Raw genomic sequence first — 446,900 nt, 5'->3', positions numbered from 1 at the left:
ATGAGCGCCGAGACGCTCGAGGTGTACCGCATCTGCGCAAGGCTCGATTCGGAAGATCCGTTGCCGATCATCCGCGATCGCGGTGTCGGCAAGGACTGGCTCAAGCGCATGGGTTTCGAATAGGTCTTTCTAACCTATCGTTTTCTCCAGCATGCTCAGCCAGTTGCGATAGGCGATCTTTTCGATCAGCGCGCGACCGAAACCGCGCGCCGCCAATGCATCGATCAGCTTCGGCAAGCCGGCGACATCGCCGATCACGGCCGGGATCATGGCGCCGTCGAAATCCGAGCCGAGGCCGACACCGTCCTCGCCCAGCGCCTGCAGCAGCGATTCGACGTGGCGAACCATGATGTCGAGACTGGTATCCGCATTCATGCGGCCGTCCTCGCGCAGGAATCCGGTGGCGAAGTTCAGCCCGACCATGCCGCCGGATTCGCGGATCGCACCGAGCTGCCATTCGGTGAGGTTGCGCGAATGGCCGCAGATCGCGTGGACGTTGGAATGAGTGGCGACCAGCGGTGCGTCGCTGAGCGCTGCGACATCGCGAAAGCCCTTCTCGTTGAGATGCGACAGGTCGATCATGATCTTCAGCTGGTTGCAGGCCTTGACCAGCGCCTTGCCGGCATCGGTCAGCCCGGGGCCGGTGTCGGGCGAGGACGGAAAGCGGAACGGCACGCCGTGGCCGAAGGCGTTCGGCCGGCTCCAGACGATGCCGAGCGAGCGCAGGCCGGCAGCATGCAACACGTCCAGCATGGTCAGCTCGGGATCGATCGCCTCGACCCCTTCGATGTGGAACACCGCCGCGATCGAGCCTTGCGCCATGGCGTTGCGGACATCGCCGGCACTGCGGCAGACGGTGAGCCCCCCGGCTCGTTCCAGCCTGAACAGGATCGAGGCCATCGCGATCGTCGAGGTCAACGCATCGGCGCGCGGAACCTCTGGGGGCAGCGGCTCGGCATCGCTCGGCGCCAGCGGCACGGCGCTGCGCCTGGATTTCTCGACGGGCGGCGGAAAGATGGCGAACATGCCGCCGGCAAAGCCACCGGCTTTCGCGCGCGGCACGTCGACATGGCCGCCCGATTTCCCCTCGATGAACAGCTTTTCGACGTCCGTGTCTTTTGACTGGTAGAGTCTGAGCAACGTGTCGTTGTGGCCGTCGAAGACGGGAACGAGGTCGGTTTCGGTCATTGGGGGATCATTCGGTTCGTTTGTCGGCGCGGTGGCTGCGATAGATCATATCCACTTAGGCAAGATGCGCTACCCGTGCAAATGCCAAAGCCATCGAAGCGGGACGACAGCCTGATGTCGCGCCCGTTCCGATCGACGAAATGCCGGCCGATCCTACTGCTTCAGCACGTCTGCCCATTCGTGGTGGCGGCGGAACTGGGCGTTCGCGAACGGGCAAAGCGGGATGATCTTCTTGCCCGCCGCGCGCGCATCTTCGACGGCGCGGGTGACGAGCCGAAGCCCTGCACCCTGGCCGCGGAAGACGTCCGGCACTTCCGTATGGTCGATGATGATCTGGTGCTCGCCGATCTTGGTGAAGGTCATCTCCGCCTCGGCGCCGTCTGGCCCGCGCAGGACGTAGCGACCCTTGGAACCGCGATCTTCCAGTTCGATTTCAGGCAGTTGGTCCGGCATCGCTATACTCCCTGGGTGGCGCCGGCAAAGAGCCGCCGTGCCGCCTCGATTTCGTTTGGCCGCACCTCGTGCCCGCCTTCATGCCACTCCACTTTGACATCGGCGCCGTCGGCACGCAAATAGGCTTCGAGCCGCGTTGTCAGGTTCGGCGGACAGATCGGATCGCGCCTGCCGGAGGTCACGAGGATATGACGGCCGGCGAGACTGCCGTTGATCTCAGGTTCGAACGGGATCAGCGGATGCATCAGCGCCGTGGCATCGAACATCGCCGGCGCGGCGAACACCACCGAGGCCAGGATGTTGGCGCCGTTGGAATAGCCGAGGCCGAACACGGATGACGGCTTCGCCGCCTCGATATGGGCCCTGATGAAGCCGGCCATCTTGTCCGTTGCCCGCGCCAAATCGCCCATATCGTAGACGCCCTCGCCGGTGCGGCGGAAGAAGCGCGCCGCACCATGCTCCGCCACATCGCCGCGCGGCGAGATGATGGTTGCCTGGGGCGAGAGATCGCGCCCCAGCGATAGAAGCTGGTTTTCATCGCCCCCCGTGCCGTGGAAGACGAAGACCAGCGGACCGCCCGGCGAACCGGGCAGCACCTTGTAAGTGTAAGCGTCCTTGCTCATGGTCTCAGCCTTCCAGCTTCTGCAGATGCTGTTCGAGATAAGGCCGCAGGTGCTGGTGCTGCGTTGGCAGCTTCAGCGCCTCACCGAGATGAGCGGTATCCTCATCGCGATCGAAACCCGGTTCGTTGGTGGCGACTTCGAACAGCACGCCACCCGGCGTGCGGAAATAGATGGCCCAGAAATAATCGCGGTCGATCACTGGCGTCACCTGATAGCCGGTGTCCATCAGCGCTTTGCGCACTTCGAGCTGCTTGGCGCGGTTCTCGACGGCGAAGGCGACGTGATGAACAGAGCCGGCGCCAAGATCGGCGAAGGCGGCACCCGGCAGCGATTCGATGTCGATGACGTCGGCGCCATTGCCGTTCTTCACCGCCAGCCGCCGGACATTTCCCGACTTGTCGATCTCCTCGTAGCCCATGAACTTCAGCAGCTCCTCGGTGGCGCCGCCATCCTTCAGCCTGAGCGACACGGAGTGAAAGCCGCGGATCGCCTCATCGGTGGGGATGCCGCCTTTCGCCCATGGCTTTCTGGCGTCGGCCTTGTCCTCGACCAGGGCGAAACCATCGCCGTCCGGTCCGGCAAAGGCCAGGCGCTTCTCGCCGAATGTCTCGTCGCGCGACAGGCCCGAGACGCCTTCATCGGCAAAACGCTTTTCCCAATAAGCGAGCGTGCCTTCCGGCACGGAGTAGACCGTGGTGCCGACTTCACCGACGCCATGACGGCCCTTGCCGATGTTGGGAAACGGAAAATAGGTCATCACCGAACCCGGCGTACCGGCCTCGTCGCCATAGTAGAGATGGTAAACGTCAGGCGCATCGAAATTAACGGTCTTCTTGACCCGGCGCTGGCCGAGTTTCCTGGTGAAGAAATCGTTGTTCTGCCGGGCATCCCTGGCCATCGAGGTGACGTGGTGGAGGCCCTTGATCTGATCGAGCATGGTCTTGCTCCTTCCCTTGGTGCTTGTGCGGCCCTAGCCGCTGTCCACGCCTATATGAGGACACCACCGCCTGCGGCAAAGGCGGCAAACACAGAATGGACTGTGCTTTAATAGTGAACAACCAAAATGCCTTTGTTCACCAATTGACGAACATGTCAGGCTTGCGCCGTGGCCGGAATTCGGTTCCATGGGCGGCGTTCGACCATAGAGGATAAGGGTATCGCGAGTGACCGGAAAAGCCAGGCGCCCGAATGTTCTTCTGATCACATGCGACCAGTGGCGCGGTGATTGCCTGTCGGCTGCCGGCCATCCGGTTGTCAAGACGCCGAATGCCGACGCGCTGGCCGCCGAGGGTGTGCTGTTCAAACGGCACTATGGTGGTGCGGCACCTTGCTCGCCGGCCCGCGCCTGCCTCTACACCGGCCTCTACCAGATGAACAACCGCGTCTGCCGCAACGGCACGCCGCTCGACGCCCGTCACGGCAACATCGCGCTGCATGCCCGGAGGCTCGGCTATGATCCGACGCTGTTTGGCTACACCGACATATCGCTCGACCCGCGCCTGCTGGCGCCGGGCGACCCACGGCTGCAAAGCTATGAAGGCGTGCTGCCTGGATTCACGGTGCGCCAGTTGCTGCCCGAGCATCAGAAGCAGTGGCTGTCCTGGCTCAAGCAGCGGGGCATCGATACCGGCGCCGGATCGCCGGATATCCATCGCCCGGTGAACGAAGGCGGCAAGGCCGAGGCCGGCGTCAGCAACGCACCGCCCGTTTATTCGAAGGACGAAACCCCATCCTCCTTTCTGACCGGCGAATTCACGCGCTGGCTCAGCGAGCAGGAGAACGATGTGCCATGGTTTGCCCATCTTTCCTTCATCAGCCCGCACCCGCCCTTCATCGCGCCGGAGCCATACAACAATTTGTATGATCCGGCTGCCGGTCCTGCCTTCCACCGTGCAGCGAACTGGCAGGCAGAAGCGGAGAGCCATCCCTATCTCGGCTATGATCTCGGCCGGCAGAAGCAGGCCAAGTTCCGCCCCGACGCCAGTGGCAAGGTGCATGATTGGAGCGGCGACGACTTTCGCCGCATCCGCGCGATCTACTACGGCATGATCTCGGAGGTCGACGCGCAGCTCGGCCGTATCTGGCAAGCGGTCAAGGCCGCGGGAACGTGGGACGACACCATCATCGTGCTGACCTCGGACCACGCCGAGATGATGGGCGACCATTTCATGCTGGGCAAGGGCGGCTATTTCGACGGCAGCTACCACATTCCGCTGATCATCCGCGACCCGCGTCACGGCAAGGCTGCCGGCGGCAGTGTCGATCGGTTCACCGAAGCGGTGGACATTTTGCCGACGCTTCTCGACCTGCTCGGCGAAGCCCCACAACCGCATCTCGACGGATGTTCGCTGAAGCCGTTCCTAAGCGGCGGGAGCCCTGCAGCCTGGCGCAATGCCGCGCATTGGGAGTTCGATTTCCGCTCGATTGCCGAGGGCGAAGCCGAACGGCATTTCGGCATCGCCTCACGCCAATGCAATCTCGCCGTCATCCGCACGGAAAAATTCAAATATGTGCATTTCGGCGGTAACTTGCCGCCGCTGCTGTTCGACCTGGAAAGCGATCCGGGCGAATTGAACAACCTCGCCGCCGATCCGGCCCACCTGGCCGTGCGGCTAGAGTTCGCCGAAAGGCTGCTTGCCTGGCGGGCTGAACATCTCGACCAGTCGTTGGCTTTGGCCGAACTGACCGAGCATGGCGTTGCCGGCCATGTTAGCAGGGGATCAAGGCAGTAGGGCGGTAGGCCTGGATGCGCCGCACCCTACTGCCCTACTGCCCTACTGCCCTACTGCCCTACTGCCCTACTGCTGCCCTACTATCCTACTGTACGATCATGCGCTGCTGGTCACGCTTCTCCGTATAGCTGCCCTTGTCGTAAGCAGTTTGAGCCTCGAGCTGTTCCTTGGTGAAGGTCGTGTACAGGTACTTCCTGCCATCCTTGTCGGTCATGAATTTGAGATTATCCATGCCGACCGCGACTTCCTTCTCGCCAATGCCGAGGAAGCCGCCGACGTCGACGATCACAGCGTCAGTCTTGTTGTCGGGCGCCAGCACGACGTCACCGATTTCGCCGACCTTGGCATCATTGGCGCCGTAGACGGTCGTGCCCTTCAGGTCGTCGGCGCGAATCTCACCGACAGGCATCTCGGTCAAGGTCGACTTGTCGATTGCCGCCGTCTGGGTCTGGTCGGGTGCCGAGGCATCGGGTGTCGAAGCGGCAGGAGCCTCAGCCGTCTTGTCAGCCGGTGCGACGGCAGGAGCCGTGGCATCGGACGGTGCAGCAGCCGGTGCGGTTGCAGCCGGCTCATTGGAAGCCGTCGTTGCCGGTGCCGGATCATAGGCCTTGCGGTTGAAATCCGGCTGCGCCTGAAGTTCCTCCTTGGTGGTCTGGGCCACCAGCCAGCGGTCGCCGTTTTTCTCCGCCCACTGGGCCTTGCCGAAGTCATAGGTGACATTCTTGGCGCCAAGGCCGAGGAACCCGCCGACGCCGATGACAAGCGACTCGGCCTTGCCTTCCTTCGTCAGCACGATGTCGTTGACGCTGCCGATGTTCTGCGCGTCATCGCCGGTGCCGTTGTAGACGGTTTCGCCAATGATGTTGGTGGCGAGATTGCCGTCGGCGCGCTTCACCGGTTCGGCCGGCGCAGCATTCATGTCGACGGGTGTCTGCGCGGTGTCAGCCGGCGCGGATGTAGCCGGAGCGTTTGCATCCGTCGATGCGACCGGCGCCGGAGCAGGCGCATAAGGCTTGCTGTCGAACTCCGGCTGCGCCGTCAGTTCGTCCTTGGTCGTCTGGGCAACCAGCCAGCGGTCGCCGTTCCTTTCGGCCCATTGCAGCTTGTCGTATTCGAAAGCGACATTCTTCGCTCCGACACCCAGAAAACCGCCAACGCCGATGACTACGGACTTGGCCTGGCCATCCTTGTCAAAGACGACATCGCTGACCTTGCCGATATTCTCGGCATCGTCGCCGGTGCCGTTGTAGACGGTTTCACCGATGATGTTGGTGACGATGCTGCCTTCGGTGCGCACCGGAGCGGCGGCTGGCTCCTGAACTGCGGGGGTCTGGGCGGGCGCCGGGGATGTCGCATTCTGCGCATAGGCCCCGGTCGCGACCAGCGCTGCGAGTGCGGTCGTGGCTAAGAGGTTGCGGGTCATGATGATCTCTCCTCGTGGGTGATTTCGTACGCGCCGCGCCCGGTTGAACCGTCGCTGAGGAGGTTCGGACGCGGCATCTTCTTCACAACGTCGTGACCATGCTGTTGTTCCGACAAAACACTTCCCGTCGTGGCGAAGCCAAGAAGCGGGGAAGCGCCGGCGATTTCTCAAAACGGAACCTTTCCCGCTTGGTCGCGTTTCAGCCCGTGGCTGGGTCTATCCCGGCCGTATCGTGATGGAATGGCGGAGCGGGGCATGAAATTTGCTGCGGTGCTGAACCGGGACGGCGGCACCTTGCGCACAACGGACCTTGCCGCCTTTTCCGACAGGATGCGCCAGACCCTGGAGACGGCAGGCCACTCCCTCAGCATTGATGTTGTTGCCGGCAAGGACGTGGTGGAGACGCTCGATGGCGCTGCATCGCGACGCGCTGTCGATGTCGTGCTGGCCGGCGGCGGTGATGGAACCATTTCCGCCGCGGCCGCTCGGCTGATGGGCACCAGGAAGGCGCTTGCCATATTGCCGGCCGGCACGATGAATCTGTTCGCACGCGGACTGGGTATTCCGCAATCCCTCGATGCCGCGCTGAAATCCTTCGCCGATGGCGAAATCATCGCAGTCGACGTGGCCACGGCAAACGGCCGGCCCTTCGTTCATCAGTTCTCGATCGGCATGCATGCAAAGATGGTGCAACTGCGCCAGAAAATGGAATTCGGTTCACGTCTGGGAAAGATCGGCGCCTCGGCCAAGGCGGCCTGGGCGACGATCAACAATCCACCGGCGATGAACGTGACGCTCAGCATCGGCAACGCCGAGATGGCGGCCCGCATCACCGGCATCGGCATCACCAACAATCTGTTCGGCGAAGGCCACCTGCCCTACGCCGACAACCCGGCGGGCGGCGTGCTTGGCGTCTATGTCACGGTGGCGCAGCAGCGTGCGGAACTGGTCAAATTCTTCTTCAACATGGCGCGCGGAAAATGGCGCGACAACGAACACGTGGAAATCCATCAAGCTGACCGAACGGTCCTGAAAATCCATTCGGGCAGCAGCAAGTTCCGCGCCGTCATCGACGGTGAACTGGTCAGGCTTGACCGTGAGACGACGATCGAAATCCGGCCTGGCGCACTGAATGTCCTGGTGCCGGCCCGCATCGCAGAGGCGAAGGCTGCCTGATGCGATCTCGAACGATGAAGGCCGAAAATCTAGCCGCCTGGCGCGCTTCCTTGTTCTGTCGCCGGCGTCCTGGCCATTTCACCATAGATTTCGGCGATGCCCCAGGCAGCGAAGGCCAGAAGCAGCGCGGCAATCAGGATACGCAAGCCGTGCCAACCCCAACCTCCCTGTCGCGCTTTGTTTTCGGGGATGATCTTGGTCATGATCGGTCCTTGTCTGGCATTACTCCAACTGCCACGGTCGGCAAAACACGGTCGGGTAACGGTTCCTCGCTAGGATGGTTCCGGGGACGCCGGGTGGTCATGAGCCGGCAGGTACGAGATGCAGCGAAGGCCGGGACGGGCCATTGGGGACTTGGGTGAACAGCAAGGCGGAAACAGTGCCGAATCTGCCGGCCGAAGTAGCGCGCGCGGTCGAGGACGAGGACCGGCTGGCCGTGCTGCACGGTCTGGAGGCGTTGGATACGGCGGCCGATCCGGATTTCGACCGCATCAGCGGCCTTGCCGCGGCGGCGATGCAGGCTCCGATCGCCTTGGTGACGCTCGTCGACCACAGGCGCCAGTGGTTCAAATCCTGTGTCGGTCTGGACGAGACCGAAACCGCGACCGACATCTCCTTCTGCGCCCATGCGATTGCCGCCGGCGACGAGCCTATGGTGGTGGCGGACGCCACGACGGACCCACGCTTCAAGGCCAACCCGCTGGTCACGGGCAAGCATCATCTCCGCTTCTACGCCGGCGCGCCGATGATCGTGGCTGGCGCCCGCATCGGCACGCTGTGCGTGCTCGATCGCAAGCCGCATGCCTTTCCGTCTAGCGCCATGCTCGAGCAGTTGAAGGCGCTCGCCGGCCTCGCCGGCAGCCTGTTCACCTTGAAGGATGCGACCCGCAGCGGCGCTATCGCCGAAGCAGCACTGGTGCGTGAGGAAAAGCGGCGCGCCATTGCGCTCGACGCAGCTTCGCTCGCCAGCTGGGCATGGGACATCCGCACCGACATCATCGAATGCGATACCTTGCTGTCGGAGCTGTTCAACCTGCCGCGCTCGAACCGGCTGCGGGCGCGCGACATCCTCACCGCCATCGATCCTCGCGACGTCTACCAGACCGAAACCCGCTTTCGCGATGCCTTGACCGGCAGCGACGACTATTTCGGCGAATACCGGGTGAAGGGCTTTCATCCGCCGCGCTGGCTCGCCACGCGCGGCCGCGTCATCGAGCGCGACGGCGACGGCAAGCCTACCCTGATCTTCGGCGTCAACTACGACATCTCCGAGCGCAAGCTTGGCGACGAGCGGCAACGGCTGCTGCTGCGCGAGCTCAACCACCGCGTCAAGAACACGCTGGCGACCGTCCAGGCACTGGCGACGCAGACCGTGCGCCATGCCCGCCAGCCGAGCGAGTTCCTGGAAGCCTTTGGTGCCCGGCTTCAGGCCCTGGGCATCGCCCACAATCTGTTGTCCGACCGCGAGTGGCGCGGCATCGGCATCCGTGAACTCGTCCAGATCGAGGTCAGGCCTTTCGACACCGCCGACCAGCCGCGCATGACGATCTCCGGCGACGAGTTGTTGCTGTCGCCAGACCAGGCTGTCGGGCTTGGCCTGATCCTGCATGAACTGGCAAGCAATGCGCTGCAATATGGCTCGCTGTCGGTGGCGTCAGGCAAGGTTGATCTCGGCTGGAGGACGAAAGGCAGAAAGGGGACCCGACGCCTCGTGCTGACCTGGCGCGAAAGCGGCGGCCCGCAAGTCGCCCCGCCGGAGCGACACGGCTTCGGCTCGATCCTAATCCGCCGCAGCCTTGCCAAGGTCATCTCAAGCGAAGTGACCCATGAGTTCCGGCCGGAAGGCGTGTTTGCCGAAATATCGATGCCGCTGGAAGATCTGCCGAGTGAAAAGCCATGATGCCGAACCAAAAGGCCGCGACGCAAAGTTGAAGCCGGTTTTCGGAAGAGATCATGGTCAAAGAGAGAACCGACCTTACTTCCGCTCGTCTTCTTCCGGATCGTCTGGTTTCACGTTTTCGCGGTAGATGGCGTAGGCAGCCAGCGCCACGGCAGGACCCAGAATGACGCCGAGACCGCCCTTGCCCTTGAGCAGCGCCGGCAGCACGGCAAGCGCCGCGGTGATGCCGATCGCTTTCATGTCGGCATTGCGCTGTTGTGCCCGGCGCCGGGCACGTGAGCCTGCGGATATCTGGAAAATCAGCAGGATTAGCCCGGCAAGCAGCAGGAAGCCGACGCCAAAGCCCAGCGCGGCGGCAAGCGATCCGTAGCGACTTGCCGTCCAGATATAGGCTGCCCCGACCAGAAAGCCGAGGCCGCAGAGCGCCACTGATATGGCGAGCCCATAAACGATTGCCGCCGTGCGCGCCCGGCGCAGGGCGGCGGCGGTTTCGCCCGATGCCAGACCTGCAATCAGGGATGCGAGCATTCCCATCTGGAATGCGACTAACGACGCGCGAGGAGCGCGAAGAGGAAGCCGACGCCGGCGGCGATCGCCAGTGACGTCACCGGCTTTTCGCGTACGCTCGCCATTATCTGCTCTTCGATATCCTTGGCATTGCCGCGCAGGCTGTCAAAGGCTGCTTCGCCCTGCGCACGCAATTGCTCGACCCCTTCCGTAGCCGCACGCCGCGCGGTGCCGTAGCCATGCTCGCCGGTCTTGGCCAACTGCTTGGTAAGCTTGTCGATATCGGCCTTCAACTGCCTGATATCGGCTTCGAGATCTGAATTCGACGGGCCTTCGGTTGCGGTCTTTCCTGCGGCAGTTGCCATTGCTTAACTCCTTGTGATTGCTTGATTTCAAACGCGCCGCATGTCTCAAGGTTCCGGCATCAGGGACAAAGTAGCCGAAAACGCGTGCGTGTGCACCCGATCCGCTGGCGCTGAAAAAGGCGTTTCGTCAGATCAGTGGCCGTCGCGCCTCGCCCAGCCCTTCCCAGCCGGCCAGTTGCTTGAGCCCTTCATTATCGGTGACCTCGCAACCGCCGTCGCGCCAGACAATCAGCTTTCGGTCCATCAGCTTGCGGATCGTCTTGTTGGTATGGACCAGCGACAGGCCGAGCGTGTCGGCGATGTGCTGTTGGGTGATCGGTATCTGAACCGATTGCTTGCCATTCAGCCCAACGACCTTTGCCCGGCTGCCGATGAAGGCGATAAGATAGGCGGCGCGCTCGATGGCGCTGCGCCGCCCGAGGCTGAGCAGATTCTCGTCCAGCATGCGCTCTTCGCGCGATGCGATCCAGGTGATGTCGTAGGCCAGGCCGGGATGATTGCGGTAGAGTTCGTGGAGAGACTCGCGTTCGAAAACGCACAGCAGCATCGGCGACAGCGCCTCGACGGAATGCTGCATTTCGCCCATCACGCTGCCCTGCAGGCCGATCAGATCGCCGGGCATGAGGTAGTTGAGGATCTGGCGGCGGCCGTCCTGCAACAACTTGTAGCGGAACGCCCAGCCGGAGAGCACGGTGTAGAGATGGGCACTGTGGCTTCCCTCCACCAGGACCGTGGCGCCCTTGTCGACGGCGAGCTCCCCCTTCTTGAATTTACTGATGAAGGCCAGTTCCTGTTTTTCGAAGTCGCGGAAGACCGGTAACGGCCGCAACGGGCAGTTCTCGCAAGGATACTGCCGACTGGAGACGGCACGACCGTTCTGGCCTGACATTTCGACCCCTCTTCGAAAGCCCGCACAAGGCTGCGTCACAACGCGTTAGCGCGGATCGAGGTTCCGCGCGGGCACATGTCTTTTTTAAATGACAGCTTGCCAAATAGCGATCATGACTCCATCCGTTACAAGGAGCCCTTGCCTGTGTCCCCTTTGCTTGATGGATTGCGGATTCTGGTCCTGGAGGATGAGTTTCTCATCGCCATGGATGTCGAGCAGCTTTGCCGCGATCATGGTGCGGGCGAGGTGGTGATCGCCCGCGATCTGGCCGAGATCGACGATCGACAAATCGCCACGCACTTCGACGCCGCCATTGTCGACCTTATGCTGGGTGGCGCCTCGACACTCGATTTCGCGTCGGGCCTACGCGCGGCAGGCGTGCCGTTCGTGTTTGCCTCGGGTTATTCGGATCCCGATGAAATCAAGACATCGTTTCCGGGCGTCAGGCTGGTCGGCAAGCCCTATTCGGGTGAGGACCTCATGCAAGCGGTGGCGGCGGCCTGCGGGCGGGGTTCTCCCGGCTGAGACACGATCCTGCGGATCGCACCTTGCGATCGCAGCTCAGTTGGCCGGCGAGCCCGTGACCTGGGTCGAAATCGCATCCGGGCCATACTCGTCTTCGCCGGAGATCTTCAGGATCTCCTGCAATCGCGTGCGGGCCCGGCTGACCCGGCTCTTGATCGTCCCGACCGCGCAACCGCAGATTTCGGCTGCCTCCTCGTAGGAGAAGCCCGACGCGCCGATGAGGATGATGGCTTCGCGCTGGTCTTCCGGCAATTGCTCGAGGGCGCCGCGAAAATCCTTCAGGTCGAGCTGGCCATGCTGGGCCGGATGAACGGCGAGCCTGGCCGTCATGATACCGTCGCTGTCTTGCACCTCGCGCCCGCGCTTGCGCATCTGCGAATAGAATTCATTGCGCAGGATGGTGAACAGCCACGCCTTGAGATTGGTGCCGGGCTGGAAGCTCTCATGCTTGTCCCAGGCCTTGACCAGTGTTTCCTGGACGAGATCGTCCGCCTTGTCGGCATTTTGCGTCAGCGACACGGCAAAGGCGCGCAAGCTCGGGATTGCCCCAAGCAGATCGGTCTTGAAGCCTTGGGAGACCGCTGCCATGCTTCAGTCCTTCTTCTGTGCGGGTTCGGCCTGTTCCAGTTGACTGAGCAACTGTGCAAAGCGATCCGGCACATCGTCAGAGACCAGCTCGTCGTAATATTGTTTGAGTTTGCGTCCGATTTCGGAATTCGGCCCGAGTGCGTCACTGGACCCGTTCCGGCGCCTGCCCGCGACGCCAGCCAGAATATCTTTCGTCATATCCTTCATTTTGCCCTTGTATTCCCAGCGCCCAAGCCGCTCATAACACTACTCAACACAACGCAAGCGGCCCCTCGTCTGGTTGCCCGTCCGAACATCAAACGCCGTCCCGGCGCGTTAGTTCCATCAAGGTCGGAACTTTTTCTCAAGACCGGCGTTGTTTGGCCGGGGCTTGCAATCAGCTTGACCTGCACTCTATGCAACCACGTCATTCTGAGGGAGACGTCTTACCATGAGCTTATCAGCCACCATCGCACCACATCTGCCGTTCCTGCGCCGCTTCTCGCGGGCCGTTTCCGGATCGCAGGAAAGTGGCGACGCGCTGGTCGCCGCGATGCTGGAAGCCATCATCGCCGATATCGATATCTTTCCCGAGGCCTCGAGCGACCGCATCGCGCTTTACAAGGTGTTCGCCAAGCTGTTCACGTCGGTCGCTATCCGCGTCCCGCAGGAGCAGGCGCAGTCGCCATGGGAACAGCGCGCCGCCGCCAATCTGAACGCGATAGCGCCGCGTCCCCGTCAGGCCTTCCTGCTGGTAGCCGTCGAAGGTTTCAGTGAAGACGAGGCGGCCGAGATCCTCGATGCCGGCGACCAGGAGTTTTCAGAGTTGCTTGCCCAGGCAAGCAACGAAATATCCCGCCAGGTGGCAACGGACGTGCTGATCATCGAGGATGAACCGCTGATCGCCATGGACATAGAAGAAATGGTCGAGAGCCTCGGTCACCGCGTCGTCGGAACGGCGCGCACGCATGCCGAGGCGGTGACGATGTTCGGCAAGACGCGGCCCAAGATGGTGCTTGCCGACATCCAGCTTGCCGATGGCAGCTCGGGCATCGAGGCCGTGAACGAGATCCTGTCGTCGACGTCGGTGCCGGTCATCTTCATCACCGCCTTCCCCGAGCGTCTTTTGACCGGCGAACGCCCCGAGCCGGCATTCCTGGTCACCAAGCCGTTCAACCCCGACATGGTCAAGGCTCTGATCAGCCAGGCGCTGTTCTTCGATCGCCAGGCGAAAGCCGCCGCGTAGGGGCAGCGGCAGGCACGAAGCGATATCAAATGGCCGTCTGATGCGATTGCGTCAGGCGGCCTTTGACATGCCGGGACCCCGTCATCAGCGAATTCCCGGCGCCACCCTGTCTGGAACGATTGGCAAGCACCGTCTTTTTCGGCAAATGGTGGAACAAACCGCATCTACCCACGTTTTCATCACACCATTCGAAGGAGATGGATCATGCTTTACTGGGCGCTCGTATTTCTCGTCGTGGCAATCATAGCCGGCGCGCTTGGTTTCGGCGGCATCGCCGGCACGTCTGCCGGCATAGCGCAGATATTGTTTTTCATCTTTCTCGCTTTCCTGGTCATTTCGCTTCTGTGTCCTTCACAGGACACCGCCCGGCGGACCGCTTTTGGAGGCGGGTTTTCGGGAAGCCCTCTGGAACCCATTCCGCGGTGAGCCGTTCAGCCTGAGTTGGGTGGACAGATTGGCGATGCGTTCCAGGGCCGGAGATAGGAAAGACGACGTGCCAAGCGATGAGGTCATCGCCCTGCATCCCGCCGAAAGTGGCATGCAACTTGGCCGGGCTCTTCTCCACGCGCTGCACAATGCCGGCATTTCCGTTCTCTATCAGGATCGCGAACTGAAAACGGTTTGGGCGCGCAATATGCGTGCGCCGTGGGTTTCCGACACCGCGGACGGCAACGGCATCCTGCCCGCGGCGCAGATCGACCGCATCGGCGCGGCAAAGCGCGACGTCATCGCATCCGGCGATCCGCAACGCCTTGAAATCAGCGTCCCCGCCGAGGACGGCTTTCGCTGGTTTCAGGTCTGGGTCGACGCCGACCATGGCGATGGTGGAACGGTGCAAGGTGTCGTCACCACGATGGTCGAAACGACCAATCAGAAGCGCCGTGAGCAGACCCTGACGACGCTGTTGCGCGAAGTCAGCCATCGCTCGAAGAACCTCCTGGCGATCATTCAAAGCATAGCCACCCAGACCGGGCGCTATTCCGATGGCATCGCTGATTTCCTGACGCGCTTTCGCGGCCGGCTGCAGTCGCTGGCCTCGTCCCAGGATCTGGTGACCTCCTCAAATTGGCGCGGCGCCGCACTTCGCGAGCTGGTGTCGGGCCAGGTCGGTCGCAACGGGGTGAATCCGTCGCACGGCCTGCGCTTCCGCGGCGCAAATCCCTATCTCAATCCCAACGCCGCGCTGCACATCGGCCTTGCCATGCATGAACTCGCCGTCAATTCGGTCAGCTATGGCGCCCTTTCACGTGCGGACGGCTTCGTTGACGTTACGGCCGATCTCAATGCTGCTGCCGGCGGCCTGTCGCTGTCGCTGACATGGTCCGAAGCGATACCGGCGAGCGACGTCGAGCACAGCGTGAAGCGCTTCGGCAGTGTCGCGCTCGAGCGGGTCGTGCCCGCCTCCCTGAACGGAACGGCGACGCTGGAGCTGATGCCCGGTCGCCTTGAATACCGCCTTGTCGTTCCGCACGGCAGTTTCGAGACCGAGTAAGCGGCGGCGCCTCTCGTCTGATCATCCATCCTTAACCGGCTATTCACCATAAAAGCGGATTCTGTTTTTCCCAGGTACCGCTGGAACCTGCCGGACCGTCGAACATTGCCGCGTTGAAGTTGGTCTCCGGACGTCAGCCGACTGCGTCTGCTGTCGCGGTCGGCGCCGGAATTGCCCCTTTGCGCCGCGTTATTTCGCTGGTCGCCCTGCGGCCGAGGAACTTTGGCGGCTATGGACCGTTACTGTGGCGAGAGGACATGTCGCCATGGAACACATTGCTGCATTGTTGCTGGTCATCGGTTGCTCGAACACGATGGCCGACTGCCATGAATTGCAGGTACCGGTAAGCGTTTTCGAAACCGCCGACCAATGCGTCGCCGAACGGCCATTCGCGCTGGGCGACGTGCAGGGACAGGCTCAGCACATCGTCGGCAAGTGCCTTGCCGTCGATCCGGCGCTGGAAGACGACTATGACCAGATCGTCTGGAACGTGCGCGCTGACGGCACGCTCGACGCTTCCCTGGCTATCTCCAACGTCGTGATCGCATCGAACGCGGCGCGCCCAGAAAAAGACTATCTTCGCCAACAATAGATTGCAGCAGCAAAGGCCGCCATTTAATGCTAAATGGCTGTCAGAGCTTACCAAAGTGTGGACACAAAGTGAGGAGTGACTCTATGCGGAAGATGATTATTGCCATGATTGCGGTGGCTGCCCTCAGCGGCTGCACCAGCACCGAGAAGGATGTGGTTGGCGGCGGCTTGATTGGCGCCGGTGTCGGCGGCTTGGTCGGCGGCGGCAAGGGCGCGCTGATCGGTGCGGCAGTCGGTGCCGGTTCCGGCCTGTTGGTTCGCAACCTGCGCAACGGCTATTGCCAGTATCGCGATCATCACGGCCGGATCTACACGGCTCGCTGCAACTAGTTCGGCGATAATCGAAACGTCGATCCGGAGACCGGCCCGCCGGCCTCCGGATTTTTGACGTCTGGAGGCGGCATTAGCCTGTCAGCGGAATCCTGATCTCCACATTCAACCCGTCATCGCGATAATCGCGGTTGATCGTGCCGCGCAATTCGCGCGTGACGTTGAGGTCGATCAGCTTGGTGCCGAATCCGGTCTTGGCCGGTGCTTCGAGTTTCTTCTGCCCGGTTTCGCGCCAGTTGAGAACCAGCACCCTGTCGCGCCCGCGCCCTTCGAGCGACCAGTCGACCTTGAGCGCCCAATCTCCCTTGAGCGAATTGGCTGAATTGCCGGTTTCGCCATATTTCAATGCATTCGTCGCCAGTTCGTGGAACGTCAGGCCGAGCGCCTGCGTCGTGGTTTCGTCGAGCAGCACCTCCGGCCCCGTCAGAAGCTCTTCGGGCAGCTCCTTGCCGAACACCTGACCGAGCTCGATGCGCAGGAGATCGCCAAGGTCTGCCTTCTGCCAGCGCGAGCGCGTCAGCATGTCCTGAGAGGCCGCCATCGCCTGCAGCCTGGCCGAGAAGGACGAGGAAAATTCGTTGACGTCAGTGGCCCGCGAAGCGGTCTGGCGCGCGATCGCCAGCACTCGGGTGATCGAATTCTTGATGCGGTGCTTCATCTCCTGCAGCATCAGGTCTTTTTCAAGCAGGCTCTTTTCCGTCGTATCATGCAGGCGCGACGCCGCCTCATAGGCCCGCTCCTGATAGCGCGCCACCAGAGCGATGGCGCCCGCCAGGAGCAAGCCGAACAGCCCCAGCATCACCGGAATGGCGCGCGACGACGGCTGCGAGAAGGCGCTTGTCGGCCGAAACAGGACCGTCCACGGCTGGCCGGCTACCATGATCTTGCGGGTGACCAGCAGCCTGTCCCCTAAGGATGACACTGGCGGCGTCTCCGACCGGAACAAGAGATTGTCGCCACTCACAGCGCCGTCATAGATTTCCGTGTTGACCGGCAGCAGCGGCGACCGGCTGAGCGCTATCTGGAAGAGGTCCCGTGCCCGAAAAGCCGCGTAGAGAAAGCCGGCCGTGGAGGACCTGGACGCATTGATGACATCGGGAGCCGTTTCGACATTGAGCCGCACGAAGACCAGGAAGCCGGGGAACGTCTGCGCGGCACCCGTGCTCTGGCCGAGCTGCACCAGCGCGCTGGCGTGCTGCTCATCGTCGGACATTGCCTTTTCGATGGCCACGCGCCGCACCGGTTCGCTGAACATGTCGTAGCCGATGGCGGCCTGGTTGGATGGATCCAGTGGCTCGAACATCACGATGGGCGTGCGCCAGGGTTGCGTGGTGTCCGGATAGATCGGATGGCTGACACCAAGGTCGTGCAGCATGTCGCGTTCGACCGCCGCCTCGTCCCCCGTCTTCACCAGCCTGAGAAAGCCGATACCGCGCAAGCCGGCGAAATTGTTGTCGACATCGAGCGCGTTGAAGAACGCCTTGAACTCGTTCTGCGAGATATCGCCGTTGCGGGCATCGAACAGGGCCTGCGTCGACCGCAGCAGCGACAGATGCAGGTCGATGCGGCTCTCGATCCGGTTGAGCGCGTCGTCGGCCGTCGCTTCGAATTTGATACGGGCAGCTTCCTGCGTGGCGAAATAGGCAAACCCCGCCATCGTCATGCTGATCAGCGCAACGGCGATGAACGCGACGATTGGAAAAAGCTTCTTCAACGGATGATGCGGTCCATGGGCAATGTCGGACCTTTATGGGCAAGTCGATGTGCCAACACAATGGCAAGGCCAAGCCATCATGACAGCTGGCACATCACATGACCGGCAACCAGCGGCCGGGCACGGCTCGTCCGGCCAAGTGGTACTGTAGACGCTAGTCCAGCCGCACCCAATCTGTGGCTTCGAGCACATAGGGAGCGAACAAGAAATCGCGGATCTCGATGATCCGGCTTTCCGACCAGTCGATCAGGACAAAATGCGCAGGTCTTTCCATCCGGCCGGTGCTGTCGAAGACCAGCATAGCCGGCTTTCCTTCGACAGCGCCGAGGGCGAACCGCCATTTCGTCTCTTGCGCATAGCGCGTGAAATAGATGCCGATTTTGTCGCGCCCCTCCAGTTGGATCCGGTTCACCAGATCGAGCTTCACGTCGTCGGCAAGCATGACGCGGATTGCGTCGAAATCGCCGCTCCGGAACAGATGGACATAAGCGGCGATCTTGCGCCGGTCCGAATCAGACATCAGCGGCAGCCTTGTGTCTTCGGACGCCTGTGCGAAAAGCCGCAGCGCAGCGCGCCCGCGCTGAAGCGCCGATTTTGCGGCTGTCGGAGAGCACCCTGCGATGCTTGCGATCTCGTCGACCGAATGACCCAGAACATCCTTGAGGATCACCGCGCAGCGCTGAAGTTCGGGCAGCCGCAGAAACGTCTGAAAGCTGACCGCAACGATGTCCGCCTCGGGTATGGGTGCCGCTTCGACGTCTTCGGTAAGCGGGACGACCGTGTTCCGGGATTTGGCGCGCAGGAAATCGAGGCTCGCATTGTGGGCGATGCGGAACAGCCAGCCCTCGAGGTTATTCACTCCGGCGCCCTGGGCTCGCGCGTGAAGGGCCTTGACGAGGGTGTCCTGCAATACATCCTCGCCATTGACCGCCGATCCCGTCATGCGCGCGCAGTAGCGGTGAAGGCGTGGCCGCAGCGCTTTCAGACGATCCTCGAATTCGTTCGCGTTCATGTATCTAGACCTACCGCGCCTGCGCGCTCTTTCGTCGTCATTTTACCCGAGACGAACAAAGGAGGAGGGTTCAAACTTCCCTGCTGTCGAAAAGGAACATTTGAACACCCGAGTCATCAGGCGCAAAAAGGCGGCGATCCGCCCCAGCCGCTTGTCCCTCCGCGCTTGCAAACGCCTTTTCGATCGCCGCAAGGTCGTCGAAATACAGCGTTCCGATCCGATGAACGTTGGAGGGTCCTACCGGCGTTGCGATAGGGCCATTGCTGACTTCGTATTTCCTGAGGCCCGGAAGCTTCTTGGCGAGAGGCACGTGGATTTCGAAGTAATGCCGGTCAAACGCCTCGACGTTCTCCGGTGTCCGGTAAATCACAACCATCCGAGACATTGCGGTTCTCCTTTGTTGCTTGTGTGACCCAACCTTACTTGTGTGTTTCGCTCAACACCTCCGAGCCCATGATCGAGTCCAGGCTCGCCAGCTCCAGGATCTTCGGGAAATAGGCTTTCATGCGCGGATCGCTGCGCATCGCCTCGACGGCTGCCGGGGTCTCCCACTCGGAGTAGATGACGACGCCGGCGCCGTCCTTTGCAGCGATCAGCCGGGTCGTCTTCCAGCCGCGGAGCGTGCGGATCACCGTGTCGGTGTTCTGCTTCAAGAGCGCGATCAGCGCATCCTGCTTCCCGGGTTCGACCTTAAGCAGATTGATCAAGATGACGGACTCGTCGGACATGGCATGTCTCCTTCTGTTTGGACACACCAAGGACGATCCGACGGGAAGAAACGGATCGAGACGTGGAAAGATTTTTTGGAAGATAGTTCTAGGCGGCGATCTTCAGGGCGCCTGGCCCGGGAATGGCGCCGGGCGGACATTTGCCCAGAATGATCATGCCGAGCACTTCGTCCTGGGTCACATCGGTGGTGCGCGCGGTGCCTACAACCTGGCCGTTCTTCATGACGCAGACCCGGTCGGCAAGCTCGAACACGTCGTGGATGTCGTGGCTGATCAGGAAGATGCCGATGCCGTCGGACTTGAGCTGCTTGACCAGTTCGCCGACCTGCGCCGTTTCCTGCGGACCAAGTGCCGCCGTCGGCTCGTCCATGATCAGGATGCGCGCATTGAACAGGATCGCGCGCGCGATCGCCACCGACTGCCGCTGACCGCCAGACAGCTTGATCACCGGCTCCTTGAAGCGCTGGAAGCGGGGATTGAGCCGGCCCATCACCTTGCGCGCCTCGGCCTCCATCGCAACGTCGTCGAGCGTACCCCAGGCGGTCATCAGCTCACGGCCGAGAAACAAATTGGCGGCGGCATCGACATTGTCGGCCAACGCCAGCGTCTGGTAGATCGTCTCGATGCCGTATTTCTTGGCGTCGCGCGGGTTGGAGATCGATGCCTCCTCGCCGTTGACGAAGATATGGCCCGCGTCGCGCTTGTAGGCGCCGGACAGGATCTTGATCAGCGTCGACTTGCCGGCGCCGTTGTGTCCGAGCAGCGCCACGACCTCGCCGGGGAAAAGGTCGATCGAGGCGTCGTCGACGGCGCGGATGCCGCCAAAGGCTATCGAGATGTTGCGCATATCGATCAGCGCAGTGCTGGTAGGAGCGGTCTTGTCTGCCATGATTCTTGTCCTCCCCTAGACGCGCTTGCGATAGACGGTATCGAGCCAGACCGCGACGACCAGCACGGCGCCGACGACGATGCTCTGCAGCGGCGAGTCGATGCCGAGCAGCACCATGCCGGACTGCAGCGACTGCATCAGCAACGCGCCGAGCATGGCGCCGAGCACCGTTCCGGAGCCGCCGGCAAGCGAGGTGCCGCCGATGACGGCGGCGGCGATCACCAGCAGCTCGTCCAACGTGCCCAGCGCATTGGTCGACGCGTTGAGGCGGGCCGACGAGATCGCCGCGCTGATCGCGGCCAGCACACCCATGATCATGAACACCTTCATGGTTACCCAGCGCGTGTTGATGCCGGCGAGATTGGCGGCCTCCGGATTGCCACCGATGGCAAAGACATAGCGGCCGAAACGGGTGCGCTTGGTGATGAAGGTCATGACGATGCCGACCGCGACCGCCATCAGCACCGGTATGGCGATGCCATGGGCGATGAACAGCCCGCCTTCGGGAATGGTGATGCCGTTCTGCTGTGCATACTGGCGCACGATGCCGATTGGCCATGGATAGGAATTGGCGATCCAGACGGCCCCAAGGATGGCAGCGCAACTGACCACACCGAGAAAGGTTTCCGCCCACACGGGGCGCAGTGGAAAGTTGAACCGTTTGCGCTGCGACCGGCCGTTGAGCAACGCGAAAGCGACAGCCACGCAAGCAACGATGCCGATGATCCAGCTGGCGGTGGCGCCGATCGAGCCTCGCGGTCCGCCGCCCATCAGCTGGAATGTAGCGTCGAGTGGCGCGACCGTGCGCCCGTTGGTGATCAGCCATGCCATGCCGCGCCAGACCAACAAACCGCCCAGCGTCACGATGAAGGCAGGAACTTCGAGATAGGCGATGATGAAGCCCTGGAAGGCGCCGATCACAAGACCGAGCACCACGCCGACGACCAGTGCGATGATCCAGAGCCAGGGATTTCCAAGCTGGAAGCCGATGACGCGAATGAGGAATTCGGCTTGCGCCACACCCATGATCATACCGATCACGCCTTCGACGGAACCAACCGAAAGGTCGATGTTGCGCATGACGATGACCAGCACCATGCCGGTCGCCATGATCGCGACCGAGGAAGTCTGCACCGACAGGTTCCAGAGATTGCGCGGCGTCAGGAAAAGTCCGCCCGACAGGATATGGATGCCGACCCAGATGACCAGTAACGCACCGACCATGCCAAGCATGCGCGTATCGAGTTCGGTTGCCTTGAGGAAGCGTCCGACGGCGCTCAATTCGGACGCACGCGCCCGGTCTGCGGGCGCATTCGCGGCAGGCGTGTTAGAGGCCGTGTCGGTCATGAAGTCCTCCCACCGGTTTGCCGTCTGGCGCGGATGCCGGAAACACGATGCTATTTGCTTTCCGCGATCATTTGAAGCGGAATGCCCCTTGAGAAACGCCGCCGCCCCCGGGCCCGCGGCGCTGAGATCGAACCGGGATCCCGTTCGGTTTTAGTTGCAGGCCGCGACGGTGCCGGCGGCGACGCCTGCACAGACTTCGTCCTTCTTGATCCAGCCGGCGTCGATGACGACGTTGAGATTGTCCTTGGTGATCGCGATCGGGGTCAGGAACAGCGAGTTGGTCTCGTTGCCGCCGGGCGTGGTGAACTTCACGGCGTTCGGGATCTTGTCCAGGGCAGTGCCAGCGGCCAGCTGCGAGGCGATCTCGGCAGCGTTCTTGCCGAGTTCGCGTGCGTCCTTCCACACCGACACGGTCTGTGTGCCGAGTGCAACGCGGTTCAGTGCGGCATGGTCGCCGTCCTGGCCGGACACCGGAACCGATCCTGCCAGCCCTTGCGCCGTCAGCGCGGCGACGACGCCGCCGGCGGTGCCGTCATTGGCTGCCACCACGGCATCGACCTTGTTGTCGTTGGCGGTGAGGAACTGTTCCATGTTCTTCTGGGCATTGGCGGGCAGCCAGCCATCCGTATAGGCTTCGCCGACATTCTTGATCTTGCCGCTATCGATGGCTGCCTTGAGCACTTCCATGGAGCCGGCGAACAGGAAATCGGCATTCGGATCGGCGCCCGAGCCCTTGATGAAGACGTAGTTGCCTTCCGGCTTGACCTTGAACACTTCGCGGGCCTGCATGCGGCCGACTTCCTTGTTGTCGAAGGTCAGGTAGAACACGTTCTTGTTCTCGATCAGCCGGTCATAGCCGACGACCGGAATGCCTTCGTCCAGCGCCTTCTGGACCGCCGGGCCGATGGCCGAGGCATCCTGCGCCAGGACGATCAGCGCGTTGGCGCCTTGCGAAATCAGGCTCTCGACGTCGGTGAGCTGCTTGCCCGGATTGGACTGCGCATCAGCGGAAATGTATTTGTCACCAGCCGCCTCGATGGCCTTCTTCATCGCCGCTTCGTCGGTCTTCCAGCGCTCTTCCTGGAAGTTGGACCACGAAACGCCGATGACCTTGTCCTTCGCCTGCGCGACCGACACCAGCGTCAGCGACATGGCGACACCCGCCAGGATGGCGGCTGTGAATTTTTTCATAATATCCTCCCTGCGCCGCGTATGGCGCGACCAAACTGACCCGTAGGCCGGCACAGAGGCTCTATTTTTTCGAGCCTCGAAAAAATAGTGATCCAACGCCCGAACGCTGTCAACATCGATTCTGATGGATTTTGACGTCTCTCCGAGTTTTTTTCGAGCTCCGGAATAAATAATGACATGATGGTGGGGTTCTGCCAGAATTTGGCTTCGCGCATGTCGCCCCAAAAGTCCGCAGCGGTTTCGGGGCAACGACACGCGCAGAAGCAAGTGCCTGAAGCGTCGCGCATTCAGGCTTCGCTGATGGCCTTCGGGAGGCACGAAAGGCTGCGGCGACCGGGAGGATGTGAAAAAACATGTCGGTCGGAATCCGCCACGACGATCTGCGCCGCCGCAACCGGGCGATGGTGATTGCGGCCGTGCGCCGCGCCGGACAGCCGTCCCGCACCGAGATCGCCGCGACCACGGGCCTCAGCCATTCGACCATATCGGCGATCTCCTCCGACCTCATCGGCGAAGGCATCCTGACTGAGAGCAAGCCGAGCGAGGCCGGCTCGCTCAAACGCGGCCGGCCGCAGGTCGGCCTCGGCCTCAATCCGGAAGCGGCGGCGGTGATGACCGTGGTGCTGTCACTGAACTTCCTCTCGGTCGCCGTCATCGACTATGCCGGCCAGGTGATCGCCGAGGAACAGCGCCGGCTGGACACGCTGACCATGTCGCGCGACGCGCTGGTCGGTGAATGCGTTGCCATCGTACGGCGTCGTCTTGAAGACCCCGACCTCGACGTCCGCAGTGTCGCCCGCATCGCGCTGGCGATCCAGGGCATCACCGACACGCGTGCCCGCGCCATGCTGTGGTCACCGATCACGCCGCACACCGACATCGCCTTCGCCGACATACTCGAGGACGAGTTCGGCATCCCCGCCACCATGGAGAACGACTGCAACATGATGGCGATCGCGTTGCGCTGGCGCGACCCCGATCGCTACCGCGACGACTTCATCGCCATCCTGCTGTCGCACGGCATCGGCATGGGCCTGGTGTTGAAGGGCGAGTTGTTCACTGGCACCCATTCCTCGGGCGGCGAGTTCGGCCATATGATCCATCGGCCGCACGGCGCGCTGTGCCGCTGTGGGCGGCGGGGCTGCGTCGAGGCCTATGCCGGCAACTATGCCATCTGGCGGAACGCAAGGCAGATGAGCGAGGACGCGGAACCGGTGGCCGATGTCAGTGACGCCGACATGCGCGCGCTGGCGACCGCGGCCCGCGAGAGGGATGGACCCGAGCGCGAGGCCTATCGCAAGGCCGGCGAGGCACTCGGCTACGGTCTCGGCAGCCTGTTCGCGCTGATCGATCCGGCGCCCGTCGCCATGGTCGGTGTCAGCGCCGCCGCCTTCGACCTGATCGAGCCGGCATTGCGCGAGGCGATTGCGCAGACCGCCGGCGGCCAGCATTCGCAATCGATTTCCTTCGACACCGAACCGAACGAACTGCCACTGATCCGCGAAGGCTGCGCCACGCGGGCGCTGACCTTCGTAGACCAGGAGATTTTCGCGCCGGGCACGCAGGCGAGATCCGGCCTCGGCGGCAAGAACGTTGCGTGAATAACGCGCCTGGATGTGTTGAGATTCAGGTTAGGCCGAGTCGAGAATGGCGGGTTCCGAGAACCGGAACGGAGCGGACATTTGATCCGTGAGTACCGGAAGCGCAGGAAACTGCCGTTCACAGGCCGGCATCACCTGAATATCAGCATATCCCTAATCTTCCCGGATTGCGTAGCCCGCCCCACGAATGGTGCGGATGACATCGGGCATGCGGCCATTGTTGACCGCCTTGCGCAGCCGACCGACATGCACGTCGACCGTGCGTTCGTCGATGTAGATCGTCTCGCCCCAGACATTGTCGAGCAGCTGGCTGCGCGAGAACACACGGCCGGGATGGCGCATCATGAATTCGAGCAGGCGGAATTCGGTCGGTCCGAGCCGAATCTCGCTCTTCTTGCGATAAACCCTGTGCGATTCACGATCGAGCACGATGTCGCCGACCTTGAGCACGCTGGACAGCACTTCCGGCTTGGCGCGGCGCAGCAGCGCCTTGACCCTGGCCATGAACTCCGGCGTCGAGAACGGCTTGACCAGATAATCGTCGGCGCCTGTCGAGAGGCCGCGCACACGATCGCTTTCCTCGCCACGCGCGGTCAGCATGATGATCGGCAGCCGCTCGGTCTCGGGACGCATCCTTAGCCGGCGGCAGAGTTCGATTCCGGAAACCGCCGGCACCATCCAGTCCAGCACCAGAAGGTCGGGGACGTTCTCCTGCAGCCGGATCTCGGCCTCGTCGCCGCGCGTCACCACCTCGACCTGGTAGCCCTCGGACTCCAGATTGTAGCGGAGCAGCACACCCAGCGGCTCCTCATCCTCCACCACCATGATGCGTGGCGCGATCATCGACTGGTCACCCCTGCCGTCATGCCGCCGGCGCGGACATTGCCGTCTCGTCCTGCTTCGGACGATTGGCGGGCAGCTGCGTACCGGTCAAAACATAATATGCATTTTCCGCGATGTTGGTGACGTGATCGCCGATGCGTTCGAGGTTCTTGGCGCAGAACAACAGATGCGTGCAGGCGGTGATGTTGCGCGGGTCTTCCATCATGTAGGTCAGCAGTTCGCGGAACACGGAGGTGTATTTGACGTCGATGCGCTCGTCGTCGGCGCGCAGCTTCGCCAGCGCCGCCGCGTCGCGCGCCGTATATTCCTCGATGACGCCCTGCACCTGGATCAGCACCAGCTGCGCCATTGCGTCGATGGAGTGCGACAGGTCGCGCGGGGTGACACTGAGGCCGACGGTGCCGACGCGCTTGGCGATGTTCTTGGCAAGGTCGCCAATACGCTCGAGGTCGCCGGCCATGCGGATCGAACCGACGACGTGGCGCAGATCGTCGGCCATCGGCTGACGCTTGGCGATCAGTGTGATGGCGCGGTCGTCGAGTTCACGCTGGCGCGCGTCCATGATCGCATCGTCGGAGACGACGCGCTGCGCCAGGGCGTTGTCGGAATTCAACAGCGCCTTGGTGGCGCCGCCGACCATCGAGCCGGCGAGGTCGCCCATGTCGCGGATCAGCCTGCTGATCTGTCCGAGATCCTCGTCGAAAGAAGCGACTGTGTGTTCGCCCATGATCTTAGTCCTCGTATGCCTGAGCTCAGCCGAAGCGGCCGGTGATGTAGTCCTGCGTGCGCTTCTCGCGGGGCGACGTGAAGATCTTCTCGGTGCGGTCGAACTCGACCAGTTCGCCCAGATACATGAAGGCCGTCTGCTTCGACACGCGCGCCGCCTGCTGCATGTTGTGGGTGACGATGACGATCGTGTAGTCGGCTTGCAACTCGTCGATCAGCTCTTCGATCTTGGCGGTCGACAGCGGGTCAAGCGCCGAAGCCGGCTCGTCGAGCAGGATGACTTCCGGCTTCACCGCCACGGTGCGGGCGATGCAGAGTCGCTGCTGCTGGCCGCCGGAGAGGCTGAGGCCGCTTGCGTTGAGCTTGTCCTTGACTTCGGTCCACAGTGCGGCGCGCTTCAGCGCCTGCTCGACACGGCCGTCCATCTCTGACTTGCTGATCTTCTCATAGAGCCTGACGCCGAAAGCGATGTTTTCATAGATCGACATCGGGAACGGAGTCGGCTTCTGGAACACCATGCCGATCTTGGTCCGCAGCAGGTTGAGGTCCTGCGAGCGATCGAGAACGTTCTGGCCGTCGAGCAGCACCTGGCCCTCGGCGGTCTGCTTGGGATAGAGCTCGTAGATGCGGTTGAAGACGCGCAGCAGCGTCGACTTCCCGCAGCCCGAAGGTCCGATGAAGGCGGTGACGCTGCGCTCGGGCAGCGACAGCGTGATGTCCTTCAGTGCCTTGCTCTGGCCGTAGTAGAAGTTGAGGTTCTTGACCTCGATCTTGGCCTTGCCGGCAATTGCCTCGGCGGCGATCGTCATGTCTGGAGACAACATCTGGCTCATTTGTCCTCTCTGCGTCCGGTCAGGCTGCGAGCAAAGATGCTGAGCGCGAGAACCGTCAATGTGATGATGAGTGCACCGGTCCAGGCCAGTTGCTGCCATTCCTCGTAAGGGCTGAGAGCGAACTGGAAGATGGTCACTGGCAGGCTGGCCATCGGCGCGTTGAGATTGCTCGACCAGAACTGGTTGTTGAGCGCTGTAAAGAGCAGCGGCGCCGTCTCGCCGGAGATACGGGCGATCGACAACAATATGCCGGTGACGATGCCTGAAAGGGCGGCGCGGTAAGCGACCGACTTGATCACCACCCAGCGCGGCGCGCCGATCGCGGTGCCGGCCTCGCGCAACGCGTTCGGCACCAGGTTGAGCATGTCCTCGGTGGTGCGAACGACGACCGGGATGACCAGGATGGCAAGCGCGACAGCGCCGGCGATCGCCGAGAAATGCCCCATCGGCCGGACCATCAGTTCGTAGACGAACAGGCCGATGATGATCGACGGCGCCGACAAAAGGATGTCGTTGATGAAGCGCACCACGGTGGTGAGCTTCGAAAAGCGTCCGTATTCGGCCATGTAGGTGCCTGCCAGCACGCCGATCGGTGTACCGACGACGACGCCGATGACGGTCATCACGATGCTGCCGTAGATGGCGTTGAGCAGGCCGCCGGCATCGCCGGGCGGCGGCGTCATTTCGGTGAACACCGCAAGATTGACGCCGGACAGGCCCTTGTAGAGCAGCGCGCCGAGGATGAGCGCCAGCCAGGCAAGTCCGATGCCCGCGGCGGCGACGCACAGCGTCATCATCACGGAATTCTTCCTCTTGCGGCTCTGATGAAGCGATGTGGCTGTCGACATCGGTCAGGCTCCCGTGCGGGCGTCAATGCGCATCAGCATGTAGCGTGCGATGGCGAGGATCAGGAAGGTGATGACGAACAGGATCAGGCCGAGCGCTACCAGCGAAGAGGTGTAGAGATCGCCGACGGCTTCGGTGAATTCGTTGGCGATGGTCGCGGAGATCGTCGTTGCCGGCGCGAACAGCGAGGTGCTGATGCGGTGCGCATTGCCGATGACGAAGGTCACCGCCATGGTTTCGCCGAGCGCACGGCCGAGGCCGAGCATGACGCCGCCCATGATGCCGATCCTTGTGTAGGGAATGACCACGCGGCGGGTCACTTCCCAGGTCGTGCAACCGATGCCGTAGGCGGACTCTTTCAGCACCGGCGGCACCGTGTCGAAGACGTCCTTGGTGATCGAGGTGATGAAAGGCAGCACCATGATGGCAAGGATCAGCGACGACGTCAAAAGGCCGATGCCGTAGGGCGGACCGGCAAACAGGCTGTTGAGGCCGGGAATGCCATGGAACGCGCTGATGATGAAGGGCTGCACGGTCGTCTGCAGGAAGGGCGCCAGCACGAACAGGCCCCAGATGCCGTAGATGATCGAAGGGATGCCGGCGAGCAGCTCAACCGCCATGCCGATCGGGCGCCGCAGCGGGCGCGGGCAAAGCTCGGTGAGGAAGATGGCGATGCCGATGCCGAGCGGCACGGCAATCAGGATGGCGATGGCGGACGTGATGATGGTGCCGTAGATCGGCGCCAGCGCGCCGAATTTCTCCGTCACCGGGTTCCAGCTTTCGCTGGTCAGGAAGGAGAAGCCAAAGGTCGACAGGGCTTGCCAGGAGCCGGCAAACAGCGAGATCGCAACACCGCCGAGCAAGACCAGCACCAGCATGGCTGCGGCACGGGTCATTCCGTGGAAGATCGCGTCGGTCAGCGCGAAACGTCTGACAGTGGCGTCGCGCGAACCTCGAATGGCTGGCAAGGCTTCTTGGACAGCACTCATGTGAAGCTCGGCTCTTTGAGTTGAGGGAAAAGGAGCGCCGCGGCGCGGCGCTCCTTCAAAGGGATGTTACTCGCCGACGTAGACGGGCTTGCCGTCAGCCTGGATGTCGGCCTTCCACGAAGCCTTGATCAGGTCGACGACGCTGTCGGGGATCGAGACGTAGTCGAGACCCTTGGCGGTTTCCTTGCCGTCCTTGTAGGCCCAGGCAAAGAACTTCAGCGCTTCGCCGGTCGCGGCGGCGTCATCGGGGGTCTTGTGGATCAGCACCCAGGTCGAAGCAGCGATCGGCCAGGTGGCATCGCCGGGTTCGTTGGTGATGATGACGTTGAAGTTCTTCGCGCCCTTGAAGTCGGCATTCGAAGCAGCCGAGCCGAAGGATTCGAGCGACGGCTCGACGACCTTGCCGGCGGCATTCAACATCTTGGAGTACGACAGGTTGTTCTGCTTGGCATAGGCATACTCGACGTAGCCGATGCCGCCGTCGGTCTGCTTGACGGTGTTGGCAACGCCCTCGCTGCCCTTGGCGCCGACGCCGGTCGGCCATTCGACCGCGGTGTCCGAACCAACCTTGTCCTTCCAGTCGGGCGACAGCTTGACCAGATAGTTGGTGAAGTTGAAGGTCGTGCCCGAGCCGTCCGAACGGTGGACGACGGCGATCGCCGTCGACGGCAGGGTCAGGGTCGGGTTCAGCGCCTTGATCGCGGCGTCGTCCCAGGTGGTGATGGCGCCGAGGTAGATCTGCGCGATCGTCTTGCCGTCAAGGATGAGTTCGCCCGGCTTGATGCCCGTCAGGTTGACGATCGGCACGATGCCGCCCATCACCATCGGGAACTGCACGAGGCCGTTCTTTTCCAGATCGGCATCGGACATCGGCTTGTCGGTGGCGCCGAAGGTCACGGTCTTGGCGATGACCTGCTTGATGCCGCCGCCCGAACCGATCGACTGGTAGTTGAGGCCGACGCCGGTGTCTTTCTTGTAGGTGTCGGCCCACTTGGCGAACACCGGATAGATGAAGGTCGAGCCGGCGCCGGAAAGGTCCGCGGCCATGGCTGCAGAAAGGGTGACGGTAGACGCTGTGGCCATTGCAATCGCAACGACCGCTGAGCGGATGAAATGTCTCATGTGGCCTGCTCCTGTTCGGAAGATGGTCTCTCGGCGCCATCCTCTCGGCGCCCGCTGAGGCCAATAGCCTTCGATTATAACAGTCGCATGACAGTTTCATGTCACCCCGGTAACGCGTCATCGGGGCGGGGAAAATGCCGGCCGGCCGGCGCTTGCGGCGGAACCCGGCTTTGTGCCCGGAATCAGGCACTTGCGCCTTTTCATGCCGAGAGTGACCTGCGGTTTCGCGATCAACGCCTCGGCAAAGAAAATCCGGACGGGAACGCGTTGCTCTCGGCCAGATGTCGTGGCCGGGCCATCGCCGAAAACAGGTCCGTTGGGGTAGGTTGACGCTGTCTCATGCCGGCGGTCGCTGCTCCCGCCCGTAACTGGAAGAGCGGAATTCGAATGTGGCCATTGTCTCGGCTGGGCGTCGCCTTGGATATGGTGCGATCGCGCCATAGTCTTGCCTCAGCGAGGGGTCGCGAATCTCCGCCGGGCTCCCCGGGCAAGCCGGGTGCGACGCCGGCCTTTTACCCGGCGTTGCGCTGAGCCTGGCGACTGGCGCCGACCCAGCGCTCGACTTTCTCGAGCAGGGCCCTTGGGCTGATCGGCTTGGGCAGGTAATCGTCCATGCCGGCCTCCAGGCAGCGTTCGCGATCGCCCTTCAGCGCATGCGCGGTGACGCCCACGATCGGCACATGCGTGCCGGTTTCTTCCTCGAGCCGGCGAATGGCGGCGGTGGCCTCGAGCCCGTTCATCTCCGGCATCGAGACATCCATCAGGATCATGCATGGATTGAGCCGGCCGAAGGCGTCGAGCGCCTTGCGGCCATTGCCGACGATCTCGAAACCATAGCCGGTCTCGCCGAGAATCTGGGTGAACACCATCTGGTTCACCTCATTGTCCTCGGCCACCAGGATATCCAGCCTGTCGCCGCCGGCCGTCGCGGGCGGCCGGGGCCGAACCAAAGGCGGCTGCAGCAGCGCCCGTTGTTCCGACGCCGGCGGCGGTGGCCGCACAACCTTGCCCGGAGGGATGTCGGCTGCCTGCGGCTGGGTGTCGGCCGTGTTGTGGCGATGCCGCTGGATCGTGGCAACCAGCGTTTCCAGCAGCACCGATGACCGCGCCGGCTTGATCAGCTGGGCATCGATGCCGAGATCGCGATAGCTGGTGTTGGCGAGCGACTGGTCGACCGAGGTCAGCATGATGATCGGCGTGCCTGCGAGGCCGGCGGTGTTGCGCACGATCCGCGCCATTTCGGCGCCGCTCATGCCCGGCATCTGGTAGTCGAGCACGACGCAGTCGACCGGCACGCCATAGGCGGCGGCCGCGATCAGCACCTTGAGACCCTCGGCGCCGCTTTCGGCCGCGCAGGAATCGAATGTCCACGATGTCATCTGTTCGGTCAGAATGGCCCGGTTGACGGCATTGTCGTCGACGATCAGCACGCGCGCGCCGGTCACGTCGACGGGCGTGATGCGTTGCCCATTCTGCTGTCCCGCCCTCGGCAGCGTGACGGTGAACCAGAAGGTCGAGCCCTTGCCCTCGGCGCTCTCGACACCGATGTCGCCGCCCATCAGCTCGACGAGCCGCGAGGTGATGGCAAGACCAAGGCCGGTTCCCTCGTGCCGCCTCGTCGACGAGGTGTCGACCTGGCTGAATTTCTCGAATACGAGTTTCAGCTTTTCCTCCGGGATACCTATGCCGGTATCGGTGACCGAGATCGTCAGTTTCGTCCCGGTCGGAACCCTTTCGCCGGTGACGTCGACCAGCACATGGCCTTCATCGGTGAACTTCACCGCGTTGCCGAGCAGGTTGGTCACGATCTGCCTGATCCGGCCGACATCGCCCACGAACAGGCTCTCGAGACGAGGCTCGATGCGCACGATGAGCTCGAGATCCTTCTCCTTGGCGCGTGTCGACACCAGCGTCGCCACATCCTCGATCGCCTCGGCAAGATTGAAGGGCGCCGAATCCAGCACCAGCTGGCCGGCGTCAATCTTGGAGAAATCCAGAATGTCGTTGATGATGGTGAGCAGCGCATTGCCCGATTTGACGATGATGTCGGTGAACGTCTTCTGTTTCGAGTTGAGGTCCGATTTGGCCAGCAGTTCGGCCATGCCGAGCACGCCGTTCATCGGCGTCCGGATCTCGTGGCTCATATTGGCGAGGAATTCCGACTTGGCGCGGTCGGCGAGCACGGCCCGCTGCCGTGCCTCGCGCAGTTCGGCCTCGCGCGTCTTCAATTCGGTGATGTCGGTGGTCGATCCGATCAGGTAGAGCGAACCGTCGGAGGCGATCATCGCGCCCTTGCGGGCGAATTGATGCCTGACGCTGCCGTCGGCCAACGTCACCGTCTCTTCGACCTCCTGGGTTTCACCGGTGCGCAGCACCGCAAGGTCGCTGCCGACAAAGGCTTCGCCGTCGGGCCCGAAGATCTCGATGTCTGTCTTGCCGATCGCCTCTTCCTTGGCGAAGCCGGTCAGGTCGCACCAGCCCTTGTTGACATAGAACTGCCTGAGATCGGAGCGCTTGGCGTAGATCGACACCGGTACGTTGTCGATCAGGCTGCGGAACACCTCGTTCTCGCGCATGCTTTCTTCCAGCGCGCGCTCGCGCGCCTTGACCTCGGTGATGTCGGTACTCGAACCGACCAGATGCACCGACCCGTCCAGCGCCACCAGGCGGCTCTTGCGGGTCATCAATTGCCGGACCGTCCCGTCGCGATGGGTGACGGGTTCCTCGATCTCCTTGACGGCGCCGGTCACGGCGACCTCGGTGTCGTCGTGGCTGTAGCTATCGCCATCCTGCCCACCGAACAGCTGACGGTCGGTGCGGCCGATGACCTCTTCCTTGGCGAGACCTGTTATCGCGCACCAGGCCTTGTTGACGAACTCGATGCTCAGGTCCTGCGCCTTGATGAAGGCAGCCACCGGCAGCTCGTCCAGCACGTGCCGGAACAGATCGATCTGGCGCATCGAGTCGCGCAGCGCCTTCTCGCGGCTCTTGATCTCGGAGATGTCGACGCGAACGCCGATGAACGTGCCATCGTCGGTCCGCATGTCGTAGACCTGATACCAGCGGCCATCGGGGTTGTGACGTTCGAACGAGGAACTGGGCAAGCGGTAGCGGGCAAGGATCGCGTCCAGCCATGGATCGGGGTCGCCGTCATAGAGCGTGTCGACTTGCGGGTCGCCGCTGTTGCGGAAATAGCCGTTCGAACGGCCGAGAGCCAGCGCCTCGCGGAGTGTGCAGCCGGGCTGCCATACCGGCCTCAAGGCCGGCAGCGTGTCCTGGATCTTGCGGTTGGCGAAAACGAACTTGTCGTCGCGATCGTAGATGATCACGGCCGCCGGCAAGGATTCCAGCACGCTGGCGAGATGCTTGCGCGCATCCTCGGCCTCGGTCTCGCGGCGCTTCATGTCGGAAATGTCGAACAGGAAGCCGGCGACGTAGTTGCGGCCGCTTGGCATGCCGACGCGGCTCTTCCTGACGATGCGCGACCGGCTGGCGCCATCGGCCTCGAAATTTTCTTCCACTTCGTAGGCGCGCCCGCTGGCAAGCACGTCCCGTTCGCTCTGTTCGAATAGCGCGACATGGCTGCCTGAGACAAAATCGCCGCCGGGCTTGCCAAGAATGGCTTGCGGCGTCTGGCCAAACAAGGCGGCGAACGCTTCGTTGACGAACACAAACCGCAACTGGTCGTCCTTGACGAAGATCGGATCTTTGACAGCGTTGATCACCGCTTCCGCCAGCCGCGCTTTCTCCAGCGCGTCGGCAAGTTCGGCCTCGCGATCCTTCATATCGGTGACGTCGACATAGGAGATGAGCCGCTTGCCGCCGGCCAGCGGCGCCATCGACGAGATCAGCGTGCGCCCGTCATTGCGCGGGAACTGCCGGGATCCGGTCGTGCCGGCCCTGATTTCCGCCTCGCGATCGGCGATGTGCCGCTGCCATGTCGCCTCATCGGAACCATACGGGTCGACGTCGCGGCTGGCGTCCATCAGCTCGCGGAAGCTGCAGCCGATCTCGGCGCGGCGGGCGTCGATCTGCCAGAAATCGTAGAAGGCACGGTTGATGACTTCGGCGTGCAAATCGGCATCGAGGACGAGGACACCGATCGGCATCTGGTCGACCATGGCGCGAAGGTTGGCGAAGGTCTCCGCCGTCCTGGCATTGGCGTTCTCGACTTCGGCGTCGCGAAGCTTCAGATCGGTGATGTCGTAGTAGGTCAGCAGGCGCTTGCCGCCGGACAGGGCGGTGACCGAGAACATCATGGTCCTGCCGTCGGCATGGGGGAACTCGCGTGGCGCAACGGAGCCGGTGCGGATCTCCTCGAGCCGGGTGGCAAGGTAGCGCTGCCATTGCAGTTCGTCGATATCGCCATAGATGCCGTTGCGACGGTTGAGTTCCATCAACAGGCTGAACGGGGCGCCGACGGTCACGGCACCGTCCGGGATCCTGGAGAGGTCGCGATAGGCCTTGTTGACGATCAGCGTATCGAGCCTCGCGTCCAGAAGCACGACGCCCATGTGCATGGCGTCCATCGTCCGCTCGAGATCGGCAAGATGCTGGACGGGTTCGCTATCCGCCGCAGGCTTCTGCTCCACAGCCCCGAAGGCGCCGGCCAGCGCCGTGACGTTGCGGCCAATGCCGCGATAGCCGGCAAATCCTCCCTCGCCATCGAACCTTGGAAAGCCCGACGTCAAGATCCAGCGGCAATCGGCGCGGCCGCCTTTCAGTTCATGCACGAAGTCGCGAAACGGCCGATGCGCCTGCAGATCCGCCAGATGCGCGGCACCGCTGCGGTCGCCGTTCAGGACCTGGTCGAGGAAGTCGAAGCGGAACCGGCCAACCACATCAGCCGGATCGATGCCGGTGGCTGCCTGGTAGTTCTGTGAAAGCCAGGAGAAGCGCAGTTCGGCGTCGGTCTCCCAGACCCAGTCCGAACCGGCTTCGACCAGCTGGCGAAGCGTGTCGGTCGAATCCCTGCCCGCAGGGGGCGGTAATGCAGCGTCGCCATGCGCCGCCGATTTGCGAGGCTCGCGCTTGCCGCGCGCGCCGATTGTGTCGTCCGCTTCCGCCATGCCGTCCCACCCGAAAACCAAGGCCGAACCCTCCCCCGCGGTTCGTCGCCGGAATGTGCCCGACAAGCATTAACGATCCGCTAACCTTAATGGGCGGTTAGATATTTCGGTCGACACGGCCTGCGTTGTTCCGCCGGCTTGTCGGCAGGATTGAAGCCGCTATATAAGCTTCAAGGGATATTGCGGATGGTTGGACGGATCTCGCCTTGCTTCATGGGGCTGATGCTGCTTTTCGGCAGCGGCTGCTCGCGCACCTATGATGGCACCGTGGTCATCCCGAGGCCGCTTGATGTCAGGCGTTTCTGGGATCGGCCACCACCGCGTGTCGAATACGAGCAGGTTGAAGACGGCGCCTTTCCGGTGGCGCCGCAGCCGCCGCAGCGATTTTCCGAGCGCAGAGTGGTGACCCATGCCCCGCCAAGACGGCACCGGACGAGGGTCTCGACACAGCCTTCCTCACCTGAACCGGCGAAGCTGCTGACGTGCAGAAACGTCAGTGAGCCCGGCAAGAGAGCTCGCATGGTCTGCGAATAGCGATCGATTGGCAAATGCCTGTCAGCAAGCTCTGCGTTCAGAGCGAGGCGGCGCCCTTTTTGGGTTCTTTCGCACCGAGCTTGTCGAGTGCAAGACGCACCTGACGCAAATCGTCCTGCCAGCCGTCATCGTCGCCCATCGGGCTCTCCGACGCAGCCCGCTGCAGCCCACGAGCCTCGGATTCGATCTCGCGCAGTTCAGCGATTTTCTGTTCGGTGGTCAGGGAGCCGTCTTCGACGATCTCCAGCACCCTCATTTCCCTGAACGTTGCCATGGCGTTTCTCCTGGCTGATGTCGATCACAACGCCGTGAGTGCCCCTCTGTTCCAACTGTCCCTGTGATCCAGACCATCCTTTATTTGTGTTTGAGCTTGAAACCTTTGCCTGGCCTTCAGCGTTGAATGGGCCAGGAGAGAGGAGAACGCAGATGTCGATCCACTTCACGGTTTCGGACCTGACAAGGAACCTGTTTCACTCGCTGGGGCTGGATCACGAGCGTGCACCAAGGCCCCTCAATGCCGAGCAAAGCCTGTTGCTGGAATGCTATCTGGCCGGCCAGGTTCCGGAATCGGCGTGGAACGACTACGTTTTCGAGACGCCTGATCTTGCCCGGCATGCCGAGGCGAGGCGCAGTCACCACTGAACCAGCATACGCCAAGAGCTGAGCGCACCGCCGTGGCAAGGCGGTTCCGGCTCGCTTGTCGGCTACTTGGGAGACGTGAACTGCAACGTGAACACGTTGCCCGCGACCCCTTGCGCCAGCTTCGACGAGAAGGTCAGGGGCAGGCAATTCTGCAAGGCCGTAGTCGCGGCATCAACAAATGACTTTTTCGCATTGGCGTCGCCATCCACCTTGATGGCTGTCGGCCTTGGGGGGCCGATCAGCGTGCCGTCCCGCTTGAAGCTGAAGCTCAAGGTAACGCTGGCAGTCCCGGCATCCGCCGGCGGCGTCCAGCATGCCTGGATCGCAGCCCCGACATCGCTCATGGTGTTGAGTTCAGCGGCATTTGAAGGATGAACGGCGCCTGCCAGCATCATCCCCGCAACCGCAGCCTGCCTCGCAACGCTTTTCATCGCCAGCCCTCGTCTCACTCCTGACCGGCAGTCCATGCCGACTGCCGAAATGGATGGTAGAGCCAACACCGGCAATGACAATATCTCTGGGCAAAAAGTTGACGCCGAAAATGCGACACCGCAAGCAATTCAGGAAAAGCGTAAAACGGGTTTTCCGTCTGGAATTGCGTCAAGATAGGACGTCACGCTGACAGCGTGCGAAAGCAAAAAGGCCGGCATTGCGCCGACCTTTCCTTCCACCTCGGCGCCAGTACATCCGTGGTCGCGGGGTGAATTATCGGCAGTAGACAGGGCTTTGGTTAACGAATCCTTAACCTCGGGCTCCCTTTAACCACAGGCCCCCTTTAACCTCAGGCCTTGGCTTGCGATCTCACATAGGCGATGTAGCCGCGCACGTCGCCGGCAGGCTCGGCGTACGCCTTGCCGAGCTTCTTCTCGATCGCCGCCATATACTCCTTGGCCCATTTGGGCAGAGGATAATCGACGACCGCCAGGAACTCGAGCGTCGCCGCCAGGCGGATGTCGGCGATCGACGGGTTCTTGCCGCCGATGAACGGCTTGCCGTCCCTGAAGAAACTGTGGAAGACCTCCAGCGGCTCGGCAATCGCGGCCATCGCGGCCTTCTGGGCTTCGGACTTCTTGTCGGGGTGGGCGTCGCTGTGGCCGACCTCGCCGGCATATTGCGGGAAGCCAAGGAACGGATAGGTGGCGCGCGCCACATACGGGTAGAGCGTACCGACCAGGTAGAACATGGCACTGTCGATCATCGCCCGCTTGGCCGGCGCCTTGGGATAGAACTTCTCCAGCCCGTGCTTGTTCGCCAGGTATTGCATGATGGCGCAGCTTTCCCACAACACGCCTCTGGGAAGGCCCTTGTCCTCGATCATCGGCGTCAAATGCGAGGGGTTTCGCGCCGTGAATTCCGGCGAGCGGGTATGGCCCCAGGCATCGGTCTCGTCGGCGCCCAGCCCGGCCGCGCGCGCGAACACCCGAACGGTCATGTTGTTGACGCTGGGCTTCAGCATGCTCAGCTTCACGGCAGGTTTCTTAGCCGGCTTCGCCTTGGCCTTCACTGCGGGCTTGGCAGCAGCCTTCACCGCCGGCTTTGCCGCCGCCTTCGCCGCCGGTTTTGCGGCTGCTTTGGCCGCGGGTTTCTTCGCACTCTTCGTCGCTGTCTTGGCCATTTGTTCCTCCCTCTGGTTTGTTCAGTATGGGTTCTTCGGCGCCCGGTCGTCCGACAAGGTTGCGCGCGAACGCTCGACGAGCGCCTGGATCGCATCGGCGAGATGCACTTCCGCAATGTTGTAGTCGCCGCGCGCGACACGCAGCCTGTGCGCTTCCATCAACACATCGGCATGGGTGAACCCCGCCGGCGGTTCGAAGCGGTAGGAGGCTAGCTCGATCAGCAGGCCAAGCGGATCCTCGAAATAGATCGAATCCATGAAGCCGCGATCCTTGACGCCGCTGTGCTTGATGCCGCGCTCGCCGAGCCGGCCAACCGCCTGCAGGAAGGTGACGCGCGACACCGAAAAAGCAATGTGGTGGACGCAACCCGGATCGGTCGGCGTGCGCCGCTTCTCCGGCGTGCGGCTCTCGTCGGTGAAGATGGTGATCAGCCGGCCGTCGCCCGGATCGAAATAGAGGTGGCTCTCTTTTGGCTTGTCGAGGTTGGGCTGCTCGAAGATGAATGGCATGCCGAGCACGCCTTCCCAGAAGTCGATCGAGGTCTGGCGCCCGGCGCCGACCAGCGTGATGTGATGCACGCCCTGCGATTGCAGTTTCTGCATTGGCCTTCCTCCCCGCGCGGCATCAACTGCCGGTCTGGATCCCCGGCATTCTGCGCGCCGCTCGAGCCGTGCCTCAGGATCCAAGCCGCAATGCTAATGCAATCGGCCCCGCTGCGCCAGAAGCGACGAGAGCAGGGAGATCGGATGATTGGTGGAGAGAGTGGTACGCCCAAGGGGAATCGAACCCCTGTTCCCGCCGTGAGAGGGCGGTGTCCTGACCGCTAGACGATGGGCGCGTTCAAGAACCGGCGATATAGGCTGACGGCTGGGAAAAAGCAACTGGGCTTCGCGGGCTTTGTCATATCGAGGAAAAGCCGGCCGCAAGCCTACCGTTTCGGCTCGATCAGGTCCCAGAGATTGCCATAGAGATCGGCGAAAACCGCCACCGTGCCATAGGGCTCGAAGCGCGGCGCTTCGCGAAATTCGACGCCCTTCTCCAGCATCGCCGCATGGTCGCGGGCAAAGTCGTCGGTTTCGAGAAACAGGAAGACACGGCCGCCGGTCTGGTTGCCGATGCTTTTCTCTTGTGCCTCGTCGGAAGCCTCGGCCAGCAGCAGCCTGGCGCCCTGCCCGTTGGCCGGCGCCACCGTGACCCAGCGCTTGCCGCCGCCGAGATCGACGTCCTCGACCAGCAGGAAACCCAGCCGCTCGACATACCAGGCAATCGCCTCGTCATAACTGGCGACGACCAGTGCCACGGTCGCGACGCGACGATGTTGGGCGAACCCGGTCATCCCTTAAGCCTTGCTCATTGTTGCCGACCGCTCTTTTGTTGCGGCCCGCTCATTTGTTGCGAATTGCAAAACGGCCGATCACCCGGCGCTCTGTCATGTCGTAGACGAAGATCGTGCGGCTGCCGTCGGCAAGCTCGGCGTCGATGGACACGCGGCTGCCGGACAGCGACTGGCTGACCACCTTGGCCCCGACCGGCAGTACGATGTCGCCGCTGACCGGCTCGCCGGCTGGCGCCTGGATGTCACCGGCCAGCGGCGGGTTCGCCGGCGGCGCGTTGCGCGCTTTGTAGACAAGGGCGCCGATCACCACCATAAGGGCAAGGAACAGCAGGCCGAGATTGATCCCGACGAAGCGGACGAGTTTCCTGCGCACCTTTTCGACCTCGGGGTCGAGCGGTTCCTCCTGATCTTCCTCGGCAATTGGGCTGGCCATGGCAAATAGTCCGGAACGGTTTTTCAATGAGCGCTCATAGCGAAGAGGCCCCTGAATTGATAGAGGACCAATTCATGGCGGCAGCCCCCACCGTGCTGGTGGCGGGCGCGGATGCGGCCGGTCAGCGCCTTGACCAGTGGCTGGCGGCCAGCCTTGGCCCGGACATGTCGCGCAGCCGCGTGCAGATGCTGATCAGGCAGGGCGCGGTCTCGATCGACGGCAAGCCCATCAGTGAGACCAACCGCAAGATGACGCCGGGCGAAAGCGTTTCGGTCGCCATGCCGGAGCCGGAACCGGCGGAGCCACAGGGCGAGAACATCGCGCTCGATGTGCTCTATGAGGATGACGAACTGATCGTCATCAACAAGCCGGCCGGCCTTGTCGTGCATCCCGGTGCCGGCAACTGGACCGGCACGCTGGTCAACGCGCTGATCCATCATTGCGGCGACAGCCTTTCCGGCATCGGCGGCGTGCGTCGTCCGGGCATCGTCCACCGCCTCGACAAGGAGACCAGCGGCGTCATGGTGGTCGCCAAGACCGACCGCGCCCACAAGTCGCTGTCGGAGGCCTTCGCCGATCACGGCCTGACCGGCGATCTCGAACGCGCCTATCTCGCGCTGGTCTGGGGCCTACCGCAGAGGCCGACGGGCACGGTCGACGCGCCGCTCGGCCGCGCCGCCGACCGCGTGCGCCGCGCCGTGGTGCCGGAAGGACGCGACGACGCCCGCCATGCCGTCACTCACTTTACCGTGCGGGAGCGCTTCGGCGTCGATCAGCAGGAGTTCGCCACGGCCAGCCTGGTCGAATGCCGGCTCGAGACCGGCCGCACCCACCAGATCCGCGTCCACATGGCGCATATCGGCCATCCGGTGATTGGCGACCCCGACTATGGCCAGGCCTTCCGCACCAAGGCCAACAGGCTGCCTGAACCGCTGAAAAGCCAGGTCAAGGCATTTTCCAGGCAAGCTTTGCATGCCTGGCTCCTTGCATTTCGCCACCCGACTACCCATCTACCGATGAGGTTCGAGGCGCCGATACCGAGGGACATGGAGGAACTCGCCGGCGGCTTCCGCAAGCTCTGAACCGGTCACCAACAAGCTTCAAGCTAACCATCAAAAAACCTGACTGGCATTGTTCACTTCAGCGTGACACACTGTTTCGTGTTGAACAAACGCCTGTCTTTTCTGGTTTTGTTCCTGTATATATCTGGTGTCGCGGGCGAGCCTTTTGGTGCTCGCGTCACATGCCCGCCGCGTTTCGGGGGCATCACTCCAATAGAGAGGGGGCGCTATCATGGCCCAGTCACTACCCAGTATCGTTTCCGGCGAAGGCGGCCTCAGCCGCTACCTGGAAGAAATCCGCCGCTTTCCCATGCTGCAGCCGCAGGAAGAGTACATGCTCGCCAAGCGTTATGCCGAGCATGAAGACACCTCCGCTGCGCACAAGCTCGTCACCAGCCACCTTCGGCTCGTCGCCAAGATCGCCATGGGCTATCGCGGCTACGGCCTGCCGATCGGCGAGGTGATCTCGGAAGGCAATGTCGGCCTGATGCAGGCCGTCAAGAAATTCGAACCGGAGCGCGGCTTCCGCCTCGCGACCTACGCCATGTGGTGGATCAAGGCCTCGATCCAGGAGTACATCCTGCGCTCGTGGAGCCTGGTCAAGATGGGCACGACCGCCAACCAGAAGCGCCTGTTCTTCAACCTGCGTAAGGTGAAGGGCAAGATCCAGGCGCTGGATGACGGCGATCTCAAGCCCGACCAGATCGCCGAGATCGCCACAAGGCTGAACGTTTCCGAAGCCGAAGTGGTGTCGATGAACCGCCGCCTGTCGGGCGACGCCTCGCTCAACGCCCCGATCCGGGCGAGCGAAGGTGAATCCGGCGAATGGCAGGATTGGCTCGTCGACGACCATGAAAGCCAGGAAGAGATGCTGATCGAGCAGGACGAGCTGGAAAACCGGCGCGGCATGCTGTCGGGCGCTCTTGCCGTGCTCAACGAGCGCGAGCGGCGCATCTTCGAGGCTCGTCGCCTCGCGGAGGAGCCGCTGACCCTGGAAGAGTTGTCGGCCGAGTTCGACATCAGCCGCGAGCGCGTGCGCCAGATCGAGGTGCGCGCCTTCGAGAAGGTGCAGGACGCGGTCAAGGCCGCCGCCAAGCGCCAGACGCAGGCGCTGCGCACCATCGAGGCACAGCCGGCGGCTTAAGGCCGGCAACAAAAATACAAAGGCGGCGTCAGGAAACTGACGCCGCCTTTTTTTGTAGCGCTGTCTAGAGCAATTCCAGGAAAAGTGTGAAACGGTTTTCCGTCCGGAATTGCGTCAAAACAAAGAGATAGAGCGGTTCGGCGTTTCCGTGAAACGGTGAACCGCTCTAGCGCCGTCAGGTCAAAGCGAGTCCAGCGGAAATTTCAGATACCGCCGGCCATTGGCTTCCGGGTCCGGCAGCCGTCCGCCATTCATGTTCACCTGCAGCGCATGCAGGATCAGCCTCGGCATCGGCAGCGTCCTGTCGCGGGTTTCACGCAGGGCGACGAAATCAGCCTCGGTGCGCGCGGCAACGAGGTGGATATTGCTGGCCTTCTGCATCGCGACCGTGCTTTCCCACAACGGCTCTCGTCCGCCGGGCTGATAGTCATGGCCGACGAAAACGCGCGTCTCGTCCGGCAACGCCAGGATGTCCTGGATCGAATGCCACAGCCGCGCTGCACTGCCGCCGGGAAAGTCCGCCCTTGCGGTGCCGCTGTCGGGCACGAACAGCGTATCGTGGACGAAGGCGGCATCGCCGATCACATAGGTAATCGAGGCCAGCGTGTGCCCGGGGGAGAACAGCACCGTGACCGGAAGGGTGCCGATCCGGAAGGTCTCGCCTTCCCCGAACAGTCTGTCCCACTGCGAACCGTCGGCGGGAAAATCCGGCCAGTTGTAGATCGCCTTCCACAGTTTCTGGACGTCGACGATCCTCTCGCCGATCGCCGTGGGCGCGCCGGTCTTCTGCTTCAGATAGTGCGCCGACGAGAAATGGTCGGCATGCGGATGGGTATCGAGGATCCACTCGACGCCCAGCCCCTGCTCGCTGACGAAGTCGAGCAGGGCATCGGCGCTCTTCGTCGCCGTGACGCCGGACCTCTCGTCGAAGTCGAGGATCGGATCGATGATGGCGCATCGTTTCGTCGCCGGGTCGGCGACGACATATTGGATTGCCCCGGTCGGCTTGTCATAGAAGCCGCTGACCTGCGGCCTGGCCAAAGCTAGGTCCAATTTCAGCTCCCCCAACCCTTGATGCATGTCGCCCAAAAGTGGCCCCGGCTTTGGGAGAACGACATGCATAACAACTCAGACCTCGGCGCGCCGTCTGAATCCATTCGGAACGACGCGCTTTGGTCGGCAGGAATGATTTTCTCTACCGGCACCCAAGGGGAGCATGGTTGCCCCCTCGCGTGACCCAGTCAAGTATCATTTCGCTCGCTGCGGCGAGAAAGCCAAAAACGGTTCCGAAGTGGTCAGACGGATGGCTGCTTGGTCTTCCTGAGATAGGGCAGGATGGTCTCGTAGGCGCCGAAACGCTTGATTGCATCCTCGTTGGAGACGGCGGCGGTGATGATGACATCCTCCCCCTGCTTCCAGTTCGCCGGCGTCGCCACCTGGTGTTTGGCGGTCAGCTGCATGGAATCGACCGCGCGCAGGATCTCGTCGAAGTTGCGGCCCGTGGTCATTGGGTAGGTGAGCGTCAGCTTGATCTTCTTGTCCGGCCCGATGACATAGACCGAGCGCACCGTGGCGTTGTCGGCGGGCGTGCGGCCCTCCGACGTCTCGCCGGCGCCGCCCGGCAGCATGTCATAGAGCTTGGCGACCTTGAGGTCCCTGTCGCCGATCAGCGGATACTTCACTGAATGGCCGGTCGCCGTCTTGATGTCGTCCTGCCATTTGCCGTGGCTTTCGACCGGATCGACCGAAATGCCGATGATCTTGACATTGCGCTTCTTGAACTCGCCTTCCAGCCCGGCCATCGTGCCAAGCTCGGTCGTGCAGACCGGGGTGAAATTCTTCGGGTGGCTGAAAAGGATCGCCCAGCCGTCACCGATCCATTCATGGAACTTGATCGTCCCTTGCGTGGTCTCGGCGGTGAAGTCCGGCGCGATGTCGTTGATACGAAGGCTCATGGCACATCTCCCCTGAAACAAATCCTGCCAGCAGAGAGGGCTACGGGCGGCAAACCATGCCGCCACCAAGGCGTCCCCACGCTCCGGCATTGCCGCATCTTAGCGCAAAAATCGTGGCCGCGAGATAATATGAAACTCTTGTCGGCGGCAGAACGAGCATTTTTGTGCTGCCGACGATAACGCCAGCGCATGCGAGCCTGGCGTGGGTAGGAACGCTCCGTGCCCTCAGGCCTTGTTGACCGCCAGCGTCTCCGTCAGATCTTCCATGCGCTGCGCCAATGCACCAAGCGCGTTGGTCAGCACGCTGTCGTTCTTGTCGGCTTTGGTCAGCGCATCGTCACGCGTCTTGCGCAAGGTCAGCACTTCGCTTTCCATGCCCTTGACGCGCTTCTGCAACTCCGAGAGCTCGTCCATCACCATGATGCCGGCCATGACGGTCAGCCGCTGGTCGCCGATCTCGCCAAATGAGTCCTTCAGATGCAAGACATAGCGGTCGAAGCGTTCCGCAAGATCGATCAGATGCTCTTCCTGGCCTTCGTCGCAGGCCATCCGATACTGCTTGCCGTCGATGGAAACCGTGACCTGTGCCATGAGCCTACCTGTCCAGCCCTATCTGTCCAACACAGCGCGGATGGTTTCCATGGCGGTCACCAGCCGTCGCGACACTTCCTTGTTGGCGTCTTCCAGCCTTTCGGCGCGCGCTTCGGAATTGTCGAGTTCTTGCGCCAGCCGAGATCGGTCGGCGTTCATCCGCTGCACCTCGGCCTCGGCTTCCGAGTAATCGCGTTCATGCTCGAGCTTGGCCGCGACGGCATTTTCCAGCCCCTCGATGGCCTTACCCAGCCTGGAGATGACTTCCTTGAGCGTGGTTTCGCCGGTCATGGCCTTCGTCCTGTGCCCTGCCCATCACCGAATCGTTCGCGTTCAGAACGCGTTATCCGCGAAACATTAGGCACCGGGTGAAGGCAACGTCAACAAAGCTCTCGCGACTGTCCCCTGCTAACGCTAATGTAGGCCCGCCGCCGGCATCACAACGCCGGCAAATACGCACCGATTTGTTGACTAAAAGCCCGCGCCTGCTATGTGTCGCGCACCCTTTTCCAGGGCTCTCCCCAGCCCCCAAACCCCCATTTCTGGAGGAACCATGACGTCGCGTGAACAACATGACCGGATGGCCAATGCGATCCGTTTTCTCTCCATGGACGCCGTCGAGAAGGCTCAGTCCGGCCATCCCGGCCTGCCGATGGGCTGCGCCGACATCGCCACGGTGCTGTTCACGCGCTTCCTGAAATATGATCCCAAGGCCCCGCACTGGCCCGACCGCGACCGCTTCATCCTGTCGGCCGGTCACGGCTCGATGCTGCTCTATTCGCTGCTGCATCTGACCGGCTATGAAGACATGACCATCGACCAGATAAAGCATTTCCGCCAGCTAGGCTCGAAGACCGCCGGCCACCCTGAATACGGTCACGCCACCGGCATCGAGACGACGACCGGCCCGCTTGGCCAGGGCCTCGCCAATTCGGTTGGCTTCGCGCTCGGCGAGCGCATCATGAACGCCGCCTTCGGCAACGACCTCGTCAATCACTACACCTACGTGCTGGCCGGCGACGGCTGCCTGATGGAAGGCGTCAGCCAGGAGGCCATCGCGCTTGCCGGGCACCTCAAGCTCAACAAGCTGATCGTCTTCTGGGACAACAACAACATCTCGATCGATGGCCCGGTGTCGCTCGCCGACAACACCGACCAGGTTGCCCGCTTCCAGGCGTCCGGCTGGAACGCCAGCCACATCGACGGCACGGATCCGGAAGCGATCGCCTATGCCATCGAAGCCGCCCGCCATTCCGACAAGCCGACGATGATCGCCTGCAAGACGACCATCGGCTTCGGCGCGCCGACCAAGGCCGGCACCAACAAGGCGCACGGCTCGCCGCTCGGCGCCGACGAGATTGCCGGGGCGCGGAAGTTCTTCAACTGGGATTCGCCGCCCTTCGAGATTCCGGCCGATATCCTCGACGCCTGGCGCACCGCCGGCCAGGCCGGCGTCAAGGCACGCACCGACTGGGAAGGCCGCCTTGCCAAGGCCGAAGCCAAGCTGAAGGCTGAGTTCGAGCGCCGCATCGCCGGCAAGCTGCCGTCCAACTTCGACGCCGTCATTGCCGACTACAAGCAGAAGCTCTCGGCCGACAAGCCGAAGGTCGCCACCCGCAAATCGTCCGAGATGGCGCTGGAGGTCATCAACGGCGCCGTACCCGAGACCATCGGCGGCTCCGCCGACCTGACCGGTTCCAACAACACCAAGACCAGCCAGACCAAGAACATCACGCCGGACGACTATGGCCAGCGCTATGTCCATTACGGCATCCGCGAGCATGGTATGGCTGCCGCACTCAACGGCTTGACGCTGCATGGCGGCCTGATCGCCTATGGCGGCACCTTCATGTGTTTCTCCGACTATGCCCGTCCGTCGATGCGGCTGGCCTCGCTGATGGGCATCCGTTCGATCTTCGTGATGACCCATGATTCCATCGGTCTGGGCGAAGACGGCCCGACCCACCAGCCGGTCGAGCATCTGGCGGCACTGCGCGCCATTCCCAACCACAATGTCTTCCGTCCGGCCGATGCGGTGGAAACCGCCGAATGCTGGCAGATCGCTCTCGAGTCGGAAAAGACGCCTTCGACCTTGGCACTGACCCGCCAGAACCTGCCGACGGTACGCACCGAATTCTCGGCCAAGAACCTGAGCAGCCAGGGCGGCTACGAACTGGCCGCATCCAGCGGCGAGGCCGCGGTGACGATCTTCGCCAGCGGCTCCGAGGTCGAGATCGCGCTTGCCGCCCGCGAGTTGCTGGAAAAGCATGGTCATCCGACCCGCGTCGTGTCGATGCCTTGCTTCGAATTGTTCGACAAGCAGAGCGACGACTACCGCAAGAAGACGATCGGCAACGCGCCGATCAAGATGGCGATCGAGGCCGGCATCCGCCAGGGCTGGGACCATCTCATCGGCTCCGACGGCATCTTCATCGGCATGACCGGCTTCGGCGCCAGCGGCACCATCGAACAGCTTTATCCGCATTTCGGCATCACCGCCGATGCAGCCGCCAAGGCAGCGGAAGCCCGCTTGCACGGCAAGTAAGGTCTTGCATGTCGCCCAAAAGCGCATCGTGGTTTTGGGACAACGACATGTCGAAGCAACAATGCCCCGGCGAAACCGCACGAAGCGATTTCACCGGACTGGCCCAACCTAATCGATTTAAATCCATGTCGCTGCGGCTGGATTCTTTCCGCATCCGCCGCTATGAAGCTGCGGACCCATCGTCTGCCCTCCAGCTCCCCGGGAGAGAAAAATGACCGTCAGAGTTGCCATCAACGGATTCGGCCGCATCGGCCGCAACATCCTGCGCGCCATCCATGAATCAGGCCGCAAGGACATCGACGTCGTCGCGGTCAACGACCTCGGCCCGGTCGAGACCAATGCCCATCTCCTTCGCTTCGACAGCGTGCATGGCCGCTTCCCGCACGAAGTCTCGGTCTCCGGCGACCAGATCACCGTCGGCAAGGAAAAGTTCAAGGTCACCGCGATCAAGGATCCGACCCAGCTGCCGTGGAAGGAACTGGGCGTCGACATCGCGCTCGAATGCACCGGCATCTTCACCGCCCGCGACAAGGCCGCCGCGCACCTGACCGCCGGCGCCAAGCGCGTGCTGGTCTCCGCGCCCGCCGAAGGCGCCGACCTCACCGTCGTCTACGGCATCAACCACGACAAGCTGACCAAGGACCACATCGTCATCTCGAACGCATCGTGCACCACCAACTGCCTGGCGCCGCTGGCTGCCGTGCTGCACGAGACGGTCGGCATCGAAAAGGGCATGATGACGACGATCCATTCCTACACCGGCGACCAGCCGACGCTGGACACCATGCACAAGGATCTCTACCGCGCCCGCGCCGCCGCTTTGTCGCAGATCCCGACCTCGACCGGTGCCGCCAAGGCGATCGGTCTCGTCCTGCCTGACCTCAAGGGCAAGCTCGACGGCATCTCGATCCGCGTGCCGACCCCGAACGTCTCGGTCGTCGATTTCAAGTTCATCGCCAAGCGGCCGACCACCGTCCAGGAGATCAACGATGCGGTCATCGCTGCGTCCAACGGCAAGCTGAAGGGCATTCTCGGCGTCACCCATCACCCGAACGTCTCGATCGACTTCAACCACGATCCGCGCTCCTCGATCATGGCGCTCGACCAGACCAAGGTCATGGACGGCAACTTCGTGTCGGTGCTGTCCTGGTACGACAATGAATGGGGCTTCTCCAACCGCATGGCCGACACGGCGGTCGCCTTCAGCAAGACCATCGCCTGATCGCAACGCTTTCTCTTCGAGACCTGGAACGCCCGGCTTTGTCCGGGCGTTTTTCATGCGAGCGCCGTGCGCCTTCTCAAATTGTGCCCTGAGCGCCAAAGCGTTCGAAAATCAGCGGCATAGGGCAAAAAACCACCCCGCCGCCTTGCACTGGTCACGTCTTCGCCCCACTCTGCCGTAAACCAGGAGACAGACGAATTTGAGGGGCTGATTTCAGGATGGAGCATGCGATCTATCTCGTCACGCTGGTCGGCACAGCACTCGTCGTCGCCGCCGCGTTTTCGAGCCTGATCGCCTTTCGCTTCGGCGCCCCGCTGCTGCTGCTGTTTCTCTGCATTGGATTGGCCAGCGGAACAGACGGCCTCGGCATCCAGTTCGATAACGCCCGCATCGCCTATTTTGCCGGCTCACTGGCGCTGGCCGTCATCCTGTTCGATTCCGGTTTTGGAACGCCGCTCAACGCCTTGCGGCAGGCGGCGGGTCCGGCGCTGTCGCTGGCGACCTTCGGCGTCCTCCTCACCACCGGCCTGTTTGGCGCCGCCGCCCACTACCTGCTCGACCTCACCTGGCTCGAATCCTTCCTGCTCGGCGCCGCCGTCGCCTCCACCGATGCCGCGGCGGTGTTCTTCCTGCTGCGCGCCGGCGAGATCAATCTGCGTGAGCGCGTGCGCGCCACGCTCGAGGTGGAATCCGGCACCAACGACCCGATCGCCATCTTCCTGACCATCACGCTGGTCGAGATCATCGCCGCCCACGCCAACCCCGAAGCCAATGCCCTGCTCACCAGTCTGGCCCTCGGCTTCCTGCTCAACATGGGCCTCGGCGCCGTCGTCGGCGCGCTCGGTGGCCTCGCCATCGTGCGCCTCGTCGACCGGCTCAATCTCGACCACGGCCTGCTGCCGATCTTCGTGCTGACCCTGTCGCTGATGATCTTTGCCGCCGCCGGCGCCATCGGCGGCTCGGGCTTCCTGGCGGTCTATATTGCCGGCCTGATCGCCGGTAATTCCGACATCCGCGCCGTCACCATTCTGAAACGCTTCCAGGACGGCATGTCGTGGCTGGCGCAGATCATCATGTTCCTGATCCTCGGCCTGTTCGCGACGCCGTCGCAATTTCCGGCGATCATGGTGCCAGCGGCAGCGCTCGGCCTGTTCCTGATGTTTGTCGCCCGCCCGATCGCGGTCTGGCTCTGCCTGATCCCGTTCCGCTTGCCGCGCCCCGAAGTCGCCTTCGTCTCCTGGGTCGGCCTGCGTGGCGCGGTGTCGATCCTGCTCGCCATCACCCCGCTGCTCGGCGGGTTGGAAAACGGCCGTATCATCTTCAACACCGCCTTCATCATTGTGCTGGTCTCGCTGGTCATCCAGGGCTGGACGGTCGGGCCGCTGGCGCGCCGCCTCGGCCTGATCGTGCCGGCGCGCCTCGGCCCGCTGGACAAGGTCGAGTTGGAACTGCCGGGCTCGGCCCATCACGAGCTTCTTGCCTATCGCGTGGCACACGGCAGTCCGGTGGCGCGCGGCGAACGCATTCCGCGCTGGGCACGACCCTCGCTGGTGCTGCGCGACGGGCGCTCGATGCGCTTCCAGGACATGGGCAGGCTCGCCGCCGGCGACCAAGTCTATATCTTCGTACCGGATCGCTATCCGCGCCTGCTCGACAAGCTGTTCGCCAGCCGCGCCGTGGTCGATCCCGAGGATGCGGATTTCTTCGGCGCCTTCGCCGTGGACCCGGCGCGCTCCGCTGCCGAACTGGAAGCCGCCTATGCGCCCGGCCTGACCGAAGCGGAGCAAAAGCTCACCGTAGGCGCGCTGGTCACGGCGCGGCTCGGCGGCCATGCCGAATATGCCGACCGCGTGCTGCTCGGTCCGATCGAGCTGATCGTCCGCGACGTCGACGACAAGGGCAAGATCATGGGCCTGGGCCTCTCCTTCGAGCCGACCGCGCCGGTGGCGCGGGTGCCGGTTTTCCTGAGCGCCGGCGAAATCGGCGACCGTCTCTCTGCCTTTATCCGCAACTGGCGCAAACCGACCGAAACGCAATTGGCCGAGGCTCGGGCGGACGAGAAACCGGCGCCGGAACCGGCGGCGGAAAAGGCAGCGACCGAGAGCTGACACGACGATCGCCGTGCTGCCCCTGATCCCCCTGAAGGTACAGCCCTGGTACCGACTTCAAAATTTCGTATCGAAGCAAGCCTAAGCCTTGCATCATCGTTGGCGCGGGGTATGGTCCCCCGATTTTTCGCGAAAGGAACCTGCATGGCCGCCCTCAAGACCCTCGACGACATCGGCAACATCAGCGGCAAGCGCGTGCTGGTGCGCGTCGACCTCAACGTGCCTGTCGCCGACGGCAAGGTAACAGACGCCACCCGCATCGAACGCATTGCGCCGACCATCGCCGAGCTCTCCGGCAAGGGCGCCAAGGTGATCCTGCTCGCGCATTTCGGCCGCCCCAAGGATGGCCCCTCGCCGGAATTTTCGCTGGAGCCAATCGCCAGGGCGACCGCCGATGTGCTTGGCCGTCCCGTCGGCTTCGCCAGCGATTGCGTCGGCGACACGGCGGGAAGCGCCATAGCCGCCATGGACAAGGGCGACGTGCTGCTGCTCGAAAACACCCGCTTCTACAAGGCCGAGGAAGAGAACGATCCGGCCTTCACCGAAAGGCTCGCCGCCTGTGGCGACATCTTCGTCAACGACGCCTTTTCCGCGGCGCACCGCGCCCACGCCTCGACCGAGGGGCTGGCGCGTCTGTTGCCGGCCTTCGCCGGCCGCACCATGCAGGCTGAGCTCGAGGCGCTGGAGAGGGGTCTCGGAAATCCGGTCCGTCCGGTGGTTGCCATTGTCGGCGGTGCCAAGGTCTCGACCAAGATCGACCTGTTGATGAATCTGGTGAAGAAGGTCGACGCGCTGGTCATCGGCGGCGGCATGGCCAACACGTTCCTTGCCGCGCGCGGCACCGATGTCGGCAAATCGCTGTGCGAGCATGATCTCGCCAGCACTGCCAAGCAGATCATGATCGAAGCGGCCGAGGCCGGCTGCGCCATCATCCTGCCGGTCGACGGTGTCGTCGCGAAGGAATTCAAGGCCGGTGCGGCCTGCGAGACCGTCGCCATCTCGGATGTGCCGGCCGACGGCATGATCCTCGATGTCGGCGCCAAAACCGTGACGACCATTGGCGAATGGATCGACCGCGCCGCAACGCTGGTCTGGAATGGCCCGCTCGGCGCTTTCGAGATCGCGCCCTTCGACCATGCGACGGTGGCGGCGGCGAAGCACGCGGCGGCGCGCACCAAGGCCGGCAAGCTGGTCTCGGTCGCCGGCGGCGGCGACACGGTGGCGGCGCTCAACCATGCCGGCGTCGCCGACGACTTCACCTATGTCTCGACCGCCGGCGGCGCTTTCCTGGAATGGATGGAAGGCAAGCCGCTGCCCGGCGTCGACGTGCTGAAGCACTAATTTATTCTTCAGCCAGCCGGAAACGCCTGGCGCCGCGGAAATGCGGCTAAACCGAACGCCTCGATCAACACAAAGAGAGCGGGCAAGGGCTCTCAAGACTTTCAATCGATTCGAGCTTTCCGATGCCATTCCTTTGGCGGTAGACTTCCGTTAAGCGCGGAAGACAACCGTTTCAGGAGAAGCAGAATGAGCGAACGTCTCGAAGACATTGCCGCCGCGATCGTGGCCGATGGCAAGGGCCTGCTGGCCGCCGACGAAAGTTCCGGCACCATCAAGAAGCGCTTCGACGTCATCGGCGTCGAATCGACCGCCGACAGCCGCCGCGACTACCGCGAGATGATGTTCCGCGCCAGGGAGGCGATGACCCGGTATATTTCCGGCGTCATCCTCTACGACGAGACGATCCGCCAGAAGGCCGCCGACGGCACGCCGCTGGTCGATATCATCAAGGCGGCCGGCGCCATCCCCGGCATCAAGGTCGATGCCGGCGCCAAGCCTCTGGCCGGTTTCCCCGGCGACACCGTCACCGAGGGCCTCGATGGCCTGCGTGAGCGCCTTGCCGACTACTACAAGCTCGGCGCCCGCTTCGCCAAATGGCGCGCGGTGATCGACATCGACACCGGCAAGGGCGTGCCTTCGGCCAATTCGATTAGCTCGAACGCCCATGCGCTCGCCCGCTATGCAGCACTTTGCCAGGAAGCCGGCATCGTGCCGATCGTGGAGCCGGAAGTGCTGATGGACGGCGCCCACGACATCGAGACCTGCTATGCGATTTCGAAGGCGACGCTGATCAAGCTCTATGACGAGCTCCATGCGGCACGCGTCGTGTTGGAGGGCACCATCCTGAAGCCCAATATGGTGCTGGCCGGCAGGAAATCGGGCAAGGTGAGCAGCCCGGAAGAAGTCGCGGAAAAGACCATAAAACTGTTCCGCGAGACTGTGCCGGCGGCGGTGCCTGGCATCGCCTTCCTCTCCGGCGGCCAGGAGGACGAGGAAGCGACCGCCAACCTCAACGCCATCAACGCCATCGGGCCGCACCCGTGGAAGCTGACCTTCTCCTATGGCCGCGCGCTGCAGGCCGCGCCACAGAAAGCCTGGAGCGGCAAGGCCTCGAACGTCGCGGCCGGCCAGGCCGCTTTCACCCACCGTGCCCACATGAACCATCTGGCCGCACTTGGGAAATGGAAGGCGAGCCTGGAGCAGGCCGCCTGATCGGGGCTTTTTCTGTCTTCCTTCGAACCCGGGCCGCTGCGCCCGGGTTTTTTGTTTGTGGCTTGCCTGGGCTTGGGACGGCGCGCCTGCATCCCTACTTCCTCTCCGGCGCTGGAGCGTGATCCCGAAACTGGAATCCGGTTTCGCAAGATCATGCTCAAAAACATCCAACCGGCGATGTCGGTTTTCGCCCGTCCCGAACGTCCTTGGGATGACAGACAGGGAGAGGTTCATGCATCGCAACAAGGTCGTTTCGCGCGAAGACTGGTTCCAGGCGCACAAGGCGCATCTGGCGCGCGAGAAACAACTCACGAAGCTTCGCGAGCGCGTCGCCGCCGAACGGCGTGAACTGCCCTGGCTGAAGATCCGCAAGGATTATGTCTTCGAGACCGGGCAAGGGCCGAAGAAACTGGCGGACTTGTTTGCCGGCAACAGCCAGTTGATCGTCTACCACTTCATGTTCGGGCCGGGGTGCAACCATCATTGCGAGGGCTGCTCGTTCCTTGCCGACCATATCGACGGCGCCAACCAGCACCTCAGGCATCACGACGTGTCGCTGGTCGTGATCTCGCGGGCGCCGCTGGCCGAATTGCTGCCCTACAAGCAGCGCATGGGCTGGAGGTTCGACTGGGTGTCGTCCTATGCCTCGGATTTCAACTTCGACATGCAGGTCTCCTTCACCGACAAGCAGATCGCGGCTGGCGACACCACTTACAATTTCGAGACCGTTCCCCCGGACGTCGAAGGAGCTTCCCGGCACCAGCGTTTTCTACCGAGACGAGAACGGCGACATCTTTCTCACCTTCGTGTCGCGCGCCCGCGGCGGCGAGGCGCTGATCGGCACATATGATTATCTCGACATGACGCCGAAGGGCCGCAACGAAACTGGTCCCTATCATGGTCTGATGGATTGGGTGCGGCTGCATGATGAATACGGTGACCGGTCGGGTGCGCAGGAGACCTGTTGCGATTAGCGCGACAGGCAACCGATCGTTCACCTCAGGCGCAACATGCGCTAAAGGATCCCCATGCAGCGCCCTCTCGCCCTCCTCACCTGGCTCGCCTACCCGGTCTATGTCTGGCAAGGCCTCGGGGTGCGCCGCCGCACCACACGCATGCTGCCGGCGCAGGGTCCGGTCATGCACGATCTCCCGGGCAAGGCGCCGGCGATCTCGCTACTGGTGTTGGGGGATTCCTCGGCCGCTTCGGTTGGCATCGGCAATTCGGAAAACGGACTTGCCGCGCAACTCGCCATGCTGATTGCGCAGAACACCGGCCGTGCCGTGCGCTGGCGGGCCGCCGGCTTCAATTCGGCAACGTCGGGCCACATCCGCGACCATGTCCTGCCCAATCTGTCGGCGGATCCGTGGACGCATATCGTGCTCGCCATCGGCACCAACGACACCAAGAATTTTCATTCGGTGCCGCGCTTCAAGAAGGAGTTCGGCGGCCTGCTCTATGCGCTGCGCGCCAAATGGCCGGAGGCGCGCGTGGTTTGGTCGCCGGTGCTCGAGTTCACGCGGGCGCCGGCCATGCCGTCGCTGCTTGGCAAGATTCTCGAGATCCGCGCCACAGCGATGAACCGGATGGGCGAACGCCTTTGCCTGGAGCGCGGCGCGGTGCCAGCGCCGCGCCTGCCGATAACAAATCCTGAGGAGGGTTTTGCCTCCGACGGATTTCATGCCTCGGAAGCCGGCTACCGGGCCTGGGCCGAGCATCTCGTCGGCCCGGTGCTTGCCAGCTGAACTGGAGCCGGTTTGCTTGGCGCAGGCCTAGGTCCAGTGTCCGAGCACGGCTGTTATGGAAATCGCCGCCATCGCCAGCAGCGCCAGCTTCCAGAAGTCGCTGCGCCGTTTCAGCCCCGGCCAGCCGAGCGGCTTGATCAGCTGGATGACCATGATGCCAACAATGACGAGCGCGAGGAGTTTCGACATGCCGCCTTTGACCAGCAACGCGGCCGGCTGTCAAAGCACGTCATCGTTGCCTGAGAAGAATGGGCGCCGCGATCCCAAACCAGAACGCAGCGCCCGCCTTTGGCCGAGAAACGATCTACTTCAGCGGCTTGAGGCCGGCCTCGATCGAGGCGCGCTTCGGTTCGAGGAATGGCGGCAGGGCCAGCTTTTCACCCAGCGTCTCCAGCGGCTCGTCGGCGGTGAACCCTGGTCCATCGGTGGCGATCTCGAACAGGATGCCGTTCGGCTCGCGGAAATAGAGTGAGCGGAAGTAATAACGCTCGACCTCGCCGCTCGACGGCAGCCGGAATTCGGCCAGCCGTGCCGTCCATTGATGCAGCGTCTCCTGGTCCGGCGCCCTGAAGGCGACGTGATGGACCGCACCGGCACCTTGCCTTGCCGGCGCCAGTCCAGGCTGCACCAGGACGTGAAGCTCCGCCGTCGGCCCGCCCTCGCCCATTTCGAAGACGTGAACCTGGCCCTCCGGCGAGGCATAGTCGCGAGCCTTGCGCATGTTCATCACTTGCGTCACCACCGCCTCGGTGTTGGTGATGTCGGGAACGCTGATGACAATTGGCCCGAGCCCGCGGATCTGGTGCTCAACCGGCACAGGGCTTTGCGCCCAGGGATGGCTGTCGCCCTTGCCGCCATCGCTGACGAGACGCAGACGCTGGCCCTCGGGATCCTCGAAATCCAGGCCGGGGTAGCCGCCGATGTCGGCGATCTCACTCGTCAGGATGTTTTCGTCGTTCAGCCGCTGCTTCCACCAGGCAAGGCTTTCCTGGCTGCCGACCCTGAGGCCGGTCCGCACGATGCTGTGGGTGCCGCGCCGCTCATGGCCAACCGGCCAATCGAAGAAGGTAAGATCGGTGCCCGGTGTCGCTTCGCCGTCGGCATAGAAGAGGTGGTAGGCCGAAGTGTCGTCCTGGTTCACCGTCTTCTTGACCAGCCGCAAGCCCAGCACCCTTGTGTAGAAATGAAGATTTCCAGGCGCATTGGCTGTGATGGCGGTCAGATGGTGGATTCCTGTCAGTTGCAGGCTCATGGTCGTCTCCCTGTTTTTGGGGGAATAGTTTTCTCCCTCCATATCAGAACTGCGGCCGCGTCGCTGAAGACCGCGTATCCTGACAGTCCGTCGCTCAGGACTGAACAATCAAGCCTCGACCGGTATTCCCACGGTGAACAATCCCAGTCGTGCAAGCCTCTTGCGGGCTACGTTTGGATGCCGTGAAAACAATGCTTCCCTCGCAACAAGCACCGATCGCAACTATCGTCCGCGCCCTGCCACCCTCCTGACAGACTGCTGTCAGGAGGGGTATGCGATACTGCCTCCAGTTAAAGAGAGGAGACTAGCTATGAACGGTTCCACCATTCTGCGCGGCATGCAGCACTATGTTGGCAAGATACGGACGATGCGCAACGAGATCCGCACCCAGCGGTTCATGAACTCGCTGCCGGCGGACATTCGCAAGGATATCGGCTGGCCGGACATGTATGCCGAGCGTCGCTACCGCGGCAATTGAGACGAATTTTTCGACACTGCGGTTGGATGTGGGCGCCACAACGCCCAGATAACAAGTCCGGCGCGCAAGGGAGGAGCGAGCTCATGCCCGAACAGAAGCAGATCGGCTTTCTTTTCATCGACGGCTTTGCCGACTGGGAATATGGGCTGCTGGCGGCCTCGGCGGTCGAATGGTTCGGTGCGCGCACCGTATCGCTGACGCCTGGTGGCAAGCCAGTGACCGGGATCAGCGGTTTTCGGCTGACGCCAGATCGCTCGGCTGAAGCTGGGGAGAATGCCGATCTCGACGCCATCGTCGTCATCGGCTCCGACCAGTGGGCAGGCAAGGCGCCGCCGGATGCGGCAGAACTGCTCACCGCTGTTGCGTCGCGCGGGGGCGTCGTTGGCGGTATCTGCGCCGGCACCCTGGCACTGGCCCGGGCCGGCCTGTTCGAGCAGGCCAGGCACACCAGCAATGGCCGCGATTGGATCAACAGTCATGAAGCCGGCTATGCCGGCGAAAGCAACTATCAGGACGTGCCGCACGCCGTTGCCGACGGCGCGATCGTTTCCGCGCCGGGCTCGGCGCCGGGCACCTTCGCGCTCGCCTTTCTGAAGACGCTCTATCCGGAAAGAGGCAGCGATCTCGCGCAGATGCGGACGCTGTTCGCCAAGGAGTATGCTGAAGCCTCCTGACAGTATGGTGTCAGGAGCGTCGTGTCATAGATGCGCAAATCCATGAGCGATCGAAAGGACGATCGATGAAAAGCTGGAACGACAGGCTGAACTCGCCCGGTATCAACGGCGTGAAGCCGACGCCGCGCACGATGGCCGATGTGATCGAGGGCCAGCCGATGCTGGTGCCGACAGCTCGTCAGGTCGATGAGTTCATCCGCTCGATTCCAGAAGGCGTCGAGATGGATGTCCGCGCGCTGCGCACGGCGCTTGCCATCGAACACGGCGCAGAAGTGACATGCCCAGTCACCATCGGCTATCATCTGCGCACTGTTGCCGAGGCCGCCAACGAGGATCTCGAGCGCGGCATGACACTGAGCGATATTGCGCCGTTCTGGCGGGTGCTCGACTTGAAGACGCCGACCACGAGAAAACTGTCCTTCGGCGCGGCATTCGTCGCCGCGCAGCGCAAGCGCGAAGGGCTGAAACCATGATGCATGCCGCCCCAAAACTGTTCTGCGGTTTTGGGCGACATGCATAGAAACAACGCCGAGGGACCAAACGATGCGCCGCGCCGACAGGCTCTTCCAGATCGTGCAGCATCTGCGCGGTGGCCGTCTGGTCACCGCCCAGAAGCTCGGCACATGGCTCGAGGTTTCCGAGCGAACCATCTACCGCGATATCGCCGACCTGCAGTCGACCGGAGTGCCGATCGACGGCGAGGCAGGGGTTGGCTACATGATGAGGGAGGGTTTCGACCTTCCGCCGCTGATGTTCACGCGTGACGAGATCGTCGCGCTGGTTGCCGGCGCCCGCATGGTGCGCGCCTTTGGCGGCGCCGCCATGGCGCGCGCCGCCGACGAGGCGCTGATCAAGATCGGTGCGGTGCTGCCGGATGCCGAGAAGGACCGCATCGCCCGCACCGAGATCCACACGCCGATGTGGGTGGTCAGCGACGCCGCCCGAGAGGCGATCGACCTGATCGAGCGCGCGGTCGAAAAGCGCCAGGTTCTGACCATCGACTATAGCGACGAGGCCGGCCGCGGCACCGCACGCGATATTCGTCCGCTCGGCCTGTGGTTCTGGGGCAAGGTGTGGACGCTGGTCGCCTGGTGCGAGATGCGCGACGACTTTCGCGCCTTCCGTATTGATCGCATCGCTTCGGTGGTCATCGCCGGCCGCATCTTCAAGCCGGAACGAGGCAAGCAGCTTGCCGACTTCTACCGCGCGGTGGAGCGCAGCGAGGATTACGGCATGGCGCCGGATCGCGCGGCGCGGACCTAGAGCGCGCCAGGAAGAGTGTGGAAGGTTTTCCTTCCGGTATTGTGTCAAAACAAAAAGAGATTGCCGGATCGCACAAAAAAGCCCGCTCGAAGAGGGCTTTTTTGTTGGGTGTCGGAGTTATCACTCGTCGTCGTTGTCGGTGTTCTTCGACTTCAGGGCCGAGAGCTTGGCGAAAACGGCGTTGGCGTCGAGCTCGGCGTCCTCGTCCTTTGGCTTCTCCGGAGCCGGCACCAGCCGCTCGGTCAAGGCCGCCGGCAAAAGCGTGTCGCCGACAGGCTGCGCCTGTTCGCGGCCACGCGAAGCGCGGTTGACTTCCATGTCGAGGTCGATCTGCGAGGCGAGGCCCAGCGTCACCGGGTCCATCGGCTGCAGATTGGCCGAGTTCCAGTGCTTGCGCTCGCGGATCTGTTCGATCGTCGACTTGGTGGTGCCGACGAGGCGCGAGATCTGCGCATCCTTCAGTTCGGGATGGTTGCGCACCAGCCACAGGATGGCATTCGGCCGGTCCTGGCGCTTCGACAGCGGCGTGTAGCGTGGACCCTTGCGCTTGGATTCCGGCACCCGCACCTTGGGGTCCGAAAGCTTCAGGCGCTGGTTCGGGTCCTTTTCGGCGCGCGCGATCTCGTCGCGGGTCAGCTGGCCGGTCATGATCGGATCCATGCCCTTGATGCCTTGCGCCGATTCGCCGTCGGCGATCGCCTTGACCTCGAGCGGATGCAGCCCGCAGAACTGCGCGATCTGCTCGAAAGAAAGCGCGGTGTTGTCGACCAGCCAGACGGCAGTCGCCTTGGGCATCAGCAGCGTATTGGCCATTTTTAAAAATCCTTCTCGTTCGCCCGCGTTCCCGCGCGGGCGGTGGTTTAGAGCCACCAAAATGGGAAATTCGCGGCCTGTATAGCCGCTCCGTCGCCGCTTCGCAATGATTTTGGATGTCATCGGCCAGAAACCGTGGCCCGCGACCACTGGAACGGCTTCGCGCTCTTGAGCAGCGACAAACTGGCTTTGCCGACGGAGGCCGCGGTCGACGGCCCTGGTCGTCCGACCCCCAGAACGACAAAACCCGCCGGACTGGGTCCAGCGGGCTCGGAACCGCGACGGGATCCGTCTGATGCGGCTCTGGCTTCTACGGCACCGTCCGCCTGCGCGGACCGTGCTCGGCTTTAGATGGCCTTGCGGGCGATCTTTTCGATGTCGGCGCGGTTGATGCCGAGATCGTTGAGCTGACGTGCGTTGAGGCTGTTCAGTTCGCGCACAGTCTCGGTGTACCTACGCCAGTTACGGAAAGCGCGGATCGGGTTCATGGTAGTCCTCCAAATGGGTTGTTCGTTTCGGTGATGCTCAAATAGTCATCATCGATCTGGACTTGAACGGCCGTTTTTGCATAGCAATGATGCAAATGCTGCATTGCACCATTAAGCCTCTGTTCATCTTGTAGGCAGGGAGGCGCACGACCAGGACGTGTCGAGATAGAGGTCAGGCCGGCATCATCTGATTCTCGATCCGCCCTAGCCGACGTCGAGCACGATCTTGCCGATGTGCTCGCCCTCCTCCATCCGCTCATGCGCCCGCCAGGCCTCGCTGAGCGGGAAGATCATGTCCATCACGGGCGCGACCTTGCGCGTGCCGAGCAACGGCCACACCTGCGCCTCCAGCGCTGCCGCGATTGCCGCCTTGAATTCGACGGTGCGCGGCCTCAGCGTCGACCCCGTATGGGTCAGCCGCTTGACCATGATCTTCGAGAAGTCGGCGCTCGCCACGGCGCCGGCCTGCACGGCAATCTGCACAATGCGACCCTCAATCGCCGCGGCCTCGTAGTTGCGCGCCACATAGTCGCCGCCGACCATGTCGAGGATGACATTGGCGCCTTTGCCAGCGGTCGCCTCCTTGACCGCGGCGACGAAATCCTCCTCGCGATAGTTGATCGCCCTGTCGGCGCCGAGCTTCAGGCAGGCGTCGCACTTCTCGTTGCTGCCGGCGGTGGTGATGACATTGGCGCCGAAAGCCGAGGCAAGCTGGATCGCCGTGGTGCCGATGCCGGACGAACCGCCATGGACGAGCAGCGTCTCGCCGCTCTTCAGGCCGCCGCGCTCGAACAAATTGTGCCAGACGGTGAAGTAGTTTTCCGGCACCGCCGCGGCTTCGGTGTGGGTAAAGCCGGCCGGCAGCGGCAGCACACTGCCGGCGTGAACCTTGACATATTCGGCATAGCCGCCGCCGGGCGTGAGCGCGCAGACGCGGTCGCCGATGCGCCAGCGCGATATGTCATCGCCAAGGGCGGCCACTTCGCCCGACACCTCGAGGCCGGGCAAGTCGGACGCGCCGGCCGGCGGCGGGTAGGCGCCCTTGCGCTGCTGGATGTCCGGCCGGTTGACGCCGGCGGCATGCACCTTGATCAGGATCTCGCCGGGGCCCGGCTGCGGCACGTCGCGCGTTTCGGGTTTCAGCACCCGGGGGCCGCCCGGCACCGAGATCGCGATGGCCGTCATTCTTGCCGGAATTTTCTGTCCGCTCGCCATGAGATTTCCCGTCTTTCCTCGCCGTTATCCGACCGGCTGTTTGCATCGACGCCCCTGCCCTATGTATGCTGATTGCCAAATCAGGCAAATGGCCAATGTGGGAGGAGCGACGATGGCGATCTTCGACGACGAACCCAAGAAGAGGGCGCGCCCGCACGAGATCGGGCAGGACCTGTCGCTGCTTTCGGTCGGTGAATTGACCGAGCGGATTGGCATACTGCGCGATGAGATCACCCGCCTGGAAAACGAGCTCAGGGCCAAGGACAGCACCAAATCGGCCGCCGAAGCACTGTTCCGCCGCGGATAGAGGCGGGCGCGGGGCTCGCCGCGGAAAAGCCCGAATGCGACTGTCTTCAGACTCAAGCGTCCCCGCCAACCCGAGCCGGATCCAACAATGTTCGCAACCTACCGACCGATCCTCTCGCTGCTTCGCGGCACCGCCTTCCTGCTCGCGGCGTCTGGATTGCACGGGCTGCTGTTGCCGCTGCGCGGTCAGTTGGAAGGCTTCTCGACCGCATCGCTCGGCCTGATGGGCACGGCCTGGGCCGGTGGCTTCGTCACCGGCTGTTTCTTCGCACCGCGCATCGTGCGCCGCGCCGGGCATGTGCGCGCCTTCGGCGCCTTTGCCGCGTCCGGCGCCATCGTGGCGCTGCTCACCGGATTGATCATCGACGAGTATGTCTGGATCCTGCTGCGCGCCTTCACCGGCTTCACCATGGCCGGCGCCTTCATGGTCATCGAAAGCTGGCTGAACGAAAAGGCCACCAACGAGAACCGAGGCACCATCTTCGGCCTCTATATGATGGTCACCTATGCCTCGATTATGGGCGGGCAGATGATCGTCGCTGGCGGCGACGTGAAGTCCGCCTCGCTGTTCATGATCACGGGCATTCTATTTTGCCTGTCACTGCTCCCGACCGCGGTTTCGACCGCTTCCCACCCCAAGCCGCTGCAGGATGTCTCGCTCGACGTCAAAGGCCTTTATGTCAATTCGCCGGTGTCCGCTGTCGCTTGCGTCCTGATCGGCATCGCCAACGGCGCCTGGGGCACGCTTGGCGCCGTCTATGGCGCCCGCATCCGCATTCCCACGGCCGAGATCGCCCTGATGATGAGCCTGGTTGTCGTTGCCGGTGCCGCCATGCAGCTTCCGGCCGGGCGCCTCTCGGACAAGACCGACCGGCGTTTCGTGCTGGCCGGTGCTGCCTTCGGCGCGGCCTTGGTTGCGCTTGCCATCTTTCTGTTCGAGCCACGCTCCAGCGTCTTCGTCATCGTCTTCACGGCCGCCTATGGCGGCTTCGCCTATACGCTCTATTCGATCGCGGTGGCGCATGCCAACGACCACGCCCGCGCCGAGGATTTCGTCAAGGTGTCGGGCGGCCTGCTTCTGCTCTACGGCTTCGGCACGATGATCGGACCTCTGCTGGCAGCCGCCTTGATGGGCTGGATGCGCCCGGAAGGCCTGTTCCTGGCGACCGCTTTCGCGCATGTCTGCCTGGCGGGCTATACGTTGCTGCGCATCAGCCGCCGAGCTCCGGTGCCGATCGAAGATCGTGACGCCTTCAAGACGCAACCGGCCGACCGGTCGGTGACGCCGGAAGCATTGCGGCTTGATCCCAGAAGAAAAGCAGAAGCAGACAGTTGAGATTCGAAAGGCTTTGCCTCACTAATAAAGGCATGATGTTTTCCGACGCCTTCATGGCGATTGCCGATCCCAACCGGCGCCATCTTCTGGAAGAACTTCGCCGCGGCCCGAAAACCGTCAACGAGTTGGCTGCGGGTTTGCCTGTATCGCGCCCGGCCGTTTCGCAACATTTGAAAGTGCTGCTCGATGCCGGGCTGGTCAACGCCAAGGCCGAAGGCACCAGACGCGTCTATACGGTGAGCAATCCCGGCTTCCTCAAACTCAACATCTGGCTCGATCAGTTCTGGGAAGCCTGACGGCCCCGCCGTATCGGCAACGCAGTTCAAGCTTCCTCGCGCAAGAAAGCGCTGAGCGCATCGAGCAGCTCACCTGTGCCATGCTCGCGTGTGGCCGACGTATCGTGGCCGTCGAGGAAGGCACCCTGTTCCGTCATCACAAGCCGCGTCCCGTCGCCCTCGGCAAGCAGCTCGATCGTGGCCAGTGACACCGAGACACGGGTTTCGCCGAACAACAACTCATAGCTGTAGACGATGCGCTGGTCCGGCACGATGTCTTGATAGACAGCATTGAAAAAATGCATCTGGCCATCGCTCGGACAGCCGGCATTGACCTCCCTGCCGCCGATGCGGAAATCCATTTCATGCCTGCTGGGCATCGGATCGTGCGGATCGGCGAACCAGCGTCGCTTGGCCTCTGGATTGCTCAGCGCAAAGTAGACTTTTGCGGGCGACGCTGGGTAGCTGCGCTCGATGACGAAGGTGGAATGGACAACGGAACGTTCGGTCATGGGATTCTCCTCGATGGATGGATTGAATTCAGAGCATGATCCTCATCGATGGATCGTCAGGCACCGGCGGTCTCAGGCACGAATTCGGCAGCCAGGTTGTCCAACGCCGCGTTGAATCCGGCCTTGCTGCCGGCGATCATGTCCTTGCCGCCGAAGGCAGCGATCTGGTCGGTCAGCACCAGCCGCGTGGACGCACCGACCGGCTGAAACTCGATTGTGATCAAGGAGGCGGACAGCCGGTTCCAACCCTCGCAGACGAGCTCGGTCGACACGATGCGCTGCTCAGGCACGATATCGACGTAGCGGTTTTCGACCCGGTAGATCAGACTGCCACGCGGACCGCAGCGGCTGACATCCAGCCCGCCGACGCGGAAATCGGCCTTGTCGTAGACCAGTTCGGCAGTCTTTGAAGGCGCGCCCCAGCGCATGCGGGCCTCCGGGTCGGCAAAGGCCTGGAACACGCGCGCCGGCACAGCGTCGTAGGTGCGCTCCAGCACGATGGTCGAATGAATCACGGAACGTTCCGTCATGATTGCCTCCTTCAGCTTTTGTCCTTGGTCTCAGCCAGAAAATCGCCGAGCCGGTCCAGCCGGCGCTCCCAGACGAGACGCCGTTCATTGATCCAGTGTTCGGCTGCTCTCAGTGCCTTGGGTTCGATCTGGCAGGTGCGCACCCGACCGACCTTCTGCGTGCGCACGAGGCCGCTTGCCTCCAAAAGGTTCAGATGCTGGACGACGGCCGACAGCGACATCGCCAGCGGCTCGGCCAGTTGGCTTACCGAAGCCGGGCCGCGCGACAGCCGGTCGACCATCTGCCGCCGCGCCGGATCGGCGAGCGCCTGGAACATCAGATCGAGCTGGGCAGGATCGTGCAGCATTGCGATCAGCCGTTGTTGTAGGGAAAGAACTTGAAGTAGGGCTGCGCCTCCTCGATCACGCGGGCGAAAGCGGAGCGCTGCACCAGGCGGTCATGGTATCGCTTCACGGCCGGGTATTTGTCGCCGAACGGCTCGACCTTGTTGGCGTAGAAGAGTGCGGGAGACGCCGAGCAATCAGCCATGCTGAAGGCGTCGCCCACCGCCCAGGTCTTCGTCTGCATGTCCTCTTCGACAATGGCGTAGGAATTGCGCAACTGGGCGCGGGCCTGCTCGACGCCGAACAGATCGGTCTTGTCCTGCGGCCGCAACCGGTCGCCGACGATCTTCTGCATCGGTTCCTGCACATAGAAATCATAGAAACGATCGGACTGCCGGACCGCCAGCGCCAGGTCGATGTCGGCCGGGACGAGGTCTACCGGCCCCGGATAGTGAGCGGCCAGGTATTCGACGACGATGGTCGATTCCAGCACCGTGCGGTCGCGCGCATCGTCGCGCAGGGCCGGCATCTTGCCGGTCGGCGAAATCTTCAGGAAGGCCGCGCGCGACTCGCTGTCGCCGAGATCGACGATGACCGGCGTGAGCGGTATGCCGTTCTCATACAGCGCGATCAGCGGCTTCCAGCAGAACGAGGCCAGCGGATGGAAATGAAGCGTCAGGGACATTTTTTGCTCGTCTGTTTGGGAATGCGCCGGTGGTCGGTGTCGTGCTGCTCGCCAGGATTAAACACTGAAGCATTTACTTAACTATTGCGGCAGGCCTTGCTCGTCAAGGCCCGCGCAGGGTGGCTCAATTGTCCTGAGTGTGATCGACGATGGCGGCGACCATCACCGTCCAGTCGTCCGGGTGCAGCTCGTGGCCGCCGCCTTCGATCCGAAGAATTTTCGCACCGGCGACGGCCTCGGCCAGTGCCTCGCCGTGCTCGACCGGAAAGATCGGATCGGTGGTGCCATGGATGACCAGCAGCGGCGCCGTCATCTCGCGCAGCCGGCCCTTCCATGCGTCGCCGCCCTTGACCATGAAGTGGTTGGTCGCGTTCAGCAAACCGCCGGATCGATCGTAATCCTGTTCGATGAAGGCCCGCATCCCGGTCTCATCGAACGGGTGCGCGGTGCTTGTGATCGCCCGCGTATCCTTGACCATGAAATCGACCACCTGGCCACGATCCGACCAATCGACTTTCGCGCCGTCGGCCGAATGCTTGACATAGGCATCGCTCGTTTGTGGCAGATGCGATGTGTCGATCCCCAAGGGCGAGCTGCTGATCACGGTCAGCGAAGCGACACGGGACGGGTGCCAGAGGGCCACAAGCTGGGCGATCATGCCGCCCATCGACATGCCGACGACATGCGCCTTGCCGACGCCGTGGTCGTCGAGAACACGCATAGCGTCGTCGGCCATGTCGTCGAATGTGTAGGGCGGCTCGCCCGGCGGATATTTGGTCGAACGGCCGGTATCGCGATTGTCATAGCGGATCACGAACAGGCCGCCATCGGCCAGTTTCCGGCACAACGCGTCCGGCCACCAGAGCATCGAGGCCATCGATCCCATGATCAGCAACAGCGGCGGGTTTGCCGGATCGCCAAAGGCCTCGGATACGATCTTGGGGCGCTCGATGGTTGTCATGGCTCAGTCTCCTCCTCAGCAATACTGATTGCGTTTTGCAATCGGTTGCACGATAGTAAAACTGATATGATAATGCAACCGGTTTTGCGGAGAAAAGTCTCATGAGCATGGATCGCCGGTCCGGATGCCCGATCAACCTGTCGCTCGAAGTGTTCGGCGACCGCTGGAGCCTGATCATCCTTCGCGACATGATCTTCGGCGGCAGGCGCCACTTTCGCGAGCTGCTCAACGGATCGATGGAAGGCATTGCCTCCAACATCCTCGCCGACAGGCTGAAGCGGCTGATGCAGTTGGGCATGCTGACCAAGGCCGACGACCCCAGCCACAAGCAGAAGGCGATCTACAGCCTGACCGAGATGGCCATCACCCTGGTGCCGATCCTGGCCCATCTCGGCGCATGGGGCCGCGTCTGGTTGCCGGTCAGTGCGGAACTCTCGATCCGCGCCGAGCTTCTGGAGAATGGCGGGCCGCAGATGTGGGATAAGTTCATGGAAGAGTTGCGCCACGAGCATCTCGGTATGCCGCTCGATACATCGGCTGGCCCTTCTGTGCGTGCGACCTTGCAGGCCGCCTATGAGGCCGTGGTCGCCAGCAAGGCCCCCGGCGCCAGCCCGGCCGCTTGACCAACATATTTTCCCGTTTGGGGCCCGGCTCTGCTAGAAGGGGCGGAAAATCACAATTCACGGGATTGGATAAGGTCTTGGTTGAGAACTCTCGGGATGCTGCCCGCGCGCGTGCTGACCTGCGTTTCAAAAAGCAGGAAGAGGCGGCAACCGTCCGCCAGAAGGCGATGGCCGAATACGTCGCCGAGAGCGACGCCCGCCAGGTCAAGACCAACAAGCTGCGGGCGCTGCGTCTCGCCAAGGAAGCGGAAGACCTTGCCAACGCACCGGCGGCACCCGCCAAGAAGCCGGTCCGCGCCAAGAAGAAATAGCGCTGCCGGCCGGCACCATCGACTGCCGGTCTGGAAGCTGCAAAATGGCAACGCCATATCCGGATCGTTCCATTCCACCTCTTCATGCGATGCAATTTCAACCGAAACCGGGATTTTGCCGTGCCCGTCGACGGTTGATGATCGGCGCGTTTTAATCAGGAGACTGCCATGACCGCACTGCCGCTCGAAAAAGCCAGGCAAATCATCGATGCCGCCTTTGCCCGGGGCGCGGACCTCAAGCTCAAGCCGCTCGGCGTCTCGGTGCTTGACGCCGGCGGACATCTGGTCGCCTTCCAGCGCCAGGACGGCGCCTCGTTCCTGCGCCCGCAAATGTCGGCCGGCAAGGCCTATGGCGCGCTCGCCATCGGCATGGGCTCGCGCCGCGTCGAGGCTTTCGCCAAGGAGCGCCCGCATCTCGTCGCCGGCATCTCGGACGTGTCTGGCGGCCGCGTGCTGCCGGTCGTCGGCGGTGTGCTGATCCGCGACAAGGCGGGTGCCATCATCGGCGCCGTCGGCATTTCCGGCGATACGTCGGACAATGACGAAGCGGCCGCCATCGCCGGCATCGAAGCGGCCGGCTTCACTGCCGATCCGGGCTGAGCTTTAGCAAACCGCGGAGCGTACTTTTGAGCACCGGAAGCACAGGAGGCCGCCATTTGCAGCCTTAATTCAGATTGATGTCTCTGCTCGCCGACCGCATCGACACCGCAAACCCCGCCAGCACATCGAACAGCGCGATGACCATCAGTGTGAAGAAGATGGAATGTGCCGCGCCCTTCACCAGCAGGAACTCGACCAGGAACGCGACGAAGACCAGCGTCGACAACAGATGGTCCATGATCGAGGCGCTGGTCGTGCGCGCCGACTTCACCATTTCGGCGAAAAGGGAGATCAGCCCGATCAGCACTATCAGGTCGCCGAGCGTCATCGAGAACACCCCGCCCGACATCATGCGGAAGGAGAAGATTTCGCTCGCCCACGGATCGTCGCCGCCGCCGAATATTCCGAGCAGGCCGAGATTGTAGAGCACGAAAGGCACGATCAAAAGCGGGACGGCACCGAACATCTGGCGTCTCCATATGGGGGCAATCTCTGTAGAATGCGCCACAGGCACGCCGTCAAGAATTTTCGTAAAATGCCACGAACACGGTCGAAGACCGGATGCAACAACCATGTCAGCCCCCGGCGCGACGATCCAGATGAATATCGCCCACGCCCGGCATTTGGCGTTTGGCTGAGCGGCCAAGCGCCAACGCAAGCCGCCCGGTTATCGGCCCACCCAACGCAAAAGACCGGCCACTGGCCGGTCTTTCGAAAGCTCAAAACGTCGAAAAGCTGGTCTCAGCTTTCCTTGGGCGTCAACACCTGGCGGCCGCGATACATGCCGGTCTTCAGGTCGATGTGGTGCGGACGGCGCATTTCGCCGGAATTCTTGTCCTCGACATAGGTCGGGGCCTTGAGGGCGTCGGCCGAGCGGCGCATGCCGCGCTTGGACGGAGAGGTTTTTCGTTTCGGAACGGCCATGGATATGCTCCATTACATGGTCAAAAAGCCCCGCCCGCCCTCGTGAAAGGGCCGTGTCGGGGCCGGAATCTGAGAAAGTCGGGTGCCTATACACGCCCTACGCCGTTTTGGCCAGCACTGCCGCGAATTTTTTTGAGCTGGCTACTGCAGACACCCGACATAGGCGCCGGATCGGCCGGCCCGCCGCTCGATCAGGTTGGCAAGCCGTCTCAGGCCAGGCCCGGGCTTTGCCGGATTGCGGGCGATCGGATTAGGCAAGGAGACGGCGAGCAGGGCGGCCTGCCGTCGCGACAATTGTTTTGCCGAAACGCCGAAATGGTGCTGTGCGGCGGCTTCGATGCCATAGATACCCGGCCCCCACTCGGCGATGTTGAGATAGATCTCCATGATGCGCCGTTTCGACATCACCGCGTCGAAATAGACGGCCAGCGGCAATTCGACCACCTTGCGCACCGAGCCTAGCGGCCGTGACCAGAGAAAGAGGTTCTTGACCGTCTGCATGGTGACGGTCGAGGCGCCGCGCGTTGCTTCGCCGGCCAGCGCATCGTCGACGACGCCCCTCAGTTCGCCGAGATCGACGCCGCGATGAAAGCAGAACTGCCCGTCCTCCGACATGATGACCGAATTGGCCAGCACCGGAGCGACATCATCGATCGACACCCAGCGGCGGTCATAGCCGGAGAATGTCGCCAGGTCCTTCAGCATCAGCGTCGAGACCGGGTGCACGAAGGACGGCAGATAGAGGAACGTCAGCACGGTTGGTATAAGTGCCAGCACCGCGGCCACGACGATGCCGCGCCGGACCCAGCGCTTGAGACCGCGGCGGTTCACGCTCCGCGATCTGGTCGCCATGTCCAGCTTTTCGGTTTCATGATCGACGATCGGTTCCGCCAAGCCGCCCAACCCGTGCTTCTCCCTTGCTCCGGCATAATGGCGCTTGGCTTCTTGCGCAACGTCTGAGTGTCGGCTACCGGTCCCGACCATGACGAATGAGGAAGAAATGGCGTTCGAAATGGCGCTCATCAGACGGGCGGCCGCCGTCGAAGTGCTGCTGCGGCAGTTGCTCGACGACCGCGCGCTTTCGGGCGAGATCGCGCGGCCCGACCGCCTGATGGCGGCGATGCGCCACGGCGTGCTGAACGGCGGCAAGCGCCTGCGCCCTTTCCTGGTCATGGAGAGTGCCGCCCTTTTTTCAGCCGACGGCGAGGCAGCACTGCGCGTCGCGGCCGCCCTTGAATGCGTGCATTGCTATTCGCTGATCCACGATGATCTGCCCGCCATGGACGACGATGATCTGCGTCGCGGCCAGCCGACGGTGCACAAGGCCTTCGACGAGGCAACCGCCATCCTGGCCGGCGACGCCTTGCTGACGCTGGCCTTCGACATCATTGCCGACGAGGCGACCATGCTGCCGGCTGAGCGGCGCGCAGCCCTGGTGCTGGCGCTGGCCCGCGCGGCCGGTGCCGGCGGCATGGTCGGCGGCCAGAAGCTCGACCTCGAAGCCGAACAGGCACCGCCGGACGAGGCCGGCATCATCCGGTTGCAGGCGATGAAGACGGGCGCGCTGATCCGCTTCGCCTGCGAGGCGGGCGCGCTGGTCGCCGGCGCCCCGGCCGAGGACCGCGAGCGGCTGGCCGAATTCGGCTCGGCGATCGGCCTTGCCTTCCAGCTTGCCGACGACCTGCTCGATTTGACCGCCGATGCCAGCCAGATGGGCAAGGCGACCGGCAAGGATGCCGCCGCCGGCAAGGCGACGCTGGTGGCGCTGCACGGCGCGAACTGGGCGCGCAGCCAGTTACAAGGGCTCATCGACCAGGCGCATGAATTGCTCGCGCCTTACGGGGAGCAGGCGGCGCTGCTGAAAGAAGCGGCGACATTCGTGGCGACCCGTAACAACTGACGCGGGGCCAACCAAGACGTCGGCCCGAACGGATTGCAAAATCCGTCGCAGCCGTCTCCAGACAATGGGGATCCGGGACGCACAAGGAGGCGGCCCCGCCGCCACTGCTTTCAACTTTGCAAATAGACCGCTCAGTTGCCGATTGCGCGGGCCCGCCCGGCGGCGATCCCTTAAATGTGATCCAACCGATCCTACCTGCGGAGCTCCGGCCCCCTACAATTTGAAGACGCGCTTATGCGACGGCTTCATGGTCAGGCAGGGATGGACATATGGTTACCCTTACGGTCAACGGACAATCGCGCACGGTCGATGTACCGGAAGACATGCCGCTTCTGTGGGTGCTACGCGACCATCTCAATCTGGTCGGCACCAAATATGGTTGCGGCATCGCCCAATGCGGCGTTTGCACGGTGCATGTGGCCGGCAAGCCTGTGCGTTCCTGCCAACTGACCATTGGCGATGTCGGCACCCGCGCCGTCGTCACCATTGAAGGGATTGGCGCCACGCCCAATGGCGCCAAGGTCCAGCAGGCCTGGATGGAAGCCGAAGTGCCGCAATGCGGCTATTGCCAGGCCGGCCAGATCATGTCGGCCACGGCGCTGCTGGACAGCAACCCGCAACCCGACGATTCCGACATTGACGCGGCCATGGCGGGCAATCTCTGCCGCTGCGGGACCTATATCCGCATCCGGCGAGCGATCAAGAACGCCGCCGCCAAACCGGCCTGACCATGAAGAAAATCACCGGCATTGTCTTTGCTGTCGTTGTCATCGCGGCGCTTGGTTTCGTCGGCTGGCTGTTTCTCGGCCGCGATCCGATGTCCTTTGCCGGCGGCTCGACCGTTGCGCTGGCGGATTACCGTGGCGCCGATATCACCGGTGTTCCGGCCCAGCTCGCCAGTGCCGATCTGGTCAAGCGCGGCGAATACCTCGCTCATGCCGCGGACTGCCAGGCCTGCCATACCGCGCCGGGCGGCGCGCCCTTCTCGGGAGGTTTCGCCTTCAACATGCCGTTCGGCACGATCTATTCCACCAACATCACACCGGACAAGCAAACCGGCATCGGCAACTACACTGATGCGCAGTTCCTGGCCGCTTTGCACAAGGGCATTCGCGCCGACGGCGAAAAGCTCTATCCCGCCATGCCCTACAGCTCCTACACCTACATGGCGGACGCCGACGCGCTGGCCATCAAGGCGTACCTCTTCTCGCTGGCGCCGGTGCACGCCCCAACAAGGCAAGACCAGCTTTCCTGGCCCTTCAGCCAGCGCAGCCTGCTGGTGCTCTGGGATGTCATGTTCAATCCCGACAATCGTTTCCGCCCCAACGCCGGCCAGAGCCCGCAATGGAACAGAGGCGCCTATCTTGCCGAGGCATTGGGCCATTGCGGCGAATGCCATACACCGCACAACCTGGCATATGGGCTGGACAATCACGGCAAATTCGCCGGCGCGCTCACCGCGGGCTGGCGCGCCTACAACGTCACCGGCGAAAAGGCTTCAGGCATCGGCGACTGGAGCGACCAGGATCTCTATTCGTATCTTTCCACCGGTCATGCCAACGGTCATGGCGGCGCTGCTGGGCCGATGGGTGAGGCCACCGATGACAGCCTGAGCTATCTGTTGCCCGACGACACCCATGCCTTGATGGCGTACCTGCGCAGCATACCCGCCCATGCGAGTGACCTGCCCCGCACGGTCACGACCGCAGCGCCGGCGTCGTACAAGGAGGGTGTAGCGGCGGATGTCAATTCGCGTGGTGAAAAGCTCTTCGCCGGCGCCTGCGCCAGCTGCCACGACTGGACCGGCGTGAGTCCCGTCTCCGGCTATGCCACTCTGACCGGCGTGCGCGCGGTGAACGACCCCAGTGCCACCAATGTAGCGCAGACGATCATCAATGGCGTCAACCGCAAGACCACCGAAGGCTCGATCTTCATGCCGGCCTTTGGTGAGGGCTATTCGGACGACGACATCGCGGCCGTGGCCAACTATGTCACTGCCCGGTTTGGTGCCGAAGGCGCGCATTTGGCAGGCAAGGATGTGGCCGGTCTGCGAAAGCAGGCGGCCCAGCAATTTAAGGAAGTACCCAATGGCTGACATTCAGTCCAACTTTGCCCAGTCCGATGCCTATCTCTCGGCGCTGATACGCGAGGTCCGTTCGGTCCCGCCGACCAGTGAGTCGGTTACAATGGGACGACGCACCTTCTTCAAGTTGGCCGGCGCGGGCGTAGCGGGGCTGGTGCTGGGCTTTCACCTTGGAGACGCAGCGTTCGCGGCCGATGGTGCGAACGTCGATACGGCAAGCACCAAGGACCAGGCGATGAACGCTTTCATCCGTATCGCCCCGGACAACACGATCACAATTTATTCCAAATGCCCGGAGATCGGCCAGGGCATCAAGACCTCCTTCGGCGTCATCATTGCCGATGAACTCGACGCCGATTGGAGCCACGTCGTGATGGAGCAGGCGGACATCAATCCCAAGGTCTATGGCAGTCAAGGCGCGGGCGGTTCGACATCCATCCCGCATGCCTGGGACCAGCTGCGTCAGGCCGGTGCCGGCGCCAAGGCGATGCCCATCGCCGCAGCGGCCGGGCAATGGAAGGTGGACCCATCGCAGATCACCGCCAGGGACTCGATCTTGACCCATGCCGCCAGCGGTCGGTCCGCAACCTATGGGTCACTTGCCGCCGCGGCGTCGAAAATGCCGGTGCCCGATCCCAAGAGCTTGAAGCTGAAGGTTCGCGCCGAGTATCGCTGATAGGCAAGCGCTATCGCGGTGTTGACGATCCCAAGGTCGTCAGTGGCCAGCCGCTGTTCGGCATCGATGTTCAACTCCCCGGCATGGTCTATGCGACCTACACCAAATGTCCGGAGGCGGGCGGCAAGGTCAAATCCTTCAACATCGACGAGATCAAGGCACAACGCGGCGTGCTCGACGCCTTCGCCGTGGACGGCACGGGCATGGCGGTCGAAGTGATGCCGGGCGTGGCTATCGTCGCCAGGGACACCTGGAGCGCTTTCCAGGCCAAGAACAAGCTTCAGGTGGATTGGGACCTGAGCATGGCCTCGAGAGACTCCACGTCGCAATTCTCGGCCCAGGCCAGGAAGCTGGCGACAAATTTCCCGGAAAAGCCCGACGACAATGTCGGCGACGTGGACAGGGCCTTCGGCAATGCCGCCAAAACCGTGGAGGCCTATTACGAGTATCCTTTCGCCGCCCATGTGCCGCTTGAGCCGATGAACACCACGGCGCACTACCATGACGGGGTGATGGAGATGTGGGTGCCTACCCAACAGCCCGATCGCGGCTTGCCGCTGATTGCAAAGGCTGCAGACATTCCGCCGGAGAAAGTCGTGATGCACCAGACCCGCGTCGGCGGCGGCTTCGGACGGCGGCTGGTCAATGACTATGCCTGCGAGGCAGCGGCTATCGCCAAGAAGGTCAGTGCCCCGGTTAAGCTGCAATGGACCCGCGAAGACGATTTCGCCCACGATTTCTACCGGCCCGCCGGCTGCCATCAGTTCAAGGGCGCGATCGACAGAGGCGGCAGGCTCGACGCCTGGCAGGAACATTTCATCACCTTCACCGCCGACGGCAAGAAGGAAGCCACGGGCGCCAACCTCACCGACAATCTGAGATATTCGATCAAGGCGCCCAATCTGCGCCGCGCCAAGACAATGTTCCCCTTGAAGATTCCCACCGGGGCGTGGCGCGCGCCGGGCGACAATGCCCAGGTCTTCGCTGCCCAGAGCTTCATGCACGAACTGTCGCTCGCTTCCGGCCGCGATCATGTCGATTTCCTCATCGACGCCGTGAACCGCGACGTGCCTGATCTGGCGCCCAAGGACAAAAGCGTCAACTTCAGCCCCAAGCGGGCCACCGACGTGATCAGGATGTGCTCCGAAAAGGCCGGGTGGGGCAAGAAGTTGGCGAATGGGAGCGGTTTGGGCCTGGCCTGGTGCTATTCCCACGCCGGCCATGTAGCACAGTCGATTGAGATCAGTGTGGACGCCGACAAGCGGATCAAGATCGCGCGCATCGTGGTGGTGCTCGATGTCGGCCCTATCATTGACATGGCAGGGTCCGAAGCCCAGGCGCAGGGAGCGTCGACCGACGCACTCTCAACGGCCATAGGTCTCAAGATCAACATCGAAAACGGCCGCGTGCAGGAGCAGAATTACAATGCTTATCCGATCCTGCGCATGCCTTTCGCACCAATGACGATCGATGCTTATTTCATCCAGTCGGACAATCCACCGACCGGCATGGGCGAACCTGCTTTCCCGGCGCTGGCGCCCGCGCTGGGCAACGCCATCTTCGCCGCCACCGGAGAGCGCGTGCGCCGACTGCCGTTGCGTGATCTGGGCTACTCGCTGGCGGTCTGAGATATCAGTCGATGTTCAAGCGCTTCAAGCCACCTTGATCTTCATCTCCTCTTCGTCGCGCACCATTTTGGTCACAGCGGCGAAGTCGAGTTTGCCGGAACCGAGGACCGGCACTTTCGCAACGGCGCGCACTTCGGCCGGCACCATCAGGTCCATGGCGCCGTTCGCCTTGGCGAAGGTCAGGAATTCGGCGCGCGTGGCGTCGGCGGCCTCGGTGATCAGGATCAGCTTTTCGCCCTTGCGCGCATCCGGCACGGTGGCGACCGCCGAAAGCGAGCCTTTCCACAATTCGCCGGCCAGCGCCTCGATAGCAGCCAGCGAGATCATCTCGCCGCCGATCTTGGCAAAGCGCTTGGCCCGGCCGCGAATGGTGATGAAGCCGACGTCGTCGACGGCGACGACGTCGCCGGTGTCATGCCAGCCGTCTTCGAGTGGTTCGAGCACACCCGGCTTCTCGGCCCTGAGATAGCCGGCCATGACATTGGGCCCACGCACGAAAAGCCGTCCGCCATCGTCGACACCGGGCACCGGATCGAGGCGATATTCCATGCCGGGCATGATTTTGCCGACGGTTCCGGAGCGGTTGTACATCGGCGTGTTGATCGAGATCACAGGTGCTGTTTCGGTGACGCCGTAACCCTCGAGGATGCGCACGCCGAACTTCTCCATATAGGTCATGCGCGTTGCTGCCTTGACCGGCTCCGCGCCGGCAAAGCAATAGCGTATCGAGCGGAAGTCATAGGGGTGCGCGGTGCGCGCATAGCCGGCGAGGAACGTATCGGTGCCGAAGATGATCGTCGCGTTCGAGGCGTAGATCAGTTCCGGCACGATGCGGTAGTGCAGCGGCGAGGGGTAGAAATAGACCGGCACGCCGGAGATCAGCGGCAGCACCGTGCCCGCCGTCATGCCGAACGAATGGAAGATCGGCAGCACGTTGAACACCTTGTCGCCCGAATGGAAGTCGATGCGCGAGGCGGCCTGGGCGGCATTGGCCAGGATGTTGCGGTGAGTAAGCACGACGCCCTTCGGCGTGCCTTCCGAACCCGAGGTGAACAGGATCACTGCGGCATCGTCGGGCTTGCGCCGCGCGCGTGGCGTGCTCTTGCGCAGCAAGCCGAGCAGCTTGTCCTTGAGGCCGACGGTCCCGCGCAAATCGTCGAGCCAGACGATGTCGACCGAGCGGCCGATCTCTTCGATGACACCGCCCAGCTTGGCTTGTTCGATGAAGGCACGCGAGGTGAGCACGGTGCGCACTTCGGCGGCCTTGCAGGCGGACAGGATGTTGGCCGCACCTGCGGTGAAGTTCATCATCGCCGGAACCTTGCCGGCTGACATGACGCCGAGCAGCGTCGCGCATGAGCCGTTGGCGTTCGGCAGCATGATGCCGAGCGTCTGCTGACCGGCATAGAGGTTCTGGAATTTCTCGCCGAGCACTGCGGCGGCCGTGAGCAGCTTGCCGTAGCTCAGCGAACCGGTGACAGGATCCTGCACGGCGAGCTCTCTCATGCCGCGTTCGTTCGCCGTCTGGATGATCTTTTCCAGCACCGTCTTGTCGATGTCCTGGGTACGGAAGACGAGGTCCGACATGACCTGATAGAGGGCGGCGCCCGCCGCGGCGCGACGCTTGCGGCCCTTCAACTCCTGCTGCACTTCCAGCTTGACCGGCTCAAGGATGGTCACCTTGACCTTCGGGAACAGCCGGCGGCGCACATGCTGCGAGGTCAGCCGCGAAAAATAGCTCTTCTCCAGCCCGTCGATGCGCACCGGCACCACCATCGAGCCGGTCTTGTCGGCGACCATGGCGGCGCCGTCATAGACCTTCATCAGGCCGCCGGTGACGGTGATGCGGCCTTCCGGGAAGATGACCAGCGGATCGCCGCCCTGAACGATCTTGATCAGCGTGCGGGTCGACATCGGTTTGGACGGGTTGAGCGGCAGCGCGCGGGCCAGTTTCATGAACGGCTTCATCCACCAGGCCTGGGCGATGGTGTGGTCGATGGCGAAGACCGGCTCCTCATCGGTCAGGGTCAAGGCCAGCGGGCCATCGAGGAAGCTGACATGGTTGAGCGCCAGGATCGGCGCCTTGCCCGCCGCCTTGAGGTTTTCCATGCCCTCGACTTCCAGCCGATGGAAAGCTCGGAACAGGATGGAGACGAAATCGCGGAAAGCATTCGTCGGCAGGAATTTCAGCATAAGCCAGGCGGCGACGGCGTTGGCCGCGGCGAGGCCGAACAGGATGGCTCCGGTGGAGACGCCGGCGGCCTGGATCGCGGCAACGAGTATGCCACCGACCGTCATGAAGCCGGCGTTGACGATGCTGACGGCGGCGACGACGCGAGCGCGGCGCTCTTCAGGCGACCAGGCTTGGACGGCGGCAAAGGTCGGCACCACGAGGAATGCGCTGGCAATCGCCATGCCGGCGAGGTCGATCGCGACACGGATCGTGTTTGGCCCGGCGAAGAAAAGGGTAAGGGTCTCAGTCCTGGGCGAAGGCTGCATGCTCCAGATGGTCCAGGCCAGGTCCAGCCCGAACAGCGCCAGGAGCGCCGTGCCGACCGGCGCGGGCAGAAGCACGATGCGTCCCTGCGACATCCACGCGGCAATGGCCGAGCCGATGGCGATCGAAACGGCGAACACCGCGAGATAGGCAGTCACTGCGATCTCGTTGCCGCCGAGCGAATCCTTGATCAAGGTCGGCAGGATCGAAAGAACAATGGCGCCGATCAGCCAGAACCACGACGTCATCAGTCCGGCGCGCCAGATCCGCTTGTCGCCACGCAATCCGTTGACCTGCCGCCAGGTCGAGCGGAAGACGTTTTTGTCGATGACGAGGTCCGGAGCCGCAGAACCGGTTGAAGGGATGTAGCGGCTGACAAACCAGCAACCGACCGCAAGGATCATCATGATCGGCCCGAAGACCGAGACGCCTATGCCATCGGCCGACACGACGCCGCCGGCGATGGTGCCACCGAGTATGGCGGCGAAGGTAGCCGATTCGATCCATGCGTTGGCGCCGGGCAATTCCTTGCGCTCGAGATGATCCGGCAGGATCCCGTACTTGATCGGTCCGAACAGCGCCGAGATGATGCCGAACATCAGCAACGCCACCATCAACACCGGGATCGACGACAGCGAGATGCCGACGACCGCGACGCCAGCAGCCGCGATCTCGGTGAATTTCAGCCGACGCGCGATGAGGGCTTTGTCGAAGCGATCGGCGATCTCGCCGCCAAGGGCGGACAAGAGCAGGAAGGGTGCCATGAAGACGGCGCCGGCCAGGGTGACCAGTGACGCCGCCTTGTCCGCCGCCAGCGTGAACAGAATAAGGAACACCAGCGTGTTCTTGAGGAAATTGTCGTTGAAGGCAGATAGGAACTGCGTCCAGAAGAGAGGCGCAAAGCGCCGTGTCATCATCAGATGGCTGTTCGTATGATTGTTCGGAGCGATGTCCATGGCGGCGACTTCCATTGGGCAAGGCCGTTGCAATCCTGATCGGATCGATCGGCGATCTTGCGTGATTTGAGCCTTGTTGTAGCGGGAACCCGGTTACACTTCGTTACTCCGGCTGACGCCATCAGTAGTCTCGTCTTGGTGTCTTACAGCCGGTTGCTGAAGCGGCTTGCGTCTTCCGCATCTGGCGATCGAGGTCTCCATGAGCATGATCGCCTCCATCGCAGGGAACCCTGGCGGCAAATCATGCCTCCAATAAGGTGGATGCCGCTCGCCATCTTCGAGGCCACGATGGCGAAACTGGCCGTGGCGAAGGCTTTCTGGGTGCTTGAGTCCTTGGGCGCTTAGTTGTTGGTGACCATCGATATGATCCTTTCGTTTCGGCCTTAAGCCGGATCGCTGTCGGTCTGTTTCAGGCCGGATACAATCAAGCCGACTTGCCGACAGCGTTTCTGCCACCCGTTCGAGCACCTGCGTCAGCGCATGGTTCGCGTCCACACGAAATTTTAATGTAAATGAAGCGTAATCCCGGTCATTAAAATGATGCGTATGTGTTGGGGTTGCGCATGCCGGAATATTCGTCCTTCATCCGGTCAGTCCGGGTCCGCTATATTTCAGGGTTGCTGATCTTTGCGCTGGCTTCCGCCGCCATCGTGATTGCGCTGGATCGGGTCAATTCCTTTCGCCACGACATCGATGCGCTGAGCAGCAACCTCGTCGTCTTCACCCGCGACCTGCGCAACGCGACCAGCTTTGCCGAGACGACCGGCACCGCCTGGCGGGCGGAGACGCGCGATGCGCTCACCTCATCGGCGCGCGGCCATTCGGAGCGCCTGACCGGCGAGATCGAAACGCTGACCGCCCAGCTTGCCGCGATCAAGCCGCGCCTTTCCGTGAAGACCATCAACGAGCTTGAAACCGCTTCCGTCAACGGCGACCTGTTCTGGTCGCCGCGCGACATGGTGCGCAACTTCAACCTGATGTCGATGGCGCAGAAGGTCGATGAATGGAGCTATCGCGAAATCCGCAACCAGAATGACCTGTTCGCCCAGCCCATGCTGGTCCGCGTCCGCACCGCCATGGACGACGAGCGCCATCTCGCCGATGTCTCCAGCGACAGGCTGCTGCTGTGGGCGAGCGGCATCTTGTTCGCCGCCCTTGCCATCGTCGCCTTCTGGATCTTCCGCCCTATGGAAGTGGCCATCCGACGCGCCTTTGCCGAATCCGCCGAATCCCTGTTCAAGGCCGAGGCCGCCGACCGCGCCAAGTCGGAATTCCTGGCCAATATGAGCCACGAAATCCGCACGCCGATGAACGGCGTGCTCGGCATGGCCGAGCTGCTGGCCAAGACCGACCTGACCGCACGCCAAAAAACCTTCACCGACGTCATCGTCAAATCCGGCAACGCGTTGCTCACAATCATCAACGACATCCTCGATTTCTCCAAGATCAACGCTGGCCAGCTCACCCTCGATCCGGCTCCCTTCCGTCTCTCCGAGGCGGTCGAGGACGTGGCGACGCTGGTATCGGCGCGCGTCGCCGAGAAGAACCTCGAACTGATCGTGCGCGTCGACCCGCGGCTGCCGGCCTACGTCGTCGGCGACGCCGGACGGTTCCGGCAGATCGTCACCAACCTGCTCGGCAATGCGGTGAAGTTCACCGAAAAGGGTCATGTGCTGATCGATGTCGGCGGCGAGATCGTCAACGACGTGGTCCAGCTCAAGGTCCGCGTCGAGGACACCGGCATCGGCATACCGGCCGAGAAACTGCAGAACGTGTTCGAGAAATTCGCCCAGGTCGACGGTTCGTCGACCCGTCGTCACGAGGGCACCGGCCTCGGCCTCGCCATTGCCGCACGCCTCGTCGATCTGATGACTGGCAAGATCGGCGTCGAAAGCGAGATCGGCCGCGGCTCCGTGTTCTGGTTCGCGGTGCCGCTGCCGGCGCACCACGCCGCGGCGCGCGACGAAATCGTGCCGGTCGACGTCACCGGCGCGCGCGTGCTGGTCATCGACGACAATCCGGTCAACCGTGAAATCCTGCTCGAGCAGCTGAGAAGCTGGAGCTTCGACTGTGCCGCCGCCGAAAGCGGCGCGGTGGGCCTGGCCTTTCTCGATCGCGCTTTCCAGCTGGGCGCTGCCGTCGACTGCATCATCCTCGACTACCAGATGCCGGGCATGAACGGCGCCGATGTTGCCAGGGCCATTGCGTCCGACAGCCGGCTGGCTTCCATTCCGGTGGTGCTGCTGACCTCGGTCGACCAGGTCGATTTCGGCAAGATGATCATCGACTTCGGCATCGCCGCGCATTTGACCAAGCCGGCGCGCTCCGCGGTCCTGCTCGGCACCGTCATCTCGGTCATCCAGAGGGCCCGCTCGCAGGTCGGCAAGGCGCAGTTCGTCCGCGAACCGATCGTGCCGGTTCCCCCGGCAGCGCCACCCGCTTTCACCGTCATCCGCGGCCCTGCGATGCCGGTCGCCGCAGCACCGGAATCGACGGCCACTCTTAACGGTCCGATCGATATCCTCATTGCCGAGGACAACGACGTGAACCAGTTGGTTTTCGGCCAGATCCTCAACGGCCTTGGCCTCAGCTATCGCATCGCCGGCAACGGCCGCACGGCAGTCGAGATGTACCGGGCGCTGCGCCCCAGGCTGATCCTGATGGACGTCTCGATGCCTGAGATGAACGGCTACGAAGCGACCCGCGCCATCCGGGCGATGGAGACCTCGTCGGGCACCCACATCCCGATCATCGGCGTCACCGCGCACGCGCTGAAGGGCGATCGCGACAAGTGCATCGAGGCCGGCATGGACGACTATCTGCCCAAGCCGGTCTCACCCGACCGCCTCGGCACCAAAATCGGCACCTGGCTCAGCGAGACGGTGGTGGCGAAGACGGCATAAGGCGAACCTGGCTGCCGATCTGACGGATCAGCGCAGCCGGCCAATCGGGATGATTTCGGGAGAAGTGGCGACATAAGGCTCGCCACCCCAGTCGCCGAGCCATTGCTCCACCAGCAGGCCGGCCTCATCCAGCATCCTGGCAAGATCTTCCTTCTCCGGGAAAGCGATTTTCGATTCGGCGCCCACAACCGGTCTGCCGCCTGGAATTTCATAGAAGGTTGAATAGGTGACGACGCCAGTGGCGGCATCGCGTTCAACGTCGTTCCAGGCCTTGACCGTGCCGAGACCGGGATGCGCCAGCATCCGTTCGGAGCGCTGCGGCGTCCATTCACCCCATTCTTCAACAGCGGGATTTCGGGTGTCGAAAATGAAGCGCCCACCCGGTGCGAGATGCACGGCGATGGTGCGCAGCACCGCCGCCTGATCCTTGGCCGTCAAGAAGACCTGGAAGGCATGTCCGGTAAGCAGCACCAGATCGAAGTGCTGCCCGAGCCGAACGGTTCGCGCATCTCCCTCGACCCAGTCGACCTTGTTTCCGTCGGGTCTGCCGCGCCCGACATCGAGCATCGGCGATGCAGGATCGACGCCGGTGACGTTGCGTCCTTTGCTGAGCGCTGCGGCCAGTTGCCCGGTGCCGCAGCCGAGATCAAGAACCGAGCGGGCATTGCCGGCGAATTCAACGCAATAGTTGAAATCGTCGCCGCCTGTATTCTCGATATCGTAAAACTGGACGAGGTCCGGATCGCTGTAGAGTCTGTCGGTCATGGCGGTCGCCTATAGCTGAAATCTCTGCTGGATGCGACGGGCACATTCCAGCGGCGTAAGCAGGCTGGTGTCGACTTCGAGATCGTAGTCTATGTCCTTGTGCACGCGCTCATATTGCCAGCGCGCCAGACCCGACATGCGATCGGCACGCTGGGCTTCGCGCGCCTCCAGCACCTCCAGCGGCGCCAGGACAGCAACCACATGGAGGTCGAAGGCCGACAGCAGTTCGAGATATTCGGACATTTCACCGTTGCAGAGCACCTCGTCGACGATGAGGTTGTTGCCTTGCCCGGCCATCGCGGCGATGGCGTGGCGCATGCCGCGCAGGGTTCGCGCCCCCACCGGTCCGGCTCTGATCACGACCGCAGGCTTGCCGTCCTGCCGGATGGTCTCATAGGAAAAGCCGTCCGCATGGTCCTGCAAGGCGTTGGGCAGCATCTCGATGAAAGTGTCCATCTGGACATGCAGGAAGGGCGCGGCGGTGATCTGTTGCAACGCCCTGGCGATGGAGCTCTTGCCGGCACTGCCGACGCCATTGAGCAGAATGATGCTGGCTTTCACTTCAGCGCCCCCTTTTCGGTCAGAACATCCTGCCCGCCACGGTCAGACTACCGGTTGCGCACCACCACGCACGCTCCGCCGACGCTTTGCAATTTCTGGCAGATGACATTGGCGGCGGCGCGGTCGTCGACACCGATCCTGACCGCGTAGATGCCGCGCCGGCCGATCGGCGTGCGCACCCGGCTGACCACCGGATCATGCCCGCTGAGCAGGGCCGGAAACCGGCTCCTGACCCGCAGCCACTGGCTGATCGCGGCGCTGCGGCGGAAGTTGCCGGCCACCTGGATGCCCCATGGTTTTATGTTGATCGAGGCCATCGCCACGGTCTGCGACATGATCACCGGCAGCCTGCGGCAAGCGACGGCAAAATCTGCCTTCTGATCGAGCGGCTCGACCTTTCCGGCATAGGCCGCATCGGTGAACTTATCGACCGGCTCGCCCATGATGTCGAATACGTAGCTCTCGGTCTCCATCGGCAGGAAGCCGCCGGAACCGAGCCAGCGCGACACCCGGCTTTCGCCGGCATTGTAGGCGGCCGCCGCCAGGCCGAGGTTGCCGTAGGCGCCCTTCATCTCGGCGAGATATTTCGCCGAGGCCGGGATCGCCTGGTTGATGTCGAAGGAGTTGGCAAGGCCGCGCATCTTGGCGGTGCCCGGCATGAACTGGGCGATGCCTTCGGCGCCGACCGGACTGACGGCGTTGGGATCGAAGCGACTTTCCTTCCAGATCAGCCGGGCGAAGAAATCCCTGGGCAGGCCGTTCTGGTCGGCATGGGCCTGGATCAGGTTGCAGACCTTGTCGATGAGCCGCTGCTTGGCGGATTGCGGTGGGTCTGCCTGAACCAGCGTCGACCAGCCCACTCCGCATAGCAAGATCAGCGCCACCCAGAGGAAACGCTGCATCACGCCTACTCGGCCGCGGCCTTGCCGCGACCAAACCGTTGCTCGATATAGTCTGCGACCATTTTTTCGAAATCCGCCGCGATCGACGGCCCGCGCAGCGTCGCTGCCTTCTTGCCGTCGACGAAGACAGGCGCCGTTGGCGTTTCGCCGGTGCCGGGCAGCGAAATGCCGATATCGGCATGCTTGGACTCACCCGGGCCGTTGACGATGCAACCCATCACCGCGACCTTGAGGTTTTCGACGCCGGGATATTTTTCGCGCCACACCGGCATGTTCTTCCTGAGATCCGCCTGGATGTTCTGGGCAAGTTCCTGGAACACGGTGGAGGTCGTTCGGCCGCAGCCCGGACAGGCCGCGACGATCGGCACGAACTGCCTGAACCCCATCGTCTGCAGCAGTTCCTGCGACACCTGCACCTCACGTGTACGGTCGCCGTTCGGCTCCGGCGTCAGCGAGATGCGGATGGTGTCGCCGATGCCTTGCTGGAGCAGGATGCCCATGGCGGCGGACGAGGCCACGATGCCTTTCGAACCCATGCCGGCCTCGGTCAGGCCAAGATGCAGCGCGTGGTTGGAGCGGGTGGCAAGCTCGGTATAGACGGCGATCAGGTCCTGCACGCCGCTGACCTTGGCCGACAGGATTATTTTTTCACGACCAAGGCCGATCTCTTCCGCCATTTCGGCCGACAGGATCGCCGACTGCACGATCGCCTCGCGCGTCACTTCCTGCGCCGTCAGCGGAAAGCCCTTGGCCTGGTTGTCGTCCATCAGCCGGGTCAAAAGCTCCTGGTCAAGCGAACCCCAGTTGACGCCGATGCGCACCGGCTTGTCATATTTGATCGCCATCTCGACGATCGCCGCGAACTGCCGATCCTTCTTGTCCTTGAAGCCGACATTACCCGGATTGATGCGGTATTTGGCCAGCGCCTCGGCGCAGGCCGGATGGTCGGCCAAAAGCTTGTGGCCGATATAGTGGAAATCGCCGACCAGCGGAACGTCGACGCCAAGCCGCGCCAGCCTTTCGTGGATGCGCGGCACGGCCGCAGCGCTCTCGTCGCGATCGACGGTGATGCGCACGATCTCGGAGCCGGCGCGGTGCAGCGCCGCAACTTGCGCAACCGTCTGGTCGACATCGGCCGTATCGGTATTGGTCATCGACTGCACGACAACCGGCGCGCCGCCGCCGACGACCACGCCGCCGACATCGACGCCGACCGAGGTGCGGCGGGGGAAGGGAGAGGAAAAATATCCGGTCATGCCCGGCAGCCTTTTGTCTCTGGAGCGTCATGCGTCCGCTAGGACGCACACAAACGCCCCGGGCCGATGCGCTAAAGTCCGGGCATGAGGTGGAGGAGCAAAGATGGCTTGTCAATGGCGACAGGTCGCCACTGGCCGCATTTGGCCCGCCGCCGGGATCAAAAACAATCCGTGATCCGGCGACGGCCGAAGCGAAAATTGACCTGAACGGATGTCCAGCCTGGGCGATCGCCGCGCTGGAAATCAAAACCCACCACACCGGCGACAATTGCCGCCGGCAAAGGCCGTGGATCGTGATCGTCTATATCAGGAGGGCATCAATGCGTTGTCGGTTGTGCTCTCAGTTTTTCAATCTCGTCCTTGAGTGCCAGCTTGCGTCGCTTGAGATTCACGATTTCAAGGTCGTCCACCGACGGGTGGTTCATCGCGTCATCGATCTCGCGCTCGATGTCGCCGTGTTTCCGCTGCAACTCATCAAGATGGGAAGCAAGAGACATGATTGGTTCTCCCTTTCATGGTTTTCCTCGATTGCAACCGTCACGGCGCGTCCACCGCAGGTTCGCTTCTGTGACGGCACAATGACACTGTGCCACCATCCGACGGCGATGTCGAATGCTGCGTGGTAGCATTCCACGACAATGTGAAATGTGATATGGGCTGCGCGCCAGCGACAGAAGTTGCCGGTCCCGCCCAATCAGGCCCAGTTTTTGGGCGCCGCAGACGTGCAGACGGTTAAAGAATGTCCGATCAGGAACAGGCCGATATTCGCCTCGAATTTTCCCGGCTGAAGCAGGAACACGCCGATTTCGATGCGGCGATCAACGCGATGATCGCCACGAACTGCGACCCGCTGCAGATCCAGCGCATGAAAAAGAAGAAGCTGTTCCTCAAGGACCGGCTGATGGCGCTGGAAGACAAGATCATCCCCGACATCATTGCGTGAGAAGGCGGAGCCGGGGTCGATCCTGATCGCTTTGCGGCTATCCGGCGATCGAAAGCCTGGCGGCGCGGTCGCGCAGCAGACCGATGAGACTGCCGGTCCGCTCCTCGGACGTGTCGATGGGAACCACCAGGCACATCGTCGCCTCGACCTTGCCAGGTCCTGAAAAGACGGGCGCGGCGAGGCATTTCGTGTACGCATCGACAAGGCCCGAGGTGACGCAATAGCCTGTGGCTTCGGCCTTCGCTATGTCGGCGATGAAGTCGTTGAGAAGCAATCTGCGGCCGTCCGGCAGGACGAGATCGTCTTCGGACACCATGTCTTCGATCTGGGCCAGTTGGAAGCCCGCCAGCAGCAGCCGTCCCGAAGCGGTCCAGGGCAGCGGTATCTGCAGGCCGGTGGCGGAGCTAATGCGGAACGGCCTGGTGCCCGGGCTTGAATGGACGATCGTATAGCGGCCGCTCTGCAGCATACACAGTTCCGAGGTCTCGCCCGTTTCGCGCGATAGATTGTCGACCTCCTGACGCCCGCGCCTCAAGAGGTCGTTGCCCCGCACATAATCCATTCCGTAGAGATAGAGCTTCTTGCCGAAATAGACGCGATTGCCGTCGCCGGCCATTTCCAGCAGGCCGGCATCCACCAGCGACCGCACAAGCGTGTAGGTCGTCGAGCGGGGTGCGTTCACCCCCTTGGCAAGATCGCCAATGCCGATCGCGCGCTGCGTCGTGTGCAGAAATTCCAGGATCTCGAGGACCCGGTTGAGGCCTTTTTCGCGGGAGCCCGAAATCTTCTCGTCGGCTGAAACTGCTGGGGCATTGCCGTCTTGCATTGTCGATCCCTGGTGCTAGTATCCGTCTTGTACAGGATACATACGTCTCTTGTAAGAGACAATCGCTCTGAAAATCGACGATGCGTGAATTTCCTGTGCATAGGGGAACACAACACGAAAGGAGGTCGCCGTGAACGACACATCCGGAAGACGTGATTTTCTGAAATTTGGAATGGCGGGACTGGCCACGGCTGGCGTGCTTGCAACCGTCGATGCCCAGAAGGCTGCCGCTCAGGCAGCATCCGACAGCCTGCTGCGCACCGTGCTCGACCGCGGCAAGCTGATTGTCGGCACTGGCAGCACCAATGCGCCCTGGCACTTCGAAAACGATGCCGGCGAACTGGTCGGCATGGACATCACCATGGGACGTATCCTGGCCAAGGGCCTTTTCGACGATCCGACCAAGGTCGAGTTCGTCATGCAGGATCCGGCGCAGCGCATTCCGAACGTCACCACCAACAAGGTTGACATCACCATCCAGTTCATGACGATGAGCGCCCAGCGCTCGCAGCTCATCAACTTTTCCCGGCCTTACTATGTCGAAGGCGTCGCGCTGCTGACCCTTCCCACCGCCGAGAACAAGACCTTCGACAAATTGCTTGCCGCTGGTTCGGCGACACGCGTCTCGATCCTGCAGAACGTCGATGCCGAAGCATCGGTGCACATAGCTCTGCCGCAGTCGCAGGTGATGCAGATCGACACCCAGGCCAACGTGTTGCAGGCACTGGAAGCCAAGCGTGTCGACGCTGCCGCGGTGGATCTTTCGACCGTGCGTTGGCTTGCCTCGCGCAATCCGGACAAATACTTCGACGCCGGCAAGAGCTGGTTCTCGATGCTGTACGGTGCAGCACTCCGGCAAGGCGATCTCGACTGGCTGACCTTCGTCAATCAGACCTTCACCATCGCCATGTTCGGTCACGAAACGGCGCTCTACGACGCGGCGTTCAAGGATTACTTCGGACAGGAGCCGCCAGCTCGCCATCCTGGTTTTCCAGTCATCTGATCCAGTTGGCGGAAGGGCGGCATTCAGCGCCCTTCCGCCAGCTTCTCCTCGACGGCCCTTCGCACTGAGGCTGACGCATGGGCTATGCCCTCAATTTCAACCTGATCTGGCGGCATTTCGACAAGCTGTGGGGCGGACTGCTGCTCAGTCTCGAACTGGCCGTCATCTCGATCGTTATCGGCATCGTCATCGGCTTGGTTCTGGCGGTCTGGTACGTCTCGGCCGGGCGCGTGGTGCGCACAATCATCGCTGCCTACGTCGAATTCATCCGCAATGTGCCGCTGATCTTGCTCGTCTATCTGGTGTTCTACGGCCTGCCGACGGTGGTCGATCTCGCCTACAGCGCCCCGACCTCGTTCATCTTGACGCTATCGGTCTATAGCGGCGCCTATCTGGTCGAGGTGTTCCGCTCCGGGCTCGAAGCCGTCCCACGTGGGCAGCTTGACGCCGGCAAGGCGATTGGCCTGACGCCGTGGCAGCGGCTGGTCCATGTGCGCCTGCCGACCATGCTGCGCATCACCTTGCCGGCGCTGTCCAACACCTTCATCTCGCTGTTCAAGGACACTTCGATCGCCTCGGTCATTTCGGTACCGGAGCTGACCTACGGCGCCCAGTGGATCAATTTCAACACCTTCCGCATCGTCGAGGTCTACCTGGTGACGACGGCGATGTACCTGTTGACCGGCTACGCGCTGCTTTTCGGGCTGCGGCTCGTCGAGCGCCGATTCAGGGCGGCGCGCTGACATGCTCACCCAGATCGCCTATGCCTTGCCGTTTCTCGCCCAGGGCTTCGCCTTGACCTTGTGGGTGTCGCTTCTGGTCGTGGTCCTGTCGCTCATCGCCGGTGTCCTGCTAGGCGTCGGCCTGGTTTATGGTCCCGCGCCGCTGCGCTGGGCGGTACGCATCTTCAGCGACACGATCCGCGGCATTCCGATCCTGGTGCTAATGTTCTTCGTCTATTACGGCCTGCCCGCGATCGGGCTTCATCTGCCGTCGTTCTGGGCCGCCGTGCTTGCTCTCACTTTGTTCAAGACGGCGCAGGTCATCGAGTATCTCAGGGGTGCAGTCGGCTCGATCCCGAAAGGGCAGTCGGAAGCAGCGATGGCGATCGGGCTGACCTTTCGCCAGCGCCTGGCCTACGTCATCTTCCCGCAGGCGTTCAGGCGCTTCCTGCCTCCCTGGATCAACGGCGTCACCGATGCGGTCAAGGGCAGCGCACTGGTGTCGCTGCTCGGCATCACCGACCTGATGCAGGCCATCAACCAGGTCATCGGCCGCACCTACGAGGCCATGCCACTCTATATTCTCGGTGCGCTCATCTACTTCGCGGTCAACTATGCCCTTTCGCTCGCCAGCCGGCAGCTCGAGCGGCGTTTCTCCTTCATCCGGGAATAGCGATGTCCACAAGTTCGAACGACACCCCGGCCCTTCTCGACGTCAGCGACGTTTCCAAATCCTTTGGCACCGTCCAGGTCCTGCGTTCGGTCAGCTTGCAGGTGGCGCGCGGCGAGGTGGTGACGGTCATCGGCCCCTCGGGCAGCGGCAAGACCACCCTGCTGCGTTGCGTCAACTTCCTGGAGAGCTACGACAGCGGCTCGATCCGCATCGACGGCAAGGAGGTGGGCTTTCGCGACCCGGGAACCCGTCAGCGCCGCAGCGAACGCGATCTCGCCGCGATGCGCGCAGAAACCGGGATGGTGTTCCAGAGCTTCAACCTGTTTCCGCACCTGACGGCGGCCGGTAACATCATGCTCGGGCTGCGCAAGGTGCGTGGAAAAAGCGAATCCGAGGCGCGCTCGATCGCCGAGCACTGGCTCGGCCGCGTCGGCCTCGCCCACAAGGCCGACAGCCTCCCCGCCGAACTGTCAGGCGGCCAGCAGCAGCGCGTCGGTATTGCGCGGGCCGTGGCTATGGAGCCGAAGATCCTGTTGCTTGACGAGATAACCTCGGCGCTCGATCCCGAGCTCGTCGGCGAAGTGCTGGCCGTCGTGCGCAGCCTCGCCGAGGACGGCATGACCATGCTGATGGTGACGCATGAGATGGCCTTCGCCCGCGATGCTTCGAGCCGCATTGTCTTCATGGCCGATGGTGGCGTCAGCGCCGTCGGCCCACCGAAGGAGATTCTCGCGGCAGAGACCACCAACGAGCGCCTCCGCACTTTCCTGGCGCGCTTTCGCGCCTCGCATTTCTGACACTGGACAGCGAAAGCTGTTCGCAAGGAGCATTTGATGACGCCCTACATCCGGCTCGCCGAACTCGGCTTGACGCTGCCCGAGCCGCCGACCCCGATCGCCAACTTCGTCACCCATGCCGAAAGCGGGCGGTTGATTTTCCTGTCCGGTCAAGGACCGCTGCGGGCCGACGGCACGCTGTTCACCGGCAAGGTGGGAGACGATGTCACCGTCGAGGAGGCCTATCAGCATGCCCGCCTCACTGGCCTCAATCTCCTCGCCGTCATGCACGCGGCCGCCGGCGACCTCGGTCGCATCGTGCGCATCGTCAAGCTGCTCGGCTTCGTCAACGCGACACCGACCTTCAGCGATCACCCAAAGGTGGTCAACGGTTGTTCCGACCTGTTCGCCGATGTCTTCGACAATATCGGCGGTCATGCCCGCTCGGCGATCGGGGTCGGCTCCTTGCCCGGAAATATCACCGTCGAAATCGAGGCGGTCGTCGAGATCGCCGCCTGACCTTTAGAAATGGAATCCGAGAGATGAACACCTATTCCGCCGACGGCTCCAACACCACCATCCGCGAACGGCTCGGCCTTCGCCCGATCATCAATGTTTCCGGCACGATGACTGCGCTTGGCGCATCGATCATCGTCCCGGAAGCGATCAGCGCCATGGCTGAAATGGCTTCGCAATGGGTGGAGATGGACGATCTGCAGCGCGCCGCAAGCACGGTCGTTGCCCGCCTCACCGGTGGCGAGGCCGGTTTCATCACCGCTTGCTGCGCCAGCGGCATCACCATGGCGATCGCCGGCGCGATGACGGGAACCAATCTGCTCGCCATCGAGCGCCTGCCGGACGACACCGAGGGTCTCAAGTCTGAAGTCATCGTCCAGCTCGGCCACATCGTCAATTACGGCGCGCCGATCGACCAGTCGATCCGGCTGGCCGGAGCAAGGACCATTGCCGCCGGCACGGTCAGCGTGACCCAGGACTATCATGTGCGTGACGCGATCCGCGACCGCACGGCGGCGGGCCTCTATGTCGTCGCGCACCACACAGTGCAGTACGGCATGCTGTCGCTGGAGGAATTCTGCGAAATCTGCCACGCCAAGGGCGTCCCGGTGATTGTCGACGCCGCTTCCGAGTATGATCTGCGCGGCTTCCTGGAGCGCGGCGCCGACATCGTCATCTACAGCGGACACAAATTCCTCAGCGGACCGACCAGCGGCATCGTCACCGGGCGCAAGGATCTGGTGCGCGCCGCCTATCTGCAGAACCGCGGCGTCGCACGCGCCATGAAGGTCGGCAAGGAGAGCATCGCCGGCGCCATGGCGGCACTGGAAGCCTGGGAAAAGCGTGACCATGCCGGCATCCGCCGGCGCGAGGAAGCAGCCCTCAACATATGGAAGGACACGTTGCAGGGACTGCCGGGCATCGTTACGCAGATCATCCCTGATCCGACCGCCAATCCGCTCGACCGGCTGCAGATCTTCGTGTCGCCCGAGAGCCGGTTCACCGCCGCCGGCCTCGCCTCGGCCCTGGCGGCAGGCCCGCCGCCCATCATCGTGCGCAACCACGAGGTGGAGCGCGGCCATTTCTTCCTCGACCCGTGCAATCTGCACCCTGGCGAAGCGGAGATCGTCGCCGAAAGGCTGCGAACCGTATTGACCGCGGCCGACCGGCCCGTCGACGCCATGAAGCCTGCCCGCAAGGATTCATCCGGCTCATTGCGCTGGCCGGATTGAGCGCCAAACCGACATACATCCAAAAATGCACCGGCTACGACCGGCTGATCACGCGACTGTGAACGGCCGCATTTGCATGCGGTGGGAATAAACCATCACTGGAACAAGTCTCCTCGACATACGCCATTGCAGGCGTTGAGGAGCCTGACATGCCCCATCATTGCGAGGATGACAGCGACCATGGCACCAGCTGTCGTCTCGCGCCGGAGTGCATGATCGTCGTCAGTCCCTCCCCCAAGGCGCTTGACACCGGTGACACATATGAATTCACCTTCACCAAAGCAGGCGACTTTGCCTATTTCTGCGGGCTCCACCCGCACATGCAGGGCAAGATCACCGTCGCGCCTTGAGGGCGCATGGCAGAACCTTCCCGGAGTGCCGGATCATGCTGCGGTGTTGAGCGAGAAGGCCCTGGCCGAGCGCTTCGGTGAGGTGGTGCTGCCCCATCTCGGCGATGCGCTTGCGCTCGCCCGCTGGTTGACCGGCAATGCCGCCGATGCCGAGGATGTTGTGCAGGAGGCCTGCGTGAAGGCACATGCCGGCATTGCCGGTTACGCCGGCGGCAATGCCCGCGCCTGGCTGCTGACCATCGTGCGCAACACCGCCTACACCTGGATGTCGCGCAACCGGCCGCGCGCCATGCTCGCCGTCGGCGACCTCGGCGATCTCGACGAGATGGCAGCGGCGCACGGTACCAGGCTGCCGGACGAAGACGGTCCGGAGGCGAGCCTGATCGCCAGGGCCGACACGGCGGCACTGGAGGCGGCGATCGCGGCACTGCCGCAGCCGTTTCGCGAGACGCTGGTGCTGCGCGATATCAACGGCCTCAGCTATCGCGAGATAGCGGCGATGCTCGGCGTGCCGATGGGCACCGTGATGTCGCGGCTGGCCCGTGCCCGCGGCCTGCTTGTGTCTGAACTGGGGAGAGCGCCATGACCAACCATGACGACGGACTGCCCAACGATCCCGAAGGTATCAGGCTGATGATCCATGCCCTCGTTGATGGTGAGCTTGACGCGGCTGCAGTGCTGGCGGTGGAGCGGCGCATCGCCGCCGACCCGCAGCTTGCCCACGAGCACGCTCGCATCGTCGCCTTGCATGCGGCAGTCAGCCGCTTGCCGCGCCCCGATGTCAGCGATGCCTTTCAGGCCCGCATCGCGGTGATCGGTATGTCAGCCACGACACAGCAGACGCAAAACGAGCCGGCGGAGCCGCAGCAGGGCGCGCCGCCGGCACAACCAGGGTTGATTGCCTCCATCGGTGGAGGCCAGAGGCGAGACGCAGGAACACGTCCGTCGCAGGCACGGGTCCTGCCAAGGGCGCGCCGCTTCGGCTCGTTCGACTGGCGTGCCATGGCAGCGTCGATCATGATCAGCGCCGTGCTGGCAAGCGGCGCGACGCAATGGGTGATGGTCAACAGCGTGTCCGACAGCTTTGCCGCGGCGGTCGCCAGCGGCCATCGCCGCAGCCTGCTTGCGGCGAGCCCGATCGACATCGTCTCGTCCGACCGCCACACGGTGAAGCCGTGGCTCGATGCCCGGATCGGCGTGTCGCCGCCGGCGCCGGACCTCGCCCAGGATGGCTACGCATTGATCGGCGGCCGGGTCGAGGTGATCGCCGACCGGCCGGTACCGGCGCTGGTCTACCGCCACCGTGAGCATCTGATCACGCTGGTCGCCGAACCGCAGCAGGGCGGCGGCATCACAGCACCTGTCGACCTTTCGTCAGGCGGCTTCTCGCTGGTGCACTGGAGCGACGGCGCGTTCTCCTACTGGGCGATCTCCGACATGGAGCGCCCCGAACTCGACGACTTCGTCGCCCGCTTCCGCAAGGCGGCGGTGTGAGGACAGCTCCCGCCCACTGAAACCACGCCTGACACGCTCTCCACCCTATGGTGCCTGCGCATTGCGCGGCGAACCGGATTGCCAATTCTCACGAGCCCCTCCAAACAATAACTTTACAAATATTTGTTCTTGTGTGAAGTTATGAACGTTGAAGGGTCGATCATGACAGCCAATCGTTTCGCCACGCGCCTGAATTCCTTTGCCTCACGGCCACAGGCCGAATGGCCTCACCTCACCGGCAAACCGTCGCTGATGCAGATGGCCGCGCGCGCCGCGAAAGTTGCCGGGTTGACCGACCTCGATTTGAATTTCCCCGACCATGTCAGCGAAAGGCCGGCTGAAATCGCGCGGAACCTTGGCAACCTTGGCCTTTCCATCAATGGTTTCGCCATGCGCTATTACTCCAACCCGGCCTTCAAGCTCGGCGCGTTCACCAATCCGGATCCGGCGGTACGCCGTGAAGCCATCGACCTGACCAAGGCCGGCATCGACGCCGCACGCGAGGCCGGCGCCAATCTAATGACGCTGTGGCTCGGACAGGACGGATTCGATTACGCCTTCCAGGCCGATTATGCGACTCTCTGGCAGCACGAAATCGACGGAATTCGTGAAGTTGCGACCCATGACCCCGGCTGCCAGATCAGCCTGGAGTACAAGCCCAACGAGCCGCGCTCCTATAGCCTGATGCCGGACGCGGCGACGACCTTGCTGGCAATCCGCGAAGTCGGCCTGCCCAATCTCGGCGTCACGCTCGATTTCGCCCATGTGCTCTATGCCGACGAGCAGCCGGCCTTCGCCGCCGCCCTGGTGGCACGCCACAGCAAACTGCTCGGCGTACATCTCAATGATGGCTACGCCAAACGCGACGACGGCCTGATGGTCGGCGCCGTGCATACGCTGCAGACCATCGAACTGCTCCGGCAGATCCGCAGGGACGGCTACGCCGGCGCCATCTATTTCGATACCTTCCCCGACATGACCGGTCTCGATCCGGTGCATGAGTGCGAGGTCAATATTGCCACCGTCACGCGCATGCTGCGGGTCGTCGACCGGATCGACCAGGACAACCGGCTGTCGGCCGCCATCGGGCGCCAGGACGCCGTGACGTCGCAGGCCATCATCCAGGAAATCATGCTCGGGCCTGACTTATGACGAGGGGGCTTGGATGACCTTGAGCGGGCTGGACCTGAAGGCGGTGGGACCGCGCATCCGCATGATGATGCCGCATCTCACACCGCTGGAGGCGAAGGTGGTGGAAACGGTCTTTGGCCGGCGCGGCTTCGACGAGAGCGTTCCGCTGAAGCAGATCGCCGAGGAATCCGGCGTGTCGGAAGCGATGGTCGTCAAGATCGCCAAGAAGCTCGGCTTCTCCGGCTATCGCGACTTCCGTACCGCCGTCTATGAATACAGCCGGCTGCCTACCGCCGAGATGCACCAGGAACTGTCGTCGGACGACAGTTCGGCCGAGATCGTGCAGAAGGTGTTCCGCACCTCCATCCAGGCGTTGGAGGAGACGCTGGCCATCCTCAATATCGAGGATTTCGACCGCGCCGCCGACCTTCTGTACCGCGCCGGGACTCGTGACTTCTACGGCGTCGGCGGTTCGGCGCAGATCGCGCGCGACGTCTCGCACAAATTCCTGCGCATCGGCATCCGCACGAATGTCTTTGACGACTCGCACATGATGCTGATGTCGGCCTCGCTGCTTGGCCCAGACGACATCGCCGTCGGCTTCTCGCATTCCGGCAATACGTCGGCCGTTATCGACGCCATCCAGCTTGCCCGCAAGAACGGTGCCCGCACCCTGGCCATCACCAACTACGACACCTCGCCGCTGGCCGCGGTCGCCGACGTCGTGCTGTGCTCAACTGCGCAGGGTTCGCCGCTGATGGGGGAGAACGCGGCGGCGCGCATCGCCCAGCTCAACATTCTCGACGCGTTGTTCGTCGCGGTGGCGCAGCGCGACTACCAGGCCGCCGAGCGCAATCTCGGTTGCACCATGTCGGCGGTGGCATCGAAACGAAAAGACCGGGGCTCATGACGCTGTCGACAACGCCGCTGGTCACCGTGTTCGGCAGTCTGCACTACGACATCATGGTCGACGCCCCCGACCGCCCGCGCAAGGGCGAAACGGTGACCGGCCATGCCTGGCACCCGAAATGCGGCGGCAAGGGCGGCAACCAGGCGGTCTCAGTGGCAAGGGCAGGTATGCGCGTGGCGATGATCGGCGCCGTCGGCGATGACGATTTCGGCACGGCGCTACTGGCCAATCTCGATCGTGCAGGCGTCGACCGTCGCTTCGTTCGGGTGACGCCGGGCGCCGGCTCCGGCATGAGCGTGGCCATCTTCGACGAAAGCGGTGACTACGGCGCGGTGATCGTTTCGGGCAGCAATCTCACGCTGGGCGACAGGGACATCGCGGCCGCCTTCGAGGTCGTGACACAAACGTCCGTGCTGCTTTTGCAGAACGAGGTACCGGAAGCCGCTAACATTGCCGCCGCACGCGAGGTGAAGAGACATGGCGGCCGCGTCCTGCTCAATGCCGCCCCCGCGCGCAAACTCTCCAGCGAACTGAGCGCGCTCGTCGACATCCTGGTGGTCAACGCCATCGAGGCAGAATTCCTGACCGGCCTGGCGGTGGTCGAAACACTGGAAGGTGCCGCGCAAGCGGCGCGACTTCTGGTCGATCTCTGCCCAACCGCAATCGTCACGGTGGGCGGCGAGGGCGTCGCTTGTTGCGACCGGAGCGGTGCGGCCTTCGCGTTGCCAGCCATCCCGGTCAAGGTCGGCAGCACGCATGGCGCGGGCGATGAATTCGTTGGTGCGCTGGCCGCGGCACTTGCCCGTGGCGAGGCCGTGCGGGCCGCCGTCACCGCCGCCAACGCCGCTTCGGCCTTGCTGGTCTCGACACCAGAGGCCGAGCGCGGCGGCATCTGATATCTCGGCTCCAGAGGAGCACTTTTCGTCTTGCCGAACGACAGCGTCCGCCACGTATCCTTGCGGCTTCGCCCGAATTCCGCTAAGGCGCGCCTTTGTCGCCGGGGAGCAAGGACTTGGACGATCAACGCGCCGATGTCGCCATCATCATGGGCAGCCAGTCCGACTGGGCGACCATGCGCCATGCGGCTGAAACGCTGGAGGCGCTCGGCATCCCGCACAAGCGGCTGATCGTCTCCGCGCATCGCACACCCGACCGTCTCTATGAATTCGCCAAGGGCGCCAAGGCTGCCGGTTACAAGGTGATCATCGCCGGTGCCGGCGGCGCGGCGCACCTGCCCGGCATGACCGCTGCGATGACGCCGCTGCCGGTGTTCGGCGTGCCGGTGGAATCGAAGGCGCTCTCGGGGCAGGATTCGCTGCTCTCCATCGTCCAGATGCCGGCCGGCATTCCCGTCGGAACGCTGGCCATCGGCAGGGCCGGTGCGACCAACGCTGCACTTCTGGCTGCCGCCGTGCTCGCGCTTTACGACGACAAGCTTGCGACGCGGCTGGATGCCTGGCGCGCCTCGCAGACCGCCAAGGTCGCGGTCGAACCGACGGATGCACCGTGAGCCTGCCCGCTGGATCGACCATCGGCATCATTGGCGGCGGCCAACTCGGCCGCATGCTGGCGATGGCGGCCGCTCGCCTTGGCTACCGCACGGTGGTGCTGGAGCCGCAAGCGGATTGCCCCGCAGCACAGGTCGCCAACCGGCAGATAACGGCTGCCTATGACGACTCGGCCGCACTTGCCGAGCTGGCTGCGGCAAGCTCCGTCATCACCTACGAGTTCGAGAACGTGCCGGTTGCGGCTGCCAGCGCACTGACCACCAAGGTTCCGGTCTATCCGCCGGCTCGCGCGCTTGAAGTCGCGCAGGACCGGGTGAGCGAGAAGACATTCCTCAATGGCATCGGCATTGCCACGGCGGATTTCCGCCCCGTCGACAATGACGGCGAGCTGACGGCGGCGCTGAAAGCATTTGGCGGCAGCGGCATCCTGAAGACGCGGCGCATGGGCTACGACGGCAAGGGCCAGCGCGTCTTCCGCAACATGGAGGCTGGCGGTTTCGCCGGTACTTGCGAGGCGATGGGCAATGTACCGCTGATCCTGGAGAGCTTCGTGCCGTTCGAGCGCGAGATTTCGGTGATCGCGGCGCGAGGGCTGGACGGCGCCGTCGCCGCCTACGATCCGGCCGAAAATGTCCACCGCAAAGGCATACTCCACACATCGACCTTGCCGGCCGCCATTAGGCCCGAGACAGCCGCTGCGGCACAGGCGGCAGCATCGAAGATATTGTCGGCGCTCGACTATGTCGGCGTCATCGGCGTCGAGTTCTTCGTGCTGCCCGACGGTTCGCTGCTGGCCAACGAGATCGCTCCGCGGGTGCACAATTCCGGCCATTGGACGGAAGCCGCCTGCATCGTCTCGCAGTTTGAGCAGCACATACGCGCCGTCGCCGGCTTGCCGCTGGGAGACCCGAAGCGCCATTTTGACTGCGTGATGGAAAACCTGATCGGTGACGATGTGCTGCGTGTCGCCGAATTGCTCGCCGAGCCCGATCTGATGCTGCATCTGTATGGCAAGGCCGAGCCCCGGCCCGGCCGCAAGATGGGCCATTTCACCCGGGTCAGCCTTCGCGCCTGACTTCACAAACCCGCGTTATTGTACGTCACCGCTCTCGTCCTCGTCAGGACTGGCGCAACTCGCGTCACCCTCCTCGCAATTGGCCGCGGCAGCGAGCTGCTTGGTGCGGTCATTGGTCATTCTGGTCAGGCATTGCGAAACTTCCATCGAATGGATCGAGCCGCCCGCGCTGGCCGCGGTCGAGTGAGCGCATTCGGCGTCGCGGAAGGCGATCCAGGCGCGTTGCGCCGCCTGCAGCAACTTCTTGCTGTCGGCATCATCCGAGCTGATGAGGTCCTGGTAGGCCTTGTTCAGCCTGGCGTCGGCTGCCTGGTAGTCCACCCCGGCACAGATGTTCATCATCTGCTGGCTGTCGTCGCTGCGGTCGCATTCCTGCGCCCGGGCAGCCGAAGCTCCCGCCAGCAAGACAAGGCAGGCGGACAGGAAAATTCGGCGCATATTCATCCCCAAATCACTTCATGGCCGCCGCATCATCCCAGCCGGCTGGAGGCCGCGCAATGCCGCCAGGCCGACATGGCGGATATTTGATGATATGGCGGGTTCGCCCTGTTATAGAGCACGCTTGCGGTTGACACGGACAAGGCTCCTCGTTTATGAGCCACCCACAGTTCAAAGGCGCGTCTTCTGGCGCGCCTTAAAATTTCGACCCGGACCGGGTCCACACCGACAGGCAAGACCATGAAGATCAAGAATTCGCTCAAGGCGCTGAAGGCGCGTCATCGCGACAACCAGCTGGTTCGCCGCAAGGGCCGCGTCTACATCATCAACAAGACCGCCCCGCGCTACAAGGCACGCCAAGGCTGAGCTTTCGGCCGGAGGCTTCGTGCCTCCGCCGGTTGATGCTTGTCGTCGGTCCGCCGACCTTCTCACGCTAAAATCACTTTGATGTTCCGCCGCCCGGGATTAGAGTCGGGCGATGCGGATTCTTTTTGCATTTCTGGCGATCTTCCTCGTTTCCGGTGCCGTCGCCTTACCGGCTCGGGCGGATGATCAGGCGGCTGCGCCGGCGGCCCCGGATGCCCCACCGCCGGTGATGACGAAACAGGCCCATCTCGACCAGCTGTTCAGCGACCTGAAGCACGAGCGCAACGAAAAGGCTGCCGAGCGCATTGCTGGCAACATCTGGAACGAGTGGTTCCAATCCGGCAGCGCCTCGATCGACCTGATGATGATGTGGTCGCAAAAGGCCATCGAAGGCCAGAAGTTCGATGTCGCGCTCGATTTCCTCGATCAGGTGGTGACCCTGCAGCCGACCTATGCCGAAGGCTGGAACCGGCGCGCCACCGTGCATTTCATGATGAAGAACTATGGTAAGTCGATGTCCGACATCGACCATACGCTGCAGCTCGAGCCGCGCCATTTCGGAGCGCTGTCCGGCCTGGCGCAGATCATGGCCCTGACCGGCCACAAGCAATCGGCGCTCGAGGCCTGGCAAAAGGTGCTGGCCATCTATCCGATGATGCGCAGCGCCCAGGACCAGGTCGCCTCACTGTCGGAAGAGCTTGCCGGCGAAGGCATTTGATGCCTCTGATCTCCCAGCCGGGGTATGCTGAGATTCAGGTCAGGCCCGGCCGTATGCAGGCCAGCCCCACCTGAACATCAGCATGCCCCAGAACTAATTCCGCTCCAGCCCGTATTTTCCCCGCATGAACCTGATCTACGCTGCCCTCGCCTTCCTGATGGCGCTTGTCTTCGGCCTTGTTGGTGTCACCCGCGTCGGCTCATGGCTGATCGAGCGGCGCAATCCGCCGATCGGCGACTTCGCCGACATCAATGACGCCCGCATCCACTTTGTGCATGTTCCGGCGCCTGCGAACGCCACCCTGCCGCCTATCGTCTTCATACATGGCGCCAGCGCCAATCTCAGGGATCAGATGCCGCCGCTGCGGCCGTTGCTCGAAGGCCGCGCCGAAATGCTGTTCTTCGACCGGCCGGGGTTCGGCTGGTCGGGGCGTGGCCCGGGCAACAACGAAAGCCCGTCGGCCCAGGCCAACACCATCGCCGCGCTGATGGATCGTCTCGGCATGAAGAAAGCTGTCGTTGTCGGCCATTCCTTCGGCGCCGCCGCGACCACCGCGTTTGGCCGCGAGCATGCCGACAAGACGCTTGGGCTGGTCTTTCTTGCGCCGGCGACCCATCCCTGGCCCGGCGGCGCAACCTCCTGGTACTATGATCTGACGACCATTCCGGTGATCGGCTGGCTGTTCTCCGAGACGTTGAGCTATCCCGCGGGAACGCTGCAGATGGCTGATGCCACGACCTGCGTCTTCTCGCCCAACAAGGTGCCGGACAATTATCTCGCCACGGCCTCGATCCCGCTGGTGTTGCGGCCACCGGCCTTTCGCGCCAACGCCACCGACGTCGCCGGGCTCTATCGCTATGCCCTCGGTGCCGCCCCCCACTACGCCGAGATCAAGGCGCCGACCGTGGTCATTTCGGGCGACCGCGACAAGGTCGTCTATGCGGATTCACTCGGTCGGCCTCGTCCGCGACATTGCCGGCGCCGAGCTGGTCTGGGTGCACAATCTCGGCCATAAGCCGGACTGGATTGCCCCCGACCTGGTCGTCGGCGCGATCGAGAAGGCCGCCGGCAAGGATATCGACCTGCAGGCGATGGCCAGGGCCGTGGAGGCGCGCATTGCCGGCGACGCTTACGGCGCCGGCAAATGCGCCGACATCAAGGTGCCTCAGACCGAACTCGCGCCGACCTGATCACGCTTGCTCGTTCAGGCGAAGCGAACCTATCTACCGGCTACTCTGCACGTCGGACCCGACATAGGCGATGCGCAGCATGTTGGTCGAACCCGGGGTCCTCAGCGGCACGCCGGCGGTGATGATGACGCGATCGCCCGGCTTGCCGAAACCTTCGTCGAAGGCGATGCGGCAGGCGCGGTTGACCATGTCGTCGAGGTCGCTGGCATCGGGCGAGACAACGCAATGCGTGCCCCACAGCAGCGACAGCCGCCGCGCCGTGTTGACGATCGGCGACAGCGCGATGATCGGCACTTGCGGCCGCTCGCGGGCGGCGCGCAGGCCGGTTGTGCCGGACGCCGTATAGGTGATGATCGCCGATAGTTTCAGCGTCTCGGCGATTTCGCGGGCGGCCAGCGAAATGGCGTCGGCGCCGGTTGCTTCCGGCTCGGAGCGCTGCGCGTTGATGATCCCGGCATAGGTCGGATCGGTTTCGACCTTGGTGGCGATGCGGTCCATCATCGCCACCGCTTCGACCGGATAGGCGCCGGCGGCCGACTCCGCCGACAGCATGATGGCGTCGGCGCCTTCGAAGACGGCGATCGAAACATCCGACACCTCGGCGCGGGTCGGCACGGGAGCGGTGATCATCGATTCCAGCATCTGCGTTGCAACCACAACCGGCTTGCCGGCGCGGCGTGCAGCGCGCGTGATCTGCTTCTGGATGCCGGGCACCGCCTCGAGCGGCATTTCGACACCGAGATCGCCACGGGCGACCATCAGCGCGTCGGACAGTTCGATGATCTCGGCCAGCCGCGCAACGGCCTGCGGCTTTTCGATCTTGGCCATGATCAGTGCCCGGCCGCGCGCGATCTTGCGCGCTTCGGCCAGATCCTCCGGCCGCTGCACGAACGACAGCGCGACCCAGTCGACGCCTGTCGACAGCACTGCATCGAGGTCCTTGCGGTCCTTCTCGGTCAGCGCACCGACCGGCAGGTCGGTATCAGGCAGGCTGACGCCCTTTTTGTCGGAAATCGTGGTGCCGGCAATGACCGTGCAGACGATCGACTTGCCGTCACTTCTCACCGCCTTCAATTCGAGCTTGCCGTCGTCGATCAGCAAGCGATGACCGGCTTCGACCGAGCTCAGGATTTCCGGATGAGGCAGGTAGACCCTGGTTGATGTGCCCGGCTCGGGATTGTTGTCGAGCGTGAAGGTCTGGCCGACAGTCAGCACTTCCTTGCCATTGGCGAACTTGCCGACGCGCAGCTTCGGGCCTTGCAGGTCGGCCAGAATACCGATCGGCCGGCCGACCGCTTCCTCGACGGTACGGATGCGACCGACCAGCGTGCGCATCAGCTCGTGATCGGTATGGCTCATATTGATGCGGAACACATCGGCGCCCGCTTCGAACAATTTCTTCAGCATCTCCTCCGACGAGGAGGCCGGACCGATGGTGGCTAGGATCTTGACCTTGCGGCTACGTCTCATTGACTGTTTGTTCCCGGGGTGGCTGGAGCGCCTCCCGTTGCGGGCTCATCGGTCAGCTGGACCATCCAGCTTGCCTGTTCGCCCGTGTCATATTCCTGGAATCCGGCGCGCTGAAAGCCCCGGGCGACGCAATCGGTTACGCCGGCGATCTTGAACTCTTTTTCAGCCACGCACATGTTGATCGGGCCGTCCCAGCGCCCACCGCGTTCGGCGTCTTCTGCATAAAGATAGTAAAACCTTGATGACAGCGGCCCTTCGATCAGCGTCTTGCAGCTCGATCCTTCGATGTGCCACCAGCCCTCAGTGATCCAGCCGGCCTTGGCGCGATAGCCGATGCCGACGCCGACCAGGTTCTGCGTAGCGTTGCAGACACGGAAATCGGCACGGGCCGGCGAGGCCATGACCGTCGCCGACAGGCCCACGGCAAGGATCAGCAGCGGAATGGCAAAGGCAGAGCGCCTGCGCTGCCTGCCGGCGGAACCCATCCGAAAACCCCTCAAGAACCACATCTGCATCTCTCTGCGCCCCTTTTCGGAAAAGTCCGGGCGCATGTCAACGCGCCGTTTTGTCCAATTCCAATCGATTTAGAAAGGCTCCGGCGCACAATTCGCTGACTTCTGCCAGATTTCCCGGGAAACCTTGGCCAAACAACGGCATTGCGCAAGCGTCGTCTTCGTGGAATGACGATAGCACCCTCCCCGGAAGCCAGCGAACAGACCATTTCCCGCCAATGACCCGATCCACAGTTTTCGCGCCTTTCGACATCGTCGAAGGCGACCGCAAGCGAGGCATCGTGCTTCTGGGCGACCATGCCCGCCGCGATCTGCCGGAGGACTATGGCAGCCTCGGCCTGCCGGCGGCTGAGTTCGACCGTCACATCGCCTATGATATCGGCGTCGAGGCGGTGACGCGCGAACTGGCTGCCTTGCTCGGCGTGCCTGCGGTGCTCGCCAATTTCTCGCGGCTGCTGATCGATCCCAATCGCGGAGAAGACGATCCGACGCTCATTCGCCAGCTCTATGACGGCACGGTCGTGCCCGGGAACTACCCGATTGCTGCCGAGGAGCGCGAAAGGCGGCTCGACGCCTTTTACCGGCCCTATCACGACGCCGTCGGCGCCATGATTGCCTCGGTGGCGCAGGCCTCTGCCGAGACCCCCTTCATCTTCTCGGTGCATTCCTTCACGCCGGTCCTGCAAGGGATCCAACGTCCCTGGCATGTCGGTATCCTGTGGGATCGGGATGACCGGGTGGCGCGGCCGCTGATCGACATGCTGGCCGCTGACAAGAGCCTCGTGGTCGGCGACAACGAACCCTATGACGGTGCGCTGCGCGGCGATACCATGTACAAGCACGCCATCGTCAACGGCTTCGCTCATGCGCTGATCGAGATCCGCCAGGATCTGATATCGGACCAGGAGGGCGCGATCGCCTGGGCGCAGCGCCTGGCGCCGATCGTTGACGCGATCGACCGCCGTCCCGATATACATGTGGTCAAGCAATTCGGCTCCCGAACCGGACCGTTGTAGAGCCGCAAGGAGGTTTCGATGACCGAACTCAGTGACGAGCAGAAGCGCGATTTCGAGGCTGCGGCCTTTCGCCGGCTGGTCGAACACCTGCGCGAGCGCAACGACGTGCAGAACATCGACCTGATGAATCTCGCCGGCTTCTGCCGCAACTGCCTGTCGAACTGGTATCGCGAAGCAGCCGAGGCCGAAGGCGTCGGCCTGTCCAAGGACCAGTCGCGCGAGATCGTCTACGGCATGCCCTATGCCGAATGGCAGGCGCTCAACCAGACTGAGGCATCCGATGCCAAGAAGGCTGAATTCGAGGCACGGCGCCCTCGGGACCATTAGGTTACTGCCGACACCCTCGATCACTTCCACGACCAAGTTTGGCACAAACGCTTTCTCCGAGAGACTGCTTGACTGGAGATTGAATCGATCTAATTTGCCGCGCGAAGCCATTTTCTGACCGGATTCGCCTTATGAACGCGTCAAATGCCATGCTGACTGCCATTCGCGGACGATGGGCCGTGGCAGCCATTTTCCTCGCCAACGGCTTCCTCACCGGCAGCTGGGCGCCGCAGATTCCGGTGTTCCTGACCCGGCTGGAGATCACCAAGTTCACACTTGGCCTGCTGATCCTCCTGTTCGGCGCCGGCGCGGTCACCGCCATGACCTGGTGCGGCCACCTGATCTCGAAACATGGTTCGCGCACCGTGCTGCGCTGGTTCGGCCTTTGCGGCAGCCTCGGCCTGCTGGTGGTGGCGCTGGCCCCCAACGTGCCGCTGGCGGCCATCGCCATGTTCATCTTTGGCGGCTCGATCGGCGGCATGGACGTCGCCATGAATGCCAATGCGGTGGTGGTCGAAAGGCGGCTCTCGCGCGCCATCATGTCGTCCTCGCACGGCTTCTGGAGCCTTGGCGGTTTCGCCGGCGGCGGCCTCGGCGGCTTTGCCATCCAGCACTACGGCCACCTCGCCCACGCGGCGGTGGTGACGGCGCTCGCCTTCGCGGTGATCGCGGTGGCGGTTCGCCATCTGGTCGCCGAGGACAGGCCGCAGGCGACCGAGCATCATAAATTCGCGCTGCCGGCAAATCCGCTGGTCTACCTCGTCGGCCTGATGGCGCTGCTAACGATGATTTCCGAAGGCGCGGTGCTCGACTGGGCGGCACTGTATCTCAGGCAGGAACTCGGTGCAGACCTTGCCGTTGCCGGTCTTGCCTATGCCGCCTTCTCCGGTGTCATGGCGATCATGCGCTTCTTCGGCGACGGCGTTCGCAACCGCCTCGGCGCGGTGATGACGTTGCGCGCGTCGGCGCTCGTCGCTGCAGCCGGCATGCTGATCGCCGGACTGTCGCCCTCGCCCTGGCTTGCCATCGCGGCCTTCGCCTTGTGCGGCTTCGGCATCGCCAACATGGTGCCGATCATCTTTTCGGCCGGCGGCAACCAGGAAGGCATGTCGTCGGGCACCGGCATGAGCGTGGTCACCACCATGGGCTATTCCGGCATATTGGTGGCGCCGTCGGCGATCGGATTCGTTGCCGAGCATTTCAGCTTCGGCCCGATCTTCATTGCCATGTCGGCGCTGCTGGTCGTCGTGCTGCTGATGGCCGGGCTTGCTCACCGCGCCGAATTCGCTCCCGACGCCACGCCGGCCGAATAGCGTTTGAGTTCCTCGTAGAGGAAATCCGCCATGCGGCGGATGCGCACGCTGGTGCGCACGTCGCGATGCATGGCCAGCCACACCGGTAGCACCGGCAGCGGCAGGCCAGGCAGCACCTTTTCGATCAATGGATCGCGGTCGGCCAGCGGCTCCTGGGCGAGACCAATGCCGTTTCCCGCCCGCACAGCTTCCCACAAGACGATCTGGTTGTCGGCCCTGAAGCGGAAGCTGTTGCGGGTGACAGGGATGCCATACTGGGTGAAGCCCCTGATCATCTCGTCGCTGCGGTCGAAGCCGATAAGGGCGTGCTCGACAAGGTCGGCAGGCTGCAGCGGGCGGCCGCGCCTGTCGAGATAGGATCTGGCCGCGCAGGCGCAGAGCCTGATATCGCAGACCTTGCGCGCCAGCAACTCGTTCTGCCCGGGCTTGACCATGCGAATGGCGATGTCGGCATCGCGGCGCAACAGGTTCTCGACCTGGTTCGAGGCAACGATCTCGACCTCGATGCCGGGTTCCTCGATGCCGAGCCGCCCCGTTATCTCCGGCAGCACATAAGCCGCCACCACCTCGCTGGCGGCAATACGCACCGTGCCTTCGATAGCCTCGACCGACCCCAGCGCCAGCAGGGAAAAGGCGCTTGCCTGCTCGCTGACCGCCTTGCCGCGCTCGAACAGCGTGCTGCCGGCTTCGGTCAGTTCATAGCCGCGCCGCCCACGCCGAAACAGCGTGATATCAAGCGTCTGCTCGAGCTCGGCAATATGGCGGCCAAGCGTCGGCTGACTGGCCGAGAGCTTCCTAGCGGCGGCCGACAGGCTGCCGGTCTCCGCCACGGTGACAAAGCTCTTGATCAGGTTCCAGTCGATTTCTCTCATTCATTCATGAATATCAAATCCCCACGCGTGGTCAATTTCCATTCGTGTGCGAGGGGACCATCTTCGAGCTGCAAACATCGACACGGAGACGAAAAATGACCAAGATCGCAATTCTCGGTGCCAATGGCCGGCTCGGCCGTGTGGTCGCCAGGGCCTTCATCGATGCCGGCTATGATGTCCGTGCAATTACCCGCAGCGCCAAGGTGCCGGCCGAACTCAAGGGCGCCACGGCCGTTGCCGGCGACGCACTCGACCGCGAAGCCCTCATCCGCGCCACGCAAGGCGTCGATATCATCTTCAACGGCCTCAACCCGATCTACACCGACTGGGGCAAGTGCCTTCCGATGGCCGAGAACGTCATGGCCGCCTGCCATGCGAACGGCACGCTGCACCTCTTCCCCGGCACCGTCTACAATTACGGCTCGCCGATGCCGGCGGTGATCACCGAGGGCACGCCCTTCCACCCGACGACGGAAAAGGGGCGCATCCGCTGTGCCATGGAAGACCTCTTCCGCCGCGAGGCGGACGCGGACCGCGTCCGCACTATTCTCTTGCGGGCCGGCGACTTCTTCGGCGGCACCGGCAGCGGGTCATGGTTCGATCTGGTCGTCGCCGCCAAGATGAACAAGGGCATCCATACCGCGCCCGGCCCGGTCGATCTGGTGCATGAATGGGCCTATCTGCCGGACTTCGCCAAGGCCTTCGTCGGCCTGGCGGGAAAACTCGACAAGCTCGGCCCTTATGAAGCGCTCAATTTTCCCGGCCATGCCGTCACCGACCTTGAGATCAAGGCCGCAGCCGAAAAGGCGCTCGGCCGCTCGCTCAAGATGACCTCGATGCCGTGGTGGGTGCTGCGCGCCGGCAGCCCGTTCGTGGCGATGTGGCGCGAGATCGTGTCGATGTCCTATCTCCGCTTCGAACCGCATCGGCTGGCCTCGGCAAGGCTGGAAGGCATCATCGGAGCGATCCCGCACACGCCCCTGGATCGGGCGGTCGCCGAGGCTCTCGAGGACATCGGCATCACCACGGTGAATGGCGTTACGAAAGCGGCCTGACATGCACATCGGCGGGCGCTTGCGTGGCCCTGGACACAAGGCTTCGCATTGCTCTGGGAAAACAATGCAAAAGGCCGCCCGGTTGTTCCGGGCGGCCTTTGCGTCAGAGGTTCGCAGGCAGGTCTATTCGGCTGCCTTCGGAAAGGCGACAGCCGGCTCGTCGCTCACATCCGTATCCGGCGTGTCGGTCGACGAAACCTTTCCCTTGTCGCGCCGGAATAGGCGACGGAAAAACGCGTAGAAGCGGCTGTTCTTGCTGCGCGTGAAGATCATCAGCATCGACGGCGTCACCACCAGCGTCAGCAAGGTCGCAAAGGACAGGCCGAAGACGATCGCCGACGACAGCGATATCCACCATTGCGTCGACGGCGCATTGATGGTCGTCTCGTGATGGAAGATTTCGAGACCGAGGCCAAAGGCGATCGGCAGCACGCCGAGGATCGCCGACACCGCCGTCAGCACAACCGGGCGGGCCCGTTCGCGGCAGGTCTGCAGTACCGCCTCCATCTTGTCCCAGCCTTCTTCGCGCAGCCGGTCATAGGTATCGATCAGCACGATGTTGTTGTTCACCACCACGCCTGCCAGCGCGATGACACCGATACCCGACATGACGATGCCGAAGGCCTCTCCCGTCAACAGCAGTCCCAGGAACACGCCGATCGTCGCCATGACCACGCAGGACAGCACCATCAGCACGCTGGTGAATTTGTTGAACTGCATCAAAAGCACGAGGAAGATCAGGAAGATCGCCGCGCCAAAGGCCTTGCCGAGGAAGGCGCTGGCCTCCGCGCTGTCCTCGTTGGAACCGGCCAGCTTCCAGCGTATGCCGCTGCCGAGATCCATATCGGCGACAGCGTTGGTGACCTCCTGCTGCACGGCCGCGACCTGGGTGCCGGCGGCGACGTTTGCCTGGACGACCACCGTACGGGCGCCGTCGATCCGGTTGAGGATACCGACGGTCGGCTCGGGTTTGCGCACGACGAAATTCGAGATCGGCACCGAGCCTTGCGAGGTTTGCACCCTGAGTTCGTCGAGCGTCGACAGCGTGCGCCGGTCTTCGGGCAGGCGCAGCCTGATGTCGACGGCATCGTCGGCACCTGCCGGCCGGTATTCCGAGAGCTTCAGCCCGTTGGTCACCAGTTGCACCACCGTTCCGACCGAAGTCGGGCTGATGCCGTACTGCGCCGCCTTGGCGCGGTCGACCTCGAGCGCCCAGTCGACGCCGGGCGGCGGCAGGCCGTCGGAAATGTCAATGACGCCGGGAACCTTGGCAATGCGGGCCGCGACGGCGCGCGCCTTGTCGTCGAGCCCCTTGGGATCGATCGCCGAAAGCCTGATCTGGATCGGCTTGCCGGTTGGCGGGCCGGCTTCGGGCACGCGAACCTCGACATCGACGCCGGGAATACCGGCCATGACGCCACGCAAATCGTTCAGGATCTGGTTCGCCGACTTGCGCTCGCGCCAGTCGATGAATTCATACTGGATAACGCCGACCACGTCTTCCGGGACGTCCTGCCCGCCGCCCTGGGTCTTGCCGACGCGGGTGTAGACCGACTTGATGCCGGGCCAGCCGAGTAGCCTGTTTTCGGCAGTCTTGGTCGCGGTATCCATTTCGGCCAGCGAAAGGTTGCCGCGAGCGTGCACGTAGAGCAGGCCGTAGTCTGGCTCGACACTGGGGAAGAACTCGACGCCGGCGCCATATTTCGAATAGGCAAAGCCGACGCCGCACAGCAGCGCCACCGTCAGCACCAGCACGGTGATGGGGAAGCGCACCGCCTGCTTGACGATGGCCATGTACCAGCCGTCGCGATTGTCGTCCGCATGGTGCTCGGGCGCCTTGGCGAAGATCGCCCCCAGCGTCGGCGCGAACACCAGCGCGTAGAGCATCGAGGCCGACAGCGTGACGATCAGCGTGATCGGCATGTATTTCATGAAGTCGCCGATGATGCCCGGCCAGAACAGCAGCGGAGAGAAGGCGGCGATGCGCGTCATCGTCGCGGCGATGACCGGACCGGCCATGCGCTTGGCGGCAAGCGCGAAAGCTTCCGCCTTCGGCATGCCCTCGCCCATCCGCCGCTCGGCGAATTCGGTGACGATGATGGCATCGTCGACAAGCATGCCGACTGCCAGGATCAGGCTGAACAGCACGATCATGTTGATCGTGTAGCCCATCATCGCAAGCAACAGGATGCCGATCAGGAACGATGATGGAATGGCCAGGCCGATCAACAGTGAGGCACGGCCGGACAGCGCGTAGAGGATGACGATGAACACCAGGATGACGGCGATCATCACATGGTTCTGCAGATCGCCGAGCAGCTGGTTGACGAAGACCGACTTGTCCTGCGTGTAAGTAACATTCATGCCTTGCGGCATGGTCTTGACGAAAGCGTCGGAGACCTCCCTCACCTTGGCGAGCGTGTCGATCAGATTGGCGCCGATGCGCTTTTTCACTTCGATGGCGATGGCCGGCTTGCCGTTGAGGCGGGTCACCGTCTCAGCATCCTTGAAAGTGGAGCGGATCGTCGCGATGTCCTTGGCCTGAACCACGGCATTGGGACCGGCGACCACCGGCAGCGCCGCCACATCCTCGGGCGTCTCGATCAGCGACGGCACCTTGACGGCGTATTTGCCCTCGGAGCCCTCGATATTGCCGGCGGCAACCAGGCTGTTGGAGTTGCCGACCGCACCGATCAGCTGATCGAGCTGCAGCCCGTAGGACGACAGCTTCATCGGGTCGATGACAACCTCGACGAGGTCGTCACGCGCGCCCTGCAGCGAGCCTTCGAGAACGCCGGGCACTTCTTCGATGCGGTCGCGCAGTTCGCGCGCGGCAGCGGTCAGCACACGCTCGGGCAATTCGCCTGACAGCGTGACGACGAGGACGGGGAATTCGGAGATATTGACCTCGGTAACAACAGGTTCTTCAGCCGCCTGCGGCAGGTCGGCCTTGCCGTCCTGCACCTTGCTGCGCGTGTCCTGCAGTGCCGTCGCCAGGTTGGTCTGCGGCTGGAACTCGACCAGCACATAGCCGCCGCCCTGGAAGGCGGCCGAGCGCATTTCCTTGAGGCCCTTCAGGCTCTTCAGCTTGCTTTCCATCGGCCGCAGCAGAAGGCGCTCCGAATCCTCGGGCGAAATGCCTTGATAGATCAGGCTGACATACATCATCGGAATCGGAACGTCGGGTTCCGCTTCCTTTGGCGTTGACTGATAAGCGACCCAGCCTGCGAGCAGAAGGAAGACCAGCACCGAGATGGTCAGGCGGGCATTGTTGATTGCGAGTCTGACGATATCCATGGCTAACGCCTGTTTTCGAATTTCAGGAGCTGCGTCGCAGCCGATTGTCCCCGCCCAGGGTGGTCCGTCGCGACCCCTGCTACTGCGTCCCGGCGGTCGCCTCGCCCAGCAGCTTCCGCAGGGTCGCCTGGTCGGCCTCGACCGGATTGACCTGATCGCCTTCCTTCACCAGTTCCTGGCCGGCGACGATGATGCGCGCGTCAGCCGGGATGCCGCCGAGCACGAGGCCGGTCGGCGTGTCGTCGACGAGGTCGATCGGGAAGAACGCCACCTTGTTGTCCTTGCCGACGGCGCGAATGCCGAGGTCGCCCTTGTCGCCGAGCGTCACCACCGAGCGCGGCAGCACGACCGCGTCGGTCGGTTGCGCGTTGAGCGCGATTTCCGCCGTCATGCCGGCCGGCACGGAGCCGTCGCCATTGGGGATCGCCACCTCGACGCGGAAAGTGCGGGTCGCCGACGACGCGTCGCGGCTGATGTAGCGCACGGTGCCTTCGACCGTCTGGCCGCTGACCAGCCGAACATTGGCCTTGTCGCCGAGCTTGAGGTAGCCGAGGTCGCGCTCGCTGATCTCGCCGCGGGCAATCACCGGATCGAGCTTGAGGATGGTTGCCACCTCGCCGCCCTCCATGATGGAACTGCCGAGTTCCACCGGCACCCGGTCGATGACGCCGTCGAAAGGTGCCCTCACCTCATTGCGCTCGAGTAAGGCCTGTGCCGTTTCCAGCAGCGACTGCGCCGATGTCAGGTTCGAGCGCGCCGTATCGAGCTGCAGCTTCGGCAAATTGCCTGACTTCATCAGTCGCAGAGCTGCGTCCAACTCGGCCTGGCGCTGCACAACCAATTGCTTGGCGTTGTCGACCATCGAGATCTTTTCCTCGGCGGCAAGCATCAGCACCAGATCGCCGGTCTTGACGTGCTGGCCCTGCTTGACCGGCAACTTGTCGATGACACCGGCAACGCGCGTCCCCAGCACCGCCCGTTTATCGGCTTCGGTCAACCCGGAAATGCGGATGGCGCGCGCATAGGTCTTGCGCGGCGGCGTCACCACAGCGACGGTGCGCAACGGTGCCTTCAGCTCGGCTTCGGCAGCCTTGGGCTTGTTCGCGTCCGGCGCCTTGCCCTTCTCGACTTCGGCAGCCTTGGCCTTGTTGGCGGCGACGCTGCCGACCGACGAAAACTCGCCTGTCGTCATCCAGGCCGCGAAACCAATGAGCACAACAACGGCTGCAAGCTTGTGAAACCTGATTCTCATCGTCGTTTTTTCCACTGCGGATTCGGCCAGCGTCCTCATAACGCGGGCGCGTCGCCGATATGGGTGCGCGCCAGGCCGTGTTCAATTTGCCGTGATCGGCGAAGCGCGTTTCTACATCAAAGTTGCACTGCAATATAGCCTTAAAGTTGCAAGACCATTACGGCACCGGGCAAGGTGAACCCACCGCCATCCAGTTTTCGATCGCTTGAAAGGTTGCTTCGGCCGAGCCCGGAGCCGGCTCACGGTTCGACCCCGGCGCCCAGCCCCAGCCGACCAACCTGTCGTCGCGAACATGCAGCGCGATATCGTCCAAACTGCGACCGCCATTGCGCGCCGGGTCCTTGATCTGGGCACAGATGTCGGCAGAGGATTTCCCGAACCAGGCCATCTCGGCCGGCGCCAGACGCCAGTTCTCGGCTCCGGGCGGTCCGTGTAACTCATTGGAATTGCTTGAGAAATGGCAAGGCGTGCAGCGCAGACCAGGATTGCCGAAGCCCGATCCGTCCTCACCGCGCCGGACATTGAAGGCGTGCACGCGCGTGCTGCCATAGTGCGCACCAGACCAGCGCGGCCGGTCGTCGGCGACATGACAATCGGCGCAGCGCGGATGTGAGAACACCGCATAAATCTTGTGCCATTCGGACAGGCCCTTGGTCGTGTCGACCGTCTGGCTCGGTGGTGTTTGGCTCTCCTGTGCGGTTGCGAACGGCGCCGCGAGAACGAGCATGGCAGCAGGCGTCAGCATGATGAGGAGCTTCTTCATGCGAAGGCCACCGTTTTCGACAAAGGCAGCGTGCGGATGCGCTTGCCGGTGAGCGCAAAGATGGCATTGGCCAGCGCCGGTGCCGCCGGCGGAGTGCCAACCTCGCCGACGCCGCCCATCTTGTGGAAATTTTCCAGGATGGCGACTTCGAAGACCGGGCACTGGAAGATCCGCATGGCGTCGAAATCGTGGAAGTTCGACTGTTCGACCATACCGTCGGCGAAGGTGATCTCCTGTCCCATGGCCGCTGAAAGACCGTAGATGGCGGCGGAAATCAGCTGTGCCTCGATGATGCCCGGATCGAGCGCGGTACCGACATCGGCGGCGATCCATACCTTCTCGATGCGGATGCCGGCGGGCGTATCCGCTACTTGGACGATCTCGCCGACCCAACTGCCGAAGGACAGCGTGAAGGCCATGCCCTTGGCCTTGCCGGCGGGCAGCGCCTCGCCCCATTTCGCCATCGCCGAGACTTTTTCCACCACCTTCACCGCCGCGGGATAGGCGGCCATCAGCTTCTTGCGCATCGCGACCGGATCGATTTTGGCCGCTGTGGCGATCTCGTCCATGAAGCCCTCATGGAAGAAGCCGTTGATCGAACTGCCGACCGATCGCCAGGAGCCGACAGGAATCGAGACAGGGGCGGCGACACCGCTCACCCGATAATTCGGGATGGTGTAGGGCTGGTCATAGGCCCCGTCGACGATGCTCTTGTCGGGTCCAAGCGGCGAGATCGAGGGGAACAGCCGGCGCAAGGTGCTGGCTATCATGGATGGCGACGCGATCTTCATGTCGACGGCGACCGGCATGCCATCGTCGCCAAGCCGCGCTTGGAACTTGCCGACCGCGGTCGGCCGGTAGGCGTCATGGCGCATGTCCTCTTCGCGCGTCCAGGTCACCTTGATCGGGCGCCCGCCTGTCTCCTTCGCCATCAGCGCGGCGCACAGCGCGTAATCCATCTCGACGCGGCGGCCGAAACCGCCGCCCATGAAGGTGGTGTGGACGGTGACCTTGTCCTGCTCGATTCCGACCACATTGGCGCAAAGCTGCCGCACCAGGGTCGGCGCCTGGTTGCCGCACCAGATGTCGACGGCACCATCCTTGAACCGCGCCGTGGCGTTCATCGGCTCCATGGTCGCATGCGCCAGATAGGGCACCGCATAGTCTGCCTCGACCATCCTTTCGCGCGGCGCGTCGGCGAAGGCGGTATCGACATCGCCATTGTCGCGCATCGCCGAGCCCTTGGTGCCGAGCGCCTGTCTCAGCACATCGGAAATGGCAGCGCTGCTGAGCGGATATTCGGGATCCGCCCATTGGGCATCGATGGCGTCGGCCGCCTTGAAGGCAGCCCAGGTATTTTGCGCGATGATGCCGAAGCCGTGACCGTAATTCGTCTCGAGCGGCACGATCTTGATCACGCCGGGCATTTTCTCGGCTTTGGCGAGATCCGCCTTGACCGGCTTGGCCCAGAAGCGCGGGCTCATCTTGACCGTGCCGTAGAGCATGTCCGGCAGCCTGACATCGATGCCGAAGATCGGTGCTCCGGTGACCTTGGCCAGCATGTCGATGCGCTTCTGCGGTTTTCCCAGCAGTTTCCAGTCGGCTCGGTCCTTGAGCCTGACTTCGGCCGGCGGCGCCATGGCGGCGGCAGCCGCGGCAACCGCGCCATAGGTCAGCGACTTGCCAGACGCCTTATGCAGGATCGACCCATCGGCCGTTTCCAGATCTGCGGCGGCAACGCCGAGTTTCTGCGCTGCCGCCGCGACCAGCAATTGCCGGGTTGCGGCGCCGGCCTGGCGCATCTTGTCGAAACCGTCGCGCACCGAAGCCGAGCCGCCGGTAGCCTGGATAGCAAGGAGCTTCCCGACCACGCCGAGACCTGAGCGTACCACCTGCGCGGTCATGCTCTCGTCGAAGAAGGCGAACGGGCCGCCCTCTTCGAGGATCGCGGCGTTGTAATAGGCATAGGAGGCCGGGCCGTGTTCGACCTTGACCCGATCGAGACCGACATCGAGTTCTTCGGCGACCATGACGGCCAGCGTCGTCGAGATGCCTTGCCCCATCTCGGCGCGCGGCGCGACGACGGTGATGATGTTGTCGGCGCCGATCTTCACATAGGGGTTGAACGTCACTTCACTCTTGCCGAGATCGACCTCAAGCGGGTTCGCAAACGGCTTGCGATAATAGTAGTAGCCGACGGCCACGCCGCCAGCGACGGCAGCGGCGCCGATCAGGAACGTGCGGCGGGCGATCTTTGCGACACTGGCCACGGTCAGAGGCCCGCAGTCTTCAGCGCAGCGGCCTTCTTGATGGCCGAGCGTATCTTCGGATAGGTGCCGCAGCGGCAGAGATTGCCGCCCATCGCGTCGTCGATGTCGGCGTCGCTCGGATCGGCAACCTCGTCGAGCAGCGCCACCGCGCTCATGATCTGGCCGGCCTGGCAGTAGCCACATTGCGCGACCTGTTCCTCCATCCATGCCTGCTGCACGGGATGGAGCTTGTCCGCCGTGCCGATGCATTCGATGGTGGTGACGGCGCCGCTGACCTCGCCGACCGGGAGCGAGCAGGAGCGCACCGGCTGACCGTCGACATGTACGGTGCAGGCGCCGCAGGCGGCGATGCCGCAGCCGTACTTCGGTCCGGTCTTGCCAATGAGATCGCGCAACGCCCACAGCAGCGGCATGTCGGGATCGGCGTTGATGTCGAATGACTGCCCATCGACGGTGAGGCGCATGGGGATACCCTTTGTTGTCGTCCACAGCTCGAGGCGAAATGGCCAACCGGTCATTTCGTCCTCAAACAGATTGACAAATTCCGTCATTTTGTCAATTGAGATTTTTACAGGATAATGCCGTCTCATGAATCAGATCGAAGACATCGCCACCGCTGACCCCAAACGCGTCCGTATCCTGGATGGCGCAATGAAGGTGTTTTTGGCTTATGGCTTCTCCCGCACCACCATGGACGACATCGCCCGCGCCGCCGACATGTCGCGGCCGGCGCTCTATCTCCTGTTCAAGAACAAGACCGACATTTTCCGTGCCATCGCCATGATGGTGCTGTCGCGCTCGGTCGAGTCGGCGAAAATGGCTCTGGCCGGCGATGGCGCTTTCACTGAGCGCATGACGCGAGCCATCGACGAGGCGTTCATCTCGATGATGAGCGCGGTCGTTGCCTCGCCGCATGGCGCCGAATTGCTGGACATGAAATCGAGCCTTGGCGATCTGGTCGGCTGCTGGCGCGGCGGTCTTGTCGAACATATCGCCGCCGCGATCGAGGGCGAGGCTGCCAGGAACGGCGCCGATCTCACCGCCAAGGGCCTGTCGGCGCAACTGCTTGCCGACATGCTGCTCGACGGGCTGGAAGGCATGAAGGCCCGCATCAGCGATCCCGGCGGGCAGCGGCAGGCCGCCGCCGCCCTGATCAGGGTGATCGACCTGACCCTAAAAGCTGGATGAAGCCAAGAAGCCAGGCTGTGCCGGTTTTCGTGTCAGGCGCGACGGCGCTCTGCCTCCGGGTTCTTGCGCACAGCGAGGAATTCCTTGACCCGCCGGCCAGGTGCGGGACCACGCACCGGCTTGAAGCCGTCATCGAGCTCGCCTGACAGATCGAGCGTCGGGCGCTTGCCGACCGCATCGTAATTCTCCTCCAGCCAGTCGCTGGCGGCGGTGCGGCCGAGATCGCGCATATAGCTCAGGAACGCCCATTCAGCATTGACCTTCGACGACGCCGACAGGTCCTTGAACGCCTCGTCGGCATCGATGCGGTGCATGCGGATGTCGCGGTATTCGCCATGCGGCAGGCGGCCGGCGGCGATCAGCTCCTTGACAAAGGCGATCGAGCGGAATTCGCGCAACAGCCCGGCGTTGAAGGTGATCTCGTCGATGCGGTTCTGGATCTCGTTGGCGCTCCTTGGCGTTCCTTCCCGCACCACCGGATTGATCTGCACCAGAAGCACGTCCTCGGTCGCCGCCGTCTTGAAGAACGGATAAAGCGCCGGATTGCCGCCATAGCCGCCATCCCAATAGGGCACGCCCTTGATCTCGACGGCGCGGAACAGTTGCGGCAGGCAAGCCGAGGCCATCACCGTGTCGAGGTCGATCTCGCCGTCGGAAAAGACGCGCAACTGCCCGGTTTCGACATTGGTCGCCGAAATGAACAGTTCCATCGACTTGCAAGCGCGAACATTGGCGAAATTAATCTCCTTCTGCACGACGTCACGCAGCGGGTTGAGGCCGAGCGGGTTGGCGACATAGGGCGAAAATACCCGCGACATGGTGTCGAAGAAGACATAGCCCGGCGTGTTCTCGATCGACCAATTGCCCCAGGCGACATCCCACGGCATCCGCTGCACCGGGCTGAACCGGCCCTTTGCCGCCACTGCGCGCCAGAAATCATCGAGCTTTTGCCGTGCTCCCTCGACGCCGCCACGCACGAAGCCGTCGGCCAGCGCCACCGCGTTCATGGCGCCGGCGCTGGTCCCGGACACCGCTGCGATCTCCAGCCTGCCATCCTCCAGCAGCCGGTCGAGCACACCCCAGGAAAAGGCCCCGTGCGAGCCGCCGCCCTGAAGCGCGATGTTGATCTTCTTGGTTTCCTCCGCCTTGCCGTTTTTCGTCATGGCGTTCCTGTCGTTTTGGATGCTGCAGGCCTCATCACGCCCGAGGATCGGGACGGTCGGTTACAGCGGACCTATGTTGCAGTGCAGCATATAAGTCCTGACCAAGGCAAGAACACGAACACGGTCGCGTGATCACATGAAATTTCGGTCATGAAGAACCGCCTCGCCGCTTCGGAGCGGAGAGGCGGCATCCATCGAAACAGGCAGACAGCCTCAGGCAACAAGGTCCGGCACCGGCCCGACATAGCGCGACTGCGGCCGGATCAACCGTCCGGTCGCCTGCTGTTCACGGGCGTGCGCAATCCAGCCGGCGACACGCCCGGCGGCGAAGACGTTGCTGAATGCCTCCTTGGGGAAACCCGCCGCCTCCAGCAGCAGCGCGGTGTAGAACTCGACATTGGTCTGCAATGAGCGCGACGGCTTGGCGATCCGCAGCACGTCGAGCGCGGCTTGCTCCACTGTCTCCGCCAAGGCCAGCCGGCGACCGGTTTCGCCCTCGCCGCCGAGTTGCCGCACGACCGCCTTCAGCACGTCGGCACGCGGATCGCGCACGCGGTAGATGCGATGGCCGAAGCCCATTATGCGCTCGCCATGCGCGACCTCGTCGCGCAGCCAGCGGGCGGCATCGCCATGCGCCTCGATCACATCCAGCATCTCGATCACCGGACCGGGCGCGCCGCCATGCAGCGGGCCCTTGAGCGCGCCGAGCCCGGCCATCACGGACGATGTCAGGCCGGCCTGCGTCGACGCGACCACGCGGGTGGCGAAGGTCGAGGCATTGAGGCCATGATCGCAGACGGTCACCAGATAGGTGTCGAGCGCCTTCGCCAGCGCCGGCGAGGCGGTACGACCGCTGAGCATCCTCAACATGTCGGCGGCATGATCGGACAGGCTGTCCGGCGCGATGGGCGCCTCACCGCGCCGTAGGCGAAGCAGGGCCGCCGTCAGCACCGCGGGCGCCGCAACCAGCCGTAGCGCGTCCGGCAAAGTCTCGCCGTCCGGCAGCAGCGCCATGCCGGCGCGCATGGCGCTGTAGACATCGAGCGATGCCAGCAAGGGCAGCGAGGGCAAAAGCCGCTCGAACACTTCTGCGCGCGCCTGGCCCAACGCTTGCGCCAGTTCGGCGTCGCCGGGAAGGTCTTCGAAGAAGCCATCGAGCAGCAGGCTGACCACCTGCGCGTAGCTCCAGCGTCCAGCCAGGTCCCGCAGCGAATGGCCGCGGATGGTCAGATTGCCACCAAGACCATCCACGTCGGAGAGGACGGTTTCAGCCGCCACAACGTCGTCGAGCCCATTCGCCATAGCCTGCCTCCTTGATCCATTTCCCCGCTAGGGATAATGCTAGACAATCTGCCGATCAATCTTGATCAATATAATCAATATCGGAGTTCGATATGTCCGAGTGGTTGTCGCGGGAAGAGGCGCTGGAAAGGCTCAAGGTGCGGCCCCAGACACTCTACGCCTATGTCAGCCGCGGCCGCATCGGCATGCAGCCGGACCGCGCCGATCCGCGCCGCAGCCAGTATCGTGCCGACGACATTGCGGCACTGGCAACGCGAAGGGCGCGAGGACGCAGCCCGTCGGCCATCGCCGAAAGCGCCATTGCCTGGGGCGAACCGTCGATCGTCACCTCGATCTCGACCGTCTTGCACGGTCATCTTGTCTATCGTGGCCAGGACGCCGTTGCGCTTTCAGCGAGTGCCACGCTGGAAGAAACAGCGGCAGTGCTCTGGGCGCTGCCTGAACCGGTGGCCTTCCGAGCGCCGGTGCCGGATGCGGCCCACCAACCCGGCCGGGCCTCGGCCTTTGCGCAACTTGCCGTGCTTGCCGGCCAGGGGCGACCTTCACTCGGGCGCAGCGCCACCTCGCTGCATGCCGATGCCGCGCACGCGGTCGGCGTGTTGGCCAGCGCCTTGGGCGCATCAGCGGGACCGGACCCAGTTCATCGGCGATTGGCGCGGGACTGGTCGGTGGATGCAGCGGGAGCCGATGCGATCCGCCGCGCGCTCGTCCTGCTCGCCGACCACGAACTCAACGCATCGACCTTCGCCGCCCGTGTCGCGGCCTCCACCGGAGCGCCGATGGCCGCTTGCCTGCTCGCTGGGTTGGCGACATTGTCAGGCCCTCGCCATGGCGGCGCCGGCGAAGCGGTGATGCAACTGGCCGAGGATGCGGGGCGGCACGGTGCCGAGGCGGCGATCCGGCGCTGGCTCAGCCATGACCGGCCTCTGCCGAGCTTCGGCCATCCGCTCTATCCCGACGGCGATCCCCGCGCGGCGGCATTGTTGAGCGTGATCGACATCGATGATCTCTCTCAATCGCTGCGTGATGCGGCCCTTGCCGCGACCGGCACGCGCCCGAACATCGACTTCGCTTTGGCCGTGCTGACCCGCGGCCTTGGCTTGCCGCGCGATGCACCGTTCCGCCTGTTCGCACTCGCACGCAGCGTCGGCTGGGCCGCGCACACGATCGAACAGGTGACAAGTGGAACTGTCATCAGGCCACGCGGCCGCTATGAGGGATTGCTGCCGCGATAGCACTATGCGCCGGCTAGCGGATCTTTCGATCCGAACCGCTCACGACATCGTGTCGAGCTTGCGTTGCATGGCGGCGATCTGATCCTTCAGATCCTGAAGGTCGTCGGGCTTTTCCGGTGTTTCCTTCCTGGCCGGCTCGGCCGGGGCCGCGGCTGGCGCGGAACCCGCCGGCGGGAAGGGCGTGAACAGCCGCATCGCATTCTGGAACATTTCCATGTTGCGGCGCGTCTGCTCCTCCAGCGCCTTGATCGGCGTGGTGATCTTCATCATGTCCAGCGGCGACTTGCCGAGCGCACCCTTCATCTGCTCGCGAAAGCGTTCCTGCTCCTTGGAGAAGGCAAGCATGGACTGTTCGAGGAAGCTCGGCACGATCATCTGCATCTGGTCGCCATAATAGGCGATCAGCTGGCGCAGGAACGGGATCGGCAGCATGTTCTGCCCATCCTTGTTCTCCAGCTCGAAGATGATCTGGGTCAGCACCGGATGGGTGATATCGTCACCGGTCTTGGCATCCTGGACGGTGAACTCCTCGCCCTTCTTGACCATCTCGGCGAGGTCCTCGAGCGTCACATAGGTGCTGGTGCCTGTGTTGTAGAGGCGGCGATTGGCGTATTTCTTGATGATGATCGGATCGTCTTTCGCGGCCATCTGCATCCTCCCCGGGACACCGGCGCCCCCGAGTAAGCCGCCGGTAACGATTGTGCCTTTTTTGAGGATATGCGCAAAAGCCTCACAATTCCAAGCAGTTTGTGCACTGCGGCATCATTAAATGCTGCATAGCAGGCAAAATATGCTGCGCAGCAACGGACTGAGTAGCGCCATCGCAAGGCGCCATCTGCTTGCAGCGCATGGGCGCCATGCCCATTTCCGGTTTGACTTGGGTTCTGGAAAGGGCAAGAAAAGTCCTCAACGACAGAACAACACCCTTGAAGTCTGGAGAAGAAAATGTCCGCTTCCATCGTCATTGCCAGTGCGGCGCGCACGCCGGTCGGCTCCTTCAACGGCGCTTTCGCCACCACCCCGGCGCATGAGCTCGGTGCTATCGTCATCAAGGAACTGCTGTCGCGTGCCGGTGTCGAACCAGGCGAGGTCGACGAGGTCATCCTCGGCCAGGTGCTGACCGCCGCTCAGGGTCAGAACCCGGCCCGCCAGGCATCGATCAATGCCGGCCTGCCCAAGGAAACCACGGCCTGGGGTCTCAACCAGGTTTGCGGCTCGGGCCTGCGCGCCATTGCGCTCGGCATGCAGCAGATCGCCACCGGCGATGCCAAGGTTGTCATCGCCGGCGGACAGGAATCGATGTCGCTTTCGGCGCATGCCCAGCACCTGCGCGCCGGCGTCAAGATGGGCGACTTCAAGCTGATCGACACCATGATCAAGGACGGACTGTGGGATGCCTTCAACGGCTACCACATGGGCAACACCGCCGAAAACGTCGCTCGTCAGTTCCAGATCACCCGCGACGATCAGGACCAGTTCGCGCTCGCCTCGCAGAACAAGGCCGAGGCGGCGCAGAAGGCCGGCAAGTTCAAGGACGAGATCGTCGCCGTCACCATCAAGGGCAGGAAGGGCGACACCATTGTCGACCAGGACGAGTACATCCGCCACGGTGCCACGCTCGACGCCATGACCAAGCTGAAGCCGGCTTTCGACAAGGACGGTACGGTGACCGCCGCCAACGCCTCCGGCATCAATGACGGCGCCGCCGGTGCGGTGCTGATGAGCGAAGCGGAAGCGGTGAGGCGCGGCATCACCCCGCTGGCGCGCATCGTGTCCTGGGCAACCGCTGGCGTCGACCCGCAGATCATGGGCACCGGTCCGATACCGGCTTCGCGCAAGGCATTGGAGAAGGCCGGCTGGTCGGTCGGCGATCTCGACCTGATCGAGGCCAACGAGGCCTTTGCCGCCCAGGCTTGCGCCGTCAACAAGGACATGGGCTGGGATCCCTCGATCGTCAACGTCAATGGCGGCGCCATTGCCATCGGCCATCCGATCGGTGCTTCGGGTGCCCGCATCTTCAACACGCTGGTCTTCGAGATGCGCCGGCGCGGCGCCAAGAAAGGCCTCGCCACCCTATGCATCGGCGGCGGCATGGGCGTCGCCATGTGCGTGGAAGCGCTCTAAGGATATCACCTGAACGGGCGGCGCGAGCCGCCCGGTCGGTATGCAGTGCCTGCCAAGCCCGACAACAGGGCGATATCAAAATAGGGGAAACGCATGACCAAGGTAGCAATCGTCACAGGCGGATCGCGCGGCATCGGCGCGGCGATCTCGATAGCATTGAAGAACGCCGGCTATTCGGTTGCCGCCAACTACGCCGGCAATGACGACGCGGCGGCGAAATTCAAGGCCGAGACCGGTATCCCGGTCTACAAATGGTCGGTCGCCGACTACGATTCCTGCACCGCCGGCATCAAGCAGGTCGAGGCTGATCTCGGTCCGGTCTCGGTGCTGGTCAACAATGCCGGCATCACCCGCGACGCCATGTTCCACAAGATCACGCGCGAACAGTGGAAAGAAGTCATCGACACCAATTTGTCGGGCGTCTTCAACATGACGCATCCGCTGTGGAGCGGCATGCGCGACCGCAAGTTCGGCCGCGTCATCACCATCTCCTCGATCAACGGCCAGAAGGGCCAGGCCGGACAGGTGAATTATTCCGCCGCCAAGGCTGGCGATATCGGCTTTTCGAAGGCGCTCGCCCAGGAAGGGGCCCGCGCCGGCATCACCGTCAATGTCATCTGCCCCGGCTATATCGCCACTGAAATGGTCAAGGCGATCGACGAGAAGGTGCTCAACGAGCGCATCATCCCGCAGATCCCCGTCGGCCGCCTCGGCGAACCGGAAGAGATCGCGCGCTGCGTTGTCTTCCTCGCATCCGAAGATGCCGGCTTCATCACCGGCTCGACCATCTCAGCCAATGGCGGCCAATACTTCGCCTGAAGCATTTCACTTCGTCTGAAGCATTCCAGGAAAAGTGCGAAGCGGTTTTTTGTCCAGACGGTAGAAGCGCCGGTGTGGGTGGAGAGATCGACGGACCGGCAAACCGGTCCGTCATTCGCCGGCGACTTCATGCCTTCGACCTGCCCCACGCCGGCTGGTGCCCCATTACGGCACGCAGAGGTTAACAACCACCGGCTGCCCAGTGCAAAAGTGGCTTTGCAACCTGTGGATTCTCGGTGGATAAGCTGTTCGCAACACAAGATATTGGGGTGAACAAAACGGGAAGATTCTGGCATCGCCGATTCGTAGCCGATTCGTTCCGGCTTTGAGCGGAGTGTTAACGACAACGGCTGGAATCGCCCGTCAAATCCTTAACGCCGCTTAGGAAAGATCAACAATTTCATAATCTTGGATGAGGCGAGCCAAGGCATTCCAGTCGTTCGCCGGCAAAGGTTAACGACAGAGCTCGCCCTGCATGAAACGGGCCAGTTCGTTGATTCAGCATATGGTGAGACTCGTGGTCACAAAATCCATATGTAGCCGTGAACAAAAGCTGAATCTGGTCGAGTCACTGATTCGTCTCCGATTCGTTCCAGACTCGTTCCAACTGTTAATCCGCAACCATTCTGGAGCTTGACAGGAGATGACTTCGAGCCACCGGTGGAACATTCCGCTTTCGCTTCGCGCTCGAAATCCTTATGTGTCGCCTGTCATACGCGCCACTTGAGGCACGCTCCCGACAACGAGAGACCAGAAAGCCTTATTTCCAGGTCGATGAACATCCAGTCGAAACATACCGAGCCGCTGATCCTATCGGGCCGTGACGTGACCGCCGTGCTTGGGCCGACCAACACCGGCAAGACCCATCTCGCCATCGAGCGCATGGTGGCGCACGAGAGCGGCATCATCGGCCTGCCGCTCAGGCTGCTTGCGCGTGAGGTCTATGGCCGCGTCTGCGACAAGGTCGGCGCCCACAAGGTCGCGCTGATCACCGGCGAGGAGAAGATCCAGCCGCCCGGCGCCAAATATTCGGTCTGCACCGTCGAGGCCATGCCGCGCGAAACCGACGCCGCCTTCGTCGCCATCGACGAGGTGCAGTTGGCCGGCGATCTCGAGCGCGGCCACATCTTCACCGACCGCATCCTGCACCTGCGCGGCCGCCAAGAAACGCTGCTGCTGGGTGCGGCCACGATGCACGGCATCCTCCAGCGCCTCTTGAAGGGTGTCTCGGTGGTGACGCGGCCGAGGCTGTCGCATCTTGCCTATGCCGGTTCGAAGAAGCTGACGCGGCTGCCGCGGCGCACGGCGATCGTCGCCTTCTCCGCCGACGAGGTCTATGCCATCGCCGAATTGATCCGCCGCCAGCAGGGTGGCGCCGCCGTCGTGCTCGGCGCCCTGTCGCCTCGCACCCGCAACGCCCAGGTGGCGCTGTTCCAGTCGGGCGACGTCGACTATCTCATCGCCACCGACGCCATCGGCATGGGTCTCAACCTTGATCTCGATCATGTCGCCTTCGCCCAGAACCGCAAGTTCGACGGCTATCAGTATCGCAACCTGACGGCGGCCGAGCTTGGCCAGATCGCCGGCCGCGCCGGCCGGCATCTTCGCGACGGCACGTTTGGCGTCACCGGCCAGGTCGATCCGCTGGACGAGGATCTGGTCAAGAAGATCGAAGGCCACGACTTCGACCCGGTGAAGGTGCTGCAGTGGCGCACCGCGCATTTCGACTTCGCCAGCCTCGACGCGCTGAAACGCTCGATCGAGACCAACGCCCCGGTCGAGGGGCTGACGCGGGCACTGCCTGCCGTCGATGCGCAGGCGCTCGAGCACCTGTCGCGCGACGAGGATATCCGCGCACTCGCCACCAATGCCAAACGCGTAGCGCTGCTGTGGGAAGCCTGCGCCCTGCCCGATTACCGCAAGATCGCGCCGGCCCAGCATGCCGACCTCATTGCTTCGATCTATACCGACCTCGCCCGGCATGGCCATGTCGACGAAAATTACATGGCCGAACAGGTGCGCCGCGCCGACACCACCGAAGGCGATATCGACACGCTGTCGCATCGCATTGCCCAGATCCGCACCTGGACATTCGTGTCGAACCGGCCCGGCTGGCTGGCCGATCAGGCACACTGGCAGGAAAAGACGCGCGAAATCGAAGACAGATTGTCGGATGCGCTGCATGAGCGGTTGACGAAACGCTTCGTAGACCGCAGGACTTCCGTCCTCATGCGGCGCCTTAGAGAAAATACCATGCCCGAAGCCGAAATTAGTCCTACCGGAACCGTCCTTGTCGAAGGCCACCATGTCGGCGAGTTGCAAGGGTTCCGCTTCACCGCCGACCAGACCGCCGGCGGCGAAGACGCCAAGGCGGTGCGCACTGCCGCTCAGAAGGCGCTTGCAGCCGAATTCGAGGCGCGCGCCGAACGCTTCGGCGCTAGCGCCAATGGCGATATCGCGCTTGGCTCGGACGGCACCCTGCGCTGGATCGGAGCGCCGATCGGCACGCTGGTTGCAGGCGAAGACACGCTGAAGCCGCGCCTCGTGCTGCTGGCCGACGAACAGTTGACCGGCCCGGCGCGCGACAAGGTCGCGGCGCGTGCCGAGCGTTTCGTCAATTTCCAGATCGAGTTGCTGCTGAAGCCGCTGGTCGACCTGAAGAACGCCGACCAGATTGCCGGCATCGGCCGCGGCATCGCCTTCCAGCTGGTCGAGAATTTCGGCCTCATCAACCGCCGCGACATTGCCGAGGAGATGAAGTCGCTCGACCAGGAGGGCCGTGCCGCCCTTCGACGGCTCGGCGTGCGCTTCGGCGCCTACCATGTCTTCGTGCCGGCGCTGATCAAGCCGGCGCCAGCCGGACTGGTGACCTTGCTGTGGGCGCTGAAGAACGACGGCAAGGACAAGCCGGGCTTTGGCGACGTGGTCCATGCCCTCGCCTCCGGCCGCACCTCGGTGGTCATCGATCCGGCTTTCGACAAGACCTTCTACAGGCTTGCCGGCTACCGCAATCTCGGCCGCCGCGCCGTGCGCATCGACATTCTGGAGCGGCTGGCGGATCTGATCCGCCCGGCGACCAACTGGAAGCCTGGTCTCGGCCAAAGGCCGGACGGCGCCTATGACGGCCAGTCCTTCATGGTGACGCCGCCGATGATGTCGATCCTCGGCGCCACCGCCGACGACATGGAAGAGATCCTGAAAGGTCTCGGCTATCGTTCCGAACCGAAGCCGGCCGTCGAGATCAAGGCGCGGCTCGAAGCGCAGGACAATGCCGCGCGCGAAGCAGCGGCGGCGAAGGCCGCGGCTGAAGAGGCTGCACGAGCCGAGCAGGCCAAGGCGGCGGAAGCCGTGGCGGTCGATGCAGTCGCGGAGGTTTCGGTCGAAGGCTCGGAGCTCGCTGCGCCTGTTGAGGCCGTCGCCGAAACTCCCGCCGAAGTCGTCGCCGAAGCGGCCGAGCCGGTCGCGGAAGAACAACCCGAGGCGCCAGCCGAAGCCACGCAAGAAGCCGCAACGGGGGCCGTCGCCGAAGTGGCCGCCGAACCCGTGCTGGCTGCCGAGCCAGAGGCGGAAGCCGAACCTGTCGCGGCCGCATCGGCAGAGGCAGTTTCCGAAGCTGCGCCAGCAGCGGAAGCGGCGGCGGACGAGCCTGTCTTGGTGGCCGATTCAGCCTCCAGCGAGCCCGTTCCGGAAGCCGAGGCGCCAAAGCCGATTCTGTTGTGGCGCCAGGGCCGTTTCGAACAGCGCCCCCGCCATCCCGGTCGCAACAATCGCTCGCGCAACGGACAGGCGCGCGGCCGGAACGACGCGCCTGCGGATGCCGCCGGCACGCCAGCGGCAGCGACGCCCGGAGAACGTCCGGCCCATGAGGGACGGCGCGACGGCACAGGCAAGCCGCGCTTCGACCGCTCGAAGTTCAAGCCCAAGCCGCAGGGCGAGGGTGAGCAACGGCGTGAAGGCCGCCCACAGGGCGAGCGTCCCGACCGCCGCGAAGGCCGGCCCGACTGGAAGAGCGGCAGACCGGATGGCAAGGGTGGCGGCCCAGATCGGGCCAAGGGGGGCGGAAAGCCAGCCTTCCAGCCAAAGCCGCGCGAGGAGCGCCCGGTGCGCTTCGATCCGGACTCGCCCTTCGCCAAGCTCGCCGCTTTGCGCGACCAGCTGAAGAAGTAGGCTCGGGCTCGCGTCGATGGTTGCCCCAACGGCTGCCCGAGACCGCCAGCGCATCGACAAATGGCTGTTCTTTTCGCGCGCCGTGAAATCGCGGTCGCTGGCGGCGAAACTAGTGGTCGCCGGCCGGGTTCGCATCAATCGCGACAAAGCAGCGCAGGCCTCCGATCTGGTCAAGCCTGGAGACGTGCTGACCATCACACTTGATCGTCGCATCTTCGTCTGGAAGGTGCTGAACGCCGGCGTGCGGCGTGGCCCTGCCGAGGAGGCCCGCACGCTGTACGAGGATATCTCGCCGCCGCCCGCGCCGAAGGGCGAAGCCCCTCCCGATGCAATTCCGGCGCTGCGCGAGGCCGGCAGCGGCCGCCCGACGAAGAAGGAACGCCGCCAGACCGACCGCTTGCTTGGCGATGACTGATGTGTCGGCCAGAAAAGTGCGTAACGATTTTGGCGCAACGACACGCACAAAACGAACCCTGAACGCGGCAAAAACGACACTTCGCAGGACATGACCGATCCCTGCCAGGCCTGCCGTCTGGAATTCCATTTCGGAAACGCCGACGCCGCCAGGCATGGCTGCCCTTGCAAGCGGCGGATAAAGGCGTTACCTCACGGAAAAAGCCCAACAAAATGGGACGTTCCGGAGCCGACCGATGACCTATGTCGTGACCGACAATTGCATCAAATGCAAATACATGGACTGCATCGAGGTCTGTCCGGTCGATTGTTTCTACGAAGGCGAGAACATGCTCGTCATCCATCCCGACGAGTGCATCGACTGCGGTGTCTGCGAGCCGGAATGCCCGGCCGACGCGATCAAGCCAGACACCGAGTCGGGGCTCGACAAATGGCTGCAGATCAACACAGAATACGCCGAGAAATGGCCCAATATCACCGCCAAGAAGGAACCTCCGGCCGACGCCAAATCCTTCGACGGCGAGGCCGGTAAGTTCGAGAAATACTTCTCGGCCGAGCCCGGCGAAGGCGATTGACAACAGGTCCACAAAGGCCCGTATTACGTTGGGTAAGAGGCAGGTCACATTAAGCGCCTTGACAGGCGGCGCTTAACTGTGGCCTTCGCCGATGCAGCAAAACCTTGATTCTTCCGACTTTTTGTGTTACATCAGTCAAACATGCCGGTGACACAACGTCGATTTATGGCGCAGACGCCCCAAATCACTGAAAGGTGAAAATCTCATTCCGGACCAGAGCGATCTGGGCCAGGCGGTCGCACTATTGCGGTTTGCCGGTCCCGGCTTTTCCGGATGGGTTCATCTGTTGTGCGGCTAACGATCGGTTTCCCCGATCGCGCGAGTTCGGGCCGGCAGGACGCCGGTACCACAACAAGGAGTTCAGGGCGCAATGGCAACGATAACCCCGCAGAAGAAGTCCTCCGCTGCGCGTCACGGTTTCAAGACCGGTGAGTATATTGTCTATCCGGCGCATGGCGTCGGCCAGATCGTCTCGATCGACGAGCAGGAAGTCGCTGGGCATAAGCTGGAACTGTTCGTCATCGACTTCCAGAAGGACAAGATGCGCCTGAAGGTGCCGGTCGCCAAGGCGACCTCCATCGGCATGCGTAAGCTGTCGGAAGAGGATTATGTCGAGCGCGCGCTGAAAGTCGTGCAGGGGCGCGCCCGCGTGAAGCGCACCATGTGGTCGCGCCGCGCCCAGGAATATGATGCGAAGATCAATTCCGGCGACCTGATCTCGATCTCGGAAGTTGTGCGCGACCTCTACCGCGCCGACAATCAGCCCGAGCAGTCCTATTCCGAACGCCAGCTCTACGAGGCGGCACTCGACCGCATGGCCCGCGAGATCGCGGCCGTCAACCGCATGTCGGAAACCGAAGCCGTGCGCCTGATCGAGGTCAACCTCAACAAGGGCCCTAAGCGGGGTGCCAAGGCTGACAATGAGGAAGCCGAGCAGGAAGAAGCTGCCTGAGGCTTTTCACCTTCGAATGCATGAAAAACCCGGCCTCGTGCCGGGTTTTTTGTTTCTGGGAAGATCGGCTGAAACGGGGGCGGCGCCTACGCCTCGCCGCCACCCTCCTTCTCCGCCTCTTGCTTCAGCGTCGCAATGAAACGCTTGGTCCGCTGGCGTTCCGGATTGCCAAACAGCAAGGCCGCCGGGCCTTTCTCGACGATGACGCCGGCATCGAGGAAGACCACCTCCTGCGCGATCTTGGAGGCGAGGCGCAGATCATGCGTCGCCATCACCATGGTCGTCCCTTCGCTGGCGAGCTTGCCGAGCACGTCGACCACCTCTTGCGCCAGTTCCGGGTCGAGCGCCGAGGTCGGCTCGTCGCACAGCAGCACTTTCGGCGACGGGGCGAGCGCGCGAGCGATCGCCACGCGCTGTTGTTGACCGCCCGACAGGGTTGCCGGCCAGGCGTCAGCCTTGTGTGCCATGCCGACCTTTTCCAGCAAAGCGAGCGCCCGCTCGCGCGCCCGCTCCGTCGGCCATTTCAGCACCGTCACCAGTCCTTCCATGACATTCTCGATCGCGGTGCGATGCGGAAACAGCTGGAAGTTCTGGAACACCATGCCGGTCTGCAGGCGCAGGCGCTGGATGTCCCTGGCCGGGACCTTGCCGTCAGGACGGAATTCGAGCGTCTCGTCACCGATCCGCACTGTACCCGATGTCGGGATCTCCAGCAGGTTGATGCAGCGCAGCAGCGTGCTCTTGCCGCCGCCCGAAGGGCCGACCAGCGCCGTCACGCTGCCCTCGGCGATGGTGACCGTCACGCTCTTCAGCACGAGATTGTCGCCGAAGCGCTTTTCGATGTTGGTGAGGCCGATCATGAGCGCGCCTCCAGGAAGCCGCCGTAGCGGTTGAGCCGTTCTTCCAGCCGCGTCTGCAAGGCCGACAGCACTGAGCTCATCGCCAGATAGAGGATCGCCGCCTCGACATAGAGGATCAGCGGCTCATAGGTGGTGGCGACGATGCGCTGCGCCGCCTGGAACATTTCCGGCACGGTGATGGCGGCGGCCAGCGACGTATCCTTGACCAGCGAGATGAAGGTGTTGGAGAGCGGCGGCACCGCGACCCGTCCGGCTTGCGGCAGGATTGTGCGCCGCATCGCCTGGCTCCAGGTCATGCCAATCGAATAGGCGGCTTCCCACTGGCCTTTCGGCACCGAGCCTATTGCCGCGCGGATGATTTCCGACGTGTAGGCGCCGATATTGAGCGTGAAGCCGATCAACGCGGCGGTGAAGGCGTCGAGCAGGATGCCGACCGACGGCAGGCCGTAAAAGATCAGGAACAGCTGCACCAGCAGCGGCGTGCCGCGAAAGATCCAGACATAGAAGCGCACAAGCGCGACCAGCGGTTTTGGACCGAACAGCCGGGAAATGGCTGCGCCGAGGCCGACCGTCAGGCCGAGAGCGAAGGACAGCAGTGTCAATGGCACGGTGAAGATCAGGGCCGCCCACAACAGCGAAGGCAGCGACTCCAGCATCAGTTGCAGCCAGTGCGGCACGTAAGACCCTCCAGATGGTCGAGGCGGCTTCATCGGGCGCGAATGCGATCGACATATCACGACAAAAGCGGCGGACCGTCAAAGACGGCTCGCCGCTTGATATCTCATCGGCCGGTGACCGGCCTCGCCACTTAGATTACTTCGAAACGTCCTGGCCGAAATAAGTGTCGGCGATCTTCTTGTAGGTGCCATCGGCCTTGATGTCGGCCAGCGCCTTGTTGATCGCCGCAACCAGTTCCGGATCGCCCTTGCGCACGATGACGCCGGAATAGTCGGCGTTTTCCTCTTGCGCGGCGATCTTCACATTGGCGTCGGGCTTGTGCTTCTTGAAGTCGAGGAACGACAGGCTGTCATTGATGGTGGCGTCGGCACGGCCGGTCAGAAGCAGCTGGATCGACTGGTCGAAGCCGTCGGTGCCGACGAGTTCGGCGCCGTTGGTCTCTGCGAGCTTGCCGAAATTCGAGGTCAGCGACTGCGCCGACTTCTTGCCCTTGAGATCGGCGAAGGTCTTGATGTCGGTGTTGTCGCCGCGCACGATCAGCACCGCCTTGGAGGCGATGTAGGGGTCGGAGAAGTCGTATTTGGCCTTGCGCGCGTCGGTGATGCCGACTTCGTTGATCACAGTATCGTAGCGATTGGCGTCGAGACCGGCGATCAGCCCGTCCCACTTGCCTTCGAGGAACTCGGCCTTGACGCCGAGCTTGTCGGCGATCGCCTTGGCGATCTCGACGTCGAAGCCGACCAGCGCGCCGGAAGTGTCATGATAGGTGAACGGCGCATAGGTGCCTTCCGTACCGACCTTGATGACGCCCGCCTGCTTGATCTGGTCGAGATTGGCGCCGGCATGGCCTGACGTGACGGCCAGAGCCTGCAGCGTTCCGGCGACGATAAGCGACTTGAGCCATTTCATTTTTCTGTGATCCCGTCTTTGGCCGGCTGTCCGGCATGTTGTGAGGGTTGGAAACTGACAGATACAAGTCAGAAAAATAAGGAACAGGATTTCAAAAACAACCAACTTCTGAAATCAGATTCTCGAAATAGTGCTTTTTGGTCGCAATCGGCAGGGTCGCCGATCATCGCCGAGATCCCTCAGGCAACAAATCCAGCCGCCAACGGCTACGGAACCATTTTCCCGCATGGCACGTTCTGGATTTCTAGGGCACGACGCTGCGATTTCAACCCAGGCGCCCTGCCAAGTTTGCAAAGTCATCCGCATCGCCTGAGCCAGGGAGCGCCTCATGATGGAAGACACTGCAGGACGGATCATGGTCCGCGCGGCAATGAGGGCTCCCTACCTCGAACGTGAGGAAGAGCACCGGCTCGCCTTGCGCTGGAAAGAAGACAACGACCAGAACGCGCTGCACAGCATCACGGTTGCACATATGCGGCTGGTCATTTCCATGGCTTCCAAATTCCGCCACTACGGTCTGCCGCTCGGCGATCTGATCCAGGAAGGGCATGTCGGCCTGCTTGAGGCGGCCGCCCGCTTCGAGCCCGAGCGCGAGGTGCGGTTTTCGACCTACGCGACGTGGTGGATCCGCGCCTCGATGCAGGACTACATCCTGCGCAACTGGTCGATCGTGCGCGGCGGCACCAGCTCGGCGCAGAAGGCTCTTTTCTTCAACCTGCGCCGCTTGCGCGCGCGGCTGGCCAACGGCACCGAACCGCTGTCCAACGCGACGCTCTATCGCGAGGTATCGGAAGCGCTCGGCGTCTCCGAGGCCGACGTGGCGATGATGGATTCGCGGCTGTCGGCGCCCGACTCCTCGCTCAACATGCCGGTTGCCGATGACGCGGGTTCGAACGAGCGCATGGATTTCCTCGTCTCGGACGATCCCCTGCCCGACGAGGTCGTTGGTGACACGATCGATGTCGAGCGCCGCTCCGTGTGGTTGAAAGCGGCGCTCGCCGCCCTCAACGCCCGCGAGCTCCGGATCATCGAGGAGCGCCGGCTGAGCGACGAAGGCGCAACGCTGGAAGCGCTTGGCGAGACGCTTGGCATCTCCAAGGAGCGCGTCCGCCAGATCGAGGCGCGCGCCATGGAAAAGCTCAAGGTGGCGCTGGTGAAGCAGAATCCGGAATTTCTGGCGACTGCCGCCTGACCCATGGCAGGCGCCTTACTTGTCGGTGACGATCTTGACCTTGTCGCCGGCCGAGACCGCGGCACCCGGCGACAGCGCGTTCAATACGCGGAACAGGTCGAGCTTGCGGTCGACACCGACCATCTGGGCGGAAAGCGAACCCATCGTCTGGCCGGGTTGAACGGTGACGACGCGGATATGCAGCGGCTTCAGCGCCGCCTTTTCCGCGGCACTGAGGATACGGAACGATCCGCTCACCGAACGCGCCACCGCATCCAGCGACGTGCTGGCCGACGGCGCCGCCGTCAGCAGCCGGTAGACCTGGCCGCCGGCGCGGATCACGGCGATATCGAACTGCCAGCCTTCGGCACCGGCATGCGCGGTCGCCGCCTCGTTGCCGTTGATCATTTCCTGCTTGACGGTGCTGTCGTCTAGCCCAGCCACCCAGCCGCTGCGGATATAGTCGGTGAGCGCCCGGTTCTTGTCGATCGAAACACCGTCGAAACGGATCGCCATGTCACCAGGCCCGGTTGCCGTCACCGCCGCCGCCGAATTGTCGATGATGAAGCCCTGGGGCACCGAGAAGGACACGCCGAGGCCCGGATGCAGGAAGGTTTCGCCGCGCACATAGCCTTCTTCCGGCGTGTCGCCATAGAGCAGGCCGTCTATGCCGGCGAGGAAGGAATCGCGGTCTCGGGTGCCGAAGCCGGGCGCGCCGAACTGGCGGGCATGGCGCTGCGCCAGATCGATGCGCTGCGGCGTGTTGGGGTGAGTGGCCAGGAAGTCGAGGCTGGCGTCGGTGGCGCCGCTGATCGAGCGGAAGTCGGTATAGGCCGACATCGACTGCAGGAAGCGGCCGGCGGCGAAAGGATCGTAGCCGGCTTCGCCGATCGACTTGATGCCGATGGCGTCCGCCTCCAGCTCCTGGTTGCGCGAGAATTGCGCCAGCCTCAGCTTGCCGCGGATCAACGCCGCCTTGGCGGTCGGGCTGTCGCCGAGCACATCGGAGACCACCTTGGTCGCCAGGCCTTCCTCGGCTTCCAGTTGCTGGCGCTGCAAGCCGTGGTTGGCGGTGACGTGGCCCATCTCATGCGCGATGACCGCGGCAAGCTCGGCCGAATCATTGGCCAGCGCCAGCAGACCGCGCGTAATGTAGAGATAGCCGCCCGGCAGCGCGAAGGCGTTGACGTTGGGCGAATTCAGAATGGTGATGCGATAGGTCTGCGTCGGATTGGCCGACACGACAGTCAGATTGCCGACCACCTTGGCGACCATGCGCTCGAGCTTGGGATCGGAATATTCGCCGCCATAGGTCGCCAGGATGCGCGGATGCTGCGCCTTGGCCAGTTCGGCGAGCTTGCTGTTGGCGGCGACATTGTCGACGGTGATCGGCCTGTCGGAAGGCTGGAAGCCGGATTCCTGAACTTCGGGAGGCGTGAACATCTGGCAGCTCGCCAGCGCCACGGCAAAGCCGGCCAGCGCGAGAAAGCGCGCCAGCGGATTCATTCGTAGTTTGTCAACGCCGATCGCCAGAACGGCTTCCTTTCGGGTCCCGGCGCATGACCACGAAAATCGGGGGCGATCTTCGGAAAATGTCATGCGCTATCTCAAACTGCTGCAGCATCCGTCGCGCGTCCCCTTGAGGGGCGAGCGGCGGATGCTGCAGGCAAATCACGGCCTATGCCGGACCAGTAGGGCGGACCTAGCCACACTCCTCCAGTCATGGCAAGCAAGCGCCGCATCGCCTGGAGCCGGTTTGACCGTAAATTATGTCCGCTTCCGGGCAACATCTCGTGATACGGCATCGCCGTCACCCGCGCCGATATAGCGCCGGAACACTTCCGGACCAGCCCCGGTGAAGAAATCGTCCGCCTTTCCGGTTGCCGCGACAACGCCATTGTCCAGAAACACCACGTGCTCGCTGATTCGGCGGGCATCCTCCGGCTGGTGGGTGACGAACAGCACCGTCATGCCTCGTTCTGCGTGCAGCGTGGCGACCAGATCCAGCATGTCGTCGCGCAGCGCCGGTCCGAGCGAGGCGAAGGGTTCGTCGAGCAGGAGCACCGGCCGGTCGCGGACCAGGACCCGGGCCAGGGCGACGCGCTGGCGCTCACCGCCGGAGAGTTCGCGCGGCAGGCGCTTTTTCTTGCCGGCAAGGCCGGTGCGTTCGAGCGCCTCGGCGATCGCGGCGCGGTCCCTGTCGGTCAGCCGCAAGGATGGCGAGCGGCCGAGCCCGACATTCTGTTCGACTGAGAGATGGGCGAAGAGATTGTTTTCCTGGAACACCATCGACACCGGCCGCGCTGACGGTGGCTCGGCGCTGACATCGGCCCCGCCGATCAGCACGCGGCCCGACTGCGGCGTCTCGAAGCCCGCCACAAGGTTGAGCAGCGTCGACTTGCCAGAACCGCTCGGCCCCATGATGGCGGTGATTTTCGCCGCGGCGAAATCGACATCAAAAGCGAGCGGCGCCTCGCCATAGCTGAACGACACCTGGTCCAGCCGCACCGGGGCGCCCTTTTCAGGCCTGCTAGCCACCCCGTCAGGCATCCCGGCTCTTCTCCGTTCCCAGCCAGTGCGCCGCCATGATCAACGCGAGGCAGACCAGGCCGAGCAGCAGCGCCAGGCCGGCGGCGTCCTGCGTGCGGTAGCTGCCCATGCGTGCCAACAATAGGTAGGGCAAGGTCTGCACCGAATCACTGCCGAACAGCGCGATGACGCCGAGATCGCCGAGCGACAGCGCCATGGCGAAAGCAAAGGCGGTGGCGAGCGGCCGCCGCAGCGACGGCCAGTCGACCAGCAGCAAGCGGTTCCAGCCCGTGATGCCGAGCTGCTCACAGAGCCGTTCGTGACGCTCGCTCGCCGCATCATAGGCGGGACGGACAGCGCGCAGCGCGAACGGCATCGCCATCACCGCGTTGACGGTCACGACCATGACCGGGGCGATGGCAAAGACATCGCCGACATGGCGCAGCAACAGGAACCAGCCGGCGCCGACGACGATCGGCGGCACGACGAGGACAAAACCGGCGCCGGTATCGGCGGCGTGTTCGAGCATCGTCTTCGCGCCGGAGCGGCGATTCAGCGCCAGCGCCCGGCGTGCCATGGTCAGCGCCAGCGACAGCGCCACGGAAAGCAGTGCCGACAGGAAGGCGAGCACCGCGCTAGTCAGCGTCGCCTGCCGCACGACGACCTCGCCGGCAAGCCGGCCGAGATTGGCGCTAAGCCCGGCCATCACCGTGGCCGCCATCGGTCCGACGACGAACAGCAGCGCCAGCACGATGAGCACGACGTTCAGCAAGGTCTCGGTCCCATTGACGGAGAGGTAGCGGCGCGGCGCCACCGGCAGGTTGGTGTCGCCGGCCACATTGGCGCCAAGCCGCGTCAGCGCCAGCACGACGACAAACGTCAAGGCAATCTGCAGCAAGGTCAGCGTGACCGCCCGCGCGGGATCGAAATCGAACCGCAGCGCCTGGTAGATGCCGACCTCCAGCGTCGTCGCGGCCGGCCCGCCGCCGAGCGTCAGCACGATCGTGAACGAGGTGATGCAGAGCATGAAGACAAGCCCGGCGACGCCAGGCAGGGCCGCGCGCAGCGTCGGCCATTCGATCAGCCGGAACGCCGGCCGTGCGCCCATGCCGAGCTGGCTGGCCAACCGCCACTGATCGGCGGGAATGGTCTGCAATGCCTCGAGGAACAGCCGCACGCTGAGCGGCAGGTTGAAGAAGACATGCGCGACGAGAATGCCGGACAGGCCATAGATGCCCGGCCAGTTCCCGCCGCCGATCATCGCGAACACGCCGGCAAAATAGCCGGCGCGGCCATAGAGAGCCAGAATGCCGAGTGCCGCGACGATGGCAGGCAGCGCCAATGGTACGGCAAACAGCTGCAGGATGAAGGCGCGGCCAGGGAAGCGTGGATGCCGCGACAGCGCGCGCGCCACCAACAGCGCCGGCCCGACCGAAAGCAGCGTCGAGAGCGCCGCTTGCCACAGGGTGAAGCGAACGACGCGCAGCAGATAAGGATCGAAGGCTGCCCAGGCGCCGGAGAAGTCGTGAGCGCCTTCGAAAAGCAGCCCGGCAAACGCGCCGCAAATTAGCAGCGCGATCGGGCCGAGCGCGATGATGCCGGCGGTGATGCGGGGGTCAGTTGGATGGCGCGTGGGCATGTCGCGCTACCCAACGCTGTCATGGGTGTCAATTGATTGAAATGCTTGGCTAAGGTCTAGTTCCCGCCCACCCCCCTCTGTCCTACCGGACATCTTCCCCGAAAGGGGGGAGATTGCTCGTTTCGCCACCCAGGCCAATTTCCAAAATGGCAGGAATGAGCGAGGTGACAGAGCTGCCGATCTCCCTCCTTGCGGGGGAGATGGCCGGCAGGCCAGAGGGGGGTGACTTGGCACAAACATATGGCGAAGCTTGAATCCTACTTGCTCATCGCAGCCAGCCATTCATCGACCCAGGCCTTGCGGTTGGCGGCGACCTCTTCGGGGCTGAACAGCAAGGTCTTGGTCGGCTTGACCAGTTTGTCGAAGGCCGGGTTGAGCGGCTTGTCGGTCTTGCCGGCCGGGAACATCCAGTTGGTCTCGGGGATGGCATCCTGGAATTTCGGTCCGGTCATGAAGGCCATGAACTTTTCCGCCAGCGGGTTTTTCGCCCCGGTCGTGGTGATGCCGGCGACCTCGATCTGCAGATATTCGCCCTCCTCGAACGACGCTGCCTGGTAGCGCTCGGTGTTCTCGGCGACCATGTGATAGGCCGGCGAGGTGGTGTAGGACAGCACCATCGGCGCCTCGCCCTTGGTGAACAGGCCATAGGCCTCGCTCCAGCCCGGCGTCACGGTCAACACTTTCGACTTGAGCTTGGCCCAGGCTTCCGGCGCCTTGTCGCCATAGACCGACTTGACCCACAACAGCAGGCCGAGACCCGGGGTCGAGGTGCGCGGGTCCTGGATGACGATCTTGTCGTCGGCGCTGCCTTCGACCAGGTCCTTCAGGCTCTTCGGCGGGCTCTTCAGCTTTTCGGTGTCGTAGACGACAGCGAAATAGCCATAGTCGAAAGGTACGAAAGTACCGTCGCTCCAGCCGCCCGGCACATTGACGTCGGACACAGCGCCATGCGGCGCAAACAGGCCGGTAGCCTTGGCATCGGCGGTGAGATTGGTGTCGAGCCCCAGCACGATGTCGGCCTTGGTCGATGCCCCTTCCAGCCTGACGCGGTTGAGCAGCGCGACGCCATCGGCGACGGAGACGAACTCGACATCGCAGCCGCACTCGGCTTCGAATTCCTTCTTCACCACGGGACCCGGACCCCAGTCGGCGGTGAAACTCTCATAGGTGTAGACGGTGAGCTTGTCCTTGGCCAAGGCAGGTCCGGACAGGGCCACAACCATGGCTGAGGCAAGGGAGTAGAAAAGCGTGCGCATCGGCGCCTCCTTCGTTCGAATTGAAAGGAATTGAGGCGCCGGACTGTCCGAAACGTCTAATCCCTCCGCCGGTACAAACCGGATCAGGTTCAGCGGGTTGGCGAGATTGCCTCTCAGCCGGTCCGCGAAGATCGCGTCCGGCACCCCGTTAGAGCGTTTCGAGACATAGGCCGGGCCGATCCCTCACGCAAGTGGCAGTTTGCCGGCCTTCCGTTTCCCGTGCCGGGCTGGTAAGGGCCACACGATATGAGCACATTCACCATCCTGCTTGGCGGCGATCTCATCCGCACGCCACGGCTCGACCATCAGGTCGAAGGCTCCCGCGTCATCGCCGCCGACGCCGGCATCGGCCATGCGCGGCTGCTGGGCCTTGTCCCGGAACTGTGGGTGGGTGATTTCGATTCCGTGCCGGCCAACCTGCCGGACGACCTAGCCGCCGTGCCCCGTCGGACCTTTCCAGCGGAGAAGGACCAGACCGATGGCGAACTGGCGGTCGCCGCCGCACTGGAGCGCGGCGCGACCAGCCTGGTGCTCGCCGGCGCTTTCGGCGGCAAGCGCGCCGACCACGCCTTCCTGCATCTGGCGCTTGCCGTGCGGCTGGCCGAAGCCGGAACAGAGATAGTTTTGACCAGTGGCGCGCAGGAAGGCGTTCCACTGCTGCACGGGAAAGCCGGCTTCGACTATGCCGACGGCACGTTGTTTTCGGTGCTTGGCTTTTCCGATCTTTCCGGCCTGACCGTCACCGGCGCCAAATGGCCGCTCGACCGCGTCAGGGTCGCGTTCGGCTCCTCATTGACAATCTCCAACGAGGTCAAGGGCCGCCTCGAAATCACACTCGGCCAGGGCCGCGCGCTGTTGCTCGCCCACCCTTATCCACTACCTGAAAGCTGAAATGGCCCCGCCCCTTCTCAATCTCGACGGGATAAAACTGACCTTCGGTGGCACGCCGCTGCTCGACGGCGCCGCCTTGACCGCTTCTGCCGGCGACAAGATCGCGCTGGTCGGACGCAACGGGTCGGGCAAGTCGACGCTGCTGAAGATCGCCGCCGGCCTGATCGAGCCGCAGGATGGCGAAGTGTTCCGCCAGCCCTCGGCAACCGTCCGCTATTTACCGCAAATGCCCGACATGGAGGGTTTTGCGACCGTACGCGCCTATGTCGAGGCAGGACTCGGACCTGCCGACGATCCATACCGCGCCAGCTATTTGATGGAGCATCTCGGCCTGTCGGGCGAGGAGCGGCCGAACGATCTGTCCGGCGGCGAGGCGCGACGCGCCGCCCTTGCCCGCGTCATGGCGCCGGAGCCCGATATACTGCTGCTTGATGAGCCGACCAACCATCTCGATCTCTCGGTGATCGAATGGCTGGAAGAGGAGCTCGTGCGCACCTCCTCGGCGCTCGTCGTCATCTCGCACGACCGCCGTTTCCTTGAGCGCGTATCGCGCGCCACCGTCTGGCTCGATCGCGGCCAGACCCGCAGGCTGGACAAAGGCTTTGGTCATTTCGAGGAATGGCGCGACCTTGTGCTGGAAGAGGAAGAGCGCGAGCAGCACAAGCTCGGCCGCCAGATCGTGCGCGAGGAGCACTGGCTGCGCTATGGCGTGACGGCACGGCGCAAGCGCAACATGCGCCGGCTTGGCGAACTGCAGACCATGCGCCAGCGCTTCCGCGGCCATCGCGGCGCCGAGGGTTCGGCAACCATGGTGGCCAGCGACGCCGCCGAATCCGGCAAGCTGGTGATCGAGGCGAAAAACATCGAGAAGAGCTTCGGCGACCTCACCGTGGTCAAGGGCTTCTCGACCCGCATCCAGCGCGGCGATCGCGTCGGCCTCGTTGGGCCGAACGGTGCCGGCAAGACGACGCTGCTGAAGATGCTGACCGGTGAGATGAAGCCCGACGCCGGTTCGGTGCGCCTCGGCACCAATCTGGAGATCGCCACGCTCGACCAGAAGCGCGAAGCGGTCGATCCGCAAGAGACGCTGGCGCAATATCTCACCGACGGACGCGGCGAGAACCTCGTCATCAATGGCCAGCAGCGCCATGTCGTCTCCTACATGAAGGATTTCCTGTTCAAGGCCGAGCAGGCACGCACGCCGGTGCGCGAGCTCTCCGGCGGCGAACGGGCGCGGCTCTTGCTGGCGCGCGTGCTGGCGCGGCCGGCAAACCTTCTGGTGCTCGATGAGCCGACCAACGATCTCGACATGGAAACGCTGGAACTGCTGCAGGAACTGGTTGCCGGCTTTGCCGGCACCGTCATCCTGGTCAGCCACGACCGCGATTTCCTCGACCGCACGGTGACCAGCATCATTGCGCCGGACGGCGGCGGGCGCTGGATCGAATATGCCGGCGGCTATTCGGACATGCTGGCGCAGCGCGGCGGCACCAGGCTAGACGATCGCAAGGCGCGGACGAAAACCGAAGCCGGCGAAGCCCCGGTCGCGACCAAGAATGAAGCCGCCGCGCCAAAGGGGCCGGCGAAGAAACTGTCGTTCAAGCAGAAATTCGCGCTGGAATCCCTGCCCAAGAAAATCGAGGCTGTGATGGCGTCGATCTCGAGGCTTGAGAACAATATCGCCGATCCGGCCTATTACGAGCGCGATCCGGCCTCGTTCCAGAAGACCATCGCCGCCCTCGACAAGGAGCGCGCGACGCTGGCCGCATTGGAGGAAGAGTGGCTGGAACTGGAGATGCTGCGCGAGGAGATGGAAGGGTGAGGAGCGTTCGGCCGCAGGCCGATCAATCGACAACGATTTGTCGATTGAAGTGACGAACGCCCGGAGCCATAGCGAAGGGCCGGATTGCCCCAAGGCGGAAATGCGCATACATTATGCGCATACTGTGGAGGCTACTATGCGCAAGATTGCCTTGAATGCGATCCGTCAGCCAGCAAATTTGTCGATCGATTCGAACCTCATGAGGGAAGCCAAGGGCCTTGACGTGAATGTCTCGCGCGCCGCGGAGGCTGGCATCGCGGAAGCGGTGGCGGCCGAAAAAACACGGCTGTGGAAACTTGAGAATCGCGCCACCATGGATGCGTGGAACGACTATGTCGAAAAATACGGCATCCCGCTGGAAGACTCGCGGCAGTTCTGATGGCACGTTTCGATGTCTTCGCGGGGCGCATCGAAGGCAGCTATTTGCTCGACGTTCAGTCCGACTTGCTCGACAATTTCAAAACACGGGTGGTGGTTCCGCTTCTACCGGTCGCAACGGCGCCGCCGCCGATGCGAAAGCTCCATCCCACCTTCGAAATCAACGGGCGAAAACTGGTCATGGCCACCCATCTGATCGCAACCGTGGCTGCCAGCGAATTGGGTGATAGTCGACTGAACCTGGCGAAGCAGCACGACGTCATCGTCGCCGCGCTCGACATGCTGTTCCAGGGCTTTTGAGACAGCAGGCGCCACGCCCGACGCCCTGCTCAGCCCGCCGTCTTCGCCTGCCAGGCCTTGATCGCCTCGTCGAACACCTTCTCGCCGGGAATGCCCTTTTCCATGGTCAGCAGCGCCCGCCGTCCGGTCTTGTAGACGACCGGCACGTCGATCCAGTCCTGCCCGCGAAGCAAGGTCATGTTGGCGTCCTCGTCGGCCTTGGTGTCGTTGAGCGCGACAAGGAAGAAACCGTCGGCGATCTTGGCCGGAATGCCGATCAGCGGGCTGCCGGCATCCTGTTCCGAACTCTTCATCGCGACGCGCAGTATGTTGTCGACACCGCCGCCTTCGAAGCCGTCGGGCGTCAGGAAGATCATCTCGATGATATGGCTGGCCGGCAGTGTCTGGTCGGTGTTGCGACGGATGGTCATGCGCAACTGGATGTCCTTGCCGGGAATGGTTGCCTCAGCACGGATCGCCGGTTCAGGCGGCAGGTCGCCACCGGGCGATTCCTGCACCAGTGACCAGACGATGCTCCCGGGCTCCGCCGAACCCTGGGCGGTGCTGGTGCGCTCCTCATAGAAGATTGCCTTCTGGCCGACCGGCAGCGCGGTTTCCGCAGGCGCGGCCGCCGGCGCGGCTGCCGGCGCCGCCGGCGCGGCGCCTGCCGGGGCTGGCGGCGTTGCGGCTGCCGGTGCTGGCGGCGGAGTAGCGGCTGCAGCCGGCGCCGCAGGTGCAGCCCCGGCGGCAGATGGCGTCGCCGGTACCGCACCGGGTGGCGGCGTTGCGGCGGGCGCGGCTGCGGGCGGTGTGCCGGCAGCCGGCGCGGAAACCGCCGGCGCGTTGGTCGCCGAGGGAGGCGTGGTCAGCGCGGCGATCGATTCGCCTTCGCCGATGCCGCTCTGTCCGCCGGCCGGGCCAGGGTCGACTTCGCTGCCTTGCGGCGTCAGCCGCTGGGTGAATTTCGGGGCTTCGCTTTCGGTGCCGCCGGCTGCGGGTGCCGGCGGCGTTGCCGCGGCATCTGTTGCCGGCTTGGCCGGTGCCGGCTTCACCGGTTCCGTCTTCACGACCTTGGTGCTGCCGTCGAACCCGAGCATCTTGCCGAAGGCGTCCTTGTTCAGCCAGATGCCATAGCCACCACCGGCGACGACCAGCAAGGCGACGACGGCAGCGATCAAGCCGCCATAGCTGCGCCTGCGTTCGGCGGGCCGCAGACGCTGGAAAGTGTCCGACACCGGCTCTTCGTTGCTGGAAAAGACATCGACCCCGTCGTCAGCTTCCTCACCCTCCATCCCCGGAAGGGCCGTATCGGCGTGAGCAGAAGGCGCCGGCGTCGGGTTTGGCCAGCTTGGCTCGACCTTGGCGACAGGTGGTGGCGCCGGTCGATAAGGTTCCGGCTTGGCGGCGAGAGGCGGCGGCGGCCAGGTCGGCTCTGCCTTCGCCGGTTGCCGTGTATGGCTGGGCTGGTTCTTGTTGCGGTCGATCGAGGAAAAGATGTGCTCCAGCTCCGCAAGCGGGTCGGTCTCCGGCACGCTCGTGGCATAGTCCCGCTCGACACTTACGACAGCGTCTTCCAGGGAGCGCTTCTGCTTGGCTATGACCTCGGCGGACAGAGGCGGCGAAAACTCCGCAAGCTTCTTTTCGAGCGCGGAACGAGCGCCGTCATAGATCCGCTTGCGCGTATCGAGTCCCGGCTCGCCGTGCTTGTCGAGCTGCCTTTTCAGAACAGAAACGAAATCTGCCATGCTTCGGTCGACCTGTATTTTGCTCCCGGGCCGGCCCCCGCAAATCAGCCGCGATGCCCGGAAAGGCTGAGAAACTAGTCTTGAAACGGATCGGTCACAAGTATCGTGTCATCGCGTTCCGGGCTGGTGGACAGGAGCGCGACCGGGGCGCCGATCAGCTCCTCGATGTAGCGGACATATTTGACGGCCTGGGCCGGCAGATCGTTCCAGCTCCGTGCGCCGGCCGTGGTGCCGTTCCAGCCCTCGAGCGTCTCGTAGACCGGTTCGACGCGTGCCTGTGCGCCCTGGCTGGCCGGCAGATAGTCGATCATCTCGCCGTCGAGACGGTAGCCGGTGCAGATCTTGATCTCGTCCAGCCCATCGAGCACGTCGAGCTTGGTCAGCGCGATGCCCTTGATGCCATTGACGGCGACGGCCTGGCGCACCAGCACCGCGTCGAACCAGCCGCAACGGCGCTTGCGGCCGGTGACGACGCCGAATTCATGGCCGCGCGTGCCGAGGAACTCGCCGATCTCGTTCTTCTGCTCGGTCGGGAACGGGCCTTCGCCGACGCGCGTCGTATAGGCCTTGGTGATGCCGAGCACATAGCCGATGGCGCCCGGGCCGACGCCCGAGCCGGCGGCCGCCTGCCCGGCGACCGTGTTCGACGAGGTGACGAACGGATAGGTGCCGTGGTCGATATCGAGCAACGTGCCCTGCGCCCCCTCGAACAGGATGCGCTCGCCGGCGCGGCGCTTGTCGTCGAGGATTTTCCACACCCGGTCCATATAGGGCAGGATCTCGGCCGCGACCGAGGTTAGCTCATGCATGATCGCATCATGCGTGACTTCGGCATGGCCAAGCCCGCGACGCAGCGCATTGTGGTGCGTCAGCAGCCTGTCGACCTTCAAGGGCAGCGTTTCCAAATCCGCCAAATCCATCACCCTGACCGCGCGCCGGCCGACCTTGTCTTCATAGGCCGGGCCGATGCCACGACGGGTCGTGCCAATCTTCGTTCCGGAATTGGAGGCGGCGTCCTCGCGGAATCCATCCAGCTCCCGATGCAGCGACAGGATAAGCGCTGTGTTTTCGGCTATTTTCAGGCGATCCGGCGCCACTTCGACGCCTTGCGCCTTGAGCTTCGCCACTTCGGCGACGAAAGCATGCGGGTCGAAAACGACGCCATTGCCGATGATGGACAGCTTTCCCTGGCGCACGACCCCCGACGGAAGCAACGACAATTTGTAGACCTTGCCGTCGACGACCAGCGTGTGGCCGGCATTGTGGCCACCCTGGAAACGCACCACGACATCGGCGCGCTCCGACAGCCAGTCGACGATCTTGCCCTTGCCTTCGTCTCCCCACTGCGAGCCGACGACCACCACATTGGCCATGTTTCTTTTCCCTTGAGACGCCGCTTAGCGGCTTGAATATGGTTCGAAACGACAGGCCTCTATAACGTCAAGACCTCGTGAGTGCGACCTTTCTTTGCCGCCAAAATTGCGCTGAGGCACAACAATTTTCGGCTTTGACATCATTTACTTGGGCAGACGGGGGCAATAGGCCGGCAAACACCGCAGCTCACCTCTGGCGGCCGGAATCCCGCCATGCATCGACGCGCCTACATATTCCTGCTGCTCACCACCTTGCTGTGGGGCGGCAACTCGGTGGCCGGCAAGCTGGCGGTCGATCACGTCTCGCCGATGACGCTTGTCTTCCTGCGCTGGGTGCTGGCCGTGGCGATCTTGCTGCCGATCGGCCTTCAGACGATACGCAAGGACTGGCCGGTGGTGCGCAAGCACTGGCTCGTGCTGGCGGCCCTTGGCGCCAGCGGCTTCACCTTGTTCAACACGATCTTCTACACGGCGCTCAACTACACGACGGCCATCAACGTCTCGATCGAACAGGCGGCGATGCCGATGCTGATCATCGTCGCCAATTTCGTCTTCTTCCGCTTGCGCGTGAACTGGGCGCAGATTGTCGGCGTCGTGCTGACCATCGGCGGCGTGGTCCTGACCGCCTGCCACGGCGACCCGCGCCGGCTGTTGACGCTGGAGCTCAATTTCGGCGACGCCATCATGCTGGTCGCGGTGTTTCTCTACAGCGGCTATTCGGTCGGGCTGCGGCTGAAGCCGGTGATGCACTGGCAGAGCCTGATGCTGGCCCTGTCGGTTGCCGCGCTTGTCACCTCGCTGCCCTTCTTCCTGTGGGAGATCGCCGCCGGCAAGGTCATCGTGCCCGATGCGCGCGGCTGGGCAGTCATCGTCTATACCGCGGTCGGCGCGTCGGCCATCTCGCAGATCTTCTACATCAGGGGCAACGAACTGATCGGCGCCAACCGCGCCGGCCTGTTCATCAACCTGGTACCGATCTTCGGCACGCTGCTTTCGGTGCTGATTGTCGGCGAGACATTCCAGCTCTACCAGGCGCTGGCTCTGGTGCTTGTGGTGGGCGGCATCGGGCTTGCCGAATACAGCGGGCGCAAGGCAGCGCTGCGGTCGGCCAGGACACGCTGAACAAACGAAAGGCGCGGACCAGGCCGCGCCTTTCGATCTTTCGCAGCAGGTCGCGGCGTCACATCGCGTTGACGTCGAAGTGCAGCCGCTTGGCCGAGTCGATCGACTTGTGCGCCTTGACCTGCTCCAGCACGTTTTCCGGGAACGGCGCATCGAGATAGAGCAGCGCGATGGCATCGCCGCCCGGCCGGTTGCGGCCAAGCTGGAAGTTGGCGATGTTGACGCCGTTCTCGCCGCACACCGTGCCAAGCAGGCCGATGATGCCCGGCGCGTCGGCATTGGTCGTATAGAGCATGTGCTGGCCGACCTCGGCGTCGAGATTGATGCCCTTGATCTGGATGAAACGCGGCTTGCCGTCCGAGAAGCAGGTGCCGGCGATCGAGCGTGTCTTGTGCTCGGTCTTGACCGTCAGCTTGATGTAGCCGTCGAACACGCCGGACTTGTCGCGCTTGACCTCGGCAACGATGATGCCGCGCTCCTTCACCATGATCGGCGCCGACACCATGTTGACGTCGGAGACCTGCGGCCGGATCAGCCCGGCAAGGGTGGCGCTGATCAGCGCGCGCGTGTTCATCGTCGCGGTCGAACCGTCGAACAGGATCTCGACTTCCGTGATCGGGTCTTCGGTGACCTGGCCGACAAAAGCGCCGAGAACTTCGGCGAGCTTGACGAAGGGCTTCAGCCGCGGCGCTTCCTCGGCGGTGATCGACGGCATGTTGATGGCGTTGGAGACGGCTCCCTTGATCAGGTAATCGGCCATCTGCTCGGCGACCTGCAGCGCGACATTCTCCTGCGCTTCCGCCGTCGAGGCGCCGAGATGCGGCGTTGCCACCACATTCTCCATGCCGAACAACGCGTTCTGCTCGGCCGGCTCGACCTCGAAAACGTCGATGCCGACACCAGCCACCTTGCCGCTCTTCAGTGCCGCGATCAGGTCGGCTTCGACGACCAGCCCGCCACGCGCGCAGTTGATGATGCGCACGCCGTTCTTCATCTTGGCGATCGCAGCGGCGTCGATGATGTTGCGCGTCTTGTCGGTCAGCGGCGTGTGCAGCGTGATGAAGTCGGCGCGGGCGAAAAGCTCATCCAGCTCGACCTTGTCGACGCCAAGCTCCTCGGCCCGCTTGTCCGACAGGAACGGGTCGAAGGCAATGACATGCATCTTGAGGCCGACGCCGCGCGTGGCGACGATCGAGCCGATGTTGCCGCAGCCGATGATGCCCAGCGTCTTGCCGGTGATCTCGACGCCCATGAAGCGGTTCTTTTCCCATTTGCCGGCATGGGTCGAGGCGTTGGCTTCCGGGATCTGGCGCGCCAGCGCGAAGATCATCGCCACCGCATGTTCGGCGGTGGTGATCGAATTGCCGAAGGGCGTGTTCATCACGATGATGCCCTTGCGGCTCGCCGCCGGGATATCGACATTGTCGACGCCGATGCCGGCGCGGCCGATGACCTTGAGATTGGTGGCGGCATTGATCAGCTTTTCGGTGACCTTGGTCGCCGAGCGGATGGCGAGGCCGTCATACTGGCCGATCACTTCGGCGAGCTTTTCCTTGTCCTTGCCGAGGTCGGGCAGATAGTCGACCTCGACGCCGCGATCCTTGAAGATCTGCACGGCGGTGGGAGAAAGTTTGTCTGAGACGAGAACGCGAGGCATGGATTTGATCCTTTGCGATTGGCGTCCCTCCACCTTGAGGGGAGGGTCGGCGCGAAAGCGCCGGGATGGGGTCCTTGTGGCCGGATGGCCTGATCTTCTGGATGTTGGATCGTTGAGCCGGGTGGAGGCGACCCCACCCAGCCCTTCGGAGTCAGGCCGCGGCCTTGAGCGACGCCTTTTGCGCGGCAAAAGCCCAGTCGAGCCAGGACAGCAGCGCTTCGAGATCGGCCGTCTCGACCGTCGCGCCGCACCAGATGCGCAGGCCGGGCGGTGCGTCGCGATAGGCGCCGATGTCATAGGCGACACCTTCCTTGTCGAGCACTGAGACCAGCCCCTTGGCGAAAGCCGCCTGCCCGTCGGCATCGAGCGCGGACACGTCCGGGTCGGTGAAGGACAGGCAGACCGAGGTGTTCGACCGCGTCGCCGGTTCGACGGCGAGATGACCGAGCCATGATGACTTGCCGACAAAGCGATCGATGACGGCGGCATTGGCATCGGCCCTGGCGATCAGAGCCTCTAGGCCGCCGACCGACTTCGCCCAGTGCAGCGCGTCGAGGTAATCCTCGACGCACAGCATCGACGGCGTGTTGATGGTCTCGCCCTTGAAGATGCCTTCGATAAGCTTGCCGCCCGAGGTCAGGCGGAAGATCTTCGGCAGCGGCCAGGCCGGCTTGTAGGTCTCCAGCCGCTCGACGGCGCGAGGCGACAGGATCAACATGCCATGCGCACCCTCGCCGCCCAGCACTTTCTGCCAGGAGAAGGTGACGACATCCAGCTTGTGGTAGTCGAGCCTTTGCGCAAAGGCGGCCGAAGTCGCGTCGCAGATGGTCAGGCCCTTGCGATCCGCGGGAATGAAATCGCCGTTCGGCACCCGCACGCCCGACGTGGTGCCGTTCCATGTGAAGACCACATCGCGATCGAAGTCGATCTTCGCCAGGTCGGGCAATTGGCCGTAGCCGGCCTCGATCTTGCGCACGTCGGCAAGTTTCAATTGCTTGACCACATCGGTGACCCAACCGGAGCCGAAGCTCTCCCAAGCGACCATATCGACGCCGCGCTCGCCGAGCAGCGACCACAGCGCCATCTCGACCGCGCCGGTGTCCGACGCCGGCACGATGCCGATGCGGTAGTCAGCCGGAACCTGGAGAATTTCCCGCGTCAGCTCGATCGCGTGTTCGAGCTTGGCCTTGCCGATCTTGGCGCGGTGGGAACGGCCGAGCGCGGCAGCTTTCAGCGCCTCGACCGACCAGCCGGGGCGTTTTGCGCAGGGACCTGAGGAGAAATTGGGATTTGCCGGACGGAGTCCGGGCTTCGTATGTGTCGTCATCGTGGTCTATCCTTCCAGATAGTGGCCCCTCGTTGGGGAGGGGTGGCCCACGGACGGCGATATGCGTTCAGGCTTCGGGCGTCAAGAGGAAAGTTTTTGTCGTTGGCAGGATACCGGCGATCCGCGATCAGGATGTCGTGACCTCAAACGCAAACGGCGGATCCGAAGATCCGCCGTCAGTGTTTTCATGCGTACCGAGCCTGCTACCAGAGATCGTAGCGCAGCCCGAGCTTGAGCTGATGGTTGCTGATCCCCTTGTGGACCGGGAAGGAGGTCAGGCTTTCGGCAGTCACATATTCGGCGTCGGGGGCGGAAAAATACTGATAGCCCAGATCGACGGAAACATTCTTCGACACCTGATAGGCAAGGCCCGCATTCAACGTGTAGGCCAGCGAGTACTTGGTCTTGTCGTCCTGCTGGATCAACTGGCTGGTCGGGTCATTGTTGTCGATGAAGTTCGCCGAAAGCTTGCGCGTGCTGCGGACGACGCCGATGCCGGCGCCGAGGTACGGCGTGATCCCGACATAGGTACCAAGGTCGACATAGCCGTTGAGCATGCCCGAGAAGGCGTAGTTCTTCAGCGATGCCGATGCCACGGTCGACTCTACCGGCGGCGTCACGATCGCTGAATTGTCATAGCCGACGCTGATCTTGTTGCCGGGCAGGTAGCCAAGATTGAGATCGGCACGCAGATAGTCGTTGAAATGGTAGCCAAAGCCGATGCTGGCAAAGATGGGGTCTTCCTTGTCGTCGTAGCTCGCCGGCGTGAAGGTGAAATCCTCGTTCTCGAAGCTCTTCTGCACCAGATAGGAGACATCGCCGCGCAGATACCAGCCCGAGCCGACCTCGACGGGCACATAGTCGGGCGCCTGGTCGACGTAGATCGGCGGATCATAGTCGGCGGCGAGCGTGGGCGTCAGCGGCATGAGGGCAAGTGCGCCGAGCGCCAGCGCTATACGCGAAATAACTGTCATGGACCCGACTCCCGAATTTGGCGCCGCCGGCAATTGCAACGGCAGCCATCGTTTCAGGAAGCATTGTTAACCATAGTGGTTAAGTGCCGGTTAAGGCTAACAGAGCGTTAGCAAATTCATTTCCGGCGGAAACTTTCATTGCAGGCGACCCACGAGCAATTCCAGGAAAGCGTCAAACGAATTGCATCAAAACAAAGAGATAGAGCGGTTCTGCGTTTCCATGAAACGCAGAACCGCTCAAACGAAAACCGCCCGGTCGATGCCGGGCGGTTCGCGAACTTGCTGGGAATGCAAGCGTTACTTGGTGTAGACCGGCTCGGGTTCGGGCTGATAGGCCACCACCGGCGCGGCGCAACCGTTGTTGCCGCCGAACTGATAGCGCAGGCCACCGCGCACCTCGTGTGTGCTGATGCCACCGTCAAAGCCCGGCCCGGCGCTGCTCGCGTCCCATTCGAACATGCGGCCGCCCTGGATGTGGCTGTAGCGATAACCCGCATCGAGGATGATCTTGTCAGTCAGGCAGTAGGAAGCACCGGCCATCAGAGCGTAGGCGAAGCGCCAGTTGGACGAGCCGTCATTGCGCTCGGTAGCACCCGGTGTCGGGTCATAGACAGTATCCCATTTGACATGCGCGCCGCCGATGCCGGCGCCGACGTAAGGCGTGATGCCATGATAGGTGCCAAGATCAGCATAGGCATTGGCCAGGAGCAGGAGGGCGCTCATTTTCGACGACTCGGCCGACGTGACGACGACCGGCGAACCGCCTGCCGTGCCCGTCGTCTGACCGTCGAAGTTCGACTTGAACCAGTAGTCGGCCGTCAGGTCGGTGCGGAAGTAGTCATTGACCTTGTAGCCGACGCCGCCTCCAAGCGAGAAGCCGCCCTTGAGATTGCTGAAATCGAAGCTCTTGTTGCCGGGTGTGATCAGGCAATTACAGGGATCGATGGAGTAAGTCATGTAGTCGACGCCGCGAACATCCGACTTGTGATAGTCGATGTCGCCACGAATATACCAGCCGCCGATATCGGCCGGCTGCTCGTAGACCGGCGGCGGAGCCTCTTCGACCACCGGGAGGTCGGCTGCGAAAACCGGCCCGGTCAGCCCCGCGAACAGCGCAGCGAGCAGGGCCTTTCTTGCTGTATTGAACATGCTTGTCACCCCTAGGAAGTTCGGAACGGCGATCGTGTCCGAAATGCGATTGCTTTCAGTCGTGGATAATGAATTGCAAAGGTTAAAAGGCGTTTAACCCTGTTGCTTAACCACGAATCTCTACACTTCGAGGAATTGGGGCGCGATTTTCGAGACCCGGGATCGGCCGCTAGCCAACAAAAAGCCCGCCGGAAGGGCGGGCTTTGAGCGAGTAGGGATGCTGCGGCGCGACGCCCTTCGGGCGCGCTAGGCGCGAGGCCCTTAGACCGCGCTTGGGCGCAACGCCTTTGGGCGCGCTGGAGATCAGGCCGCGCTGCGCGTTTCCGAGATGACTTCGACGATGTCGTTGACGACGGCCTCAACCAGTTGCGGGTCGTCGCCCTCGGCCATGACGCGGATCAGCGGCTCGGTGCCGGATGGCCGGATGACCAGCCGCCCAGTCTTGCCCAGGCGGTGACGGGCGTCTTCGATGGCTGCCTTTACTGGCGCTTCCTCGAGCGGCTTGCCGCCGGAAATATGGACGTTCTTCAAAAGCTGCGGCACCGGTTCGAATTTCTTCGACAGTTCGCTGACGGGCCGTCCCTGCCGCTTGATGCAGGCCAGCACCTGCAGCGCCGATACGAGGCCGTCGCCGGTGGTCGAGAAATCCGATAGCACGATATGGCCCGACTGTTCGCCGCCGACATTGAGCCCATGCGCGCGCATATGCTCCACGACATAGCGGTCGCCGACCTTGGTGCGGTGCAATTGCAGCTTCATGTCGCCGAGGAAGCGCTCGAGGCCGAGATTGGACATCACCGTCGAAACGACGCCGCCGCCGGCAAGCCGCCCGCTCTGGTGCCAAGACTCGGCAATCAGCGCCATGATCTGATCGCCATCGACGATCGCCCCGTTCTCATCAACGATGACGACACGGTCGGCATCGCCGTCGAGCGCGATGCCGATGTCGGCGCGCACTTCATGCACCTTCTTCTGCAGACCCGCGGGATGGGTCGAGCCGCATTCCTTGTTGATGTTGAAGCCGTTGGGTTCGACATTGATGGCGACGACTTCGGCACCAAGTTCCCACAGCGCCTCGGGCGCCACTTTGTAGGCGGCGCCATTGGCGCAATCGACGACGATCCTGAGGCCCGAAAGCGACATCGAGCGCGGCAAGGTGCGCTTGGCGAATTCGATGTAGCGGTCATGAACTCCGTCGACGCGCTTGGCGCGGCCAAGCCCGTCGGAATCGGCGAGCGTCAGTTCGATATCCTTGTCGAGCATGCCCTCGATGCGCTCTTCGATCTCGTCGGAGAGCTTGTAGCCGTCGGGGCCGAACAGCTTGATGCCGTTGTCGTAATAGGGATTGTGCGAGGCCGAGATCATGACGCCGATATCGGCGCGCAGCGAACGCACCAGCATGGCGACCGCTGGCGTCGGGATCGGGCCGAGCAGGAACACGTCCATGCCGGCGGCGCACAGGCCGGACACCATCGCATTCTCGATCATGTAGCCTGAAAGCCTGGTATCCTTGCCGAGCACGACGCGATGACGATGACTGCCGCGCTGGAACGAGAGGCCGGCGGCCATGCCGACCCGCATCGCGATTTCAGCGGTCATCGGAAATTTGTTGGCGCGCCCGCGAATTCCGTCCGTGCCGAAATAATTCCCTGCCATGCTAACCAGATTCCTCGACAGTTCTTTGCCGGCACGTCATGCCACAATTGGCCAGGGCGCCATGATCACATTGTGTGATTGTATGTTACCAATCCTTAGAAAATCATTGTTGTGCGCTGCACACAACATGACTGCAACCCACATGCTGAGACTGCCACGCTGCAATATACCAGTCATGCGAGCATTTCAGCGCGCATGCACCTGGGAAAATCTTGCTCGCAATCCAGCAACAGGCAACAATTTCATCACCTTGTCGGGAGGAGCCAGCTTTCGGCGGTATATACGCCACTTAGCATCTGGCGCAACCGACCGTTGAGCGTTATTGATTTGCAGGGACGTATCATGGGCTGCTGCAACGGAGAAACGCTATGCTCATCCACCGACTTGCCACTTTGACCGGCCTCGCCGTCGCGACCTTATTCCTGGCTTCGCCAGCCAGCGCGCTGACGATGGCCGAGTGCAGCACGAAGTATAACGCCGCCAAGGACGCGGGGACACTCGCCGGGGCGACCTGGAACCAGTTCCGCAAGGCGCAGTGCGGCACCGATGCCGCCGCCACCACCGACACCAAGCCAGCAGACACCAAGAAGGCGGCTGAAACGAAGCCGGCCAAGGCAGCCAAGGCGACCACCGCCGCGGCAACCGACAGCTCCGCCAAGGGTCTGACGGCCAAGGAATGCAGCGCCAAGTACCAGGCGGCGAAGGCTGCCGGCACACTGAACGGCATGAAATGGAACGACTTCCGCAAGGCCGAATGCGCCGCCGGCGCGTCTGCCGCTGCCGACACCAAGCCGGCAACCACCAAGGCTGCCGCGGCTCCCGCCGACAGCAAGGGTCTGACCATGGCCGAATGCAGCACCAAGTATCAGGCTGCCAAGACGGCCAACACGCTGAAGGGCATGAAGTGGAACGACTTCCGCAAGACCGAATGCGGTGCCGCCGCGTCGGATGACGACACGGTGCCGGCTCCGAGTGAGGCAAACTACACCAAAGAGCCGGCAAAGCCGACGACGGCTGCGCCGAAGGGCGTCACTTTCCCGTCGGCGATCTCGCCGAAATACGCCAGCGAGACCCCCGGAAAGGGCCGCATGCATACCTGTCTCGACCAGTACTATGCCCTCAAGGACGCCAACGCGCTTGGCGGCCTCAAGTGGATCCAGAAGGGCGGCGGCTTCTACAGCCTCTGCAACGCCAAGCTGAAGACCTGAGCGCCGCATAGCTCGACCAACAAAAGGCCCGCGAGGCGTCAGCTTCGCGGCCTTTTGTCACGTTCAAACAGTCTCAATCGACCTGTTCTGTGACCGCAGAAGCTCGACCAGGCTGGTGAGATCGGCGCTAGCCTTGCCGGCCGCCACGCCGCGCTTCATCAGGCCTTGCATCGGCAGCATGAGTTCGGTGCTGATGCCCGCGGCCTTGCTGGCATCGATCAGATTGACATAGGCTTCGGCCTGCATGCCGAGATTGGAGGCGACATTGCTGGTGTGATCGCCGGCGTCGATCTGCTCGGCCCATTTCGACAGCCCACCTTGCATCGCCTGCAGCCATGACATCAGCAGAGGCATGAATACGCCGGCTGGAATTCCCGCGGATGCTGTCAGCGCCAGCGCTTGGATCACCCCCCGAACAGGCCATACATGCCTGCCAGCAGCGCGATATCGTAGAGTGATGCCAGCCCAGCATCTTCGCCCAGATACTTGCTGGTGCCGAGCGCATCGAGTTGTTTCGAGTGCGTGTCGAACCCCTGCCTTGAGCCGCTGTAGAGGATCAGGGCGTGCTGCCCACCGATCATCGGCGGCACCGCCATGATGCCGCCATCGACATAGTTGGCGCCTTGCGTGACGGCCCACTGCGACATCGCCCGCGCCTGCTCGGGCGTGCCGTTGGTGAGATTGACCAGTGTGCGGCCAGACAGCGCTTCTCGCGCGGGAGCAAGGGCCTCGTGGACCGTGTCGTAGACCAGAAGACACACCACGATCACCGGGCTCGATCTGACGGCGTCCTCGACGCTGGGAGCCACGATAGCGCCCTTGGCCGCCAAAGCCTGCGCCTTTGCCGCAGAACGGTTCCACACCGTCACCACATGGCCTTTGTCGAGGAACGACTCGGTGAGAGCCGTGCCCATGGCGCCAAGGCCGATTACAGTTATGTCGCTCATCTTGTGTCTCTCTCCGTGGTTCGGGTTTGGAAGGTCAGGCCGGCAAGGGGCTGAGGTCCTGCCCAAGGCCGCCATCGACGGTCAGCCGCGCGCCTGTGGTGAAGGTTGCATCGAAGGCCAGGAACAGCACCGCACGCGCCACCTCATCGATGGTGCCGTGACGCTTCATCGGCGTGACTGCGTCGCCGATCGCCATAAAGGCCGCCCGCTCCTCGGCGGAAGCGCCCGCCACGCCCATTGTCGGCGTATCGATGAAGCCGGGGCTGACCACATTGACGCGGATCCGGCGCGGCAGAAGTTCGGCGGCGAGGACCTTGGCGAAAGCGCGAAGTGCTGCCTTCGATCCGGAATAGACGCTCATTCCGCCGTTGCCGGATTCATCGGCGATCGACGAGGTGAAGACGATGGCACCGCCATCCTTGATAAGCGGCAGCAGGCGCTGTGCGGTGAAGAAGGCGCCTTTCGTGTTGATGTTGAAGATGTGGTCGTAGCTGTCCTCGGTGACCCGCTCCACCGGCTCGAGATTGGCAACCCCGGCATTGATGTGGAGGAAGTCGATCTGGCCGAGCTTCTGTCCCACTTCGGCCCCGAGCGTGACGATATTGGCCATGTCGCCGATGTCCGACTGCACGACATGGGCCCGCGAAAACAACTTCGCGCGGGCGGATTCGATGTTGCGGTGATCGCGCCCGGTGACCAGCACGTCGGCGCCGCCTTCGACCAGGGCCTCCGCCACGGCAAGCCCCATGCCGTGCGTTCCGCCGATCACCACGGCCTTCTTGTTTGCGTATCGTGTCATGATCCATCCCTTTCGCCAAAATTCGACCGCCGACGGCCTTTGCAGGCCGAAGCAAGGTACCGATATGTTGTTGTGCTGTTCGCCGGTGCCGGCGATCTGGTTTGAAGTTATGGACCGGCTTGGTTTTTCTCAAGTACCGACAAAAATGTAAGCCACCAACCGATTGCTCAGAATTGGATGAAATATGGGAAAGAAACAGCCAGATAGTTGCGGATTGGGGCCGGCGCTGGAGGTGATCGGCGGCAAATGGAAGGCATTGCTGCTCTGGCAGATCCACAAGGCGCCGGCGCGCTTCGGTGAACTGAAGCGGCTGGTGCCTGACATCAGTGAAAAGATGCTGATCCAGCAGCTGCGCGAAATGGAGGCCGACGGCATCGTCCACCGCGAGGTCTTCCCCGAAGTTCCACCCCGGGTCGAATACTCGATCACCGAATTCGGTATCGAACTGGACAATGCCCTGATCCCGCTCGCCAGATGGGGCAAGCAGCATGCCGGCCGGTCCGACGGGCAACGCCCCGGTAAGGCAAGCGCGCTCGCGCCGCACGGCCTGTGACCAACGCCGAACAGCAAAACGCCGCGGGTTGAAGCCGCGGCGTTTGTCTTGAAGTCAGTGGTCTGAAATCAGTGATCTCTGTCAGCTTGACGGCTGCGGTTCCATGCCGCCTTCGGGCTCGGGCCCCTTCTTGCGCCGGCCGCCGGACTTCGGCACCGCCGAGCCACGGCTGGGCGGCGTGTCGTCGCCGAGGTCGCGCGAAGGCTTCTGCCCGGCGATCAACTGCTTGATCTCTTCGCCCGACAGCGTCTCGTATTCGAGCAGCCCTTCCGCCAGCGCGATCCATTCCTTCTTCTTCTTGGTCAGGATGGATTTTGCCGTCGAATAGGCCTCGTCGATCAGGCGGCGCACTTCGGCGTCGATGATCTGCGCGGTCTCTTCCGAGACGTTCTGCGTGCGCGCCACCGAATGGCCGAGGAACACTTCCTCCTGGTTGTCGCCATAGGCGACGTGGCCGAGCTTGTCGGAAAAGCCCCAGCGCGTGACCATGGCGCGCGCCAGCTTGGTCGCCTGCTCGATGTCCGAGGAGGCGCCCGAGGTGATGTTTTCCTTGCCGAACTTGAACTCCTCGGCGACACGGCCGCCCATCATGATGGCGAGGCGCGAGATCATGTATTTGTAGCTCATTGAGTAGCGGTCGCCTTCCGGCAACTGCATGACCATACCGAGCGCCCGGCCACGCGGGATGATGGTGGCCTTGTGCAGCGGATCGGCCGACGGCACGTTGAGCGCCAGGATGGCGTGGCCGGCCTCGTGATAGGCGGTCAGCGCCTTTTCGGCCTGGGTCATCGCCGACGAACGCCGCTCGGCGCCCATCATGATCTTGTCCTTGGCGTCCTCGAACTCGGCCATGGTCACCAGGCGCTTGTTGCGTCGCGCGGCCATCAGCGCCGATTCATTGACGAGGTTCATCAGGTCGGCGCCGGAGAAGCCCGGCGTGCCGCGAGCGACGACCTTGAGGTCGACATTGGGTGCCAGCGGCACGTTGCGAACGTGAACCTTCAGGATCTTCTCGCGGCCGACGATGTCGGGGTTCGGCACCACCACCTGGCGGTCGAAGCGGCCCGGCCGCAGCAGCGCCGGGTCGAGCACGTCGGGCCGGTTGGTGGCGGCGATCAGGATAATGCTCTCGTTGGACTCGAAGCCGTCCATCTCGACCAGCAGCTGGTTCAGCGTCTGCTCGCGCTCGTCGTTGCCGCCGCCGAGACCGGCGCCGCGATGGCGGCCGACGGCATCGATTTCGTCGATGAAGATGATGCAGGGAGCGTTCTTCTTGGCCTGGTCGAACATGTCGCGGACGCGGCTGGCGCCGACGCCGACGAACATCTCGACGAAGTCCGAACCGGAGATGGTGAAGAACGGCACGTTGGCTTCGCCGGCAACCGAGCGGGCGAGCAGCGTCTTGCCGGTTCCCGGAGGGCCGACAAGCAGCACGCCGCGCGGAATCTTGCCGCCGAGCCGCTGGAACTTCTGCGGATCGCGCAGGAACTCGACAATCTCTTCCAGATCTTCCTTGGCTTCATCGACGCCGGCAACGTCCTGGAAGGTGACGCGGCCATGCGCCTCGGTCAAAAGCTTGGCCTTCGACTTGCCGAAGCCCATGGCTCGTCCGGAGCCGGACTGCATCTGGCGCATGAAGAATATCCAGACGCCGAGGATGAGGATCATCGGCAGCCACGAGATCAGATAGCCGAACAGCGAGTTGGAACCGTCGGTCTCAGGCCGCGCATTGATGGTGACGTTCTTGTCCTGTAGCCGCGAGACCAGCGACGGATCGCCGGGCGAATAGGTCTGGAAGCCGCTGGCATTGTCGGTGTAGGTGCCGGTGATGCGAGCGCCCGCAATGGTCACCGTCTTGACCCGGCCGGCCGCGACGTCCTGCAGGAACTGCGAATAAGGCACGTCGCTGGAAGCCCCTCGCGTTTGCGGCGTCTGGAACAGATTGAACAGGGCGATGAGCAAGACCGCTATGATCGCCCAGAGCGCGAGGTTGCGATAGTTCGGATTCATCAATTGTCCCGTTGGCGTCCGCGCGTCGGACACACGTCATGAGAGGAAACTTGCGCCTAACATAGGGAGAGCGCCTCCCCTTGCCAAGCAGAACAGCAGGTCTGGGTTAAGCTTTCGCCCAACATCAACCGGCACTGTGGCCACTGAAAGGCAGGGCGGGAAGCGGGGCCGCGCCAATCAGCCCTGCGACGGCCCGTGCCGGCGCCAGGTCGAAGGACGGCAGGAAGCGGGCAAAGGGGGCAACGGCCGGCCGGGCCTCGACCACAGCGGGCGCCCGGACGCTCCCCGGCAAACCAAGGCATTCACCGGCTTGCCATAGCGCCGGCTCGGCGGCGAGCGCGGCGCGCATCAGGCTTGGTGGGGTTTGCCCCTCGCCGATCGGCGGCCGCTTGGCTGCTGCGCCGAACGGGGCGATCAACAATGCGCCGCTGCTGTCGTTCAATGTGATGCGCCGGCGGCCATCCCAGAGGGTGCCCTCGGTGACTGCGGCGGCGGGCGGCAGGCCGCGCGCCTCGCGGCGCAGGAAGATGCCGACGCGCCGGGAATCGACCACCGTCCGCGACAATGTGGCGCAAAGAAATCCGCCTTTCAGCCGGCCAAACAGCGCCTCGCTGCGGGCCTGGTCCGGCAGAAAGGCAATCCCGCCGGTCGTGGCCAGCAGAAGGCGCAGTGCATAGACGGCCGCCTGCTCCTCGCCTGCGTTCAGCAAGCCGGGATCGAGACGAATGAGCCCGGCCGCCGGCTGGGTCGCGAAACGGCGGATCAGGTCCGCGGCAGCCAGGCCAAGCTGCCGGCGCGCGTTGCCCTCATGCGCGGCCAGCGCCAGCGCATCGTCGATGCGCTGCGCGCCGTCGCCGTCGGCGAGCGTCGCGCGCAGGCGCGGCCGCTCGAAAGCCTCGTCGACATTGGTCGGGTCGTCGGCCCAGTCGACATGCTGACGCCGCAGGACGTCGCGCAACGCCGCGCGCCGCGTGCCGAGAAGCGGCCGCACGATCCAGCTGCGCCAGTCATACAAGGTGGCCGGCGCCATACCGGCAAGCCCGCGGCCTGCCGTGTCGGCATGGCCCCCGCCCTCCTCACGTAGCTGCCGCATCAATACCGTTTCCGCTTGGTCGTCGGCGGTATGGCCGGTCAGGATCAGGCCGATGCCTTGCGCTAGTGCTGCTTCGGCCAGCAACCGGTAACGCGCTTCCCGGGCCGCGGCGGGCAGACCGGTCGACGGCTTGGGGCCGGACCATGTCAGGATGCGATGCGCGATGGCGTGCGTGGCGCACAGCCTCGCCATCCCCTGCGCTTCCGTCGCCGAACCCGGCCGCAAACCGTGGTCGATCGTCACCGCCAGCAGCTTCGTTGTCGGCGCAGTGCGGTCGAGATGGTGTTTGAGAAGAAGGAGCAGGGCGGTCGAGTCGCTGCCGCCGGACACGGCCGCAACGGCGCCGCTGGTAAAATCGATATGCGAAAAAAGGCTCTTCGAAAGGTCAGGCTCGATATCGAGCATCAATGCATGTCGCCCAGAGATGGTCCCGGTTTCGGGGCAACGACATGCACGGAAAGGATCAGCACGCCGCCAGCGCCTTTTCCTGCTTGACGCGTTCCTTGAGCGCACCGGAGATGTCGGGGTAGCGCTTGCCGATCTCGCTGAAGGTGGCGCAGGCCACGTCATGCTGCTTGAGGCCGACCAGCGACACGCCGAGCTTCAGCAACATGTCGGGAGCTTTCTTGGCCTTGGGATAGTCCTTGCTGGCGGAAAGGAAAGTCTCGGCCGCGTCGCGATATTTCTGCTGGCCGAGCAAAGACTCGCCAAGCCAGTAATGCGCATCCGCCGCCTTCGCATCCTTGGGGAAGCGGGAGATATGATCGCGAAAACCCTGCTCGGCGGTGCTGTAGTCGCCCGAGAGGATGAACTGATAGGAGTTGCGGTAGAGTTCCTCGGGGTCGTTGGTGGCGGGCAATGCCGCCACCACCGTGCCGTTGGACTTGCCGGCCTTGGCCGGAGCGCCGCTGGCTGGCGCGGTGTCCTGAACCGGCGCGGTCGCCTGGGTGCTGCCGCCGGCATCGATGACATTGCCGTTCTTGTCGACGGTGATGGTGCCAAAAGTCTTTTCCGGCGCTCCCGTTCCGGGAATCACCTTGCCGGGGTCGCCATTGGGCGATTCGACGATGATCTCCTGGCCGGCGGCGGGCGCGGTGCCCGCATCGGCCGGCGCCTGCGTTGCCGGAGCCGCTGCCACATCGGGGTTGCTATCCGTAGTGGTGGTGGCGTCCGATTTCTTCTGTGCCGGCGGCTGCCCGCCTTGCGTGCCGCCTTCAAGTTGCTGGAAGCGGAACTCGTTGTCTTCCTGCTGCTTGCGGATCTGCTCCTGCATCTGCAGGACCTGGAAATTGAGTTCCTCGATCTTGCCGTTCATCTGCCGCAGTTGCTCTTCCAGCCCGGTCACGGCGGCACCGTCGGACTGCACCATCTGAACCTGATCCGTTTTCTTCTTTTGGCCGAAAATGCCGGGCAATTCGATGCTGGGCAGATGGAAGGAAAAGCCGCTGTCGGTTGATTGCCCTGTGCCCGCCAGAGCCGTGACGCCTGATAGGAGCAACAGCGCAAGGGTGCCGCTTAGAACCGATCTCAAATGCATGTGCCTCTCGCCGTGATTTCGTTAGCTTGTTCGCGCCTTCCAATCAGAGTGGGACCAGCCAAGCGCCCTCGGCTCATAGCAGGAGCCGAGACTTCGGCCAAATTTTGTTTCGGGCATCCGGATATGAAAAAGGCGGCCCTGGGGCCGCCTTTCGCAAGGGTGTGTGGCATTTTTGCCGCTAGACCGTCGCGCCTCCTTGGCGCTCCGGTCGGCTGCACGGTGCTCAGGAACCGGCGCCGCTGAGCGTGGTGACCGCGCGGCGGTTCTGCGACCAGCAGGAGATGTCGTCGCACACCGCGACCGGACGCTCCTTGCCGTAGGAAATCGTCTTCAGGCGGCTGGCAGAAACGCCCTTGGCGACCAGGAAGTCGCGGGTGGCGGCGGCGCGGCGGGCGCCGAGCGCCAGATTGTACTCGCGTGTGCCGCGTTCATCGGCATGGCCTTCGATGACGATGGCATACTGCTTGTACTGGTTCAGCCACTGCGCCTGGCGCGAAAGCGTCGTCTGCGCGTCGGCACGGATCGAGGTCGAGTCCGTATCGAAGAAGATGCGGTCGCCGATGTTGACGGTAAAGTCCTTCGCCGAGCCGGGCGTTGCCGCGCCGGCACCGTTGAGGCCAAGGTCGGCGGCATTGTTAGGCGTCTTCTTTGAGGCGCAACCGGCGATGGCGAGCATCGCCACCAGCGCGATCATGACCGGGTTTCTGGTAAGTGCTGCGATACGGCCCATGCCGCCTCTCCTTCGCATTTCGAGTGATTTCGTTGATCACCCAGTAACCACGTTTGGGTTAACCGGCATTCAAGAAACATGGTTAAAAATTGGTTTAGGCTGCCCGTCCGCAGCTGTTTGGCTGAAGCCACATTTGGCGCGGACCCTAGGCGTAAATGCGGCCAAAACGCGACCAAGACGTGGAAAAGGGGCCACAAAGACCCCTTTCTGGCGCCTGTGACAATTGAGCCAAACTACTCCAGCAAGGGCGACCATGCCGGGTCGGAGGCGAAGTTCGTCGTCGGGATCGACTGTTCGTTGCGGCCGGTGAGGTCGACCGATACCAGTTTCGGTCCGCCGGCGGAATCCCGGAAGAACATCAGCACGCGGCCGTTCGGCGCCCAGGTCGGCCCTTCCTGCTGGAAACCGGACGACAGGATCCGCTCGCCCGAGCCATCGGTCTTCATGACGCCGATCTGGAATTCGCCGCCTGTCTGTTTGGTGAACGCGATGAGGTCGCCGCGCGGCGACCACACCGGCGTCGAATAGACGCCGTCGCCGAAGGAGATGCGGTTCTGGCCCGAGCCATCGGCGCCCATCACATAGATCTGGGCGCGCCCGCCACGATCGGAGGTGAACACCACCTGGCTGCCGTCGGGCGAATAGGACGGCGACGTGTCGATGGCGGTCGAATTGGTCAGCCGCGTCGTCGAACGGCTCCGCAAGTCCATGGCGAAGATGTTGGAATTGCCGTCGTCGCGCAGCAGGCTCATGATCACCTTCTGGCCGTCGGGGGAAAAGCGCGGCGCAAAGGTCATGCCGGGAAAATTGCCGACCAGTTCGCGCTGGCCGGTCTCGATCTGCAGCAGGTAGACCCGCGGCTGACCGCTTTCATAGGACATGTAGGTGATTTCCTGCCGGTTCGGCGAGAAGCGCGGCGTCAGCACGATCGACTTGCCGTCGGAGAGATAGCGGACGTTGGCACCGTCCTGATCCATGATGGCAAGGCGCTTCTTGCGCGCGTTCTTGGCGCCGGATTCGTCGATGAAGACGACGCGGGTGTCGAAGTAACCCTTCTCGCCGGTCAGCCTCTCGTAGATCGCATCGGCGATGATGTGGGCGACGCGCCTCGTATTGGCGTCGTTGGCAAAGAACTGCTCGCCGGACATCTGCTGGCCCGCAAAGGTGTCCCACAGCCGGTACTGGGCGCGAATGCGGCCGTCAGCCTCCTTGCCGACGCTGCCGGTGACCAGCGCCTGCGCGTTGATCACCTTCCAGTCGTCGAAGCGCGGTGCTGCATCCGGATTGGATATCTTCTCGATGAAGGCACTCTTGTCGATCGGCGCGAACAGGCCCGAGCGCTTCAGATCGGCGGTGACGATCTCGGATATCTGGGCGCCAAGCGCGTCGCCGCCCTGGAAATCGGTGATGGCGATCGGCAGCGGTTCGACATTGCCCTTGTTGACGTTGAGCTCGACGAGCGCCAGGGCCGGCAACGTGCCGGCCGCAGTCATGCCCATCGCCATTGCTGCGATCATCAGGAGCGGCTTGAGGATTGATTTCATGTCTTCTCGCTTCTCGTACTGATTTTCGGATACTCGAGCCTACAGGCCCAGCATCTCCCTTGGATCGAAGGTGACGCGGACGTCGGCCCAGATGTCCTGCTTGCCTGCGGGAACCTGCAGGCCGGTGACATCGCATTTTTGCACGGCGCGAACGGCACTTTCGTCGAACTGGCGGTTTCCGCTCGACTTTTCAACATTCGGGCGGCCATCCAGCTTGCCGGAGGCGTCCAGGTTGAAGCGGACGACGACGACGAAGTTTTCCGAACCTTCAAGGCCAACCGGAAGGGTCCAGCAGCCGCCGAGCTGGCTTTCCAGGGCGCCCATTTCCGATTTCGACAGCTTCTGGCCTTGATCCTTGTCGCCACCGAGCGAGGCCTGTTGGGTCGAGCGTTTGGCGCCGCCGCCGGACGGCTTCTGCTTGTCGAGGAGAGCCGAGATTTCGTCGGCATTGAACTGCTTGTCTTCGGACTTCGGCTTCGACGAGGCTTCCTTGACCGGCTTGTCGGCATCCTTGCGTTCCGGCGCCTTGGCGCTTTCGGCCTGCGCCGGCTGCGGCTTCGGCCGCGCTTCCGGCGCGGGGGCCGAGTTCGGCAGCTGTGTCTCTTCGGTGGGTGGATCCTTGGCTATGGCCTCAGCGACAGCGTCAGGCTTGACCTCGGGCGTCGGATCGATGGCCGCGGTCTTGTCCTGCGGCGGCGGGGTCGGCGCCGGCTTGGCCGGTGTCGGCTTGGGGTCCGTCTGCTTGACCGGCTCGGGCTTCACCTCTTCCTTGGGCGTCGGCGCCGGCSCCACTTCCGTCGCCGGAATGGGCTTGGGCTTTTCCTGCGGCTTCGGCACGTCCTCGGGCTTCGGCTTTTCGATCGGGGTCGGCGCGGGCGGCGGAGCCGACGTCATGTCGACCGGCTTCGGCTTGGCCTCCGGCGTTACCGGCTTGTCGGTGTCGACGCTGTTCTCGCCGACCTTCTGCGCTACCGGCACGATGTCCGGGCGCTGGGTCGGCACGGGGGCCGGCTTTTCATGCATCACGGCCTTCTTGTCGCCCTGCAATGTCTGCGCGATGGCCTCCATCGGCACGATGTCGACCGCGACCGACTCGACATCGGCGGACGGGAGTGCGGCCGGCGCCGACAGCGTGAACAGGCCGAAGGCCAGCACCGCCGTATGCAAGATCACCGATGTGGTGAGGCCGGTCTTCATCTCGCGTCTATTGATCCTGTTCCTGCAGTGAAACCAGGCCGATGTTCTTGTAGCCAGCGGACGAGATACGAGCCATCACCTTCATCGCCGTGCCATAGTCGGTGGACTTGTCGCCGCGGATGAAGATGCGCTCTTCATAGCCGGTCTTCGAGATCGCCTGCAGCTTGGCCACCAGCTCCTCGATCGGAATCTCGGTTTCCTGGAGATAGATCTGGCCGGCAGCGTTGATCGAGACGGTGATCGGCTGCGTGTCGGCATTCATCGCCTTGGCCTGCGTATCCGGCAGATCGATCGGCACGCCGACCGTCAGCATCGGCGCCGCGACCATGAAGATGATCAGCAGCACCAGCATCACGTCAACCATCGGCGTGACGTTGATTTCCGACATCAGTGCATGGTGACGGCCGCGCCGCCTGTGGCCGCGCCCACCGCGTCCTCCCATGCCAACGGACATACCCATCAGTTACTCCTCAGGCCTTGGGGGCCACTTTTTCATCGATTTGGCGCGAGAGTATGGCGGAGAACTCGTCGGAGAACCCTTCCATGCGCACCGCTATCTTGCTCGCGTCGGACGACAGTTTGTTGTAGGCGATGACGGCGGGGATGGCGGCGAGCAGGCCGATGGCCGTTGCCAGCAGCGCTTCGGCAATGCCTGGCGCGACCACCGCGAGACTGGTGTTCTTGGAGCCGGCGATCGCCTGGAACGAGGTCATGATGCCGATGACGGTGCCGAACAGGCCGATGAAGGGTGCCGCCGAGCCGGTGGTGGCGAGGAAGCCGAGGCGCCCCTCCAGCTTTTCCATCTCGCGGGTCAGCGCCAGGTCCATCGCCTTGTCGATGCGGGTCTGCAGGCCGAGCGGCGACTTGGCGCCCTTCTCGAAGCTTTTCTTCCACTCGCGCATCGCCGCCACGAAAATGGCGCCCATGCCGGTGGTCTTGCGGTCGGCGAGCGTACGGTAAAGCTCCTCGAGCGACTGCCCGGACCAGAACACCTGCTCGAACCGGTTGAGTGACAGCCGCATGCGGGCATAGGCAACCAGCTTGTCGACGATGATCGCCCAGGTCCAGACGGAAGCGCAGAGCAAACCAATCATGACCAGCTTGACCACCCAGCTGGCCTGCATGAACAGCGCCCAAATCGACAATTGCGCGCCCGGTTCGGCGAGTGCGATATTTTCCATCGTTACGTCCTTAAGATTTTCCGGGCGAAGCTGGCGGCTGGCCCCTGGCATCCCTTGTGGTCGGTTCGCACGCAGCTACCGTAACAACCCCAAACCGTGCCGTTGGTGGCCTTTTCAGGGCAAATATTGGTGAAAGGAAGGCGCTCGATAGCGCCAATCTTCACCAATCTCTTCATGAACCGTTATGGTTAAGGATGGGTTAGTACATAAGGCGCGGCGCATTGCCGCGCCCAGCGGCATGGCTCATGCAATCGCCATCGGTCGCAGTCCGTCTAGTCGGTCGCGGGAAAACCCTTGGGCATGAATGCCGCCACCCATTCCCTTGGAAAGCGCCTTGGCCGGCCATTCTCGCCGATGATCGCCGCCTCGACCTTGGCCTCGACAAGCACCTCGTCGCCACGTTTGAGCTGCTGCGCCATGAAGATGCGCGCGCCTGAAATGTCCTCGGTGCGGGTGTCGATCGTCAGGATGTCGTCGATGCGGGCGGGGCCGCGAAAATTGATCTCCATGCGACGCACCACCCAGACGATCTTCTCGCCATGCTTGCCGTCGGCGAGCTCGGTGTGATGCACGCCGGTCAGCCTGAGATAGTCGGAGCGCCCGCGTTCGAAGAATTCGAGATAGCGCGCGTGATAGACGACACCGGAGAAATCGGTGTCGGCGTAGTAGACCCGCGCCATCAGCCGGTGGCCGAATTCCGTCAGCGCGCCGGAAAGCCCTGCCAGCAACGCCGCCGATTCACCATGATCGTCCATTGCGCTTCCTTTTTCAGTCCCGACGGGGCACCTGTTTTCCGCGCGACATAGCATCGGATGGCACTGTTGACAGCGATGATCAAGACCTTGATGGCGGCGCTGTTCGTGCTGGTGGCTCTGTCGCTGCCCGGCAAGGCGGCCACCTTCTCGATGAAGCGCGGCCTCAATCTCGACCAGTGGACGACGTGGCCGGGCGAGGACCAGTGGGGCGATGCCAAGGCGATCCTGCCCTATCCGGAATGGCGCAAATTCCTTAGGGACGACGACCTCAAGGCGCTGAAGGATGCGGGCTTCGATTTCCTGCGCATGCCGGTCGACCCGTCGCCTTTCCTGTCCGGCCAGACCGTGGCCTTGCGCGACGATCTTTATGCCAGCGTGCTGGACTCGGTCCGCATGGTCAACCGCGCCGGGCTGAAGGTGATCGTCGACATGCACCTGATCCCGGCCGGCGGCAGCCGCAAGATCGGCATGGCCGAAGTGATGGACGACCCGCGGACCTTCGACGCCTATGTCGACATGGTGCGCAAGATGGCCCGCATGCTGGCCGGCGAAGATCCCGAGAAGGTCGCCTTCGAGCCGATGAACGAGCCGATCGTCGACTGCGACAGCGACGGCACCAGCCTCTGGCCGGACCGTCAGCAGAAGCTGTTCGCGGCAGCGCGCTCCTCTGCAACGAAACTGACCCTGGTGCTGACCGGCGCCTGTTATTCGGCCGCGACCTCACTGGAGAAGATCGATCCGAAGACGATCCCTGACGACAATGTCATCTGGACCTTCCACTCCTACGATCCGTTCCTGCTCACCCATCAGGGCGCGACCTGGGCCGGCGACTTCATCCCCTATGTGACCGGCCTGCCCTATCCGCTGACCGCAGTGCCGCAGGCACAACTCGAGGTGACGCTCGACACCATCCGCGCCAGGATCAAGGCCGAGGCGCCATGGACACGGCAGAGCGGCCTGCTTGCCTATCTCGACGAACAGGTCGCCAGCATGGACAGCCCCGACAAGCTACTCGGCCTGATGGATGCGCCATTCAAAAAGGTCGAGGCGTGGGGGAACGCCAACGGCATCAAGCCGGAGAACATCACGCTGGGGGAATTCGGCATGATCCGCCAGGAATATGGCAACGCCTATGTGATGCCGGCCGCGTACCGGGCCGCCTATGTCAGGGACATGATCGCGCGCGCAGAAGCGCACGGCTTCTCATGGTCGGTGTGGAGCTACGGCGGCGCCTTCGGCATCGTCGACGCCTTCAACGGCGAGAAGGCCGAGCCTGACATGATGGACGTGATCCGCGCGCTGCATTGACCGTTCAGCCGAGATCGATCGACAGGATTTCTGGGCGCATCCCGAAACGCACCGGCACAATGCTGAAGCCAAGCCCGCCCGAGACGATCAGATTACGGTCGTTCTCGACGACATGGCCATAGGCGTAGCGATTGCCGAACCGCGACGGCACGACAGGCGAATAGCCGAACAGCCGAATTTGTCCGCCATGGGTGTGGCCCGACAGGGTCAGCGACACCCGCGACGGCACGGTGGGAAAAATATCGGGCTCATGCGCGAGCAGGATGACAGGCGCGGCATCGCTGACCTTGGCCAGCGTGCCGTCGAGATCGTCCAGCCCCGTGAAGCGGCTGCGGTTCCTGGTCGGTAGCAGGGCCAGTTGGTCGGCAAGCCCGGCGATCCAGACGCCACGCCGGTCCTTCTCCAGGCGCACGACATCGTTCTCGAGGACCGGGATGCCTACCTTCTCCAGGGCCTTGCGCGCTATGGTCGGACCGGCGCCGGCGCGCTGCGCGAAGCCATCGCCCCACCAGTCGTGGTTGCCAAGGATCGACAGCACGCCGAGCGGCGCCTTGAGGCCCGACAGCGCCGATGCCCATTGTGACGGCGTCACCGGCCCGGTCACCAGGGGCATGCCTGCGATGTAGTCGCCAAGCAGGACGATCACGTCCGCTTGCAGCGAATTGGCGTCTTCGACAAGCGAAGCGATCCGCTCCGGTGTCATCCACGGTCGGCAGGCATGGATGTCGGCGAGCGCGACGATGCGCAGTTTCAATCCCGCCGGCCAATGCGGCGGCGTCAGCGCGTAGCGCTTCACATGCGTCAGCAGCATCGGTTCGATGCCGACCGCATAGGCGCTGAGCGCGGCGACTGACAGAAACGACCCGCCGACGAAGCGCAGGAACCCGCGTCTGGTTATCATGCTCGGCTCCGGGACAAAATCGCGGCGACAGTCGCCAAGGCAGCGTTAAATTCCACGATTGCGCCGGCAAATCGGCGAAGCTGAGGAGATTTTGCGCAAGGACAGTCACGGATCCTTGATCGCAGGCCCCTGTCCAATCGCCCGAGCCGCTACTCTTCCTGGAACAGGTTGATCTGTTGCTGCGCCAGATCCTTCGGCGCATCCAGCCCGAGATGCCGCCAGGCATTGGCCGTCAGCATCCGGCCGCGCGGCGTGCGCTGGATGAAACCCTGCTGGATCAGATAGGGCTCGATGATGTCCTCGATAGCGTCGCGCGGCTCGGACAGGCCGGCTGCGATCGTCTCGATGCCGACCGGGCCACCGCCGAAATTGCGGGCGATCATCGACAGATACCGGCGGTCGAGGGCGTCGAGGCCGAGCGCGTCGACCTCCAGCCGGGTGAGCGCCTCATCGGCAATCTGGCGATCGACGTGGCCATCGCCGGCGACCGAGGCGAAATCCCGCACCCGGCGCAACAGCCGGCCGGCAATGCGGGGCGTGCCGCGCGCGCGCCGCGCGATTTCCAGCGCGCCATCGTCGCCGAGCGGCATCTGCAGGATGCGGGCGCCACGCCGGACGATCTGTTCCAGTTCATCGACCGTATAGAAATTGAGCCTCACCGGAATGCCGAAACGGTCGCGCAGCGGGTTGGTCAGCAGGCCAAGCCGCGTGGTGGCGGCGACCAGCGTAAAGCGGGCGAGATCGATCTTGACCGAGCGCGCCGCCGGTCCCTCGCCGATGATCAGGTCGAGCTGGAAATCCTCCATTGCCGGATAGAGGATTTCCTCCACCGCCGGGCTCAGCCGGTGGATCTCGTCGATGAACAGCACGTCGCCTTCTTCGAGATTGGTGAGCAGGGCGGCGAGATCGCCGGCCTTGGCGATGACCGGGCCGGAGGTCGAGCGGAAATTGACGCCAAGCTCGCGCGCCATGATCTGCGCCAGCGTCGTCTTGCCGAGACCCGGCGGTCCGACGAACAGCACATGGTCGAGTGCTTCGTTGCGGCCCTTGGCGGCCTCGATGAACACTTTGAGATTGGCCCGCACCGCCGCCTGGCCGACGAAATCGTCAAGCGTCTGCGGCCGCAGGGTCTGCTCGGCATCCTCGCCGCGTTTTTCGGGCGTAATGAGACGGGGTGACAGGCTCATGACACCTTCCTTGCACGCGGCAAGGACCTGAACAAGCGACGCCTCACCGCGCCAGTTCCTTCAGTCCGAAACGGATCAGCTTCGGCGCATCGGCATCCTCGCCCGCAGTCTTCAGCGCCGCCGCCACCGCATTGGCTGCGGTGTCGCGCGAATAGCCGAGATTGACCAACGCCGAGACGGCGTCGGTGATCGGCGCCGGGGCGACGCCTTCGCCGAGTTCCTGCTTCAGGCCGATGGTGCCCGAGGCGGTGCCAGCATAGGCCGGCGCCTTGTTCTTCAACTCGGTGACGATGCGCTCGGCCACCTTCTTGCCGACGCCAGGCGCACGAGAAACCATGGCGATGTCGCGCAGCGCAATGGCGTTAGCGAGATCGGCCGGCGCCAGTGTCGACAGGATGGCCAGCGCCACCTTGGCGCCGACGCCTGGCACATTGTTCATCAGCAGCCGGAACCATTCGCGCTCCAGCTGCGACTGGAAGCCGTAGAGCCGCAGCATGTCCTCGCGCACATAGGTCTCGATGAACAGCACCACCGCTTCGCCCGACGCCGGCAGCGCGGCCAGCGTGCGTGCTGAGCAATAGGCGACATAGCCGACACCATGGATATCGACGAGGCAATGATCCTCGTCGATCTCGTCGAGCGTGCCCTTGAGTTTGCCGATCACGCCAGATCTTTCATGGAAGATGGGCCCTCATGGGTAAGTTTCAGGAGAGATGATGTCGAGATCCGGGAAATAACTGCGGTAGCGAGCAGCGTCGCGGGTCAGCAGACGATGTCCGGCAACGGTCGCATGGGCTCCGATGAAAAAGTCTGGCAACGTCCGCTCGCGAACTCCACCCGCACGGCGATAGCGGGAATGCGTGACGCCCGCAAGGAATGCCGCATCCCAGGGCAGGAACTCGCGATCCATCTCGAGCATGTCCACTGCTTTTCGAAGCGCTGTCTCTGTCGCTATGAGCGGCGCGAGCTCAGACCAGATAATCGTATTGATCACCAAGGCCCCATCACGGCGGCATGACGCAATCGCCGATGCCGACCATTTTGTCAGCGGTCCGGCCGGTCCCCAGACATCGATCAGGACATTTGTGTCAATCAACGTCGATATCTTCACGCGGCCCCCTCAGCCACTCCATGTACTCGTCGGTCGTCATGCCTCCCAGATCCAGGGTCCCCTCCATTCGGTCAAGGACATCACTGAACCTGCGGGATGCCTCTTCCTCGGACAGGTTTTCGTTGACGGCGACAAGACGAGCGCCCTCATCGGTGGCCACGAACTCCACCTCGGAGCCCGGGCCGATTCCCAGATGGTCTCTTATCTGTTTGGGGATTGTGACTTGCCCCTTGGTGGTCACGCGCATGGTAATACCTCAGAAGTATTACTTATCGCAGGCACGGGAACAAGTCAAGAACATTGCTATCCGGCGAGCGCCATTCGATAGGCGACGCTTTGCCGGTGATGCGCATGGCAGATGGCGATGGCAAGAGCGTCGGCGGCGTGTTCGGTATCGAAGGTGGCCTTTGGCAGAAGCACCTTCACCATCATGTGGATCTGTTTCTTGTCGCCATGACCAACGCCGATCACCGCCTTCTTGACGGCGTTGGGCGCATATTCGGCCACGACGAGACCAGCGCGCGCCGGCACCAGCATGGCAATGCCGCGCGCCTGGCCGAGCTTCAGCGTCGCCACGGCGTCCTTGTTGACGAAGGTCTGTTCGACCGCGGCCTCGTGCGGCATGGCGGTGTGCAGGATTTCGGCGAGCCCGTCATGCAATTGGCAGAGCCGCGTCGCCAGTGCCGCCTTGTCGTCGGAACGCACAGTGCCTGAGGCAACGAAGCGCAATGAATTGCCAAGGCTCTCGACGATGCCCCAACCGGTGCGCCTGAGCCCCGGATCGATACCGATGATGCGAATCGCTTCCCCCATCCCGCCAGTCTACCTCCGACGGACAGCGATGCCAGCGAAATGTGAACAAACCGGAAACGAATGGCCGCCGAGCTTTAGCCGCGAGCGAAAGCCGTGTTCAGCAGGCTGATCTGGTCGGAAACCGGATTGGGGCGGCGGACCGCCGGTTGCATGTCGACCACGGCGTCGGAGCCGTAGATCTCCTCGTCCATGCGACGCACCAGCGCCTGCAGGCGCAGCGAGCGGGTGACGAGGTCGAGGAAATCCTCGGGCAGTTCGGCCCAGCCCGCGGCTTCGTCATGGGCGGAAGCGGTGTCAAGGCGCACCTTGGACTTCTCAGACGCAACCTGGTCGCGGGTCATCTCACCGGAATTCGCGGCGCGCTGCAAAAGCAGCCACGAGGCAACCTGCATCAGCCTTGTGGTCAGCCGCATCGATTCGGCCGCATAGAGCGTGGCCCCCAGCCTGGACAATTTCTTTGCCTCGGCCCGGCCCTTGCCGTCGAGATACTCCGCCGCCTGTTCGACCAGGCCCATACCTTCCTGGTAAAGCGGCTTGAAGGATTGCGTGAAAACCCGGCGCTCCGCCAGCTTGACGGTTTTCGCACTGCCCGTCGAAGGCTCGTTCATTGCTACGCCCCTGCACCTACAGCCGGCTGATTCGGCTCACTGCCGATACACCCGGCAGCCTATATGACTGAAGCTTCAAAATGCGCTTCGTCACCCGCGATGGCAAGCACATGTTTAACAGAAGGTTAACGGCGAGCCGACATCGGACGCCCCCGGAATCCAGACAAAAAAAGAGCCGCGGATAAGGCGGCTCTCAGGAGTTTAACAGGGAGGCGTCAAACAAAGTGGCTCCAACCACTCGGTAAGAATCCAGATCACTGGATGGACATAGTAAACACCTGTAAAGCTTAATGAAGCCTTAACGGCGCGCGTGTTTTTTGATCCAAAGCCGCCGTCCTGTGCCGGAACAGCACAGCCCCGAACCTCGCTTCAGAGTCTGTTTCGAAATTCGCTCTGGCGAGTCACATGGTGGTTTCGAGAACCGGAGCGGAGCGGACATTTGGTCCGCGAGCACCGGAAGCGCAGAAAACCCCATCAGATGGCCGCCAGAGCAAAGTTCCAGACAGGCTCTCGGCTCAGGCTTTCTTCCAGACGGCCGGTAAGGCGATGAAGGCAAACAGCAGCATGGCCGCGTAGAATCCCATCGACGAAATCCCGACAAGCGGTTCGATCGCGGCATTGCCGGCAAGCAGGAAATAGAGACCGATTAACAGGCCGATGCCGCTGATTGCCGTCAGCCAGAAATGGATGGTGGCGAGCATCTTTTGTCCGACTGCCGGAAACAGATGGTAGAAGAAGGCGAAGACCGCCGACATCAGCCATCCGGCCACCATCGTGTGGGCGTGGGTTGGCATCTGGCTATGGTCTTGGCTGATCGCCATGTGCAGGCCGAGCGCCATCCCGCACAGCGAATAGATGATGGCCAGCGTGAAGAAATTCCGTGCTACCCCTTGCATAATGTCCCCTCGAATGCCTCTTCCCGTGTGCGGGAATGGGTTGATTGTCAGGCGAATCTTGTCGCCACCGGGCTCCCGGCATTGGCGCACTAGCATCGGCACTGTTTCCAGACGATGTCGCGCCAACCCCTCCGACACTTCTCCCAATAGCAGAAACCCAGGCAGCGCATTCGCCATCTCAGTGGCTTCGTGTGCTGGCGGCAGGCGGAAACAGAACCGGCTTTTTCGCGACATCGTTCCGAAACGGGCGCGGCGCTAAACGCTCGCTCCTCTGACGGCCGGCGCAAATCGCGTCCTGCCACACCCCCTCCAGAACATCCAAGGAGCAACCATGGATTGGTACTCGATCGTAAAATTCCTCCATGTCGTCACGGCCATCTTATGGGTCGGAGGCGGCTTCGTGTTGTTCCTCCTCGGCGTACTTGCCGAGCGCGCCGGCAACATCGAGGACAAGATGCAGGCGATGCGCGCCAGCGGACAGTTGGGTGGCCGTTTCTTCGCGCCGATGTCGATGCTGACCCTGATCTTCGGTCTCATCATGTGCAGTTTCTGGGTTGGCTTCTCGGATCTATGGATCATCATCGGTCTGGTCGGCTACGCCACGACCTTTTCGATCGGCATGTTCATCTTCAAGCCAACGGGCGAGCGCATGGGAGCGATGATCGCCAAGGATGGTATCACGCCTGCGGCTCTGGCCATTGGCCAGCGCATGATGAGCGCCGCACGCTTCGACTACTCAGTGATGCTGGTGGTCATCGCCGACATGGTGCTCAAGCCGAGTGTGCATGACATCGGCATTCTTGCTGGCATGGTGCTGGTCGTCGTGGTCGGCGCCACCCTCGCCCTTGGCGTCGACCGTCGCCTCGTGCCGAGCCCCGCCTGACACAGCCGTGATGATGAGGGCGGCTGCACGACCGCCCCCCTCTACATAAGGCCGGCGATGCCGTCCCACAGCAGCTTCAGCGCCACCACCGCCACGGTTGCGTAGGTGAAGGGATAGAAGGTTTCCGGGCGCATCCGCCGCACCAGCCAGGCGCCGGCGACGGTCGAGAGCGGCGCCAGCGGCATCAGCACCGCCGACGCCGTCAGATTGGCGGTGTCGAACTGGCCGAGCGCGAAATAGGGAATGAGCTTCAGCGCATTGGTTGCGGCAAAAAAGATCGCCGCGGTGCCCGACAGAATTTTGGGATCGAGCCGGATCGGCAAGGCATAGACCTGGAACGGCGGGCCGCCGACATGGGCAACGAAGCTGGTGAAGCCGGCGACCGTCCCCCAAATGGCGGCAGCCATGCGGTTGGGCGCGACCGCGTGGTCCGCGCCATGGCGAAACTGCAGATAGAGCCAGCGCAGGACGAAGATGATGGCGACGGCGCCGACGATCAGCCGTACCGCCTCCTCGGTCACCAGTGCTGCCGTCAGCCAGCCGAGACAGATGCCGACGACCGCGCCCGGCATCATGTCGACCAGCATATTGCGGTCGTAGACACCCCACCATGTCCACACCGACACGATGTCCATCAGGCACAGGATCGGCAGCAGGATGGCCGCCGCCTGCACCGGCGGCATGGTCAGCGCCATCAAGGGCACGCCGACGAAACCGACGGCGCCGCCGAAGCCGCCCTTGGACAGGCCGACCAGAATGACCGCCGGAATGGCAGCCGCGTAGAACCACGGATCGAGAAGCAGACCTGACATGGGGAGGGGCTGGGCTGGAGGGGAAAGAGTATCGACGCCTGAATAGCCCAGAATCCTCGGCGGAGCGACAGCAAATATAGCCCACCCGCCGCCGGCGTTTCATCCGGCGTCGATCAGGAAGCCTGCAAGATCTTTGCCCTGTCACGCGGAGCGGTTGCGTCGAGCGGTGGCGGCCGCCGCCGGATCGGCTGTGCCTTGATGATGGCAGTGCTCGTCTCGGCCTTGTCGGCGATGCGGTCGAGAATGCCGTCGAGATCGCCGATCGAGCGCACGAACAGCCGGGCGACGAAGCAGTCATCGCCCGTTACTTTGTCGCATTCGCCAAATTCGGGGATCTCCTCGATCAGCTTCTGGACGATGTGCAGCTTGCCCGGCAACGGCCGGATGCGCACGATTGCCTGCAACGTATAGCCGAGCGCCAGCGGATCGATCTCGACGGTGAACGCCCGGATGACGCCGCGTTCCTCGAGCCGTCGAAGCCGTTCCGAGACGCTCGGCGATGACAGCCCGACTTGGGCAGCCAATTCCTTCAGCGAGGTCCGCGCGTCCTTGATCAGAATTTCGAGGAGGCGCCGGTCGAGATCGTCAAGCATTTTACATCTCCCGCAAATTTGGAGGAGAAGCCTAATATAATTAGGTAAATCGTCTATACTACCTTCCTCATCAGATGGAAAGCTTCGTTGCCGCATGAGATTATACCAGCTCAACGGGTTCGGAGGTCTGTCGTGAACGATACAGTGCGCGGTACGGTCGAAATGTCCGCCGCAATGGCGATCCTGGGGACGATCGGATGGTTCGTCGTCATGTCCGGGCAGCCGATCATGGACGTGGTGTTCTGGCGTTGCGCGTTCGGCGCGCTGACGCTGCTTGTCATCTGCGCCGGGCTGGGCTTGCTGCGCAACAGCTTGTCGCTGCACATCATCAGCTTCGCCGCGCTCGGCGGCGTCGCCATCGTCGTCAACTGGCTGCTGCTGTTCAGCGCGTTCTCGCGCGCGTCGATCTCGATCGCCACCGCCGTCTACAACACCCAGCCCTTCATGCTGGTCGGCTTCGGCGCGCTGTTCTTCGCCGAGCGGCTGACCCTGACCAAGCTGACCTGGCTGGCCATCGCCTTCGCCGGCATGGTGCTGATCGTGCAGGCCGCCCCTGATGCCGGCGATGTCGGCACGGATTACTTTACCGGCATCGTCATGGCATTGGGCGCGGCTTTCTTCTGGGCCGTCGCCGCCATCGTCACCAAGAAGCTCAGGGGCACGCCCCCGCACCTGATCGCGCTGATCCAGGTCTGCGTCGGCGTCGTCATGTTGGCGCCCTTCGCCAACCTTTCCCAGCTTCCCGCCGATGCGTGGAGTTGGGTCATGCTGGCGACGCTCGGCATCGTCCACACCGGCCTGATGTACATCCTGATGTACGGCGCCATCCAGAAGCTGCCGACGCATCTGCAGGGGTCGCTGTCCTTCATCTACCCGGTGGTGGCGATCCTGGTCGATGTTGTGGCCTTCGGCCATCGGCTGCATCTGAGCCAGATTGTCGGCGCCACCGCCATCCTGATCGCCGCCGCCGGCATGAATCTTGGCTGGACGCTGTGGAAGTCGAAGGCGCCCGTCATGAGCCCGCACCCGATCAAGTGACACAGGCCCGCCGTCGGCCCGGCGGGTCACAATCGCGATCCCGGCTGCCCGCCTGTTCAAAGCGGGCACTTTGCTCTATGCCGCAATCCAACCATCTTCGCCCGGCATAGGCGAAACGCGGGATCGAAGAACCATGAATGACGCAACGCCCCCCAACCGCTGTCGCATCGTGCTGATCGCGCCGCCCGGCGTGCCGGCGGCCCGTATCGCCGCGGCATTCGAAGGCGGCGATGTCGCCTCGCTGATCCTGCCAGAGAACGGCATGGACGAGGCCTCCTTCCAGGCTTTCGCCGAACAGATCGTGCCGGCCGCGCAGGCCGCGGGCGTCGCTGTTGTCATCGCCGGCGACACCCGCATAGCCGGTCGCGTCCAGGCCGACGGTATCCATGTCGAGGTCTCCAAGGCCGAACTCGCCGAGACGATCGAACATTTCCAGGCAAAGATGATGGTCGGCGCCGGCGGCGCCAAGACACGTGACGACGCGCTCGAGCTTGGCGAGACACGGCCCGACTACATCTTCTTCGGCCGCTTCGGCTACGACAACAAGCCCGAACCGCACCCGCGCAACCTGTCGCTCGGCAAATGGTGGGCCGATATGATCCAGATACCTTGCATCGTCATGGCCGGATCCGACATCGCCTCGGTGGAAGCGGTGGGCGCCACCGGCGCCGAATTCGTGGCACTGTCGAGCGCCGTGTTCGCCGACGCCGCCGACCCCAAGGCAGCGGTCGCCAGCGCCAACGCGCTGCTCGACGAGACCGCGCCGCGCTTCGAGGACTGACGTGTCTTCGGCGACGCTTCCCCTCCAGGCTCTGCTTGCGGTGCTCATGGTCCAGGCAGCGGCCGCGGAGAACATCCCGCTACCGCAACCCAAGCCGGAAGCCGGCGTGCATACGGACAAGCCGATCGACAAGCCGCTGCCGCAACCCGCCACCACGGCCGAGCCGGCGCCGCTGCCATCGGCCGATGCCATCAACCCCGATCGCTTCGGCGCAAAACCTGCCGACCCCGCTTATGGGGCTTTCCAGCGCGGTCTCTACAAAACGGCCTACAATCTCGCGCTGGTGCGCGCGCAAAACGGCGACCCGGCGGCGCAGACACTGGTGGCCGAGATCCTGTCGCGTGGGCTGGGAGTGCCGGTCAATGCCGCGGAAGCGGCGAAATGGTACGCGCTTGCCGCCGAGCAGGGCGTGCCGGAATCGCAGTTCCAGTATGCGCTGATGCTGCTTGATGGCCGCTACGTCAAGAAGGACGAGAAAGGGGCCTATGCGCTGATGCAGGCCGCCGCCGAAGCCGGCAACCAGCTGGCGCAGTTCAATTTCGCGCAGATGCTGGTCCAGCAGGACCCCGGCGACGCTGGCCTCGCCAGGGCGGTCTCCTACTATGAGCGTGCCGCCGCCACCGGCCTCGCCGACGCGCAGTATGCGATGTCGCAGATCTATGCCAATGGCGTCGGCGGCAAGCCGCGCGACGACGCGCAGGCAAGGCGCCTGCTGGCGCTGGCCGCACGGCAGAATTACGACACCGCGCAGATCGATCTCGCAGCCTGGATGATCGAGGGACGCGGTGGCGGCCGCGACCTGAAATCCGCCTTCGGCTGGATGAAGCAAGCGGCGGAGGGCGGCAATGTCGCCGCCCAGAACCGCCTCGCCAAGCTCTATATGCAAGGCATGGGCACCGATCCGGATCTTGTCCTCGCTGCCGCCTGGTACATCGTCGCCCGCCGCTCCGGTCTCATCGACCCGCAGATGGACGATTTCCTGCAGGGGTTGGGCGACGACCAGACCAAGCAGGCGCTGCAAAAGGCGAACCGCCTGCCCTGACGCGGGAATCCAGGACCCAGCCATGCAGATGGAGTGGGTGCGCCGGGGTCACGGGCTCGGCCTCATGCCCATGCGTCTTTTGCCACAGCACATGCCGAACGGCGTGATGCTCGTCGAGACAAGCGATCTCGACCTGTCCATGCACGTTGTCGTCATGCGGTCGCCGCACATCCATCGACCGACAAAGGTCGCCGATGCCATCGCCAAATCCGTCGGCGCGGTGATCAACCGGGGTGACTGACCCTGCATGCACCGACCCGACCTGGGTGTTTCATCGCCGTCGCTTGGCGCCAGCCTGCCCGCTCCCTTGCCTCTTCTGGCGATTTGTGGTCTTGGGAGCCCGAAATCGCTTTCCCAGCGAACATCTCATTCCCGGATCAGATCACTATGGCCAAGATCAATGGCAACGAAATCCGTCCCGGCTACGTCATCGAGCATGATGGTGGCCTGTGGGTGGCGGTCAGGACCAACACCGTCAAGCCAGGCAAGGGCGGCGCCTACAACCAGGTCGAACTGAAGAACCTCATCAACGGCACCAAGCTCAACGAGCGCTTCCGCTCGGCCGAGACGGTCGAGCAGATCCGGCTCGATCTCAAGGATTTTTCCTTCCTCTACGCGCAGGAAGACGCGCTGGTGTTCATGGACACCCAGAGCTACGAGCAGCTCGAATTGGCGAAGGACTTCGTCGGCGATCGCGCCGCCTTCCTGCAGGACGGCATGATGGTCACGGTCCAGCTTTATGAAGAAAGGCCGATCGGCATTTCTCTGCCCGACTATGTGACGCTGACCATCACCGAGGCCGATCCCGTGGTAAAGGGCCAGACGGCCGCGTCCTCCTACAAGCCGGCGGTACTGGAGAACGGCATCCGTGTGCTGGTACCGCCGTTCATCGGCGCCGGCGAACGCATCATCGTCGACACCAACGAAATCACTTACGTGCGCCGCGCAGACTGATGCATGTCGCCCAAAAGTGGCCCCGGTTTTGGGTCACCGACATGCGTCAAGACGGCGCTTGAAGCGCAGCAGCAGGAAGAAGCACGATGGCACGCTCAGCCCTTCTCAACGTCATGGTCCAGGCCGCAATGAAAGCCGGCCGCTCGCTGTCGCGCGACTTCGGCGAGGTGCAGAACCTGCAGGTCTCGATGAAGGGCCCTGGCGACTATGTCAGCCAGGCCGACCGCAAGGCCGAGGAGATCGTCTTTGCCGAACTGTCGAAGGCACGGCCGGGCTACGCTTTCCTGATGGAGGAGCGCGGCGTGGTCGAAGGCGACGACGGCCAGCACCGCTGGATCGTCGACCCGCTCGACGGCACCACCAATTTCCTGCACGGCATCCCGCTCTTTGCCGTTTCGATCGCCCTGGAACGCCAGGGGCAGATCGTTGCCGGCGTTATCTACAATCCGGCAATGGACGAGCTCTATACCGCCGAACGCGGTGGCGGCGCCTTCATGAACGACCGCCGGCTGCGCGTCGCCGGCCGCATCAAGCTGGTCGACACGGTGATCGGCTGCGGCGTGCCGCATCTCGGCCGCGGCCACCACGGCAATTTCCTCGTCGAGCTGCGCAACGTCATGGCGGAGGTCTCTGGTGTGCGCCGCTTGGGGGCCGTTTCGCTCGATCTCGCCTATGTCGCCGCCGGCCGCATGGACGGGTTTTGGGAAACCGGCCTGTCGGCCTGGGACGTCGCCGCCGGCCTGCTGCTGATCCGCGAGGCGGGTGGCTTCGTTTCGGATATGGACGGCGGCCAGGACATGCTGGACCACGGCTCGGTGGTCGCCGGCAACGAGGTCATCCAGCGCGCTTTGCTGAAGGCCGTGAAGAAGCCGCTCTCGGCACGCTGACTGACACGCCGCGCTGATGCGCCGCAGTCGCAAAACCGCAATGGAAGCTTGAAATACTGGCCGGCAAGCGCCCAAGTTAGAGTGCTCGGCGCAGGAACCCGGCAGTGAACGACATCAAGCCCCACCACGACATCCCGTTCATCGGACGCTGGCACTATTCGCGCGCCGAGATGATCGCCGACGGCATCGTCCATGCTATCGGCATCGTGCTGGCGATTTCGGCGGGTTCGGCGCTGCTGGCGCTGGCGGCCTTTCGCGTCGGGCCGGGCGAATACATCGCCGCCGCCTTCTATGTGGTTTCGCTGCTCACCGTGCTGTCGGTGTCGCTGACCTACAATCTGTGGCCAGTGTCGTCGCCGGCGAAATGGATCTTGCGGCGCTTCGACCACGCCGCGATCTATCTCCTGATCGCTGCGACCTACACGCCTTTCCTGGCTCAGCTCGAAGGCTCGCCGCTGGCGCGCTGGATGATCGTCCTCGTCTGGACGGCAGCGGCACTGGGCATCGCCATCAAGGTGTTTTTTCCCGGCCGTTTCGACCGGCTGGCGATCGTCTTCTATCTCGCCATCGGCTGGAGCGGCATCATCCTGGTAAAGCCGCTTGTCCAAACCCTGCCGACGACATCGATCGCGCTGATCGTCGCCGGCGGCATCGTCTATTCCTGCGGCGTCATCTTCTTTGCCTGGAAGGGACTGCGCTTCCACAATGCGTTGTGGCACGGCTTCGTCGTCACCGGTGCCGGCCTGCATCTGGCCGCCATGGTCGACTGTCTGGTCATCAATCGCCTCTGACACAGGCTTATAGACACGGCAATATTGCCAAGCGCCATTCAATTTGGTCACAATTCCGTTTAGAGTCGCGGTCTACGTGATCGGCGGCGGCATCGGAAACGGGGCACGGATGGCTTTTCTCAGATCCTTCGGCATGGGCAGACGCTCTGATGTCCTGATCTACGATCCGCATAAACTGTCGAGCCCGCAGGTCTTTCTGCTGACCATGATGATCTTCCTCGTCATCGTCGCCTTCATCGCCGCCATCCTGACCCGCCAGATCTCGACCGCCTTTGGCAGCAATCCCGGCCTCAACGGCCTGATCATCGGCGTGCTGGTGGTCGGCATCCTCTTGGCCTTCGCCCAGGTCGGACGGCTGTTTCGCGAAGTGCGCTGGGTCAACTCCTTCCGTGCCGGCTCGGAGACCACCGAACCGGTGCTGCTGGCGCCGATGAAGGCGATGATCGGCCGCTCCTCGGCGACGGCCTTCTCGACCAGTTCAATGCGCACCATGCTCGATTCCATCGCCACGCGCCTCGACGAAAGCCGTGACACCTCGCGCTATCTCGTCGGCCTGCTGGTGTTCCTCGGCCTGCTCGGCACTTTCTGGGGTCTGTTGAACACCATCGCCTCGATCCGTGAGACCATCGAATCGCTCGATCCAGGTACGGGCGATGCCGCTGCGGTGCTCGATTCGCTGAAGCAAGGCCTTTCGGCGCCGCTGGCCGGCATGGGCACGGCCTTCTCGTCCTCGCTGTTCGGCCTGTCCGGCTCGCTGGTGCTCGGCTTCCTCGACCTGCAGGCCGGCCGCGCCCAGACGCGCTTCTACACCGAACTGGAAAACTGGCTGTCCTCGGTCACCGATCTGTCGTCCGACATCGTCGTCTCCGACCAGGCCAAGACCGAATCCTCGGACGAGATCCGGGTCTTGTCGGAAAGGCTGCGCAGCATGCAGGAGAATGGCGGCGGCTCCAATCCGCGCGTCGCCACCGCCATGGCCAATCTCGCCGACGGCATTTCCGGCCTGGTCAAGAACATGCGCTCGGAGCAGCAGATCATGCGCGACTGGGTCGAGGCCCAGTCCGACGAGCAGAAGGCGATGCGCAACACGCTGGAAAAGATTGCCGACGCCCTGAAGAAGCCCGGGGTGCATTGACGTGGCGCTGGCGCGTGGACGGCGCACCGATCGCCGCATCGATTACTGGCCGGGCTTCGTCGACGCGCTGTCGACGCTGCTTCTGGCGATCATGTTCCTGCTCACCGTCTTCGTGCTGGCGCAGTTCCTGCTGGGCCGCGAAATCTCCGGCAAGGACACGGCGCTCTCGCGACTCAATTCGCAGATCAACGAACTGACCCAGCTTCTGGCGCTGGAGCGCTCGACGGCGCAGGACAAGGAAGATTCACTTGCCAATTTGCAGGCATCGCTGTCGGCGGCGGAAGCGGAAAAGAGCCGGCTCGAACAATTGCTGGCGCAAGGTGCTGGCGCCGGAGACGCCGCCAACCAGCGTGCCGTAGCACTTTCGGGCGAACTCGACAGCCAGCGCCAGATCAGTCAGCAGGCGCTGAGCCAGGTCGAGATTCTCAACCAGCAGATTGCAGCACTTCGCAAGCAGATCGGTGCGCTCGAGGATGCGCTCAACGTCTCCGAAACCCGCGACCGCGATTCCAACACCAAAATTGCCGATCTCGGCCGCCGCCTGAACGTCGCACTGGCTCAGCGCGTCCAGGAACTGAACCGTTACCGCTCCGACTTCTTCGGCCGCTTGCGGGAAATCCTTGCCGACCGCGAGAACATCCGCATCGTCGGCGACCGTTTCGTCTTCCAGTCCGAAGTGCTGTTCCCGACTGGCTCCGAAGTGATCAACGATGCCGGCAAGGTGGAGATGAAGAAACTCGCCGACGCCATCATCGAATTGCAGAAGGAAATCCCGCCCGAGATCAACTGGGTGCTGCGCGTCGACGGCCATACCGACAACAAGCCGCTCTCCGGCACCGGCCGCTACCGCGACAACTGGGAGCTGTCGACGGCGCGTTCGACCTCGGTGGTGAAGTTCCTGATCGAGAACGGCGTGCCGGCCAACCGCCTGGTCGCCGCCGGCTTCGGCGAGTTCCAGCCGCTCGACCCCGCCGACACCGAAGAGGCGCGCAACAAGAACCGGCGCATTGAACTGAAGCTCACCGAACGTTGATCCATCATCACGCGGCATCACACGAATTTGTTCGCCGGCTCAACTCTAGGGCGTAGAGCGAGGCCGGCAAGGCCTGAAAAGATTATCTTTTTTTAATTACACATCGTCGAATTGCGGTCCTAGCTTCCCCGCCTGGGCCGAGAACCGCCGGCGATGAACCCCATCGCGACGCGACGGAACCGGACGGCCCGCAGCCGGAGGGCAGGCGAGACAATCGCCGCCTTCCTCTTCAGGAGGAGAACGCGACGATGCGCTCTTTTTTTCCCAGCACCTCGCTTAGAACTGCAACACTCACGGCGGTCCTCATCGCCGTTCCGCTTGCCGGCGCCTATGCCGCGGGCCATCACAGAGGCGCTCTGGATGCCGGCGATCCGACCGACTTTACGGGGCCGCGCGTCGAAGGCCTCATCCAACAGGTTCAAGGCGTCCGCCAGGGCATAGTCGATGCAAGGCAGGCCAACAACATCACGCCCGCCGTTGCCGAACGCCTGGAAATGCGGACGGTCCGCATCAGTCAGGCGGCCGAGAAGATAGCGGCATCGGATCACGGCAGGATACCGGCCGCGCAATACCATGAGCTGCTGCGCCGTCTCGACAATGTCGACCAGCGTCTGAGGGTCGGTATCGGCAGCGATTTCCTGATGGGCGATGGCTCCGACGGCGGAAACTATCCGAACGGCTGAAAGCTTGAACGCCAAGCTCTAGCACTTCGATCTCGCGCATGATTCTTTCCGAGATCCTGCGCCAGGAAAGGACCACCTGGCGCCCTCGGGGCCCCCTCTCCCGCGGGCGTCCTTTTTCCCTCAGCCCAGCTTGCTACCAGCCCGGTTTCCTACCAGCCAAGCCAGACGGCAATCAGGGCGACGACCGCCGGCACGGTCTGAATGAACAGGATCTTGCGGCCAACCGTTGCCGCGCCATAGAGGCCGGCAATGGCCACGCACAACAGGAAGAAAACCTTGACCTGAAATCCGGCTGTCCCGAGGTAAAGCCCCCAGATCAGGCCCGCGGCGAGGAAGCCGTTATAGAGACCCTGATTGGCGGCGAGCACCTTCGAGGCGCTGGCGAATTCCGGCTTCAGATTGAACGCCTTGTGCCCGCGCGGCGTGTCCCACAGCACCATTTCGAGATAGACGATGTAGACATGGATCAAGGCCACCAGTCCGACCAGGATGTTGCCGATCATGTTGTTCCCCCTTCAGGCGTGGCCGGCAGCATTTCACGCGTGACCTCACCTGTGCAAGATGCATCCGCCGCACAGTGCCGCAGGCTTGCAAACGCTTTTGCGTTGGTATCTTTTCGCGCCGTCCTCAATCACGGAAGCCGCCATGTCCTTTCAGAAACTCGATGATCTCGGCCACAAGCTCGAAGCGCTCGAGCATGCGCTGGCCATCCTCGGCGCCGACGAGGCCACCCACATGGCTGTCGGCGGCGGCGAGAAGCGCGCCGAGGCAATGTCGGCGCTGGCCGGCATGTACCACACCAGGGCAACGGCGCCGGAAATCGCCGACTGGCTCGCCGCGGCCGAACAGGAAGCGTTGAGTGAGGAGCAACGGGCCGCGGTCGCGGAATTGCGGCGGCAGTACACCAACCTGACCTGCCTGCCGGTCGAGTTCGTCGAACGTCAGACCACCGCGCGCATGCGTTGCGAGCAGCTGTGGCGCGACCTGCGCGCCAAGAACGACTGGGCGGGCTTCCTGCCGGCGCTGGAGGGCGTGGTGGCGCTGGTGCGCGAAGAGGCGGCGCTGCGTGCCGACGTGCTCGGTCTTGCCCCCTATGACGCGCTCATGGAGCAATACGACCCCGGCAACCGCGCCGCCGACATCACGCCTGTCTTCACCGACCTCAAGGCTTTCCTGAAAGGCTTCGTGCCGGAGGCGCTGGCGATACAAGAAGCCCAGCTGCGCAAGCGCCCACTGAAGCCGCTTTCGGGCACGTACGCGATCGACCGGCAACGCGAGCTCGGCCTTGCCATGATGACGTCGGTCGGTTTCGACCTGACGCATGGGTCGCTGTCGGTGTCGCACCATCCCTTCTGCGGCGGCGTACCGAGCGACGTGCGCATCACCACCCGCTACAAGACCTCAGACTTCCTGTCGGCATTGATGGGCGTGCTACATGAGACCGGCCATGCGCTGTACGAACAGAACCTGCCGAAGGCATGGGCGCACTGGCCGCTCGGTAAGGCGCGCGGCATGGCGGTACACGAAAGCCAGAGCCTATTCGTCGAAAAGCAGCTCGGCCGCAACCCGGCCTTCTGGCGCTGGGCGCTGCCGGTTGTCGAAAAGCATCTCGGCGAAGCCTGGTCGCTCGACGACATCCTGCCGCATGTGCACCACGTCGAGCGCGGCCTGATCCGTGTCGATGCCGACGAGGTGACCTACCCGCTGCATGTCATCCTGCGCTACGAGCTGGAGCAGGAGCTCGTCTCCGGCAGGCTGGAGGTGGCAGAACTGCCAGAAGCCTGGGACGCCAAGATGCGCGACTATCTCGGTCTCTCCACCATCGACAATCCGGCCGACGGGCCGATGCAGGACGTGCACTGGCCGGGTGCCGCCTTCGGCTACTTCCCGTCCTACACGCTGGGCGCGATGATGGCGGCACAGCAATGGGCGGCGCTGACACGCGAGCATCCTGCCGCCGACGACGATCTCGCCAAAGGCAATTTCGCGTCGATCAACGCCTGGCGCCGCGAAAAAATCTGGTCGCAGGGGTCACGCTGGTCGACGCCGGACCTGCTCGAACGCGCCACCGGCGAAAAGCTCGACGCCAGCTATTTCGTCAACCATCTGAAGCAGCGATACGGAGCGGCGTAAGGGCTGTCGGCACATCGGGGGGCAGATGTTTGCGACTTACTCCGCCGCGCCCCTGAAGGCGCTGGCGCCGGTTTCGAACTGCAGCTTGGCCAGCCGCGCGTAGATGCCGCCCTTGGCGACCAGGCTCTGATGCGTGCCTTCCTCGACGATGCGGCCGCCATCCATGACCAGGATCCTGTCGGCCTTCAGCACCGTTGCCAGTCGGTGGGCGATGACGATGGTGGTGCGGCCCTGCATCAGGCGTTCCAGCGCCATCTGCACCAGCGTCTCGCTTTCGGCGTCAAGCGCCGAGGTCGCCTCGTCGAGCAGCAGGATCGGCGCGTCGCGCAGGATCGCGCGAGCGATCGCGACCCGTTGGCGCTGGCCGCCGGACAGTGTCACCCCGCGCTCGCCGACCTGACTATCATAGCCTTTTTCGAGCTTGAGGATGAATTCGTCGGCGAGCGCATCCTTCGCCGCCGTCTCGATCTCCGCCTCACTGGCACCCGGCCGGCCAAAGCCGATATTGTCGCGCGCGCTTGCAGCGAAGATGGTGACGTCCTGGGGCACGATGGCGATGCGCTCGCGGACCGAGACCGGATCGGCTTCGCGCACATCGACGCCATCGATCAGGATCTTGCCGGTTTCAGGATCGTAGAAGCGCAGGATCAGCGAAAAGACCGTGCTCTTGCCGGCCCCTGACGGACCGACGATCGCCACCGTCTCGCCGGGCATGACCTGAAAGCTCAAGCCGTGCACGGCAGCGCGGTCGGGCCTTGCCGGATAGGAGAAGGAGACGTCATCGAAGACAATCGCGCCCTTGGCGACTGCGGGCAGCGGCTTCGGATCGGCTGGCGCCTGGATTGCCGGCTTCTCGGCCAGGATCTCGGTCAGCCGTTCGGCAGCACCCGCCGCTTGCGCAAGCTCGCCCCAGACCTCGGACAGCGCGCCGAGCGCACCGGCGGCAAACACCGAATAGAGCAGGAACTGGCCGAGCGTGCCTGGCGACAGATTGCCGTCGAGCACGTCGCGCGAGCCGAACCACAGCACCGCCACGACGGACGAGAAGATCGTGAAAATAGCAAAGAAGGTGAGGAAGGAGCGCGCGAAGATCGAAGCACGCGCCGCCTCGAAAGCGGCTTCCACCGCGCCCGAGAAATGCCCCGTGACGAGCTTTTCATTGGTGAAGGCCTGCAAGGTGCGCACCGCGCCGATCTGTTCGCTGGCATAGGCGGTGGCATCGGCAAGTGTATCCTGCGCCTGCCGCGACTTGCGCCGCACCGAGCGGCCGAAGGCAACCAGCGGCAGCACGATGACCGGAATGGCAGCAATGACCAAACCGGACAATTTCGGGCTGGTGACGACCATCATCCCCACCGCGCCGAGGCCGAGGATGACGTTGCGCAGCGCCACCGAGGCCGTCGCCCCGACCGCCGACTTGACCTGCGTGGTGTCGGCGGCGAGCCGCGACACGATCTCGCCCGACTGGGCGGTGTCGAAGAAGGACGGCGACAGCGTCGTCACATGGGCAAAGACATCGCGCCTGATATCGGCGACGACGCGCTCGCCGAGCGTGATGACGAAATAGTAGCGGCCGGCCGAGGCCGCCGCCAGCACGGCGGCCATTGCCACCAGGGCTGCGAAATATTCGGCGATGAAGATGGTGTTGGCCGACGAGAAACCATGATCGATCATGCGCCGCACGGCCAGCGGCAGCGCCAGCGTCGTTGCCGCGGCGATGACCAGCGAAATGAGGGCGCCGACGACCAGCGTGCGATAATGCGTGATATACGGGAACAGGCGCCTGAGCGGCTTGAGCGAGCGCCGGCGCTCGTCTGCGCTGCTGGTTTGCGCCATTCCTGCGTTTCCTCTAGCCGCCTCTGGGCTGTGCGCCTCAATATATGCGCTTGCCGCGGCCTTGTGATTCAATTCCGGCTGATGTATAGGCTCGCCGACCGTTTTAGAAGCCGTGGCTCTTCAATAGCTGCGGCTTCGAGTTTTAAAAAGGGGCGCATCGACGCAGGCTTATGCCCGTCGGCAGCGCCGGCAAGCCAGGAACCGAACCATGAAGACCGACATCCATCCCGATTACCACACCATCAAGGTCGTCATGACCGACGGCACCGAATACATGACCCGTTCGACCTGGGGCAAGGAAGGCGATACGATGAACCTCGATATCGACCCGACCACCCACCCGGCCTGGACCGGCGGCCAGCAGACCCTGCTCGACCGCGGCGGCCGTCTGTCGAAGTTCAAGAAGCGTTTCGAAGGTTTCGGCCTCTAAGCCGACGACCTTTTTCGCAGATCGGAAAACCCGCCCTCGAGGCGGGTTTTTTGTTGACCGCGAGTCACCGTGGTGGGACGCAGTCGGCCAGGGAGAGCGATATGTCTATGCTCAACGACAAGCGGTGGTCCGGTCTCACGGGTGGGTACAAGGTTGTCTATGATCCCCGACCGGCGTTGCGGGCGCTGACGCTTCGTTATGATGACGAGATGGCGTGGGACGAACTTTGGAATGAACTGCATCATCAGGGCGATGTCGGAGACGCATCCTACGCCGCAATCCCAGAGATCGTTCGAATCTCCGCAGAACGCGCTCCAGCGAATTGGGGAGTCTACGGTCTGGCCGCGGTGATTGAAGAAGCGCGATTGCTCGACCGCCGAAACCCGCCAATTCCGGATTGGATCGAACCGCACTACAAAACCGCCTGGCAGACGCTTTTCCATTTGGCGTTGCGAGATCTGGAAACTGAGGCGGACGAAGCGACAGTGACATATGCGTTGGCTGTTGTTGCGCTTCATCGGGGCAGTCTCGGCCTGGCCCGGATGGCAATGTGCACGGAGGACGAGCGCACTGAAATGTTACGGAACTATCTCGGCCGTTAGCCTTACTCCGCCAACAGTTCCCGCAGCGCCATCCGCTTGTAAGCCGCGACCAGTCTGTCGCCCTCTTGCCTGTCGACCGAGATCGCCAGCCGCACGGCGGCCTCGCCCATCTGCCAGACCAGGAACGCCGTGGTTTCCAGCGCCGTCGGATCGGCTGCCGGCCGCAGCCGCTTCAGCACCGCGGTGAGGAATTCGGCGTTGGCCCGGCTGTCGGCGAGTTCGAGCTGGCGCAGCGCCTTGTCGGCCTGCGTGCCTGACCAGATGTCACGCATCACCGGCTCGGCCAGGAACAACCCGTAGTAGATATCGACCAGCTCCGAAAACGCTTGGCTCAGGCCTTCGGCGTCGCCGACGTCGGCGAGTGCCGCCGAGATGCAGGCCTGGCTTTCGGCGGTGTAGCGCTCGGCCAGCGCCCAGACGATCGCCCGCTTGTCCGGAAAGAACTGGTAGAGCGAGCCGATCGACACCCCTGCCCGTTCCGCCACTTCGCCCATGCGCATGGCGTCGCTGCCTTGCTCGGCGATCAGCGCCGAGGCAGCGGCGAGCATGCGTTCGACCCGCTCGCGGCTGCGCTGCTGGCTCGGCGCCCGGCGCGGCGAAGCAATCTGCTCCTGTGACGAAACTGGCGCGGTGTCTTCCATGGCGGTCTCCAATGCCAACAAAATCGCTTGACTCGCAAAATACGAGGGTTTATCACGTTTTGCAAATGTGAGGATTGCTCATGTTTTGAAACAGAGGAAAACAGCTATGAACACGACGACAACAAAACCCATCCTGGTCCTCGGCGGCACCGGCAAGACCGGCCGCCGCCTTGCCGAGCGACTGACGGCGCGGGGCCTGCCGGTGCGCATCGGCTCGCGTTCGGGCACCCCGCGCTTCGACTGGGAAGTCCCCGCGACCTGGGGGCCGGCAATGCAAGGCGTCAGCGCCGTCTACATCAGCTACTATCCCGATCTGGCCGTGCCGGGTGCCGCCGAGGTGATCGGCGCCTTGGCCAGGCTTGCCGTACAAAACGGCATCACCCGGCTGGTGCTGCTGTCCGGGCGTGGCGAGGCGGAAGCCCAGCGTGCCGAAGAGATGCTGAAGGCCTCCGGCGCCGACTGGACGATCCTTCGCTGCGCCTGGTTCTCGCAGAACTTCAGCGAAGGCTTCCTTGTCGAGTCCTTGGCTGAGGGCGAAGTGGCTTTGCCGGTCGGCAATGTCGGCGAGCCATTCGTCGATGCCGATGACATCGCCGACGTCGCCTTCGCCGTGCTGACTGAGCCAGGGCATGTCGGCCAGCTCTATGAACTGACCGGGCCGCGACTGCTGAGCTTCGCCGACGCGGTCGCCGAGATTGGCAAGGCCGCCTGGCGCGACATCCGCTTTGTCAGGATTTCGCATGACGAATTTACCGCCGCCATGGCCGCGCACGACCTGCCGCCCGAATTCGCCTGGCTGCTCAACGAACTGTTCACCGAAGTGCTTGACGGCCGCAACGAGACGCTGACCGACGGCGTCCAGCGCGTGCTTGGCCGCCAGCCAAGAGACTTCTCCACCTACGCAACCGAAACCGCCGCTAGCCGAATCTGGAGCAACTGAAATGACCACGAAACTTCTTCCCACCCTTACCATTATTGCCGCAATCGGCTCGGGGGTCGTCGGCGGCGTGTTTTTCGCCTTTTCCAACTTCGTCATGGCGGCGCTTGCTCGACTGCCCGTCCCCAGCGGCATCGCGGCGATGAATTCGATCAACGTCACGGTGATCACCCCGACCTTCATGACGGCGCTTTTCGGTACCGGCCTGCTCTGTCTGGTGCTTATCGCCGCCGCCATCATGGGCTGGAGCCAGTCCGGTTCGTACTGGTTGCTTGCCGGCGCGGTGATTTACCTGATCGGCAACCCGATCGTGACCATGGTCTTCAACGTGCCGCTCAACGATGCGCTCGCCGCCGTCGACCCGGCCAGCAGCAGCGGCGCCGCTGTGTGGGCGAACCATCTGAGCCAATGGGTGATGTGGAACCATGTCCGCACTATCACCGCCATCATGGCGATGGCCTGCTTCATTCTCTCATTGCTCTAAGCAACTCCAGGAAAAGTGCGTAGCCGTCCGGATTTGCGTCAAGACAAAGAGAGAGGCGTTCGGCGAAAAGCAAAAGATCCTGCTCAGGCGGGATCTTTTTGAGTATGACCCTTGCGGTCGGAATGACCGAGATCACGATCCGGGTCGATGACATCGCGGACCAGTTGCTTGAGCTTGGCCGCTTCCGGAAACCCGCCGTCGCGCTTGCGGTCCCAGACCAGCGTTTCATTGCAGGAAATGGTGAAGATACCGCCGGTGCCGGGCACCAGCGTCACTTCGCCCAGATCGGTGCCGAAGGTCGACAGCAGCTCCTGCGCCATCCAGCCGGCACGCAGCAACCACTGGCACTGCGTGCAGTAGGTGATGCGGATGGTGGGCAGCTTAACTTCGCTCATGCCGCGCTGAGCTTGGCCATCGTCTCGTCATCGACTTCGAAGTTGGCGTAGACGCTTTGAACGTCATCGTCATCCTCGAGCGTGGCGACCAGCTTCATCAGCGACTGTGCCCGATCCTCGTCGACAGGAACACTGTTCTGCGGCTTCCAGATCGGCTTCACCGATTCAGCTTCACCGAGCGAGGCTTCGAGCGCCTTCGACACTTCGCCGAGATTCTCGAAAGCGCAGTAGATCGTGTGGCCTTCCTCATCGGATTCCACGTCATCGGCGCCGGCTTCGATCGCCGCGTCCATCACCTTGTCGGCGCTGCCGGCCGATGCCGGATAGTAGATCTCGCCGGCACGATCCCACATGAACGACACCGAACCGGTTTCGCCCATCGCCCCGCCGGCCTTGGTGAAGGCGGCGCGCACGTTCGAGGCCGAACGGTTGCGGTTGTCGGTCAGCGCTTCGACGATGACGGCGACGCCGCCGGGTCCGTAGCCCTCATAGCGCACGGCTTCGTAATTCTCGGCATCGCCCATCGAGGCCTTGTTGATGGCGCGCTGGATGTTGTCCTTCGGCATCGACACTGCCTTGGCGTTCTGCACGGCCAGGCGCAGGCGCGGATTCATCGATGGATCGGGCGTCCCGCTCTTGGCGGCAACGGTGATTTCGCGCGCCAGCTTGGAAAACATTTTCGACCGCACCGCATCCTGGCGGCCCTTGCGGTGCATGATGTTCTTGAACTGTGAATGGCCAGCCATGGCACCCCTGTCGTCTTCTCGGCTAGAGCATCCCGAAGCGAGGTGATCTCACCTCGTCTTCTGCAAAATGCTCGAATTCAAAATTTCAGAGCGTCCCAAGTGCAACTCGTGGAAGCACGGCGTTCTCTGTCGGAATGGCGGGCTTATAGATAAATCGGCTCAATTCGTCCAGCCGCGAGGCCGCTGCAATCGCTCACGCCTCCAGGTCGGACTTCAGCCGGTCGATGATGCTGATCGCATGGCTGGCATACTGGCTGATCCAGCGATCCTACGCGACAGCGACAAATTCCAAGGTCTCGTGGCGCGGCTATGCTCTTGCCAACCTCAATGCCCCTCGCCGGACTTCGCTTTTCTCCGTCGCCGCGCCAACATGTTGAGCCCTTCGACCAAGGCCGAAAAACCCATCGCCGCATAGATGTAACCCTTGGGCACATGGTAGCCCATGCCATCGGCGATCAGCGTCATGCCGATCATCAGCAGGAAGCCCAGCGCCAGCATGACGATGCTCGGGTTCTTGGCGATAAAGTTTGCCAGCGGTCCGGCCGCCAGCATCATCACGCTGACCGCGACGATCACGGCGATGTACATGATGGCGATCTCGTCGGTCATGCCGACGGCGGTGATGATCGAATCGATGGAGAAGACGAGGTCGAGCAGCAGGATCTGGAAGATCGCGCCGGCGAGGCTGATCTGCAGGGTCTCACCCAGCATCGTGTCCTGGTGATCGTCGGGATCGACCGTGTGATGGATCTCCTTGGTCGCCTTCCACACCAGGAACAGGCCACCGGCAATCAGGATCAGGTCGCGCCAGGAAAAACCGTGACCGAAGGCGGTGAACACCGGCGTCGTCAGCTGGACGATGATCGAAATGGTTGCCAGCAGCACCAGCCGCATGATCAGCGCCGCCGAAATGCCGAGCCGGCGGGCGCGCGCCCTTTGCGCTTCCGGCAGCTTGTTGGTCAGGATCGAGATGAAGATCAGATTGTCGATGCCGAGCACGATCTCCAGCACCACCAGCGTCAGCAGCGCGACCCAGGCCGTTGGATCGGACACGAAGTGAAAATGTGGCGCCAGGAATTCGATGAGCTGCATGGAGGTCGTCCCCTCTACGATCTAGAGCAGTGTCGCCGGCAATTAGGTACTGCTTGCGTCCATATCAATGTCACGACCAGAAGGACGGCGCGGTTTCCTCCAGCCGCGGGCCGCGACGAAACGGCGCGATCCTCTCGGTCAGCCCGGTGCGGTCGGAAATGTCGACGCCGACGCCGCACAATGTCGCCGGTCCCGTTGCTGCCTCGAAGCGCCCTTTCGGCACTTTCGACAGGAACCGGTTGAGCGGTTCCTCCTTGTCCATGCCGAGCGAGGAATCATAGTCGCCGCACATGCCTGCGTCGGAGATGTAGCCAGTTCCGCCATTGAGGATCTGGTGATCGCCGGTCGGCTGGTGCGTGTGGGTGCCGACGACGAGACTGGCGCGGCCATCGACGAAATGCGCAAAGCACATCTTTTCCGAGGTTGCCTCGGCATGGAAGTCGATGATCACGGCATCCGCCTGCTCGCCGAGCGGACAGGCGGCCAGTTCGCGCTCACCGGCCTGGAACGGATCGTCGAGTTCGGGATGCATGAACACCCGGCCCATGATGTTGGCGACCAGCACGCGCGCACCGCTCCTGGCGATGTAGACGCCGGAGCCGCGTCCGGGCGTGCCCTTGGGGAAATTCGAGGGGCGCAGAAAGCGCTCTTCGCGCGGCGCGAAGGCCAGCGCGTCGCGCTGATCCCAGACATGGTTGCCGGTGGTGACAACATCGGCGCCCGCCGCGATTGTTTCGCGAAAGATCTCTTCGGTGATGCCGAAGCCGCCGGCGGCATTCTCGCCATTGACGATGACGAAATCGAGTTTGAAATCGGAGATCAGTCCCGGCAATTGTTCCCACACTGCCGTGCGTCCCGTTTTTCCAACCATGTCGCCGAGGAAGAGAAGTCTCATATGATCCCGCACCGAATGTCAGCGAAGCAAAAGCTGCATGACGTCTGTGAAAAGATCATGCGTCCATTGTGCTTATCTACAATTTTGGCGCGAAGCGGCGCAACCCACTCTCCGTGAGTATTTCCGGGATGACGACGTCGTGGTCCTCATCCGGCACCAGCGCCACCTCCTGGCAGTCGAAGGCGATGCCGATCAATCTGGGCGCCTGCCCCTTGTCGACAAGCTTGGCGATGGCACGGTCGTAGTAGCCGGCACCATAGCCGATGCGATGGCCGCGCGCGTCGAAGGCGGCGAGCGGCACCAGCATCACCGTGGGGTCGAGCACTTCGGCCTCCTCATGCGGGCCGACCGTACCGAAGCCCATCTCGACCATCGGAGCGCCCCGCACGAGCTCGCGAAAGACGATGGTGGACTTGTCGAGGATCGCCGGCAGGCAAAGCCTGGCTCCCTTCTCGCGCAAGGCGAACATCAGCGGCCGGACGTCGACTTCCGAGCGCATCGGCCAGAAGCCGGAGACGATCTGACCCGGCTCGACAGCGAGGTGATCGCGCGCCGTCTCGGCCATTTCTAGGGCGATCTCCACCCGCCAGAATTCATCGAGCGCGTCGCGACGCCCGAGCGCCTCGAGGCGAAGCTGCTTTTTCAGGTGCTTTGAGGATGTCATGCGCAGACGATAGAAAAAGTCAGATTTGGGTGGAGTTTTAAGAGCGACGTTTTCTACCGCATCATCCACCAAAATACATGGATGCCTTGCGAAAAGCGACGATCCACACAACCGGTGGAGAGAGCGATCCCGGGAACCTACAAAGTAGGTGGGCGCCGTGTGAGAAAACCCACGGGTCTTCCCAGGGACAGCTCCCTAAGGATCGTTAAGGCCCCGGGGAAAATGTTCTCCTGCCGGGAAGCACAGACCGTCCCGACCAATATAGGCTGCTGGTCGACCAAGCGCCAGTGAGACTAGCGTTCTTTCCGTGTCGGGTTCACGGCCTCGCCGCCGTCGACAAGCCACCCTTGAACAGGCGGAGCCGCGTCCTTACGGTCGTCATGACCAACCAGGGAGCAAAAATGCGTTTCGAAGGCACGGCGGCCTATGTCGCCGACAAGGATCTGATGGTGGCGGTCAACGCCGCGATCGCGCTGGAACGGCTCCTGCTGGTCAAGGGCGAGCCCGGCACCGGCAAGACCGAACTCGCCAGGCAAGTTGCGGCAGCCCTTGGGCTCGACCTCATCGAATGGCACGTCAAGTCGACCACCAGGGCGCAGCAGGGCCTTTACGAATACGATGCCGTGTCGCGGCTGCGCGACAGCCAGCTCGGCGACGAGCGCTTCAACGACATCAGGAACTACATCAAGCGCGGTAAGCTTTGGGAGGCGTTCGCGGCCGGCAAGAAGGTCGTGCTTTTGATCGACGAAATCGACAAGGCCGACATCGAGTTCCCCAATGATTTGCTGCAGGAACTCGATCGGATGGAGTTCTTCGTCTACGAGACCGGCGAGACCATCCGCGCCGCGGTCAGGCCGATCGTCATCATCACCTCCAACAACGAGAAGGAGCTGCCGGACGCCTTCCTGCGCCGCTGCTTCTTCCACTACATCCGCTTTCCCGACGTCGAAACGCTGCACAAAATCGTCGACGTGCACTATCCCGGCATCAAGCAGAACCTGGTGCGCGCGGCCCTCACCCAGTTCTACGAGATCCGCGAGGTGCCGGGGCTGAAGAAGAAGCCGTCGACCTCCGAGGCGCTCGACTGGATAAGGCTTCTGGTCGCCGACGACATCGCGCCGGAGGACCTGCGCGCCGATCCGAAGAACGCCCTGCCCAAGCTGCATGGCGCCCTTTTGAAGAACGAACAGGACGTGCATCTGTTCGAGCGACTGGCCTTCATGGCGAGACGGCAGGGGTAGCGCTTTCCCCGGCTGTGGACCTTGCCGCCAACCGAACAGGCAGGCAGTTCCGGCCGGAGCCTTTCGGAGGAGAATGAAATGACCGAGATCACCGTCCGCCCGCTGGCGCAGTCCGACCATGCCGACTGGCGGCGGCTGTGGACCGCATATCTAACCTTTTATGAAACCAGGCTGCCGGAAGAGGTCTACGCCGTTACCTGGAAGCGGCTGTTCGCGGCGGGTGAGTTCGAGCCGAAGGGTTTCATCGCCACGCTCGACGGCAAGGCGGTCGGCCTCACCCACTATCTCTACCACCGCTCCTGCTGGGCGGAGCAGAACAACTGCTATCTGCAGGACCTGTTCGCCGATCCGGACGTGCGCGGCAAGGGCATTGGTGCTGAGCTGATCAAGGCGGTGAAGCTGGAAGCCGCAAAAATCGGCGTCAAGAATGTCTACTGGATGACGCACGAGACCAACGCCACCGCGCGCAAGCTCTACGACTATGTCGCGCGCCGGACTGGCTTCATCGAGTATGATTTGTTGCAATGAAATACCGGGCGCAGCGCGCAAAGCTGACTTGGAACGCTGACCGGTTTGATGCGCTGGAACGCATAAGCGCCGTCTTGCGGGAAAGCGAGTTCCAGCCTCTCTATGCCAGCTACATCGCATATCTGGAGCTACGGGAGCGCGGACTGAGAAAACAATCCTTTGCGCAGCTTGATATCTTTATTGGACAGATAATATCCGATCCGTTCGAAGTTCGCCTTTCGATAGTCCAGTATCTGATTGGCACAATTGAGGGGTACTGGGATTGCTGGCCTGCCCCGGATAACTGGCAGCTGCCCGAACAAATATTTCGGAGGTTGATAGGGCCACTTTGGCGCGAGTGGCGGGAGCGCGAGCCCAACAATCCCGAGGCATGGCTTTATAGTTTTGGAAGGACATCGGTCGAAGCAGGCGGAAGCGAGGTTGCGTTTCTACTGGATCCGACTGGTCACCGCTATCAGTACGCCTTCCTCAATGAACTAGGTCACAAGCTGAACTACGAACTGCACGAACTCGAGCATATCGGAACAATCCTTTGTGAGCCGGCGTACTTTGGCGAACTGGCGGCGTCAGCATCCGCCGTTGCCGAGGCGATGGGCGAAAACATCACAGCTGAAGCAGTAGGGATCGTTGGCCGGTTGAAAGAACTGGCGGATATCTATCGCAATTATGACAGGAAAAATGATATCCTCGTTGATACGCTCAAAAGTATGGGCCGACAGGATCTGATAGCGCTTTATGTCCTGCCGGCACCCCGATGGTTCCGTGTGCTGCCAGATCCTTTGGGTTGATCACAGACCATGTTCATCCCCTTCTTCCTCGAACTGAAGGCGGCACGCGTTCCCGTTTCGCTGCGGGAATATCTGTCGCTGCTGGAGGGGCTGGAAGCCGGGTTGGTCGACTACGACGTCGAGGGTTTCTACTATCTGGCCCGCACCGCGCTGGTGAAGGACGAACGCCACATCGACCGCTTCGACCAGGTGTTTGCCCATGTTTTCAAGGGCGTCGAGGCGTTGGGTGGGCCGGACGCTGTCGATGTCGCCAATATTCCCGAGGAATGGCTGCGCCGGCTCGCAGAGAAGCACCTGACCGACGAAGAAAAAAGACTGATCGAGGCGCTCGGCGGTTTCGAAAAGCTGATGGAGACCTTGAAACAGCGGCTGGAGGAGCAGAAAGGCCGCCACCAGGGCGGTTCGAAATGGATCGGCACCGGCGGCACCTCACCCTTCGGCGCCTATGGCTACAATCCCGAAGGCGTGCGCATCGGCCAGCACGAAAGCCGCAACCGACGCGCCGTTAAAGTCTGGGACAGACGCGAGTTCAGGAATTTCGACGATGCCGTCGAACTCGGCACCCGCAACATCAAGATCGCGCTGAAGCGCCTGCGCCGCTGGGTGCGCGAGGGCGCCGAGGAAGAGTTCGACCTGCCGGGCACCATCCACGCCACCGCCGAGCATGGCTATCTCGACGTGCAGACGCGGCCCGAACGGCGCAACGCGGTAAGGCTCTTGATGTTCTTCGATGTCGGCGGCTCGATGGACGACCACATCAAGAGCGTCGAAGAGCTGTTTTCGGCCGCCCGCGCCGAATTCCGCCAGCTCGAATATTTCTATTTTCACAACTGCCTCTATGAGGGTGTGTGGAAGGACAATCGCCGCAGGCATGCCGAGACGATCCCGACCTTCGACCTGATCCATAAATATGGGCCGGACTACAAGGTGATCGTCGTCGGCGACGCCTCGATGAGCCCTTACGAGATCGCCCTACCCGGCGGCTCGGTCGAACACTGGAACCCGGAGGCCGGGACCGTCTGGCTCGGCCGCCTGCTGCAGCAATGGCCGAACGCGGTATGGTTGAACCCCGAGAACGAGAAGAACTGGGGCTTTACCCATTCGATTACCATGATCCGCGACATCTTCGGCGGCCGCATGTTCCCGCTGACGCTGGCGGGGCTCGAAGGCGCGACCAGGCAGCTTTCAAGGAAGCATTGAACAGACAGGAAAAACGATGACCTGCTTTCTCTGCCCGCAATGCGGCGTCCAGTTCGCGGCAACGGAGGCACCGCCGAACCGCTGCCCGATCTGCGAGGACGAGCGGCAATATGTGGGCTGGGAAGGCCAGGCCTGGATCACACCGGAAGAGCTCGCTGACGGACACCGGGTCGTGGTCAAGGACGACGCAGGCGTTCTCGCCTTCGGCATCGAGCCGCGCTTCGCCATCGGCCAGCGCACGTTGCTGGCGCAGACGCCGCACGGCAATGTGCTGTGGGACTGCATCTCGATGGTCAGCGACGAGGCGGTGGCCGAGATCAACCGCCGCGGCGGCCTGACAGCGATAGCCATCTCGCACTGCCACTATTATTCGGTGATGGTCGAGTGGAGCGAGGCTTTTGGCGGTGTTCCGATCTTTCTCCATGCCGATGACCGCCAATGGATCATGCGGCCGCACAAGGCGATCGTCAGTTGGGAGGGCGAGACGTTGCCTATCAACCCTTCGCTGACACTTGTCCGCTGCGGTGGCCACTTTGCCGGCGGCCAGGTGCTCCATTGGGAACGCGATGGCGGCAACGCCCTGCTGTCCGGCGACATATTGCAGGTAACGCCGACGCGCCGCCATGTCAGCTTCATGTACAGCTATCCCAACTACATCCCGCTCAACGCAGCCGCCGTGCGCCGCATCGCGAAGGCATTGGAGCCCTTCCAGTTCAACCACATCTACGGCGCATGGTGGAACCAGAATGTGATTGGGGACGCAAAAGCGGCATTCGATATATCGGTCGCACGCTATCTTGCAGCCATCGCGTGAAGGCACGACCGAAAATGCGGGCAAACCTCGTAACAAACCCCTATCTTGGTGCGAATATGAGGTTGCAATCAACAACGAGCCGGCAAGGCTGAGGAGATCAAATGGACACCCACACCTACCCTGTCACCCGCACCGACGCCGAATGGCGCGCCCGGCTGACGCCGGAGCAATATGCCGTCATGCGCGGCCACGGCACCGAGCGGCCCGGAAGCTGCGCTTTGCTCTACGAGAAGCGCGCCGGCACGTTTTCCTGCGTCGGCTGCGACCAGCCGCTGTTCGAGTCCAAGCTGAAGTTCGAGAGCGGCACCGGCTGGCCGAGCTTCAACGACCCGGTGCAGGGCTCGGTCGAAAACACGGTCGACCGCAGCTACGGCATGGTCCGCACCGAATGCCATTGCGCCCGCTGCGGCAGCCATCTCGGCCATGTCTTCGAGGACGGCCCGCCGCCGACCGGCCTGCGCTATTGCATCAACGGCGTCGCGCTGAAATTCGAGCCGTCGGCTTAACCCGACCGTCGGATGGATCGAAAGGGCGGCTGCGGCCGCCCTTTTTCATTGCGCGATAGGTGCCCCGTATCCACACTGTCAGACCACGACCGACAGGATCAGCCACAATGTGGCGCCAAGCGTCATCAGCGAGGCCTTGGCGCCAGTGGCCTTCTCCGTGGTTCGCCATACGGCAAAGGTCAGGAAGATGTTGTAGGGCACCGGCGCGAAATGCACCGCCAGAACCAGCGCGAGCGGCAGCTTCAGTGTGAGCAGGACGATCGCAGCCACCGACGATGCGACGTTGATCGCCGTGCCGACAAGGATGAGGTCGCGCCAGAACAGCCGATCGAGCGGCACCAGGCCTTGCCAGCGTGCGCGGAAGAAGCCCCGGCTGGCCGTGTCGTTCTCGTCTTCGGGAAGCTTTGAAACATTCATCGGCGCAACCCTCGCTTCGGCGTCGGCAGGAACGTCAAACGCAACAAACTGTCAACACCAGGCGACGATGGACATTGTGACCTGACAAGATGTCATCACACGGTCGCGAAACCTTTCTACGCCGCTTCTTTTCGATATACTTTTGCCAAGCGGCGACGTCCCGACGGAATTTGCCGCCCCATCATCCAGTCGCCTTGCCAGGGAGGTCTTGAGATGAGCGACAATTTCTACAATGTGCTGTTTCTGTGCAACGCCAATTCGGCGCGATCCATCATGGGGGAAGCCATCCTCAACCGGATCGGCGCCGGCAAGTTCAAAGCCTTTTCCGCCGGCTCGCAACCGAAGGGCACAGTCAATCCCTACGCACTTCAACTGCTCGAAACCCTCAGCTTCGACACCGGCTTCGCCCGCTCGAAAAGCTGGGACGAATTCGCCGCGCCAGACGCGCCGGAAATGAACTTCGTCTTCACCGTCTGCGACAACACTGCGAACGAAGCCTGTCCCATATGGCCCGGCCATCCGATGACGGCACTTTGGGCGATACCGGATCCAGCCAAGGCCCGCGGCACCGACGCCGAGGTGCACCTCGCCTTCGCCGATGCCTTTCGCATGCTCAACAATCGCATCTCGCTGTTCGTCAATCTGCCGGTGGGTACGCTCGACCATATGACGCTGCAGCACCATCTGGACGAGATCGGCCGCGATACGGCGACGGCGAACTGATCGCAAAACCCTCGTCTCGCTCATCGGTCGGCAGACGCGAGCTCACGCTCAGGCTTCGTCCGCCAGAACCTCGGTGACCGCGCGCTCGATGCGCGAGGCCTCCGTCACCAGCCAGTCGGTCATGGCCGGCCAGTTGTCCTCGGCAAAGCAATTCACCCGCCACATCGAATTGATGCCGAGGCCCTGGCAACTCTGTTCCGGCCTGAGCTTCAACTTGCCTTCGATCGCCGGCTGGACCGGCTTCAACCGCGACCACGCTCCCGTGGCGCCGAACTTCTCGTTGCGCCCAAAGAAGACGCCGACATGGTTCTGCGCCGGCGCGACATACATGGAAAGGACCAATGCGAAGTCGGGCAGCCCGCGCTGCCAGAACCAGGGTCCGCGCCTCGCCAGCAGGGCCTTTTCCTCCGGATGCCGTTCCTCGAACAGCGTCCAGAAACCGCGCTGGCGGAATTCAGAGGCGCGGCGGGCGCCGAAGTCGAATTCGCTCATGGTTCGAACCGTATCTCCGGCAACCGCATGGGGCGCCGGGCCGGTTAGTCTTACACCATGCCGAGCGCTGCCTTGTACAGGTCGAGGATGGTTTCCTCCTCCTGCCGCTCTGCCTGGTCCTTCTTGCGCAGCCGGATGATCGTGCGCATCGCCTTGGTGTCGAAGCCGGTGCCCTTGGCCTCGGCGAACACTTCCTTGATGTCGTCGGAAATGGTCTTCTTCTCCTCCTCGAGCCGCTCTATGCGCTCGATGAAGGCACGCAGCTGGCCGGCGGCAACAGTCTGGCTGGTCTCGGTGATATCGTCGGCCATGTTTTCTTCTCCGCGTCTTTTATGCATCACGACTCGGAAACCGACCGTGACGGATTTGAGCGGGTTCGATGCCCGACCAAGCGCAGCGGGTCAAGATGGTATCGATGCGGCATGAAGGGTTGCGCACGCCCGAGGTGTATTGAGATTCAGGTCAGGCCGAGCCGAAAACGGTGGCTTCCGAGAACCGGAGCGGAGCGTACTTTGGTACGTGGGCACCGGAAGCGCAGGAAGCCAGCGTTTGCAGGCCGGCATCACCTGAATATCAACACACCTCAATTGAAGGCGATCAGCAGATCCTTCGCATCGATCTGGTCGCCGGCCTTGACCAGCACCTCGGCGACCGTGCCGTCGCGCTCGGCATGCAGCGCCGTCTCCATCTTCATCGCCTCGATGGAAAGCAGCACGTCGCCGGCCTTCACGGCCTGGCCAGCAGCAACCGAAAGCGCCGAGACGACGCCAGGCATCGGTGCGCCGACATGCGCCTCGTTGCCCGGTTCGGCCTTGCGGCGCGCCTTGGCGGCGGACGCGCCATGCGCCCTGTCGGGCACCTTGACGCGGCGTGGCTGGCCGTTGAGCTCGAAGAACACGGTGACCATGCCCTTGTCGTCGACATCGCCGATAGCCAGACAGCGCACCACCAGCGTCTTGCCCTTCTCGATGTCGACGAAGATCTCGTCCTCCGGCTTCATGCCGTAGAAATAGGTCGGCGTCGGCAGGACGCTGACCGGGCCGTAGGTCTCCTGCGCGCCGGCGAAGTCGGAAAACACCTTCGGATACATCAGCCAGGAGGCGAATTCGAACTCCGAGAGCTTGCGCTCGAGCTTCTCCTCGATCTCCTTGCGGCTGGCCTTGAGATCGGCCGGCTTGAGCAGCGAGCCCGGCCGCACCGTGATCGGCTTGTCGCCCTTCAGCGCCTTCTTCTGCAGCGCTGCCGGCCAACCGCCGGGCGACTGGCCGAGATCGCCGCGCAACATCGAGACGACCGAATCCGGAAAGGCGATATCCCTGGCCGGATTTTCGACATCGGCGACGGTCAGGTCCTGGCTGACCATCATCAATGCCATGTCGCCAACGACCTTGGACGACGGAGTCACCTTGACGATGTCGCCGAACATCAGGTTGACGTCGTGATAGGTCTGCGCCACCTCGTGCCAGCGTGTCTCAAGCCCGAGCGAGCGCGCCTGTTCCTTGAGATTGGTGAACTGTCCGCCCGGCATTTCATGCAGGTAGACTTCCGAGGCCGGTCCCTTGAGATCGCTTTCGAAGGCGGCGTACTGGTTGCGCACCGCCTCCCAGTAGAACGAGATCTTGCGAATCCATTGCGGATCGAGGCCCGGGTCGCGCTCGGTGCCCTTCAGCGCCTCGACGATCGAGCCAAGGCAAGGCTGCGATGTATTGCCGGAGAAGGCATCCATCGCCGCGTCGATGGCGTCGACGCCGCTCTCCACCGCTGCAAGCACCGTCGCCGCCGACAGGCCCGACGTGTCGTGGGTGTGGAAATGGATCGGCAGGTCGGTCGCCTCGCGCAGTGCCTTGAACAGCACGCGTGCGGCGGAAGGCTTCAAGAGGCCAGCCATGTCCTTGACGGCGATGATGTGGGCGCCGGCCGCCTGTAATTCGCCGGCCAGGCCGACATAGTATTTGAGATCGTATTTGGCTCGCGCCGGGTCGAGAATGTCGCCGGTGTAACACATCGCCGCTTCGATCAGCTTGCCCTCGGCGCCGACCGCGTCCATGGCGACGCGCATGTTCTCGACCCAGTTCAGGCAGTCGAACACGCGGAACAGGTCGATGCCGCCGCTGGCCGCCTGCTTGACGAAATGCTGCACGACATTGTCGGGATAATTGGTGTAGCCGACGCCGTTGGCGCCGCGCAGCAGCATCTGCAACAACAGGTTGGGCGCTGCCTCGCGCACCAGCGACAGCCGCTCCCATGGATCCTCGGTGAGGAAGCGCATGGCGACGTCAAAGGTGGCGCCGCCCCAGCATTCGAGCGACAGAAGCTGCGGCAGGGCGCGCGCATAGGTGCCGGCTATGCCGGCGATGTCATGCGTGCGCACGCGCGTCGCCAGCAGCGACTGATGGCCGTCGCGCATCGTCGTGTCGGTGACCAGCACCTCCTTTTGCGCGCGCATCCAGGCGGCGAATTTCTCCGGTCCGAGCACGTCCAGCTTCTGCTTGCTGCCGCCCGGCACATTGCCGTTGAGGTAGGGCACGATGGGTGCGGCCGCGTCGGCCTTCGGCTGTGGCCGGCCGCGCGCCTCGGGATGACCGTTGACCGACACGTCGGCGAGATAGTTGATGAGCTTGGTGGCGCGGTCCTGGCGCTTCACCTGCTGGAACAGCTCCGGCGTCGTGTCGATGAACTTGGTCGTGTAGGAATTGTCAGCGAAGCTCGGGTGGTTGATGATCGCTTCGAGGAAGGTCAGGTTGGTGGCGACGCCGCGGATGCGGAACTCGCGCAAGGCCCGGTTCATGCGGGCGATGGTCTCGGCCGGCGTCGGCGCCCAGGCCGTCACCTTCTCCAGCAGCGGGTCGTAGAAGCGGGTGATGACCGCGCCGGAATAGGCGGTGCCGCCGTCGAGGCGGATGCCGAAACCGGTGGCGCCACGATAGGCGGTGATGCGGCCATAGTCGGGAATGAAATTGTGCTCGGGATCTTCTGTGGTGATGCGGCACTGCAAGGCATGGCCGTTCAGCCGGATGTCCTTCTGCGCCGGCACGCCCGATTCCGGCGTACCTATGGCGAAGCCGTCGAGGATGTGGATCTGCGCCTTGACGATGTCGATGCCGGTCACCTGCTCGGTGACGGTGTGCTCGACCTGGATGCGCGGATTGACCTCGATGAAGTAGAACTTGGCGGTATCGGCATCCTGCAGGAACTCGACCGTGCCGGCACCGATATAGCTGGTCTCGCGCGCGATCTTCAGCGCATAACCGCAAAGCTCCTCGCGCTGCGACATTTCGAGATAGGGCGCCGGCGCCCGCTCGACGACCTTCTGGTTCCGGCGCTGGATCGAGCAGTCGCGCTCGAACAGATGCACCGCATTGCCATGCGTGTCGCCCAGCACCTGCACCTCGACATGGCGGGCGCGCTCAATCAGCTTTTCGAGATAGACCTCGTCCTTGCCGAAGGCGGCTTTCGCCTCGCGCTTGCCTTCCATCACCTCGCGGGCAAGATCAGCCTCGGAGCGGATGGCGCGCATGCCGCGCCCGCCGCCGCCCCACGATGCCTTCAGCATCACCGGGTAGCCGATCTCCTTGGCCAGTTTCTTGACCGCCTCAATGTCGTCCGGCAACGGATCGGTGGCGGGGATCACCGGCACGCCGACCTCGATCGCCAGATTGCGCGCCGCAACCTTGTTGCCGAGCCGGCGCATCGTGTCCGGCTTCGGCCCGATAAAGGTAATGCCGGCGACCGCGCAGGCTTCGGCGAATTCTGGGCTTTCCGACAAAAGCCCGTAGCCGGGATGGATGGCGTCGGCGCCCGAAAGCCTGGCGACGCGGATCACCTCCTCGATCGACAGGTAGCTTTCGATCGGTCCCATGTCGCGGGTCAGGTGCGGTCCGCGCCCGACCTGGTAGCTCTCATCGGCCTTGAAGCGATGCAGCGAGTACTTGTCCTCCTCGGCCCAGATCGCCACGGTTTTGAGACCAAGTTCGTTGGCCGCGCGAAAGACGCGAATGGCGATTTCGGATCGGTTGGCGACGAGGATCTTCGTAATGGCCAAGGACGAACTCCGGACAGTGTCGGGGACGAAACTGGCGTCATGATTAGCGCGAAAATGCTGCAGTGCAAACAAAATTGACGCTGAATTAAATCGATTGAAACGGAATCTTTGCGCCAAAGTCGGTCGCATTCGGTCGAACGCGCAAGAAAGCCCCGGCGCGGTCATTCAAGGCCTGATCTTTTTCCGGCTAAAGGCCGGCTTTATCGGCTTGCCGGATCGTCCGGAAGGGAGCGAGGCTCAACAGAAAAATGCCCGACGCGAAGCGCCGGGCATTCTGTAGAGATCGAGGCCGACAGGCTTACATCTTCTGGATGTAGGTGTACTTGCCGTCGTCGCCCTTCTTCCATTCGTACATGACGTAGCCGGGCAGCGTCGGGTCGCCCTTGGCGTCATAGGACAGGTCGCCGAGCACGGTCTTGAACGGGCCATTCGCATGCAGCGCCTTGGCAACTTCCTGCGGGTCGTTCGACTTGGCGGCTGCTGCTGCTTCCGAAAGCGCCTGCACGGCAGCGTATGCGTAGAGCGTGTAGGCTTCCGGCTCGAAGCCCTGCGCACGGAACTTCTCGACGAGTTCCTTGTTCGCGGGGATCAGGCGCGGATCCGGGCCGAAGGTGTTGAGCGTGCCCGCAACCGCGTCGCCCGCGATCGAAGCCAGCTCGTTCGACACGATGCCGTCACCGGAAACCAGCGTCGCCTTGAGGCCCTGGTCGGCCGCCTGGCGGATGATCAGGCCGGCTTCGGTGTGCAGGCCGCCCCAATAGATGATGGAGACACCGGCTTCCTTCATCTTGGCGATCAGTGCCGAGAAGTCCTTGTCGCCGACATTGATGCCTTCATACATGACTTCCGTCACGCCCTTGGCGTTCATCGCCTTCTTGGTTTCGTCGGCAAGGCCCTGACCGTAGGTGGTCTTGTCGTGCACGACGGCGATCTTGGCGTCCTTGAAGTTTGCGGCGAGATAAGCGCCGGCAATGCTACCCTGCTGGTCATCGCGTCCGCAGGTGCGGAACACGTTCCACAGGCCGCGCTCGGTGAACTGCGGGTTGGTGGCAGCCGGGGTAATCTCGACGATGTTGTTTTCCGCATAGACTTCGGATGCCGGGATCGAGACGCCCGAGTTGAAGTGGCCGACCACGAACTTGACGCCGTCGCCGACGAACTTGTTAGCGACCGAGATGCCCTGCTTCGGATCGGAGACGTCGTCGCCAACCTCGAGTTTGATCTGCTCGCCATTGATGCCGCCCTTGGCATTGATGTCGGCAACAGCCGCTTCCGCACCCTTCTGAAGCTGTGCGCCGAAGGCTGCGTTCGGACCGGTGATCGGACCGGCAACGCCGATCAGTACATCAGCCCACGCGCTGCCGCCGAACGCGACGAGCGCGGTCAGGGCGACGGCGGACAAAAGTGATTTTTTCATTTAAACGCTCCCATTTACGGAGTGGGCGTGGATGAAGCTTTCATGCGATGCCCACCCTTATCGCAGAAAGCATAGTTTGCCGATTTTCAGGCACTTGTCACGCCGATTCATCCCCGAAGTGGCGTTAATGATGAACCTCAGCCTTTCGGCTTCCAGCTCAAGATTGAAGCTCTTTCGTAGAGCCAATTATACTGCGTCACCATCTGGTTTGTTCGTGTGTATTGATAGCCGACGAAGCCAAGGATCATCAGCACGATGGTGTCGACGATGTAGTAGTGCAGCGAGAACATCGTGCCGCCGAACAGCGCGTGATGGATGAAGCGGATGCCTATGCCGAGGCCCAGCATATAGACGAACAGATGGATGAAGCTGCGCCATGTCTGGGCGCTTGCCTTGCCCGTCATCCAGGCCGCCCAGCCGCCGAGCAGGCAGGTGACGAAGAAGAACTGCCAGATCGACGGCTCCTCGTAAAGAATGCCCTGCATGGTGAAGTCTCCCTAGCATGATCCCGAAAAGTTGCAGACTTTTCGGACAAGGATCATGCGACAAACAAACAACTTGGAGCGGAATATCGGATGCACACGTTCCGCTCCAAACTCAGTGGTGTCCGCCTTCGAGATAGGCGGCGCGCACTTCTGGATTGGCGAGCAGTTCCTTGCCGGTGCCGCTCATCGTCACATTGCCGTTGACCATGACGTAGCCGCGCGTGGCGAGCTTGAGCGCGCCGAAGGCGTTCTGCTCGACCAGGAACACGGTCAGCCCCTGGGTGCGGTTCAGCTCGCGGATGGCGTCGAAGATCTGCTTGACGATCAGCGGCGCCAGACCCAGCGACGGTTCGTCGAGCAACAACAGCTTCGGCCGCGCCATCAGCGCACGTCCGATCGACAGCATCTGCTGCTCGCCGCCCGACAGCGTGCCGCCGCGCTGGGCGATACGCTCCTTGAGTCGCGGGAACAGCGTGAACACCTTCTCGACGTCCTCGTCATAGTGCTTGAGGTTGTCGAGGCTGGCGCCCATCTGCAGGTTTTCCATCACCGTCATGCGCGGGAAGATGCGACGGCCTTCGGGCGATTGGGCGATGCGCATGCGCGCGATCTCATGCGTCGGCATCTGGGTGATGTCGGTGCCGGCAAAGGTGATGGTGCCGGCCCGCGCACGAGGCGCGCCGAAGATGGTCATCATCAGCGTCGACTTGCCGGCGCCGTTGGCGCCTATCAGCGCCACGATCTCACCCTGGTTGACGGTGACATCGACACCGTTCAGCGCCCGGATGTTGCCGTAGTAGGTCTGCACGCCCTTGATATCGAGCAGCGTTGTCCCGGCCATCACTTGCCCCCTCCGCGCTTGCCCGCCACAGGCTTGGCAGCGGCAGTCTTTCCGGAAGCCGCGTTTGCAGTCTTCCCGGAAGCATGGCTGGTCGCCACCTTGCCCGCGTCGACGCGGCGCGAGAATTCCGTGTCCTTGCCCTGGCCGAGCAGCTTGGCCTGCTTGACCCATTCCTCACGCGCGATGCGCCCGTCGAAGGCAAGATAGGCCTCGGCGGCCTCGACGTCTGATTTTTTCCAGGCGCCGATTTGGTCGAAATGGAAGATGCCGTGCTCGTTGAGTTTCTTCTCGTTGACCGTGCCGATGCCCTTGATGCGGGTCAGATTGTCTGCCTTGCCGCCGCGCGGTGCCGCCAGCCGGTTGGAGATTTCCCCAACCTTCGCCGCCGGAGCCTTCGCCGCCGGAGCCTTGGCTGCCGGCTTTGCCGGTGCGGGCGCCGCGGTCGACTTCGCCGCCGCCCCAGTTGCCGCCTTTGACGCCGCTTTCGGGGCAGGCTTTGCCTTTGGAGCAGGCTTCGCCGCCGGTACGGCAGCCAGCGGAGCAGCCTTGTTTGCCGCTGCGAGCGATCTTGCGTCGACCTGCGCCGCCTTGGAGGCGCCTTTCGAAACGGTGACCCGCTCGCCCTCGCTATGGCCGACCGTGTCGGTTACCGGCCCGGCGAGATACGACGACGATGTCCCCGGACCGTGCGCGGCATCTGGCCCCGTATCGAGCTGTTCGATGACGTCTTCGTCGCCGACTTCGGTGAGAACCGCCTCGACTTCCTCGTCGTCGACACCGAGATAGGCGGCAATGACGCGCGGATCGGTACGCACCGATTGCGGACTGCCGTCCGAGATCTTGCGGCCATACTCCAGCACCACGACGTGGTCTGATATCTGCATGACCACGGACATGTCGTGCTCGATCAAAAGGATCGAGGTGCCTGATGTGTTCTTGATGTCGATCAGCAGTTCGTTGAGCGACGCCGATTCCTTCGGATTGAGGCCGGCCGCCGGCTCGTCCAGGCACAGAAGCTCGGGACCCGTGCACATGGCGCGGGCGATCTCGAGGCGCCGCTGCGCGCCGTATGGCAGGTCGCCGGCCGGATCGTCGGCACGGTCGACGAGATCGGCCTTCTCCAGCCAGTGCCTGGCCAGCTCGACCGATTCGGCCGAGGCCTTGCGGTAGCCGCTGAAGCCGAACAGGCCGAGCACCGTATAGCCCGAGGCCTTCATCAGCTTGTTGTGCTGGGCAACCAAAAGGTTCTCCAGCAGCGTCATGCCCGAGAACAGGCGGATGTTCTGAAAGGTGCGCGCCMCCTTGGCGCGCGCCGGGATCTCGTGGTTGGGCAGACGTTCGAGCAAATAGCTCGAGCCATCGACGCGGTTGAGCGTGATCATGCCCTCCGACGGCTTGTAGAAGCCGGTGATGCAGTTGAACACGGTTGTCTTGCCGGCACCGTTGGGTCCGATCAGCGCGGTGATCTCGCCACGCTTGGCGGTGAAGGACAGGTCGCCGATGGCGACCAGGCCACCGAACTTCATCGACAGATGCTCGACCTGGAGGATGGCCTCGTTCATGGGTGTGCTCGCATTCATCAGCCGTGGCCCTCCTTGGTGAAGGAACTGGAGACAGCCCTTCGCTCCTTGAGGAAGGCGGTCGGCTCGCGACTGCCGACGAAGCCGCGCGGCTTCCACAGCATGACGATGACCATGGCCATGCCGAACAGAAGCATGCGGTAGAGTTCGGGGGTGAAGTCCGGCCCGAAGATCTGCTTGAGGAAGTCGAGTTCGCGCAGCGCCTCGGTGCCGCCGATCATCACCATTGCGGCAACCGCTATGCCGACCAGCGAGCCCATGCCGCCGAGCACGACGATGGCCAGGATGATGGCCGATTCCAGGAAGACGAAGGATTCCGGGCTGACGAAGCCTTGCCGCGCGGCGAAGAACGAGCCGGCGAAGCCGCCGAACATGGCGCCGGTGGCAAAGGCCGTAAGCTTGGTCGTCGTCGTGTTGATGCCCAGAGACCGGCAGGCGATCTCGTCCTCGCGCAGCGCTTCCCAGGCACGGCCAACCGGTAGGCGGCGCAGCCTGATGGTGACGAAGGCGGTGAGCAGGCACAGGCCCAGGATCAGATAGTAAAGGAAGATCTTATAGTAGGCACCTGACTGAGCGATGTGCAGCACCTTGGCTATGTAGTTCGAATCCGACACGTTGAACGACATCAGGCCGAAGAAGCTGACCTTGGGAATGCCGGAAATGCCGGCCGACCCGTTGGTGACCTCGCGCCAGTTGATCAGCACCAGGCGGATGATCTCGCCGAAGGCCAGCGTCACGATAGCCAGATAGTCGCCACGCAGGCGCAGCACAGGGAAGCCGAGCAGCACGCCCCAGAGGGCGGCCATGGCGCCAGCGGCTGGCAGCAGGATCCAGAACGACAGGCCGTATTCGGTGGCGAGCAGCGCATACGCATAGGCGCCAAGTGCATAAAAGGCGACGTAGCCGAGGTCGAGCAGGCCGGCGAGGCCAACAACGATGTTCAGGCCCCAGGCCAGCATCACATAGATCAGGATCTGGATGCCGAAATTGTCGACCCATTTCAGCGAGCCCTGCAGCCCTCCGACAATCGACCAGGCGTTCAGCGACAAAACCGCGACCACGAGGATGGGGTACAGCACAAGCGCGGCAATGCCGAGCTTGGTGAAGTTGGCGTGGATGAAGGCCCTGAAATAGTAGATCACGCTGGCCAGCACATAGATGATCGCCAGGGCGCGCAGGAATTGCAGATAGCCGGCCGGTTCTGCTCCGACCCATCCGGCGAGCGAGCTGTTGAAAACGAACAGCAGCACCGCCGCGATGACGGCCGCGATGAACCACGGCACCTGGAAGAATCGCGACGCCACGCTGCCCGGCAACAGGCCGGTGGCAACGTCGGCGATCTTCTGGTTGGCCATGAAGGGCTGGCCATAGGCGACATAGAGGAAGCGTCCGACAGCCGTGGCGACCACCACGCCGGCAAGCAAGCCCCAGCGCGTGGTGACGACCAGTTCATTGGAGATGTTCTGGCCGGTCTTCAGGCCAATGAACAGCACGAACAGGCCAAGCGAAATGGCGCCGGCATAGAAGCCTTCCTTAAGGCCGCGTTGAACAGGGCTGGCGACGACGTCGCTTTCCGGAGATACGGTAACCGCCATGATCTCAGACCTTTTCGACTTCTGGCCGGCCCAGAATGCCGGAAGGCAGGAAGATCAGCACGATCGCCAGGATCGAGAACGCGGCGACGTCCTTGTAGTCGATCGAGAAATACGCCGACCACATGCTTTCGATGAAGCCGATCATCAGCCCGCCGAGCACCGCGCCCGGCAGCGAACCGATGCCGCCCAGCACCGCCGCCGTGAACGCTTTGACACCCGGCGTGAAGCCGTCCGAGAAGGCTATGACGCCGTAATACATCAGGAACAAGGTGCCGGCGACGGCGGCGAGCGCCGCACCCATGATGAAGGTGATCGAGATCGTGCGGTCGACGTCGATGCCGAGCAGTGCGGCCATCTTGCGGTCCTGCTCGCACGCTCTTTGCGCTCGACCCAGCGATGTCCTGTTGACCAGGTACCAGAACAGCGCCAGGAGCGCCGCCGTGACGAGAACGATGATGATCTGCTTCAGTGACACGCTGATGCCGTTGATGTTGTAGACCTGGCTGACCATCGGCGGGATCGGCTTGTTGCGCGGCCCTTGCGTCACCTGGACGAAGTTCGACAGCGCGATCGACATGCCGATCGCGGTGATCAGCGGCGCCAGCCGGAACGAACCGCGCAGCGGCCGGTAGGCCACCTTCTCGATCGTCCAGTTGTAGAGGCTGGTGAGCAGCATCGCCACGATCATCATGACCAGCAGCGCGATGACGACGGGCACCGAATAGAACAGTGCACCGAGGACGAGGAAGACAATCAGCGCCGTGAAGGCGCCCACCATGAAGATGTCGCCATGGGCGAAGTTGATCATGCCGATGATGCCGTAGACCATCGTGTAGCCGATCGCGATCAGCCCATAGATCGATCCCAGCGTCAGCCCGTTGATAAGCTGCTGGACAAAGTACTGCATGTGTACGTGGCTCCCCTGGAATGTCGCCCATGCAGACGCATTCCTTTTCGTATTTCCCCTAGTCGTAAAGTTTCGAGCCCGGATTGCAACGTCATTTTTCAACCGTCATGCGTGTTTTGCCGGCACGCCGTTCGATTGCCCGTTTTTCCCATCCGGCCCCTTGGACTATCGCGGACCCTACCATTGGCATAACGCAATGTCTTTGACGATTCGACCGCATCATGCGCCCCATTTCGAAGAAATCACCGTCAAAACTAGGTGATGAGAAGAATCGTTGCGTTCCTGACACGATCCGTTTTTCGTTCCTTTGCTTTCCCCTGGGTTAGGATTCCCCTTAGCTGACCACAAAACCCTGCGCGAACGAATCGTGGTCGTCGGTGAAGCTGGTGTTGATCCGGTCATCGGCGACCGGCCGCCGATCGAGCCGACGATGGGCGCGTCGGGACTCAGTAGGCGGATCCGCCATTCTCGCTCAGGACATGCCGCTCGGTGCCATCAAGGGGAGGATTGAAGACGCTGACCAGGATCATGTCGCCGGCGGCATCCGCACGCAGATAGTGATCGTCATGTTCATCGAGCACATAGATCGTGCCAGGCTCGATACGATGCACTCCACCGGACATGTCCTCGACTTCGCCAGTGCCGGCGATGCAGTAGCAGGCCTCGAAATGCCGCCGATAGTGGAGGCGCGATTCGCTGCCTGCACGCACAACGGTATGGCAGACTGTGAACCCCATGCCGTCCTTTTGTGTCAGCAAGCGATGGCTGGTGCCATTGCCCCAGTCTACGAAGAAGTCAGATTTTTCTACATCAGCCAATTGTCTGGTGAACATGGTCGTTTTCCCTGCATATCGTCAAAAGCTCGGAATCTTCGTTGCATCTGAGCTTGCTCCGAAGTCCGATTGCAGAAATGCCGCAAGATAGGCGCGTCTTCAAATGATTGCTTCTCACCCGATATGTTAGTAAATTTTACATATGGACTACATCCCGCTAAACGCCGTCCGTGCTTTCGAGGCCGCTGCGCGCCATCTCAGCTTCTCCGCTGCCGGCGAGGAGCTGCACGTCACTCACCCAGCCATCAGTCACCAGATAAAGCGGCTGGAGGAGTGGTTGGGCGTGCCGCTCTTCCATCGGGATGCGCGCAAAGTACGGCTGACGGATGCCGGGGTTATCCTGCAGGCCTCGGCGAGGGCGGCACTTGCCGAACTCGGCGCCACATGCCGGCGTATCAGGCGCAATGCGGCCGTTGCGACCGTATCCGTAGGCTGCATCCCTTCCATTGCCAGCCGTTGGCTCGTACCCCGCCTGCCGGACTTCACAGCCAGCCATCCCGATATCGGTATGCGGGTGGCTTATGCCCGGGCTGAGGAAAGGCTCGGCGATGGTGAGAACGACGTGCTGATCACGCTTGGGGCTGATCCCACTCCCGGCGTCACTAGCCTCAAGCTGTTTTCACGCCTGAACCGGCCGGTGTGCAGCCCCTATTACTTCGCCGGCAGGGACCATCTTCGAACAGCCGCGGGACTCACGAGCGCGGACCTGCTGCATGACGAGAACCGCCACGGCTGGCGCGAGTGGTTCTCCGAGGCCGGGCTGCTCAATGTCGACGTCGGCAACGGACCCGTCTTCGCCGACTTCAACATTCTGGCAACGGCGGTCATCGCCGGCCACGGCGTGGCGCTTTGTCCCGTCGACGTTTTTCGGGACGAGCTGAAGCGGGGCGATCTGATTGTTTTGTCACCGATCGCAACCAACCGCGACAAGGGCTATTTCCTGACGATGTCGGTGGACGCCTCGCCCGCCGCGTTTACCTTCGCGGACTGGTTTCGCCGGGAGGTTTCGGTCGATGCCGAGCCGGATCGGCTTTAGGTCCTAGCACTGTCGTTCGCCCAAACCGGGACCCCTTTTGAGCGACATGCAAGGCCTGTCGATATCACTTGACGACGAAGCCATGCGCGAACGGATCTCGGTCGTCGATAAAGATCGTGTTCAAGCCGGTCATCCGCGCCCAGCCGCCGATCGAGGGAATGATGGCCGGTTTGCCCGCCACGATGACGTCCTTTTCGACCTTGCCCTTGAACAGCGAACCGATGATCGATTCATGGACGAAGCTGTCGCCGGCCTTGAGTTTGCCCTTGGCATGAAGCTGCGCCATGCGCGCCGAGGTGCCGGTGCCGCACGGTGAGCGGTCGATCGCCTTGTCGCCGTAGAAGACGGCATTGCGGGCGTCCGCGCCCTCCACGGTCGGCTTGCCGGTCCACAGCATGTGCGACAGCCGGTTGATGCCTGGGTTCTCCGGATGCACGAAGGAATATTTTTCATTGAGCCGCTGCCGCACCACTGGGCTCCAGGCGATGAAGTCGCCGGCCGAATAATCGGCCATGTCGCGATAGTTCTTCTGCGGTTCGACGATGGCGTAGAAATTGCCGCCATAGGCAACATCGACGGTGATTTCGCCGAGCTGCGGACACTCGACCGTCAAACCTTCGGCATGGAGGAAGGACGGCACGTTGGTGATGCGCACCTCCTCGACATAGTCGCCGACCTGTTTGTACTCGGCGATGACCAGGCCGGCCGGCGTGTCGAGCCTCAGCACGCCAGGCGTCTTCGGCTTGATCAGCCCGTGCTCGATCGCCATCGTCACCGTGCCGATGGTGCCATGGCCGCACATCGGCAGGCAGCCTGAGGTTTCGATGAACAGGATGGCGATATCGCAATCCTCGCGCGTCGGCGGATAGAGGATCGAGCCGGACATCACGTCATGGCCGCGCGGCTCGAACATCAGCCCGGTGCGGATCCAGTCATACTCGGCGAGGAAGTGCGCGCGCCGCTCCATCATCGTCGACCCCTGCAGCAGCGGGCCGCCGCCGGCGACCAGCCGCACCGGATTGCCGCAGGTGTGGCCGTCTATGCAGAAGAAGGATTTCTTGGCCATGACGCTCCTCGAAAAATCAAAACCCGAAAAATCAGAATCGTTGTGGACTGAAGGGGCCCAGATCGATCGGCGGAGTCTGCCCCAGGACGAGATCGCGGATCAACCGTCCGGTGGCTGACGCCTGGGTCAGGCCGAGATGGCCGTGGCCGAAGGCATAGACCACCGGCCGGCCTCCCGACACGCGACCTATGACGGGCACCGAATCCGGCAGCGAGGGACGGAACCCCATCCATTCGCGCCCGCCGGCCGGATCGAGCCCAGGCAGGAATTTCTGCGCCTTCTGCAGCAGCGCCTTCGAGCGCGCATAGTTGGGCGGCCTCTCGATGCCGCCGAGTTCGACCGCGCCGCCGACGCGCAAGCCCGTTTCGAGCGGCGTGATGACGAAGCCGTGGCCGGAGAAAATCAGCTGCCGCTTCACGTCGAAGGCAGCCTTCGGCAGCGTCGTGTTATAGCCGCGCTCGGTCTCCAGCGGAATGCGATCGCCGAATTGCCTTGCCAGCAGATGCGACCAGGCGCCGGCGGCGACGACAAGGTGTCGGGCTCGCCTGGTGCTGCCGTCGGCCAGCGTCAATGTGGCGCCATCCTGATCCGACGCGACGCGCTCGATCCGGGCCATTTCAAAGCGCGCACCCTTGGACTGCGCGTATGCCCATACCGCCTTGCCGAGCAATTTTGGATCAGCGACCGTCTTCCATCCCGGCACGAACGTGCCCTTGACGAAGCGCGGCGAGAGCCCAGGCTGCAGGGCTGCAAGTTCATTGCCCTCGACATGGCGAAAACCAATGTCGAAGCGCTCCCGCGCGGCCCAGCCGGACAGCGAGGCGCGGAACTCGGCCTCGCTTTCATAGAGTTCGAGCGAGCCGTCCTCGCGCAGCATGCCACGCGTGCCGGAGCGATCGAGCAGGCCCATCCATTCGGCTTCGGCAAGCTTCATCATGCCCGCCTGGGCGGCGAGGCTCGCTTCATATTTTGCCGGCGCGCCGSCACGCCAGAAGCGGATCAGCCAGGGCAGCAGCTTTGGCAGATAGGCGGGCGGGATGCTGAGCGGGCCGAGCGGGTCGGCCAGCCATTTCGGCAGCTGCCGGATCATGCCCTTGTGCGCCATCGGCAGCACGTCGGAAAAGGCAAAGGCGGCGGCGTTGCCGGAACTCGTCTCCTCGCAAATGCCGGTGCGATCGAAGATCGTGACCTTGCGCCCCGCCTCGACAAGACAGGCGGCGGCGCAGATGCCGATGATGCCGCCACCGATGATGGCGATGTCTTCCCCTTCTCCCCGTGAACGGGGAGAAGGTGCCCGAAGGGCGGATGAGGGGCGGCGCCCCTCCTCTGTCGACTTGGAATTTGCTTGCACGTAAGCGCTGCCCTCATCCGGCTGCCGCCATCTTCTCCTCATGCAGAGAAGAAGAAGGCCTCAGAACTGCGGCAGTGTCGGCCGAACCGCCAGCGCGTCCTTGACGATCTTTTCGACTGCCTTGCGGCGTTCGCCCGACAGCGGCTGGCGCGGCATGCGCACGCGGTCATTGGTTTGGATGGCGAACACTTCGGCAAGCTTGATGTTCTGCACCAGATAAGTCGAGACGTCGAGATCGAGCAGCGGCCGGAACCAGCGGTAGATGGCGAGCGCCTCTTCGCGGCGGCCCTGCTTCATCAGCTGGTAGATGGCGACAGTCTCGCGCGGAAACGCGGTGACCAGTCCGGCGACCCAGCCGATGGCGCCGACCGACAGCGCCTCGAAAGCGAGATTGTCGACGCCGGTGAACAGGTCGTAGCGAGTGCCCAAGCGATTGATGATCTCGGTCGAGCGGCGGATGTCGTCGGAGGATTCCTTGATGGCGACGAAACGCTTGTCCGATGCCAGCTCCTCCATCTGGTCGACGGTGACGTCGACACGGTAAGCGAGCCGGTTGGAGTAGATCATGACCGGCAGGTCGCCAGCCTCCGCGACAGCGCGCAGCGCCGCGACCGTTTCCTCCGCGTTGGTGTGATAGATCGGGCTCGGCACCACCATCAGTCCGTTGGCGCCTTCCTTGGCGGCGCGGCGCGCAATGCTGGCAGCCTCGCGGGTGCCGGCCTCGTTGACCGTCAGCAGCACCGGCTTCTTGCCAGCGACGTTCTGAGCGGTCTTCAGCACCTCGATCTTCTCGTCGGGCGACAGCATCGGCCCTTCGCCGAGCGATCCGCAGACGATGATGCCGTCGCAGCCAGCCTCCATCTGCAGGCCGAAGCAGCGCTCCATCTCGGCATGGTCGAGGCGGTCGTCGGCAGTGAATTTGGTCGTGACGGCGGGGAAAACTCCGGTCCACATGGTCATGTCTCCATCTGATATATCAGTGGTATATCTGTTAGAAAATCGTCTGTCAATGCGGAATCTCTTATGATATATCCTGGATATATCAGGAGGCCGCCTTTGATATCCATGGACTCAAGCATTGCATTCGAGCCGGCGGCGGCCAAGGCCTACCGCGTGCTCGAGCACATGATCGTCACACTCGAACTGGCACCCGCGAGCTTCGTCACCGAGGGTGCCTTGATCGAGAGGCTGGCACTCGGCCGCACGCCGGTGCGCGAGGCAATTCAGCGGCTGGCTTGGGAAGGTCTGCTCGACGTGCGGCCGCGCGCCGGCATCGCGATCGCTCCACTGCATCCCGGCGACTGGCTGCGCGTGCTCGATGCGCGCCGCGGCGTCGAGGTGGTGCTGGCCCGGTCGGCCGCCCGCTTCGTCACCCGCGAAGCCGCCGACATGTTTCACGAAGCAGCCCTGGCCATGCAGAAGGCGGTGATCTCCGGCAACGTGCTTGCTTTCATCCAGGCCGACAAGGCGCTCGACGAAGCGCTGGCGCTGGCCGCCGACAATCCTTTCGCCGCCCGCCTGGCAGCTCCCTTGCAAACCCACAGCCGCCGCTTCTGGTTCCGCTACAAGGCCGACACCGGGCTTGCCGAATCGGCCGAGCATCATGTCGCGCTGATCCGCTCGATCCTCGACGGCGACGAGGAGGCCGCGGCCAAGGATGCCAAGCGGCTGATAACCCTGCTGCGCGGCCACGCCGAGGTGGCCGCTACCCGCCGCTGATCGGGCAGTTCAGATCCCTTGCGCCGTCGCGGTGACGGAGACGGTATTCTCCCATCCATCACCAGTCGCGAAGATGCAGCTTCGGCCCTGCACGTCGGTCACCAGCATGGTCCATGTCCCACTTGCCGAGACATAGATCTCGACAATGCCAGCTTGCCCGACCACACCGTAGCCGATCTGCTTTTGCTGGAAGGCCTGCGCCAGTCCCGCGACAAGGTCGCTGTGGCCGCCGCAGATGAATTGCGCCTGTGCCGACAGCGTCGACAGCGCCAGCACGGTGCCGGTCACGGCCATCCTGATCCATCGAAACGAAAATTTGTGTGCCATTTGGCACCTCCTTCGCCTTCACGATCCGGCAAAGGGAGGCACATGGGCAGCCTCGTTATGCCGGAGCGTTCCAGGCCGGGTCCGACGTCTTCATCACGTCACTCCTTCTGGTTTCCGGTCTGTCGTCAGGGAATTCTTATCGCATTCCCTGGATTCGATATGGTGAGGTCCAGATCCGAAAACAAGCAGCATCTCAGCCCTGGCGGCGCGCGGCATGGCTTCGATCCGCGTCAGGTTTCCGCGGCGTCGCGAAGCGCCGCCCATTTCAGCAGAGCGTCGAGAGCCGGACATAGCGCCTGCCCCCAGTCGGTCAGGCGGTACTCGACTTTCGGCGGCACCTGATGATGCACGATGCGGCGTACTATCCCGTCGGCTTCCATCTGCCTCAGTTGTTGAATCAGCATCTTCTGCGAGATCGCCGGGATCGCCCGTTCGAGATCGGAAAAGCGCAGCACCTTGCCGCCGAACAGGTGAAACAGGATCACCAGCTTCCAGCGGCCTTCTAGGATGCGCAGCACATTTTCCACGCCGCTCGCCGCCGACACCGGCGTCAGCGCCTCAACCTTGCTTTCGGGTCCAGCCTTACTTTCGGGCATAACCTTACTTTCGGGTAAGTACCTTACTTTTTCGTCGGTTCTTGCCATTTTTTCAGCATATCTCATTTTAGGAGCCGGACAAGGCCGCGGACCTTCGCGTCTACGGCAGGACCTGAAACCGGAGATGAAACCATGATCGCGAAACTTCCGCAGCCGCTCACAGACTATTTTGCCGCCAAAAACAGGCACGACATCGACGCAATGCTCGTGCCCTTCTCGTCGGACGCCACGGTCAGGGACGAAGGTGAAACCCATCGGGGTTCGGCCGCCATCCGCGACTGGATGGAAGCAACGACAAGAAAATACCGGGTGACGGTCGAGGTCGCCGACGCGACGGACAAAGGCGACGCGTGGCGGATCGCCGGCATCGTGTCGGGCAACTTCCCCGGCAGCCCGGCAACGCTGCATTACAATTTCACACTGCATGACGGCCGGATCGCAAGGCTGGAGATCGGCGCATGACCATTCTGCGGAGCCTCAGAAACGAAGAAGGCGGGATAAACCCGCCTTCTCCATAGTCCAAAGTTTTCCGGTCTCAGTTCATCGTCGGGATGACGAACTCGGCGCCGTCCTTGATGCCTGCCCGCGCGCCCGCAGCCGAAGGCGAGGACGCGCAAGCAGGAACCGTCCGGCTAGTTCATCGTCGGGATGACGAACTCGGCGCCGTCCTTGATGCCGGACGGCCAGCGCGAGGTGACCGTCTTGGTCTTGGTGTAGAAGCGGAACGCGTCCGGGCCATGCTGGTTGAGGTCGCCGAAGGAGGACGCCTTCCAGCCGCCGAAGGTGTAATAGGCGATCGGCACCGGGATCGGCACGTTGACACCGACCATGCCGACCTGGACCCGCGAGGCGAAGTCGCGCGCCGCGTCACCGTCACGGGTGAAGATGGCGACGCCATTGCCCATTTCGTGGTCGTTGGCGAGCTTGATCGCGCTCTCATAGGTCGGCGCCCGCACTACCGAGAGCACTGGCCCAAAGATCTCTTCCTTGTAGATGCGCATGTCCGCGGTGACGTTGTCGAACAGGCAGCCGCCCATATAGTAGCCATCCTCGTAGCCCTGCATGGAGAAGCCGCGGCCGTCGACGACCAGCTTGGCGCCTTCCTTGACGCCGGTGTCGACGTAGCCCTTGACGCGCTCCAGCGCCTGCGCCGTCACCAGCGGGCCGAAATCGGCCGAAGAATCGGTCGAAGGTCCGACCTTCAGGCTTTCGACGCGCGGGATCAGCTTTTCCATCAGCCGGTTGGCGGTGTCGTTGCCGACCGGGACAGCCACCGAGATCGCCATGCAGCGCTCGCCAGCCGAGCCGTAGCCGGCGCCGATCAGCGCATCGACGGTCTGGTCCATGTCGGCGTCGGGCATGATGATCATATGGTTCTTGGCGCCGCCGAAGCACTGCACGCGCTTGCCTGCGGCGGTGCCGCGCGAATAGATGTAGTGGGCGATCGGCGTCGAGCCGACAAAGCCGATGGCCTTGATGTCGGGATCATCGAGGATGGCATCGACCACATCCTTGTCGCCGTTGACGACATTGAGGATGCCTGCCGGCAGGCCGGCTTCGATGAACAGTTCGGCGATGCGCATCGGTACGCCCGGGTCGCGCTCCGACGGCTTCAGGATGAAGGCATTGCCGCAGGCGATGGCCGGCGCGATCTTCCACAGCGGGATCATCGCCGGGAAGTTGAACGGCGTGATGCCGGCGACGACGCCGAGCGGCTGGCGCATCGAATAGACGTCGATGCCGGGGCCGGCGCCGTCGGTGAATTCGCCCTTCATCATATGCGGTGCGCCGATGCAGACCTCGACCACTTCGAGGCCGCGCTGGATGTCGCCCTTGGCGTCGGCGATGGTCTTGCCGTGCTCGCGCGCCAGGATATCGGCCAGTTCGTCATAGTCGCGGGCGACAAGTTCGAGGAACTTCATCAGCACGCGCACGCGGCGCTGCGGGTTGGTTGCCGCCCATTTGGGCTGTGCTGCCTTGGCATTCTCGACCGCCGCGCGCAGTTCAGCCTGCGAAGCCAGCGCCACCGTGCCACGCACGGAACCGTCCATCGGCTGCATGACATCCTGCTTGCGGCCGCTGGTCCCGGCGACATGCTTGCCGCCGATGAAATGACCGTAGTCGATCATGATTTCTCTCCCTGGGTTTGTGATGGCGCATTGTCCGCCTTTGCCCGGCGGATGGCAACGCGAGCCAGAACGCAACCGTTGTGCATGAAATAGACAACGGAGGCCGACTGTGCATTAATTGCCGCAAATATCCGGTACTTCGATCGTTCCAAGGATTGAAAGATTGCATTCCCGCCCACCCCCCTCTGTCCTACCGGACATCTCCCCCGCAAGGAGGGAGATCGGATGTTGCTTTCGTCTTCGGAAACCTTCGACGCCGCAAAGATGCCGCCGGTGGAGCTGCCACTCTCCCCCCTTGCGGGGGAGATGTCCGGCAGGACAGAGGGGGGTGGGCGGGAACGCGGCGTTCACGATTAGATCGGACCATCCCCATGAACTGGGATGACGTCCGCATCTTCCTTGCCGTGGCGCGGGCCGGCCAGATCCTTGGCGCCGCCAGGCGGCTGGAGCTCAACCATGCCACCGTCTCGCGCCGCATCGCCGCACTCGAGGATGCGCTGCGGACGAAGCTGTTTCGCCGGCTGACCACCGGCAGCGAACTGACGCCGGCCGGCGAGCGCTTTCTCGACATTGCCGAGCGCATGGAAGGCGACATGATCGCCGCGCGTTCGACCGTCGCCGGCGAGGGCGACGACGTTTCCGGCACGGTGCGCATCGGCGCGCCGGACGGGTTTGGCGTCGCCTTCCTGGCAAAGCGTCTCGGCGCACTGACGGCGCTGCACCGCGAACTGACGATCCAGCTTGTGCCGGTGCCGCGCTCCTTCTCGCTATCGCGACGCGAGGCGGACATCGCCATCACCGTCGAGCGGCCGACTGAGGGGCGGCTGGTGGCAGGAAAGCTGGTCGACTATTCGCTCGGCCTGTTTGCCTCGCGCGCCTATGCCGAGGTGCATGGCTTGCCCAACACAGCCGCCGAGCTTGGTCAGCACACGCTCATCGGCTATGTGCCGGACCTGATCGTCAGCCCCTCGCTCGACTACGCGGCCGAATTCAGTCCGGACTGGCGCACCAGCTTCGCCATCTCCTCGGCGCTCGGCCAGGCCGAGGCGGTGCGCTCGGGCGCCGGCATCGGCATTCTGCACACCTTCGTCGCCCGATCGATGCCGGAACTGGTGTCCGTCGACGTGGTCGCACCCATCCGCCGTGCCTATTGGCTGGTCTATCACGAATCGGTCCGGCCGCTGCGCCGCGTCCAGATCGTCGCCAGCTTCATCACCAAGGCGGTGGAGCAGGAGAGAAGCCTGTTCGTTTAGACACGCCGCCTTTTCCTTGCCACAAAACCGGCCAGTGTGGCATCAGGCGTGCAGTCGCCGCCACGGGCAGACCGCCTGGTGGGAATTCTTTCAGAAAGCTGGCGCGGATAGACATGCGAGCCGTTCTTGCCATCTTGCCGCTGCTCTTCCTTTCCGCATGCGCCAATCCATGGACCAAAGTGCCGGAGGCCGACCTGCCCAAGCCGATCCGCTACGCCATGGCCCGCCCTTCGCCTTTCGTCTTCGGCAATTATTGCGGCCCCGGCACCCGCACCGGCGATCTGTCGGCGCGGCCGGTCAATCGCCTCGACGCAGCCTGCCGTATCCATGATGCCTGCTACATCGCCCGCCACAATCATTGCGATTGCGATGGTGCCCTCGTCGCCTCGGCGAAAACGATACGCGACGACAAGACAGCACCCCGCAAGATGCGCGGCGAGGCGGAGCTGCTGATCGCCACTTTCGCCATCCCAGTCTGCAAGGTGTTCCCGCAGGGCTTCATGCCGCCGCGCGACCCGGCACAACTGAGCGTCCTGAAGGCCGGGGCGACCGGGTGAACTGCCGCGCAGCCATTATCGTGGCCCTGTCCGGGCTAGTGCTCACTGTCCTTGCCGGCTGTGCCGGCTCGCCTGGCCGCAACGCGTGTGACCTGCTGCAGGGCCAAGAGGCCTGCGCTCGCCCATCGCTATCGGCCAGCACGCCCGGGCGGCAGGTCGCCGCCGCTCAGTTTTTTGGCGACGCCGGCACAAGCGACTATGAAAAGCGGTTCCTGGCGCTGCTCGCCGACCACCAGCTCGGCGCCATGGACCGGGCCAACGGCACTGGTCCGTTCGGCCATGACCGCCATGAAATCCGCGACAGCGATTTCCAGGCGACCTACCGGACGCTGCAGCGCCTGGCCGAGCCGGTTGCCGAAACGCATCTGCCGCCGACCGGCGGCGCCAGCGGCGATGGCCATTTCGACGGACGCTGGCGGGTGTCGCGCCAGACGCTCTACATCGACGCGGCAGCACGGCCTTCGGCGCTAAAGACATTCGATTTTTCCGGCCTGCAGGCGCGCAGCGTCGAGATCGTGCTGCGCCAGGCGGGCAAACAGCCGGCCGAGATCGAGGGCTCATGCGATGGCGCGTTGGCACTGCGCGACGGCGCCGGTTCGCGAACCATTGCCGCAGGCATGGCATTCCGCTTTCGCCTGTCTGGCGAGGACGACACGGTCAGCCTGTTCCCAAGTGACAGCCTGAACCGCTGCACCGCAAGAATCCGCTCCAGCCTTGTCCCGGCCGGCGCGCCCCTCACCATCCGGCGCGAAGAGACCGCCGACACGGCTCTCGCCGCATTCGACAGCCGCTACGAGCGTTGCCCGACGCCTGACCCCACGGGCCTCGACCCGCTCAGCCGCGCCTTCTACGCCAGCCGCTGGCTGTCGCAGACCTGCGCCTTGCCGATCGGAGAGCCGCGCCTGCTGCGCAAGTCGCGCGACGGCTTCAACGCCAAGGTCGAGGCGCTGATGGGAGCGCCGCTGCCCGACAGCGCCATCGACAGGGGCGATCCGGAGCTGCCGCTCGATTTCTCGAAGGCGCCAAGGCTGAAGCTGATCTATCTGTCGTCGCTCGAGTTCAAGGCGGATTTTTCCGGCCGCATCATCGAACGGCTGATCCGCCACCATGCCGAGCTCGGCACCAAGGTGCGCATCCTGGTCACCGACGTGCTGGAGCGCGACAAGGACGATGCGCTGCTGCACCGGCTGGCGGCTGAATTCCCCAATGTCGAGCTGCAGGAATACCGCTGGCGGGCCGATCGGGGCGCGCCGATCGACGAGCAGATCTCACAATTGCACAAGACCCACCATATCAAGATGCTGGCAACGCTGGCTGAGGATCCCGGGCGCTCGCGCGTCATCATCGGCGGCCGCAACATCCATGACGGCTTCCTGTTCCACCAGCCGATCGATCTGTCCCGCTATCCGGATCTGGAGCAATATGGCAGGACCGACGGCTTTTCGCTGAACTACTATTCGAACTGGAGCGACTTCGACATCGAGTTCACCGACCGGACCACGGTCGAGACACTCGCCGCGCACCTCTCGACAGTGTGGCTGCGCGACGCCGACACCAACATCGCGCGGCCTTTCTCCATTCCGGTCCGGTCCGACGGCCGCCGCCCGTCAGGCACGGCGAGGCACTTCATCTCCGTGCCCTACGCGGATGGCCATGCGCTGGAGGATTATTTCGTCGAGCTGGTCGACGCCGCCCAGCACCATATCCAGATCGTCAATCCCTATCTCAACCTGACGCCGAAGCTTAGCCACGCGTTCGATCGGGCGCTCGCTCGCGGCGTCAGGATCGACATTGTCGGCCGTATCGATCTCAAGGGCGATATTGGCGGCAGGTTCCTCACCGCGCTCAACAAGCTGTTCGTCGAGAAATATGGCGACCGCATCGACATTCGCGAGTTCAAGGCGCCCGATGTCGTGCTGCATTCCAAGATCATGATGATCGACGAAAGGCTGGTCGCCATCTCCTCGGTCAATCTCAACAACCGAAGCTTCTTCCATGACTCGGAGAACGGCATGATGGTGCTGGACCCGGCCTTCTACACCAGGATGAAGGCGATCTATGACGACTATCTCGCCCACTCCAACCCGGTCGCCAGCAACGTGACGATCCCGTGGGCCTATCGGCTGCTGTTCGACGAAGACTGGGTGAGACAGGCGTTCTGATGCATGTCGCCCAAAAGTGGTCCCCAGGGCAACGACATGCATGAAAGTAAAAACTTGAGCGACGCCGGCGCGGCGCCTTATCGCAGATAGCGCTCCTGCGCGAGGTCGCGGACATCGATGTCCGGCACCCGACTCGAGATGATGTCGGACAGCACCTTGGCCGAGCCGCACGCCATGGTCCAGCCGAGCGTGCCGTGGCCGGTGTTGAGATAGAGGTTGGAAAGCTCGGTGCGGCCGATCAGCGGCGGACCGTCCGGCGTCATCGGCCGCAGACCGCACCAGAACGTCGCGTCCCGCATGGCGCCGGCGCCCGGAAAGAGATCGCCAACCGAGTGTTCCAGCGTGCGCCGTCGCGATTCGTGCAGCCTCAGGTCGAAGCCGGAAATCTCGGCCGTACCGCCGACCCGGATGCGGTTCCCCAGCCGGGTGATCGCCACCTTGTAGGTCTCGTCCATCACCGTCGACACCGGTGCCACGGCGGCATCCTGGATCGGCACGGTGATCGAATAGCCCTTGACCGGATAGACCGGGATCGGCCGCTTCACCCGGCGCATGAAATCCGCCGAATAGCTGCCCATGGCCATCACATAGGCGTCGGCGGTCATCCAGCCCTTGCTGGTGCTGAGATTGGCGATGCGGTTGCGGCTGCGGATGACGCGCCAAACCGTCAGACCATATTCGAATTTGACCCCGCGAGCCACGCACAGCTCGGCCAGCCGGTCGGTGAACATCTTGCAGTCGCCGGTCTCGTCGCGCGGCAGCCTGAGGCCGCCGACGAACTTTTCGCGCACTCCGGCCAGGCCTGGCTCCGCCGCAATGCAGCCGTCCTGGTCGAGGATCTCATAGGGCACCCCATATTTCTTCAGCACCTCGACATCGCCACCGGTGCCGTCGAGCTGCTTCTGCGTGCGAAATAGCTGCAGCGTGCCCTGGGCACGCTCGTCATAAGCGATGCCGGTCGCCTCGCGCAGCGCCTTCAGCGTGTCGCGGCTGTATTCGGCCAGCGGCACCATGCGCGCCTTGTTGATCGCATAGCGCTCGGCCGTGCAATTGCGCAGCATCTTGACCAGCCATGTCCACATATGCGGGTCGAAGGCCGGCCGCACGACCAGCGGGCCATGCTTCATCAGCAGCCACTTGATCGCCTTCAACGGAATGCCGGGCCCGGCCCAGGGCGAGGCATAGCCGGGCGAAATCTCGCCGGCATTGGCGAAGCTGGTTTCCAGCGCCGGGCCTTTCTGGCGATCGACCACCGTCACCTCGTGGCCGGCCTCGGCGAGATAGTACGCCGTGGTCACCCCGATGACGCCACCGCCCAGCACCATGATTTTCATCGTTCACTCCTTGCCGTGCCGCGTCCTTCCGGACGCCCATAGACGCGGCCGCATTTTCCGATTTGCGCATGATCCTTTCCGAAAATCGATTCCGATTTTCGAGACCATGCACTGTTGCCCGTTCACGCCGCCGATGGACCGGGGTCGTCGTCTTCTGTCTGCCGCATTCCAGCCGTCTCGCCAAGAGGCCGCCTGTCGGCCGCGGCGCTGTAGACCAGGGTGAGCCCATGTGGTCGCCTCACCTCGGCTAGGGATTTCTCCTTGACTGCGCGCCGCGCAGCCTCTGGCTGGTAAAGCACGGCCTTGATCAGGATCGACTCGTGCCTGCCGTCGGCCTGTTCGATGATGGCCGACTGGCCTTGCGCCATGCCAAGCATGCAAAGCCCGCGCCTCGTTGCGATCGTAATGCTGGAGCCGACCGGTCCGCGCACCTCGTTTTGCACCAGGGTTCGTGTCTCGGCAGGGCCGGCATCGATGCAAAACATCACTCTGCTGTTCAGCGTCACGATATCGGGTTCGACCACATCGATCGAGACGAGATCGGCGTTTGCAAGCTTGTGTTCAAGCATATCCACCATCGGGTCCGCGAATGCCCGCCGACGCTCCAGCATGACTTCGAGGACGGCAAAGTCCTTGGTCGTCAAGCAACAGTTCGTGCCTGTCATCATCATCTCCACGATCAGGGCCGCTGCGGGCCGGAGGCGGGCGTGTCGACGGCTTCGACGGTCACCGACAGTTCCCTGCCTCCACGGCTGCTCCAGCACACCGCCTGCCCGACGGTTGCGCCGATGAGCGCCGTCCCCATCGGTGTCAGCACCGAGATTCTGTGTTCAGTGATATCGGCATCGCCGGGGTAGACGAGCGTGATGCGCTGGGTGTCCCCGCTTTCGCCACGGATTGTCACTGCCGAGCCCATTTGCACCACGCCGGCCGGCATCGCCGCCGCTTCCGTGACGACGGCCCGGTCCATTTCCGAAAGCAGCTCTTCGGCCGTATCAGGCGTGCGGTCGAGCGACGCTCTCGCCAAGCCTGTCAGTCTGTCATGGTCGGCATCGCTGACCGTGAGTTGGTTCTGTGGGCGCAGTCCTGCTGCATGTTGCATTGGCAAACCTCTTGGATTGGCGCATCGAATAGATGCGCGCTTGCCGCCGTACTGACGGCAGCTTGATGAAAAGCCGGCAGCCGCGAGGGCTGTCAGGCTTGATGGCGGTGTTGGATGTATGGATGCCCCGGTTAGGACGGACGCCAAGAAGGCGGCCGCGCCGGGGCTACGATCCCGCGATCGGGCAGACCCTGAACAAGGTTCTGATATGGGCGAGGTTGCTCATGCACCGACCCTTGCCGACAGGCGCATGCTTGTCAAGCGTGGCCAAACCGCTCAACCGTCGACGTAACGCCGATGAAAGCGGTGGCCGAGGCTGGTCAGGATTTCGTAGCCGATGGTGCCGGCATGGCCGGCCGCGTCGTCGACGCTTTGCGAGGGGCCGAGCAGTTCGACAAGATCGCCCTCGTCCAGCCTGCCGGGTGGCAAAGCGGAAATGTCGAGAATGATCGAATCCATCGACACCCGGCCGAGGAACGGCAACCGCACGCCCTCGAACCAGGCCGCGGATGCCGCGCGGCGATGCCAGCCATCGGCATAGCCAAGCGAAATCGTCGCGGCCGTGAGCGGAGCCGTGGTGCGGAAGGTGTGGCCATAGCCGACACCGACGCCGGCCTCCAGCATGCGTGTCTGCACCACCTTGGCCTGCAGCCGCACCACCGGCAACATCGGGTTCGGCCTGGCCGGTGTCGGATTGATGCCGTAGAGCGCGGCACCAGGCCGGGCGAGATCATAGTGAAAGCGCTGCCCAAGAAAGATGCCGGATGAATTGGTGAACGAGGCCGGCGCCTTCGGCAATAATGCGCGCAGCCGCTCGAACGCCAGTCGTTGCCGCTCGTTGGCCGGATGCTCCGGCTCGTCGGCGCAGGCCAGATGGCTCATGACAAAACGGACATCGATGCCGTCGAAGGCACGTGGATCGGCGGCAACGCGCTCGACATCCCTGGGCGCCATGCCGAGCCGCGACATGCCGCTGTCGACCTGGATCGCCGCCGGCAGCTTTCGGCCGGCGCGGCCGGCCGCCGCACGCCAGGCCGCCAGTTGTCCGGGGCTGTTGACGACGGCGGAAAGGTTTGCCGCCACGGCGTCGGCCTCGGCACCGGGCGGAATGCCGTTCAGCACGAAAATGGCGGAAGCCGGCCCGAGCGAGCGGCGCAAGGCGATGCCTTCGCCCAGAAGCGCGACGAAGAAGATATCGCAACCTTCGCCGGCGAGTGCCGCCGACACCTGGCTGGCGCCGAGGCCGTAGCCGTCGGCCTTGACCACGCCTGCGCAGCGCACGCTGCCCAGGTGCGCTTTCAGCCGCCGGTAGTTTTTACGGATCGCGCCAAGGTCGATGGTCAGAATGGCGCCAGCCACCGCTTCGTCTGTGGCGGCGATGTCCTCGGGCAGCGACCTCTTGGGGGCGTCGTTCATGGCGACCCTTCTCGTGGCGGATAGTGCATGTCGCCCAAAAGTGGTCCCGGTTTTGGGAGAACGACATGCATAAAACAAAAGCCTGAAGCGCGTCGCTTGAATCCGTTCAAACGCGACGCGCTTTAGACATCAATAGAACCGCCAGGCCGACGCGGCAACTGCCGTCGTCTAGTGTCGAGGCTATTGCGCCAGATGCCGGAACGCCGCCACTACTTCCTCGTAGACATGGCGCTTGAACCGCACGATCAGGTCGGGCAGGTCCTGCATCGGCCGCCATGCCCATTTGTCGAATTCGGCGGTGTGTCCGCCCGGCGGCGGATTGATCTGGATCTCGCCGACGTCGCCGTGAAAGCGGAAGGCGAACCATTTCTGCGTCTGGCCGCGATACCTGCCCTTGAAGGCAATGCCGACGAGGTGGTCCGGCAAATCGTAATTGATCCAGTCCGGCGCCTCGGCGAGCAGCGAGACGCCGCGCATGCCTGTCTCTTCATAGAGCTCGCGCTCGGCCGCCTGCAACGGCTCCTCGCCCTTGTCGATGCCGCCCTGTGGCATCTGCCAGAGCTGTGTGGTGCCGGCGAATTCGCTGTCCGGTTCGGCAATGCGATGCCCGACCCAGACCAGACCCTCGGCGTTGAGGATCATCAGCCCGACACAGGGACGATACGGCAACGTTTCGCGATCAACAGTCTTCTTAGCCATCTTGCCCTCGTTCCGGCCGTTGCTGGAATTTCGATACTGGGGAGGATCGCTAGCCTTTTTGCGGATCGATGACCACCGCCGAAATCGGCACGATCTCGATGCCGCGCTTCTTGGCCTCGGTCACCCAGGTCGACACGGTGTCGACCGTCAGGTCGAAGGCCGAGCCGATGCCGACTGCAAAGCCTTTGGCGCGCGCGGTGGCTTCCAGCCCGTCGAGTTTCTTCAGGATGGCGCCTCGATCCTGCACGGCATCGATCGCCGTATCGCCGGAGACGAAGGGCACGCCGTCCTTCAACGCCAGGTCCGGCGCCAGGCTGCGTGCCGACGAGCCATCGTCGATATAGGCTAGGCCCCGCTTGCCGAGTTCGGCCATGAACGGCTCCATCGCCGTAGCGTCGGCGGAAAACCGCGCGCCCATGTAGTTCATGACGCCGGTGTAGTTTGTCGTCCGCGACAGCGCCCAGTGCAGGTTCTTCAAATTCTCATCCGCACTCGCCGCCACCGTCAGCGTGTTGCGGCCGGGGTTGATGTTCGGATAGTCGAACGGTTCGAGCGGCACCTGCATGACGATCTCGTGGCCGGCCTGCCGCGCCGCCTGCATCCAGCGGCCGATGCTGTTGCCTTGCGGCGCGAAGGCCAGCGTCACCTCCGCCGGCAGCTTGGCGATGGCCGCCTGGGTGCCGGTCTGCGAAACCGCAAGCCCGCCGATGACGATCGCCACGCGCGCACCGCGCGCGCCTGACCAGGGTCGCGCATAGACGTCGAACGGCCGCCGGCCATCGGCGGCGCGGATAGGCAAAGGCCCGGTTTCGCTGGTTTCGATCAGCGCCTTGTCGGGGATGTGCGCGATCTTCAAATTCTGGCCGAGGGTCGACGGGTCGTGGATCACGATCGCCTTGGGCGGGCCATCACCCTCTTCCGTCGGCACATGGATGATCTGCGGCCCGCCCGTCTTGGCCGGCGCTTCCGGCTTGGCTGCGGCGACCGGGGCCAAAGCGGCCGGCGCGGCAGCGGGCTCGACCGTCGCCGTCACTTTCGGCATCGACACGGCGACCTCTTGCGGCTTGCGAAACGGCTTCTCCCTCAGCGCGATCGCACCGGAGACGCCGACCACCGCCAGCACGACCACGGTTGCCGCGACCGTACCGACGCTGAGCTTGCCGGCGGCGCGCGGCGACCGGACGGCCTGTCCGAGCGGGCGTTCGATATCCTTGCCTATGTCAGCCAAGCCGCATCCCCGGGGCGCATCGCTCCGAAGGCGAATCACCTTCGAAAAGACATGCGCGAATTCATCAATCTTGGCGCATCCCTGGCGCCGCATCCCAGGGCTTCGCCTTGCCCCGAATCAAACTGCCGGAACCCTTCGGTCCCGGCAGCATCGCATTGCTTCCATCAGGCGGCCAGACCTGTTGTCGGCCCCTGGCATCGGACCCAAAAGTGGAATCCGGTTTTGGGAAAATCCGATGCCCAAATAAAAACTGGAGCGGCGCTTGCGCCGCTCCAGAGCTTTACTGGTTGAGAACGGCCTTTTCCGGATTGGGCGGGAAAGCCGGATCGGTCTTCTGGCCGCGCAGCAGCTGTTCGGCATAGATGAGCTGCAGATCGTCCTTCGGATCCGGCGGCACATAGGCTGCGGAGCCTGAACCGGTCGAGCTCTCGTCGGCGCCCTTGATATGGCCCTTGAGGTCGGATTCGCCGCGCGTCAGGTCCCTGCCCTGCAGTTCCGGCGGCAGCGGCTGGTCGACCTTGATGTCGGGCGTGATGCCCTTGCCCTGGATCGACTTGCCGGACGGCGTGTAATAGAGCGCCGTCGTCAGCCGCAGCGCACCGTTTTCGCCGAGCGGAATGATGGTCTGCACCGAGCCCTTGCCGAAGGACTGCGTGCCGACCACTGTGACGCGGCGCAGATCCTGCAACGCGCCGGCGACGATTTCAGACGCACTGGCCGAGCCGCCATTGACGAGCACGATCATCGGCTTGCCGTTGATGTCGTCGACCTGCTTGGGCTTGGCGTCGAAACGGGTGACGTCCTTCGGATCGCGACCGCGCGTCGAGACGATCTCGCCGCGGTTGAGGAACGCATCGGAGACGCTCACCGCCTGGTCGAGCAGGCCGCCCGGATTGAGGCGCAGATCGAGCACATAGCCCTTGAGCTTGTCGTTCGGCACCTGCTTCTTGATGGTGTCGATGGCGTTCTCGAGGTCGTCATAGGTCTTTTCGGTGAAGGAGGTGATCTTCATGTAGCCGATGTCGTTCTCGACCCGGAACTTGACCGCCTTGACCTTGATGATGTCGCGCACGACCGTCAGTTCGATCGGCTTGTCGGCGCCCTGGCGCAGGATGGTGAGCTTGATCGGCGTGTTGACCAGGCCGCGCATCTTCTCGACTGCGTCGTTGAGGGTCAGGCCGCGAACCTCCTCGCCGTCGATCTTGGCGATATAGTCGCCGGCCAGCACGCCTGCCTTGGCGGCCGGGGTGTCGTCGATCGGCGTGATCACCTTGACCAGGTCGTTTTCCATGGTGACCTCGATGCCGAGGCCACCGAACTCACCCTTGGTCTGCACGCGCATGTCCTGCGCCTGCTCGGCGTTCATGTAGGAGGAGTGCGGGTCAAGCGAGGCAAGCATGCCGTTGATGGCGTTCTCGACCAGCGACTTGTCGTCGGGCGGCGTCACATATTGTGCCCGCACCCGCTCGAAGATATCGCCGAAGATAGCCAGTTGCTTGTAGGTCTCCGACCCTGCAGCGTTCGCCGCCGAGCCGGGTGTGCCATAAACAAGGCTCATGGCGGACGCGCCCATCAGCGCACCGGCAAACAGAAGCGACAGTTTCCGCATCATTTCACGTCCTTCCAGAAAAACGGTCCGCCCACCATGGGGCCGGATCGACGGGTTTTCCATCCTTGCGGAACTCGACATAGAGTTCCGGTGTGGCATTTCCATTCTTCGAAACCGAGGTGCTCGCCACCCGGGCCTCTCCCATCGCGCCGACCGGCTCTCCTGCGAGCACTGATTGGCCAGTCGCGACGCTGATTCTGCTCATCCCCGCCAAAACGACATGATAACCGTCGCCTGCGTTCAGGATCAAGAGTTGACCATACGAGCGAAACGGCCCCGCATAAAGCACATTCCCATCCGCCGGCGCGGTGACGATGGCTCCCGATTGTGTCGCAACCATGTCGCCAAGCATCACCGCCCCGTTACCGTCCTCGGCGCCGAATCGCCGTTTGATGCGGCCGGTCACCGGCAATGCGATCTGCCCCTGCAGCGCCGAAAAGGGTGCCGCTGCGGCAAGTCGATTGCCTTCCGGTACAGGCAGGGACGCCAATTCCGCTGGGGTCTCCGCCGGCGCTGACGTCTTGTCGCCGTCCGCCGTCTTCTGCTCGGCGGCCTTGGCCGCATCAGCCGCCTTGCGGCTCTTGTCGGCTTCGAGCGAGGCGATCAAGTCCTTCAGGCTGCCGGCTTTGGCGGCTAGCGCCTCGGACCGCTGCTTTTCAGCGACCATTTGCGTTTGCGTGTCGGCTTCGAGCTTCTGCTTGGCCTCCAGCAGCATGCCGAGCCGCTTCTTTTCCGCTGTCTGGTCGCCAACCGCCGCCGTCAACCGCGCCCGTTCGGCCTCGATCGAGGCCGTCACCCGCGACTGCTCCTTGAGATCGGCCAGCAGGCTATCGGTCTGCTGGCGCAGTTCCGGCACCACGGCGCCGAGCAGGATGGCACTGCGCACCGACGACAGCGCGTCCTCGGGCTTGACCAGGATCGCCGGTGGCGGGTTGAGCCCCATGCGCTGCAGCGCGCCCAGCACTTCGGCCAGCACGTCGCGCCGTGCCGCAAGCGAGGTGCGGATCTTCTGTTCCTGGCCCTTCAGCCCTTCCAGCTTGGCGCCGATATCCTCGATGTCCTGGCCGAGTTTCTGCTCGGTCATCGCCGACTGGATCAAGGCGGCGGTGATCGAGGCATGGTCCTTCTTGATCGTCGCGATGTCGGCGGCGAGCTTGGCCAGGCGCTCGGACGACAGCGTGATCTCCTTCGAGACCTGTTCGTATTCGGCGCGGCTCTGGTCCGGATCGGGGGTAAGGTCGAGCGTATTCTCAGCCCGCACCGCATGCAACGACAGCACGAGCACCGCCGCCGCGATGCCGCAGCGCGCGCGCCATGAGGCCGTCCGCAATGATTTCCAGTCTTCAGACATTGAAGCCCGACTCTATGCGTGGCTTCGTTAACGAACAATCAACCATGTTCGAAAGCCCCCCTAAACGATGTTCGAGAGCCCCAATTGGTGCAGTCTGGTGGCGCATTGGGGCGGAAATCCGTATGGTCGCGTCAAACCACTGGTTACGAACGATGATAGGGATGGCCGGACAGGATGGTCGCGGCCCGGTACAGCTGCTCCCCCAGCATCACGCGCACCAGTTGGTGCGGCCAGGTCAGCAATCCGAACGACATCACCAATTCTGCTTGATCGCGCAGCGGCTGATCGTGCCCGTCGGCGCCGCCGATGGCGATGACCAGCGCCTTGCGACCGCCATCGCGCAGCTGGCCGATGCGTCCCGCAAAGTCTTCGGAGGAGAAATTCTTGCCGCGTTCGTCGAGCAAGATCAGTGCGGTGCCGGGCTGCAACTGCCCCTGCAGCTTCTGGCCTTCGTCGCGCCGGCGCTCGTTGGCGGTCTGCGAGCGCCCCTCGGCGATTTCGGTCACGCCGGCAAATTCGAGCCCCACCGCCGGGCCGCTTTTGGCAAAGCGCTCGAAATAGCGGTCGGCGAGCTGCTTCTCGGGGCCGGCTTTCATCCGGCCCACGGCATGAACTGATACCTTCATCCTCGCCTCTATGAGCCGCTAATGCATGTCACCCAATGGTGGGAACTGGTTTTGGGGCATGCATCAAACAAAGGCGGCTTAGTGGAGGGTCTCTTCCTCGAGGTCCGGCGCCTGCCACATCTTTTCGAGATTGTAGAATTCGCGGACTTCGGGACGGAAGACATGGACGATGATGTCGCCCGAATCGATCAGGACCCAGTCGGCGCCTGCCAGCCCCTCGACGCGCGCCGTGCCGAGACCGGCATCCTTGAGCGCCTTGAGCAGGTGATCGGCGACAGCCGAGACATGACGGTGCGATCGGCCCGACGCGACGACCATGTAGTCGCCGAGGCTCGATTTCCCCTGAATGTCGATTGAGACGATGTTTTCGGCCTTGGAGTCTTCCAGACTGGCAAGGACTGTCTTGATGGCGCGGGACACGGCGTCGTTTACGCTGATCCCGGCCGGCGAAGGCATGATATCGGCCTTCTTCCGCAGTGCTGTTCTCAGTGTATTTCCTTTCGCAGCAAGAACAACCAAATCACCCCCAAAAGCAGGTGACACCACTTAGATAGGCAGAGTTCCGTTGCAGTTTCAAGACGGCGCCCTGTCGCGCACGAACGTATTGTCGGTCCCGCGGTTCCACAGCATGCGGGAAAAGATCGGAACCCATGGCGCCTGCATGGGTTATCGGATCGCCCACCAACCGGATTTTCCCCATGCCTATTGACCCGCAGAACACCCTTCTCACCGTGCAGACCGCCCTTGCGCAACTCAGCACGCTGATCGTTTCCTACGCCTTCTCCGCCATCGGCGCCGTCATCCTCTTGGTTGTCGGCTATATCGTTGCCGGCCTTGCCGAGCGTTCAATCTCCGCTGGTCTCGGCCACATCCATGGCTTCGACGCGACGTTGCGGCATTTCTTCTCGAAGATCGTCCGCTATGCCATCCTGATGCTCGTCACGATCATGGTGCTCGGCCAGTTCGGCGTGCAGACGGCGTCGATCATTGCCGCCATCGGCGCCATCGGTCTTGCCATCGGCCTGGCGCTGCAAGGCACGCTGCAGAATATCGCGGCCGGCATCATGCTCCTGGCGCTGCGACCGTTCCGTATCGGCGAATCAGTCGAGGTCGGTTCGATTGCCGGCTCGATCGAGGAGATCGGCCTCTTCGCGACGAGGCTCAGGACCGCTGACGGCGTCTACATCCTGGCGCCCAATTCGACGCTATGGAACCAGCCGGTACGCAACTACACGCGCAACGGCGTCCGCCGCGGCGACATCACGCTCTCGATCGGCTCCTGGAACGACATCGACCGCGCCCAGAAGACGCTGCTTGCCATCGCCGCCGCGGAGCGCCGGGTCAAACGCGACCCGGCGCCGATCGCTTTCGTCGCATCATTGGGTGAAAGCACGGTCTCCATCGCCTTGCGCTACTGGACATCGGCCGCGGATTTCTTTGCCACCCAGGCAGATCTCACCAAGCGCGCCAAGCAGGAATTCGACGCGGAAGGCATATCGATCCCGGTGCCGCCACCTGAAGCGCCGGCGCCGGAAGCCCGCCGGCAATAAAGCATGATCCCGAAGGCGGCTTCGGTTTTCGGAAAAGATCGTGCTCTAGCTAATCAGTTGCCCCGGTTCCGGGGCTGGTCGTCCGGTCCGAAGGCGAGTTCGAGCGGCAACGGCGCCTGCGCTGTCATCGGCGCGAAACTGCCGGTCTCGGCGGCGGGGACGGCCTGCGTCGTCACCACGCGCAAAAGCACGAACAGGCAGAAGGCGCAGGCGATGACGATCGCCACGTAGATGAAGGCCTGCGTCCCGAAGACGGCCGACAGCGCGGTCACGATGCCGGGCACGATGAAGCCCGAAAGCGACCAGGCAAACAACAGCGAGCTGGACAGCGCCACCAAGTCGTCCTTGCCGGCGCGGTCGGCGGCATGCGCACTGGCCAGCGAATAGATCGATTCCGAGGCGCCATCCCAGACGATGTAGATCACCACCAGAACCGCCAACGCGCCGCCATCGAACCCGAGCGCGAGCAGGCCGGCGACCATGGCGAGCGCGGCTGCGGCGATCAGCACATAGCGGCGGTCGGTTCGGTCGGAAATCCAGCCGAGCGGTATCTGCAGGATCAGCGTGCCGACCGGCATCGCCGAAAGCAACAGGGCGACGTCGGCCTGGCTGTAGCCCTTGGCGGTGGCATGGATCGGCGCGAAGCCGGCGATCGACATCGACAGGCCGCCGACCGCAAGCATGCCGGCGACGCCGACCGGCGAAATCCGCCAGGCCCGGCCGAGCGCCACCGAGGCCGCTTGCGGCGGCGGCGGCTGGGCAAGCCTGGTCAACCCCACGGGCAGGATCGACACTGCCGTGAAGGCGATGCCGATCAGCGGCGCGTCCGCGGTCCTGATGTCGACAAAAGCCAGCGTCGCATAGCCGACGCCGAGACCGGCGACATAGGCGACGTAGAAGAACGCCATCACCCTGCCACGGATGGCATTGGCAACGGCATCGTTCAGCCAGCTTTGCGCGACGATGAACAGACCGCATATGGCAAAGCCGTAGAGCGCACGGGCAGCGATCCAGAGCAACGGATGCGGGCCGGCGCCGACAGCGGCATTGGCCAGCGCAATCAGCGCCGACAGCACCATGAAGGCGCGGGCATGGCCGACCCTTCGCACCAGCGGTCCGGTCAGGATACAGCCGGCGAGGCCGCCGGCCGAAAGTCCGGTGATGATCAGGCCGGCCCAGGTCGGATCGAAGCCCTCGGCGCCAAGCCGGACCGGGATATAGGCAAACATCAGCCCATTGCCGACGGCGATCAGCGCCATCGACACGATGACGCTGGCAATCGCGATCAGCGGCGTGGGCTCATCGCCGTGCCCGGCTTCGGCGTGGTGTTTCCTGGGGATAGTCATGCCTGCTCAGGATTGCCCATGAAACGGGCAAAGGAAGCGATAAAAGCGACATCGCCGGGTGAGCGCCTCAACCCTTGGCCAGTCTGCGGATCGCGCTCGACGACAGCGACGAGCGCGGGCCGTGGATGAAGGTCCAGGCCGGCGCCTTCATGCGAGCAAGCCTTGGCGCATCCCCTTCGTCGACGCGCGCATAGTCGAAGGTCTTGGCGACGACCGACGACAGGAACGACAGCGTCGCGCCCGGACGGTCGATGACGGCAATCGGGAAGGTCATGACGATCTCGCGCCAGCGCTGCCAGCGATGGAAATCGCGCAAGCTATCGGCGCCCATGATCCAGACGAAGTCGACGCCAGGATTGCGCGCCTTGACCAGCGCCAGCGCGTCGGCGGTGAAGCGAACGTGATGCGCCGCCTCGAACGCGGTGACCTTGATCTTCGGGTTCTTGGCGATCTGCTCCGAGAGCTGCAGCCGCTCGCCGAGCGGCGCCAGTTCGCGCGTGCTCTTCAAAGGGTTGCCAGGCGTCACCATCCACCACAACTGGTCGAGCGCCAGGCGTCTGAGCCCGATTTCGGCGACCAAGGCATGGCCGGCATGCGGCGGATTGAACGAACCGCCGAACAGGCCGACAGCGAGCCCCTTTTCGGCATGCGGCATCTTGAGGTAGCGAGAGGAAATAATGGGCTGGGGCGATGACAGCATGGCGCTAATCGCCCCCCTCTGCCCTGCCGGGCATCTCCCCCTCAAGGGGGGAGATTGGCAGCTTCATGGACAGCGCAGATCCTGCAAGGCCGGCGATTGGCGAAACCATACATGACAGCCAATCTCCCCCCATGAGTGGGAGATGTCCGGCAGGACAGAGGGGGGTGGCTGGGCGCAAGGGCCTCAGGCTCTAACGACGAAAAGCTTCAAGGCCTCACCTGTCCCGACCCGTGCACGCGGTATTTGAAGGAGGTCAACTGCTCGACGCCGACCGGCCCGCGCGCATGCATCTTGCCGGTGGCGATGCCGATCTCGGCGCCCATGCCGAACTCGCCGCCATCGGCGAACTGCGTCGAGGCGTTGTGCAGCAGGATTGCCGAATCGATCTCGTTGAAGAACTTTTCCACCGCCTGCGCGTCCTCGGCGACGATCGCCTCGGTGTGATGCGAGGAGAAGGTTTCGATGTGGTCGATCGCACCTGCGACGCCGTCGACCAGCTTCACCGCGATGATGGCGTCGAGATACTCGGTCACCCAGTCGAGATCAGTGGCCGGCTTGGCATCGGAAAATGCCTTCAGTACCTCGGCATCGGCATGGATTTCGCAGCCGGCGGCGCGCAGGGCGTCGAGGATCGGCACCAGATGCGTGGCGGCAACGGTGCGGTCGACCAGCAGCGTTTCGGCGGCGCCGCAGACCCCGGTGCGCCGCATCTTGGCGTTGACGGCGATCCGCACCGCCATGTCGAGCTTGGCCGACCGATCGATGTAGAGGTGGCAGATGCCTTCGAGATGGGCGAACACCGGCACCCGCGCCTCGGTTTGCACCCGCCCGACAAGGCTTTTTCCGCCGCGCGGAATGATGACGTCGAGCGTGCCGTCGAGCCCTTTGAGCATCTCGCCGACGGCGGCGCGATCGGTGGTCGGCACCAGTTGGATGGCGTCTTCCGGCAGGCCGGCGGCCTTCAGCCCCTCGACCAGGCAGGCATGGATGGCCGCCGACGAATTGAGCGAATCCGAGCCGCCGCGCAGGATCACCGGATTGCCGGCCTTGAGGCAGAGCGCGCCGGCATCCGCCGTGACGTTCGGCCGGCTCTCATAGATGACGCCGACGACGCCGAGCGGCGTGCGCACGCGTTCGATATTGAGGCCGTTCGGCCGGTCCCACGCGGCGATGACGTCGCCGACCGGGTCGCTGAGTTCGGCGATTTCCCGGATACCGTCGGCCATGGCGCGGATGCGCGCCCGATTGAGCTTCAGCCGGTCCATGAACGAAGCGGAAAGCCCGGACTCCTCGCCATTCGAGACATCGATGGCGTTGGCGTCGAGAATATCCTGCTCGCCGGCGACGATTGCCTCGGCCATGGCGACAAGTGCAGCGTTCTTGGCGGCGGTGGTGGCGATGGCCAGCGGTCGGGCGGCAGCGCGGGCGCGGCGGCCGATATCGGCCATCAGCGCCACCGTGTCGTCCCCGGATTTTTCATGCAGCTTCAGCATGGCTCATCCTCCGCTCGATACTTCGTCACTGGCCCGTAGTTCGTCACCGGCCCGCACTTGGTCAGCGGGCTGTACTTGGTCGCCAGCCCGTACTTGGTCGCCGGGATGGCTCACCACAAGGTCGTCGCGGTGGATCATCGCCGAACGCGCCTCATAACCGAGCACGGTTTCGATCTCGGCCGTCTTCAGCCCTGCGATCCTTACGGCATCGGCGGCATCGTAGGCAACCAGCCCGCGCGCGATCTCGCGGCCCTCGGGCGACAGGATCGCCACGGTGTCGCCGCGCGAGAAATTGCCGCTGACCAGCTTGACGCCGGCCGGCAGCAGCGACTTGCCCGACAACAGCGCGCCGATGGCGCCGGCATCAACCGTCAGCCGACCGGCAGGTTCGAGCTGGCCGGCGATCCAGGTCTTGTAGCCCTTGACCGGATTGCTGCTCGGCCGGAAGAAGGTGGCGCGCTCGCCGCGTTCGATCGCCATCAATGGCGACAGCCGCGTGCCCGACGTGATGATCATGGCGGTGCCGGCGGCGGTGGCGATCTTGCCGGCATCGAGCTTTGTCCGCATGCCGCCGCGCGACAGTTCCGAAGCGGCGGCGCCCGCCATCGCCTCGATGTCGGGCGTGATGCGATCAACCACCGGAATGAACTTTGCACCGGGATCGCGCGCCGGCGGTGCCGTGTAGAGCCCGTCGATATCGGAAAGCAGCACCAAAAGGTCGGCGCCCATCATGGTCGCGACGCGCGCGGCCAGCCGGTCATTGTCACCATAACGGATTTCGGAGGTCGCCACGGTGTCGTTCTCGTTGATGACCGGCACCGCTTTCATCTTGAGCAGCGTCGAGATCGTCGCCCGCGCGTTGAGGTAGCGGCGGCGCTCCTCGGTGTCGCCGAGCGTCAGCAGGATCTGCCCAGATTTCAGGCTCCCTCTGCCGAGCGCTTCCGACCAGGCACCGGCGAGCGCAATCTGTCCGACGGCGGCTGCCGCCTGGCTTTCCTCGAGCTTCAGGGCCCGCTTGCCCAGTCCAAGGATGGTGCGGCCAAGCGCGATGGCGCCGGACGACACGACCAGGATTTCAGCCCCGCCCTGGGCCAGCACGGCAATGTCGTCGGCGAGCGAGGCCAGCCAGTCGCGCTTCAGGCCCGTCGCGCGGTCGACCAGCAGCGCCGAGCCGATCTTCACGGTGATGCGCCGGTATGTCTTCAGCGACTGCATGGCCTTACTTTTCCCAGCGTGTCTCGACCGGGGCCGAGATTTGCGCCCGCGCCTCGCCCACCACCGCCATCAGCGCCCGCAGCACCGCCTCGACGCCTTCGCCGGTGACCGCCGACAACAGCATCGGCGCCCGGCCAGCGGCACGCTTCAGCGAGGCGACCTTCTTCTTGCGCGCATCGGCGTCGAGCGTGTCGACCTGGGAGAGCGCGACGATCTCGACCTTGTCGGTCAGGCCGTTGCCATAGGCGTCGAGTTCGGCGCGCACTGTCTTGTAGGCCTTGCCCGGGTTTTCCTCCTGCGCCGAGACCAGGTGCAGCAGCACGCGTGTGCGTTCGACATGGCCGAGGAAGCGGTCGCCGATGCCGACGCCCTCATGCGCGCCTTCGATCAAGCCTGGAATGTCGGCGATGACGAATTCGCGCGCGTCGATGCGGGCAACGCCAAGACCGGGATGCAGCGTCGTGAACGGATAGTCGGCGATCTTGGGCTTGGCCGCGGTCACCGCAGCGAGGAAAGTCGACTTGCCGGCATTGGGCAGCCCGACCAGCCCGGCATCGGCGATCAGCTTCAGCCGCAGCCAGATGTTGAGCTCTTCGCCCGGCAGGCCGGGATTGGCACGGCGCGGCGCCTGGTTGGTCGAGGTCTTGAAATGTTGGTTGCCGAAGCCGCCATTGCCGCCCTTGGCCAGCAGAAAGCGCTGGCCGACCACGGTCAGATCGCAGATCAGCGTCTCGTTGTCTTCCTCGAACACCTGCGTTCCCGCCGGCACTTTCAGCGTGACATCGGCGCCCTTGGCGCCGGTCATGTTGCGGCCCATTCCGTGGACGCCGGTCTTGGCCTTGAAATGCTGCTGGTAGCGATAGTCGATCAGCGTGTTCAGCCCGTTGACCGCCTCCAGCCAGACATCACCCCCACGGCCGCCATCGCCGCCGTCCGGTCCGCCGAACTCGATGAATTTTTCGCGCCGGAACGACACCGAACCGGCGCCGCCGTCACCGGAGCGTATGTAGACTTTGGCTTGATCGAGAAATTTCATGGGCTGTGCAGTTTCTGCTAGTGGCTTTGCGGCATTGCTCTAAATCTAGCGCCTTGCTCTAAACCAAGGCGCGGCGAAGGGCGAGGCCGTTTTATGACAATGGCCGCTTGGGACCGGCTGGAGAGATGTCGGAATGAAGCTTGTAACCTACAACGTCCAGTACGGCATCGGCCTCGATGGGCAGTACGATGTCGGTCGCATCACTGACGCCGTGCGCGGCGCCGACGTGATCGCCCTGCAGGAGGTCACCCGCAACAATCCCCGTAACGGCGGCCGCGACATGGTCGCCGAGATCGGCGAGGCGCTGCCCCCCCGTCTATGGCAGCAATTTCGAGGCCAATATCGGCTCGCGCATCGACAACGGCCGCGCCATCACCACGACCTTCCAGCTCGGCAATATGGTGCTGTCGAAAACGCCCATTCATCTATCGCGCAATCTGCTTTTGCCGCGCAGCCGCAGCTTCGAGATGATGAATTTCCAGCGCGGCGCGCTGGAAGCGCTGATCGAGACGCCGTTGGGTTTCATTCGCTTCTATTCCATCCATCTCGATCACCGCAGCCCGGTCGAACGCGCCAGCCAGATTCAGTTCCTGCGCCGACGCCTGCTGAACTATGCGCTCGAAGGCGGCGCCTTGTCCGGCGTCGCCGAGATCGGCCTGCCGGAATTGCCGCACCCCGAAGCCTTCGTCGGCATGGGCGATTTCAACATGCTGGCCGGCTCACCCGAATATGTCGAACTCGCCGGCCGCCCGGACCATGAATTCGGCATGCCGCTGACCGCCGACTTTGCCGTCGATGCCGCCATGCGCCTCAATGTCACCGGCGACGATCTGGTCAGCTGGGTCGACCCCAAACAGCCCGCCAACGCCAGCCGCCACAAGCGCATTGACTATGTCTTCACCAGCGCTTCGCTGGCCAAATCGCTGAAGCGTCTGTGGGTCAACCGTCAGGCTGTCGGTTCGGACCACCTGCCGGTATGGGTCGAACTGGGCTGACTTTTTCAAACCTGTGATTTCGATGTGACGCGAGGTGCGTCGAGATTCAGGTCAGGCCGACCCGAGAATGGTGGCTTCCGAGCACCGGAGCGAAGCGTACTTAAAGTACGTGAGCACCGGAAGCGCAGGAAACCGCCATTCGCAGGCCGGCCTCACCTGAATATCGATACACCTCAAAAATGCACCCAGTTCCTGAGGCTGGTCCAGGTCTTCCGGTCGAGGCGGTAGCGCTCGACCGGCACCTGGCCGGCGACGATCGAGTTCAACATGCCCTGGCCGGCATACTGGAAGCCGCACTTGTGGATGACCCGGCGCGAGGCCGGATTGATGACTCGCGTCGAGGCATGCAGCACCTGGATCGACGTCTTCTGGAAGGCGAGGTCGACCAGTGCATGGGCAGCTTCGGTCGCATAGCCCTTCTTCCAGTGCGGCTCGCCGATCCAGTAGCCGAGTTCCAGCCCGCGATCGGTGGTGTTGAGACCGGCGCAGCCGACAAAGGTGTCGGTGCCGGCCAGCGTCAAGGCATAGGCGATGCCGGCACGGCGCGACTTGGTCATGGCAAGGAAGGCGCGTCCCTCGGCCTCGCCATAGGGATGCGGCATGCGGGCCAGCATTTCGGCGACATGACGGTTGTCGGCAAGTTCGACCAGTTGCGGGATGTCGTCTTCGCGGGGCGCCCGCATCACCAGCCGCTCGGTGACCAGGACCGGGCAGTCTATCGCGTAACTTTCGTCTTCGGTGTCTTCCGCTTCGGCAACCATGTGAAAGTCCTCCAGGCCAAGAAAAAGGGGAGATGGAAACCCATCTCCCCTGATCCTTTTCCTGGCTTTGCCAGACACCGGTTCCCGAGATGGGCGCCGGTGTTCTAGTGCGGAACCGGCTACTCCGCGGCTTTGGCAATCGGGTTGACCGATACGTAGGTTCGGCCGTTGGCTTTTTTGTTGAACGTCACGGCGCCGGTCTCGAGCGCGAAAAGGGTATGGTCCGTGCCCATGCCGACATTGACACCGGGATGCCAGGTCGTGCCGCGTTGACGAATGATGATGTTGCCCGGGATGACGGCTTCGCCGCCGAACTTCTTCACGCCCAGACGCTTGGAATGCGAGTCGCGACCGTTGCGCGACGAGCCGCCAGCTTTCTTGTGTGCCATCTAACTAACTCCGTTGCGCCGCAAGGCGCCTAAAAGGCCTTATGAACGCGTTCGCGTTCCGTTTCAAGTCCGATTCCGGCGACCTTATCGCCAGAAGATTACTTCGCCGCCAATTCCTTGGCCTGCTCGCGCCAGTCCTTGATCTGGTCGGCGCTGAAGGGCATGTGCTCGTCGATCTTGGCGACATCCTTGTCGGTCAGCTTGGCGAGCTGGGCGAAGGTGATGATGCCCTGCTCGGCCAGGTCCTTGGCAGCGACCGGGCCGATGCCCTTGATCACGGTCAGGTCGTCCGGCTCGCCCTTCGGCGCCTTGAACAACGGCGCTGCCGCGGTCTCGCTGGCCTTGGCCTTGGGCTCCTTCTTCGGCGCGGCTTCCGCCTTCGCTTCGGTGGCGGCCTCTGCCTTGGCTTCCTTCTTCGGCGCCTTGACGGCTGCCGTCTTCGTCGGCTTGGCGCCACCCAGCAGGATCTCCGAGATCCGCACGGTGGTCAAAAGCTGACGATGGCCGATCTTGCGGCGCGAATTCTGCCGGCGGCGCTTCTTGAAAGCGATGACTGTGCGGTTCTTGCCCTGCTCGACGACTTCGGCGGTGACCACCGCGCCATCGACGAACGGCGCGCCGAACGTGACATTCTCGCCCTCGCCATGCGCGAGCACGTGCCCGATCTCGACCATGTCGCCGACGTTGGCTTCGACTTTTTCGATCTTCAGGAGATCGTTGGCGGCAACGCGATACTGCTTGCCACCCGTTTTAATGACTGCGAACATTTTTTGCCTTTCGCTGTTCGGTCGGCCTTGATGAACCGCCTCTGGCGGTTTGGCCGTCTTTTTGTCAGTCTGCGGGTTCAAAAAACAAGCGGCGCGGAAGAACCCTCCACGCCGATTGCGCGCTGTCCCTAGCCGAAGGTTGGGTGCAAGTCAAGGCGAAGCCGTTCCCGAGGCGGTTATTAGCTCGGCAAGCATCTCGCCATGTCGACATGATCGCACGGCGTTGCCGTCGTCGGGGGGCAAGCTGCGTCGGGTGCACGGAAATCCGTGCGGGCTCGACCGCAGATACCAGTGCAAATCCACCGCTTGTCCAGGAAGCCAAATAACTCGCGGATTGGCCTTGTAACCTGCCCATTCAGCCGTTATCTAGTGCGCCGCGCCGGCAACGGCCGACCATGACCGCGGAGAGGTGGCAGAGTGGTCGAATGCACCGCACTCGAAATGCGGCATGGGTGCAAGCCCATCGGGGGTTCGAATCCCTCCCTCTCCGCCAGTTATTTTCCATATCTATTTGGTTTCATTACGCTTTTAGAAATTTCAAGATGACGGCCTGCATCCTTGGCTGCATCTTGGAACGGTGCTTGGACCTCCAAACTGGCCAATCGCTGCATCTGTAGCCCAGAGGGTCGACCGCCATCTTTCACTATGTTCCAAGGCTGGTGCCAGACATACGCCACCTCCTGCCAGCGCCCTCGGCTCGCACTACAACCATCCGAAGTAGCGGATCCTTGGTCGGGGTCCTCAAACCCTACTGAGCGCAAGACTTTTCCGGCTTCACGATCAACGAGAAGCATAGCATCGTCATTAGTGCGTTTGCGATCGAACAGTGCCTCTGCCGAAGCAAGGTGCTTGCAACCGACAGTCCACAATCCCAGTCCATGCGGGACAGGTTGTAACTGCCGTCACTATGTATCTACGTCTCTCCAAATCCTAAAAAGCCGACTTCGCTCGTGGGGAGCGCCTTGCCTTCCGCATCCCACCTCGCTCGGTCCTGACGCGCCCCAACAACACGCTCGCCGGTTCGTCGGCGGGGTCTTGCGGCACAAGTTCGCCCGGGAGGCTTTGCGAGGACCGCTTTGGCGAGGACAGCTTGGTCGAGGCGGCCGAAGACCCTCTTCGGTAAATATCTCTCTCGCATGTAGCTCCAGCGAGTTACCGGCGCGGGATTTCCGGCTCTGGAGCACCGACAAACAAATGAACGACGACGGTTCTTACCAAACCGTAAGTATGCGGCAAGGCCCCGGTGATCTGCCTTCTTTAGGGTGAAGCGTCGGGTCGCCATCACGCCCCGTCCGTGCCGATGTCACGACTAGCCCCCCAAGGTGAAAGTTATGACCGCGCCGTCGTCAGAAACCGCGTCACGCGGCCATAGAAGCGGATCCCGTCCGAGACAGAAGACAGTGATGCTCCCCTCACCGACTATGATGACGAAAGCCACAGCCACGCGAGGAGGAGACCAACGCACTTGCACCTGCCCGAATTTTGCGTGGGTGAAGCAGCGCCAGAACCCCAGCGCGCGCTTCCTTGAGTTGCAGCGCATCTATTCCGACATCCACGCCGCAGGTCTGCCGAGCGCCCGGGAACCAGCGGAGACCTTGTTCGCGGGCAACAGCCTGCTGCCCTTCATCGAGACGATTCGCGCGCTTGTGCAAGGGTCAGGCGCACACACCCTACTCGATTACGGCAGTGGCAAAGCCGTCATTCACAAGCAGGCTTCCGTAACCTTGCCGAATGGCAAAACGATTGACCGCGTGCATGATTACTGGGGTGTCAGCTGTGTCACATTCTACGACCCCGGTGTGTCAGAGTATTCGCAATTGCCGCAGGGCCGCTTCGACGGTGTGATCTCGACCGACGTACTGGAGCACATTCCGGAAGAAGACATTCCATGGGTGCTCAGCGAAATGTTTGGCTATGGCGAGAAATTCGTATTCGCCAACATTGCGTCCTATCCGGCGCAGAAGACACTCCCGAATGGCTGGAATGCGCACGTGACTATCAAGCCGCCAGCATGGTGGCGCGAGCAGATCGCGCGCGCGGCGATGAATTGGCCAGGCCGCGATTATCTCTTCATCGTTTCCGAAAAGCGCGGCCCCTTGGACAAGCTGATCGCCAAGATCACTGCTCGCAAAAACGGCATGAAGCGGACTGAAATCTGCAAGCGCGCGGCCTGATTTCAGTTCAGCATCGAGGCGATGCTCTTCCCGGGCGGTGCCGCACGGAAGTTCGACGCGAACCCAACAGACAGCTCGCCGGCTGTTCAGGGCTGCTCTACGCGCTCATCCCTCAGTCAAGCGGGCGCGACGATCACTCCGGCACGCCGGAGATGCCCAGCGCCTCGACGTAACGCTCGGCGAACACCTTGTCCAGCCACGGGTTGATCTGTCTCTGCAGGGTGAGCGTGAAGGTCGGAAACGCCTCCATCAGCCGCCGCGCCGCTGCCTGCGCCTCGTCCAGCCGGTTGAGTTTGACCAGCGCCATGATCACCACCCGGTGCGAGGAGCCGTAGTTCGGCATCTCGTGCAGGGCGCGTTCTCCCCATGCCAGCGCTTCCTCGTAGCGCTCGAGCATCAGGTAGCTCATTCCGATGCCGGAGAGGGCGATGCCCTTCTCGGGGTCGACCGGGCTCAGCCGCATTGCCCTGTGAAAGTGCTCGATCGCGACGAGTGGGCGGCTGGCATGTGCGTTCACCCAGCCGCTGCCGGTATGGCCCTGCGCCGAATTGGGGTTGAGCAGCAGGGATCGTTCGATCGCGCCCAGCGCCATCTCGTAGTCCTTCGCGCTGTAGGCGATCACCTGCGCGGCGAAGCGCAGGCTCGTGGGGTCGTCGCGCGCTTCCGCCAGGACCTCGCGCGCCATGCGCACGGCGACTCGGACATCGTCGGGCTCGTGCCAGCACTGGCTCACGGACAGGCTGCGGATATAGGCGCCGAGTCCCTTTGCCAAGTTGAAGCCAGGGTCGATGCTGAGCGCCTCGTTGATGAGCCGGCGCACGTCGGCAAAGCCTTCGCGCGTCATGCTGTAGAAGCGCGGCAGCGCGCGTAGGTAGAGGTCGTAGGCGCTGATGTAGTCGGTCGGCTTCATGCGCGCCTGCTTGATCTCCTGCAGCCGGATGCTCGGCTCGACAGCGCCGACGACGCTCTCGGTCACCTTGTCCTGCAGCTCGAAGATGTCACTCACGTCGCCCTCGAAGCGGTCGGCCCAGACATGGTGTCCGCTGATCGCGTCCACCAACTGCCCACTGATGCGCACCCGCGATCCTGCTCTGCGGATGCTGCCTTCGAGCACGTAGCGGACGCCCAGCTCGCGCCCGACCTGGCGCAGGTCCACCGCCCGGCCCTTGTAGGTGAAGGACGAGTTGCGGGCGATCACGAAGAAGGAGTTCACCCGGCTCAATCCCGTGATGATGTCCTCCACCAGCCCGTCGGCGAAATATTCCTGGTCGGGGTCGCCGCTCATGTTGGTGAAAGGCAGAACCGCGATCGAGGGTTTCTCGGGCAGGGCCGGCGGTGCAGCCGCCGTGGCGCTGGCGTCCGTCTCGACGCGGTAGGCGCGCACAGGCCGCTCGATGTTCTTGAGGCGCAACTCGCCGAGCGGCGTGAAGCCGCAGTCGAGCTTGCCCTGAAGGTGGTCGTAGGCGGTGCCCGAGACGAGCACGGTGCCGGGATCGGCGACGCTTTCGAGGCGGGCGGCGATGTTGACCCCGTCGCCGTAGAGGTCGCCGTCCTCCTCGCAGACCACGTCGCCGAGATTGACGCCGATGCGCAAGCGTATCCGCTCTTCCTCGGGCGTCTCCGCCTCGTGTTCTGCCAGGGCCTGCTGAATCGCCATCGCCGAGGTCACCGCGTTGACGACGCTCGCGAACTCGCACAGCATGCCGTCGCCGGTGAGCTTGACGATCCGACCCTGGTGCTCGGAGACCAGCGGTTCGAGGAGGTCCTTGCGGTAGATCTTCAACCGCTCGAGCGTGCCGCGCTCGTCGCGCTCCGTCAGGCGCGCATAGCCGACCACGTCGCAAGCCAGGATCGCTGCGAGGTGGCGCCGCGTGGTCATTTCACCGCTCAGCCAGGCCCCTGCACGCGGGCCACCCCGCATCCATGCCCTGCCAACTTCCAGACGCCTCCCGTGCATGGTATCCATCTCTCCCAGTCTCCGACCGTCGCCGATACAGAACGGAGAACGCAGCTTGACCTTGCCTTCACGAGATTTCGCTATCCCGCTTTCAAGGCGTGGAGCCTTCCAGTCGCCGCGCTAACAGCCAACCGACGACACGCCCACGCAGCCTCTGGGGACGCTGAAACGCCACTCCTCCCAGAAGGTCGGAGATATTTCCTGCCCTGTGTAACCGGTTGACGCCACCGTGGCGGTGCTTTTGTATCGGGCATAACGTGAATGGGCCTGATGGCCAGGGCCATGGGCTGCCGACAGGTTGCCGGCGGCGTAAGATTTCGCAAGGTCCACCAGGTTGTCAGGTGCGGCGCAAAGGCTTGATTGCCTCGCCTACTCGGCGGGCGATCTCCAGCTCGAGATGCTGACGCCTGCGTAGCTGCGCCCGCTTGTTCGGTTTGTATTCAGCCGGATCACGCTGCGGTTTCGTAAGGGGCAGATCGAACATCGTCGGGTGGACCCGGCCGCCCCCGGATTCGACCCAGAAGCTGTCGTAGTCTGCCGAAATACGGTGGCGCAGGGCAAAATCATTTGCAAAGACATGCCCCGCGTTGGATGCGGCAACAAGACCGGAAATGTTCAAGGAGCGTGCGAGCGCCTGGGCCACCAGCAGCAACAATGTTTTGGGTCGCAGTCCTTCCATGGCCTTCGTCAGCGTGCGCGCATCATCGAGACCTTGCACACCAACCGATGCGGACTTGAGCGCGCCGATCCAAAGCACCCGTCCCTGCCCGCTGAGCCGCAGGAGCGATCTATCCACAATCGCAAGGCCCATCTCGGTGATTGGTCGCCCACCCAGGCGCAGGAGCAGGCGACACTCTGCCTCCCGGTACAACTTATCCTGGCCGGTCAGTTCAACCGTGACATTACCCACCGCGGTCGAGAGATCCAGCAGTTGTTGGCCGCCGGTGTGGCTCCTGATCAGGGCCGCGTCGGTGAAAAGCTGCGCCGCCGCAACATAGTGACCGACGACGGCGACCCGACGATGCCCGCGCCTCAGCCCAGTCGTCAGGTAGGATCGGACGGGCTTCAGGGGAATGTCCGGATACTTCTGAAGGATCGCCGCGAAGGGTTCGGCACCGAGTTTGGACTGGATGGCGGCGATGTCGCGGCGGAATATCCAACGAAGCGCCGCCCACTTGATCGTATGGACGCATCGGTTCAGTCCGCGTCGAAAGCCGGAGGTCTGCCGTTTGCGATCAACCCGCGGCGGCGATGGCGACATTGCCCCATTCAAATGCTCACCCTTCGCATTCTCCGTGCCTCATTGTTGGAATCTTTAGCTTATCGGCGCTTCGCCGCGACATTACGGATTTGTAATGTGGCCACGAAAATGGCCGGCTTACGGATCCGTTGAGCCGGCGGAAAAATCGCAGTGCGCTTGTTCCCGTCGGATGCACGAAGAGTGCGACAATGACATGTGCTGCTGCCGACGCGTGTCGCCCTCAGCCCAAGCCACCCGACTGGTGGCCCGCGATTGCGGCAAGAAAAACCTGGCCGAATTCCTTGAGCTTCGCCGCCCCGACGCCATTCACTTCGGCGAAGGCGTCGAGATCGGCCGGGCGGCGCTCGGCCATGTCGATCAGCGTGCGATCGGAAAACACCACATAGGCCGGCACCTGGCGCTCCTTGGCGAGGCGCAGCCGCAGGGTCTTCAGCGCGGCCAGCAGCGAAGCATCGACGCCTTCCATGTCCGCGGCCTGGGCGGAGCGCATCTTGCCGCGCAAGGCGCGGCTGCGCACTTCGACGCGGTAGTGGAACGGCATTTCGCCACGACCAAGCGCATGGCCCTTTTCGGCAATGGCGAGGCCGCCATGGCCGCCCGGATCCGGCATCAGGAAACCGCCCGCGACGAGCTGCCGGATCAGCGACAGCCAGAAATCCTTCTTGTGCGCCAGTCCGCTGCCGAAGCAGGCCAGCCTCTGGTGGTTCCTGGCCAGCACCTTCTCGGTCTCATGGCCGAGCAGGATATCGATGACATGGCCGGCACCGAAGCGTTCTCCGCTCTGCGCGACCGCCGCCAGGATGGTCCGCGCCTCCGCTCCACCATCGGCGCGCGGCGCCTGGTCGAGGCAGGTGTCGCAATTGCCGCAAGATGACGCTTCCTCGCCGAAATAGCCGAGCAGCACCTGGCGGCGGCATTGCGCCGTCTCGCAATAGCCGATCAGCGTGTCGAGCCGGCCATGCGAGCGCCTCTTGTGCTCGGGCGGCGCATCCTCGTCGTCGATGAACATCCGCCGCATGCGGATATCGCCAAGGCCGAACAGCATATGCGCCTCGGCAGGCCGCCCGTCGCGGCCGGCGCGGCCGATTTCCTGATAATAGGCCTCCAGGCTGCCCGGCAGATCGGTGTGGAAGACATAGGCGACGTCAGGCTTGTCGATGCCCATGCCGAAGGCAATGGTCGCCACCATGACGACGCCGGACAGGGTCATGAAGCTGTTCTGGTTGGCATCACGCGCGTCCTTGCTCATGCCGGCATGGTAGGCGAGCGCGGTGACGCCGTTCTTCTCGAGGAAGGCCGCCATTTCCTCCGTCTTCTTGCGCGACAGGCAATAGACGATGCCGCTCCGGCCGGGGTGGCGCTCGACGAAGGTCAGCAACTGGCGCTTGCTGTCCTGCTTGGCCGCGATGCCAAGCTTGATGTTCGGCCGGTCGAAGCCCAGCACCAGGGTTTCGACGCGCTCGGCGAACAGCATCGCCTCGATGTCGGTGCGCGTGCCCTCGTCCGCCGTCGCCGTCAGCGCGATAATCGGCACGTTGGGGAAGATGTCGCGCAGTCGCGACAAGTCTTCATACTCGCGCCGGAACGCCGGCCCCCATTGCGAGATGCAATGCGCCTCGTCGACAGCGATCAGGTTGACGTCGAGCCTGGCGAGCGCCTCGAGCATCCGCTCGGTCATCAGCCGCTCCGGCGCGAGATAGAGCAGGCGCGTCTGGCCCGCCACGACGCGACGCCAGGCGGCGACATTGGCCTCGCGGTCGATCGAGGAATTGATGGTGTCGGCGGCGACGCCGGCAAGGCGCAAGGCGGCGACCTGATCCTGCATCAGCGCCACCAGCGGCGAAACGACAATTGTCAGGCCGCCCAGAACCAGCGCCGGCACCTGGTAGCAAAGCGACTTGCCCGCACCCGTCGGCATGACGGCCAGAACATGGCGCCCGGCCAGCAGCGCGTCCATGACATCGGCCTGGCCGGGGCGAAAATCATCAAAGCCGAACACATCCTTCAGGACGCGCCGCTTGGGGTCCTCGGCCCGAATGCTCGCTGCCTGTGCCTGCATCAGTCGGACACCGGGCTGGAAACGATTTTTCGTGAATTGGAGAGGATGTGGAAACCGATCAAAACGACTCTCCGCGTGACGCTTTGGAGTAGCGCAGCCATCATCCAACCACAACGCCCCTTTGCAAGAACCCGATGATCCGTGCTGTCCCTTCCCCGCGACACCGGCACCGCCGCTGGATTCCTCCACGCGCTGCGATGTAAACTTGTCCCACAGGGCCAGGGAGGGCGCGATGCTGCAGACCAGACAGGATGCTCTCGGCGAGCGGTTTCAATTGCAGCGTACCGCCTTCGAGGCGCAGCCTTTCCCGGACATTGGCGTTCGCAAGGATCGCCTGAAGCGCCTGCTGGCACTGACCGAGCGGCATGAGGCCGATATCTGTGCGGCGATCGACGCCGACTTTGGCGGCCGCTCCGCGCACGAGACGCGCCTTGCGGAACTGTTTGTCGTGCGCGCTGGCATCCGCCACGCCATGTCCCATCTGAGGGGCTGGATGCGCGAGCGTCGCGTTGCCACCACCGTGCCGTTCCTGCCGGGCAGAAATCGCCTCGTCGCGCAGCCGCTCGGTGTCGTCGGGATCGTGTCGCCCTGGAACTACCCCTTCCAGCTCGCTGTCGCGCCGGTGACCGCGGCACTCGCCGCCGGCAATCGCGTGCTCGTCAAGCCGTCCGAACTGACGCCGGCTTTTTCCGCCTTGCTGGCGCAACTGGCCGGTGAGCATTTCGCGCCCGACGAACTCAGCGTCATCACCGGCGATGCCGAGATAGGAAAGGCCTTCGTGTCGATGCCGTTTGATCACTTGCTGTTCACCGGCTCGACCGCGGTCGGCCGCCAGGTCGCGATCGCCGCGGCCGCCAACCTGACCCCGGTCACGCTCGAACTCGGCGGCAAGTCGCCGGCAATCTTCGATCCATCCTGCGACCTCGATGCGGCAGCAGCCAGCATCGCCTATGGCAAGCTGTTGAATGCCGGGCAGACCTGCATCGCACCGGACTATCTGCTGGTGCCGAAGGGACAGGCAGGCACCGTCGCCGCCAAGCTCGCAACAGCAATAGCGCGACTCTACCCGACCTTGCGCGACAACCCCGACTATACCGCCATCATCAGTGACCGGCATTACCAGCGACTGCGCGGGATGATCGCCGAGGCACGCGATGCCGGCGCTGATGTCACCGAAATCAACCCGGCCCGCGAAGAGTTCGGCACCACCAGCCGAAAGTTGCTGCCGACCCTGGTTTGCAATGCCAGCCCGAACCTGCGGCTGATGCGCGAAGAGATTTTTGGTCCGGTGCTGCCGATCGTCGAATACGCCACCGTCGACGAGGCGATCGACCATGTGAATCGCGCGGACCGGCCACTGGCGCTCTACTGGTTCGGTCGCGACAGCGGCAATCGTCGACGCATCCTGCACGAGACGGTCGCCGGCGGCGTCACCATCAACGACTGCATGCTGCATCTGGTGCAGGAGAACCAGCCCTTCGGCGGCGTTGGCGCCAGCGGCATGGGCGCCTATCACGGCGAATGGGGATTCCGCACCTTCAGCAAGGAGAAGCCGGTTTTCCTGCAGTCGCGGCTAAGCGCGGGAGGCTTGCTGCGTCCGCCCTATGCCAAGACGTTCGAGCGGATTTTCAGCCTGCTCCGGCACATCACCTGACCGGACACAGCGGCCGGTCGTCGCAGCTACCCGGTGCGTTAAGACTATCTTCACCACGATGCGGCAGCTTCCATGTCCTGCGGTGATGTTTTGAGTACCGCGGCGCCACAAGCGCCCAGGCAACAGACCCGCGTCTCCTTTGGGGCGCGGGTCATTCGCCCGCGCTCGATCGCCTATTCTTGGCCAGGCAAGCCCTTGGCTAGGCAAGAAAATCGGCCCGGTGCGGCGTGAAACTGTCGACCAGCCGCCCCGCTTCCAGCGCCTTGACGCCGTGCACCAGGTTGGACGGCACGATGAAGCTGGCTCCGGTCTCGAGGATTTCCGTCCGCCCGTCGATGGTCACTTCGAAGCGGCCCTCGGCGACGTAGCTTGCCTGGACATGCGGGTGCGAATGCACGGCGCCGACGCCACCCTTGTCGAAGCCGAATTCGACCATCATCAGTTCATCGGTGTGCAGGAGGACGCGCCGCCTGTTGCCATCCGGCGTCGCCGTCCAGGCGCCCCCGCCGGCATGTGCGAAAATCTTCGGCTCAGCCATCATCACCTCCCTCATCGTGCCAGCCAGCCGCCATCCACCGGCACCACCGCGCCATGCATGTAGTTCGACGCCGGCGCCAAAAGGAAGACGGCGGCGTCGCCAATGTCTTCCGCTTCGCCCCAGCGCCCGGCCGGGATGCGCGCCAGGATGGCGGCACTGCGGTCTGGATCGGCACGCAGCGCCTGCGTGTTGTTTGTCTCGATATAGCCGGGCGCGATGGCGTTGACGTTGATGCCTTTTGCCGCCCATTCGCAGGCGAGCAGCCGGGTGATGCCGAGCACGCCGTGTTTCGAGGCGGTGTAGGACGCGACGCGGATGCCGCCCTGAAAACTCAGCACCGAAGCGATGTTGACGATCTTGCCTTGCCGTCCGCCAGCAAGCGCGCGTCTGGCGAAGGATTGGCAGAGCAGGAAGGCCGTCTTCAAATTGACGTCCATGACGTCGTCCCAGTCGGTTTCGCTCAAATCGACGGCATCGGCGCGCCGGATGATACCGGCATTGTTGACCAGCCCGTCGAGCGGGCCGCTTTCGTCCCAGATCCGGTCCAGCATCGGGCCGGCGGCTGCCGTGTCGGCAAGGTCGGCGCTTACCGCCTCGAATTGCCCACCGGCTGAGGCAACCTTGCTTGCCGTGTCGTCCATCGACGAGCGCCCGACGCCGATCACCGCGCCGCCGGCACGCGCGATCGAGACGGCTATGCCTTGACCGATGCCGGTGTTGGCGCCGGTGACGAGGATGCGTTTGCCGGCCAGGCTGAAGGCGGAAAGGTCGCTCACCGCAAGTCGTCCAATGCCACCGAGTCGACATCGGCATAGTCGACATTGTCGCCGGCCATCGCCCAGATGAAGGCGTAGTTCGAAGTGCCGGCGCCAGAGTGGATCGACCAGCCCGGCGACAGCACCGCCTCCTCGTTGCCCATGACGATATGACGCGTCTCGTCCGGCTCGCCCATGAAGTGGAAAACGCGCGCCGTCTCGGCCAGGTCGAAATAGAGATAGGCTTCCATGCGCCGGTCATGCACATGGCACGGCATTGTGTTCCACACCGACCCCGGCGCCAACTGCGTCATGCCGACCACCAACTGGCAGGTTTTTGCGCCCTCGGCATGGATGAACTGGAAGATCGAGCGCTCGTTGCAGCTATGCTTGCTGCCGAGGTCGAGACGCTTGGCGTCACCGATGCGGATCAGCCGGCTCGGCCAGGCCTGATGCGCCGGCGCGCTGAGCAGGTAGAATTTGGCCGGCGCGGCTTTATCCACCGAGGCGAACGACACATCCTTGCTGCCCATGCCGAGATAGAGCATGTCGCGCGACTGCAATTCATGAGGTTGGCCGCCGGCCTTGACGACACCGGCGCCACCGATGTTGACAGCGATCAGCTCGCGGCGGTCGAGAAAATCCTTGGTCCCGGTCGGCTTGATGGCCTCCAGTTGAAGCGGTGCGTCAGTCGGCACGGCGCCGCCGACGATCATGCGATCGTAGTGGGTGTAGGTCAGGGTGATACGGCCGGGCTGGAACAGATCGTCGATGTGAAAATTGTGCCGCAGTTCGTCGGTTCCCATCGCCGCGGCGGCGACCGGGTCGATGGCGAAGCGCGATGTATAGTCGGTATGGCACTGGTTCATTGCAGTCCTGACTTGAGATGGGTCATTCACCGGCAGCGCCCTTGACCGAACTGGCGTAGAAGACCTGCCTTGCGTGCAGCCGCTCGCGGTAGCGCTGCTGGCTGGCGCTGAGGTGCGCGCGCATCGCCTCGCGCGCGGCTTCGGCGTCGCCTGACGTGATCGCATTGAGGATCACCAGATGCTCGCGCTGCAGCCCACGCTGATATGTGTCGGATTGCACCAGCTCGGTCGACCAGGGCGAGGTTACGTCGCAGGGAATGGCGCGCCGGCCGAGCACGTCGAGCATCTCGACATAGAAGGGATTGTTGGTGGCACTGGCGATCGCCCGGTGGAAGGCAAGGTCGGCCGGGCCGGTCGGCTCGCTGGCAAGCAGCAGCCGTTCGAATTCGAAGAAGGCTTCCTGGATCGCCGCCTCCTGCGCGGCGTTGCGGCGGATGGCGGCGAGCCCGGCCGATTCGATCTCGATCGCGAGCCGCACCTCGAGCACGTTGAGCGCGATCGAATCCTTGCTGCCCATGTCCGCGGCCAGCGCGCCGAACATCGTCGAGATGTGCTCGGTGACGAAGACGCCGGCGCCCTGGCGTGGCTCGACCAGCCCGTCGGCGGCAAGCTTGGCCAGAGCCTCGCGGATGACGGTGCGGCTGACGCCGAAGGTCTCGGTCAACTGGCCTTCGGTCGGCAGTTTGTGGCCGGGCAGGATCTCGCCCGCCTGCAGCTGCTTGCGGATCGCCGCGACGACGGTCTCCGACAGCTTTGGTTTTCTCTCGACCCTGAGGTCGGTTTCGGTATCCGATGCCATGTCGCCCCCTATTTGAACACGCCGGCAACCAGAGCGAGATGGCCGGAATATAGGTCACAAGCCCGAGAACCACGAGGCTCGCGCCAGATCGAGCGCATCTCTGGCGCCCGGTTCAGAGCCGGTACGCCTTCTTGGCAAGCGTGTAGGCAAGGTCCCGCGCCAGCTCGTGCGCCTCGTCCTCGCGCAGCCGATGCTCGGCGACGAGACGCGCCAGGAACGCGCAGTCGACTCGCCGCGCCACATCGTGGCGCGCCGGTATGGATGGAAAGGCGCGGGTGTCGTCGTTGAAGCCGACGGTGTTGTAGAAACCGGCCGTTTCGGTGGTCATCTCGCGGAAACGGCGCATGCCCTCCGGGCTGTCGTGGAACCACCAAGCCGGTCCGAGCTTCAGCGCCGGATAGGTGCCGGCGAGCGGTGCCAGTTCGCGCGCATAGCTGGACTCGTCGAGCGTGAAGAGGATGATTGTGAGGTCCCGTTCTAGGCCGACGCAATCGAGCAGGGGCTTGAGCGCCGTCACATAGTCGGTTCGGGTCGGGATATCGAAACCCTTGTCGCGGCCGAACTTCTGGAAAATGGAGGGCGAATGGTTGCGCCATGAACCGGGATGGATCTGCAGGACAAGCCCGTCATCCCGGCTCATCTTGGCCATTTCGGTCAGCATCTGGGCGCGGAACAACCGCTTTTCGCGCTCGTCGTCCGAACCATGACGCACACGATTGAACAGTTCCTCCGCCGCCGCATGGGAGAGATTGGCGGTCTCGGCCGTCGGATGGCCGTGATCGGACGACGTCGCGCCAAAGCTTTTGAAGAAAGCACGCCGCTGGCGGTGGGCGTCGAGATAGCCGGCCCAGCTGCCGGTGTCGCAGCCCGTGATCTCGCCAAGCTTGTCGAGATTGGCCGAGAACCCCTCGAAGTCGGGATCGACGACGGCGTCCGGCCGATAGGCGGTGATGACCTTGCCCTCCCAGCCGCTGTCGCGGATCATCTGGTGCCATTTGAGATCGTCGAGCGCGCCTTCCGTTGTCGCGATGACCTCGATGTTGAAGCGCTCGAACAGTGCGCGCGGGCGGAAATTCTCCCATTGCAGCACCGTAGCGATGGTGTCGTAGTGACGGTCGGCGGTCGCCGCGTCGAGCGGTTCGTCGATGCCGAACAGATGCGCCAGCACATGGTCGAACCACAGCCGGGTGGGCGTGCCTCGGAAGAGGAAATAGTTCTCGGCAAAGCGTCGCCAGATCGCCCTGCCGTCGGTCTCCACCGGTGCGCCGTCCAAGGTCGCCACGCCGAGGTCCTCGAGGCGAACGCCCTGGCTGAACAGCATGCGGAAGATGTAATGGTCGGGCACGATGAGCAATTGCGCCGGATCCGGGAACGGCTCGTTCAGCGCATACCAGCGCGGATCGGTATGACCGTGCGGGCTGACGATGGGCAAATCCTTGATACCGGCATAGAGATCGCGGGCGATGGAGCGCGAATGCGCGTCGGTGGGAAACAGCAAATCCGCGTTGGTCAGTGCCACGACGATCCTCCCAGGGCCGCTATCGGTAGGGGCGACAAGAAATAATGTCAACATACAAAAACTAGATTGTTGTATGATGACTTTCCAACCATTGCATGGCAAGAAATCGGATGTTACGCCGCTTGCCAACCATCCCCGAGGCGAGTTCATGCCGTCCGACCAGACCAGCCGAGCCACAACGACAAAACGCCTTTCCAGCGAGGCGACGCAAATAGTGCCGGCTTCGGTCGCGACACCTTCCTATGATCGCAGCCGCGTCATCCCGGGCATCGTGCATCTGGGCGTCGGCGCCTTCCATCGCGCCCATCAGGCCGCCTATGTCGACGACTGCCTGGCGGCTGGCGAGACCGGCTGGGGCATCGTCGGCGTCTCGCTGCGCAGCGCCGACACACGCGATGCGCTCTCGCCGCAGGACGGGCTCTACACGCTGGCGATCAGGAGCAGTGGCGAGGAGAAACTTCGCGTCATCGGCTCCATCGCCTCGATGCTGGTGGCGCCGGAGGACCCGGGCGCGGTGCTGGCCGCGCTGACCGATCCGCGCACCCGCATCGTGACGTTGACGATCACCGAAAAGGCCTATCTCAGGGCCGCCGGCGGCGGGCTGGACACCGCTCATCCCGATATCGTCCACGATCTGGCAAATCCGCAAATGCCGAAGACAGCGCATGGATTCCTCGCCGAGGCGCTTGCGCGACGACGTGCCGCCGGCACGCCGCCCTTCACCGTGCTCTGCTGCGACAACCTGCCGGCCAATGGTGCGACGCTGCACCGGCTGCTGATCGCATTCGCCGAATTGCGCGATGCCAGGCCCGCAGCGAACGCCGATAGCGGCCTGGCCAGCCACATCGCCGACCAGGTCGCGTTTCCCTCCAGCATGGTCGACCGCATCGTGCCGGCAACCACCGATGCCGACCGGGCGCGGATTGCGGTTGAACTCGGCGTCGAGGACGCCTGGCCGGTCATGACCGAGCCGTTCTCCCAATGGGTGATCGAGGACAACTTTCCGGGGGGCCGTCCGGCCTGGGAAAAATTCGGCGTCACCATGGTCAGCGATGTCGGCCCCTTCGAGGACATGAAGCTCAGGCTACTCAACGGCGCGCATTCGGGCATCGCCTATCTCGGCCTGCTCAGCGGTCATGCCACCGTCGATCGTGCCTTCGCCGACCCGGCAATCCGGCAGTTCGTCGATGCATTGTGGGCCGAAGCCATTTCAACGCTGCCGGAGGATGCCGACCTGGATACCGCTGCCTATACTGCCGAGCTTACCGAGCGCTTTTCGAACACCGCTCTTGCCCACCGTACGGCGCAGATCGCCAATGACGGCAGCCAGAAGCTGCCGCAACGCATCGTCGCATCGGCCTTGGAGTGCTTGGAAGCCGGCACCGAATTGGTCCATCTCACGCTGGTGGTCGCCGCTTGGATCGCCGCCTGCGCAGCGCGGGGAAAGTCCTTGCCGGAGGGCCATTTCACCGATCCACTCGATGCGGCGCTGACGGCGCTTTTGAGCCAGCAGCTACCGGCGAATGAGACCGTCACGGCGGTGTTCGACCTTGCCGGCTTCGCCACCGACCACGCCGAGCGCCAGACACTGATCGAACTCGTGGCTGTCCATCTCGTTCACCTGCAACGGGATGGTCCGACACTGGCCTTCGCCGCGTTGGGCATAGGAAGTGAATAGTCGAGTCGGGACCCGACCGGCTTAGATCGCGGGGCGAAGGGCACGACGAGTGCCACCCACACGACCATCAAAGCGATACGTGAGAGATTGGCCAGCCAAGCCAGATCTACGCCCGATAACCCCGAAAATCCGATGTAGTGCCGTCGACCATCGGGATCGCGAGGCTGTTTCTCGCCCAGCTGTTTCTTCCGTCATCGGCCACCCCCCCCTGCCCAAGGCAGCCGGACTTGTCCGACAAAAAAAGCGAGGCAAGGCCCCGCTTTTTAATAGTCATCTGAAACAAACTTCAGGCCGGCAGGATGGCGCCTTCCAACGTCGTGAGCTGGCTAAGGAACTGTTCCGCCTTGCTGCGGGCCTCGTCGTCCTTGGCGTCGGCGGCGTCTTCCTTGGCCTCCTGGATGCGGCGCGCGAGATCGGCGCGGTCAACATCCTTCACCGCCACAGCCGATTCCGCCAGCAGCGTGCAGCCGGCCGGAACGATGTCGGCGAAGCCGCCGAACACCACATAGCGCTCTTCCCCGCCCGACGCGGTCTTAACAGTGACCACACCCGGCTTGATCGTGGTCATGACAGGGGCGTGATGCGCCATCACGGTCATCTCGCCTTCGGCGCCCGGAATGACGACGGATTCGACCTGCTCGGAAACAAGCAGGCGCTCCGGAGAAACCAGTTCGAACTTGAAAGCTTCGGCCATGATCAATCTAGCGAATAGGGAATAGTGAGTAGCGAGTAGAAAAACCCACCCGGCTCACATTGCCCCAATTCGCTACTCCCTATTCGCAATTCGCTTCTTATGCCGCTTCGGCCGCCAGGCGCTGTGCCTTCTCGACCGCTTCCTCGATGCCGCCGACCATATAGAAGGCAGCTTCCGGAAGGTGATCATAGTCGCCGTTGCAGAGGCCCTTGAAACCCTTGATGGTGTCGGCGAGGTCGACCAGCTTGCCCGGCGCGCCGGTGAACACTTCGGCGACGAAGAAGGGCTGCGACAGGAAGCGCTCGATCTTGCGGGCGCGGGCCACCGTCTGCTTGTCCTCTTCCGACAGCTCGTCCATGCCCAGGATGGCGATGATGTCCTGCAGCGACTTGTAGCGCTGAAGGATCGACTGCACCTGGCGCGCGACGGCATAGTGCTCGTCGCCGACGACCAGCGGGTCGAGCATGCGCGAGGTCGAATCGAGCGGATCGACGGCCGGGTAGATGCCCTTCTCGGCGATAGCGCGGTTGAGCGTCGTGGTCGCGTCGAGGTGGGCGAACGAGGTCGCCGGCGCCGGGTCGGTCAAGTCGTCGGCGGGCACGTAGATCGCCTGCACCGAGGTGATCGAGCCCTTGGTGGTGGTGGTGATGCGTTCCTGCAGCGCGCCCATGTCGGTGGCGAGCGTCGGCTGATAGCCCACGGCCGACGGGATACGGCCGAGCAGAGCCGACACTTCCGAACCCGCCTGCGTGAAGCGGAAGATGTTGTCGACGAAGAACAGCACGTCCTGGCCCTGGTCGCGGAAATATTCCGCAACCGTCAGGCCGGTCAGGCCGACGCGGGCACGCGCGCCCGGCGGCTCGTTCATCTGGCCATAGACGAGCGCTGCCTTGGAGCCTTCGCCGCCGCCCTTCTTGTTGACGCCGGACTCGATGAACTCGTGATAGAGATCGTTGCCTTCGCGGGTGCGCTCGCCGACGCCGGCGAACACCGAGTAGCCGCCATGGGCCTTGGCGATGTTGTTGATCAGTTCCTGGATCAGCACGGTCTTGCCGACGCCGGCGCCGCCGAACAGGCCGATCTTGCCGCCCTTGGCGTAGGGAGCCAGGAGGTCGAGCACCTTGATGCCGGTGATCAGGATTTGTGCTTCCGTCGACTGCTCGACATAGGTCGGAGCCGGCTGGTGGATGGAGCGCATTTCGATCCCGTCGACCGGGCCTTCTTCGTCGACCGGCTCGCCGATGACGTTGATGATGCGGCCGAGCATGCCCGGGCCGACTGGCACGGTGATCGGCGCGCCGGTGTCGCGCACTTCCTGGCCGCGCACCAGACCTTCGGTCGAGTCCATGGCGATGCAGCGCACGGTGTTTTCACCCAGATGCTGGGCAACTTCGAGCACCAGGCGGTTGCCGACATTGGTCGTCTCGAGCGCGTTCAGGATCGCCGGCAGGTGATCGCCGAACTGCACGTCGACAACGGCGCCGATGACCTGGCGGACCTTGCCGACAACGCCGGTTGCCTTGGTGGCCACTGCCGATGTCTTGGTCGCCGCGGCCTTGGCCGGTGCTGATGCCGTCTTGGCCGGAGCTGCCTTCGCGGCTGCCGCCGGAGCCTTTGTCGCCTTCGCCGGGGCTGCGGTCTTCGCGGCTGCGGCCTTGGGGGCTGCCGTCTTGGGTGTTACCTTCTGGGGGGTCGCTGCTTTCGCCATCGTCTTTACCCTTTTTCGTCCTTTGTTTCTCACGCGGTCCGCTCGCGGGTCGATGACCCGCAACCGCGCCTAGAGCGCCTCGGCGCCCGAAATGATTTCGATCAGTTCCTTGGTGATCTGCGCCTGCCGCTGGCGGTTGTAGGTGATCGACAGCTTGTTGATCATCTCGCCGGCGTTGCGCGTCGCGTTGTCCATGGCGCTCATCTTGGCGCCCATTTCGCCGGCCGCGTTTTCGAGCAGAGCCCGGAAAACCTGTACGGAGATGTTGCGCGGAATGAGATCGGAGAGGATTTCACCCGGCTCCGGTTCGTATTCATAGACGGCGCTGCCGCCATCCACCGCCTCGGTCGGAGCCGAAGCGATACCGGCTGGAATGATCTGCTGCGCGGTCGGGATCTGGCTGATCACCGACTTGAACTGCGAATAGAACAGCGTGCAGATGTCGAAAGCGCCCTCGTTGAAGAGGTGGATGACCTTCTTGGCGATCGCGTCGGCATTGACGAAACCCAGCGTCTTGACCTCGCGCAGATCGACACGGTCGAGGATCATCGACGCATAGTCGCGGCGCAGGATATCGAAACCCTTCTTGCCGACGCAGATGATCTTGACCTGCTTGCCGTCGGCCAAAAGCTTGCGGATATGGTCGCGGGCAAGGCGGGCGATCTGCGAATTGAAGCCGCCGCACAGGCCGCGCTCGGCGGTGCAGACGACGAGCAGATGCACGTCGTCCTTGCCGGTACCGGTCATCAGCGCCGGGGCATCGCCGCCGCCGCCGATTGCCTGGGTGATGTTGGCCAGCACGGAACCCATACGCTCCGAATAGGGGCGCGCCGCTTCCGCAGCCTCTTGCGCACGGCGCAGCTTCGCCGCGGCGACCATCTGCATCGCCTTGGTGATCTTCTGCGTCGCCTTGACCGAGGCGATACGGTTACGAAGGTCTTTTAATGAAGGCATGCTTCAAACCTGATCCCGTCTTGTCTCATCCCGACTGGCGCTTCGCTCAGGCGAAGGTCTTGGCGAAAGCGTCGATCTCGGCCTTCAGCTTGGCGCGCAGATCGTCCGACAGCGCCTTTTCCTTGCGGATGGCCTCGAGCACGTCCTTGCCCGCCGCACGCATGTGGCTGAGCAGACCATGCTCGAACTTGCCGACCTGGTTGACCGGCAGCTTGTCGAGATAGCCGTTGACGCCGGCAAAGATCACCGCGACCTGCTCTTCCGTCTTCAGCGGCGAGAACTGCGGCTGCTTCAGGAGTTCGGTCAGGCGCGATCCGCGGTTGAGCAGGCGCTGCGTGGCGGCGTCGAGATCCGAGCCGAACTGCGCGAAGGCCGCCATTTCGCGGTACTGCGCGAGCTCGCCCTTGATCGAGCCGGCGACCTGCTTCATCGCCTTGATCTGGGCGGCCGAGCCGACGCGCGACACCGACAGGCCGACGTTGACGGCCGGACGGATGCCCTGGAAGAACAGGTTGGTTTCAAGGAAGATCTGGCCGTCGGTGATCGAGATCACGTTGGTCGGGATATAGGCCGACACGTCGTTGGCCTGCGTCTCGATGATCGGCAGGGCGGTCAGCGATCCACCGCCCAGATCGTCGTTGAGCTTGGCCGCGCGCTCGAGCAGGCGCGAGTGCAGGTAAAAGACGTCGCCCGGATAGGCTTCGCGGCCCGGCGGGCGGCGCAGCAACAGCGACATCTGGCGGTAGGCGACGGCCTGCTTCGACAGATCGTCATAGCTGATCAGCGCATGCATGCCGTTGTCGCGGAAATATTCGCCCATGGTGCAGCCGGCGAACGGCGCCAGGAACTGCATCGGCGCCGGGTCGGACGCGGTGGCGGCGATGATGATCGAATATTCGAGCGCGCCGCGCTCTTCCAGCACCTTGACGAACTGCGCCACGGTCGAGCGCTTCTGGCCGACGGCGACGTAGACGCAGTAGAGCTTTTCCTTCTCGGGGCCGTTGTCATGCACCGACTTCTGGTTGAGCATCGTGTCGAGGATGATGGCGGTCTTGCCGGTCTGGCGGTCGCCGATGACCAGCTCGCGCTGGCCGCGGCCGACCGGGATCAGCGCATCGATGGCCTTGAGGCCGGTCGACATCGGCTCGTTCACCGACTTGCGCGGGATGATGCCGGGCGCCTTGACGTCGACGCGCTTGCGCTCGACTGCCTTGATCGGGCCCTTGCCGTCGATCGGATTGCCGAGCGCGTCGACGACGCGGCCGAGCAGGCCAGGGCCGACCGGAACGTCGACGATGGCGCCGGTACGCTTGACGATGTCGCCTTCCTTGATGTCGCGGTCGGCGCCGAAGATGACGACGCCGACATTGTCGGCTTCGAGGTTGAGCGCCATGCCGCGGATGCCGCCGGGGAATTCGACCATTTCGCCGGCCTGGACATTGTCGAGGCCGTAGACGCGGGCGATACCGTCACCGACGGACAGCACCTGTCCGACTTCGGAGACCTCGGCCTCCTTGCCGAAATTCTTGATCTGGTCTTTCAGAATTGCGGAAATTTCCGCGGCGCGGATGTCCATCAGCCGACCTCTTTCAGTGCAAGCTTGAGCGAATTGAGTTTGGTTTTGAGCGACGTATCGATCTGGCGCGAGCCCATCTTGACCACCAGCCCGCCGAGCAGCGACGGATCGACGGTGACGGAGATGGCCACGTCCTTGCCGGCAACGCTCTTCAGCGCCGCCTTGAGTTCTGTCTGCTGGGCTGCGGTCAGCTCATGCGCCGACGTCACTTCAGCAGCGGTCTCGCCACGGTGTTCGGCGGCGATCTGGCGGAACGCCCTGATCATGGCGGGGATGGCGAACAGCCGGCGATTCGCAGCGACGACGCGCAGGAAATTGCCGGTGAGGCCGGTGATCCCGGCCTTGTCGGCTATCGCCGCGATGGCCTTGGCCTGGTCCTCGCTGGAAAACACCGGGCTGTTGATCAGCCGGGTCAGGTCGGCGCTGCCCGCGAGCATCGCCTCGAAGCTGTTGAGGTCTGCTTCGACCTTGGCGACCGAATTTGCCTGCAGGGCGAGTTCGAACAGCGAACCCGCGTAGCGTTCTGCGACACCTGAGATTGGCGATGACGATTGGGCCACGGACCGTCTTTTCTCTTGTCTGACAGGCCGCAGATTGTTGGCGCGAGCAAAAACTCTGGCTAAATCTTTGACCTTACTGCATTTTTTCAAGCACGGAGGCGCGGCTTCCGCTATCCCCGGCCGAAAGTCGATTGCCGTCTAGCACAGGCATTTTAAGACCGCAATGCGTCGTTCCGCATGGTTTTCAGGCACTATTGTCGCATCCGGCAAAAGAGTCCCGCCTTCCGCCCCGGAAACCCCAGTGATTCAAGGCAGAAAGCCGAAGGCGAAGGCGAGCGGCAACGCCGCCAATGCCAATTCCACCACAATGGACACCCAATTGAAAGGCGTATTGGCGCCGTCCGACATCATCGACAGCAGCCGGCCGAAGGCAGTGAACAGCCAGGAGAAGCCAAGCGTCATGTAGATCAGCGGCTGCGCCAGCAGGATGCAGCACAGGCCGACGCCAAGATAGAAGCCCGACATCCTGCCGCGCCCCTCGGCGATCGCCGCCGCCTTCTCGGGTTTGGCCTGCAAGCGCAGGATACGGAAGGCCAGGTTAGGCGCCAGGAAAAACAAAAGGCCGAGCAGCGTGGTGACGACCGCGCTCGACCACGCCAGCCATTCGCCCTGGCTCATCGGCCATGGAAACGCAAAATCCATCTTGCTTCCCCCTCACGCAATTCTGGATGCATTGAATGTCGCCGATGGAGGAAGTCAAGCGCCCCGCCGGAAAGCCGGGATTCGGCAAGGCCGTACTGAAATGCCAGCGCCGGATATGAGCTCCCTGCGTGGAGCCAGCGGCTTCGCGGCCGATTCGGTTGGCAGGGAAACAAATCCTTGGACAAGAGATACGCGGACAATTTCTTCGATAGTATAGACCACTGTCTTGCCGCAACGTAGCGCAAGTATTATGCTTCGAATGTTCCTTTCGTCGACTTCTTGTTTATTTTAGCAACTTCACATGTTGCACGATCACTTGTGAAATCTGCGCTGACGGGAGTGCGGCAGGCAGGATCTCGAAATTCGGAGACGATCATGCCGGATCTTTGTCGGACATTGCATCTGGCCAGCATCTGGATCGCTGCGGCAGCCCTTGCCGGGATCACGCAAAGCGCACGCGCGGACTGTATCGCCGAACGGCCGACGGTCATGGCTCCCGCCGATCCCTTGGTCTGCCAGCAGCTCGAGGCCACGATCAAGAAGCCTTCGGCGCTGTCCCTGGGCGACTACGAGAACAAGCTCAACCAGTATCTCGGCAGTTACTGCTATCGCGACGAAGCTGCCGGATGGGTGCATGACAAAGTCGTGCGCCAGGCCGGCCCCCGCATCGCCACCCTGATCAACGGCGCCTGGCAGGGCAAGGATTTCGGTACCCATGCGCCTGTGATGATCTGGTATTCGCCTGACATGATGGACTGGCTCCGCACGAATCGCTCCGCCGACGGCGAGGTCGATCATCCGCCGCCGGTTCCCGACGGTGCCATCATGGTCAAGGAGATGTTCTCGGAGCCAGCGTCGGATTGCCGGACGGTCGATCCTCTCAGGCTTTTTCCAACCAGCGGCGCCGCGATCATGATCCGCGATGCCAGCGCTTCTTACGATGGCTGGTTCTGGGGCTGGTACGGCTTTGGCAGCCAGAGCGGCTGGACTCCGGATTGGCCAGCCCTACTGGCTGACAACAACAGCATGCCCAACATGGGCTTCGCCCAGTACTGCATGAACTGTCATGCCTCGGCGACCGACAATCTGACCTTCGCATCTCCCAAGAACATCGCGGGTGAGCCAGGCAAGCCGCTCAACTATCTCGCACAGGATTTCTTCGAGGGAGCGCCGGCAACGACCTTGCACGAGACCGTCGTTTTGCCGGTCAATGCCAACCCGCGCCTTGGCCAGCCGCTCTACAGTCCGAACGCCGACGTGATCGCCGCGCTGCAGGCCTATGTCCGCGAGATGCCTACCTATGAGACCGTCTCGCGGATGCCTTCCGAAACCTATGACAACACCTGGGTCGGGGCCAAAGGTCCCGATGCGTCCGATACGTTCCTGACCTCGAGCCAGTGCCTCGGCTGTCATGATGCCGGCAGCACCGGGTTGCAGTTCGACATGACCAAGCCAAACCCGCATGGCGATGGCCTGATCAATCTGTCTCCGCTGGCGACCTGGCGAACCTCGCCGATGGGACTGGGAGGCCGCGACCCGATATTCTTCGCGCAGCTGGCCAGTGAAACGCAAAGCTTTCACCCCAAAATGGCTGGCGTGGTGCAGGACGTCTGCCTTGGCTGCCACGGCATCGCCGGGGAACGGCAGTTTCACATCGACGAGAAGGCGCGTTCGGGCAAATGCGAATTGTTCACGCGCGACATGGTCGATGCGACGCCCTGGCCGGCCGACAATCCGAGTGCCGCGCACGCCAATTACGGCATGCTCGCCCGCGATGGCATCACCTGCACATCCTGTCACCGCATGGTGCTCAACAGCAAGGCCAGCGGACCGCTCGGCGATCAGCCGCAGAACGCCTGCGTCGACGAGCGGCAGGCGCTGCTCAATCCGCACGCGACCGGCTTTGCCAAGACCTTCACCGGCAGCTTCATGGTCGGTTCGCCCGATACGCTCATCGGCCCCTTCGAGAAACCGGAAGTCGGGCCGATGCATACCGCACTCGGCATCAAACCGGTCCACGACGCCACGATCATGAGCTCCGAGGTCTGCGGAACGTGCCACACGGTTCATTTGCCGGTTCTGCAAGGCACCAACACCTTGGCGCATATCTACGAGCAGACGACCTATCCGGAATGGGCGTTCAGCGCCTATCGAACCGGCAGCACCCCTGACGGCCCGCTTCCGCTGGGCGCCGGCGCTACGCCGCGCAGCTGTCAGGGTTGTCACATGCCATCGACGGAACAGGACGGATCGCCGACGATGAGCAAGATCGCCAGCATCCAGGAAAATCTGAATTTCCCGCAGACCGAGTCCAGCAACGCACCGGATCTTTCGGTTCGCGAGGGATTTGCCCGCCACACGCTCGTCGGTCTCAACGTCTTCCTGGTCAAGATGGCGCAGCAGTTCCCCGATGTCTTCGGCATCAGGACGCGCGATCCGATGATGGGCAAGAAGGCTCTCGATCCCCTCGTCCTCACCGAGCAGGCGATGCTGGACCAGGCCTCGCAGGCAACAGCCACTGTCGCCGTCAGCGACCTTGCCATGAGCGCCGACGCGCTTGATGCCAAGGTGACGGTGAAGAACCTGGCCGGTCACAAGTTTCCCTCCGGAGTGGGTTTCCGTCGTGCGTTTCTCACCTTCAGCGTGCTCGACCAGAACGGCGAGCAGCTCTGGGTCTCCGGTCGCACCAACGCCGCCGGTGTGATTGTCGGCGCCGACGGCAAGCCGCTTGATGGCGAGCTTTGGTGGAAGGATGATTGTTCCGGCCGCGTCGATCCTGGCGAACGGCCGCATCAGCCGCATTACCAGAAGATCACACGACAGGATCAGGTTCAGATCTATCAGGAACTGGTCTCCACGCCTCCCGCCGACACGCCCAATCCAGTCTGCAATGCGCAGTCGAAGCCGGAAGGCGAACTGACGACCAGCTTCCTGTCGATCTGCACGGAGGTGAAGGACAACCGGATACTACCGGCGGGTTTCCTGCCGGTCGAAAGCCGGCTCGAAATCGCCAAGGCATTGGGCGCGGACGAGGAGCTCGCCGTCGATGTCGGCGGGACCGCCGTCGAGGACGATCCCGACTACATTTCGGGCGGCAGCGACACGCTGAGCTACTCGATACCGCTTGCCGATTTGCCGAAGGGTGCACGCCCTGCCAGCATCGAGGCGGACCTCTACTACCAGGCGACACCTCCGTCCTATCTGCAGGATCGCTTCTGCACCGCCAAGGGCCCCGACACCGATCGCCTGTATTTCCTGGCTGGGCATCTCAATCTCGCCGGCACGCAGGCAGACGGATGGAAGCTGAAAGTGGTCGGCAGCGGAACTATCGCCGTCCGGCCCTGATCTCTATTTTGAGGCAATTCCCTAGGGAAAGCGCTACCGCTTTTCCTGGGAAAAACCGTTTTCACAACTTTTCCTGGAATTGCTTAGGGCAGCATGAAGGCCACCGCTGCCTCGGCATGGATGCGCGTCGTGTCGAAGACGGGAATGTCGAAGTCCGGCTGGCCGATCAGCATGGTGACGCGGTGGACCATGTCGCGGCCGGCAGCGTCGGGTACAACGGGCCGCAGACCATATTTGTCGGCAAGCCGGCCCTTGTAGAAATCCTGTTCCATGGTGAACCGTGTTGCCAGCAGCGCCGGGCACTGCAAGCCGGCGCGCTTGACGGCAAGAGCGGTGGCGTCGGCGATGTGGATCAACGGGATCGACACAGACGCCTGCACCTGGTCGGCCAGCTTGTGCATGGTGTTGGTGCACAGAAGCAGGCCTTCCGCGCCGCCCGCCTCGAGCTTGCGCGCGGCGTCAGCCAGAAGCACGCCGGCGCCGTCCCAGTCGCCATGATGCTGCCGCTCGGCGATCTCGGCAAAGTCGAACGACCACAGCAGCAGTTTGGCCGAATGCAGCCCGCCGAGCCGCTCGCGCACGATCTCGTTGAGCAGGCGGTAGTAGATGGCGGTCGATTCCCAGCTCATGCCGCCCAGAAGGCCAAGGGGTTTTCATGTGATCTTCCTGTCTTGCCGGCTTGGCCGCAGCCTATCGCCGAATCGCGACCTTACAAAAAGCTCTGCGGATCGATATCGACCTGCACCCGAACCGAGCCGCGCTGTTTTGGCCCGTTGGCCAGCATGGCGCGGATGAAGCCTTGCATGTCGGCGCGCCGTTCACCCTGGATCAGCAGGCGAAAACGGTGGCGCCCGCCGAGCAATGACAGCGGCGCCTCCGCCGGTCCCAGCACGAACAGGTCGGTGGCCTCCGGCGCGGCGCGGCGCAGGCCGCGCGCATGGCCCTCGGCCTCTGCCCTCGTCACCGCGCTGACGATGACGCCGGCAAGCCGGCCGAACGGCGGCAGGGCCGCCCGTTCGCGCTCGGCGATCTCGCGCTCGTAAAAGGCCTCGGCGTCGCCGGAGACGATCGCCCGCATCACCGGATGGTCGGGCTGGAAAGTCTGCAGCAGGCCGAGGCTCTTCTTGCCGGTACGGCCGGCGCGGCCGGTCACCTGGCTGAGCAACTGGAAGGTCCGCTCGGCAGCGCGCGGATCGCCATTGGCGAGACCGAGATCGGCATCGACGACACCGACCAAAGTCATGTTGGGGAAGTTATGACCCTTGGCGACAAGCTGCGTTCCGATGACGATGTCGGCCTCACCATTGGCAATGGCTTCCAGTTCCAGCCGCAGCCGCCGCACGCCGCCCATCAGGTCGGACGACAAAACTATGGTGCGCGCGTCAGGGAAATGCGCGACGACTTCTTCGGCGATGCGCTCGACGCCGGGTCCGCAAGCGACCAGATGATCCAGCGTGCCGCATTCCGGACAGGCTTCGGGGCGGCGCTCATTGTGCCCGCAATGATGGCAGACCAGCTGGCCGCGAAACCGGTGCTCGACCAGCCAGGCCGAGCAGACCGGGCACCCGAAGCGATGGCCGCAGACGCGGCACAGCGTCAGCGGCGCATAGCCGCGCCGGTTGAGGAACAGCAGCGATTGCTCCTTCTTCCCCAGCGTCTGGCGCATCTGGTCGAGCAGCGCCGGCGACAGGAAGCCGCCACGCGCCGGCGGCGCCCGCCGCATGTCGACCGCCTTGAGATGTGGAAGCGCCGCCTCGGCAAAGCGAGCCGAAAGCACCGCCCTGTTGTAGCGGCCCTGGCTGGCATTGACCCGGCTCTCGACCGATGGCGTCGCCGAGGCCAGCACCACCGGAAAGCTGCCGATATGGCCGCGCACCACCGCCATGTCGCGCGCATTGTAGAAGACGCGGTCTTCCTGCTTGTAGGCCGGGTCGTGCTCCTCGTCGACGACGATCAGGCCAAGCTCCCTGAACGGCAGGAACAGCGCCGAGCGAGCGCCGGCGACGACGCGCACGCCGCCTTCCGCCACTTGCCGCCAGACGCGTTCGCGCATCCTCGGTGGCAGGTCCGAGTGCCATTCGCCCGGCTTGGCGCCGAAACGTTGCTGGAACCGCTCGAGAAAGGCGTGCGTCAGCGCGATTTCCGGCAGCAGGATCAGCACCTGCTTGCCCTGGTCGAGGGCAGCCGCCACCGCTTCGAAATAGACCTCGGTCTTACCAGACCCGGTGACGCCGTCGAGCAGCGCGACATTGAACACACCGGCCGCGACATTGGCGCGCAGCATCTGCGCGGCATCGCTCTGGTCCGGCATCAATTCCGGCACGGCGTAGCGTGTGTCGGGCGCGGCCACCACCGGGCGCGGCGGGATCATCACCGTCTCGAACACACCTTGCGCCCTCAGGCCGTCGATCACCGTCGACGACACCCCGGCCGCGTGCGCCAGGCCGGAGCGCGTCCAGGCAAGTCCGCCTTCGGCCGTCTCCAGCACGCGCTCTCTGGCACCCGTCATCCGGTCGGGCGTCAAGAGGGTGCGCTGCAGCCCCTCGATCCATGGTTCGGGATCGAAGGCCTCCGGCGCCCTGAGCAGCATGCGCGCCACCATGCCGGGTGGCGACAGCGTGTACTGCGCCACCCAGTCGACGAAGCGGCGCATCGCGCGGTCGATCGGCGGGCAGTCGAAGACCTGTTCGATGGGGCGCAGTTTCTTCGCGTCGACCGTCTCGACCGCACCATCCCAGACGATGCCGGCAACCTGGCGCGGGCCAAGCGGCACGCGCACGATCGAGCCCGGCACCACGCGCATGCCGGCCGGCACGGCATAGGTGTAGGGACGTTCGGCGGGCATCGGCACCAGCACCGGCGCGGCTGCGACAAAGGGCGAATCTTCGATCATGAAGCGTGACCTTGCCCCGACTTTGGTCTAGATCAAAGGGCAACGCTGAACGTGCCTTTCCCAGCACGACGAAATCGTCAGGAGACCGCCATGAAATTTTTTGTCGACACCGCAGACGTCAAGGATATCCGTGAGCTCAACGATCTGGGCCTGCTTGACGGCGTCACCACCAACCCGTCGCTGATCCTGAAATCCGGCGGCAAGATCGCCGAGGTCACCAAGCAGATCTGCGATATCGTCAAGGGTCCGGTCTCGGCTGAGGTCACCGCCACCGAATATTCCGAGATGATGCAGCAGGCCAAGGTTCTGGCCAAGATCGCCGACAATGTCTGCATCAAGGTGCCGCTGACGCTCGACGGCCTGAAGGCCTGCAAGACGATCCGCACCGAGATGAACCGCCTGGTCAACGTCACGCTGTGCTTCTCGGCCAACCAGGCGCTGCTGGCGGCCAAGGCCGGTGCGTCCTTCATCTCGCCCTTCGTTGGCCGCATCGACGACATGGGCGTCGACGGCATGGAGCTGATCCAGGAGATCCGGCAGATCTACGACAATTATGATTTCCAGACCGAGATCCTGGTGGCTTCGGTTCGCACCGTGAACCACGTCAAGCAGGCAGCACTGATCGGCGCCGATGTCGCCACCGTTCCGGCGGCGACGCTGAAGGCATTGGTCAAGCATCCGCTGACCGACAAGGGCCTGGAACAGTTCCTCGCCGACTGGGCAAAGACCGGCCAATCGATCGGCTAGGACGGCGATCGGCTGAGATCACACCGCTTCAAACAGAAAAGGCCGGGCAACCGGCCTTTTTTGTTGCGCCCCCCGAAGACGTCAAATCGCCAAGGGCTCGCCTGCCGATCAATCGGTGCCGTTATCGTCGGGCGCGCTCACCTGCGGGCGCCGGCCCATGATGATCTCGCGTTTGCCGACATGGTTGGGTGCACCGACCAGCCCTTCCTTTTCCATGCGCTCAACCAGCGATGCGGCGCGGTTGTAACCGACACCCAGGCGGCGCTGGATGTAAGACGTCGAGCACTTCTTGTCGCGCACCACCACCTTGACCGCCTCGTCATAGATGGAATCATTGTCTTCGGCTGCAACGGATCCCTTGTCGAAGACCGCGCCCTGATCGGCTTCGGGTTCTTCTTCATCCTCGTCGGCTGTCACGGTCTCCAGATATTCGGGGCGGCCCTGCGCCTTCAGATGCGCCACGACATGCTCGACTTCCGCATCGGAAACAAACGGGCCATGCACGCGCGAAATGCGCCCGCCACCCATCATGTGCAGCATGTCGCCCTGGCCAAGCAGCTGTTCGGCGCCCTGTTCGCCCAGGATGGTGCGGCTGTCGATCTTGGATGTCACCTGGAAGGAAATCCGGGTCGGGAAGTTGGCCTTGATCGTGCCGGTGATGACATCGACCGAAGGGCGTTGCGTTGCCATGATCAGGTGGATACCGGCAGCACGCGCCATCTGCGCAAGACGCTGGATGGCGCCTTCGATCTCCTTGCCGGCGACCATCATCAGGTCGGCCATCTCGTCGACGATGACGACGATATAGGGCATCGGCGCAAGGTCGATTTCCTGCTGTTCGAAAAGCGGCTCGCCGGTGCCCTTTTCGAAGCCGGCCTGCACGGTCATCACCACCGTCTCACCCTTGTCGCGGGCGGCAGCCGCGCGCTCATTGTAGCCGTCGATGTTGCGCACGCCGAGCCGCGCCATCTTGCGATAGCGGTCCTCCATCTCGCGCACCGCCCATTTGAGCGCGGTGACCGCCTTTTTGGGATCCGTGACGACGGGGGTCAAAAGATGCGGGATGCCGTCATAGACGGAGAGCTCCAGCATCTTGGGGTCGACCATGATCAGGCGGCACTCTTCCGGCTTCAGCCGGTAGAGCAACGACAGGATCATGGTGTTGATGGCGACCGACTTGCCGGAGCCGGTGGTGCCCGCCACGAGCAGGTGCGGCATCTTCGCCAATTCGGCGATGACAGGCTCGCCGCCGATGGTCTTGCCGAGACAAAGCGCCAGCTTGCAGCTGGTCTTGCGGAAGCCCTCCGATTCGATCAGCTCCCGGAAATAGACCGTTTCGCGCATCTCGTTCGGAAGCTCGATGCCGATGACGTTGCGGCCAGGCACGACCGCGACGCGCGCCGAAACCGCCGACATGGAGCGGGCGATGTCATCGGCGAGCCCGATGACACGAGAGGATTTGACACCAGGCGCCGGCTCGAACTCATAGAGCGTGACGACCGGGCCCGGGCGAACATGAATGATCTCGCCGCGCACGCCGAAATCTTCGAGCACGCTTTCCAAAAGATCGGCGTTCTGCTCGAGCCGCTCCTGCGACATGTAGAACCCTTGCCCCTCCGGTGGCTGCTGCAACAACTCTTCGGAGGGGAGTTGATAGGAATCCCCCGCCATTGAAGGTGCGATTTTGCCGGCCAGAGGCAAGCGTGGGGACGCGGCCGCGGCCCGCACGGCGACGTCCCGTCTCGGCACGATTGGCACGGCAACGGTATCCCTTGCCGCAGCGGGGATTACAGCGGTCTCTGCCTGCAGAGGCGCATTGCTCGCCGGCACGTGCGGCTGGGCGACAGCTTCGTTCGAGTTGGACGGCTGGACATCAGTTAAAGGCTTCGAGGGCTGGCCCGGGAGCCATTCGATGACACGAAACAGCGAGGTGGTGTCGGCCACCATCGATGGGCTGATACCAATTCGCGCAGCGGCGGCCGGCGCCGGAGTGGCCGGGCTGGCTGGCCGGGCCTCGGACGAGACGTCGACAAGGTATGGCGCCATGACCTCGAAGAAGGCGTGATCGGAGAGATGAGGCCAGCGCAGTGTCTCGGGGTTGGCTATCTTAGTCGCGGCGCTGCCTGCAGGGACGGCGGCCATGCGCACGGATGCTCGTCCCGTTGCGGCCGTCATCGGAGGTACCGACGGCACACGTCGTGCCTTGTCGTTGGCACGCCCCGGCGCAGCAGACGCTGCGGCCAGCGGCGACGTCCTTGATGCGGCCGATTCGCTGCTGCCCTGCAACCGGGCTGCTTCCAAATTGCGGCTTTTCACCGAAACCGGCAATGCCAGCAGCGAGGGAGCAACTGGTGCCTTGTCAACGATGGGCTGTGTGACGGCCTGCTGCGTTGGGAGCGCGTCTGGAGCGCCCTGTTCGACGACAGGGTCGCTCTGCTGGCGATGCTTCTTGGTCTCGTAGTCAGGCGTGCGTGTAAAACGCACGTTGGGCGCGAGGAAGAAATATTCCTGCCAGGCAGGACTTTCGATGTCGCCGATTTTCGGGGACGCATGGCTCGTCCCCTGGTCAACCCTCGGCTCCATATAGGGCCGCCTGCTGCCGCCAAGATCAACAACCCGCGCGGAATAGCTGGCCTGGTGTATGCCGGACTGCCGGCCGTCCTGTCCCTGGTGAGTTGGGCGATCATTGCCGCCTATCGCGGCTGAAGGGGCTTGCCGACCGGCCCTGCCACCCGCGCCCTCCAAACGCTCTACCCCAGGGTCATCGGGCGAAGTTGCCTTCAATGAATTGACCCGGGAAAAACGCTTGGATTCCATTCTCACGACTCGCTCTGAAACGTCTCCCGAGCAATAGGGAGCGAGTGGTTAACAGTTGCTTCCCGGCGGTGCGATCGTCGACGATCTTGGGACGGCAATGTCATCGTACCGGTCGCAACGAGCGACCCGTTGTCAGGCAGCACTCACGCCGGCGCAATCTGATTGCGGGAACCACAAGGCGTGTAGGCCACCTCCACGGAATCTCGGGCGGACTGACTTTGTGCGCGCGTGATCAATGTCACCATTGCCCGCCATACCCGCATTTTGAGGCGGGGAGTGTTCGAAACGATGATGCGCTAGCCGGCCGTCTTGCCGTACTTGACCAGGTCCTGGGCGATGGACAGTTGCAGCGCTTCGGCCAGTTCGCGCGCGGCACGGTTCTCGGCGTCGATCTGTGCCCGGTATGCGGCGAATTCCTGACGCGGCCTGTCGAAGGACGAGGTGATCGAGCGCCTCCCGGACGCGATCTTTGCCCCGGTCTTGGCATCGCTCAGCGTGTAGTTGGCGGTCAGCGTCACGGAGCCGGCGGTCGGCTCGTCTTCGTCGGTTCCGACCTGCACGAGTGCCGCAGATTCGACGGCTTCGCCCACGCCGAGGAAGAGCGAATAGGCCGGCGAGGCCGGTTCGCCGGCGCCTCGTCCAAATCCGAAGATCAAATTGTTGCGCACCTGCTGCCCGAAACGCGTGTTGACCGGCTTGATGCCGATCGACGCCAGTTCGGAATTCGCGCTGCCGGTCGAGCCGGTCGACAACGGCGCGCTCGAATAGAGCGGCCGCACCGTGCAGGCCGAGGCCAGCGCAAGCGAGCCGAGCAGGCCGGCAAGCGCCACGCGGCGCAGCAAACGGCCCAGCTCTGTCTTTCGATCAGGCAACGACATTGACGATCCTCTGCGGCACGATGATCACCTTGCGCGGAGCCTTACCTTCGAGTGCTTTCTGCACGAAGTCGAGAGACAGTACCGCTTTTTCGACCGCACCTTGGTCCGCGTCGCGGGCAATTGTCAAATCCCCCCGCTTCTTGCCGTTGACCTGTACCGGGTAGGTAACTTCGTTGTCGACGACCAGTGCCGGGTCGAAGACCGGCCACGGCCGTTCGGCGACCAGATCGGTGCCGCCGAGCGTTTCCCAGCACTCCTCGGCCAGATGCGGCATGACCGGCGCGATCAGATGCACGAGGATCTCCACGGCCTGCCGGCAAGCGCCTTTCAGCGCCGCATCGGCCTTGCCTTCGGCCACATCGTTGAGCGGCGCGGTCAGCGCATTGGCCAGTTCGTAGATGCGGGCGATGGCGCGGTTGAAGGCAAGCTTCTCGATATCCTCGCCGACCGCCTTCAGGATCTTGTGCGCAGCTTTCGAAACCACTGCCGCCTCGCCGGCATTGGCCGCCACGGGCTCGATGCCGGCCAGGGTCTCGGCGGCCGTCGAGACCAGGCGCCAGATGCGCTGGATGAAGCGATGCGCGCCGGCGGCGCCGTCGTCGGTCCATTCGACATCGCGCTCGGGGGGTGAGTCCGACAGCATGAACCAGCGCGCCGTGTCGGCGCCGTAGCCGTCGGTGATGTCTTCCGGGCTCACCGTGTTCTTCTTCGACTTCGACATCTTTTCCAGCGGGCCGATCGTCACCGCCTCGCCGGTGGCGATATCGATGGCGCGGCGCTTGCCGTCGACGTCCTCCAGCCGCACTTCCGTAGGCGCCAGCCAGCGACCATTCGATGCCGAGCCGACGCGATAGGTTTCGTGCACCACCATGCCTTGCGTGAACAGGCCCTTGAACGGCTCGGCCAGATCGACATGGCCGGTCTCGCGCATGGCGCGGGTGAAGAAGCGCGAATACAGCAGATGCAGGATCGCGTGCTCGATGCCGCCAATATACTGGTCGACCGCCAGCCATTCATTGGCTGCCTTGGGATCGGTCGGCTCATACGCCCTGGGTGCCGTGAAGCGTGCGAAATACCACGACGAATCGACGAACGTGTCCATCGTGTCGGTTTCACGCCGCGCATCCTTGCCGCATTGCGGGCATTTGACGTGGCGCCAGGTCGGATGACGGTCGAGCGGATTGCCCGGCCGATCGAAATCGACATCGTCGGGCAGCCTGACCGGCAGGTCGGCCTTCGGCACCGGCACCACGCCGCAATCCTCGCAATGGATCATCGGGATCGGGCAGCCCCAGTAGCGCTGGCGCGAAATGCCCCAGTCGCGCAGGCGGAAATTCACCTTGCGCTCGGCCATCGGCCGGTTGCCGATGGTCTTCTGCTCCAGCAGTTTCGTGACCTCGTCGAACGCCTCATCCGGCGTCATGCCGTTGAGGAAGCGCGAATTGATCATCACGCCGTCGCCGACATAGGCCTCATCGATGATCTGGAAGCTGCCTGGATTGTCGCCTTCCGGCATCACCACCGGGATCACCGGCAGGCCGTATTTGTTGGCGAAGTCAAGGTCGCGCTGGTCGCCGGACGGACAGCCGAAGATAGCGCCGGTGCCGTATTCCATCAGCACGAAATTGGCGACATAGACCGGCAGCGTCCAGCTGTCGTCGAACGGGTGAACGACGCGGATGCCGGTGTCGAAGCCTTTCTTCTCTGCCGTCTCCAGCGCCGCCACGGAGGTGCCCATATGACGGACCTCGTCGATGAACTTGGCCAGCGCCGGATTGGTCTCGGCAGCCTTCCTGGCCAGCGGATGATCGGCGGCGACAGCCATGAAGGAGGCGCCGAAAATGGTGTCGGGCCTTGTCGTATAGACTTCCAGCTCATGCTCGCCGCCGATGGCGTCGGCCAGCGGCCAGCGAATCAGCAGGCCCTCGGAGCGGCCGATCCAGTTCTGCTGCATCAGTTTCACTTTTTCCGGCCATTCGGTGAGGCCGTCGAGCGAATCCAGCAGGTCCTGCGCGAAATCGGTGATCCTGAAGAACCACTGCGTCAGTTCGCGCTGTTCGACCAGCGCCCCCGAACGCCAGCCGCGTCCGTCGATGACCTGCTCGTTGGCGAGAACGGTCATGTCCTCCGGGTCCCAGTTGACCTTGGAGGATTTGCGCGTCACCAGGCCCTTCTCGACAAAATCGAGGAACAGCATCTGCTGACGGTGGTAGTAGTCGACATCGCAGGTGGCGAATTCGCGCGCCCAGTCCAGCGACAGGCCCATGACCTTGAGCTGCTCGCGCATGGTGGCGATGTTCTGGTAGGTCCATTCCTTGGGATGGACCTTGTTCTGCATCGCCGCGTTCTCGGCCGGCATGCCGAAGGCGTCCCAGCCCATCGGGTGCAGCACGTTGAAGCCCTTGGCCCGCTTGTAGCGCGCCACCACGTCGCCCATCGTGTAGTTGCGGGTATGGCCGATATGGATGCGCCCCGACGGATAGGGGAACATCTCCAGCACATAGTATTTCGGGCGCGGATCGTCATTGTGCGCTTCGAAAAGCTTCCTGACGTCCCAGGCCTTCTGCCATTTGGGCTCTGACGCGCGCGGATTGTATCGTTCGGTTGCCATGGGACGTTTTTCACTTAAAAGCATGCGGACTGCGGGCGACAGCTCGGCAGTTCATTGGATATGGTCCGGGTGTTCACCATGGTTTGGCAAACCCGTCAACCATATGGGTCTCGCGTCGGCCAAAAACGCGGATCAAAACAGCGGGATTTGCATATGGGCGACGCCGTTCAGCAGTTTTTCGCGGTCAAGGCCAAGATCGCCGCCGCCGAGCGTGAGGCGGGTCGCCAAGCTGGCGCGGTGACGCTGGTCGCGGTTTCCAAGACCTTTGACGCCGCCGACATTAGCCCGGTCATCGAGGCCGGCCAGCGCGTCTTCGGCGAAAACCGCGTGCAGGAGGCGCAAGGCAAATGGCCGGCGCTGAAGGAGACTTTTGCCGACATCGAGCTGCATCTGATCGGTCCGCTGCAGTCGAACAAGGCAAAGGAGGCGGTGGCGCTGTTCGATGTCATCGAGACGGTCGATCGCGACAAGATCGCCGTCGAACTCGCCAGGGAGATCGCCAGGCAGGGCCGCGCGCCGAAGCTCTATGTCCAGGTCAACACCGGCTCCGAGCCGCAGAAGGCCGGCATCGAACCTCGCGACGCGGTCGCCTTCGTCACCCGCTGCCGTGGTGTCCACGGCCTCGCCATTGAAGGCCTGATGTGCATCCCGCCGGCCGACGAAAACCCAGGTCCTCACTTCGCCTTGCTGGAGAAGCTTGCGCATGAGGCCGGCGTCACCAAACTGTCGATGGGCATGTCCGGCGATTACCAGACGGCGGTGGCCTTCGGCGCCACCAGCGTCCGGGTCGGATCGGCGATCTTCGGCAGCCGTTGACACCGCAGACTTTAGGCCAATCTGGCAGCCTCGTTGTGCCAACACTAGAAACGAAACGTATCGTTCCTATTTGCTTGGTGTCATCACCATTCTCCTGGAGCCTCCACTATGCGTTACAACCAGCTTGGAAATACGGGGATGTTCGTCTCCGAACTCTGCCTCGGCACCATGACCTTCGGCGCCGCCGGCGAAAACGCCCAATGGGGCCTGATCGCCAGCCTCGACCAGAAGGGCGTCAACGAGATCGTTGCGCGTTCGCTCGCCGCCGGCGTCAATTTCTTCGATACGGCCGACGTCTACTCGTTCGGCGAGTCCGAGCGGCTGCTCGGCCAGTCGCTGAGAGATCTCGGCGTCGACAGGCAGAAGGTGGTCATCGCCAACAAGGTGCACGGCGCCATGGGCGACGGTCCCAACCAGCGTGGCTCGTCACGCGGCCACATCATGGATTCGGTCGATGCCAGCCTCGAGCGGCTGCAGCTCGACCATATCGACCTCTATCAGCTGCACGGCACCGACATGGTCACGCCGATCGACGAGACGATGCGGGCGCTCGACGATCTGGTTGCCAGCGGCAAGGTCCGCTATGTCGGCGTCTCCAACTGGCAGGCCTGGCGCATCGCCAAGGCGCTCGGCATCGCCGACCGCAAGGGCTTTGCCCGTTTCGAGACCATCCAGTCCTATTATTCGATCGCCGGACGCGATCTCGAGCGCGAAATCGTGCCGCTCATCAACGAGGAAAAGCTTGGCCTGATGGTATGGTCGCCGATGGCCGGAGGCCTGCTGTCCGGCAAATACGGCCCCGGCGCGCCCGGCAATGGCGAGGGCCGCCGTGCCTCCCTCAACTTCCCGCCGGTCAACGAGGAGCGCGCCTGGGCGGCCGTCGCCGTCATGCGCGAGATCGCAGGGAAGCACGATGTGAGCGTTGCCACGGTGGCGCTCGGCTATGTCCTGGCCAAGCCATTCGTGATGAGCGTCATCATCGGCGCCAGCCGCATGGAGCAGCTCGAGCAGAACCTTGCCGCCACCCAGCTGAAGCTCGACACCGACGATCTCGTCCGCCTCGATGAGGTCAGCGCCTTGCCTGCCGAATATCCCGGCTGGATGGTGGAACGTCAGGCAGCCGGTCGCCGCCCGGCGCCGTTCACGCCGAAAGCATAGCAGCAGCCAGCGCAGACATCTCGGGGGCCCACAGGCTCCCGAGAGCCGTGTCGCCTCAGGTCAGCCGCACGCTCTCGCCAAGAAAATCGAGCAAGGCCCGCACCCGCGCCGGCAGGTGCCGACCCTGGCCGACATAGACGGCGTGGGTGGCCTCCTCGTCGCCCGGATTGAAATCCTCCAGCAACCGCACCAGCCGGCCGGCCGCGATATCGGCCGCCACGTGCCAGCGCGCCAGCCGGGCAATGCCCGCGCCGGCCAGCGCCATCAGCCGCATCGCCTCGCCGTCACTGACCAGCGTGTTGCCGGTGATCGGAACCATGATGGGATTGCCGGCCGCATCGAGGAACGGCCAGCCGTCGAGATGCCGCACGAAACCGAAGCCCATGCGGTTGTGTCTGTCGAGATCGGCCGGTGTCCGTGGCAAGCCATGCGTCTCGAGGTAGGAAGGTGCTGCAACGACCACCACCGGACTTTGCCCGAGCTTGCGCGCCACCAGCCGCGATTCGCCGAGCGGCCCGGCGCGGATGGCGACATCGGCGCGTTCCGCCATCAGGTCGATGACACTGTCGGTCAGCACCAGATCGACCGAAATCTCGGGGTAACGTTCAAGGAAGCGTGGCAGGAGCGGGATCAGCCGATGCACCCCGAAGGGAACGTAGGAGTTGACGCGCAACCGCCCGCGTGGTGCCGCCCCTGCCGCGGCTTCCTGCTCGGCCGCCGCCATGTCGGCCAGGATGCGCAGACCGCTGTCGTAGAACGCGGTGCCTTCCGGTGTCAGTTGCAGTTTTCGCGTCGAACGGCTGACCAGCCGCGCGCCAAGCCGGGCCTCCAGCCGCGCGATCAGCTTGCTGACAGCCGACGGCGTCATGCGCAACGCGCGTGCCGCGGAAGAGAAACTACCTTCCTCGACGACGCGCACGAAGACTTCGATCTCGCCGGAGCGATTGATATCGGGCCTGGCCATCTGTGAATCTATTTCACAGAAAATGTGCCCGGCGCAAGTCTGGTTCACAATGCATGGCGACACGATCTTTCGGGTCGGGGCGCGGGACGGCGCTCTTCCTCACCGAAGTGGAATTCGCCATGCCTCTTGCCCTTTACGCCCTCGCCGCCGGTGCCTTCGGCATTGGCGTCACCGAATTCGTCATCATGGGTCTGCTGCTCGACGTCAGCAAGGATCTCGGCGTCTCGATCTCGGCCGCCGGCCAGCTCATTTCCGGCTATGCGCTCGGCGTCGTCATCGGCGCGCCGCTGCTGACCATCGCCACCGGCAACTGGCCGCGCAAGACCGTGCTTCTGGCGCTGATGGCGATCTTCACGCTTGGCAATCTCGCCTGTGCCTTGGCGCCGGACTATTGGACGCTGATGGGCGCCCGCGTCATCACCGCTTTTGCCCATGGCACCTTCTTCGGTGTCGGTTCGGTGGTCGCCACCGGGCTGGTCGCACCCAACAAGAAGGCCTCGGCGATCGCACTGATGTTCACCGGCCTGACCATCGCCAACATCCTCGGCGTGCCCTTCGGCACCTGGCTCGGCCAGGCCTTTGGCTGGCGGGCGACCTTCTGGGCGGTAACCGTGGTTGGCCTGGCGGCCTTCGCTGTCATCCTGGCGTTGGTGCCACGCAGCCGGACGGCGCCCGAAAAGAACGACCTGCGCGCCGACCTCGCCGTGCTGCGCCGCACGCCCGTGCTGCTCGGCCTCGCCACCACCGTGCTCGGCTATGCCGGCGTCTTCGCCGTCTTCACCTACATCGCCCCGTTGCTGACGCAGATCAGCGGCTTTGGTGAAGCCGCCGTGTCGCCGATCCTGCTCGTCTTCGGCGGCGGTCTCATCGCCGGCAATCTCGCCGGCGGCAAGGTCGCCGACCGCTGGCTGGTGCCGGCCGTGCTGGGCAGCCTCGTGGTGCTGGCCCTCGTGCTCGCAACCATGACCTTCGCCATCCACAGCCAGGTGATGGCCGTGATCTATGTCGGCCTGTTGGGTGCCGCCGCCTTCGCCACCGTGGCGCCGCTGCAGATGTGGGTGCTGGAAAAGGCGCAAGGTGCGGGCCAAAGCCTTGCCTCGTCCTTCAACATTGCCGCCTTCAATCTCGGCAATGCCGCCGGCGCCTGGCTTGGCGGCGCGGTAATTGCCCAAGGCCTCGGCTTGGGTTCGCTCACCTGGATCGCCGCCCTGCTGCCGCTCACCGCACTCGCCGTGGCGGGACTGGCACTGCGTCTCGAGCGCAGCCCTACGATCGGCGAGCCTGTCTCGGTCCGCTCGTAACGCCGGCAAAACCGGTTCGCCTTCGACATCCCTTTCTAAACCATCAGGAGCCACGAAAATGGATTATCGACGTCTCGGTGCATCGGGCCTGAAAGTGCCCGCACTCTCATTCGGCGCGGGAACCTTTGGCGGCTCCGGCCCGCTGTTCGGCGCCTGGGGCAACAGCGACGCGAAGGAAGCACGGCGGCTAATCGACATCTGCCTCGAAGCCGGCGTCAATTTGTTCGACACCGCCGACGTCTACTCGAACGGCGCGTCGGAAGAAGTGCTCGGCGAAGCGATAAAGGGCCGCCGCGATGCCGCGCTGATCTCGACCAAGACCTCGCTGCCGATGGGCGACGGCCCGGCCGACTACGGCTCGTCGCGTTCGCGGCTGATCAAATCCGTCGACGACGCGCTGCGGCGGCTCGGCACCGATTACATCGACCTGCTGCAGCTGCATGCCTTCGATGCCGGCACGCCGATCGAGGAGGTCCTGTCGACTCTGGACGAGCTGGTGCGCTCCGGCAAGCTTCGCTATGTCGGCGTCTCCAACTTCTCAGGCTGGCAAGTGATGAAGTCGCTGGCACAAGCCGACAGGCACGGCTATCCGCGTTACATTGCGCACCAGGTCTACTATTCGCTGGTCGGCCGCGACTATGAGTGGGAGCTGATGCCGCTTGGCCTCGACCAGGGCGTCGGCGCGCTGGTGTGGAGCCCACTCGGCTGGGGCCGCCTGACCGGCAAGATCCGCCGGGGAGCAAAACTGCCGGACAAGAGCCGGCTGCACGACACCGCCAGCTTCGGCCCACCGGTCGAGGATGAGCATCTCTACCGGGTCATGGATGCCCTTGACGCGGTGGCCGAGGAAACCGGCAAGACGGTGCCGCAGATCGCCATCAACTGGCTGCTGCAGCGCCCGACTGTGTCCTCGGTCATCATCGGCGCCCGCAACGAAGAACAGTTGCGCCAGAATCTCGGCGCCATCGGCTGGACGTTGACGCCGGAGCAGATCGGGAAACTCGACGCGGCCAGCGAAGTCACCGCGCCCTACCCATATTTCCCCTATCGCCGCCAGGAAGGTTTTGCGCGGCTCAATCCGCCGGCGGTTTAGAAAGGGCCGCTGGGCGACAGACGACACGAGGCATTTCGCCCACCACTAAGGTCCGCTTTCCACCCGTTGCGGACCTTAGAACCACCGACCATAATACGGAATGACAACTCTACCGACTGCTGTTTTGCCGATATTTGCCGCAGCCGGATGGTTTCCCGGGCGAAACGTGCCCGTATCCCCAGCAGTTCCGGCCAGTCATCCGGTGGCTGCCATTCTCAGCGGGTTCGGTGGCCTCAATGTCGGCAAACTCGGCCCTGGGCTGGAATGCGCCCGGAGCGACGTCCTCTTTCGCTGGTCTCCAGACGAAGGCTACCAAGAAATTTTCGAAATTGGAGACTTGCTTCAGACGGAGTTGGCTTGCTTTGCCAGCGCTCACAATGGTCATGAAAGCCTTTATATCGATAGAGCGGGGCGGGTGTTTGCGGTCTTCCCGGACATGCCCGGCATAGGCTTAGTGGGCCACACTTTTGGCGAAGCAATGGAGCGCGCCCTGTTAGGCCGAAAGGCGTCACCTCTTCTTCTGCCTTCCCATGAGAAAGTGTCATGGTACGGCGAGATACTTACGCGTGGAGATCCTCAGATCCTGAGCATCGAGGAACTGACAGCGGGACCCGATCGCCGCTTTTCCCCAATCTCGGCCAGACGGTCGATTGGGTTTTGACCCTAATGCAGCACGAACTCGCCGTCGACCTTGCGCCATTCGTTCGGCGCGATCAGCTTCTGGTGCGTGTAGACAACCGAATGCAGGGGGCCGTCGAGCCTGGTCTTCCAGAACTCGATGAACCGGATCAGCACCGGAAACGTCGGCGCGATGTCGTAGTCCTGCCAGATGTAGCTCTGCAGCAGGTGCGGATGATCGGGAAAATGATAGAGAATCTTGGCCGTGGTCAGGCCATATCCCTTAAGCATCAGGTCCATTTCAGAATGGTCGTGCATTGCAGCCCCCTTCGGCGGTCCCTTGGTTGAGTCTCCTTTCCTCCCAACGCTGAATTGTGCGCGCCGTTGCTTAACTGTCTATTGATTTTTCCTGATCGAGAACGGGTTTTCCGCGCGAAAACATGCAGTTAGCAGCGACATCGCCTGAGTGCTGACAGCCGGCGCAAGTCTGGCTGCGGCATCCAGCCGCGCAAACCCCCAAATCTCCAGACAAACCCAATGTCTAATATTGCCGTAGCGGAGGAACTGGTAATAATGCCGCCGAATTCGCGGCCGTGTCGCCGCGATCCCGCCGGCGTTTCAAGCCGGCGGATTGGTTCGGGAGGAAAGTAAGGAATGTCCGAGGTTCATGTCCATCGCGTCCAGCCGGCGTGGAAGAAAAACGCACTGATCGACAATGACACCTACCTGAAATGGTATGCCGACAGCGTCAAGAACCCGGACAAGTTCTGGGGCAAGCATGGCAAGCGCATCGACTGGTTCAAGCCCTTCAGCAAGGTCAAGAACACCTCGTTCGATGGCAAGGTCTCGATCAAGTGGTTCGAGGATGGGCTGACCAACGTCTCGTACAACTGCATCGACCGCCACCTGAAGAAGCGCGGCGACCAGACCGCCATCATCTGGGAAGGTGACAATCCCTACGACGACAAGAAGATCACCTACAACGAGCTTTACGAGCATGTCTGCCGACTCGCCAATGTGATGAAGAAGCACGGCGTCAAGAAGGGCGACCGCGTCACCATCTATATGCCGATGATCCCGGAAGCCGCCTACGCGATGCTGGCCTGCACGCGGCTGGGCGCCATCCACTCGATCGTCTTCGGCGGCTTCTCGCCGGACGCGCTGGCCGGCCGCATCGACGACTGCAAGTCGACCTTCGTCATCACCGCCGATGAAGGCCTGCGCGGCGGGAAGCCGATCCCGCTGAAGGACAACACCGACAAGGCGATCGAGATCGCCGCCAAGGCCGGAACGAAAGTCGAAAAGGTGGTGGTTGTGCGCCGCACCGGCGGCAAGACCGGCTGGGTGGCCGGACGCGACGTCTGGTACCACGACGAGGTCGCCACGGTTAAGGCCGAGTGCAAGCCGGAGAAGATGAAGGCCGAGGATCCGCTGTTCATCCTCTACACATCAGGCTCGACCGGCAAGCCGAAGGGCGTGCTCCACACCACCGCCGGCTATCTCGTCTATGCATCGATGACGCACCAATATGTCTTCGACTACCATGACGGAGACATCTACTGGTGCACCGCCGATGTCGGCTGGGTCACCGGCCACAGCTACATCGTCTACGGGCCGCTCGCCAACGGCGCCACCACGCTGATGTTCGAAGGCGTGCCGAACTACCCGTCGCAGTCGCGCTTCTGGGAAGTCATCGACAAGCACAAGGTCAACATCTTCTACACCGCGCCGACGGCATTGCGCGCGCTGATGGGCGCCGGCGATACGCATGTCACCAGGACATCGCGCAAGTCGTTGCGCGTGCTGGGTTCGGTCGGCGAGCCGATCAATCCGGAAGCCTGGGAGTGGTATTTCAACGTCGTCGGCAACGGCAAGGTGCCGATCGTCGACACCTGGTGGCAGACCGAGACCGGCGGCATCCTGATCACGCCGCTGCCGGGCGCCACCGACCTCAAGGCAGGTTCGGCGACGCGGCCCTTCTTCGGCATCAAGCCGCAGTTGGTCGACGGCGAGGGCAAGGTGCTGGAAGGGGCGGCCGACGGCAATCTGTGCATCACCGATTCCTGGCCGGGCCAGATGCGCACCGTCTATGGCGACCATGACCGCTTCGTGCAGACCTATTTCTCGACCTACAAGGGCAAGTACTTCACCGGTGACGGCTGCCGCCGCGACGCCGACGGCTATTACTGGATCACCGGTCGCGTCGACGACGTCATCAACGTCTCCGGCCACCGCATGGGCACGGCCGAAGTCGAATCGGCACTGGTCAGCCACGACAAGGTTTCGGAGGCAGCCGTCGTCGGCTACCCCCACGACATCAAGGGCCAGGGCATCTACAGCTACGTCACCTTGATGAAGGGGGAGGAGCCGAACGAGGAACTGCGCAAGGAGTTGATCGCCCACGTCCGCAAGGAGATCGGCGCCATCGCCTCGCCCGACAAGATCCAGTTCGCGCCCGGCCTGCCCAAGACGCGCTCGGGCAAGATCATGCGCCGCATCCTGCGCAAGATCGCCGAGGACGATTTTTCGGCACTTGGCGACACTTCGACGCTTGCCGATCCGGCCGTCGTCGATGACCTGATCGCCAACCGGCAGAACAAGAAAAGCTGATGCCATCGACAGCCGCGGTGGGCGCGGTCACCGAGCTTTGGCGCTATCCGGCGAGTTCGCTCGCCGGAGAACGCCTGGATGCGATTTCGGTAGACCAGGAAAGCATCGACGGCGACCGCATGTTCGGTCTCGTCGATGCCACCGACAACGAAATCGCGCGGCCGGACCGCGATGCGAAATGGCACAAGGTGCCGCGCATCAGGACCCGGCTGTCGCCAAACCGCGAACTGGAGGTTGCCCTTCCGGACGGCGACTGGCTGGCGGCGCCGGGAGCCGAAAGCGATCGCGCCGTTTCCGCCTATCTCGGCTTCGCGGCCTCGATCCGGCCGTTTCGGAGGGAACACGCGGCGTCCGGCTATTCCGGTCCGTTGACCGCCGAGCGTTACCGCAAGGCCCCGATCCACCTTTTGACCACGGCTTCGCTGGCACGGCTGAAGGCGTTGCACCCCGATGGCGTCCCCGATCCGCGCCGCTTCCGCCCCAACATCGTCGTCGACATGGCGCCGGTCGAAGGATCGTTCCCGGAGACGGAATGGATCGGCCGCAAGCTGGCGATCGGCGATCTACTGCTGACCATCTCCGAGCCCTGCCGCCGCTGCGGCTTCACCATCATCGCCCAGGATGGTTTCGATCACGACCCCGCCATCCTGCGCAATCTGGTCCGCTACAACGCGCACAATCTCGGCGTCTACTGCACGGTCGATCGGCCGGCCCGCGTCGAAATCGGCGCGGCGATGCGATTCGTCTGATCACCGGTAGAGATCCGCTCGCGTCGGCGGCAAGCCGCTCGAGCCCCGCGCACGCTTAGTGACGACGGTCTGGAAAATCTGCGCCGAGGCGCGTTCGAAGGTGATCGAACAGCCAGTCAGGTAAAGCAGCCACAGGCGTGCCTTGGCTTCGCCGACCTCGGCGATCGCCTCATCGAACCGGGCGTGCAGACGTTCCGCCCAAAGCCTGCAGGTGCGGGCATAGTGCTCGCGCAGGTTCTCGACGTCATAGACGAGGAAGCCATGCGCTTCGAAATTGCCGAGCGTCATGCCGATCGTGTCGAGTTCACCACCGGGGAAGATGTATTTGATCAGCGCCTTGTATTCCGGTCCCTTGCGCAGGGTTTTCTTGATGTCGCCCTTGCTGCGCCTGGTGATGGCGTGATGCAGGTAGATGCCGCCCGGTTTCAGCAGCCGGTGGATGGTGGAGAAGTAGGCGGCATGATTGGCGAGCCCCAGATGCTCGAACATGCCGATCGACGATATCTTGTCGAAGCTACCGGAGAGCTCGGCGTAGGATTTTATCTCGACGGTGATCTTGTCCTCCAGCCCTTCGGCACGGATGCGTTCACGGGCAAGATTGGTCTGCGCCTCTGACAGCGAGACACCGTGGCCGACGACGCCATAGTTCTTCACGGCATGGATCAGCATCGCTCCCCAGCCGCAGCCGATGTCGAGCAATCTTTCGCCGGGCTTCAGCCGCAGCTTGCGGCAGATATGGTCGAGCTTGTCGATTTGCGCCTGATCGATGCTGTTGGCGAAATCCTTGAAGTAGCCGCAGCTGTAGACCATGCGCTCGTCGAGAAAGAGCCGATAGAAAGCATTCGAGATATCATAGTGATGCTGGATCGCTTCCTGGCTTGACCCGCTGACGAAGGGATTGCGCCCCGAAAGATCGGTTCGCGCGGTGATCTGTTTCCTTGAAAACAGCACTGCCGGCAAGTCACGCAGGATCGCCAGCTTCGGCAATGTCTTGAGTTTCGACCTGAGCTTGCCTTGCGATGGCAGGGCGTAGAAATCAAACAGCGATCCGTCTTCGACATCGACCGCCTTGGAAATCCACATCTCGATCAGCGTCGAGAAGGTGGGGCGGCGAACCATCTGCCAGACGATGTCCGGGTCATTGATGGTGAGCACAGGGCCGGTGGCGGGGCCAATCCGCTCGCCGGTCCAGAGCCTGACGGCAAAGCCCGGGTTCAGTGTCTCAGCTACCGTTCGAACAATACGCGCGGCCTTGTCGGTGGCGTCCATGCTTCCTCCCCGAAGCCAGAGCGCCAATGTTGTCCGTTTGCCCCCGGACCGCAAGCCACCCCGTCTGGTCAGCCCGTCTGGCCAGCCTGTCGGGCCAGCATGTCCGGAAAGACACACACCCGGCTTTTTGAGGGTGACGCCTTGCCATTTACCAAATCAGACCCCATCATCCCAGTGTGTTCAACAAATCGAAAGGAGGTGATCCGATGTCGAGTGATTTCGTTTTCCAGAACGTGGCCTCAGCGGATTGCACTTTCGGGAAGCAGACTTCCCGTTAAGGCGCGAGATGCGCGGTAGGTGACCTCACGGGTCACCGCCATTGGCCGCGCCACGGACGGAAACACGGAAGGCCGCCGGCTTCGAAAGAAGCGGCGGCCTTTTCCTTTTGGACCAACATCCCGCGGAACTGCCCGCTGCTCAAAAGCTCATTTGGTGACGGTGATCTTCTCGATGTTCTGGACGATGTCGTCGAACGCCTGCTTCAATTCCGCACCTGTCGCTGCCTCGTAATAGTGTTTCAGCGACGACGTGTCCGCCGTGGAGCAGTCCTGGAGCACGCTTTTTGCCTGGTCCCTTTCGGTCGCCGTCATGGTTGGATCGTTCAGATCGAAGCCGATCGTGAAGATCTCGATGCCGACGCGCTTCATCTCGGCGCAAATGCCTCCGGCATTGTCGCGCGACATCTGGCCGGCATTCTGTGATTTTGGCGCACCGCGCTCGCCGGCGAAGGCTGTGTTGAACTGGCCGTCCGTCATCAGGATAGCGACCTTGGCGACTTTCCTCTTGTCGAAATTGGCGGGACCGGCACCGAGCCCGGCATTGACGATGGTCGAGCGCCACGAGGGTGAAAGCATGTAGTAGCCCCACTGCGCGGCGATGCCGCCGGAGGTTACGCCAGCAGCGCTGAAATCATCGATCGTGTCGAGTAGCTTGTCCTCGTCGGCCGACAACGGGATGAGTTCTGGCGTCGGGCAGGTTCTCATGTGATCGTCCCGATTGATCTTGGCCAGGTACTCCTTGCCGTTGCTGTCCCACCGCGACGTGGAAGGTCCATCGGACGAAGTGTCGGCATAGCCATCCCTGTCCTTGCGTTCGGTGGCACATTTGTCGGGCGCTGGTGTCACCGACACCGAAACCGGAGCATCCAAGGGTGGCGGCAGGTCGGGCCCGCCCTTCTCCTCGACGAAGACACTGTCAGCAAGACCGCCAGTGTTCACAGCTTCGGCGTAGGGAACAATCGCCACACGCACACGCGGATTTCTCGGATCGATGTTGTTGTCCAGCAGATCCTTGACAGCCCCGGAAGCGGCAATCTGCAGGTCCCCGATCTTGTTGGTCTTGGCCCAAATGTTCGGCCCCATCGACCCGGTCACATCGAGCATCATCGCCACTTCGATGGTTTTGTCCGAATAGAGCGCCGTTGTCGACGCGGCGACGCGCTTGATGTCCCCCATGTTGAACATCGGGAAATACAGGGCGACATCGACATGGGCGTCCGCCTGGACCGTCTTGGCCGTGCTGCTGACAATCAGCCTGTCGAGTACGATCTGGTCAGCCTGCAGGATGCCTGCCTGGCTGTTGGCATCGAGAAAAGCCTGCACCGATCTGTTGGCATCGGCTTCCCTGATGACGCCGGTCGTCAGGTCGCGCGCCGTCGACGTGACCGCGGCGTCGACCACGCCCTGCAAGCTCGATCTGGCATTGTAGAGCTGCGTTACGTTGACGGAAAAACCAACAGCCAGCGCCAAGACAGAAGCGGCAAGGCCGAACAGGACCGCGAAATTTCCACCACGATGTCTGGCGAAGATGCCAGCCGCGTGAACAAAACCCCCGAAATTCCGCATCCTGCAGCCTCCACTCGCCTCGGCCTCGTCGCCGCGGGAAGGACAATGCAGGATTCCGGCCGGGTGACGCCGCTACGGGGCGGAAGGCCAGCCGCTCGCTATCAACGTGTTGTTTTTGTTTGAGTTCGAGCTGCGCAAAGGTGAATGACTGGTAAACAGAAAGACATTTTTTCGGCTTCGTTTACGAGCCGCTTACCATGATCAAGCCAAGGGATCACGCAATGCCTGATGACGTCCTGTTGCGGCACAGGGCTTCTGTGCCGAAGCGGACCAACTGTCAGAAATCGCAGGGCGTGAAACCGCCGGATCACCATGCCCTGCTACCGAGAGATCAGGCCAGCATCTGCGCGCTGACCGTCCGGTCGATGCCGTGATAGGGCGGATTGAACAAATTGCCTTCCTGTTCGTAGGTCCACACCTTGAACAGGCTGAGCCGGTGCGGGCCGAAGCTGTGCAGCAGCGGCACGTCGGTGGCGTCGCGGCCGCGCGCGATGACGACGCGGCCGACCCTCGGCGTGTTGTGGCGGGGATCGAACGCGTACCATTTGCCGTCGAGGAACACTTCCAGCCATGCCGAGAAATCCATCGGCGCCGGATCGGCCGGCACGCCGATGTCGCCGAGATAGCCGTTCACATAGCGCGCCGGAATGTTCATGCAGCGGCAGAGCGTGATCGCCAGATGAGCGAAGTCGCGGCAGACGCCGACGCGCTCCTCATGCGCCTGAGCCGCGGTGCGGGTCGAACGCGCGTAGCCGTAGCCGAACGATAGCCGGTTGTGGACATAGTCGACGATCGCTTGCACCCGCGCCCAACCCGAGGGGACATGGCCGAAAAGCTGCCATGCCAGGCCGCTGAGGTGATCGGTCTCGCAATAGCGGCTGCCGAGGAGATAGCCGAGCACCTCGTCGGGCAGTTCCGCCACCGGCACTTCCCTGGCCAGCGTGTTGACTTCGTCGGACTCGCCGCTGTCCTCGACGACCGCATCATAAAGGATGCGAAAACCGCCGGCGGGCGCGGTGAAGCGGCGGCAGCCATTGCCATGGAGATCGTGGTAGAGCCTGGTCGACACCGCAGGCGACGTCAGCACCCGCGTCTGCCGCTTGATGTCGGACTGCCTGTCCTTGTGGATCTCGAGCAGTGAAATCACCGGTGTGGCCGCGGTGCACTCGATAGCGATTTCGTAGCCGAGCCGGATCAGCATCGCAGTCCCCCTTCGATCGTCGTGGAAAACGGTTTTGCTCAAACGCGAGAGGACGGACTGTGGTTCCCTGGGACTATCGAAAAGGTGGCCCTCGCGCCTTCCCATACCGACGCCGCGACGTTAGGTTCGGCGACCGCCATAAGCGCTCTCCAATTCAAGGAAAACCATGTTCGCAGGCAAGAAATTCGCGGCCTTCCTCTTCGATATGGATGGCACGCTGCTCAATTCGACCGCGGCCGCGGAACGCGTCTGGAGCAATTGGGCGATGGGGCACGGCCTCGACGTGGCGACTTTCCTGCCAACGATGCATGGCAGGCGCGCCATCGAGACCGTCCGCCGGCTGGCACTTCCCGGGGTCGATCCACAGCACGAGGCGAACGAGATTACACGGGCCGAAATCGCCGACGTCGAAGGGGTGAATGCCATCGCCGGCGCCGCGGCATTCCTGGGTGCGCTGCCGCCGGATCGCTGGGCCATCGTAACATCATCGCCGCTCGCGCTTGCGCTGGTGCGGATCGAAGCGGCGGGCATCCCGCGTCCGGCGACAATGGTCACGGCGGAAGACGTGGTTCACGGCAAGCCTGCCCCCGACTGCTTCCTGTTGGCCGCCGAACGGCTTGGATTCGACGCTCACGACTGCGTGGTTTTCGAGGACGCAACGCCGGGCATCCAGGCGGGCGAGGCGGCGGGCGCCACGGTGGTGGTGATCACCGCGACGCATCAGCACAAGATGGAGACGCCGCACGAAACCATTTTTGACTACAGCAACCTGACGGCGGTCACCGACGCCCAGGGCCAGCTTGGTCTGGAGCAGATACGAAGCGCGGCGGCTTCCTAAAGCGCGTCGCGTTAAAACGGATTCAAGCGACGCGCTTTAGGCCTTCTTGTTGTGCATGTCGTTGTCGCAAAACCGAGGTCACTTTTGCGCGACATGCATTAGAAATCGCTTGTCAGGCCCTTGACCTCCCAGTCGCCGTAGCGGCCGGGTTCCTTGCCGCCACGGCCGCCGATTTCCTTCGGCGTCGCGGCTTCCTTCTCCAGATATTTCACGCGCCTCGCTTCGGCTTCCGCGAGCGCACGGCTGGCCTCCGGCGTCAGCGCCTTTGGCTGGATGTCATGCCCAAGGTCGGCATCGGTTTTACTGGTCTCGTCGTTCATGCGATATTTCCGGCGGATTGAAACAGGGGCAAGCCTTTCCCATCATATAGCGATGAGTTTACAGGGATCGACCCCTTTTCACCGCAGCCGGGACAGGAGCAGACGATGAACACACTTCGCACCGCCATGCTGCTTGCCGCGATGACGGCACTGTTCATGGGCGTCGGCTTTCTGATCGGCGGATCGGGCGGCATGATGATCGCGCTGGTCATTGCCGCCGGCACCAATCTGTTCAGCTACTGGAACGCCGACAAGATGGTGCTATCGATGAACCGCGCCGTCGAGGTCGACGAAAAGAACGCGCCCGAATATTACGCCATCGTTCAGTCACTGGCCCAACAGGCCGGCCTGCCGATGCCGAAGACCTACCTGATCGACAATCCGCAGCCGAACGCCTTCGCCACCGGTCGCAACCCACAGAATGCGGCCGTCGCCGCCTCCACTGGCCTGCTGCAGAGGCTGAGCCATGAAGAGGTCGCGGCGGTGATGGCGCATGAACTCGCCCATGTGCAGCACCGCGACACGCTGACCATGACCATCGTCGCCACCTTCGCCGGCGCCATCTCGATGCTCGGAAATTTCGCCTTCTTCCTTGGCGGCAATCGCGACAACAATCCGTTCGGGTTTGTCGGCGTGCTGGCGGCGATGATCGTGGCTCCTTTTGCTGCGATGATCGTGCAGATGGCGGTCAGCCGCACCCGCGAATACGAGGCCGATCGGCGCGGCGCCGAAATCTGTGGACACCCGCTCTGGCTGGCATCCGCCCTTGACAAGATCGCTCGCGGCGCCGAACGCATTCCCAACCCCGATGCCGAGCGCAATCCGGCAATGGCGCATCTCTTCATCATCAATCCTCTTTCCGGCGAGCGCATGGACAGTCTGTTTTCCACCCACCCGAGCACCGAAAACCGCATCGCTGCCTTGCAGGCGATGGCTCGCCAGATGGAAGGCAGCGACACGCGGGTCGCGCCACGTCGGGCGCCGATGCCGCAACAGGCGGACGAGCAGCGGCCATCGGGCCCATGGGATCAGCCAGCGCGGCCTGAACAGCCGGCGGAACCTGCCGCGCCGAAGCCCAATCCGTGGGGGCGCAACCCGACCGGGCCCAAAGGCCGGTGGTCGTGAGCGTGGCGGGCAGAGGACCTCGACGCACCGTTTCAGGCGATCAGGAACACACTGCCGGCGGCGACTTCGTTGCCGGTCTCGCCGCCCGCAAGACGGCGGCGCGCCTGCTTGCCGCCGTCATCGACGCCAGGACGCCGCTCGACGGGCTGACCGACCACGAGAACGGCCACCCGCAATACAGAGCGCTCGACCTGCGCGATCGCGGCCTCGTCCGCGCCATCCTGGTCACCGCGCTGCGCTATCGCATGACCATCACCGGGCTGCTGGCGCGCCGGCTGGAAAAGCCACTGCCGCCCAACGCCACCGCGCTGTCGCACATATTGCACGTGGCGGCGGCACAGATCCTGTTCCTCGAGATTCCCGACAGCGCCGCCGTCGACCTGGCGGTGACCCACGCCAAATCAGATCCGCGCACGGTGCGCTTTTCCGGCCTGGTCAACGGCGTGCTGCGCACGCTCGCGCGCGCCAAGGAAACGGAATTGCCTGCCGCCCTTGCCGCCACCGACGAAGCGCCCAAATGGTTCTCCGACCGGCTGAAAGCTGCCTACGGCAATGAAACGGCCAGGCAGATTCTCGCCGCGCATCGGCACGAAGCGCCGGTCGATTTCTCGGTCAAGGCCGATCCCGAACTGTGGGCCGAACGGCTCGGCGGCATCGTCCTGCCGACCGGCACAATTCGGGTGGAAAAGCTTGCCGGGCCCGTCACCGAATTGCCCGGCTTTGCCGACGGCGCCTGGTGGGTTCAGGACGCCGCCGCCAGCCTGCCGGCGCGGCTGTTCGGCGACGTCAGTGGACTTCGCGTTGCCGATCTCTGCGCCGCTCCCGGTGGCAAGACCGCGCAGCTCATTCTCGCCGGCGCCAAGGTCACCGCCGTCGACACGTCGAAGAACCGGCTGGTGCGGCTGACGCAAAATCTCGGCCGCCTCGGCCTGTCCGCCGACATAGTCCAGGCCGACCTCACCAAATACGAGCCGAAGGAATCGTTCGATGCCGTGCTCCTCGACGCGCCCTGCTCGTCGACCGGCACGGTGCGGCGACATCCCGACGTGCCATGGACCAAGACGGCGGCCGATGTCGAAAAGCTCGCCGACCTGCAAAGCAGGCTGCTCGCCCGCGCCGTGACGCTGGTAAAACCCGGCGGCAGGATCGTCTTTTCCAACTGTTCGCTCGACCCGCTCGAGGGCGAGGACCTCTATCGCGCCTTTCTGGCCGGCGCGGCTGAAATAGCCAACGATCCGCTGCAGCAAGGCGAGATCGCCGGCATCGATCAGTTCCTGACGCCGCTAGGCACTTTGCGCACCACGCCCGCCGATCTGGACCTCGGCGCGCCGGAACGCTCAGGCCTCGACGGCTTCTTCGCCGCCCGCATGCGCCGAGCCGGCTAAATATTTAACCGCCGGGATTTGCTGACTTTTTTAGGGAAGGTCGGGGGCAACACCGGGTGAACCGGCGCCGTCCAATGGAATTCGCCTTCGCACGAGTCGTGCAATCATGTAAACTTGCGCCGGGGTAGAGGACGATCAGGAGGGGATTTGGCACTTGCTGCCAGCAACACGACGCGTCTGTGGACGCTTGTCGCGAAGGAGTTCTGGCGCAAGACGCGCCGGCGCTTGCGTGCCGGGCCGATGTATCGTTGGCGCTATTCCGGCCGCACGCCCGAACGTGTGCTGATTGCACCGCCGGACCTGCGTCTGGCCGATCCGCAGATCGCGCTCGAGATCTACTACGGCCGTTATCCCCTGTCGGGGCATCTGGTCGAGACCGGCGGCAGATCGCCATTCCAGATCAACGTGCCCAACCATGGCTGGCAAAAGACGCTGCACGGCTTTCGCTGGCTGCGCCACATGCGCGCCGCCGGCACCGAGCTCGCCGCCGCCAACGCCCGCGCGCTGGTCTCCGACTGGATCACCATCCATGGCAGCCATATTTCCGGCATCGCCTGGGAACCCGGCACGACGGCCAAGCGCATCATCGCCTGGCTGCAGCATTCCTCTGTCGTGCTGCAGGGCGCCGAATTCCCCTTCTACCGCGCCTTCCTGAAGACCCTTGCCGTCCAGATCCGCTACCTCAGGTCGATGGCGCGCGAAATGCCGGATGGCAAGGACAGGCTGCGCGCCCGCATCGCTTTGGCCTTCGCCGCCCTGTCCTTGCCGGCGCCGGCATCGGCGCTGCGCGGCGCCACCCGCAACCTCGCCGCGGAACTCGACCGCCAGATCCTTGCCGATGGCGGTCACATTTCGCGCAATCCGATGGTCGTCTTGGAAATCCTCGCCGACCTTTTGCCGCTGCGCCAGACCTATGCCAACCAGGCCGAAACGCCGCCGCAGGCCCTCATCGGTGCCATCGACCGCATGCTGCCGGCGCTGCGCTTCTTCCGCCATCAGGACGGCAGCCTCGCCCGTTTCAACGGCATGGGCGCCACCATCCACGATCGCATCGCCACCATCCTGCGTCACGACGACACCGCCGGTTCGCCGCTGCTGCATGCGCCGCATTCCGGCTATGAGCGCCTGTCGATCGGCGGCGTCACCGTCATCGCCGACACCGGCCTGCCGCCGCCGGTCGACGTGTCCAATGCCGCGCACGCCGGCTGCCTCGCCTTCGAACTGTCGTCCGGCCGCCAGCACTACATCGTCAACGCCGGCATCGACACCTACGGCGTCGCCGAGTTCCGGCCGCTGGCGCGCGCCACCGCTGCGCACTCGACCGCCACCATCAACGACACCTCGTCGGCACGCTTCAGCCATTCGTTGCGTGTCAACGACCTGCTCGGCTCACCATTGATCGGCGGGCCGCAGCAGGTGCAGTGCAAGCGCACCGACCAGAAAGGAATTCAAGGTTTCATCGCCCGCCATGACGGCTATGTCCCGCGCTTCGGCTTCCTGCATGAGCGCGAGCTGAAACTGTCGCAGAACGGCAACGTGCTGGCCGGCAGGGACCGCTTTCTGCGGCCCGGCAATGCTGCGATCCGCAACAATGGCCGTGACTTCGTCACCATCCGCTTCCACGTCCATCCCGACGTCAACCTGCTGCAGGACGAGCATGATCGACTGGTCCTGGCCGGCGATCAGGCCGACACCTGGGTGTTCACCTCCAGCGACGTGGTGCCGGAGGTCGAGGAATCAATCTATTTCGCCGGCCTTGGCGGCCCGCGCCGCAGCCGCCAGATCGTGCTTGCCTTCAAGGCCTCGGACGTCGCCGAAGTCCACTGGCAGCTAACGCGCACCAGCATCGCCGGTTACCCGGAAAACAACTGATCGTATCTGCCTCGAGCATGAGGCCGAAAACTTGCAGATTTTTCGGATGAACATCATGCGGCAAAACAAGAGCCAGGCAGCGCTTCCGGTTTGATTTCCCGATGTCATGTGCTACGGCGCGGGCAACCACCACACCAGCCGTGAAAGGCCGCCAGCCCATGGCCGTCGCCGCCAAGAACATTCCAGCACCTGACCTCGTTCCGGTCCGTCGCGCCCTGCTCTCCGTCTTCGACAAGACCGGACTGATCGATTTCGCCAGGGCGCTGGCGGCGGCCGGCGTCGAGCTGGTCTCGACCGGCGGCACCGCAAAGGCGATCGCCGAGGCGGGCCTGGCGGTGCGTGACGTCTCCGAGCTCACCGGTTTTCCCGAAATCATGGATGGTCGCGTCAAGACCTTGCATCCCAGCGTGCATGGCGGGCTGCTTGGCGTGCGCGACGACCCCGAGCACTCGGCTGCGATGCGCAAATACGGCATCGAGCCGATCGATCTCGTCGTCTCCAATCTCTATCCGTTCGAGGAGGTCCGCCGCTCCGGCGCAGACTATGCCGCGATTGTCGAGAACATCGACATTGGCGGCCCGGCGATGATCCGCGCCTCGGCCAAGAACCATGCCTATGTCGCCATCGTCACCGATCCCGGCGACTATGCCTCGGTGCTGAACGCGCTGGAGATGAACATCGGCTCGCTGTCGCTGGATTTCCGCAAGAAGCTGGCGGCCAAGGCCTTTGCCCGCACCGCCACCTATGACGCGGCGATCTCTGGCTGGTTCGCCGAGGCCCTGGAGATCGAGCATCCGATGTGGCGCGCCTTTGGCGGCAGGCTGGTCGAGGTGATGCGCTACGGCGAGAACCCGCACCAGAGCGCCGGCTTCTACGTCAATGGCGACAAGCGGCCTGGCGTCGCCACGGCGCGCCAGCTGCAGGGCAAACAGCTCTCCTACAACAACATCAACGACACCGATGCCGCCTTCGAACTGGCCGGCGAATTCGACCCGAACCGCTCCGCCGCCGTCGCCATCATCAAGCACGCCAACCCGTGCGGTGTCGCTGAAGGTGCCTCGCTGAAGGCAGCCTATGCCAAGGCGCTCGCCTGCGATCCGGTCTCGGCCTTCGGCGGCATCGTCGCCATGAATCGCACCCTCGACGCCGAAGCCGCCGAGGAGATCGTGAAAACCTTCACCGAGGTGATCATCGCACCCGACGCGACCGACGAGGCCGCCGCAATCGTCGCGGCGAGGAAGAACCTGCGCCTGCTGGTAACCGGCGGCCTGCCGGACCCGCGCACGCCTGGCACGACGGTCAAATCCGTCGCTGGTGGCATGCTCGTCCAGGGCAGGGACAATGCCGTGGTCGACGACCTCGAGCTGAAAGTGGTGACCAAGCGCGCACCGACAGCGGCCGAAATGGCCGACCTGAAATTCGCCTTCCGCATCGCCAAGCACGTCAAGTCCAACGCCATCGTCTACGCCAGGGACGGCGCCACCGTCGGCATTGGCGCCGGCCAGATGAGCCGGGTCGATTCCTCGCGCATTGCCGCGCGCAAGGCGCTCGACGCGGCCGAGGCGGCGGGCCTTGCCGAACCGCTGACCAAGGGCTCGGTTGTCGCCTCCGACGCCTTCCTCCCCTTCGCCGATGGATTGCTGTCGGCGATCGAAGCCGGCGCCACCGCCGTCATCCAGCCCGGCGGCTCGATGCGCGACGACGACGTCATCGCCGCCGCCGACGCGCACGGCATCGCGATGGTGTTTACCGGCGTGAGACACTTCCGGCACTAGCTGCCGGCAGAGAGATGTTTGAGAATTCGCTCCGCTGAGTCGGATGGCGTGGTTTTCGAGAACCGGAGCGGAGCGGACATTCAAGTCCGTGAGCACCGGAAGCGCAGAAAACCGCGCCAGGCGGCCGGCGGAGTAGAATTATCGAACGTCTCTCATTCCACCGGCTGGTCCGCCGGGTACGGCGTCCTGATCAGGATCGCCATGCCGATGCCCAGGAACAGGATGATCACCGCCATGCCGAGCCGCGCCGAGCCGCTGACGGCGGTGATGGTTGCCACCAGGAACGGTGCCAGGAAGCTGGTTGCCCGCCCGGCCAGCGCATAGATGCCGAAATAGCGGCCGGATTCCGCCGCCGTGACGCTACGCGCCATGTAGGAGCGCGACGACGCCTGCACCGGCCCGAAGGCCAGGCCGATCAACAGACCGTACAGGATGTAGGCCTTTTCAGCCGCGGTGCCGAACAGGCCGCCCGAATCTGCCGTCGAGAGTTGTATCAGGCCGAGCAGCGTGAAGCCCGGACCGGTCGAGACGACGCCGACGGTGGCGATGGACAGCATGACCAGCGAAATCATCACCACCGCCTTGGATCCGAGCGCGGTGTCGAGGCGCGCCGCGACCCAGCAGCCGAGGATGGCGACAACATTGAGGATGATGCCGAACATGCCGATCTCGGTGATCGACCAGTGGAACATCGCCGCCGCAAAGGTGCCGCCCAGTGCCAGCAGCGCGTTGACGCCGTCCTGGTAGATCATGCGGGCGACGAGGAAGCGGAAGATGCCGCCACGCTGGCGCACCTCGGCCAGCGTCGATTTCAACTCCGACAGGCCTTCGCGCACCGCCGGCCCGATCGGGATGCCCTTGATGGCATCCGGCGTGAAGAAGAACATCGGCAGGATGAACAGGAAGTACCAGCCGGCCGACAGCGGCCCGGTGGCACGCGCGTCCTCGCCGAGTTTCGGGTCTAGGCCGAACAGTGGGTCGAGGCCGATGATCGTCTTGCCGGTCTCGGGCGAGCCGGCCATGCAGGTAACGACGAAGATCAGCGCGATCATGCCGCCGAGATAACCGAGGCCCCAGGCGATGTTGGAGATGCGGCCGATTTCGCTTTTCGGCACCAGGCGCGGCATCATCGAATCGTTGAACACGGTCGAGAATTCCGCCGCCACCGAAGCCAGCGAGAACAGCGCCACGATGAGGAACAGGTTGGAACCGGGGGCCGCGAACCACAACAGGCAAAGGCTGGTGATCTTGATCGCGGCGAAGAACGCGATCCATGGCTTGCGCGGTCCGGTCTGGTCGGCGATCGAGCCGAGGATCGGCGACAGCACGGCGATGACCAGCCCGGCCGCGGCAATGCCATAGCCCCAGACCGCCTGGCCGGTATTGGGATCGCTCGCCATGCGCGAAACGAAATAGGGGCCGAAGATGAAGGTGGTGACGACAGTGAAGAACGGCTGCGCCGCCCAGTCGAAGAACATCCATCCCCAGATGCCGCGCCCGGACGCACGCTGCACTGTTACCTCGGTCATGTCCCCTCCTCAGGGTCTGCTCCACGCGTCGCGCGCCATGTCTGCATGTTTCCCGTGCTCATGCAAACGAACAACCATGGCGCCGCCCTCATTGCCCTGGCGGGCATTCCTCCCCGTATTGTGACGGGGAGAAAGACGCCGTCATCGACGGTTTCGCCGACAATCAGCGTTGCAGTAAGGCGCAAACAATCGTGACAGGCTCCCTTCTCCCCGTCATACGGGGAGAAGGTGGCGGCAGCCGGATAAGGGGCAGCGCCAGCCTCGCGAAGCGAATCACATTCCCGTCAGATCGCTCATCAGCCCGGACGCGACTGAGAGCCGCGACACGGTGATGTCGCCGCCTTCGGTGAGCGCTTGCAGCCGCTCGCGGATGCGCGCCACCCGCTCGCCGCCAGCTTCCAGCCAGGCCGCCACCGGATCCGCGGCCGTCGCATGACCGGTGAGTGCCGCCACCGCAATGCCGCGCCGGGCTGAGCCGATCGTGTCGGTGGCGCGCGACAGCGCCAGTTGATCGTAGTAGTCGGAGGGCGTGATCGAACGCGCCGCGTCCTCGACACGCGGGATGCGGAAGGCATCGCTGACCGCGAAGAACGCCTTGGCCGCGGCGACGATGTCGGCACCGGCCGTGCGCGCCGTGAGCGCGATGTCGGGGATAAGCTCCGCCACCTCGTTCAGCGCCAATTGTCCGGCCAGCTTTTCCGGCGCGCCGCTCTTGAACAGCCCGTGCCGCTTTTCCTCGATACGCTCGCGCGAGAAGGCCGGCAGCAGCGAAACGAGCTTGGGCTCCAGTGCCTTGCGGGCTTCCTGCAATTCGGCGATACGCTGGCCAAGCGGTGCGGTGCCGGCATCGTTCTTGAGATACCAGCCGCTGGTCACGTAGATCAGCCGGCTGACCGCCTGGTAGAGATCGAGCTGCACCTGGCCGTCGATGAGATTGTCGAGCGCGTCGATCTCGCGATAGAGCGCCGGCAAGGCAAAACCGTCGCGCACCACCGCGAAGGTACGCACCACGTCGGCGGCGGTGCGGCCGGTCGCTTCCTGCAACCGGTTGACGAAGGACGGGCCGCCGCGATTGACCAGGTCGTTGGCGACGACCCGGGCAATGATCTCGCGGCGCAGCCGGTGGCCGTTGATCTCGGCGGCGTATTTCTTCGCCATCCGGTCCGGGAAATAGCCCATCAGGTCGCGATCGAAATGCGCGTCGTCCGGCACGTCGCTGGCGACGATATCGGAAAACAGCACGATCTTGGCATAGGCCAGCAACACGCCGAGCTCGGCCCTGGTCAGCGGCTCGCCGCGTGCTTCGCGCTCGGCGAGCGCCGCCGGCGACGGCAGCGTCTCGACGGCGCGGTCGAGCAGGCCGCGTCCCTCCAGCGCCGTCATGAAGCGGCTCTGATGCGCGATGTCGGCGAGGCCGCGTTTGCGGGCGATCGAAAGCGCCAGGGTCTGCTCGTAATTGTTGGACAGCACCAGTCCGCCAACCTCCCCGGTCATTTCGGCCAGCAGCTTGTTGCGCGCCGGGCGCGTCAACGATCCCTTGCGCATGGCCGAAGCCAGCGCGATCTTTATGTTGACCTCGACGTCGGAGCAGTTGACGCCGCCCGAATTGTCGATGGCGTCCGAGTTGCAGCGGCCGCCATTCATGCCGAACTCGATGCGGGCCCGCTGCGTCACGCCGAGATTGGCGCCCTCGCCGATCACCTTGGCGCGCACGTCGAGCGCGGTGATGCGGACGGCATCGTTGGCGCGGTCGCCGACCTCGGCGTTGGTTTCGCCGGATGCCCTCAGATACGTGCCGATGCCGCCGAACCAGAGCAGATCGACCGGCGCCTTGAGGATGGCGCCCATGATCTCGACCGGCGTCGCGGTCGTCTTGGCCAGACCGATCGCCGCCGCCGCTGCCGCCGGCAAGGTGATCGACTTCTGGTTGCGCGACACGATGATGCCGCCTTCCGACAGCTTGGTCTTGTCGTAGTCCTGCCAGCTCGAACGCGGCAGGGCGAACATGCGCTCGCGCTCGGCCATCGACGCCGCCATGTCGGGATCGGGATCGATGAAGATGTCGCGGTGGTCGAAGGCGGCGATCAGCCTGGTCTTCGGCGACAAAAGCATGCCGTTGCCGAACACGTCGCCCGACATGTCGCCAACACCGACGACGGTGAAGGGTGTGGTCTGGATGTCGCGGTTCATCTCGCGGAAATGCCGCTTGACCGCTTCCCAGGCGCCCTTGGCGGTGATGCCCATCTTCTTGTGGTCGTAGCCGGCCGATCCGCCGCTGGCGAAGGCGTCGTCGAGCCAGAAGCCGTGCTTCTCGCTGATGGCGTTGGCGGTGTCGGAGAAGGTCGCGGTGCCCTTGTCGGCGGCAACGACGAAATATGGATCGTCCGGGTCGCGGCGCACGACGCCGGCCGGCGGGATGACACCGTCGAGGCCAATATTGTCGGTGATCGACAGCAGGCTGGAGACAAAGTTCTTGTAGGCCGAGGTGCCGGCCTCGAAGATCGCATCGCGGCTGCCGCCCGCCGGCAGGCGCTTGGGGAAAAAGCCGCCCTTGGCGCCAACCGGCACGATGACGGCGTTCTTGACCTGCTGCGCCTTGACCAGGCCGAGCACCTCGGTGCGGTAGTCCTGGGCGCGGTCCGACCAGCGCAGACCGCCACGCGCCACCGGGCCGAAGCGCAGATGCAGCCCCTCGACCTCGGAACCGTAGACGAAGATCTCTCGCCACGGCCGCGGCGCCGGCAAGCCGTCGACCGCATGCGAATCGAGTTTGATCGCCAGCGACTGGCCTTTCTCTTTCGTATCGGCAACGAAATGATTGGTGCGCAGCGAGGCTTCGATCAGATTGAGGTAGCGGCGGATGATGGTGTCGTCGTCGATGTTCGGCACATCTTCCAGCGCATCCTTGATCTTGGCCTTGAGGTGCTTTGCCGCCACCACGCCTTCGGCCTCGGCCGTCGGGCCAAGCCGGGCGATGAACAGGGCGTGCAGGCCGCGGGCGATATCGGGATAGCGGTTGAGCGCGGCGGCGATGAAGTCCTGGCTTTGCGGAATGCCGACCTGCTGCAGATAGCGGCCATAGGCGCGCAGGATGGTGATCTCGCCCGACCACAGGCCTGCGGTCTGGGCAAGGCCGTTATAGCCGTCATTGTCGACGTCGCCGCGCCAGACAGACAGGAATGCGTCCTCGAACAGCGCGCCGCCGTCGGCAAGGTCGATCGACTTGCCGTAGCTGTTCTCAAGCTCCATGTCGTGGATGAAGACCATGCCGGACTGGTCGTCGCCGACCTCGAAGGTGCGCTCGCTGATGACCCGGAAGCCGATGTTTTCCAGCACCGGCACGCGCCGCGACAGCGCCACCGGGCTGGCGTGGTGATAGATCTTCAGAGACGCCTGATGCGGCTTCTGCTCGGCATTGCGATAATAGTCGATGGCGATCGGATTGCTGGCGCTGATCTTGGCGATGCGCCCCGCATCGGCCAGCGCCACCGCCGCGCTGAACGTATCGCGGTAGCTTTCCGGCAGCCGAGCGGCGATGCTCTTCAAAGCCTGGTTACCGCCATTGGCGTCCGCCGCATCGGAAAGGGCATCCTCCCAGGTGCGCACGATGTCGCGGATAGCCGCCTCGATCGCCGCTTGCTCGACCTTCGGCGTCTTGCCGCCAGAGCGGCCGATGATGAAATGGACACGCGCCAGCCCGCCTTCGGGGAAGGCCGGATAATAGGCCGACAGCCGGCCTTCGAACACGGTCTTGAGATAGCTGCCGATCTTCTCGCGCGCGACACTGTCGTAACGGTCGCGCGGCACGAAGACGAGGATCGAGACGAAACGATCAAACTGGTCGACGCGCACCAGCGCCCTGACCCGCGGCCGCTCAACGAGGCCGAGAATGGCTGCGGCGTGCTTCTTCAGGATCGGTACCGGGACCTGGAACAACTCGTCGCGCGGATAGCTCTCCAGCACATTGATCAGCGCCTTGCCGGAGTGATCGTGCCGGTCGAAGCCGGACTTGGCGATGATGGTTTCGGCCTTCGACCGCAGATACGGGATCTTCATCACAGAGCGCGTGTAGGCGGTCGAGGTGAACAGGCCGACGATGCGCAATTCGCCCGCCAGCGTGCCCTTGGACGTATAGGTCTTGACGCCGATGTAATCGAGATAGATGCGGCGGTGCACCGAGGACTTGGCATTCGCCTTGGTGACGATCAGCGGCTCCGGCCCATGCAGGAAGGCGCGGATTTCCGGCGTTGTCGTCACCGCTTCCGTGCCGCGCCGCAGCACCAGCACGTCGGGGTCGGACAGGATGCCGAGACCGGGCTTGTCGGCGCGCTCCAGCGTGCCGCTTTCCTCGCCGCCGGTGTATTTGAATTCGCGCATGCCGAGGAAGGTGAAATTGTCGTCGCGCAGCCACTCCAGGAAGGCGATCGCCTCGGCAACGCTCTTCTTGTCAAGCGGCACCGCCGAATAGCGGAACTCGGAGATAGCCTGATCGAGGCGGGCCAGCATCGGCCGCCAGTCATGGACGGCGGCGTGCACCTGGCCGAGCATCTTGCGCAGCCGCTCGGTCAACCCGGCCGCCTGCTCGGCGGTCAGCCGCGGGATATGGGCATGGATGACGCTCAGCCGGTTGTGGCTGCCGTCGTCCTTGGCGAAATTGCCGTCGCCGAGGATTTCTTCCACACCGCCTTTGCCGTGGCGAACGGTGATGACCGGGTGGGTGACCAAGGTCGGTTCGCCGGCGCTTTCGGTGATCTCGCCGAGGATGGAATCGAACAGGAACGGCATGTTGTCGTTGACGACCGTGATCACGGTCACAGGGCGGCCCTCGCGGACGACGCCTGAATCGGCATCGACGGCGACGACGCACTCACCTTTCTTGTGGCCGGCGACCGCCTGGCCGGCGAGATCGGCGGCGCGTTCGAGGTCGGCCGCCTCGTAGGCGGCAATGTCTTCGGCCGGCGCGCGGGCGAGCAGGTAGTCAGCGAGTCTTGTTGGTCTTTCCTCCGTTTTTGTCGCCGCGGTGGCTTTTTTCTTCGACTTCGCTGCGGTTTTCACGCTGGCCATGTGCCATTCCTCCCGTCGCATGCTTTTGTGACTATGGTAGCAGATGAGCGCTGTTTGGCGACAAAGGTTTGACGGCTTGTCAAGAATTATCGGAATTCGGTGACAGGACACCGCCCGACGAGGAGAAACGACCCCATGACCGGCAAAATCACTGCGCTTGACCTCGCTTCGGGAGAGCTGAGCGAGGCGACAAAAGCCTATTTCGCCAAATGCGAGGAGAAGCTCGGGCTCGTCCCCAACGTGCTGCGCGCCTATGCCTTCGACGACAAGAAGCTGCGGGCCTTCACCGACATGTACAACGACCTGATGCTGGGAGAATCCGGCCTGTCGAAGCTGGAGCGCGAGATGATCGCGGTCGCCGTCTCCTCGATCAACCATTGCTATTATTGCCTGACCGCGCATGGCGCGGCGGTGCGCCAGTTGTCCGGTGACCCGACGCTCGGCGAGATGATGGTGATGAACTTCCGCGCCGCCGAGCTATCGCCGGGGCAGGCCGCAATGCTCGAATTCGCCGTCAAGCTGACGGAAGAGCCGGCTAAGGTCGTCGAGGCTGATCGGGCGGCACTGCGCAACGCCGGCTTTACCGATCGCGACATCTGGGACATCGCCTCGACCGCGGCCTTCTTCAACATGTCGAACCGCGTGGCGGCGGCAATCGACATGCGGCCGAACGACGAATACCACGCGATGGCGAGGTGAGTGGCTGGAGTCAGCCTCACCCTATATTAGCTGCTTAGCATTCTCGTTGCATGTTCGCCACTTTGGTCCGATGATTGCCAGGCGGTGTGGACCGCATGCCGGTTCGATGCCGCTGATCAAGGGAGGAGAACATGGCGAAGTTTCTCTACGTCTATCACGGCTCGGGCAAGATGCCGACCGAGGAGGCCGAACGGCAGGCGGCAATGGACGCCTGGACGAACTGGTACGGCAAGCTCGGCTCGGCCGTGGTCGACGGCGGCAATCCCGTCGGCATGTCGAAGATGGTGCTGTCAGGGGGCAAGGTCGAGAACAATGGCGGCAGCAATCCAACCGCCGGCTATACGATCGTCGAAGCAAAGGACATCGACGATGCCGTCGGCAAGGCCAAGGATTGTCCTATCCTTATGGACCCTGCTTTCAGCGTCGAGATCGCGCCGATCATTGAAGTGATGTGACGCGCCATTTTAAGCGTGATCTCTCCTGCCGAGGGTCGGCGAAGCAAAAACGTTCCCGCTTTCGCTGACGCAGTCCCTCGGTTCAGGTTCATGCCCTGTCACCGCGCCGCGATCGCCGCGGCGGCGCCGGCCATCGTCGTGGCACTGACGCGGTTGGCGATCTTCATGGCGCGCTTGCTCTTCAACAGCTTGCGCGCCTGCGAGGCGGCGAGCACCCAGGCGAGATTGATGACGATGAGGACCACCGCCATGGTCGCCGTCAATTCGACCCAGCCGATGATGCTGACCGACGCGAGGTCGATGATCGTCGGCAGCAACGCCAAGTAGAACATCATGATCTTGGGATTGCCAAGTGTCACCGCCATGCCGGCGAAGAACAGTTTTGCGGGCGAATCCTCGCGCGGCATCTCGCCTGCCTTGGCGTCGACCGGCGCGGTCCACATCTTGAAGGCGAGATAGGCGAGATAGGCGACGCCGATCCATTTCACGACAACGAAAGCGAAGTGAAACTCTGCGCCACGACAGCCAGCCCGAACACCGCCAACGACAGCCAGATGCCCTCGCCGATCCACATGGCGAGCAGGAACGGGAACACGTCGCGATACCCTTTCGAGATGACCCGCGCGACGAGCGCCGCGATCGACGGCCCCGGCGAGCCGGCGGCAACAAACAAGGCGGCGGCGAAGATCAGCAGCGAGGTGAGGTGCATGGTCAGGATCCCTGCTCAAGAGGTTCGATCCGCCACACTAACCCGACAGCTGTAACGCGGGCAAAGGCAATCAGGTGCCTTGCACCTCCAGCGTCTCGCAGCTAGAAGAACCGCCGCGAAACATTTTCGAGCGTCACTTTGCCTCAGTAACCGCCGGTCTCGTCAACTCCCCCGACACACTGCATGGCGCCGCAATTCGCGGTGCCTGTTTTCATTTCATGTGTTCCTCTGGGCGGCGGTTCGAGACCGGTTTGGCACTGCTGAACCGCTGTCGCGGGCTTTCCGCCGTGACACCCGATTTCCGATCATAGTTAGCTGCCGCCACGCCGCGCCCCGCATGGGCATCTCGACATTGCCGACCTGATGAACTTCCCGACGGGAAGGGCTTATCGGCATGTCTGGACTATCGAGTATCCGCTGGGCGATCGCGCCCAAGACCGCACCTCGACCACTCATCAACTGCAATCGCTGCGGCACCTTGAAGGCCTATCGCTGCAGCGAAAAATTCCGCGTCAACGCCAACGGCAAGCGCATCGACGTCTGGCTGATCTATCGTTGCATCGACTGCGACAATTCCTGGAATTTCGGCATATTGGAGCGCTGCAACCGCCGTGACATCGAACCGGCTCGGCTCGTGGCGCTCGAAAACAACGATCCAACGCTTGCCCGGCGCCATGCGTTCGATGTCGTTGCGCTGCGCAGCCGCGTGGGACGCGTCGAAGAATTTTCCGACGTCGTCGTCCGCAAACAAATGCTTGGCTCCCCTCAAGAGGCCGCAACCGTGTTGGAACTCCAGCTTGGGCTCGAAATGCCGACATCGCTGCGGCTTGACCGGCTGCTCGCCAGCGAACTCGGCCTCTCGCGATCCCGGCTTCAGACGTTGGAAGAAAGGCGATTGCTGGTCGTGGACCCTGACGGCGCCAAAGCCCTGCGCAAGCCGGCCCGCGCGGGGACCACGATCCGCGTCGACCTCGCCGGCCAACCCGATCGTCAGGCCATCATCTCGGCCGCCGGCGGGTGAATGAAGAGAGGGGCGAAGCACTTGTGCACTCCGCCCCTCTCAGCTGTGAGAAAAAGAAAATAAGGTTACGCGGCGCCGACTGCCTTGGCCGACTTCTCGAAGCGCTTGCGCTCGTTCGGGTCGAGATAGAGCTTGCGCAGGCGGATGGTCTTCGGCGTCACCTCGACCAGCTCGTCGTCCTGGATCCAGGCCAGCGCGCGTTCCAGCGTCATGCGGATCGGCGGGGTCAGCTTCACCGCCTCGTCCTTGCCGGCGGCGCGGATGTTGGTGAGCTTCTTGCCCTTCAGCACGTTCACTTCGAGGTCGTTGTCACGGCTATGGATGCCGATGATCATGCCCTGATAGACCTTGACGCCGGGATCGATGACCATCGGGCCGCGGTCTTCCAGGTTCCACATGGCATAGGCTACCGCCTCGCCCTGCTCGTTGGAGATCAGCACGCCGTTGGTGCGGCCCGGCAATTCGCCCCTGTAGGGCTCGTAGGCGTGGAACAGCCGGTTCATGACGGCGGTGCCGCGCGTGTCGGTCAGCAGTTCCGACTGGTAGCCGATCAGGCCGCGCGTCGGCGCGTGGAAGACGATGCGCTGGCGGTTGCCGCCGGAAGGGCGCAACTCGACCATCTCGGCCTTGCGCTCCGACATCTTCTGCACGACGATGCCTGCATGCTCCTCGTCGACGTCGATGACGACTTCCTCGACCGGCTCCAGCAATTCGCCGTTCTCGCCCTTCTGCATGACGACGCGCGGCCGCGACACGGCGATTTCAAAGCCTTCGCGGCGCATGGTCTCGATCAGCACGGCCAGCTGCAATTCGCCGCGGCCGGAGACGAAGAACGAATCCTTGTCCGGCGATTCCTCGATCTTCAGCGCGACATTGCCTTCGGCCTCGCGCAACAGGCGGTCGCGGATGACGCGGCTGGTCACCTTGTCGCCTTCGGTGCCGGCAAGCGGGCTGTCGTTGACGAGGAAGGACATGGTCACGGTCGGCGGATCGATCGGCTGCGCATGCAGCGGCTCGGTCACCGACGGGTCGCAGAACGTGTCGGCGACGGTGCCCTTCGAGAGGCCGGCGATGGCGACGATATCACCCGCCTGGGCTTCTTCGATCGGCTGGCGCTCGAGGCCGCGGAAGGCGAGGATCTTGGAGATACGGCCGGTCTCGACCAGCGTGCCGTCATGGTGCAGCACCTTGACCGGCTGGTTGGATCTCAGCGTGCCGCTCTCGATGCGGCCGGTGATGATACGGCCAAGGAACGGATTGGCTTCCAGGATGGTGCCGATCATTCGGAACGGGCCGGGATGAACGGTCGGCGTCGGCACATGCTTGATGACGAGATCGAACAGCGGCGCCAGGCCCTGGTCCTTGGGGCCTTCCGGATTTTCCGAAACCCAGCCATCGCGGCCTGAACCGTAGAGGATCGGGAAGTCGAGCTGCTCGTCGGTGGCGTCGAGCGCCGCGAACAGGTCGAACACCTCGTTGACCACCTCGACATGGCGGGCGTCCGGACGGTCGATCTTGTTGATGACGACGATCGGCTTCAGGCCGACCTTGAGCGCCTTGCCGACGACGAACTTGGTCTGCGGCATCGGCCCTTCGGCGGCGTCGACCAGCACGATGGCCGAATCCACCATCGACAGGATACGCTCGACTTCGCCGCCGAAATCGGCGTGGCCGGGCGTGTCGACGATGTTGATGCGGGTGTCCTTCCAGTCGACCGAGGTCGCCTTGGCCAGGATCGTGATGCCGCGTTCCTTTTCGAGGTCGTTGGAATCCATGGCGCGCTCGGCGACGCGCTGATTGTCGCGGAAGGAGCCGGATTGCCGGAGCAATTGGTCGACGAGGGTGGTTTTTCCATGGTCGACGTGCGCGATGATCGCGATATTACGGATTTTCATGTTCTGGTCTCGGAAGCGTTGCAGGCAGCAGGCCAAAAGGCGCTGCCTCTTTCGGTTGCGCGGCTCATACAGGGTTTTTCGCAGTTGCGAAAGAGGACGCGCGATACCAAATACTCATCAAATCTTAAGCATCTGCGTGTGAGATGATTTTGTTAACCAAGGCGGGAACCTTTCGAGGCCCGGGCAGTTCGAACGTTATGACCGATAAACTCAACCGATTTTGGCCGCTCATCGCGTCTGTTGCCTTTGCCGTCCTGCTGGCGGCCAACGCCGCGCAGTCGGCTGCGACGCAGAAGGAAGCGCGGCCGGCCTTGCCAACCGTTGCGCCATCCGCCGAGCAGGTCTTCGCCGACGCGCCCGACGGCGTCGACCCGATGGTGACCGGCCCGGTCAGCGCCGCCTTCAAGCAAAGGCAGGACGCCGCCAACTGCGACACCGCCGTCTGGCCGAAAATCCCGATGGTCTGCTATCCCGACTGACGACCGCCGGCAGCGGTCGTCATCCCAGAGATGACGAAGGTCGGCTTACGCCGACCGCACCGGGTCGAGCGTGACCTTGTAGAGTTCGTTGTCGTCGCGATCCATCAGCCGCACCGTCATCTGCTCGCTGGCGCCATTGATATCGACCAGCCCGAAGAATTGCAGGCCGGCTGACGGCGGCAGGTTCTGGCCTTGCTCGGCGGTTGGCGCCTTGATGAATTTCAGCTCCGGACCAAAAGTCATGTCGAAAGCGTTCGGGCCGAACGTGCCGGCATGGATCGGGCCCGAGACGAATTCCCAGAACGGATTGAAATCCTGGAACTGCGCCTTGTCGGGATTGTAGTAGTGCGCGGCGGTGTAGTGCACGTCGGCGGTCAGCCAGACGGTGTTGCTGATGCCGGCGTTCTTGATGAAGCGCAAAAGGTCGGCGATCTCGAGCTCGCGTCCCTTGGCCGGGCCGTTGTCGCCGTTGCTGACCGCTTCGGCACCCGCCTTCTTGGCGGCATCGTCCCAGACGACGAGGCCGAGCGGCATGTCGGCGGCGATGATTTTCCAGGTTGCCTTCGAATTTGCCAGTTCGCGCTTCAGCCATTTCGTCTGCTGTTCGCCGAGCATGCGCGATTGCGGCGTCATCTCATCCTGCATGTCCGGGCCGTTGGGGCCGCGATAGGAACGCATGTCGAGGAAGAACACGTCGAGCAGCGGCCCATAGGCAATCTTGCGATAGACGCGGCCCGGTTCGGACGGTTCGTAGCGGATCGTCGTCATTTCATGGAACGCACGCGCCGCGCGTGCCGCCAGCACATGGATGGATTTCTCGGTGTACCGGTTGTCGGCGCTGAGATCCTTCGAATCCGACCAGTTGTTCAGCACTTCGTGGTCGTCCCACTGGTAGAACGTCGGGCAGATAGCGCTGAGGCCCAGCACGTTCTTGTCCATCATGTTGTATTTCCACTGGTCCCGGTATTCGTCCAGCGTCTCGGCGACCTTGCGCTTGCCGTCGATCAGTACGACGTTCTTCCACTTGCCGCCCCCGGGCAGGTCGACCTCGTCCTTCATGGCGCCGTCGGCATAGATGGTGTCGCCCGAATGCAGGAAGAAATCGGGCGTGTGCTTGGCGATCGTGGCGTAGGTCTTCATGCCGGTCTCGTCGATGCCCCAGCCCTGGCCGGCGGTGTCGCCCGACCAGGCGAACTTGATGTCGCGCCTGGAAGCGGGCGCGGTGCGGAAGCGGCCGGTGATCGGCTCGGAAACTGCATTGATGTCGGCGAGATCGGCTGCCGTCATGCGATAGAAGATGTCCTGGTCGGAAGCGAGGTCGGTGAGCAGACGCTTGACCGTATAGTCGCTGGCCGGCGAGGTATCGAGCGGCGCCAGGCGGACGGCATCAGTGAAACTTTCGGTCGACGACACTTCGAACATGACGCGCGACGGCCGATCCGTGCGCGTCCACACCATGCCGCTGATGGCGTCGACATCGCCTGACTGCACGCCATGGGTGAAGGCCGGGCGCTGGCTGGCGCGTGAATAGTATGGCATTGCCAGGCCTGATGCGCCGACCAGGCCAGCGGCGCTGGCCGAGGTGACGAAAGCACGGCGGGTCATCGAGAGCTTGTTCATGGCTGTCTCCTGGATGGCTTGAACGGTGCCACCAAGGTCCAGCCTCAATGTTTCAGGCGCATCTCGAAACCATGACGGTTTGATAACAACCAACAGGCAGGGCACGTTCTCCCTTCTCCTCATAGGGAAGGGAGAGCCGCACCCAGTCACCCTTACGCCGCTTGCGGTTCCGGATCGAAGGCCGGTCGGCTGGTGTTGATCAACAGCGAGATACAGGCGGCGGCGATTGCCGTCATGCCGGCGACCATGAAGGCCAGCTCGTAATTGCCCTGCAACTCGCGCATGGTGCCGCCGAAGGCAGCGGCAGCAGCTGCGCCGATCTGATGTCCGGCGACGATCCAGCCGAACACGATCGGGCCGCTGCGGTCGCCGAATGCCTCGTTGGCAAGCCTCAGCGTCGGCGGCACAGTGGCGATCCAGTCGAGGCCGTAAAGCACCGCGAAGATGATCAGGCTGGTCGCCGAGAAGCCGGAATAGGGCAGGTAGATCAGCGACAGGCCACGGATCCCATAATAGACGCCGAGCAGCTTGCGCGGGTCGTAGCGGTCGGTGAGCCAGCCCGACAGCGTCGTGCCGATCAGGTCGAAAATGCCCATCATCGACAACAGGCCGGCGGCCTGCACCTCGCCGATGCCCATGTCGCCGCAGAAGGCGATCAGATGCGTGCCGACCAGCCCGTTGGTGGTGAAACCGCAGACGAAGAAGGTGGCGAACAGATACCAGAACACGCGCGTGCCGGCCGCGCGGCGCAGCGTCGAGAACGTGTGTGCGAGGAAATTGCCCTGCGAAGCCGGTGACACCGGCGGCACATCGTCGGCCGCAGCACCATAGCGCACCATGCCGATCGAAGCCGGCCGTTCCGGCACCAGCAGCCAGACCAGCGGCACCAGAGCAGCGGTGGCGATCGAAACGGCAATGACAACCGGCTGCCAGCCGCCCGACTGTGCCAGCGAGGCGATCAGCGGCAGGAACACCAGCATGCCTGAGGCACTGGAGGCCGACATCAGCCCCATGACAAGGCCGCGATTGGTCTTGAACCAGCGGTTGACGATGGTGGCGCCGAGCACGCTGGCGACAGCGCCGGAACCAATGCCCGAGAACACGCCCCAGGTGATGAACAGATGCCAGGGCTTGGTCATCAAGAGGCTGAGCGCGGTCGAGCCCGACATCACCACCAGCGAGGCAAGCAACGTGCGGCGCAGCCCGATCCGCTCCATCAGGGCGGCGGCGAACGGCCCGGTCAGGCCGTAGAGCAGGATGCCGACACCGGCGGCCAGCGAAACGACGTCGCGGCGCCAGCCGAAACTGTTCTCCAGCGGCAGCATCATGACGGCGGGCGCCGAGCGCAGGCCGGCCGCGACCAGCAGGCAGAGGAAGATGACGCCAACCACGACGAAAGCGTAGCGCTGGCCAAACGGACGGGATTGAGCTATCATGTTACTGACCGGTACGTTGCTGATGGGAGGATGTATACGTACCGATCGGTAACATTGTCAATCGAGTTCCATGATGCCAACGGACAAAAATATTGAACTGACCATCAGCGACGGTCATGCATCGGCGCCACCGAAGGCTGCCAAGAAGATCCTCGACGTGGCCTACGAGCTGTTCTACCGGCGCGGCATCAGGGCGATCGGCGTCGACGAGATCGTCAAGCGCGCCGGCGTCACCAAGCCCAGCCTCTATCGCAGCTTTCCCTCCAAGGATGAGCTGGCGGCCTCCTATCTCAGGCAGTACGACCAGGAATACTGGGAGCGTTTCGATGAGGCGGTCGCCGCCCATCCCGGCGATCCGCGTGCGCAGATCAAGGCTTTCCTGACCCGCATCGGCAAGCGCACGCAGGTGGCGGACTATCGCGGCTGCGGCATGACAAATGCCGCGGTCGAGTACCCCGAACACAGCCATCCGGCCCGCGTAGTCAGCGAGGCCAACAAGCAGGAATTGCGCCGCCGCCTGCGCGCCATGGCGGTTGCAATGGGTGCGCAGGATCCCGATACGCTGGGCGACGGCCTGCTGCTGCTGATCGAAGGCGCCTATATCAGCGGCCAGCTGTTCGGGCTCGGCGGCCCGGCGCAATCGGTCGCCCGCAACGCCGATCTTCTGATTGAAGCGAGCTTGAAGAAATAGTGTTTGACGCTACGCTGCGATGGCTTGCAACGGAGTTTGTCGGCCATGCGCGCGCTTCTGATCCCGTTCGTCTTGGCCGGTTTCTGCCAGGCTGCGCAGGCCAGCGACATCTCAAGCGCCTATACCGATCTCGACTGGAAGAAGGACTGCGTGACCTACGCGCAGGCCGAAGAAGGCGACGGCGACTGGGCCGATCTCGCCTGTTCGGGCTATCGCGGCTACCCCGTTCTGATCGCCTATGACGACGCGCGCGAATCGCTGTTTTATGGCTTTCCGCCCGGCAGCGACATGACATCGGTCTGGGAGAGTTTCTCCGGCTTCAATTCGTCCGGCGCCAGGATCGAGTGGCGCATCGAAACCACGGGCGACAAGGCTGTGCCCTTTGCCGCGATCCACCGCCGCTCGATCAGCAACCCGGACGACGAAAACAAGCCGACCGAGGTGCTGCTCGTCGCCAAGGTCGGCCAGATGGACGCCCGCGATGGCTGCACGGTCGGCCTGGTGCTCAGGCGCGCAAACTGGCTGACGACAAAGCGCGGACGTTCGCCTGCGGCAAGGATCGGCACACCGTCGTCGGCAACGTGCCGGCTTTCGGCCGCGTCGACAACTAAGCTCGTCGGAGATTGGCCGCAGCGCCCGTAACTTCGTCATCCACGGGCGGAGCAAGGAGCGTAGCGACGCAGCGCAGACCCCGAGGATCCATGCCGCGAAATCACAACGCCGCAGCGGTGCAGAATTCTGTTCCGCCGCGTCCGCGACAGGTATCACGGCATGGATCCCAGGGTCTGCGCGTCGCTTCGCTCCCGCTCCGCCCTGGGATGACGAAGCTGAGCTACTTGCTTGCCTTGGCCCGCGCGATTGCCTCGAGGATCATCTTCTTGGCGTATTTGGAATCGTGCCAGCCTTCGATCTTGACCCATTTGCCGGGCTCGAGATCCTTGTAGTGCTCGAAGAAGTGCTGCACCTGCTGGCGCGTGATGTCGGGCAGCTGCGTGTACTCTGTGACGTTCTCGTAGCGAAGCGTCAGCTTGGGTGACGGCACGGCGATGATCTTTTCGTCCTGGCCGGCATTGTCTTCCATGATCAGCACGCCGATCGGCCTGACATTGATGACGCAGCCCGGCACCAAGGCACGGGTGTTGCAGACCAGCACGTCGATCGGATCGCCGTCGCCCGACAGCGTGTGCGGCACGAAGCCGTAATTGCCGGGGTAGCGCATCGAGGTGTGCAGGAAGCGGTCGACGAACAGCGTGCCGGCCTCCTTGTCCATCTCGTACTTGATCGGCTCGCCGCCGATCGGCACCTCGATGATGACGTTGACGTCCTCAGGCGGATTCTTTCCGCTGGCTATGGCTTCAATGCGCATGGCTTTGTCCCTCTTATCGATGAAAGATCGATAGCGGGCGCGGCGCGGCGGCGCAATGCGGCGAATGGTGCTGGGTAGGGCCAGGTGGACAAAGCAGCCGAAAGGCCGGGCGTCATTCCCAGACGAAAGCGACCTTCTTCAGCGCCTTCTGCTCGAAGATTTCGACACCCTCGGCAACGTCACGGCCGCCGGCGCCGGCGTAGAAGGTGAGCGCGTTCTGGTTGTCTTCCAGCGCCCACACCACCATGCCCTTCAGCCCGTGATCGACCAGACGCGCCCTGGCTGCCGCGAACAAACGGCTGCCTAGCCCGATGCCCTGATATTCGGGCCGCAGGTACAGTTCGTAGATTTCGCCTTGCTGCCTGAGTTCCCGGGCCCGGTTCTTGCCGATCGTGGCATAGCCGGCGATCTCGCCGCCGATTTCGACGACCAGCACGGTGGCGGCGCGGCGGATGGCATTCGCCCACCAATCGGCGCCGCGGCGGTTGATCATCGATGTCAGCGTGCGGTGTGGAATGATGCCGGAATAGGCGCCGCGCCAGGCCTGCAGGTGCACCTCGGCGATGGCGCCTGCGTCGCTCGGTTCGGCCTTCCTTATGTCGATCGTCAGCGTATTCATGATTTCTTAACCATAAACCCGCATTGCCCGATTGCAAGAGTCAGCGCGACCCGCCGACCGCTTTCTCACAGACGATCATCGCGTCGGTGACATCGGCGAGAGCCTGTCTGAAAACGCGCTCAGCCGAGATGGATGGCGTGGTTTTCGAGAACCGAAGCCGCGGACTTTCAGGTCCGTGAGCATCGGAAGCGCAGAAAACCGCGCCAGGCGTCCGGCTGAGTAGCGTTTGCAGGCAGGCTCTCAGATCTCGACAAGATGGTCGTCGAGTTCGTTGGTGTCGCCCGACGTGACCGGGAAATGCTCGGCCAGCACCGCGCCCACCGTTTCGATCGCTTTGACGAAGCCATCGGCAAGCCGGTCGTCGCCGGCATGCGCGGTCAAGTCGCGCACCACGCCATCCCAGACATGCTGGCCGACTTTGGCATCGATGCCCGAATCGGCGACCACCTCGGCGTAGCGTTCGGCGATCGAGACGAAGACCAGCACGCCGGTGCGCGCCGCGGTGCGGTGGACGTTGCGGGCGAGGAACTGCTTGATCGCATTGGCGTGCGCCGCCTGATAACGCATCCACCTTGGTACCAGATGGATGCGCAGGCCGGGCAGCGCCCACAACAAGGCCAGCACGCAGGCCAGCGCCAGCAGCTGGGCGATGACGAAATGCGGCAGCCGGATCGACAGCCACCAGGCCTCCAGCCCATAACCAACGGCAAGGCTGACGATCAGCATGCCTGCCGTCGCCATGAAGGCGGCCGGGAAGAAATAGCCGTCGCTGGCATGCGCCATGACGCAATAGATCTCGCCATCGGTCCGGGCTTCGGCGGCACGGATCGCGGCGGCGATGCGCTCATGATCTTCCGGGCTGATCGGTCGTGTCGCCATGATCTTGTCTCACCAGCTTCCTGAAGAACCGCCACCACCGGATGAGCCACCGCCACCCGAAAACCCGCCGCCGCTGCTTGAGCCGGACGACCACCCACCACCACCGGAACTTCCCGACGACCAGCCGCTGCCCGACGACGAACCCGTTGTCCAGCTGCTGCCCGAGGATCCGCTCGGTCCGCGGCCGTAACGAAACGTCATGCCCAGCCATTTGTACACGCCCGGCGACAGCTTTGTGCCGAACATCGGCGGCAGGAACGCCATCGCCAACCCGCCGAAGAACATTGTGCCCCACAGGATCAGGAACACCGCGACGATGGGGTCGATAGGCATGCTGTTATGGGCGGGATTGCGCTGACCGCGCGCCTCCAGCTCCTCCGGATTGCCTTCCAGCACCATAACCATGTCGTCGACGGCCTTGCTGATGCCGCCGGAGAAGTCGCCGGCGCGGAAAGCCGGCACCATGTCGTTTTCGATGATCAGCTTGGTGTGCAGGTCGGTCAGTGTGCCTTCCAGCCCATAGCCGACCTCGATGCGCATCTTGTGGTCGTTCTTGGCGACCAGCAAAAGCACGCCATTGTTCTCGCCGGCCTGGCCGAGTTTCCAGAAGCGGAACAGCCGGTTGGCGTAGGGTTCGATCTCCTCGCCGTCGAGACTGTTGATGGTGGCGACGACGATCTGGTCGGAGCCTTTTGTCTCGAAATCGGCGAGTTTCTGCGTCAGCGCCGCCTTGGTGGCGGGGTCGATAATGCCGGCATTGTCGACGACACGCCCCGTCAGCGCCGGCAGCTGGGCGGCGAAGGCCGTGAACCCGACGAACAGCGCCGCCACGGCCACCAGGACTGCCGCGGCGAACCGGCAGGGTCTCGACAGGCTGACGGTGGGTGTTGTCATGCCATCACCAGCTTCCCGAGGAGCCGCCGCCGCCGGACGAACCGCCGCCGCCGGAAAAGCCGCCGCCGCCACCGCCCGAAGACCAGCCGCCGCCAGAGCTTCCCGACGACCAGCCGCCACCAGACGACCGCCGGTGTGGCTCGAAGGTCATGCCGAGCCAGCGGTAGCGGCCGGGACCAAGCTTCTGGCCGAAGATCGGCGGCAGGACGGAGACCGCGATGCTGCCGAAGAAGATGATCGCCCAGATGCTGATGAAGACGGCGAAGAACAGGTCGTCGGAATTGAACGGCGCCTGCTGGTTGCGCTCGCCACGCGCCACCAGCTCCTCCGGATTGCCTTCCAGCACCATGATCATGTCGTCGACGGCCTTGCTGATGCCGCCGGAGAAGTCGCCGGCGCGGAACGCCGGCACCATGTCGTTTTCGATGATCAGCTTGGTGTGCAGGTCGGTCAGCGTGCCTTCAAGACCATAACCGACCTCGATGCGCATCTTGTGGTCGTCCTTGGCCACCAGCAGCAGGACGCCGTTGTTTTCCTTCGCCTGGCCGAGTTTCCAGAAGCGGAACAGCCGGTTGGCGTAAGGTTCGATCTCCTCGCCGTCGAGACTGTTGATGGCGGCGACGACGATCTGGTCGGAGCCTTTTGTCTCGAAGTCGGCAAGCTTCTGCGTCAACGCCGCCTTGGTCGCCGCATCGATGATGCCGGCATTGTCGACGACGCGGCCTGTCAGGGCGGGCAGGTCGGCGGCGAAGGCGGTGAGGGGAAGGAAGAGAAAGCTTAGAAATAGAGCTAGGAACGCCAGGTTGGCGTTTCTTCCCACCCCCCTCTGGCCTGCCGGCCATCTCCCCCGCAAGAGGGGAGATTTGCTGTCATCACACGCAGCGTACTCTCCGCAACGCAAACGATTGGGGAAAGCACCAAAGCTGCCGATCTCCCCCCTAGCGGGGGAGATGGCCGGCAGGCCAGAGGGGGGTGGGACGGAGCTCAAGGTCGACAGAGACCAGATTCACCAAGCGCGCGTTATCCGCCCTGCTTGGTGCCGAAATCGACCTTCGGCGTCTGCAGCTTGTCATCCTCGATGGTGAAGTTGGCGAAGGGCTGGTTGCTGCGGAACCAGAAGGTCGCCCACAGCACCGAGGGGAAGGTCTTCAGCGTCAGATTGTAGTCCTTGACCGCCTGGATGTAGTCGCGGCGCGCCACCGCGATGCGGTTTTCGGTGCCTTCGAGTTGTGCCTGCAGCGCCAGGAAATTCTGGTTGGCCTTGAGGTCGGGATAGGCCTCCGATACCGCGATCAGCCGCGACAGCGCGCTGGTCAGCCCTGCCTGGGCATCCTGGAATTTCTTGAGGGCCTCGGGATCCTTCAGCGTTTCCGGCGTCACCGTTATCTGCGTTGCCTTGGCGCGGGCCTCGACCACCGCATCGAGCGTGTCCTTCTCGTGCGAGGCGTAGCCCTTCACCGTCTCGACCAGGTTGGGGATGAGGTCGGCGCGGCGCTGATACTGGTTCAGCACCTCGCTCCACGCTGCCTTGGCGTTTTCCTCCGCCGTCGGGATGGTGTTGTAGCCGCAGCCAGCCAGCAGCGGCAGCACGATCGCCATCATCAGGAAGGCGGGCAGCGTGCGGAACATGGATGGTGGAGCAAGGCGCTGGGCAAACATGATGAGGTCCCTCGGTAGAAGTTGCATGCCAAGCATTACCACAATCAGCGGGCAAGAAAACCGCCCGACCGGCGGCCGTTCGCCTGGCACGCCCGGTGCCGTTGCAAGGCCCTGTGATTGGCCGCGCGAACGCGATAAGGTCTTGACGAAACGGGACATCATCATGGCGGACCGCCAGGACAGCGAGAGGGAATCGCGCCGTATCCTCGAGCGCATCGCGCGCGAAACGGATCCGGCCGGCAATTCGTTTGTGGCGCGCAGCACCAAAGGCATGCGCGACCACGTCACCGCGGCCGACGCCGACCGTGCCGACCCGATCGAAGTCTGGGGCACGCGCATTGGCCGCACACTCGGCCTGCTGCTGACGCTGGGCCTGATGGTCTGGCTCGTGCTTTACGTCATCCGGGGCAGTTAGGAATCAAAGAAACAATGAGCGCCGAAAAAACGGACGCGCCGCGTGCGGTCATCGTCATTTCCAGCCATGTCGCGCGCGGCTCGGTCGGCAACCGCGCGGCTGTCTTCGCGCTGGAAACTCTGGGCTTTCCGGTGTGGGCGGTGCCGACAATCATCCTGCCCTGGCATCCTGGTCATGGGCGGGCGACGCGGATCGTGCCGCCGCTCGACCAGTTCAAGGCGCTGATGGCCGATCTCGAGCGTGCGCCATGGCTGGGCGAAGTCGGCGCCGTGCTGTCCGGCTATCTCGGCGAGGCCGGCCAGGCCGAGGCCGTTGCCTCCCTGGTCGCCGCCGTGAAGGCAAAGTCACCTGACGCCGTCTACATCTGCGATCCGGTGATGGGCGATTCGGGTGGCCTCTACGTGCCGGAACCGACTGCTGCCGCCATGCGTGATCGGCTGATGCCGATCGCCGACATCGCCACCCCCAACCGGTACGAACTGGAATGGATGGCCGGCGCACCCTTGCCCGACCTGAAATCGGTAATCGCGGCCGCCCTTCACGCCGGGCCATCGACCATGCTGGTCACCTCGGCGCCGTCGCTGATGACCGGTGGCACGGGCAACCTGCTGCTCGACGGCAACCAGGTGCTGCTGGCCGAGCACCGCCTCATCGACAAGCCGCCGAACGGTCTCGGCGACCTGACGGCGGCCATCTACCTGGCGCGCATCCTGTCCGGCCAGCCGGCGATCAAGGCGCTGCAGTCGACCACGGCGGCGGTCTACGAGATCCTGGCGCGCACCGCCAAGCGCGGCGGCGACGAACTGCAGCTCGAAACCGATGCGCAGAGCCTGTCAAACCCGATGGCGATGGTGCAGCTTCGCCACCTCACGCATCCGGGGAGGGACCGGCGGGCGTGACCCTGGCCACGACCGTCGTGACTGTCGGCGTTGACGGCTGCAAGGCCGGCTGGATCGCCGTGCGCCGCGCACCCGGTTCGATACCTCGTAGCCCCGGTTCCACACCCTCTGTCGATGTCTTTGCAAGCTTCACAGCCCTGCTTGCATCACTCCCAGCCGACGCGGTGGTCGCTGTCGACATGCCGATCGGTCTGCCCGAGTTTTCGAGCAAAGGCGGGCGCGGACCGGAAGCGCTGGTGCGGCCACTGCTCGGGCAACGGCAGTCCAGCGTCTTTTCGATCCCTTCCCGCGCCGCGCTCTATGCCGATACGGGCGACTTCACCACCATTGACGCCTGGTATGCCGCGCGTCGCCGGGCAAGCGAGGTGGCCATGACCACATCCTACCCGCCGCGTGGCGTTTCGATCCAGGCGTTCGGCATTTTTGCCAAGATCCGCGAGATCGACGCTCTGCTGGTCGCCCAGCCCGAGTTGCGCGGCCGCATCTTCGAATCGCATCCGGAAGTCGCCTTCTGCCGGCTGAATGGCGACCGGGCCATGCTCTTGCCGAAGAAGATCAAGGGCGCCGTCAATCCGGCCGGCATGGAAGAGCGCAAGGCGCTGCTCTCTAGGCATGGCTATGACAAAACCTTTCTCGACCAGATGCCGCCGCGTGGTGCCGCCGCCGACGATTTTCTCGACGCGGCCGTGATGATGCTGATCGCCGGCCGGATCGCCAAGGGCGAGGCAAAGCCGTTTCCAGACCCGCCGCTCGCCGACCGTTTCGGCATTCCGGTCGCCATCTGGGCGTGAGGCGACGTTGACGCATCTCGTCTGGTACGAGAAAAATCCTCCAACTGGATTCCGAGGGACGATCTTATGTCGATTGACGTAAAGAGCCTTATTCCCCGCAACAAACACGACCACGATGCAGTCGAGGCCATCAAAGAGGCCGGTTACCCTGCCATCGCCCCCATCCTCGGTGAGTTGATGGAGTGGACGGCGGATGGCAATTGGCCTGTTGCCCGACCTTTGGCCGCATTTCTCTCAACGATAGGAGAGCCAATCATCGAGCCGATCCGTCGCGTTCTTCGAGGAAGCGATCCCAGCATGAAGTGGCACTGTATCACTACAATGGTTCGGATTTTGCCAGTCGATATCTTGAAGGCTTTGGAAGGCGATTTGCGCAGACTGGTGGACAATCCAAGCCGGCTGGACAAGTTGGAAGGAGTGGACGAGGAAGCTGAAGAGGCGCTGCAGCGCCTGCGGCACTGACACTGCACATCCGCGTTGTGAGTTTCACGGTCAAGCCTGCACCTCGATTGCAGTCCCCAGCAATTCGGCATTGCTCGCGGTAGGCTTTTGCCGCTAGAGCGTCTTTCAGATTGCGCATCCAACCCGGAAAGGGCCAGACGCCGCCCATGCCCCATCTCCCCGACCATCTTCTCGCCGGCTACCGCAATTTCATGAGCGGCCGCTATCTGACCGAGAGCGGACGCTATCGCGAGCTTGCCCGCGAAGGCCAGGCGCCGGAAACGATGATCGTCGCCTGTTGCGACTCCCGCGCGGCCCCCGAAGCGATCTTCGACGCCGGGCCCGGCGAACTCTTCGTGCTGCGCAATGTCGGCAATCTGGTGCCGCCCTACGCGCCGGACGGCGAATTCCATTCGACCTCTGCCGCACTCGAATTTGCCGTGCAGAGCCTCAAGGTCAAGAACATCGTCGTCATGGGCCATGGTCGCTGCGGCGGCATCCGCGCCGCGCTCGACACCACGTCCGCACCGCTGTCTCCCGGCGACTTCATCGGCAAATGGATGAGCCTCATCGCCCCAGCGGCCGAAACCGTGTCCTCCAGCACCTTCATGACGGCGTCAGAGCGCCAGACCGCGCTGGAGCGTATTTCGATCCGCTATTCCATCGCCAATCTCAGGACGTTTCCTTGCGTTTCGATCCTCGAAGGCAAGGGGCGGCTGTCGCTGCACGGCGCCTGGTTCGACATATCGACCGGCGAACTCTGGGTGATGAACAAGGAGACCGGCGATTTCGAACGGCCGGAGACGGCATAGACATGATCCAGAACCGAAGGAACGCGCCAGCGAAAGGTGACAACCGGCTCTTCGGGTAAGCTGATAGCCGATAGGAAGACGGAGGCAGCATATGATGGGAGATCGCCGTTCGATCACTTTCGTCGCGGCAGCGTTGCTGTTTTCGATCATTCCAGTCCGTGCCGACGATGGCGCCATCATCAGCCGATGGTATTCGGCCCTCCTGGTCGCCGACCGCACCGAACTGTCCGACCTGCTCGCCGACGACGTTCGTATCAAGCTGGACGACCTCGGCATCGTGCAGAGCAAGCAGGAATTCATCGCCTCGATCGACGAATGGCAAGGCGCCGTCGCGGGTGCGGAGATCCGGCACCGGATCGAAAAAAGCGAAGGCGGCATCACCACGGTGATCGCCTGCTATGACTTTCCCAACAACGACATGCTGATGCAGGAAACCTTCGCGGTGACCGACAATCGCATCACCGCCAGCTCGCAAGCGGCGATCGCCGAGAACTGCGACGGCTACTGACGAAAACCTGACCGGCGGCACTGTTGCGCGCGGCAAACCTGCGCCCTACATCGGTACCAACTCACCCTGCCTGCCTTCACCAAGGAAAGATTGTCCATGCCATCCACGAAAGCCGTCGACCTCGCCATCCATCCGCTGACCGCGTGGCAAGGGCCGCTCGGTCTGCCTGATTTCACCCGCATTGGCGACGACGACTTTGCCCCGGCATTCGACGCGGCGCTGCAGGCGCATGAGGCGGAGATCGAGGCGATCGCCGGTAACAAGGAGGCGCCGACCATCGACAACACGCTGCAGGCGCTGGAACTCGTTGGCGAGGCACTCGACCATGTCTCGTCGATCTTCTGGTGCCGCGCCGGCGCCCACACCAATGAGACGTTCCAGGCGCTGGAGCGCGACATCTCGCCAAAAATGTCCAGGCATTTCTCGGCAATCTCGATGAACGAGCGGCTGTTCGCCCGTATCGACGACCTCTACCAGCGCCGCGACAGCCTGAAGCTCGATGCCGAGACGCTGCGGGTGCTGGAGAAAACCTGGAAAGGGTTTGTCCGCTCCGGCGCGAAGCTCGACGCCGACGGCAAGAAGCGGCTGGCAAAGATCAACGAGGAATTGTCCTCGCTTGGCACGAATTTCGGCCAGAACGTGCTTGCCGACGAGCGCGACTGGGCGCTGTTCCTCGACGCGGCTGACCTTGCCGGCCTGCCGGACTTCCTGAAAAGCTCGATGGCCGAAGCCGCCGAGATGCGCGGCCAGAAGGGCCGCTATGCGGTCACCCTGTCGCGTTCGATCTACGAGCCGTTCACGACCTTCTCGGAACGCCGCGACCTGCGCGAGATCGCCTTTCGCGCCTTCACCATGCGCGGCCAGAATGGCGGCGCCACCGACAACACAATTGTTGTGCGCGACATGCTGAAGCTGCGCGCCGAAAAGGCAAAGCTGCTCGGCTACGGCTCGTTTGCCGCGCTGAAGCTCGACGACACCATGGCCAAGACGCCGAAGGCAGTGCATGCACTGCTCGATCCGGTCTGGGAGAAGGCAGTGGAAAGGGCCGCCGCCGACCAGAGCGAACTGCAGCGGCTGGCGACGCAGGCCGGCAGCAACGAGACATTCGCCGCCTGGGACTGGCGCTTCTACCAGGAGAAGCTGCGCGCCGAAAAGTTCGCCTTCGATGAGGCCGAACTGAAACCCTACCTGCAGCTCGACCGCGTCATCGACGCCTGCTTCGACGTGGCGACAAGGCTGTTCGGCATCACCTTCGAGGAAAAGCAAGGCATTGCCGCATGGCATCCGGACGCGCGCGTCTTCGTGGTGAAAAACGCCGATGGCAGCGATCGCGGCCTGTTCCTCGCCGACTATTTCGCGCGGCCGTCAAAACGCTCCGGCGCCTGGATGAGCGCGCTCAAATCCGGCTACAAGCTTGGCCACGGGTCGAAACCGGTGATCTACAACATCATGAACTTCGCCAAGCCGCCGGCCGGCGAGCCGGCTCTGCTGTCGGTCGACGAGGCGAGAACGCTGTTCCACGAATTCGGCCACGCACTGCACGGCATGCTGACCGATGTCACCTGGCCGTCGGTTTCCGGCACCTCGGTCAGCCGTGATTTCGTCGAATTGCCCTCGCAGCTCTACGAACACTGGCTGACCGTGCCGGCGGTTCTGGAAAAGCACGCGCTGCACGTGAAGACCGGCAAGCCGATGCCGAAGGCGCTGCTCGACAAGATGCTGGCGGCGCGCACCTTTGGTGCCGGCTTCGCCACGGTCGAATTCACCTCTTCGGCACTGATCGACATGGCCTATCATGCGCGCCCGGATGCGCCAGAAGCACCGCTTCGTTTCGAAGCCGAAACGCTTGAAAAGCTCGACATGCCGGACACCATCGCCATGCGTCATCGCACCCCACATTTCGGCCATGTGTTTTCCGGCGACGGCTATTCGGCCGGCTATTACTCCTACATGTGGTCGGAAGTGCTCGACGCCGATGCCTTCGCGGCCTTCGAGGAGACCGGCGATCCCTTCAACCCGGGCCTCGCTGAGAAGTTGAGGAAGAACATCTACGCCGCCGGCGGTTCGAAGGACCCCGAAGAGCTCTACACAGCGTTTCGCGGCAAGATGCCGTCGCCCCATGCGATGATGGTCAAGCGCGGGCTGGTGTAAGCGCCTGTTTCGTCCTTCTCCCCCTGGGGGAGGAGGACAGGCCGCGCAAGGTCGCAACGCTGGCAATCCCTTACCCCCAGCTCTATGCCGCCCACGGGTCCGCCACCCTAGGCCACACCGGCCGCGTCAGCTTCTTGTAATCGGTCACCGCCGGATTGCTCGGATAGGAACTCGGCGCCGAGACATAGATGATCTCGGCGGCGATCGGCTCGAAGCCGGCATAGAAATGATTGGTCGACTTGATCAGCAAGATGTCCTTGGACAACGGATCGACACCGATATTGGAAAAAATATCCGGCTCGAAGGTCTGCGTGCGATTGGTGTTGAGGATGATGTCGACCTCGGTGCCTTCGATGCGCACCAGCGCCGTCGGCCCGAGCGTCACCCGGCTCGGCCCAAAACTCTGCCAGCCCTCCGGAACGGCCTTCAGCACCCGCACCCGCGCGTCGATCGGCTCGCCGGCCTGCGGGCCGGCCTTGCCGCCGAAACGCAGGTCGATGACGGCACCTTCGCCTGCCGCCAGGCAGAAGGTCACAGCGATCGGATCCCAGATTGTTGCAACGCCGATGGTGTTCAGCCCGCGCGCCAGCATCTGGCGCAGCACGACGGTGCCGTCGCCGGGCACACCGCCGCCGGGATTGTCCCAAATGTCGGCGACGACCACCGGCTTGCCCGGGTTTTCGGCGCACACAGCCAGCGCCCGATCGATGCCGTCAGCGGCGCTCAGCATCGTCATCGCCGTCTTTTCGCGCAGCGCGTAGAGTTCTCGCCCCAACCGTTCCGCCAGCGCATCGCCCTTGGCCTTGTCGTTGTCGGTGACGACCAGGATGCGCGTGCCCATTTCGGCCACGTCGGCCGCCATGAAGCCGTGGACGATCGAAATCGACAGCACGCCATCTCTGCCATGCAGCGCCTTGATGCGGTCGACGAAAGAGCGCATCGGCTCGCGGCTGGTCGGCAGCACCTGGATCATGCGGCAGTCGAAGGTCGAAATGACAGGCCTGATCTCACCACGCGCCGCGGCGAGGCTGAGCTCGACGACATGTTCGCCACGCTCGTAGAAATCGGTGTGCGGGAACTCGAGGAAGTAGGCCATGATGTCTGACGCCGCGACACGCTTTGGTGTCAGATGGCTGTGCGGATCGAACTCAGAGGCGATCACCACCTTCGGACCCACCATCTCGCGGATTCGTTCGAGCAGATCGCCTTCGCAATCGTCATAGCCTTGCGCCACCATGGCGCCATGCAGGCCAAGAATGACGGCATCGACCGGCAGTGCTGCCTCGAGCTCGCCGAGGATCTCGTCGCGCAGCGCCTCATAGGTCTGTCGCTGCACCAGGCCGCCGGGCTCCGCCCAGGTGGCGGTGCCCTCGATGACGGTCAGGCCTTCGGCCGCCGCGCGCCGGCGCAGGGCGACCATCGGCGAGGAACACAGCGTCGGCGTCTCCGGATGCTTGCCCGGTCCGGCATAGAACGCCATCTCGAACGAAGCCCGATCTGTCGGCACCGGCGAGAAGGTGTTGGTTTCCGTCGCCAGCGAGGCGGTGAAGATGCGCATGAGAACTCCGTGGATGCTGCAGCAATTCCAGGAAAAGTGTGAACGCTTTTCCATCCGGAATTGTGTCAAAACAAAGAGATAGAGCGGTCCTGCGTTTCGGTGAAACGAGGAACCGCTCTAGCGGCTATTTGACCGCCCCGAGCGCCAGCCCCCTGACGAGGTAGCGCTGCAGCCAGATGAACAGGATCGCCACCGGCAAGGTCGCCAGCAGCGTGGCGGCCATGACGTGGTGCCATTCGATGGTGTAGCGGCCGGCGACCAGCGAAAACACCTGGATCGGCAGCGTGTAGCTTTCCTGGCTGCGCAGCATGGTGAGCGCCACGACGAATTCGTTCCAGGCATTGATGAAGGTGAAGATCGCGGTCACCGCGATCGCCGGCAGGCAGAGCGGCAGGAACACCTTGCGCAGGGTCAGCCAGCGGCCGGCGCCTTCCATCCACGCCGCTTCCTCGAGATCGCGCGGGATGGTGTCGAAATAGCTTTGCAGCATCCACACCGTGAAGGCGACGTTGAAGGCCATGTAGATGAAGCCGAGCGCCGTGGTGCTTTCGACAAGGCCCCAGGCCGCCATCAGCCGGAACAGGCCGAGTACCAGCACGATCGGCGAGATCATCTGCGAGATCAGCAGGAACTGCCGCAAGGCGCCATAGCCGGCAAAGCGGAAGCGCGACATCGCATAGGCCGCCGGAACCGAGATCAGGATGGCGCCGACGGTGGCGATAAAGGACACGTAGAGCGAATTGAGCAGCGCCTGGCCGAAGCCGGTCGCCACCCACATGTCGGAGAAATTCGACCACCGGAATTCGCTCGGCCACCAGGTCGGCGACAGCACTTCCTGTCTCGGCTTGACCGCGGTCAGGAACATCACAGCAAAGGGAAAGATCGTCACCACGATCAGCGGCGCCAGCAGCAGCCAGGCAATGATCGAACGCCTTAGCTTACTCGTCATGCGCGTTGCTCCCGCATAGCCAGCCGCACATAGATCATGGTGAAGACCAGCAATATGGCGAACATCACCAGCGAGACCGCGGAAGCCTCGCCCAGTTTGCCGATGCGGAAGGCCAGCTTGTAGAGATGGGTGACCAGGATGTCGGTCGAATTGGCCGGCCCGCCCTGTGTCATCACCCAGATGATCGGGAAGGAATTGAAGACGTAGATGGTGTTGAGCACGATGGCGATGTTGATGAACGGTTTCAGCAGCGGAAAGGTGATCTCGCGGAACTGCTGCAGCGGTGTCGCGCCTTCGAGTGCTGCCGCCTCGTAGAGGTCGTCGGGGATCGACGACAGGCCGCCGAGGAAGATCGTCGTCGTGAACGGCACCGTCACCAGGATGCCGATTATCACCTGCATCGGAAAGGCGGTCTCGGCGCTCGCCAGCCACTGGATGTTGTGGTCGATGAGGCCGAGGCCGATCAGCGCCGAGTTCAGCATGCCGCTTTCGCCGCTCAGCGCCCAACGCCAGACCACGGCGGTCATCGTCAGCGACACCGCCCAGGGCAGCATGATGATGACGCGGGCGACGCCGCGGCCATAGAAATCGGTGTTGAGGATCATCGCCACAGGGATCGACAGCAGCAGCGCACCACCGACGACCAGCACCGTCCACTGTCCGGTGCGCCAGAGCGCGGCCATGAAATCGGGGTCGGCAGCGAGCGCCGCGAAATTGGCGAAGTCGTTGAATTCGCGAAGCTGGCCGAAGCGGCTGACTTCATGCGTCGAGATCTGGATCAGGTCCCACACCGGCCAGAAGATGACGACAGCCGCCAGGAACAGGCTGGGCAAGGTCAGGAGATAGGGCAAGAAGCGATTTTGCATCGGCTGACCTAGAGCAATTTCAGGAAAATGCGGAGCGGTTTTCCGTCCGGGATTGCGTTGAAAACGGAGAGATAGAGCTGTCAGGCGTTTTCTGTTGAACGATGACCCGCTCCGTGGCGAATTCGATATTCGCCTCGGAAAAATGTGGCGCGCCCGATCGTCGGGGCGCGCCACGGGCGCGGGAGAGACGCCCTATTTCCTAAGCACTATTTCTTCAGCACTGCATTGGCCTTGGCAGCGGCGTCCTTCAGCGCCGCCTCGGGCTCGGCGCTGCCGAGATAGATCTTCTGCATGGCGTCCGACGTGATCTGGGCGACTTCTTCCCAGCCAGGGATGATCGGTGCGAAGCGGGCGTCGGGCAGCAGGGCGGTGAACGCCGCCAGATCGGCATTGTTCACATAGTAGTCCATTTTGGCCTCTTCCTTGTTCACCGGCAGGAAGCCTTCGCCTTGCGTGAACTTGGCGCGCTGCTCAGTGGTGAACAGGAAATCGAGCAGCTTCCAGGCCTCGTCCTTGTTCTTGGAGTTCTTGAACATGATGATGGAATCGGTGACGCCATAGGTGCCGCGCGCACCGGTCGGTCCGGCCGGAATGGCCGCCACGCCGTATTTCAGGTTTGGCGCCTCGTCCTTGATCTGGTTGGACAGGAAGGGTGCCGTGATCATCATCCCGACCTTGCCCTGCTTGAACAGGTTTTGCACATCCTCGCGGTTGTTGGAGGTGACGCCCGGCTCGGTCAGGCCTTCGTCGATCATCGACTTGTAGAGCTTGGCGGCTTCGAGCGCGCCCGGCGTGCCGAGGCCTGAGGTGCCGTCCTTGTTGAGGATTTCCGTGCCCTGGGACCACATCGCATAATAGTAATAGACGTCGGTCTCGATCTCCTTGCCCTGCAGGCCGAAACCGAAGGTGCCGGTCCCGAGCGCCTTGATCTTGCGCGCGTCTTCCTGCAGCTCGGTCCAGGTTGCCGGCGGATTGGAGATGCCGGCTTTCTCGAACAGCTCCTTGTTGTAGTACAGCGCGCGCGCCGAGGCCGCGATGGGCAGGCCGTAGGTCTTGCCGTCCATGATCGACGGCGACAGGAAGGTGTCGATGAAGCGGCCCTTAAAGTCGGGCGTGATGTAGCTGTCGAGCGGCGCGGCGACATCCTGCTGGACGAAGTCGATCAGCCAGCGCGTGCCGATGATCGACAGATCCGCATTGGTGCCGGCGGTGATGTCGGTGGTCAGCTTCTGCAGCAGCACTTCCCACGGCACCACTTCGAACTTGACGGTGATGCCGGGGTTGGCCGCCTCGAATTCCTTCTTGACGCTGTCGAAATAAGGGCCAGTCTTGGCGCTGTATTCGGCGACGGTGACGCGCACTTCGCCCGCGTTCGCCTGCGCCGCAAATGCCAGCATGCTCATTCCGGCCATCAGGCCGACAGTCCATTTTGCAAGGCTCATTTGATGTCTCCCGTTTTGATTTTGCGCCTGCGCGCCTCTTCGCGACCGGCGCAGAAGATTTATGTTACTTTCCTACATTATCGATGATTTCAGCCCTTGCAAGTGGATTATTCTGTTGCTTAATTACATTTCGTGGACTAGGCCGGATACGATTGTCAGAGCTCCCAGAGGATGATGCACGGTGGTTTCGCAAGCCGAATTCGAAGGCAGGGCCAAGTTCGAAAGCAGGGCCGAGTTCGAAGGCAAGACTGTCGTCGTGACCGGTGCTGGCGGTGGCCTCGGCTCGGCCATCGTGGCACTGCTGGCGCAAAGGGGTGCCAGGGTCGTCGGCTGCGACCAGTCCGGCGAAGCGTTGAAGACCCCGCACCTTGCCTCCCGCCATGTCTTCGACCTTCTCGACCGGGCTTCGATAGATGCGGCGATCGCCGCGATCCTCGACCGGGATGGCGTGCCCGACATTCTCATCAACAATGCCGGCTGGACGCGCGCCGAGACGCTCCCTGCCCTCAACCCCGACAAGATCGAGCACGAACTCGACCTCAACCTGACCGGCGTCATGATGTTCGCCGATCCGCTGGTCAAGGCGATGGCTACCCAAGGCTCCGGCAGCATCGTCTTCATCTCCTCGGTCAATGCCATCGCGCATTTCGGCAATCCCGCCTATGCGGCGGCCAAGGCCGGCATCAACGCCTATGCCAAGGCGATTGCCGTCGAGCTCGGCCGCAGCGGCCTGCGCGCTAATGTCGTTTGCCCCGGATCGATCCGCACCGCTGCCTGGGACCATCGCCTTGCCAAGGATCCTGAAATCCTCGGCAAGCTGCAGCGGCTCTATCCGCTCGGCCGCATTGTCAACGCTTCGGAAGTGGCCGAAGCCGTCGCCTTCCTTGCCTCCGATCGCGCATCGGGCGTAACTGGGGTGGTGATGCCGGTGGACGCTGGCCTGACGGCAGGTTGCCTGCCATTCATCGACGACATATTGGGAGCGTGACCATGACCGACGTCGAGTTCCGCGACCTGTCGAAATCCTTCGGACAGCACAAGATCCTCGAAAACATCAGCCTCGACATCAAGAGCGGCGAGTTCGTCGTGCTGGTCGGGCCATCCGGCTGCGGCAAGTCGACCTTGCTGCGCATGCTGGCCGGGCTGGAGACGATCACCTCCGGCGACCTGTTGATCGGCGGCGTGCGCGCCAACGCGCTGCCGCCGCAGCAGCGCAACATCGCCATGGTGTTCCAGTCCTATGCGCTGTTTCCGCATCTGAAGGCGTCGGACAATATCGGCTTTGGCCCAAAGATCCGCGGCGAGGCGCGCGCCACGATCGAGGCAAAGGTCAAGAAAGCGTCCGGCGTCCTCAATCTGTTCTCCTATCTCGACCGCTACCCCCGCCAGTTGTCGGGCGGCCAGCGCCAGCGCGTTGCCATGGGCCGCGCCATCGTGCGCGAACCGTCGGTGTTCCTGTTCGACGAGCCCTTGTCCAACCTCGACGCGCAATTGCGCGTGCAGATGCGCGTCGAGATCAAGGCGCTGCACCAGCGGCTGAAATCGACGATCGTCTATGTCACTCACGACCAGATCGAGGCCATGACCATGGCCGACCGCATCGTCGTGATGGACCGCGGCAGGATCCAGCAGGTCGGCGCGCCGCTGGAACTCTATGACCGGCCGGCCAACAAGTTCGTCGCCAGCTTCCTCGGCTCGCCATCGATGAGTTTCGTCTCCGGATCTTTCAAGACATCGCCTGGGAAAACCTGGTTCGAGTCGACCGGCGGCGGGCGGCTTGCGCTTGCCGGCAACAAGGTGCCGTCGGGCAGCGCCGTGGAAGCCGGCATCCGGCCCGAACATTTTGTCATCGGCGAGGCTGCCGACGCGATGACGATCAAGGTGGATGTCGTCGAGCCGACCGGCTCAGAAACCCATGTCTATGGCGCCATCGGCACCGATACGGTGCGTGCCGTGTTCCGCGACAGGGTGCCGGTCAGGCCGGGCGACGTGCTGCCGGTGAGCGTCGATCCCGGCAATATCCACCTGTTCGACAAGGCGACGGGCCTGCCCGTATGAAAACACAGCTATGAAAACGCCGGCCGACATCATCACACGCCTGCAACTGATGTTGCAGGACGGCACGAAGTCGGATCGCAAGCTGGCCGCCTTCGTGCTTGCCGACCTCGATCTGGTCTCCAAGGCGGCCATCTCGGAAATTGCCGCCCGCGTTGGCGTCAGCGAGCCGACGGTGACCCGGTTCTGCCGCAATCTCGGTTGCGAGGGCCTGCGCGACTTCAAATTCTATCTGGCGCAAGCCATCGCCATCGGCGGCCAGTATCTGTCGCCGGAGCCGTTGAGCCGCGACGCCCGCGAACAGCGCATCGCTTCCGCCATCACCGAGGCCGCGATTGCCGCCATCCAGCGCGCCAGTGAAAACCTCGACATGACGACGCTGGTCGCCGTCGCCGCGCGCATCGCCGTCTCCGGCAACGTTCTGTGCATCGGGTCGGGCGGCATTTCCTCTATGATGGCGACCGAGATGCAGAACCGGCTGTTCAGGCTGGGCGTTTCGGTGCTGGCGCAGATTGACGGACAGCTGCAGCGCATGTACGCGGCCGTTGCCACGCCCGACACCACGCTGATCGCCTTTTCGGTTTCCGGCTATGCCCGATCGGTCATCGACGCGGTGCAGGTCGCCCAGCAATACGGCGCCACCACCATCGCCATCACGCCGCCTGACTCGGCACTCGCCAAAGCCGCTGACACGGTCATCCATTTCCAGTCGCTCGAGGATGGCAACATCTACAAGCCGACATCGTCGCGCTATGCGCTGCTGTCGATCGTCGACATGATCGTCACATCGGTCGCCGAGACGCGCGGACCAAAGGTTTTGGAAAACCTGCGCCGCATCAAGCAAAGCGTGAACACGTTGAAGGTCGACGATCCGCGTCTGCCGCTGGGGGATTGAACCGCCCAGTGCATCATGACTGCTGGCCGAGCGCCTCGATTTTTTTCGCCAGCATCGCCGGGTCGCCTGCAATGCGCACGGTCTTCAGGCGGGCGGTGCCGCCGGCGACGATCGAGACGGCGGACGCGGACACACCCAGCGCCCTGGCGATCAGCTTTTCCAGCGCTTTGTTGGCGGCACCGTTTTCCGGCACGGCGCGGACGCGGGCCTTCAGGTGGCTTCGCGCATCCGCCAGGGTCTCGATGCTTTCAAGCCTGTCCAGCGCCGCTTTTGGTGTCAGCCGGACGAACAGGTCGATACCGTCATCGCGCATGCGGAACGGCGTGCTCATGCAGTCATGGGTTCACAAGACCAGAGGCGCCACTGTGGTGAGCAGGAACTGCCGGAGGAAGAACAGGAGCAACAGGAGGATGATCGGCGAGATGTCGATGCCGCCAAGGTCCGGTATGAAACGCCGGATCGGCCGCAACGCCGGCTCGGTCAGCCGGTAGAGCATGTTGCCAATGCTGCCGACGAACTGGTTGCGCGAGTTGACGACGTTGAAGGCGTAGAGCCAGGAAAAGATCGCCGAGGCGATGATGACCCACCAGTAGAGGTCAAGCGCCATGACGATTGTTTGAATGAGGGCGAGCATGCCGGTCTCCAATTGTTGCCGACATGTAGCCATTGCAGGCGAAACCGGCAAGGGCCGCCTTCTCTCGCACGCGGCCTGACGCCTGGTGGCCGCGGATTTCGGCAAAACGCCGCCTTGACAGGAAAGCGCGGCGCCCGATAAATGCGCCAATCCGCTGGACGGGGCTGTAGCTCAGCTGGGAGAGCGCGTCGTTCGCAATGACGAGGTCAGGAGTTCGATCCTCCTCAGCTCCACCAGCGGAATTTGGAAGGCATATCTCCCAGTGAAATCAACAAGATAGCCGAAATGGCCTCTTTTGTTTGGCCCACGCGCTTGGCCCACGTTTCAGGCTATCTCCGGTGCCATAGTCGCCGGTGTGTGCCGTTCGCCTTTGTTCCAATCGCTCTGAACGACCGAGTTTGACCCAATGCCGACATTGACTGCGCAAGATGACACAGCAAAGATGCCGCCATGCTTCCGGCGAATGCAGAAATTGCGATCCAGCAAATTATCGTAGCGGTCTCGTCGGGCAACTATTCCGCCGCCTTGGCCCAGACCAGTGCAACTCGTTGTTCCGCTGCTGACCTCTCCCGCACCATCGCAGAATATGGTCAGACTTTCTCTGCTCCGCCTTTCGCCAATTGGGATGTGGTCGCAATGAACTCGGTAATTGGACATGAACGATGGTCAGTTCGGGCGCCACTGTGGAGCGAAAGGGAGGGCGGTCGATCGGATTTGGAGCTAAATCTTACGGTTGCAATGGTCGATGGGAAGCCGTCCATTGAGTTGGACGACATACATGTCGCCTAAAGTCCGCTGCCCAACCGTCTCGGCCGTTTGCGGCAACCCGCCTGCCTGACCTAACCCGCCTCAACGAACCTGACGGGCAACGCGGCGGCGATCTCCTCAGCTACCCCCGGCAACAGCCGTTCAAGGGCCCCGTGCAATGGGCCCACATCTCCGAACCGGTGCTAACGGGCAAGGCCATGCTTCTGACCGAGGCCGGGCCGGCATTCGTGTCAGTCATCATGCGGCGCGACACTGCCAACATCCGCCCGAGGCACGCCATCAGCATGGCACATGTCGTCAGGCTCGACGATCCGGGCGTCGACCAGCTGGTGGTCAGCCTCACCCGGCTGGGCTAAGCCCTCCCGGCCACGCTGTTTACGCTAAATAAGAATAAGAATGCACCAAAAGAACGCATACCAACGATTGTCGACTCTGTATCTCAACAAAATCGATATTTTACACTTAAACCTCAGGAAAGATACGTCGCACGAACGCCTTTTGCGCGCTGCTTTACTGCAATTTTAACAAAGCATTAACTCTTTCGACCTTACCTTTCTTGTCGTGGATCCCCGTTTTAGGGTCTTTCAACGGGTCCCATGAGGGTCAAGAAGGGATGAAAATGGCCAAGAAAGCGACCCCCGCTCCGAAGCTGACGATTGCCGCCGGCACGCAGACTGTCTTCTTTTCGCAGGGCCGGCCATATCGGCCAGAACATGATGCTTGCGGCGACAAATCATGGCCTGTCGGCATGCCCACCGCCGCGCTCAGTTATTCGGCGATCAACCATCTGCCTGGTCTCGTTCGCCTTACCGATGCGCCGATCTTTGCCTTGACCACCTCGACCCCGCAAGCATGCCGCCTCCGGTCGGTCAGCCCATCAATTAGTCGGCTTAGCATGCCAGTGACTCGTTCCCTGAGTTCCACCAGATGACAGGAGAAGCACGTGCCAAACCAATCCTTACGTCAGTCGGAGATCGATAGTCTTCAATATATCTCGTCGATGACCAATGAGCTCGTGCAGATGGCCGAAGCAAGCCGTTTTCCCATGATCTCCTATCTGCTCGGCATGGCCTATGCCGAAGCCTTCGACGTCCTTCGCGGCGCACGGCCGGCCAGGCATCCGCAGCTCAGCGGCAACCCGCTGCACCCTAAGGCGCAGCCAAAAGACAATCGCGCTCACGCAAGGAGAGCGTAGCCGCATGCAGGCGCCAGCCGCATGCGCGGCGGCAGATTCGACCTTCCGGCCAAACCGTTGGGAGACACTGTGCGCGTTGCAAGGCCTGCTGCCGCTGCTGAAAAGAGCCGCCGCGGATATTGGCAGCGCCGACATGGTCTACTGGTTCGAACAGGCCGATACCGAGGTTGCCAACATCATCAGGGGCAGGCCGTTCGATGCGACAGCCATTGCGGCCTTGATTGCATCCTGCCCGCACAGCATCCGATCGCCCATGTCTAAAGCGGGGTCGGGTTTGATTGAGCCCGCTCCAACCTGTTGTTTTGACGCAATTCCTGGCGGGGACCACACGCAGGTCAGGCCGCGGCGAAAATGATGGGCTCCGAGAACCGGAGCGGAGCGTATGTTTGGCTACGTGAGCATCGGAAGCAGGAGCCCGCCATTTGCAGGCCGGCCTCACCTGAATACCAACAGACCTTAGTTGCGCAGGCTGAACACGAACGGTGCCGTGCGGCTTTGGCGCGCGCCAAGTTCCGGCGGCGGTGCCGGCACGGTGGCGCCTTGCAGCACGGCGAGCGCCGCACGGTCCAGATCGGCATCCCCGGAGGACCGGGTGAGCCTGGTAGAGAGGACCCGGCCGGATGAGTCGACCGTGAAGGCGACATACGGCTTGCCTTCCACGCCTCGGGCCTTGGCTGAACTGGGGTAGCGCGTGTGCCGTTTGATCCAGGCCCCCAGGCGGGAGTCCCATTTGCTGGAATCGCCGGACCGCGATGCCGATTCCGCCGACTTCGGCGCGGCCGTCCTGGCCGCCGGCCTCGCATCGGCGCTGGCGATGCTTGCCGTGTTCCGCGCCGCCGCCTTCTCCTTCTTCGGCCGCGACTTTGGCTTCTCGACAGGCCTTTTCGCCTTGGCCTCGACCGGTTTCTTGTCCTTGGGAGCCTCGGCCGGCTTGGGCTGCGGCAATGGAATGACCACGTCGGGTGCGACGGCCTCGACAATATCGGGGACGACCTCATCCGGCGGCGGCTGGTCGACCTGTTCAGCCAACTCGGTCCGGGTGGGTTCGGTCTCGTCGGGCGGGACGACTTGCAGCTGTTCGACAACCGGCTGCGCCTTCTCGACCGGGTCTACGGGCGTCGGCTCGGTCTGATCGGATGTCACCTCGTCCAGCGCGGCCACCTGTTCCTCGACCGCCGGCATCACCACCATCGGCGCCATCTCGATCACCTGGGCCGGTGGCGGGCCACCATCGGCTTCGTCGACCATGCTGAAGTTCTGCACGGCATAGGCGACCGCGACATGGGCTCCAAGGACCAGCGCGGCCGCACCCGCCCACAAGCCAAGGTCGCGCCGGCTGAAGCGCGACAACTCGACCAAGGGCAAGGCGGCCACTTGCGTCATTGCACTGCTGCTCCGGTGGGGGCTAGCGCCGGGGCATTGGCCGCGGGAACCGTTTCCAGGCCGACCAGCGCGATCTTGAGATAGCCCGCACCGCGCAGCAGGTTCATCGCCTCCATCAGGTCGCCATAGGCCACCGCCTTGTCGGCGCGCAGGAAGATGCGCGTCTGCTTGTCGCCCTTCGTCCTGCCGTCGAGCGTGGCGGCGAAAGCCGCGCGCGGCACGCTGTCGTTGCCGATTGCCAGCGTCAGGTCGTCCTTCAGAGTCAGGAACAACGGTGTTTCCGGCCGAGGCGCGGGCGTTGCGGTCGAGCCCGGAAGGTCGACATTGACATCCACCGTCGCCAGCGGTGCGGCGACCATGAAGATGATCAACAGCACCAGGATGACATCGATGAACGGGGTGACGTTGATCTCGTGGCTTTCCTTGAGATCGTCGTCCATGGTCTGTCGGATTCTGCTTGCCATGGCCTTGCTCCGCTAGTCCGCCGCTATCATCGCCGTTGCCGGCGCGACACTGCGGAAGTCGAGGTCACGGCTGACGAGCCGTTCGACACCCGCCGAGGCATCGGCGAATATCTGCCGGTAACCGGCTATCGAGCGGGCAAAGACGTTGTAGATGATGACAGCAGGTATCGCCGCGACAAGGCCCATCGCCGTGGCCAGCAACGCTTCGGCGATGCCAGGCGCGACCACGGCGAGATTGGTGGTCTGCGCCTGCGAGATGCCGATAAAGGCGTTCATGATGCCCCAGACGGTACCGAACAACCCGACGAAAGGCGCGGTCGAGCCGATCGTCGCCAGCAGGCCTGTGCCGCGCGACATGCGCCGTGACGCCGCCGCCTCGATGCGCGACAGGCGCGAGGTGACCCGTTCCTTCAGCCCGTCTCCCGAGACATGATCGAGCGCTCCGGCCGAGAGGGCGACTTCCTCCTCCGCCGCCCGCACCAGAAGCGCGCCGGGGCCGCCGCTGCGGTCGAGCGCACGGCTGGCCTGCTTCAAGGTGGCGGCATCGCCGATCGCCCGTACGGCATGACGGATGCGCAGCTTGCCGGCGAAAATCTCCAGCGATTTGGCCAGCCATACCGTCCAGGTAGCGAGGGAGGCGAAGGCCAGCCCGATCATCACCGCCTTGACGATGATATCGGCCGCCATGAACATGCCCCATGGCGACAGATCGTGCGGCAAGGTTAGTTCCATCGCTGTCGAAGGCCCTCCGGTTCGAGCGAAACCGGACCGAGCAGCGTCCGCTCGCCGACGGCAAAGCGCACCGCATCGATGTAAAAAGCCGTCTGGGCATCGATTCCAGCCACGGTCATGGCTCTTCTCCAGTACGGCCGCCGCATTTGCAGATACTGGTTTTCGGCAGGCCGATGCCCGGTTGATTATAAAACATGACATTGTTAGTCAACATTGAAGATGACTAGAACGATCAACAATTTGTCCCGACCGTCGATATCGGCGCGAAATTCGGATCCGTGCTGCCGGCATCTGGTGTCGTCGCGTTGTTGCAAAGCAGCTATGGTGTCGGTCGAAAACCGGGAGCCAAAGATGATCAAGGCGACGCCCTTCGACTTCCCTTATGACGGCAGGCTGGTCGCCGAAAACACCGCGCTTGTCGTCATCGACCTGCAGCAGGATTTCCTGTCGACGACTGGCTATTTCGCCAGGCAGGGATATGACCCCTCGCCGCTAAGGGCGATCCTGCCGACCGTGAGCCGGCTGATCGCTGCCGCCCGCAAGGCCGGTGTCCGGATCATCCACACGAGGCAGGGCTATCGGGCTGACATGGCCGACATGACGCCTTACGAGAAATGGCGCCGCAAGCGCGCCGGTCTCGAAGGCACCGAAATCCTGCTTCGCTCGGGACCGGGGTTTCAGATCGTTCCGGAGATCGATGTCGCGCCGCAGGACATCATCGTCGACAAGACCTGCAACAGCGCCTTCACCTATACGGATTTCGAGCTTGTGCTGCGCGTGCAAGGCATCACGCATCTGATGTTTTCCGGCTGCACGACGGATGTCTGCGTCCACACCACGCTGCGCGAGGCCTGCGACCGCAATTTTCAATGCCTGACGATCTCGGACGCTTGCGCCAGCGGCGACCAGAAGGCGCATGAGGCGGCGCTGCACATGGTGACGGTCGAGGACGGCGTCTTCGGCGTGCTGACGGATTCGAGCGCAGTTGTCGAAGGCCTGTCGCGGCTGAGTGGCGCGACAGGTTAACTCCGAGGGCGCCTGCTCAGCCGGCTGCACGCACCACTTGCGGCATGCGCGGCGCATATGCCCCGGGCTGCGGCACCTCCGCCTCGCGACGCGCCAGCGAATTGCGCAGCAGGGCGATCGTTTCACGGCCGACAGTTGCGATCTCACGCGGCGTGTCGACGCCGACAATCATGAATTCATCGATCCCGAGAGCCGCATAGGCAAGCAGGGACAGGGCGGCTTGGGCTGGCGGCCCGGCAACATCGACCGCCTTGTGGCCGGCGGCGGCAGCACCCTGGCGAATCCTGACCGGAAGCGCAAAGCGCAGTCTGCCGGCCCGGCCGTATTCGGCGGCGGCGCCGCGCACCCGCTCCATCAGCTGCCGGACCTCGTCGATCGAACCCGGCGCCAGTTCGAAAACATCGGCATGCCGGCCGGCCACCTTGAGCGCCGTTCCGGACTGCCCGCCCATGCGGATGACGAGATCGGCGCCGTGCGGACCCTTGCGCGGCACATAGCCGCCCTTGATGCTGTAGAACGCGCCTTCATGGTCGAACGGTCGATCGTTCGACCACAGCCGCTTCAGCAAGACCAGATATTCGTCGATGCGCTGCCAGATGACCGTGTGCCCAACCGGCCGCGTTTCGGCATCGTCGTCGTTCAGCGGTTCGCTGATCATCCTGAGCGCCAGCCGTCCGCCGCTTTTCCTGTCGATCGACGCCAACTGGCGCGCTGCCACCGTCGGTTCGACCACGCCCGCCCAGTGGGTGAGCACGACTTCCAACGAGGACGTCCGGTCCAGCACCTGGGCTGCAAGATCCATATTGGTCAGCAGCCCGGCCGAATCGTCGACGACGATCTTCCTGAAGCCGCCATCCTCGATCAGCCCGAGCTTGGTGGCGGTCTCGGCAAAGTCGTAGAAAAAGGGAACGGCGGCGTCGGCGGTCTTGCCGGGAACATGCGTGAACTCGATCGGCATTGCCATCTCCTCCATCACTGGAATCATTGATGCGGTGAAATTCGAATCCCAGCCGTGCGAAAGCGCACCGAGGATCCGGTTCATTCAACTCCGATTGCCTGAAAGCGGTGGCCGGCTAATCCCGGTCGATCTGATAACTCAGGGAATGAGACCCAGAACAACTGCCCCGGTGAACACGAACGCAAGGGCAAAGACGATATAGGCGAAAGCACCCGCATAGGCCGGGCGAAAGGGCTGTGCATTGACCAGCCGCTGGCCGCTGCGATCCGTCTGAGCGTTCTGGATATAGGACATATCGACCTCCGTCTCGCCGGTTAATCTATAAAACTTGTAGACTTTGTCGATTGCTATTTTTCGGCGATGGGCAGAATAATTTTCTGATATTTGATCAAGAATTGGTACTGAGTTGCTGGGACGGCGTGCTTTGGCCACCGCTCGACATGGCACGCCGTGCATTGCTCTCGCCCTGAATGGACTTGTGGCCTTGTCCTCGCTGCACCCAAATCATGCATTGGCCGCCCGGAGCGGGCGCGATAGCATCGCCCGATCGGCAAACACGAAATCGTCTGACAGGGGAGCAGAAAAATGGGCGCGAGACTGGCCGGCAAGGTCGCCATCATTTCGGGCGGCGCGACGGGGATGGGCGGAGCGGCTTCGGAGCTGTTCGCCGCGGAAGGTGCCAAGGTGGCGATCATCGACCGCAATGGCGAAGCAGCCGCCGCAACCGCGGCCGCGATCCGCGCGCGGGGACACATAGCCGAACACTGGGTCGCCGACGTGTCCGATGAGGCCCAGGTCGAGGCGGCTGTGAAGGGCGCGACTGAAAAGCTCGGCCCGGTCACCGTCCTGTTCAACCATGCCGGCACCATCGTCATAAAGCCGTTCCTGGAGACGACGGTGCAGGAATGGGACTGGCTGCATGCCGTCAACGTGCGCTCGATGTTCCTGATGACGCGCGCCGTGCTGCCCGGCATGATATCGGCCGGCGGCGGCTCGATCGTCTGCACCTCGTCGATCTCGGCGGTGGCGGCGACGCCGATGGAGGTGCTCTACGACACCACCAAGGGCGCCTGCCACATGTTCGCGCGCGCCATCGCTGTCGAGTTCCGCGACCGCAACATCCGCTGCAACGCGGTCTGCCCCGGCTTCATCCGCACGCCGCACGGCCTGCGCGAGGTTGCCGATCTCGGTCGGCTCGGCATCGATGTCTCAGACGCCGCCCTGGCCGCGCAGCAGGGCCGTATCGGCGAGCCGGAAGAGGTGGCAAGAGCCGCGCTTTACCTGGCCAGCGACGAATCCAGCTTCGTCAACGGCACGCATCTGTTCGTCGACAATGGGTTTACGGCGATGTGAGGTTTCCCGGAGTTTAGGTTCTTCGTCCTAAGGACAGCTTGGCGCCTTCCTCTACCCCGTCGATCGGGGGAGAGGTGTCGAGCGCAGCTCGACGGAGTGGGGGGTCGACCCTTGGCGCAGTGCAGCAAGATTCATGCGCCTTGGTCCCCTTTCAATATCCGTTGGCGACGGTTGCCAGGTGGTTCCCCCACTCCGTCGCTGCTTCGCAGCGCCACCTCTCCCCCCTCCGGAGGGAGAGGAAAGGACACCTACTCGCCTACCGCTCTTCCCTGCGAAACGGCTTGAGCAGGGCCGACGGCGCTACCGCGTTGCGCGACATGACAGCCATGGCGACAATGGTGAAGATGAAGGGCAGCATCAGGAATGCCTCGTAGGGGATATGCCCCAGCCCGCTCGCCTGCATGCGCAGTTGCAAGGCATCGACAAAGGCGAACAGCAGCGCAGCCCCTGCCGAACGCCACGGATCCCAGCGACCGAACACGACCAGCGCGATCGCCACCCAGCCGCGCCCCGACACCACGCCGAAGGTGAACGCGTTGAACTGCGCCATCGACAGGAACGCGCCGGCCAGCCCCATCAGCGCACCGCCAAGGATGACCGCTTGGAAGCGCGTTGCGATGACGCTGACGCCGGCCGAGTCGGCGGCGCGCGGATTTTCGCCGACCATGCGCACCGACAGGCCCCAGGGCGTGCGGTAGAGGACGAAGGCGGCCAGCGGAATGGCAAGGATCGCCATGTAGACCAACGTAAACTGGTTGAACACCGCCGGCCCGAGCACCGGGATGCTGGAAAGGACCGGGATCGGCAGCGTCTCGAACCCCTTGATGCTTGGCGGCACCGATTGCTGGCCGAAGATCAGCCGATAGAGGAAATAGGCGAGGCCCGAGGAGAACAGCGTGACACCAATGCCGCAGACATGCTGGCTGAGGCCCAGCGCCACCGTGAACAGCGCATGCAGCGCGCCCATCAGCATGCCGGTCAGCACGGCCGCCAATACGCCGAGCCAAAGGCTGCCGCTGAGGCTGGTGGCGGTGAAGCCGGTCATAGCCGACAACAGCATGATGCCCTCTATGCCGAGATTGAGCACACCGGCGCGCTCGGAGAACATTTCGCCGAGCGTGGCAAACGCCAGCGGCGTGGCGATGCGGATGATGGCGGCAAGGAAGCCGACCTGAAAAATCTGTTCGAACACCGCGCTCATCGGGCGGCTCCGACACGGCGGATGCGGTAGGCGGTGAACAGCAGCGCCACCAGCATGGCAAGCAAAGCCGTGCCCTGGATGACATCGCTGAGGAAGGCCGGCACGCCGGTCGCCCGCGACATCGCCTCGGCGCCGGTCATCACGGCGGCCAGGAAGATCGCTGCCGGCACCACGCCCAACGGATTGAGCCGCGCCAGCATGGCGACGACGATGCCGGAATAGCCGTAGCCCGGCGAAATGTCGCTCATCACCTGGAAATGCACGCCGCCGACTTCGCCGACCCCGGCCAGCCCGGCCAGCGCGCCGGACAACAGCGCGGTCGAGATCAGCACGCGCTCGACATGGATGCCGCCATATCTAGCCGCTTCGGGATTCTCGCCGGTGACCCTGATCCGGAAGCCGAGTGTCGTGCGCACGATCAGGAACCAGATGACCGGCGCTGCGATCAGCGCCACGACAACGCCGAGATGCAGCCGCGTGCCTTCGAGCAGCACCGGGAAATTCGCCGAATCCTCGATCGGCGGCGAGATCGGATAGCCGCTGAAACTGTCTTTCCACGGCCCTTCGATCAGCGCCATCAGCGCATAGTAGATGACCGAATTGAGCAGCAGCGAACTGACCACGTCGTCGACCTTGAATTTGACCCGCAGTGTCGCCGGCACCAAGGCAACCGCCGCGCCGGCGGCGGCACCGGCCACCGCCATCAACAGCATGGCGAGCAGCCCCGGCATCGGGATCGCGCCGACAAAGCAGCTCGCGACCGCGCCGGCCAGCAATTGCCCCTCGGCGCCGATGTTCCAGAATTTTGCCCGGAAGGCGACCGCCACCGCCAGCCCGGTGAAGATCATCGGCGCGGCACGCACCATCGTTTCGGTGATGGCGTAGCTGTCGCCCAGCGAGGCGGTGAACATCACCCCATAGGCATCGATGACGCCGGCGCCGGCCAACGCAATCAGCCCACTGCACAGGACAAGCGTGGCTGCGATCGCCAGCAGCGGCAGGGCCAAATTGAACCAGGCGGGCGTCGAGGTGCGGACTTCCAGGCGAAACATCAGCTGCGCCCCTCCGCGCCGGTCATCATTAGCCCAAGCCGGGCCACCGTCGCATCGGCGCTGTTGAGCGTGCCGGCGATTCGGCCCTCATACATCACTGCGATGCGGTCGCAGAGCACCAGCAGTTCCTCGAGATCCTCGCCGATGACGACAATGCCGCAGCCCTTGGCCCGCATGTCGAGGAACTTTTCGTGGATAAAGCGGGCGGCGCCGATGTCGAGCCCACGCGTCGGCTGCGAGACAACAAGCACCTTGGGATCGAAGGCGAGCTCGCGTGCCAGCAGCGCCTTCTGCAGATTGCCGCCGGACAGCGCTCCGGCGCGGGTCATTGGTCCGGGGCAGCGTATGTCATAGGCCTTGATCTGCGCTTCGGCAAAGGCTCGGATCGCATCCGGTTTGAGCAGGCCCCTGCTGCTGAACGCCGCCGTGCCGATGCGCGGCAGCACCATCGAATCGGCGAGCGGCAGATTGGTGACCAGTCCGGTCGTCATACGGTCTTCCGGGATCCGGCCGAGGCCGAGCGCCTGCACCTCGCGCGGCGAATACCCAGACACTTGTCGGCCAGCAATTGTCATCTGGCCGGCATCGGGCACGCGCACGCCGGAGATCACTTCCGCCAGGGCGCGCTGACCATTGCCCGAGACACCGGCAATACCGAGGATCTCGCCAGCGCGGACCGAAAGCGACACGTCGCGCAACGCCATGCCTGAATGCCGCGATGTCGAAATGCCATCGAGCGTCAGCACAGCTGCACCGGGGGTCGATGGCCCCCTCGCCGGCGGCACGATCTCGTGGCCACACATCAGTTGCGCCATTGCGGCAGATGTCGTGTTGGCGGGGTCATCGACGCGGCCGGCGACGCGGCCATGCCGCAGCACCGTGCAGCGATGGGTCAGTGCCCGCACTTCATTCAGCTTGTGCGAGATGAAGATGATGCCGAGGCCCTGCGCCGCCATCGACCGTAGCGCCGAAAACAGCCCGTCGACCTCCGTTGGCGCCAGCACCGCTGTCGGCTCGTCGAGGATCAACAGCCTGGCGCCGCGAAACAGCGCCTTGACGATTTCGAGCCGCTGCTGCTCGCCGACCGACAGCGCCGACACCGGAAGGTCGGGATCAAGCGTCAACCCATGTTGGCGGCCGATCTCCGCCAGCCGCGCCAACCCTCCAGCGCGGTCGATCCGCCCTGATCGGCCTGATATGCCAATGAGCAGATTTTCCAGCACCGTCAGCCGCGGTGCCAGGTGAAAATGCTGGTGCACCATGCCGATGCCGGCGGCCAGCGCATCGGCCGAACTGGTGATCCGCACCGGCTGGCCCTGGATGAGGATCTCACCTGCATCGGGCGCATAGGCGCCGAACAGCACGTTCATCAGCGTCGTCTTGCCGGCGCCATTCTCGCCCAGCAGGCCGAGAATCTCGCCCGGCGCAACGCTGAGATCGACGGCCTCGTTCGCCTTGACGGCGCCGAAGCTCTTGGTAATGCCGCGCATTTCGATAAGTGGGGCGGGCAAGATGACTCCCGGTGAATGGCGTTGGCGCGGCTCTTCACCCTCCCCCTTGCGGGGGTGAGAAGCGATCCGCGCAGCGGACGAAAAGCCAATTGCTTGGCTTTTCGAGCTTCGAACGCCCTGAGCCTGCGAAGGGCCGGGCGGTGAGTTGCCGGGTCCCCGCTGCTTCGCAGCGTCCCAGCGTTCGCTGGCCTTTCATCGTGCCCCCGGCACAATGAATTCGCCTGCGGCGAACCGGCTGCTCACCCCCACAAGGGGGAGGATAAAAACCTCAATCCGAAACCGGCGTGTTCTCGTCGACGTCGACGCGGAAATTGCCTTCGAGGATTTCGGCCTTCTTCTTCTCGACCAACTCCTTCACGTCCGCCGGCAGCGTCTTGTCGAACTTGTGGTAGGGCGCGAGCTGCGAACCGCCCTTGGCCATGCGCGAGAAATCGCCGTAGTCCTGCGCGGTGAAGACGCCGGCCTTGACCAGTTTGATCGCCTGCTGGACGGTCGGATACATGTCCCAGACCGGGCCGGTGATGACCGTGTCGGGGCCGAGGCTCGACTGGTCGGACATGTTGGAGATGGCGAGGATCTTCTTGTCCACCGCCGCTTCGATGACACCGAAACGCTCGGCATAGATGACGTCGACACCGGCGTCGATCTGCGCGACGGCCGCTTCCTTGGCCTTCGGCGGATCGAAGAAGGAACCGATGAAGGCGACCTTCTTCTTGATGTTGGGATTGACCTCCTTGGCGCCTGCGAAGAAGGCGTTGACCAGCCGGTTCACTTCCGGAATGCCCATCGCGGCGACAGCGCCGATCGTGCCCGACTTCGACATCTTGCCGGCGATCATGCCGGACAGATAGGCTGGCTCGTGGATCCAGTTATCGAAGACGCCGAAATTGGGTTCCGCCGGTCCGGCGCCGGAGCCGAACAGGAAGGCGGTCTTCGGAAATTGCTTGGCGGTGCGGCGCGATTCACGCTCGGCGGCGAAGGCATCGCCCAGCACAAGCTGGTAGCCGCCTTGCGCATATTCGCGCATGACACGGCTGAAATCGGCGGTCTGCACCTTCTCCGACCATTTGTACTCGATGCCGAGTTCCTTCTCGGCCTTCTGCAAGGCGACATGGATCTGGTTGTCCCATGGCTCCTCGATCGGCGTGGCGAAGATCGCCGCTACCTTCAGCTTCTTGTCCTTGCCGAAGGCGGCGCCTGGCAGCGTGGCCGCAGCCAGGCCAAGCGCGCCCAGCTCAAGCACATTGCGTCGCGAAAGCCCTTCGCTTTTTATCTGGAATCTATTCTTCGGATTTTCCATTGCATTCCCCTCTGTTCGACAGCCGTGTCGAGCCGGCCGTTCGTGAAAATGTCAGACAGGGAACTATGGAACGGGTCCTCACTTTTGTCCACATGGTCAAATTTGCGCGCCCGAATCAGCCTCGATCTTAGCCGGCCAAGAAGAGGCTGCCGCTCAGGCCCGTTCGAGCGCGATCGCGATGCCCTGGCCGACACCGATGCACATGGTCGCCAGCGCATAGCGGCCGCCGCGTTCGCGAAGCTCCAGCGCCGCCGTACCGGATATGCGGGCGCCCGACATGCCCAAGGGATGGCCGAGCGCGATGGCGCCGCCGTTCGAATTGACGTGCTCGGCATCCTCGGCAATGCCAAGTTGGCGCAGCACGGCGATGCCTTGCGAGGCAAACGCTTCGTTGAGCTCGATGACGTCGAACTGCTGCGGCGTCAGGCCAACCCGCGCGCATAGTTTTTGCGTCGCCCGCGCCGGGCCGATGCCCATGATGCGCGGCGCCACACCGGCGGCGGCACCGCCGAGGATGCGGGCGATCGGCGTCAGGCCATATTTCTTGACGGCTGCTTCCGAGGCAACGATCAACGCCGCCGCCCCGTCATTGACGCCGGAGGCATTGCCGGCCGTCACCGTGCCGCCTTGCCGGAAAGGCGTCGGCAATTTGGCCAGCGCCTCGACCGTGGTGCCGGCACGGGGATGCTCGTCCTTCGAGACGACCACCGCATCGCCCTTGCGCTGCGGGATGGTCACCGGGGCGATCTCCTTCGCCAGCCGGCCATTGGCCTGTGCGGCGACAGCCTTGTCCTGGCTGCGCGCGGCAAAGGCGTCCTGGTCGGCGCGCGACACCGAGAAATCCTCGGCGACGTTCTCGCCGGTTTCAGGCATCGAATCGACGCCATACTGCTTTTTCATCACCGGGTTGACGAAGCGCCAGCCGATGGTGGTGTCATAGATCTCGGCGTTGCGCGAAAACGCCGTGTCGGCCTTGGGCATGACGAAGGGCGCGCGGCTCATCGATTCGACGCCGCCTGCGATCATCAGTTCGACCTCGCCGGCCTTGATGGCCCGCGCGGCGATGGTCAGCGCATCCATGCCGGAGCCGCACAGCCGGTTGACGGTGGAGCCCGGGATCTCCTTTGGTAGACCGGCTAGCAGAAGCGCCATGCGCGCCACGTTGCGGTTGTCCTCGCCGGCCTGGTTTGCGCAGCCATAGACGACGTCGTCGACGGCTTGCCAGTCGATACCGGGATTGCGGTCGACCAGTGCTCTCAGGGGTATGGCACCAAGGTCGTCGGCGCGCACCGAGGACAGCGAGCCGCCGAAGCGGCCGATGGGCGTGCGGATATAGTCGCAGATATAGGCCTCGGCCATGTCATGCAGCCTTTGCTTTTCCGGTTCCCTCATGCGCCGCCTTGGTGCGGGCCTGCAGGTCGCGCAATGTCGTCAGTTCGAGTTCGCTTGGCGCCGGTGTTTCGTCAAGCGCCTCAGCGAACTTTACCATCCAGCCACAGGTCTCCTGCACCTGCTGGCGCGTGACACCGGGATGCAGCGACACGACCGTGAATTCCTTGGTCACCGGGTCCGGCTTCCAGATGGCGAGGTCGGTGATCAGCAAGGTCGGGCCCGCGGTGTCGATGCCAAGCCGCTTTCGATGATCGCCGCCCTCGCCATGGCCGAAGGAGGTGAAGAAGTCGATCTTTTCGACCATGCCGCGCCTGGTCTGCGCCATGGTGATGTAGATCTCCTTCGACGACGTCGCGATCTCCGGCGCGCCGCCGCCGCCGGGCAGCCGGGTCTTCGGGTGGAAATAGTCGCCGATGACGGTGGTGTTGATGTTGCCGAACTTGTCGAGCTGGGCAGCACCCAAGAAGCCTATCGAGATACGGCCGCCCTGCAGCCAGTAGCGGAACATCTCCGGCACCGCGACGGTGGTGACCGCGGTTTCGCACAATTCGCCATCGCCGATCGACAGCGGCAGCACGTCTGGCGCGGTGCCGATCGTGCCGCTCTCATAAATCAAGGTGATGTCGGGTGCATGCGTCAGCCGCGCCACATTGCAGGCGGCGGACGGCGCGCCGATGCCGACGAAGCAGACATCGTCATTCCGCAGCGCGCGGCTGGCGGCGATCGTCATCATCTCGTTGGGGGTGAGGTCCGGACTGTCGCTCATGCCGCTTTCCTCAGATGCTCGACACGGGCCGCGAAATCGTCGGCGCTCCTCTCGATGACGTTCGCCTGCATCCACGCCTGGAATTTGTCCCGGTCGGCGGCGATCTCGTCCCATTCCAGATAGGCCGCATTGTCACGCGCATAGTAGCCATGCGCGTAGGACGGGTGCGAGCCGCCGGGCACGACGGAGATCGCCGCGATCGTCCAGCGCGGCAGCACGGTCAGATTGGGGTGCAGATCGTCGAAATTGTCGACCACTTCCTCGACCGTCACCACTGACCGTTTCGCCGCCAGCACCGCCTCCTTCTGGATGCCGACGATGCCTTCGACCAGCACATTGCCTTTCCGGTCGGCCCTCTGCGCATGGATGAAGGTGACGTCAGGTCGGATCGAAGGAACGGCTGCCAGCACCTCGCCGGTGAACGGACAGGTGACCGACTTGATGTTCGGATTGACTGCCGCGAGGCCTGCGCCGCGATAGCCGCGGAACACGGCGCAGGGCAGGCCGGCAGCACCCGCCTCATAGGCGTTGGCCATGCCGGCATGGCTGTGTTCCTCGATCTCGATCGATCTGGGAAAACCGTTCTCGATGGCGTCGCGAGCGCGGCGCAGCAGGCCGACGCCGGGATTGCCGACATAGGAGAAGACGATCTTCTTCGCCATGCCCATGCCGATCATCTGGTCGTAGATCAGGTCCGGAGTCATGCGGATCAGGGTCAGGTCGCGAAAGCCCTGGCGGATCGCCTCATGCGCCGCCGCCGTCGGGATCAGATGGGTGAAGCCCTCGAAGGCGACCGCGTCACCATCGTTCAGGTTCTCGGCCACAGCCTGTTTGAGCGGCAGGAACTTGACCATCGCATCGGCTCCGGGTCCAATAAGTTCGTATTGCGAACATATGTTTTGTATGCGATACTTTCTACACTGGGTGGTAGCATTGAGTCAATCCGGGCGACGATGCCGCTCCGTGGAGCTGAGATGGACGAAGAGGCCACTTCCCGCGATCATGTCGGCTCGCTCGAGCGCGGCCTCGCCGTCATGGAGATCCTGGCCCGGCACCCTGCGGGCATGACGCTGACGGAAATGGCCGAGGAAGCGGGCCTGACCCGCGCCGGCGCCCGCCGCTTCCTGCTGACGCTTGTCGCCACCGGCTACGCTACCCAGGCTGGCCGCGTGTTTTCGCTGTCACCGCGCCTGCTGACCGTCGCCCGCACATGGCTCGCCGGCGCCTCGCTGTGGAGCTTCGCCGCCCCTATCATGCGCGCCGTGGCGGCACAGTTGAACGAGGCCTGCTCGGCGGCGATCCTGTCGGGCCAGGATGTCGTCTACGTCGCACGCATTCCGGGCCGCCGCATCCTCAGCGTCTCGCTCGACGTCGGCACAAGGCTGCCGGCCTATTGCACCTCGATGGGGCGGATCCTGCTTGCCGGCCTGGCGCCCCAGGAATTGGACGCATTTCTCGGCCAGGCGACGATCGAGAAACGGACGCCGAAGACGATCACCGACAAGCGGCTGCTGGCCTATGCCATCGGCAAGGCCAAGGCGGACGGCTTTGCCGTTGTCGACGAAGAGCTGGAGCTTGGCCTGCGCTCGATCGCCGTGCCGATCCGCGACCGCGCGGAGCGCACGGTCGCGGCCATCAACGTCTCGACCCAGTCCGCGCGTTTCACCGTCGCGGAGATGGAACGGGAAATCCTGCCGGCGCTGCTCGAGGCCAAGCAGCGCATCGAGGATTTTTTCGTCGTCTAAGGGCCTCGTCCACCCTTCCCAACACGACGGGACAACGCCAGCGTTCGGTCGCCGCGCCGCCGTCTCCTCAATGCTTGATGCGGTCGCGCATCGCATACCACAGCATGCCGAGCACGTAGAGCGGTCCGCGCAACGCCGTGCCACCCGGGAACGGCATGGGCGTGAGCGTCGAGAACAGGTCGAGCCGCGAAGCGTCGCCGGTGATCGCCTCGGCCAAAAGCTTGCCCGACAGTGTCGACAGGATCACGCCTTTGCCGGAATAGCCATGCGCGAAATAGACCTCGCCATAGTGCCCGACATGCGGCAGCCGCGACGTCGTCACCGACACCAGCCCGCCCCAGGCATGATCGATGCGGCAGCCCTGAAGTTGCGGAAAGGTCTTTTCCAAATGCGGCCGCACGAAGCCGGCAATGTCGGCCGGCGGCGACGGCGTGTAGCGCTCGCCGCCGCCGAACAGCAGGCGCCCATCGGCCGACATGCGGTAGTAGTTGACGACGAAGCGGGTGTCGGACACCGCGACATTGGCCGGGATGACATTGCGTTTGCCCTCCAATGGCTCGGTGGCGACGATGTAGTTGCCGACCGGCATGATGCGGCTGTTGACGCGCGGCTCCAGCCCGTTGAGCAGCGCATCGCCCGCCAGCACGACATGTTTCGCCCGGACCGCCCCCTTGGCCGTAGAGACGCGGATCGATGGCTCGCGCTCCAGCCGCACGGCGACCGAATTCTCGTGGATGACGACGCCGGCCGCGACAGCCGCACGGGCCAGGCCGAGCGTGTAGTTCAGCGGATGCATGTGGCCGCCAAGCGGCTCGTACATCGCGCCGTGATAGGGCGTGTCGACCTTGCGGCGGGCTTCCGCCGCCGACAGGATCTCGGCATGCGGGAACTTCATTACCGTGGCCAGGCACTCCGCCTCTTCCTCGAGGTCTTTGAGGTCGGAGCTGTTGACCGCCCCGACCAGATGGCCGGTCAGCCTGAGATCGCAATCGATGGCGTGGCGCCCGATGATGTCGAGCACCAGCCCGCGTGCCTCGAAGGCGAGGTCGAACAGCACTTTCGCCCGCTCGGGCCCGTAGAGCTTGACCAGGCCCTTGGCACCCTTGCGCAGGCCAGGGATCATCTGGCCGCCATTGCGGCCCGACGCACCCCAGCCGATCTTGCCGCCTTCGAGCAGCACCACCTTCAGGCCGCGCTCGGCGGCGTGAAGGGCCGCCGACAGGCCGGTGCAGCCGCCGCCGACGACAACCAGGTCGGCGTCGACATCGCCCTGCAGGGCAGGATGGTCCGGCGACGGATTTGCCGTCGCGACATAGTAGGATTTGCCGATATCCAAACCGGAATTGAAGCCCATCATTACACCTTCAGCAGCAGGTGGTCGCGTTCCCAGCTCGTCACCACGCCCTGGAACAGGTCGAGCTCGACGCTCTTGACGCGCAGATAGGTCTGGAAGAAATCCTCGCCGAGCAGCTCCCGCACCGGCTCGCAAGCGGTGAAACGATCCAGCGCCTCCTCCATGGTTTTTGGCAGCGTGCTTTTGATCTTGTAGGCATTGCCCGACGCCTCGGCCGACCGCGTCAGCTTCTGCTCGACGCCGAGATAGCCCGCGAGGAGCGAACCGGCGATCGCCAGATAGGGATTGGAATCCGCACCCGGCAAGCGGTTCTCCACCCGCCGCGCGGCGCGGCCACCGGCCGGCACGCGCAGGCCGCAGGAACGATTGTCGTGCGACCATTCGATGTTGGCCGGCGCGCTGTGGTTCGGCCGGATGCGGCGGAACGAGTTCACGTTGGGCGCTAACAGCGGCATGATCTCCGGGACATATTTTTGCAGGCCACCGATGAAATGGTCGAACATTTCAGTGTCGGCATCGTCACTGCCGGCAAACAGCGTGTTGCCGGCCTCGTCGATGACCGACATGTGCAGATGCATCGAGCTCCCCGCCTGTGCCGCGATCGGCTTGGCCATGAAGGTGGCATGCATGCCGCTTTGCTGGGCGGCCTGGCGCGTCAGCCGCTTGAACAGCAGCACCTTGTCGGCCAGCGGCAGCGCGTCGCCATGCAGGAAGTTGATCTCGAGCTGCGCCGTGCCCGATTCATGGATCAGCGTGTCGAGCGGCAGTCCGGATGCCGCCGCATAGTCATAGATGCGGCGGACCACCGGCTCGAACTCCTCCAGTGCCGCCATATCGTAGGGATGCTGCACGCTCTCGGCACGGCCATTGCCGCCGACCGGCGCCGTCAGCGGCCGGTCGGGATCGGGATTGGGCGCGGTCAGGTAGAATTCGAGCTCCGGCGCCACTACCGCCCGCCAACCGCGCTGACGGTAGAGGTCGAGCACGGCTCTCAGCACATGGCGTGGCGAGGCCATCCATGGCCGGTCGTCCATGTGGAAGGCATCGGCGAAGACATAGGCCTTGCCTGCCCCGGCGCCGGGCGCCAGGGTGAGCGTCGAAACATCCGGCACCATGCGCATGTCCGGGTCTGAGTAAGCAAAACCCTCATCGATCGAACCGGTATAGCGGCCGTCAATGCTGACCAGGAAGGCGCTGCTCGGCAGATAGAGTGCGCGGTCCTCCAGCGCCTTGAGGAACTTGGCCACCGGCAAGGCCTTGCCGCGCAGGACGCCGTTCATATCAGGCACCAGGCACTCGACTTCGTTGATGCCGTGCTGGGCCAGCCAGGCCTTGGGATCGTTGCCGCTGGAGAGCGAAGTATTCGTGTTCATGTCAGGCATTTCGTTCATGTCCGTATCAGAGAGAGTATGGCTTGCGCGGCCACGTCCGTTCCAGGTTTCCGCGCCATATGGGCTGCATTGTCCCTGAGGCGGGCGCGCATTGCGTCATCGGCCAGCAGGCCGAGAATGGCTTTCTCCAATACTCCTTCGGTCCAGGCATCACGGCCGATATGGTCGCCAACGCCGGTCTCCACGGCGCGTCGGGCATTGTCGTGCCCGTCCCAGCAATAGGGCATGATCAGCGACGGCACGCCGAAGCGCAGCGCTTCGCAAAAGCTGTTATTGCCGCCGTGGTGGATGAACAGGTCTGATTTCGCCACCACCGATGGCTGCGGAAACCAGGCGTCGAGATAGACATTGTCCGGCACAGCGCGATAGGCGTCGCGCAGGCCGCCGGCATTGACGATGAAGCGGGCCGGCAGCCTGTCGAACACGGCCAGCATGCGCTCGATCAGGCCGACATCCATGGCGCCGAGACTGCCGAAGCTGAGATAGACCAATGGCCCCTCATTGCGCGGGAACACCGGCACCTGGAACGGTCCTTCCGAACGCACGCAGCCTTCGAGATAGACGAAGCGGGCCGGGTCGAGCGGCTCGGCGCGCTCGCGGCGCACGATCGTCGGCGTCAGCAAAAGGTTGAGGTCTGGCGAGGCTTCGAGAAACAGGCCCTTCGGCAGCGGCGCCAGGCCGGCATCGGTGCGGAAGCGGTTGAAGCGGTCATGCGCCGGCGCCGAGGCCTTGAGATAGCGGGCCTCGAACGCCGCGCGTTGCGGGTCGTCGGCGCCGAGCCCCGACAGATAGGGGGGCACCCGAGCGTCCGGAAGCTCGGTCTCGGCGCAGGAGACCACCCGCACCCACGGGCAGCCGGCTGCCGCGATCGCCGGGAACATGATGACATTGTCGAGCACCACCGCGTCCGGCTTCAGCCGCGCCAGCAACTGGCGCAGCGGCGCTTCGGCGTTGACCGCGGTGTCGACGATCGCCTGCCAGGTCGGCGCGACATAGGTTTCCAGCTGGTCGATCGGGCTCAGCCTGAAATGCGGCAGATGCCTGCGCACGAAGGCCTGCCAGAAGCTCTGTCGATCGCTGTCGCTCAGCGGCTCGTCGGTTGGCAGCTGGTATTCCTGAAAACCATAGTCGGCAAAGACACCGGAGAAGCCGGCATGACAGATGAAGACAGGCCGGGCGCCTTTCGCCCGCAGCGCCTGCGCGATGCCGACGCAATTCAACGCCGCGCCGAAACTCGCTTCGGGAAACAGCGCGATGGTCGGGCTGGCTTTTCGCGTCAATTAATCCTCGTCATTCCGGCCGGCTGATCATGCCGAACAGGGCGGGCGCCCCGCGACTGGCCGCTTGCGGTCGCTGGTTGCGGGAGAGCCGCAGGTGAATGCGAAGCAGATCGGCAGCCACCTCATACTGCCGGCTTTCAAGATGGTCGAGTATGTTCAGGTGCTCACGCAGCGATTGCCGCAGCCGGAAGACGTTGACGCCGGCATAGATGCCCGGCAGCCGGCGCAGCCTGAGGTGATCGGCCAACGCGTCGGCCACGAAGCGATTGGCAGAGCCCTCCGCCAGCATGCCGTGAAAATCGATGTCCAGCCGCTGGAACTCGCGTGTGTCGAATGCGGCGTCCGGCAGCGCCGACAGCGCTTCCATGCCTTGGCGCAATGCCGCGGCCCGTGCGCCGTCGAGCCGGAAGCCGGGGGTCAGGATGGCGGCGGGCTCCAGCAGCAAGCGGTACTCATAGCTTTCGCCTTGCGCCTCCGGGTCGTCAGGCGCGCGGCGGAAGAGCCACGACTGGCCGGGCGCACGGTCGAGCAGATTCTCTTCCGTTAGTCTGTTAAGCGATTTTAGTACCGTCTTGCGTTCAGCATTATACCGCCGCATCAACCCGGCGACGGTCACCGTCTGGTCCAGCCGCCGCGCCGACCGGTCGCGCAGGATCGCCTCGGCGAGTTCGTCCTCCTCGGTAAGCGGCAATTCAGCGGCAACGGCCGGCTGGCTCGTGAGGTCGACGGCAAGGTGATAGCCGGAATCCGCCTCCCAACGCACAACGCCCTGTTCCACAAGGAGGCTAAGCGCCGCCCGTACGGGCGTGCGCGAGACATTGCACAGCGAGGCGATCTGCTGCTCCGGCAGGCGCGCGCCAGGCTCGAAGCCACGCTGCCGCGCCACATCCAGGATGCGCTGCGCCAGGTCGAGGTGGTTGGTCCGGGGTCGTCGGGCGGCGGCTTGCATGACAATGCTCGTGAACGGACATGACCTATATGCTTTGACCGATCGGCTTCACGGACGCAATCGGCCAGATTCCACGGTCGCTTGGCAAATTATGGATTGACGTACTTTTTTCTGCAATAGTACTGTCAGGACAATCGGCACAAAAAAGACCGAGGGAACAGGATCGAGGCGGCGGCATGGGTCGCCGCCGGCGAATGAATTCGACGATCAACCAGAATGGGGAACCTGTCATGACCGCCACCCCTCTCTTGCGGCACCGTTCGCTGAAGATGCCGTCAATCGCACTTGGCCTGGCCTTGGCGCTGGCCGCACCCGCGGCTGCGGCCGACCTGGTCATTTCCAACTGGGACGGCTACATGGCGCCCGACGCCATGGCTGCCTTCAAGACCGCCACCGGCGTCGCCGGCGAAGTGGTTGTTCATGCCACCAATGAAGAGATCATGGGCAAGCTCATCGCCGCCGGCGGCAAGGGCTATGACGTGGTCTTCGTCTCCTCGCCCTTCGCCGAGGTGCTGAACAAGCTCGGCCTGACCGAGCCGATCGACCACGCCAAGGTGCCCAACCTCGCCAACCTCTACCCTGAAGCGACCAAGCTGCCGCATGATGTCGGCAACGCCTTTTCAGTCCCCTACACCTGGGGCACGACAGGCCTCTGCTACCGCTCCGACCTGGTGAAGGTGGCGCCGACCAGCTGGAGCGACCTTCTCGCCCCCTCCGACGACCTCAAGGGCAAAACCACCATGCTGGCGACCGACCGCTGGCTGCTGGCCGCGGGCCAGCTCGACAAGGGTTTTTCGGTCAACGAGACCGATCCGGCCAAGATGGCCGAAGTCAAGGACCTGCTGATCTCGGCCAAGAAGACCCTGCTCGCCTATGACGACACCACCTTCTATTCGAAGCTGGTTTCCGGGGAGGCGTTGATGGTGCAGGCATGGGACGGCTGGTGCAATTACGGCATCGCCGAGAAGCCCGAGATCAAATACGTCATCCCCAAGGAAGGGTCGGATCTGTGGGTCGACACGATGGTGGTGATGAAGGCTTCCGCCAACAAGGACGCGGCCTTCCAGTTCATCAACTTCATGCTCGACGCCAAGAACCATGCCTGGGCGGCGCAGAACATCGACTACAAGGTGCCGAACAAGCCGGCTATGGAAAGCCTGCCAGCCGATTTCCTGGCGAAATTCCCTAACATGGCGATGCCAGTAGCCGATCTCGTCAAGTTCGAGCAGCTGCGTGACGTCGGCGACGCCCAGCGCGACTATTCGAAGATCGTCAGCGAGATCAAGGCCGCGCAGTAAGCAGCGTCAAACCAGACATCACGGCCGGCGGCGCTTCTGCTGCCGGCCTTGAGCGGTACCCAAACATTGTCCCAGACCAGACTTCGCTCCTCCTTGCTGATGGCCCCGGCGCTGGTCTGGCTGACCGCGCTGATGGTCGTGCCGTGCGCGCTGGTGCTGGCGCTCGCCTTCTTCCGCCGCGGCATCTATGGCGGCATCGAATACACCTTCACGCTGGAGAATTTCGGGCTGGTTTTCGACCCGCTCTATGCCGGCATCTTCCTCAAATCTGCACGCATCGCCGGCACGGCGACGCTGATCGCGGTGGTGATCGGCTATGCCGCCGCCTATGCCATATCAGCAGCACCGCGCCGGCTGCAGCCGGTGCTGCTGTTCTTCGCCGTGCTGCCGTTCTGGTCCAACTATCTGATCCGCACCTATGCCTGGATCGTGCTGCTCAACCGCGAGGGCCTGATCACCCAGCTGCTGCGCTGGTTCGGCTACACCGGCGAGCCGCCGTCGATGCTCTACACCGAAGGTGCCGTCATCGCCGGCCTGGTCTACAACTACCTGCCCTTCGTCATCCTCGCCTGTTACGCGCCGCTATCGCGGCTCAATCCGGAGCTCGCCGAGGCTTCGCGTGACCTCGGCGCTTCGGCCATCACCACCTTTCGCCGTGTCATCCTGCCGCTGACCGTGCCCGGCATCGCCGCCGGCGCCGTGTTCGTCTTCGTGCTGTCGATCGGCAACTTCGTTACGCCGGCCCTGCTCGGCGGTGGCCGCTTCCAGATGATCGGCAATCTCGTCTACGACCAGTTCCTGACCGCCAATGACTGGCCCTTCGGCGCGGCGCTCGCCATGATGCTGATCGCCATCATGCTGCTGGTGCTGATGGCGCAGGCGCTGGCCGCCGATCGCGCCTCGGGCCGCGCCGCGCCAGTGAGCGGAGGCGCCGATGGCTGAGCGCTCTCCCGCCACGCGGCGCACGCTCTGGCTCGTACTGAGCCTGGTCTTCGCCTTCCTCTACATCCCGATTGCCGTGCTGGTGGCGCTGTCCTTCAACGAGGGCGGCCTGCCGACCGCATGGTCGGGCTTTTCGCTGAAATGGTATGTCTCGCTGGCCGGCAATTCCGCGATCCTCTCAGCGGCGCTCAACACGCTGATCGTGGCACTGGTGTCGACGGCCATCGCCACGCTGCTCGGCACGCTGCTGGCGATCGGCGTCGAGATGCGCCGACATTATGGCAAGGGCCTCGAGGCGCTGATCTTTGCGCCGATGATCATTCCCGACATCGTGCTGGCGATCGCGCTGCTCTCGTTCTTCTCCATGCTCAACCTCACCTTGGGCCTGCACACCATCATCCTTGCCCACGTCGTCTTCAACCTCGCCTTCGTCTGCTCGGTGGTGCGCGCCCGGCTGAAAAGTTTCGACTGGTCGATTGTCGAGGCGTCCACTGACCTTGGCGCGTCCGCAGTGACCACCTTTCGGCGGGTGACATTGCCGGTCATCCTGCCGGCGGTCATCGCCGGCGCGCTGCTTGCGTTCACGCTGTCGGTCGACGAGTTCATCATCGCTTTCTTCACCGCCGGCGCCGGGCGAGCCTCGACCACGCTGCCGATGCAGATCTACGCGATGATCCGCTTCGGCATCACGCCGGAGATCAACGCGCTGGCGACCATCGTCATGGTGGTCTCGATCACCGCGCTGACCTTGTCGCAGCGGCTCAATCGAGGGGTCATCGGCCAATGAGCGAACCGCGCACGCTGCTGGCCATCGATCATGTGTCGAAGAATTTCGGCCGCGTGACCGCTGTCGACGGCATCTCGCTCGACATCCGCGAGAACGAGTTCTTCGCCCTGCTCGGGCCTTCGGGCTGCGGCAAGACCACGCTGCTGCGCATGCTGGCCGGCTTCGAGACGCCGAATGACGGGCGCATCCTGCTCGACGGCCGCGACATCGCCAGGATCCCGCCCAACAAGCGGCCGGTCAATCTGATGTTCCAGTCCTACGCGCTGTTTCCGCATATGAGCGTCAGGGCCAACGTGTCCTACGGCCTGGAAATGGAGCGTTTGCCGGCTAGCGAAATCCGTTCCCGCGTCGATGCCATCCTGGCGACGACCGAACTCGTCCCCTTCGCCGACCGCAAGCCGGAGCAGTTGTCGGGCGGCCAGAAGCAGCGTGTCGCGCTCGCCCGGGCTCTGGTCAAGCGACCCCGGCTGCTGCTGCTCGACGAACCGCTCGGCGCGCTAGACAAGAAACTGCGCGGCGCCATGCAATTGGAATTGAAGCGCCTGCAGCACGAGGTCGGCATCACCTTCGTCATCGTCACCCACGATCAGGAAGAATCGCTTGTGATGGCCGACCGCATGGCCGTACTCAAGGACGGCCGGTTGCTGCAATGCGACACCCCGCATGCAATCTACGAGCATCCCGCCGACCGCTTCGTCGCCGACTTCATCGGCGTGATGAATTTCGTGCCGGGCAAGGCCGCCGCCGATGGCGTGCTCGCCGGCAATGGCACGCGGATCGCCGGCAAGGTTCCCCCCAAGCTTGCGCCCGGTGCGTCCGCTGTCGCCTCGGTGCGGCCAGAGCGCATCCGGCTGTTCCCGTCAGTGGAGACCGCCAACCGCACCACCGGCACGGTCGAGGCATTGGCCTATCAGGGGCTCGACCTGCAGCTGCATGTCCGCACCCCCCTGTCGCCAAAGCCATTCCTGGTGCGCGTCACCGCCGATGCGGCGGACCGCCGGCCGGTCTCGTCGGGCGACCAGGTCGAACTCGGCTGGGACGCCGCCGATGTCAGAATTTTCGCAGAGTGAAGGAGAAGCCTGATGGCGCAGAAGACGATCGCGTTTTTTCCCGAAGCGGCCTATGGCCCGGCGCTCAATTCCGTCGGCATCGCCCAGGCGGTCGAAGCGCGTGGACACAAAGCGGTGTTCCTGTCCGATCCCGGCTTCGTTGACGTCTACAAGGGCTACGGCTTCGCAGCCCATCCGGTGAACCTGTCCGAGCCGATGCCGCCCGAGCAGATGGCCAAGTTCTGGGAAGATTTCATCAACGGGCATATCCCGAACTTCCGCAAATCGCCCTATGATCAGGTCGACAATTACGTCAAGGATTGCTGGACGGCGATCGTCGACAGCGCCAAATGGGCGCAGAAGGATCTGCCGCGCGTTCTGGCTGGCATTAAGCCGGATGTCATCTGCGTCGACAACGTCATCCTGTTCCCGGCGATCAAGCAGTTCGGCAAGCCGTGGGTGCGTGTCATCTCCTGCTCGGAAAACGAGATCGAGGACGAGGACATCCCGCCGCATCTGTCCGGCTGCGGTGAGAACGACCATGCCGGCCACCAGCGCTACCGCGACCATTTCAACGCGGTGATCAAGCCGATCCATGACGACTTCAACGCCTTCCTCACCGCCAACGACGAGGCGCCCTATCCGATCGGCCAGTTCTTCGAGGCCTCACCCTACCTGAACCTGCTGCTTTATCCCGAGGCGGCAAAGTTCAAGCGCCGCCATCCGCTCGATCCGGCAAAATTCCAGTATCTCGAAGGCTGCGTGCGGCAGGAAAAACCCTACACGGTGCCGACCTTCGCCGAGAACAATGACGGACCGCTGCTTTATGTTTCCTTCGGCAGCCTCGGCGCCGGCGATGTCGACCTGTTGAAGCGCATCATCGCGACGCTGGGCAAGACGCGCTACCGGGCGTTGGTCAATGTCGGCGGCTACAAGGACCAGTACACGGACGTGCCCGGCAACGTCATCGTCGAAAGCTGGTTCCCGCAGCCCTCGGTCATCCCGCAGGCCGATGCGGTGATCCACCATGGCGGCAACAACTCATTTACCGAGTGCCTCTATTTCGGCAAGCCGGCCATCATCATGCCCTATGTCTGGGACGGCCACGACAACGCCACTCGCGTTGAGGAAACCGGCCACGGCTTCGGCATGCCGCGCTACGACTGGAACGATGCCGAGCTCGTCGCCAAGATCGAAGCCTGCCTGACCGATCCGGCGATGAAGGCCAGGCTGGCGAAGACCTCGGCGCAGATGCACGCGCAGAACGGCCCGGAAAAGGCAGCTGGGTTGCTGGAGGCGCTGCTGTGACCTCCTCCGCACCACACCTCCATCAGGCCTCGACCCGCACCGATCTCGTCGACTGGGGCGCCCAGCCGGATGCGCTGGACGGCGCGTCCCATTCCACTGGCAGGCTGGTGCACAAAGGGCCGAACAACCAGCCGGAATCCGGCATCTGGGTCTGCACGCCTGGCCGCTGGCGCCTTAGCATCCCGCGCGATGAATTGTGCCATTTCGTCGCCGGCCGCGCGACCTACAGGTCGAATGTCGGCGAAGTGATAGAAGTCATTGCTGGAACCGTGGTCATTTTCCCGGCCGGCTGGGCGGGCGAATGCACCGTGCATGAAACCATGCGCAACGTCTACATGCTGGCCTGATCCTCGGAGCTTCACGATATGCCGACACCGCACTGGCAAAACGCCTCGACAGTGGACCTGGATGATTGGGGCGCGGGCACCAACACGCTCGCCGGCTCGCCGCGCGCCTCGGGCAAGATCCTGTCGCAGAACCCGGACGGATCGAGCGAATGCGGCCTGTGGTCATGCACACCGGGCACACGGAAGGTCACCTTTCCTGCCGACGAGTTCTGCCATTTCCTGTCGGGACGCGGCAGCTATATCCATGAGAACGGCGAAGATGTTCCGGTCGAGGCCGGCACGCTTGTGTTCTTCCCCGCCGGCTGGACCGGCATCTCCATCATCACCGAAACGCTGACCAAGGCTTTCATGTGCCGGTGAGCACCAATGCCATCCCAGGGAAAATCGATATGACAACACCGATCATGAAGTCCCCGCTCACTATTACCGACCTCGTCGACTGGGGCGTCATCCCGACGATGATCGAGGGCGAATCCCACACTTCGGGCAAGCTGCTTTACAAAGGGCCTGAAGGCCGCTCCGAATGCGGCCTGTGGGTGTGCACGCCAGGCAAATGGCACTGCCACGTCACCCGCGACGAGTTCTGCCACTTCCTTGAGGGCCGCTGCACCTATGTCCATGAATCCGGCGAGATCATCAAGATCGAGCCGGACACGGCGGCGTTCTTTCCGCAGGACTGGAAAGGCGTCTGCACCGTCCATGAGACGATCAAGAAGGTCTACATGATCCGCTGAGCGGGTCGGAGAGGATATCCATGCATTTCTCCCCTGACCGGCCGACTTTCTTCGTCAATCCCGATTACTGGCAGATGACCGGCGCGACGAAACCGGTAATCGACCCGGCGACGCTGGAAACGGTCGGTGCCATAGCCGCTGTGACAGATGGCGAGATCGATGCAGCGCTGACTGCCGCCACCAAGGCGCAGGCCGCCTGGAAAAGGCTCGACGCCAAGAGCCGCGCCAAGCACCTCCATGCCGTCGCCAATGCCATCGAAGCGGCCGACTTCACGCGTTGTGCCGAGCTGATGGTGCGCGAGATGGGCAAGCCCTATCCGGAAGCCATCGGTGAGATCGCCAATTGCGCGCCGATCTTCCGCTACTATGCCGAGATGGCGCGCGACGATGCCGGCAAGATCGCCGGCACGACGCAGGCCGGGTCGTTCCAGTATGCGCGCTACGAGCCCTATGGCGTCTCCGTCCACATCATGCCTTACAATTTCCCGATCCTGCTGATGTGCTGGACGGTCGCGGCGTCGCTGGCCGCCGGCAATGCCTGCGTCATCAAACCGGCCGAGGCGACGACGCTGTCGACGCTCGATTACATGACCGTGTTCCGCTCGCTGCCGGAGGGGATGGTCTCCTGCCTGCCCGGCGGCGCTGCCACCGCGCAAGCGCTGATCGTTTCCGACCGCACCCACGCCGTCGCCTTCACCGGCTCGGTCGCCGCCGGCAAGGCGGTGGCGGTGGCTTGTGCCGAGCGCATGAAGCCGTGCGTCATCGAAGCCGGCGGTAGCGATCCGCTGATCATCAGCCAACACGCCCCGCTCGATGTCGCCGCGGCCGGCAGCGTCACCGCCGCCTTCCACCTCACCGGCCAGGTCTGCACCTCGGCCGAGCGCTTCTTCGTCGTCGACGCGGTGCATGACTGCTTTGTCGACCTGTTCGCCGAAAGGACACGCGCGCTGCGCATCGGCAACGGCATGGACAAGACCGAGATCGGCCCGTTGGTCAGCGAAGGCGCGCGGGCGAAAGTGATGCGCCTTGTTGACGATGCCATTCGCAACGGTGCCAGGGCGGTCACCGGCGGCCGCATCCCGCCCGCACACAACACAGGCTGGTTCTACGAGCCAACGATCCTGACCGGTGTCACCCCTGATATGGCGATCGTGCGCGAAGAGTGTTTCGGGCCGGTCGCCGCGATCTGCCGGGTCCGGGATTTCGACGAGGCGATCCGGCTTGCCAATGACAGCCCGTTCGGGCTCGGCGCCTCGGTGTTCACCACCGATCTGGCCGAGGCGCATGAGGCCGCCGAGCGGCTCGAGGCCGGCATGGTCTGGGTCAACAACCCGCTGATCGACAATGACGCCTTGCCCTTCGGCGGCTGGAAGGCTTCAGGCCTTGGCCGCGAGCTTGGACGCCAGGGGCTGGACGCCTTCCGCCGCTCGAAGATGGTGATCATCGACCACGGCAACGCCGCGCCGCCCGATACAAAGATTTACACCGCGATCGCTTCGACCAACGCGCGCGAGACAGCGGCAATGACGGCGTTGCGCTTGGCCAGACTCTGTTTCGTGCCCGTCAGATAGACCGACATCAAGATCGGGTTGCCGGAAGCCGGCCAGATGACGGCCGCGTCATTGGTGCTGCCGCGCGCGCCAGTTCCGGTCTTGTCGCCGCATGTCCAGCCTTTCGGCAGTGCCGCCCTTATGCGCTCGTCGCCGGTCTTGTTCGCCACCAGCCAATCGACAAGCTGCGCCCGGCCCTTCTTCGACAGGCTGTTGCCGATCGTCAGCCGTTCGAAATTGTCGGCCATGGCCAGCGGCGAGGTCGTGTCGCGCGCGTCGCCCGGCAGCGACTCGTTCAGCTCCGGCTCGATGCGGTCCAGCCTGGTCACCTTGTCGCCGACCGAACGCAGGTAGGCCGTCAGCTGCGCCGGGCCACCAAAGGACTCCAGCAACAGATTGGCCGCCCCATTGTCGCTGACCGTCACGGCGGCCTGGCAAAGCTGCGCCACCGTCATCTCGCCGCCGGCATGTTTCTTGGTCGTCGGAGAGTTCGCGATGACGGCGTCGTGCGGAATCTTGATGCTGCGGTCGAGCTGCTCGATGCCGCCATCGACACGATGCAGGATGAATGCGGCCGCAAGCGCCTTGAAGGTGCTGCACATGGGGAACAACTCGTCCTCACGATAGCCGAATTGCGCGGTCGTTCCGGAGATCCGGCAGGCCACGCCGAGCCGGCCGCCGCTTTTCGCCTCGATCCGCCTTATTTTCGGCAAGACCCCATCAAATTTTGTCGGGCTCGTTGCCGCCTTCGCAATGGCGCCAACCGGGGCCGTCAAAACCACCGCGAGACCACTGATGAAACTGCGTCTGCTTGTCATGTCCACACTCTCTGTCGCCCCGCGCAGCAGAACTGGACCGGATCCGGCGCCATCGCAAACGAGTAAACATCGCCCCGGCCATAAGAAAAATTAGGGCTGGGATGATGAAGCGATCGCACCTCCCGTTGAATGGCTTGCGCGCCTTCGAGGCCTCTGCAAGGCATCTCAGTTTCACCGGCGCCGGCCTCGAACTGCGCGTCACCCAGGCCGCCGTCAGCCATCAGATCAAGGGCCTTGAAGAGGTCCTTGGTATCAGGCTTTTTCGCCGATTGCCGCACGGCCTGGCTTTGAGCGAGGAGGGCGAGGCTCTGTTGCCGGTACTGAGCGACGCGTTCAACAGGATCAGCGTCACGCTTGACCGCTTCGAGGGTGGTCGCTTCAACGACATCGTCACCGTCGGTGTCGTCGGCACCTTCGCGTCGGGATGGCTGATCCCCAGATTGCCGGCATTTCACCAGGCCTATCCGGACATAGAGCTGCGCATCTCGACCAACAACAACCGGGTCAATCTCGCCGCCGACGGTCTCGACTTTGCCATCCGCTTCGGCGATGGCTCCTGGCAGGGCACCGAGAACACACCGTTGCTGCCCGGCGCCTTCTCGCCGGCCTGCACGCCCGACATCGCCGCGGGTCTGCGCGACCCGTCCGATCTCGCGCGCGAAACGCTGCTATGCTCGTACAGGGAAGACGAATGGTTGCGCTGGTTCGAGACGGCAGGGTGCCATTGCCCGCCGATCAAGGGCATCGTCTTCGACTCATCGGTCACCATGGCGAACGCTGCCGTCCAGGGCGCCGGAGTGGCGCTGCTGCCGATTTCGATGTTCAGCCGCGAGCTCTGTTCGGCTGAGCTGGTGCAGCCTTTCGACTGCACGGTCGACGTCGGCCGATATTGGCTGTCGGCGCGGCGCAGGCGCCAGAACTCGCAGGCAATGACCATCTTCGCCGACTGGTTGAAGGCCGAGACGGGGTGCAGTTCCAGGAAAAGCGTGTAGCGGCCTTCCCGGGAAAGCGCATGGCGCTTCCCTTAGGGAATTGCGTCAAAGCAAAGAGATAGAGCGGGTCAGCGTTTCCGGAGAACGCTCTAGCCCCCGGCTTCCCAGGAGCCGATTTCGGCCATTCGCTTGAGCAACGGCGCCGGTTTGAAGACCTGCCTGCCGGTCCGCTGATGCCAATACTCGAGCCGCTCGATGATCTTGCCCGCTCCTTCAAGTCCGGCCCAAAACATCGGGCCGCCCTTGCCGACGGGAAAGCCGTAGCCATTGGCCCAGACGACATCGATGTCGGAGGCGCGGGCGGCGACGCCTTCCTCCAGGATCTTGGCGCCCTCGTTGACCAAGGGATAGAGCGTGCGTTCGATGATTTCTTCCGCGCCGATCGCGCGCGGCACGATGCCCTTCTCGGCAGCCTTGTCGCGGATCAGCGCCTCGACCTCGGGATCGGGCACTGCGGTGCGCGCGCCGGCCTCGTAGAGATAGAAGCCACGGCCGGTCTTCTGCCCGAAACGGCCCTGTTCGCACAGCGTGTCGGCGATCACGGCCGTCTGGCCGCGCGCCTTGCGGTTGCGCCAGCCAATGTCGAGGCCGGCGAGATCGCCCATCTGGAACGGCCCCATCGGCCAGCCGAAATCGGTGAACGCCTGGTCGATCTGGCGCGGCGTTGCGCCCTCCAGCAGAAGCGTCTCGGATTCGGCGCCACGCGCCGCCAGCATGCGGTTGCCGACAAAACCGTGGCAGACGCCGACGACGACAGCCACCTTGCCGATCCGCCGCGCCATGTCGACGACGGCAGCCAGCGCATCGGGCGCGGTCTTCTCGGCGCGCACGATCTCCAAGAGCTTCATGACATTGGCCGGCGAGAAGAAATGCAGGCCGAGTACATCCTGCGGGCGCGAGGTCGAGGCGGCGATTTCGTTGATGTCGAGATAGGAGGTGTTGGTGGCGAGGATTGCGCCGGGCTTGGCCACAACGTCGAGCTTGCCGAAGACCTCCTTCTTGACCGCCATGTCCTCGAACACCGCCTCGACGATCAGGTCGCAATCGGCGAGATCGGCATAGTCGGTGGAGCCGGTGAACTGGGCGAGACGCTGCCGCTTGGCATCTTCGGTCAACGATCCCCGCGTGACGGAGACGGCATAGTTCTTGTCGATGGTGCCCAGTCCGCGTTGCAGCGCCTCCTGGCTGGTCTCCAGCAAGGTGACGGAATAACCGCCATTGGCGAAAGCCATGGCGATGCCGCCGCCCATGGTGCCGGCGCCGATGACGCCGATACGTGCGATCCTGCGCTTGACGAGATCTTTGCCGGGAACCTTTGCCGCCTCACGTTCGGCGAAGAACAGATGGCGCTGCGCACGCGACTGGTCGCTGGCGACGAGCTCGACGAACAGCGCGCGCTCCGCTGCCAGCGCTTCGTCGAACGGCAGCGTGACGGCATTGCGCACCGCCTGCGCACAAGCGATCGGTGCTTCGAGGCCGCGCGCTTTTTTTGCAAGGTCCGTCGCCTCGGCGTCGAAGGCCGCCAGATCGGTCTCCTTGAGCCCATCGTTTCGATCGCGCACCGGCGTGAAGGGACCACCCTTGCGGGCTATTTCCCTGGCGAAGTTCACGGCATGCGTGGTCAGATCGCCGTCGAAGACGGCGTCGACCAGACCGGCGGCATGCGCCTCTTCTGCACCGATCGGCGAACCGGAAACGATCATCTTGAGCGCCTTCACCGCGCCGACCAAGCGCGGCAGCCGCACCGTGCCGCCGCCACCCGGCAAGAGACCGAGCTTGACCTCCGGCAGGCCGAGTTTGGCGCCGGTGTCGGCGACGCGGAAATGGCAGCCTAGCGCCAGCTCCAGGCCACCGCCCAGCGCGGTGCCGTGGATGGCGGCGATCGTCGGCTTGGCGATGGTTTCCAGCGTTGCCACGATGGCGCGCAGTTCGGGCTGCTGCACCGGCTTGCCGAATTCGGTGATGTCGGCGCCGGCAACGAAAGTTCGGCCGGCACAGACGATGACGATGGCGGCGACCGACGGATCATCCCGCAACCCAACGAGAGCCTGCATCAGCGGTTCGCGGACCTGAAAGCTCAGCGCGTTGACCGGCGGATTGTCGATGGTGACGATGGCGACATCGCCGTCACGGCTGACCTTGAGGAAATCGGACACGCAAAACCTCCCAGCATTGTTGAGCGGCCGTGGCCGCGCGGACCGGATTTACAGCGCCGTGACGCGGATGGGAACCCGATGCCGGCCTGGCACAATGGTTACCGGTCTTGAAAAGCCTAGCGCTGGCCGGCAACCTCAGCCGCCATCATCTCCGGCATCGCGGCGTAGTAGCGATCCTTCGCACCCCCCTCTGCTCTGCCGGGCATCTCCCCCGATTGGACGTCGCCTCGGCTTCCGCCAATCTCCAACGCTGTAAGAATGAGCGACGCGCGAAGGCTGCCGATCTCCCCCCTTGTGGGGGAGATGTCCGGCAGGACAGAGGGGTGTGCTGTCCCGCCGACATCGGCGTTTTCGCCATCGCAACTACCGGAGCGCCTTCTGCCCACCAGCGGCCGTGATGACACCGACAATGATCAGCCCGGTCAGCAACAGCCGCACGCCGGCGCTGACACCGAACGTGTTGAGCATGGTCAAAAGCAGCACCAGGAACAGCGCCGCACCCCAGACGCCCGGCACGTTGGCCTTGCCACCGGCCACCGATGTGCCGCCGATGACGACGACGGCGATCGAGGCCAGCAGATACTCGTTGCCGATATCGACATTGGCGCCACGGAAATAGCCGGCGAGCAGCGCCCCGTCGATGCCACCGAGCGCCCCGGACAGCGTATAGGTGAGGAAGCGAATGCGGCCGACATTGACGCCGGCAAGCCACGCCGCGCGGATGTTCTGGCCGATCGCCAGCACCGAGCGGCCATAGATCATGCGTTGCAGCGCGATAGCAGCACCGATGGTGAACAGCACGGTAAGGATCGCCAGCACCGGAATGCCCAGCACCTGCCAGTTGGCGAAATCGGCGAAGCCGGGCGGCGGCTTGATCTGCAGCCCGCGCCCATAGCTGATGTCGATCGACTGGATGATGAAGCTGGCCGACAGCGTGGCGATGATCGGCGGGATGCGTAGCGCCCAGATCAGCAAATAGTTGGCGGCGCCGATCGCGGCACCGGTGGCGAGCGCCGCCAAAAGCCCGACCACGATCATGGCATCGTTGCCGTCCATCACCTTCATGGCGACGGCGCTGGCAAGGCCGATATTGGCCGGCAGCGACAGATCGACATTGCCCGGCCCAAGCGTGATGACGAACATCTGGCCGATGCCGACAATGACGGTGAACACCGCCAGCGACAGCGCCGCCGTGACCATGCCGCCGGCGCCATAACCGCCGGTGAAGGCGATCGTCGCCAGCCACACCAGCAAGGCACCGAGGAACGACCAGATCCAGGGTTTGGCAAGCAGTGGTTTCAATGCGGCCATGGCTACCTCTCCCTGCGGCTGATCAGGACGCGGGCCGCCAGCACGATGATCAGGATGGCGCCATTGGCGGCCACCTGCCAGTCGGGCGGAATGTGCATGAAGGTGAGCAGCGGCGAGGCGGCCAGCGCCAGTGTCAGGGCGCCGATCACCGCGCCGATCGGCGACACCCGGCCGCCGACGAATTCGCCGCCGCCGAGGATGACGCCGGCAATCGCCAGCAGCGTATAGCCATTGCCGATATTGGCATCGGCCGAGGTGGTGATGCCGATCAGTGCCATGCCGGACAGCACGCCGAACAGGCCGGCCAGCGCAAACAGCACGATCTTGGTCTTGAGCAGCGACCAGCCGGCGCGGCCGAGGGCCGCCGGATTGCCGCCGGAACCGCGCAGGATCACGCCGTAGGAGGTACGCATCAGCCCGAAATGGACGATGAGGCCGATCAGCAGCGCCGCGATGATCGGGAACGGCACGAAAGGCGGCTTGAATGCCATGAACGCCAGCAGCCAGTCCGGCGCCTTGCCGCCGGGTTTGGGCAGGACGAGGATGGCCAGCCCCTGCCAGACGAAGCTCATGCCGAGCGTCACCACGATCGAAGGCAGATTGCGCAGATGGATCAGCGCGCCGAGCAAGGCATAGACGGCGATCGACCCGAGCAGGATGGCGACACCGATCAGCGGCGCGTCCTTCAGCCAGGTCGCGGTCACGCAGCCAACGAAACCGACGAAGGTGCCTATCGATAGGTCGAGTTCATTGCCGGCGATGACGAACATCTGCGCGATCGTCGCCAGAGCGATTGGGATCGCCAGGTTCAGCATCAGGCTGAAGCCGAAATAGCTGATGGCCCGCGGATTGAGCCAGGCGATGGCGAGCAGCACCAGCGCCAGCGACAGCGCCGGCAACAACCCGCGCAACAGGCGAGCACGGGCCAGCGCGCCACGCTCGGCGGAACTCCTTGCAGTGGTGTCGAGGCTGGCGGCCGTCATCTCAGGCCGCATCGCCGAACGAGGACTGGATAATCTTCTCTTCGGTCAATTCGTCGCGGCCCAGATTGGCGACGATGCGGCCGTTCTTGAAGACATAGATGTGGTCGCAATTGTCGAGCTCTTCGGTTTCCGTGGTGTACCAGAGGAAGGTGCGGCCGCGGCGGGCCTCTTCCTGTACGAGGTCATAGACCTCCAGTTTGGTGCCTATATCGACGCCGCGCATCGGGTCGTCCATCAGCACGATCTGCGCGTCCGAGCCAAGCGCCCGGGCAAACAGCGCCTTCTGCTGGTTGCCACCCGACAGCGAGAAGATGTTGTTGTTCATGTCCGGCGTGCGGATGCCGATCTTCTTTTGCCAGACTGCAGCGAGCTCGGCCTCGCGCTGCGGCGAGATCAACAGCCCGTTGCGCAAACGCGCCAGCGAGCGGATGCCGATATTCTGCGCAATCGACCATTGCGGGAAGATGCCGTCCGACTGGCGGTCGCCGGCCACCAGCGCCACCGGCGCGGTGACCTCGATACCGGCTCGGGCACGCGATGCAGCAGCGAAGATCGCCAGCAACAGGTCGGTCTGACCATGGCCCGCCAGACCGGCCAGGCCGATGATCTCGCCGGCACGGGCGACAAGGTCGGTGCCGTCCTTCTGCACGGCGGGTCGCGCCCGCACCCGCAGCGGGCTGGCCCCCGGTTTGGCGTCGGCGACCTGCGCCGCGATATTCTGGCGCGCTTCCGCCCCGCCCATCGCCGTCACCAGCCGGTCGCGGTCGAAGGCACCAGCGGCGTCGGCGACAACCACCTTGCCGTCGCGCATCACCACGATGCGATCGGCATTCCGCAACACCTCGCCCAGCACATGCGAGATCAGGATGCAGCTTTTGCCGCCGGCGACGAAGCGCCGCACGAAGGCCAGCAACTGTCCGGCCGTGTGCGCGTCGAGCGACGATGTCGGCTCGTCGAGGATCACGAGGTCGAGCCGGTCCTGCGTGACCGTGAAGGCGCGCGCCACCTCGACCATCTGGCGCCGGCCGATCGATAGGTCGCCGACGATGTCAGACGCCGAGATGCTGTGGCCAGGAAAGATCTCGTCGAGCTTGGCGGCGATCAGTTCGGCAGCCTTGCGCCGCCAGCCGAAGCCGCGCAGCGAGGCATGGTTGATGCGCGTGTTTTCGGCGACGCTGAGATTGGGACACAACGACAGTTCCTGGAACACGCAGCGTATGCCCAGTTGCTGTGCCCGCGACACCGAGTAATTGTCCTCGATACCGCCATGCACGCCGATCTGGCCGCTGTCAGGCACGAGCGTGCCCGCAACCATGTGCATCAGCGTCGACTTACCGGCGCCATTGTGGCCGACAAGCCCGACGCATTCGCCCGGGCCAACGTGGAAATCCACACCGCCCAGCGCGCGAACGGCGCCGAAGTGTTTTTCGGCGCCGTTCAGTCTGATGATGTCAGCGTTCCCTGCAACCATGCTCAACGATATCCGCTCGACGATACGGACGGCAACGCTTCTCCGACACTCACTTGATGTTGGCTTTGATGGCCGCGATCGCGTCCTCTTGCGTGTATTCGTGGCTGGCGACGCCACCCTTGACGATTTTCGGCAGCTCGGCTTCGAAATCGTCCTGGGTGAAGGCCAGATACGGCACCAAGAGATCGTGCGGGATATCGGTGCGGCCGTCGAGTACCTGTTGCGCCACCCAGAAAGCGAGCGACGACACGCCCGGCGCGATCGACGCCGACCAGGTCTTGTAGCCGTCCTTGTCCTTTTGTTCCTTCCACCACTGCAACTCATCCTGCCGGTTGCCCATGATGATGGTCGGGCGCGGCTTGCCGGCGGCGGCAAAGGCCTGCGCCGCGCCATAGCCGTCACCGCCCTGGTCCACGATGCCGACGACATCGGGCAGCGACGGCAGGATGGTCGCGACCGCCTTCTGCGCGGTGGTCTGGTCCCAATCGCCGGTCACCGAGCCGACGATCTTGAACTCGGGATGGGCAGCGACACCTTCAAGGATGCCGGCATGGATGGCGTCATCGATCGAGGTGCCGGCCAGGCCGCGGATTTCCAGCAGATTGCCGCCCTTGGGCTGGAACTTGGCCATCTGCTCGACTTCCTGCTTGCCCATGTCCTTGAAGTCGACGACGACGCGATAGGCGCAAGGTTCGGTGACGGTGCCGTCGAAGGAGACGACGGTGATGCCGGCGTCACACGCCTGCTTGATGGCGCCGTTGAGTGCGTCCGGCGAAGCGGAGTTGATGACGATCGCGTCATAGCCCTGCAGAATCAGGTTCTGCACCTGAGCCGCCTGCGTCGGCACTTCCTTGTCGGCGGTCGTGAAGATATCGGCCGCGCCGACGACCTTGTCGGCGACCGCCTTCTTTGTGACGATGCCATAGCTGTCGAGCATCGCCTGCCGCCACGAATTGCCGGCGTAGTTATTGGAGAAGGCGATCTTCTTGCCACTGGTGTCGGCAAGTGCGGTGCCCGAGGCGAGCATCGCCGCCAGAGCGCCCAAGACAAACAGTTTCTTCATGTCGTAATCCTCCCAGATGTTTACTGCTGCAGTTCCTGCCGGTTTTGACCCCGGCCTCGCTCCCAATCTGATTTGAGCACGGACGGTCCCGAACTCAAAACAGTCTCAATCCCGGCACGCGCACCCGGAGCCGGTACAGCGACGTCGATGCGGCGATGTAGAGGCTCCTCAGATCGTCGTCGCCGAAGGTGAAATTCGCACAGTCTTCCGGCGTGCGGATGACGCCCAGAATGGCACCCGACGCGTCGAAGACATGGATGCCTCCGGGGCCGGTGCAGTAGACATTGCCGCGGCTGTCGATCTTCATGCCGTCCGGCGCTCCCGGCCCGTCGCCTTCGGTCACCGCCCACACCGCACCGCCGTTGAGGTCGCCATCCGCCTCGACGCCGAACACCCTGATGTGTCCGCGTTCGGTGTCGTTGATAAACAGCCGCGACTCGTCCAGCGAGAAGCAAAGCCCGTTCGGCTGGACGAAATCGTCGGCCAGCAATGTCAGCCGGGCGCCGTCGCCGTCGATGCGGTAGACGCCCTGGAAAGACAATTCCTGCGGCCGCGGCACGCCGTAAAATTCCACTCGGCCATAACCCGGATCGGTGAAGTAGATCGAGCCGCCGGTGGCAACGACTATATCGTTCGGGCTGTTGAGCTGCTTGTCCTGATGGTGTGTGGCAAGAACGGTCACGCTGCCATTGGGCTCGGCGCGGGTCACCCGGCTGGTCGCGTGCTCGCAGGTGACCAACCGTCCCTGGCGATCCAGCGTATTGCCATTGGCCTTGTGGCTCGGCTCGCGGAACAGCTCGATCTCGCCCGTGGCGCTGCGGCGATACATGCGGCTTTCCGGAATATCGGAGAAAACCAGCCACTTCTCATAGGGATGCCACACCGGCCCTTCGAGGAAACCGAAGCCGCTCGCCAGCGTTTCGATCGTCGCATCGCCGACGACGTCGTCGAAGCCGGAATGGCGAGCTCGCGCCGACACCGACATCACTGGTGCCTGGCGGCGCGAACAGCCGTGCGAATTCGCATGGCGACGAATGGCATGAGCGCTTCCCTGATATGTATTCTTATTGAGGATCGAAGGTAGTTGCGGCACCGGCGTGGCGATACGGGTCAAAGCGCACGCCCGACTGTGCATTTGCACAGTCGCACCCGAGCAAAGGAAAAGTGTCAAACGGTTTTCCGAACCGCTCTGGCTGCATTCAGTGATCGGGCGAAGCCTGCGCCAGCCAGGCGTCGAGCCGGTCCTGCTCGCGGCGCAGCGCGTCGATGTTGATCAGGCCTCGCGCCATGGCGAGATAGATCGCCCGCGTCCGCGAGTTGAACACGGATGCATCGCCGGCCCCGTCCTCCGCCGGCACGATGCCGAGCTTGTCGTAGACATGCTTGATGCGGCTCTGCGCGCCGCGGATCGACAGGCCGCGGCGTGCGGCGATCGCCCGGTCGGTCAGGCCAAGCGCGATGTCGATAAGGCTTTCATATTCGCCGTCGGTGATGCCCTCGAACTTGTCCTGGACGCGGTGCTGGATGCCGCGGATCTCGCGGTCGATGATGCAATGGCCCTCGCGGAAAACGCCGCGCAAGGCCGAGCGCATGCCTTCCTCCGTTGCCGATTTGAGCACATAGCCATAGACCGAGCCGGGCGGCACGATGCGCGCCACGCCGCGCACATAGGCCTCGTCGGCGAAGTTCGACCAGAACAGGATGTGCGTGCCGGCGCGGCGGTTCCAGATCGCCCTGGCAACCTCGATCCCGGTCGCCTTCGGCATCTGCAGGTCGAGCACGACATGCGGCGGCTCGCGCTCGGCCGCAAGGTTGATGGCGTCCTCGCCGTCGCTCGCTTCGATCACCTCGACGTCGCCGGGCCACAATTGCTCGACGGTGCGCCGCGCGAAGGTGCGGTGCAGTCCGTCATTTTCGGCGATCATCACAAGCATCACATGGCCTCCGACACGGCGAGCTGGCCGGGCGCCGCTGCAGCCGCCGCAACCGGCAGCTCCCGCGACGGCCGGCGGTCGATCTCCACGACGACACGGGTGCCGCCGCTCTTGCGGCCGGCCTGCCCAATGCGCAGCCGCGCACCGATCAGCGCGGCGCGCGTATGCATGTGGCCAATGCCGCCATGGGCGGCCGGATCGATAGTGCCGCAGCCCTGGCCGTCATCGGTGACGATCACCCGCAGCACGCTTGCGGTCGAAGCCAGCAGCACGTCGATGCGGCGCGGCGCAGCATGCCGAACCGCATTGTTGATGGCTTCCTGCACGATCCGGTAAAGTGCCGTGCGGACGGGCTCCGGCAGATTGTCGGCGCCGCCGTCGCTGGTGTCTGCGATGCGCACGGCGATGGGCGGCTTGGCTCTGGCGACGCTGCGGTTGAGATGCGCTTCGACCGCATCGCGCAGGCCGAACAGTTCGAGCACGCTCGGCCGCATGTCGTCGACGATGTGGCGCAGTTCCGTCAGGCAGCCGGCGACCTCCTGCTCGAGGTCAGCAAGCTGCGCCGCCCGCGCCACGCCCTGGCCGCGCAGGGCCGAAAGCTGGCGTGCGATGCGGGCGAGGTCGGCAAGCGTCTGGTCATGCAGGTCCATCGCCATGCGCCGGCGTTCGCGCTCCATGCCCTCGGTCAGTTGCGAGGCGCCGACGCGCAGCAATTCGACGCGATTGCGCGCCTCGCTCTCGGCAAGCATGGCGCGGCGCGCCTCCTCGGTCTGGATCAGCGCAAAGATATAGGGCGCGATCAGGTCGGCGCATTGCTGGGCGACCGCGACATCGGCAAGCGTGTAGCAGCCGACCTCGTGCCGGCTGATGTTCAGCGCCCCGATGATGCCGCCACGTGCCCTGAGCGGCACGACGATGCGGCTGCGCAGCCTGGCGGCGAAGATCGGTCCGTCGATGGCCGTGGCGAAATGGAAGCGCTCGTCGCGCAGCGCGTCGTCGGAGAGCAGATATGCCACCTCGCCCCACAGCACCGAGCGAATCGGGCTGACTTCGGTCGGCAGCGGATGCTGGGCAAGCTCGCTCCAGCTGGTGTGGAAGCCGGCTTCATAACAGGCATGCCTGCGCCCGTCATGCGACAGCACCGCCAGATCCATGTGGTCGTGCGGAATGAGCGTCCCGATCTCGATGGCTGTGGCGCGAAACGCCGTGCCGGGATCGATATGGCCGGCAAGCGCCGCCGAAATCGCCAGCAACCGGTCGATCAGGACCAGGGACACCTCCGGCATGGCTGCGCGATCCTCCCGTGCCGGGAATAGTGGACGCTATGCGGCGCCCCTGTCAACGAGGGCGCCATTGGCCGTGGCGATCAACTTGCGGTGCAATGATTGAAAAGGGTTCGCGTCCTGGTCTAGGGAAAGGGCCAGGAGATCGCAATCGAATGCCAGTGACGCCAACCGTTGCTCCGGGCGCCCCGGGAATTCCGGCCCGCTGGACGTCAAGCGCCAAGAGTGGCGTTGGAACGTCCCTTTCGCCAAGCGGCCATATCTGGTTCACGATCAGCCATGGCATTCTCAACGAGATTTACTATCCGCACCTCGACAGCGCCTGCACGCGCGACCTTGGCCTGATCGTCACCGGCCCCGACGGCTATTTCTCCGAAGAAAAACGCGATGCTGTGCACGCCATCGAGCCATTCGAGGACGGCGTGCCGGCCTACAGGGTGGTCAACACCGCGACTGACGGCGCCTACCGGATCGAAAAGCGCATACTTGCCGACCCGGCACGGCCCGCTTTGCTGCAGGAAATTACCTTCACAGCGCTCAAGGGTGCCGCCGGCGACCATCGCGTCTATGCCTTGCTGGCGCCGCATCTCGTCAATGCCGGCATGGGCAACACCGCCTGGGTCGGTGACCACAACGGAAAACCCGTGCTGTTCGCCTCGGGGCGCGGCACCTGCCTGGCCCTGGCCTCGTCACTGCCCTGGCGCACGGGCACGGCCGGCTACGTCGGCGTCTCCGACGGCTGGCAGCAGCTCCACAATACCGGCGAGCTCGATCCGGTCTGCCGGCGGGCCGAGGACGGCAATGTCGCGCTGACCGGCGAGATCGGCTTTACCGCGTCCAAGACAACGGCCGTGCTGGCGCTGGGCTTTGGCGCGACATCGGACGAGGCGGCCGAAAATGCCTTCGCCAGCCTGAAGCAAGGCTTTGAGCCCGCCGCCAACGCCTACGTCGAGAGATGGCGCAAATGGCAAAAGAGCCTGCTGCCGCTGGACCGGCATGGCGAATCCGGGATCAACTTCTATCGCGTCTCGACCGCGGTTCTGTCGACCCACCGGTCGATCGCGATACCGGGTGCGGCGGTCGCCAGCCTTTCGATTCCGTGGGGCTTCAACAAGGGTGACGACGACCTCGGCGGCTACCATCTGGTCTGGCCGCGCGATCTGGTCGAGACCGCCGGTGGTTTTCTCGCCGCCGGCGATGCCGCGTCGGCCCTGCAAATCCTCGACTATCTCAGTTCCATCCAGCAGCCGGACGGCCACTGGCCGCAGAACGCCTGGCTCGACGGGTCGGCCTATTGGCCAGGCATCCAGATGGATGAATGCGCGTTCCCGTTGCTGCTGGCCGATTCGCTGCACCGCGCCGGGCACCTGCCGCAGGCCAGGCTGCTCGCCTTTCAGCCGATGATCGAGCGCGCCGCCAGCTATGTCGTGCGCAACGGACCCGTCACCGGTGAGGACCGCTGGGAAGAGGATGCCGGCTACAGCCCGTTCACGCTTGCCGTCGAGATCGCGGCACTGCTTGCCGCGGCCGACCTGCTCGACGCCTGCGGCAAGCAGGTCGCCGCGACCTATCTGCGCGAGACCGCCGATGTCTGGAACGACCAGGTCGAGCGCTGGACCTATGTCACCGGCACGGCACTCGGCAGGCAGGCCGGCGTCGACGGCTATTACGTGCGCATCGCGCCACCCGACAGCGCGGAGGCCGGTTCACCGAAGGACGGCTATGTCCCGATCAAGAACCGGCCGCCCGGCGCTTCCGACCAGCCGGCCGAGGCAATCGTCAGCCCGGACGCTCTGGCGCTCGTCCGCTTCGGCCTGAGGGCAGCCGACGATCCGCGTATCGTCGACACGGTCACGGTCATCGATGCGCAATTGCGCTGCGACCTGCCGCAAGGGTCGCTCTGGTACCGCTACAATGGCGATGGCTATGGCGAGCATGAGGATGGCGCGCCCTTCGACGGCACCGGCCAGGGCCGGCCGTGGCCGTTGCTCGCTGGCGAACGCGCCCATTACGAGCTTGCAGCCGGACGCGAGGACAGAGCGGTGGACCTGCTGGCGGCGCTGGAAGGCTCGGCCGGGCTGGGCGGCCTGCTGCCCGAACAGGTCTGGGACGGAGCCGACATGGCCGAGCGCGAACTGCTGCACGGTCGCCCTTCGGGCAGCGCCATGCCGCTGGTCTGGGCGCATTCGGAGCATATCAAGCTGTTGCGCTCGGCGCGCGACGGCGCGGTCTTCGACATGCCGCCGCAAGGCGTCAAGCGCTACATCGAGGACAAGACCGTATCGCCGTTCAGGACATGGCGCTTCAACAACAAGATCCGCACGCTGCCGGCCGGCAAGACGCTGCGCGTCGAGCTCTTGGCCCAGGCGACGGTTCGCTGGAGCAGCGATAATTGGGCGACCGCCGTCGACACCCCGACGATCGAGAACGCTTTCGGCGTCCATCTGGTCGACCTGCCCACGGCCAGCCTCCCCTGCGGAAGCTCGCTGATCTTCACTTTTTTCTGGCCCGGAGCCGGCGATTGGGAGAATGTCGACTTCACCGTCATATCAGGCGATCAGGATAGCCAGTCGATCCTTCCTCGATAAATCCAGTAATCTCCAGGAAACAGGGACGAAACCATGCAGATCGGAATGATGGGATTGGGCCGGATGGGCGCCAACATGGTCCGGCGCCTGATGCGCGACGGCCACGAATGCGTCGTCTATGACATCAACCCGGCCAGCGTCGCCGCCCTGGTGACCGACGGCGCGTCAGGGACGGCATCCATGGACGAATTCGTCGGCAAGCTGGCCAAGCCGCGCTGCGTCTGGCTGATGCTGCCGGCGGCGATCACCGGCAAGATCATCGATCAGGTGGCCGCCCTGATGGAACCCGGCGACATCATCATCGACGGCGGCAATTCCTACTATCACGACGCCGTCGACCAGGCCGCGAAACTGGCCGCCAAGGGTATCCATCTTGTCGATGTCGGCACCAGCGGCGGTGTCTGGGGCCTTGAGCGTGGCTATTGCCTGATGATCGGCGGTCCCGACGTGGCGGTGCAGCACCTTGATTCGATCTTTGCCACGCTGGCGCCCGGTGCCGATGCCGGTTCCAATCCGCCCAAGGATGCCGGGACCGCACCCTATGGCTATCTGCATTGCGGACCGAGCGGTGCCGGCCACTTCGTCAAGATGGTGCACAACGGCATCGAATATGGCGTGATGGCCGCCTATGCCGAAGGCATGAACATCCTGAAGTCGGCCAATGCCGGCAAGCGGCAACGAACGGCGGACGCCGAGACCAGCCCCCTGGAAAACCCGCAATACTACCAGTTCGACGTCGACCTGCCTCAGGTGGCAGAGGTCTGGCGGCATGGCAGCGTCATCGGCTCCTGGTTGCTCGATCTCACCGCGGGCGCGCTGAAGGGTGATCCGGACCTGGCGAATTTCGGCGGCCGCGTCTCGGATTCCGGCGAAGGCCGCTGGACGCTGAAAGCAGCGATCGACACCGGCGTGCCGGCGCCGGTTCTGTCCTCGGCGCTGTTCGACCGCTTCTCCTCGCAAGGCGAATCCGAATTCGCCGACAAGCTGCTCTCGGCAATGCGCTATGCCTTTGGCGGCCATGTCGAGAAGCCGAAGTCCGGCTCGTGACGGCGGCAGGGGAGACACGCCGATGAGCCCGGAACGGTCCGACACGCTGGTGCTCTTCGGAGCCACCGGCGACCTCGCCCACAAAAAGATATTTCCAGCCCTTTACCAGATGGTGGCCAAGGGCACCCTCACTGAACCGGTGATCGGCGTGGCGTTCGACGCCTGGGACCTTCAGCAATTGCAGGCGCGCGCCCACGACGGCATCGTCAATGCGCTCGGCAAGATCGACGAAAAATTGTTCGCCAAGTTCGCCTCCCTGCTGCGCTATGTCAGCGGCGACTACCGCGATCCGGCGACGTTCGAGAGACTGAAAAGCGCGCTCGGCACCGCCCAGCGACCGCTGCACTACATGGCGGTGCCGCCGACCATGTTCGAAACCGTCGTCCAGGGACTGGAGCAATCGGGCACCGCGCATGGCGCGCGGCTGATGGTCGAAAAGCCGTTCGGCCACGACCTGCAATCGGCGCGCTGGCTGAACCGGGTTCTGCATCTGGTGTTCAACGAACAGTCGATCTTCCGCATCGACCACTATCTCGGCAAGGAAGCGATCCAGAACCTGCTCTATTTCCGCTTCGCCAATTCCTTTCTGGAGCCGATCTGGAACCGCAACTTCGTCGAGAGCGTGCAGATCACCATGGCCGAGGATTTCGGCGTCGAGGGGCGTGGCCGCTTCTATGACAATGTCGGCTGCATCAGGGACGTCATCGAGAACCATCTGCTCAACATCCTGTTGCTGCTTGCCATGGAGCCACCCGTCGGCCGTTCCGCCGACGATTTGATCGACGAGAAGGTGCAGGTGCTGCGGGCGATCCGCACCTTGGCGAAAGACGACGTCGTGCGCGGTCAGTTCACCGGCTATCTCGCCGAACCCGGCGTGGCGCCGAACTCACCGGTCGAGACCTTTGCGGCGGTGCGTTTCTTCGTCGACACCTGGCGCTGGCAGGATGTGCCGTTCTTCATCCGCGCCGGCAAGAACATGCCGGTGCATGTCACCGAAGTTGTGGTGCGGCTGAAGCGGCCGCCGCTCGACGTCTTCGATCCGATCAAGCCGGCCGACCAGAACTACGTTCGCTTCCGCATCGATCCGCAAGTGGTGATCGCCGTCGGCGCCCAGCGCAAGGCGGCGGGCGACGACATGATCGGCGAACAGGTCGAACTGACGGCGCTCGACGACAGCAAGAGCGACATGCCGCCCTATGAGCGGCTGATCGGCGATGCCATGAACGGCAACGGCCAGTTGTTCACGCGCCAGGACGCCAGCGAGCTGGCCTGGCGCATCGTCGGCCCGGTGCTCGGCGACACCACGCCGCCGCACCTCTATGAACCGCTCACGTGGGGTCCGGCGGACGCGATGGCCGGGTTCGGGCCGCCCAATGGCTGGATCGATCCGGTAAAGTGAGTGGAGGTGGCGCAATGGCCAAAGCGGTGAAGCAACCGGCATCGGACGCCGAGAAGATCGTGCTTGCGATTGATATTGGCGGCTCGCATGTCAAGATCCTCAGCAGCGCCGGCGGCGCGGAGCGGCGCGCCGACTCCGGGCCCGGCCTGACGCCGCAGCAGATGACCGATGCGGTGAAGAAGCTTGCCGAGGGCTTGTCCTACGACGTCATCTCGATGGGCTACCCCGGCCCGGTCACCCACAACAGGCCGCTCACCGATCCTGCCAATCTCGGCAAGGGCTGGGCCGGCTACGATTTCGCCGCGCAATTCGGCAAGCCGGTGAAGGTGGTCAACGACGCGCTGATGCAGGCCATCGGCAGCTATGAAGGCGGCCGCATGCTGTTCATCGGACTGGGAACCGGCCTCGGTGCCGCGATGATCGTCGACAATGTCGCCCAGCCGATGGAACTCGCCCATCTTCCCTACAAGAACGGCAAGAGTTTCGAGGACTATGTCGGCGAACGCGGCCTGGAAAAGCGTGGCAAGAAGAGATGGCGGAAATACGTCTTCGACGTCGTCGACCGGCTCCGCGCCGCCATGCAGCCCGACTACGTCGTCATTGGCGGCGGCAATGTCGACAAGCTCGATGAATTGCCCGCCGAGAGCCGGCGCGGCGACAACACACGCGCCTTCGAAGGCGGATTTCGTTTGTGGCGCGACAAGGCGCTGATAGTCTGATATTGTTATTGTTTAATATAGTTGTTCAAAATAACGTGTGCCGCAGCATCAAGTCATTGCGCTGCGCAGATTTGCCGACTAGGAATTTCGCGCCACAAACAACGCTGCCCGTCCCGTGGATGCACAAAGGACGCCGCAGCATTTTGATCTTGCGCATGATCCTTTCCGGGAATCGAATCCGATTTTCAGGTCATTCGCTTTAGACGGAGGAATAGATTGACCGACGATAAAGACAGTGCCCGTAAAGACATCGACCTGCTCGAGCTGACCGCTCACATCGTGTCCGCTTATGTCGAGAAGAACCGCCTGCCCGCTTCTGGTCTCGCCGATCTCATCGCCAGCGTCAGCACTTCGATAAGCGGGCTCGGCCAGCCACCGGTCCCGGTGGCGGCACCGCTGGTTCCGGCGGTCAACCCCAAGAAATCGGTGACGCCGGACTTCATCATCTGCCTCGAAGACGGCAAGAAGTTCAAATCCCTGAAGCGTCACCTCGGCGTGCATTTCGGCCTGACGCCGGACGCCTATCGCGCCAAATGGGGCTTGCCATCGGATTATCCCATGGTCGCCCCCAACTATGCCGCTTCGCGTTCGCTGCTGGCGAAGTCGATCGGCCTCGGCCGCAAGGCCGCCGAGGTCGTGCCCGCCAAGGGCAGAGGCAGGAAGAAGGCCTCGGCCTAGGCAATTCGATCCTAAGCCAACGCTTAGGACCACTGGAACAGAAGCCTGCCGGCGAATCCGCCTTGGCAGGCTTCATGTTTTTGTGGCTTGGATGAACCGGACGGGTTCTTTGGGGGAAGCCATGAACTACACAAGGATGGTGATCGAGAAAGAGGCGCCGGAAGAGTACGGCTACGACCGGATCCGCTACAACCTCTCTGAAAGTTCGATCGCCGACCAGAAACTCTCCGACATCGGCCTGTCCTTGCCCGATCTCACGCTTTTCTACGGCGAGCATCGCGGCGACAAGGAGTTGCGCGCGCTGATCGCGGCGCAGGACGCCGTCTCGCCCGATGATGTGCTGGTCACCGCCGGTGCCGCCGGGGCGCTGTTCATCATCTCGACCTCGCTGTTGTCGCAGAGCGATCATCTGGTCGTCATCAGGCCCAATTACGCCACCAACATCGAGACCCCAAGGGCGATCGGCTGCGCCATCAGCTTTGTCGATCTGGCCTTCGACGAAGGCTTCGCCATCGAAGCGTCACCTGCCCGCACAACCCGACCGGCACGATGATGGACCGGGCCGATGTCGAACGCGTCAAGGCGGTGATCCAGCCTAACACCAGGCTGATCGACCTCGATGCGCTGGTAGCGCTAGCGGAAAGCAGGGGCTGCCATTTGCTGGTCGACGAGACTTATCGCGACCTCTCGTATGGCAAGCGCCTCCCGTCGGCTGCCTCGCTGAGCCCGAAGGCGATCAGCGTCTCGTCGCTGTCCAAGGCCTTCGGCATTCCCGGCATCCGCATCGGCTGGCTGATCACCAGGGATGCGGAACTTCAGGAGAAATTCCTCGCCGCCAAGGAGCAGATCGGCATCTGCGGCAGCGTCATCGACGAAGGCATCGCGCGCGGCATGCTGCAGCGCCGGGACGCGTTCCTGGCGACGCTGCTGCCCGAAATGGCCAGGCGCCGCGACATCGTCCAGGCCTGGATCGACCGCGAGCCGCTGGTCGACTGGGTACGCCCCGAAGGCGGTGTCGTCGGCTTCCCGCGTCTGAACGTCGATCCCGGCTTCGACCTCGACCGGTTCTATGTGAACCTGCTGGAGAACCATGGCGCCTATGTCGGACCCGGCCATTGGTTCGAAATGCCGAAGCGCTTCTTCCGCGTCGGTTTTGGCTGGCCGACGGAAGCCGAGTTGAGGAGCGGCCTCGACGCCATCTCTGCGGCGCTCAGGCAATAACGTCCTCGTGCAATCAACGGAACAGGGTCAAAATTCGTTGATCCAGCGCTGATTTTGGCGCACATCGGGCTGCGAACTTTGTTAGAAGTTCCCTTAGCCGGAACAGCGCCCATCCGGGAAGTGCCCCGCCGGCCGATGCCATCGCAACGGGGCCTCGATCCATGACTGCCGCACAAACCTCGCCGGACCAGCGCTATGCCGCGTTCCGCCACCGCTCCTTCCTGAGCTATTGGGCGGCGCGTTTCCTCACCACGTTCGCCACCATGATCGTGTCGGTAGCGGTCGGCTGGCAGATGTATGACCTGACGCGGGATCCCCTCGATCTCGGCCTGGTCGGCATCGTCCAGTTCCTGCCGTCGCTGCTGCTGGTGCTGGTCACCGGCGTCGTCGCCGACCGCTTCGGCCGTCGCCTGATCATGGCGCTGGCGGTGGTGGTGGAGGCGATCTGCGCGCTGACGCTGCTGTTCCTGACCCTGCATGGTATCAGCGGACCGCTGCCGATCTTCGTCGTGCTCGCCATGTTCGGCGTCGCCCGCGCCTTTTTCGGCCCGGCCTCGGCCTCGCTGTTCGCCAATCTGGTGCCTCCGGAGGATTTCGCCAACGCCATCGCCTGGAATTCGTCGGCCTGGCAGACGGCGACCATCGTTGGCCCGGTCGCCGGCGGCCTGCTCTACGGCGTGTCGGCGGAGGTCGCCTATGGCACTGCCGCCGTGCTTATGCTTGCGTCCGGGCTGCTGATCTTCACTATCCCGAAGCCCGCGCAACGCACGGCGACCGAGAAGCCGACGCTGCAGAACCTTTTCGGTGGGTTCAGCTATATCTGGAGCGAAAAGATCGTTCTGGGGGCCATCTCGCTCGATCTGTTCGCCGTGCTTTTGTCGGGCGCCTCGGCACTGTTGCCGATCTACGCCCGCGACATCCTCCAGCTCGGCCCCTGGGGCCTAGGCTTGCTACGTTCGGCGCCGGGCGTCGGCGCCATCTGCGTCGCCATCTGGCTGGCCGGCCATCCGATCCGCAACCATGCAGGGCTGATCATGCTCGGCTTCGTTGCGGCGTTCGGCGCCTTCACCGTGCTGTTTGGCCTGTCGACCATCACCTGGCTGTCGATCGCGGCGCTCGCCTTCCTTGGCGCAACCGATATGTTCAGCGTCTATATCAGGGAGACCTTGATCCAGTTGTGGACGCCCGACCATGTGCGCGGCCGCGTCAATGCCGTGAACCAGGTCTTCGTCGGCGCCTCCAACGAGGTCGGCGAATTCCGCGCCGGCACGATGGCGGCGTTGATCGGCACGGTGCCGGCCGTCGTGGTCGGCGGCGTCGGCGCGATCGCGGTCGCCGGGCTGTGGATCGTGCTGTTCCCGCAACTGCGCAAGGTGCGCCACCTCAACGGCCGAAACTGACGTCTACCGCAGCGCCGGCTTGCCGAAAATCATCCGCAGAAATTCATCCAGCCAGCGCTTGAGGTGCATGTCCCAGATCAGCCGGCCGCCGAGATGATCGCGGCCGGGCTGCGCCCCGGGCAACTCGAAGCGATGCGCGCCGCGCACCACCCAGCGCTGCATCATCGCCCTGGTCAACTCGCCGTGGAACTGGATGCCCCAGGCATTGTCGCCATAGCGGAAAGCCTGGTTGGGATAGGTCTCGGCCGTCGCCAGCAGCGTCGCGTCCCTGGGCAGTGAAAAGCCCTCGCGGTGGAACTGATAGACCATCTCCGGCCAATGCATCAGGGCCTTGCCGGCTTCGGTCGCCTTCAGCGGATACCAGCCGATCTCGACCAGCCCTTCGCCGTGACCCTCGACCTTGCCGCCGAGATGGTTGACCAGCATTTGCGCACCAAGGCAGATGCCAAGGCACGGCCGGTTCTCCTTGAGCGGTATTTCCAGCCAGGCGGTCTCGCGGCGGACGAACTCGTCCTCGTCATTGGCGCTCATCGGACCGCCGAACACCACCGTGCCGGCATGGCCGTCGAGCGTTTCCGGCAAGGTATCGCCGAGCGGCGGGCGCCGAATGTCGAGCTCGAAGCCCTCTTCCAAGAGCATGTGGCCGACACGTCCGGGGCTCGAATTCTCCTGATGCAGCACGATCAGGATCTTTGGCTTCGAACTCGTTTGGCGCGGCATGGGCAGGCGAAATCCGTCTATTCGTCGCTCGATGTTCCGGTGGCGCCGGGTGCCTGCTCCGCCGCCTTGCGGCGCGCCTCGATACGGTCGCGGCGTTCGACGCCGATCAGCTCGGCGACGCGCCAGACCGTGTTGTCCTCCAACTCGTGCAGCTCGCCATCGGCGTAGACGATCTCCCACATCAGGCCGATGAAGGCCTTGCGCGCCTCGGCATCGAGATGGCGCTTCAAGACACTGGTGAAGGCATAGAGATCGATCGCCTCATTGTCGGCCCGCTCGCCGGCGGCGGCGAGCGCTTCGAGTTCGGCGCCGCTGATCGAGTAGCTCTGGGCCAGCACCGCCTTGAACCGCTCCCACTCGACATCCTGGCGCACGCCATCGGCATTCATGACGTGATAGAGGAGCGCCGAAGCCGCAACGCGCGGATCGTCGCTGCTGGCATGCGTGCCGGCGCCGGCCGGCAAATCCCTCAGAAATGACAGAACGCGTTCAAACATGATCCATTCCTTAGAGCATGATGCCGAAAAGTGTGAGGCGGTTTTCGGACGACATCATGCTCTATCTGCTTGGGGTACAGGGGCCCTCACGGCCGGCCCAACTCAAAACAACCGAAACCGGCGCGGCGATTTTTCCGCTTCCTCGTCCGGATCGACGCCAGGATCGTCCGGCAGCCGCGCATGCTCCTCGGCCGGCTCGACCGCTTCGGCGTTGGCCGGCACCTCGGCGAAGGCGGCGGCCGTGATCGGCCGGACGTGATCTTCCTCGCGGCCTTCAGCATCCTTGCCCGCAGAAATCTCGCCGCCGGCGTCATCGATCACCTCGACCGGCCTCTCGCTCACCGGCTTTGCCAGCGCTTCGATGACCGGCACGGGGGCGGACGGTGCATCATCATGGCTGTCGATCAGCTGGCCGAGCCGCTCCATCGGCGCACGCCACTCGAAGGCGTCGAGCCGGCCGGTGACCGGCGATACCGGCGCCCACCGCTCCGAAACGACACCGTCGGCGACCCAGGCCGGATCGCGCGGCGCCCGTACCGCCCTGGAAAGCAGCTGCCGCACCTTGCCCTGGTCGCCGGTGTCGGCCTCCTCGATGTCGGCCAATAGCAGATAGGCACCCTCGCGGCGGTCCATCCTGATCGCCGCCTCGGCCTCGCGGCGGGCGGTCGAAAAATCCAGCGCGTCAAGTGCTGCGCGCGCCACCGTCATCGACGACTCGGCGTGGTTCTTCTTCATCTCCTGCAGCTTTTTCGCCCGGTTGAGGCGGTCGAGCACCGCATCGCCCGGCCGTGCATGTGTATAGAGCTCGGCGATCTCAGGATGCGGCTCGGCCCTCCACGCGGTCTCGAGGATTTTCGAGCCCTTGCGCACGTCGTTCTGCTTGAACAGCGCGGCGGCGGCGGCAACGGCGGCGGGGGCGAAGTCCGGCCGCAGCCGGTTGGCCTCGATCGCCGCGGTTCTGGCGGCAGTCGGATCGCTACCGGCAAGCGCCTGCGCCTTGGCCGTCAACAGCACTGCCCGACGGCGGTTGGCGGCATCGCGTTCGATCTGCCGTGTCGACTTCTGAGCGTCGACCAGTTTCAAGGCACCGTCCCAGTCGCCGCGAGCGGTCAATTCTTCCAGCGTCGATTCGGCCGCCCAGGCCAGTTGCGGTGCCATCACGGCGGCACGGCCGGCATAGTGCCTGGCGGCGTTGCGGTCGCCGAGCCGTTCGGCCTCGAGATAGAGCCCGCGCAGGCCGAGCAGCCGCATTTCGGGATCGTCGAGCATGCTCTCGAACTTCTGCCGCGCGCCTTCGTGATCGCCTTCGAGCAGCGACGCCTGCGCCTCGAGCAGATGGATCAGCGGCTCCTGGTCGGAGCGGATCAGCTTGGCCGCTTCCTTGGTTTTCTTGCGAGCCAGCGCGCCGTCACCGGCGCCGGCGGCGATCATGCCGGTCGACAGCGCCTGATAGCCACGGTCGCGGCGGCGCACGCGGAAATAGCGCGAAATGGTGTAGGGGCTGTTCCACAGCGACTTGAGCAGCCACCAGAAGATCATCACCGCGGCAACGACGGCAACGACGGCAACTGCCGCCACCATCAGACTGACCTGGTATTGGTAGCCGCTGAAGGTGACGACCATGTCGCCAGGCCGGTCGGCCAACCAGGCAAAACCGAGGCCGAGCGCGAAGACGACGATGAGGAAGGCCAAGAGGCGGATCATGGTGTTGCCCTCATGCCTTCATCGCGCCGGAGATCAGCGCGTCGACCTGTGTTTCGACCTCGATGCGTGCTTTCAGTTTGCCGGCAAAGTCGGCGCCGGCGGCCTTCACTGCTTCGGGCAGCGTGCCATACTCGATGAGCGCCTTGGCATAATCGCCCTGGCTGACCGCCACCTCCATGCGCGCGACGGTTTCCGGCGCACCGGCACCTTCGACGGCGCCGATCGGCCGGACTTTGACCAGCGATTCGGCGCTCGACAAAAGGTTCTGCAGGAAGCCAGCATTCTCGTCGACAGGCGTTGCGGCGGCGACCATGGCATTGGCCGCGGCATCCGCTTGCGATGCGATCTCGGCGCGGGTCGGCACGCCTTTTTCAGCATAGGTGCGCAGTGTCGCAAGCTGCGGCGCATCCGGCGAGATCGCGGCAAAGGTTTCGAGTTCGGCCGAGAATGGTGCGCCACGGTCGAGCGCGGACTTGAGCGCCGAGGCGGCGATGGCGAGCGCGATCTTTGGCTGTCCTGCCGCCGCCTCGACCTTGCCGGAAAGCTGCGACACCGACTGCTCCAACGCGGTGAGCCGGCCATCCAGCGCCGTCGTCGCTTCGCCGGCTGACTTTGCCTGCGCGTCGAGACCAGCCAGCTTTTCGTTGAGCGGGCCGAGATCGACCGGCGCCGCGCCGCCCGCCTTGCCAAGGGCGGCGACCGCCGTTTCGATCTGCTTGATCTTGTCGCCAAGCGCTGCGAGCCCGGCAGTGTCGCCCGCTCCACCGGATTCGACCGCCGACTTCAGCGCCGCGACATCCGTCTTGACCTGATCCAGCGCCGACGACAGGCCATCGACCTTGGCCGACGCGTCGGGGTTGCCGCCCGTTTCTTTCAGGCCGGCGATTTCGCTCTTCAGCGCGGCGATCTCGCTGTTGACGCCGTCGAGCGATACGCCGGAACCGGACCCCGGCGCGCCGAGCAGCCCGGCATATTGCAGGCCACCCGCGCCGACCAGCGCGATGACGCCGCCTATGATGCCGGCGGCAATGCCATTGAGGCCGCTACGCTTTGCCGGTGGTGTTGGCGCCATTCTATCGTCCCGTGTCTCGGTTCTCGCCTTGTTGTCGTCGGCCTGGGAGCGCTTCGCCGACGCATCCTCGAAATTGTAGTCGAAGGCTTTGGTCTTGTTGGCCGGCGCCTCGGACGCTCCGGGATAGGCAGGTTCAGCTTCGCTGGCGCCCTTGGCTGCCTCTGGCTGCTCCGATTCGGCCTGGGCGTCGGCATGCTCCCAGGGCTCGAGATCGGTCTGGTCGGCATGCACCGGTTCTTCGGGGACCTCGGCTTGCGAGACGGCCTCCTCTGGTGCCTCTTCGGTGCCGGCCTGGGGCTTTGCAGCGTCCTCGTCGGCGATGCGCGAGATCGCGCCGGGCTCGAGATCGATGGTCACCGGCTCGCGGCGGCCTTTCGAGTGTCGCATCTTCGGCGTCTTGACCATGCTTGGGCTCCGCACAATTCGCTTCGTCTCAACGCCTGGCGGCGCATGATGGTTCAGAAAATGGTCTAGCACATCACCAAGCGGTGAAAAGGGGCGGTGTGATGACGCGGCTCAGGGCCGCGCCCGCAAAAGCGCCAGCAGCGTATCCTCGTCGGGCTGTGCGGCAATGCGGATTCTTTCATTGGCAGTGCCGTCAAGCACTGCCGCAATGCGCGTGGAAAGGGCAAAAAATCTTGTCTTTTCAAAGAGCCCTTGCAGAGCGGGCCGTCTGATCAGGACCTGCATCGCTGCGGCCGCCTTGGCTGAATAAAGCAGCACCGCATCGGCGGGTTGGCCGGACAGGCGCTCGAGGATGGCTTCGTCGGAATAACCCACCGCGAGCGTGTCATATGTCTCGACGGCATGGACCCGGACACCTGCCGCCCTCAGCCTCTGTTCGAACACCGAAAAGCGCACGCGTCCACAGAGATAGACGATGGTCATCCCCGAAAGACGACCGGCAAGACTGTCGGCAAGCGCCTCGGCATCGCGCGGGCCTTCGCTGACCGACAAGAACCCCGCTTGGCGCGCGGCTTCCGCCGTCCTTGTTCCCACGGCATGGCAGGGCAGGCCGGCATGCGCCGCGATGAGCTCCCTGGACGCAAGCCGTACGGCATTGGCGCTGGTGATGGCCACCGCGACGGCACCGCCTGGAAGCAGGCCGGCATCGACCGGCAACGCCGCCGTTTCGGTCAACGGCAGAAGGATCGGCTGGAACCCCGTCTCCTGAAGCCGCTGTGCCGTGCGCGAGGCACCCGGTTCCGGTCTCGTCACCAGGACGCGAAACATTTCAGAGCCAGCCGTCGAAGAACTTTTCGCCGGCCTTTGCCCGCACCGTCCGGGCGGCTTCCTGGCCGATGCTGGCAGCGTCCTGCGCCGGTCCCTTGAGCTCGACCGTGTGCGACTGCGTACCGTCGGGCGAGATGATCAACCCGGCGAAGGACAGCTTTCCGGCCTCGATCGCCGCATAGCCGGCGATCGGCGTGCGACAGGAACCATCTAGCGCCGCCAGGAAGGCACGCTCGCAGCCGAGCGCCTGGCCAGTCGGCGCATCATGGATGGCCGCCAGCATCTTTTCGACGTCCCCGTCGCCGATGCGGGTTTCGATGCAGATCGCGCCTTGTCCCGGCGCCGGCGGAAAGATGTCGAGTGGCATCAGGTCGGTGACGACTTGGTCGAGCCCGAGCCGCTTCAGCCCGGCATAGGCCAGGATGGTGCCGGCGGCGACTCCTTCGTCGAGCTTGCGCAGGCGCGTCTGCACATTGCCGCGGAACATCACCACGTCGAGATCCGGCCGCATCCGCCGGATCAGCGCCTGCCGCCGCAGCGATGACGAGCCGACTTTCGCTCCATGCGGCAGGTCGGCGATGGTCTTCGCCGCCTTGCCGATAAAGGCGTCGCGCGCGTCCTCGCGCGGCAGGAAGGCGCTGAGTTCGAGACCGTCGGGCAGTTGCGTCGGCATGTCCTTCGACGAATGCACGGCGATGTCGATCCGGCCCGCCAGCAGTGCCTCCTCGATCTCCTTGGTGAACAGGCCCTTGCCGCCGGCCTCCGACAGCGGCCGGTCCTGGATCCGGTCGCCGCTGGTCGAGATGACGACGATCTCAAACGCTTCCGCCGGCATGCCATGCGCGGCCATCAGCCGCGCCTGCGTTTCATGCGCCTGTGCCAGCGCCAGCGGGCTGCCGCGTGTTCCGATTCTCAAGATTGTTTGCATGGCGTGCGGTCCGTGATAACCCCCGGGCAGACCGAGGCCTTTCCGGGCTTTCTCCTAATGGGGAAAGCGCCGACAGACAATCTCTAGGGACAGCGACGAATTGATCCGCGTTCTGGGCATTGAGACGAGTTGTGACGAGACCGCTGCCAGCGTCGTGGCGCTGGACGGTGACGCTGCGCCAAAAATCCTGTCCAACATCGTGCTCAGCCAGATCGAGGAGCATGCCGCCTTTGGGGGCGTCGTGCCGGAGATCGCGGCGCGCGCCCATGTCGAGGCGCTGGACGGTATCGTCGAGGCAGCCCTTGCCGATTCGGGCACAGCACTTGCCGATATCGATGCGATCGCCGCCACTGCCGGCCCCGGTCTGGTCGGCGGGCTGATTGTCGGGCTGATGACCGCCAAGGCGATCGCCGCGGCGGCGAACAAGCCGCTGATCGCCATCAACCACCTCGAAGGCCATGCCTTGACCGCAAGACTGACCGACGGGCTCGATTTTCCCTATCTGCTGCTGCTGGTCTCCGGCGGCCACACGCAGATCCTCGCCGTGCGCGGCGTCGGCGACTATCAGCGCTGGGCAACCACCATCGACGATGCGCTCGGCGAAGCCTTCGACAAGACCGCCAAGATGCTCGGCCTGCCCTATCCCGGCGGACCGAATGTCGAGAACGCTGCCCAAACCGGCGATGCCTCGCGCTTTGCCTTTCCGCGTCCGATGAAAGGCTCGGCTCAGCCCGACTTCTCCTTTTCCGGCCTGAAGACCGCCGTACGCCAGGCGGCGACAGCCATTGCGCCCTTGAGCGACCAGGATGTCGCCGACATCTGCGCTTCGTTCCAGGCAGCGGTGGCCGATGCGTTGGCCGACCGTGTCGCGCGTGCGCTGGCGCGCTTTCGCGAGACGTTTCCCGGCACCAAAAATCCGGCCCTGGTGGTTGCCGGCGGTGTTGCCGCCAACCGCACCATCAAGGCGACGCTGGAGCGACAGTGCGACGAGGCCGGCTTCACCTTCGTCGCGCCACCGCTGAAACTGTGCACCGACAATGCGGCGATGATCGCTTGGGCCGGCATCGAGCGGTTGCGCCAAGGCATGGCGCAGGAAAACGGCTTCGACTTCGTGCCGCGCTCGCGCTGGCCGCTGGACAGCATCTCGACGCCGATGGTCGGCTCCGGCCGGCGCGGAGCCAAGGCATGAGTGACCGGGAGATGAACAGCCAAGGCAGGGAAAAACCGGGCAAAAGCGGCTGGCGCGTCAGCGTGCTTGGCGGTGGCGCCTGGGGCACGGCGCTGGCGCTGGCCATGCTGCGTGCCGGCCATTCGGTGCGGTTGTTCGCCCGCGACCCCGAAACCGTCACCGCGATCGATCGCGGCGAGAACCCGCGCTATCTGCCGGGCATCGCCATCGCGCCCGGCATCGACGCGACGAGCGACATCAAGGCGGCACTCACGGGCGCCGATTGCGTGCTGGCGGTGACGCCGGCGCAATCGCTGCGGGCAACGCTGGCGGTCGCGAAAGGCCATGTGCCTGCCGATATTCCGCTCGTCCTCTGCGCCAAGGGCATCGAGCGCGACACCGGCGCCTTGCTGTCGGCGATCGTCGGCGAGATCCTGCCACAAAATCCGGTCGCCGCCCTGTCGGGTCCAAGCTTCGCCACCGATGTCGCCAGGGGCCTGCCGACGGCGGTGGTCGTGGCCGCCCGCGACGAGGCATTGGCCGCGGACCTCGCCGCCCGCTTTTCGGCGGAGAATCTGCGCTGCTATTCGAGCGACGACCTCATCGGCGTCGAGATCGGCGGCGCCTTGAAGAACGTCTTCGCCATTGCCGCAGGTGCTGTCACCGGGGCCGGGCTCGGCGCCAGTGCCCAGGCCGCCATGGTGACGCGCGGCTTCGTCGAACTGCGGCGCATCGGTGCCGCCTTCGGCGCCAGGCCCGAAACGCTGATGGGCCTGTCCGGCCTTGGCGACCTGCTGCTCACCTGCTCATCGACCCAGTCGCGCAACTTCGCCTACGGGCTGGCGCTCGGGCAAGGCAAGCCGCTTGCCGGATTGGCGCTGGCAGAGGGCGTGCCGACAGCGGCGATCGCCGCCCGCATCGCCACCGAGCGAAGCATCGACGCGCCGATCATTGCCGCCGTGGCGGCCATACTGGACGGCACCGTCACCATCCGGCAGGCTGTGACAGCCTTGATGACCCGTCCGCTCAAGACCGAAACCAACGATTGATCCCCACAACATCGATCCCACGACCAGGAGAAAGACCATGCTGTTTGCTTTGATTTGCAAGGACAAGCCCGGGAGCCTGCAGGTGCGCCTCGACACGCGTCCCGAGCATATCGCCTTTCTCGAAGAGTTGAACGGCGACAAGAAACTGGCTTTCGCCGGTCCCTTCCTTGACGCCGAAGGCAAGCCCAATGGCAGCCTCGTCGTCGTCGAGGCGCCGGACCTTGCCGGAGCACAGGCCTTGTCGGCCGCCGACCCGTACGCCAAGGCCGGGCTGTTCGACAGCGTCGAAATCCGCCAGTGGAACTGGACGTTCAACAAGCCGGCGGCTAGTTAATTCCGGTCGCTGGGTGATGACCCGCAAGGAGGAGCGAAAGAAATGAACTACTGGCTGTTCAAATCCGAACCCTCGGTCTTCTCCTTCGAGGCGCTGAAGGCGAAGGGCAAGGCCGGCACGCAATGGGACGGCGTGCGCAACTATGCCGCGCGCAACAACATGAAGGCCATGCAGATCGGCGATCTCGGCTTCTTCTACCATTCCAACGAGGGGCTGAACGTGATCGGCATCGCCGAAGTCTGCGCGCTTGCCCATCCCGACACCACAACCGACGACCCGCGCTGGGAATGCGTCGACATCCGTGCCTTCAAGGACGTGCCGAACCCACCGACGCTGGAAGAGGTCAAGGCCAATCCAAAGCTTGCCGAAATGGCGCTGGTGCGGCTCGGGCGGCTTTCCGTGCAGCCGGTGACGCCGGCCGAATGGAAGGAAGTCTGCCGCATGGGCGGCCTGACACCCGCTCCGTGACGGCGCTCACGCCAGACAGCGCGAAACAATTCATCCTCGACAACACGGCGCTGATGGCGCCGCCGCATGTGCCGGAAATCCTGCTTCATCTTGCCGACGAGGCGCATGATTTGTGGCAGCGGACGGAGGATGAGCTGGTCGAGATCGGCCTGCCGCCGCCCTTCTGGGCCTTTGCCTGGGCCGGCGGCCAGGGCCTTGCCCGCTACATCATCGACAATCCGGCTGCGGTTCGGGGAAAGCGCGTGCTCGACTTCGCTTCCGGCTCCGGCCTTGTCGCCATTGCCGCGGCCAAGGCTGGCGCCGCCGGCGTGATCGCAACCGACATCGATCCGTTCTGTGCAACCGCGATCCGCCTCAATGCGCAGGCCAACGATGTCGGGATCGACTTCCTCGGCATCGATTGCATCGGCACCGATGCGGGCTGGGATGTGATCCTGGCCGGCGATGTTTTCTACGACAATTCCTTCGCCGTCCGGCTGATGCCGTGGTTCGCGACGCTGAAGGCGCGCGGCGCCGAGATCCTCGTCGGCGATCCCGGCCGGTCGTATATGCCGAAAGCGGGACTGGAACCGCTGGCGGTCTATGAAGTGGCCGTCACCCGGGCATTGGAGGATTCCCTGGTCAAGCGCACCACCGTCTGGCGGTTTGCTTGACGCCATCGCCGAACAGGCGTTCCATCAGATCGGCATTGGAGGGGGAACTCATGGATTTTGAAGCAGTGAACTGGCTGGCGGTGATCGCCGCTGCCGTCGTCGCATGGTTGTTCGGCGCCGCCTGGTACATGGGCCTGAGCAAGCCGTGGCTGAAGGCCGCCAAGCTTGATCCCGCAACGATGAAGAAATCGCCATTGCCCTTCGTCATCAGCTTCATCGCTGAACTGATCATGGCCTACATAATGGCCCTGGTGGTCGGCGCGATGACCGGCGGCGAGCCGTCATTGCTCGCCGGACTTGTCTTCGGCTTCGTGCTTTGGCTGGGCTTCGTCGCCACGACGCTCTCGGTCAACCATCGCTATCAGGATTTCGGCTGGGACCTGACCCTCATCGACGGCGGCCACTGGCTCGGCGTGCTGCTGATCATCGGTGTGGTGATCGGCTGGTTCGGCGCGGCGGCAGGCTGATGACCTGCCGCGATCGTCAGGTCCGCGTCCTGGCGACTTCCTCGAGAATCCATTCGCGAAAGGCGGCGATGCGCGGATCGTCGGCCGTGCTCTCGGGATAGACCAGGAAATAGGCGAACTCGGCTCCCACCCGCAGGCCGAGTTCAAAAGGCTGCACCAGCCTGCCTTCGGAGAGGTCGTTTGCCACCATGGCGAAGTCGGCGAGTGCGACGGCATTGCCCTCGATCGCCGCCTGAACGGCGTCGGTGGAGTTCCTGAACACGATGGTGCGGCTGTCGTCGAAATCGTTGATGCCGGCCGCCGCCATCCACATCCGCCAGTTCGGCCATGTCACGCCTTGCCGCGCCCATTCGATATGGGCAAGCGTGTGGTTGAAGAGATCACGCGGCTCGCGCAGCGGCGGACCTGACGTCAGCAGGCCCGGGCTGCACACCGGGATGATGATGTTGTCGAACAGGCGATGGGCGCGAAGGCCCGGGTACTTCCCGACGCCGAACCGGATGCCGACATCGACGTCGTCGAGGTCGAAATCCCGCACCTCGTAGGCGATGTCGAACCTGAGTTCGATATTGGGCTGATGCCTGCGAAAATCGTCGACGCGCCGCATCAGCCATTTTGACGCGAACTGCGCGTCGAGCGTTACCTTCAGCAGTGTCGTACCGCGCGTCAGCTTGCGCGCCCGCGAGACGGCCCGGCCAAGCAGGTCGAGTGCATCGATCGAGGCCTCGAACAGCACCGTGCCCGCCGCCGTCAGCCGGATGGTGCGGCTGGTGCGGGTAAACAGCACGATGCCCAGCTGATCCTCGATCTCCTTGATCTGATGGCTGACCGCAGCCGGCGTCAGGCCGAGCTCGTCGGCGGCACGGGTGAAGTTGAGGTGCCGGGCGGCGGCTTCCAGCGTCCTCAGCGCTCGCGTTCCAGGCAGCAGGCGGGACATGCTATCCTCAAATAAAACTTGATGATCTCGAAAGAACTACTCGTTTCTCATTTAAATTTCAATACGGCATCATGCATCCATCGCAACACCATCAAACCGGATTTGATATCCGGATGAAACGGATCACGCCATGTCCCACATTGTCTTGAATGAGCCGGTATCCACGCCGGCCTGGCTTAGCGCGGTGCTTGACTGGTTTCGCCATGCCAGGGTCGCCATACGCCTCGCCCGCCACGATATCGCCCACCAGAACGTCGAGAACCTCTCCGATCGCCAGCTGCGCGACATCGGCGCCGAGCGCCGTGACGTCGCCCGCGCCATGGACAGGGAGCTTGGCCGGCTGGGCCTGCTCGACATCGGCTGGCAAAAGCCGCGCCGGCCGAACGGCTGATTGCTCAAAGGGCTGTTGAGATTCAGGTCAGGCCGAGTCGAAAATGACGGGGTCCGAGAACCGGAGCGGAGCGTACTTGACGTACGTGAGCACCGGAAGCGCGGAAATCGTCATTTGCAGGCCGGCATCACCTGAATATCAATGGCCCTTATCTAACTACCCTCATCACCGTCTTGTCCGACAGCAGCGGCAGCAGCCGCGCCATCGTGCGCGCCGTCACCGCCACACACCCTTGAGTCGGCGTGAAGCCGGGCCGCGCCAGATGGAAGAAGATGGCGCTGCCGCGCCCACGCTTGCGCGGCGCCAGGTTCCAGTCGAGCACCAGGCAGGCGTCATAGAGGCGGTCGTCGCGCCGCATGCGTTCGTGGCTGGCGCCATAGGGAATCTTGACCGGCCTGTTATAGTTGCGGTCGTCAGGCACCTCGCACCAGCCCAGATCAGGCCCGATCGGCGTCATCTCCAAACGGGTCTTGCGGCCGCCGGAGAACTGATCTCCCCGGAAATAGCCCGACAGGATCCGCATCGGGCCAAGCGGCGTGGCGCCGTCGCCTTCACGCTTGTCGGCCGAGATGCCGCCCCGCCCCAGCGCACAGGCAAACACCGTTCTGCCGGCCTGCAGCAGGCCTTGGCTCGGGTTTCCGGGCCTCGCGCGCACGGTCAGCACGCGCAGCCCTTTTCGCAAATTTGCGCCGGCTGCATTGCGATCGCGTTTTTTCTTGTATGATCGTGCCACGGAACAAATCACTGTGATCGGCTGTTGTGCCGGTCAGCTTCCGCATAAAGAGACAGCGGTCAACTGAATTTTCTTTTCAAAACAACGGATTGATCCATGACTTCACGCACCATTCTAATCGTCGACGACGATGACGACCTGCGCGGCACTCTGGTCGAGCAATTGTCCCTCTACGAGGAATTCGACGTGCTGCAGGAATCGACTGCGGCAAAAGGCGTCGCCACCGCGCGCGGCGGCCTCATCGATCTGCTCATCATGGATGTCGGGCTGCCCGACATGGATGGCCGCGAAGCGGTGAAGATCCTGCGCAAGGGCGGCTACAAGGCGCCCATCATCATGCTGACCGGCCACGACACCGATTCCGATACGATCCTTGGTCTCGAGGCCGGCGCCAACGACTATGTGACGAAGCCATTCCGCTTCGCCGTGCTGCTGGCGCGCATCCGTGCGCAATTGCGCCAGCATGAGCAGAGCGAGGACGCCACCTTCTCGGTCGGGCCCTACACCTTCAAGCCCAGCCAGAAACTGCTGATCGACCCGCGTGGCGGCAAGGTGCGGCTGACGGAGAAGGAGGCCTCGATCATCAAATATCTCTATCGCGCCGACCAGAAGGTGGTGACACGCGACGTGCTGCTCGAGGAGGTGTGGGGCTACAATTCCGGCGTCACCACGCACACGCTGGAAACCCACGTCTACCGGCTGCGCCAGAAGATCGAGCGCGATCCTTCCAATGCGGAAATTCTTGTGACAGAAAGCGGTGGCTACAAGCTGGTTCCTTAAACATTTCATTATCCAATCAGCGGCCGGGCAGGACCGCATTCGGGTACGATCCAGTTGGAGGGGGTTGTGGATCGTATCGCAGGGGAGGGAATGGACTGACCGTTCGGGGACACAGCTAGATGGCGTTGGATGACGACATTCGCATCCTGTCCGCCGTGAGGCTCTTCGAGGGCTTCACGCAGGAACAGTTGCGTCTGCTCGCCTTCGGCGCCGAGAACACAATATTGCTTGCCAACCACAAGCTTTACCGCGAGGACGACGAGGCCGATTCCGCCTATGTCGTGGTCAGCGGGCGCATCCTGCTCTATCGAGAGCAGAACGGCGAACGCATCCCGATACGTTCGGTCGGCCCCGGCGCGATCCTGAGCGAACTTGCATTGATCGCCGACAGCAACCGGCTGACCAGCGCGTCGGCCGAAATCGATTCGGAAGTGATACGGCTCAGCCGCAAGATGTTCCGCCGCATCCTGGAAGAATATCCGGAAATCGCGGTGAACCTCCACCAGCGTATCTCCGAGGAATTTCAGACACTGATCCGCCGTATCGAGGAACTGGCGCCCCGCTTCTCTGACTAGCGGCAGCGATGAGCTGGTCATCCCTCTGCCAGAATCTTAGGGGTGAGGTCTGGCCGCGACGTAGCTTTAATCGAGATCGAAGCGCGCTATGACCGGCACATGGTCCGACGGCCGCTCCCAGCCGCGCGCCAGGCGCAGGATCTCGTAGCCGGCAAAATCAGCCACCAGATTTGGTGACGACCAGACATGATCGAGCCGCCGGCCACGGTCCGAGGCCTGCCAGTCCTGCGCGCGATAGCTCCACCAGGTGTAGAGCTTCTGCTCCTGCGGAATATTGAGCCGCATCAGGTCGACCCAGTTGCCGGCCAGCCGCATCGCCTCGAAGCTTTCCGTTTCGACCGGCGTGTGGCTGACCACGTTGAGCAACTGCTTGTGCGACCAGACGTCGTGTTCGAGCGGGGCGATGTTGAGGTCGCCGACCAGGACGGAGCCGGACACCTCGTCATGCTCGGCACGGATGGCATTCATCTCGGCAACGAAATCGAGCTTATGCTTGAACTTCCTGTTGATGACAGGATCAGGTTCGTCGCCACCCGCCGGAACGTAGAAATTATGCAGCAGGATAGCCTTGCCGCCGGCCCGCACCGTCACCGACAGGTGCCGGCTGTCCTCGATCTCGCAGAAGCGGCGCCTTTCGACCACCTCGATCGGCCGCCGCGCCACCGTGGCGACGCCGTGGTAGCCCTTCTGGCCATGGAAGGCGATGTGCTCGTAGCCGAGCTTGCGGAACGCCTTTTCGGGAAACAATTCGTCCGGAACCTTTGTCTCCTGCAGGCAGAGCACATCCGGCGCATGCTCGACAAGCAGGCGTTCGACGATCGGCATGCGCAGGCGAACGGAATTGATGTTCCAGGTGGCAATGGAAAAAGGCATTCGGCAATCCAGGACAGCGTATGGCCAGCCAGAACCGACAGGCCCTGGCGGGCAAGACGCCTTTTGACGGAGTCAGTCCGGGAAACTGCCAGCCGCAAGCCGCAAAGACAAGCCGGCCCCCGCCCGGCGAGGCGCGACCCAGGGCTTTCCACAGCTATTGACGCGATTGGTCCTGGGGCGGTTCATCGTTTCACGGAAACGCAGAGCCGCTCTATCTCTTTGTTTTAACGCAATTCCCCCAGGGAAAGCGCAACGCGCTTTTCCCGGGAAACCGTTTCACGCATTTCCTGGAATTGCTCTACCGCGCCTTGGTGTTGACTTCGCGATTCGCGCTGTAGTCGATGGCGAAGGTGTCGGCGGCGAAGCTGACGCCTTCCTTGACGTTGAAGATCATCACCGTCGTGTCCTTGCCCTGTGCGTCGGTGATCGTCCACTGACGCAGCTCGTAGGATTTGGGATCGAACATCATCGTGATCTTCGAATTGCCGAACACCGATTTGTCGGCGAGCTGGATGGTGGTGAGGTCGTCTTCCTGCTTGACGCTTTTGACGCGGTCGCCGGAGAGATCGATCCTGTCGTCGAGCAGCAGCTTCAGCGGCGTCTTCGACAGCGGATAGAGATCGGAGGTGTTAAGCCTCTTGTTCAGTATGACCACCGACTTGCCGTCTGAAATCACCCGGAAATTTGACGCGCCGTCATAGTTGAAGCGTATCTTGCCCGGCCGTTCGAGGAAGAACTTGCCGCCGGTCTGCTCGCCCTTGGGGCCGAATTGCACGAATTCGCCGCTCATCGATTTGACCGAGGAAAAATGGTCGGCGATCTTCTGTGCGGCAGGCGGCACGGCGGCCTGCGCCGAAGCCAGCAACTGGAAGCCGGGCATCACGTTGAGGGCTGCCGCTCCTGCAAACCCCAGGCCGAGCCCGAGCAACTGGCGCCGGGTGGGAGCAAAACTGCGGAGCGCTGAAGGATCGTTTTTCATGTCGGTCACTCTCATCTGATTCCTGAGTTGCCCTAGTGCTTGGGCCCCCAGTTGGGCTGAAGTTTGGCGGGTCAGGCGGGCCTCATTCGCTTCAACGCCCTGAACGGTTCAAGGTTGCGAGACAGGAGATGTCATAAGGGTCGCGGTCAGAACTTGTCCTCTTCGGTCGGCACCAGGATCTCGCGCTTGCCGGCATGGTTGGCCGGGCCGACGATCCCTTCCTTCTCCATTTTCTCTATGATCGAGGCGGCGCGGTTGTAGCCGATGCCCAGCCGGCGCTGGATGTAGCTGGTGGAAGCCTTGCCGTCGCGCAGCACCACGGAAACCGCCTGATCGTAAGGATCATCGGAATCCTCGAAATTGCTGTTACTGCCGCCACCGCCGGAACCGCCCTTGCCCGACGGCTCGTCGTCGTCCTCGCCATCGTCCTCGGTGATGGCATCGAGATACTCCGGCACGCCCTGCAGCTTCAGATGCGCGACTATCTTCTCGACCTCTTCATCAGCGACGAACGGGCCGTGCACGCGTTGGATACGGCCGCCGCCGGCCATGTAGAGCATGTCGCCCATGCCGAGCAGCTGCTCGGCGCCCTGCTCGCCCAGGATGGTGCGGCTGTCGATCTTCGACGTCACCTGGAAGGAGATTCGGGTCGGGAAATTGGCCTTGATGGTGCCGGTGATGACGTCGACCGACGGACGCTGTGTCGCCATGATGACATGGATGCCGGCGGCACGCGCCATCTGCGCCAGGCGTTGCACCGCACCTTCGATGTCCTTGCCGGCGACCATCATCAGGTCGGCCATCTCGTCGATGATGACGACGATGTAGGGCATCGGCTCAAGATCGAGATTCTCGGTCTCGTAGATCGCCTCGCCGGTCTGGCGGTCGAAACCGGTCTGCACGGTGCGCGAGATCTTTTCGCCCTTCTTGTCGGCTTGCTGCACACGGGCGTTGAAACCATCGATGTTGCGCACGCCGACCTTCGACATCTTGCGGTAACGGTCCTCCATCTCGCGCACGGTCCACTTCAGCGCCACCACCGCCTTCTTCGGATCGGTGACCACCGGCGTGAGCAAATGCGGAATGCCGTCATAGACCGACAGTTCCAGCATTTTCGGATCGATCATGATCAGCCGGCAATCCTGCGGCGTCAGCCGGTAGAGCAGCGACAAGATCATGGTGTTGATGGCGACCGACTTGCCCGAGCCGGTGGTGCCGGCGACCAGCACGTGCGGCATCTTGGCGATGTCGACGATGACCGCCTCGCCATTGATGGTCTTGCCCAGCGCCAGCGCCAGCTTGGCCTTCGTCGTTTCGAAGTCGCGGCTGGCCAGGATCTCCCGGAGATAGACGGTTTCGCGCTTGGCGTTCGGCAGCTCGATGCCGATGGCGTTGCGGCCGGGCACCACGGCGACGCGGCAGGCGATGGCGCTCATCGAGCGGGCGATGTCGTCGGACAGGCCGATGACGCGCGACGATTTGATGCCGGGCGCCGGCTCGAGTTCGTAGAGAGTGACGACGGGACCGGGGCGAACGGCGATGATCTCGCCCTTGACGCCGAAATCCTCCAGCACGCCCTCGAGCAGGCGGGCATTTTGTTCCAGCGCGTCCTTGGACAGGCTGGCATCGCGCACCACGTTCTTCGGTTCGGACAGGAAATGCAGCGACGGCATCTCGAATTTTTCCGAGCCGATCAGCGATGTCTGCGCCTCGCGCTGGACACGGGCGCCTGGAGCCGGGCGCGGCGCCGGTGCCTCGACGCGGGTGGCGGCATCGGAGCGGAACGGCTGCACCCTGGCGGTCGGCACCGAACGGCGTTGCACGACGGGCTCATCGTCGAAATCGGCATCTTCGCCATTGTCGAAGCGATCGCCGAAGATATCGTCATCATCCGGATCGACCGAAATGCTGCGATCATTGACCATGGCGGCGAAGAATTCGGGCTCGACGCGGGCGCGACCGTCCGGGCTCATCCGCGATTCGGCGAACTCGGCCGATTCGACCCGTTCGGCGGCGCGCCGCCAGCCGCTCGCGCGCGGCTCCATCTCCGGCTCGTACTCCTCCCGCTCCTGCCTGCGGCGCACGGCGCGGCGGTGCATCCAGGCGCGCAGCGACAGCCACCAGTGGGTGATGGCGCCAAGCGCCAGAATGCCTTCGTCGCCTTCATCCTCGTCATTGTCGAACAAGAGGTCGTCCTCACGGGGATCGGCGGCAGGCTCGTCCTCCATCACGGCGAAGCCGTTCTTGCGTCCGATCAGCGCCGAACCGTGGGCAAAGAGCCAGAGCGCGGGTGCGGCCAGCAAGATGGCGATGATGCTGGCGAACAGCCCGGTCGGATAGCCGCCGATGACAACGCCGGGGATCTTCAGCACCATGTCGCCGAACACGCCGCCGAGGCCGGTGGGCAGCGGCCAGGTCTTGGGCGGCACCACGCAACCGGCCATTGCCGCGGCGAGCAGGGCGAAGCCGAACCAGGAAAGCCCGCGCCTGGGCAGCCTGTCGACACCGCGCGCGGAAAACAGCAGGAAGCCCCAGATCACGGTCGGAACCAGCGCAGCGACGGCGGCAAGGCCGAAGAACTGCATGGCAAGGTCGGAGAATACAGCACCCGCATAGCCCATGGCGTTGGTGACGATGTTGTTCGTCGCGTGCGAGAAGCTCGGATCGGCGACATTCCAGGTGGCAAGGCTGGCGACGCCGAAGGCGGCCAGCACGAACAGTCCGGCGCCGACCAGCCGCCCGACCTGTCGCCGCGCGAACGCCTGGATGCCGTGCCCCGTATCGGCCAGCGCGAGCGGTGCTGAAGCCCCTGAACGCATGCTCATCCCCGTCTGTCATTGCTTCGTGCGGGTGCGTGGCGCACTCCGGCAGATTCGGGTCTCAGACTATCGGTGGGAAGGTTAAGGGCGCATTAACTATAAGAGGTTGAGATGATCAAACCTCGTTACCGCCGGTTGAGCCGCTAGCTGCCCGAGGAGAGCGACCCGAGAACGGGGCGTGACGTCGCCGCAGGGCCACCAATGTGGGTAGAGGCATGCAATCTGTCATCCTTCGCGTGGCGGTTCTTGGCTGGGCGGGGCTCAGTCTCCTGCTCGCTTTGCACTGGTTCGTCGAACTCGGCATGGTGGGCTTCCCGGATGGCTACGTGACGCCTTTTGCCAGGGCGACCGGCCCGCTGCTGCACACCCTCGCCACCGCCTGTCTGATGCAGGGCGTGTATTTTCTGTACAGGGGTCTTTTCGGCAAGGGATTTGCATTGCTGGGGCTCGCCCTGCAGATTTTGATCGCAGCCGTCCTGACGGTGGCGCCTGTCCTGATTGTCAGGAATTGCCCTCATTCCCAGACATGCAGCAGCGCCTATGAGGCGCTGACAAACACCATGATGGACGACGGCGCCGGCGGATAGAGTTGCCGCCGGAACGGCTTGTCGGGAGATCCTGCTCAAGCCCTGTCCACGCGCGGCCTCGCGGCGGGGCACCGGGCACGCCATTGTTTGGTTGGCAGAAAGATCCAACCTCGGCTCGATCAAGACGCCTGTCAGTTGGCGGCGCCAAGCGCCTGCAGGTTCGCACAGAACTCGGCGTGGTACCAAAAAAGAGGCCCGGAACGTGTCCGGGCCTCAATGCGTGACCTCCTTTCGGGAGCGTCACGACGGGATCTTTCAAGGCAATTCCAGAAAAAGCGGCCGCGGTTTCCGTTCGGAATTGCGTAGGCAGATAAGGGGCCGGCGGGAGGAGGGTTCCGCCGGCCCCTTGGCTAAGCTGGCCTTACGGCACCACTTCGCCATGCTGGGAGATGTCGAGGCCCTCGACCTCTTCCTGGGTCGTCGGACGCAGGCCGACCAGCGCCTTGACGATGTAGAGGATCACGAAGGTGGCGATAGCCGTCCACACGATGGTGACGGCGACGCCGTAGATCTGCTTGCCCAGCGAAGCACCCGACGACAGGCTGTTGATCGCCGGATCGGCGAGCACGCCGGTGAGCAGGGCGCCGATGATGCCGCCGACGCCGTGCACGCCGAAGGCATCGAGCGAGTCGTCATAGCCGAACATGTGCTTGACCTTGACCGCCGAGAGGTAGCAGACGACGCCCGCGACGATGCCGACGATTAAGGCGCCGGTCGGGTTGACGAAGCCGGAAGCCGGCGTCACCGCCACCAGGCCGGCGACGGCGCCCGAGATGATGCCGAGCACGGAGGGCTTCTTGGCGACGATCCATTCGGCGAACATCCAGGCCAGCGCCGCCGCTGCAGTGGCAACCTGGGTGTTGAGCATGGCGGCACCGGCGAGGCCGTCGGCAGCCAGTTCCGAACCGGCGTTGAAGCCGAACCAGCCGACCCACAGCAGCGAAGCACCGATCACCGAGTAGACCAGGTTGTGCGGCGCCATGTTGGTGGTGCCGTAGCCTTCGCGCTTGCCGAGTACCAGCGCGCAGACCAGACCGGCGACACCGGCGTTGATGTGGACGACCGTACCGCCGGCGAAGTCGAGCACGCCAGCCGTGCCGAGGAAGCCGCCACCCCAGACCCAATGCGCGATCGGCACGTAGACGACCAGCAGCCACAGCGCCATGAAGATCAGCAGCGCCGAGAATTTGAAGCGTTCGGCGAAGGCGCCGGCAATCAGGGCCGGGGTGATGATGGCGAAGGTCATCTGGAACATCGAGAAGACGAATTCAGGAATGTTCGCGACGCCCGGCAGCCACAGCGAGGCAGTGGTGATGCCGTGATGGAAGAATTTCGAGGTGCCGCCGAGATAGGCATTCATGCCGCCGCCGTCGGAGAAGGCCAGCGAATAGCCGAACATGAACCACAGCACCGTCACCAGGCAGGTGATGGCAAAGCTCTGCATGATGGTGGCGAGCACGTTCTTCTTGCGCACCATGCCGCCGTAAAACAGCGCCAGGCCCGGAATGGTCATCATCAGCACCAGCGCCGTCGAGGTCAGCATCCAGGCGGTGTTGCCGGTGTCGAGCACCGGGGTGGGGGCGGCAGCCGGCGCAGCCGCGGCCGCGGCTGGAGCCGCTTCCTGCGCGAAGGCGGCGACCGTGCCCAATGCTGCGAGAGCGAGCGAGCCCAAAAGGGCGGCACGTCCCGTCGTCTTCAAGGTGGAAGGAATATTCATTGAACTCTCCATTGGAATACGTGTTCGCCGCTCAGAGCGCGTCGGTGTCTGTTTCGCCGGTGCGGATGCGCACCGCCTGATCGATACCGAAAACGAAGATCTTGCCGTCGCCGATCTGGCCGGTCTTGGCGGCCGCGGTGATGGCTTCGACGGCCTTGTCGACCACGTCCGCACTGACCGCGACTTCGATCTTGATCTTCGGCAGGAAACTGACCGCGTATTCCGCTCCGCGATAGATTTCCGTATGTCCCTTCTGACGCCCGTAGCCTTTGACTTCGGTGACGGTCAGGCCCTGGATGCCGACGGCGGTAAGCGCTTCGCGCACCTCGTCGAGCTTGAACGGCTTGATGATTGCCATCACGATTTTCATAAGGTTTCACCCTTTGCTGTTGCGGTCCCCCGCGTTTGCACGACTTCACCGAACCCAAGGAGCCGGAGAGTGCCCGATAGGATTCAAGCTCCGTGCCAATTGCCGAAGCAGGGTGTTAACCCATTGTAAACAAAGGAATTGAGGCCGCCAAAGCGACGAGGTGCCCGCAACGGCGGCAAACCGTCTGCTTAAAAATTAGGCAATTTTCTCAAAATGCCTACTCTGCAGGCGATCGCTTGAGCCGGATCAGCCCTTCCTGCGCAACCGAGGCGATCAGCGTGCCGTCGCGGGCAAACAGCGAGCCGCGCGTAAAGCCGCGCGACCCCTGCGTCGACGGGCTGTCTTGCGTATAAAGCATCCAGTCGTCGAGCGCATGGCTGCGATGGAACCACATGGCGTGATCGAGGCTCGCCGCCTGGATATCGCGATCGAAAATGGCGCGGCCATGCGCGAAGGTCGATGTGTCGAGCAGCGTCATGTCGGAAAGATAGGCCAGCACCGCCGCCTGAGTAGCGCGATCCGCCGGCACCGGACCGGTCGTGCGGATCCAGATGTTCTGCTTCGGCTCCAGCTTTTCGCGGCTGGTGTAGTGCTTCAGCATCACCGGCTTCATCTCGATCGGCCGGTCGCGCTCCCAGTAGCGCTTGATGCCTTCGGGCACCGCCTCGCCGAACTTGCCCAGCAATTCGCGCTGCGACAGCAGTGTCTCTGGCCCCGGGACGTCCTGCGGCATCGGCACCTGGTGTTCGAGGCCGACCTCATCCTGCTGGAACGAGGCTTCCAGCGAAAAGATCGCCTGGCCGTGCTGGATCGCCACCACGCGGCGCGTGGTGAAGGAGCCGCCGTCGCGGATCCGGTCGACCTCGTAGACGATCGGCACCTTGGTGTCGCCGGGCCGCATGAAATAGCCGTGCAGCGAATGCACGTGGCGATCGGGGTCGACGGTCCGCTGTGCCGCCACCAGTGCCTGGGCGATGGTCTGTCCGCCGAAGACGCGCTGCCAGTCGAGCAAGGGGCTGCGACCACGATACAGATTGTGTTCCAGCTTCTCGAGGTCGAGAATGCCGAGAAGCTCGTCCATGGCAGCCGTCATATTTTCGCGCCCTTGCCGCAGAAGTGTTATGGCGGTTTCCGACAGGACGGACAGGCAGTCAAGGGCGCAAGACCCGGTCGGCGTGCAAGGAGCGAAGAAGATGGAACGCAAGACCGACGCGAAAACCAGATCAAGCGCAAGGTCCGGGCTCGATGTTCTGGTCGCCGGCGCCGGTTATGTCGGCTTGGCCAGCGCCGTCTCGTTGAAGCAGGCGCGTCCGGGCCTCGCCGTCGCGCTGGTCGATGCCGCACCCGCCGGCGCCTGGCAAAGGGATGGCCGCGCATCGGCCATCGCCGCCGCCGCCTGTCGCATGCTCGACCAGCTCGGCGTGTGGGCCGAGATCGCGCCGCAGGCCCAGGCGATCACCGAGATGATCATCACCGATTCGCGCACCTCCGATCCCGTGCGCCCGGTCTTCCTGACTTTCGACGGCGAGGTCGCGCCGGGTGAACCCTTTGCCCACATGGTCGCCAACCGGGTGCTGAACGGCGCCTTGCGGGCCAGCGCCGAGAAACTCGGCATCGATATCATCGAAGGCGTCGCCGTGCAGGGTTTTGAGACCAACGGCGCCGGCATCACCGTGCATCTTGCCGACGGTGCGACGCTGAAGACCCGGCTGCTGGTTGCCGCCGACGGCGTCAACTCGAAGCTGCGCGACATGGCCGGCATCAAGACGGTGAAGTGGGAATATGGCCAGTCCGGCATCGTCTGTACGGTGGCGCATGAACGCCCGCACAATGGCCGCGCGGAAGAACATTTCCTGCCGGCCGGCCCGTTTGCCACGCTGCCGCTCAAGCCCGGCGAGGACGGCACCAACCGTTCGTCGATCGTCTGGGTCGAGCGCACGCCCGATGCCGAAAAGCTGGTTGCCGGTGACGATCTCGTCTTCGAGCACGAACTCGAACAGCGTTTCAGCCTGAAGCTTGGCGAGATCCGCGTCGCGGACAAGCCGCGCGCCTGGCCGCTCGGCCTGACCATCGCGCGCGCCTTCGTCGCGCCGCGCATAGCGCTGGCCGGCGACGCCGCCCACGGCATCCACCCGATCGCCGGCCAGGGCCTCAATCTCGGCTTCAAGGATGTCGCCGCGCTGGCCGAAGTGATCGTCGAGGCCGACCGCCTCGGCCAGGACATCGGCGCGCTCGACGTGCTCGAACGCTACCAGCAGTGGCGGCGCTTCGACACCGTGCAGATGGGCATCACCACGGACGTGCTGAACCGGCTGTTTTCCAACGACATCGGCCCGCTGCGCACCGTCCGTGATATCGGGCTCGGTCTGGTCGAGCGCATGCCGCGCCTGAAGGAGTTTTTTATCCGTCAGGCGTCTGGACTGTCCACCAGCACGCCAAGATTGCTGAAAGGCGAGGCGATCTGACACGACGTACCAGGGTGTGTTCAGATTCAGGTCAGGCCGAGCCTCACCTGAACGCCAGCACACCTAATTGACCTCGAAGCCGAGCTTCTGCCGCAGCCGCAATATGCGCTGGTCGGCTATCTCAAGGCGTTTCTCACCGCCTTGCGCGGCGCGGTTGATCATCTGCAGCAGATCGTTTCGCTCGGCCACGTCGAGCCGTTCGCGCAGGAACGGCGCCAGCTTGTCGATGACGATCGTGGCGTCGTCGATCTGTGACGCGGCCCATTTGGCGTAGATCACCGCCTCGTCGGTCTTCTTCTTGTCGGCGATCTCGGAAATCACCGCGCGAATGACAGCCTCGCGCTTCGGCAGCACGGGCCCATCCTCGGAAACGATGGCGGTGATCAGCGTCGCCGCCGCCACCACCGGATCGTCGATCGCTGTCAGCGGCGACAGGGCCGCCTGCTTGCGCAGTTTCTTGCGGCGCACGGAGCCCTGGACCCGACCGATGACATCGGCAACGTCACGCGCCGCCTCGTTCATCGCCTTCATCCGGTACCACCAGAACGCCGCCGCGCCCAACGCGCCAAGGATAGCAATCAGGAAAGGCATGCCGAATCCCCCAAAATCCCGGCGACGATAGGAGAACTCCTGCCTTGCTTCAACGCGCAAAAATTGCGCACGAAATGAAACCACGTTTGCTCAACCGACCGTCCCGATCCAAATGACCGCAACGCATGGCAGGCATCATGACCCCGGTATGTCGTAGATGGCGCGGACCTCGATCGTGCCGAGTTCGGCCAGCGGAATGCCCGCGGCAATGTCCAGCGCCTCGTCGAGATCCTTTGCCTCGACCATGACGAAGCCGAGCAACTGCTCCTTGGTCTCAGTGAAGGGCCCATCGGTGACCAGCCGCTTGCCCTGGCGCCGGCGCACGGTTTTGGCTGACGTCACCGATTGCAGCGCCTCGGCGACGACAAGCAAGCCTTTCTCCTCAAGCGATCGGTCATAGGCAAGCGAATCGGCGTTGAGCTTGGCCGACCCTGCCGGGGTCAGCGCGTGAAGATCCTTTTCCTCGCCATAGACCAGGCAAACATATTTCATTTCGAGCTCCCTTGCTGTGTCGCGGCGATGAGCGTGTCGATCCGGTCCTTGCCCGCCGCCGCATGGTCGAGAATGCACACCGCAACCCCGATGATGGCAACCGCCGCCAGAAACCGGCCGAACGCCGGCGTGGGCTGGTGCATCCAGTCGGCCTCCCGTCCGCCGGCTCCGTGGCCGGCTTTCTTCCAATGCGCACAAAACAGCATATCCATGTGATCCTCCATCCGGCCATCACTTGCGTGGCTGCCCGCAGGACGGGCGAGGAAGATCAAAGTCGACATTTTTGCACGCGCTTTTTTAAAAAAAGAATCGAAGCCACCGCCATCGTGGTCCAAAGAGCGCAGTGGCCTTCGCGTCCGCACGCGCTATAGTTGACCGGACGCCGGGCCAAGCCCCAATCACAAGCCCCGGCAACCCACCACGACCACCCACCAAGACAACCAAGGAGGAATTCATGGACCGCACCGCAGACGCCGTCTGGAAAGGCAATCTGAAAGAGGGCAAGGGCACGCTCGATACGCAGAGCGGGACCCTGAAGAGCACGCCCTATTCGTTCAAGGCGCGCTTCGAGGACGAGAGCGGCAAATCCGGCACCAATCCGGAAGAGCTGATCGCCGCGGCACACGCCGGCTGCTACGCCATGCAGTTCTCGCATTTCCTGGCCGAAAACGGCACGCCCGCCGCCGAGCTCGACGCCAAGGCGGTGGTGACGCTGGTTCCCGGCACCGGCATCACCGGCAGCGCCCTCACCGTGGTCGGCAAGGTGCCGGGCATCGATGCGGCGAAATTCAAGGAATTGGCCGAGAAGGCCAAGGCCGAATGCCCGGTCTCCAAGGCACTCGGCGCCATAAAAGTATCGCTCGACGCCAGGCTTGGGTGAACAATATCGCAGAACCTGCTGGCGTTTGCGCTGCCCCTCACCTGCCTGCCGGCACCCTCTACCCGTATAGTGACGGGGAGAGGGGCGCTCACGGGTTCGCCAATCACCAGCGCTGCAAAAAGAACGCCCGCGTCGCGGCCGTCCTCTTTCTCCCCGTCCCTATACGGGGAGAAATGCCCGGCAGGGCAATGAGGGGCGGCGCCCAACGTCGATAATGATCGTCTGAAACGGACTCTCGGGTCAGCGCTCGCCGGTCGGCGCCTCGATGAGGGCACGCAGCCTCGCAACTTCTTCCTCGAGGGCGCTGACGCGTTCTTCGAGAGCTGAGGCGCCCGACGGCGCCTGGTGCATGGCGACGGCCGCGATCTGCACCACGCCGCTAAGCAGATGCATAAAACGCTCCTCGCGCTGGCCGGGACCGCGCTCGATCAGCACCACTAGCGGCGGCCGGCGGCCGATCAATAGATCGAGGTCGGTGCGCAGCGCCTCGATCGACGAAAACCGCGCCATGCGTTCGGCCCGCGCCAGCAATTCATGCGCCGTCTGCGCGCCGCGCAACAGCATCAGGCCGATCAGCGCGATCTGCGCCGAGGTGAGCGAGAAACGCTGCGCCACCTGATGCTCGTAGCGCTCGACGCGCGAGGCGAAGACCTGCCGGACCAGGCCCTTCTGCTCCAACTGGCTCAGCGCCCGCCTGACCTCGACAAGCTCGACCGCCATCACCGGCTCGCGCGCCGTCTTCTGGTTGGCCGCGGCATGCGCGCCGTTGAGCGTCAACGGATAGACATCCGGCGTCAGCTCCTTCTTCTCGATCAGGCAGCCGAGCACGCGGGCTTCGACAGGGGAGAGAGTGGGAAGATCGGTGTCTGTCATAGGGTCGCTATCCTTCTGAGGCCGGCGGGACAGCACCCCCCTCTGACGGATGAGGCGATCTGCCCACCGAAACTACACCCGCCGCTCCACCATCATCTTCTTGATCTCGGCGATCGCCTTGGCTGGGTTGAGACCCTTGGGGCAGGTCTGCGCGCAGTTCATGATGGTGTGGCAGCGATAGAGCCGGAACGGGTCTTCGAGATTGTCGAGCCGCTCGCCCTTGGCCTCGTCGCGGGAATCGATCAGCCAGCGATAGGCCTGCAGCAGCGTTGCCGGGCCGAGATAGCGGTCGCCGTTCCACCAGTAGCTCGGGCAGGAGGTCGAGCAGCAGGCGCACAGGATGCACTCATAGAGGCCATCCAGCTTCTCACGCTCCTCGTGGCTCTGCAGCCATTCCTTGGCCGGCTCCGGCGATACCGTCTTCAGCCATGGCTGGATCGAGGCGTGCTGGGCATAGAAGTTGGTGAGGTCGGGCACCAGATCCTTGACCACTTGCATATGCGGCAGCGGGTAGACCTTGACGGCGCCGGAAATGTCGTCGCAGCCCTTGGTGCAGGCAAGCGTGTTGGAGCCGTCGATGTTCATGGCGCAGGAGCCGCAGATGCCCTCGCGGCAGGAGCGGCGCAAGGTCAGCGTCGGATCGATCTTGTTCTTGATCCAGAGCAGCGCGTCGAGCACCATCGGCCCGCAATCGTCCATGTCGACGAAATAGGTGTCGATGCGCGGGTTCTCGTCATCGTCCGGCGACCAGCGGTAGATGCGGTACTCGCGCAGATTGGTGGCGCCTTCCGGCTTCGGCCAGGTCTTGCCCTGCTTGATCTGCGAGTTCTTGGGAAGCGTCAGTTCGACCATTACCTACGGTCCTTTCGGATGACGAGCTTCAGCCCGGACCAGATTTCATTCACGGCGGCGACCTTGACATCGACCAGGTCGCGCTTCAGCGCCTCGGCGCGAACTACACCCTCGGTGACGTCGGTGGCCACCTTCGATGCCTTCTTCGGCCAGGACACCCAGACCATGCCGTCGCGCTTGATCGCCGCCTCGACGTCGCCGAGGCGATCCTCGATCTCGGCGCGCTGCCGGGTGAAGGCATGGACGGCATCGTATTTTTGGGTCGTTCCTGAAATCTCCGACCAATCGACCAGCCGGTCGACATTGGCAAAAGCCACGGCGCCGGCCAGGTCATCGAGTTCCAACGGCAGCGCGATAAAGGCGGCGCTCATCCCGTCCTTCAGGCCGAGCTTTGCCGGAAGGGGCGTGGCGGAATATCCCGAGGCCGGCAGCGCCATGGTCAGTACACCCTGGCCTTCGGCGCGATCTTGGCAAGGCTGATGCCGCCATCCTTTTCCGCCAGCAGCGGCTCGGTGTGCACCGGCCTGTAGCTGAGCGTCACCTTGCCGTCTTCGCTGAGCCGGGCCAGCGTATGCTTGCGCCAGGCCGTGTCGTCGCGGGTCGAAAAATCCTCCCGCGCATGCGCGCCACGGCTCTCCTTGCGCGCCTCGGCGCTGTAGACCGTGGTGATGGCGTTGGCCATCAGGTTCTCCAGTTCCAGCGTCTCGACCAGGTCGGAGTTCCAGATCATCGAGCGGTCGAACACTTTTATGTCCTTCAGCTCGGTCCAGATTTCCGAAATGCGCTTGCAGCCATTCTCCAGCGATTCCTGCGTGCGGAACACCGCCGCGTCTTCCTGCATCGCCCGCTGCATCTTTTCGCGCAAGTTTGCCGTCGGCGTCGAGCCGTTGGCGTGGCGCAGCCGGTCGAAGCGGTCCATGATCTTTTCGACCGAGGCTTCGTTGGGCGCCGGGATCGCCGACTTCCGGTCGATGACCTGGCCGGCCCGGATCGCCGCGGCGCGGCCGAACACCACCAGGTCGATCAGCGAGTTCGAACCCAGCCGGTTGGCGCCATGCACCGAGGCACAGCCCGCCTCGCCGACCGCCATCAGCCCGGGCGACACCTTGTCCGGGCTCCTCGGCGTCGGGTTGAGCACCTCGCCCCAATAGTTCGTCGGCACGCCGCCCATATTGTAGTGCACCGTCGGCAGCACCGGGATCGGCTCCTTGGTCAGGTCGACGCCGGCAAAGATCTTTGCCGATTCCGAAATGCCCGGCAGCCTCTCGTGCAGCACGGCCGGATCGAGATGGTCGAGGTGCAGGAAGATGTGGTCCTTCTTCGGGCCGACGCCGCGCCCTTCGCGGATCTCCAGCGTCATGCAGCGCGAGACGACGTCGCGCGAGGCAAGGTCCTTGGCCGACGGCGCGTAGCGCTCCATGAAGCGCTCGCCCTCGGAATTGACGAGATAGCCGCCCTCGCCGCGCGCGCCTTCGGTGATCAGGCAGCCGGCGCCATAGATGCCGGTCGGGTGGAACTGCACGAACTCCATGTCCTGCAGCGGGAAGCCGGCGCGTGCGGCCATGCCGCCGCCGTCGCCGGTGCAGGTGTGCGCCGAAGTCGCCGAGAAATAGGAGCGGCCATAGCCGCCGGTCGCCAGCACCACCATCTTGGCCGAGAAGCGGTGGATGGTGCCGTCGTCGAGGTTCCATGCGACGACGCCGGTGCAGGTGCCGTCCGGCTCCATGATCAGGTCGAGCGCGAAATACTCGATGAAGAACTGCGCGTTGTTCTTCAGCGACTGACCGTAGAGCGTGTGCAGGATGGCGTGGCCGGTGCGGTCGGCGGCCGCGCAGGTGCGCTGCACCGGCGGGCCTTCGCCGTAGTTCATCATGTGGCCGCCGAACGGCCGCTGATAGATCTTGCCCTCTTCGGTGCGCGAGAACGGCACGCCATAGTGCTCGAGCTCGTAGACCGCCGCTGGCGCTTCGCGCACCAGATATTCCATGGCGTCGACATCGCCCAGCCAGTCCGAGCCCTTGACGGTGTCGTACATATGCCACTGCCAGGAATCGGGCCCCATGTTGGATAGCGAAGCGGCGATGCCGCCTTGCGCCGCCACCGTGTGCGAGCGGGTCGGGAACACCTTGGTGATGCAGGCGGTGCGCAGGCCCTGCTCGGCCATGCCGAGCGTCGCGCGCAGGCCGGCGCCACCAGCGCCGACGACCACGACGTCGAATTTGTGGTCGACATAGGTGTAAGCGGAACCGGTGTTGGCTCCTTTTGCGTCCTTGGCCAACTCAGCCTCCGAATGTCAGCTTGAGCAGGGCGAAGATCGAGGCGACGCCGACCGCTATGGTGAAAAACGTATTGAGCGCAATAAGCGCCAGCTTCATGCCCTCGCCATGCACGTAGTCCTCGATGATCACCTGCATGCCGAGCCGCATATGGATGAGCCCGGAGATGAGCACCAGGGCCAGCACCAGCGCCACGAGCGGATTGGCAAGCGCGGCCCGCACGTCCGCATAGCCGGCGCCGTTGAGCGCGATTAGGAAACCCACGAAGAACAGCATCAGCGGGATGTTGGCGATGGCGGTGAGGCGCTGGCGCCAGAAATGCCCAGTGCCCTCGCGGGCCGAACCCAGGCCACGGACTTTCGCCAGCGGCGTGCGCATGTCGGTCTTACCAGTGCTCATGATCAGGCTCCCCGCGCCATATAGCCGGCGATCCAGATCAGCAGCGTGAGCAGGATCGAGCCGGCCAGCGTCGCCCAGGCGATCTTCGAGGCGGTGTGCTTCTCGAGGCCGGCGCCGGTGTCCCATACCAGGTGGCGCACACCACCCAGCATGTGGTGCATCAGCGCCCAGGTGTAGCCGAAAAGGATCAGCCGGCCGAGCCAGGTGCCGAAGGCCCAATTTACCCAGTCGAACGTCGCCTGCGAGCTTGCCGCCGCCATCAGCCATATGGCGACCAGCAGCGTACCGAAATAGAGCGCGCCGCCGGTGATGCGATGGATGATCGACATCGTCATGGTGATCGGCGGCCGGTACACGGTCAGGTGCGGCGAAAGTGGTCTTGCGCGGGTGGCTGGTGATTTGCTCATGGCTCCCCCAGTTCGGCGTCCCTGGAGCCTCAGGTGGAAATGCGGCATTGCCGCTTCCGGATGCGACTTCGGACAGCCGGTTTCTAATGCTCTTTTTGCACCGCGTCAAAGCCAGAAAACCGTTTCGAAAACGTAATTTAGTCTGACTAAAAGGTAGGCGCGAGCTTCAATCGATTAGGGGTGATTGGCCCGAAGCCGGCTCGCTATCGCTGCAGTGCAACACACCGGTCCGACATAGCCCCCAAGCCGCCGTTTGCAGGCCGGCCTCACCTGAATGTCAATGCACCTAGCGCTTGCAGGTCACCGGCGTCGACCCAGCCTTCATCACCAGCGCTTCGCGGCCATCGATCACAATCGCGTCATGCGCCTGCTGGTAACGGCTGTTCTGGTTGGCCGGCGAGGCCTGCAGATCCTCGCTGGTACCGTCGGAACCGAGAACATGGACCGAGGTGCCGAGATTCTCGATGGTCATCCTGCCGCCATCGGCGCAATTGTAGGTGGCGGTGCGCGGCTGCGGCGCGGACACATCGGTGACGGCGGCTTTCGGAGGATTTGACACACAGGCCATGGCGACCAGAAGCGGCGACAGGGTAAGCGTCACCCGAAACGTCCGGCCTGGCGCCATATGCTGTCCCTCCCGCGCGGCAAACTGGCCACGATGCGTTGCTAAGATCAAGATCGTCAGACGCCGAGCTTGACGCCGGCGGCGATGGTGCGGCCAAGCATGGCCGAAAGATGGCCATCGGGTTTTCCACCCAGTCGGATATTAACCATGTTTACCGAGACATCGCCGCGGAACGCGCCCGCCTCTTAACAAAGGTTAAGAAAAGGTTAATTTCTGATTCGAGGAGGCTTTCCTCTAAACAAGGAGGACGCCATGCGTTCGAACTCGGGAAGAATGCGCCTTGCGGCGCTCATCGTGGCGGCTTCCGCCGTTGGCCTGGCAGCGCCAGCGCTTGCCGGCGCACGCCACCAGGACCGCGTCTACGCCGATTCGTTCGGCAATCTCGTCATCGACAGCGCCGCCGGCTACAAGCGCATCCTGGTCGGCGAAGGCAAATTGGCCAAGCAGCTGTCCGACTACACCAGCGCCGGCCAGCCGAAGGTGATCTACGAGAACGAATCGGACGAAATCACCGGCTCTGGCGATTGCTACCGGCCGCCGGTGTTCGTGAAGGGCCGCAGCTATATGTACGGGCTTGCCGATGGCGAGATGCCCGAGCTCAGCCCCTGCCAGTGATCCGTATCTAACCAGCGCTGGCTGTAATCTCTCTTCCGCCGGCCGGTCCGGCGGAAACACGCACACAATCGCGCCCGGCATTCTTCGCCTGGTAAAGTGCCTGGTCGGCGCGCCGCATCAGCCCGGCAAAATCCTCGCTCGCATGAAGCTCGGCGACGCCAAAACTCGCCGTGCAGCGATTGTCCACCGGCAGTCCGTCGATGGGCAGCGCGCCGAAGGCGCTACGCGTGCCTTCGGCGAACAGCCGGGCGGCGGCAAGGTTGGTTCCCGGCAGGATGATGGCGAACTCCTCGCCGCCGATGCGGCCGGCGACATGGTGGCCGTCGGCGGCCTCGCGCAGGAAACCGGCAAAGCTTTCGATCACCCGGTCGCCGGACGCATGGCCGAAGCTGTCGTTGACGCTCTTGAAATGATCGAGATCGGCGATGACCAGCGCGACCGGCACGCCTTGCCGCACGGCGCCCAGCACTGCCAGCTCAGCGTGGCGGGCGAAGCCGCCGCGGTTGAGCAGGCGCGAAAGCGTGTCCGTCTCCGACCTCGACGTCACCTCGGCGAGCACGTCGCGAACCAGGATGGCCAGAATCAGCAGCGCCAGCGCCAGGCCAAAGACGGTGCCGAGCGACTGCGACACCAGCGCGTAGTTGCTTTGCAGATAGGCCTGCGGGTTGGCGCCCCAACCGCCGAGCGCATGCGCGATGAACGGCTTTGAGGCAAACTGCAGCCCGCTCGCCACCAGCACCGCCATCAGCATGCGGTCGAGACGGGCGTGCCTTTGCCTCGACGACCAGACGATCACGAGACCGATGAATTGCATGACGGCATAGGGAAGCTGGTAGGCCATCATGCGGGCCAGCGACTGGCGCGGCAGGTCCTGCACGAAATACACCGCGACAGAGGTGGCGACGAGGAAGAACAGCATCTGCTTCCACGGCGGCGCCACGCCGTATTTGTGCGCCAGCCCACCATTGAAGGCGATGGTGGCGCCAAGGAACACCGCGAAGGCGGCAACGACTACCGGCCGCGCATTGTCGAAGGCGGGGATGCTGAATTCGATGGCGAAATACACCATGCCCAGCAGATAGCCGAATGCCAGCCAGCGTGGCGCGGCGCGGCCGGCCTCATGCAACGCGACCGCGATGAAGGAAGCCGCCAGCAGGCCGGCGACCGAAACATTGATCAACAGGATGAAGTTGGCGCCGCTCATAATCTTCCCGAACCCGCGCCGACAGCTAAGCATCGAGCGGCGAAGAAGACGTTAACGCTGGCGCGGCGGGCCGGGATCAGCCCACCTTGAGAGGCTCCGGCACGAACATTGTTTCCGGGCGCTCGTAGGACAGACGCACGCTGTCGCGGCCATTCTTCTTGGCCTTGTAGAGCGCATCGTCGGCACGGCGCATCAGCGGCTCCAGCGCCTCGTCGCCGCTGCGGGCAGCCACGCCGAAGCTGGCTGTCACCTTGGTGCCGGCAGGAAGCCCGTCGACCTGGCCGGCCGAATAGACCGTGCGCACGGCCTCGGCGAACAGCCGCGCGGCGGCGAGATCGCTCAACGGCAGCAGCACGGCAAACTCTTCGCCGCCGATACGCCCGGCAACGCCGCGCGTCCCGGCGGCCAATCGAAGCTTGCCGGCGAAGTCGGCGATCACCCGATCGCCCGCCGCGTGCCCGTGTACGTCGTTGAGCGCCTTGAAATGATCGAGGTCGGCCAGCACCAGCGCGACTGGGAAGCGCGCCGTGGCGCAGTGCCGCAACAGCTGCATGCCCCGCTCCTCGAAGCCGCGGCGATTGAGAAGACCCGAAAGCGGATCGGTATAGGTCTCGGTCTTCAGCGCCTTCATCACGTCAAGTGCCGCGGCGGAGAACAGGCAGAGCGCGATGAGCAGGGACAGCAGTGCATGCGACAGCAGCGCCGTCGTCCAGTAGGACGAGGCATAGAAGCCGTCATAGCTGGTGAAGGGTCCGTGCGCGATGACGACGACAAGGGTGCGCACGAAGAAGTTCAGGCCCGACAGCAGCGACAGCACGAACAGGATGTTTTCGGTCGGGCCATTGCGGCGCACCGGGCGCAGTTCGGCGGCGACCAGAAGACTGATCCCGCCGAAAGCGAAATTCATCGCCAGGATTCGCCAGGTGAGATCCGGCGCGACGAACAGCAGCCAGCAAAACGACGCCAGGCCACCGCCGGCCAGCACGCCGATCCCGATATAGGGCACCTTGCGGCCATAGCGGTGGATGATGGCGCTGGACAGGCAGCAACCGGCAACGGTGAAGCAGATATTCGACGTCAGCTTGGTCAGCTGCATGCCGAAGGGCAAGGTGAAATATTGCAGCAGGAAGCCGACCGCCGAGAGACCGTAGCTGGTCGCCAGCACGGCGAGATATGGGCGGTGGCGTTGATAGGACCATAGCACGAGGAAGGCCGCGCCGAGTGCCAGCGCGATCGTCGGATTGAGCAGCGCTATGAACAGGCCGGTGTCCAAAGGACTGTGACTTCCCCTCGCTTACGTCAGGGAAGACCTTAGGGCGCAAGCCCAAACAAGCAGTTAAGCGAAAGCTGAATATGCAACGGAGCGGATGAAAAGACCCCGGAGCCGCAAGGCGGTCCGGGGTCGCGCATGCGTTCGAAGCCGAAGACTCCGGCGCTATTTCCACTCGCGGATGTCGACGAAGTGACCTGCGATCGCCGCCGCCGCCGCCATCGCCGGCGACACCAAATGGGTGCGGCCCTTGAAGCCTTGCCGGCCTTCGAAATTGCGGTTCGACGTCGAGGCGCAGCGTTCATGCGGCTTCAGCCGGTCGTCATTCATGGCAAGGCACATCGAACAGCCCGGCTCGCGCCAATCGAAGCCGGCGGCGACGAAGATCTTGTCGAGGCCTTCCGCTTCCGCCTGTTCCTTGACCAGGCCGGAGCCCGGCACGATCATCGCATCGACATGCGGGCTGACCGTCTTGCCTTCGACCACCTTGGCGACGGCGCGCAGGTCCTCGATGCGGCCGTTGGTGCAGGAACCGATGAAGACGCGATCAAGCGTGATGTCGGTGATCTTGGTGCCCGGCGTCAGCCCCATATAGTCGAGCGCGCGCTGCTTGGAGGTGCGCTTGTTTTCATCCGAAATATCGTCCGGGTTCGGCACGATGCCTTGCACGGACACGACATCCTCGGGCGAGGAGCCCCAGGAGACGATCGGCGGCAGCTTGGCCGCGTCGAGCACGATCACCTTGTCGAAATGCGCGCCTTCGTCGGACTGCAGCGTCTTCCAGTATTCCAGTGCCGCATCCCAGGCCGCGCCCTTCGGCGCACGCGGCTTGTCCTTGACGTAGGCGAAGGTCGCCTCGTCCGCCGCGATCAGGCCGGCGCGCGCGCCGCCCTCGATCGACATGTTGCAGATCGTCATGCGGCCTTCCATCGACAGCGCACGGATCGCCTCGCCGGCATATTCGATGACATAGCCGGTGCCGCCGGCGGTGCCGATCTCGCCGATGATGGCCAGGATGATGTCCTTGGCGGTGACGCCATCCGGCAACTGGCCGTCGACACGCACCAGCATGTTCTTGGCCTTGCGCTGGATCAGCGTCTGCGTCGCCAGCACATGCTCGACCTCGGACGTACCGATGCCGTGCGCCAGCGCGCCGAAGGCGCCGTGGGTCGAGGTGTGGCTGTCACCGCAGACGATGGTCATGCCGGGCAGCGTAAAGCCCTGCTCCGGGCCGATGATGTGGACGATGCCCTGGCGGATATCGTTTTCGGAATAGTATTCGACACCGAAATCCTTGGCGTTCTTGGCCAGCGCCTCGACCTGGATGCGGCTCTCCTCGTTCTTGATGCCGAACTTGCGCTCGGGCGAGGTCGAGACATTGTGATCGACCACGGCCAGCGTCTTTTCCGGATGCCGGACCTTGCGGCCACTCAGGCGCAAGCCTTCGAAGGCCTGCGGGCTGGTCACTTCATGGACGAGGTGACGGTCGATGTAGAGCAGGCATGTGCCATCGTCCTGGCGGTCGACGACGTGGTCGTCGAAAATCTTGTCGTAGAGGGTGCGCGGTGCGCTCATGTGCGTAAATCCGTCGATATGAGAATGGGAAAGAGCAGATGCCGGATCACCGGTCCAGCGAAACGACCTGGACAGGTGGCCTAGGGTAGTCGGCTGGTCAGTGCGCCGGACACGCGCGCGGAAAAACGCGACGGCAGGCGTTTTCTGTCCTGCAGCACGAACCCCTTATAGGCCGGATCGCCAAAAAGCTCTTCCATGGCGTGGCTCATACCAATGTTTTGGCTTTTCGGCAATTGGAAGCTGCCGTTACAGGACGTAGGTTGCTCGCCCTCACATCACCTCAAAAACGAAGGTCTTCACCAGCGCATCGGGCTCGGCGATCGCGTAGCAGCGGAACCATGGGCTTTGCTCGACCGGCCGCCATGTCTTCGCCTGCTCCAGCTTGTCGAACACGGCCTGGAAGTTGCCGCTCGCAAAAACCTGGTCACGCACGGTGAAGATGGCGTGGCCGCCTTTCCGGGTGATGCGCACCAGCTCATGCAGGCTCGACGCCGGCGCATGGCTGATGGTGAACACGCCGGTTGAGAAGAAGGCGCGGAAATGACAATCCGGCCACGGCAACGGCCCGCCCAGCATCGCTTGCTTCAGCTCGCTGTAGGCATTGCGGCTGCCGGCGATTTTCAGCATGTCGTCGGAGAGGTCGAGCCCGGCAATATCGCCGTAGCCCAGCGCCTGCAACGACGGCCCCGACAGGCCAGTGCCGCAGCCGGCATCAAGCAGCGGCCCTTCGCCCGCCGGCACGTGGCGAGCCACCCAGGCGGTGATCAGGAAAGGCAGCAAATAGCCAAGCGAAGCGGTCTCGCTGTCATAGGTCGCGGCCCATGCCGCATAGGCCTCGGCCAGCGCTTCCGGCGTGTCGGCAGTGTAGACGGAATCCAGCGCCGCATTGGCTTTGTCGACGTTCATGTGACCTCCTCAACGAGACATGCCGACAAGGATCGTAGCGCCGCCCTTGCCCGCACGCTATTCCTCGTGCTGGCGGCGCAACCGGCGTTCCAGCGCCCGCAAGGCCAGCGACAGGCCGACGGTCAGGATGAGATAGATGTAGGCGACGATCGAATAGGTCTCGAAGAAGCGGAACGAGCCGGCGGCATAGACCTTGCCCATCTGCGTGATGTCGGCGACGCCGAGCACCGAGACCAGCGAGGAATCCTTGACCAGGGCGACGAAATCATTGCCGAGCGGCGGCAAGATGGTGCGAATCGCCTGCGGAAACACGATCAGCCGGAAGCGTTGAGCGCGCGTCAGGCCGAGCGCCTTCGCCGCCTCGATCTGGCCCTTCTCGACGGCCTGGATACCTGCGCGAAAAACCTCGGAGATGAAGGCCGAATAGCCGATGGTCAGCGCCATGATGGCGCGCCACAACAGCGACACGTCGCGCACCAGCAACTCGCCCACGAGGCCGGCAGTCTGCAAAGGCGCGGTCAGGGCATTCCAGCCCGCGACGAAGGCCGGCGCGCCGACGAAGGCGATCCAGAACAACAGCACCAGGATGGGCACGCCGCGAATGATCTCGACATAGAAGCGGGCGATCTGGCGGAGCCAGCGCGAGCCCGACAGCCCCATCAGTGCGATGCCGAGGCCAATGGCCGAAGCCAGCACGAAGGCAATCACGGTGACGAAGACCGTGATGCCGATGCCCTTGGCAACGGTGGCAAAGACCTGGGCGTAAAGGTTGCTGGTGGCGACGAAGACGGCCACCGCAATCGCGATGGCCACGGCCACGACCAGCCACCATGGGAAGTCGGATTTTGAGGTAGAAGCGGCCTGCATCAGGCCATGCCGGCGAAGCAGATGTCGGGACGTGCCAAGGCGCCCCCCTCTGTCCTGCCGGACATCTCCCCCTCAAGGGGGGAGATTGGCAGCCTCGACCTCGCCGCCCATTTTTTGGCGTTGGAAATTGGCGAAAGCCAATGCGACATCCGATCTCCCCACTCGAGGGGGAGATGTCCGGCAGGACAGAGGGGGGTGTTCAAGCGCAGAGTCAACGCGAGGATTACCGCGCCATCAGTATGCAATGCGCTCGACAAGAGGGGTTACTGCCCCATCTTGTAGTCAAGGAACCATTTCTTGTTGAGCGTGTCGAACGTGCCGTCGGCCTTGATCGCCGCGATTGCCGCGTTGACAGGCTTCACCAGATCGGAACCCTTCGGAAAGATAAACCCGAAATCCTCGGTACCCAGCGGCCCGCCGATCAGCTTCAGCTTGCCGTCGGAGGCATCGACATAGCCCTTGCCCGCGGTACCGTCGGTCAGGACGACATCGACGTCGCCGGACTTCAACGCCTGCACCGTCGCACCAAAAGTCTCGAACAGTTTGATGCGCGGATTCTGCTCATTGCCGTCGAGCACGCTATAGACGGCGGTGTAGAAGGGCGTCGTGCCGGCCTGGGCGCCGATCAGTCCGTCCTTGAAGGCGCCGAAGGTCTTGGCGTCAGTGAAGCGGCTTTCGTCGCCGCGCACCAGCATGAACTGTTCCGAACGCATATAGGGGTCGGAGAAGTCGACCTTCTGCTTGCGGTCGTCCTTGATGGTGATGCCGGTCATGCCGATGTTGTACTGGTTGTCGGAAACCGCCTGGATCATCGCGTCCCAGGAGGTGTTCTGGTACTCGACTGTGAAGTTCAGCCGTTTGGCGATTTCGTTCATCGCGTCATATTCCCAGCCGATCTGTTTTCCCGTCTTGGCATCGATGAACTGCAGCGGCGGATAGGCGTTCTCGGTCACCACCACCACCTTCTTGCCGCCGAGATCGGGCAGCGCCTGCGCCAAGGCGGCAACGGGTGCAAGCATGAGGGCAAGCAGGCCGGCCAGCAGCAGTTTCGATTTGGTCATGACACACTCCCCGGAAGTGAAAGCGCCCGGACATCGGCCGGGCTTGCAGGAAAATCCGGCGCCGACTTTAGCTTTCCGCAAGCGTCATGCAAGACGGTCCACTGCGTCGGCGCACGTGAAATCGGATTCCATTGCCTTCTATCCGGGGATTCCTGGACGATCGCCGTGGTGTCCCGTCAATCGGCGCTCGCTTCCCGCAAACCGTCGATCAGCCGGGTCAGGGAGTGATGCAGGGATTTCAGCTCGTCGCTATCGAGCGGCGAATGGCACCGCATCGCGGCCGACACCGCCTTGGCGCCCTCGCGCAGTGCTTTGCCCTGAGGCGTCGGTTCGACCAGCACCCGGCGTTCGTCGGCGGCATCGCGCCGGCGCGTGACCAGGCCGTTCGCTTCCAGTCGCTTGAGCAGCGGCGTCAGCGTTGCCGAATCGAGACCCAGCGTGTCGCCGAGTTCACCGACGGTGCGCGGTGCATGCTCCCACAGCGCCAGCATGGTCAGATATTGCGGGTAGGTCAGGCCGAGCGGCTCGAGCAGCGGCCGGTAGAGCCGTGTCATCAGCCCGCTCGCCGAATAGAGCGCGAAGCACAGATGCTGGTCGAGCTTCGGTATCCCGGCGAAATCCGCCGGGATGTCCAGGTGCGAAGAGGTCGTTCTGGTGGTCATGCTGCCTTTGCCGGAAGCGCCGTTGCCGAAAGCGCCACCTCGATGTTGCCCTTGATGGCGTTGGAATAGGGGCAAACCTCATGCGCTGCCGATACAAGCGCTTCCGCCGCCGCCTGATCAAGACCTTTCGTCTCAGCCGCCAGCGAAACGCCGAGCAGGAAACCGCCCTGGCCATTCGGATGCAGGCTGACATTGGCCGTCACCGAGGCATCCTGCAGCGGCAGCTTCTGCTTGCCGGCGATGAAGCGCATGGCGCTTTCGAAGCAGGCGGCATAACCGGCGGCGAAAAGCTGCTCGGGATTGGTGGCGCCGCCCTTGCCGCCAAGTTCCTTCGGCATAGCAAGGTCGAGGCTGAGCAGGCCATCGCTGCTCAGGACGTGGCCGGCGCGGCCGCCGACAGCGCGGGCCTGGGTGGAATACAATGCGGTCATCTCGTGTCTCCATTTATCTTGTGTACGATTGTTTAGTACACGATATAATCGGAGTCAATCGCGAATATCCAGCCAGTGCATCATTCCTGAAAACGAAAAAAGGCGGCCGAAGCCGCCTTTTCTAAAACATGCCTGTCGAAAAACTTATTCGGCTGTCGCGGCTTCCGCGGCCTTGGCTGCCTCAGCCTCGGCGGCTGCCTTCTTCTCGGCTGCTTCCTTGGCGGCCGTCTCGGCGGCCAGAGCCTCGGCGGCTGCCACCTTCTCGGCCTCGATACGGGCCTTCTCGGCGTTCAGCGCATCGCGCTCGTCATCGTTCAGCTTGCGGGCGCGCACGCCGGTGTTTTCCGAAATACGGGCCGACTTGCCGCGACGATCGCGCAGATAGTAGAGCTTGGCGCGACGCACCTTGCCGCGGCGGACGATCTCGACGCCTTCGACCATCGGCGAGTAGACCGGGAACACGCGCTCGACGCCTTCGCCGTAGGAGATCTTGCGGACGGTGAAATTTTCCTGGAAGCCGGAACCGGCGCGGGCGATGACGACGCCCTCATAGGCCTGGACGCGGGTGCGGGTGCCTTCGGTCACGCGGACCTGGACGCGCACGGTGTCGCCGGGCTGGAATTCGGGAAGCTTGCGCTTGGCTTCGATCTTGGCGGCCTGCTCGGCCTCGAGTTGACGGAGGATATCCATCTCAAAAATCCACTTCTTGTTCTTCCGACAGCCAGAGCGTCCGACACTCGCCTCGCAGTTCCAATGACCGCTCGGCTATGCCCTTTATCGAAGACATCGGTGTCCAAGACATCGGGCAGGGGCGACTACACCGTCATTGTTGACGGGTCCGGCAGAATTTTTCTTGCCGGTACGGGCGGGCACATACAGCTATTTCAGCCCTTTGTCACGCCTGAACCTGAGTCTTTTTTGCCCGCATGGCACCATCATAAGCTTCCGGTGCCGGGTTGCGTCCGCGTGCCAGGCTTCCTAAGCCGGGCGCAGCACAGTTTTCCGCGGCGGCCTTCCATGTCCATCTTCGACGCCATCCTGCTTTTCCTGGCGGGCTTTCTGTCAGGCGCCGCCAATGCGGTCGCCGGTGGCGGCACCTTTATCACATTCGGCGCCATGACATTGGTCGGCCTGCCGCCGATCGTTGCCAACGCCACCTCCTCGGTGACGCAGTTTCCCGGCTACATCACCTCGACGCTCGCCTACTGGGATGACATCCGCCATTTCTGGCGTGGCGCATTGCTGCTCTGCATGACCTCGGCGGTCGGCGCGCTGGCCGGTGCGCTGATCCTGCTGGCGCTCGACAATCCGTCGTTTCGCGTTCTGGTGCCGTGGCTGCTGTTGGGCGCAACCGCATTGTTTGCCGCCGGTCCGTGGCTGAAGCCGTTGCCAAGACCCGGACATGAAGCGGCCGTCGGCTCGCTGACCGGGTCGCTGGCGCAGTTCATCACCGCCGTCTATGGCGGCTTCTTCGGCGCCGGCATGGGCGTCATGATGCTGGCGACGCTCGGCCTGACGCAAGCCGGCGACTACCACCGGCTGAACGCGCTGAAGAACATGCTGGCCATTGTCATCGCCGCGGTGGCGATCGTTGTCTTCGTCTCGGGCGGCGTCGTCGCCTGGCCGCAGGCGATCATCATGATCCCGGGCGCCGCGCTGGGCGGCTATGCCGGCGTCTGGATCGCCAAGCGCGTGCCGCAGAACGCGGTGCGCGGCTTCGTCGTCGCGGTCGGCCTGTTCCTCGCCTTCTACTACTTCAGCAAAGGTTGAGCGCCGGGCAGATCCGGCCGCCGCTCTTTCGTCAGCGCCTCGGACTGAGCCCTCCGCCAAGCGGCGATCTTCTTGTGATTACCGGAAATCAGCACTTCGGGAATCTCGCGCCCCTCGAATTCCTGCGGCCGCGTGTAGTGCGGATGTTCGAGCAAGCCGTTCTCGAAACTCTCCTCTTTGCCCGACACCGCGTTGCCCATGACGCCGGGCAACAGCCGCACCACTGCGTCGAGCAGCACAAGGGCCGCCGGCTCACCACCAGAAAGGATGAAATCGCCGATCGAAACCTCTTCCAGTCCTCGCGCCTCGATCAGCCGCTGGTCGACGCCCTCGAAGCGGCCGCACAGGATCACAGCGCCCGGTCCGGCGGCGAGTTCGCGCACGCGCGCCTGCGTCAGCGGCTTGCCGCGCGGGCTCATCAGCAGCCGCGGCCGCGCATCGCCCTCTGGCGAAGCATGGTCGATAGCCCTGGCCAAAACATCGGCGCGCATCACCATGCCGGCGCCACCGCCGGCCGGCGTGTCGTCGACGGTGCGATGGCGATCGGTGGCGAAGTCGCGGATCTGGATCGCTTCCAGCGACCATGTGCCGGCCTCCAGCGCCCGGCCGGCCAGCGACAGGCCGAGCGCGCCCGGAAACATCTCGGGATAAAGCGTCAGCACCGAGGCTTTGAACGTCACCGGTTGCCCCCGGCGTCGCGCGGTCCGCGCGGCCTGCCCTTCGGGTCGAAGTCTTCCTCGCGCGGCGCATCGCCGTCCTCGTCCTCGACCAACCCGGCCGCCGCCGGGTCGACGCGGACAAAGCCCTCGGCGATCGACACATCAGGCACGGCGGCCTGCGTGAACGGGATCAGCACGCCCTTGCGTCCCCCCAATGTCACATCGAGAATGTCGCCGCCGCCGAAATTGTGCACGGCGACGACCTTGCCGATCGCGGCACCGGTATCATCCCGGACCTCCAGCCCGACCAGGTCGGCATGGTAGAATTCGTCCTCCTCGCCATCGTCGGGCAGCATCGAACGGTCGACGAACAACTCGGTGCCGGCGAGCGCCTCGGCGGCGTTGCGGTCGGCAACACCCTTGAAGCGGACGACGACGACGGTGTTGGCGGGCCTGATGTCGATGATCTGGAAGGCGCGGCCGTCCCTGGCATAGAGCGGCCCATAATCGGCCAGCGCCAACGGCTCACCGGTGAAGGTTTTCACCCGCAATTCGCCCTTGATGCCGTGGGCGGCGCCGATCACGGCCATCTGGACAGGGTTCTGGGGCTTGCTCATGGCGCGACATCCTTTGGCTTTGCTCTAACGCTCCCCGATTGTCATTTCAATGACGCGCTCTTCACCGCTTCCTAACCCGGTTGCCGGAAAATGGCCGCCAATGCATGTCTCCCAGAAGTGGTTCCCGGTTTTTGGGATGACGACATGCATAAAGACAAATGCATGTCGCCCAGAAGTGCCTCCGGTTTTGGGGACAACGACATGCGTGAAGATTGGAAGCACGCCATGCAGGAATTCCTCATCCCGGCAAAACCCGATCTCCAGGCGGCGCGTGAAAGCTGGCTGAAAATGCTGGCGCGCGAACGCCGGCTGTCGCCGGAGACCGTCGAGGCCTATGAGCGCGACACGCGGCAGTTCCTGCATTTCCTCACTGGCCATTGTGGCGGCGCGCCCGGCATTTCGGACATCGCCAATCTGCGCCCGGCCGATCTGCGCGGCTTCCTCGCCGCCCGCCGCAACGCCGGCGCCGGCGCCCGTACGCTTGGCCGCGGACTGGCCGGCATCCGCTCGCTGTTGCGGTTCCTCGAACGGCGCGGCCTCGCCAACGCGGCCGGTGCGGCAGCCTTGCGCGCGCCGCGCCAACCCAAATCACTGCCCAAGCCGCTGACGGCGAGCGATGCCAAGCATGTCGTTTCCATCGAAGGTCAACTGGCCGCCGAGCCGTGGATCGCAGCCCGCAATGCCGCCGTGCTGACGCTGCTCTACGGCTCCGGCCTGCGCATTTCCGAGGCGCTCGGCCTCGCCGGTGCCGATCTGGCATTGGCGACCGACACCGTGCTGCGCGTCACCGGCAAGGGCGGCAAGACGCGGCTGGTGCCGGTGCTGCCGGTGGCGCTGCGGGCGATCGCCGAATACCGCCGGCTCTGCCCCTATCATCTCGACCCGAAGGGCCTTTTGTTTCGCGGCGCGCGCGGCGGCCCGCTCAATCCGGCCATCGTCCAGCGCGACATGGCCAAGCTGCGCTCGGCGCTCAACCTGCCCGACACCGCGACGCCGCACGCGCTGCGCCATTCCTTCGCCACGCATCTGCTCGGCCGCGGTGGCGATTTGCGCACCATCCAGGAACTCCTGGGCCACGCCAGCCTGTCGACGACGCAGATCTACACCGGCGTCGACACTGCCAGGCTGCTTGAAATTTATGAGTCTGCCCATCCCCGCGCCTGAGTCAGTGTCAAGCGAACCGGCGCACTGGCCGGTCGAAGACAATTTTGCAGTGCCGATTAACCGTTTTGCCGCTTTTTGCGCCTAGACCTGACCATGATCCCGAAAAGTGGGACCCGGTTTTCGGAAAAGGTCATGGTCAAACATGAAGACAGCGTCATGAAACGCGTCATCGCCATCGCCGACCGTGCAGCTTCCGTGTCGCTGAAGCTGCTTGTCGCGCTCAATGTCCTGTTTTTCCTGTCGTTCCTCGCCGTCCTGCTGCTCGCGGCCGGCAGGGCGCATGCCGAGATTCCGACCTGCACCGGCGCCGACATGCTGTCTGCCTTGCAGAAGAGCGATACGTCAGCCTACCAGAAGATCGAAGCCGAAGCCGCCGCCACGCCGAACGGCAAGGGGCTGCTGTGGAAGCTGGAGAAGCCGGGCGAAATACCGTCCTTCCTGTTCGGCACCATGCACATGACCGACCCGCGCGTCACCGCGCTGCCGCCGGCCGCGCAGAAGGCCTATGACGCCGCCGCCACCATCGTCATCGAAACCACCGACGTGCTCGACAAGCAGCAGATGATGGCGGCGATGCTCAAGGAGCCGGACCTGATGATGTTCACCGACTCCACGACGCTGTCGTCATTGCTGTCGCCGGACGATGCGGCGGCCATGAATGCCGCACTCGACGCGCGCGGCATCCCGCCGGCAACCGTCGCCAAGATGAAGCCGTGGATGCTCTCGGCCATGATGGCGCTTCCGGCTTGCGAACTCGCCCGCCAGTCCGGCGGCGCCCCGGTGCTCGACGTCAAGCTGGCTGAAGGTGCCAAGGCCGCCGGCAAGCCGGTTGAGGGGCTGGAAACGGCTGCCAGCCAGTTGCGCGCCATGGCCTCTTTGCCGCTGGCCTTTCACATGAAGGGGCTGGTCGACACGCTGAAGCTGGGCGACAAGGTCAACGACATCAACGAAACCATGATCGTTCTCTACCAGCGCGGCGACACCGGCATGTTCTGGCCCCTGTTCCGCGCGGCCATGCCTGACGAGCAGGACGACCCGGCAGGCTATGCCGCGTTCGAGGAAACCATGATCACCAGCCGCAACAAGGTGATGGTCGATCATGCCCAGCCGATCCTGGCCAGGGGCAATGCCTTCATTGCGGTCGGAGCCCTCCACCTTCCGGGTCCGGAGGGACTGGTCGAGGATTTCCGCAAGGCGGGCTACACTGTCACGGCCGTGGGGCTTTAACTCTACTTGGTCAAAACCTGAGCCAGCATCGCCGGAACGATGATCCGGTGAAACGGCTTGACTACAGCGAGATAGGTCCGCCCAAGCAGGTTGTGGGTCTTCACGATCGTCGACGCAGCCACTTCCTGCCGGCCCGCGCCGAGGTCGTTCACCTCCACCAGGAGGCGGAAATCGAGATGCCGGTCGTCCAGGCCAAGGACGATCCTGCCGGGCGCCTGGCTGATGAGCGGAAAGATACCGACCCTGCCTTCCGGCAACACGTCACGTTCCACCCCCGTTTTCAGCCCGAATGGCCTGACGGCGAGGTTGCGCAGCAGCATAAGCCAGCCGACCCATCGCGGTGTTCGCCCCAGGACACGTTCCGCCGCGCCAATTGCGGTCAGTGCAAGACCATCGGTTGTCAGCACGTATCGGTCGGCGAACTGAGCGCCGGCAAGAGCGCCCTCAGGATCGGGAAAAGTTTGTGCAGTGGGCGTCATAACCGGCAAATCCCTCGCAACCAACGATAGCATAGGTTGGTATGGCTCGCTGCGTGGCGAAACGCCGCCAGTCCGGTGGCGACCCGGTCCCGAAGGCCTGGTCGAGGATTTCCGCAAAGCCGGCTATACTGTCACCGCTGTCAACTGAGTCGCCGCATGGTGGTGGAGGATCCGGGCATCGCGTTTTCGGCGTTTTCCTCGACTAGTGTGAAACCCATTCGACGGTAACGCGTTGATGGCTGTTGTTTGATGTTTTTCATCCACGGAGGACACTTTTATGGCGAACACACCGAATCCAAACGACCCGTTCAATTCGTCCACCAACGCTCCTCGCCCAAGCGGCGGTGGCAGCACCTGGTTGATTGTGCTGGTCGTCGTTATTCTGGCGGTTGTCGCGTATTATGTTTTCGGAAGAAGCGGCGGTGAGCATCCGGCACCTGCCGAGGCGCCGGCGGCCAGCACACCGGCACCTGCGCCGGCTCCTGCAGAACCTATGAAGCCAGCCGAACCAGCTCCGGCTGCACCCGCTCCGGCGGCGCCTGCGCCTGCAGAACCTGCCCCGGCGCCTGCGCCGGCTCCAGCGCCAGCACCGGCTCCAGCCGCACCGGCCAACTGATAGGTTCGATATCAAATACGAACGGCCCGCCAAAAAGGCGGGCCGTTTTGCGTTGGGTGGTGCCGCCTTAAAGGCTTTTCCAGAAACTCGCTCCGGTGAGTCAGCTGGTGTGGTTTTCGAGAACCGGAGCGCAGCGGACGTTTGAGTCCGTGAGCACCGGAAGCGGAGAAAACCACGCCAGATGGCCGCCGGAGTAGAGTTTATGAAAGGCCTTTAGATGTGGATCGGCTTGAAGAAGGTGGCCAGCGCCGCCTCCTTGACCGCTTCCGACATCGTCGGGTGTGCATGGCAGGTGCGGGCGAGATCCTCGGACGAGCCGCCGAATGTCATCAGCACCGCCGCCTCGTGGATCATCTCGCCGGCGCCGAAGCCGACAATATGAACGCCGAGCACGCGGTCGCTTGCCTTGTCGGCGAGGATCTTCACGAAGCCGTCGGTGTGCAGCATGGCGCGCGCCCGGCCATTGGCGCTGAACGGAAACTTTCCCGCCTTGTACTCGATGCCGGCCTTTTTCAGCTCTTCCTCGGTCTTGCCGACCGAGGCGATTTCCGGGCTGGTGTAGACGACGCTCGGAATGACGTCATAGTTCACATGGCCGGCCTGGCCGGCAATGGTTTCCGCCACCGCCACGCCCTCGTCCTCGGCCTTGTGCGCCAGCATCGGCCCGGCGATGACATCGCCGATGGCGTAGATGCCGGGCACGTTGGTTCTGAGATGGCCATCGGTCGTGACGCGGCCACGCTCGTCGACCTCGACGCCGGCTTCCTTGAGCCCAAGGCTGTCGGAATAGGCGCGGCGCCCGGTGGCGATCAGCACCGCGTCGGCCTCGATGGTCTCGGCGGCGCCACCCTTGACCGGCTCGAAGGTGACGGTCGCGCCCTTCTTGGCCTTGGCGACACCGGTGACCTTGGCGCCGAGCTTGAACTCGAAACCCTGCTTCGACAGCATTCGCTGGAACTGCTTGGAGACCTCGCCGTCCATGCCACCCAGGATGGTGTCGAGGAATTCGACGACGGTGACCTTGGCGCCAAGCCGCGCCCACACCGATCCGAGTTCGAGGCCGATGACACCGCCGCCAACCACCACCAGATGGCCAGGCACTTTTTCCAGCGACAACGCGCCGGTCGACGACAAGATCACCTTCTCGTCGATGTCGACCTTGACGCCGGGAATGCCGGCGACATCCGAACCGGTGGCGATGACGATGTTCTTGGTCTCGATCTCCTCGACCTTGCCATCCTCGCCGGTGACCGAGACCTTCCCGGCCGCGATCACCTTGCCGGCGCCGCGAAAGCTGTCGATCTTGTTCTTCTTGAACAGGAAGGCGACGCCGTTGACGTTCGACGCCACCGTCGCGTCCTTGTGCGCCATCATCTTCTTCAGGTTCAATTTCGGCGCTGATATCTCGACACCGAGCGTGTCGAAGGAATGGCCGGCCTCGGCGAACATCTCGGAGGCATAAAGCAGCGCCTTGGACGGAATGCAGCCGATGTTGAGGCAGGTACCGCCGAAGGTCGCGTTCTTCTCGACCACCGCCGTCTTCAGCCCGAGCTGCGCCGCCTTGATGGCGCAGACATAGCCGCCCGGTCCCGATCCGATGATAACGACGTCATAAGCCATGATACTGTCCTTCTTGATTGGGGCTCAGCGGCCGCCGCTTACATTCAGGATCGCGCCCGTCGTATAGGACGCGGCGTCGGATAAAAGATAGAGAACCGCACCAGCGACTTCATCAGCCGTTCCGGCTCTTTTCATCGGAAGCGTATCCTGGATGAGTGCCACCCGGTCCGGCTGTCCGCCGGAGGCATGGATGTCCGTATCGATGATGCCCGGGCGCACCGCATTGACGCGGATGCCTTCCAGCGCCACCTCGCGGGCGAGCCCGATGGTGAACGTGTCGATGGCGCCCTTGGAGGCAGCATAGTCGACATAGTTGTCCGCGGCGCCAAGCACCGCCGCAGCCGACGAGATGTTGACGATGGCGCCGCCGTTTCCGCCGTGACGCGTCGACATGCGCTTCACCGCCTCGCGGGCGCAGAGGAACGAACCGACGACATTGATGCGCATCATGCGCTCCAGCCGCGAAAAATCCATCTCGTCGACGCGCGCCTTGACGTCGACGATACCGGCATTGTTGACGAAGGCATCGAGCCGGCCATAGGCGCGGTCGACGGCGCCGAACATGGCAACGATATCGGCCTCGACGCCGACATCGCCCTTGACGGCAAGAGCGTCGCCGCCGGCGGCCTGGATCTCTGCGACCAGCGCATCGGCGGCGTCCTTATTCGCAGCGTAGTTGACCGCGACGCGATAGCCGGCCTTCGAGCCGAGCCGGCAGATCGCGGCGCCGATGCCACGGCTGCCGCCGGTGACCAGTAGCACCTTTTGCGTATCGGTCATTCCTGGCACCCCTTCAAGGCAAACACATCCCACGGCACTTTCGAAAATCCATTGCCGCCATAGGCCGAGGATTGACGCAACGACTGCCCAAGATCCGGCAGGATCAGCGTCTTCGGCGCCTCGACGCCTTCGGCCGGCAGCAGCCCGATGCTGCCCTTGTCGTCCGACGTGTAGATGACGCCGTGCCAGGCCGTGCAGGCGGCAAGCTCCTCGCCGGTGACATCGCCCTCGGGGCATTTGTACATCAGCACGCCGTTCGGCCGCGACACGCCCTCGTTCCACATGACGATGCCGTTCAGCACCACATGGTTGTCGAGGATCATCCGGAAGCTGTTGGTGACGGTCGCCGAGGTCCCGGTCGGGCTAAAATCGATCTCGCTGCCGCTCTGGGCATCGCCGTAGACGGAGAGTTCGATCGGGCAGGCTGCGATTGCGGCCGAGCCGGTGAACAAGACTCCCAGAGATCCCGCTAGGCATGCGATGGCGGACGACAAGGGGCTTTGCATCGCGGCGACCTACTGGCTCTCGCGGCCATCGGCGTTTTCAAGCACTTCAAAGTCGGTCATCAGCAGCAGCGGCTCGCCAGCCGCGCTGAGGCCCCAGAACGATGGATAGATTCCGTCACCCCAGCCGCTCCAGAACATCGCAATGTTGAGGGGATTGCCGACAACGGGGTGATGCATCGCGAACCGATCCTGGTTGGGCGCAAACTCGGCCGCCAGGACGTCGTCATAGTAATTCTGCTTGGCTTCAAGCTTGTCCTGTTGCTCAGACATCAACGCCATTGCCATCTTGTCCATGAACGAACCAAGACCGGCATCGACGGGATATCCAAATACCTCGTCGCCCTTCAGGGTCGATGCATCCTGATCGGGCAAGGTTGCCAGCTCCCAGCGAAACGGCCTACCGGGCCGGAAGCGCAGGACTGCTGCAGCAACACGGCCTTGTGCCTCAAGCAACGATACCGGGTAGCGCCCTGGTCTGACCTTGCGGCTTAACGCTGGCCAGTTGGTTCCGGTAGTCAGGGGATCGCAGGCGACAATTTCGCCTGTCGGCAAATCCAGCTCGCCGATCACCGTGACGGTTATCTCGCGCTCCGCCATTTGCGCATCGCTCAGGTCGAAGAGGCCGAGATTGCTGCTCGCCTGCGCCGGATCCCATTCGACCGACACCACCGCCGACGTGGACATAGAGGTCCACGGCTCACGCCGTAAGATCCGTAGCCCACGGCCCAGCTTGAACCCCAACTGCTCCAGCCAGCCGCTCATTGCGGATCAGCTCCGCTCACAGATCCAGAACCAGCCGTTCCGGATCCTCCAGGCTTTCCTTGACACGGACCAGGAAGGTCACCGCTTCCTTGCCGTCGACGATGCGGTGATCGTAGCTGAGCGCCAGATACATCATCGGCCGGATCACGATCTGGCCGCCGACCACCACCGGCCGGTCCTGGATCTTGTGCATGCCCAGAATGCCCGACTGCGGCGCGTTGAGGATCGGCGTCGACATCAGCGACCCATAAACGCCACCGTTGGAAATCGTAAACGTGCCGCCTTGCATGTCGGCGACCGACAGCTTGCCGTCGCGCGCGGCGATGCCCAGGCGGCCGATCTCCTTCTCGATCTCGGCGATCGACATCTGGTCGGCATCGCGCACGACCGGCACGACCAGGCCCTTTTCGGTGCCGACGGCGACGCCGATATGGGCATAGTTCTTGAAGATGATGTCGGTGCTATCGATCTCGGCATTGACCGAGGGGATTTCCTTCAAGGCGTGGGTGACGGCCTTGGTGAAGAAGCCCATGAAGCCAAGCTTCACGCCGTGCTTCTTCTCGAAAACGTCCTTGTACTTGGTCCTCAGCGCCATCACCGCGCTCATGTCGACCTCGTTGAAGGTGGTCAGCATGGCGGCGGTCGACTGTGCTTCCTTGAGCCGGCGCGCGATGGTCTGGCGCAGCTTGGTCATGCGCACGCGCTCCTCGCGCGACGCATCGTCGCCCGAGGACGGCGCACGCACGGCAACCGGCGCCGGGGCTGCCCTGGGCGTCTCGGCCGGCTGCGACGGCGCACCCTTGGAGATCGCGTCGAGCACGTCCCCCTTCAGCACCTGGCCGCGCTTGCCGGAACCCGAGAGCTGGTCGACAGCGAGATTGTTCTCGGCGATCAGCTTTGCCGCGGCCGGGGCCGGCGGCATGGTGCGCGGCTCGACGGCGCCGGCGTCGCCGGCGATCTTGGCGGTTTCGGCCGCGGCCTGCTTGCCGGTCGATGCCGCGTCCGGCGACGAGGCCTGCGACACCGCCTGCGGCTTGGTCGCCGGGACGGCGGCATCGCCACCTGCCGAAATCGAACCCAGCAGCGCGCCGACGCCGACCGTTTCGCCTTCCTTGACGGTGATCTCGCCCAGCGTGCCGGCGGCGGCGGCAGGCACTTCCACCGTCACCTTGTCGGTCTCGAGCTCGACCAGCGGTTCATCGGCGGCGATCGTGTCGCCGACCTTCTTGAACCATTTGCCGACGGTCGCTTCGCTGACGGATTCGCCGAGAGTGGGAACGCGGATTTCGGTAGCCATTGTGCCTGTCCGTTTCTTCCTGAGTTATTCGCCCAGATCTGTTCTATTCACCCAAATCACTTCTATTCACCGAGCGCGTCTTCGAGCAAGGCGGCGAGCTGGGCGAGATGCTTCGACATCAGTCCGGTCGCCGGCGAGGCGGCCGCCGGGCGGCCGGTGTAGCGGACCCGCTGATGCTTGGCGTCGATATGCGCCAGCACCCATTCCAGATAGGGGTCGATGAACGACCAGGCGCCCATGTTCTTGGGCTCTTCCTGGCACCACACCATCTCCGCATTGCGGAAACGTGACAGTTCCGTGATCAGCGCCTTGGCCGGGAACGGATAGAGCTGTTCGACACGCAGCAGGTAGATGTCGTTGATGCCGCGCTTCTCGCGCTCCTCGTAGAGGTCGTAATAGACCTTGCCCGAGCACAGCACGACGCGACGGATCTTCGAATCCTTGGTGAGCTTGATCGCCTGGTTGGGGAGCAGCTGGGCATCGTCCCACAAGAGCCGGTGGAACGAGCTTTCGCCCGAGATCTCCGGCAGCGTCGACACCGCCCGCTTGTGGCGCAGCAGCGACTTCGGCGTCATCAGAATCAGCGGCTTGCGGAAATCGCGCTTCAGCTGCCGGCGCAGGATGTGGAAATAGTTAGCCGGCGTCGTGCAGTTCGCCACTTGCATGTTGTCTTCGGCGCAAAGCTGCAGGAAGCGCTCGAGCCGGGCCGAGGAATGCTCCGGGCCCTGGCCTTCATAGCCATGCGGCAACAGGCAGACGAGGCCCGACATTCTGAGCCACTTGCGCTCGCCTGACGAGATGAACTGGTCGAACACCACCTGGGCGCCGTTGGCGAAGTCGCCGAACTGCGCTTCCCACAAGGTCAGCGCCTTCGGCTCGGCCAGGCTGTAGCCATATTCGAAGCCCAGCACGGCCTCTTCCGACAGCATCGAGTTGATGACTTCGTAGCCGGCCTGCGCCGCCGACAGATTGTTGAGAGGGATATAGCGGGTCTCGTCGCGCTGGTCGTAGAGCACGGAATGGCGTTGCGAGAAGGTGCCGCGTTCGGAATCCTGCCCCGACAGGCGGATCGGATTGCCGTCGAGCAGGATGGCGCCGAAGGCCAGCGCCTCGGCTGTCGACCAGTCGATGCCTTCGCCGGATTCGATCGCCTGGCGGCGGTTCTCGAGGAAGCGGATGATCGTCTTGTGCGCCTCGAAATCCTTCGGCACCTCGGTCAGCTTCTTGCCGATTTCCTTCAGCGTCTTGACCGGCACGGCGGTCTTGCCACGCCGCTGTTCGTCCTGGTTGTCGGCGGTGCGCAGCCCCGACCAGGCGCCGTCCAGCCAGTCGGCCTTGTTGGGCTTGTAGCTCTGGCCGACTTCCCACTCCGATTCCAGATGCGCCCGCCAGTCGGCCTTCAGCTGGTCGAGTTCGGCCTGGGTGATGTGGGCCTCGGCGATCAGCCGGTCGCCGTAGATCTGCACCGTCGTCTTGTGGGTACGGATGTTGCGGTACATGATCGGCTGGGTGAAGGCCGGTTCGTCGCCCTCATTGTGGCCGAAGCGGCGGTAGCAGAACATGTCGACCACGACAGGCTTGTGGAACTTCATGCGGAATTCGATCGCCACCTTGGCGGCATGGACCACGGCTTCCGGATCGTCGCCATTGACGTGGAAGATCGGCGCTTCGATCATCTTGGCCACATCAGACGGATAGGGCGACGAGCGCGAGAAGCGCGGATTGGTGGTGAAGCCGATCTGGTTGTTGATGATGAAATGCAGCGTGCCGGCAACGCGGTGGCCGCGCAGGCCGGACAGGCCGAGGATTTCGGCAATCACGCCCTGGCCGGCGAAGGCCGCATCGCCGTGCAGCAGCAGCGGCAGCACCTTGGCGCGCTCTTCCAGCGGCACGATCTCCTCGCGGCTGCGGCCGAACAGATAATCCTGCTTGGCGCGCGCCTTGCCCATCACCACCGGATCGACGATTTCCAGATGCGAGGGATTGGCGGTCAAGGACAGATGCACCTTGTTGCCGTCGAACTCGCGGTCCGACGAGGCGCCGAGATGGTACTTGACGTCACCCGAGCCCTCGACCTCGTCGGGTGCGGCCGAACCGCCCTTGAACTCGTGGAAGATGGCGCGGTGCGGCTTGGCCATCACCTGGGAGAGCACGTTCAGCCGGCCGCGATGCGCCATGCCGAGCACGATCTCCTTCATGCCCAGCTGTCCGCCGCGCTTGACGATCTGCTCCAGCGCCGGGATCAGCGATTCACTGCCGTCGAGGCCGAAGCGCTTGGTACCCTTGTACTTGACGTCGATGAACTGCTCGAAGCCTTCGGCCTCGACCAGCTTCTGCAAGATCGCCTTCTTGCCGGCGGCGGTGAAGGAGATCTCCTTGTCGGCGCCCTCGATGCGCGCCTGGATCCAGGCCTTTTCCTCAGGATCGGAAATATGCATGAACTCGACGCCCAGCGTCGAGCAATAGGTGCGCGTCAGGATCTCCAGCATCTGCCGGATGGTGCCGAATTCGAGCCCGAGCACATTGTCGAGGAAGATCGGCCGGTCGTAGTCGGCAGCGGTGAAGCCGTAATTCTCCGGCGACAGCTCATTGTAGTCCTCAAGCGGCTTGGCGATGCCGAGCGGGTCGAGATTGGCGTGCAGATGGCCGCGCATGCGGTAGGCGCGGATCATCATGATGGCGCGCACCGAATCGCGCGTCGCCTGGTGCACGTCGGCGTCGGAAAGGATGATGCCGTTGGTGACCGCCTTATCCTTGACCTTCTTTTCTAGATGCTTCTCGACGATGCCCCAGTTGCCGTCGAGCGCCGACACCAGTTCGCCATTGGCCTGTAGCGGCCAGGAGGGCTTGGCCCAGGAGGCGCCCTTGGCGTTCTTGCGCACATCGCCCGCGTCGTCCTTCAGCCCGGCGAAGAACTCCTGCCATTCGGGATTGACCGAGGCTGGATCGTCCTCATAGGCGGCATAGAGCGCGTCGATATAGTCGGCGTTGCCGCCATAGAGGAAAGAGGTGAGGGAAAATTGGTCGTTGGCCTGATCTTGTCTTGCCATGTCTCTATCGAAGCCTTGGCTTCGTCTCCTTGTCAGAGCGAATAGGGAGTAGCGGATAGCGACTAGGGATTTTCCCAGGGTCGCGCCGTTACTCCGTTTCCTATCCGCTATTCACTACTCGCTACTCACTTAACCCTTGATCGCCTCGACCAGCGTCGTGCCCAGCCGGGCAGGCGAGGGCGAAACTTTTATCCCGGCCGATTCCATCGCCGCGATCTTGTCCTCGGCGCCGCCCTTGCCGCCGGAAATGACCGCGCCCGCATGACCCATGGTGCGGCCGGCCGGCGCCGTGCGCCCGGCGATGAAGCCGGCCATCGGCTTCTTGCGGCCACGCTTGGCTTCGTCCTTGAGGAACTGCGCGGCGTCTTCCTCGGCCGAACCGCCGATCTCGCCGATCATGATGATCGACTTGGTCTCGTCATCGGCGAGGAACATCTCGAGCACGTCGATGAATTCGGTGCCCTTGACGGGGTCGCCGCCAATGCCGACGGCGGTGGTCTGGCCGAGGCCGACATTGGTGGTCTGGAACACAGCCTCATAGGTAAGTGTTCCCGAGCGCGAAACAACGCCGACCGAGCCCTTGCGGAAGATGTTTCCCGGCATGATGCCGATCTTGCATTCGTTGGGGGTGAGCACGCCCGGGCAGTTCGGGCCGATCAGCCGCGAGGCCGAGCGGTCGAGCCGCGCCTTGACCTTGATCATGTCCATCACCGGAATGCCTTCGGTGATGCAGATGATCAGCGGGATCTCGGCTTCGATCGCTTCCAGGATCGCTTCGGCGGCGCCCGCCGGCGGCACATAGACGACGGAGGCGTTGGCGCCGGTCTTTTCCTTGCCCTCGGCGACGGTGGCGAAGATCGGCAGGCTCTCGCCCTTCGATCCGGTCCAGGTCTCGCCACCCTTCTTGGGGTGGATGCCGCCGACCATCTTGGTGCCGTGATAGGCCAGCGCCTGTTCGGTGTGAAACGTACCGGTCTTGCCGGTCAGGCCTTGCACCAGCACCTTGGTGTTCTTGTCGACGAGAATGGACATGGTGGCCCTTTTTCTTAGAAATCGTTGATCGAGGAAGGTGAGACACGGCTGTAGACGCCGCTCACCATGTCTTGCCAGACATCGCTGCCGGCGGGTTGGAACTGCAGTCGCATGCGGTAACTGTCATTGCTGTCGAAATCGTAGGTAACCCGGGCCGACCCGCGCGGCGACGAGCGCAGCAGCGTCAGCGTATTGCCATCCCAGGTGCCTGTAGCCGGTGCGGCCGGCACAAAGCCCATCGAGTCGAATTGATGCATGGTTACGACGCTGCTTTGCTGGTCGAAGCCGAATACGCTGTGCGCGCCGAACGACACCGTGCCGTCGCGGCGCTGGCGATAGCGCTGCACCACGAACAGGCCGCCAAATTCAGCCACGGCAACGGCTTCGGCCGTCGCTGTGCCGGCATCGGTCCATTGCGTGGCCGCCACATCTTCCTCGCCACGCCAAGTGCCGACTAGCGCTTGCAGGCGCTGGTGGTCGGACGAGAGCGAAGAGAAGGAGGCCGCGTTCATGGTCAGAGCCGCTTCAGATCGGCGACGGTGAGGTCGCTCTTGGCGTTACCGGTGTTGAGCGTCGTTGCCGGCTCGAACATCAGCACCACAGGTTCCTTGCTGAGCGAACGTGGCCGGTGCTCGACGCCGCGTGGCACGACCATGAAGTCGCCCTCGCCTAGCTCGACCGGACCGTCCCGGAAATCGATGGCGATGCGGCCGCGCAGAACGAGAAAGGCTTCGTCCTCATTGTCATGCGCGTGCCAGTCGAAGACCTCGCCGAACTTGGCGACTTTCGCCTGGCTGTCGTTGACGTCGCCGGCAATATGCGGATCGAAGACCTTCTCGATCTGCGCGTCCGCCGCCTCGACGAGGTTTATCTTGCGCGGAGGCACCAGCTCAGCCCTTCACCGCAGCCACGATCTTCTTGGCCGCGTCATCGAGATCGTCGGCCGACACGACGTTGAGGCCGCTGTCGTTGATGATTTTCTTGCCGAGTTCGGCATTGGTGCCTTCCAGGCGCACCACCAGCGGCACTTCCAGGCCGACTTCCTTGACCGCGGCAATCACGCCCTCGGCGATGATGTCGCACTTCATGATGCCGCCAAAGATGTTGATCAGGATGCCCTTGACCGCCGGATCCTTGGTGATGATCTTGAACGCCGCCGTCACTTTCTCCTTGGACGCACCGCCGCCGACATCGAGGAAGTTGGCCGGTTCGGCGCCATAGAGCTTGATGATGTCCATCGTCGCCATGGCGAGGCCGGCGCCGTTGACCATGCAGCCGATATTGCCGTCGAGCGCGACATAGGCGAGGTCGTATTTCGACGCCTCGATCTCCTTCTCGTCCTCTTCGGTGGTGTCGCGCAGTTCGAGCACGTCGGGATGGCGGAACAGGGCGTTGTTGTCGAACGACACCTTGGCGTCGAGCACGCGCAGCCGGCCGCTCTTCATGACGATCAGCGGGTTGACCTCGAGCAGGCTCATGTCCTTCTCGACAAAGGCCTTGTAGAGGATCGGGAACAGCGTATCGCCATCCCGGCCGGCGTCGCCGTCGAGCTTTAGCGCGCCGTTGAGCGCCTTCAGATCGGCGGATGTGACGCCTTTCTCCGGGTCGATGGCGACAGTGATGATCTTTTCCGGCGTGTCGTGCGCGACCGCCTCGATGTCCATGCCGCCTTCGGTCGAGACGACGAAGGCAACGCGGCCCACCGAGCGGTCGACCAGGATCGACAGATAGAGCTCGCGCTCGATGTCGGCACCGTCCTCGATATAGAGGCGGTTGACCTGCTTGCCGGCGGGACCGGTCTGCTTGGTCACCAACGTATGCCCGAGCATCTCGTTGGCGTTGGCGACCACGTCGGCCACCGACTTCGCCAGCCTGACGCCACCCTTGGCATCAGGGCCGAGTTCCTTGAACTTGCCCTTGCCGCGGCCGCCGGCATGGATCTGGCTCTTCACCACATAGAGCGGGCCGGGCAGCGCCTTCGCGGCGGCTTCCGCCTCGCTCGCCTTGAACACCGGCACGCCTTCGGCCACCGGCGCGCCAAAGCTCTTCAGCAGCGCCTTGCCCTGATACTCATGGATGTTCATCTTCGATGTCTCCGGGTCGACTGCTGGGGGTTACTTCGAGGCGAGCTGCGGCGCGATCTTGACGCAAGCCTCGGTCAGGCCCTGCACCGTCGCCACCGAAGCGTCGAACATCTTCTGCTCGCTCTTGTTGAGATCGATCTCGATGATGCGCTCGACGCCGCCGGCGCCAATCACCACGGGAACGCCGACATAGGTATTCTTGACGCCATACTGGCCGGAAAGATACGCCGCGCACGGCAGCACGCGCTTCTTGTCCTTGAGATAGGCTTCCGCCATCGAGATCGCCGAGGCGGCCGGCGCGTAGTAGGCCGAACCGGTCTTGAGCAGGCCGACGATCTCGGCGCCGCCGTCGCGGGTGCGCTGGACGATCTGGTCGAGCTTTTCCTTCGAGGTCCAGCCCATCTTGATCAAGTCGGGCAGCGGGATGCCGGAAACCGTCGAATAGCGGATCATCGGCACCATGGAATCGCCATGGCCGCCAAGCACGAAGGCGGTGACGTCCTCGACCGAGACCTTGAATTCCTCGGCCAGGAAATAGCGGAAGCGCGAACTGTCGAGCACGCCGGCCATGCCGACGACATGGCTCTTGGGCAGGCCCGAGAACTTCTGCAGCGCCCAGACCATGGCGTCGAGCGGGTTGGTGATGCAGATCACGAAGGCCTTCGGTGCATATTTCTTCAGGCCGGCGCCGACCTGTTCCATGACCTTCAGATTGATGCCGAGCAGGTCGTCGCGGCTCATGCCCGGCTTGCGCGGCACGCCGGCGGTGACGATGCAGACGTCGGCACCCTCGATGCCGGCATAGTCGTTGACGCCGGTGAGACGGCTGTCGAAGCCATCGACCGGCGACGACTGCGCGATATCGAGCCCCTTGCCTTGCGGGATACCCTCGGCAATATCGAACAGCACCACGTCGCCGAGGTCCTTGAGACCGATCATGTGGGCGAGCGTGCCGCCGATCATGCCAGAGCCGATAAGCGCTATCTTGTTGCGTGCCATGTCAGGATGTTTTCCCTTTGTCAGTGACGGCGCCCAAGTCCTTGGCGACTTGGTTGGCGGCGTCGAGGAAGAGGCCGGAATGCTGCGAGGAACCCGCGGATTTTCGCCGCACCAAATAGCCTTGGAGCAAAATAAATTCAATCGATTATTTCGGAGCTAGCATTTTCAATCGGTTAGATAGTTCGGGATTTACGTAAACGTCAAAGTTTGTAAGCCGACTGGAGAGAATTTACACAATGAAGATGGAAATCCGAAGGCTATTCCCCGGTGATGACGCCCTTGTGATGCAGGTCGCCGACGACGTCTTCGACGAGCCGGTCAGACCGGATCGGCTGGCAGCCTATCTCCGAGAACCCGGCCATTTCATGATCGTGGCGCTCGCCGACGGCGTGGTCGTCGGGCAATGCGCCGCCGTCATTCACCGCCACCCCGACAAGGTCAGCGAACTTTATATAGACGAGGTCGGCGTTTCGCCGTCCTTCCACCGTCAGGGCATCGCGCGAGCCATGCTCGACGCGATTTTCGCGGTTGGCCGCGAGCATGGTTGCGAGGAGGCCTGGGTCGGCACCGAACCGGGCAATGTGCCTGCCCGCGCGCTTTATGAGTCGCGCAAGGAGCCGCATGGGCCGGCGGAAGATTTCGTGATGTATCTATATGCGCTTTAGATCCTTGGCGCCGGTGGGACAGAGGAGGAGCAGGGATCGCGACCTTCCGGAGAACTATCTCAGGCCCGTGCCTGCTCCGCCTCTGGCGCTGCCTTCGCCTTGCGCCGTTCCGCCCAATCCTCCAGCCAGTCGCGGCTTTGCATCTCGATCAGGCGTGATGCGGTGCGTTCGAACTCGAAGACCTCGACGCCGCGTTTGCCTTGATAGAGCTGCGGCGGCGGGGCCGCGGCGCTGACCACCAGCCGCACATGATGATCGTAGAGCGTGTCGATCAACAGGATGAAGCGCTTGGCCTCGTTGCGCTTGCCTTCTCCGAGCACCGGGACGTGATCGATGAAGATGGTCGAGAAGCGGCCGGCAATCGCCAGGAAATCGCGGGCGCCGAGCGGCTTTTCGCAGAGATCGGCGAAGGAAAACCGCGCCGCATCGCCGGCGGCAGCCGGCACCGCCACCTGCCGTCCCTTGAGGGTCAGCGAGGTCTCGGCCGTCGGCAGGCCGCGCGTCATGGTTTGCCAGGCCTCATCGAGCATTTCGTCGGCCGCCGCATCGGCCGGCGTGACATAGACAGGCGTGCGGGCGAGCTTTTCCAGCCGGTAGTCCTTGTCGGCGTCGAGCGACAACACCCGCGCATGCCGCTCCAAAATGCCGATGAATGGCAGGAAAAGCTGGCGGTTCAGACCGTCACCATAGAGATTTTCCGGCGCCACGTTCGAGGTGGCGACCAGCACAACGTCGCTCGCAAACAGCGCCGAAAACAGTCGCGACAGGATCATCGCGTCGGCAATGTCGGTGACCGAGAACTCGTCGAAGCACAGCACCCAGGCTTGCTCGGCAAGCGCCTTGGCCACAGGCGGAATCGGGTCGTCCTCCTTGACCGTGCCATCCTTGCGCGCCTGCCGGTGCTTCTGGATGCGATCCTGCACATCGGCCATGAAGTCGTTGAAATGGACGCGGCGCTTGCGCCGCACCGGCAGCAATTCGAAGAACATGTCCATCAGCATGGTCTTGCCGCGCCCAACGCCGCCATGGATGTAGAGGCCTTTGACGCCCTCAAGCGTCTCGCGCTTGCGGGCGAACAGCCAGCCCAGCGCGCTGGACTTGTGCGCCAGCCGCTTGGCCGAAATCTCGTCGGTCAGCCGGTCGAGCGCGGCAGCGATCCGTTCCTGCGCCGGATCGCGTTCGATCACGCCGGTTTCCACCAGATGGTCGTAGCGCTGCCTGACGGTCGCATGGGTCTGGAGGCCGTCACGCAGATGCATCGGTCACGTCGTTGTCGAGCAATTCCAGGAAAAAGCGGTTTTCGTCAGGAATTGCGTAAAAACAAATAAGGGGCGGTCGCCTACCTTGTAAGCGAAATCGCCTGGCCGTTGGAAGTCTGGCCGTCGAATTTCGAGCCGCCCGACGAATAGAGCCGCGCCAGCGTGCCGCCATTTTCGTCATAGAGCGTCAGCTGCTTGCCGGCGACATTCCACGACTTGATGCCGTCGATCGGCGCCGGGCAGTGCAGCGGCCCGGCGCGGAAGCCGGCGCCGAACTTGGTCTGCGGGGTCGCCACCTTGCAGCTCTGGCCCGAAACGCTGGCATTCCAGACACCGGCGACGCTGGCCGCGGTCAGGTCCGCGGCGCCGGCGGGCGCCGAGCCGTCCGGCGGCAAGGATGCAACCTGCGTATTGCCAGGCGCGGTCGGGAATTTCGACGGGTCGGTGGCGCCCGGTGCTGCCGGTGGCGGCAGCTGATTGGCGGTCACCTGGCCGGCCGGTGCCGGCTGCAGCGGTGCCGGCTGCTGGTCGTCCATCGACGAGAACCGTGAGGTCGAACAGCCACTCGCAACGAGCGCCGCCAGCGATACGGCCACCAGGCCGCTTTTCGAAAAAATCATTCCAACCTCCGTCGGATTCGGCTGGGGGGCGCCGTCCGCACAATCTCACCCCCACCAAGATGGAGAAGGTGGCGAAATTTCAACCCGATATGGTTAAAATACGGTTTGCAGCAAGATTTGTTGCAAATTTATCGCAATCCGAGCGTCACCGGTCGCCTGTCGCTCCAACCCTTGGGATCTGCTCACCCCGTATCGGCCCCAAGCGCCCCCGGCAAGTCAAATGCTTGCGCCGGCCGGCATTGGTCCTATCTCTTGGAAACCGAAACCTGCTGGAGCTGCAAAATTGGCCGCGAGAAAGAGGGCTGCCAACCGTTACTACAGCGGCCCACCCAGCGATCATTTCGACGGCACCTTGTTCTTCAATCCCGACGGCCAGCCACCCGGCCGCTTCGCCGACCTGCTGAAATGGCAGCTGAGCGGCAAGCGCTCGAAATGGCCTGCGCCCGCTCCGAACCCCTTTCCGCAGGCAAAACCGGCGACACGGATCGAAGGCGCGGCTCTGCAAGTGACCATGGTCGGTCATTCCACCTTGCTGATCCAGACGGCCGGCCTCAACATCCTCACCGATCCGGTCTGGTCGCCGCGTGTATCGCCGCTCTCCTTTGCCGGACCGAAACGGATCAACCCGCCAGGCATCGCCTTTGCCGACCTGCCGCCGATCGACCTCGTCCTGGTC

General features: G+C 63.6%; 444 protein-coding genes, 3 tRNA genes, 1 other RNA gene, 7 pseudogenes and 1 riboswitch (2 of these 456 only partly in view). Of the genes and pseudogenes, 187 read left to right on the top strand and 268 right to left on the bottom strand.

Translation table 11 applies throughout. The annotated features are described in order from the left end of the window. Positions 1–123, top strand: partial view of a hypothetical protein gene (locus AC1DZU_RS13065; RefSeq protein WP_477285136.1) — the 3' end only. 138 nt of this gene lie to the left of the window's left edge; only the last 123 of its 261 coding nucleotides appear in the window; its start codon lies beyond the left edge, outside the window; the stop codon is at positions 121–123. Positions 124–129: 6 nt separating this feature from the next. On the opposite strand, the gene AC1DZU_RS13060 is transcribed toward AC1DZU_RS13065, so the two are convergent. The 4 genes from AC1DZU_RS13060 to AC1DZU_RS13045 form a co-directional block, all read right to left on the bottom strand. After that, positions 130–1,188 (bottom strand): dipeptidase, encoded by a 1,059-nt coding sequence (locus AC1DZU_RS13060; RefSeq protein WP_477285134.1) that lies wholly within the window; start codon positions 1,186–1,188, stop codon positions 130–132. A 153-nt stretch (positions 1,189–1,341) separates the two neighbouring features. After that, positions 1,342–1,641, bottom strand: coding sequence for a GNAT family N-acetyltransferase (locus AC1DZU_RS13055; RefSeq protein WP_095089283.1), 300 nt, complete (start codon positions 1,639–1,641; stop codon positions 1,342–1,344). Positions 1,642–1,643: 2 nt separating this feature from the next. Further along, positions 1,644–2,264 (bottom strand): alpha/beta hydrolase, encoded by a 621-nt coding sequence (locus AC1DZU_RS13050; RefSeq protein ID WP_477285132.1) that lies wholly within the window; start codon positions 2,262–2,264, stop codon positions 1,644–1,646. Between the two features lie 4 nt (positions 2,265–2,268). Then, positions 2,269–3,201: a VOC family protein gene (locus AC1DZU_RS13045; protein ID WP_477285130.1), complete on the bottom strand. Its 933-nt coding sequence runs from the start codon at positions 3,199–3,201 to the stop codon at positions 2,269–2,271. Positions 3,202–3,427: 226 nt separating this feature from the next. Here AC1DZU_RS13045 and AC1DZU_RS13040 point away from each other — a divergent pair, with 226 nt between their 5' ends. Next, a complete protein-coding gene (locus tag AC1DZU_RS13040) occupies positions 3,428–4,996 on the top strand; it encodes an alkaline phosphatase family protein (RefSeq protein WP_477285128.1) in 1,569 nt (522 codons plus the stop codon). Positions 4,997–5,081: 85 nt separating this feature from the next. On the opposite strand, the gene AC1DZU_RS13035 is transcribed toward AC1DZU_RS13040, so the two are convergent. Further along, on the bottom strand, positions 5,082–6,419 hold the full coding sequence (locus tag AC1DZU_RS13035) for a PRC-barrel domain-containing protein (RefSeq protein ID WP_477285126.1): 1,338 nt from the start codon (positions 6,417–6,419) through the stop codon (positions 5,082–5,084). 255 nt (positions 6,420–6,674) lie between these two features. Here AC1DZU_RS13035 and AC1DZU_RS13030 point away from each other — a divergent pair, with 255 nt between their 5' ends. Continuing rightward, entirely contained in the window at positions 6,675–7,595 is a 921-nt protein-coding gene (locus AC1DZU_RS13030) for a diacylglycerol/lipid kinase family protein (RefSeq protein ID WP_477285124.1), read from the top strand. A 29-nt stretch (positions 7,596–7,624) separates the two neighbouring features. Here the strand turns inward: AC1DZU_RS13030 and AC1DZU_RS13025 are convergent, their stop codons facing one another. Further along, positions 7,625–7,798: a hypothetical protein gene (locus tag AC1DZU_RS13025; RefSeq protein ID WP_477285122.1), complete on the bottom strand. Its 174-nt coding sequence runs from the start codon at positions 7,796–7,798 to the stop codon at positions 7,625–7,627. A 155-nt stretch (positions 7,799–7,953) separates the two neighbouring features. Here AC1DZU_RS13025 and AC1DZU_RS13020 point away from each other — a divergent pair, with 155 nt between their 5' ends. After that, on the top strand, positions 7,954–9,495 hold the full coding sequence (locus AC1DZU_RS13020) for a sensor histidine kinase (RefSeq protein WP_477285120.1): 1,542 nt from the start codon (positions 7,954–7,956) through the stop codon (positions 9,493–9,495). A gap of 75 nt (positions 9,496–9,570) precedes the next feature. Here AC1DZU_RS13020 and AC1DZU_RS13015 read toward each other — a convergent pair whose 3' ends face one another. From AC1DZU_RS13015 to AC1DZU_RS13005, 3 genes are all read right to left on the bottom strand, one after another. Beyond that, positions 9,571–10,029, bottom strand: a complete 459-nt coding sequence (locus AC1DZU_RS13015) for a hypothetical protein (protein WP_477285118.1) — start codon at positions 10,027–10,029, stop codon at positions 9,571–9,573. 11 nt (positions 10,030–10,040) lie between these two features. Then, positions 10,041–10,367: an ElaB/YgaM/YqjD family protein gene (locus AC1DZU_RS13010; RefSeq protein WP_477285116.1), complete on the bottom strand. Its 327-nt coding sequence runs from the start codon at positions 10,365–10,367 to the stop codon at positions 10,041–10,043. A 127-nt stretch (positions 10,368–10,494) separates the two neighbouring features. After that, positions 10,495–11,256 (bottom strand): Crp/Fnr family transcriptional regulator, encoded by a 762-nt coding sequence (locus tag AC1DZU_RS13005; protein ID WP_477285114.1) that lies wholly within the window; start codon positions 11,254–11,256, stop codon positions 10,495–10,497. 204 nt (positions 11,257–11,460) lie between these two features. Between AC1DZU_RS13005 and AC1DZU_RS13000 the strand changes: the two genes are divergently transcribed. Further along, positions 11,461–11,781, top strand: a complete 321-nt coding sequence (locus AC1DZU_RS13000) for a response regulator (RefSeq protein ID WP_167392256.1) — start codon at positions 11,461–11,463, stop codon at positions 11,779–11,781. A gap of 36 nt (positions 11,782–11,817) precedes the next feature. On the opposite strand, the gene AC1DZU_RS12995 is transcribed toward AC1DZU_RS13000, so the two are convergent. Together AC1DZU_RS12995 and AC1DZU_RS12990 are read right to left on the bottom strand one after the other, a co-directional pair. After that, positions 11,818–12,369, bottom strand: a complete 552-nt coding sequence (locus AC1DZU_RS12995; RefSeq protein ID WP_095089299.1) for a sigma-70 family RNA polymerase sigma factor — start codon at positions 12,367–12,369, stop codon at positions 11,818–11,820. A gap of 3 nt (positions 12,370–12,372) precedes the next feature. Beyond that, positions 12,373–12,576 carry a NepR family anti-sigma factor gene (locus AC1DZU_RS12990; RefSeq protein WP_095089301.1) on the bottom strand — a complete coding sequence of 68 codons (204 nt, stop codon included), beginning with the start codon at positions 12,574–12,576 and terminating at the stop codon, positions 12,373–12,375. A 223-nt stretch (positions 12,577–12,799) separates the two neighbouring features. On the opposite strand from AC1DZU_RS12990, the gene AC1DZU_RS12985 reads away from it, so the two are divergent. From AC1DZU_RS12985 to AC1DZU_RS12965, 5 genes and pseudogenes are all read left to right on the top strand, one after another. Then, positions 12,800–13,594 (top strand): response regulator, encoded by a 795-nt coding sequence (locus AC1DZU_RS12985; RefSeq protein WP_457154515.1) that lies wholly within the window; start codon positions 12,800–12,802, stop codon positions 13,592–13,594. 204 nt (positions 13,595–13,798) lie between these two features. Beyond that, a pseudogene (locus tag AC1DZU_RS12980) lies at positions 13,799–13,939 on the top strand (DUF1328 domain-containing protein); the annotation flags it as partial. 115 nt (positions 13,940–14,054) lie between these two features. Further along, positions 14,055–15,086 (top strand): sensor histidine kinase, encoded by a 1,032-nt coding sequence (locus AC1DZU_RS12975; RefSeq protein WP_477285110.1) that lies wholly within the window; start codon positions 14,055–14,057, stop codon positions 15,084–15,086. Positions 15,087–15,369: 283 nt separating this feature from the next. Continuing rightward, positions 15,370–15,678, top strand: coding sequence for a hypothetical protein (locus AC1DZU_RS12970; protein ID WP_477285108.1), 309 nt, complete (start codon positions 15,370–15,372; stop codon positions 15,676–15,678). Between the two features lie 83 nt (positions 15,679–15,761). Then, on the top strand, positions 15,762–16,007 hold the full coding sequence (locus tag AC1DZU_RS12965; protein WP_477285106.1) for a YMGG-like glycine zipper-containing protein: 246 nt from the start codon (positions 15,762–15,764) through the stop codon (positions 16,005–16,007). A gap of 73 nt (positions 16,008–16,080) precedes the next feature. Here the strand turns inward: AC1DZU_RS12965 and AC1DZU_RS12960 are convergent, their stop codons facing one another. The 7 genes from AC1DZU_RS12960 to xylF all read right to left on the bottom strand — a co-directional run bounded on the left by AC1DZU_RS12960 (position 16,081) and on the right by xylF (position 22,888). Further along, a complete protein-coding gene (locus AC1DZU_RS12960) occupies positions 16,081–17,721 on the bottom strand; it encodes a CHASE domain-containing protein (protein WP_477285104.1) in 1,641 nt (546 codons plus the stop codon). Between the two features lie 154 nt (positions 17,722–17,875). Then, on the bottom strand, positions 17,876–18,733 hold the full coding sequence (locus AC1DZU_RS12955; RefSeq protein WP_477285102.1) for a sigma-70 family RNA polymerase sigma factor: 858 nt from the start codon (positions 18,731–18,733) through the stop codon (positions 17,876–17,878). Between the two features lie 70 nt (positions 18,734–18,803). Then, positions 18,804–19,118, bottom strand: a complete 315-nt coding sequence (locus AC1DZU_RS12950) for an EthD family reductase (RefSeq protein WP_477285100.1) — start codon at positions 19,116–19,118, stop codon at positions 18,804–18,806. Positions 19,119–19,152: 34 nt separating this feature from the next. Continuing rightward, positions 19,153–19,461, bottom strand: a complete 309-nt coding sequence (locus tag AC1DZU_RS12945; RefSeq protein WP_477285098.1) for a putative quinol monooxygenase — start codon at positions 19,459–19,461, stop codon at positions 19,153–19,155. An 88-nt stretch (positions 19,462–19,549) separates the two neighbouring features. Continuing rightward, a complete protein-coding gene (locus tag AC1DZU_RS12940) occupies positions 19,550–20,350 on the bottom strand; it encodes an ATP-binding cassette domain-containing protein (protein ID WP_457151628.1) in 801 nt (266 codons plus the stop codon). 15 nt (positions 20,351–20,365) lie between these two features. Then, positions 20,366–21,697 carry a sugar ABC transporter permease gene (locus tag AC1DZU_RS12935; protein ID WP_477285096.1) on the bottom strand — a complete coding sequence of 444 codons (1,332 nt, stop codon included), beginning with the start codon at positions 21,695–21,697 and terminating at the stop codon, positions 20,366–20,368. Between the two features lie 150 nt (positions 21,698–21,847). Next, on the bottom strand, positions 21,848–22,888 hold the full coding sequence (gene xylF, locus AC1DZU_RS12930) for a D-xylose ABC transporter substrate-binding protein (RefSeq protein WP_095089315.1): 1,041 nt from the start codon (positions 22,886–22,888) through the stop codon (positions 21,848–21,850). A gap of 353 nt (positions 22,889–23,241) precedes the next feature. Here xylF and AC1DZU_RS12925 point away from each other — a divergent pair, with 353 nt between their 5' ends. Then, positions 23,242–24,489, top strand: a complete 1,248-nt coding sequence (locus AC1DZU_RS12925) for an ROK family protein (protein ID WP_477227751.1) — start codon at positions 23,242–23,244, stop codon at positions 24,487–24,489. Positions 24,490–24,642: 153 nt separating this feature from the next. Here AC1DZU_RS12925 and phoB read toward each other — a convergent pair whose 3' ends face one another. The 7 genes from phoB to AC1DZU_RS12890 form a co-directional block, all read right to left on the bottom strand. After that, positions 24,643–25,332 (bottom strand): phosphate regulon transcriptional regulator PhoB, encoded by a 690-nt coding sequence (gene phoB / locus AC1DZU_RS12920; RefSeq protein WP_010911896.1) that lies wholly within the window; start codon positions 25,330–25,332, stop codon positions 24,643–24,645. Between the two features lie 19 nt (positions 25,333–25,351). Further along, on the bottom strand, positions 25,352–26,059 hold the full coding sequence (gene phoU / locus AC1DZU_RS12915) for a phosphate signaling complex protein PhoU (protein ID WP_095089319.1): 708 nt from the start codon (positions 26,057–26,059) through the stop codon (positions 25,352–25,354). Between the two features lie 25 nt (positions 26,060–26,084). After that, positions 26,085–26,891: a phosphate ABC transporter ATP-binding protein PstB gene (gene pstB, locus AC1DZU_RS12910; RefSeq protein ID WP_095089320.1), complete on the bottom strand. Its 807-nt coding sequence runs from the start codon at positions 26,889–26,891 to the stop codon at positions 26,085–26,087. Further along, entirely contained in the window at positions 26,888–27,739 is an 852-nt protein-coding gene (gene pstA / locus AC1DZU_RS12905) for a phosphate ABC transporter permease PstA (RefSeq protein ID WP_477285092.1), read from the bottom strand. Before pstA ends, pstB begins: the two co-directional genes overlap by 4 nt. A 3-nt stretch (positions 27,740–27,742) precedes the next feature. Then, entirely contained in the window at positions 27,743–28,726 is a 984-nt protein-coding gene (gene pstC, locus AC1DZU_RS12900) for a phosphate ABC transporter permease subunit PstC (RefSeq protein WP_477285090.1), read from the bottom strand. 66 nt (positions 28,727–28,792) lie between these two features. After that, positions 28,793–29,848 (bottom strand): phosphate ABC transporter substrate-binding protein PstS, encoded by a 1,056-nt coding sequence (gene pstS / locus AC1DZU_RS12895; protein ID WP_477285088.1) that lies wholly within the window; start codon positions 29,846–29,848, stop codon positions 28,793–28,795. A gap of 512 nt (positions 29,849–30,360) precedes the next feature. Further along, positions 30,361–34,917 carry a PAS domain-containing protein gene (locus tag AC1DZU_RS12890; protein WP_477285451.1) on the bottom strand — a complete coding sequence of 1,519 codons (4,557 nt, stop codon included), beginning with the start codon at positions 34,915–34,917 and terminating at the stop codon, positions 30,361–30,363. A 186-nt stretch (positions 34,918–35,103) separates the two neighbouring features. Here AC1DZU_RS12890 and AC1DZU_RS12885 point away from each other — a divergent pair, with 186 nt between their 5' ends. Further along, a complete protein-coding gene (locus AC1DZU_RS12885; protein ID WP_477285086.1) occupies positions 35,104–35,451 on the top strand; it encodes a hypothetical protein in 348 nt (115 codons plus the stop codon). 37 nt (positions 35,452–35,488) lie between these two features. On the opposite strand, the gene AC1DZU_RS12880 is transcribed toward AC1DZU_RS12885, so the two are convergent. After that, a complete protein-coding gene (locus AC1DZU_RS12880) occupies positions 35,489–35,725 on the bottom strand; it encodes a hypothetical protein (RefSeq protein WP_477285084.1) in 237 nt (78 codons plus the stop codon). A gap of 152 nt (positions 35,726–35,877) precedes the next feature. Between AC1DZU_RS12880 and AC1DZU_RS12875 the strand changes: the two genes are divergently transcribed. Continuing rightward, positions 35,878–36,093 (top strand): hypothetical protein, encoded by a 216-nt coding sequence (locus tag AC1DZU_RS12875; RefSeq protein WP_477285082.1) that lies wholly within the window; start codon positions 35,878–35,880, stop codon positions 36,091–36,093. Between the two features lie 62 nt (positions 36,094–36,155). On the opposite strand, the gene AC1DZU_RS12870 is transcribed toward AC1DZU_RS12875, so the two are convergent. From AC1DZU_RS12870 to AC1DZU_RS12845, 6 genes are all read right to left on the bottom strand, one after another. Continuing rightward, positions 36,156–36,524 (bottom strand): hypothetical protein, encoded by a 369-nt coding sequence (locus AC1DZU_RS12870; protein WP_477285080.1) that lies wholly within the window; start codon positions 36,522–36,524, stop codon positions 36,156–36,158. A 350-nt stretch (positions 36,525–36,874) separates the two neighbouring features. Then, positions 36,875–37,708 (bottom strand): glutathione S-transferase family protein, encoded by an 834-nt coding sequence (locus AC1DZU_RS12865; protein WP_477285078.1) that lies wholly within the window; start codon positions 37,706–37,708, stop codon positions 36,875–36,877. A 21-nt stretch (positions 37,709–37,729) separates the two neighbouring features. After that, a complete protein-coding gene (locus AC1DZU_RS12860; protein ID WP_477285076.1) occupies positions 37,730–38,311 on the bottom strand; it encodes a VOC family protein in 582 nt (193 codons plus the stop codon). 161 nt (positions 38,312–38,472) lie between these two features. Next, a tRNA-Glu gene (locus AC1DZU_RS12855) sits at positions 38,473–38,547 on the bottom strand. 90 nt (positions 38,548–38,637) lie between these two features. Next, positions 38,638–39,045, bottom strand: a complete 408-nt coding sequence (locus tag AC1DZU_RS12850; RefSeq protein WP_477285074.1) for a VOC family protein — start codon at positions 39,043–39,045, stop codon at positions 38,638–38,640. Positions 39,046–39,094: 49 nt separating this feature from the next. Continuing rightward, positions 39,095–39,478, bottom strand: coding sequence for a fimbrial protein (locus AC1DZU_RS12845; protein ID WP_477285072.1), 384 nt, complete (start codon positions 39,476–39,478; stop codon positions 39,095–39,097). Positions 39,479–39,504: 26 nt separating this feature from the next. Between AC1DZU_RS12845 and AC1DZU_RS12840 the strand changes: the two genes are divergently transcribed. Both AC1DZU_RS12840 and rpoH read left to right on the top strand, forming a co-directional pair. Then, positions 39,505–40,560, top strand: coding sequence for an RluA family pseudouridine synthase (locus tag AC1DZU_RS12840; protein ID WP_477285070.1), 1,056 nt, complete (start codon positions 39,505–39,507; stop codon positions 40,558–40,560). A gap of 211 nt (positions 40,561–40,771) precedes the next feature. Then, positions 40,772–41,683: an RNA polymerase sigma factor RpoH gene (gene rpoH / locus AC1DZU_RS12835; RefSeq protein ID WP_184875790.1), complete on the top strand. Its 912-nt coding sequence runs from the start codon at positions 40,772–40,774 to the stop codon at positions 41,681–41,683. 180 nt (positions 41,684–41,863) lie between these two features. Here rpoH and AC1DZU_RS12830 read toward each other — a convergent pair whose 3' ends face one another. From AC1DZU_RS12830 to AC1DZU_RS12815, 4 genes are all read right to left on the bottom strand, one after another. Then, positions 41,864–42,763 (bottom strand): MBL fold metallo-hydrolase, encoded by a 900-nt coding sequence (locus AC1DZU_RS12830; RefSeq protein WP_477285449.1) that lies wholly within the window; start codon positions 42,761–42,763, stop codon positions 41,864–41,866. 215 nt (positions 42,764–42,978) lie between these two features. Beyond that, entirely contained in the window at positions 42,979–43,638 is a 660-nt protein-coding gene (locus AC1DZU_RS12825; RefSeq protein WP_477285068.1) for a peroxiredoxin, read from the bottom strand. Positions 43,639–43,863: 225 nt separating this feature from the next. Continuing rightward, complete coding sequence (locus tag AC1DZU_RS12820; protein WP_095089345.1) at positions 43,864–44,229, bottom strand: cell division protein ZapA; 366 nt, start codon at positions 44,227–44,229, stop codon at positions 43,864–43,866. An 18-nt stretch (positions 44,230–44,247) separates the two neighbouring features. Next, entirely contained in the window at positions 44,248–44,520 is a 273-nt protein-coding gene (locus AC1DZU_RS12815; RefSeq protein ID WP_095089347.1) for a DUF4164 domain-containing protein, read from the bottom strand. Positions 44,521–44,782: 262 nt separating this feature from the next. Between AC1DZU_RS12815 and tkt the strand changes: the two genes are divergently transcribed. From tkt to AC1DZU_RS12780, 7 genes and pseudogenes are all read left to right on the top strand, one after another. After that, complete coding sequence (tkt, locus tag AC1DZU_RS12810) at positions 44,783–46,774, top strand: transketolase (RefSeq protein WP_477285065.1); 1,992 nt, start codon at positions 44,783–44,785, stop codon at positions 46,772–46,774. 211 nt (positions 46,775–46,985) lie between these two features. Then, positions 46,986–47,996, top strand: a complete 1,011-nt coding sequence (gap, locus tag AC1DZU_RS12805) for a type I glyceraldehyde-3-phosphate dehydrogenase (protein WP_095089351.1) — start codon at positions 46,986–46,988, stop codon at positions 47,994–47,996. Positions 47,997–48,214: 218 nt separating this feature from the next. Then, the gene (locus AC1DZU_RS12800) at positions 48,215–50,104 is read left to right on the top strand and encodes a potassium/proton antiporter (RefSeq protein ID WP_477285063.1); all 1,890 of its coding nucleotides are present in this window, start codon (positions 48,215–48,217) and stop codon (positions 50,102–50,104) included. 144 nt (positions 50,105–50,248) lie between these two features. Continuing rightward, on the top strand, positions 50,249–51,445 hold the full coding sequence (locus AC1DZU_RS12795) for a phosphoglycerate kinase (RefSeq protein WP_477285061.1): 1,197 nt from the start codon (positions 50,249–50,251) through the stop codon (positions 51,443–51,445). Positions 51,446–51,631: 186 nt separating this feature from the next. Then, a complete protein-coding gene (locus AC1DZU_RS12790; RefSeq protein ID WP_477285059.1) occupies positions 51,632–52,657 on the top strand; it encodes a class I fructose-bisphosphate aldolase in 1,026 nt (341 codons plus the stop codon). 232 nt (positions 52,658–52,889) lie between these two features. After that, positions 52,890–53,631, top strand: a pseudogene (locus AC1DZU_RS12785) (DUF899 domain-containing protein). A 54-nt stretch (positions 53,632–53,685) separates the two neighbouring features. Next, a complete protein-coding gene (locus tag AC1DZU_RS12780) occupies positions 53,686–54,402 on the top strand; it encodes an SGNH/GDSL hydrolase family protein (protein ID WP_477285057.1) in 717 nt (238 codons plus the stop codon). Positions 54,403–54,429: 27 nt separating this feature from the next. On the opposite strand, the gene AC1DZU_RS12775 is transcribed toward AC1DZU_RS12780, so the two are convergent. Next, positions 54,430–54,591 carry a hypothetical protein gene (locus AC1DZU_RS12775; protein WP_082525434.1) on the bottom strand — a complete coding sequence of 54 codons (162 nt, stop codon included), beginning with the start codon at positions 54,589–54,591 and terminating at the stop codon, positions 54,430–54,432. Between the two features lie 115 nt (positions 54,592–54,706). Further along, positions 54,707–55,654, bottom strand: a complete 948-nt coding sequence (locus tag AC1DZU_RS12770; RefSeq protein ID WP_477285055.1) for a ring-cleaving dioxygenase — start codon at positions 55,652–55,654, stop codon at positions 54,707–54,709. A gap of 310 nt (positions 55,655–55,964) precedes the next feature. Between AC1DZU_RS12770 and AC1DZU_RS12765 the strand changes: the two genes are divergently transcribed. The 4 genes from AC1DZU_RS12765 (at position 55,965) to AC1DZU_RS12750 (ending at position 58,069) form a co-directional block, all read left to right on the top strand. After that, positions 55,965–56,132, top strand: coding sequence for a hypothetical protein (locus AC1DZU_RS12765; RefSeq protein ID WP_477285053.1), 168 nt, complete (start codon positions 55,965–55,967; stop codon positions 56,130–56,132). Positions 56,133–56,215: 83 nt separating this feature from the next. After that, positions 56,216–56,806 carry a DJ-1/PfpI family protein gene (locus AC1DZU_RS12760; RefSeq protein ID WP_477285051.1) on the top strand — a complete coding sequence of 197 codons (591 nt, stop codon included), beginning with the start codon at positions 56,216–56,218 and terminating at the stop codon, positions 56,804–56,806. 65 nt (positions 56,807–56,871) lie between these two features. Next, positions 56,872–57,279, top strand: coding sequence for a hypothetical protein (locus tag AC1DZU_RS12755; protein WP_477285049.1), 408 nt, complete (start codon positions 56,872–56,874; stop codon positions 57,277–57,279). A gap of 70 nt (positions 57,280–57,349) precedes the next feature. Then, entirely contained in the window at positions 57,350–58,069 is a 720-nt protein-coding gene (locus tag AC1DZU_RS12750) for a helix-turn-helix transcriptional regulator (RefSeq protein ID WP_477285047.1), read from the top strand. A gap of 120 nt (positions 58,070–58,189) precedes the next feature. Here AC1DZU_RS12750 and AC1DZU_RS12745 read toward each other — a convergent pair whose 3' ends face one another. From AC1DZU_RS12745 to AC1DZU_RS12735, 3 genes are all read right to left on the bottom strand, one after another. After that, positions 58,190–58,882: a DUF1013 domain-containing protein gene (locus AC1DZU_RS12745; protein WP_095089368.1), complete on the bottom strand. Its 693-nt coding sequence runs from the start codon at positions 58,880–58,882 to the stop codon at positions 58,190–58,192. A 347-nt stretch (positions 58,883–59,229) separates the two neighbouring features. Next, positions 59,230–59,370: a DUF1127 domain-containing protein gene (locus tag AC1DZU_RS12740; RefSeq protein ID WP_095089369.1), complete on the bottom strand. Its 141-nt coding sequence runs from the start codon at positions 59,368–59,370 to the stop codon at positions 59,230–59,232. A 204-nt stretch (positions 59,371–59,574) separates the two neighbouring features. Further along, positions 59,575–60,585: an NAD(P)H-quinone oxidoreductase gene (locus tag AC1DZU_RS12735; protein WP_477285044.1), complete on the bottom strand. Its 1,011-nt coding sequence runs from the start codon at positions 60,583–60,585 to the stop codon at positions 59,575–59,577. Positions 60,586–60,697: 112 nt separating this feature from the next. Between AC1DZU_RS12735 and AC1DZU_RS12730 the strand changes: the two genes are divergently transcribed. From AC1DZU_RS12730 to AC1DZU_RS12720, 3 genes are all read left to right on the top strand, one after another. Continuing rightward, positions 60,698–60,892: a DUF1192 domain-containing protein gene (locus AC1DZU_RS12730; RefSeq protein ID WP_477285042.1), complete on the top strand. Its 195-nt coding sequence runs from the start codon at positions 60,698–60,700 to the stop codon at positions 60,890–60,892. 87 nt (positions 60,893–60,979) lie between these two features. Next, positions 60,980–62,227: an MFS transporter gene (locus AC1DZU_RS12725; RefSeq protein WP_477285040.1), complete on the top strand. Its 1,248-nt coding sequence runs from the start codon at positions 60,980–60,982 to the stop codon at positions 62,225–62,227. Positions 62,228–62,259: 32 nt separating this feature from the next. Continuing rightward, complete coding sequence (locus tag AC1DZU_RS12720) at positions 62,260–62,523, top strand: ArsR/SmtB family transcription factor (protein ID WP_095089373.1); 264 nt, start codon at positions 62,260–62,262, stop codon at positions 62,521–62,523. Positions 62,524–62,549: 26 nt separating this feature from the next. Here the strand turns inward: AC1DZU_RS12720 and AC1DZU_RS12715 are convergent, their stop codons facing one another. The 5 genes from AC1DZU_RS12715 to AC1DZU_RS12695 form a co-directional block, all read right to left on the bottom strand. Next, positions 62,550–63,014 carry an SRPBCC family protein gene (locus tag AC1DZU_RS12715; protein WP_477285037.1) on the bottom strand — a complete coding sequence of 155 codons (465 nt, stop codon included), beginning with the start codon at positions 63,012–63,014 and terminating at the stop codon, positions 62,550–62,552. A gap of 56 nt (positions 63,015–63,070) precedes the next feature. Further along, the gene (locus AC1DZU_RS12710) at positions 63,071–63,544 is read right to left on the bottom strand and encodes an SRPBCC family protein (RefSeq protein ID WP_477285035.1); all 474 of its coding nucleotides are present in this window, start codon (positions 63,542–63,544) and stop codon (positions 63,071–63,073) included. 11 nt (positions 63,545–63,555) lie between these two features. Continuing rightward, positions 63,556–63,891 (bottom strand): ArsR/SmtB family transcription factor, encoded by a 336-nt coding sequence (locus AC1DZU_RS12705; RefSeq protein WP_095089377.1) that lies wholly within the window; start codon positions 63,889–63,891, stop codon positions 63,556–63,558. Positions 63,892–63,896: 5 nt separating this feature from the next. Continuing rightward, positions 63,897–64,553: a glutathione S-transferase family protein gene (locus tag AC1DZU_RS12700; protein WP_477285033.1), complete on the bottom strand. Its 657-nt coding sequence runs from the start codon at positions 64,551–64,553 to the stop codon at positions 63,897–63,899. A 124-nt stretch (positions 64,554–64,677) separates the two neighbouring features. Then, positions 64,678–65,514 carry an alpha/beta fold hydrolase gene (locus AC1DZU_RS12695; protein WP_477285031.1) on the bottom strand — a complete coding sequence of 279 codons (837 nt, stop codon included), beginning with the start codon at positions 65,512–65,514 and terminating at the stop codon, positions 64,678–64,680. A gap of 101 nt (positions 65,515–65,615) precedes the next feature. On the opposite strand from AC1DZU_RS12695, the gene AC1DZU_RS12690 reads away from it, so the two are divergent. The 3 genes from AC1DZU_RS12690 (at position 65,616) to AC1DZU_RS12680 (ending at position 67,048) form a co-directional block, all read left to right on the top strand. Beyond that, positions 65,616–66,137 carry a winged helix-turn-helix transcriptional regulator gene (locus tag AC1DZU_RS12690; protein ID WP_477285029.1) on the top strand — a complete coding sequence of 174 codons (522 nt, stop codon included), beginning with the start codon at positions 65,616–65,618 and terminating at the stop codon, positions 66,135–66,137. 77 nt (positions 66,138–66,214) lie between these two features. After that, complete coding sequence (locus AC1DZU_RS12685) at positions 66,215–66,448, top strand: hypothetical protein (RefSeq protein ID WP_184875736.1); 234 nt, start codon at positions 66,215–66,217, stop codon at positions 66,446–66,448. Between the two features lie 168 nt (positions 66,449–66,616). Beyond that, the gene (locus AC1DZU_RS12680; protein WP_095089624.1) at positions 66,617–67,048 is read left to right on the top strand and encodes a GlcG/HbpS family heme-binding protein; all 432 of its coding nucleotides are present in this window, start codon (positions 66,617–66,619) and stop codon (positions 67,046–67,048) included. A gap of 64 nt (positions 67,049–67,112) precedes the next feature. On the opposite strand, the gene AC1DZU_RS12675 is transcribed toward AC1DZU_RS12680, so the two are convergent. The 3 genes from AC1DZU_RS12675 to AC1DZU_RS12665 form a co-directional block, all read right to left on the bottom strand. Continuing rightward, positions 67,113–67,514 (bottom strand): hypothetical protein, encoded by a 402-nt coding sequence (locus AC1DZU_RS12675; RefSeq protein ID WP_477285026.1) that lies wholly within the window; start codon positions 67,512–67,514, stop codon positions 67,113–67,115. Positions 67,515–67,789: 275 nt separating this feature from the next. Further along, positions 67,790–67,972: a 50S ribosomal protein L32 gene (rpmF, locus tag AC1DZU_RS12670; RefSeq protein WP_008834724.1), complete on the bottom strand. Its 183-nt coding sequence runs from the start codon at positions 67,970–67,972 to the stop codon at positions 67,790–67,792. A 141-nt stretch (positions 67,973–68,113) separates the two neighbouring features. Then, the gene (locus AC1DZU_RS12665; RefSeq protein WP_477285024.1) at positions 68,114–68,875 is read right to left on the bottom strand and encodes a biosynthetic peptidoglycan transglycosylase; all 762 of its coding nucleotides are present in this window, start codon (positions 68,873–68,875) and stop codon (positions 68,114–68,116) included. 79 nt (positions 68,876–68,954) lie between these two features. Between AC1DZU_RS12665 and AC1DZU_RS12660 the strand changes: the two genes are divergently transcribed. The 5 genes from AC1DZU_RS12660 (at position 68,955) to AC1DZU_RS12640 (ending at position 74,259) form a co-directional block, all read left to right on the top strand. After that, on the top strand, positions 68,955–69,872 hold the full coding sequence (locus AC1DZU_RS12660; RefSeq protein ID WP_477285022.1) for a polyprenyl synthetase family protein: 918 nt from the start codon (positions 68,955–68,957) through the stop codon (positions 69,870–69,872). A 269-nt stretch (positions 69,873–70,141) separates the two neighbouring features. Further along, complete coding sequence (locus AC1DZU_RS12655; RefSeq protein ID WP_477285020.1) at positions 70,142–70,600, top strand: (2Fe-2S)-binding protein; 459 nt, start codon at positions 70,142–70,144, stop codon at positions 70,598–70,600. A gap of 2 nt (positions 70,601–70,602) precedes the next feature. Continuing rightward, positions 70,603–71,967: a c-type cytochrome gene (locus AC1DZU_RS12650; RefSeq protein WP_477285018.1), complete on the top strand. Its 1,365-nt coding sequence runs from the start codon at positions 70,603–70,605 to the stop codon at positions 71,965–71,967. Continuing rightward, positions 71,960–72,631 carry a molybdopterin cofactor-binding domain-containing protein gene (locus tag AC1DZU_RS12645; protein WP_477285016.1) on the top strand — a complete coding sequence of 224 codons (672 nt, stop codon included), beginning with the start codon at positions 71,960–71,962 and terminating at the stop codon, positions 72,629–72,631. Before AC1DZU_RS12650 ends, AC1DZU_RS12645 begins: the two co-directional genes overlap by 8 nt. Before the next feature lie 83 nt (positions 72,632–72,714). Beyond that, positions 72,715–74,259: a xanthine dehydrogenase family protein molybdopterin-binding subunit gene (locus AC1DZU_RS12640; protein WP_477285014.1), complete on the top strand. Its 1,545-nt coding sequence runs from the start codon at positions 72,715–72,717 to the stop codon at positions 74,257–74,259. A 24-nt stretch (positions 74,260–74,283) separates the two neighbouring features. Here AC1DZU_RS12640 and AC1DZU_RS12635 read toward each other — a convergent pair whose 3' ends face one another. Continuing rightward, the gene (locus tag AC1DZU_RS12635; protein WP_477285012.1) at positions 74,284–77,712 is read right to left on the bottom strand and encodes an acyl-[ACP]--phospholipid O-acyltransferase; all 3,429 of its coding nucleotides are present in this window, start codon (positions 77,710–77,712) and stop codon (positions 74,284–74,286) included. A 563-nt stretch (positions 77,713–78,275) separates the two neighbouring features. Here AC1DZU_RS12635 and AC1DZU_RS12630 point away from each other — a divergent pair. Beyond that, positions 78,276–80,615 carry a response regulator gene (locus AC1DZU_RS12630; protein WP_477285009.1) on the top strand — a complete coding sequence of 780 codons (2,340 nt, stop codon included), beginning with the start codon at positions 78,276–78,278 and terminating at the stop codon, positions 80,613–80,615. A 27-nt stretch (positions 80,616–80,642) separates the two neighbouring features. Here AC1DZU_RS12630 and AC1DZU_RS12625 read toward each other — a convergent pair whose 3' ends face one another. The 5 genes from AC1DZU_RS12625 to AC1DZU_RS12605 form a co-directional block, all read right to left on the bottom strand. Then, the gene (locus AC1DZU_RS12625; protein ID WP_477285007.1) at positions 80,643–81,380 is read right to left on the bottom strand and encodes a class I SAM-dependent methyltransferase; all 738 of its coding nucleotides are present in this window, start codon (positions 81,378–81,380) and stop codon (positions 80,643–80,645) included. A 9-nt stretch (positions 81,381–81,389) separates the two neighbouring features. Further along, positions 81,390–81,941: a phosphotransferase-like protein gene (locus AC1DZU_RS12620; RefSeq protein WP_477285005.1), complete on the bottom strand. Its 552-nt coding sequence runs from the start codon at positions 81,939–81,941 to the stop codon at positions 81,390–81,392. 47 nt (positions 81,942–81,988) lie between these two features. Next, positions 81,989–82,843: a transglycosylase SLT domain-containing protein gene (locus tag AC1DZU_RS12615; protein WP_477285003.1), complete on the bottom strand. Its 855-nt coding sequence runs from the start codon at positions 82,841–82,843 to the stop codon at positions 81,989–81,991. Positions 82,844–82,848: 5 nt separating this feature from the next. Further along, entirely contained in the window at positions 82,849–84,099 is a 1,251-nt protein-coding gene (ispG, locus tag AC1DZU_RS12610; RefSeq protein ID WP_095089394.1) for a flavodoxin-dependent (E)-4-hydroxy-3-methylbut-2-enyl-diphosphate synthase, read from the bottom strand. A 317-nt stretch (positions 84,100–84,416) separates the two neighbouring features. Then, complete coding sequence (locus AC1DZU_RS12605) at positions 84,417–84,596, bottom strand: YdcH family protein (RefSeq protein ID WP_027023510.1); 180 nt, start codon at positions 84,594–84,596, stop codon at positions 84,417–84,419. A 242-nt stretch (positions 84,597–84,838) separates the two neighbouring features. Here AC1DZU_RS12605 and AC1DZU_RS12600 point away from each other — a divergent pair, with 242 nt between their 5' ends. Further along, entirely contained in the window at positions 84,839–85,042 is a 204-nt protein-coding gene (locus tag AC1DZU_RS12600; RefSeq protein WP_095089397.1) for a YdcH family protein, read from the top strand. A gap of 37 nt (positions 85,043–85,079) precedes the next feature. Here the strand turns inward: AC1DZU_RS12600 and AC1DZU_RS12595 are convergent, their stop codons facing one another. Beyond that, positions 85,080–85,868: an IclR family transcriptional regulator gene (locus tag AC1DZU_RS12595; protein WP_477285001.1), complete on the bottom strand. Its 789-nt coding sequence runs from the start codon at positions 85,866–85,868 to the stop codon at positions 85,080–85,082. Between the two features lie 130 nt (positions 85,869–85,998). On the opposite strand from AC1DZU_RS12595, the gene AC1DZU_RS12590 reads away from it, so the two are divergent. The 14 genes from AC1DZU_RS12590 (at position 85,999) to AC1DZU_RS12525 (ending at position 97,258) form a co-directional block, all read left to right on the top strand. Beyond that, on the top strand, positions 85,999–86,871 hold the full coding sequence (locus AC1DZU_RS12590; protein ID WP_095089400.1) for a transporter substrate-binding domain-containing protein: 873 nt from the start codon (positions 85,999–86,001) through the stop codon (positions 86,869–86,871). Between the two features lie 77 nt (positions 86,872–86,948). Continuing rightward, positions 86,949–87,614: an amino acid ABC transporter permease gene (locus AC1DZU_RS12585; RefSeq protein WP_477284998.1), complete on the top strand. Its 666-nt coding sequence runs from the start codon at positions 86,949–86,951 to the stop codon at positions 87,612–87,614. Position 87,615: 1 nt separating this feature from the next. Continuing rightward, complete coding sequence (locus AC1DZU_RS12580) at positions 87,616–88,266, top strand: amino acid ABC transporter permease (RefSeq protein ID WP_477284996.1); 651 nt, start codon at positions 87,616–87,618, stop codon at positions 88,264–88,266. Between the two features lie 2 nt (positions 88,267–88,268). Further along, positions 88,269–89,063 (top strand): amino acid ABC transporter ATP-binding protein, encoded by a 795-nt coding sequence (locus AC1DZU_RS12575; protein ID WP_477284994.1) that lies wholly within the window; start codon positions 88,269–88,271, stop codon positions 89,061–89,063. 36 nt (positions 89,064–89,099) lie between these two features. Beyond that, positions 89,100–89,561: a RidA family protein gene (locus AC1DZU_RS12570; RefSeq protein ID WP_477284992.1), complete on the top strand. Its 462-nt coding sequence runs from the start codon at positions 89,100–89,102 to the stop codon at positions 89,559–89,561. Positions 89,562–89,584: 23 nt separating this feature from the next. Then, the gene (locus tag AC1DZU_RS12565; protein WP_477284990.1) at positions 89,585–90,790 is read left to right on the top strand and encodes an aminotransferase class V-fold PLP-dependent enzyme; all 1,206 of its coding nucleotides are present in this window, start codon (positions 89,585–89,587) and stop codon (positions 90,788–90,790) included. A gap of 149 nt (positions 90,791–90,939) precedes the next feature. Continuing rightward, the gene (locus tag AC1DZU_RS12560; protein ID WP_095089408.1) at positions 90,940–91,140 is read left to right on the top strand and encodes a plastocyanin/azurin family copper-binding protein; all 201 of its coding nucleotides are present in this window, start codon (positions 90,940–90,942) and stop codon (positions 91,138–91,140) included. A gap of 46 nt (positions 91,141–91,186) precedes the next feature. Next, on the top strand, positions 91,187–91,726 hold the full coding sequence (locus AC1DZU_RS12555; protein ID WP_095089628.1) for a sigma-70 family RNA polymerase sigma factor: 540 nt from the start codon (positions 91,187–91,189) through the stop codon (positions 91,724–91,726). Beyond that, entirely contained in the window at positions 91,723–92,634 is a 912-nt protein-coding gene (locus AC1DZU_RS12550) for an anti-sigma factor family protein (protein WP_477284987.1), read from the top strand. The genes AC1DZU_RS12555 and AC1DZU_RS12550 overlap by 4 nt, the downstream gene beginning before the upstream one ends. 162 nt (positions 92,635–92,796) lie before the next feature. Further along, complete coding sequence (locus tag AC1DZU_RS12545) at positions 92,797–93,786, top strand: sugar phosphate isomerase/epimerase family protein (RefSeq protein ID WP_477284985.1); 990 nt, start codon at positions 92,797–92,799, stop codon at positions 93,784–93,786. 13 nt (positions 93,787–93,799) lie between these two features. Beyond that, positions 93,800–94,675, top strand: coding sequence for a MurR/RpiR family transcriptional regulator (locus AC1DZU_RS12540; RefSeq protein WP_477284983.1), 876 nt, complete (start codon positions 93,800–93,802; stop codon positions 94,673–94,675). Next, on the top strand, positions 94,672–95,571 hold the full coding sequence (locus AC1DZU_RS12535; RefSeq protein WP_477284981.1) for a ribokinase: 900 nt from the start codon (positions 94,672–94,674) through the stop codon (positions 95,569–95,571). Before AC1DZU_RS12540 ends, AC1DZU_RS12535 begins: the two co-directional genes overlap by 4 nt. 116 nt (positions 95,572–95,687) lie before the next feature. After that, positions 95,688–96,185 (top strand): 5-(carboxyamino)imidazole ribonucleotide mutase, encoded by a 498-nt coding sequence (gene purE, locus AC1DZU_RS12530; RefSeq protein ID WP_477284979.1) that lies wholly within the window; start codon positions 95,688–95,690, stop codon positions 96,183–96,185. Beyond that, positions 96,182–97,258 carry a 5-(carboxyamino)imidazole ribonucleotide synthase gene (locus tag AC1DZU_RS12525; RefSeq protein ID WP_477284977.1) on the top strand — a complete coding sequence of 359 codons (1,077 nt, stop codon included), beginning with the start codon at positions 96,182–96,184 and terminating at the stop codon, positions 97,256–97,258. The genes purE and AC1DZU_RS12525 overlap by 4 nt, the downstream gene beginning before the upstream one ends. A 15-nt stretch (positions 97,259–97,273) precedes the next feature. On the opposite strand, the gene AC1DZU_RS12520 is transcribed toward AC1DZU_RS12525, so the two are convergent. Continuing rightward, positions 97,274–97,696: a lysozyme inhibitor LprI family protein gene (locus tag AC1DZU_RS12520; protein ID WP_477284975.1), complete on the bottom strand. Its 423-nt coding sequence runs from the start codon at positions 97,694–97,696 to the stop codon at positions 97,274–97,276. 240 nt (positions 97,697–97,936) lie between these two features. Here AC1DZU_RS12520 and ykgO point away from each other — a divergent pair, with 240 nt between their 5' ends. From ykgO to AC1DZU_RS12505, 3 genes and pseudogenes are all read left to right on the top strand, one after another. After that, positions 97,937–98,062 carry a type B 50S ribosomal protein L36 gene (gene ykgO / locus AC1DZU_RS12515; protein ID WP_006327841.1) on the top strand — a complete coding sequence of 42 codons (126 nt, stop codon included), beginning with the start codon at positions 97,937–97,939 and terminating at the stop codon, positions 98,060–98,062. Positions 98,063–98,174: 112 nt separating this feature from the next. Beyond that, the gene (locus AC1DZU_RS12510) at positions 98,175–98,780 is read left to right on the top strand and encodes a tetratricopeptide repeat protein (RefSeq protein ID WP_477284973.1); all 606 of its coding nucleotides are present in this window, start codon (positions 98,175–98,177) and stop codon (positions 98,778–98,780) included. 124 nt (positions 98,781–98,904) lie between these two features. Beyond that, positions 98,905–99,970: pseudogene (locus AC1DZU_RS12505) on the top strand (alpha/beta fold hydrolase). Positions 99,971–100,003: 33 nt separating this feature from the next. Here the strand turns inward: AC1DZU_RS12505 and pyk are convergent. Then, complete coding sequence (gene pyk, locus AC1DZU_RS12500; protein WP_477284971.1) at positions 100,004–101,440, bottom strand: pyruvate kinase; 1,437 nt, start codon at positions 101,438–101,440, stop codon at positions 100,004–100,006. Continuing rightward, positions 101,437–101,841, bottom strand: coding sequence for a DUF1036 domain-containing protein (locus tag AC1DZU_RS12495; RefSeq protein WP_477284969.1), 405 nt, complete (start codon positions 101,839–101,841; stop codon positions 101,437–101,439). Before AC1DZU_RS12495 ends, pyk begins: the two co-directional genes overlap by 4 nt. Positions 101,842–102,170: 329 nt before the next feature. On the opposite strand from AC1DZU_RS12495, the gene AC1DZU_RS12490 reads away from it, so the two are divergent. The 3 genes from AC1DZU_RS12490 (at position 102,171) to AC1DZU_RS12480 (ending at position 104,608) form a co-directional block, all read left to right on the top strand. Beyond that, complete coding sequence (locus AC1DZU_RS12490) at positions 102,171–102,968, top strand: N-formylglutamate amidohydrolase (protein ID WP_477284967.1); 798 nt, start codon at positions 102,171–102,173, stop codon at positions 102,966–102,968. A gap of 18 nt (positions 102,969–102,986) precedes the next feature. Continuing rightward, positions 102,987–103,295: a DUF1244 domain-containing protein gene (locus AC1DZU_RS12485; RefSeq protein ID WP_477284965.1), complete on the top strand. Its 309-nt coding sequence runs from the start codon at positions 102,987–102,989 to the stop codon at positions 103,293–103,295. 131 nt (positions 103,296–103,426) lie between these two features. Continuing rightward, complete coding sequence (locus tag AC1DZU_RS12480; RefSeq protein WP_477284963.1) at positions 103,427–104,608, top strand: MFS transporter; 1,182 nt, start codon at positions 103,427–103,429, stop codon at positions 104,606–104,608. On the opposite strand, the gene AC1DZU_RS12475 is transcribed toward AC1DZU_RS12480, so the two are convergent. Then, positions 104,566–105,480: a LysR family transcriptional regulator gene (locus AC1DZU_RS12475; RefSeq protein ID WP_477284961.1), complete on the bottom strand. Its 915-nt coding sequence runs from the start codon at positions 105,478–105,480 to the stop codon at positions 104,566–104,568. The two genes, AC1DZU_RS12480 and AC1DZU_RS12475, sit on opposite strands and share 43 nt — an antisense overlap. Positions 105,481–105,575: 95 nt before the next feature. On the opposite strand from AC1DZU_RS12475, the gene AC1DZU_RS12470 reads away from it, so the two are divergent. Further along, positions 105,576–106,535: an SDR family oxidoreductase gene (locus AC1DZU_RS12470; RefSeq protein WP_477284959.1), complete on the top strand. Its 960-nt coding sequence runs from the start codon at positions 105,576–105,578 to the stop codon at positions 106,533–106,535. A 123-nt stretch (positions 106,536–106,658) separates the two neighbouring features. Here AC1DZU_RS12470 and AC1DZU_RS12465 read toward each other — a convergent pair whose 3' ends face one another. The 5 genes from AC1DZU_RS12465 to AC1DZU_RS12445 form a co-directional block, all read right to left on the bottom strand. Beyond that, the gene (locus AC1DZU_RS12465) at positions 106,659–109,832 is read right to left on the bottom strand and encodes an efflux RND transporter permease subunit (RefSeq protein ID WP_477284957.1); all 3,174 of its coding nucleotides are present in this window, start codon (positions 109,830–109,832) and stop codon (positions 106,659–106,661) included. A 79-nt stretch (positions 109,833–109,911) separates the two neighbouring features. Next, the gene (locus AC1DZU_RS12460; RefSeq protein WP_477284955.1) at positions 109,912–111,084 is read right to left on the bottom strand and encodes an efflux RND transporter periplasmic adaptor subunit; all 1,173 of its coding nucleotides are present in this window, start codon (positions 111,082–111,084) and stop codon (positions 109,912–109,914) included. A 157-nt stretch (positions 111,085–111,241) separates the two neighbouring features. After that, complete coding sequence (locus AC1DZU_RS12455) at positions 111,242–111,847, bottom strand: hypothetical protein (protein ID WP_477284953.1); 606 nt, start codon at positions 111,845–111,847, stop codon at positions 111,242–111,244. Continuing rightward, positions 111,844–114,117, bottom strand: a complete 2,274-nt coding sequence (locus AC1DZU_RS12450; RefSeq protein WP_477284951.1) for a xanthine dehydrogenase family protein molybdopterin-binding subunit — start codon at positions 114,115–114,117, stop codon at positions 111,844–111,846. The genes AC1DZU_RS12455 and AC1DZU_RS12450 overlap by 4 nt, the downstream gene beginning before the upstream one ends. Before the next feature lie 2 nt (positions 114,118–114,119). After that, entirely contained in the window at positions 114,120–114,581 is a 462-nt protein-coding gene (locus AC1DZU_RS12445) for a (2Fe-2S)-binding protein (RefSeq protein WP_477285447.1), read from the bottom strand. Between the two features lie 124 nt (positions 114,582–114,705). Here AC1DZU_RS12445 and AC1DZU_RS12440 point away from each other — a divergent pair, with 124 nt between their 5' ends. Next, on the top strand, positions 114,706–115,305 hold the full coding sequence (locus tag AC1DZU_RS12440; protein WP_477284949.1) for a TetR/AcrR family transcriptional regulator: 600 nt from the start codon (positions 114,706–114,708) through the stop codon (positions 115,303–115,305). A 32-nt stretch (positions 115,306–115,337) separates the two neighbouring features. On the opposite strand, the gene AC1DZU_RS12435 is transcribed toward AC1DZU_RS12440, so the two are convergent. Together AC1DZU_RS12435 and AC1DZU_RS12430 are read right to left on the bottom strand one after the other, a co-directional pair. Next, positions 115,338–116,468: a patatin-like phospholipase family protein gene (locus AC1DZU_RS12435; RefSeq protein ID WP_095089447.1), complete on the bottom strand. Its 1,131-nt coding sequence runs from the start codon at positions 116,466–116,468 to the stop codon at positions 115,338–115,340. A 213-nt stretch (positions 116,469–116,681) separates the two neighbouring features. Continuing rightward, entirely contained in the window at positions 116,682–117,770 is a 1,089-nt protein-coding gene (locus tag AC1DZU_RS12430; RefSeq protein WP_477284947.1) for a citrate synthase/methylcitrate synthase, read from the bottom strand. Positions 117,771–117,862: 92 nt separating this feature from the next. On the opposite strand from AC1DZU_RS12430, the gene AC1DZU_RS12425 reads away from it, so the two are divergent. Then, positions 117,863–119,005 carry a citrate/2-methylcitrate synthase gene (locus AC1DZU_RS12425; RefSeq protein ID WP_477284945.1) on the top strand — a complete coding sequence of 381 codons (1,143 nt, stop codon included), beginning with the start codon at positions 117,863–117,865 and terminating at the stop codon, positions 119,003–119,005. 39 nt (positions 119,006–119,044) lie between these two features. On the opposite strand, the gene phaR is transcribed toward AC1DZU_RS12425, so the two are convergent. Beyond that, positions 119,045–119,653 carry a polyhydroxyalkanoate synthesis repressor PhaR gene (phaR, locus tag AC1DZU_RS12420; RefSeq protein ID WP_477284943.1) on the bottom strand — a complete coding sequence of 203 codons (609 nt, stop codon included), beginning with the start codon at positions 119,651–119,653 and terminating at the stop codon, positions 119,045–119,047. Between the two features lie 297 nt (positions 119,654–119,950). On the opposite strand from phaR, the gene AC1DZU_RS12415 reads away from it, so the two are divergent. The 6 genes from AC1DZU_RS12415 (at position 119,951) to AC1DZU_RS12390 (ending at position 128,056) form a co-directional block, all read left to right on the top strand. Next, positions 119,951–121,129, top strand: a complete 1,179-nt coding sequence (locus AC1DZU_RS12415; protein WP_457151519.1) for an acetyl-CoA C-acetyltransferase — start codon at positions 119,951–119,953, stop codon at positions 121,127–121,129. 93 nt (positions 121,130–121,222) lie between these two features. Then, positions 121,223–121,948: an acetoacetyl-CoA reductase gene (gene phbB, locus AC1DZU_RS12410; RefSeq protein WP_477284941.1), complete on the top strand. Its 726-nt coding sequence runs from the start codon at positions 121,223–121,225 to the stop codon at positions 121,946–121,948. A 774-nt stretch (positions 121,949–122,722) separates the two neighbouring features. After that, positions 122,723–126,115, top strand: coding sequence for a helicase-related protein (locus AC1DZU_RS12405; protein WP_477284939.1), 3,393 nt, complete (start codon positions 122,723–122,725; stop codon positions 126,113–126,115). 16 nt (positions 126,116–126,131) lie between these two features. Then, positions 126,132–126,530: an RNA-binding S4 domain-containing protein gene (locus AC1DZU_RS12400; RefSeq protein WP_477284937.1), complete on the top strand. Its 399-nt coding sequence runs from the start codon at positions 126,132–126,134 to the stop codon at positions 126,528–126,530. Between the two features lie 235 nt (positions 126,531–126,765). Further along, a complete protein-coding gene (fdxA, locus tag AC1DZU_RS12395; protein ID WP_095089463.1) occupies positions 126,766–127,104 on the top strand; it encodes a ferredoxin FdxA in 339 nt (112 codons plus the stop codon). 370 nt (positions 127,105–127,474) lie between these two features. Then, on the top strand, positions 127,475–128,056 hold the full coding sequence (locus AC1DZU_RS12390) for a CarD family transcriptional regulator (protein WP_111544498.1): 582 nt from the start codon (positions 127,475–127,477) through the stop codon (positions 128,054–128,056). A gap of 86 nt (positions 128,057–128,142) precedes the next feature. Here the strand turns inward: AC1DZU_RS12390 and AC1DZU_RS12385 are convergent, their stop codons facing one another. The 3 genes from AC1DZU_RS12385 to AC1DZU_RS12375 all read right to left on the bottom strand — a co-directional run bounded on the left by AC1DZU_RS12385 (position 128,143) and on the right by AC1DZU_RS12375 (position 130,503). Continuing rightward, a complete protein-coding gene (locus AC1DZU_RS12385; protein WP_477284934.1) occupies positions 128,143–128,916 on the bottom strand; it encodes an amino acid ABC transporter ATP-binding protein in 774 nt (257 codons plus the stop codon). Next, a complete protein-coding gene (locus tag AC1DZU_RS12380; protein WP_477284932.1) occupies positions 128,913–129,593 on the bottom strand; it encodes an amino acid ABC transporter permease in 681 nt (226 codons plus the stop codon). Before AC1DZU_RS12380 ends, AC1DZU_RS12385 begins: the two co-directional genes overlap by 4 nt. 136 nt (positions 129,594–129,729) lie before the next feature. After that, positions 129,730–130,503 carry an amino acid ABC transporter substrate-binding protein gene (locus AC1DZU_RS12375; RefSeq protein ID WP_095089469.1) on the bottom strand — a complete coding sequence of 258 codons (774 nt, stop codon included), beginning with the start codon at positions 130,501–130,503 and terminating at the stop codon, positions 129,730–129,732. Positions 130,504–130,831: 328 nt separating this feature from the next. Between AC1DZU_RS12375 and AC1DZU_RS12370 the strand changes: the two genes are divergently transcribed. Then, complete coding sequence (locus AC1DZU_RS12370) at positions 130,832–131,695, top strand: RNA polymerase factor sigma-32 (protein WP_477284930.1); 864 nt, start codon at positions 130,832–130,834, stop codon at positions 131,693–131,695. A 15-nt stretch (positions 131,696–131,710) separates the two neighbouring features. On the opposite strand, the gene AC1DZU_RS12365 is transcribed toward AC1DZU_RS12370, so the two are convergent. The 4 genes from AC1DZU_RS12365 to thiB all read right to left on the bottom strand — a co-directional run bounded on the left by AC1DZU_RS12365 (position 131,711) and on the right by thiB (position 137,098). Further along, complete coding sequence (locus tag AC1DZU_RS12365) at positions 131,711–133,180, bottom strand: M48 family metalloprotease (protein ID WP_477284928.1); 1,470 nt, start codon at positions 133,178–133,180, stop codon at positions 131,711–131,713. A 261-nt stretch (positions 133,181–133,441) separates the two neighbouring features. Beyond that, a complete protein-coding gene (thiQ, locus tag AC1DZU_RS12360) occupies positions 133,442–134,224 on the bottom strand; it encodes a thiamine ABC transporter ATP-binding protein (RefSeq protein WP_477284926.1) in 783 nt (260 codons plus the stop codon). Further along, positions 134,217–135,842: a thiamine/thiamine pyrophosphate ABC transporter permease gene (thiP, locus tag AC1DZU_RS12355; RefSeq protein WP_477284924.1), complete on the bottom strand. Its 1,626-nt coding sequence runs from the start codon at positions 135,840–135,842 to the stop codon at positions 134,217–134,219. Before thiP ends, thiQ begins: the two co-directional genes overlap by 8 nt. 257 nt (positions 135,843–136,099) lie before the next feature. After that, positions 136,100–137,098 (bottom strand): thiamine ABC transporter substrate binding subunit, encoded by a 999-nt coding sequence (gene thiB / locus AC1DZU_RS12350; RefSeq protein ID WP_477284922.1) that lies wholly within the window; start codon positions 137,096–137,098, stop codon positions 136,100–136,102. 43 nt (positions 137,099–137,141) lie between these two features. Beyond that, a riboswitch (TPP riboswitch) is annotated at positions 137,142–137,256 on the bottom strand. Positions 137,257–137,344: 88 nt separating this feature from the next. Here thiB and AC1DZU_RS12345 point away from each other — a divergent pair. The 4 genes from AC1DZU_RS12345 (at position 137,345) to AC1DZU_RS12330 (ending at position 140,489) form a co-directional block, all read left to right on the top strand. Further along, positions 137,345–137,989, top strand: a complete 645-nt coding sequence (locus AC1DZU_RS12345) for a thiamine diphosphokinase (protein WP_477284920.1) — start codon at positions 137,345–137,347, stop codon at positions 137,987–137,989. A gap of 1 nt (position 137,990) precedes the next feature. Then, complete coding sequence (locus AC1DZU_RS12340; RefSeq protein ID WP_477284918.1) at positions 137,991–139,811, top strand: ABC-F family ATP-binding cassette domain-containing protein; 1,821 nt, start codon at positions 137,991–137,993, stop codon at positions 139,809–139,811. 136 nt (positions 139,812–139,947) lie between these two features. Continuing rightward, positions 139,948–140,190: a type II toxin-antitoxin system CcdA family antitoxin gene (locus AC1DZU_RS12335; protein WP_477285445.1), complete on the top strand. Its 243-nt coding sequence runs from the start codon at positions 139,948–139,950 to the stop codon at positions 140,188–140,190. Further along, positions 140,190–140,489 (top strand): CcdB family protein, encoded by a 300-nt coding sequence (locus tag AC1DZU_RS12330; RefSeq protein ID WP_477284916.1) that lies wholly within the window; start codon positions 140,190–140,192, stop codon positions 140,487–140,489. Before AC1DZU_RS12335 ends, AC1DZU_RS12330 begins: the two co-directional genes overlap by 1 nt. Before the next feature lie 29 nt (positions 140,490–140,518). Here AC1DZU_RS12330 and AC1DZU_RS12325 read toward each other — a convergent pair whose 3' ends face one another. Both AC1DZU_RS12325 and AC1DZU_RS12320 read right to left on the bottom strand, forming a co-directional pair. Beyond that, on the bottom strand, positions 140,519–142,213 hold the full coding sequence (locus AC1DZU_RS12325) for a hypothetical protein (RefSeq protein WP_477284914.1): 1,695 nt from the start codon (positions 142,211–142,213) through the stop codon (positions 140,519–140,521). Positions 142,214–142,287: 74 nt separating this feature from the next. Continuing rightward, positions 142,288–143,586: an adenylosuccinate synthase gene (locus AC1DZU_RS12320; RefSeq protein ID WP_477284912.1), complete on the bottom strand. Its 1,299-nt coding sequence runs from the start codon at positions 143,584–143,586 to the stop codon at positions 142,288–142,290. Between the two features lie 213 nt (positions 143,587–143,799). On the opposite strand from AC1DZU_RS12320, the gene AC1DZU_RS12315 reads away from it, so the two are divergent. After that, positions 143,800–144,708, top strand: a complete 909-nt coding sequence (locus AC1DZU_RS12315) for a DMT family transporter (protein WP_477284910.1) — start codon at positions 143,800–143,802, stop codon at positions 144,706–144,708. Positions 144,709–144,766: 58 nt separating this feature from the next. Here AC1DZU_RS12315 and serA read toward each other — a convergent pair whose 3' ends face one another. The 5 genes from serA to glmM form a co-directional block, all read right to left on the bottom strand. Further along, positions 144,767–146,365 (bottom strand): phosphoglycerate dehydrogenase, encoded by a 1,599-nt coding sequence (serA, locus tag AC1DZU_RS12310; protein WP_095089638.1) that lies wholly within the window; start codon positions 146,363–146,365, stop codon positions 144,767–144,769. 151 nt (positions 146,366–146,516) lie between these two features. Beyond that, entirely contained in the window at positions 146,517–147,692 is a 1,176-nt protein-coding gene (locus AC1DZU_RS12305) for a phosphoserine transaminase (RefSeq protein ID WP_477284908.1), read from the bottom strand. Between the two features lie 203 nt (positions 147,693–147,895). Beyond that, positions 147,896–148,666 (bottom strand): outer membrane protein, encoded by a 771-nt coding sequence (locus AC1DZU_RS12300; protein WP_477284906.1) that lies wholly within the window; start codon positions 148,664–148,666, stop codon positions 147,896–147,898. A 297-nt stretch (positions 148,667–148,963) separates the two neighbouring features. Then, entirely contained in the window at positions 148,964–149,815 is an 852-nt protein-coding gene (locus AC1DZU_RS12295) for an outer membrane protein (RefSeq protein ID WP_477284904.1), read from the bottom strand. A 303-nt stretch (positions 149,816–150,118) separates the two neighbouring features. Then, positions 150,119–151,471, bottom strand: coding sequence for a phosphoglucosamine mutase (gene glmM, locus AC1DZU_RS12290; protein ID WP_477284902.1), 1,353 nt, complete (start codon positions 151,469–151,471; stop codon positions 150,119–150,121). Positions 151,472–151,839: 368 nt separating this feature from the next. Between glmM and AC1DZU_RS12285 the strand changes: the two genes are divergently transcribed. After that, positions 151,840–152,679 carry a hypothetical protein gene (locus AC1DZU_RS12285; protein ID WP_477284900.1) on the top strand — a complete coding sequence of 280 codons (840 nt, stop codon included), beginning with the start codon at positions 151,840–151,842 and terminating at the stop codon, positions 152,677–152,679. Between the two features lie 63 nt (positions 152,680–152,742). Here the strand turns inward: AC1DZU_RS12285 and AC1DZU_RS12280 are convergent, their stop codons facing one another. Genes AC1DZU_RS12280 through AC1DZU_RS12270 form a run of 3 tightly spaced genes read right to left on the bottom strand, consistent with a single transcriptional unit; the run spans position 152,743 to position 154,425 of the window. After that, a complete protein-coding gene (locus AC1DZU_RS12280; RefSeq protein WP_477284898.1) occupies positions 152,743–153,033 on the bottom strand; it encodes an imine reductase family protein in 291 nt (96 codons plus the stop codon). Positions 153,034–153,083: 50 nt separating this feature from the next. Continuing rightward, positions 153,084–153,626 carry an NAD(P)-binding domain-containing protein gene (locus tag AC1DZU_RS12275; RefSeq protein WP_477284896.1) on the bottom strand — a complete coding sequence of 181 codons (543 nt, stop codon included), beginning with the start codon at positions 153,624–153,626 and terminating at the stop codon, positions 153,084–153,086. 34 nt (positions 153,627–153,660) lie between these two features. Further along, entirely contained in the window at positions 153,661–154,425 is a 765-nt protein-coding gene (locus tag AC1DZU_RS12270; protein ID WP_477284894.1) for an SDR family oxidoreductase, read from the bottom strand. A 184-nt stretch (positions 154,426–154,609) separates the two neighbouring features. Here AC1DZU_RS12270 and AC1DZU_RS12265 point away from each other — a divergent pair, with 184 nt between their 5' ends. Then, positions 154,610–154,978, top strand: a complete 369-nt coding sequence (locus AC1DZU_RS12265; protein ID WP_477284892.1) for a winged helix-turn-helix transcriptional regulator — start codon at positions 154,610–154,612, stop codon at positions 154,976–154,978. 81 nt (positions 154,979–155,059) lie between these two features. On the opposite strand, the gene ftsH is transcribed toward AC1DZU_RS12265, so the two are convergent. From ftsH to ybgC, 9 genes are all read right to left on the bottom strand, one after another. Continuing rightward, positions 155,060–156,988, bottom strand: coding sequence for an ATP-dependent zinc metalloprotease FtsH (gene ftsH / locus AC1DZU_RS12260; RefSeq protein ID WP_184872356.1), 1,929 nt, complete (start codon positions 156,986–156,988; stop codon positions 155,060–155,062). Positions 156,989–157,112: 124 nt separating this feature from the next. Beyond that, on the bottom strand, positions 157,113–158,486 hold the full coding sequence (gene tilS, locus AC1DZU_RS12255) for a tRNA lysidine(34) synthetase TilS (protein WP_477284889.1): 1,374 nt from the start codon (positions 158,484–158,486) through the stop codon (positions 157,113–157,115). A 58-nt stretch (positions 158,487–158,544) separates the two neighbouring features. After that, positions 158,545–159,618 (bottom strand): tol-pal system protein YbgF, encoded by a 1,074-nt coding sequence (ybgF, locus tag AC1DZU_RS12250; protein WP_477284887.1) that lies wholly within the window; start codon positions 159,616–159,618, stop codon positions 158,545–158,547. A gap of 223 nt (positions 159,619–159,841) precedes the next feature. Continuing rightward, entirely contained in the window at positions 159,842–160,348 is a 507-nt protein-coding gene (gene pal, locus AC1DZU_RS12245) for a peptidoglycan-associated lipoprotein Pal (protein ID WP_095089511.1), read from the bottom strand. A gap of 233 nt (positions 160,349–160,581) precedes the next feature. After that, positions 160,582–161,865: a Tol-Pal system beta propeller repeat protein TolB gene (gene tolB, locus AC1DZU_RS12240; RefSeq protein WP_245331229.1), complete on the bottom strand. Its 1,284-nt coding sequence runs from the start codon at positions 161,863–161,865 to the stop codon at positions 160,582–160,584. 66 nt (positions 161,866–161,931) lie between these two features. After that, positions 161,932–163,089 carry an energy transducer TonB family protein gene (locus tag AC1DZU_RS12235; protein WP_477284885.1) on the bottom strand — a complete coding sequence of 386 codons (1,158 nt, stop codon included), beginning with the start codon at positions 163,087–163,089 and terminating at the stop codon, positions 161,932–161,934. Positions 163,090–163,096: 7 nt separating this feature from the next. After that, positions 163,097–163,549, bottom strand: coding sequence for a protein TolR (gene tolR / locus AC1DZU_RS12230; RefSeq protein ID WP_111548317.1), 453 nt, complete (start codon positions 163,547–163,549; stop codon positions 163,097–163,099). Between the two features lie 10 nt (positions 163,550–163,559). Next, positions 163,560–164,270, bottom strand: a complete 711-nt coding sequence (gene tolQ, locus AC1DZU_RS12225) for a protein TolQ (RefSeq protein WP_095089519.1) — start codon at positions 164,268–164,270, stop codon at positions 163,560–163,562. Between the two features lie 272 nt (positions 164,271–164,542). Further along, entirely contained in the window at positions 164,543–165,025 is a 483-nt protein-coding gene (gene ybgC / locus AC1DZU_RS12220) for a tol-pal system-associated acyl-CoA thioesterase (RefSeq protein WP_477284882.1), read from the bottom strand. Positions 165,026–165,082: 57 nt separating this feature from the next. Here ybgC and AC1DZU_RS12215 point away from each other — a divergent pair, with 57 nt between their 5' ends. Then, positions 165,083–166,333: a glycoside hydrolase family 5 protein gene (locus tag AC1DZU_RS12215; RefSeq protein WP_477284880.1), complete on the top strand. Its 1,251-nt coding sequence runs from the start codon at positions 165,083–165,085 to the stop codon at positions 166,331–166,333. A gap of 4 nt (positions 166,334–166,337) precedes the next feature. On the opposite strand, the gene AC1DZU_RS12210 is transcribed toward AC1DZU_RS12215, so the two are convergent. The 8 genes from AC1DZU_RS12210 to AC1DZU_RS12175 form a co-directional block, all read right to left on the bottom strand. Further along, a complete protein-coding gene (locus tag AC1DZU_RS12210) occupies positions 166,338–167,234 on the bottom strand; it encodes a metallophosphoesterase (RefSeq protein ID WP_477284878.1) in 897 nt (298 codons plus the stop codon). Positions 167,235–167,383: 149 nt separating this feature from the next. Then, positions 167,384–168,421, bottom strand: coding sequence for a Holliday junction branch migration DNA helicase RuvB (gene ruvB / locus AC1DZU_RS12205; protein WP_477227687.1), 1,038 nt, complete (start codon positions 168,419–168,421; stop codon positions 167,384–167,386). A 43-nt stretch (positions 168,422–168,464) separates the two neighbouring features. Then, a complete protein-coding gene (gene ruvA, locus AC1DZU_RS12200; RefSeq protein ID WP_477284876.1) occupies positions 168,465–169,085 on the bottom strand; it encodes a Holliday junction branch migration protein RuvA in 621 nt (206 codons plus the stop codon). Positions 169,086–169,112: 27 nt separating this feature from the next. Next, positions 169,113–169,532: a type II toxin-antitoxin system VapC family toxin gene (locus AC1DZU_RS12195; protein ID WP_477284874.1), complete on the bottom strand. Its 420-nt coding sequence runs from the start codon at positions 169,530–169,532 to the stop codon at positions 169,113–169,115. Beyond that, positions 169,510–169,779: an AbrB/MazE/SpoVT family DNA-binding domain-containing protein gene (locus AC1DZU_RS12190; protein ID WP_477284872.1), complete on the bottom strand. Its 270-nt coding sequence runs from the start codon at positions 169,777–169,779 to the stop codon at positions 169,510–169,512. The genes AC1DZU_RS12195 and AC1DZU_RS12190 overlap by 23 nt, the downstream gene beginning before the upstream one ends. Positions 169,780–169,835: 56 nt before the next feature. Continuing rightward, on the bottom strand, positions 169,836–170,345 hold the full coding sequence (gene ruvC, locus AC1DZU_RS12185) for a crossover junction endodeoxyribonuclease RuvC (RefSeq protein WP_095089535.1): 510 nt from the start codon (positions 170,343–170,345) through the stop codon (positions 169,836–169,838). Between the two features lie 74 nt (positions 170,346–170,419). Further along, positions 170,420–170,953, bottom strand: a complete 534-nt coding sequence (gene rcdA, locus AC1DZU_RS12180; RefSeq protein ID WP_477284869.1) for a protease adaptor protein RcdA — start codon at positions 170,951–170,953, stop codon at positions 170,420–170,422. Between the two features lie 515 nt (positions 170,954–171,468). Continuing rightward, a complete protein-coding gene (locus AC1DZU_RS12175) occupies positions 171,469–171,849 on the bottom strand; it encodes a hypothetical protein (protein WP_457150855.1) in 381 nt (126 codons plus the stop codon). Between the two features lie 331 nt (positions 171,850–172,180). On the opposite strand from AC1DZU_RS12175, the gene AC1DZU_RS12170 reads away from it, so the two are divergent. Next, a complete protein-coding gene (locus AC1DZU_RS12170) occupies positions 172,181–172,732 on the top strand; it encodes a DUF2269 family protein (protein WP_477284867.1) in 552 nt (183 codons plus the stop codon). A gap of 41 nt (positions 172,733–172,773) precedes the next feature. Here AC1DZU_RS12170 and AC1DZU_RS12165 read toward each other — a convergent pair whose 3' ends face one another. Together AC1DZU_RS12165 and AC1DZU_RS12160 are read right to left on the bottom strand one after the other, a co-directional pair. Beyond that, positions 172,774–173,544 carry a sulfite exporter TauE/SafE family protein gene (locus tag AC1DZU_RS12165; protein ID WP_477284865.1) on the bottom strand — a complete coding sequence of 257 codons (771 nt, stop codon included), beginning with the start codon at positions 173,542–173,544 and terminating at the stop codon, positions 172,774–172,776. A gap of 113 nt (positions 173,545–173,657) precedes the next feature. Further along, positions 173,658–174,137, bottom strand: a complete 480-nt coding sequence (locus AC1DZU_RS12160) for an Lrp/AsnC family transcriptional regulator (protein ID WP_477284864.1) — start codon at positions 174,135–174,137, stop codon at positions 173,658–173,660. Positions 174,138–174,269: 132 nt separating this feature from the next. Here AC1DZU_RS12160 and AC1DZU_RS12155 point away from each other — a divergent pair, with 132 nt between their 5' ends. The 10 genes from AC1DZU_RS12155 to AC1DZU_RS12110 all read left to right on the top strand — a co-directional run bounded on the left by AC1DZU_RS12155 (position 174,270) and on the right by AC1DZU_RS12110 (position 182,481). Further along, positions 174,270–175,175: a DMT family transporter gene (locus tag AC1DZU_RS12155; protein ID WP_477284863.1), complete on the top strand. Its 906-nt coding sequence runs from the start codon at positions 174,270–174,272 to the stop codon at positions 175,173–175,175. A 133-nt stretch (positions 175,176–175,308) separates the two neighbouring features. Then, positions 175,309–175,956, top strand: coding sequence for a thiamine phosphate synthase (locus AC1DZU_RS12150; protein WP_477284861.1), 648 nt, complete (start codon positions 175,309–175,311; stop codon positions 175,954–175,956). A gap of 46 nt (positions 175,957–176,002) precedes the next feature. Continuing rightward, positions 176,003–176,998, top strand: coding sequence for a tetratricopeptide repeat protein (locus AC1DZU_RS12145; protein ID WP_477285443.1), 996 nt, complete (start codon positions 176,003–176,005; stop codon positions 176,996–176,998). A gap of 22 nt (positions 176,999–177,020) precedes the next feature. Beyond that, positions 177,021–177,239 (top strand): hypothetical protein, encoded by a 219-nt coding sequence (locus tag AC1DZU_RS12140; RefSeq protein ID WP_477284859.1) that lies wholly within the window; start codon positions 177,021–177,023, stop codon positions 177,237–177,239. A 146-nt stretch (positions 177,240–177,385) separates the two neighbouring features. Beyond that, positions 177,386–177,952: an elongation factor P gene (gene efp, locus AC1DZU_RS12135; protein ID WP_095084240.1), complete on the top strand. Its 567-nt coding sequence runs from the start codon at positions 177,386–177,388 to the stop codon at positions 177,950–177,952. 86 nt (positions 177,953–178,038) lie between these two features. Continuing rightward, positions 178,039–178,839, top strand: coding sequence for an inositol monophosphatase family protein (locus AC1DZU_RS12130; protein ID WP_477284857.1), 801 nt, complete (start codon positions 178,039–178,041; stop codon positions 178,837–178,839). Between the two features lie 104 nt (positions 178,840–178,943). Continuing rightward, entirely contained in the window at positions 178,944–179,630 is a 687-nt protein-coding gene (trhA, locus tag AC1DZU_RS12125) for a PAQR family membrane homeostasis protein TrhA (RefSeq protein ID WP_477284855.1), read from the top strand. A gap of 109 nt (positions 179,631–179,739) precedes the next feature. Continuing rightward, positions 179,740–180,765, top strand: coding sequence for a MotA/TolQ/ExbB proton channel family protein (locus tag AC1DZU_RS12120; RefSeq protein WP_477284853.1), 1,026 nt, complete (start codon positions 179,740–179,742; stop codon positions 180,763–180,765). Between the two features lies 1 nt (position 180,766). Further along, a complete protein-coding gene (locus AC1DZU_RS12115; protein WP_095084236.1) occupies positions 180,767–181,798 on the top strand; it encodes a peptidoglycan -binding protein in 1,032 nt (343 codons plus the stop codon). A gap of 248 nt (positions 181,799–182,046) precedes the next feature. Beyond that, on the top strand, positions 182,047–182,481 hold the full coding sequence (locus AC1DZU_RS12110) for a hypothetical protein (protein ID WP_477284851.1): 435 nt from the start codon (positions 182,047–182,049) through the stop codon (positions 182,479–182,481). 149 nt (positions 182,482–182,630) lie between these two features. Here AC1DZU_RS12110 and AC1DZU_RS12105 read toward each other — a convergent pair whose 3' ends face one another. After that, positions 182,631–182,984 (bottom strand): DUF1304 domain-containing protein, encoded by a 354-nt coding sequence (locus tag AC1DZU_RS12105; protein WP_095084234.1) that lies wholly within the window; start codon positions 182,982–182,984, stop codon positions 182,631–182,633. Positions 182,985–183,126: 142 nt separating this feature from the next. On the opposite strand from AC1DZU_RS12105, the gene AC1DZU_RS12100 reads away from it, so the two are divergent. Further along, positions 183,127–184,614: a carboxypeptidase M32 gene (locus AC1DZU_RS12100; protein ID WP_477284849.1), complete on the top strand. Its 1,488-nt coding sequence runs from the start codon at positions 183,127–183,129 to the stop codon at positions 184,612–184,614. Between the two features lie 36 nt (positions 184,615–184,650). On the opposite strand, the gene AC1DZU_RS12095 is transcribed toward AC1DZU_RS12100, so the two are convergent. Continuing rightward, complete coding sequence (locus AC1DZU_RS12095; RefSeq protein WP_477284847.1) at positions 184,651–186,450, bottom strand: ABC transporter transmembrane domain-containing protein; 1,800 nt, start codon at positions 186,448–186,450, stop codon at positions 184,651–184,653. 208 nt (positions 186,451–186,658) lie between these two features. Between AC1DZU_RS12095 and rpmE the strand changes: the two genes are divergently transcribed. Further along, positions 186,659–186,880, top strand: a complete 222-nt coding sequence (gene rpmE / locus AC1DZU_RS12090) for a 50S ribosomal protein L31 (protein WP_006327661.1) — start codon at positions 186,659–186,661, stop codon at positions 186,878–186,880. A gap of 101 nt (positions 186,881–186,981) precedes the next feature. Then, positions 186,982–187,482 carry a hypothetical protein gene (locus AC1DZU_RS12085; RefSeq protein ID WP_477284845.1) on the top strand — a complete coding sequence of 167 codons (501 nt, stop codon included), beginning with the start codon at positions 186,982–186,984 and terminating at the stop codon, positions 187,480–187,482. A gap of 2 nt (positions 187,483–187,484) precedes the next feature. Here AC1DZU_RS12085 and AC1DZU_RS12080 read toward each other — a convergent pair whose 3' ends face one another. Continuing rightward, positions 187,485–188,123, bottom strand: coding sequence for a TetR/AcrR family transcriptional regulator (locus AC1DZU_RS12080; RefSeq protein WP_477284843.1), 639 nt, complete (start codon positions 188,121–188,123; stop codon positions 187,485–187,487). Between the two features lie 106 nt (positions 188,124–188,229). Between AC1DZU_RS12080 and AC1DZU_RS12075 the strand changes: the two genes are divergently transcribed. Both AC1DZU_RS12075 and AC1DZU_RS12070 read left to right on the top strand, forming a co-directional pair. After that, positions 188,230–189,063 (top strand): NAD(P)H-binding protein, encoded by an 834-nt coding sequence (locus tag AC1DZU_RS12075; protein ID WP_477284841.1) that lies wholly within the window; start codon positions 188,230–188,232, stop codon positions 189,061–189,063. A gap of 1 nt (position 189,064) precedes the next feature. Further along, positions 189,065–189,544 (top strand): anthrone oxygenase family protein, encoded by a 480-nt coding sequence (locus tag AC1DZU_RS12070; protein WP_477284839.1) that lies wholly within the window; start codon positions 189,065–189,067, stop codon positions 189,542–189,544. 83 nt (positions 189,545–189,627) lie between these two features. Here the strand turns inward: AC1DZU_RS12070 and AC1DZU_RS12065 are convergent, their stop codons facing one another. From AC1DZU_RS12065 to ssrS, 6 genes are all read right to left on the bottom strand, one after another. After that, complete coding sequence (locus tag AC1DZU_RS12065; RefSeq protein ID WP_477284837.1) at positions 189,628–189,939, bottom strand: Rdx family protein; 312 nt, start codon at positions 189,937–189,939, stop codon at positions 189,628–189,630. Further along, positions 189,936–190,685 carry a YebC/PmpR family DNA-binding transcriptional regulator gene (locus tag AC1DZU_RS12060; protein WP_184872386.1) on the bottom strand — a complete coding sequence of 250 codons (750 nt, stop codon included), beginning with the start codon at positions 190,683–190,685 and terminating at the stop codon, positions 189,936–189,938. Before AC1DZU_RS12060 ends, AC1DZU_RS12065 begins: the two co-directional genes overlap by 4 nt. A 324-nt stretch (positions 190,686–191,009) precedes the next feature. Beyond that, positions 191,010–191,777, bottom strand: coding sequence for a TerC family protein (locus tag AC1DZU_RS12055; protein WP_477284835.1), 768 nt, complete (start codon positions 191,775–191,777; stop codon positions 191,010–191,012). 70 nt (positions 191,778–191,847) lie between these two features. Continuing rightward, positions 191,848–192,672 (bottom strand): TIGR00282 family metallophosphoesterase, encoded by an 825-nt coding sequence (locus AC1DZU_RS12050; RefSeq protein WP_095084226.1) that lies wholly within the window; start codon positions 192,670–192,672, stop codon positions 191,848–191,850. A 76-nt stretch (positions 192,673–192,748) separates the two neighbouring features. Beyond that, the gene (locus AC1DZU_RS12045) at positions 192,749–193,336 is read right to left on the bottom strand and encodes a 5-formyltetrahydrofolate cyclo-ligase (RefSeq protein WP_477284832.1); all 588 of its coding nucleotides are present in this window, start codon (positions 193,334–193,336) and stop codon (positions 192,749–192,751) included. Between the two features lie 96 nt (positions 193,337–193,432). Continuing rightward, a non-coding RNA gene (gene ssrS / locus AC1DZU_RS12040) (6S RNA) lies at positions 193,433–193,588 on the bottom strand. Between the two features lie 149 nt (positions 193,589–193,737). Here ssrS and AC1DZU_RS12035 point away from each other — a divergent pair. The 6 genes from AC1DZU_RS12035 to msrB all read left to right on the top strand — a co-directional run bounded on the left by AC1DZU_RS12035 (position 193,738) and on the right by msrB (position 198,413). Beyond that, positions 193,738–194,577, top strand: a complete 840-nt coding sequence (locus tag AC1DZU_RS12035; protein ID WP_477284830.1) for an AAA family ATPase — start codon at positions 193,738–193,740, stop codon at positions 194,575–194,577. A 78-nt stretch (positions 194,578–194,655) separates the two neighbouring features. Then, complete coding sequence (locus AC1DZU_RS12030) at positions 194,656–195,105, top strand: N-acetyltransferase family protein (RefSeq protein WP_477284828.1); 450 nt, start codon at positions 194,656–194,658, stop codon at positions 195,103–195,105. Next, positions 195,102–195,893 carry a hypothetical protein gene (locus AC1DZU_RS12025; protein ID WP_477284826.1) on the top strand — a complete coding sequence of 264 codons (792 nt, stop codon included), beginning with the start codon at positions 195,102–195,104 and terminating at the stop codon, positions 195,891–195,893. Before AC1DZU_RS12030 ends, AC1DZU_RS12025 begins: the two co-directional genes overlap by 4 nt. A 9-nt stretch (positions 195,894–195,902) precedes the next feature. Further along, complete coding sequence (locus AC1DZU_RS12020; RefSeq protein WP_477284824.1) at positions 195,903–197,093, top strand: vWA domain-containing protein; 1,191 nt, start codon at positions 195,903–195,905, stop codon at positions 197,091–197,093. Between the two features lie 16 nt (positions 197,094–197,109). Continuing rightward, the gene (locus tag AC1DZU_RS12015) at positions 197,110–197,907 is read left to right on the top strand and encodes an MBL fold metallo-hydrolase (RefSeq protein ID WP_477284822.1); all 798 of its coding nucleotides are present in this window, start codon (positions 197,110–197,112) and stop codon (positions 197,905–197,907) included. Between the two features lie 101 nt (positions 197,908–198,008). Then, positions 198,009–198,413 carry a peptide-methionine (R)-S-oxide reductase MsrB gene (gene msrB / locus AC1DZU_RS12010; protein WP_477284820.1) on the top strand — a complete coding sequence of 135 codons (405 nt, stop codon included), beginning with the start codon at positions 198,009–198,011 and terminating at the stop codon, positions 198,411–198,413. Positions 198,414–198,491: 78 nt separating this feature from the next. Here the strand turns inward: msrB and AC1DZU_RS12005 are convergent, their stop codons facing one another. After that, positions 198,492–198,830: a hypothetical protein gene (locus AC1DZU_RS12005; protein WP_477284818.1), complete on the bottom strand. Its 339-nt coding sequence runs from the start codon at positions 198,828–198,830 to the stop codon at positions 198,492–198,494. Positions 198,831–199,043: 213 nt separating this feature from the next. Between AC1DZU_RS12005 and AC1DZU_RS12000 the strand changes: the two genes are divergently transcribed. Next, a complete protein-coding gene (locus AC1DZU_RS12000) occupies positions 199,044–199,553 on the top strand; it encodes an arsenate reductase ArsC (RefSeq protein WP_477284816.1) in 510 nt (169 codons plus the stop codon). A gap of 48 nt (positions 199,554–199,601) precedes the next feature. Here the strand turns inward: AC1DZU_RS12000 and AC1DZU_RS11995 are convergent, their stop codons facing one another. The 3 genes from AC1DZU_RS11995 to pyc form a co-directional block, all read right to left on the bottom strand. Continuing rightward, positions 199,602–200,045 (bottom strand): hypothetical protein, encoded by a 444-nt coding sequence (locus tag AC1DZU_RS11995; RefSeq protein ID WP_477284814.1) that lies wholly within the window; start codon positions 200,043–200,045, stop codon positions 199,602–199,604. A 50-nt stretch (positions 200,046–200,095) separates the two neighbouring features. After that, on the bottom strand, positions 200,096–200,356 hold the full coding sequence (locus tag AC1DZU_RS11990; protein ID WP_027027312.1) for a DUF2312 domain-containing protein: 261 nt from the start codon (positions 200,354–200,356) through the stop codon (positions 200,096–200,098). A gap of 272 nt (positions 200,357–200,628) precedes the next feature. Next, the gene (pyc, locus tag AC1DZU_RS11985; protein WP_477284812.1) at positions 200,629–204,087 is read right to left on the bottom strand and encodes a pyruvate carboxylase; all 3,459 of its coding nucleotides are present in this window, start codon (positions 204,085–204,087) and stop codon (positions 200,629–200,631) included. A 94-nt stretch (positions 204,088–204,181) separates the two neighbouring features. Here pyc and AC1DZU_RS11980 point away from each other — a divergent pair, with 94 nt between their 5' ends. Continuing rightward, positions 204,182–204,367, top strand: a complete 186-nt coding sequence (locus AC1DZU_RS11980) for a hypothetical protein (protein ID WP_477284810.1) — start codon at positions 204,182–204,184, stop codon at positions 204,365–204,367. Between the two features lie 18 nt (positions 204,368–204,385). Here AC1DZU_RS11980 and AC1DZU_RS11975 read toward each other — a convergent pair whose 3' ends face one another. The 7 genes from AC1DZU_RS11975 to AC1DZU_RS11945 all read right to left on the bottom strand — a co-directional run bounded on the left by AC1DZU_RS11975 (position 204,386) and on the right by AC1DZU_RS11945 (position 211,745). Beyond that, complete coding sequence (locus AC1DZU_RS11975; RefSeq protein ID WP_095084216.1) at positions 204,386–205,504, bottom strand: branched-chain amino acid ABC transporter substrate-binding protein; 1,119 nt, start codon at positions 205,502–205,504, stop codon at positions 204,386–204,388. Between the two features lie 137 nt (positions 205,505–205,641). Beyond that, positions 205,642–205,989 (bottom strand): DUF6867 family protein, encoded by a 348-nt coding sequence (locus tag AC1DZU_RS11970; protein WP_095084215.1) that lies wholly within the window; start codon positions 205,987–205,989, stop codon positions 205,642–205,644. Positions 205,990–206,101: 112 nt separating this feature from the next. Continuing rightward, complete coding sequence (locus AC1DZU_RS11965; protein WP_184872396.1) at positions 206,102–206,830, bottom strand: ABC transporter ATP-binding protein; 729 nt, start codon at positions 206,828–206,830, stop codon at positions 206,102–206,104. Next, positions 206,830–208,410: an ATP-binding cassette domain-containing protein gene (locus AC1DZU_RS11960; RefSeq protein ID WP_477284807.1), complete on the bottom strand. Its 1,581-nt coding sequence runs from the start codon at positions 208,408–208,410 to the stop codon at positions 206,830–206,832. The genes AC1DZU_RS11965 and AC1DZU_RS11960 overlap by 1 nt, the downstream gene beginning before the upstream one ends. Then, positions 208,410–210,005: a high-affinity branched-chain amino acid ABC transporter permease LivM gene (gene livM, locus AC1DZU_RS11955; RefSeq protein ID WP_477284805.1), complete on the bottom strand. Its 1,596-nt coding sequence runs from the start codon at positions 210,003–210,005 to the stop codon at positions 208,410–208,412. The genes AC1DZU_RS11960 and livM overlap by 1 nt, the downstream gene beginning before the upstream one ends. Positions 210,006–210,009: 4 nt before the next feature. Then, positions 210,010–210,912, bottom strand: a complete 903-nt coding sequence (locus tag AC1DZU_RS11950) for a branched-chain amino acid ABC transporter permease (protein WP_095084211.1) — start codon at positions 210,910–210,912, stop codon at positions 210,010–210,012. A gap of 446 nt (positions 210,913–211,358) precedes the next feature. Beyond that, positions 211,359–211,745, bottom strand: coding sequence for an ectoine synthase (locus tag AC1DZU_RS11945; protein WP_477284803.1), 387 nt, complete (start codon positions 211,743–211,745; stop codon positions 211,359–211,361). Positions 211,746–211,887: 142 nt separating this feature from the next. Here AC1DZU_RS11945 and AC1DZU_RS11940 point away from each other — a divergent pair, with 142 nt between their 5' ends. After that, entirely contained in the window at positions 211,888–212,781 is an 894-nt protein-coding gene (locus AC1DZU_RS11940; RefSeq protein WP_477284801.1) for a LysR substrate-binding domain-containing protein, read from the top strand. Between the two features lie 64 nt (positions 212,782–212,845). Here AC1DZU_RS11940 and AC1DZU_RS11935 read toward each other — a convergent pair whose 3' ends face one another. From AC1DZU_RS11935 to AC1DZU_RS11925, 3 genes are read right to left on the bottom strand one after another with little or no spacing between them, the layout of a single operon-like run. Then, complete coding sequence (locus AC1DZU_RS11935; RefSeq protein WP_477284799.1) at positions 212,846–213,847, bottom strand: 4-hydroxyproline epimerase; 1,002 nt, start codon at positions 213,845–213,847, stop codon at positions 212,846–212,848. Between the two features lie 31 nt (positions 213,848–213,878). Further along, a complete protein-coding gene (locus AC1DZU_RS11930) occupies positions 213,879–215,198 on the bottom strand; it encodes an NAD(P)/FAD-dependent oxidoreductase (protein WP_477284797.1) in 1,320 nt (439 codons plus the stop codon). 60 nt (positions 215,199–215,258) lie between these two features. Then, on the bottom strand, positions 215,259–216,152 hold the full coding sequence (locus AC1DZU_RS11925) for a dihydrodipicolinate synthase family protein (protein WP_477284795.1): 894 nt from the start codon (positions 216,150–216,152) through the stop codon (positions 215,259–215,261). Between the two features lie 111 nt (positions 216,153–216,263). On the opposite strand from AC1DZU_RS11925, the gene AC1DZU_RS11920 reads away from it, so the two are divergent. Next, positions 216,264–216,917, top strand: coding sequence for a GntR family transcriptional regulator (locus tag AC1DZU_RS11920; RefSeq protein ID WP_477285441.1), 654 nt, complete (start codon positions 216,264–216,266; stop codon positions 216,915–216,917). A gap of 9 nt (positions 216,918–216,926) precedes the next feature. Here AC1DZU_RS11920 and AC1DZU_RS11915 read toward each other — a convergent pair whose 3' ends face one another. Beyond that, positions 216,927–217,244 carry a hypothetical protein gene (locus AC1DZU_RS11915; RefSeq protein ID WP_477284793.1) on the bottom strand — a complete coding sequence of 106 codons (318 nt, stop codon included), beginning with the start codon at positions 217,242–217,244 and terminating at the stop codon, positions 216,927–216,929. A gap of 230 nt (positions 217,245–217,474) precedes the next feature. Beyond that, entirely contained in the window at positions 217,475–217,840 is a 366-nt protein-coding gene (locus AC1DZU_RS11910) for a winged helix-turn-helix transcriptional regulator (protein ID WP_477284791.1), read from the bottom strand. 132 nt (positions 217,841–217,972) lie between these two features. Here AC1DZU_RS11910 and AC1DZU_RS11905 point away from each other — a divergent pair, with 132 nt between their 5' ends. Beyond that, entirely contained in the window at positions 217,973–218,302 is a 330-nt protein-coding gene (locus tag AC1DZU_RS11905) for a nuclear transport factor 2 family protein (protein ID WP_477284789.1), read from the top strand. A 170-nt stretch (positions 218,303–218,472) separates the two neighbouring features. Here AC1DZU_RS11905 and AC1DZU_RS11900 read toward each other — a convergent pair whose 3' ends face one another. Further along, positions 218,473–219,969 (bottom strand): CoA-acylating methylmalonate-semialdehyde dehydrogenase, encoded by a 1,497-nt coding sequence (locus AC1DZU_RS11900; RefSeq protein ID WP_095084206.1) that lies wholly within the window; start codon positions 219,967–219,969, stop codon positions 218,473–218,475. A gap of 371 nt (positions 219,970–220,340) precedes the next feature. Here AC1DZU_RS11900 and AC1DZU_RS11895 point away from each other — a divergent pair, with 371 nt between their 5' ends. The 3 genes from AC1DZU_RS11895 to AC1DZU_RS11885 all read left to right on the top strand — a co-directional run bounded on the left by AC1DZU_RS11895 (position 220,341) and on the right by AC1DZU_RS11885 (position 223,941). Then, the gene (locus AC1DZU_RS11895; protein WP_477284787.1) at positions 220,341–221,222 is read left to right on the top strand and encodes a LysR family transcriptional regulator; all 882 of its coding nucleotides are present in this window, start codon (positions 220,341–220,343) and stop codon (positions 221,220–221,222) included. 113 nt (positions 221,223–221,335) lie between these two features. Beyond that, the gene (locus AC1DZU_RS11890) at positions 221,336–221,779 is read left to right on the top strand and encodes a hypothetical protein (protein ID WP_477284785.1); all 444 of its coding nucleotides are present in this window, start codon (positions 221,336–221,338) and stop codon (positions 221,777–221,779) included. Further along, positions 221,776–223,941: a phospholipase D-like domain-containing protein gene (locus AC1DZU_RS11885; protein WP_477284783.1), complete on the top strand. Its 2,166-nt coding sequence runs from the start codon at positions 221,776–221,778 to the stop codon at positions 223,939–223,941. The genes AC1DZU_RS11890 and AC1DZU_RS11885 overlap by 4 nt, the downstream gene beginning before the upstream one ends. Positions 223,942–224,018: 77 nt before the next feature. Here the strand turns inward: AC1DZU_RS11885 and AC1DZU_RS11880 are convergent, their stop codons facing one another. The 10 genes from AC1DZU_RS11880 to rsfS form a co-directional block, all read right to left on the bottom strand. Then, positions 224,019–225,275 (bottom strand): D-amino acid dehydrogenase, encoded by a 1,257-nt coding sequence (locus AC1DZU_RS11880; protein ID WP_477284781.1) that lies wholly within the window; start codon positions 225,273–225,275, stop codon positions 224,019–224,021. Between the two features lie 122 nt (positions 225,276–225,397). Further along, positions 225,398–225,919 (bottom strand): GreA/GreB family elongation factor, encoded by a 522-nt coding sequence (locus tag AC1DZU_RS11875; protein ID WP_477284779.1) that lies wholly within the window; start codon positions 225,917–225,919, stop codon positions 225,398–225,400. Positions 225,920–225,954: 35 nt separating this feature from the next. Beyond that, positions 225,955–226,377, bottom strand: coding sequence for a nucleoside diphosphate kinase regulator (gene rnk, locus AC1DZU_RS11870; RefSeq protein WP_477284777.1), 423 nt, complete (start codon positions 226,375–226,377; stop codon positions 225,955–225,957). A 276-nt stretch (positions 226,378–226,653) separates the two neighbouring features. Further along, positions 226,654–227,793 carry an alanine racemase gene (gene alr, locus AC1DZU_RS11865; RefSeq protein WP_477284775.1) on the bottom strand — a complete coding sequence of 380 codons (1,140 nt, stop codon included), beginning with the start codon at positions 227,791–227,793 and terminating at the stop codon, positions 226,654–226,656. A gap of 180 nt (positions 227,794–227,973) precedes the next feature. Next, positions 227,974–228,492, bottom strand: coding sequence for an RNA pyrophosphohydrolase (locus AC1DZU_RS11860; RefSeq protein WP_477284773.1), 519 nt, complete (start codon positions 228,490–228,492; stop codon positions 227,974–227,976). Between the two features lie 49 nt (positions 228,493–228,541). Continuing rightward, positions 228,542–229,720 carry a divergent polysaccharide deacetylase family protein gene (locus AC1DZU_RS11855; RefSeq protein WP_477284771.1) on the bottom strand — a complete coding sequence of 393 codons (1,179 nt, stop codon included), beginning with the start codon at positions 229,718–229,720 and terminating at the stop codon, positions 228,542–228,544. A 280-nt stretch (positions 229,721–230,000) separates the two neighbouring features. After that, a complete protein-coding gene (locus tag AC1DZU_RS11850) occupies positions 230,001–231,332 on the bottom strand; it encodes a S41 family peptidase (RefSeq protein ID WP_167365099.1) in 1,332 nt (443 codons plus the stop codon). A 1-nt stretch (position 231,333) separates the two neighbouring features. Beyond that, a complete protein-coding gene (locus tag AC1DZU_RS11845) occupies positions 231,334–232,680 on the bottom strand; it encodes a murein hydrolase activator EnvC family protein (RefSeq protein WP_477284769.1) in 1,347 nt (448 codons plus the stop codon). A 143-nt stretch (positions 232,681–232,823) separates the two neighbouring features. Further along, positions 232,824–233,306 (bottom strand): 23S rRNA (pseudouridine(1915)-N(3))-methyltransferase RlmH, encoded by a 483-nt coding sequence (rlmH, locus tag AC1DZU_RS11840; RefSeq protein ID WP_477284767.1) that lies wholly within the window; start codon positions 233,304–233,306, stop codon positions 232,824–232,826. 78 nt (positions 233,307–233,384) lie between these two features. Further along, positions 233,385–233,762, bottom strand: a complete 378-nt coding sequence (gene rsfS, locus AC1DZU_RS11835; protein WP_091578959.1) for a ribosome silencing factor — start codon at positions 233,760–233,762, stop codon at positions 233,385–233,387. 242 nt (positions 233,763–234,004) lie between these two features. Between rsfS and AC1DZU_RS11830 the strand changes: the two genes are divergently transcribed. Next, on the top strand, positions 234,005–234,856 hold the full coding sequence (locus tag AC1DZU_RS11830) for a mechanosensitive ion channel family protein (protein WP_477284764.1): 852 nt from the start codon (positions 234,005–234,007) through the stop codon (positions 234,854–234,856). Between the two features lie 53 nt (positions 234,857–234,909). Here the strand turns inward: AC1DZU_RS11830 and AC1DZU_RS11825 are convergent, their stop codons facing one another. The 5 genes from AC1DZU_RS11825 to obgE all read right to left on the bottom strand — a co-directional run bounded on the left by AC1DZU_RS11825 (position 234,910) and on the right by obgE (position 240,646). Next, on the bottom strand, positions 234,910–236,202 hold the full coding sequence (locus AC1DZU_RS11825) for an MFS transporter (RefSeq protein ID WP_477284762.1): 1,293 nt from the start codon (positions 236,200–236,202) through the stop codon (positions 234,910–234,912). Between the two features lie 67 nt (positions 236,203–236,269). Next, entirely contained in the window at positions 236,270–236,857 is a 588-nt protein-coding gene (locus AC1DZU_RS11820) for a nicotinate-nucleotide adenylyltransferase (protein WP_477285439.1), read from the bottom strand. Between the two features lie 251 nt (positions 236,858–237,108). Continuing rightward, positions 237,109–238,395 carry a glutamate-5-semialdehyde dehydrogenase gene (locus tag AC1DZU_RS11815; protein ID WP_477284760.1) on the bottom strand — a complete coding sequence of 429 codons (1,287 nt, stop codon included), beginning with the start codon at positions 238,393–238,395 and terminating at the stop codon, positions 237,109–237,111. 3 nt (positions 238,396–238,398) lie between these two features. Further along, a complete protein-coding gene (proB, locus tag AC1DZU_RS11810) occupies positions 238,399–239,610 on the bottom strand; it encodes a glutamate 5-kinase (protein WP_477284758.1) in 1,212 nt (403 codons plus the stop codon). A gap of 4 nt (positions 239,611–239,614) precedes the next feature. After that, positions 239,615–240,646, bottom strand: coding sequence for a GTPase ObgE (obgE, locus tag AC1DZU_RS11805; RefSeq protein WP_095084190.1), 1,032 nt, complete (start codon positions 240,644–240,646; stop codon positions 239,615–239,617). A 133-nt stretch (positions 240,647–240,779) separates the two neighbouring features. Between obgE and AC1DZU_RS11800 the strand changes: the two are divergent. After that, a pseudogene (locus AC1DZU_RS11800) lies at positions 240,780–241,641 on the top strand (endonuclease/exonuclease/phosphatase family protein). Positions 241,642–241,814: 173 nt separating this feature from the next. Here AC1DZU_RS11800 and AC1DZU_RS11795 read toward each other — a convergent pair. From AC1DZU_RS11795 to AC1DZU_RS11785, 3 genes are all read right to left on the bottom strand, one after another. Next, a complete protein-coding gene (locus tag AC1DZU_RS11795; protein WP_477284755.1) occupies positions 241,815–242,402 on the bottom strand; it encodes a GNAT family N-acetyltransferase in 588 nt (195 codons plus the stop codon). A 119-nt stretch (positions 242,403–242,521) separates the two neighbouring features. After that, positions 242,522–242,791 (bottom strand): 50S ribosomal protein L27, encoded by a 270-nt coding sequence (rpmA, locus tag AC1DZU_RS11790; protein ID WP_013529063.1) that lies wholly within the window; start codon positions 242,789–242,791, stop codon positions 242,522–242,524. 98 nt (positions 242,792–242,889) lie between these two features. Continuing rightward, on the bottom strand, positions 242,890–243,558 hold the full coding sequence (locus tag AC1DZU_RS11785; protein WP_477284754.1) for a 50S ribosomal protein L21: 669 nt from the start codon (positions 243,556–243,558) through the stop codon (positions 242,890–242,892). A gap of 403 nt (positions 243,559–243,961) precedes the next feature. On the opposite strand from AC1DZU_RS11785, the gene AC1DZU_RS11780 reads away from it, so the two are divergent. Then, positions 243,962–244,051 (top strand) — tRNA-Ser (locus AC1DZU_RS11780). A gap of 412 nt (positions 244,052–244,463) precedes the next feature. Here the strand turns inward: AC1DZU_RS11780 and AC1DZU_RS11775 are convergent. Next, positions 244,464–244,742, bottom strand: a complete 279-nt coding sequence (locus AC1DZU_RS11775) for a hypothetical protein (protein ID WP_477285437.1) — start codon at positions 244,740–244,742, stop codon at positions 244,464–244,466. A gap of 306 nt (positions 244,743–245,048) precedes the next feature. Between AC1DZU_RS11775 and AC1DZU_RS11770 the strand changes: the two genes are divergently transcribed. Next, the gene (locus AC1DZU_RS11770) at positions 245,049–245,732 is read left to right on the top strand and encodes a class I SAM-dependent methyltransferase (RefSeq protein WP_477284752.1); all 684 of its coding nucleotides are present in this window, start codon (positions 245,049–245,051) and stop codon (positions 245,730–245,732) included. 133 nt (positions 245,733–245,865) lie between these two features. Here the strand turns inward: AC1DZU_RS11770 and AC1DZU_RS11765 are convergent, their stop codons facing one another. The 3 genes from AC1DZU_RS11765 to recQ all read right to left on the bottom strand — a co-directional run bounded on the left by AC1DZU_RS11765 (position 245,866) and on the right by recQ (position 251,009). Next, positions 245,866–247,611 carry an adenylate/guanylate cyclase domain-containing protein gene (locus AC1DZU_RS11765; protein ID WP_477284750.1) on the bottom strand — a complete coding sequence of 582 codons (1,746 nt, stop codon included), beginning with the start codon at positions 247,609–247,611 and terminating at the stop codon, positions 245,866–245,868. Between the two features lie 415 nt (positions 247,612–248,026). Next, a complete protein-coding gene (locus AC1DZU_RS11760; RefSeq protein ID WP_477284748.1) occupies positions 248,027–248,950 on the bottom strand; it encodes a DUF535 family protein in 924 nt (307 codons plus the stop codon). Between the two features lie 220 nt (positions 248,951–249,170). Beyond that, a complete protein-coding gene (recQ, locus tag AC1DZU_RS11755; protein ID WP_477284746.1) occupies positions 249,171–251,009 on the bottom strand; it encodes a DNA helicase RecQ in 1,839 nt (612 codons plus the stop codon). 232 nt (positions 251,010–251,241) lie between these two features. Here recQ and AC1DZU_RS11750 point away from each other — a divergent pair, with 232 nt between their 5' ends. Further along, positions 251,242–252,663 (top strand): coniferyl aldehyde dehydrogenase, encoded by a 1,422-nt coding sequence (locus AC1DZU_RS11750; protein ID WP_477284744.1) that lies wholly within the window; start codon positions 251,242–251,244, stop codon positions 252,661–252,663. Positions 252,664–252,862: 199 nt separating this feature from the next. On the opposite strand, the gene AC1DZU_RS11745 is transcribed toward AC1DZU_RS11750, so the two are convergent. The 5 genes from AC1DZU_RS11745 to uxaC form a co-directional block, all read right to left on the bottom strand. Then, positions 252,863–253,201 (bottom strand): cupin domain-containing protein, encoded by a 339-nt coding sequence (locus AC1DZU_RS11745; RefSeq protein WP_477284742.1) that lies wholly within the window; start codon positions 253,199–253,201, stop codon positions 252,863–252,865. Between the two features lie 11 nt (positions 253,202–253,212). Next, positions 253,213–253,977 carry a 2-dehydro-3-deoxy-D-gluconate 5-dehydrogenase KduD gene (kduD, locus tag AC1DZU_RS11740; protein WP_477284740.1) on the bottom strand — a complete coding sequence of 255 codons (765 nt, stop codon included), beginning with the start codon at positions 253,975–253,977 and terminating at the stop codon, positions 253,213–253,215. Then, positions 253,974–254,825 (bottom strand): 5-dehydro-4-deoxy-D-glucuronate isomerase, encoded by an 852-nt coding sequence (gene kduI, locus AC1DZU_RS11735; RefSeq protein ID WP_477284738.1) that lies wholly within the window; start codon positions 254,823–254,825, stop codon positions 253,974–253,976. Before kduI ends, kduD begins: the two co-directional genes overlap by 4 nt. A gap of 22 nt (positions 254,826–254,847) precedes the next feature. After that, complete coding sequence (locus AC1DZU_RS11730; protein WP_477284737.1) at positions 254,848–255,624, bottom strand: FadR/GntR family transcriptional regulator; 777 nt, start codon at positions 255,622–255,624, stop codon at positions 254,848–254,850. Positions 255,625–255,736: 112 nt separating this feature from the next. After that, positions 255,737–257,197 (bottom strand): glucuronate isomerase, encoded by a 1,461-nt coding sequence (gene uxaC / locus AC1DZU_RS11725; protein WP_477284735.1) that lies wholly within the window; start codon positions 257,195–257,197, stop codon positions 255,737–255,739. Between the two features lie 94 nt (positions 257,198–257,291). Here uxaC and AC1DZU_RS11720 point away from each other — a divergent pair, with 94 nt between their 5' ends. Continuing rightward, positions 257,292–258,821: a mannitol dehydrogenase family protein gene (locus tag AC1DZU_RS11720; protein ID WP_477285435.1), complete on the top strand. Its 1,530-nt coding sequence runs from the start codon at positions 257,292–257,294 to the stop codon at positions 258,819–258,821. Positions 258,822–259,107: 286 nt separating this feature from the next. On the opposite strand, the gene AC1DZU_RS11715 is transcribed toward AC1DZU_RS11720, so the two are convergent. The 6 genes from AC1DZU_RS11715 to AC1DZU_RS11690 all read right to left on the bottom strand — a co-directional run bounded on the left by AC1DZU_RS11715 (position 259,108) and on the right by AC1DZU_RS11690 (position 264,955). After that, on the bottom strand, positions 259,108–259,515 hold the full coding sequence (locus AC1DZU_RS11715) for a F0F1 ATP synthase subunit epsilon (protein ID WP_184872439.1): 408 nt from the start codon (positions 259,513–259,515) through the stop codon (positions 259,108–259,110). A gap of 97 nt (positions 259,516–259,612) precedes the next feature. Next, positions 259,613–261,223: a F0F1 ATP synthase subunit beta gene (atpD, locus tag AC1DZU_RS11710; RefSeq protein ID WP_477284732.1), complete on the bottom strand. Its 1,611-nt coding sequence runs from the start codon at positions 261,221–261,223 to the stop codon at positions 259,613–259,615. Positions 261,224–261,292: 69 nt separating this feature from the next. Further along, on the bottom strand, positions 261,293–262,177 hold the full coding sequence (locus AC1DZU_RS11705) for a F0F1 ATP synthase subunit gamma (RefSeq protein ID WP_477284730.1): 885 nt from the start codon (positions 262,175–262,177) through the stop codon (positions 261,293–261,295). Between the two features lie 46 nt (positions 262,178–262,223). Then, positions 262,224–263,753 (bottom strand): F0F1 ATP synthase subunit alpha, encoded by a 1,530-nt coding sequence (gene atpA / locus AC1DZU_RS11700; protein ID WP_111548395.1) that lies wholly within the window; start codon positions 263,751–263,753, stop codon positions 262,224–262,226. Beyond that, on the bottom strand, positions 263,753–264,313 hold the full coding sequence (locus tag AC1DZU_RS11695) for a F0F1 ATP synthase subunit delta (RefSeq protein WP_477284728.1): 561 nt from the start codon (positions 264,311–264,313) through the stop codon (positions 263,753–263,755). The genes atpA and AC1DZU_RS11695 overlap by 1 nt, the downstream gene beginning before the upstream one ends. A 246-nt stretch (positions 264,314–264,559) precedes the next feature. Next, a complete protein-coding gene (locus AC1DZU_RS11690; RefSeq protein WP_477284726.1) occupies positions 264,560–264,955 on the bottom strand; it encodes an AGROH133_08824 family phage infection protein in 396 nt (131 codons plus the stop codon). Between the two features lie 375 nt (positions 264,956–265,330). Here AC1DZU_RS11690 and AC1DZU_RS11685 point away from each other — a divergent pair, with 375 nt between their 5' ends. Beyond that, a complete protein-coding gene (locus tag AC1DZU_RS11685) occupies positions 265,331–268,300 on the top strand; it encodes a hypothetical protein (RefSeq protein WP_477284724.1) in 2,970 nt (989 codons plus the stop codon). Positions 268,301–268,383: 83 nt separating this feature from the next. Here AC1DZU_RS11685 and AC1DZU_RS11680 read toward each other — a convergent pair whose 3' ends face one another. Together AC1DZU_RS11680 and AC1DZU_RS11675 are read right to left on the bottom strand one after the other, a co-directional pair. Continuing rightward, complete coding sequence (locus AC1DZU_RS11680) at positions 268,384–268,929, bottom strand: aspartate/glutamate racemase family protein (protein WP_477284722.1); 546 nt, start codon at positions 268,927–268,929, stop codon at positions 268,384–268,386. A gap of 80 nt (positions 268,930–269,009) precedes the next feature. After that, positions 269,010–271,193: a primosomal protein N' gene (locus tag AC1DZU_RS11675; RefSeq protein WP_477284720.1), complete on the bottom strand. Its 2,184-nt coding sequence runs from the start codon at positions 271,191–271,193 to the stop codon at positions 269,010–269,012. A 90-nt stretch (positions 271,194–271,283) separates the two neighbouring features. On the opposite strand from AC1DZU_RS11675, the gene fsa reads away from it, so the two are divergent. Then, positions 271,284–271,940: a fructose-6-phosphate aldolase gene (fsa, locus tag AC1DZU_RS11670; protein WP_095084171.1), complete on the top strand. Its 657-nt coding sequence runs from the start codon at positions 271,284–271,286 to the stop codon at positions 271,938–271,940. Positions 271,941–272,048: 108 nt separating this feature from the next. On the opposite strand, the gene AC1DZU_RS11665 is transcribed toward fsa, so the two are convergent. The 3 genes from AC1DZU_RS11665 to leuS all read right to left on the bottom strand — a co-directional run bounded on the left by AC1DZU_RS11665 (position 272,049) and on the right by leuS (position 278,246). Then, positions 272,049–274,757, bottom strand: a complete 2,709-nt coding sequence (locus AC1DZU_RS11665; protein ID WP_477284718.1) for a DNA translocase FtsK — start codon at positions 274,755–274,757, stop codon at positions 272,049–272,051. A gap of 296 nt (positions 274,758–275,053) precedes the next feature. Then, complete coding sequence (gene lptE, locus AC1DZU_RS11660; protein ID WP_477284716.1) at positions 275,054–275,635, bottom strand: LPS assembly lipoprotein LptE; 582 nt, start codon at positions 275,633–275,635, stop codon at positions 275,054–275,056. Then, positions 275,622–278,246 carry a leucine--tRNA ligase gene (leuS, locus tag AC1DZU_RS11655; RefSeq protein WP_477284714.1) on the bottom strand — a complete coding sequence of 875 codons (2,625 nt, stop codon included), beginning with the start codon at positions 278,244–278,246 and terminating at the stop codon, positions 275,622–275,624. The genes lptE and leuS overlap by 14 nt, the downstream gene beginning before the upstream one ends. Positions 278,247–278,399: 153 nt before the next feature. Here leuS and AC1DZU_RS11650 point away from each other — a divergent pair, with 153 nt between their 5' ends. Both AC1DZU_RS11650 and AC1DZU_RS11645 read left to right on the top strand, forming a co-directional pair. After that, complete coding sequence (locus AC1DZU_RS11650; RefSeq protein WP_477284712.1) at positions 278,400–279,062, top strand: YggS family pyridoxal phosphate-dependent enzyme; 663 nt, start codon at positions 278,400–278,402, stop codon at positions 279,060–279,062. A 108-nt stretch (positions 279,063–279,170) separates the two neighbouring features. Continuing rightward, positions 279,171–280,220 (top strand): aldo/keto reductase, encoded by a 1,050-nt coding sequence (locus tag AC1DZU_RS11645; protein ID WP_477284710.1) that lies wholly within the window; start codon positions 279,171–279,173, stop codon positions 280,218–280,220. 55 nt (positions 280,221–280,275) lie between these two features. Here the strand turns inward: AC1DZU_RS11645 and AC1DZU_RS11640 are convergent, their stop codons facing one another. Beyond that, positions 280,276–281,184, bottom strand: coding sequence for a LysR family transcriptional regulator (locus tag AC1DZU_RS11640; RefSeq protein ID WP_477284708.1), 909 nt, complete (start codon positions 281,182–281,184; stop codon positions 280,276–280,278). 119 nt (positions 281,185–281,303) lie between these two features. On the opposite strand from AC1DZU_RS11640, the gene AC1DZU_RS11635 reads away from it, so the two are divergent. From AC1DZU_RS11635 to AC1DZU_RS11625, 3 genes are all read left to right on the top strand, one after another. Beyond that, positions 281,304–282,485 (top strand): MFS transporter, encoded by a 1,182-nt coding sequence (locus AC1DZU_RS11635; RefSeq protein WP_477284706.1) that lies wholly within the window; start codon positions 281,304–281,306, stop codon positions 282,483–282,485. 58 nt (positions 282,486–282,543) lie between these two features. Further along, complete coding sequence (locus tag AC1DZU_RS11630; protein ID WP_477284704.1) at positions 282,544–283,578, top strand: aldo/keto reductase; 1,035 nt, start codon at positions 282,544–282,546, stop codon at positions 283,576–283,578. Positions 283,579–283,678: 100 nt separating this feature from the next. Continuing rightward, positions 283,679–284,239, top strand: a complete 561-nt coding sequence (locus tag AC1DZU_RS11625; RefSeq protein WP_477284702.1) for an SUKH-3 domain-containing protein — start codon at positions 283,679–283,681, stop codon at positions 284,237–284,239. 2 nt (positions 284,240–284,241) lie between these two features. Here the strand turns inward: AC1DZU_RS11625 and AC1DZU_RS11620 are convergent, their stop codons facing one another. After that, positions 284,242–284,514 carry an usg protein gene (locus AC1DZU_RS11620; protein ID WP_477284700.1) on the bottom strand — a complete coding sequence of 91 codons (273 nt, stop codon included), beginning with the start codon at positions 284,512–284,514 and terminating at the stop codon, positions 284,242–284,244. Positions 284,515–284,850: 336 nt separating this feature from the next. Between AC1DZU_RS11620 and acs the strand changes: the two genes are divergently transcribed. Together acs and AC1DZU_RS11610 are read left to right on the top strand one after the other, a co-directional pair. After that, positions 284,851–286,806 carry an acetate--CoA ligase gene (acs, locus tag AC1DZU_RS11615; RefSeq protein ID WP_477284698.1) on the top strand — a complete coding sequence of 652 codons (1,956 nt, stop codon included), beginning with the start codon at positions 284,851–284,853 and terminating at the stop codon, positions 286,804–286,806. Then, complete coding sequence (locus AC1DZU_RS11610; RefSeq protein ID WP_477284696.1) at positions 286,806–287,555, top strand: MOSC domain-containing protein; 750 nt, start codon at positions 286,806–286,808, stop codon at positions 287,553–287,555. The genes acs and AC1DZU_RS11610 overlap by 1 nt, the downstream gene beginning before the upstream one ends. Here the strand turns inward: AC1DZU_RS11610 and AC1DZU_RS11605 are convergent, their stop codons facing one another. The 3 genes from AC1DZU_RS11605 to AC1DZU_RS11595 all read right to left on the bottom strand — a co-directional run bounded on the left by AC1DZU_RS11605 (position 287,556) and on the right by AC1DZU_RS11595 (position 291,869). Next, positions 287,556–288,824, bottom strand: coding sequence for a class I SAM-dependent methyltransferase (locus AC1DZU_RS11605; RefSeq protein WP_477284694.1), 1,269 nt, complete (start codon positions 288,822–288,824; stop codon positions 287,556–287,558). A 425-nt stretch (positions 288,825–289,249) separates the two neighbouring features. Continuing rightward, positions 289,250–290,668 carry a TadE/TadG family type IV pilus assembly protein gene (locus AC1DZU_RS11600; protein WP_477284692.1) on the bottom strand — a complete coding sequence of 473 codons (1,419 nt, stop codon included), beginning with the start codon at positions 290,666–290,668 and terminating at the stop codon, positions 289,250–289,252. 331 nt (positions 290,669–290,999) lie between these two features. Continuing rightward, positions 291,000–291,869: a transglutaminase-like domain-containing protein gene (locus tag AC1DZU_RS11595; protein WP_477284690.1), complete on the bottom strand. Its 870-nt coding sequence runs from the start codon at positions 291,867–291,869 to the stop codon at positions 291,000–291,002. Positions 291,870–292,035: 166 nt separating this feature from the next. Here AC1DZU_RS11595 and AC1DZU_RS11590 point away from each other — a divergent pair, with 166 nt between their 5' ends. Continuing rightward, positions 292,036–292,707 (top strand): HAD-IA family hydrolase, encoded by a 672-nt coding sequence (locus tag AC1DZU_RS11590; RefSeq protein ID WP_477284688.1) that lies wholly within the window; start codon positions 292,036–292,038, stop codon positions 292,705–292,707. A gap of 98 nt (positions 292,708–292,805) precedes the next feature. Here the strand turns inward: AC1DZU_RS11590 and AC1DZU_RS11585 are convergent, their stop codons facing one another. Continuing rightward, complete coding sequence (locus tag AC1DZU_RS11585; RefSeq protein ID WP_095084156.1) at positions 292,806–293,027, bottom strand: DUF1674 domain-containing protein; 222 nt, start codon at positions 293,025–293,027, stop codon at positions 292,806–292,808. A 105-nt stretch (positions 293,028–293,132) separates the two neighbouring features. Here AC1DZU_RS11585 and htpX point away from each other — a divergent pair, with 105 nt between their 5' ends. The 4 genes from htpX to purH all read left to right on the top strand — a co-directional run bounded on the left by htpX (position 293,133) and on the right by purH (position 299,184). Next, positions 293,133–294,152: a zinc metalloprotease HtpX gene (gene htpX / locus AC1DZU_RS11580; protein WP_477284686.1), complete on the top strand. Its 1,020-nt coding sequence runs from the start codon at positions 293,133–293,135 to the stop codon at positions 294,150–294,152. Beyond that, complete coding sequence (locus tag AC1DZU_RS11575; RefSeq protein WP_477284684.1) at positions 294,149–295,537, top strand: RsmB/NOP family class I SAM-dependent RNA methyltransferase; 1,389 nt, start codon at positions 294,149–294,151, stop codon at positions 295,535–295,537. The genes htpX and AC1DZU_RS11575 overlap by 4 nt, the downstream gene beginning before the upstream one ends. 147 nt (positions 295,538–295,684) lie before the next feature. After that, positions 295,685–297,409, top strand: coding sequence for a heparinase II/III family protein (locus tag AC1DZU_RS11570; protein WP_477284682.1), 1,725 nt, complete (start codon positions 295,685–295,687; stop codon positions 297,407–297,409). A gap of 158 nt (positions 297,410–297,567) precedes the next feature. Continuing rightward, a complete protein-coding gene (gene purH, locus AC1DZU_RS11565) occupies positions 297,568–299,184 on the top strand; it encodes a bifunctional phosphoribosylaminoimidazolecarboxamide formyltransferase/IMP cyclohydrolase (protein WP_477284680.1) in 1,617 nt (538 codons plus the stop codon). A gap of 152 nt (positions 299,185–299,336) precedes the next feature. On the opposite strand, the gene AC1DZU_RS11560 is transcribed toward purH, so the two are convergent. Continuing rightward, entirely contained in the window at positions 299,337–300,713 is a 1,377-nt protein-coding gene (locus AC1DZU_RS11560; RefSeq protein WP_477284678.1) for an MFS transporter, read from the bottom strand. Positions 300,714–300,986: 273 nt separating this feature from the next. Beyond that, the gene (locus AC1DZU_RS11555; RefSeq protein WP_477284676.1) at positions 300,987–305,777 is read right to left on the bottom strand and encodes an NAD-glutamate dehydrogenase; all 4,791 of its coding nucleotides are present in this window, start codon (positions 305,775–305,777) and stop codon (positions 300,987–300,989) included. A 135-nt stretch (positions 305,778–305,912) separates the two neighbouring features. Between AC1DZU_RS11555 and AC1DZU_RS11550 the strand changes: the two genes are divergently transcribed. Together AC1DZU_RS11550 and AC1DZU_RS11545 are read left to right on the top strand one after the other, a co-directional pair. Then, a complete protein-coding gene (locus AC1DZU_RS11550) occupies positions 305,913–306,476 on the top strand; it encodes a peroxidase-related enzyme (protein ID WP_477284674.1) in 564 nt (187 codons plus the stop codon). Positions 306,477–306,607: 131 nt separating this feature from the next. Continuing rightward, complete coding sequence (locus AC1DZU_RS11545) at positions 306,608–306,931, top strand: YciI family protein (RefSeq protein ID WP_477284672.1); 324 nt, start codon at positions 306,608–306,610, stop codon at positions 306,929–306,931. A 98-nt stretch (positions 306,932–307,029) separates the two neighbouring features. On the opposite strand, the pseudogene AC1DZU_RS11540 reads toward AC1DZU_RS11545, so the two are convergent. Further along, positions 307,030–307,640: pseudogene (locus AC1DZU_RS11540) on the bottom strand (LysE family translocator). 394 nt (positions 307,641–308,034) lie between these two features. Here AC1DZU_RS11540 and AC1DZU_RS11535 point away from each other — a divergent pair. Continuing rightward, entirely contained in the window at positions 308,035–308,661 is a 627-nt protein-coding gene (locus AC1DZU_RS11535; RefSeq protein ID WP_477284670.1) for a DUF1062 domain-containing protein, read from the top strand. Between the two features lie 65 nt (positions 308,662–308,726). Here the strand turns inward: AC1DZU_RS11535 and typA are convergent, their stop codons facing one another. After that, a complete protein-coding gene (typA, locus tag AC1DZU_RS11530) occupies positions 308,727–310,556 on the bottom strand; it encodes a translational GTPase TypA (RefSeq protein ID WP_477284668.1) in 1,830 nt (609 codons plus the stop codon). A 197-nt stretch (positions 310,557–310,753) separates the two neighbouring features. Between typA and AC1DZU_RS11525 the strand changes: the two genes are divergently transcribed. After that, complete coding sequence (locus AC1DZU_RS11525; protein WP_477284666.1) at positions 310,754–311,035, top strand: hypothetical protein; 282 nt, start codon at positions 310,754–310,756, stop codon at positions 311,033–311,035. A 45-nt stretch (positions 311,036–311,080) separates the two neighbouring features. Here the strand turns inward: AC1DZU_RS11525 and AC1DZU_RS11520 are convergent, their stop codons facing one another. Both AC1DZU_RS11520 and AC1DZU_RS11515 read right to left on the bottom strand, forming a co-directional pair. After that, positions 311,081–312,655, bottom strand: a complete 1,575-nt coding sequence (locus AC1DZU_RS11520) for an alkaline phosphatase D family protein (protein WP_477284664.1) — start codon at positions 312,653–312,655, stop codon at positions 311,081–311,083. Between the two features lie 152 nt (positions 312,656–312,807). After that, a complete protein-coding gene (locus AC1DZU_RS11515; RefSeq protein WP_477284662.1) occupies positions 312,808–314,091 on the bottom strand; it encodes an MFS transporter in 1,284 nt (427 codons plus the stop codon). A gap of 73 nt (positions 314,092–314,164) precedes the next feature. Here AC1DZU_RS11515 and AC1DZU_RS11510 point away from each other — a divergent pair, with 73 nt between their 5' ends. Beyond that, complete coding sequence (locus tag AC1DZU_RS11510) at positions 314,165–314,782, top strand: TetR/AcrR family transcriptional regulator (protein ID WP_095084415.1); 618 nt, start codon at positions 314,165–314,167, stop codon at positions 314,780–314,782. A 45-nt stretch (positions 314,783–314,827) separates the two neighbouring features. Further along, positions 314,828–315,393, top strand: a pseudogene (locus AC1DZU_RS11505) (hypothetical protein). A 221-nt stretch (positions 315,394–315,614) separates the two neighbouring features. Here AC1DZU_RS11505 and ppa read toward each other — a convergent pair. The 6 genes from ppa to AC1DZU_RS11475 form a co-directional block, all read right to left on the bottom strand. After that, complete coding sequence (ppa, locus tag AC1DZU_RS11500) at positions 315,615–316,148, bottom strand: inorganic diphosphatase (RefSeq protein ID WP_457150615.1); 534 nt, start codon at positions 316,146–316,148, stop codon at positions 315,615–315,617. A gap of 112 nt (positions 316,149–316,260) precedes the next feature. Beyond that, positions 316,261–316,767, bottom strand: a complete 507-nt coding sequence (locus tag AC1DZU_RS11495; protein WP_477284659.1) for an N-acetyltransferase family protein — start codon at positions 316,765–316,767, stop codon at positions 316,261–316,263. 240 nt (positions 316,768–317,007) lie between these two features. Further along, complete coding sequence (locus tag AC1DZU_RS11490) at positions 317,008–317,646, bottom strand: TPM domain-containing protein (protein ID WP_477284657.1); 639 nt, start codon at positions 317,644–317,646, stop codon at positions 317,008–317,010. 9 nt (positions 317,647–317,655) lie between these two features. Further along, positions 317,656–318,540 carry a TPM domain-containing protein gene (locus AC1DZU_RS11485; RefSeq protein ID WP_477284655.1) on the bottom strand — a complete coding sequence of 295 codons (885 nt, stop codon included), beginning with the start codon at positions 318,538–318,540 and terminating at the stop codon, positions 317,656–317,658. A 4-nt stretch (positions 318,541–318,544) separates the two neighbouring features. After that, on the bottom strand, positions 318,545–319,360 hold the full coding sequence (locus AC1DZU_RS11480) for a TPM domain-containing protein (protein WP_477284653.1): 816 nt from the start codon (positions 319,358–319,360) through the stop codon (positions 318,545–318,547). 200 nt (positions 319,361–319,560) lie between these two features. Next, entirely contained in the window at positions 319,561–320,199 is a 639-nt protein-coding gene (locus AC1DZU_RS11475) for a LemA family protein (protein ID WP_477284651.1), read from the bottom strand. A gap of 163 nt (positions 320,200–320,362) precedes the next feature. Here AC1DZU_RS11475 and AC1DZU_RS11470 point away from each other — a divergent pair, with 163 nt between their 5' ends. From AC1DZU_RS11470 to AC1DZU_RS11440, 7 genes are all read left to right on the top strand, one after another. Further along, positions 320,363–320,614, top strand: coding sequence for a hypothetical protein (locus tag AC1DZU_RS11470; RefSeq protein ID WP_477284649.1), 252 nt, complete (start codon positions 320,363–320,365; stop codon positions 320,612–320,614). A gap of 14 nt (positions 320,615–320,628) precedes the next feature. After that, entirely contained in the window at positions 320,629–321,513 is an 885-nt protein-coding gene (gene pdxY, locus AC1DZU_RS11465) for a pyridoxal kinase PdxY (RefSeq protein ID WP_477284647.1), read from the top strand. Further along, the gene (locus AC1DZU_RS11460) at positions 321,510–322,304 is read left to right on the top strand and encodes a DUF429 domain-containing protein (RefSeq protein WP_477284645.1); all 795 of its coding nucleotides are present in this window, start codon (positions 321,510–321,512) and stop codon (positions 322,302–322,304) included. The genes pdxY and AC1DZU_RS11460 overlap by 4 nt, the downstream gene beginning before the upstream one ends. A gap of 66 nt (positions 322,305–322,370) precedes the next feature. Then, positions 322,371–322,766 (top strand): DUF5071 domain-containing protein, encoded by a 396-nt coding sequence (locus AC1DZU_RS11455; protein ID WP_477284643.1) that lies wholly within the window; start codon positions 322,371–322,373, stop codon positions 322,764–322,766. Positions 322,767–322,912: 146 nt separating this feature from the next. Next, complete coding sequence (locus AC1DZU_RS11450; protein WP_477284641.1) at positions 322,913–323,557, top strand: carbonic anhydrase; 645 nt, start codon at positions 322,913–322,915, stop codon at positions 323,555–323,557. A gap of 94 nt (positions 323,558–323,651) precedes the next feature. After that, positions 323,652–324,065, top strand: a complete 414-nt coding sequence (locus AC1DZU_RS11445) for a nuclear transport factor 2 family protein (protein ID WP_477285433.1) — start codon at positions 323,652–323,654, stop codon at positions 324,063–324,065. Positions 324,066–324,161: 96 nt separating this feature from the next. Then, positions 324,162–326,216 (top strand): M3 family metallopeptidase, encoded by a 2,055-nt coding sequence (locus AC1DZU_RS11440; protein WP_477284639.1) that lies wholly within the window; start codon positions 324,162–324,164, stop codon positions 326,214–326,216. Between the two features lie 82 nt (positions 326,217–326,298). Here the strand turns inward: AC1DZU_RS11440 and AC1DZU_RS11435 are convergent, their stop codons facing one another. From AC1DZU_RS11435 to AC1DZU_RS11420, 4 genes are all read right to left on the bottom strand, one after another. Next, positions 326,299–327,774 (bottom strand): M81 family metallopeptidase, encoded by a 1,476-nt coding sequence (locus tag AC1DZU_RS11435; protein WP_477284637.1) that lies wholly within the window; start codon positions 327,772–327,774, stop codon positions 326,299–326,301. A gap of 124 nt (positions 327,775–327,898) precedes the next feature. Then, entirely contained in the window at positions 327,899–328,723 is an 825-nt protein-coding gene (locus AC1DZU_RS11430) for a carbohydrate ABC transporter permease (RefSeq protein WP_477284635.1), read from the bottom strand. Continuing rightward, positions 328,720–329,589 (bottom strand): carbohydrate ABC transporter permease, encoded by an 870-nt coding sequence (locus AC1DZU_RS11425; protein WP_477284633.1) that lies wholly within the window; start codon positions 329,587–329,589, stop codon positions 328,720–328,722. Before AC1DZU_RS11425 ends, AC1DZU_RS11430 begins: the two co-directional genes overlap by 4 nt. Positions 329,590–329,795: 206 nt before the next feature. Beyond that, positions 329,796–331,031, bottom strand: a complete 1,236-nt coding sequence (locus AC1DZU_RS11420; protein WP_477284631.1) for an ABC transporter substrate-binding protein — start codon at positions 331,029–331,031, stop codon at positions 329,796–329,798. A 181-nt stretch (positions 331,032–331,212) separates the two neighbouring features. Between AC1DZU_RS11420 and AC1DZU_RS11415 the strand changes: the two genes are divergently transcribed. Genes AC1DZU_RS11415 through AC1DZU_RS11405 form a run of 3 tightly spaced genes read left to right on the top strand, consistent with a single transcriptional unit; the run spans position 331,213 to position 333,981 of the window. Further along, the gene (locus AC1DZU_RS11415; protein ID WP_477284629.1) at positions 331,213–332,019 is read left to right on the top strand and encodes an SDR family NAD(P)-dependent oxidoreductase; all 807 of its coding nucleotides are present in this window, start codon (positions 331,213–331,215) and stop codon (positions 332,017–332,019) included. 2 nt (positions 332,020–332,021) lie between these two features. Beyond that, positions 332,022–333,089, top strand: a complete 1,068-nt coding sequence (locus AC1DZU_RS11410) for an ABC transporter ATP-binding protein (RefSeq protein ID WP_477284627.1) — start codon at positions 332,022–332,024, stop codon at positions 333,087–333,089. Between the two features lie 10 nt (positions 333,090–333,099). Beyond that, on the top strand, positions 333,100–333,981 hold the full coding sequence (locus AC1DZU_RS11405) for a MurR/RpiR family transcriptional regulator (RefSeq protein WP_477284625.1): 882 nt from the start codon (positions 333,100–333,102) through the stop codon (positions 333,979–333,981). 13 nt (positions 333,982–333,994) lie between these two features. On the opposite strand, the gene AC1DZU_RS11400 is transcribed toward AC1DZU_RS11405, so the two are convergent. Both AC1DZU_RS11400 and AC1DZU_RS11395 read right to left on the bottom strand, forming a co-directional pair. Beyond that, positions 333,995–334,312, bottom strand: coding sequence for a DUF167 family protein (locus AC1DZU_RS11400; RefSeq protein ID WP_477284623.1), 318 nt, complete (start codon positions 334,310–334,312; stop codon positions 333,995–333,997). Between the two features lie 12 nt (positions 334,313–334,324). Further along, positions 334,325–334,615 (bottom strand): YggT family protein, encoded by a 291-nt coding sequence (locus tag AC1DZU_RS11395; RefSeq protein ID WP_477284621.1) that lies wholly within the window; start codon positions 334,613–334,615, stop codon positions 334,325–334,327. A gap of 160 nt (positions 334,616–334,775) precedes the next feature. Between AC1DZU_RS11395 and AC1DZU_RS11390 the strand changes: the two genes are divergently transcribed. From AC1DZU_RS11390 to AC1DZU_RS11370, 5 genes and pseudogenes are all read left to right on the top strand, one after another. Then, positions 334,776–334,851: transfer RNA gene (locus AC1DZU_RS11390), tRNA-Ala, on the top strand. A 214-nt stretch (positions 334,852–335,065) separates the two neighbouring features. Further along, positions 335,066–335,404: a DUF7668 domain-containing protein gene (locus tag AC1DZU_RS11385; protein ID WP_477284619.1), complete on the top strand. Its 339-nt coding sequence runs from the start codon at positions 335,066–335,068 to the stop codon at positions 335,402–335,404. Positions 335,405–335,535: 131 nt separating this feature from the next. Further along, positions 335,536–335,739 (top strand): annotated as a pseudogene (locus tag AC1DZU_RS11380) (XRE family transcriptional regulator); the annotation flags it as partial. 587 nt (positions 335,740–336,326) lie between these two features. After that, on the top strand, positions 336,327–336,578 hold the full coding sequence (locus AC1DZU_RS11375) for a hypothetical protein (protein WP_477284617.1): 252 nt from the start codon (positions 336,327–336,329) through the stop codon (positions 336,576–336,578). A 4-nt stretch (positions 336,579–336,582) separates the two neighbouring features. Continuing rightward, complete coding sequence (locus AC1DZU_RS11370) at positions 336,583–336,933, top strand: hypothetical protein (protein ID WP_477284615.1); 351 nt, start codon at positions 336,583–336,585, stop codon at positions 336,931–336,933. 101 nt (positions 336,934–337,034) lie between these two features. Here the strand turns inward: AC1DZU_RS11370 and AC1DZU_RS11365 are convergent, their stop codons facing one another. Genes AC1DZU_RS11365 through AC1DZU_RS11350 form a run of 4 tightly spaced genes read right to left on the bottom strand, consistent with a single transcriptional unit; the run spans position 337,035 to position 339,276 of the window. Beyond that, complete coding sequence (locus AC1DZU_RS11365; protein WP_477284613.1) at positions 337,035–337,961, bottom strand: TonB family protein; 927 nt, start codon at positions 337,959–337,961, stop codon at positions 337,035–337,037. After that, the gene (exbD, locus tag AC1DZU_RS11360; protein ID WP_477284611.1) at positions 337,958–338,425 is read right to left on the bottom strand and encodes a TonB system transport protein ExbD; all 468 of its coding nucleotides are present in this window, start codon (positions 338,423–338,425) and stop codon (positions 337,958–337,960) included. The genes AC1DZU_RS11365 and exbD overlap by 4 nt, the downstream gene beginning before the upstream one ends. Before the next feature lie 12 nt (positions 338,426–338,437). After that, the gene (gene exbB / locus AC1DZU_RS11355) at positions 338,438–339,157 is read right to left on the bottom strand and encodes a tonB-system energizer ExbB (RefSeq protein WP_477284609.1); all 720 of its coding nucleotides are present in this window, start codon (positions 339,155–339,157) and stop codon (positions 338,438–338,440) included. Beyond that, a complete protein-coding gene (locus AC1DZU_RS11350; RefSeq protein WP_477284607.1) occupies positions 339,148–339,276 on the bottom strand; it encodes a hypothetical protein in 129 nt (42 codons plus the stop codon). Before AC1DZU_RS11350 ends, exbB begins: the two co-directional genes overlap by 10 nt. A 232-nt stretch (positions 339,277–339,508) precedes the next feature. Between AC1DZU_RS11350 and AC1DZU_RS11345 the strand changes: the two genes are divergently transcribed. Further along, entirely contained in the window at positions 339,509–340,183 is a 675-nt protein-coding gene (locus tag AC1DZU_RS11345) for a cysteine hydrolase family protein (RefSeq protein ID WP_477284605.1), read from the top strand. A gap of 16 nt (positions 340,184–340,199) precedes the next feature. Here AC1DZU_RS11345 and AC1DZU_RS11340 read toward each other — a convergent pair whose 3' ends face one another. Together AC1DZU_RS11340 and AC1DZU_RS11335 are read right to left on the bottom strand one after the other, a co-directional pair. Then, entirely contained in the window at positions 340,200–341,141 is a 942-nt protein-coding gene (locus AC1DZU_RS11340) for an LLM class flavin-dependent oxidoreductase (protein ID WP_477284603.1), read from the bottom strand. Positions 341,142–341,279: 138 nt separating this feature from the next. After that, on the bottom strand, positions 341,280–341,435 hold the full coding sequence (locus AC1DZU_RS11335; RefSeq protein WP_477284601.1) for a hypothetical protein: 156 nt from the start codon (positions 341,433–341,435) through the stop codon (positions 341,280–341,282). 291 nt (positions 341,436–341,726) lie between these two features. Between AC1DZU_RS11335 and AC1DZU_RS11330 the strand changes: the two genes are divergently transcribed. Next, positions 341,727–342,494, top strand: coding sequence for an SDR family NAD(P)-dependent oxidoreductase (locus AC1DZU_RS11330; RefSeq protein WP_477284599.1), 768 nt, complete (start codon positions 341,727–341,729; stop codon positions 342,492–342,494). A gap of 256 nt (positions 342,495–342,750) precedes the next feature. Here AC1DZU_RS11330 and AC1DZU_RS11325 read toward each other — a convergent pair whose 3' ends face one another. The 7 genes from AC1DZU_RS11325 to AC1DZU_RS11295 form a co-directional block, all read right to left on the bottom strand. Continuing rightward, positions 342,751–343,695: an ABC transporter permease gene (locus AC1DZU_RS11325; protein WP_477284597.1), complete on the bottom strand. Its 945-nt coding sequence runs from the start codon at positions 343,693–343,695 to the stop codon at positions 342,751–342,753. Continuing rightward, positions 343,692–344,747, bottom strand: a complete 1,056-nt coding sequence (locus tag AC1DZU_RS11320; protein ID WP_477284595.1) for an ABC transporter permease — start codon at positions 344,745–344,747, stop codon at positions 343,692–343,694. The genes AC1DZU_RS11325 and AC1DZU_RS11320 overlap by 4 nt, the downstream gene beginning before the upstream one ends. Beyond that, the gene (locus AC1DZU_RS11315; RefSeq protein ID WP_477284593.1) at positions 344,747–346,258 is read right to left on the bottom strand and encodes an ABC transporter ATP-binding protein; all 1,512 of its coding nucleotides are present in this window, start codon (positions 346,256–346,258) and stop codon (positions 344,747–344,749) included. Before AC1DZU_RS11315 ends, AC1DZU_RS11320 begins: the two co-directional genes overlap by 1 nt. A gap of 268 nt (positions 346,259–346,526) precedes the next feature. Beyond that, on the bottom strand, positions 346,527–347,558 hold the full coding sequence (locus AC1DZU_RS11310) for a BMP family protein (RefSeq protein ID WP_477284591.1): 1,032 nt from the start codon (positions 347,556–347,558) through the stop codon (positions 346,527–346,529). Positions 347,559–347,711: 153 nt separating this feature from the next. Then, on the bottom strand, positions 347,712–348,917 hold the full coding sequence (gene pcaF, locus AC1DZU_RS11305; protein WP_477284589.1) for a 3-oxoadipyl-CoA thiolase: 1,206 nt from the start codon (positions 348,915–348,917) through the stop codon (positions 347,712–347,714). A 1-nt stretch (position 348,918) separates the two neighbouring features. Further along, positions 348,919–349,716: a CoA-transferase subunit beta gene (locus tag AC1DZU_RS11300; RefSeq protein ID WP_477284587.1), complete on the bottom strand. Its 798-nt coding sequence runs from the start codon at positions 349,714–349,716 to the stop codon at positions 348,919–348,921. After that, on the bottom strand, positions 349,713–350,570 hold the full coding sequence (locus AC1DZU_RS11295) for a CoA transferase subunit A (protein ID WP_477284585.1): 858 nt from the start codon (positions 350,568–350,570) through the stop codon (positions 349,713–349,715). Before AC1DZU_RS11295 ends, AC1DZU_RS11300 begins: the two co-directional genes overlap by 4 nt. Before the next feature lie 120 nt (positions 350,571–350,690). Here AC1DZU_RS11295 and AC1DZU_RS11290 point away from each other — a divergent pair, with 120 nt between their 5' ends. Then, entirely contained in the window at positions 350,691–351,461 is a 771-nt protein-coding gene (locus tag AC1DZU_RS11290) for an IclR family transcriptional regulator domain-containing protein (RefSeq protein WP_477284583.1), read from the top strand. Positions 351,462–351,528: 67 nt separating this feature from the next. Here the strand turns inward: AC1DZU_RS11290 and AC1DZU_RS11285 are convergent, their stop codons facing one another. The 4 genes from AC1DZU_RS11285 to AC1DZU_RS11270 are packed head-to-tail and all read right to left on the bottom strand — an operon-like array spanning position 351,529 to position 356,435. Beyond that, positions 351,529–352,818, bottom strand: coding sequence for an NAD(P)/FAD-dependent oxidoreductase (locus AC1DZU_RS11285; protein WP_477284581.1), 1,290 nt, complete (start codon positions 352,816–352,818; stop codon positions 351,529–351,531). Continuing rightward, positions 352,818–354,197 (bottom strand): glutamine synthetase family protein, encoded by a 1,380-nt coding sequence (locus tag AC1DZU_RS11280; RefSeq protein WP_477285431.1) that lies wholly within the window; start codon positions 354,195–354,197, stop codon positions 352,818–352,820. The genes AC1DZU_RS11285 and AC1DZU_RS11280 overlap by 1 nt, the downstream gene beginning before the upstream one ends. Positions 354,198–354,202: 5 nt before the next feature. Next, the gene (locus AC1DZU_RS11275; protein WP_477284579.1) at positions 354,203–355,486 is read right to left on the bottom strand and encodes a nucleotide disphospho-sugar-binding domain-containing protein; all 1,284 of its coding nucleotides are present in this window, start codon (positions 355,484–355,486) and stop codon (positions 354,203–354,205) included. Between the two features lie 10 nt (positions 355,487–355,496). After that, positions 355,497–356,435, bottom strand: coding sequence for a GntR family transcriptional regulator (locus tag AC1DZU_RS11270; RefSeq protein WP_457152145.1), 939 nt, complete (start codon positions 356,433–356,435; stop codon positions 355,497–355,499). Between the two features lie 230 nt (positions 356,436–356,665). Between AC1DZU_RS11270 and AC1DZU_RS11265 the strand changes: the two genes are divergently transcribed. The 9 genes from AC1DZU_RS11265 to AC1DZU_RS11225 all read left to right on the top strand — a co-directional run bounded on the left by AC1DZU_RS11265 (position 356,666) and on the right by AC1DZU_RS11225 (position 364,471). Then, entirely contained in the window at positions 356,666–357,733 is a 1,068-nt protein-coding gene (locus AC1DZU_RS11265; RefSeq protein ID WP_477284577.1) for a polyamine ABC transporter substrate-binding protein, read from the top strand. 99 nt (positions 357,734–357,832) lie between these two features. Continuing rightward, positions 357,833–358,675 (top strand): ABC transporter permease, encoded by an 843-nt coding sequence (locus AC1DZU_RS11260; protein WP_477285429.1) that lies wholly within the window; start codon positions 357,833–357,835, stop codon positions 358,673–358,675. Then, entirely contained in the window at positions 358,668–359,462 is a 795-nt protein-coding gene (locus tag AC1DZU_RS11255) for an ABC transporter permease (RefSeq protein ID WP_477284575.1), read from the top strand. The genes AC1DZU_RS11260 and AC1DZU_RS11255 overlap by 8 nt, the downstream gene beginning before the upstream one ends. Next, positions 359,459–360,532: an ABC transporter ATP-binding protein gene (locus AC1DZU_RS11250; RefSeq protein ID WP_477284572.1), complete on the top strand. Its 1,074-nt coding sequence runs from the start codon at positions 359,459–359,461 to the stop codon at positions 360,530–360,532. Before AC1DZU_RS11255 ends, AC1DZU_RS11250 begins: the two co-directional genes overlap by 4 nt. A gap of 12 nt (positions 360,533–360,544) precedes the next feature. Beyond that, the gene (locus AC1DZU_RS11245) at positions 360,545–361,819 is read left to right on the top strand and encodes a glycosyltransferase (protein WP_477284570.1); all 1,275 of its coding nucleotides are present in this window, start codon (positions 360,545–360,547) and stop codon (positions 361,817–361,819) included. Further along, positions 361,816–362,166: a cupin domain-containing protein gene (locus tag AC1DZU_RS11240; RefSeq protein WP_477284568.1), complete on the top strand. Its 351-nt coding sequence runs from the start codon at positions 361,816–361,818 to the stop codon at positions 362,164–362,166. The genes AC1DZU_RS11245 and AC1DZU_RS11240 overlap by 4 nt, the downstream gene beginning before the upstream one ends. A gap of 18 nt (positions 362,167–362,184) precedes the next feature. Next, positions 362,185–362,526 carry a cupin domain-containing protein gene (locus AC1DZU_RS11235; RefSeq protein ID WP_477284566.1) on the top strand — a complete coding sequence of 114 codons (342 nt, stop codon included), beginning with the start codon at positions 362,185–362,187 and terminating at the stop codon, positions 362,524–362,526. A gap of 29 nt (positions 362,527–362,555) precedes the next feature. Further along, complete coding sequence (locus tag AC1DZU_RS11230) at positions 362,556–362,900, top strand: cupin domain-containing protein (RefSeq protein ID WP_477284564.1); 345 nt, start codon at positions 362,556–362,558, stop codon at positions 362,898–362,900. A gap of 20 nt (positions 362,901–362,920) precedes the next feature. Then, positions 362,921–364,471, top strand: a complete 1,551-nt coding sequence (locus tag AC1DZU_RS11225; protein WP_477284562.1) for an aldehyde dehydrogenase family protein — start codon at positions 362,921–362,923, stop codon at positions 364,469–364,471. Here the strand turns inward: AC1DZU_RS11225 and bla are convergent. Beyond that, positions 364,381–365,268: a class A beta-lactamase gene (gene bla / locus AC1DZU_RS11220; protein ID WP_477284560.1), complete on the bottom strand. Its 888-nt coding sequence runs from the start codon at positions 365,266–365,268 to the stop codon at positions 364,381–364,383. The genes AC1DZU_RS11225 and bla overlap by 91 nt on opposite strands. A 104-nt stretch (positions 365,269–365,372) precedes the next feature. On the opposite strand from bla, the gene AC1DZU_RS11215 reads away from it, so the two are divergent. Next, the gene (locus tag AC1DZU_RS11215) at positions 365,373–366,260 is read left to right on the top strand and encodes a LysR family transcriptional regulator (protein WP_477284558.1); all 888 of its coding nucleotides are present in this window, start codon (positions 365,373–365,375) and stop codon (positions 366,258–366,260) included. 89 nt (positions 366,261–366,349) lie between these two features. Here AC1DZU_RS11215 and AC1DZU_RS11210 read toward each other — a convergent pair whose 3' ends face one another. The 8 genes from AC1DZU_RS11210 to AC1DZU_RS11175 form a co-directional block, all read right to left on the bottom strand. Further along, complete coding sequence (locus tag AC1DZU_RS11210; protein WP_477284557.1) at positions 366,350–368,416, bottom strand: 3-hydroxyacyl-CoA dehydrogenase NAD-binding domain-containing protein; 2,067 nt, start codon at positions 368,414–368,416, stop codon at positions 366,350–366,352. 363 nt (positions 368,417–368,779) lie between these two features. Continuing rightward, the gene (locus tag AC1DZU_RS11205) at positions 368,780–369,727 is read right to left on the bottom strand and encodes an ABC transporter permease (protein WP_477284555.1); all 948 of its coding nucleotides are present in this window, start codon (positions 369,725–369,727) and stop codon (positions 368,780–368,782) included. Positions 369,728–369,729: 2 nt separating this feature from the next. Beyond that, positions 369,730–370,710 (bottom strand): ABC transporter permease, encoded by a 981-nt coding sequence (locus AC1DZU_RS11200; RefSeq protein ID WP_477284553.1) that lies wholly within the window; start codon positions 370,708–370,710, stop codon positions 369,730–369,732. A 1-nt stretch (position 370,711) separates the two neighbouring features. Beyond that, positions 370,712–372,181 (bottom strand): sugar ABC transporter ATP-binding protein, encoded by a 1,470-nt coding sequence (locus tag AC1DZU_RS11195; protein ID WP_477284551.1) that lies wholly within the window; start codon positions 372,179–372,181, stop codon positions 370,712–370,714. 49 nt (positions 372,182–372,230) lie between these two features. Next, positions 372,231–373,244 carry a substrate-binding domain-containing protein gene (locus AC1DZU_RS11190; protein WP_095084081.1) on the bottom strand — a complete coding sequence of 338 codons (1,014 nt, stop codon included), beginning with the start codon at positions 373,242–373,244 and terminating at the stop codon, positions 372,231–372,233. A 94-nt stretch (positions 373,245–373,338) separates the two neighbouring features. Continuing rightward, positions 373,339–374,229 (bottom strand): SMP-30/gluconolactonase/LRE family protein, encoded by an 891-nt coding sequence (locus AC1DZU_RS11185; RefSeq protein ID WP_477284548.1) that lies wholly within the window; start codon positions 374,227–374,229, stop codon positions 373,339–373,341. Positions 374,230–374,443: 214 nt separating this feature from the next. Further along, positions 374,444–375,178, bottom strand: coding sequence for a response regulator (locus AC1DZU_RS11180; protein WP_457150201.1), 735 nt, complete (start codon positions 375,176–375,178; stop codon positions 374,444–374,446). Next, positions 375,178–376,464: a sensor histidine kinase gene (locus AC1DZU_RS11175; RefSeq protein ID WP_477284546.1), complete on the bottom strand. Its 1,287-nt coding sequence runs from the start codon at positions 376,462–376,464 to the stop codon at positions 375,178–375,180. The genes AC1DZU_RS11180 and AC1DZU_RS11175 overlap by 1 nt, the downstream gene beginning before the upstream one ends. A gap of 152 nt (positions 376,465–376,616) precedes the next feature. Here AC1DZU_RS11175 and AC1DZU_RS11170 point away from each other — a divergent pair, with 152 nt between their 5' ends. Genes AC1DZU_RS11170 through AC1DZU_RS11155 form a run of 4 tightly spaced genes read left to right on the top strand, consistent with a single transcriptional unit; the run spans position 376,617 to position 382,214 of the window. Next, complete coding sequence (locus tag AC1DZU_RS11170; RefSeq protein WP_477284544.1) at positions 376,617–379,049, top strand: glucan 1,4-alpha-glucosidase; 2,433 nt, start codon at positions 376,617–376,619, stop codon at positions 379,047–379,049. A 33-nt stretch (positions 379,050–379,082) separates the two neighbouring features. Then, complete coding sequence (gene gnd, locus AC1DZU_RS11165; RefSeq protein WP_477284542.1) at positions 379,083–380,096, top strand: phosphogluconate dehydrogenase (NAD(+)-dependent, decarboxylating); 1,014 nt, start codon at positions 379,083–379,085, stop codon at positions 380,094–380,096. A 22-nt stretch (positions 380,097–380,118) separates the two neighbouring features. Then, the gene (gene zwf, locus AC1DZU_RS11160; RefSeq protein WP_477284540.1) at positions 380,119–381,495 is read left to right on the top strand and encodes a glucose-6-phosphate dehydrogenase; all 1,377 of its coding nucleotides are present in this window, start codon (positions 380,119–380,121) and stop codon (positions 381,493–381,495) included. A 14-nt stretch (positions 381,496–381,509) separates the two neighbouring features. Further along, a complete protein-coding gene (locus tag AC1DZU_RS11155; protein ID WP_477284538.1) occupies positions 381,510–382,214 on the top strand; it encodes an ROK family protein in 705 nt (234 codons plus the stop codon). A 25-nt stretch (positions 382,215–382,239) separates the two neighbouring features. Here the strand turns inward: AC1DZU_RS11155 and AC1DZU_RS11150 are convergent, their stop codons facing one another. After that, positions 382,240–382,371 (bottom strand): hypothetical protein, encoded by a 132-nt coding sequence (locus AC1DZU_RS11150; protein ID WP_477284536.1) that lies wholly within the window; start codon positions 382,369–382,371, stop codon positions 382,240–382,242. A 59-nt stretch (positions 382,372–382,430) separates the two neighbouring features. Between AC1DZU_RS11150 and AC1DZU_RS11145 the strand changes: the two genes are divergently transcribed. From AC1DZU_RS11145 to AC1DZU_RS11130, 4 genes are all read left to right on the top strand, one after another. Then, the gene (locus AC1DZU_RS11145; RefSeq protein WP_477284535.1) at positions 382,431–382,892 is read left to right on the top strand and encodes a Ros/MucR family transcriptional regulator; all 462 of its coding nucleotides are present in this window, start codon (positions 382,431–382,433) and stop codon (positions 382,890–382,892) included. Positions 382,893–383,013: 121 nt separating this feature from the next. After that, entirely contained in the window at positions 383,014–383,445 is a 432-nt protein-coding gene (locus AC1DZU_RS11140) for a hypothetical protein (protein WP_477284533.1), read from the top strand. Further along, positions 383,442–384,113, top strand: coding sequence for an aminotransferase class I/II-fold pyridoxal phosphate-dependent enzyme (locus AC1DZU_RS11135; protein ID WP_477284531.1), 672 nt, complete (start codon positions 383,442–383,444; stop codon positions 384,111–384,113). Before AC1DZU_RS11140 ends, AC1DZU_RS11135 begins: the two co-directional genes overlap by 4 nt. Positions 384,114–384,274: 161 nt before the next feature. Next, positions 384,275–385,513 (top strand): MFS transporter, encoded by a 1,239-nt coding sequence (locus tag AC1DZU_RS11130; RefSeq protein ID WP_477284529.1) that lies wholly within the window; start codon positions 384,275–384,277, stop codon positions 385,511–385,513. Between the two features lie 3 nt (positions 385,514–385,516). Here AC1DZU_RS11130 and AC1DZU_RS11125 read toward each other — a convergent pair whose 3' ends face one another. The 6 genes from AC1DZU_RS11125 to hemC form a co-directional block, all read right to left on the bottom strand. Beyond that, complete coding sequence (locus tag AC1DZU_RS11125; RefSeq protein WP_477284527.1) at positions 385,517–386,233, bottom strand: glutamine amidotransferase; 717 nt, start codon at positions 386,231–386,233, stop codon at positions 385,517–385,519. Between the two features lie 17 nt (positions 386,234–386,250). After that, positions 386,251–386,730, bottom strand: a complete 480-nt coding sequence (locus AC1DZU_RS11120) for a tellurite resistance TerB family protein (protein WP_095084069.1) — start codon at positions 386,728–386,730, stop codon at positions 386,251–386,253. 102 nt (positions 386,731–386,832) lie between these two features. After that, positions 386,833–388,434 carry a heme biosynthesis HemY N-terminal domain-containing protein gene (locus AC1DZU_RS11115; RefSeq protein ID WP_477284525.1) on the bottom strand — a complete coding sequence of 534 codons (1,602 nt, stop codon included), beginning with the start codon at positions 388,432–388,434 and terminating at the stop codon, positions 386,833–386,835. Between the two features lie 10 nt (positions 388,435–388,444). Continuing rightward, complete coding sequence (locus tag AC1DZU_RS11110) at positions 388,445–389,911, bottom strand: COG4223 family protein (RefSeq protein ID WP_477284523.1); 1,467 nt, start codon at positions 389,909–389,911, stop codon at positions 388,445–388,447. Positions 389,912–390,022: 111 nt separating this feature from the next. Then, on the bottom strand, positions 390,023–390,739 hold the full coding sequence (locus tag AC1DZU_RS11105) for a uroporphyrinogen-III synthase (RefSeq protein WP_477284521.1): 717 nt from the start codon (positions 390,737–390,739) through the stop codon (positions 390,023–390,025). Between the two features lies 1 nt (position 390,740). Further along, positions 390,741–391,667 (bottom strand): hydroxymethylbilane synthase, encoded by a 927-nt coding sequence (gene hemC / locus AC1DZU_RS11100; RefSeq protein WP_477284519.1) that lies wholly within the window; start codon positions 391,665–391,667, stop codon positions 390,741–390,743. Between the two features lie 103 nt (positions 391,668–391,770). Here hemC and tsaD point away from each other — a divergent pair, with 103 nt between their 5' ends. Genes tsaD through AC1DZU_RS11070 form a run of 6 tightly spaced genes read left to right on the top strand, consistent with a single transcriptional unit; the run spans position 391,771 to position 395,806 of the window. Next, on the top strand, positions 391,771–392,856 hold the full coding sequence (gene tsaD / locus AC1DZU_RS11095) for a tRNA (adenosine(37)-N6)-threonylcarbamoyltransferase complex transferase subunit TsaD (protein WP_477285427.1): 1,086 nt from the start codon (positions 391,771–391,773) through the stop codon (positions 392,854–392,856). After that, on the top strand, positions 392,853–393,884 hold the full coding sequence (locus tag AC1DZU_RS11090) for an NAD(P)H-dependent glycerol-3-phosphate dehydrogenase (protein ID WP_477284517.1): 1,032 nt from the start codon (positions 392,853–392,855) through the stop codon (positions 393,882–393,884). Before tsaD ends, AC1DZU_RS11090 begins: the two co-directional genes overlap by 4 nt. Positions 393,885–393,921: 37 nt before the next feature. Further along, positions 393,922–394,218 (top strand): YciI-like protein, encoded by a 297-nt coding sequence (locus AC1DZU_RS11085; RefSeq protein ID WP_477284515.1) that lies wholly within the window; start codon positions 393,922–393,924, stop codon positions 394,216–394,218. Positions 394,219–394,260: 42 nt separating this feature from the next. Next, the gene (locus AC1DZU_RS11080; RefSeq protein ID WP_477284513.1) at positions 394,261–394,686 is read left to right on the top strand and encodes an EVE domain-containing protein; all 426 of its coding nucleotides are present in this window, start codon (positions 394,261–394,263) and stop codon (positions 394,684–394,686) included. Between the two features lie 53 nt (positions 394,687–394,739). Beyond that, positions 394,740–395,339 carry a class I SAM-dependent methyltransferase gene (locus tag AC1DZU_RS11075; protein ID WP_477285425.1) on the top strand — a complete coding sequence of 200 codons (600 nt, stop codon included), beginning with the start codon at positions 394,740–394,742 and terminating at the stop codon, positions 395,337–395,339. 50 nt (positions 395,340–395,389) lie between these two features. Next, positions 395,390–395,806 carry a DUF1761 domain-containing protein gene (locus AC1DZU_RS11070; protein WP_477284511.1) on the top strand — a complete coding sequence of 139 codons (417 nt, stop codon included), beginning with the start codon at positions 395,390–395,392 and terminating at the stop codon, positions 395,804–395,806. A gap of 16 nt (positions 395,807–395,822) precedes the next feature. Here the strand turns inward: AC1DZU_RS11070 and gcvA are convergent, their stop codons facing one another. Further along, on the bottom strand, positions 395,823–396,743 hold the full coding sequence (gene gcvA / locus AC1DZU_RS11065) for a transcriptional regulator GcvA (protein ID WP_477284509.1): 921 nt from the start codon (positions 396,741–396,743) through the stop codon (positions 395,823–395,825). 130 nt (positions 396,744–396,873) lie between these two features. On the opposite strand from gcvA, the gene AC1DZU_RS11060 reads away from it, so the two are divergent. Beyond that, the gene (locus AC1DZU_RS11060; protein ID WP_477284507.1) at positions 396,874–397,134 is read left to right on the top strand and encodes a hypothetical protein; all 261 of its coding nucleotides are present in this window, start codon (positions 396,874–396,876) and stop codon (positions 397,132–397,134) included. Positions 397,135–397,282: 148 nt separating this feature from the next. Here AC1DZU_RS11060 and AC1DZU_RS11055 read toward each other — a convergent pair whose 3' ends face one another. Next, on the bottom strand, positions 397,283–397,816 hold the full coding sequence (locus tag AC1DZU_RS11055; protein WP_477285423.1) for a L,D-transpeptidase family protein: 534 nt from the start codon (positions 397,814–397,816) through the stop codon (positions 397,283–397,285). A gap of 147 nt (positions 397,817–397,963) precedes the next feature. Here AC1DZU_RS11055 and AC1DZU_RS11050 point away from each other — a divergent pair, with 147 nt between their 5' ends. Together AC1DZU_RS11050 and AC1DZU_RS11045 are read left to right on the top strand one after the other, a co-directional pair. Beyond that, positions 397,964–398,647, top strand: a complete 684-nt coding sequence (locus tag AC1DZU_RS11050; RefSeq protein ID WP_023760937.1) for a response regulator transcription factor — start codon at positions 397,964–397,966, stop codon at positions 398,645–398,647. A 119-nt stretch (positions 398,648–398,766) separates the two neighbouring features. Then, complete coding sequence (locus AC1DZU_RS11045; RefSeq protein WP_095084055.1) at positions 398,767–399,222, top strand: Crp/Fnr family transcriptional regulator; 456 nt, start codon at positions 398,767–398,769, stop codon at positions 399,220–399,222. A gap of 66 nt (positions 399,223–399,288) precedes the next feature. Here AC1DZU_RS11045 and AC1DZU_RS11040 read toward each other — a convergent pair whose 3' ends face one another. From AC1DZU_RS11040 to AC1DZU_RS11030, 3 genes are all read right to left on the bottom strand, one after another. Further along, positions 399,289–400,095 (bottom strand): exodeoxyribonuclease III, encoded by an 807-nt coding sequence (locus AC1DZU_RS11040; RefSeq protein WP_477284504.1) that lies wholly within the window; start codon positions 400,093–400,095, stop codon positions 399,289–399,291. Positions 400,096–400,393: 298 nt separating this feature from the next. Next, positions 400,394–401,074 (bottom strand): outer membrane lipoprotein carrier protein LolA, encoded by a 681-nt coding sequence (locus tag AC1DZU_RS11035; protein ID WP_477285421.1) that lies wholly within the window; start codon positions 401,072–401,074, stop codon positions 400,394–400,396. Between the two features lie 146 nt (positions 401,075–401,220). Continuing rightward, positions 401,221–403,893, bottom strand: coding sequence for a DNA translocase FtsK (locus tag AC1DZU_RS11030; RefSeq protein WP_477285419.1), 2,673 nt, complete (start codon positions 403,891–403,893; stop codon positions 401,221–401,223). 215 nt (positions 403,894–404,108) lie between these two features. Here AC1DZU_RS11030 and AC1DZU_RS11025 point away from each other — a divergent pair, with 215 nt between their 5' ends. After that, entirely contained in the window at positions 404,109–404,480 is a 372-nt protein-coding gene (locus tag AC1DZU_RS11025) for a hypothetical protein (RefSeq protein WP_477284502.1), read from the top strand. A 361-nt stretch (positions 404,481–404,841) separates the two neighbouring features. Here the strand turns inward: AC1DZU_RS11025 and AC1DZU_RS11020 are convergent, their stop codons facing one another. The 3 genes from AC1DZU_RS11020 to tesB form a co-directional block, all read right to left on the bottom strand. Next, positions 404,842–406,197 carry an ammonium transporter gene (locus AC1DZU_RS11020; protein ID WP_477284500.1) on the bottom strand — a complete coding sequence of 452 codons (1,356 nt, stop codon included), beginning with the start codon at positions 406,195–406,197 and terminating at the stop codon, positions 404,842–404,844. 31 nt (positions 406,198–406,228) lie between these two features. After that, positions 406,229–406,567 (bottom strand): P-II family nitrogen regulator, encoded by a 339-nt coding sequence (locus AC1DZU_RS11015; RefSeq protein ID WP_095084051.1) that lies wholly within the window; start codon positions 406,565–406,567, stop codon positions 406,229–406,231. A 217-nt stretch (positions 406,568–406,784) separates the two neighbouring features. Continuing rightward, positions 406,785–407,660, bottom strand: a complete 876-nt coding sequence (gene tesB, locus AC1DZU_RS11010; RefSeq protein ID WP_477284498.1) for an acyl-CoA thioesterase II — start codon at positions 407,658–407,660, stop codon at positions 406,785–406,787. A gap of 100 nt (positions 407,661–407,760) precedes the next feature. Between tesB and AC1DZU_RS11005 the strand changes: the two genes are divergently transcribed. Next, positions 407,761–409,032, top strand: a complete 1,272-nt coding sequence (locus AC1DZU_RS11005) for a ubiquinone biosynthesis hydroxylase (protein WP_477284496.1) — start codon at positions 407,761–407,763, stop codon at positions 409,030–409,032. A gap of 63 nt (positions 409,033–409,095) precedes the next feature. Here AC1DZU_RS11005 and AC1DZU_RS11000 read toward each other — a convergent pair whose 3' ends face one another. From AC1DZU_RS11000 to AC1DZU_RS10990, 3 genes are all read right to left on the bottom strand, one after another. Then, positions 409,096–409,623, bottom strand: coding sequence for a hypothetical protein (locus tag AC1DZU_RS11000; RefSeq protein ID WP_184872573.1), 528 nt, complete (start codon positions 409,621–409,623; stop codon positions 409,096–409,098). A gap of 135 nt (positions 409,624–409,758) precedes the next feature. Beyond that, positions 409,759–410,115, bottom strand: a complete 357-nt coding sequence (locus tag AC1DZU_RS10995; RefSeq protein ID WP_477284494.1) for a YciI family protein — start codon at positions 410,113–410,115, stop codon at positions 409,759–409,761. After that, a complete protein-coding gene (locus tag AC1DZU_RS10990) occupies positions 410,112–410,450 on the bottom strand; it encodes a hypothetical protein (RefSeq protein ID WP_477284492.1) in 339 nt (112 codons plus the stop codon). The genes AC1DZU_RS10995 and AC1DZU_RS10990 overlap by 4 nt, the downstream gene beginning before the upstream one ends. A 119-nt stretch (positions 410,451–410,569) precedes the next feature. Between AC1DZU_RS10990 and AC1DZU_RS10985 the strand changes: the two genes are divergently transcribed. Further along, entirely contained in the window at positions 410,570–410,995 is a 426-nt protein-coding gene (locus AC1DZU_RS10985; protein WP_477284490.1) for an OsmC family protein, read from the top strand. Between the two features lie 240 nt (positions 410,996–411,235). On the opposite strand, the gene AC1DZU_RS10980 is transcribed toward AC1DZU_RS10985, so the two are convergent. The 7 genes from AC1DZU_RS10980 to AC1DZU_RS10950 form a co-directional block, all read right to left on the bottom strand. Continuing rightward, entirely contained in the window at positions 411,236–411,868 is a 633-nt protein-coding gene (locus tag AC1DZU_RS10980; RefSeq protein ID WP_477284488.1) for a YceH family protein, read from the bottom strand. 72 nt (positions 411,869–411,940) lie between these two features. After that, positions 411,941–412,720: a succinate dehydrogenase iron-sulfur subunit gene (locus tag AC1DZU_RS10975; protein WP_477284486.1), complete on the bottom strand. Its 780-nt coding sequence runs from the start codon at positions 412,718–412,720 to the stop codon at positions 411,941–411,943. Continuing rightward, on the bottom strand, positions 412,720–413,157 hold the full coding sequence (locus AC1DZU_RS10970) for a DUF3052 domain-containing protein (RefSeq protein WP_477284484.1): 438 nt from the start codon (positions 413,155–413,157) through the stop codon (positions 412,720–412,722). Before AC1DZU_RS10970 ends, AC1DZU_RS10975 begins: the two co-directional genes overlap by 1 nt. 2 nt (positions 413,158–413,159) lie before the next feature. Next, positions 413,160–414,998 carry a succinate dehydrogenase flavoprotein subunit gene (gene sdhA, locus AC1DZU_RS10965; protein ID WP_477284482.1) on the bottom strand — a complete coding sequence of 613 codons (1,839 nt, stop codon included), beginning with the start codon at positions 414,996–414,998 and terminating at the stop codon, positions 413,160–413,162. A gap of 1 nt (position 414,999) precedes the next feature. Further along, on the bottom strand, positions 415,000–415,395 hold the full coding sequence (gene sdhD / locus AC1DZU_RS10960; RefSeq protein ID WP_477284480.1) for a succinate dehydrogenase, hydrophobic membrane anchor protein: 396 nt from the start codon (positions 415,393–415,395) through the stop codon (positions 415,000–415,002). A 2-nt stretch (positions 415,396–415,397) separates the two neighbouring features. Beyond that, positions 415,398–415,802, bottom strand: coding sequence for a succinate dehydrogenase, cytochrome b556 subunit (gene sdhC / locus AC1DZU_RS10955; RefSeq protein ID WP_477284478.1), 405 nt, complete (start codon positions 415,800–415,802; stop codon positions 415,398–415,400). Positions 415,803–416,088: 286 nt separating this feature from the next. After that, complete coding sequence (locus AC1DZU_RS10950; RefSeq protein ID WP_477284476.1) at positions 416,089–416,427, bottom strand: hypothetical protein; 339 nt, start codon at positions 416,425–416,427, stop codon at positions 416,089–416,091. A gap of 252 nt (positions 416,428–416,679) precedes the next feature. On the opposite strand from AC1DZU_RS10950, the gene AC1DZU_RS10945 reads away from it, so the two are divergent. Continuing rightward, positions 416,680–417,042, top strand: coding sequence for a hypothetical protein (locus AC1DZU_RS10945; protein ID WP_477284474.1), 363 nt, complete (start codon positions 416,680–416,682; stop codon positions 417,040–417,042). A 7-nt stretch (positions 417,043–417,049) separates the two neighbouring features. On the opposite strand, the gene AC1DZU_RS10940 is transcribed toward AC1DZU_RS10945, so the two are convergent. The 9 genes from AC1DZU_RS10940 to rplS all read right to left on the bottom strand — a co-directional run bounded on the left by AC1DZU_RS10940 (position 417,050) and on the right by rplS (position 425,708). Further along, a complete protein-coding gene (locus AC1DZU_RS10940; protein ID WP_477284472.1) occupies positions 417,050–418,246 on the bottom strand; it encodes a GGDEF domain-containing protein in 1,197 nt (398 codons plus the stop codon). Between the two features lie 76 nt (positions 418,247–418,322). Beyond that, the gene (locus tag AC1DZU_RS10935; RefSeq protein ID WP_477284469.1) at positions 418,323–419,519 is read right to left on the bottom strand and encodes a GGDEF domain-containing protein; all 1,197 of its coding nucleotides are present in this window, start codon (positions 419,517–419,519) and stop codon (positions 418,323–418,325) included. Between the two features lie 162 nt (positions 419,520–419,681). Further along, entirely contained in the window at positions 419,682–421,091 is a 1,410-nt protein-coding gene (gene leuC / locus AC1DZU_RS10930; protein WP_477284467.1) for a 3-isopropylmalate dehydratase large subunit, read from the bottom strand. 270 nt (positions 421,092–421,361) lie between these two features. Continuing rightward, positions 421,362–421,997, bottom strand: coding sequence for a class I SAM-dependent DNA methyltransferase (locus AC1DZU_RS10925; RefSeq protein WP_477284465.1), 636 nt, complete (start codon positions 421,995–421,997; stop codon positions 421,362–421,364). A gap of 57 nt (positions 421,998–422,054) precedes the next feature. Then, positions 422,055–422,864, bottom strand: a complete 810-nt coding sequence (locus tag AC1DZU_RS10920) for an amino acid ABC transporter permease (RefSeq protein ID WP_477284463.1) — start codon at positions 422,862–422,864, stop codon at positions 422,055–422,057. 263 nt (positions 422,865–423,127) lie between these two features. Then, positions 423,128–423,925 (bottom strand): transporter substrate-binding domain-containing protein, encoded by a 798-nt coding sequence (locus AC1DZU_RS10915; protein ID WP_477284461.1) that lies wholly within the window; start codon positions 423,923–423,925, stop codon positions 423,128–423,130. 176 nt (positions 423,926–424,101) lie between these two features. Next, complete coding sequence (locus AC1DZU_RS10910) at positions 424,102–424,587, bottom strand: MarR family winged helix-turn-helix transcriptional regulator (protein WP_477284459.1); 486 nt, start codon at positions 424,585–424,587, stop codon at positions 424,102–424,104. Beyond that, positions 424,584–425,018: an organic hydroperoxide resistance protein gene (locus AC1DZU_RS10905; RefSeq protein WP_477284457.1), complete on the bottom strand. Its 435-nt coding sequence runs from the start codon at positions 425,016–425,018 to the stop codon at positions 424,584–424,586. Before AC1DZU_RS10905 ends, AC1DZU_RS10910 begins: the two co-directional genes overlap by 4 nt. A 144-nt stretch (positions 425,019–425,162) precedes the next feature. After that, a complete protein-coding gene (rplS, locus tag AC1DZU_RS10900; protein WP_477284455.1) occupies positions 425,163–425,708 on the bottom strand; it encodes a 50S ribosomal protein L19 in 546 nt (181 codons plus the stop codon). Positions 425,709–426,035: 327 nt separating this feature from the next. On the opposite strand from rplS, the gene AC1DZU_RS10895 reads away from it, so the two are divergent. Then, positions 426,036–426,788 (top strand): sulfite exporter TauE/SafE family protein, encoded by a 753-nt coding sequence (locus AC1DZU_RS10895; protein ID WP_477284453.1) that lies wholly within the window; start codon positions 426,036–426,038, stop codon positions 426,786–426,788. On the opposite strand, the gene trmD is transcribed toward AC1DZU_RS10895, so the two are convergent. After that, on the bottom strand, positions 426,770–427,468 hold the full coding sequence (gene trmD, locus AC1DZU_RS10890) for a tRNA (guanosine(37)-N1)-methyltransferase TrmD (protein ID WP_477284451.1): 699 nt from the start codon (positions 427,466–427,468) through the stop codon (positions 426,770–426,772). The genes AC1DZU_RS10895 and trmD overlap by 19 nt on opposite strands. Beyond that, the gene (gene rimM / locus AC1DZU_RS10885; RefSeq protein ID WP_184872595.1) at positions 427,465–428,064 is read right to left on the bottom strand and encodes a ribosome maturation factor RimM; all 600 of its coding nucleotides are present in this window, start codon (positions 428,062–428,064) and stop codon (positions 427,465–427,467) included. Before rimM ends, trmD begins: the two co-directional genes overlap by 4 nt. 225 nt (positions 428,065–428,289) lie before the next feature. Here rimM and AC1DZU_RS10880 point away from each other — a divergent pair, with 225 nt between their 5' ends. Then, positions 428,290–429,228: a tyrosine recombinase XerC gene (locus AC1DZU_RS10880; protein WP_477285417.1), complete on the top strand. Its 939-nt coding sequence runs from the start codon at positions 428,290–428,292 to the stop codon at positions 429,226–429,228. A gap of 156 nt (positions 429,229–429,384) precedes the next feature. Continuing rightward, positions 429,385–430,455, top strand: a complete 1,071-nt coding sequence (locus AC1DZU_RS10875; protein WP_477285415.1) for a TraB/GumN family protein — start codon at positions 429,385–429,387, stop codon at positions 430,453–430,455. Between the two features lie 2 nt (positions 430,456–430,457). Here AC1DZU_RS10875 and AC1DZU_RS10870 read toward each other — a convergent pair whose 3' ends face one another. From AC1DZU_RS10870 to mdh, 12 genes are all read right to left on the bottom strand, one after another. Beyond that, positions 430,458–430,934 carry a DUF2867 domain-containing protein gene (locus AC1DZU_RS10870; RefSeq protein ID WP_477284448.1) on the bottom strand — a complete coding sequence of 159 codons (477 nt, stop codon included), beginning with the start codon at positions 430,932–430,934 and terminating at the stop codon, positions 430,458–430,460. A gap of 829 nt (positions 430,935–431,763) precedes the next feature. Then, on the bottom strand, positions 431,764–433,170 hold the full coding sequence (lpdA, locus tag AC1DZU_RS10865) for a dihydrolipoyl dehydrogenase (RefSeq protein ID WP_477284446.1): 1,407 nt from the start codon (positions 433,168–433,170) through the stop codon (positions 431,764–431,766). A gap of 24 nt (positions 433,171–433,194) precedes the next feature. Beyond that, on the bottom strand, positions 433,195–433,950 hold the full coding sequence (locus AC1DZU_RS10860) for an SDR family oxidoreductase (protein WP_477284444.1): 756 nt from the start codon (positions 433,948–433,950) through the stop codon (positions 433,195–433,197). Next, on the bottom strand, positions 433,947–434,456 hold the full coding sequence (locus tag AC1DZU_RS10855) for a hypothetical protein (RefSeq protein ID WP_477284442.1): 510 nt from the start codon (positions 434,454–434,456) through the stop codon (positions 433,947–433,949). Before AC1DZU_RS10855 ends, AC1DZU_RS10860 begins: the two co-directional genes overlap by 4 nt. Positions 434,457–434,465: 9 nt before the next feature. Continuing rightward, positions 434,466–435,197, bottom strand: a complete 732-nt coding sequence (locus AC1DZU_RS10850) for a DUF4241 domain-containing protein (RefSeq protein WP_477285413.1) — start codon at positions 435,195–435,197, stop codon at positions 434,466–434,468. A 37-nt stretch (positions 435,198–435,234) separates the two neighbouring features. Continuing rightward, positions 435,235–436,515: a 2-oxoglutarate dehydrogenase complex dihydrolipoyllysine-residue succinyltransferase gene (gene odhB / locus AC1DZU_RS10845; RefSeq protein ID WP_477284440.1), complete on the bottom strand. Its 1,281-nt coding sequence runs from the start codon at positions 436,513–436,515 to the stop codon at positions 435,235–435,237. Positions 436,516–436,577: 62 nt separating this feature from the next. Then, positions 436,578–439,565, bottom strand: coding sequence for a 2-oxoglutarate dehydrogenase E1 component (locus AC1DZU_RS10840; protein ID WP_477284438.1), 2,988 nt, complete (start codon positions 439,563–439,565; stop codon positions 436,578–436,580). A 129-nt stretch (positions 439,566–439,694) separates the two neighbouring features. After that, a complete protein-coding gene (gene sucD / locus AC1DZU_RS10835; RefSeq protein ID WP_477284436.1) occupies positions 439,695–440,597 on the bottom strand; it encodes a succinate--CoA ligase subunit alpha in 903 nt (300 codons plus the stop codon). Positions 440,598–440,611: 14 nt separating this feature from the next. Continuing rightward, positions 440,612–441,109 (bottom strand): DUF1579 family protein, encoded by a 498-nt coding sequence (locus tag AC1DZU_RS10830; RefSeq protein ID WP_477284434.1) that lies wholly within the window; start codon positions 441,107–441,109, stop codon positions 440,612–440,614. Positions 441,110–441,111: 2 nt separating this feature from the next. Next, positions 441,112–441,483 carry a cupin domain-containing protein gene (locus tag AC1DZU_RS10825; RefSeq protein ID WP_477284432.1) on the bottom strand — a complete coding sequence of 124 codons (372 nt, stop codon included), beginning with the start codon at positions 441,481–441,483 and terminating at the stop codon, positions 441,112–441,114. A 4-nt stretch (positions 441,484–441,487) separates the two neighbouring features. Next, the gene (sucC, locus tag AC1DZU_RS10820; protein WP_477284430.1) at positions 441,488–442,681 is read right to left on the bottom strand and encodes an ADP-forming succinate--CoA ligase subunit beta; all 1,194 of its coding nucleotides are present in this window, start codon (positions 442,679–442,681) and stop codon (positions 441,488–441,490) included. Positions 442,682–442,711: 30 nt separating this feature from the next. Continuing rightward, positions 442,712–443,680: a malate dehydrogenase gene (mdh, locus tag AC1DZU_RS10815; RefSeq protein WP_095084011.1), complete on the bottom strand. Its 969-nt coding sequence runs from the start codon at positions 443,678–443,680 to the stop codon at positions 442,712–442,714. Positions 443,681–443,916: 236 nt separating this feature from the next. Between mdh and AC1DZU_RS10810 the strand changes: the two genes are divergently transcribed. Further along, the gene (locus AC1DZU_RS10810; RefSeq protein WP_477284427.1) at positions 443,917–444,345 is read left to right on the top strand and encodes an N-acetyltransferase family protein; all 429 of its coding nucleotides are present in this window, start codon (positions 443,917–443,919) and stop codon (positions 444,343–444,345) included. Between the two features lie 59 nt (positions 444,346–444,404). Here AC1DZU_RS10810 and zapE read toward each other — a convergent pair whose 3' ends face one another. Further along, positions 444,405–445,604 carry a cell division protein ZapE gene (gene zapE, locus AC1DZU_RS10805; RefSeq protein WP_477284425.1) on the bottom strand — a complete coding sequence of 400 codons (1,200 nt, stop codon included), beginning with the start codon at positions 445,602–445,604 and terminating at the stop codon, positions 444,405–444,407. 80 nt (positions 445,605–445,684) lie between these two features. Continuing rightward, positions 445,685–446,224, bottom strand: a complete 540-nt coding sequence (locus tag AC1DZU_RS10800) for a protease inhibitor Inh/omp19 family protein (protein WP_095084008.1) — start codon at positions 446,222–446,224, stop codon at positions 445,685–445,687. A 283-nt stretch (positions 446,225–446,507) separates the two neighbouring features. On the opposite strand from AC1DZU_RS10800, the gene AC1DZU_RS10795 reads away from it, so the two are divergent. Further along, positions 446,508–446,900: the start of an MBL fold metallo-hydrolase gene (locus AC1DZU_RS10795; RefSeq protein ID WP_477284423.1), read on the top strand. It continues 618 nt past the right edge of the window; only the first 393 of its 1,011 coding nucleotides appear in the window; it begins with the start codon at positions 446,508–446,510; the stop codon falls past the right edge of the window.

Source organism: Mesorhizobium sp. P2_A12 (assembly GCF_056405075.1).
Note: the sequence above shows the minus strand (reverse complement) of the source record. Positions and strands in the feature narration are given on the sequence as shown.

Bases quoted from the DNA above. Each gene is read 5' to 3' on its own strand.
- AC1DZU_RS13060 (WP_477285134.1), bottom strand. From the start codon at position 1,188: ATGACCGAAACCGACCTCGTTCCCGTCTTCGACGGCCACAACGACACG.
- AC1DZU_RS13055 (WP_095089283.1), bottom strand. From the start codon at position 1,641: ATGCCGGACCAACTGCCTGAAATCGAACTGGAAGATCGCGGTTCCAAG.
- AC1DZU_RS13050 (WP_477285132.1), bottom strand. From the start codon at position 2,264: ATGAGCAAGGACGCTTACACTTACAAGGTGCTGCCCGGTTCGCCGGGC.
- AC1DZU_RS13045 (WP_477285130.1), bottom strand. From the start codon at position 3,201: ATGCTCGATCAGATCAAGGGCCTCCACCACGTCACCTCGATGGCCAGG.
- AC1DZU_RS13035 (WP_477285126.1), bottom strand. From the start codon at position 6,419: ATGACCCGCAACCTCTTAGCCACGACCGCACTCGCAGCGCTGGTCGCG.
- AC1DZU_RS13030 (WP_477285124.1), top strand. From the start codon at position 6,675: ATGAAATTTGCTGCGGTGCTGAACCGGGACGGCGGCACCTTGCGCACA.
- AC1DZU_RS13025 (WP_477285122.1), bottom strand. From the start codon at position 7,798: ATGACCAAGATCATCCCCGAAAACAAAGCGCGACAGGGAGGTTGGGGT.
- AC1DZU_RS13015 (WP_477285118.1), bottom strand. From the start codon at position 10,029: ATGGGAATGCTCGCATCCCTGATTGCAGGTCTGGCATCGGGCGAAACC.
- AC1DZU_RS13010 (WP_477285116.1), bottom strand. From the start codon at position 10,367: ATGGCAACTGCCGCAGGAAAGACCGCAACCGAAGGCCCGTCGAATTCA.
- AC1DZU_RS13005 (WP_477285114.1), bottom strand. From the start codon at position 11,256: ATGTCAGGCCAGAACGGTCGTGCCGTCTCCAGTCGGCAGTATCCTTGC.
- AC1DZU_RS13000 (WP_167392256.1), top strand. From the start codon at position 11,461: ATGGATGTCGAGCAGCTTTGCCGCGATCATGGTGCGGGCGAGGTGGTG.
- AC1DZU_RS12995 (WP_095089299.1), bottom strand. From the start codon at position 12,369: ATGGCAGCGGTCTCCCAAGGCTTCAAGACCGATCTGCTTGGGGCAATC.
- AC1DZU_RS12990 (WP_095089301.1), bottom strand. From the start codon at position 12,576: ATGAAGGATATGACGAAAGATATTCTGGCTGGCGTCGCGGGCAGGCGC.
- AC1DZU_RS12985 (WP_457154515.1), top strand. From the start codon at position 12,800: ATGAGCTTATCAGCCACCATCGCACCACATCTGCCGTTCCTGCGCCGC.
- AC1DZU_RS12975 (WP_477285110.1), top strand. From the start codon at position 14,055: ATGCGTTCCAGGGCCGGAGATAGGAAAGACGACGTGCCAAGCGATGAG.
- AC1DZU_RS12965 (WP_477285106.1), top strand. From the start codon at position 15,762: ATGCGGAAGATGATTATTGCCATGATTGCGGTGGCTGCCCTCAGCGGC.
- AC1DZU_RS12955 (WP_477285102.1), bottom strand. From the start codon at position 18,733: ATGAACGCGAACGAATTCGAGGATCGTCTGAAAGCGCTGCGGCCACGC.
- AC1DZU_RS12950 (WP_477285100.1), bottom strand. From the start codon at position 19,118: ATGTCTCGGATGGTTGTGATTTACCGGACACCGGAGAACGTCGAGGCG.
- AC1DZU_RS12945 (WP_477285098.1), bottom strand. From the start codon at position 19,461: ATGTCCGACGAGTCCGTCATCTTGATCAATCTGCTTAAGGTCGAACCC.
- AC1DZU_RS12940 (WP_457151628.1), bottom strand. From the start codon at position 20,350: ATGGCAGACAAGACCGCTCCTACCAGCACTGCGCTGATCGATATGCGC.
- AC1DZU_RS12935 (WP_477285096.1), bottom strand. From the start codon at position 21,697: ATGACCGACACGGCCTCTAACACGCCTGCCGCGAATGCGCCCGCAGAC.
- xylF (WP_095089315.1), bottom strand. From the start codon at position 22,888: ATGAAAAAATTCACAGCCGCCATCCTGGCGGGTGTCGCCATGTCGCTG.
- AC1DZU_RS12925 (WP_477227751.1), top strand. From the start codon at position 23,242: ATGTCGGTCGGAATCCGCCACGACGATCTGCGCCGCCGCAACCGGGCG.
- phoB (WP_010911896.1), bottom strand. From the start codon at position 25,332: ATGATCGCGCCACGCATCATGGTGGTGGAGGATGAGGAGCCGCTGGGT.
- phoU (WP_095089319.1), bottom strand. From the start codon at position 26,059: ATGGGCGAACACACAGTCGCTTCTTTCGACGAGGATCTCGGACAGATC.
- pstB (WP_095089320.1), bottom strand. From the start codon at position 26,891: ATGAGCCAGATGTTGTCTCCAGACATGACGATCGCCGCCGAGGCAATT.
- pstA (WP_477285092.1), bottom strand. From the start codon at position 27,739: ATGTCGACAGCCACATCGCTTCATCAGAGCCGCAAGAGGAAGAATTCC.
- pstC (WP_477285090.1), bottom strand. From the start codon at position 28,726: ATGAGTGCTGTCCAAGAAGCCTTGCCAGCCATTCGAGGTTCGCGCGAC.
- pstS (WP_477285088.1), bottom strand. From the start codon at position 29,848: ATGAGACATTTCATCCGCTCAGCGGTCGTTGCGATTGCAATGGCCACA.
- AC1DZU_RS12890 (WP_477285451.1), bottom strand. From the start codon at position 34,917: ATGGCGGAAGCGGACGACACAATCGGCGCGCGCGGCAAGCGCGAGCCT.
- AC1DZU_RS12885 (WP_477285086.1), top strand. From the start codon at position 35,104: ATGGTTGGACGGATCTCGCCTTGCTTCATGGGGCTGATGCTGCTTTTC.
- AC1DZU_RS12880 (WP_477285084.1), bottom strand. From the start codon at position 35,725: ATGGCAACGTTCAGGGAAATGAGGGTGCTGGAGATCGTCGAAGACGGC.
- AC1DZU_RS12875 (WP_477285082.1), top strand. From the start codon at position 35,878: ATGTCGATCCACTTCACGGTTTCGGACCTGACAAGGAACCTGTTTCAC.
- AC1DZU_RS12870 (WP_477285080.1), bottom strand. From the start codon at position 36,524: ATGAAAAGCGTTGCGAGGCAGGCTGCGGTTGCGGGGATGATGCTGGCA.
- AC1DZU_RS12865 (WP_477285078.1), bottom strand. From the start codon at position 37,708: ATGGCCAAGACAGCGACGAAGAGTGCGAAGAAACCCGCGGCCAAAGCA.
- AC1DZU_RS12860 (WP_477285076.1), bottom strand. From the start codon at position 38,311: ATGCAGAAACTGCAATCGCAGGGCGTGCATCACATCACGCTGGTCGGC.
- AC1DZU_RS12850 (WP_477285074.1), bottom strand. From the start codon at position 39,045: ATGACCGGGTTCGCCCAACATCGTCGCGTCGCGACCGTGGCACTGGTC.
- AC1DZU_RS12845 (WP_477285072.1), bottom strand. From the start codon at position 39,478: ATGGCCAGCCCAATTGCCGAGGAAGATCAGGAGGAACCGCTCGACCCC.
- AC1DZU_RS12840 (WP_477285070.1), top strand. From the start codon at position 39,505: ATGAGCGCTCATAGCGAAGAGGCCCCTGAATTGATAGAGGACCAATTC.
- rpoH (WP_184875790.1), top strand. From the start codon at position 40,772: ATGGCCCAGTCACTACCCAGTATCGTTTCCGGCGAAGGCGGCCTCAGC.
- AC1DZU_RS12830 (WP_477285449.1), bottom strand. From the start codon at position 42,763: ATGCATCAAGGGTTGGGGGAGCTGAAATTGGACCTAGCTTTGGCCAGG.
- AC1DZU_RS12825 (WP_477285068.1), bottom strand. From the start codon at position 43,638: ATGAGCCTTCGTATCAACGACATCGCGCCGGACTTCACCGCCGAGACC.
- AC1DZU_RS12820 (WP_095089345.1), bottom strand. From the start codon at position 44,229: ATGGCACAGGTCACGGTTTCCATCGACGGCAAGCAGTATCGGATGGCC.
- AC1DZU_RS12815 (WP_095089347.1), bottom strand. From the start codon at position 44,520: ATGACCGGCGAAACCACGCTCAAGGAAGTCATCTCCAGGCTGGGTAAG.
- tkt (WP_477285065.1), top strand. From the start codon at position 44,783: ATGACGTCGCGTGAACAACATGACCGGATGGCCAATGCGATCCGTTTT.
- gap (WP_095089351.1), top strand. From the start codon at position 46,986: ATGACCGTCAGAGTTGCCATCAACGGATTCGGCCGCATCGGCCGCAAC.
- AC1DZU_RS12800 (WP_477285063.1), top strand. From the start codon at position 48,215: ATGGAGCATGCGATCTATCTCGTCACGCTGGTCGGCACAGCACTCGTC.
- AC1DZU_RS12795 (WP_477285061.1), top strand. From the start codon at position 50,249: ATGGCCGCCCTCAAGACCCTCGACGACATCGGCAACATCAGCGGCAAG.
- AC1DZU_RS12790 (WP_477285059.1), top strand. From the start codon at position 51,632: ATGAGCGAACGTCTCGAAGACATTGCCGCCGCGATCGTGGCCGATGGC.
- AC1DZU_RS12780 (WP_477285057.1), top strand. From the start codon at position 53,686: ATGCAGCGCCCTCTCGCCCTCCTCACCTGGCTCGCCTACCCGGTCTAT.
- AC1DZU_RS12775 (WP_082525434.1), bottom strand. From the start codon at position 54,591: ATGTCGAAACTCCTCGCGCTCGTCATTGTTGGCATCATGGTCATCCAG.
- AC1DZU_RS12770 (WP_477285055.1), bottom strand. From the start codon at position 55,654: ATGAGCCTGCAACTGACAGGAATCCACCATCTGACCGCCATCACAGCC.
- AC1DZU_RS12765 (WP_477285053.1), top strand. From the start codon at position 55,965: ATGAACGGTTCCACCATTCTGCGCGGCATGCAGCACTATGTTGGCAAG.
- AC1DZU_RS12760 (WP_477285051.1), top strand. From the start codon at position 56,216: ATGCCCGAACAGAAGCAGATCGGCTTTCTTTTCATCGACGGCTTTGCC.
- AC1DZU_RS12755 (WP_477285049.1), top strand. From the start codon at position 56,872: ATGAAAAGCTGGAACGACAGGCTGAACTCGCCCGGTATCAACGGCGTG.
- AC1DZU_RS12750 (WP_477285047.1), top strand. From the start codon at position 57,350: ATGCGCCGCGCCGACAGGCTCTTCCAGATCGTGCAGCATCTGCGCGGT.
- AC1DZU_RS12745 (WP_095089368.1), bottom strand. From the start codon at position 58,882: ATGGCCAATACGCTGCTGATGCCCAAGGCGACTGCCGTCTGGCTGGTC.
- AC1DZU_RS12740 (WP_095089369.1), bottom strand. From the start codon at position 59,370: ATGAACCCGATCCGCGCTTTCCGTAACTGGCGTAGGTACACCGAGACT.
- AC1DZU_RS12735 (WP_477285044.1), bottom strand. From the start codon at position 60,585: ATGGCGAGCGGACAGAAAATTCCGGCAAGAATGACGGCCATCGCGATC.
- AC1DZU_RS12730 (WP_477285042.1), top strand. From the start codon at position 60,698: ATGGCGATCTTCGACGACGAACCCAAGAAGAGGGCGCGCCCGCACGAG.
- AC1DZU_RS12725 (WP_477285040.1), top strand. From the start codon at position 60,980: ATGTTCGCAACCTACCGACCGATCCTCTCGCTGCTTCGCGGCACCGCC.
- AC1DZU_RS12720 (WP_095089373.1), top strand. From the start codon at position 62,260: ATGATGTTTTCCGACGCCTTCATGGCGATTGCCGATCCCAACCGGCGC.
- AC1DZU_RS12715 (WP_477285037.1), bottom strand. From the start codon at position 63,014: ATGACCGAACGTTCCGTTGTCCATTCCACCTTCGTCATCGAGCGCAGC.
- AC1DZU_RS12710 (WP_477285035.1), bottom strand. From the start codon at position 63,544: ATGACGGAACGTTCCGTGATTCATTCGACCATCGTGCTGGAGCGCACC.
- AC1DZU_RS12705 (WP_095089377.1), bottom strand. From the start codon at position 63,891: ATGCTGCACGATCCTGCCCAGCTCGATCTGATGTTCCAGGCGCTCGCC.
- AC1DZU_RS12700 (WP_477285033.1), bottom strand. From the start codon at position 64,553: ATGTCCCTGACGCTTCATTTCCATCCGCTGGCCTCGTTCTGCTGGAAG.
- AC1DZU_RS12695 (WP_477285031.1), bottom strand. From the start codon at position 65,514: ATGACAACCATCGAGCGCCCCAAGATCGTATCCGAGGCCTTTGGCGAT.
- AC1DZU_RS12690 (WP_477285029.1), top strand. From the start codon at position 65,616: ATGAGCATGGATCGCCGGTCCGGATGCCCGATCAACCTGTCGCTCGAA.
- AC1DZU_RS12680 (WP_095089624.1), top strand. From the start codon at position 66,617: ATGACCGCACTGCCGCTCGAAAAAGCCAGGCAAATCATCGATGCCGCC.
- AC1DZU_RS12675 (WP_477285026.1), bottom strand. From the start codon at position 67,514: ATGTTCGGTGCCGTCCCGCTTTTGATCGTGCCTTTCGTGCTCTACAAT.
- rpmF (WP_008834724.1), bottom strand. From the start codon at position 67,972: ATGGCCGTTCCGAAACGAAAAACCTCTCCGTCCAAGCGCGGCATGCGC.
- AC1DZU_RS12660 (WP_477285022.1), top strand. From the start codon at position 68,955: ATGACGAATGAGGAAGAAATGGCGTTCGAAATGGCGCTCATCAGACGG.
- AC1DZU_RS12655 (WP_477285020.1), top strand. From the start codon at position 70,142: ATGGTTACCCTTACGGTCAACGGACAATCGCGCACGGTCGATGTACCG.
- AC1DZU_RS12650 (WP_477285018.1), top strand. From the start codon at position 70,603: ATGAAGAAAATCACCGGCATTGTCTTTGCTGTCGTTGTCATCGCGGCG.
- AC1DZU_RS12645 (WP_477285016.1), top strand. From the start codon at position 71,960: ATGGCTGACATTCAGTCCAACTTTGCCCAGTCCGATGCCTATCTCTCG.
- AC1DZU_RS12640 (WP_477285014.1), top strand. From the start codon at position 72,715: ATGGTCTATGCGACCTACACCAAATGTCCGGAGGCGGGCGGCAAGGTC.
- AC1DZU_RS12635 (WP_477285012.1), bottom strand. From the start codon at position 77,712: ATGGACATCGCTCCGAACAATCATACGAACAGCCATCTGATGATGACA.
- AC1DZU_RS12630 (WP_477285009.1), top strand. From the start codon at position 78,276: ATGCCGGAATATTCGTCCTTCATCCGGTCAGTCCGGGTCCGCTATATT.
- AC1DZU_RS12625 (WP_477285007.1), bottom strand. From the start codon at position 81,380: ATGACCGACAGACTCTACAGCGATCCGGACCTCGTCCAGTTTTACGAT.
- AC1DZU_RS12615 (WP_477285003.1), bottom strand. From the start codon at position 82,843: ATGCAGCGTTTCCTCTGGGTGGCGCTGATCTTGCTATGCGGAGTGGGC.
- ispG (WP_095089394.1), bottom strand. From the start codon at position 84,099: ATGACCGGATATTTTTCCTCTCCCTTCCCCCGCCGCACCTCGGTCGGC.
- AC1DZU_RS12605 (WP_027023510.1), bottom strand. From the start codon at position 84,596: ATGTCTCTTGCTTCCCATCTTGATGAGTTGCAGCGGAAACACGGCGAC.
- AC1DZU_RS12600 (WP_095089397.1), top strand. From the start codon at position 84,839: ATGTCCGATCAGGAACAGGCCGATATTCGCCTCGAATTTTCCCGGCTG.
- AC1DZU_RS12595 (WP_477285001.1), bottom strand. From the start codon at position 85,868: ATGCAAGACGGCAATGCCCCAGCAGTTTCAGCCGACGAGAAGATTTCG.
- AC1DZU_RS12585 (WP_477284998.1), top strand. From the start codon at position 86,949: ATGGGCTATGCCCTCAATTTCAACCTGATCTGGCGGCATTTCGACAAG.
- AC1DZU_RS12580 (WP_477284996.1), top strand. From the start codon at position 87,616: ATGCTCACCCAGATCGCCTATGCCTTGCCGTTTCTCGCCCAGGGCTTC.
- AC1DZU_RS12575 (WP_477284994.1), top strand. From the start codon at position 88,269: ATGTCCACAAGTTCGAACGACACCCCGGCCCTTCTCGACGTCAGCGAC.
- AC1DZU_RS12570 (WP_477284992.1), top strand. From the start codon at position 89,100: ATGACGCCCTACATCCGGCTCGCCGAACTCGGCTTGACGCTGCCCGAG.
- AC1DZU_RS12565 (WP_477284990.1), top strand. From the start codon at position 89,585: ATGAACACCTATTCCGCCGACGGCTCCAACACCACCATCCGCGAACGG.
- AC1DZU_RS12560 (WP_095089408.1), top strand. From the start codon at position 90,940: ATGCCCCATCATTGCGAGGATGACAGCGACCATGGCACCAGCTGTCGT.
- AC1DZU_RS12550 (WP_477284987.1), top strand. From the start codon at position 91,723: ATGACCAACCATGACGACGGACTGCCCAACGATCCCGAAGGTATCAGG.
- AC1DZU_RS12545 (WP_477284985.1), top strand. From the start codon at position 92,797: ATGACAGCCAATCGTTTCGCCACGCGCCTGAATTCCTTTGCCTCACGG.
- AC1DZU_RS12540 (WP_477284983.1), top strand. From the start codon at position 93,800: ATGACCTTGAGCGGGCTGGACCTGAAGGCGGTGGGACCGCGCATCCGC.
- AC1DZU_RS12535 (WP_477284981.1), top strand. From the start codon at position 94,672: ATGACGCTGTCGACAACGCCGCTGGTCACCGTGTTCGGCAGTCTGCAC.
- AC1DZU_RS12520 (WP_477284975.1), bottom strand. From the start codon at position 97,696: ATGCGCCGAATTTTCCTGTCCGCCTGCCTTGTCTTGCTGGCGGGAGCT.
- ykgO (WP_006327841.1), top strand. From the start codon at position 97,937: ATGAAGATCAAGAATTCGCTCAAGGCGCTGAAGGCGCGTCATCGCGAC.
- AC1DZU_RS12510 (WP_477284973.1), top strand. From the start codon at position 98,175: ATGCGGATTCTTTTTGCATTTCTGGCGATCTTCCTCGTTTCCGGTGCC.
- pyk (WP_477284971.1), bottom strand. From the start codon at position 101,440: ATGAGACGTAGCCGCAAGGTCAAGATCCTAGCCACCATCGGTCCGGCC.
- AC1DZU_RS12495 (WP_477284969.1), bottom strand. From the start codon at position 101,841: ATGGCCTCGCCGGCCCGTGCCGATTTCCGTGTCTGCAACGCTACGCAG.
- AC1DZU_RS12490 (WP_477284967.1), top strand. From the start codon at position 102,171: ATGACCCGATCCACAGTTTTCGCGCCTTTCGACATCGTCGAAGGCGAC.
- AC1DZU_RS12485 (WP_477284965.1), top strand. From the start codon at position 102,987: ATGACCGAACTCAGTGACGAGCAGAAGCGCGATTTCGAGGCTGCGGCC.
- AC1DZU_RS12480 (WP_477284963.1), top strand. From the start codon at position 103,427: ATGAACGCGTCAAATGCCATGCTGACTGCCATTCGCGGACGATGGGCC.
- AC1DZU_RS12475 (WP_477284961.1), bottom strand. From the start codon at position 105,480: ATGAGAGAAATCGACTGGAACCTGATCAAGAGCTTTGTCACCGTGGCG.
- AC1DZU_RS12470 (WP_477284959.1), top strand. From the start codon at position 105,576: ATGACCAAGATCGCAATTCTCGGTGCCAATGGCCGGCTCGGCCGTGTG.
- AC1DZU_RS12465 (WP_477284957.1), bottom strand. From the start codon at position 109,832: ATGGATATCGTCAGACTCGCAATCAACAATGCCCGCCTGACCATCTCG.
- AC1DZU_RS12460 (WP_477284955.1), bottom strand. From the start codon at position 111,084: ATGAGAATCAGGTTTCACAAGCTTGCAGCCGTTGTTGTGCTCATTGGT.
- AC1DZU_RS12455 (WP_477284953.1), bottom strand. From the start codon at position 111,847: ATGAAGAAGCTCCTCATCATGCTGACGCCTGCTGCCATGCTCGTTCTC.
- AC1DZU_RS12445 (WP_477285447.1), bottom strand. From the start codon at position 114,581: ATGCGCCTCACCGTCGATGGGCAGTCATTCGACATCAACGCCGATCCC.
- AC1DZU_RS12440 (WP_477284949.1), top strand. From the start codon at position 114,706: ATGAATCAGATCGAAGACATCGCCACCGCTGACCCCAAACGCGTCCGT.
- AC1DZU_RS12435 (WP_095089447.1), bottom strand. From the start codon at position 116,468: ATGACGAAAAACGGCAAGGCGGAGGAAACCAAGAAGATCAACATCGCG.
- AC1DZU_RS12430 (WP_477284947.1), bottom strand. From the start codon at position 117,770: ATGGCGAATGGGCTCGACGACGTTGTGGCGGCTGAAACCGTCCTCTCC.
- AC1DZU_RS12425 (WP_477284945.1), top strand. From the start codon at position 117,863: ATGTCCGAGTGGTTGTCGCGGGAAGAGGCGCTGGAAAGGCTCAAGGTG.
- phaR (WP_477284943.1), bottom strand. From the start codon at position 119,653: ATGGCCGCGAAAGACGATCCGATCATCATCAAGAAATACGCCAATCGC.
- AC1DZU_RS12415 (WP_457151519.1), top strand. From the start codon at position 119,951: ATGTCCGCTTCCATCGTCATTGCCAGTGCGGCGCGCACGCCGGTCGGC.
- phbB (WP_477284941.1), top strand. From the start codon at position 121,223: ATGACCAAGGTAGCAATCGTCACAGGCGGATCGCGCGGCATCGGCGCG.
- AC1DZU_RS12405 (WP_477284939.1), top strand. From the start codon at position 122,723: ATGAACATCCAGTCGAAACATACCGAGCCGCTGATCCTATCGGGCCGT.
- AC1DZU_RS12400 (WP_477284937.1), top strand. From the start codon at position 126,132: ATGGTTGCCCCAACGGCTGCCCGAGACCGCCAGCGCATCGACAAATGG.
- fdxA (WP_095089463.1), top strand. From the start codon at position 126,766: ATGACCTATGTCGTGACCGACAATTGCATCAAATGCAAATACATGGAC.
- AC1DZU_RS12390 (WP_111544498.1), top strand. From the start codon at position 127,475: ATGGCAACGATAACCCCGCAGAAGAAGTCCTCCGCTGCGCGTCACGGT.
- AC1DZU_RS12385 (WP_477284934.1), bottom strand. From the start codon at position 128,916: ATGATCGGCCTCACCAACATCGAAAAGCGCTTCGGCGACAATCTCGTG.
- AC1DZU_RS12375 (WP_095089469.1), bottom strand. From the start codon at position 130,503: ATGAAATGGCTCAAGTCGCTTATCGTCGCCGGAACGCTGCAGGCTCTG.
- AC1DZU_RS12370 (WP_477284930.1), top strand. From the start codon at position 130,832: ATGATGGAAGACACTGCAGGACGGATCATGGTCCGCGCGGCAATGAGG.
- AC1DZU_RS12365 (WP_477284928.1), bottom strand. From the start codon at position 133,180: ATGAATCCGCTGGCGCGCTTTCTCGCGCTGGCCGGCTTTGCCGTGGCG.
- thiQ (WP_477284926.1), bottom strand. From the start codon at position 134,224: ATGCCTGACGGGGTGGCTAGCAGGCCTGAAAAGGGCGCCCCGGTGCGG.
- thiP (WP_477284924.1), bottom strand. From the start codon at position 135,842: ATGCCCACGCGCCATCCAACTGACCCCCGCATCACCGCCGGCATCATC.
- thiB (WP_477284922.1), bottom strand. From the start codon at position 137,098: ATGCGCACGCTTTTCTACTCCCTTGCCTCAGCCATGGTTGTGGCCCTG.
- AC1DZU_RS12345 (WP_477284920.1), top strand. From the start codon at position 137,345: ATGAGCACATTCACCATCCTGCTTGGCGGCGATCTCATCCGCACGCCA.
- AC1DZU_RS12340 (WP_477284918.1), top strand. From the start codon at position 137,991: ATGGCCCCGCCCCTTCTCAATCTCGACGGGATAAAACTGACCTTCGGT.
- AC1DZU_RS12335 (WP_477285445.1), top strand. From the start codon at position 139,948: ATGCGCAAGATTGCCTTGAATGCGATCCGTCAGCCAGCAAATTTGTCG.
- AC1DZU_RS12330 (WP_477284916.1), top strand. From the start codon at position 140,190: ATGGCACGTTTCGATGTCTTCGCGGGGCGCATCGAAGGCAGCTATTTG.
- AC1DZU_RS12325 (WP_477284914.1), bottom strand. From the start codon at position 142,213: ATGGCAGATTTCGTTTCTGTTCTGAAAAGGCAGCTCGACAAGCACGGC.
- AC1DZU_RS12320 (WP_477284912.1), bottom strand. From the start codon at position 143,586: ATGGCCAATGTGGTGGTCGTCGGCTCGCAGTGGGGAGACGAAGGCAAG.
- AC1DZU_RS12315 (WP_477284910.1), top strand. From the start codon at position 143,800: ATGCATCGACGCGCCTACATATTCCTGCTGCTCACCACCTTGCTGTGG.
- serA (WP_095089638.1), bottom strand. From the start codon at position 146,365: ATGCCTCGCGTTCTCGTCTCAGACAAACTTTCTCCCACCGCCGTGCAG.
- AC1DZU_RS12305 (WP_477284908.1), bottom strand. From the start codon at position 147,692: ATGACGACACATACGAAGCCCGGACTCCGTCCGGCAAATCCCAATTTC.
- AC1DZU_RS12300 (WP_477284906.1), bottom strand. From the start codon at position 148,666: ATGACAGTTATTTCGCGTATAGCGCTGGCGCTCGGCGCACTTGCCCTC.
- AC1DZU_RS12295 (WP_477284904.1), bottom strand. From the start codon at position 149,815: ATGTTCAATACAGCAAGAAAGGCCCTGCTCGCTGCGCTGTTCGCGGGG.
- glmM (WP_477284902.1), bottom strand. From the start codon at position 151,471: ATGGCAGGGAATTATTTCGGCACGGACGGAATTCGCGGGCGCGCCAAC.
- AC1DZU_RS12285 (WP_477284900.1), top strand. From the start codon at position 151,840: ATGCTCATCCACCGACTTGCCACTTTGACCGGCCTCGCCGTCGCGACC.
- AC1DZU_RS12280 (WP_477284898.1), bottom strand. From the start codon at position 153,033: ATGCCTCTGCTGATGTCATGGCTGCAGGCGATGCAAGGTGGGCTGTCG.
- AC1DZU_RS12275 (WP_477284896.1), bottom strand. From the start codon at position 153,626: ATGAGCGACATAACTGTAATCGGCCTTGGCGCCATGGGCACGGCTCTC.
- AC1DZU_RS12270 (WP_477284894.1), bottom strand. From the start codon at position 154,425: ATGACACGATACGCAAACAAGAAGGCCGTGGTGATCGGCGGAACGCAC.
- AC1DZU_RS12265 (WP_477284892.1), top strand. From the start codon at position 154,610: ATGGGAAAGAAACAGCCAGATAGTTGCGGATTGGGGCCGGCGCTGGAG.
- ftsH (WP_184872356.1), bottom strand. From the start codon at position 156,988: ATGAATCCGAACTATCGCAACCTCGCGCTCTGGGCGATCATAGCGGTC.
- tilS (WP_477284889.1), bottom strand. From the start codon at position 158,486: ATGCTCGATATCGAGCCTGACCTTTCGAAGAGCCTTTTTTCGCATATC.
- ybgF (WP_477284887.1), bottom strand. From the start codon at position 159,618: ATGCATTTGAGATCGGTTCTAAGCGGCACCCTTGCGCTGTTGCTCCTA.
- pal (WP_095089511.1), bottom strand. From the start codon at position 160,348: ATGGGCCGTATCGCAGCACTTACCAGAAACCCGGTCATGATCGCGCTG.
- tolB (WP_245331229.1), bottom strand. From the start codon at position 161,865: ATGATCGCAGCAATGGCGATGGGCATGACTGCGGCCGGCACGTTGCCG.
- tolR (WP_111548317.1), bottom strand. From the start codon at position 163,549: ATGGGTATGTCCGTTGGCATGGGAGGACGCGGTGGGCGCGGCCACAGG.
- tolQ (WP_095089519.1), bottom strand. From the start codon at position 164,270: ATGGAAAATATCGCACTCGCCGAACCGGGCGCGCAATTGTCGATTTGG.
- ybgC (WP_477284882.1), bottom strand. From the start codon at position 165,025: ATGGACGATCATGGTGAATCGGCGGCGTTGCTGGCAGGGCTTTCCGGC.
- AC1DZU_RS12215 (WP_477284880.1), top strand. From the start codon at position 165,083: ATGGCACTGTTGACAGCGATGATCAAGACCTTGATGGCGGCGCTGTTC.
- AC1DZU_RS12210 (WP_477284878.1), bottom strand. From the start codon at position 167,234: ATGATAACCAGACGCGGGTTCCTGCGCTTCGTCGGCGGGTCGTTTCTG.
- ruvB (WP_477227687.1), bottom strand. From the start codon at position 168,421: ATGAGCCTGTCACCCCGTCTCATTACGCCCGAAAAACGCGGCGAGGAT.
- AC1DZU_RS12190 (WP_477284872.1), bottom strand. From the start codon at position 169,779: ATGCGCGTGACCACCAAGGGGCAAGTCACAATCCCCAAACAGATAAGA.
- ruvC (WP_095089535.1), bottom strand. From the start codon at position 170,345: ATGGGGGAAGCGATTCGCATCATCGGTATCGATCCGGGGCTCAGGCGC.
- rcdA (WP_477284869.1), bottom strand. From the start codon at position 170,953: ATGAACGAGCCTTCGACGGGCAGTGCGAAAACCGTCAAGCTGGCGGAG.
- AC1DZU_RS12175 (WP_457150855.1), bottom strand. From the start codon at position 171,849: ATGCAAGGGGTAGCACGGAATTTCTTCACGCTGGCCATCATCTATTCG.
- AC1DZU_RS12170 (WP_477284867.1), top strand. From the start codon at position 172,181: ATGGATTGGTACTCGATCGTAAAATTCCTCCATGTCGTCACGGCCATC.
- AC1DZU_RS12165 (WP_477284865.1), bottom strand. From the start codon at position 173,544: ATGTCAGGTCTGCTTCTCGATCCGTGGTTCTACGCGGCTGCCATTCCG.
- AC1DZU_RS12160 (WP_477284864.1), bottom strand. From the start codon at position 174,137: ATGCTTGACGATCTCGACCGGCGCCTCCTCGAAATTCTGATCAAGGAC.
- AC1DZU_RS12150 (WP_477284861.1), top strand. From the start codon at position 175,309: ATGAATGACGCAACGCCCCCCAACCGCTGTCGCATCGTGCTGATCGCG.
- AC1DZU_RS12145 (WP_477285443.1), top strand. From the start codon at position 176,003: ATGGTCCAGGCAGCGGCCGCGGAGAACATCCCGCTACCGCAACCCAAG.
- AC1DZU_RS12140 (WP_477284859.1), top strand. From the start codon at position 177,021: ATGCAGATGGAGTGGGTGCGCCGGGGTCACGGGCTCGGCCTCATGCCC.
- efp (WP_095084240.1), top strand. From the start codon at position 177,386: ATGGCCAAGATCAATGGCAACGAAATCCGTCCCGGCTACGTCATCGAG.
- AC1DZU_RS12130 (WP_477284857.1), top strand. From the start codon at position 178,039: ATGGCACGCTCAGCCCTTCTCAACGTCATGGTCCAGGCCGCAATGAAA.
- AC1DZU_RS12120 (WP_477284853.1), top strand. From the start codon at position 179,740: ATGGCTTTTCTCAGATCCTTCGGCATGGGCAGACGCTCTGATGTCCTG.
- AC1DZU_RS12110 (WP_477284851.1), top strand. From the start codon at position 182,047: ATGCGCTCTTTTTTTCCCAGCACCTCGCTTAGAACTGCAACACTCACG.
- AC1DZU_RS12105 (WP_095084234.1), bottom strand. From the start codon at position 182,984: ATGATCGGCAACATCCTGGTCGGACTGGTGGCCTTGATCCATGTCTAC.
- AC1DZU_RS12100 (WP_477284849.1), top strand. From the start codon at position 183,127: ATGTCCTTTCAGAAACTCGATGATCTCGGCCACAAGCTCGAAGCGCTC.
- AC1DZU_RS12095 (WP_477284847.1), bottom strand. From the start codon at position 186,450: ATGGCGCAAACCAGCAGCGCAGACGAGCGCCGGCGCTCGCTCAAGCCG.
- rpmE (WP_006327661.1), top strand. From the start codon at position 186,659: ATGAAGACCGACATCCATCCCGATTACCACACCATCAAGGTCGTCATG.
- AC1DZU_RS12085 (WP_477284845.1), top strand. From the start codon at position 186,982: ATGTCTATGCTCAACGACAAGCGGTGGTCCGGTCTCACGGGTGGGTAC.
- AC1DZU_RS12080 (WP_477284843.1), bottom strand. From the start codon at position 188,123: ATGGAAGACACCGCGCCAGTTTCGTCACAGGAGCAGATTGCTTCGCCG.
- AC1DZU_RS12075 (WP_477284841.1), top strand. From the start codon at position 188,230: ATGAACACGACGACAACAAAACCCATCCTGGTCCTCGGCGGCACCGGC.
- AC1DZU_RS12070 (WP_477284839.1), top strand. From the start codon at position 189,065: ATGACCACGAAACTTCTTCCCACCCTTACCATTATTGCCGCAATCGGC.
- AC1DZU_RS12065 (WP_477284837.1), bottom strand. From the start codon at position 189,939: ATGAGCGAAGTTAAGCTGCCCACCATCCGCATCACCTACTGCACGCAG.
- AC1DZU_RS12060 (WP_184872386.1), bottom strand. From the start codon at position 190,685: ATGGCTGGCCATTCACAGTTCAAGAACATCATGCACCGCAAGGGCCGC.
- AC1DZU_RS12055 (WP_477284835.1), bottom strand. From the start codon at position 191,777: ATGCAGCTCATCGAATTCCTGGCGCCACATTTTCACTTCGTGTCCGAT.
- AC1DZU_RS12050 (WP_095084226.1), bottom strand. From the start codon at position 192,672: ATGAGACTTCTCTTCCTCGGCGACATGGTTGGAAAAACGGGACGCACG.
- AC1DZU_RS12045 (WP_477284832.1), bottom strand. From the start codon at position 193,336: ATGACATCCTCAAAGCACCTGAAAAAGCAGCTTCGCCTCGAGGCGCTC.
- AC1DZU_RS12035 (WP_477284830.1), top strand. From the start codon at position 193,738: ATGCGTTTCGAAGGCACGGCGGCCTATGTCGCCGACAAGGATCTGATG.
- AC1DZU_RS12030 (WP_477284828.1), top strand. From the start codon at position 194,656: ATGACCGAGATCACCGTCCGCCCGCTGGCGCAGTCCGACCATGCCGAC.
- AC1DZU_RS12025 (WP_477284826.1), top strand. From the start codon at position 195,102: ATGAAATACCGGGCGCAGCGCGCAAAGCTGACTTGGAACGCTGACCGG.
- AC1DZU_RS12020 (WP_477284824.1), top strand. From the start codon at position 195,903: ATGTTCATCCCCTTCTTCCTCGAACTGAAGGCGGCACGCGTTCCCGTT.
- AC1DZU_RS12015 (WP_477284822.1), top strand. From the start codon at position 197,110: ATGACCTGCTTTCTCTGCCCGCAATGCGGCGTCCAGTTCGCGGCAACG.
- msrB (WP_477284820.1), top strand. From the start codon at position 198,009: ATGGACACCCACACCTACCCTGTCACCCGCACCGACGCCGAATGGCGC.
- AC1DZU_RS12005 (WP_477284818.1), bottom strand. From the start codon at position 198,830: ATGAATGTTTCAAAGCTTCCCGAAGACGAGAACGACACGGCCAGCCGG.
- AC1DZU_RS12000 (WP_477284816.1), top strand. From the start codon at position 199,044: ATGAGCGACAATTTCTACAATGTGCTGTTTCTGTGCAACGCCAATTCG.
- AC1DZU_RS11995 (WP_477284814.1), bottom strand. From the start codon at position 200,045: ATGAGCGAATTCGACTTCGGCGCCCGCCGCGCCTCTGAATTCCGCCAG.
- AC1DZU_RS11990 (WP_027027312.1), bottom strand. From the start codon at position 200,356: ATGGCCGACGATATCACCGAGACCAGCCAGACTGTTGCCGCCGGCCAG.
- AC1DZU_RS11975 (WP_095084216.1), bottom strand. From the start codon at position 205,504: ATGAAAAAATCACTTTTGTCCGCCGTCGCCCTGACCGCGCTCGTCGCG.
- AC1DZU_RS11970 (WP_095084215.1), bottom strand. From the start codon at position 205,989: ATGCAGGGCATTCTTTACGAGGAGCCGTCGATCTGGCAGTTCTTCTTC.
- AC1DZU_RS11965 (WP_184872396.1), bottom strand. From the start codon at position 206,830: ATGGCCGGGACAACGCTGCTCGATATCAAGGGCGTGCAGACCTACTAC.
- livM (WP_477284805.1), bottom strand. From the start codon at position 210,005: ATGGCGGTTACCGTATCTCCGGAAAGCGACGTCGTCGCCAGCCCTGTT.
- AC1DZU_RS11950 (WP_095084211.1), bottom strand. From the start codon at position 210,912: ATGCAGTACTTTGTCCAGCAGCTTATCAACGGGCTGACGCTGGGATCG.
- AC1DZU_RS11945 (WP_477284803.1), bottom strand. From the start codon at position 211,745: ATGTTCACCAGACAATTGGCTGATGTAGAAAAATCTGACTTCTTCGTA.
- AC1DZU_RS11940 (WP_477284801.1), top strand. From the start codon at position 211,888: ATGGACTACATCCCGCTAAACGCCGTCCGTGCTTTCGAGGCCGCTGCG.
- AC1DZU_RS11935 (WP_477284799.1), bottom strand. From the start codon at position 213,847: ATGGCCAAGAAATCCTTCTTCTGCATAGACGGCCACACCTGCGGCAAT.
- AC1DZU_RS11925 (WP_477284795.1), bottom strand. From the start codon at position 216,152: ATGTGGACCGGAGTTTTCCCCGCCGTCACGACCAAATTCACTGCCGAC.
- AC1DZU_RS11920 (WP_477285441.1), top strand. From the start codon at position 216,264: ATGGACTCAAGCATTGCATTCGAGCCGGCGGCGGCCAAGGCCTACCGC.
- AC1DZU_RS11915 (WP_477284793.1), bottom strand. From the start codon at position 217,244: ATGGCACACAAATTTTCGTTTCGATGGATCAGGATGGCCGTGACCGGC.
- AC1DZU_RS11910 (WP_477284791.1), bottom strand. From the start codon at position 217,840: ATGCCCGAAAGTAAGGCTGGACCCGAAAGCAAGGTTGAGGCGCTGACG.
- AC1DZU_RS11905 (WP_477284789.1), top strand. From the start codon at position 217,973: ATGATCGCGAAACTTCCGCAGCCGCTCACAGACTATTTTGCCGCCAAA.
- AC1DZU_RS11900 (WP_095084206.1), bottom strand. From the start codon at position 219,969: ATGATCGACTACGGTCATTTCATCGGCGGCAAGCATGTCGCCGGGACC.
- AC1DZU_RS11895 (WP_477284787.1), top strand. From the start codon at position 220,341: ATGAACTGGGATGACGTCCGCATCTTCCTTGCCGTGGCGCGGGCCGGC.
- AC1DZU_RS11890 (WP_477284785.1), top strand. From the start codon at position 221,336: ATGCGAGCCGTTCTTGCCATCTTGCCGCTGCTCTTCCTTTCCGCATGC.
- AC1DZU_RS11880 (WP_477284781.1), bottom strand. From the start codon at position 225,275: ATGAAAATCATGGTGCTGGGCGGTGGCGTCATCGGGGTGACCACGGCG.
- rnk (WP_477284777.1), bottom strand. From the start codon at position 226,377: ATGCAACATGCAGCAGGACTGCGCCCACAGAACCAACTCACGGTCAGC.
- alr (WP_477284775.1), bottom strand. From the start codon at position 227,793: ATGAACGACGCCCCCAAGAGGTCGCTGCCCGAGGACATCGCCGCCACA.
- AC1DZU_RS11860 (WP_477284773.1), bottom strand. From the start codon at position 228,492: ATGGCTAAGAAGACTGTTGATCGCGAAACGTTGCCGTATCGTCCCTGT.
- AC1DZU_RS11850 (WP_167365099.1), bottom strand. From the start codon at position 231,332: ATGATGCGGAAACTGTCGCTTCTGTTTGCCGGTGCGCTGATGGGCGCG.
- AC1DZU_RS11845 (WP_477284769.1), bottom strand. From the start codon at position 232,680: ATGTCTGAAGACTGGAAATCATTGCGGACGGCCTCATGGCGCGCGCGC.
- rlmH (WP_477284767.1), bottom strand. From the start codon at position 233,306: ATGAAGGTATCAGTTCATGCCGTGGGCCGGATGAAAGCCGGCCCCGAG.
- rsfS (WP_091578959.1), bottom strand. From the start codon at position 233,762: ATGCCTTCGCCGGCCGGGATCAGCGTAAACGACGCCGTGTCCCGCGCC.
- AC1DZU_RS11830 (WP_477284764.1), top strand. From the start codon at position 234,005: ATGCCTATTGACCCGCAGAACACCCTTCTCACCGTGCAGACCGCCCTT.
- AC1DZU_RS11825 (WP_477284762.1), bottom strand. From the start codon at position 236,202: ATGACTATCCCCAGGAAACACCACGCCGAAGCCGGGCACGGCGATGAG.
- AC1DZU_RS11820 (WP_477285439.1), bottom strand. From the start codon at position 236,857: ATGCCGCATGCCGAAAAGGGGCTCGCTGTCGGCCTGTTCGGCGGTTCG.
- AC1DZU_RS11815 (WP_477284760.1), bottom strand. From the start codon at position 238,395: ATGCTGAAGCTGCATGAAAAATCCGGGGACGACACGGTGGCGCTGATG.
- proB (WP_477284758.1), bottom strand. From the start codon at position 239,610: ATGCAGTCGCTGAAGACATACCGGCGCATCACCGTGAAGATCGGCTCG.
- obgE (WP_095084190.1), bottom strand. From the start codon at position 240,646: ATGAAATTTCTCGATCAAGCCAAAGTCTACATACGCTCCGGTGACGGC.
- AC1DZU_RS11795 (WP_477284755.1), bottom strand. From the start codon at position 242,402: ATGGTTGCCGAAGCGGAAGACACCGAAGACGAAAGTTACGCGATAGAC.
- rpmA (WP_013529063.1), bottom strand. From the start codon at position 242,791: ATGGCACACAAGAAAGCTGGCGGCTCGTCGCGCAACGGTCGCGACTCG.
- AC1DZU_RS11785 (WP_477284754.1), bottom strand. From the start codon at position 243,558: ATGTTCGCAGTCATTAAAACGGGTGGCAAGCAGTATCGCGTTGCCGCC.
- AC1DZU_RS11765 (WP_477284750.1), bottom strand. From the start codon at position 247,611: ATGACCACGCGGCGCCACCTCGCAGCGATCCTGGCTTGCGACGTGGTC.
- AC1DZU_RS11760 (WP_477284748.1), bottom strand. From the start codon at position 248,950: ATGTCGCCATCGCCGCCGCGGGTTGATCGCAAACGGCAGACCTCCGGC.
- recQ (WP_477284746.1), bottom strand. From the start codon at position 251,009: ATGCAGGCACAGGCAGCGAGCATTCGGGCCGAGGACCCCAAGCGGCGC.
- AC1DZU_RS11750 (WP_477284744.1), top strand. From the start codon at position 251,242: ATGCTGCAGACCAGACAGGATGCTCTCGGCGAGCGGTTTCAATTGCAG.
- AC1DZU_RS11745 (WP_477284742.1), bottom strand. From the start codon at position 253,201: ATGGCTGAGCCGAAGATTTTCGCACATGCCGGCGGGGGCGCCTGGACG.
- kduI (WP_477284738.1), bottom strand. From the start codon at position 254,825: ATGAACCAGTGCCATACCGACTATACATCGCGCTTCGCCATCGACCCG.
- AC1DZU_RS11730 (WP_477284737.1), bottom strand. From the start codon at position 255,624: ATGGCATCGGATACCGAAACCGACCTCAGGGTCGAGAGAAAACCAAAG.
- uxaC (WP_477284735.1), bottom strand. From the start codon at position 257,197: ATGTTGACATTATTTCTTGTCGCCCCTACCGATAGCGGCCCTGGGAGG.
- AC1DZU_RS11720 (WP_477285435.1), top strand. From the start codon at position 257,292: ATGCCGTCCGACCAGACCAGCCGAGCCACAACGACAAAACGCCTTTCC.
- AC1DZU_RS11715 (WP_184872439.1), bottom strand. From the start codon at position 259,515: ATGGCCGAAGCTTTCAAGTTCGAACTGGTTTCTCCGGAGCGCCTGCTT.
- atpD (WP_477284732.1), bottom strand. From the start codon at position 261,223: ATGGCGAAAGCAGCGACCCCCCAGAAGGTAACACCCAAGACGGCAGCC.
- AC1DZU_RS11705 (WP_477284730.1), bottom strand. From the start codon at position 262,177: ATGCCTTCATTAAAAGACCTTCGTAACCGTATCGCCTCGGTCAAGGCG.
- atpA (WP_111548395.1), bottom strand. From the start codon at position 263,753: ATGGACATCCGCGCCGCGGAAATTTCCGCAATTCTGAAAGACCAGATC.
- AC1DZU_RS11690 (WP_477284726.1), bottom strand. From the start codon at position 264,955: ATGGATTTTGCGTTTCCATGGCCGATGAGCCAGGGCGAATGGCTGGCG.
- AC1DZU_RS11685 (WP_477284724.1), top strand. From the start codon at position 265,331: ATGCCGGATCTTTGTCGGACATTGCATCTGGCCAGCATCTGGATCGCT.
- AC1DZU_RS11680 (WP_477284722.1), bottom strand. From the start codon at position 268,929: ATGAGCTGGGAATCGACCGCCATCTACTACCGCCTGCTCAACGAGATC.
- AC1DZU_RS11675 (WP_477284720.1), bottom strand. From the start codon at position 271,193: ATGATCGAAGATTCGCCCTTTGTCGCAGCCGCGCCGGTGCTGGTGCCG.
- fsa (WP_095084171.1), top strand. From the start codon at position 271,284: ATGAAATTTTTTGTCGACACCGCAGACGTCAAGGATATCCGTGAGCTC.
- AC1DZU_RS11665 (WP_477284718.1), bottom strand. From the start codon at position 274,757: ATGGAATCCAAGCGTTTTTCCCGGGTCAATTCATTGAAGGCAACTTCG.
- lptE (WP_477284716.1), bottom strand. From the start codon at position 275,635: ATGTCGTTGCCTGATCGAAAGACAGAGCTGGGCCGTTTGCTGCGCCGC.
- leuS (WP_477284714.1), bottom strand. From the start codon at position 278,246: ATGGCAACCGAACGATACAATCCGCGCGCGTCAGAGCCCAAATGGCAG.
- AC1DZU_RS11650 (WP_477284712.1), top strand. From the start codon at position 278,400: ATGGGCGACGCCGTTCAGCAGTTTTTCGCGGTCAAGGCCAAGATCGCC.
- AC1DZU_RS11645 (WP_477284710.1), top strand. From the start codon at position 279,171: ATGCGTTACAACCAGCTTGGAAATACGGGGATGTTCGTCTCCGAACTC.
- AC1DZU_RS11640 (WP_477284708.1), bottom strand. From the start codon at position 281,184: ATGGCCAGGCCCGATATCAATCGCTCCGGCGAGATCGAAGTCTTCGTG.
- AC1DZU_RS11635 (WP_477284706.1), top strand. From the start codon at position 281,304: ATGCCTCTTGCCCTTTACGCCCTCGCCGCCGGTGCCTTCGGCATTGGC.
- AC1DZU_RS11630 (WP_477284704.1), top strand. From the start codon at position 282,544: ATGGATTATCGACGTCTCGGTGCATCGGGCCTGAAAGTGCCCGCACTC.
- AC1DZU_RS11625 (WP_477284702.1), top strand. From the start codon at position 283,679: ATGACAACTCTACCGACTGCTGTTTTGCCGATATTTGCCGCAGCCGGA.
- AC1DZU_RS11620 (WP_477284700.1), bottom strand. From the start codon at position 284,514: ATGCACGACCATTCTGAAATGGACCTGATGCTTAAGGGATATGGCCTG.
- acs (WP_477284698.1), top strand. From the start codon at position 284,851: ATGTCCGAGGTTCATGTCCATCGCGTCCAGCCGGCGTGGAAGAAAAAC.
- AC1DZU_RS11610 (WP_477284696.1), top strand. From the start codon at position 286,806: ATGCCATCGACAGCCGCGGTGGGCGCGGTCACCGAGCTTTGGCGCTAT.
- AC1DZU_RS11605 (WP_477284694.1), bottom strand. From the start codon at position 288,824: ATGGACGCCACCGACAAGGCCGCGCGTATTGTTCGAACGGTAGCTGAG.
- AC1DZU_RS11600 (WP_477284692.1), bottom strand. From the start codon at position 290,668: ATGCGGAATTTCGGGGGTTTTGTTCACGCGGCTGGCATCTTCGCCAGA.
- AC1DZU_RS11595 (WP_477284690.1), bottom strand. From the start codon at position 291,869: ATGCTGATCCGGCTCGGCTACGAAATCGCTATCGAGTGCACCGCGGCC.
- AC1DZU_RS11590 (WP_477284688.1), top strand. From the start codon at position 292,036: ATGTTCGCAGGCAAGAAATTCGCGGCCTTCCTCTTCGATATGGATGGC.
- AC1DZU_RS11585 (WP_095084156.1), bottom strand. From the start codon at position 293,027: ATGAACGACGAGACCAGTAAAACCGATGCCGACCTTGGGCATGACATC.
- htpX (WP_477284686.1), top strand. From the start codon at position 293,133: ATGAACACACTTCGCACCGCCATGCTGCTTGCCGCGATGACGGCACTG.
- purH (WP_477284680.1), top strand. From the start codon at position 297,568: ATGGCCGTCGCCGCCAAGAACATTCCAGCACCTGACCTCGTTCCGGTC.
- AC1DZU_RS11560 (WP_477284678.1), bottom strand. From the start codon at position 300,713: ATGACCGAGGTAACAGTGCAGCGTGCGTCCGGGCGCGGCATCTGGGGA.
- AC1DZU_RS11555 (WP_477284676.1), bottom strand. From the start codon at position 305,777: ATGGCCAGCGTGAAAACCGCAGCGAAGTCGAAGAAAAAAGCCACCGCG.
- AC1DZU_RS11550 (WP_477284674.1), top strand. From the start codon at position 305,913: ATGACCGGCAAAATCACTGCGCTTGACCTCGCTTCGGGAGAGCTGAGC.
- AC1DZU_RS11545 (WP_477284672.1), top strand. From the start codon at position 306,608: ATGGCGAAGTTTCTCTACGTCTATCACGGCTCGGGCAAGATGCCGACC.
- AC1DZU_RS11535 (WP_477284670.1), top strand. From the start codon at position 308,035: ATGTCTGGACTATCGAGTATCCGCTGGGCGATCGCGCCCAAGACCGCA.
- typA (WP_477284668.1), bottom strand. From the start codon at position 310,556: ATGAAAATCCGTAATATCGCGATCATCGCGCACGTCGACCATGGAAAA.
- AC1DZU_RS11525 (WP_477284666.1), top strand. From the start codon at position 310,754: ATGACCGATAAACTCAACCGATTTTGGCCGCTCATCGCGTCTGTTGCC.
- AC1DZU_RS11520 (WP_477284664.1), bottom strand. From the start codon at position 312,655: ATGAACAAGCTCTCGATGACCCGCCGTGCTTTCGTCACCTCGGCCAGC.
- AC1DZU_RS11515 (WP_477284662.1), bottom strand. From the start codon at position 314,091: ATGATAGCTCAATCCCGTCCGTTTGGCCAGCGCTACGCTTTCGTCGTG.
- AC1DZU_RS11510 (WP_095084415.1), top strand. From the start codon at position 314,165: ATGCCAACGGACAAAAATATTGAACTGACCATCAGCGACGGTCATGCA.
- ppa (WP_457150615.1), bottom strand. From the start codon at position 316,148: ATGCGCATTGAAGCCATAGCCAGCGGAAAGAATCCGCCTGAGGACGTC.
- AC1DZU_RS11495 (WP_477284659.1), bottom strand. From the start codon at position 316,767: ATGAATACGCTGACGATCGACATAAGGAAGGCCGAACCGAGCGACGCA.
- AC1DZU_RS11490 (WP_477284657.1), bottom strand. From the start codon at position 317,646: ATGGCGACACGACCGATCAGCCCGGAAGATCATGAGCGCATCGCCGCC.
- AC1DZU_RS11485 (WP_477284655.1), bottom strand. From the start codon at position 318,540: ATGACAACACCCACCGTCAGCCTGTCGAGACCCTGCCGGTTCGCCGCG.
- AC1DZU_RS11475 (WP_477284651.1), bottom strand. From the start codon at position 320,199: ATGTTTGCCCAGCGCCTTGCTCCACCATCCATGTTCCGCACGCTGCCC.
- AC1DZU_RS11470 (WP_477284649.1), top strand. From the start codon at position 320,363: ATGGCGGACCGCCAGGACAGCGAGAGGGAATCGCGCCGTATCCTCGAG.
- pdxY (WP_477284647.1), top strand. From the start codon at position 320,629: ATGAGCGCCGAAAAAACGGACGCGCCGCGTGCGGTCATCGTCATTTCC.
- AC1DZU_RS11455 (WP_477284643.1), top strand. From the start codon at position 322,371: ATGTCGATTGACGTAAAGAGCCTTATTCCCCGCAACAAACACGACCAC.
- AC1DZU_RS11450 (WP_477284641.1), top strand. From the start codon at position 322,913: ATGCCCCATCTCCCCGACCATCTTCTCGCCGGCTACCGCAATTTCATG.
- AC1DZU_RS11445 (WP_477285433.1), top strand. From the start codon at position 323,652: ATGGGAGATCGCCGTTCGATCACTTTCGTCGCGGCAGCGTTGCTGTTT.
- AC1DZU_RS11440 (WP_477284639.1), top strand. From the start codon at position 324,162: ATGCCATCCACGAAAGCCGTCGACCTCGCCATCCATCCGCTGACCGCG.
- AC1DZU_RS11435 (WP_477284637.1), bottom strand. From the start codon at position 327,774: ATGCGCATCTTCACCGCCTCGCTGGCGACGGAAACCAACACCTTCTCG.
- AC1DZU_RS11430 (WP_477284635.1), bottom strand. From the start codon at position 328,723: ATGACGAGTAAGCTAAGGCGTTCGATCATTGCCTGGCTGCTGCTGGCG.
- AC1DZU_RS11425 (WP_477284633.1), bottom strand. From the start codon at position 329,589: ATGCAAAATCGCTTCTTGCCCTATCTCCTGACCTTGCCCAGCCTGTTC.
- AC1DZU_RS11420 (WP_477284631.1), bottom strand. From the start codon at position 331,031: ATGAGCCTTGCAAAATGGACTGTCGGCCTGATGGCCGGAATGAGCATG.
- AC1DZU_RS11410 (WP_477284627.1), top strand. From the start codon at position 332,022: ATGACCGACGTCGAGTTCCGCGACCTGTCGAAATCCTTCGGACAGCAC.
- AC1DZU_RS11405 (WP_477284625.1), top strand. From the start codon at position 333,100: ATGAAAACGCCGGCCGACATCATCACACGCCTGCAACTGATGTTGCAG.
- AC1DZU_RS11400 (WP_477284623.1), bottom strand. From the start codon at position 334,312: ATGAGCACGCCGTTCCGCATGCGCGATGACGGTATCGACCTGTTCGTC.
- AC1DZU_RS11395 (WP_477284621.1), bottom strand. From the start codon at position 334,615: ATGCTCGCCCTCATTCAAACAATCGTCATGGCGCTTGACCTCTACTGG.
- AC1DZU_RS11385 (WP_477284619.1), top strand. From the start codon at position 335,066: ATGCTTCCGGCGAATGCAGAAATTGCGATCCAGCAAATTATCGTAGCG.
- AC1DZU_RS11370 (WP_477284615.1), top strand. From the start codon at position 336,583: ATGCAGGCGCCAGCCGCATGCGCGGCGGCAGATTCGACCTTCCGGCCA.
- AC1DZU_RS11365 (WP_477284613.1), bottom strand. From the start codon at position 337,961: ATGACGCAAGTGGCCGCCTTGCCCTTGGTCGAGTTGTCGCGCTTCAGC.
- exbD (WP_477284611.1), bottom strand. From the start codon at position 338,425: ATGGCAAGCAGAATCCGACAGACCATGGACGACGATCTCAAGGAAAGC.
- exbB (WP_477284609.1), bottom strand. From the start codon at position 339,157: ATGGAACTAACCTTGCCGCACGATCTGTCGCCATGGGGCATGTTCATG.
- AC1DZU_RS11350 (WP_477284607.1), bottom strand. From the start codon at position 339,276: ATGACCGTGGCTGGAATCGATGCCCAGACGGCTTTTTACATCGATGCG.
- AC1DZU_RS11345 (WP_477284605.1), top strand. From the start codon at position 339,509: ATGATCAAGGCGACGCCCTTCGACTTCCCTTATGACGGCAGGCTGGTC.
- AC1DZU_RS11340 (WP_477284603.1), bottom strand. From the start codon at position 341,141: ATGCCGATCGAGTTCACGCATGTTCCCGGCAAGACCGCCGACGCCGCC.
- AC1DZU_RS11335 (WP_477284601.1), bottom strand. From the start codon at position 341,435: ATGTCCTATATCCAGAACGCTCAGACGGATCGCAGCGGCCAGCGGCTG.
- AC1DZU_RS11330 (WP_477284599.1), top strand. From the start codon at position 341,727: ATGGGCGCGAGACTGGCCGGCAAGGTCGCCATCATTTCGGGCGGCGCG.
- AC1DZU_RS11325 (WP_477284597.1), bottom strand. From the start codon at position 343,695: ATGAGCGCGGTGTTCGAACAGATTTTTCAGGTCGGCTTCCTTGCCGCC.
- AC1DZU_RS11320 (WP_477284595.1), bottom strand. From the start codon at position 344,747: ATGTTTCGCCTGGAAGTCCGCACCTCGACGCCCGCCTGGTTCAATTTG.
- AC1DZU_RS11310 (WP_477284591.1), bottom strand. From the start codon at position 347,558: ATGGAAAATCCGAAGAATAGATTCCAGATAAAAAGCGAAGGGCTTTCG.
- pcaF (WP_477284589.1), bottom strand. From the start codon at position 348,917: ATGGCCGAGGCCTATATCTGCGACTATATCCGCACGCCCATCGGCCGC.
- AC1DZU_RS11300 (WP_477284587.1), bottom strand. From the start codon at position 349,716: ATGAGCGACAGTCCGGACCTCACCCCCAACGAGATGATGACGATCGCC.
- AC1DZU_RS11295 (WP_477284585.1), bottom strand. From the start codon at position 350,570: ATGGTCAAGTTCCTGCCGCTCAAACAGGCTGTGGCCGAGAACCTGAAC.
- AC1DZU_RS11290 (WP_477284583.1), top strand. From the start codon at position 350,691: ATGGACGAAGAGGCCACTTCCCGCGATCATGTCGGCTCGCTCGAGCGC.
- AC1DZU_RS11285 (WP_477284581.1), bottom strand. From the start codon at position 352,818: ATGATGGGCTTCAATTCCGGTTTGGATATCGGCAAATCCTACTATGTC.
- AC1DZU_RS11280 (WP_477285431.1), bottom strand. From the start codon at position 354,197: ATGCCTGACATGAACACGAATACTTCGCTCTCCAGCGGCAACGATCCC.
- AC1DZU_RS11270 (WP_457152145.1), bottom strand. From the start codon at position 356,435: ATGCAAGCCGCCGCCCGACGACCCCGGACCAACCACCTCGACCTGGCG.
- AC1DZU_RS11265 (WP_477284577.1), top strand. From the start codon at position 356,666: ATGACCGCCACCCCTCTCTTGCGGCACCGTTCGCTGAAGATGCCGTCA.
- AC1DZU_RS11260 (WP_477285429.1), top strand. From the start codon at position 357,833: ATGGCCCCGGCGCTGGTCTGGCTGACCGCGCTGATGGTCGTGCCGTGC.
- AC1DZU_RS11255 (WP_477284575.1), top strand. From the start codon at position 358,668: ATGGCTGAGCGCTCTCCCGCCACGCGGCGCACGCTCTGGCTCGTACTG.
- AC1DZU_RS11250 (WP_477284572.1), top strand. From the start codon at position 359,459: ATGAGCGAACCGCGCACGCTGCTGGCCATCGATCATGTGTCGAAGAAT.
- AC1DZU_RS11245 (WP_477284570.1), top strand. From the start codon at position 360,545: ATGGCGCAGAAGACGATCGCGTTTTTTCCCGAAGCGGCCTATGGCCCG.
- AC1DZU_RS11235 (WP_477284566.1), top strand. From the start codon at position 362,185: ATGCCGACACCGCACTGGCAAAACGCCTCGACAGTGGACCTGGATGAT.
- AC1DZU_RS11230 (WP_477284564.1), top strand. From the start codon at position 362,556: ATGACAACACCGATCATGAAGTCCCCGCTCACTATTACCGACCTCGTC.
- AC1DZU_RS11225 (WP_477284562.1), top strand. From the start codon at position 362,921: ATGCATTTCTCCCCTGACCGGCCGACTTTCTTCGTCAATCCCGATTAC.
- bla (WP_477284560.1), bottom strand. From the start codon at position 365,268: ATGACAAGCAGACGCAGTTTCATCAGTGGTCTCGCGGTGGTTTTGACG.
- AC1DZU_RS11215 (WP_477284558.1), top strand. From the start codon at position 365,373: ATGAAGCGATCGCACCTCCCGTTGAATGGCTTGCGCGCCTTCGAGGCC.
- AC1DZU_RS11205 (WP_477284555.1), bottom strand. From the start codon at position 369,727: ATGGCCGCATTGAAACCACTGCTTGCCAAACCCTGGATCTGGTCGTTC.
- AC1DZU_RS11200 (WP_477284553.1), bottom strand. From the start codon at position 370,710: ATGACGGCCGCCAGCCTCGACACCACTGCAAGGAGTTCCGCCGAGCGT.
- AC1DZU_RS11195 (WP_477284551.1), bottom strand. From the start codon at position 372,181: ATGGTTGCAGGGAACGCTGACATCATCAGACTGAACGGCGCCGAAAAA.
- AC1DZU_RS11190 (WP_095084081.1), bottom strand. From the start codon at position 373,244: ATGAAGAAACTGTTTGTCTTGGGCGCTCTGGCGGCGATGCTCGCCTCG.
- AC1DZU_RS11185 (WP_477284548.1), bottom strand. From the start codon at position 374,229: ATGTCGGTGTCGGCGCGAGCTCGCCATTCCGGCTTCGACGACGTCGTC.
- AC1DZU_RS11180 (WP_457150201.1), bottom strand. From the start codon at position 375,178: ATGCTTGTGATGATCGCCGAAAATGACGGACTGCACCGCACCTTCGCG.
- AC1DZU_RS11175 (WP_477284546.1), bottom strand. From the start codon at position 376,464: ATGCCGGAGGTGTCCCTGGTCCTGATCGACCGGTTGCTGGCGATTTCG.
- AC1DZU_RS11170 (WP_477284544.1), top strand. From the start codon at position 376,617: ATGCCAGTGACGCCAACCGTTGCTCCGGGCGCCCCGGGAATTCCGGCC.
- gnd (WP_477284542.1), top strand. From the start codon at position 379,083: ATGCAGATCGGAATGATGGGATTGGGCCGGATGGGCGCCAACATGGTC.
- zwf (WP_477284540.1), top strand. From the start codon at position 380,119: ATGAGCCCGGAACGGTCCGACACGCTGGTGCTCTTCGGAGCCACCGGC.
- AC1DZU_RS11155 (WP_477284538.1), top strand. From the start codon at position 381,510: ATGGCCAAAGCGGTGAAGCAACCGGCATCGGACGCCGAGAAGATCGTG.
- AC1DZU_RS11150 (WP_477284536.1), bottom strand. From the start codon at position 382,371: ATGCGCAAGATCAAAATGCTGCGGCGTCCTTTGTGCATCCACGGGACG.
- AC1DZU_RS11140 (WP_477284533.1), top strand. From the start codon at position 383,014: ATGAACTACACAAGGATGGTGATCGAGAAAGAGGCGCCGGAAGAGTAC.
- AC1DZU_RS11135 (WP_477284531.1), top strand. From the start codon at position 383,442: ATGATGGACCGGGCCGATGTCGAACGCGTCAAGGCGGTGATCCAGCCT.
- AC1DZU_RS11130 (WP_477284529.1), top strand. From the start codon at position 384,275: ATGACTGCCGCACAAACCTCGCCGGACCAGCGCTATGCCGCGTTCCGC.
- AC1DZU_RS11125 (WP_477284527.1), bottom strand. From the start codon at position 386,233: ATGCCGCGCCAAACGAGTTCGAAGCCAAAGATCCTGATCGTGCTGCAT.
- AC1DZU_RS11120 (WP_095084069.1), bottom strand. From the start codon at position 386,730: ATGTTTGAACGCGTTCTGTCATTTCTGAGGGATTTGCCGGCCGGCGCC.
- AC1DZU_RS11115 (WP_477284525.1), bottom strand. From the start codon at position 388,434: ATGATCCGCCTCTTGGCCTTCCTCATCGTCGTCTTCGCGCTCGGCCTC.
- AC1DZU_RS11110 (WP_477284523.1), bottom strand. From the start codon at position 389,911: ATGGTCAAGACGCCGAAGATGCGACACTCGAAAGGCCGCCGCGAGCCG.
- AC1DZU_RS11105 (WP_477284521.1), bottom strand. From the start codon at position 390,739: ATGTTTCGCGTCCTGGTGACGAGACCGGAACCGGGTGCCTCGCGCACG.
- hemC (WP_477284519.1), bottom strand. From the start codon at position 391,667: ATGCAAACAATCTTGAGAATCGGAACACGCGGCAGCCCGCTGGCGCTG.
- AC1DZU_RS11090 (WP_477284517.1), top strand. From the start codon at position 392,853: ATGAGTGACCGGGAGATGAACAGCCAAGGCAGGGAAAAACCGGGCAAA.
- AC1DZU_RS11085 (WP_477284515.1), top strand. From the start codon at position 393,922: ATGCTGTTTGCTTTGATTTGCAAGGACAAGCCCGGGAGCCTGCAGGTG.
- AC1DZU_RS11080 (WP_477284513.1), top strand. From the start codon at position 394,261: ATGAACTACTGGCTGTTCAAATCCGAACCCTCGGTCTTCTCCTTCGAG.
- AC1DZU_RS11075 (WP_477285425.1), top strand. From the start codon at position 394,740: ATGGCGCCGCCGCATGTGCCGGAAATCCTGCTTCATCTTGCCGACGAG.
- AC1DZU_RS11070 (WP_477284511.1), top strand. From the start codon at position 395,390: ATGGATTTTGAAGCAGTGAACTGGCTGGCGGTGATCGCCGCTGCCGTC.
- gcvA (WP_477284509.1), bottom strand. From the start codon at position 396,743: ATGTCCCGCCTGCTGCCTGGAACGCGAGCGCTGAGGACGCTGGAAGCC.
- AC1DZU_RS11060 (WP_477284507.1), top strand. From the start codon at position 396,874: ATGTCCCACATTGTCTTGAATGAGCCGGTATCCACGCCGGCCTGGCTT.
- AC1DZU_RS11050 (WP_023760937.1), top strand. From the start codon at position 397,964: ATGACTTCACGCACCATTCTAATCGTCGACGACGATGACGACCTGCGC.
- AC1DZU_RS11045 (WP_095084055.1), top strand. From the start codon at position 398,767: ATGGCGTTGGATGACGACATTCGCATCCTGTCCGCCGTGAGGCTCTTC.
- AC1DZU_RS11040 (WP_477284504.1), bottom strand. From the start codon at position 400,095: ATGCCTTTTTCCATTGCCACCTGGAACATCAATTCCGTTCGCCTGCGC.
- AC1DZU_RS11035 (WP_477285421.1), bottom strand. From the start codon at position 401,074: ATGAAAAACGATCCTTCAGCGCTCCGCAGTTTTGCTCCCACCCGGCGC.
- AC1DZU_RS11030 (WP_477285419.1), bottom strand. From the start codon at position 403,893: ATGCGTTCAGGGGCTTCAGCACCGCTCGCGCTGGCCGATACGGGGCAC.
- AC1DZU_RS11025 (WP_477284502.1), top strand. From the start codon at position 404,109: ATGCAATCTGTCATCCTTCGCGTGGCGGTTCTTGGCTGGGCGGGGCTC.
- AC1DZU_RS11020 (WP_477284500.1), bottom strand. From the start codon at position 406,197: ATGAATATTCCTTCCACCTTGAAGACGACGGGACGTGCCGCCCTTTTG.
- AC1DZU_RS11015 (WP_095084051.1), bottom strand. From the start codon at position 406,567: ATGAAAATCGTGATGGCAATCATCAAGCCGTTCAAGCTCGACGAGGTG.
- tesB (WP_477284498.1), bottom strand. From the start codon at position 407,660: ATGACGGCTGCCATGGACGAGCTTCTCGGCATTCTCGACCTCGAGAAG.
- AC1DZU_RS11005 (WP_477284496.1), top strand. From the start codon at position 407,761: ATGGAACGCAAGACCGACGCGAAAACCAGATCAAGCGCAAGGTCCGGG.
- AC1DZU_RS11000 (WP_184872573.1), bottom strand. From the start codon at position 409,623: ATGCCTTTCCTGATTGCTATCCTTGGCGCGTTGGGCGCGGCGGCGTTC.
- AC1DZU_RS10995 (WP_477284494.1), bottom strand. From the start codon at position 410,115: ATGAAATATGTTTGCCTGGTCTATGGCGAGGAAAAGGATCTTCACGCG.
- AC1DZU_RS10985 (WP_477284490.1), top strand. From the start codon at position 410,570: ATGGACCGCACCGCAGACGCCGTCTGGAAAGGCAATCTGAAAGAGGGC.
- AC1DZU_RS10980 (WP_477284488.1), bottom strand. From the start codon at position 411,868: ATGACAGACACCGATCTTCCCACTCTCTCCCCTGTCGAAGCCCGCGTG.
- AC1DZU_RS10975 (WP_477284486.1), bottom strand. From the start codon at position 412,720: ATGGTCGAACTGACGCTTCCCAAGAACTCGCAGATCAAGCAGGGCAAG.
- AC1DZU_RS10970 (WP_477284484.1), bottom strand. From the start codon at position 413,157: ATGGCGCTGCCGGCCTCGGGATATTCCGCCACGCCCCTTCCGGCAAAG.
- sdhD (WP_477284480.1), bottom strand. From the start codon at position 415,395: ATGAGCACTGGTAAGACCGACATGCGCACGCCGCTGGCGAAAGTCCGT.
- sdhC (WP_477284478.1), bottom strand. From the start codon at position 415,802: ATGAGCAAATCACCAGCCACCCGCGCAAGACCACTTTCGCCGCACCTG.
- AC1DZU_RS10950 (WP_477284476.1), bottom strand. From the start codon at position 416,427: ATGGCGCCAGGCCGGACGTTTCGGGTGACGCTTACCCTGTCGCCGCTT.
- AC1DZU_RS10945 (WP_477284474.1), top strand. From the start codon at position 416,680: ATGCGTTCGAACTCGGGAAGAATGCGCCTTGCGGCGCTCATCGTGGCG.
- AC1DZU_RS10940 (WP_477284472.1), bottom strand. From the start codon at position 418,246: ATGAGCGGCGCCAACTTCATCCTGTTGATCAATGTTTCGGTCGCCGGC.
- leuC (WP_477284467.1), bottom strand. From the start codon at position 421,091: ATGAGCGCACCGCGCACCCTCTACGACAAGATTTTCGACGACCACGTC.
- AC1DZU_RS10925 (WP_477284465.1), bottom strand. From the start codon at position 421,997: ATGAACGTCGACAAAGCCAATGCGGCGCTGGATTCCGTCTACACTGCC.
- AC1DZU_RS10920 (WP_477284463.1), bottom strand. From the start codon at position 422,864: ATGCAGGCCGCTTCTACCTCAAAATCCGACTTCCCATGGTGGCTGGTC.
- AC1DZU_RS10915 (WP_477284461.1), bottom strand. From the start codon at position 423,925: ATGACCAAATCGAAACTGCTGCTGGCCGGCCTGCTTGCCCTCATGCTT.
- AC1DZU_RS10910 (WP_477284459.1), bottom strand. From the start codon at position 424,587: ATGACCACCAGAACGACCTCTTCGCACCTGGACATCCCGGCGGATTTC.
- AC1DZU_RS10905 (WP_477284457.1), bottom strand. From the start codon at position 425,018: ATGACCGCATTGTATTCCACCCAGGCCCGCGCTGTCGGCGGCCGCGCC.
- rplS (WP_477284455.1), bottom strand. From the start codon at position 425,708: ATGGATATCCTCCGTCAACTCGAGGCCGAGCAGGCCGCCAAGATCGAA.
- AC1DZU_RS10895 (WP_477284453.1), top strand. From the start codon at position 426,036: ATGTCCATCTTCGACGCCATCCTGCTTTTCCTGGCGGGCTTTCTGTCA.
- rimM (WP_184872595.1), bottom strand. From the start codon at position 428,064: ATGAGCAAGCCCCAGAACCCTGTCCAGATGGCCGTGATCGGCGCCGCC.
- AC1DZU_RS10880 (WP_477285417.1), top strand. From the start codon at position 428,290: ATGCAGGAATTCCTCATCCCGGCAAAACCCGATCTCCAGGCGGCGCGT.
- AC1DZU_RS10875 (WP_477285415.1), top strand. From the start codon at position 429,385: ATGAAACGCGTCATCGCCATCGCCGACCGTGCAGCTTCCGTGTCGCTG.
- AC1DZU_RS10870 (WP_477284448.1), bottom strand. From the start codon at position 430,934: ATGACGCCCACTGCACAAACTTTTCCCGATCCTGAGGGCGCTCTTGCC.
- lpdA (WP_477284446.1), bottom strand. From the start codon at position 433,170: ATGGCTTATGACGTCGTTATCATCGGATCGGGACCGGGCGGCTATGTC.
- AC1DZU_RS10860 (WP_477284444.1), bottom strand. From the start codon at position 433,950: ATGACCGATACGCAAAAGGTGCTACTGGTCACCGGCGGCAGCCGTGGC.
- AC1DZU_RS10855 (WP_477284442.1), bottom strand. From the start codon at position 434,456: ATGCAAAGCCCCTTGTCGTCCGCCATCGCATGCCTAGCGGGATCTCTG.
- odhB (WP_477284440.1), bottom strand. From the start codon at position 436,515: ATGGCTACCGAAATCCGCGTTCCCACTCTCGGCGAATCCGTCAGCGAA.
- AC1DZU_RS10840 (WP_477284438.1), bottom strand. From the start codon at position 439,565: ATGGCAAGACAAGATCAGGCCAACGACCAATTTTCCCTCACCTCTTTC.
- sucD (WP_477284436.1), bottom strand. From the start codon at position 440,597: ATGTCCATTCTCGTCGACAAGAACACCAAGGTGCTGGTGCAAGGCCTG.
- AC1DZU_RS10830 (WP_477284434.1), bottom strand. From the start codon at position 441,109: ATGAACGCGGCCTCCTTCTCTTCGCTCTCGTCCGACCACCAGCGCCTG.
- sucC (WP_477284430.1), bottom strand. From the start codon at position 442,681: ATGAACATCCATGAGTATCAGGGCAAGGCGCTGCTGAAGAGCTTTGGC.
- mdh (WP_095084011.1), bottom strand. From the start codon at position 443,680: ATGGCACGCAACAAGATAGCGCTTATCGGCTCTGGCATGATCGGCGGC.
- AC1DZU_RS10810 (WP_477284427.1), top strand. From the start codon at position 443,917: ATGAAGATGGAAATCCGAAGGCTATTCCCCGGTGATGACGCCCTTGTG.
- zapE (WP_477284425.1), bottom strand. From the start codon at position 445,604: ATGCATCTGCGTGACGGCCTCCAGACCCATGCGACCGTCAGGCAGCGC.
- AC1DZU_RS10800 (WP_095084008.1), bottom strand. From the start codon at position 446,224: ATGATTTTTTCGAAAAGCGGCCTGGTGGCCGTATCGCTGGCGGCGCTC.